This window comes from Natrinema salaciae, assembly GCF_900110865.1.
GTDB lineage: Archaea > Halobacteriota > Halobacteria > Halobacteriales > Natrialbaceae > Natrinema > Natrinema salaciae.
In genome coordinates, this window is record NZ_FOFD01000003.1 from 286,749 (window position 1) to 737,432 (window position 450,684).

Annotated in this window: 412 protein-coding genes, 11 tRNA genes and 7 pseudogenes (2 of these 430 running past the window's edge); 220 read left to right on the top strand and 210 right to left on the bottom strand. The window is 65.6% G+C overall.

The genetic code is table 11. The annotated features are described in order from the left end of the window. Positions 1–88: the 3' end of a S24/S26 family peptidase gene (locus tag BMX07_RS10775; protein WP_090618423.1), read on the top strand. Its footprint begins 875 nt before the window's first position; the window shows 88 of its 963 coding nt (coding positions 876–963); its start codon lies off the left edge, out of view; the stop codon is at positions 86–88. A gap of 272 nt (positions 89–360) precedes the next feature. Here BMX07_RS10775 and BMX07_RS10780 read toward each other — a convergent pair whose 3' ends face one another. Further along, positions 361–2,115 carry a Cdc6/Cdc18 family protein gene (locus BMX07_RS10780; RefSeq protein WP_090617630.1) on the bottom strand — a complete coding sequence of 585 codons (1,755 nt, stop codon included), beginning with the start codon at positions 2,113–2,115 and terminating at the stop codon, positions 361–363. A 1,508-nt stretch (positions 2,116–3,623) separates the two neighbouring features. Between BMX07_RS10780 and BMX07_RS10785 the strand changes: the two genes are divergently transcribed. The 5 genes from BMX07_RS10785 to BMX07_RS10800 all read left to right on the top strand — a co-directional run bounded on the left by BMX07_RS10785 (position 3,624) and on the right by BMX07_RS10800 (position 6,759). Continuing rightward, positions 3,624–4,262: an Era-like GTP-binding protein gene (locus BMX07_RS10785; protein WP_090617632.1), complete on the top strand. Its 639-nt coding sequence runs from the start codon at positions 3,624–3,626 to the stop codon at positions 4,260–4,262. A gap of 5 nt (positions 4,263–4,267) precedes the next feature. Beyond that, positions 4,268–4,669 (top strand): DUF2073 domain-containing protein, encoded by a 402-nt coding sequence (locus tag BMX07_RS10790; RefSeq protein ID WP_090618424.1) that lies wholly within the window; start codon positions 4,268–4,270, stop codon positions 4,667–4,669. Next, positions 4,669–5,595, top strand: coding sequence for an OapC/ArvC family zinc-ribbon domain-containing protein (locus BMX07_RS10795; RefSeq protein ID WP_090617634.1), 927 nt, complete (start codon positions 4,669–4,671; stop codon positions 5,593–5,595). The genes BMX07_RS10790 and BMX07_RS10795 overlap by 1 nt, the downstream gene beginning before the upstream one ends. Before the next feature lie 289 nt (positions 5,596–5,884). Further along, the gene (locus BMX07_RS25780) at positions 5,885–5,974 is read left to right on the top strand and encodes a hypothetical protein (RefSeq protein WP_425499750.1); all 90 of its coding nucleotides are present in this window, start codon (positions 5,885–5,887) and stop codon (positions 5,972–5,974) included. Then, complete coding sequence (locus BMX07_RS10800) at positions 5,974–6,759, top strand: DUF7089 family protein (RefSeq protein ID WP_090617636.1); 786 nt, start codon at positions 5,974–5,976, stop codon at positions 6,757–6,759. The genes BMX07_RS25780 and BMX07_RS10800 overlap by 1 nt, the downstream gene beginning before the upstream one ends. A gap of 211 nt (positions 6,760–6,970) precedes the next feature. Here BMX07_RS10800 and BMX07_RS10805 read toward each other — a convergent pair whose 3' ends face one another. Further along, the gene (locus BMX07_RS10805; protein ID WP_090617638.1) at positions 6,971–7,549 is read right to left on the bottom strand and encodes a DUF7090 family protein; all 579 of its coding nucleotides are present in this window, start codon (positions 7,547–7,549) and stop codon (positions 6,971–6,973) included. 311 nt (positions 7,550–7,860) lie between these two features. On the opposite strand from BMX07_RS10805, the gene BMX07_RS10810 reads away from it, so the two are divergent. Further along, positions 7,861–8,541, top strand: coding sequence for a class I SAM-dependent methyltransferase (locus BMX07_RS10810; RefSeq protein WP_090617640.1), 681 nt, complete (start codon positions 7,861–7,863; stop codon positions 8,539–8,541). A gap of 201 nt (positions 8,542–8,742) precedes the next feature. Here BMX07_RS10810 and BMX07_RS10815 read toward each other — a convergent pair whose 3' ends face one another. Continuing rightward, entirely contained in the window at positions 8,743–9,318 is a 576-nt protein-coding gene (locus BMX07_RS10815) for a DUF1684 domain-containing protein (protein WP_090617641.1), read from the bottom strand. Between the two features lie 150 nt (positions 9,319–9,468). After that, positions 9,469–9,705, bottom strand: a complete 237-nt coding sequence (locus BMX07_RS10820) for a DUF7127 family protein (protein WP_090617643.1) — start codon at positions 9,703–9,705, stop codon at positions 9,469–9,471. A 289-nt stretch (positions 9,706–9,994) separates the two neighbouring features. On the opposite strand from BMX07_RS10820, the gene BMX07_RS10825 reads away from it, so the two are divergent. After that, positions 9,995–12,367 carry an ATP-dependent DNA helicase gene (locus tag BMX07_RS10825; RefSeq protein ID WP_090617645.1) on the top strand — a complete coding sequence of 791 codons (2,373 nt, stop codon included), beginning with the start codon at positions 9,995–9,997 and terminating at the stop codon, positions 12,365–12,367. A 173-nt stretch (positions 12,368–12,540) separates the two neighbouring features. Further along, a complete protein-coding gene (locus tag BMX07_RS10830; protein WP_090617647.1) occupies positions 12,541–14,415 on the top strand; it encodes an SLC13 family permease in 1,875 nt (624 codons plus the stop codon). Here BMX07_RS10830 and BMX07_RS24410 read toward each other — a convergent pair. The 5 genes from BMX07_RS24410 to BMX07_RS10850 all read right to left on the bottom strand — a co-directional run bounded on the left by BMX07_RS24410 (position 14,412) and on the right by BMX07_RS10850 (position 19,189). Further along, the gene (locus BMX07_RS24410) at positions 14,412–14,582 is read right to left on the bottom strand and encodes a hypothetical protein (RefSeq protein ID WP_175480124.1); all 171 of its coding nucleotides are present in this window, start codon (positions 14,580–14,582) and stop codon (positions 14,412–14,414) included. The genes BMX07_RS10830 and BMX07_RS24410 overlap by 4 nt on opposite strands. Before the next feature lie 62 nt (positions 14,583–14,644). Further along, positions 14,645–14,956 carry a hypothetical protein gene (locus BMX07_RS10835; protein WP_090617650.1) on the bottom strand — a complete coding sequence of 104 codons (312 nt, stop codon included), beginning with the start codon at positions 14,954–14,956 and terminating at the stop codon, positions 14,645–14,647. A 159-nt stretch (positions 14,957–15,115) separates the two neighbouring features. After that, positions 15,116–16,153, bottom strand: coding sequence for an ABC transporter ATP-binding protein (locus tag BMX07_RS10840; RefSeq protein WP_090617652.1), 1,038 nt, complete (start codon positions 16,151–16,153; stop codon positions 15,116–15,118). Further along, positions 16,150–18,063 carry an ABC transporter permease gene (locus BMX07_RS10845; protein ID WP_090617654.1) on the bottom strand — a complete coding sequence of 638 codons (1,914 nt, stop codon included), beginning with the start codon at positions 18,061–18,063 and terminating at the stop codon, positions 16,150–16,152. Before BMX07_RS10845 ends, BMX07_RS10840 begins: the two co-directional genes overlap by 4 nt. A 4-nt stretch (positions 18,064–18,067) precedes the next feature. Continuing rightward, positions 18,068–19,189, bottom strand: coding sequence for a thiamine ABC transporter substrate-binding protein (locus tag BMX07_RS10850; RefSeq protein ID WP_090617656.1), 1,122 nt, complete (start codon positions 19,187–19,189; stop codon positions 18,068–18,070). 113 nt (positions 19,190–19,302) lie between these two features. Here BMX07_RS10850 and BMX07_RS10855 point away from each other — a divergent pair, with 113 nt between their 5' ends. Beyond that, entirely contained in the window at positions 19,303–20,421 is a 1,119-nt protein-coding gene (locus BMX07_RS10855) for an AI-2E family transporter (RefSeq protein WP_090617658.1), read from the top strand. Between the two features lie 84 nt (positions 20,422–20,505). Then, a complete protein-coding gene (locus BMX07_RS10860) occupies positions 20,506–21,096 on the top strand; it encodes a DUF5518 domain-containing protein (protein WP_090617662.1) in 591 nt (196 codons plus the stop codon). A 33-nt stretch (positions 21,097–21,129) separates the two neighbouring features. Here the strand turns inward: BMX07_RS10860 and BMX07_RS10865 are convergent, their stop codons facing one another. From BMX07_RS10865 to BMX07_RS10875, 3 genes are all read right to left on the bottom strand, one after another. After that, positions 21,130–22,434, bottom strand: coding sequence for an ABC transporter permease (locus BMX07_RS10865; RefSeq protein WP_090617664.1), 1,305 nt, complete (start codon positions 22,432–22,434; stop codon positions 21,130–21,132). Continuing rightward, positions 22,431–23,183: an ABC transporter ATP-binding protein gene (locus tag BMX07_RS10870; RefSeq protein WP_090617665.1), complete on the bottom strand. Its 753-nt coding sequence runs from the start codon at positions 23,181–23,183 to the stop codon at positions 22,431–22,433. Before BMX07_RS10870 ends, BMX07_RS10865 begins: the two co-directional genes overlap by 4 nt. A 62-nt stretch (positions 23,184–23,245) precedes the next feature. Further along, positions 23,246–23,554 (bottom strand): hypothetical protein, encoded by a 309-nt coding sequence (locus BMX07_RS10875; RefSeq protein WP_090617667.1) that lies wholly within the window; start codon positions 23,552–23,554, stop codon positions 23,246–23,248. 336 nt (positions 23,555–23,890) lie between these two features. Between BMX07_RS10875 and BMX07_RS10880 the strand changes: the two genes are divergently transcribed. From BMX07_RS10880 to rpiA, 3 genes are read left to right on the top strand one after another with little or no spacing between them, the layout of a single operon-like run. Continuing rightward, positions 23,891–24,829, top strand: a complete 939-nt coding sequence (locus tag BMX07_RS10880; protein ID WP_090617669.1) for an ABC transporter ATP-binding protein — start codon at positions 23,891–23,893, stop codon at positions 24,827–24,829. After that, positions 24,826–25,662 carry an ABC transporter permease gene (locus tag BMX07_RS10885; RefSeq protein ID WP_090617671.1) on the top strand — a complete coding sequence of 279 codons (837 nt, stop codon included), beginning with the start codon at positions 24,826–24,828 and terminating at the stop codon, positions 25,660–25,662. The genes BMX07_RS10880 and BMX07_RS10885 overlap by 4 nt, the downstream gene beginning before the upstream one ends. 52 nt (positions 25,663–25,714) lie before the next feature. Next, entirely contained in the window at positions 25,715–26,422 is a 708-nt protein-coding gene (rpiA, locus tag BMX07_RS10890; protein ID WP_090617673.1) for a ribose-5-phosphate isomerase RpiA, read from the top strand. A gap of 29 nt (positions 26,423–26,451) precedes the next feature. Here the strand turns inward: rpiA and BMX07_RS10895 are convergent, their stop codons facing one another. Beyond that, on the bottom strand, positions 26,452–26,880 hold the full coding sequence (locus BMX07_RS10895) for a DUF6199 family natural product biosynthesis protein (RefSeq protein WP_090617675.1): 429 nt from the start codon (positions 26,878–26,880) through the stop codon (positions 26,452–26,454). A gap of 18 nt (positions 26,881–26,898) precedes the next feature. Continuing rightward, complete coding sequence (locus BMX07_RS10900) at positions 26,899–27,354, bottom strand: hypothetical protein (protein ID WP_090617677.1); 456 nt, start codon at positions 27,352–27,354, stop codon at positions 26,899–26,901. Positions 27,355–27,494: 140 nt separating this feature from the next. On the opposite strand from BMX07_RS10900, the gene fni reads away from it, so the two are divergent. Continuing rightward, positions 27,495–28,556, top strand: a complete 1,062-nt coding sequence (fni, locus tag BMX07_RS10905; protein WP_090617679.1) for a type 2 isopentenyl-diphosphate Delta-isomerase — start codon at positions 27,495–27,497, stop codon at positions 28,554–28,556. A gap of 126 nt (positions 28,557–28,682) precedes the next feature. Here fni and BMX07_RS10910 read toward each other — a convergent pair whose 3' ends face one another. Continuing rightward, positions 28,683–28,850 (bottom strand): DUF1931 family protein, encoded by a 168-nt coding sequence (locus BMX07_RS10910; RefSeq protein WP_004047560.1) that lies wholly within the window; start codon positions 28,848–28,850, stop codon positions 28,683–28,685. Positions 28,851–29,138: 288 nt separating this feature from the next. Between BMX07_RS10910 and larB the strand changes: the two genes are divergently transcribed. From larB to BMX07_RS10935, 5 genes are all read left to right on the top strand, one after another. After that, a complete protein-coding gene (gene larB, locus BMX07_RS10920) occupies positions 29,139–29,897 on the top strand; it encodes a nickel pincer cofactor biosynthesis protein LarB (protein ID WP_090618425.1) in 759 nt (252 codons plus the stop codon). A 119-nt stretch (positions 29,898–30,016) separates the two neighbouring features. Continuing rightward, positions 30,017–30,166, top strand: coding sequence for a DUF7563 family protein (locus tag BMX07_RS25785; protein ID WP_006184973.1), 150 nt, complete (start codon positions 30,017–30,019; stop codon positions 30,164–30,166). Positions 30,167–30,242: 76 nt separating this feature from the next. Beyond that, the gene (locus tag BMX07_RS10925; protein ID WP_090617681.1) at positions 30,243–30,491 is read left to right on the top strand and encodes a GIY-YIG nuclease family protein; all 249 of its coding nucleotides are present in this window, start codon (positions 30,243–30,245) and stop codon (positions 30,489–30,491) included. A 99-nt stretch (positions 30,492–30,590) separates the two neighbouring features. Then, positions 30,591–31,577, top strand: a complete 987-nt coding sequence (locus BMX07_RS10930; RefSeq protein ID WP_090617683.1) for a DUF8054 domain-containing protein — start codon at positions 30,591–30,593, stop codon at positions 31,575–31,577. A gap of 117 nt (positions 31,578–31,694) precedes the next feature. After that, on the top strand, positions 31,695–33,089 hold the full coding sequence (locus tag BMX07_RS10935) for a phosphoglucomutase/phosphomannomutase family protein (RefSeq protein WP_090617685.1): 1,395 nt from the start codon (positions 31,695–31,697) through the stop codon (positions 33,087–33,089). Between the two features lie 203 nt (positions 33,090–33,292). Here BMX07_RS10935 and cysE read toward each other — a convergent pair whose 3' ends face one another. From cysE to BMX07_RS10955, 4 genes are all read right to left on the bottom strand, one after another. Next, a complete protein-coding gene (gene cysE / locus BMX07_RS10940) occupies positions 33,293–33,808 on the bottom strand; it encodes a serine O-acetyltransferase (RefSeq protein ID WP_090617687.1) in 516 nt (171 codons plus the stop codon). Positions 33,809–34,050: 242 nt separating this feature from the next. Further along, positions 34,051–34,719: a metallophosphoesterase family protein gene (locus BMX07_RS10945; protein ID WP_090617689.1), complete on the bottom strand. Its 669-nt coding sequence runs from the start codon at positions 34,717–34,719 to the stop codon at positions 34,051–34,053. Between the two features lie 105 nt (positions 34,720–34,824). Beyond that, positions 34,825–35,559 (bottom strand): MBL fold metallo-hydrolase, encoded by a 735-nt coding sequence (locus BMX07_RS10950; RefSeq protein ID WP_090617691.1) that lies wholly within the window; start codon positions 35,557–35,559, stop codon positions 34,825–34,827. 77 nt (positions 35,560–35,636) lie between these two features. After that, complete coding sequence (locus tag BMX07_RS10955; RefSeq protein WP_090617693.1) at positions 35,637–36,227, bottom strand: IMP cyclohydrolase; 591 nt, start codon at positions 36,225–36,227, stop codon at positions 35,637–35,639. 109 nt (positions 36,228–36,336) lie between these two features. On the opposite strand from BMX07_RS10955, the gene BMX07_RS25100 reads away from it, so the two are divergent. The 3 genes from BMX07_RS25100 (at position 36,337) to BMX07_RS10970 (ending at position 38,207) form a co-directional block, all read left to right on the top strand. Then, positions 36,337–37,122 carry a homing endonuclease associated repeat-containing protein gene (locus tag BMX07_RS25100; RefSeq protein ID WP_090617695.1) on the top strand — a complete coding sequence of 262 codons (786 nt, stop codon included), beginning with the start codon at positions 36,337–36,339 and terminating at the stop codon, positions 37,120–37,122. A 132-nt stretch (positions 37,123–37,254) separates the two neighbouring features. Further along, positions 37,255–37,327: transfer RNA gene (locus tag BMX07_RS10965), tRNA-Gln, on the top strand. 130 nt (positions 37,328–37,457) lie between these two features. Further along, on the top strand, positions 37,458–38,207 hold the full coding sequence (locus BMX07_RS10970; RefSeq protein WP_090617697.1) for a rhodanese-like domain-containing protein: 750 nt from the start codon (positions 37,458–37,460) through the stop codon (positions 38,205–38,207). Between the two features lies 1 nt (position 38,208). On the opposite strand, the gene BMX07_RS10975 is transcribed toward BMX07_RS10970, so the two are convergent. Then, positions 38,209–39,576, bottom strand: a complete 1,368-nt coding sequence (locus BMX07_RS10975) for an oxidoreductase (protein WP_090617699.1) — start codon at positions 39,574–39,576, stop codon at positions 38,209–38,211. Positions 39,577–39,674: 98 nt separating this feature from the next. Then, positions 39,675–40,718, bottom strand: a complete 1,044-nt coding sequence (locus tag BMX07_RS10980) for an NAD(P)-dependent alcohol dehydrogenase (RefSeq protein WP_090617701.1) — start codon at positions 40,716–40,718, stop codon at positions 39,675–39,677. 187 nt (positions 40,719–40,905) lie between these two features. Here BMX07_RS10980 and BMX07_RS10985 point away from each other — a divergent pair, with 187 nt between their 5' ends. Together BMX07_RS10985 and BMX07_RS10990 are read left to right on the top strand one after the other, a co-directional pair. Beyond that, complete coding sequence (locus BMX07_RS10985) at positions 40,906–41,970, top strand: amidohydrolase family protein (RefSeq protein WP_090617703.1); 1,065 nt, start codon at positions 40,906–40,908, stop codon at positions 41,968–41,970. Further along, positions 41,970–42,755, top strand: a complete 786-nt coding sequence (locus BMX07_RS10990; protein WP_090617705.1) for an iron-sulfur cluster assembly protein — start codon at positions 41,970–41,972, stop codon at positions 42,753–42,755. Before BMX07_RS10985 ends, BMX07_RS10990 begins: the two co-directional genes overlap by 1 nt. 11 nt (positions 42,756–42,766) lie before the next feature. On the opposite strand, the gene cgi121 is transcribed toward BMX07_RS10990, so the two are convergent. Together cgi121 and BMX07_RS11000 are read right to left on the bottom strand one after the other, a co-directional pair. Beyond that, positions 42,767–43,279 (bottom strand): KEOPS complex subunit Cgi121, encoded by a 513-nt coding sequence (gene cgi121 / locus BMX07_RS10995; RefSeq protein ID WP_090617707.1) that lies wholly within the window; start codon positions 43,277–43,279, stop codon positions 42,767–42,769. Further along, the gene (locus BMX07_RS11000) at positions 43,279–45,642 is read right to left on the bottom strand and encodes an ATP-dependent DNA helicase (protein WP_090617709.1); all 2,364 of its coding nucleotides are present in this window, start codon (positions 45,640–45,642) and stop codon (positions 43,279–43,281) included. Before BMX07_RS11000 ends, cgi121 begins: the two co-directional genes overlap by 1 nt. A 132-nt stretch (positions 45,643–45,774) precedes the next feature. On the opposite strand from BMX07_RS11000, the gene BMX07_RS11005 reads away from it, so the two are divergent. Beyond that, positions 45,775–46,215: a universal stress protein gene (locus BMX07_RS11005; RefSeq protein ID WP_090618426.1), complete on the top strand. Its 441-nt coding sequence runs from the start codon at positions 45,775–45,777 to the stop codon at positions 46,213–46,215. Positions 46,216–46,239: 24 nt separating this feature from the next. Here BMX07_RS11005 and BMX07_RS11010 read toward each other — a convergent pair whose 3' ends face one another. Further along, positions 46,240–47,448 carry an inorganic phosphate transporter gene (locus BMX07_RS11010; RefSeq protein ID WP_090617710.1) on the bottom strand — a complete coding sequence of 403 codons (1,209 nt, stop codon included), beginning with the start codon at positions 47,446–47,448 and terminating at the stop codon, positions 46,240–46,242. 83 nt (positions 47,449–47,531) lie between these two features. Continuing rightward, complete coding sequence (locus tag BMX07_RS11015) at positions 47,532–48,422, bottom strand: class I SAM-dependent methyltransferase (RefSeq protein ID WP_090617713.1); 891 nt, start codon at positions 48,420–48,422, stop codon at positions 47,532–47,534. Positions 48,423–48,584: 162 nt separating this feature from the next. On the opposite strand from BMX07_RS11015, the gene BMX07_RS11020 reads away from it, so the two are divergent. Continuing rightward, positions 48,585–48,830: a ferredoxin gene (locus BMX07_RS11020; protein ID WP_090617715.1), complete on the top strand. Its 246-nt coding sequence runs from the start codon at positions 48,585–48,587 to the stop codon at positions 48,828–48,830. A gap of 33 nt (positions 48,831–48,863) precedes the next feature. On the opposite strand, the gene BMX07_RS11025 is transcribed toward BMX07_RS11020, so the two are convergent. Next, positions 48,864–49,520: a helix-turn-helix domain-containing protein gene (locus tag BMX07_RS11025; protein WP_090617717.1), complete on the bottom strand. Its 657-nt coding sequence runs from the start codon at positions 49,518–49,520 to the stop codon at positions 48,864–48,866. An 80-nt stretch (positions 49,521–49,600) separates the two neighbouring features. On the opposite strand from BMX07_RS11025, the gene BMX07_RS11030 reads away from it, so the two are divergent. Beyond that, complete coding sequence (locus tag BMX07_RS11030) at positions 49,601–51,022, top strand: cytochrome P450 (protein ID WP_090617719.1); 1,422 nt, start codon at positions 49,601–49,603, stop codon at positions 51,020–51,022. A 98-nt stretch (positions 51,023–51,120) separates the two neighbouring features. Here BMX07_RS11030 and BMX07_RS11035 read toward each other — a convergent pair whose 3' ends face one another. Next, on the bottom strand, positions 51,121–52,176 hold the full coding sequence (locus BMX07_RS11035; protein ID WP_090617721.1) for a hypothetical protein: 1,056 nt from the start codon (positions 52,174–52,176) through the stop codon (positions 51,121–51,123). A 423-nt stretch (positions 52,177–52,599) separates the two neighbouring features. On the opposite strand from BMX07_RS11035, the gene BMX07_RS25640 reads away from it, so the two are divergent. Continuing rightward, positions 52,600–53,892, top strand: coding sequence for a carbohydrate-binding protein (locus BMX07_RS25640; RefSeq protein WP_139210861.1), 1,293 nt, complete (start codon positions 52,600–52,602; stop codon positions 53,890–53,892). 180 nt (positions 53,893–54,072) lie between these two features. Here the strand turns inward: BMX07_RS25640 and mdh are convergent, their stop codons facing one another. After that, positions 54,073–54,987 (bottom strand): malate dehydrogenase, encoded by a 915-nt coding sequence (gene mdh / locus BMX07_RS11045; protein ID WP_090617725.1) that lies wholly within the window; start codon positions 54,985–54,987, stop codon positions 54,073–54,075. A 138-nt stretch (positions 54,988–55,125) separates the two neighbouring features. Between mdh and BMX07_RS11050 the strand changes: the two genes are divergently transcribed. The 4 genes from BMX07_RS11050 (at position 55,126) to BMX07_RS11065 (ending at position 58,069) form a co-directional block, all read left to right on the top strand. Beyond that, complete coding sequence (locus BMX07_RS11050; protein WP_090618427.1) at positions 55,126–55,590, top strand: TIGR00725 family protein; 465 nt, start codon at positions 55,126–55,128, stop codon at positions 55,588–55,590. Between the two features lie 68 nt (positions 55,591–55,658). Continuing rightward, a complete protein-coding gene (locus BMX07_RS11055; protein ID WP_090617727.1) occupies positions 55,659–56,087 on the top strand; it encodes a GNAT family N-acetyltransferase in 429 nt (142 codons plus the stop codon). Between the two features lie 92 nt (positions 56,088–56,179). After that, positions 56,180–56,956, top strand: a complete 777-nt coding sequence (locus BMX07_RS11060; RefSeq protein ID WP_090617729.1) for an Sjogren's syndrome/scleroderma autoantigen 1 family protein — start codon at positions 56,180–56,182, stop codon at positions 56,954–56,956. A gap of 255 nt (positions 56,957–57,211) precedes the next feature. Beyond that, a complete protein-coding gene (locus tag BMX07_RS11065) occupies positions 57,212–58,069 on the top strand; it encodes a phosphatase PAP2 family protein (RefSeq protein WP_090617731.1) in 858 nt (285 codons plus the stop codon). A 12-nt stretch (positions 58,070–58,081) separates the two neighbouring features. Here the strand turns inward: BMX07_RS11065 and BMX07_RS11070 are convergent, their stop codons facing one another. After that, the gene (locus BMX07_RS11070) at positions 58,082–60,544 is read right to left on the bottom strand and encodes a DEAD/DEAH box helicase (RefSeq protein ID WP_090617732.1); all 2,463 of its coding nucleotides are present in this window, start codon (positions 60,542–60,544) and stop codon (positions 58,082–58,084) included. A gap of 130 nt (positions 60,545–60,674) precedes the next feature. Between BMX07_RS11070 and BMX07_RS11075 the strand changes: the two genes are divergently transcribed. Further along, positions 60,675–61,175, top strand: coding sequence for a TspO/MBR family protein (locus BMX07_RS11075; protein WP_090617733.1), 501 nt, complete (start codon positions 60,675–60,677; stop codon positions 61,173–61,175). 31 nt (positions 61,176–61,206) lie between these two features. Here BMX07_RS11075 and BMX07_RS11080 read toward each other — a convergent pair whose 3' ends face one another. The 4 genes from BMX07_RS11080 to BMX07_RS11095 all read right to left on the bottom strand — a co-directional run bounded on the left by BMX07_RS11080 (position 61,207) and on the right by BMX07_RS11095 (position 65,879). Next, complete coding sequence (locus tag BMX07_RS11080; RefSeq protein ID WP_090617735.1) at positions 61,207–62,427, bottom strand: MFS transporter; 1,221 nt, start codon at positions 62,425–62,427, stop codon at positions 61,207–61,209. A gap of 78 nt (positions 62,428–62,505) precedes the next feature. Continuing rightward, positions 62,506–63,096, bottom strand: coding sequence for a diacylglycerol/polyprenol kinase family protein (locus tag BMX07_RS11085; RefSeq protein WP_090617737.1), 591 nt, complete (start codon positions 63,094–63,096; stop codon positions 62,506–62,508). A 145-nt stretch (positions 63,097–63,241) separates the two neighbouring features. Further along, positions 63,242–65,032: a glycine--tRNA ligase gene (glyS, locus tag BMX07_RS11090; RefSeq protein ID WP_090617741.1), complete on the bottom strand. Its 1,791-nt coding sequence runs from the start codon at positions 65,030–65,032 to the stop codon at positions 63,242–63,244. Continuing rightward, the gene (locus BMX07_RS11095) at positions 65,025–65,879 is read right to left on the bottom strand and encodes a CBS domain-containing protein (RefSeq protein ID WP_090617743.1); all 855 of its coding nucleotides are present in this window, start codon (positions 65,877–65,879) and stop codon (positions 65,025–65,027) included. Before BMX07_RS11095 ends, glyS begins: the two co-directional genes overlap by 8 nt. 133 nt (positions 65,880–66,012) lie before the next feature. On the opposite strand from BMX07_RS11095, the gene BMX07_RS24415 reads away from it, so the two are divergent. Next, the gene (locus BMX07_RS24415; protein ID WP_175480125.1) at positions 66,013–66,174 is read left to right on the top strand and encodes a DUF7556 family protein; all 162 of its coding nucleotides are present in this window, start codon (positions 66,013–66,015) and stop codon (positions 66,172–66,174) included. 235 nt (positions 66,175–66,409) lie between these two features. After that, positions 66,410–66,922, top strand: a complete 513-nt coding sequence (locus BMX07_RS11100) for a DUF7974 family protein (RefSeq protein WP_090617745.1) — start codon at positions 66,410–66,412, stop codon at positions 66,920–66,922. Positions 66,923–67,092: 170 nt separating this feature from the next. On the opposite strand, the gene BMX07_RS24420 is transcribed toward BMX07_RS11100, so the two are convergent. Continuing rightward, entirely contained in the window at positions 67,093–67,248 is a 156-nt protein-coding gene (locus tag BMX07_RS24420) for a hypothetical protein (RefSeq protein ID WP_175480126.1), read from the bottom strand. A 195-nt stretch (positions 67,249–67,443) separates the two neighbouring features. Between BMX07_RS24420 and BMX07_RS23750 the strand changes: the two are divergent. Then, positions 67,444–67,608 (top strand): annotated as a pseudogene (locus BMX07_RS23750) (IS4 family transposase); the annotation flags it as partial. A gap of 1,325 nt (positions 67,609–68,933) precedes the next feature. Here BMX07_RS23750 and BMX07_RS23755 read toward each other — a convergent pair. The 6 genes from BMX07_RS23755 to BMX07_RS11140 form a co-directional block, all read right to left on the bottom strand. Beyond that, positions 68,934–69,827 carry a hypothetical protein gene (locus BMX07_RS23755; protein WP_139210862.1) on the bottom strand — a complete coding sequence of 298 codons (894 nt, stop codon included), beginning with the start codon at positions 69,825–69,827 and terminating at the stop codon, positions 68,934–68,936. A 666-nt stretch (positions 69,828–70,493) separates the two neighbouring features. Further along, positions 70,494–71,825: an ABC transporter ATP-binding protein gene (locus tag BMX07_RS11120; RefSeq protein ID WP_090617753.1), complete on the bottom strand. Its 1,332-nt coding sequence runs from the start codon at positions 71,823–71,825 to the stop codon at positions 70,494–70,496. Beyond that, positions 71,818–72,984, bottom strand: a complete 1,167-nt coding sequence (locus BMX07_RS11125; protein ID WP_090617755.1) for an ABC transporter ATP-binding protein — start codon at positions 72,982–72,984, stop codon at positions 71,818–71,820. The genes BMX07_RS11120 and BMX07_RS11125 overlap by 8 nt, the downstream gene beginning before the upstream one ends. A 2-nt stretch (positions 72,985–72,986) precedes the next feature. Next, on the bottom strand, positions 72,987–74,018 hold the full coding sequence (locus BMX07_RS11130) for an ABC transporter permease (protein ID WP_090617757.1): 1,032 nt from the start codon (positions 74,016–74,018) through the stop codon (positions 72,987–72,989). A 2-nt stretch (positions 74,019–74,020) separates the two neighbouring features. Continuing rightward, positions 74,021–75,022: an ABC transporter permease gene (locus tag BMX07_RS11135; RefSeq protein WP_090617759.1), complete on the bottom strand. Its 1,002-nt coding sequence runs from the start codon at positions 75,020–75,022 to the stop codon at positions 74,021–74,023. A 123-nt stretch (positions 75,023–75,145) separates the two neighbouring features. Further along, entirely contained in the window at positions 75,146–76,729 is a 1,584-nt protein-coding gene (locus BMX07_RS11140) for an ABC transporter substrate-binding protein (protein WP_090617761.1), read from the bottom strand. A gap of 371 nt (positions 76,730–77,100) precedes the next feature. Between BMX07_RS11140 and BMX07_RS11145 the strand changes: the two genes are divergently transcribed. Both BMX07_RS11145 and BMX07_RS11150 read left to right on the top strand, forming a co-directional pair. Further along, the gene (locus BMX07_RS11145; protein WP_090617763.1) at positions 77,101–77,520 is read left to right on the top strand and encodes a PPC domain-containing DNA-binding protein; all 420 of its coding nucleotides are present in this window, start codon (positions 77,101–77,103) and stop codon (positions 77,518–77,520) included. 1 nt (position 77,521) lies between these two features. Then, on the top strand, positions 77,522–81,145 hold the full coding sequence (locus BMX07_RS11150; protein WP_090617765.1) for a DNA polymerase II large subunit: 3,624 nt from the start codon (positions 77,522–77,524) through the stop codon (positions 81,143–81,145). Between the two features lie 280 nt (positions 81,146–81,425). On the opposite strand, the gene BMX07_RS11155 is transcribed toward BMX07_RS11150, so the two are convergent. Beyond that, on the bottom strand, positions 81,426–82,337 hold the full coding sequence (locus BMX07_RS11155; protein ID WP_090617767.1) for an alpha/beta fold hydrolase: 912 nt from the start codon (positions 82,335–82,337) through the stop codon (positions 81,426–81,428). A 406-nt stretch (positions 82,338–82,743) separates the two neighbouring features. Between BMX07_RS11155 and BMX07_RS11160 the strand changes: the two genes are divergently transcribed. The 3 genes from BMX07_RS11160 to BMX07_RS11170 all read left to right on the top strand — a co-directional run bounded on the left by BMX07_RS11160 (position 82,744) and on the right by BMX07_RS11170 (position 84,461). Then, positions 82,744–83,082: a DUF7130 family rubredoxin-like protein gene (locus BMX07_RS11160; protein WP_090617769.1), complete on the top strand. Its 339-nt coding sequence runs from the start codon at positions 82,744–82,746 to the stop codon at positions 83,080–83,082. A gap of 103 nt (positions 83,083–83,185) precedes the next feature. Next, entirely contained in the window at positions 83,186–83,479 is a 294-nt protein-coding gene (locus tag BMX07_RS11165) for a DUF7130 family rubredoxin-like protein (RefSeq protein WP_090617771.1), read from the top strand. A 76-nt stretch (positions 83,480–83,555) separates the two neighbouring features. After that, on the top strand, positions 83,556–84,461 hold the full coding sequence (locus tag BMX07_RS11170; protein WP_090617773.1) for a ketopantoate reductase family protein: 906 nt from the start codon (positions 83,556–83,558) through the stop codon (positions 84,459–84,461). Positions 84,462–84,571: 110 nt separating this feature from the next. Here BMX07_RS11170 and BMX07_RS11175 read toward each other — a convergent pair whose 3' ends face one another. After that, on the bottom strand, positions 84,572–84,937 hold the full coding sequence (locus tag BMX07_RS11175) for a NifU family protein (RefSeq protein ID WP_090617775.1): 366 nt from the start codon (positions 84,935–84,937) through the stop codon (positions 84,572–84,574). Between the two features lie 82 nt (positions 84,938–85,019). Continuing rightward, positions 85,020–85,337: a DUF5783 family protein gene (locus BMX07_RS11180; protein ID WP_090617777.1), complete on the bottom strand. Its 318-nt coding sequence runs from the start codon at positions 85,335–85,337 to the stop codon at positions 85,020–85,022. 212 nt (positions 85,338–85,549) lie between these two features. Between BMX07_RS11180 and BMX07_RS11185 the strand changes: the two genes are divergently transcribed. Next, positions 85,550–85,939 carry a hypothetical protein gene (locus BMX07_RS11185; RefSeq protein WP_090617779.1) on the top strand — a complete coding sequence of 130 codons (390 nt, stop codon included), beginning with the start codon at positions 85,550–85,552 and terminating at the stop codon, positions 85,937–85,939. A gap of 35 nt (positions 85,940–85,974) precedes the next feature. Here the strand turns inward: BMX07_RS11185 and BMX07_RS11190 are convergent, their stop codons facing one another. Together BMX07_RS11190 and BMX07_RS11195 are read right to left on the bottom strand one after the other, a co-directional pair. Then, positions 85,975–86,784: a DUF7260 family protein gene (locus BMX07_RS11190; RefSeq protein WP_090617781.1), complete on the bottom strand. Its 810-nt coding sequence runs from the start codon at positions 86,782–86,784 to the stop codon at positions 85,975–85,977. Then, positions 86,781–87,695, bottom strand: coding sequence for a DUF7551 domain-containing protein (locus tag BMX07_RS11195; protein ID WP_090617783.1), 915 nt, complete (start codon positions 87,693–87,695; stop codon positions 86,781–86,783). The genes BMX07_RS11190 and BMX07_RS11195 overlap by 4 nt, the downstream gene beginning before the upstream one ends. 957 nt (positions 87,696–88,652) lie before the next feature. On the opposite strand from BMX07_RS11195, the gene BMX07_RS11205 reads away from it, so the two are divergent. Continuing rightward, the gene (locus BMX07_RS11205; protein WP_090617787.1) at positions 88,653–89,408 is read left to right on the top strand and encodes a PHP-associated domain-containing protein; all 756 of its coding nucleotides are present in this window, start codon (positions 88,653–88,655) and stop codon (positions 89,406–89,408) included. A 75-nt stretch (positions 89,409–89,483) separates the two neighbouring features. On the opposite strand, the gene BMX07_RS11210 is transcribed toward BMX07_RS11205, so the two are convergent. Beyond that, the gene (locus tag BMX07_RS11210) at positions 89,484–91,019 is read right to left on the bottom strand and encodes a RecJ family nuclease (protein ID WP_090617788.1); all 1,536 of its coding nucleotides are present in this window, start codon (positions 91,017–91,019) and stop codon (positions 89,484–89,486) included. 192 nt (positions 91,020–91,211) lie between these two features. Here BMX07_RS11210 and BMX07_RS11215 point away from each other — a divergent pair, with 192 nt between their 5' ends. From BMX07_RS11215 to BMX07_RS11225, 3 genes are read left to right on the top strand one after another with little or no spacing between them, the layout of a single operon-like run. Beyond that, positions 91,212–92,090 (top strand): complex I NDUFA9 subunit family protein, encoded by an 879-nt coding sequence (locus BMX07_RS11215; protein ID WP_090617790.1) that lies wholly within the window; start codon positions 91,212–91,214, stop codon positions 92,088–92,090. Continuing rightward, positions 92,087–92,764, top strand: coding sequence for a DUF4166 domain-containing protein (locus tag BMX07_RS11220; protein ID WP_090617792.1), 678 nt, complete (start codon positions 92,087–92,089; stop codon positions 92,762–92,764). The genes BMX07_RS11215 and BMX07_RS11220 overlap by 4 nt, the downstream gene beginning before the upstream one ends. After that, a complete protein-coding gene (locus BMX07_RS11225) occupies positions 92,761–93,780 on the top strand; it encodes a YndJ family transporter (RefSeq protein ID WP_090617795.1) in 1,020 nt (339 codons plus the stop codon). Before BMX07_RS11220 ends, BMX07_RS11225 begins: the two co-directional genes overlap by 4 nt. Positions 93,781–93,822: 42 nt before the next feature. Here the strand turns inward: BMX07_RS11225 and BMX07_RS11230 are convergent, their stop codons facing one another. From BMX07_RS11230 to hemC, 5 genes are all read right to left on the bottom strand, one after another. After that, on the bottom strand, positions 93,823–94,914 hold the full coding sequence (locus BMX07_RS11230) for a CapA family protein (protein WP_090618428.1): 1,092 nt from the start codon (positions 94,912–94,914) through the stop codon (positions 93,823–93,825). A gap of 189 nt (positions 94,915–95,103) precedes the next feature. Continuing rightward, positions 95,104–96,219: a CapA family protein gene (locus tag BMX07_RS11235; RefSeq protein ID WP_090617797.1), complete on the bottom strand. Its 1,116-nt coding sequence runs from the start codon at positions 96,217–96,219 to the stop codon at positions 95,104–95,106. A 227-nt stretch (positions 96,220–96,446) separates the two neighbouring features. Continuing rightward, positions 96,447–97,214 (bottom strand): uroporphyrinogen-III synthase, encoded by a 768-nt coding sequence (locus BMX07_RS11240; RefSeq protein ID WP_090617799.1) that lies wholly within the window; start codon positions 97,212–97,214, stop codon positions 96,447–96,449. A 4-nt stretch (positions 97,215–97,218) separates the two neighbouring features. Next, positions 97,219–98,040 (bottom strand): uroporphyrinogen-III C-methyltransferase, encoded by an 822-nt coding sequence (gene cobA, locus BMX07_RS11245; RefSeq protein ID WP_090617801.1) that lies wholly within the window; start codon positions 98,038–98,040, stop codon positions 97,219–97,221. Between the two features lie 14 nt (positions 98,041–98,054). Next, on the bottom strand, positions 98,055–99,194 hold the full coding sequence (gene hemC / locus BMX07_RS11250) for a hydroxymethylbilane synthase (protein ID WP_090617803.1): 1,140 nt from the start codon (positions 99,192–99,194) through the stop codon (positions 98,055–98,057). Positions 99,195–99,405: 211 nt separating this feature from the next. Between hemC and BMX07_RS11255 the strand changes: the two genes are divergently transcribed. The 3 genes from BMX07_RS11255 (at position 99,406) to BMX07_RS11265 (ending at position 103,582) form a co-directional block, all read left to right on the top strand. Continuing rightward, positions 99,406–99,771, top strand: a complete 366-nt coding sequence (locus BMX07_RS11255; RefSeq protein WP_090617805.1) for a group I truncated hemoglobin — start codon at positions 99,406–99,408, stop codon at positions 99,769–99,771. A gap of 209 nt (positions 99,772–99,980) precedes the next feature. Then, complete coding sequence (locus tag BMX07_RS11260; protein ID WP_090617807.1) at positions 99,981–102,299, top strand: nitric-oxide reductase large subunit; 2,319 nt, start codon at positions 99,981–99,983, stop codon at positions 102,297–102,299. A gap of 98 nt (positions 102,300–102,397) precedes the next feature. After that, entirely contained in the window at positions 102,398–103,582 is a 1,185-nt protein-coding gene (locus BMX07_RS11265) for a sensor histidine kinase (RefSeq protein ID WP_090617809.1), read from the top strand. Between the two features lie 36 nt (positions 103,583–103,618). Here BMX07_RS11265 and hemL read toward each other — a convergent pair whose 3' ends face one another. The 3 genes from hemL to hemB all read right to left on the bottom strand — a co-directional run bounded on the left by hemL (position 103,619) and on the right by hemB (position 108,475). Then, on the bottom strand, positions 103,619–104,965 hold the full coding sequence (gene hemL / locus BMX07_RS11270) for a glutamate-1-semialdehyde 2,1-aminomutase (RefSeq protein ID WP_090617811.1): 1,347 nt from the start codon (positions 104,963–104,965) through the stop codon (positions 103,619–103,621). 264 nt (positions 104,966–105,229) lie between these two features. Further along, the gene (locus tag BMX07_RS11275; protein ID WP_090617813.1) at positions 105,230–106,963 is read right to left on the bottom strand and encodes an ammonium transporter; all 1,734 of its coding nucleotides are present in this window, start codon (positions 106,961–106,963) and stop codon (positions 105,230–105,232) included. A 498-nt stretch (positions 106,964–107,461) separates the two neighbouring features. Then, on the bottom strand, positions 107,462–108,475 hold the full coding sequence (gene hemB, locus BMX07_RS11280) for a porphobilinogen synthase (protein WP_090617815.1): 1,014 nt from the start codon (positions 108,473–108,475) through the stop codon (positions 107,462–107,464). A gap of 326 nt (positions 108,476–108,801) precedes the next feature. On the opposite strand from hemB, the gene BMX07_RS11285 reads away from it, so the two are divergent. Next, a complete protein-coding gene (locus BMX07_RS11285; RefSeq protein ID WP_090617817.1) occupies positions 108,802–109,578 on the top strand; it encodes a TrmB family transcriptional regulator in 777 nt (258 codons plus the stop codon). A 57-nt stretch (positions 109,579–109,635) separates the two neighbouring features. Here the strand turns inward: BMX07_RS11285 and BMX07_RS11290 are convergent, their stop codons facing one another. Continuing rightward, on the bottom strand, positions 109,636–112,053 hold the full coding sequence (locus BMX07_RS11290) for a DUF5059 domain-containing protein (protein WP_090617819.1): 2,418 nt from the start codon (positions 112,051–112,053) through the stop codon (positions 109,636–109,638). A gap of 144 nt (positions 112,054–112,197) precedes the next feature. Here BMX07_RS11290 and BMX07_RS11295 point away from each other — a divergent pair, with 144 nt between their 5' ends. Continuing rightward, a complete protein-coding gene (locus BMX07_RS11295) occupies positions 112,198–112,521 on the top strand; it encodes a 4Fe-4S dicluster domain-containing protein (RefSeq protein WP_090617821.1) in 324 nt (107 codons plus the stop codon). A gap of 11 nt (positions 112,522–112,532) precedes the next feature. On the opposite strand, the gene BMX07_RS24425 is transcribed toward BMX07_RS11295, so the two are convergent. Together BMX07_RS24425 and BMX07_RS11300 are read right to left on the bottom strand one after the other, a co-directional pair. Continuing rightward, entirely contained in the window at positions 112,533–112,697 is a 165-nt protein-coding gene (locus BMX07_RS24425; RefSeq protein ID WP_006183007.1) for a DUF6757 family protein, read from the bottom strand. A gap of 56 nt (positions 112,698–112,753) precedes the next feature. Then, positions 112,754–113,533 (bottom strand): PHP domain-containing protein, encoded by a 780-nt coding sequence (locus BMX07_RS11300; protein WP_090617824.1) that lies wholly within the window; start codon positions 113,531–113,533, stop codon positions 112,754–112,756. 159 nt (positions 113,534–113,692) lie between these two features. On the opposite strand from BMX07_RS11300, the gene BMX07_RS11305 reads away from it, so the two are divergent. Then, positions 113,693–113,980, top strand: a complete 288-nt coding sequence (locus BMX07_RS11305) for a DUF5789 family protein (protein ID WP_090617827.1) — start codon at positions 113,693–113,695, stop codon at positions 113,978–113,980. Between the two features lie 252 nt (positions 113,981–114,232). On the opposite strand, the gene BMX07_RS11310 is transcribed toward BMX07_RS11305, so the two are convergent. Next, entirely contained in the window at positions 114,233–115,291 is a 1,059-nt protein-coding gene (locus BMX07_RS11310) for a zinc-dependent alcohol dehydrogenase family protein (protein WP_090617829.1), read from the bottom strand. Positions 115,292–115,994: 703 nt separating this feature from the next. Here BMX07_RS11310 and BMX07_RS11315 point away from each other — a divergent pair. Next, positions 115,995–117,749, top strand: coding sequence for an outer membrane protein assembly factor BamB family protein (locus BMX07_RS11315; protein ID WP_245742117.1), 1,755 nt, complete (start codon positions 115,995–115,997; stop codon positions 117,747–117,749). Between the two features lie 27 nt (positions 117,750–117,776). On the opposite strand, the gene BMX07_RS11320 is transcribed toward BMX07_RS11315, so the two are convergent. Continuing rightward, positions 117,777–118,784, bottom strand: coding sequence for a DUF5784 family protein (locus tag BMX07_RS11320; protein ID WP_090617833.1), 1,008 nt, complete (start codon positions 118,782–118,784; stop codon positions 117,777–117,779). A gap of 184 nt (positions 118,785–118,968) precedes the next feature. Here BMX07_RS11320 and BMX07_RS11325 point away from each other — a divergent pair, with 184 nt between their 5' ends. Next, on the top strand, positions 118,969–119,142 hold the full coding sequence (locus tag BMX07_RS11325) for a DUF5786 family protein (protein WP_139210894.1): 174 nt from the start codon (positions 118,969–118,971) through the stop codon (positions 119,140–119,142). An 89-nt stretch (positions 119,143–119,231) separates the two neighbouring features. On the opposite strand, the gene BMX07_RS11330 is transcribed toward BMX07_RS11325, so the two are convergent. Beyond that, positions 119,232–120,230 (bottom strand): YkgJ family cysteine cluster protein, encoded by a 999-nt coding sequence (locus tag BMX07_RS11330; protein WP_090617838.1) that lies wholly within the window; start codon positions 120,228–120,230, stop codon positions 119,232–119,234. 120 nt (positions 120,231–120,350) lie between these two features. On the opposite strand from BMX07_RS11330, the gene BMX07_RS11335 reads away from it, so the two are divergent. After that, complete coding sequence (locus BMX07_RS11335) at positions 120,351–120,596, top strand: DUF7561 family protein (protein ID WP_090617840.1); 246 nt, start codon at positions 120,351–120,353, stop codon at positions 120,594–120,596. Positions 120,597–120,742: 146 nt separating this feature from the next. Here the strand turns inward: BMX07_RS11335 and BMX07_RS11340 are convergent. Continuing rightward, a tRNA-Gly gene (locus BMX07_RS11340) sits at positions 120,743–120,831 on the bottom strand. 202 nt (positions 120,832–121,033) lie between these two features. On the opposite strand from BMX07_RS11340, the gene BMX07_RS11345 reads away from it, so the two are divergent. Further along, positions 121,034–122,887 (top strand): ATP-dependent DNA helicase, encoded by a 1,854-nt coding sequence (locus tag BMX07_RS11345; RefSeq protein ID WP_090617842.1) that lies wholly within the window; start codon positions 121,034–121,036, stop codon positions 122,885–122,887. A gap of 251 nt (positions 122,888–123,138) precedes the next feature. On the opposite strand, the gene BMX07_RS11350 is transcribed toward BMX07_RS11345, so the two are convergent. The 4 genes from BMX07_RS11350 to BMX07_RS11365 form a co-directional block, all read right to left on the bottom strand. Next, complete coding sequence (locus tag BMX07_RS11350; RefSeq protein WP_090617844.1) at positions 123,139–124,326, bottom strand: class I SAM-dependent methyltransferase; 1,188 nt, start codon at positions 124,324–124,326, stop codon at positions 123,139–123,141. After that, positions 124,319–125,443, bottom strand: coding sequence for a 60S ribosomal export protein NMD3 (locus BMX07_RS11355; protein ID WP_090617846.1), 1,125 nt, complete (start codon positions 125,441–125,443; stop codon positions 124,319–124,321). Before BMX07_RS11355 ends, BMX07_RS11350 begins: the two co-directional genes overlap by 8 nt. A 468-nt stretch (positions 125,444–125,911) precedes the next feature. Then, a complete protein-coding gene (locus BMX07_RS11360; RefSeq protein WP_090617848.1) occupies positions 125,912–126,292 on the bottom strand; it encodes a PIN domain-containing protein in 381 nt (126 codons plus the stop codon). Then, entirely contained in the window at positions 126,289–126,546 is a 258-nt protein-coding gene (locus BMX07_RS11365; RefSeq protein ID WP_090617850.1) for an antitoxin VapB family protein, read from the bottom strand. The genes BMX07_RS11360 and BMX07_RS11365 overlap by 4 nt, the downstream gene beginning before the upstream one ends. Positions 126,547–126,663: 117 nt before the next feature. Between BMX07_RS11365 and htpX the strand changes: the two genes are divergently transcribed. Further along, a complete protein-coding gene (gene htpX / locus BMX07_RS11370) occupies positions 126,664–127,554 on the top strand; it encodes a zinc metalloprotease HtpX (RefSeq protein ID WP_090617852.1) in 891 nt (296 codons plus the stop codon). Positions 127,555–127,637: 83 nt separating this feature from the next. On the opposite strand, the gene BMX07_RS23760 is transcribed toward htpX, so the two are convergent. Then, entirely contained in the window at positions 127,638–128,096 is a 459-nt protein-coding gene (locus tag BMX07_RS23760; protein WP_139210863.1) for a hypothetical protein, read from the bottom strand. A 1-nt stretch (position 128,097) separates the two neighbouring features. Then, complete coding sequence (locus BMX07_RS23765; protein ID WP_139210864.1) at positions 128,098–128,763, bottom strand: hypothetical protein; 666 nt, start codon at positions 128,761–128,763, stop codon at positions 128,098–128,100. A gap of 642 nt (positions 128,764–129,405) precedes the next feature. Here BMX07_RS23765 and pspAB point away from each other — a divergent pair. From pspAB to BMX07_RS11415, 9 genes are all read left to right on the top strand, one after another. Continuing rightward, positions 129,406–130,011: a PspA-associated protein PspAB gene (gene pspAB, locus BMX07_RS11375; protein WP_090617854.1), complete on the top strand. Its 606-nt coding sequence runs from the start codon at positions 129,406–129,408 to the stop codon at positions 130,009–130,011. Positions 130,012–130,366: 355 nt separating this feature from the next. Then, positions 130,367–131,572, top strand: coding sequence for an outer membrane protein assembly factor BamB family protein (locus BMX07_RS11380; RefSeq protein ID WP_090617856.1), 1,206 nt, complete (start codon positions 130,367–130,369; stop codon positions 131,570–131,572). Between the two features lie 148 nt (positions 131,573–131,720). Beyond that, entirely contained in the window at positions 131,721–132,752 is a 1,032-nt protein-coding gene (radA, locus tag BMX07_RS11385) for a DNA repair and recombination protein RadA (protein WP_090617858.1), read from the top strand. 496 nt (positions 132,753–133,248) lie between these two features. Continuing rightward, on the top strand, positions 133,249–134,622 hold the full coding sequence (locus BMX07_RS11390) for a diaminobutyrate--2-oxoglutarate transaminase (protein WP_090617860.1): 1,374 nt from the start codon (positions 133,249–133,251) through the stop codon (positions 134,620–134,622). Next, positions 134,619–136,190 carry a pyridoxal phosphate-dependent decarboxylase family protein gene (locus BMX07_RS11395; protein ID WP_090617862.1) on the top strand — a complete coding sequence of 524 codons (1,572 nt, stop codon included), beginning with the start codon at positions 134,619–134,621 and terminating at the stop codon, positions 136,188–136,190. The genes BMX07_RS11390 and BMX07_RS11395 overlap by 4 nt, the downstream gene beginning before the upstream one ends. Next, complete coding sequence (locus tag BMX07_RS11400) at positions 136,187–138,085, top strand: IucA/IucC family protein (RefSeq protein ID WP_090617864.1); 1,899 nt, start codon at positions 136,187–136,189, stop codon at positions 138,083–138,085. The genes BMX07_RS11395 and BMX07_RS11400 overlap by 4 nt, the downstream gene beginning before the upstream one ends. Then, positions 138,082–138,747: a GNAT family N-acetyltransferase gene (locus tag BMX07_RS11405; RefSeq protein WP_090617866.1), complete on the top strand. Its 666-nt coding sequence runs from the start codon at positions 138,082–138,084 to the stop codon at positions 138,745–138,747. The genes BMX07_RS11400 and BMX07_RS11405 overlap by 4 nt, the downstream gene beginning before the upstream one ends. Then, a complete protein-coding gene (locus tag BMX07_RS11410) occupies positions 138,740–140,248 on the top strand; it encodes a lysine N(6)-hydroxylase/L-ornithine N(5)-oxygenase family protein (RefSeq protein WP_090618429.1) in 1,509 nt (502 codons plus the stop codon). The genes BMX07_RS11405 and BMX07_RS11410 overlap by 8 nt, the downstream gene beginning before the upstream one ends. 3 nt (positions 140,249–140,251) lie before the next feature. Beyond that, entirely contained in the window at positions 140,252–142,132 is a 1,881-nt protein-coding gene (locus BMX07_RS11415) for an IucA/IucC family protein (RefSeq protein WP_090617868.1), read from the top strand. Between the two features lie 59 nt (positions 142,133–142,191). Here BMX07_RS11415 and BMX07_RS11420 read toward each other — a convergent pair whose 3' ends face one another. The 4 genes from BMX07_RS11420 to BMX07_RS11435 form a co-directional block, all read right to left on the bottom strand. Then, positions 142,192–142,947: a 2-phosphosulfolactate phosphatase gene (locus tag BMX07_RS11420; protein ID WP_090617870.1), complete on the bottom strand. Its 756-nt coding sequence runs from the start codon at positions 142,945–142,947 to the stop codon at positions 142,192–142,194. A gap of 255 nt (positions 142,948–143,202) precedes the next feature. Next, a complete protein-coding gene (locus tag BMX07_RS11425) occupies positions 143,203–144,012 on the bottom strand; it encodes an energy-coupling factor transporter transmembrane component T family protein (protein WP_090617872.1) in 810 nt (269 codons plus the stop codon). Then, positions 144,009–145,757 (bottom strand): ABC transporter ATP-binding protein, encoded by a 1,749-nt coding sequence (locus BMX07_RS11430; protein WP_090618430.1) that lies wholly within the window; start codon positions 145,755–145,757, stop codon positions 144,009–144,011. Before BMX07_RS11430 ends, BMX07_RS11425 begins: the two co-directional genes overlap by 4 nt. 5 nt (positions 145,758–145,762) lie before the next feature. Continuing rightward, entirely contained in the window at positions 145,763–146,614 is an 852-nt protein-coding gene (locus BMX07_RS11435; protein WP_090617874.1) for a DUF8171 family membrane protein, read from the bottom strand. A gap of 223 nt (positions 146,615–146,837) precedes the next feature. Here BMX07_RS11435 and BMX07_RS11440 point away from each other — a divergent pair, with 223 nt between their 5' ends. Continuing rightward, positions 146,838–147,608: a sugar phosphate isomerase/epimerase family protein gene (locus BMX07_RS11440; RefSeq protein ID WP_090617876.1), complete on the top strand. Its 771-nt coding sequence runs from the start codon at positions 146,838–146,840 to the stop codon at positions 147,606–147,608. A gap of 140 nt (positions 147,609–147,748) precedes the next feature. Here the strand turns inward: BMX07_RS11440 and sufU are convergent, their stop codons facing one another. The 8 genes from sufU to BMX07_RS11485 form a co-directional block, all read right to left on the bottom strand. After that, a complete protein-coding gene (sufU, locus tag BMX07_RS11445) occupies positions 147,749–148,168 on the bottom strand; it encodes a Fe-S cluster assembly sulfur transfer protein SufU (RefSeq protein WP_090617878.1) in 420 nt (139 codons plus the stop codon). Positions 148,169–148,314: 146 nt separating this feature from the next. After that, positions 148,315–148,947: an HD domain-containing protein gene (locus BMX07_RS11450; RefSeq protein WP_090617880.1), complete on the bottom strand. Its 633-nt coding sequence runs from the start codon at positions 148,945–148,947 to the stop codon at positions 148,315–148,317. A gap of 140 nt (positions 148,948–149,087) precedes the next feature. After that, positions 149,088–151,241 (bottom strand): hypothetical protein, encoded by a 2,154-nt coding sequence (locus BMX07_RS23770; RefSeq protein WP_139210865.1) that lies wholly within the window; start codon positions 151,239–151,241, stop codon positions 149,088–149,090. A gap of 500 nt (positions 151,242–151,741) precedes the next feature. Next, positions 151,742–152,989, bottom strand: coding sequence for an aminotransferase class V-fold PLP-dependent enzyme (locus BMX07_RS11465; protein ID WP_090617888.1), 1,248 nt, complete (start codon positions 152,987–152,989; stop codon positions 151,742–151,744). 408 nt (positions 152,990–153,397) lie between these two features. Then, the gene (locus BMX07_RS11470) at positions 153,398–154,264 is read right to left on the bottom strand and encodes a sensor domain-containing protein (RefSeq protein WP_139210866.1); all 867 of its coding nucleotides are present in this window, start codon (positions 154,262–154,264) and stop codon (positions 153,398–153,400) included. Beyond that, positions 154,261–154,611, bottom strand: a complete 351-nt coding sequence (locus BMX07_RS11475) for a DUF7521 family protein (RefSeq protein WP_090618431.1) — start codon at positions 154,609–154,611, stop codon at positions 154,261–154,263. The genes BMX07_RS11470 and BMX07_RS11475 overlap by 4 nt, the downstream gene beginning before the upstream one ends. Before the next feature lie 43 nt (positions 154,612–154,654). Further along, positions 154,655–154,978: a DUF7521 family protein gene (locus tag BMX07_RS11480; protein ID WP_090618432.1), complete on the bottom strand. Its 324-nt coding sequence runs from the start codon at positions 154,976–154,978 to the stop codon at positions 154,655–154,657. 5 nt (positions 154,979–154,983) lie between these two features. Then, positions 154,984–155,325 carry an ArsR/SmtB family transcription factor gene (locus BMX07_RS11485; RefSeq protein ID WP_090617892.1) on the bottom strand — a complete coding sequence of 114 codons (342 nt, stop codon included), beginning with the start codon at positions 155,323–155,325 and terminating at the stop codon, positions 154,984–154,986. A gap of 102 nt (positions 155,326–155,427) precedes the next feature. Between BMX07_RS11485 and BMX07_RS11490 the strand changes: the two genes are divergently transcribed. Beyond that, positions 155,428–156,411: an ABC transporter ATP-binding protein gene (locus BMX07_RS11490; RefSeq protein ID WP_090617894.1), complete on the top strand. Its 984-nt coding sequence runs from the start codon at positions 155,428–155,430 to the stop codon at positions 156,409–156,411. Further along, positions 156,408–157,283 (top strand): ABC transporter permease subunit, encoded by an 876-nt coding sequence (locus BMX07_RS11495; RefSeq protein ID WP_090617896.1) that lies wholly within the window; start codon positions 156,408–156,410, stop codon positions 157,281–157,283. The genes BMX07_RS11490 and BMX07_RS11495 overlap by 4 nt, the downstream gene beginning before the upstream one ends. Before the next feature lie 76 nt (positions 157,284–157,359). On the opposite strand, the gene BMX07_RS11500 is transcribed toward BMX07_RS11495, so the two are convergent. The 4 genes from BMX07_RS11500 to BMX07_RS11515 all read right to left on the bottom strand — a co-directional run bounded on the left by BMX07_RS11500 (position 157,360) and on the right by BMX07_RS11515 (position 160,964). Further along, on the bottom strand, positions 157,360–157,617 hold the full coding sequence (locus tag BMX07_RS11500; protein WP_090617898.1) for a hypothetical protein: 258 nt from the start codon (positions 157,615–157,617) through the stop codon (positions 157,360–157,362). 436 nt (positions 157,618–158,053) lie between these two features. Next, positions 158,054–158,347, bottom strand: a complete 294-nt coding sequence (locus BMX07_RS11505) for a DUF424 domain-containing protein (protein WP_090617901.1) — start codon at positions 158,345–158,347, stop codon at positions 158,054–158,056. A gap of 4 nt (positions 158,348–158,351) precedes the next feature. Next, the gene (locus tag BMX07_RS11510) at positions 158,352–159,260 is read right to left on the bottom strand and encodes a tetratricopeptide repeat protein (protein WP_090617904.1); all 909 of its coding nucleotides are present in this window, start codon (positions 159,258–159,260) and stop codon (positions 158,352–158,354) included. Positions 159,261–159,335: 75 nt separating this feature from the next. Further along, entirely contained in the window at positions 159,336–160,964 is a 1,629-nt protein-coding gene (locus BMX07_RS11515; protein WP_090617906.1) for a hydroxysqualene dehydroxylase, read from the bottom strand. A 164-nt stretch (positions 160,965–161,128) separates the two neighbouring features. Here BMX07_RS11515 and BMX07_RS11520 point away from each other — a divergent pair, with 164 nt between their 5' ends. From BMX07_RS11520 to BMX07_RS11545, 6 genes are all read left to right on the top strand, one after another. Beyond that, complete coding sequence (locus BMX07_RS11520) at positions 161,129–161,485, top strand: hypothetical protein (RefSeq protein WP_139210867.1); 357 nt, start codon at positions 161,129–161,131, stop codon at positions 161,483–161,485. Positions 161,486–161,606: 121 nt separating this feature from the next. After that, on the top strand, positions 161,607–162,170 hold the full coding sequence (gene thpR / locus BMX07_RS11525) for an RNA 2',3'-cyclic phosphodiesterase (RefSeq protein WP_090617912.1): 564 nt from the start codon (positions 161,607–161,609) through the stop codon (positions 162,168–162,170). Positions 162,171–162,372: 202 nt separating this feature from the next. Beyond that, positions 162,373–163,347: a hypothetical protein gene (locus BMX07_RS11530; RefSeq protein WP_090618433.1), complete on the top strand. Its 975-nt coding sequence runs from the start codon at positions 162,373–162,375 to the stop codon at positions 163,345–163,347. 159 nt (positions 163,348–163,506) lie between these two features. Then, complete coding sequence (locus BMX07_RS11535; RefSeq protein WP_006184874.1) at positions 163,507–163,659, top strand: 50S ribosomal protein L39e; 153 nt, start codon at positions 163,507–163,509, stop codon at positions 163,657–163,659. A gap of 2 nt (positions 163,660–163,661) precedes the next feature. After that, a complete protein-coding gene (locus BMX07_RS11540; RefSeq protein ID WP_090617914.1) occupies positions 163,662–163,940 on the top strand; it encodes a 50S ribosomal protein L31e in 279 nt (92 codons plus the stop codon). Between the two features lie 2 nt (positions 163,941–163,942). Further along, a complete protein-coding gene (locus BMX07_RS11545) occupies positions 163,943–164,608 on the top strand; it encodes a translation initiation factor IF-6 (RefSeq protein ID WP_090617916.1) in 666 nt (221 codons plus the stop codon). Between the two features lie 96 nt (positions 164,609–164,704). Here the strand turns inward: BMX07_RS11545 and BMX07_RS11550 are convergent, their stop codons facing one another. Continuing rightward, a complete protein-coding gene (locus BMX07_RS11550) occupies positions 164,705–165,016 on the bottom strand; it encodes an ASCH domain-containing protein (protein ID WP_090617918.1) in 312 nt (103 codons plus the stop codon). A 150-nt stretch (positions 165,017–165,166) separates the two neighbouring features. Between BMX07_RS11550 and rpl18a the strand changes: the two genes are divergently transcribed. The 8 genes from rpl18a (at position 165,167) to BMX07_RS11590 (ending at position 172,858) form a co-directional block, all read left to right on the top strand. Further along, positions 165,167–165,343 (top strand): 50S ribosomal protein L18Ae, encoded by a 177-nt coding sequence (rpl18a, locus tag BMX07_RS11555; protein ID WP_090617920.1) that lies wholly within the window; start codon positions 165,167–165,169, stop codon positions 165,341–165,343. Continuing rightward, a complete protein-coding gene (pfdA, locus tag BMX07_RS11560) occupies positions 165,340–165,786 on the top strand; it encodes a prefoldin subunit alpha (protein WP_090617922.1) in 447 nt (148 codons plus the stop codon). Before rpl18a ends, pfdA begins: the two co-directional genes overlap by 4 nt. A gap of 28 nt (positions 165,787–165,814) precedes the next feature. Beyond that, positions 165,815–167,419 (top strand): signal recognition particle-docking protein FtsY, encoded by a 1,605-nt coding sequence (ftsY, locus tag BMX07_RS11565; RefSeq protein ID WP_090617924.1) that lies wholly within the window; start codon positions 165,815–165,817, stop codon positions 167,417–167,419. Between the two features lie 79 nt (positions 167,420–167,498). Next, entirely contained in the window at positions 167,499–168,125 is a 627-nt protein-coding gene (locus BMX07_RS11570; protein WP_090617926.1) for a hypothetical protein, read from the top strand. A 445-nt stretch (positions 168,126–168,570) separates the two neighbouring features. Then, complete coding sequence (locus BMX07_RS11575) at positions 168,571–170,271, top strand: nitrite/sulfite reductase (RefSeq protein WP_090618434.1); 1,701 nt, start codon at positions 168,571–168,573, stop codon at positions 170,269–170,271. Continuing rightward, positions 170,261–172,030: a Coenzyme F420 hydrogenase/dehydrogenase, beta subunit C-terminal domain gene (locus BMX07_RS11580; protein ID WP_090617928.1), complete on the top strand. Its 1,770-nt coding sequence runs from the start codon at positions 170,261–170,263 to the stop codon at positions 172,028–172,030. Before BMX07_RS11575 ends, BMX07_RS11580 begins: the two co-directional genes overlap by 11 nt. Before the next feature lie 189 nt (positions 172,031–172,219). Then, positions 172,220–172,474, top strand: coding sequence for an AbrB/MazE/SpoVT family DNA-binding domain-containing protein (locus BMX07_RS11585; protein WP_090617930.1), 255 nt, complete (start codon positions 172,220–172,222; stop codon positions 172,472–172,474). Positions 172,475–172,477: 3 nt separating this feature from the next. Beyond that, positions 172,478–172,858, top strand: coding sequence for a type II toxin-antitoxin system VapC family toxin (locus BMX07_RS11590; protein WP_090617932.1), 381 nt, complete (start codon positions 172,478–172,480; stop codon positions 172,856–172,858). A gap of 45 nt (positions 172,859–172,903) precedes the next feature. Here BMX07_RS11590 and BMX07_RS11595 read toward each other — a convergent pair whose 3' ends face one another. The 5 genes from BMX07_RS11595 to BMX07_RS11615 all read right to left on the bottom strand — a co-directional run bounded on the left by BMX07_RS11595 (position 172,904) and on the right by BMX07_RS11615 (position 176,449). Then, entirely contained in the window at positions 172,904–174,232 is a 1,329-nt protein-coding gene (locus BMX07_RS11595; RefSeq protein WP_090617934.1) for an RNA-guided endonuclease InsQ/TnpB family protein, read from the bottom strand. Beyond that, the gene (gene tnpA / locus BMX07_RS11600) at positions 174,229–174,609 is read right to left on the bottom strand and encodes an IS200/IS605 family transposase (protein ID WP_090617935.1); all 381 of its coding nucleotides are present in this window, start codon (positions 174,607–174,609) and stop codon (positions 174,229–174,231) included. The genes BMX07_RS11595 and tnpA overlap by 4 nt, the downstream gene beginning before the upstream one ends. Positions 174,610–174,698: 89 nt before the next feature. Then, positions 174,699–175,100: a 3-methyl-2-oxobutanoate hydroxymethyltransferase gene (locus tag BMX07_RS11605; protein WP_217643681.1), complete on the bottom strand. Its 402-nt coding sequence runs from the start codon at positions 175,098–175,100 to the stop codon at positions 174,699–174,701. Between the two features lie 11 nt (positions 175,101–175,111). Beyond that, on the bottom strand, positions 175,112–176,071 hold the full coding sequence (locus BMX07_RS11610) for an AEC family transporter (RefSeq protein ID WP_090617939.1): 960 nt from the start codon (positions 176,069–176,071) through the stop codon (positions 175,112–175,114). 228 nt (positions 176,072–176,299) lie between these two features. Further along, positions 176,300–176,449: a hypothetical protein gene (locus BMX07_RS11615; protein ID WP_245742099.1), complete on the bottom strand. Its 150-nt coding sequence runs from the start codon at positions 176,447–176,449 to the stop codon at positions 176,300–176,302. A 358-nt stretch (positions 176,450–176,807) separates the two neighbouring features. Here BMX07_RS11615 and BMX07_RS11620 point away from each other — a divergent pair, with 358 nt between their 5' ends. The 4 genes from BMX07_RS11620 to BMX07_RS11635 all read left to right on the top strand — a co-directional run bounded on the left by BMX07_RS11620 (position 176,808) and on the right by BMX07_RS11635 (position 179,366). Continuing rightward, complete coding sequence (locus BMX07_RS11620) at positions 176,808–177,413, top strand: GNAT family N-acetyltransferase (protein ID WP_090617943.1); 606 nt, start codon at positions 176,808–176,810, stop codon at positions 177,411–177,413. Between the two features lie 87 nt (positions 177,414–177,500). Next, a complete protein-coding gene (gene thiE, locus BMX07_RS11625) occupies positions 177,501–178,166 on the top strand; it encodes a thiamine phosphate synthase (RefSeq protein WP_090617945.1) in 666 nt (221 codons plus the stop codon). Then, positions 178,163–179,002 carry a hydroxyethylthiazole kinase gene (thiM, locus tag BMX07_RS11630; RefSeq protein ID WP_090617947.1) on the top strand — a complete coding sequence of 280 codons (840 nt, stop codon included), beginning with the start codon at positions 178,163–178,165 and terminating at the stop codon, positions 179,000–179,002. The genes thiE and thiM overlap by 4 nt, the downstream gene beginning before the upstream one ends. 94 nt (positions 179,003–179,096) lie before the next feature. Further along, entirely contained in the window at positions 179,097–179,366 is a 270-nt protein-coding gene (locus BMX07_RS11635; protein WP_090617949.1) for a DUF7553 family protein, read from the top strand. A gap of 171 nt (positions 179,367–179,537) precedes the next feature. Here the strand turns inward: BMX07_RS11635 and BMX07_RS11640 are convergent, their stop codons facing one another. Then, positions 179,538–180,173: a rubrerythrin family protein gene (locus BMX07_RS11640; protein ID WP_090617951.1), complete on the bottom strand. Its 636-nt coding sequence runs from the start codon at positions 180,171–180,173 to the stop codon at positions 179,538–179,540. 161 nt (positions 180,174–180,334) lie between these two features. Here BMX07_RS11640 and BMX07_RS11645 point away from each other — a divergent pair, with 161 nt between their 5' ends. Further along, positions 180,335–181,549 (top strand): polysaccharide deacetylase family protein, encoded by a 1,215-nt coding sequence (locus BMX07_RS11645; protein ID WP_090617953.1) that lies wholly within the window; start codon positions 180,335–180,337, stop codon positions 181,547–181,549. Between the two features lie 155 nt (positions 181,550–181,704). Here BMX07_RS11645 and BMX07_RS11650 read toward each other — a convergent pair whose 3' ends face one another. Then, positions 181,705–182,568, bottom strand: a complete 864-nt coding sequence (locus BMX07_RS11650) for a sulfurtransferase (protein WP_090617955.1) — start codon at positions 182,566–182,568, stop codon at positions 181,705–181,707. A 281-nt stretch (positions 182,569–182,849) separates the two neighbouring features. On the opposite strand from BMX07_RS11650, the gene BMX07_RS11655 reads away from it, so the two are divergent. Continuing rightward, positions 182,850–183,662, top strand: a complete 813-nt coding sequence (locus BMX07_RS11655) for a sulfurtransferase (RefSeq protein ID WP_090617957.1) — start codon at positions 182,850–182,852, stop codon at positions 183,660–183,662. 46 nt (positions 183,663–183,708) lie between these two features. Here the strand turns inward: BMX07_RS11655 and BMX07_RS11660 are convergent, their stop codons facing one another. From BMX07_RS11660 to BMX07_RS11695, 8 genes are all read right to left on the bottom strand, one after another. Then, positions 183,709–183,933: a HalOD1 output domain-containing protein gene (locus tag BMX07_RS11660; RefSeq protein WP_090617959.1), complete on the bottom strand. Its 225-nt coding sequence runs from the start codon at positions 183,931–183,933 to the stop codon at positions 183,709–183,711. Between the two features lie 134 nt (positions 183,934–184,067). Beyond that, positions 184,068–185,534, bottom strand: coding sequence for a dihydrolipoyl dehydrogenase (locus BMX07_RS11665; protein WP_090617961.1), 1,467 nt, complete (start codon positions 185,532–185,534; stop codon positions 184,068–184,070). Between the two features lie 228 nt (positions 185,535–185,762). Then, positions 185,763–186,290, bottom strand: coding sequence for a hypothetical protein (locus BMX07_RS11670; RefSeq protein ID WP_090617963.1), 528 nt, complete (start codon positions 186,288–186,290; stop codon positions 185,763–185,765). Between the two features lie 97 nt (positions 186,291–186,387). After that, positions 186,388–186,609, bottom strand: coding sequence for a type II toxin-antitoxin system HicB family antitoxin (locus BMX07_RS11675; protein ID WP_090617965.1), 222 nt, complete (start codon positions 186,607–186,609; stop codon positions 186,388–186,390). Between the two features lie 54 nt (positions 186,610–186,663). Continuing rightward, positions 186,664–188,895 (bottom strand): pentapeptide repeat-containing protein, encoded by a 2,232-nt coding sequence (locus BMX07_RS11680; RefSeq protein WP_090617967.1) that lies wholly within the window; start codon positions 188,893–188,895, stop codon positions 186,664–186,666. Between the two features lie 34 nt (positions 188,896–188,929). Further along, positions 188,930–189,502, bottom strand: a complete 573-nt coding sequence (locus BMX07_RS11685) for a DUF2617 family protein (protein WP_245742100.1) — start codon at positions 189,500–189,502, stop codon at positions 188,930–188,932. Position 189,503: 1 nt separating this feature from the next. After that, positions 189,504–191,315, bottom strand: coding sequence for a spermidine synthase (locus BMX07_RS11690; protein WP_090617970.1), 1,812 nt, complete (start codon positions 191,313–191,315; stop codon positions 189,504–189,506). 102 nt (positions 191,316–191,417) lie between these two features. After that, positions 191,418–192,317 (bottom strand): hypothetical protein, encoded by a 900-nt coding sequence (locus BMX07_RS11695; protein ID WP_245742101.1) that lies wholly within the window; start codon positions 192,315–192,317, stop codon positions 191,418–191,420. 106 nt (positions 192,318–192,423) lie between these two features. On the opposite strand from BMX07_RS11695, the gene BMX07_RS11700 reads away from it, so the two are divergent. The 3 genes from BMX07_RS11700 to BMX07_RS11710 all read left to right on the top strand — a co-directional run bounded on the left by BMX07_RS11700 (position 192,424) and on the right by BMX07_RS11710 (position 196,124). After that, complete coding sequence (locus BMX07_RS11700) at positions 192,424–193,389, top strand: DUF8108 domain-containing protein (RefSeq protein ID WP_090617974.1); 966 nt, start codon at positions 192,424–192,426, stop codon at positions 193,387–193,389. A 167-nt stretch (positions 193,390–193,556) separates the two neighbouring features. Beyond that, positions 193,557–194,951 carry a signal recognition particle protein Srp54 gene (locus tag BMX07_RS11705; RefSeq protein WP_090617976.1) on the top strand — a complete coding sequence of 465 codons (1,395 nt, stop codon included), beginning with the start codon at positions 193,557–193,559 and terminating at the stop codon, positions 194,949–194,951. A gap of 162 nt (positions 194,952–195,113) precedes the next feature. Beyond that, a complete protein-coding gene (locus tag BMX07_RS11710; protein ID WP_090617978.1) occupies positions 195,114–196,124 on the top strand; it encodes a hypothetical protein in 1,011 nt (336 codons plus the stop codon). Between the two features lie 10 nt (positions 196,125–196,134). On the opposite strand, the gene BMX07_RS11715 is transcribed toward BMX07_RS11710, so the two are convergent. The 3 genes from BMX07_RS11715 to BMX07_RS11725 all read right to left on the bottom strand — a co-directional run bounded on the left by BMX07_RS11715 (position 196,135) and on the right by BMX07_RS11725 (position 198,275). Continuing rightward, a complete protein-coding gene (locus BMX07_RS11715) occupies positions 196,135–197,115 on the bottom strand; it encodes a CBS domain-containing protein (RefSeq protein WP_090618435.1) in 981 nt (326 codons plus the stop codon). Positions 197,116–197,280: 165 nt separating this feature from the next. After that, positions 197,281–197,694: an RNA-binding domain-containing protein gene (locus BMX07_RS11720; protein ID WP_090617980.1), complete on the bottom strand. Its 414-nt coding sequence runs from the start codon at positions 197,692–197,694 to the stop codon at positions 197,281–197,283. Further along, positions 197,691–198,275: an AAA family ATPase gene (locus tag BMX07_RS11725; RefSeq protein ID WP_090617982.1), complete on the bottom strand. Its 585-nt coding sequence runs from the start codon at positions 198,273–198,275 to the stop codon at positions 197,691–197,693. Before BMX07_RS11725 ends, BMX07_RS11720 begins: the two co-directional genes overlap by 4 nt. Before the next feature lie 333 nt (positions 198,276–198,608). Here BMX07_RS11725 and BMX07_RS11730 point away from each other — a divergent pair, with 333 nt between their 5' ends. The 6 genes from BMX07_RS11730 to BMX07_RS11755 all read left to right on the top strand — a co-directional run bounded on the left by BMX07_RS11730 (position 198,609) and on the right by BMX07_RS11755 (position 203,600). Beyond that, positions 198,609–198,953: a DNA polymerase V family protein gene (locus tag BMX07_RS11730; protein WP_245742102.1), complete on the top strand. Its 345-nt coding sequence runs from the start codon at positions 198,609–198,611 to the stop codon at positions 198,951–198,953. A gap of 175 nt (positions 198,954–199,128) precedes the next feature. Further along, positions 199,129–199,203 (top strand) — tRNA-Arg (locus tag BMX07_RS11735). A gap of 970 nt (positions 199,204–200,173) precedes the next feature. Next, positions 200,174–201,163: a M48 family metallopeptidase gene (locus tag BMX07_RS11740; RefSeq protein WP_090617988.1), complete on the top strand. Its 990-nt coding sequence runs from the start codon at positions 200,174–200,176 to the stop codon at positions 201,161–201,163. A 223-nt stretch (positions 201,164–201,386) separates the two neighbouring features. After that, complete coding sequence (locus tag BMX07_RS11745) at positions 201,387–201,716, top strand: hypothetical protein (RefSeq protein WP_245742103.1); 330 nt, start codon at positions 201,387–201,389, stop codon at positions 201,714–201,716. 359 nt (positions 201,717–202,075) lie between these two features. Further along, positions 202,076–203,245 carry a C45 family autoproteolytic acyltransferase/hydrolase gene (locus BMX07_RS11750; RefSeq protein WP_090617992.1) on the top strand — a complete coding sequence of 390 codons (1,170 nt, stop codon included), beginning with the start codon at positions 202,076–202,078 and terminating at the stop codon, positions 203,243–203,245. A 55-nt stretch (positions 203,246–203,300) separates the two neighbouring features. Then, complete coding sequence (locus BMX07_RS11755; RefSeq protein WP_090617994.1) at positions 203,301–203,600, top strand: hypothetical protein; 300 nt, start codon at positions 203,301–203,303, stop codon at positions 203,598–203,600. Here BMX07_RS11755 and BMX07_RS11760 read toward each other — a convergent pair. Beyond that, positions 203,597–204,712, bottom strand: coding sequence for a glutamate--cysteine ligase family protein (locus tag BMX07_RS11760; RefSeq protein WP_090617996.1), 1,116 nt, complete (start codon positions 204,710–204,712; stop codon positions 203,597–203,599). The two genes, BMX07_RS11755 and BMX07_RS11760, sit on opposite strands and share 4 nt — an antisense overlap. Before the next feature lie 316 nt (positions 204,713–205,028). Here BMX07_RS11760 and BMX07_RS11765 point away from each other — a divergent pair, with 316 nt between their 5' ends. The 4 genes from BMX07_RS11765 (at position 205,029) to BMX07_RS11780 (ending at position 208,599) form a co-directional block, all read left to right on the top strand. Further along, positions 205,029–205,637 carry an NAD(P)/FAD-dependent oxidoreductase gene (locus tag BMX07_RS11765; RefSeq protein WP_090617999.1) on the top strand — a complete coding sequence of 203 codons (609 nt, stop codon included), beginning with the start codon at positions 205,029–205,031 and terminating at the stop codon, positions 205,635–205,637. Between the two features lie 51 nt (positions 205,638–205,688). Next, positions 205,689–206,312, top strand: coding sequence for a VOC family protein (locus BMX07_RS11770; protein WP_090618001.1), 624 nt, complete (start codon positions 205,689–205,691; stop codon positions 206,310–206,312). Beyond that, positions 206,309–206,962: an alpha/beta hydrolase gene (locus tag BMX07_RS11775; RefSeq protein WP_090618003.1), complete on the top strand. Its 654-nt coding sequence runs from the start codon at positions 206,309–206,311 to the stop codon at positions 206,960–206,962. The genes BMX07_RS11770 and BMX07_RS11775 overlap by 4 nt, the downstream gene beginning before the upstream one ends. A gap of 344 nt (positions 206,963–207,306) precedes the next feature. Further along, the gene (locus tag BMX07_RS11780) at positions 207,307–208,599 is read left to right on the top strand and encodes an alpha/beta fold hydrolase (RefSeq protein WP_090618005.1); all 1,293 of its coding nucleotides are present in this window, start codon (positions 207,307–207,309) and stop codon (positions 208,597–208,599) included. A 281-nt stretch (positions 208,600–208,880) separates the two neighbouring features. Here the strand turns inward: BMX07_RS11780 and BMX07_RS11785 are convergent, their stop codons facing one another. The 4 genes from BMX07_RS11785 to BMX07_RS11795 all read right to left on the bottom strand — a co-directional run bounded on the left by BMX07_RS11785 (position 208,881) and on the right by BMX07_RS11795 (position 212,199). Continuing rightward, positions 208,881–209,300, bottom strand: coding sequence for a universal stress protein (locus BMX07_RS11785; protein WP_090618007.1), 420 nt, complete (start codon positions 209,298–209,300; stop codon positions 208,881–208,883). A 209-nt stretch (positions 209,301–209,509) separates the two neighbouring features. Then, entirely contained in the window at positions 209,510–209,695 is a 186-nt protein-coding gene (locus BMX07_RS23775) for a hypothetical protein (RefSeq protein WP_139210869.1), read from the bottom strand. Between the two features lie 244 nt (positions 209,696–209,939). Next, positions 209,940–211,034, bottom strand: a complete 1,095-nt coding sequence (locus BMX07_RS11790) for an aminopeptidase (protein ID WP_090618009.1) — start codon at positions 211,032–211,034, stop codon at positions 209,940–209,942. A gap of 85 nt (positions 211,035–211,119) precedes the next feature. After that, positions 211,120–212,199 (bottom strand): hypothetical protein, encoded by a 1,080-nt coding sequence (locus tag BMX07_RS11795; RefSeq protein WP_090618010.1) that lies wholly within the window; start codon positions 212,197–212,199, stop codon positions 211,120–211,122. 118 nt (positions 212,200–212,317) lie between these two features. Between BMX07_RS11795 and BMX07_RS11800 the strand changes: the two genes are divergently transcribed. Then, positions 212,318–213,334 (top strand): threonine aldolase family protein, encoded by a 1,017-nt coding sequence (locus BMX07_RS11800; protein ID WP_090618012.1) that lies wholly within the window; start codon positions 212,318–212,320, stop codon positions 213,332–213,334. 18 nt (positions 213,335–213,352) lie between these two features. Here the strand turns inward: BMX07_RS11800 and BMX07_RS24430 are convergent, their stop codons facing one another. Together BMX07_RS24430 and BMX07_RS11805 are read right to left on the bottom strand one after the other, a co-directional pair. Next, a complete protein-coding gene (locus tag BMX07_RS24430; protein WP_175480129.1) occupies positions 213,353–213,499 on the bottom strand; it encodes a DUF7859 family protein in 147 nt (48 codons plus the stop codon). A 787-nt stretch (positions 213,500–214,286) separates the two neighbouring features. Further along, positions 214,287–214,802, bottom strand: a complete 516-nt coding sequence (locus BMX07_RS11805; protein WP_090618013.1) for a metallophosphoesterase — start codon at positions 214,800–214,802, stop codon at positions 214,287–214,289. Between the two features lie 177 nt (positions 214,803–214,979). Here BMX07_RS11805 and BMX07_RS11810 point away from each other — a divergent pair, with 177 nt between their 5' ends. Continuing rightward, a complete protein-coding gene (locus tag BMX07_RS11810; RefSeq protein ID WP_090618015.1) occupies positions 214,980–215,924 on the top strand; it encodes a cation diffusion facilitator family transporter in 945 nt (314 codons plus the stop codon). 45 nt (positions 215,925–215,969) lie between these two features. On the opposite strand, the pseudogene BMX07_RS11815 reads toward BMX07_RS11810, so the two are convergent. From BMX07_RS11815 to BMX07_RS11825, 3 genes and pseudogenes are all read right to left on the bottom strand, one after another. Next, positions 215,970–217,256, bottom strand: a pseudogene (locus BMX07_RS11815) (RNA-guided endonuclease InsQ/TnpB family protein). Between the two features lie 203 nt (positions 217,257–217,459). Then, positions 217,460–217,912, bottom strand: a complete 453-nt coding sequence (locus tag BMX07_RS11820; RefSeq protein ID WP_090618017.1) for a hypothetical protein — start codon at positions 217,910–217,912, stop codon at positions 217,460–217,462. Positions 217,913–218,001: 89 nt separating this feature from the next. Then, complete coding sequence (locus BMX07_RS11825) at positions 218,002–218,616, bottom strand: class I SAM-dependent methyltransferase (RefSeq protein WP_090618019.1); 615 nt, start codon at positions 218,614–218,616, stop codon at positions 218,002–218,004. Between the two features lie 160 nt (positions 218,617–218,776). Between BMX07_RS11825 and BMX07_RS11830 the strand changes: the two genes are divergently transcribed. Then, positions 218,777–220,927, top strand: a complete 2,151-nt coding sequence (locus BMX07_RS11830; RefSeq protein WP_090618436.1) for an ATP-dependent DNA helicase — start codon at positions 218,777–218,779, stop codon at positions 220,925–220,927. 79 nt (positions 220,928–221,006) lie between these two features. Here the strand turns inward: BMX07_RS11830 and BMX07_RS11835 are convergent, their stop codons facing one another. After that, positions 221,007–221,507 carry a 2'-5' RNA ligase family protein gene (locus BMX07_RS11835; RefSeq protein ID WP_090618021.1) on the bottom strand — a complete coding sequence of 167 codons (501 nt, stop codon included), beginning with the start codon at positions 221,505–221,507 and terminating at the stop codon, positions 221,007–221,009. A 72-nt stretch (positions 221,508–221,579) separates the two neighbouring features. Further along, on the bottom strand, positions 221,580–221,774 hold the full coding sequence (locus BMX07_RS11840; RefSeq protein WP_090618023.1) for a DUF7554 family protein: 195 nt from the start codon (positions 221,772–221,774) through the stop codon (positions 221,580–221,582). 85 nt (positions 221,775–221,859) lie between these two features. Here BMX07_RS11840 and BMX07_RS11845 point away from each other — a divergent pair, with 85 nt between their 5' ends. The 10 genes from BMX07_RS11845 (at position 221,860) to argF (ending at position 232,596) form a co-directional block, all read left to right on the top strand. Further along, positions 221,860–222,999 (top strand): helix-turn-helix transcriptional regulator, encoded by a 1,140-nt coding sequence (locus tag BMX07_RS11845; RefSeq protein ID WP_090618025.1) that lies wholly within the window; start codon positions 221,860–221,862, stop codon positions 222,997–222,999. A 341-nt stretch (positions 223,000–223,340) separates the two neighbouring features. After that, positions 223,341–224,579 (top strand): argininosuccinate synthase, encoded by a 1,239-nt coding sequence (locus BMX07_RS11850; protein ID WP_090618437.1) that lies wholly within the window; start codon positions 223,341–223,343, stop codon positions 224,577–224,579. Between the two features lie 2 nt (positions 224,580–224,581). Continuing rightward, positions 224,582–226,120 carry an argininosuccinate lyase gene (gene argH, locus BMX07_RS11855; protein WP_090618027.1) on the top strand — a complete coding sequence of 513 codons (1,539 nt, stop codon included), beginning with the start codon at positions 224,582–224,584 and terminating at the stop codon, positions 226,118–226,120. Between the two features lie 227 nt (positions 226,121–226,347). Next, positions 226,348–226,512: a lysine biosynthesis protein LysW gene (gene lysW, locus BMX07_RS11860; RefSeq protein ID WP_005554620.1), complete on the top strand. Its 165-nt coding sequence runs from the start codon at positions 226,348–226,350 to the stop codon at positions 226,510–226,512. 94 nt (positions 226,513–226,606) lie between these two features. Then, the gene (lysX, locus tag BMX07_RS11865; protein WP_090618029.1) at positions 226,607–227,482 is read left to right on the top strand and encodes a lysine biosynthesis protein LysX; all 876 of its coding nucleotides are present in this window, start codon (positions 226,607–226,609) and stop codon (positions 227,480–227,482) included. Then, positions 227,482–228,558, top strand: coding sequence for an N-acetyl-gamma-glutamyl-phosphate reductase (argC, locus tag BMX07_RS11870; RefSeq protein WP_090618031.1), 1,077 nt, complete (start codon positions 227,482–227,484; stop codon positions 228,556–228,558). Before lysX ends, argC begins: the two co-directional genes overlap by 1 nt. 1 nt (position 228,559) lies before the next feature. Continuing rightward, on the top strand, positions 228,560–229,423 hold the full coding sequence (locus BMX07_RS11875) for an acetylglutamate/acetylaminoadipate kinase (protein ID WP_090618033.1): 864 nt from the start codon (positions 228,560–228,562) through the stop codon (positions 229,421–229,423). Beyond that, positions 229,420–230,568, top strand: coding sequence for an aspartate aminotransferase family protein (locus BMX07_RS11880; RefSeq protein WP_090618035.1), 1,149 nt, complete (start codon positions 229,420–229,422; stop codon positions 230,566–230,568). Before BMX07_RS11875 ends, BMX07_RS11880 begins: the two co-directional genes overlap by 4 nt. Continuing rightward, entirely contained in the window at positions 230,565–231,635 is a 1,071-nt protein-coding gene (locus BMX07_RS11885) for a [LysW]-lysine hydrolase (RefSeq protein ID WP_090618036.1), read from the top strand. The genes BMX07_RS11880 and BMX07_RS11885 overlap by 4 nt, the downstream gene beginning before the upstream one ends. 31 nt (positions 231,636–231,666) lie before the next feature. Beyond that, entirely contained in the window at positions 231,667–232,596 is a 930-nt protein-coding gene (gene argF, locus BMX07_RS11890) for an ornithine carbamoyltransferase (RefSeq protein ID WP_090618038.1), read from the top strand. A 320-nt stretch (positions 232,597–232,916) separates the two neighbouring features. Here the strand turns inward: argF and BMX07_RS11895 are convergent, their stop codons facing one another. Next, the gene (locus BMX07_RS11895) at positions 232,917–233,384 is read right to left on the bottom strand and encodes a histidine kinase (RefSeq protein WP_090618040.1); all 468 of its coding nucleotides are present in this window, start codon (positions 233,382–233,384) and stop codon (positions 232,917–232,919) included. Positions 233,385–233,566: 182 nt separating this feature from the next. On the opposite strand from BMX07_RS11895, the gene BMX07_RS11900 reads away from it, so the two are divergent. The 6 genes from BMX07_RS11900 (at position 233,567) to BMX07_RS11930 (ending at position 238,444) form a co-directional block, all read left to right on the top strand. Then, positions 233,567–233,815 (top strand): DUF8001 family protein, encoded by a 249-nt coding sequence (locus BMX07_RS11900; RefSeq protein ID WP_090618042.1) that lies wholly within the window; start codon positions 233,567–233,569, stop codon positions 233,813–233,815. A 92-nt stretch (positions 233,816–233,907) separates the two neighbouring features. Next, positions 233,908–234,312 (top strand): helix-turn-helix domain-containing protein, encoded by a 405-nt coding sequence (locus BMX07_RS11905; protein ID WP_090618438.1) that lies wholly within the window; start codon positions 233,908–233,910, stop codon positions 234,310–234,312. A 600-nt stretch (positions 234,313–234,912) separates the two neighbouring features. Then, entirely contained in the window at positions 234,913–235,521 is a 609-nt protein-coding gene (locus tag BMX07_RS11915) for a hypothetical protein (RefSeq protein WP_139210871.1), read from the top strand. A 220-nt stretch (positions 235,522–235,741) separates the two neighbouring features. Next, a complete protein-coding gene (gene thrC / locus BMX07_RS11920; RefSeq protein WP_090618048.1) occupies positions 235,742–237,001 on the top strand; it encodes a threonine synthase in 1,260 nt (419 codons plus the stop codon). An 88-nt stretch (positions 237,002–237,089) separates the two neighbouring features. Then, a complete protein-coding gene (locus BMX07_RS25115) occupies positions 237,090–237,440 on the top strand; it encodes a hypothetical protein (protein WP_245742104.1) in 351 nt (116 codons plus the stop codon). A 104-nt stretch (positions 237,441–237,544) separates the two neighbouring features. Further along, positions 237,545–238,444 carry a transcription initiation factor IIB gene (locus BMX07_RS11930; protein ID WP_090618050.1) on the top strand — a complete coding sequence of 300 codons (900 nt, stop codon included), beginning with the start codon at positions 237,545–237,547 and terminating at the stop codon, positions 238,442–238,444. 120 nt (positions 238,445–238,564) lie between these two features. On the opposite strand, the gene BMX07_RS11935 is transcribed toward BMX07_RS11930, so the two are convergent. The 5 genes and pseudogenes from BMX07_RS11935 to BMX07_RS11960 form a co-directional block, all read right to left on the bottom strand. Beyond that, positions 238,565–241,213, bottom strand: a complete 2,649-nt coding sequence (locus tag BMX07_RS11935) for an ATP-binding protein (protein ID WP_090618053.1) — start codon at positions 241,211–241,213, stop codon at positions 238,565–238,567. An 806-nt stretch (positions 241,214–242,019) separates the two neighbouring features. Further along, on the bottom strand, positions 242,020–244,500 hold the full coding sequence (locus BMX07_RS11940; protein ID WP_090618055.1) for a G8 domain-containing protein: 2,481 nt from the start codon (positions 244,498–244,500) through the stop codon (positions 242,020–242,022). A 1,122-nt stretch (positions 244,501–245,622) separates the two neighbouring features. Next, the gene (locus BMX07_RS24435; RefSeq protein ID WP_175480130.1) at positions 245,623–245,778 is read right to left on the bottom strand and encodes a hypothetical protein; all 156 of its coding nucleotides are present in this window, start codon (positions 245,776–245,778) and stop codon (positions 245,623–245,625) included. A gap of 530 nt (positions 245,779–246,308) precedes the next feature. After that, positions 246,309–246,547: pseudogene (locus tag BMX07_RS25120) on the bottom strand (DUF7563 family protein). A gap of 77 nt (positions 246,548–246,624) precedes the next feature. Continuing rightward, a tRNA-Pro gene (locus BMX07_RS11960) sits at positions 246,625–246,697 on the bottom strand. An 82-nt stretch (positions 246,698–246,779) separates the two neighbouring features. On the opposite strand from BMX07_RS11960, the gene BMX07_RS11965 reads away from it, so the two are divergent. Beyond that, on the top strand, positions 246,780–247,034 hold the full coding sequence (locus tag BMX07_RS11965; protein ID WP_090618059.1) for a pro-sigmaK processing inhibitor BofA family protein: 255 nt from the start codon (positions 246,780–246,782) through the stop codon (positions 247,032–247,034). Positions 247,035–247,065: 31 nt separating this feature from the next. On the opposite strand, the gene BMX07_RS11970 is transcribed toward BMX07_RS11965, so the two are convergent. Then, complete coding sequence (locus BMX07_RS11970; RefSeq protein WP_090618061.1) at positions 247,066–247,764, bottom strand: DUF7504 family protein; 699 nt, start codon at positions 247,762–247,764, stop codon at positions 247,066–247,068. A gap of 149 nt (positions 247,765–247,913) precedes the next feature. After that, the gene (locus BMX07_RS11975) at positions 247,914–249,980 is read right to left on the bottom strand and encodes a DEAD/DEAH box helicase (RefSeq protein WP_090618440.1); all 2,067 of its coding nucleotides are present in this window, start codon (positions 249,978–249,980) and stop codon (positions 247,914–247,916) included. A 186-nt stretch (positions 249,981–250,166) separates the two neighbouring features. On the opposite strand from BMX07_RS11975, the gene BMX07_RS11980 reads away from it, so the two are divergent. Beyond that, a complete protein-coding gene (locus BMX07_RS11980; RefSeq protein WP_090618063.1) occupies positions 250,167–252,518 on the top strand; it encodes a methyl-accepting chemotaxis protein in 2,352 nt (783 codons plus the stop codon). A gap of 1 nt (position 252,519) precedes the next feature. Here BMX07_RS11980 and BMX07_RS11985 read toward each other — a convergent pair whose 3' ends face one another. From BMX07_RS11985 to BMX07_RS12015, 7 genes are all read right to left on the bottom strand, one after another. Further along, positions 252,520–253,623, bottom strand: coding sequence for an ABC transporter substrate-binding protein (locus BMX07_RS11985; RefSeq protein ID WP_090618065.1), 1,104 nt, complete (start codon positions 253,621–253,623; stop codon positions 252,520–252,522). A gap of 70 nt (positions 253,624–253,693) precedes the next feature. Next, on the bottom strand, positions 253,694–254,797 hold the full coding sequence (locus BMX07_RS11990) for an ABC transporter substrate-binding protein (protein ID WP_090618067.1): 1,104 nt from the start codon (positions 254,795–254,797) through the stop codon (positions 253,694–253,696). Positions 254,798–254,839: 42 nt separating this feature from the next. Then, positions 254,840–255,688 carry an ABC transporter ATP-binding protein gene (locus BMX07_RS11995; RefSeq protein WP_090618069.1) on the bottom strand — a complete coding sequence of 283 codons (849 nt, stop codon included), beginning with the start codon at positions 255,686–255,688 and terminating at the stop codon, positions 254,840–254,842. Next, positions 255,688–256,797 carry a FecCD family ABC transporter permease gene (locus tag BMX07_RS12000; RefSeq protein WP_090618071.1) on the bottom strand — a complete coding sequence of 370 codons (1,110 nt, stop codon included), beginning with the start codon at positions 256,795–256,797 and terminating at the stop codon, positions 255,688–255,690. Before BMX07_RS12000 ends, BMX07_RS11995 begins: the two co-directional genes overlap by 1 nt. A 162-nt stretch (positions 256,798–256,959) precedes the next feature. Further along, positions 256,960–257,325 (bottom strand): cupin domain-containing protein, encoded by a 366-nt coding sequence (locus BMX07_RS12005; protein WP_090618073.1) that lies wholly within the window; start codon positions 257,323–257,325, stop codon positions 256,960–256,962. Positions 257,326–257,660: 335 nt separating this feature from the next. Next, a complete protein-coding gene (locus BMX07_RS12010; RefSeq protein WP_005554588.1) occupies positions 257,661–257,855 on the bottom strand; it encodes a cold-shock protein in 195 nt (64 codons plus the stop codon). A gap of 110 nt (positions 257,856–257,965) precedes the next feature. Next, entirely contained in the window at positions 257,966–258,184 is a 219-nt protein-coding gene (locus BMX07_RS12015) for a hypothetical protein (RefSeq protein ID WP_090618075.1), read from the bottom strand. Positions 258,185–258,311: 127 nt separating this feature from the next. On the opposite strand from BMX07_RS12015, the gene BMX07_RS12020 reads away from it, so the two are divergent. The 3 genes from BMX07_RS12020 (at position 258,312) to BMX07_RS12030 (ending at position 263,155) form a co-directional block, all read left to right on the top strand. Further along, positions 258,312–258,776, top strand: a complete 465-nt coding sequence (locus tag BMX07_RS12020; RefSeq protein WP_090618077.1) for an Lrp/AsnC family transcriptional regulator — start codon at positions 258,312–258,314, stop codon at positions 258,774–258,776. Positions 258,777–259,140: 364 nt separating this feature from the next. Next, on the top strand, positions 259,141–260,637 hold the full coding sequence (locus tag BMX07_RS12025) for a proton-conducting transporter transmembrane domain-containing protein (RefSeq protein ID WP_090618079.1): 1,497 nt from the start codon (positions 259,141–259,143) through the stop codon (positions 260,635–260,637). After that, positions 260,630–263,155 carry a DUF2309 domain-containing protein gene (locus BMX07_RS12030; RefSeq protein ID WP_090618081.1) on the top strand — a complete coding sequence of 842 codons (2,526 nt, stop codon included), beginning with the start codon at positions 260,630–260,632 and terminating at the stop codon, positions 263,153–263,155. Before BMX07_RS12025 ends, BMX07_RS12030 begins: the two co-directional genes overlap by 8 nt. A gap of 94 nt (positions 263,156–263,249) precedes the next feature. On the opposite strand, the gene BMX07_RS12035 is transcribed toward BMX07_RS12030, so the two are convergent. Then, positions 263,250–263,477: a hypothetical protein gene (locus BMX07_RS12035; RefSeq protein ID WP_090618083.1), complete on the bottom strand. Its 228-nt coding sequence runs from the start codon at positions 263,475–263,477 to the stop codon at positions 263,250–263,252. Between the two features lie 299 nt (positions 263,478–263,776). Beyond that, positions 263,777–264,481, bottom strand: coding sequence for a carbonic anhydrase (locus BMX07_RS12045; protein WP_090618087.1), 705 nt, complete (start codon positions 264,479–264,481; stop codon positions 263,777–263,779). 134 nt (positions 264,482–264,615) lie between these two features. Here BMX07_RS12045 and BMX07_RS12050 point away from each other — a divergent pair, with 134 nt between their 5' ends. After that, on the top strand, positions 264,616–265,632 hold the full coding sequence (locus BMX07_RS12050) for an NADP-dependent oxidoreductase (protein ID WP_090618089.1): 1,017 nt from the start codon (positions 264,616–264,618) through the stop codon (positions 265,630–265,632). Positions 265,633–265,654: 22 nt separating this feature from the next. On the opposite strand, the gene BMX07_RS12055 is transcribed toward BMX07_RS12050, so the two are convergent. Continuing rightward, entirely contained in the window at positions 265,655–266,329 is a 675-nt protein-coding gene (locus BMX07_RS12055) for a helix-turn-helix domain-containing protein (protein WP_090618092.1), read from the bottom strand. Between the two features lie 136 nt (positions 266,330–266,465). On the opposite strand from BMX07_RS12055, the gene BMX07_RS12060 reads away from it, so the two are divergent. Beyond that, positions 266,466–269,051, top strand: a complete 2,586-nt coding sequence (locus BMX07_RS12060) for an efflux RND transporter permease subunit (protein WP_175480132.1) — start codon at positions 266,466–266,468, stop codon at positions 269,049–269,051. A 67-nt stretch (positions 269,052–269,118) separates the two neighbouring features. On the opposite strand, the gene BMX07_RS12065 is transcribed toward BMX07_RS12060, so the two are convergent. The 3 genes from BMX07_RS12065 to BMX07_RS12075 all read right to left on the bottom strand — a co-directional run bounded on the left by BMX07_RS12065 (position 269,119) and on the right by BMX07_RS12075 (position 272,201). Continuing rightward, positions 269,119–269,922, bottom strand: coding sequence for an ABC transporter permease (locus tag BMX07_RS12065; RefSeq protein WP_090618096.1), 804 nt, complete (start codon positions 269,920–269,922; stop codon positions 269,119–269,121). Then, entirely contained in the window at positions 269,922–270,950 is a 1,029-nt protein-coding gene (locus tag BMX07_RS12070; protein ID WP_090618441.1) for an ABC transporter ATP-binding protein, read from the bottom strand. Before BMX07_RS12070 ends, BMX07_RS12065 begins: the two co-directional genes overlap by 1 nt. A 75-nt stretch (positions 270,951–271,025) precedes the next feature. Continuing rightward, positions 271,026–272,201 carry a CBS domain-containing protein gene (locus BMX07_RS12075; protein ID WP_090618442.1) on the bottom strand — a complete coding sequence of 392 codons (1,176 nt, stop codon included), beginning with the start codon at positions 272,199–272,201 and terminating at the stop codon, positions 271,026–271,028. A gap of 263 nt (positions 272,202–272,464) precedes the next feature. Between BMX07_RS12075 and BMX07_RS12080 the strand changes: the two genes are divergently transcribed. The 3 genes from BMX07_RS12080 (at position 272,465) to BMX07_RS12090 (ending at position 274,463) form a co-directional block, all read left to right on the top strand. After that, positions 272,465–272,698: a helix-turn-helix domain-containing protein gene (locus BMX07_RS12080; protein ID WP_090618098.1), complete on the top strand. Its 234-nt coding sequence runs from the start codon at positions 272,465–272,467 to the stop codon at positions 272,696–272,698. Between the two features lie 112 nt (positions 272,699–272,810). After that, on the top strand, positions 272,811–273,341 hold the full coding sequence (locus tag BMX07_RS12085; protein ID WP_090618100.1) for a 50S ribosomal protein L16: 531 nt from the start codon (positions 272,811–272,813) through the stop codon (positions 273,339–273,341). A 249-nt stretch (positions 273,342–273,590) separates the two neighbouring features. Further along, entirely contained in the window at positions 273,591–274,463 is an 873-nt protein-coding gene (locus BMX07_RS12090; protein ID WP_090618102.1) for an ATP-grasp domain-containing protein, read from the top strand. A 34-nt stretch (positions 274,464–274,497) separates the two neighbouring features. Here the strand turns inward: BMX07_RS12090 and BMX07_RS12095 are convergent, their stop codons facing one another. Together BMX07_RS12095 and BMX07_RS12100 are read right to left on the bottom strand one after the other, a co-directional pair. Further along, a complete protein-coding gene (locus tag BMX07_RS12095; protein ID WP_090618104.1) occupies positions 274,498–274,899 on the bottom strand; it encodes an Hsp20/alpha crystallin family protein in 402 nt (133 codons plus the stop codon). Between the two features lie 146 nt (positions 274,900–275,045). Further along, on the bottom strand, positions 275,046–276,059 hold the full coding sequence (locus BMX07_RS12100; protein WP_090618106.1) for a type II glyceraldehyde-3-phosphate dehydrogenase: 1,014 nt from the start codon (positions 276,057–276,059) through the stop codon (positions 275,046–275,048). Positions 276,060–276,285: 226 nt separating this feature from the next. Here BMX07_RS12100 and BMX07_RS12105 point away from each other — a divergent pair, with 226 nt between their 5' ends. From BMX07_RS12105 to BMX07_RS12125, 5 genes are all read left to right on the top strand, one after another. Beyond that, positions 276,286–277,242 (top strand): aminopeptidase, encoded by a 957-nt coding sequence (locus BMX07_RS12105; protein WP_090618108.1) that lies wholly within the window; start codon positions 276,286–276,288, stop codon positions 277,240–277,242. A gap of 126 nt (positions 277,243–277,368) precedes the next feature. Then, positions 277,369–277,950 (top strand): LURP-one-related/scramblase family protein, encoded by a 582-nt coding sequence (locus BMX07_RS12110; protein WP_090618110.1) that lies wholly within the window; start codon positions 277,369–277,371, stop codon positions 277,948–277,950. 55 nt (positions 277,951–278,005) lie between these two features. Continuing rightward, the gene (locus BMX07_RS12115; RefSeq protein WP_090618112.1) at positions 278,006–278,659 is read left to right on the top strand and encodes an HVO_0476 family zinc finger protein; all 654 of its coding nucleotides are present in this window, start codon (positions 278,006–278,008) and stop codon (positions 278,657–278,659) included. A gap of 88 nt (positions 278,660–278,747) precedes the next feature. After that, positions 278,748–279,377, top strand: a complete 630-nt coding sequence (locus BMX07_RS12120; RefSeq protein ID WP_090618114.1) for a protein-L-isoaspartate(D-aspartate) O-methyltransferase — start codon at positions 278,748–278,750, stop codon at positions 279,375–279,377. Between the two features lie 53 nt (positions 279,378–279,430). Then, positions 279,431–280,201: a protein-L-isoaspartate O-methyltransferase family protein gene (locus BMX07_RS12125; protein ID WP_090618116.1), complete on the top strand. Its 771-nt coding sequence runs from the start codon at positions 279,431–279,433 to the stop codon at positions 280,199–280,201. 650 nt (positions 280,202–280,851) lie between these two features. On the opposite strand, the gene BMX07_RS12130 is transcribed toward BMX07_RS12125, so the two are convergent. From BMX07_RS12130 to BMX07_RS12145, 4 genes are all read right to left on the bottom strand, one after another. After that, on the bottom strand, positions 280,852–283,074 hold the full coding sequence (locus tag BMX07_RS12130; protein WP_090618118.1) for a bacterio-opsin activator domain-containing protein: 2,223 nt from the start codon (positions 283,072–283,074) through the stop codon (positions 280,852–280,854). Positions 283,075–283,300: 226 nt separating this feature from the next. Beyond that, the gene (locus tag BMX07_RS12135; RefSeq protein ID WP_090618443.1) at positions 283,301–283,711 is read right to left on the bottom strand and encodes a group I intron-associated PD-(D/E)XK endonuclease; all 411 of its coding nucleotides are present in this window, start codon (positions 283,709–283,711) and stop codon (positions 283,301–283,303) included. Between the two features lie 558 nt (positions 283,712–284,269). Further along, positions 284,270–284,342: transfer RNA gene (locus BMX07_RS12140), tRNA-Asp, on the bottom strand. 265 nt (positions 284,343–284,607) lie between these two features. Beyond that, positions 284,608–284,680: transfer RNA gene (locus BMX07_RS12145), tRNA-Asp, on the bottom strand. Positions 284,681–284,995: 315 nt separating this feature from the next. On the opposite strand from BMX07_RS12145, the gene BMX07_RS12150 reads away from it, so the two are divergent. From BMX07_RS12150 to BMX07_RS12175, 6 genes are read left to right on the top strand one after another with little or no spacing between them, the layout of a single operon-like run. Beyond that, the gene (locus BMX07_RS12150; protein ID WP_090618120.1) at positions 284,996–285,223 is read left to right on the top strand and encodes a DNA-directed RNA polymerase subunit H; all 228 of its coding nucleotides are present in this window, start codon (positions 284,996–284,998) and stop codon (positions 285,221–285,223) included. Beyond that, entirely contained in the window at positions 285,224–286,804 is a 1,581-nt protein-coding gene (locus BMX07_RS12155; RefSeq protein ID WP_090618122.1) for a DNA-directed RNA polymerase subunit B'', read from the top strand. It abuts the gene before it with no gap. A gap of 6 nt (positions 286,805–286,810) precedes the next feature. Continuing rightward, the gene (gene rpoB / locus BMX07_RS12160; RefSeq protein WP_090618124.1) at positions 286,811–288,640 is read left to right on the top strand and encodes a DNA-directed RNA polymerase subunit B; all 1,830 of its coding nucleotides are present in this window, start codon (positions 286,811–286,813) and stop codon (positions 288,638–288,640) included. 3 nt (positions 288,641–288,643) lie between these two features. Continuing rightward, the gene (locus BMX07_RS12165; RefSeq protein WP_090618126.1) at positions 288,644–291,571 is read left to right on the top strand and encodes a DNA-directed RNA polymerase subunit A'; all 2,928 of its coding nucleotides are present in this window, start codon (positions 288,644–288,646) and stop codon (positions 291,569–291,571) included. Then, a complete protein-coding gene (rpoA2, locus tag BMX07_RS12170; protein ID WP_090618128.1) occupies positions 291,564–292,757 on the top strand; it encodes a DNA-directed RNA polymerase subunit A'' in 1,194 nt (397 codons plus the stop codon). The genes BMX07_RS12165 and rpoA2 overlap by 8 nt, the downstream gene beginning before the upstream one ends. Before the next feature lie 3 nt (positions 292,758–292,760). After that, a complete protein-coding gene (locus BMX07_RS12175; protein WP_090618130.1) occupies positions 292,761–293,186 on the top strand; it encodes a NusA-like transcription termination signal-binding factor in 426 nt (141 codons plus the stop codon). A 328-nt stretch (positions 293,187–293,514) separates the two neighbouring features. On the opposite strand, the gene BMX07_RS12180 is transcribed toward BMX07_RS12175, so the two are convergent. Continuing rightward, on the bottom strand, positions 293,515–294,231 hold the full coding sequence (locus BMX07_RS12180; RefSeq protein WP_139210872.1) for a hypothetical protein: 717 nt from the start codon (positions 294,229–294,231) through the stop codon (positions 293,515–293,517). A 216-nt stretch (positions 294,232–294,447) separates the two neighbouring features. Between BMX07_RS12180 and BMX07_RS25125 the strand changes: the two are divergent. Further along, a pseudogene (locus BMX07_RS25125) lies at positions 294,448–294,582 on the top strand (DNA-directed RNA polymerase subunit A''); the annotation flags it as partial. Then, positions 294,574–294,912 (top strand): annotated as a pseudogene (locus BMX07_RS12185) (NusA-like transcription termination signal-binding factor); the annotation flags it as partial. The pseudogenes BMX07_RS25125 and BMX07_RS12185, both read left to right, overlap by 9 nt. Before the next feature lie 91 nt (positions 294,913–295,003). On the opposite strand, the gene BMX07_RS12190 reads toward BMX07_RS12185, so the two are convergent. Continuing rightward, the gene (locus BMX07_RS12190; RefSeq protein ID WP_090618133.1) at positions 295,004–295,753 is read right to left on the bottom strand and encodes a hypothetical protein; all 750 of its coding nucleotides are present in this window, start codon (positions 295,751–295,753) and stop codon (positions 295,004–295,006) included. Positions 295,754–296,068: 315 nt separating this feature from the next. Here BMX07_RS12190 and BMX07_RS12195 point away from each other — a divergent pair, with 315 nt between their 5' ends. The 3 genes from BMX07_RS12195 to BMX07_RS12205 all read left to right on the top strand — a co-directional run bounded on the left by BMX07_RS12195 (position 296,069) and on the right by BMX07_RS12205 (position 298,225). Continuing rightward, on the top strand, positions 296,069–296,497 hold the full coding sequence (locus BMX07_RS12195) for a 30S ribosomal protein S12 (protein ID WP_004267302.1): 429 nt from the start codon (positions 296,069–296,071) through the stop codon (positions 296,495–296,497). Between the two features lie 2 nt (positions 296,498–296,499). Next, positions 296,500–297,108 (top strand): 30S ribosomal protein S7, encoded by a 609-nt coding sequence (locus BMX07_RS12200; RefSeq protein WP_090618135.1) that lies wholly within the window; start codon positions 296,500–296,502, stop codon positions 297,106–297,108. A 97-nt stretch (positions 297,109–297,205) separates the two neighbouring features. Continuing rightward, positions 297,206–298,225, top strand: a complete 1,020-nt coding sequence (locus BMX07_RS12205; protein ID WP_090618137.1) for a hypothetical protein — start codon at positions 297,206–297,208, stop codon at positions 298,223–298,225. 179 nt (positions 298,226–298,404) lie between these two features. On the opposite strand, the gene BMX07_RS12210 is transcribed toward BMX07_RS12205, so the two are convergent. Next, positions 298,405–299,130 carry a DUF7504 family protein gene (locus BMX07_RS12210; RefSeq protein ID WP_245742105.1) on the bottom strand — a complete coding sequence of 242 codons (726 nt, stop codon included), beginning with the start codon at positions 299,128–299,130 and terminating at the stop codon, positions 298,405–298,407. Between the two features lie 157 nt (positions 299,131–299,287). After that, the gene (locus BMX07_RS12215) at positions 299,288–300,043 is read right to left on the bottom strand and encodes a DUF5781 family protein (RefSeq protein WP_090618139.1); all 756 of its coding nucleotides are present in this window, start codon (positions 300,041–300,043) and stop codon (positions 299,288–299,290) included. 333 nt (positions 300,044–300,376) lie between these two features. On the opposite strand from BMX07_RS12215, the gene BMX07_RS12220 reads away from it, so the two are divergent. Next, positions 300,377–302,563, top strand: coding sequence for an elongation factor EF-2 (locus BMX07_RS12220; RefSeq protein WP_090618141.1), 2,187 nt, complete (start codon positions 300,377–300,379; stop codon positions 302,561–302,563). A gap of 185 nt (positions 302,564–302,748) precedes the next feature. Here BMX07_RS12220 and BMX07_RS24445 read toward each other — a convergent pair whose 3' ends face one another. Both BMX07_RS24445 and serS read right to left on the bottom strand, forming a co-directional pair. Beyond that, a complete protein-coding gene (locus tag BMX07_RS24445; RefSeq protein WP_175480133.1) occupies positions 302,749–302,895 on the bottom strand; it encodes a hypothetical protein in 147 nt (48 codons plus the stop codon). A 74-nt stretch (positions 302,896–302,969) separates the two neighbouring features. After that, the gene (gene serS / locus BMX07_RS12225; RefSeq protein ID WP_090618143.1) at positions 302,970–304,349 is read right to left on the bottom strand and encodes a serine--tRNA ligase; all 1,380 of its coding nucleotides are present in this window, start codon (positions 304,347–304,349) and stop codon (positions 302,970–302,972) included. Between the two features lie 152 nt (positions 304,350–304,501). On the opposite strand from serS, the gene BMX07_RS12230 reads away from it, so the two are divergent. Then, the gene (locus BMX07_RS12230; protein ID WP_090618146.1) at positions 304,502–305,710 is read left to right on the top strand and encodes a potassium channel family protein; all 1,209 of its coding nucleotides are present in this window, start codon (positions 304,502–304,504) and stop codon (positions 305,708–305,710) included. Between the two features lie 162 nt (positions 305,711–305,872). Here the strand turns inward: BMX07_RS12230 and BMX07_RS12235 are convergent, their stop codons facing one another. The 4 genes from BMX07_RS12235 to BMX07_RS12250 form a co-directional block, all read right to left on the bottom strand. After that, positions 305,873–306,454 carry a magnesium transporter gene (locus BMX07_RS12235; protein WP_090618148.1) on the bottom strand — a complete coding sequence of 194 codons (582 nt, stop codon included), beginning with the start codon at positions 306,452–306,454 and terminating at the stop codon, positions 305,873–305,875. Then, positions 306,454–307,029, bottom strand: a complete 576-nt coding sequence (locus BMX07_RS12240) for a magnesium transporter (protein ID WP_090618150.1) — start codon at positions 307,027–307,029, stop codon at positions 306,454–306,456. Before BMX07_RS12240 ends, BMX07_RS12235 begins: the two co-directional genes overlap by 1 nt. Before the next feature lie 149 nt (positions 307,030–307,178). Continuing rightward, complete coding sequence (crcB, locus tag BMX07_RS12245; protein WP_175480134.1) at positions 307,179–307,589, bottom strand: fluoride efflux transporter CrcB; 411 nt, start codon at positions 307,587–307,589, stop codon at positions 307,179–307,181. Continuing rightward, positions 307,586–307,993 (bottom strand): CrcB family protein, encoded by a 408-nt coding sequence (locus tag BMX07_RS12250; protein ID WP_090618154.1) that lies wholly within the window; start codon positions 307,991–307,993, stop codon positions 307,586–307,588. Before BMX07_RS12250 ends, crcB begins: the two co-directional genes overlap by 4 nt. A 234-nt stretch (positions 307,994–308,227) precedes the next feature. Here BMX07_RS12250 and BMX07_RS12255 point away from each other — a divergent pair, with 234 nt between their 5' ends. Next, complete coding sequence (locus BMX07_RS12255; RefSeq protein WP_090618156.1) at positions 308,228–309,139, top strand: cation diffusion facilitator family transporter; 912 nt, start codon at positions 308,228–308,230, stop codon at positions 309,137–309,139. Positions 309,140–309,145: 6 nt separating this feature from the next. On the opposite strand, the gene BMX07_RS12260 is transcribed toward BMX07_RS12255, so the two are convergent. Next, positions 309,146–310,306 carry a sensor histidine kinase gene (locus BMX07_RS12260; RefSeq protein ID WP_090618158.1) on the bottom strand — a complete coding sequence of 387 codons (1,161 nt, stop codon included), beginning with the start codon at positions 310,304–310,306 and terminating at the stop codon, positions 309,146–309,148. 157 nt (positions 310,307–310,463) lie between these two features. Here BMX07_RS12260 and BMX07_RS12265 point away from each other — a divergent pair, with 157 nt between their 5' ends. The 3 genes from BMX07_RS12265 (at position 310,464) to BMX07_RS12275 (ending at position 315,596) form a co-directional block, all read left to right on the top strand. Further along, a complete protein-coding gene (locus BMX07_RS12265; RefSeq protein WP_090618160.1) occupies positions 310,464–311,384 on the top strand; it encodes an MBL fold metallo-hydrolase in 921 nt (306 codons plus the stop codon). A 186-nt stretch (positions 311,385–311,570) separates the two neighbouring features. Continuing rightward, entirely contained in the window at positions 311,571–313,517 is a 1,947-nt protein-coding gene (locus BMX07_RS12270; protein ID WP_090618162.1) for an AMP-dependent synthetase/ligase, read from the top strand. A 189-nt stretch (positions 313,518–313,706) separates the two neighbouring features. After that, positions 313,707–315,596 carry a cation:proton antiporter domain-containing protein gene (locus tag BMX07_RS12275; protein WP_090618165.1) on the top strand — a complete coding sequence of 630 codons (1,890 nt, stop codon included), beginning with the start codon at positions 313,707–313,709 and terminating at the stop codon, positions 315,594–315,596. Between the two features lie 229 nt (positions 315,597–315,825). On the opposite strand, the gene BMX07_RS12280 is transcribed toward BMX07_RS12275, so the two are convergent. Both BMX07_RS12280 and BMX07_RS12285 read right to left on the bottom strand, forming a co-directional pair. Continuing rightward, positions 315,826–316,239, bottom strand: coding sequence for an EamA family transporter (locus tag BMX07_RS12280; RefSeq protein WP_090618168.1), 414 nt, complete (start codon positions 316,237–316,239; stop codon positions 315,826–315,828). 16 nt (positions 316,240–316,255) lie between these two features. Continuing rightward, on the bottom strand, positions 316,256–316,894 hold the full coding sequence (locus BMX07_RS12285) for a DUF2391 family protein (RefSeq protein ID WP_090618170.1): 639 nt from the start codon (positions 316,892–316,894) through the stop codon (positions 316,256–316,258). Between the two features lie 154 nt (positions 316,895–317,048). Here BMX07_RS12285 and BMX07_RS12290 point away from each other — a divergent pair, with 154 nt between their 5' ends. After that, on the top strand, positions 317,049–318,734 hold the full coding sequence (locus BMX07_RS12290; RefSeq protein WP_090618172.1) for an aldehyde ferredoxin oxidoreductase family protein: 1,686 nt from the start codon (positions 317,049–317,051) through the stop codon (positions 318,732–318,734). Between the two features lie 72 nt (positions 318,735–318,806). Here BMX07_RS12290 and BMX07_RS12295 read toward each other — a convergent pair whose 3' ends face one another. The 6 genes from BMX07_RS12295 to BMX07_RS12315 all read right to left on the bottom strand — a co-directional run bounded on the left by BMX07_RS12295 (position 318,807) and on the right by BMX07_RS12315 (position 324,075). Further along, positions 318,807–319,565 carry a TraB/GumN family protein gene (locus BMX07_RS12295; protein WP_090618174.1) on the bottom strand — a complete coding sequence of 253 codons (759 nt, stop codon included), beginning with the start codon at positions 319,563–319,565 and terminating at the stop codon, positions 318,807–318,809. Positions 319,566–319,632: 67 nt separating this feature from the next. Beyond that, entirely contained in the window at positions 319,633–319,950 is a 318-nt protein-coding gene (locus BMX07_RS12300; protein WP_090618175.1) for a hypothetical protein, read from the bottom strand. Between the two features lie 129 nt (positions 319,951–320,079). Further along, positions 320,080–321,060 carry a hypothetical protein gene (locus BMX07_RS12305; RefSeq protein WP_090618177.1) on the bottom strand — a complete coding sequence of 327 codons (981 nt, stop codon included), beginning with the start codon at positions 321,058–321,060 and terminating at the stop codon, positions 320,080–320,082. Between the two features lie 48 nt (positions 321,061–321,108). Continuing rightward, positions 321,109–321,867, bottom strand: coding sequence for a hypothetical protein (locus tag BMX07_RS23780; protein ID WP_139210874.1), 759 nt, complete (start codon positions 321,865–321,867; stop codon positions 321,109–321,111). A gap of 17 nt (positions 321,868–321,884) precedes the next feature. Then, a complete protein-coding gene (locus BMX07_RS12310) occupies positions 321,885–322,328 on the bottom strand; it encodes a hypothetical protein (protein ID WP_090618179.1) in 444 nt (147 codons plus the stop codon). 610 nt (positions 322,329–322,938) lie between these two features. Next, positions 322,939–324,075, bottom strand: coding sequence for a thiolase family protein (locus tag BMX07_RS12315; protein WP_090618181.1), 1,137 nt, complete (start codon positions 324,073–324,075; stop codon positions 322,939–322,941). A gap of 193 nt (positions 324,076–324,268) precedes the next feature. Here BMX07_RS12315 and BMX07_RS12320 point away from each other — a divergent pair, with 193 nt between their 5' ends. From BMX07_RS12320 to BMX07_RS12330, 3 genes are all read left to right on the top strand, one after another. Continuing rightward, positions 324,269–326,218: a beta-propeller domain-containing protein gene (locus BMX07_RS12320; RefSeq protein ID WP_090618183.1), complete on the top strand. Its 1,950-nt coding sequence runs from the start codon at positions 324,269–324,271 to the stop codon at positions 326,216–326,218. Positions 326,219–326,299: 81 nt separating this feature from the next. After that, the gene (locus BMX07_RS12325; RefSeq protein ID WP_090618184.1) at positions 326,300–327,085 is read left to right on the top strand and encodes a DUF5806 family protein; all 786 of its coding nucleotides are present in this window, start codon (positions 326,300–326,302) and stop codon (positions 327,083–327,085) included. A 217-nt stretch (positions 327,086–327,302) separates the two neighbouring features. Further along, positions 327,303–327,734 (top strand): hypothetical protein, encoded by a 432-nt coding sequence (locus BMX07_RS12330; protein WP_090618185.1) that lies wholly within the window; start codon positions 327,303–327,305, stop codon positions 327,732–327,734. Positions 327,735–327,785: 51 nt separating this feature from the next. Here the strand turns inward: BMX07_RS12330 and BMX07_RS24450 are convergent, their stop codons facing one another. The 6 genes and pseudogenes from BMX07_RS24450 to BMX07_RS25645 form a co-directional block, all read right to left on the bottom strand. Next, on the bottom strand, positions 327,786–327,953 hold the full coding sequence (locus tag BMX07_RS24450; RefSeq protein WP_175480135.1) for a hypothetical protein: 168 nt from the start codon (positions 327,951–327,953) through the stop codon (positions 327,786–327,788). 121 nt (positions 327,954–328,074) lie between these two features. After that, positions 328,075–328,239, bottom strand: coding sequence for a hypothetical protein (locus BMX07_RS24455; protein WP_175480110.1), 165 nt, complete (start codon positions 328,237–328,239; stop codon positions 328,075–328,077). 135 nt (positions 328,240–328,374) lie between these two features. After that, positions 328,375–328,458, bottom strand: a tRNA-Leu gene (locus BMX07_RS12335). Positions 328,459–328,542: 84 nt separating this feature from the next. Next, positions 328,543–328,881 (bottom strand): ferredoxin, encoded by a 339-nt coding sequence (locus BMX07_RS12340; protein ID WP_090618186.1) that lies wholly within the window; start codon positions 328,879–328,881, stop codon positions 328,543–328,545. Between the two features lie 650 nt (positions 328,882–329,531). Then, entirely contained in the window at positions 329,532–330,311 is a 780-nt protein-coding gene (locus BMX07_RS12345; RefSeq protein ID WP_090618187.1) for an IclR family transcriptional regulator, read from the bottom strand. Positions 330,312–330,688: 377 nt separating this feature from the next. Continuing rightward, positions 330,689–330,815, bottom strand: a pseudogene (locus BMX07_RS25645) (aldehyde dehydrogenase family protein); the annotation flags it as partial. 117 nt (positions 330,816–330,932) lie between these two features. Between BMX07_RS25645 and BMX07_RS12350 the strand changes: the two are divergent. The 4 genes from BMX07_RS12350 to BMX07_RS12360 all read left to right on the top strand — a co-directional run bounded on the left by BMX07_RS12350 (position 330,933) and on the right by BMX07_RS12360 (position 334,294). Then, entirely contained in the window at positions 330,933–331,772 is an 840-nt protein-coding gene (locus BMX07_RS12350; protein ID WP_090618188.1) for a proline dehydrogenase family protein, read from the top strand. Positions 331,773–331,956: 184 nt separating this feature from the next. After that, positions 331,957–332,103, top strand: coding sequence for a hypothetical protein (locus BMX07_RS24465; protein ID WP_175480136.1), 147 nt, complete (start codon positions 331,957–331,959; stop codon positions 332,101–332,103). Continuing rightward, positions 332,093–333,781, top strand: a complete 1,689-nt coding sequence (locus BMX07_RS12355) for a sodium/proline symporter (protein WP_090618189.1) — start codon at positions 332,093–332,095, stop codon at positions 333,779–333,781. The genes BMX07_RS24465 and BMX07_RS12355 overlap by 11 nt, the downstream gene beginning before the upstream one ends. Beyond that, the gene (locus BMX07_RS12360; protein ID WP_090618190.1) at positions 333,782–334,294 is read left to right on the top strand and encodes a hypothetical protein; all 513 of its coding nucleotides are present in this window, start codon (positions 333,782–333,784) and stop codon (positions 334,292–334,294) included. A gap of 685 nt (positions 334,295–334,979) precedes the next feature. On the opposite strand, the gene BMX07_RS12365 is transcribed toward BMX07_RS12360, so the two are convergent. From BMX07_RS12365 to BMX07_RS12380, 4 genes are all read right to left on the bottom strand, one after another. After that, positions 334,980–335,924, bottom strand: coding sequence for an oxidoreductase (locus BMX07_RS12365; RefSeq protein ID WP_090618191.1), 945 nt, complete (start codon positions 335,922–335,924; stop codon positions 334,980–334,982). Between the two features lie 53 nt (positions 335,925–335,977). After that, on the bottom strand, positions 335,978–339,058 hold the full coding sequence (locus BMX07_RS12370; protein ID WP_090618192.1) for a PAS domain-containing protein: 3,081 nt from the start codon (positions 339,056–339,058) through the stop codon (positions 335,978–335,980). Positions 339,059–339,158: 100 nt separating this feature from the next. Continuing rightward, a complete protein-coding gene (locus tag BMX07_RS12375) occupies positions 339,159–339,788 on the bottom strand; it encodes a peptidylprolyl isomerase (RefSeq protein WP_090618193.1) in 630 nt (209 codons plus the stop codon). 164 nt (positions 339,789–339,952) lie between these two features. After that, complete coding sequence (locus BMX07_RS12380) at positions 339,953–340,471, bottom strand: peptidylprolyl isomerase (protein ID WP_090618194.1); 519 nt, start codon at positions 340,469–340,471, stop codon at positions 339,953–339,955. 145 nt (positions 340,472–340,616) lie between these two features. Here BMX07_RS12380 and BMX07_RS12385 point away from each other — a divergent pair, with 145 nt between their 5' ends. Then, positions 340,617–341,588 (top strand): succinylglutamate desuccinylase/aspartoacylase family protein, encoded by a 972-nt coding sequence (locus BMX07_RS12385; protein ID WP_090618195.1) that lies wholly within the window; start codon positions 340,617–340,619, stop codon positions 341,586–341,588. 30 nt (positions 341,589–341,618) lie between these two features. On the opposite strand, the gene BMX07_RS12390 is transcribed toward BMX07_RS12385, so the two are convergent. From BMX07_RS12390 to BMX07_RS12400, 3 genes are all read right to left on the bottom strand, one after another. Next, complete coding sequence (locus BMX07_RS12390) at positions 341,619–342,395, bottom strand: SDR family NAD(P)-dependent oxidoreductase (protein ID WP_217643683.1); 777 nt, start codon at positions 342,393–342,395, stop codon at positions 341,619–341,621. Between the two features lie 121 nt (positions 342,396–342,516). Continuing rightward, positions 342,517–343,278: an SDR family NAD(P)-dependent oxidoreductase gene (locus BMX07_RS12395; protein ID WP_090618196.1), complete on the bottom strand. Its 762-nt coding sequence runs from the start codon at positions 343,276–343,278 to the stop codon at positions 342,517–342,519. An 862-nt stretch (positions 343,279–344,140) separates the two neighbouring features. Next, the gene (locus tag BMX07_RS12400; protein ID WP_090618197.1) at positions 344,141–344,914 is read right to left on the bottom strand and encodes an IclR family transcriptional regulator; all 774 of its coding nucleotides are present in this window, start codon (positions 344,912–344,914) and stop codon (positions 344,141–344,143) included. A 195-nt stretch (positions 344,915–345,109) separates the two neighbouring features. Between BMX07_RS12400 and BMX07_RS12405 the strand changes: the two genes are divergently transcribed. Further along, entirely contained in the window at positions 345,110–346,306 is a 1,197-nt protein-coding gene (locus tag BMX07_RS12405; protein WP_090618198.1) for an acyl-CoA dehydrogenase family protein, read from the top strand. A 9-nt stretch (positions 346,307–346,315) separates the two neighbouring features. Then, on the top strand, positions 346,316–347,302 hold the full coding sequence (locus BMX07_RS12410) for an MBL fold metallo-hydrolase (protein ID WP_090618199.1): 987 nt from the start codon (positions 346,316–346,318) through the stop codon (positions 347,300–347,302). Here the strand turns inward: BMX07_RS12410 and BMX07_RS12415 are convergent. The 3 genes from BMX07_RS12415 to BMX07_RS12425 all read right to left on the bottom strand — a co-directional run bounded on the left by BMX07_RS12415 (position 347,275) and on the right by BMX07_RS12425 (position 350,845). Further along, positions 347,275–348,264, bottom strand: coding sequence for a TIGR03617 family F420-dependent LLM class oxidoreductase (locus BMX07_RS12415; protein ID WP_090618200.1), 990 nt, complete (start codon positions 348,262–348,264; stop codon positions 347,275–347,277). The two genes, BMX07_RS12410 and BMX07_RS12415, sit on opposite strands and share 28 nt — an antisense overlap. A 64-nt stretch (positions 348,265–348,328) precedes the next feature. Further along, positions 348,329–349,267 (bottom strand): D-2-hydroxyacid dehydrogenase, encoded by a 939-nt coding sequence (locus tag BMX07_RS12420; RefSeq protein WP_090618201.1) that lies wholly within the window; start codon positions 349,265–349,267, stop codon positions 348,329–348,331. A gap of 3 nt (positions 349,268–349,270) precedes the next feature. After that, positions 349,271–350,845, bottom strand: a complete 1,575-nt coding sequence (locus tag BMX07_RS12425) for a class I adenylate-forming enzyme family protein (protein ID WP_090618202.1) — start codon at positions 350,843–350,845, stop codon at positions 349,271–349,273. A 247-nt stretch (positions 350,846–351,092) separates the two neighbouring features. Between BMX07_RS12425 and BMX07_RS12430 the strand changes: the two genes are divergently transcribed. Then, positions 351,093–352,241 carry an acetyl-CoA acetyltransferase gene (locus tag BMX07_RS12430; protein ID WP_090618203.1) on the top strand — a complete coding sequence of 383 codons (1,149 nt, stop codon included), beginning with the start codon at positions 351,093–351,095 and terminating at the stop codon, positions 352,239–352,241. After that, a complete protein-coding gene (locus BMX07_RS12435) occupies positions 352,238–352,669 on the top strand; it encodes a Zn-ribbon domain-containing OB-fold protein (protein ID WP_090618204.1) in 432 nt (143 codons plus the stop codon). The genes BMX07_RS12430 and BMX07_RS12435 overlap by 4 nt, the downstream gene beginning before the upstream one ends. 78 nt (positions 352,670–352,747) lie before the next feature. Here the strand turns inward: BMX07_RS12435 and BMX07_RS12440 are convergent, their stop codons facing one another. Then, positions 352,748–353,755, bottom strand: a complete 1,008-nt coding sequence (locus BMX07_RS12440; protein ID WP_090618205.1) for an FAS1-like dehydratase domain-containing protein — start codon at positions 353,753–353,755, stop codon at positions 352,748–352,750. 405 nt (positions 353,756–354,160) lie between these two features. On the opposite strand from BMX07_RS12440, the gene BMX07_RS12445 reads away from it, so the two are divergent. From BMX07_RS12445 to BMX07_RS12480, 8 genes are all read left to right on the top strand, one after another. Beyond that, complete coding sequence (locus BMX07_RS12445) at positions 354,161–354,931, top strand: SDR family NAD(P)-dependent oxidoreductase (protein ID WP_090618206.1); 771 nt, start codon at positions 354,161–354,163, stop codon at positions 354,929–354,931. A 141-nt stretch (positions 354,932–355,072) separates the two neighbouring features. Continuing rightward, on the top strand, positions 355,073–356,653 hold the full coding sequence (locus BMX07_RS12450) for a class I adenylate-forming enzyme family protein (RefSeq protein WP_090618207.1): 1,581 nt from the start codon (positions 355,073–355,075) through the stop codon (positions 356,651–356,653). Between the two features lie 42 nt (positions 356,654–356,695). Then, the gene (locus BMX07_RS12455) at positions 356,696–357,988 is read left to right on the top strand and encodes an MFS transporter (protein ID WP_090618208.1); all 1,293 of its coding nucleotides are present in this window, start codon (positions 356,696–356,698) and stop codon (positions 357,986–357,988) included. A 58-nt stretch (positions 357,989–358,046) separates the two neighbouring features. Then, positions 358,047–359,585: a molybdopterin-dependent oxidoreductase gene (locus tag BMX07_RS12460; RefSeq protein ID WP_090618209.1), complete on the top strand. Its 1,539-nt coding sequence runs from the start codon at positions 358,047–358,049 to the stop codon at positions 359,583–359,585. 196 nt (positions 359,586–359,781) lie between these two features. Next, the gene (locus BMX07_RS12465) at positions 359,782–361,143 is read left to right on the top strand and encodes an ABC transporter substrate-binding protein (protein WP_245742106.1); all 1,362 of its coding nucleotides are present in this window, start codon (positions 359,782–359,784) and stop codon (positions 361,141–361,143) included. Between the two features lie 148 nt (positions 361,144–361,291). Next, the gene (locus tag BMX07_RS12470; protein WP_090618211.1) at positions 361,292–362,245 is read left to right on the top strand and encodes a carbohydrate ABC transporter permease; all 954 of its coding nucleotides are present in this window, start codon (positions 361,292–361,294) and stop codon (positions 362,243–362,245) included. Continuing rightward, positions 362,242–363,114 (top strand): carbohydrate ABC transporter permease, encoded by an 873-nt coding sequence (locus tag BMX07_RS12475; RefSeq protein WP_090618212.1) that lies wholly within the window; start codon positions 362,242–362,244, stop codon positions 363,112–363,114. Before BMX07_RS12470 ends, BMX07_RS12475 begins: the two co-directional genes overlap by 4 nt. Before the next feature lie 46 nt (positions 363,115–363,160). After that, complete coding sequence (locus BMX07_RS12480; protein WP_090618213.1) at positions 363,161–364,246, top strand: ABC transporter ATP-binding protein; 1,086 nt, start codon at positions 363,161–363,163, stop codon at positions 364,244–364,246. Positions 364,247–364,261: 15 nt separating this feature from the next. Here the strand turns inward: BMX07_RS12480 and BMX07_RS12485 are convergent, their stop codons facing one another. The 4 genes from BMX07_RS12485 to BMX07_RS12500 all read right to left on the bottom strand — a co-directional run bounded on the left by BMX07_RS12485 (position 364,262) and on the right by BMX07_RS12500 (position 367,918). After that, complete coding sequence (locus tag BMX07_RS12485; RefSeq protein ID WP_090618214.1) at positions 364,262–364,837, bottom strand: RDD family protein; 576 nt, start codon at positions 364,835–364,837, stop codon at positions 364,262–364,264. 102 nt (positions 364,838–364,939) lie between these two features. After that, entirely contained in the window at positions 364,940–365,221 is a 282-nt protein-coding gene (locus BMX07_RS12490; RefSeq protein WP_090618215.1) for a hypothetical protein, read from the bottom strand. Between the two features lie 177 nt (positions 365,222–365,398). Beyond that, complete coding sequence (locus tag BMX07_RS12495; protein ID WP_090618216.1) at positions 365,399–366,646, bottom strand: acyl-CoA dehydrogenase family protein; 1,248 nt, start codon at positions 366,644–366,646, stop codon at positions 365,399–365,401. Positions 366,647–366,769: 123 nt separating this feature from the next. Further along, entirely contained in the window at positions 366,770–367,918 is a 1,149-nt protein-coding gene (locus tag BMX07_RS12500; RefSeq protein WP_090618217.1) for a thiolase family protein, read from the bottom strand. Positions 367,919–368,079: 161 nt separating this feature from the next. Between BMX07_RS12500 and BMX07_RS12505 the strand changes: the two genes are divergently transcribed. Beyond that, positions 368,080–368,865 carry an SDR family NAD(P)-dependent oxidoreductase gene (locus BMX07_RS12505; protein WP_090618218.1) on the top strand — a complete coding sequence of 262 codons (786 nt, stop codon included), beginning with the start codon at positions 368,080–368,082 and terminating at the stop codon, positions 368,863–368,865. Between the two features lie 37 nt (positions 368,866–368,902). Here the strand turns inward: BMX07_RS12505 and BMX07_RS12510 are convergent, their stop codons facing one another. The 7 genes from BMX07_RS12510 to BMX07_RS12540 all read right to left on the bottom strand — a co-directional run bounded on the left by BMX07_RS12510 (position 368,903) and on the right by BMX07_RS12540 (position 377,458). Next, a complete protein-coding gene (locus tag BMX07_RS12510; protein ID WP_090618219.1) occupies positions 368,903–370,339 on the bottom strand; it encodes an amidase in 1,437 nt (478 codons plus the stop codon). Positions 370,340–370,345: 6 nt separating this feature from the next. After that, a complete protein-coding gene (locus tag BMX07_RS12515) occupies positions 370,346–371,566 on the bottom strand; it encodes an acyl-CoA dehydrogenase family protein (protein ID WP_090618220.1) in 1,221 nt (406 codons plus the stop codon). 43 nt (positions 371,567–371,609) lie between these two features. After that, positions 371,610–373,247 carry a long-chain fatty acid--CoA ligase gene (locus BMX07_RS12520; RefSeq protein WP_175480153.1) on the bottom strand — a complete coding sequence of 546 codons (1,638 nt, stop codon included), beginning with the start codon at positions 373,245–373,247 and terminating at the stop codon, positions 371,610–371,612. Positions 373,248–373,552: 305 nt separating this feature from the next. Further along, positions 373,553–374,716, bottom strand: a complete 1,164-nt coding sequence (locus BMX07_RS12525) for a CaiB/BaiF CoA transferase family protein (protein WP_090618222.1) — start codon at positions 374,714–374,716, stop codon at positions 373,553–373,555. A gap of 97 nt (positions 374,717–374,813) precedes the next feature. Beyond that, positions 374,814–375,746 carry a ferritin family protein gene (locus tag BMX07_RS12530; protein WP_090618223.1) on the bottom strand — a complete coding sequence of 311 codons (933 nt, stop codon included), beginning with the start codon at positions 375,744–375,746 and terminating at the stop codon, positions 374,814–374,816. A gap of 78 nt (positions 375,747–375,824) precedes the next feature. Next, positions 375,825–377,210 carry an APC family permease gene (locus BMX07_RS12535; protein ID WP_090618224.1) on the bottom strand — a complete coding sequence of 462 codons (1,386 nt, stop codon included), beginning with the start codon at positions 377,208–377,210 and terminating at the stop codon, positions 375,825–375,827. After that, a complete protein-coding gene (locus BMX07_RS12540; RefSeq protein WP_090618225.1) occupies positions 377,207–377,458 on the bottom strand; it encodes a hypothetical protein in 252 nt (83 codons plus the stop codon). The genes BMX07_RS12535 and BMX07_RS12540 overlap by 4 nt, the downstream gene beginning before the upstream one ends. 170 nt (positions 377,459–377,628) lie before the next feature. Here BMX07_RS12540 and BMX07_RS12545 point away from each other — a divergent pair, with 170 nt between their 5' ends. After that, on the top strand, positions 377,629–378,366 hold the full coding sequence (locus BMX07_RS12545) for a 3-hydroxyacyl-CoA dehydrogenase family protein (protein ID WP_090618226.1): 738 nt from the start codon (positions 377,629–377,631) through the stop codon (positions 378,364–378,366). A 136-nt stretch (positions 378,367–378,502) separates the two neighbouring features. On the opposite strand, the gene BMX07_RS12550 is transcribed toward BMX07_RS12545, so the two are convergent. Both BMX07_RS12550 and BMX07_RS12555 read right to left on the bottom strand, forming a co-directional pair. Beyond that, complete coding sequence (locus tag BMX07_RS12550) at positions 378,503–379,300, bottom strand: enoyl-CoA hydratase/isomerase family protein (RefSeq protein ID WP_090618227.1); 798 nt, start codon at positions 379,298–379,300, stop codon at positions 378,503–378,505. 474 nt (positions 379,301–379,774) lie between these two features. After that, the gene (locus tag BMX07_RS12555) at positions 379,775–380,842 is read right to left on the bottom strand and encodes an anthranilate phosphoribosyltransferase (RefSeq protein ID WP_090618228.1); all 1,068 of its coding nucleotides are present in this window, start codon (positions 380,840–380,842) and stop codon (positions 379,775–379,777) included. A gap of 171 nt (positions 380,843–381,013) precedes the next feature. On the opposite strand from BMX07_RS12555, the gene ahbB reads away from it, so the two are divergent. Next, positions 381,014–382,054: a siroheme decarboxylase subunit beta gene (gene ahbB, locus BMX07_RS12560; protein ID WP_090618229.1), complete on the top strand. Its 1,041-nt coding sequence runs from the start codon at positions 381,014–381,016 to the stop codon at positions 382,052–382,054. A 24-nt stretch (positions 382,055–382,078) separates the two neighbouring features. On the opposite strand, the gene BMX07_RS12565 is transcribed toward ahbB, so the two are convergent. The 3 genes from BMX07_RS12565 to BMX07_RS12575 all read right to left on the bottom strand — a co-directional run bounded on the left by BMX07_RS12565 (position 382,079) and on the right by BMX07_RS12575 (position 386,996). Further along, positions 382,079–382,588: a pyridoxamine 5'-phosphate oxidase family protein gene (locus BMX07_RS12565; protein WP_090618446.1), complete on the bottom strand. Its 510-nt coding sequence runs from the start codon at positions 382,586–382,588 to the stop codon at positions 382,079–382,081. Between the two features lie 57 nt (positions 382,589–382,645). After that, positions 382,646–385,723 carry an FAD-binding and (Fe-S)-binding domain-containing protein gene (locus BMX07_RS12570; protein ID WP_090618230.1) on the bottom strand — a complete coding sequence of 1,026 codons (3,078 nt, stop codon included), beginning with the start codon at positions 385,721–385,723 and terminating at the stop codon, positions 382,646–382,648. Positions 385,724–386,111: 388 nt separating this feature from the next. Beyond that, positions 386,112–386,996, bottom strand: coding sequence for a 3-hydroxyacyl-CoA dehydrogenase family protein (locus BMX07_RS12575; RefSeq protein WP_090618231.1), 885 nt, complete (start codon positions 386,994–386,996; stop codon positions 386,112–386,114). Positions 386,997–387,187: 191 nt separating this feature from the next. On the opposite strand from BMX07_RS12575, the gene BMX07_RS12580 reads away from it, so the two are divergent. Continuing rightward, the gene (locus tag BMX07_RS12580; protein ID WP_090618232.1) at positions 387,188–388,330 is read left to right on the top strand and encodes a thiolase family protein; all 1,143 of its coding nucleotides are present in this window, start codon (positions 387,188–387,190) and stop codon (positions 388,328–388,330) included. Further along, a complete protein-coding gene (locus BMX07_RS24470; protein WP_175480137.1) occupies positions 388,327–388,476 on the top strand; it encodes a hypothetical protein in 150 nt (49 codons plus the stop codon). Before BMX07_RS12580 ends, BMX07_RS24470 begins: the two co-directional genes overlap by 4 nt. Here BMX07_RS24470 and BMX07_RS12585 read toward each other — a convergent pair. From BMX07_RS12585 to BMX07_RS12600, 4 genes are all read right to left on the bottom strand, one after another. Continuing rightward, positions 388,473–389,612 carry an acyl-CoA dehydrogenase family protein gene (locus tag BMX07_RS12585; protein WP_090618233.1) on the bottom strand — a complete coding sequence of 380 codons (1,140 nt, stop codon included), beginning with the start codon at positions 389,610–389,612 and terminating at the stop codon, positions 388,473–388,475. The two genes, BMX07_RS24470 and BMX07_RS12585, sit on opposite strands and share 4 nt — an antisense overlap. Positions 389,613–389,760: 148 nt before the next feature. Next, a complete protein-coding gene (locus BMX07_RS12590; protein WP_090618234.1) occupies positions 389,761–391,314 on the bottom strand; it encodes a long-chain-fatty-acid--CoA ligase in 1,554 nt (517 codons plus the stop codon). A 109-nt stretch (positions 391,315–391,423) separates the two neighbouring features. Further along, positions 391,424–393,628 (bottom strand): TRAP transporter permease, encoded by a 2,205-nt coding sequence (locus BMX07_RS12595; protein ID WP_090618235.1) that lies wholly within the window; start codon positions 393,626–393,628, stop codon positions 391,424–391,426. A gap of 5 nt (positions 393,629–393,633) precedes the next feature. Then, a complete protein-coding gene (locus tag BMX07_RS12600) occupies positions 393,634–394,674 on the bottom strand; it encodes a TAXI family TRAP transporter solute-binding subunit (protein ID WP_090618447.1) in 1,041 nt (346 codons plus the stop codon). 257 nt (positions 394,675–394,931) lie between these two features. On the opposite strand from BMX07_RS12600, the gene BMX07_RS12605 reads away from it, so the two are divergent. The 16 genes from BMX07_RS12605 to BMX07_RS12695 all read left to right on the top strand — a co-directional run bounded on the left by BMX07_RS12605 (position 394,932) and on the right by BMX07_RS12695 (position 415,342). Then, on the top strand, positions 394,932–396,095 hold the full coding sequence (locus BMX07_RS12605; protein ID WP_090618236.1) for an acyl-CoA dehydrogenase family protein: 1,164 nt from the start codon (positions 394,932–394,934) through the stop codon (positions 396,093–396,095). Between the two features lie 162 nt (positions 396,096–396,257). Then, positions 396,258–397,028, top strand: a complete 771-nt coding sequence (locus tag BMX07_RS12610; protein ID WP_090618237.1) for an IclR family transcriptional regulator — start codon at positions 396,258–396,260, stop codon at positions 397,026–397,028. A gap of 243 nt (positions 397,029–397,271) precedes the next feature. Then, positions 397,272–397,886: a rod-determining factor RdfA gene (gene rdfA, locus BMX07_RS12620; protein ID WP_090618239.1), complete on the top strand. Its 615-nt coding sequence runs from the start codon at positions 397,272–397,274 to the stop codon at positions 397,884–397,886. 526 nt (positions 397,887–398,412) lie between these two features. Further along, positions 398,413–398,814, top strand: a complete 402-nt coding sequence (locus tag BMX07_RS12625) for a hypothetical protein (protein ID WP_090618448.1) — start codon at positions 398,413–398,415, stop codon at positions 398,812–398,814. 167 nt (positions 398,815–398,981) lie between these two features. Next, entirely contained in the window at positions 398,982–399,341 is a 360-nt protein-coding gene (locus BMX07_RS12630; protein WP_090618240.1) for a hypothetical protein, read from the top strand. A 194-nt stretch (positions 399,342–399,535) separates the two neighbouring features. Beyond that, the gene (locus BMX07_RS12635) at positions 399,536–399,757 is read left to right on the top strand and encodes a hypothetical protein (RefSeq protein ID WP_090618241.1); all 222 of its coding nucleotides are present in this window, start codon (positions 399,536–399,538) and stop codon (positions 399,755–399,757) included. A gap of 102 nt (positions 399,758–399,859) precedes the next feature. Further along, a complete protein-coding gene (locus tag BMX07_RS12640; RefSeq protein WP_090618242.1) occupies positions 399,860–400,786 on the top strand; it encodes a HEAT repeat domain-containing protein in 927 nt (308 codons plus the stop codon). A 163-nt stretch (positions 400,787–400,949) separates the two neighbouring features. Continuing rightward, positions 400,950–402,662, top strand: coding sequence for an ABC transporter substrate-binding protein (locus BMX07_RS12645; RefSeq protein ID WP_090618243.1), 1,713 nt, complete (start codon positions 400,950–400,952; stop codon positions 402,660–402,662). Between the two features lie 25 nt (positions 402,663–402,687). Continuing rightward, positions 402,688–403,704: an ABC transporter permease gene (locus BMX07_RS12650; RefSeq protein WP_090618244.1), complete on the top strand. Its 1,017-nt coding sequence runs from the start codon at positions 402,688–402,690 to the stop codon at positions 403,702–403,704. Continuing rightward, on the top strand, positions 403,691–404,806 hold the full coding sequence (locus BMX07_RS12655) for an ABC transporter permease (RefSeq protein ID WP_217643685.1): 1,116 nt from the start codon (positions 403,691–403,693) through the stop codon (positions 404,804–404,806). The genes BMX07_RS12650 and BMX07_RS12655 overlap by 14 nt, the downstream gene beginning before the upstream one ends. A gap of 3 nt (positions 404,807–404,809) precedes the next feature. Further along, complete coding sequence (locus BMX07_RS25560) at positions 404,810–405,919, top strand: ABC transporter ATP-binding protein (protein ID WP_090618245.1); 1,110 nt, start codon at positions 404,810–404,812, stop codon at positions 405,917–405,919. Further along, positions 405,916–407,010: an ABC transporter ATP-binding protein gene (locus BMX07_RS25565; protein WP_090618246.1), complete on the top strand. Its 1,095-nt coding sequence runs from the start codon at positions 405,916–405,918 to the stop codon at positions 407,008–407,010. The genes BMX07_RS25560 and BMX07_RS25565 overlap by 4 nt, the downstream gene beginning before the upstream one ends. Positions 407,011–407,072: 62 nt before the next feature. Continuing rightward, complete coding sequence (locus BMX07_RS12670) at positions 407,073–409,292, top strand: glycoside hydrolase family 3 N-terminal domain-containing protein (RefSeq protein WP_090618247.1); 2,220 nt, start codon at positions 407,073–407,075, stop codon at positions 409,290–409,292. Positions 409,293–409,626: 334 nt separating this feature from the next. Beyond that, positions 409,627–410,688, top strand: coding sequence for a TrmB family transcriptional regulator (locus BMX07_RS12675; protein ID WP_090618248.1), 1,062 nt, complete (start codon positions 409,627–409,629; stop codon positions 410,686–410,688). Positions 410,689–412,014: 1,326 nt separating this feature from the next. Further along, positions 412,015–413,682 (top strand): acetate--CoA ligase, encoded by a 1,668-nt coding sequence (locus BMX07_RS12690; RefSeq protein WP_090618251.1) that lies wholly within the window; start codon positions 412,015–412,017, stop codon positions 413,680–413,682. A gap of 244 nt (positions 413,683–413,926) precedes the next feature. Beyond that, the gene (locus BMX07_RS12695; RefSeq protein WP_090618252.1) at positions 413,927–415,342 is read left to right on the top strand and encodes a carotenoid oxygenase family protein; all 1,416 of its coding nucleotides are present in this window, start codon (positions 413,927–413,929) and stop codon (positions 415,340–415,342) included. 71 nt (positions 415,343–415,413) lie between these two features. Here the strand turns inward: BMX07_RS12695 and BMX07_RS12700 are convergent, their stop codons facing one another. The 3 genes from BMX07_RS12700 to BMX07_RS12710 form a co-directional block, all read right to left on the bottom strand. Continuing rightward, complete coding sequence (locus BMX07_RS12700; RefSeq protein ID WP_090618253.1) at positions 415,414–416,076, bottom strand: NAD-dependent epimerase/dehydratase family protein; 663 nt, start codon at positions 416,074–416,076, stop codon at positions 415,414–415,416. 297 nt (positions 416,077–416,373) lie between these two features. Beyond that, positions 416,374–416,447, bottom strand: a tRNA-Ile gene (locus BMX07_RS12705). A gap of 76 nt (positions 416,448–416,523) precedes the next feature. Further along, entirely contained in the window at positions 416,524–417,123 is a 600-nt protein-coding gene (locus BMX07_RS12710) for an FxsA family protein (protein ID WP_090618254.1), read from the bottom strand. Positions 417,124–417,267: 144 nt separating this feature from the next. On the opposite strand from BMX07_RS12710, the gene BMX07_RS12715 reads away from it, so the two are divergent. Then, complete coding sequence (locus tag BMX07_RS12715; RefSeq protein ID WP_090618255.1) at positions 417,268–418,914, top strand: DUF255 domain-containing protein; 1,647 nt, start codon at positions 417,268–417,270, stop codon at positions 418,912–418,914. A gap of 81 nt (positions 418,915–418,995) precedes the next feature. After that, positions 418,996–419,799, top strand: coding sequence for a TrmB family transcriptional regulator (locus BMX07_RS12720; RefSeq protein ID WP_090618256.1), 804 nt, complete (start codon positions 418,996–418,998; stop codon positions 419,797–419,799). On the opposite strand, the gene mptA is transcribed toward BMX07_RS12720, so the two are convergent. Next, entirely contained in the window at positions 419,796–420,722 is a 927-nt protein-coding gene (gene mptA / locus BMX07_RS12725; protein WP_090618257.1) for a GTP cyclohydrolase MptA, read from the bottom strand. The two genes, BMX07_RS12720 and mptA, sit on opposite strands and share 4 nt — an antisense overlap. An 820-nt stretch (positions 420,723–421,542) precedes the next feature. Here mptA and BMX07_RS25455 point away from each other — a divergent pair. The 5 genes from BMX07_RS25455 (at position 421,543) to BMX07_RS12755 (ending at position 428,046) form a co-directional block, all read left to right on the top strand. Continuing rightward, entirely contained in the window at positions 421,543–422,172 is a 630-nt protein-coding gene (locus BMX07_RS25455; RefSeq protein ID WP_090618259.1) for a TetR/AcrR family transcriptional regulator, read from the top strand. Continuing rightward, entirely contained in the window at positions 422,165–424,858 is a 2,694-nt protein-coding gene (locus tag BMX07_RS12740; protein WP_090618260.1) for a PEP/pyruvate-binding domain-containing protein, read from the top strand. Before BMX07_RS25455 ends, BMX07_RS12740 begins: the two co-directional genes overlap by 8 nt. A 555-nt stretch (positions 424,859–425,413) precedes the next feature. Continuing rightward, positions 425,414–426,334, top strand: a complete 921-nt coding sequence (locus BMX07_RS12745) for a nucleotidyltransferase domain-containing protein (RefSeq protein ID WP_090618261.1) — start codon at positions 425,414–425,416, stop codon at positions 426,332–426,334. A 210-nt stretch (positions 426,335–426,544) separates the two neighbouring features. Continuing rightward, positions 426,545–427,288, top strand: coding sequence for a DNA-directed RNA polymerase subunit epsilon (locus tag BMX07_RS12750; protein ID WP_090618262.1), 744 nt, complete (start codon positions 426,545–426,547; stop codon positions 427,286–427,288). A gap of 101 nt (positions 427,289–427,389) precedes the next feature. Further along, complete coding sequence (locus BMX07_RS12755) at positions 427,390–428,046, top strand: DsbA family oxidoreductase (RefSeq protein ID WP_090618263.1); 657 nt, start codon at positions 427,390–427,392, stop codon at positions 428,044–428,046. Here the strand turns inward: BMX07_RS12755 and BMX07_RS12760 are convergent, their stop codons facing one another. Next, the gene (locus BMX07_RS12760; protein WP_090618264.1) at positions 428,047–428,883 is read right to left on the bottom strand and encodes an NAD(+)/NADH kinase; all 837 of its coding nucleotides are present in this window, start codon (positions 428,881–428,883) and stop codon (positions 428,047–428,049) included. 228 nt (positions 428,884–429,111) lie between these two features. Between BMX07_RS12760 and BMX07_RS12765 the strand changes: the two genes are divergently transcribed. The 7 genes from BMX07_RS12765 (at position 429,112) to BMX07_RS25140 (ending at position 435,353) form a co-directional block, all read left to right on the top strand. Then, positions 429,112–430,236, top strand: a complete 1,125-nt coding sequence (locus tag BMX07_RS12765; RefSeq protein WP_090618265.1) for a KaiC domain-containing protein — start codon at positions 429,112–429,114, stop codon at positions 430,234–430,236. 131 nt (positions 430,237–430,367) lie between these two features. Beyond that, entirely contained in the window at positions 430,368–430,607 is a 240-nt protein-coding gene (locus BMX07_RS12770) for an amphi-Trp domain-containing protein (protein WP_090618266.1), read from the top strand. A gap of 1 nt (position 430,608) precedes the next feature. Continuing rightward, on the top strand, positions 430,609–430,971 hold the full coding sequence (locus BMX07_RS12775; RefSeq protein ID WP_090618267.1) for a hypothetical protein: 363 nt from the start codon (positions 430,609–430,611) through the stop codon (positions 430,969–430,971). Between the two features lie 98 nt (positions 430,972–431,069). After that, the gene (locus tag BMX07_RS12780; RefSeq protein WP_090618268.1) at positions 431,070–431,498 is read left to right on the top strand and encodes a universal stress protein; all 429 of its coding nucleotides are present in this window, start codon (positions 431,070–431,072) and stop codon (positions 431,496–431,498) included. A gap of 96 nt (positions 431,499–431,594) precedes the next feature. Continuing rightward, positions 431,595–433,073: a hypothetical protein gene (locus tag BMX07_RS12785; RefSeq protein ID WP_090618269.1), complete on the top strand. Its 1,479-nt coding sequence runs from the start codon at positions 431,595–431,597 to the stop codon at positions 433,071–433,073. A gap of 108 nt (positions 433,074–433,181) precedes the next feature. Further along, positions 433,182–434,147 (top strand): transcription initiation factor IIB, encoded by a 966-nt coding sequence (locus BMX07_RS12790; RefSeq protein ID WP_090618270.1) that lies wholly within the window; start codon positions 433,182–433,184, stop codon positions 434,145–434,147. Between the two features lie 957 nt (positions 434,148–435,104). Continuing rightward, positions 435,105–435,353 carry a hypothetical protein gene (locus BMX07_RS25140; RefSeq protein ID WP_245742108.1) on the top strand — a complete coding sequence of 83 codons (249 nt, stop codon included), beginning with the start codon at positions 435,105–435,107 and terminating at the stop codon, positions 435,351–435,353. A 273-nt stretch (positions 435,354–435,626) separates the two neighbouring features. On the opposite strand, the gene BMX07_RS12800 is transcribed toward BMX07_RS25140, so the two are convergent. Beyond that, a tRNA-Gly gene (locus BMX07_RS12800) sits at positions 435,627–435,697 on the bottom strand. 205 nt (positions 435,698–435,902) lie between these two features. On the opposite strand from BMX07_RS12800, the gene BMX07_RS12805 reads away from it, so the two are divergent. Beyond that, complete coding sequence (locus BMX07_RS12805; RefSeq protein ID WP_090618272.1) at positions 435,903–436,697, top strand: NAD+ synthase; 795 nt, start codon at positions 435,903–435,905, stop codon at positions 436,695–436,697. 177 nt (positions 436,698–436,874) lie between these two features. Continuing rightward, positions 436,875–440,306: a PAS domain S-box protein gene (locus BMX07_RS12810; RefSeq protein ID WP_090618273.1), complete on the top strand. Its 3,432-nt coding sequence runs from the start codon at positions 436,875–436,877 to the stop codon at positions 440,304–440,306. Between the two features lie 12 nt (positions 440,307–440,318). Here BMX07_RS12810 and BMX07_RS12815 read toward each other — a convergent pair. Both BMX07_RS12815 and BMX07_RS12820 read right to left on the bottom strand, forming a co-directional pair. Further along, positions 440,319–440,746: pseudogene (locus BMX07_RS12815) on the bottom strand (GNAT family N-acetyltransferase); the annotation flags it as partial. Positions 440,747–440,772: 26 nt separating this feature from the next. Continuing rightward, complete coding sequence (locus tag BMX07_RS12820; RefSeq protein ID WP_090618274.1) at positions 440,773–441,477, bottom strand: enoyl-CoA hydratase/isomerase family protein; 705 nt, start codon at positions 441,475–441,477, stop codon at positions 440,773–440,775. Between the two features lie 60 nt (positions 441,478–441,537). Between BMX07_RS12820 and BMX07_RS12825 the strand changes: the two genes are divergently transcribed. The 4 genes from BMX07_RS12825 (at position 441,538) to BMX07_RS12840 (ending at position 444,106) form a co-directional block, all read left to right on the top strand. Next, positions 441,538–442,305 carry a DUF7114 family protein gene (locus tag BMX07_RS12825; RefSeq protein WP_090618275.1) on the top strand — a complete coding sequence of 256 codons (768 nt, stop codon included), beginning with the start codon at positions 441,538–441,540 and terminating at the stop codon, positions 442,303–442,305. 100 nt (positions 442,306–442,405) lie between these two features. Beyond that, positions 442,406–442,477 (top strand) — tRNA-Thr (locus BMX07_RS12830). A gap of 430 nt (positions 442,478–442,907) precedes the next feature. Next, on the top strand, positions 442,908–443,576 hold the full coding sequence (locus BMX07_RS12835) for a hypothetical protein (RefSeq protein WP_090618276.1): 669 nt from the start codon (positions 442,908–442,910) through the stop codon (positions 443,574–443,576). Positions 443,577–443,797: 221 nt separating this feature from the next. After that, positions 443,798–444,106: a hypothetical protein gene (locus BMX07_RS12840; RefSeq protein ID WP_090618277.1), complete on the top strand. Its 309-nt coding sequence runs from the start codon at positions 443,798–443,800 to the stop codon at positions 444,104–444,106. Positions 444,107–444,235: 129 nt separating this feature from the next. On the opposite strand, the gene BMX07_RS12845 is transcribed toward BMX07_RS12840, so the two are convergent. Continuing rightward, entirely contained in the window at positions 444,236–445,726 is a 1,491-nt protein-coding gene (locus tag BMX07_RS12845; protein ID WP_139210876.1) for a HEPN domain-containing protein, read from the bottom strand. 311 nt (positions 445,727–446,037) lie between these two features. On the opposite strand from BMX07_RS12845, the gene BMX07_RS12850 reads away from it, so the two are divergent. Then, complete coding sequence (locus BMX07_RS12850) at positions 446,038–446,583, top strand: HD domain-containing protein (protein ID WP_090618279.1); 546 nt, start codon at positions 446,038–446,040, stop codon at positions 446,581–446,583. A gap of 95 nt (positions 446,584–446,678) precedes the next feature. Here the strand turns inward: BMX07_RS12850 and BMX07_RS12855 are convergent, their stop codons facing one another. Then, positions 446,679–447,686 (bottom strand): tyrosine-type recombinase/integrase, encoded by a 1,008-nt coding sequence (locus BMX07_RS12855; protein ID WP_090618280.1) that lies wholly within the window; start codon positions 447,684–447,686, stop codon positions 446,679–446,681. A gap of 5 nt (positions 447,687–447,691) precedes the next feature. Here BMX07_RS12855 and BMX07_RS24475 point away from each other — a divergent pair. The 3 genes from BMX07_RS24475 to BMX07_RS12865 all read left to right on the top strand — a co-directional run bounded on the left by BMX07_RS24475 (position 447,692) and on the right by BMX07_RS12865 (position 449,356). Further along, positions 447,692–447,785, top strand: a tRNA-OTHER gene (locus tag BMX07_RS24475). A gap of 699 nt (positions 447,786–448,484) precedes the next feature. After that, positions 448,485–448,814 carry a hypothetical protein gene (locus BMX07_RS12860; protein WP_090618281.1) on the top strand — a complete coding sequence of 110 codons (330 nt, stop codon included), beginning with the start codon at positions 448,485–448,487 and terminating at the stop codon, positions 448,812–448,814. Positions 448,815–448,816: 2 nt separating this feature from the next. Next, a complete protein-coding gene (locus tag BMX07_RS12865) occupies positions 448,817–449,356 on the top strand; it encodes a winged helix-turn-helix transcriptional regulator (protein WP_090618282.1) in 540 nt (179 codons plus the stop codon). Here the strand turns inward: BMX07_RS12865 and BMX07_RS12870 are convergent, their stop codons facing one another. The 3 genes in view from BMX07_RS12870 to BMX07_RS12880 are tightly spaced (each overlapping or abutting the next) and all read right to left on the bottom strand, a layout consistent with a single transcriptional unit that may run on beyond the window. Further along, on the bottom strand, positions 449,357–449,902 hold the full coding sequence (locus BMX07_RS12870) for a hypothetical protein (RefSeq protein ID WP_090618283.1): 546 nt from the start codon (positions 449,900–449,902) through the stop codon (positions 449,357–449,359). Beyond that, positions 449,902–450,189, bottom strand: a complete 288-nt coding sequence (locus tag BMX07_RS12875; RefSeq protein ID WP_090618284.1) for a thrombospondin type 3 repeat-containing protein — start codon at positions 450,187–450,189, stop codon at positions 449,902–449,904. The genes BMX07_RS12870 and BMX07_RS12875 overlap by 1 nt, the downstream gene beginning before the upstream one ends. Further along, on the bottom strand, positions 450,173–450,684 hold the 3' portion of the coding sequence (locus BMX07_RS12880; RefSeq protein WP_090618285.1) for an FAD:protein FMN transferase. The gene runs 358 nt beyond the window's last position; only the last 512 of its 870 coding nucleotides appear in the window; its start codon lies off the right edge, out of view; the stop codon is at positions 450,173–450,175. Before BMX07_RS12880 ends, BMX07_RS12875 begins: the two co-directional genes overlap by 17 nt.

Below are 450,684 nucleotides of genomic sequence, written 5' to 3' on the forward strand. Positions count from 1 at the left end.
CGACCTGAACGGAGAACTCGCCGGCGCCGCCGGAGTCGCCGGTACCGGGGCCGGTGCGGCGGTCGCGATCGGCCGGTATCGTCGCTGAGTCGACCGTTCGACCTGGCCGAACGGTGATCCGTCACGCCGCGGAAGGCTACCGGCGCGATCTCGAGGATTTCATCGTCGTCGACCGTTCTCCGTGTACTTCTTCGATAGCGGACGCATTTCGAGTTGAAATAGGGGGGTTCGCTCCCCTCCCGAGCGATCGGGTTACGGGCTCGCGCAAAGCGAATCGCGGTGAGCGGTCGCCGAAGCCGAGCGATACGGCCACATATTCAAACGGCGGTTTCGTCGGGAAAGAAGGCGTGAATCGCCCGATCAGTTCTCGAACCGAGCCTGAACGAACGGCTGAATGTCGTCGATATCGCTCAGTCGAGAATCGCTCAGCAGGACGGCCTCCGTCTCTTCGAGTGGAACCGAGAGGCTGATCTCCTTGGTCCGGCCGTACCGCCCCTTCGAGACGACGACGGCGTTGACGATCCCGAGCATGTCGAGTTCGCTGATGAGATCCGTCACGCGCCGCTGGGTCAGCACGTCAGCGTCGATCTCCTCGCAGAGGCGCTTGTAGATGTTGAACACCTCGCCCGTGTTGATGCTGTGAACGCCGTTCTTCTCGAGCAGGATGATCGCGAAGAGGACGAGTTTGCTCTGGGTGGGGAGGGTACGGACGACCTCGACGACGCGATCGAGTTCGATCTTGTCCTGGGCCTGCCGGACGTGGTCCTCGACGATCGTTTCGGACTGAGACCGCTCGGCCAGCTCGCCGGCGGTCCGAAGCAGATCGAGCGCGCGTCGCGCGTCGCCGTGTTCCTGCGCGGCGAAGGCCGCACACAGCGGGATCACGTCGTCCGAGAGCGCGCCGCCTTTGAACGCGACCTCCGACCGGTGCTCCAGAATGTCCCGTAGCTGGTTCGCGTCGTAGGGCGGGAAGACGATCTCCTCCTCGCCTAGCGAGGATTTGACTCGAGGGTCGAGGAAGTCCGTGAACTTCAGGTCGTTCGAGATGCCGATGATCGACACCCGCGAGTTCTCGAGTTCGGAGTTCATCCGCGAGAGGTTATACAGGGTGTCGTCGCCGCTCTTCTCGACGAGTTTGTCGATCTCGTCTAACATGATGACGACGACCCGCTCGTCGTAGTCGACGGCGTCGAAGAAGACGCTGTAGACCCGGTCGGTCGGCCAGCCGGTCATCGGGACCTCCTCGAAGGAGTCTTTGTCGTCCGCGAGCGCCGAGATCCGGTCTTCGACGTCGCCACGCGTTTCGAACGGCGTCGACTCGAGAGGATGTGTCGGCCGGTCTGTGGCTGCCCCGTCGGTGGTCCCGGTGTTGCGACCGCCTTCGTCGGTCGCCGTCAGTGCGGGGTCGTCGGGTTCGTGTGACCGATCTGAAGACCCCCTTGTTTCAACTGGAGAATCGCCAGACGTAGATTCGTTTTGAGTTCCAGTCGAACTCTCTTTCGGTGGCTCCGGGTCCGCCGCCGAGACGAAGTCGAACGGGTCCGACGCCGTCCGGTCGTCCGCCGGATCGGTGCTGTCGCGCTCGACGGCGGCGTCGAACTCGTCGAGATCGTCCAGCAGTGACTCGAGGTCAGCGATCCGATCGTCGATCCGCGCTTTGTTCTTCTCGATGAACTTGTTCGCGAGTTGCGCGAGCACGCGGTACTGTGTATCGGTGACCTCGCAGTTGATGTACTCGACGTCACAGGGAACGCTGTATTTCTTGGACGTGCTCTCGAGTTCCTTGCTGACGAACTTGGCGCTCGCGGTCTTTCCGGTCCCGGTCTTTCCGTAGATGAGGATGTTCGACGGCGTTTCGCCGCGGAGCGCGGCGACGAGGATCGTCGCCATCTTGTTGATCTGGTCGCTCCGATGGGGGAGCTCGTGCGGGGTGTACGACGGGCGAAGGACCTCTTTGTTCTCGAAGATCGGTTCACCGCTGAGGAGGTCGTCGAACAGTCCCTGGTTCGACTCCTCGTCGTCGAGGTCCGCGTTCTCGAAGTTCGCCGAGAAGCCGCTCGTTCCGTCGACCTCGACCTCGTCCGAACTCGTTCGCTCTGAATTATCGTCTGACATCCGTCGTACAGCAGCCCCCTTATTTCGAGTGGAACACTGACCCCGGGAGCAGGAATTTCGCAGTATGATGGCCTCGGTTGGAGGATCCACCGTACCAGATACCCGATCCGGGTCCAGTTGATGCAAACGAAACAGAGGAAAACCATGCTAATAAAGGCTTCCCTTCCCCCGGCGATAGAGGCTGATGGCGACAGTCGCGACCGAGGAACGGAATCGACGCTTTCCCTCCGTTGGGCTCCCGTTATCGGACGCCCGCTGGATCGAGATCAGCGGGATCGCGACGAGGCTCGTTGGACGAGCGTTGCTGTCGAAACGAAGGGGTTCCCGCTCACGAAACGGGAGCGAAAGTGGGAAGCGGAATTTCCTCTCTCGAGGAGGACGATCCGTCGATCGCTCGTTCCGGAGAACCCGCGGACGTGAACGCTGGCAGGGCCTTCGAGACGTGCTTCGGTTCGCGAGGCGAGGGTCGGAACGTTCGGTTCGCGAGACGCGGTTAGGACGATATCGACCGCGATTTCCGTTCGAGTGATCGAGTCGTCTCGAGTCGTTCCGCCTTCGGTCGTCGATCGAGTGGAGGGAGTTTCGATCGTTAGTCGTGCGGTTGGGGGTTAGTCGAGTGGTGGGAGTAATGTTCAGTGATGTGTTCAGTGATGTCTGACATTTCATCGCTGAGAGACATTCGAGACGATTCGGAAGCAGCGATCCGTCGATCATCCGGCGGCTATCCCCGTGAACAGCTGGGGTGGAGCGACCGGCGCTTCGAGCGACGGTGAACGACGTTCGGACGATTTCTCGAGTGGATCGGTAGCATATCTCAAGTTGATCGGTAGCACGTGCCGGTGTTGGCTGACCCCCCCACCCCTTCGTTTCGGGTGGAACGTGCCGAAGGGGCGGGTGGGGGTGAGACGGAGCCTGATAACGGGAAGTTTTATTTGTATTGGATAGAAACAGTATCCGTAGAACTAGCAAACCACATACTTTTACTAGAGGTCGTTTTGCTGTTACTAGTTGCTGCTAGAATCGTGTTTTGTAGCCATCTGAATTGCTAGATTGGAATTTGAATTACTAGAATCCACTCTACCGGCGAATTCCCTCATCTTACTGTGCCGTATCCGGCCTCGAGTCGAAATGAGGGGCTGATCGACTCTCGATCGGGGCCGATCACACCGCGATGGGATCATCCCCCTCGACGGTTTCCACTCGAAACGAAGGGGTGGGGGACTTCGGGTCCTTCGCGTTCTGCTAGTATTCTCCCCGTGTGATTAACCACCATCCTATCGACGGCTCCGCAGCTCGATCGTCACATGCGTCCGATCGATCTTTCCGGACAGCCGATCGATCATCACAGGCGTTCGACCGATCGTCGCCGATACATTTCTCCGCCCGAACACACTCTCGATATCTCCCAATTCATTTTTGTCTGATAGTATATACGTCTGACGTAGGCTTAAGTGAGTTCAGTTTGTAGTACGCGCAGATGCACCCCGCGGTGCTGGAGGGTCCAACAGATGGGACTGTTCACAGAACTCAAAGATAGTATCTCTCGGGCTACGGATCGCCTGTTTTCGGAACAGGAGCCCAAACGAATCGGTATCTATGGTCCGCCGAACGCCGGTAAAACGACGCTCGCGAACCGAATTGCACGTGACTGGACTGGCGACGCGATCGGTGCTGAGAGCCACGTCCCCCACGAAACGCGCCGCGCACGCAGAAAGGAAAACGTCGAGATCGAACGAGACGGCAAGACGGTGACCATCGATATCGTCGACACGCCGGGCGTGACGACGAAGGTCGACTACGAGGAGTTCACCGACGAGATGGGCGAAGAGGACGCGATCCGCCGCTCCCGCGAGGCGACCGAGGGCGTCGCCGAAGCCATGCACTGGCTTCGGGAGGACGTCGACGGCGTCATCTACGTCCTGGATAGCGCGGAGGACCCGATCACGCAGGTCAACACGATGTTGATCGGCATTATCGAATCACGAGATCTCCCGGTTCTCATCTTCGCGAACAAGATCGATCTCGACGAGTCGAGCGTCAAGCGGATCGAAGACGCGTTTCCACAACACAAGACCGTTCCCTTGTCCGCGAAGGAAGGCGACAACATGGACGAAGTGTACGACAGCATCGCTGACTACTTCGGGTGATTACGATGCCAAAAGCAACCAACGCGGACGACTCGGACGCCCCCGACGGCGTGCAGATCGATCTGATCAGCGGCGAGCGGATGGACGGGATGGCGACCATGGAGAAGATCAGAATGATCCTGGACGGCGTCCACGACGGCAACATCGTCATCCTCGAGGAAGGGTTGACCCCCGACGAAGAGAGTCGGCTCATCGAGGTGACGATGGCTGAGATCAGTCCCGACGAGTTCAACGGGATCGAGATCGAGACCTATCCCAAGTCCGAAACCCGGGACTCGTCGCTGCTCGGCCGCATCATGGGGGGTGACGAGACGGAGGCGAAGCTGACAGTGATCGGACCGGCGAACCAGATCGAGACGCTCCACAAGGACGAAACGCTCATCAGCGCGCTCGTGTCCCGTAACTAATGCCACACCAGTGTACGAACTGCGGCCGGACGTTCGCCGACGGCTCGAAGGAGATGCTATCGGGCTGTCCCGACTGCGGCGGGAACAAGTTTCAGTTCGCACCGACCGCGGCGGCCGCAGCCGACTCGTCCGCCGGCGCCGACGGCTCGGTGGATACTGCGAATTCTCACGCGAGCGCACCCGAGTCGGACAGCGTCGCGACCCGCGCCGCGGAGACGGTTCGGGACTGGGTTTCGACCGACTCCGCCGACGAGTCGGACGACGCGTCGTCCGATCGCTCGCAGTCCGCCGGGTCGGCGTCGGCTCCACAGCCGGATCGGGCCTGGCCCTCGAGCGACGTGCCCGACGGTACCGAGTCGAACGCACCGCCGGACGAATTCGACGAGTGGCCGGAGACGGCGCGGCGACCCGAAGACCGATCGGGGTCTCCGGACGAGGTGGCTGCCGAGTCGGCGGCCGAGACAGTCGGTAGCGACCGAACCGAAGCCGCACGGCCCGACCGGTCGTCGGACGAAGTGACCGCGACGATCGCGGACGACGAGAACGCCGCGCAGGCCGACGCCCGAAGCGAAGTCATCGCCACGGACGACCTACCATCCCACTCCGATAGCAACAGCACCGACGGGGACGGGGCGGCGCATACTGTCGACGCGGCGGGCGTCGAACCGCGGGTCGACGCCGACGACGACCGGCCGCCGGAACACGGTCGCGTCGTCAGCGAGCCGAGCGGGCAGCGGCCGTCGATCGAGGAGCTCCGGGCGGAGCTCAACGATCAGTTCGAGAGCATCAAGATCGTCCGTCCTGGCCAGTACGAACTCAACCTGATGGAACTCTACAACCGCGACGAGTACATCATCTCCCTCCAGGAGGACGGCCGGTACGTGATCGACGTCCCGGATTCGTGGCGCGGTGACGACGACGAGTAGCTGCCGTCACTGCTCCCTTGCCGTCGGCGTCGGCAGTTCTCCGGCGACCGCCGGCCGACCGATTCGGTTCGACGGCACGCTCCCGGTCACAGTAACGTGATGGTTTGATCCCCCAGCAACGCGGTGTCTTATGCCCCAGTAACGCGACGGCCTGATCCGCCATTTTGGGACGACGGTACGTTCGATTCGAAACGAGGGTGCGTTCGTTTCCACACCGCCACAGCTTCCGTACCGGGCGGAACGAGCGGAGACAGATGGATTTAAGCGACGCGGATACGACCCCACGAACATGAGCACCGCAACCAAGGTCGTTCTCACCACGGTCGCCGTATCGGCGCTGCTGTCGATCCTGCTCGTCTTCCAGAACGCACTCGCCTGATGTTCGAGGCTCGAGCGCTCTCGGATCGGATCGACGCGGTCCGCGAGGCACGCGCCCCCGACGTACGGATTCTCGACTGCGAGCGTGACTTCGAGACGCTGCCGCCGGCGCTCGCCGAGGACCTCGGCCTGCTCGTCGACGCCCTCGAGCCGGCGAGCTATCCCGCGACCTGGCTCCCGGACGACGCGCCGACGCTTCTCGCCCGCTACGCGAGTTCGGATCTCACGATCGGGATGCCGGGCGACGGCAGCGTCGTCTGGACGCGCCAGACCGAACCGCCGCTCGTCGTCGTCAAACCGCGAGTCGAGGGATCGCCCGATTCGTTCGTCGACTTCTTGATCGCCGAGGCGCTCGTCCAGCTCGATCTCGGGGTTCCCGAACACTTCGTCGGGTTCTTCGAGGACTCGTATCGCGACCTCGACGCGGCGGTCGCGCTCGACCCGAACGGAACCTATCAGGTCGCGGCCGCGCTGTACGATGGCTGGGTCGGGCTGCAGACCCGCGAGGTCTTCGCGGACTGGCACGACGACCATCCCGAACTCGCCGACGCCTGGCAAGACGCGGGGACGCGGCTTGAGGACCGCGTTTCGGGACTCCCGCGTGCGGTCGCGCGCGGCGATACGGACGTCGCCGACGCGACAGAACTGGCGTGTGCCGCGATCAAACACGCGATCGAGCTGCCAGCTCCCTTCGCCGCGCTCGATACCGACGCCTACGGCGACCACGGGCCCGAGTACGCGATTCGATGGGCCGAGAAAACGTTCGACTCGCTCGAAGACGAGTGAGCGATATCGTCCCGTTTCGAGTGCCCTCTTTCGTCTTTCGTCTTTCGTCTTTTTTCTTCCCGCTTCCGAGCCGTCATCGGTACTGCTCGAAACGATCTTCGCCCGGTGTGAGCCGCGATTCGCCGATCGGTCGTCCCGACCCGGTGCGCTATCACAGTGGCTCCGTCCGATACTGCTCCGGAAAAACCGATCCCCGCACTCCCGCTCCCGCTCAGAACTCGGCGTCGACGCTGCCGTCCTCGTCGAGGTCGATGATGCCGTCGAACAGCCCCCGGAACTCGTCGACGAGCGCCTCGTCGTGGGGCTCCTCCGAGACGTGAAAGAGGCCGACTGCATCGTGTTCCTCGAGCAGTTCGAGGATGCGCTCGACCGTCTCGAGGGCCCGCTCGTCGCCGGCGTAGTAGGCGAGTTCGGTGACGGAGTCGAAGCTGATGCGGAGTTTGCCGTCGTGATCGTCGAGGAAGCCGTCGATGTGTTCGACGATACCGTCGACGTCGTCGGGGGCGGCGACGTAGTGGACGGTGTCCGACGAGCGCCGGGAGTAGCCGCGTTCGATGCTCAGCGTGTCCAGAATTTCGGCGCGTTCTTCGTCGACGTCGTAGTACTCGAGTTTCTGTCTGACTTCGCGGGCGGTGGTTCGCGTCGAGATAACGAGGAAATTGTCGGTGTCGGTCTTGAGGAAATCGGTGTCGATCCGGTCGGTCTCACCGGTGCTCGGATGGAGGAGGAGGACGCCGGTTCCACCCGGTACCGTCTCCGGTGTGCCGTCTATCTCAAGCGTGTAATCCATACTGGAGTGAACAACTTTGGGAACTCCCTTAAGCGTGCGGATGTTTCTCTCGTCACCGTGTCGGTACGGAAACGGCGGAAGGGTCTGAAAAACTGGCGAGGGTGGGACAGCGCGACTCACCGAGTCGAGACGAAATCCGGATGCCCACGGATTTCGGTCGGCGACCCTTCACTCCGATAATTTTAGGCCAGCCTAAAGAATCTGTCGGTGGTTCCCGTCTCAGTGAGAACGGCCCGGTACACCGGGGGACGTGCCGATGTGAGAGAGCGGATGGGAACGCGTTTAGGGCCGCGGAGCCCATCGGGTTGCATATGAGCGTGCGCGAGGAGTTCGACGACTGGGCGACGAGCGGCCGGGACAAGGGAATGGAGGACCGACACTGGCACACCGCGAAGCACGCGCTGGCGCGAATGCCGGTCGAACCCGGCGATACCGTCCTCGATCTGGGCTGCGGGAGCGGCTACGCCGGGCGAGCGCTCCGCGATACCAAGGGTGCCGGTCGAGTCTACGGGCTCGACGGTGCGCCCGAGATGGCCCGCAACGCGGCGGGGTACACGGACGACCCGAACGTCGGCTACGTCGTCGGCGACTTCGACGAGCTCCCCTTCGTCGACGACTCCATCGACCACGTCTGGAGCATGGAGGCGTTCTACTACGCGGCAGATCCCCGCCACACGCTCGAGGAGATCGCTCGAATCCTCCGATCCGGCGGGACCTTCTACTGTGCCGTCAACTACTACGAGGAGAACGTCCACTCCCACGAGTGGCAGGAGTACATCGACATCGAGATGACCCGCTGGGACCGCGGGCAGTACCGCGAGGCCGTCCGCGACGCGGGCCTGATCGTCGCCGAACAGGACACGATCCCCGACCGCGAAATCGAGATTCCGAACGCTGCCGAGTTCCCGCTCGAGGAGTGGGACACCCGCGAGGAGATGGTCGAACGCTACCGGGAGTTCGGCACGCTGCTCACCGTCGGCGTGGCTCCCTGATACCGCGACGTCGTCTCCCGACCCTCGATTCGTCGACCGGAACCCCCTGGTTTCCACTCGAGAGCAGCGCACTCGAGACACAGGCCCCGATACGCCCGGTGACTCGAGTCGAAACGCTCCCCCCGTCGGAACGGGTCGACGAACGTGACGGTTCACCGGCGACGCAATTACGCCGGTCGACCGATCCCACCGTCCCTGTGATTACTCGTACCGCTCACCGGCCGGAACCGTCACCTCGAGCCAGTTCTCCTCGGGCGGGAGCGGACAGTCGAAGGTGTCGCTGTAGGCGCAAAACGGCGTGTACGCGAGGTTGAAGTCGACGACGATCTCGTCGCCGTCTTCGAGCGCCGCCGCCGGCTCGAGTTCCATATATCGACCGCCCTGGTAGGTCTGCTGGCCCGTCGTCTTGTCCCGGAACGGCACGAACAGCGGCTGCTCGTTCGGACGCTCCTGGCGGTAGGCCGCGAGTTCGAACGTCCCGTCCTCGAGGTCGTCGTCCTCGCGATCGAGGGCGAACTCGAGTGTCGCGACGCGGAGGTATCGCATCTCTCGACCGGCGGTGGTGTCCATCAGTACGACCTCGGGGTCGTCGTGGACCGTCGCGGTCGCGGTCACGCGGTAGGTCGGATCCGGATCGAAGTAGTCGAGCCCGTCGAACGCGTCCCGCGATTCGGGCGGGATCGGCGACTGCGGGTGCTCCGCGAAGAAGTCATCTTTCTCGGCGCGTTTCGACTCGAGTTCGTCGCGCCAGCGGTCGGCGTCGATGGAATCGCTCATAGCCGTGGTAGTCGACGGACCCGGGAAGGCGTTGCGTTTCGGTCGGCCGGCGCTCCGGTCCGGCGTCCGTCGGTCGGTTCCAGCGGTGAAAATAGGGACGGAATCGGCGGCGTGGCTGTCGCGGTCGCCGGTTCGACTCCGGTCTCGGCGTTACTCTTCGATCGTGAGGACGCCGTTGCGCGCGGTGACGTCGCTCGCCTCGGGCGGCAGTTCGAACTCGAACTGCTCGTCGCCCGCGAGGATGATCGCGGTCGAGCCGACGACATCGACCGAAATCTCGGCGGCCGAGGTGCCGAAATCGACTGCGATAACGCTCCCGTCGTCGTATTCGAACGTGCGGACGACTGCGTCCTGGTCGACGTTTCTCAGTGATTGGGGGACCTTCACACGCGACCGTAGGGACTCAGCTAAGTAAAGGGTCACGCTGGCAGCAACCGATGGGGCGAGGCGGCGCAAACACGGTAGCGGCGGGCGCGTAACGGAGGGAGAACGGGCGCGTAGGCGGCAATAGGTTCGACTCGCTCGAGCGGGTCGATCCGAACGCCGGATCGTTCGATCGGGCCGGTCCGATCACCCCCTGATACGTATCGCCAGATCGTTCCTGACATTTATCCACCGTGGCGCGGCTACTCCAGTCCGTCAACGCTATGGACGACCGACGACGAGTACTGGCAGCATGACGGACTGGCGGACGGTGTTCGGCCACGAGCAGCCCTACGAGCCGCAGGTCGACGGTATCGAGACGGCCATCGATACCGGGCACGAGGGCGGCTACACCGTTATCGAAGGGGCCTGTGGCACCGGGAAGACGATGATCGCGCTCACCGCGGGGATCGACCTCGTGCGCGATCCGGACACCGACTACGAGCGCGTGCTCGTCCTCACGAGCGTCAAACAGCAACTGCGCCAATTCGAGGCGGACCTCGAGACGATCAACGAGAACCTGCCGGCCGACTGGGACCCGATTTCGGGGCTCACGCTCGTCGGGAAGGCCGACGTCTGTCCGTACAACCGGGAGGGCGCGGCGGGGTTCGACGACGGCAACGTCTACGACCGCTGCGAGACGCTGCGGGACCGCACGCGGGATCTCACCGGCGAGGGCGGCGAGACGACCGCACAGAACCTGGCCGCCCGCGCCCGAAGCCAGCAGATCGGACTGGCCGACAGCGGGAACCGGTCGAAGAACACGTTCCTCGAGACCGCGGGCGAACCGACGCCGTACCCGCCCGACCTCCCCGAGTACGGCGAGGGTGGCCCCGTCGGGGCCGAGACCGAGTACTGTCCGTTCTACGCGCAGTACCTGGAGGACCTGCCGGCGGACGAGGACGGCTCCGCGGCGGAAGCGGTGCCGTACGACGTCACCGATGTCGGAATGGTCACGCCCGACGACCTGGTCGCTCGGTCGGTGACCCACGGCACCTGTCCCCACTCCGTGATGGGTGCCGCCCTCGGCGAGGTCGAGGTCGTGATCGGAAACTACTACCACGCCTTCGACCCGCGAACCGTCGGTTCCTTCACCGGCGCGCTGCTGGACGAGTCGACGTACGTCGTCTGCGACGAGGCTCACATGCTGGAACCGCGCGTCCGCGACCTGGTCAGCGAGGGCGTCGCCGACAGCACGCTCCGAGACGCCGAGACCGAACTCTCGCGAGTCATCCAGCCGATTAAGTTCGAACGCGAGGGCCGGCAGGCGGAAGGTGGTTCCAAGACCGCCGACGCCGACCTCGTTCGCGCGGAGCTGAACGATAGCGACGTCTCCTACGAGGAACTCAATCGCACCCTCGAGTTCGTTCGGGACCTCCGCGAGGAGCTCGACCGCCGAGTCACCGCCCATCTCGACCGGAACTACCGGGGCTGGCAGTCGAACCTGAACGATCTCCGCAACGAGGAGCTCCCCCTTCGGGACCCGAGCGAACCAGCCGAGGACGAACTCACGGCGTGGGCGGAGGGTGCGGGGTACGGCGACGCCGACTGGGTTCGCGCCGAGGCCGTCGGCGCGGTCGTCCAGCGGGTGCTGAACGAAGCGGAGGACGAGGATCGGAGCCGCGCCGCGCCCGCCGTCGGTCGGGTCCTCGGCGAGTGGTACCGCCGCGGTCACACCGACTACTTCCGGGAGATCGAACTCGAGCGAACCTGGGACGACACCGAGCCCGCCGACTCGTGGCGGCGGGCCTACAACGCCCGGTTGGCCCTGCACAACTGCGTGCCAAGCGACGCCATCGGCGACCGACTCGGCATGTTCGGCGGTGGGATTCTGATGAGCGCGACCCTCGAACCGATGGCGGCCTTCACCGAGGTCACGGGACTCCAGTACCTCTCGCGCGCGGAGGACCGACCGGTCGTCGAGCGCCGTTACGGCCTGCACTTCCCGGCCGAGAACCGCGAGAGCTTCGCCGTCGCCGCGCCGAAGTTCACGTACGACAACCGCGGCCGGCCGGGCGACGACACCCCGACGCGGCGGTCCTACGCGACCGCGACCGCGACGGTCGCCCGGCTCCCCGGCAACGTCCTCGTCGGCATGCCGAGCTACGCCGAAGCCGAGTGGATCGCCGGACGGCTCGAGGATCGGGTCGAGAAGCCGGTCCTGCTCGACGCCGCCAGCGACGACGAGACCACCCAGTCGCTCAAAGACGAGTTCTTCGCGGGCGAGGGGAAGGTACTCGTGACGAGTTTGCGGGGCACGCTGACCGAGGGCGTCGACTACAGCGGCGACCGCCTCGCCGCGGCGGTAGTCTGTGGCGTCCCGATCGTCAACACCTCGAGCCCGCGGACGAAGGCCGTGCGCCGCGCCTACGACGACGAGTTCGGCGACGGCTTCACCTACGCGCTGACGATCCCGGCGGTGCGGAAAGCCCGGCAGGCGATCGGCCGCGTCATCCGCAGCCCCGAGGACGTCGGCGTTCGGGTCCTGCTCGACGAGCGCTACGCTCGCGACAGCTGGGACTCCGTCCGGCCGTACCTGCCCGACGACGGCGAGTTCCAGCCCGTCAGTCCGGACATGCTCGACGTCGGCCTCGAGCGGTTCCGGTCGCGGCTCCCGTCTCGGTAACGGTGGTCCCGCTCGGCGGCCGTCGGAACGGCGGACGGCGACGTCCCGAATCGAGGGCTTCAAGCGGGACGATCAGTATATTCTGACTGTCTACCGTGTCTGGACGTCTCCCGCCAGCTAACGGCGTTGCTCCGCTGGCCGCCGACGCCGGCGGTCTCGCCGTGACGCCCCAGATGCTGGTCGTGTTCGGGATCATCGCGCTCGCGCTGGTACTGTTCGTGACCGAGTGGCTCCCGATCGACGTCACTGCCATCCTGATCATGGTGCTGTTGATGGTGCTGGGCGCCGACGGCGTGGTGAATCTCACCGAAATCTCGACGGCCGAGGGGACGTCGGGCTTCTCCAACTCGGCGACGATCACGGTCCTGGCGATGCTCATTCTCAGTTCGGGGATCAGTCAGACGGGGGTCGTCCAGATACTCGGTCGCAAGATGTCCGCGTTCGCGGGCGACGATCTCGACAAACAGCTGCTCGCGACGATCGGCGTCAGCGGCCCGATCTCCGGGTTCATCAACAACACGCCGGTCGTTGCGATCCTCGTCCCCGTCGTCTCGGACATCGCCCACAAGGGGAATACGTCGCCCTCGAAGCTCCTCATTCCCCTCTCCTACGCCTCGATGTTCGGCGGGATGCTCACGCTCATCGGGACCTCCACTAACATCCTCGCGAGCGACGTCTCCGCGCGCCTGCTCGACCACCCCTTCTCGATGTTCGAGTTCACCAAGCTCGGGATCGTCGTCCTGCTCGTGGGGAGCGTCTACCTCCTCACCGTCGGTCACCGACTGCTGCCCGAACGGGTCCCGGTCGAGGAGGACTACGTCCAGGACTACGCGATCGAGGAGTACCTGACCGAAGTCGTCGTCACCGAGGAGTCGCCGATCGTCGGCGAGACCGTCGCCGACGCCATCGATCAGGTCGAGTTCGACGCCGACATCCTCCAGGTGGTCCGCGACGACGAGGAGTTCATCGAGCCGATCGGCCAGAAAACGATCCGAGAGGGCGATCTACTCCGGCTGCGTGCCGACCGCGACACCGTCCGGCAGTTCGTCGTTCGGGGAACGCTCTCGCTCGCAGGCGGCCCGGAGACGGCCGACGACCTCGAGCCGGACGAGATTCCCGAGCGGACCCTCGTCGAGATCGTCGTGCCGCGAGGCTCGTTCCTCGTCGGCGAATCGCTCGAGAGTTCGACGTTTCGCCAGCGCTACGACGCGACGGTGCTGGCGTTCCGGAGCCGCGGCGAGACGGTCCGCGATCACATGGACGAGCGCCGGATCCGCGTCGGCGACACGCTGCTGGTGCAGGCGGCCCCGGACAGCATCGATCGCCTCTCGCGGAACGACGACTTCATCGTCGCACACGAACCCGAGGAGCCCGATTACCGGACCGAGAAAATTCCCCACGCGGCGGCGATCATGGCGGGCGTCGTCGGTTTCGTCGCCGTCCCGTGGGGCGCGATCGGCTCCACCCTCGCTACTGCGACTGGACTCACCGGGTTCGAGGCGATGTCGGCGCTCTCGCTGCCGATCCTCGTCACTGCGCTCGCGGGCGTCGTCGCGATGGTCGCGGCGGGGGTCCTCAAGCCGACCGAGATCTACGACGCCGTCGAGTGGGACGTGATCTTCCTGCTGGCCGGCATCATTCCGCTGGGAATCGCGCTCGAGCAGACCGGCGGTGCGGACGTGCTCGGCAGTCTGGTCGCCGCGACCGGGGCCTACCTGCCGATGATCGGCGTCCTGTGGGTGTTCTATCTCGCGACGGGGATCATCACGGGCGTCATCTCGAACAACGCGAGCGTCGTGTTGATGCTCCCGGTCGCCGTCGAAACGGCCACGCAGATCGGCGCGAACCCGTTCGCCTTCGTGCTGGCGGTGACGTTCGCGGCTTCGACCGCGTTCCTCACGCCCGTCGGCTACCAGACGAACCTGTTCGTCTACGGTCCCGGTGGGTACAAGTTCACGGACTTCGTCCGGGTCGGCGCGCCGCTCCAGTTGCTGCTGTCGGTCGTCACCGTGTTCGGCATCACGTTCTTCTGGGGGCTCTCACCCTAGCCGTCCGTCGCCGCGCCGTCCTCGCGGGACGGATCGAATTCGAGGGGGTCCTCGAGCGGCGGCTCGGCCTCGTCGGCTCGCTCGAGCGCCTCGACGAGTTCCCGTTCGCGCTGTCGGCGTTCGGTGTCGTGGGCCTTCTTCGTCCGACCGGCCTTCGTGTGTGTCATCAGATAACATATAGCACAGACCGATATAGTTCTTCCCCCGTTCACCGCCGATCGTAGAGCGGTCAGCGGGAGCCGATCGCGCGATACGGGCGGAGCGCGGCCGCGTTCGGCACGACGCGGACGAGCGTCGACGCGGGCTTGTACGCCACGCGATCGGTCGGCGACTTCGCCGCGACGAGCTTCCAGAAGCCCGGCGAGCCGAACTGCAGGCGGCACAGGCCCCGATCGTCCGTCCGTGCGGATTTCGTTTCGGTCGAGACGATCGCTCCTTCGATCGGCTGTCGCCGATCGTCGCGAACGCGAACGGTGACGTCGGTCCCGACCGCTACCTCTCTCCGACCGACGTCGATCCGTAGCTGCCGGGTGATCTGCATGCGAGACGGTACCAGGAGAACGCGGAAAAGGACCGCCCTGCAGGTTCCGGCCGTCATCGGCGGCGGGACGGCGGCTCGCTCGCGACCGGCGCGGCCCGCCGATCGTCCCGGGCCCCGGACCGCCGTCCGCGAGGCACCGCTGCCCGCCACGCCGTCCGCTCACTCCGTCGCGACGACGTGTGCGTCCTCGGGTGCGAAGCCGACCGTCAGCTCCTCGGTTTCGGGAACCGCCGGCAGACGGAGGACGATCTCCGCGCCGTTCCACCGGCCGTTGACGCGGACGGTCTCGCCGAGGAACTCGCTCGTCTCGACGGTCACCGTCAACCGGTTGCGCTCGGCGGCCCGCGAGAGCGCGCCCGGTCGCACGCAGACGGTGACGCGATCGGTTCCGTCGGGCACCGCCGGCACCGCGAACAGCTCGCCGGCGATGTCGACCCGCGCGTACTCGTCGTTTCGGCTCCGGACCTCGCCGTCGAAGACGTTGTTGTCGCCGACGAACTCGGCGACGAACCGCGTCGCGGGCTCGCGATAGATCTCCTGCGGCCGGCCGACCTGCTCGACGCGGCCGTCGTTCATGACCGCGACGCGATCCGAAATCGCCAGCGCCTCCGCCTGATCGTGCGTGACGTAGACGGTCGTGATCTCGAGGTCCGACTGAATCCGCTTGACCTGCCGGCGCAGCGATTCTCGGAGCCGGGCGTCGAGCGCACTCATCGGCTCGTCGAGCAAGAGCAGATCCGGTGCCGGTGCGAGCGCGCGGGCCAGCGCGACCCGCTGTCGCTGCCCCCCCGACAGCGCCTCGGGGTCGCGGTCGCCCGTTCCCTCGAGATCGACGAGTTCGAGCAGTTCGGCCACGCGCTCGTCGACCGTCTGCCCGTCCGGTGGCTCCCGAAAGCGGAGCCCGTAGCCGACGTTCTCGGCGACGCTCATGTGGGGGAACAGCGCGTAGCTCTGGAAGACGACGCCGACGTCGCGCCGCTCGGGCGGGACGCCGGTCATCTTCTGGCCGTCGAAGCGGACGGTGCCGTCGGTCGGCTCCTCGAACCCGGCGATCGTCCGGAGGGTCGTCGTCTTCCCGCAGCCGGAGGGGCCGACGAGGGTGAAAAACTCCCCGTCGCGGACCGCGAGATCGACGCCCTCGAGCGCGGCGGTTTCGGCGTACACTTTCGAGACGTCCTCGAGAGCGAGGGCGGTCATTGCTCGAACCTCCCACCGACGCGGTCCACGACGACGAAACTCGCGGCCGTGACGACCAACAGTACCGTTCCCATGGCGATCGCAGGGCCGGGACGGCGGCCGAGGTAGCGCTCGACGGCGACGGGCATGGTGTAGGTCTGGCTCCCGCTGGCCAAAATCACCGTCGAAGAGAACTCGCCGATCGAGATGGCGAAGGCGAACGCCGCGCCGGCGACGATGCCGCTGGCTACCAGCGGGAGCGCCACGTCGCGCAGCGCGCGGTATCGAGTGGCCCCCAGCGCGCGTGCGGACTCGACCATCGCCGGATCGAGCGTCGCGAGCAGCGGCGAGACGTTGCGCGTGACGAAGGGGTAGGCCGCGACGGCGTGGGCGGCGACGATCGCGACCGCGCCCGTCACCTGGAACCGCCAGCCGCCGGGCAGCGGGATTCCGAAGACCAGCCCTTGCAGGAGCCCGATGCCGAAGACGACTCCACTGACCGCCAGCGGGAGCATCGCCAGCGTGTCGACGATCGCGCCGCCCCAACCCGCACGAACCGTTACGACCGAGACGACGACCCCCATCGGCACGGCGACGGCCAACGTCGCGACCCCGAAGCCCAGCGAGTTCCGAATGGCGACCCACGGCAGGGTCTGGTAGGACGCACCTTCGAGCTGGCGCTCGAGCAGGAACGCGTAGTGGCGGGTCGTGAGCCCGTTCCCGTCGGTCACGCTCCCGACGACGAGGCTCGCCATCGGACCGACGAAGACGAGCAGGGCGACGACCCCGTAGCCGAGGATCGCCAGCCGCCGGGGTGACAGCGCCGTCCGAAGATCCGGAACGAGCGGCTCTCTCGAGGTGTCGGCGGCCCTGCGGGCCAGCCCGGACTGAGCGGACTCGTACCGGAGATAGACGTAGGTCAACCCGAGCGAGAGGATCGTCTCGAGGACGGCGAGCGCGGCGGCCTCGGAGTAGGCCAGTCGGCGGACGCGGTCGTAGATCCAGACCTCGACGGTCGCGAGCCGCAGGCCGCCCAGCGCGAGCACGATGGGGAATGTCATGAACGTGAAGATGAAGGTCAGCAGCGCGCCGGTCAGGACGGCCGGCAGGAGCTGCGGAACGACCACGTCCCGAAACGCGCGCCGGGGGCTCGCCCCGAGACTGCGGGCGGTCTCGACGGTCCGCGCGTCGACGGACTCCCAGGCGGCGACGGTAACTCGCGCGACCAGCGGCGCGTTGTAGAACGCGTGGGCGACGATCACGATCGCGAGCGGGTTCCACTCGATGAACGGGTACGGCCCGAGTCCGACCAGTCCGAGCAGCCCGTTGAGCGTTCCCGTCCGCCCGAACATCGCGTAGAAGCCGACCGCGACCATGATTCCGGGGAGGACGAACGGGAGGATCGTCAGCGAGCGCAGCGTCCGCCGCCCCCGAAACTCGTAGGTCGCGAGGACGTACGCGGCGGGCAGTCCGAGCGCGACGCTCGCGACCGTCGAGAGGGTCGCCTGATACGCCGTGAACCCGAACAGCCCCGTTCGAACCCCCGGCGTCTCGAGGCGCGGCCACGGAACCGGGAGGGACACGCTGGGGAGCGGCCGCTCGACCGAAACCGAGATCGAGACGCCCGCGAGCCAGCCGGCGAGCGACTCGAGGTGCGTCCCCACCGCCAGCGGCTCCGCGAAGACGTCCGCGAGCGCGCCGACGTAGAACGGGTCGGTGAGGATCTCGCGGAAGACCGCGAGCGTCGCTCCGCCGTCGTCGACCACGGCGTCGACGAAGACGATGCCGACCGGCAGATAGAGCATGATGGCGAGGACGACGGCCGTCGCGAGCGCCGTCAGCGAGAGCGCGCGCCGCTCGAGCCAGCGCCGCGCGGCGGCGGCCCGCCGTCGAATCCGGACCGAACGCCCGGACAGTCCCGGTCGAGACACGGGCCTACTGGCCGGCGAACTCGCGCGCCCAGTCGTCGACCCAGCCGTCGAGATTGCCTCGGAGGTCGTCGTAGCCGATCGTCACCGCCTCCGGCGGGACGTGTGCGTACCGGTCGAACTCCTCGCCGAGGTCGACGTGTTCCGACGCGACGGCCGGGAACTGGACGTTTCGCTGGGCGATCACGGCCTGTGCGTCGCTCGAGAGGGCGAAATCGAGGAACTCGTAGGCGAGGTCGACCTCGCTCGCGCGGTCGAAGATCCCCATTCCCTCCGGGTTCGCGTACCCCTGGTCGTTCGGGAACGCGACCTGGTGGCGGCGCATGTCGTAGCCGAACTCGTTTGCGAACACCTGATCGGTCGAGTAGGAGACCACCATCGGCCGTTCGCCGTTCATGTAGGCCCCGCTGTAGGAGTCGTCCCAGCTCTCGAGGACGCGAACGCCGTTGTCGTCGAGCTCGCGCCAGTAGTCGAGATAGCCGTCCTCGCCGTAGGCGTCGATCGTCCACAGCAGGAACGCCTGTCCCGGGTCCGACCGCTGGGCGTTCTGTGCGAGCAGCGCGTCCTCGTAGGCCGGCTCGGTCAGCTCGTCGAGCGTCTCGGGTTCGTCGACGACGCGCTCGTCGTAGACGAGACAGATGTAGCCGGTGTCGTACGCGAGGATGCGCCCGTGGGGATCGCCCATGTCGAGCCCGTCGCGGATCCGCCCGGCGTTGTCGATGCGATCGACGTTGAGTTCCCGAAAGAGACCGCCGTCGTCGAGGGTGTCGTCGACCCTGACGAGGTCGTCGATGTTCGCCCCGAGATAGACGTCGGCCTCGAGCGCCGCGTTCTGCCGTTCGCGATCGATGTAGTCGTTGATGCCGTTTGTCGGAACGGTCCACGTCAGCTCGGCGTCCGGATACGCCTCCTCGAAGGCCTCCTTGAGCCACGGGCCGGCCGGGTTCTCGCCGTCGACCATCGACTCGTACGTCGCGATCCGAAGCTCCCCCTCGAGGTCCGGGTCTTCCGGTTCCGGATCGCCGTTTCCGTCCCCATCGGTTGACTCGTCTCCATCGCGCGTCAGACAGCCGGCGAGGCCGGCGACCACGCTCCCACCGACCGCACCGATATACGCCCGTCGTTTCATTACTCGGTGGTTGCACCGGGTAGTCTTAAGACCCGTGATCGGCGTCGGTCCGTTCCACGCCGGCGCGGCGGATCGAGCTAAAAGACTTTACCCGTCGACTGAGAGTCACCGCTGTGACAGGGAGTTCGTCCGGCCGCCCGAGCGCGAACAGACGCCGATACGTGCTCGCGGGAATCGTCGCCGCACTTGGAGTCGTGACGGGCGGTATCCTGCTCGACGTCCTCGGGACGATTCTCTTCGCGCTTACCGTCGCGTACGTCCTGCTGCCCGTTCAAGGCTGGTTCGTCAGGCGTGGGCTCTCTGAGTGGACGAGCACGCTCGCCGCGACGGTGATCGGGTTCGTGAGCGCGATCGCGGTCTTCGCCCCGATCGTCGTGGCGCTCTACTTCCGTATCGATTCGGTCGAAGAGACGATCGCGACCCTCCCGCGAGAGGTCTCGATCACGGTTTTCGAGGCGACGTATCCGATCGAGGCGGGCGAGGTACAGGCGATGGCGACCGACTACATAAGCAGCGCTGCGACCACGTTCGCGCTCGCGCTACCGGTGCTCGCGATCAAGTTCGCGCTGTTCGTCGTCCTCCTGTTCGGACTCCTGCTCAAGGGTGACGAGGCCGGTCGGGCCGCCATCGCACCGATCCCGCACGGGTACCGGGACGTCGTCTACGCGCTGACCCAGCGGGCGCGCGAGACGCTGTACGCGATCTACGTGCTGCAGGTCGCGACCTCGATCGCGACGCTGGCGATCGCCTATCCCCTGTTCTGGAGTCTCGGCTACGAGGCCGCCCTGACCCTCTCGATCGTCGCCGCCGTTCTGCAGTTCGTCCCGATCATCGGCCCCAGTATGCTCATCGCCCCGATCGCGCTCTATCACGTCGCCACCGGTGACCTCGCCGCGGCGACCCTGATCGGCGTGCTCGGACTCGTGCTCGTCGCCTGGCTCCCCGATATCGCCGTCCGGCCGCGGCTGTCGCGCCGATCCGCCGGATTACCCGGCAGCCTCTACTTCGTCGGCTTCACGGGCGGACTCTTCACGCTCGGCCCGATCGGCATCGTCGTCGGGCCGCTGCTCGTCGCGGTTTTCGTCGAAGCGGTCGACCTGCTCGCCGACGAGGTCAACACCGACGCCACGTTCTCGGAGATCATCGAACACGATCTCGAGGAGCCACCCGAGGAACCCGCCGACACGGAGACGACGTTCGAGGAATCGAACTCGACGGTCGCCGACGCCTGATCGCGCTGGCGGTCCAGGCGGGGACGAGGGCGATCGACACCACTGACCACCGACACTTTTCCCCTCGCCCACCGTTCGTTCGGTATGGTACGGAACAGCACGATCGTCAACGCGATCATCGGAGCCGTCGTCGGCGTCGTCCTCTCCGTGATTCCGTTCTCCACCGTGCTCGGCGGGGCCGTCGCGGGCTTTCTCGAGGGACCGGACGAGCGAGCGGGCGCGATCGTCGGCGCGCTGGCCGGGCTGATCACCTTCCTCCCGGTCGCAGGGGGGCTCCTCCTGCTGTTCGGATTCCTCGGGCTGGGGCTCGGGTTCGGTGTTCCCGCCGAGGGGATCGCCTTCGTGACGTTCCTGCTCGTCGCCTCGATCCCGTTTCTCCTCTTCTACTTCGTCGGCCCGTCGCTGCTCGGTGGGTATCTCGGCGCGTACCTCGCGCGCGAATACCCCGAGCGACGACGGCGGACGCGGGACACGATCGGATTCGACACGACGTCGGAGCACCCCTCCCGGACCGTCGAGACGGTGTCGACGCGAGACCGCGACCGCGATACGATGTCGAGCGGGGACCGCGACGTCCGCGACGATCGTTCCCCGCCGGGCGGGCTCGAGGGAGATGGCGACTCGGAGCGGGGCCAGGGCCGGGACCGGGAACGTGATCCCGAATCGAACCGCTGACCGCCACCGAAACCGGCCGCCCCGGCGGTCGAGCTACTCGTATCTGAGCGCGTCGATCGGGTCCGTCCGCGCCGCCCGCCAGGCCGGATACAGCCCGGCGAGAATCCCGACGAGCATCCCGACGGCGATCGCGAGCGCGACGTACTCGAGGGGATAGACCAGGGGGAGATCGATGTACTCCGCGCCGACGTAGCCGGCGACCAGCCCGAGGCCGGTCCCGAGGATCGCACCGACGACGCCGAGGATCACCGCCTCGGTCAGAAACAGCCCGAGGACGTCCCGGTTCTGCGCGCCGACGGCTTTCATGATCCCGATCTCGCGGGTTCGCTCGGTGACGCTGACGAGCATGATGTTCGCGATCCCGATCGATCCGACCAGCAGGGAGATGGCCGCGATGCCGACGATGAAGTTTCGCAGGAGATCCAGGACGTCCTGGAGCTGCTGGAGCAGCTCCGTACTCGTCCGGAAGGTTACCGCGAGATCGTCGCCCAGCAGCTCGCTCGCGTCGGACGCGTCGCTCTCGAGGTACTCGGTCGCGCTCTCGCGAGCGGCGTCGATGTCGGACTGGTCGGCCGACTCGGCCTCGACGACGATCGCGAGGAAGCGAGCGTCACTGTCTCCGCTCCCGTTGCCACCGCTCTCGTTGCTCCCCGCACCGTCGTCGCCCCCGCCGATTCCCAGCCCGGAGGCTTGCTCCGTGTAGTAGGGGTCCGTCGGCACGTAGACCCGCGGCGAGGACTCGAACCCCTCGAACGGGCTCTGTCCCTCGCTCGTGTCGGTGATGCCGACCACCTCGAGCGTCGTGCGCTGGCCGCCGAGGATGGTCACCGTGAGCTCGTCGCCGACGGAGACGTTCTCCTCGAACTGGTTCGCCGCCGCGGGGTTGAGCACCGCCTCCCGTTCACCCATCTCGAACTGCCGTCCCTCGGCCAGCCGGTCCTCGCGGATGTACGACGGCCCCGATGCGATCAACCCGTTCCCCTGTGCTACCTGCTCCTCGCCGTTCGAGATCGCCTGCGTCTGGATCGTCGCGTACCCGTAGGCCGCTTCGACGTCCTCGAGATCCTCGACCGCTTCGAGGTCGTCCTGCGTGAAGACGGGCTGGGCACCTGCCAGCGGACCGCCCTCGGTGTCCGGCTCGGCGGCCCAGCCGTAGACGTTGCGCTGGTCGTCGGGGCTGATGTCACCGATGATCCCCGCCTGCAGGCTGGCTCCCAGCGTGACGAACGCGATCACCGCCGCGATGCCGATGACGATCCCCAGCGTCGTCAGGGCCGAGCGGAGCTTGTGACCGCGAATCGATCGCCACGCGAGCCGCAGGCTCTCGAGCGGGTTCATCGGGGATCGTCCCCCGTTTCCGTTTCCCGACCCGGCGTCGTCACGCCGTCGCTGCCGGCTCCGTCGAGTTCCTCGATCCGTTCGATCCGTCCGTCGAGCAGGTGGACGATCCGGTCCGCCCGCTCCGCGACGTGGCGCTCGTGCGTGACGACGAGCATCGTCGTTCCGGCCGCGTGAAACTCGTCGAAGAGATCCAGCACGTCGGCCTCGGTGTCGGTATCGAGGTTCCCCGACGGCTCGTCGGCCAGCACGATCGCCGGGTCGTTGACCAGCGCCCGTGCGAGCGCGACCCGCTGGCGCTGCCCGCCCGACAGCTCGTTCGGCAGGTGGTCCGCCCGGTCGGCGAGACCCACCCGCTCGAGCAGGTCACGCGCCCGCTCCCGGCGCTCCGCACGGCCGACGTTCTGGAACAACTGGGGTAGCGCCACGTTCTCGAGGGCGTTCAGCCGCGGCATGAGGTTGAACGTCTGGAAGACGAAGCCGACCTCGGTGCCCCGGAGCCGGGTCCGTTCGCGATCCCCGAGATCGCCGATAGCCCGTCCGCCGACGACGACCTCGCCCGCCGTCGGCGTATCCAGACAGCCCACGAGGTTCATCAGCGTCGACTTCCCGGAGCCGCTCGGCCCCATGATCGCAGTGTAGGAGCCGCGGGGTACCTCGAGGGAGACGCCGTCGAGCGCGTGGACGGGCTCACCGATACGGTATGTCTTGCGGACGTTCGAGAGGGACACCGCCGTCTCCCGTGCCATGCAGGGTCGTCCACGGACGATTCAAAAAAAGTTCGGCGCGACGGTTCCGAGCCGCTCGGCGGCTACCACTCGCCGGCTGGTCCTTCCTGCACCGGCTCGGTGGCGGTCTTGTCGCCCCGAATGATCACGTACGCGATCAGGGCGACGACACCCACCGGAAACGCCACCAGCAGCAGTCCCCCGACGCCGAGTCCCCACGCGAGTTCGTTGTTCTCGCGCTTGGCGGCGTCTCTGTACACCCAGTACCCGGCACCCGCCGCGATCACCAGCCCGATGATGAATCCGACCACCGTCGCGATGAGAACCGTCGTCTGGTCGAGGCCGGCGGCTTCGCCGCCGGCCTGCAGCGGCAGGAGGGCGAACTGCAGCATCACGCTACCTCCTTCGAGCCGGGACTCGATCGGACGGCCGACCGCTGGTGCCGATCGGTAGCGCTGCGAGCGTCGGAACGCGAAGTAGTCTCGTCCATAGTGTCACCCATAAATAATTATTGGCCAACACCTGCTATATTTCTTTCCCTCCCGGTCGTGGTCGTTCTTCCGGCTGTCGGCCGGGTAACGAACGGCCGACAGCATCAGTCGGTCGCGCTCGCTGTTCAGCGGGCGGTCGCGGTGTTGGTGATGGACCGCCGATCGGCTCGAGGGTCCTCGTGACTGCCTATCGGACAAACTATTTATGTGCTTACCTTAAATAATTGGATAATTAACGTGACTACCATCGATCTCTCCGGCGTGACCAAACGCTACGGCACCGAACGGGCGCTCGACGGGCTGGATCTCACCGTCGAACCGGGCGAGATATACGGCTTTCTCGGGCCCAACGGTGCCGGGAAGTCGACGACGATCAACCTCGTCCTCGATTTCATCCGCCCGACCGACGGCGAGGTGCGCGTCTTCGATCTGGACGCCCAGACCAACACGATCGAGATCCGCGACCGGACCGGGATCCTCCCGGAAGGAGTCAGCCTGTACGACCGGCTGACCGGCCGCCAGCACGTCGAGTTCGCCATCGAATCGAAGGACGCCGACGACGACCCCGACGCCCTCCTCGAGCGCGTCGGTATCGCCGACGCGGCCGAGAAGAAAGCCGGCGGCTACTCGAAGGGGATGGCTCAGCGGCTCATGCTCGCGACGGCGCTGGTCGGCGAACCGGATCTGCTGATCCTCGACGAACCCTCGACGGGGCTCGATCCGAACGGCGCCCGCGAGATGCGCGAGATCATCCGCGAGGAGAACGCCCGCGGCGCGACCGTCTTCTTCTCCTCGCACGTGCTCGGCCAGGTCGAGGCCGTCTGCGACCGCGTCGGCATCCTCCGGGACGGCGACCTGATCGCCGAGGATACCGTCGACGGGCTACGCGACTCGATGCCGAACCAGACGCGACTCCGCGTGACGCTCGATCGGATCCCCGACGACTCGTCGGCCGCGCTCGCGGGAATCGAATCGATCGCGGGCGTCTCGTCGGTGACGCCCGAGGGACGGACCCTCGTCGTCGCCTGCGAGGACCACGCCAAAACGACGGTGTTGCGGACGATCGAGGAGTACGACGTGTCCATCGAGGACTTCGAGACCGACGAGTCCTCGCTCGAGGACCTGTTCGTGGCGTACACCTCCGATACCGGCGGTAGCGCGGGGGTAGTACGATGAGCGCGATCGTCGTCGCGAAGAAGGACTTCCGGGACGCCGTCCGCTCGCGCGTACTGATCGGGCTGACGGTCCTGTTCAGCCTGTTCACCGTCGGCGGTGCGTTCCTCGCCTCCCGGCTCTCGGAGCTGTTCGAGGAGGGCGGTGCGTCGTCGACGATCGATCTGATCCTCGCGCTCCAGACGCCCGCGAGCTTCCTCGTGCCGGTCATCGCGCTGGTCGTCGGCTACGGCGCGATCGCCGGCGAGCGGGAGAGCGGGAGCCTGAAGTTCCTCCTCGGCCTCCCGCACCGCCGTCGGGACGTCGTCCTCGGGAAGGTCCTCGGCCGAACGGGCGTCGTGGCCGTCTCGATTCTGGTCGGCTTCGCCGTCGGGCTGGTCGGTCTCTTCGCGTTCGTCGGCTCGGTGTCGATCGTCGACTACGTCGCATTCACCCTCCTGACGGTCCTGTTCGGGTTCGTTTACGTCTGTATCGGCGTCGGCCTCTCCTCGATGACGCGATCGACGACCAAGGCGGCGATCGGCGCGTTCGGTCTGATCGTCGTTTTCTGGATCGGCTGGGGGGTCGTCGGGCAGCTCCTGCTGTTCGCGATCGAGGGGACACTGTTCGTCGAATCGTTCCCCGACTGGTACATCTCGTACCTCTCGCTGCCGCCGGACGCCGCCTACGGCTCCGCGATCGGGGCCGTCCTCGGCGAGAACCAGCTGTCGATGGCCGGTATCGTCGAGAACCTACCGGTCGTCGCCCAGCCGTGGTTCGGCTTCGTCCTCCTCACGATCTGGGCGCTCGTCCCGCTCGGACTCGGTCTCTGGCGGTTCGATCGCGTCGACCTCTGAACGACGGCCGCGAGGTGTAACGTTTTTCTCGTCGCCGCCCGCTTGCACAGCCATGAAGACGGCAGGCGGCTCCGACGAAGCGAAACGCCGCGCCGGCGAGCGGGCGGCCGCGGCGGTCGAGGACGGATTCGTCGTCGGGCTCGGAACCGGCTCGACGACCGCCCACGCGATCCGGGCGATCGGTCGGGCAGTCGACGACGGCCTCGAGATCCGCGGGATTCCGACCTCCTTCCAGTCCCGCCAGCTCGCGCTCGAGGTCGGCGTTCCCCTGACCGACCTCGACGCGGTCGACGGCGTCGACCTCGCGATCGACGGGGCCGATCAGGTGGTCGACGACCGCGACGCGGCCGCGTTCGGCGCGCTCATCAAGGGCGGCGGGGCGGCCCACGCGCGCGAAAAACTCGTCGACACGGCTGCGGACCGGTTCGTCGTCGTCGCCGATCCCTCGAAGCTGACCGACCGCCTCGAGCGCTCGGTGCCGGTGGCGGTGTTGCCCGACGCGCACTCCGTCGTGGCGGATCGGATTCGCGCTCTCGACGGGGAGCCGACGCTCCGGGACGCCGAGCGCAAGGACGGCCCGGTCGTGACCGACAACGGGAACCTGGTGCTCGACTGCGCGTTCGGTCGGATCGACGACCCCGACGAGCTGGCGACGCGGCTCTCGGGTATCCCTGGCGTCGTGGAACACGGCCTGTTCGTGGGGGTCGCCGACGCGACCTATATCGGCACCGACGACGGTGTCGAGGTCCGCCGCTACTGACCCGATTCGGTCGCGCCGAACTGGCCGGCTCAGGCCCGTTCGTCGCGCCGTTTCGTGTTTTCGTCCGCGTCCGCCGGTGTGCCGACCGGCCGTGCGAACAGTCCTGCGATCACGTAGACCGCCCCCAGCAGGCGGGTCGCGGGTATCACCCACCGCTTCAACTCGAGTTCGTCGGCGTTCTCGTAAGCGACGTCGAGGTTCAGTTCGACGACCGTTCGGGGGAACAGCGCTAGGACGAGTCCGACGGCCGCGAGCACGTGCTCGATCCCCGCCGGTGGCCCGTCGCGACCGAGCAACCAGACGAACGCCAGTCCCTCGAGTCGGGCCATCGGAACCGTCCACGGTCGCAATCGTCCCGCGTCAGGGTCGGCGAACGCAACCCGTTCGCCGACCGCGATGATCCGTCTCGGGGCGACGATCTCGAGGAGTGCGAACCCGATCACCGGCAGTCGTCGCACGGCTCGTCGCACTCGTCGTTACCTCGCGCGGAGCCGAAGTCGGCTCGAGGAGCGGTCGGCGTCGGGCTCGCTCGCAGCCGCTGCCGGCTCCTCGCTCGCGCTCCGCGAGAGCAGCGAGACGGTCAGGTAGAGTACGCCGAGCAGTCGCGCCGCGGGCACGACCCACGGCTGTAGCTCGAGCCTGTCCGTGTCGGCGTAGACCAGGTGCTGACTGAGTTCGATGATCGGCTGCGGAACGAGGACGAGCGTCAGCCCGACGAGCCCGAGCAGCGTGGAGACGAGCGTCGACTCCTGTCGGTTGCGGACGAGCAGCCAGACAAAGGCGAGTCCCTCGAGCCGAGCGCCGGTCAGCGCCAGCGGCCGTCGCTTCGCCACCTCGGGGTTTCGAAGCCCGATCCGCTCGCACGCTTCGATGATCGGCTCCGGCTTGACGATCTCGACGAACCCGAAGCCGATCAGGAGCTTGCGCAGCATGTGTCTCGCTCGTACCACGGCGGGGGGCAAAAAGCTCGAGCCGGCAGCCGGACGGCCGATCGACGATCGCGGATCGGTCGAGAGATCGAATAGACAGGTTTTCAATCCGGTCGCGTGACCGTTCGAGCAGAGACGCTTCGATGCCCGAGACATCCGATAGAAAAGACGATCACCTCCGTATTATCGAGGAGGAAGACGTAGAGACGAGCGGTGCCGGGTTCAGCGACATCGACCTCGTTCACGAGGCACTGCCGGAGGTTCACCGCGACGAGATCGAGACGACCACGGACCTGTTCGGACGCGAGCTCGCGGCCCCGATCGTCATCGAGAGTATGACCGGCGGTCACCCGAACACGACGAAACTCAACCGGCGGCTCGCCGAAGCCGCCGAACGAACGAACGTCGCCATGGGCGTCGGCAGCCAGCGTGCCGGCCTCGAGCTCGACGACGAGGGCGTCCTCGAGTCCTACACGGTCGTTCGGGAGGCCGCGCCGGACGCGTTCCTCTACGGGAACGTCGGCGCGGCCCAGCTGCTCGAGTACGGCGTGGACGACGTCGAGGACGCCGTGGCGATGATCGATGCCGACGCGATGGCGATCCACCTGAACTTTCTGCAGGAAGCGGTCCAGCCGGAGGGTGACGTCGACGCCCGCGGCTGTCTCGCGGCGATCGAGCGCGTCGCCGACGCGCTTTCGGTGCCGGTCATCGTCAAGGAGACGGGTAACGGGATGTCGCGGGACACGGCGAGTCGACTCGCCGATGCCGGCGTCGACGCCGTCGACGTCGCCGGGCAGGGCGGAACGACCTGGTCGGGGATCGAGTCTCACCGCGCGGCTGCGATCGACGCCGATCGACAGGAGGCCGTCGGTCGCCTGTTTCGCGCGTGGGGCGTCCCGACTGCGGTGAGCACGCTCGAGGCCGCCGAGGTCCACGACTGCGTGATCGCGAGCGGCGGCGTCCGCTCCGGGCTGGACATCGCCAAGGCGATTGCGCTCGGCGCTCGTGCCGGCGGGCTCGCGAAGCCGTTTCTCGCGCCGGCGGGGCAGAGCGCGGACGCGGTCGTCGAACTGATCGAGACGCTCGTTCTCGAACTGCGGACGGCGATGTTCGTCACCGGCTCGGCGTCGCTCTCGGAATTACGGGAAACCGAACACGTCGTGCTCGGCCGGACGAAGGCGTACATCGACCAGCGCCGCCGCTGAGTGACGGACGACGGCGTATGCGTCGATCACGTCGCACTGTCTCCCGTCCTGCCCGGCGATGCTGTCGGTCGCCGATGCTGGACGCTCTCCGACGTGCGTCCGAAAAAATCGCGCAACTATCGAACCTTACAGGTCGCGGGGCTGGACCGTCTTCCGGTCGTTAGCCTCTGCGCGTCGGGCAGCGTCCTCGAGCAGCTCGTCGACTTCGTCGTCGAGCGCGTCGTAGAAGTCCGAGGCGACGTTTTTGTCATCGAGCGCTTCCTTTACGGCGGCTTTGACGATAAGATCTGCCATACGATGTATCCGTTTCCCGTTACCCCATATAAGGATTCTGGTTAGTAGTCGAAATACGGGGGTTGCAGGGGTTGACCCGGCCGTTTCGACGACCAGAATCACCGGAAAGTATATGTTTGATGAGTTGCCGACGAGGATTTCGGGGCTCACGAACGTCGGCATTCGGCTCGCGCGCGCTCCTCCGGGGCTCGCGCGCGCGTTCAGTGATCGAAGTCGCTGGCGATTCGCGTCGCGGCCGGAACACGTTCGGGTCGACGGATTCGAGTGCGTCGCTCGCCGAGGACGAGTATGCGCGAACTCCTCGAGGCCGTTGCCGACGGCTCGCTGTCGCCGGCACAGGCCGAAGCCGAACTCAACGGGTACGTGACAGGTGAGGCGGGCCGGTTCGACGCGGCTCGCGACCAGCGACGGGGCATTCCGGAGGCGATCCTCGCCGAGGGGAAGTCGGCCGAACAGGTCATCGCGCTCGCCGAGGCTGCCCTCGAGACGACGGATCGGGCGTTACTCACTCGCGTGTCGACGTCGCAGTTCGAGGCGCTCGAGCGCCACCTGACGGAGGCGTATCCCGACGCGACGATCGATCGTCGGAGCACGACGATCCACGTGCGGACGGACGATCACGAGCCGCCGTCGCTCGATGCGACGGTGGGAATCGCCACCGGGGGAACGGTCGACGGACCGATCGCCGACGAGGCGGCGGCCGTCTGTCTGGATGCGGGTGCGACGGTCGATCGCGTCGACGACGTCGGCGTCGCGGCGCTGTCCCGGACGCTCGACCAGCTCGAGCGATTCCGCGAGGCGGACGTGTTGATCGTCGCCGCCGGCCGAGAGGGTGCCCTGCCGACCGTCGTCGCCGGACTCGTCGACACACCGGTCATCGGCGTCCCGGTTTCCAGCGGCTACGGCTACGGCGGCGACGGCGAGGCGGCACTCGCCGGGCTGCTTCAGTCCTGTACCGTCCTCTCGGTCGTCAACATCGATGCAGGGTTCGTCGCCGGCGCACAGGCAGTGCTGATCGCTCGAGCGATCGACGACGCGCGCGACTGAGTAGCGTACTCGTTATCAGAAAAAACCTTTCCGCAAACGAAAAGCCAAACAGCGTATGGAGAAAGTTACTTATCCAGTCGCCGAATAAGACGAACTACCGGCTTCGGCCGGTGTGACCAATGCCCAAGTGTGATCACTGCGGCGCGCACGTCTCCGAACGGTTCGCACGCGTCTTCGCCGACGAACACGGTGAGATTCACGCGTGTGTCAGTTGCTCGGCAAACGCTGGCATCGCGGAAGCCGCAAAAGAGCGCGCTCGCGGTACCTGACGCATCGCGACTGACGACCACGCGCCCCCCTTTTCGGACGAGACGCTTTTTACACTCCCGCGCCTGCTCCCGGTCGATGGCCGATCACGTCGTCTACGTCCTCGAGTGTGCCGACGGTTCGCTGTACACCGGCTACACGACCGACCTCGAGCGACGCGTGGCCGAACACGACGCGGGCGAGGGCGCGAAGTACACCCGCGGGCGGACGCCGGTCGAACTCCGTTATCACGAGCGGTTCGACTCGAGGTCGTCCGCGATGTCCCGCGAATACGAGATCAAACAGCTGAGTCGGGCCGAGAAGGAACGGCTCGCCGGCCTTGAGTGAACCGTCGATCGCTCGCTCGTCTCTCTGCCGCCGGCCGCTATACTATCGGACACACGGTCCGAAAAATAGATACATATCGAGGGTGACAGTCGTCTCGAGATGCAACTCGATGTCGTCGACGATCTCAAGCAACCCGAATACACCGGTGAGAACCGGTGTGAGCCCTGTACCGTGTTGAACCTCGTTATCGCAGCGGTTGTCGGTTCCGTCATCGCGCGGAAGTCCCGTCTCGGCGGCCTGCTCGCGATCGGGATCTCGATCGCGCTGATCTACCTCCGCGGGTATCTGGTTCCCGGAACCCCGACGCTAACCAAGCGCTACCTCCCGCCCGAGGTCCTTCGCTGGTTCGGCAAGGACCCCGATCCGGCGGTGGCGAGCGGGCTCGGCGCCGTCGACGCGTCGACGACCGCCGACGGCGCCGAGTTACCGTCCGAACGGTCCGCGAGCGAACCGACGGCCCGCTCTATGGAGTCGGACGACGTGGCCACCTTCGACGAGCGTGACGTCGCCGCGACCGACGAGGGAACCGACGCTGACACCGATACCGACGCCGCCGAACCGTCGACCGTCGACCTCGAGACGTTCTTCCTCGAGCACGATATCCTGGAACCGTGTTCGGATCGAGACGATCTCTGTCTCACCGAGGCGTTCGAAGCCGCCTGGTTCGACGAGATCGAACCGCTCGACGAGTCCGGCGTCGACGTCGCGGCGGCCGTCGACGCGTTCGGATTCGAGGCCGATCCCGACGAGTTCGAACTCGAGACGCGCGACGAAACCCACGTCCTGCTGTCCGGAGCTGGCGGGGCCGGCCGCTGGCCCTCTCGAGCGGGACTGATCGCGGACGTCGCCGCGAGCCGGGCGCTCGCGGCGTGGCTCGACGACTGGGACGCCTACGACCCCGGGACGAAAGGCGAGGTGCTCAACAGCCTCCGGATGTTCCTCGAGACCTGCCCCTCCGGCGGCGACGTCGAGATGGGCGAGGAGGTCGTCGAATCCTGCTGTACGTCCCACCAGGTCGTCGCCGTCACCTGCGAGGAAACGGGCGAGCGGCTCTTCGAACAGCGTCTCACCGACGTCGACGCCTGATCGAGTCTTCGTCGCGGGGCGACGGCGAACCGGCGGCTCCACGGCGCGTACGTCTCGGTTTTGCGCTCGCTGGACGGTCCCGTCGCTTTTTTCGCGTCGGCTGTCGACCACCGGTGCATGGAGACGATCAGCTTCGGCACCGACGGCTGGCGGGCGACGCTCGACGAGTTCACGGCCCCCCGCGTTCGGATGGTGGGACAGGCAGTCGCGACGTATCTCGCGGACGAGGGGCACGAGGGCCCAGTTGCAGTCGGGTACGACGCCCGCGAGACGTCCCGTGGCTTCGCCGAAGAACTGACGCGGGTGCTGTGTGCGAACGGGTTCGACGTCCTGCTCTCGGACCGTGATCGACCGACGCCGCTCGTCGCGCACGCAATCGTCGACCGGGGACTCGCGGGCGGGCTGGTGATCACGGCCTCCCACAATCCGCCGGCGTACAACGGCGTCAAGTTCATTCCCGAGGACGGCGCGCCGGCCCTGCCCGCCGTAACGGACGCGATCGCGGATCGCCTCGCCGAACCGGACCCTCTCCCCGAGGCCGAACACGGAACCGCTCGCGAGGTCGACTTCGCCGGCCCCCACGCCGACGCCGCGCTCGAACTGGTCGAATCGATCACCGGCACGGCCGGCCTCGCGGGGCTGACCGTCGCCTACGACGCGATGCACGGCAGCGGCCGCGATACGACCGACGCGCTGCTCGAGCGCGCCGGCGCGACCCTCGAGCGCTCCCGCTGCGAGCGCGACCCCGAGTTCGGCGGTGGCTCGCCCGAACCCGCCGCGGTAAACCTCGCGAAACTGATCGAGGTCGTCACGGCCGACGGGAGCGACGTCGACCTCGGGATCGCCAACGACGGCGACGCGGACCGGATCGCGGTCGTCACCCCCGACCGCGGCTACCTCGACGAGAACCTGTTTTTCGCCGCGCTGTACGACTACCTGCTCGAGGACGCGTCGGGGCCGGCGGTCAGGTCCGTCTCGACGACCTTCCTGATCGACCGGGTCGCCGAGGCCCACGGGGAGACGGTCCACGAGGTACCGGTCGGGTTCAAGTGGGTCGGCGAGGCGATGGCCGACCGCGACGCGCTGGTCGGCGGCGAGGAGTCCGGCGGCTTCACGGTTCGGGGGCACGTCCGCGAGAAGGACGGCGTCCTGATGGCCCTGCTCGCGGCCGCGATGCACGCCGCGGAACCGCTGGACGACCGGGTCGACCGACTGCTCGAGACCCACGGCACGGTCGTCCAGGACAAGCGTAGCGTGGCCTGTCCCGACGACGAGAAGTCGCGAGTGCTGGCCGCCCTCGAGGACGTGATCCCCGAGACCGTCGCCGGAACGGCGGTGGCGGACGTGAACACCGCTGACGGGTTCAAGCTGCAACTCGCCGACGGCTCGTGGCTGTTGATCCGTCCCAGCGGAACCGAGCCGGTCCTGCGAGTGTACGCCGAAGCCGCCGACGACGAACGGGTTCGAGCGTTGCTCGAGGCCGGCGAGGAGCTGGTCGAACCGCTGGTCTGACCGATCCGAGTCGGATCGGGGGCGCACGTTCCGGGTCGATCGGTATCCATCTCGGTGTCGACGAGCCAGCCGTGAGTGGACGGAAGCGCCGGAACGAGGACGCCGCGTACACCGAACTCGAGCCCGACGCGGAGTCGACCGACGATTAGCGGTCGGCGGCCGAGCGGCGACCGCGACTCGAGCGCCGTCCGGTACTCGCCTCCTCAGTCGACTCGTTCCGCGGGCACGCCGACGACGGTCGCGCCCGGCTCGACGTCCTGCGTGACGACCGAACCGGCGCCGACGGCGGCGTTCTCGCCGATCGTGATATCGCCCAGCAGCGTCGCGTTCGCCCCCAGTTGCGCGCCGTCCTCGACCGTCGGATGGCGCTTGACGGGGTCGTTCGTGTCGCCGCCGAGCGTGACGCCGTGGTACATGTGGACGTCGTCGCCGATGTCGGCGGTCTCGCCGATGACGACGCCCATCCCGTGGTCGATCGTCACTCGGCGGCCGATCGAGGCGGCCGGATGGATCTCCACGCCCGTCAGCAGGCGTACGACGTGGGCGAACAGCCGCGCGAACAGGCGGCCGCCGGCACCGCCCGTCCAGCACCGGTGGGCGAGCCGGTGCGCCCAGACCGCGTGGAGCCCCGGATAACACAGCAGGACCTCGAGTCGACCCGTCGCGGCGGGGTCGCGCTCGCGCATCGCCCGAACGTCTTCACGCACGCGTCCGAACATCGCTCCCCGTCGCGGTCGGTGAAACGGTCTCGGACCGATGCCGTCGGCGGCCCCGAATCGACGTGCGAGTCGGCGAGCGACAACACCGGCCCACGGCGCGACGAGGACGGTTCCGAGCGGTACACGCGGTGTGGCCGGTGGATGCCATGCCCGAACGTAGCAGCGGGGGGAGTGTAAAACGGTTCGCTTCCGACTCCGACCACCGCCGTCCGGAGCCACGGCCGCTCACTGGCCGACCGCGCTCACTCGCCGCGAGCCAGCCGGGTTCCGATACGCGTCGGCAGCCCCGCGTCGTCGACCGCGTCCACTACCGCGTCGATGTCGTACTCGACGCGACGGGTGTCGACCGTCATCGCGTCGAGGTCGAGCACCGCGTACCCCGCTCTCGGATCGCCGTCTCGCGGTTGCCCGACGCTACCCGGGTTGACGACGATCCCCTCCGCGAACCGCTCGACGCCCTGCACGTGCGTGTGACCGAGCACCAGCACGTCCTCGTCCTCGAGCAGCCGCGGCGAGAACTCCCGCGGGTACGTGTACCGGGTGTAGCGGTCGGGATCGCTCGGATGGCCGTGGACGAGTTTCACCCGGTCGTCGCACTCGCGGCGCTCGCCCGGGAGCGAGGCGAGCCACTCGAGTTGTTCGTCCGACAGCGCCGCCGTGGCGTGTTCGACCCCCGCCCTCGCCATCCCGTTGAACCGAAACGGAGCGGTCCCGGCGACGGCGGCGTCGTGGTTTCCCATCACCGTCGAAACGTCTCGCGCTCGCAACTCGTCGACGCACTCGGCGGGCCAGGGGTTGTAGCCGACGACGTCGCCCGCACAGCACAGTTCGTCGACGGCGGGCATCTCTTCGAGGACGGCCTCGAGGGCCACCAGATTGCCGTGAACGTCCGAGATGAGTCCGACCTTCATGCTCGAGGGTAACAGGCTCGAGGGGTTTGTAGGTTCGCTGGCGGTCGGTCCGCGGACGGGTCGCCGAGGCGAACGCTCGCCCCGCCCGGTAGCGCGGAGCGATCGTCAGCGGGCGATCCGGTCCCCGTCCTCGGGAACGTGGACGTCCGCCGTTTCCGCCCGCAGTTCGTCGCGCGTGAGGAGGCAGTGGTTGATGGCCTCCATGTGAACGACGACGACCGTGGCGTCGGTGGCGTCGCGGACGGCGGTGACGTCCGAGACGCCCATGGTGATCGGGTCGCCGTGATTGAACTGCGCTTCGCCGCCGTTGAGGACGACGGTATCGGGGTCGAACCGCTCGAGCGTCCGTTCGACGCCGTCGTACCAGACCGTGTCACCGGCGACGTACAGCGTCTCGTCGGCGTCGAAGACGAACCCGGAGACCGGTCCCATCTCCTCGGCCAACTGCCCGTGCCCGTGGCGGCCGGGCGTCCGGTGAATGGTAACGCCGTCGAACGACGCCTCGTCGTCGACGGGTCGCACGTCGGTGAAGCCCTCGTCGACGAACGCGTCCGCCTCTTCGGGCTGACAGAACAGCGGGACGTCCGCGTCGAGTTCCGCTTTCGCCGCCTCGTTGAAGTGGTCGCGGTGGCGGTGGGTGACGACCACGGCGTCGTGGGACAGGTCGACGTCGGGCATCGGTACGAGCGGGTTCGCACGGTCGTTCGGCGTCTCCGGTATCGGCGGTATCTCCCCCGGGGACGCGAACATGGGATCGACGAGGAACGTCGTTTCACCGACGGTCGCGAGAAGGGTGGCGTTCCGGACGAGACGAATGCTGCTGTCGGAATCGGTCGACATACGCGATACTCCTTGGCGGGAGCAGGGTTAGTAGTTACCTCGGACGCACGCCGTCCGAGTGGTCGCTATCGCTTCGATCAGTCGCCGTTCTCGACCGCCGTCTCGAACCCGTCTCCGGTCCGGGCGACGCCGGCCGCACAGACCGCGTGCTCGAACTCGAGGTCGTAGACCTCGCTGGCGGCCGCCGCGGCGCTGTCGGCCTCGAGATCGATCGCTTCGGGCGCGTCCGTCTCGTAGGTCGCGACCAGCGTCGGCTCGTCGACGGTCTCGACCAGGAGGGCGTCCGTCCGGACCGTCCCGATCAGCGCCTCGCCGTCGTCGCCGATCGTCGCCGCGATCCGGGGCGTGTCGTAGTCGTCCTTCTCGTAGTCGAGCGCCAGCAGGCTCTCCGCCAGCGCGTCGCGGGCGGGATAGCCCAGCTCGAGCTTCTCCGCGATCGGATCGACGTGCGAGCCGTTGCCGAAGGCGGCCGTCTCGCCCGTCGGCGTCTCGACGACCCGCAGGCAGTTGTACGAGACGTAGGGGTTGTCCGTCTCCGGGGCGTCCGCGGTGGGACCGACGGTGAGCGCCTCCTCTCGCGCAGTGATCTCGCGGTTCGGGAACGACCGCGACGACACGCGGTACGCGCCGACTTCGGGACCGACGACGACGAATCGTCCGACGTACATACGCGGGACTGCGCGGGAGCGGGAAAAAGGGGTATCGGTTCGCGCTCGAGCGACCGACGTCCGCGACACCGTCCGGGAGTTTATAAGCGATAACGCGGCGAACGGTGGTGTGGCGACGGAGGAGGACTGTCTCGAGGCGTTGCAGCGGGCAGCCGAACGACTGGACGAATCGCCGACGAAGGCCCAGTACGAGGAGCTCGGGCTGACGCCGGCTTCCGCGACGATAATTCGAACGTGTGGCGGCTGGAACGACGCGAAGGAGATGGCGGGACTGGAAACGGCGTACTCGAGGGGACCTCGAGTGGAACCGAAACCGGACGAGGTGGAACTTCCCGAGGAGACATCGTGGGAGGCGCTTTCCGTCGACCAGCGGTGGCACTATCGAAACGTGGAGTGGAACACGGAACGGACGTTGCAACGCCGCTCTCGGCTCCGTTCGTGGCTCAATACGCAAAAGCGCGAACGCGGCTGCTCACGGTGTGGCGTCGATACTGCTGCGTGTTTGGATTTCCACCACGTCGACGAAACGACGAAGGAGATGGCAGTCGGACGAATGGTGACTTACGGATACGGAAAAGACGCACTTCGTGCGGAGATCGAAAAGTGTGACGTACTGTGCGCCAATTGTCACCGCACTGTTCACCACTCGCGACCGGAACGAGAACGTCGGCAGTGGATCCACGACCTAAAACGCGACACAGGGTGTGATCGATGTGAAACGTCGGACCCCGCTTGTTTGGATTTTCATCACTCGAGCGCCAAAAAGGAGACCGCTGTTTCGAAACTCGTCTCGAACGAGTACCCGAAAGAGCGTATTCGCGCCGAAATCGATCTGTGTCTGGTCCTCTGTGCGAACTGCCATCGGAAGGAACACCACGTTCCCCCGATGCGGTAACGCCCGCCAGGGCTGGGATTTCCACCGAGCGATTCGACGTTCCGATCCGCGATTGAGTTCGTAACACTCTAATACGGACACCCACTACTGAGTGGTACGTCGTCGGTAATCGGAACCGACGAGATCATGTCAAGTCCATTAGGGTAGTGGCCAATCCTGAAGCCTTCTGGGGGCTTCGACCCTGGTTCGAATCCAGGATGGACTACTTCTCCGCCGTTTCGACTCGAGCACTTCTCCAACCCCGTCTCCCGGTTTCCAGTTGAAACGAAGGGGTCGAGCGAGCGATCTGTCCGTTACCAGAACCCATATTGGGTCGACGAACGTACAGTCGGTCGATGAATCGACGGCAGTTTCTCGCAGTGGGATCGGCGGCGTTCGTGACGACCGTCGTAGGGTGCCTCGGCGGCAGCGGTGGCAACGAGGGTGACGGATACGGCCCGGAACCGGAATCGGAACCCGAAGAGCGCTCGATCGACACCAGCACCTACGAGACGCAGACGTTCGACGGCGTCGAGGTTCCGCTGGCCCCCATCGATGACGTCTTCTACTGGTATCAACGGCAGGAAGCCAGAATCGCCGACGCTCGTGGATCCGACCAGTACGAGAAATCACACATCGCCGGCGCGGCGCTGAGCACCGCGCCGCCGTACACCCCCGACGACGATCCGGTCGCGGACTGGTCGAAGGACGAACGGATCGTTACCTACTGCGGCTGTCCACATCACCTCTCGGGATTGCGGGCCGGGAAACTCATCGATAACGGCTACGAGGAAGTCTACGCGCTCGACGAGGGATTCACTGTCTGGACGAATCGCGGATACCCGCTCGAGGGGGCAGAGGTGTCGTCCGAGCAGGCGACCTATGAGATCCACGGCCAGTCGGATCCCGCTTACGCGGGCGAAATGGTTCGTCTCGAGCAGGTCGATGCGGAGCGCCTCGAAGCCAACCAGATCGCGTCCGACGGCACGTATACCATCACGCTCCACTACGCGGGCTCTCCGGCGTCGCGATTCAGGGTCAAGACCCCCGAGTACACGACCGAAGGGACCCTCGAGGAACTAACGAGCGACACCGTCACGGCCTGACTTACTCTCCCGCAGTCCGGTCGTAGGCACCGTCCCGCTCGAGTTCGCCCCGTTTCCGAAGCACGTCCGGCGTTCGACAGATCCCCGGCGCGCCGGTCGCCTGCGGCACCGTGCAGTTGTTGCAGCTCTCGCAGATGACGCGCGGGTTCTCCGTCCGCGCGTCGGTCTCGAGCAGCCGCGCTCCCAATCGAGGTTCGGCGTAGAACGGGCGAGCCATACCGACCATGTCGCAGGCGGGTGCCGCGCCGCCGCCGGTAGCGCCCCTCTCGCTCGAGCCGAGCAACCGATCCATCTCGCCCCGCTCTCGAATCCCGCCCTCCGCCAGTACCGGGATCGACACCCGCTCGCGGACGCGCCGACAGAAGTCGGCGTTCCACGCCGGCTCGAACGTGTACTGGAACGACTGGACGCGGTTCGCCAGGGCGACGAGCCGCCTGCGAGCCGAGCCGCCGAACGCCGCGTCGTACTCCTCGCGCAGCGCTTCGTTCTCCCACGCCCGCTCGGGATACTCGCCGCGGACGATACTCATGTCCCACGCGACCGACGTCCGGACGGGGACGACGGCGTCGTAGCCGATTCGCTCGAGCCGGCGGGCGATTTCGACGCCGTCCGCGAGGGAGAGCTTGCGGCGGACGACCGGCGACGGCGGTGCCGGCGTCTCGGCCGGGACTTTGGTCATGAGGGGCACGTCGCCCGCCCGCTCGCGGATCTCGTCGTGAACGACCGCGAGAAACTCGAGGCGCGCCTCGGGGGAGCCGCCGAACTCGTCGTCCCGCCGGTTGTAGAACGGCGAGCAGAACTGCTGGACGATCCCCATGTTGGCCCCCGCGAGGTGGACGCCGTCGTAGCCCGCCTCGACGGCGCGAGCCGCCGCGCGACCGAAGTCCGCCGCGAGGTCGTACACCTCGTCGGTCGCGAGGACGTGGGGGTCGTAGTCGAGAAACCCGAGCCGATCGAGCAGCCGCAACTGCCACGGCGGGCGGGAGACGGCGAGTTGCTCGAGTTCCGGATGCGCCGCGCGGTACTCGGCGTGCCAGGTCTCCATGCTCCGGAGGCCGCCGTGCTCGAGCTGGACGACGATCCGGCTCCCGTGGTCGTGAATCCGGTCGGTCAGTCGCGACAGCCGAGCCACGAAGTCGGGGTCGTGGACGCGGGTCATCCCCGGCGCGGCACAGCCGCCGTCGCCGCGGACGATCGTCGCGCCCTGACAGACGAGGCCGACGCCCGACTCCGCGGCGGGCTCGAGATCGTCGATCAGCGTGTCGACCGCGTCGGGACCGTTGCCCGCACACTCGAGCAGCGGCGCGCGGTAGAGCCGGTTGGGGACCGTGACGCCGCCGATCTCGATGGGGTCCTCGAGGGTGGCCATGCAGGGCGTATCAGGTGGGCACACAAGAGCGTAGCGCCGGTTCGAGCCCCGCGACGCACGACGCTCGCGCGATATCGAGCCGCTCCGTCGCGGCCGCGTCAGGGCGGGAGGACGACCGCGCGTCCCTCGATTTCGTTGTGCTCGAGCCGCTCGGCGACCGTGTTGATCTCGTCGAGGTCGTGGCGTTCGGTGTGCAGTTCGACGTCGCCGCGGTCGACGAGCGCGACGAGTTCCTGGAGTTCGGCGTACTTCCCGACGAGCGTGCCGCGGAACGAGAACTCGCCGTTGACCAGCGCCTGACTGGGTTCGTGGACGTGACCGCCGTAGCCGACGACGTGGTGGTCGCCCCCGGCGGCGACGATCTCGGGTGCCAGCCCGGTCGTCTCGTCGCGGCCGACGAAGTCGACGACCTGCTGGGCACCCTCGTCGTCGGTCAGGTCGGCGATCACCGCCGGGAGGTCCTCCTCGGCGGAGTTGACGGTGTGGCGAGCGCCCAGGTCCGTGGCCAACTCGAGCGCCTCGTCTTTGATGTCGACGGCGACGACGTCCGCGGCGCTCATCGCCTCGAGACACTGGAGTCCGATGTGACCGAGGCCGCCGACGCCGATGACGACGGTGGTGTCGCCGGGGTTCAGTTCGTCGACCGCTTTCTTCACGGCGTGGTAGGCCGTGATCCCCGCGTCGGCGTGGGGTGCGATCTCGGTCGGGTCGACGCCGTCCGGCAACGGGATCACCGCGCGTTCGTTGGTCCGGAGGTACTCGGCGAAGCCGCCGTCGGTGGTGAGGCCGTTGAACGCGCTGTTCTCGCAGTACATGTCCTCGCCGAGCCGACAGGGTCGACAGATGCCGCAGGTCTGGACCGGGTGGCAAATAACCGGGTCTCCCTCCTCGACGAGCGTCACTTCGTCGCCGGTCTCGGCGACGATTCCAGCGTTCTCGTGGCCGAGCGTCATCGGTAGCTCCTGCGGCGCGTAGTCGGTCCACATCCCCTCGATGATGTGATTGTCGGTCTGACACCACCCCGCCCCCTCGACCTCGACCAGTACGTGATCGGATCGCTCGAGGCCGGGACGGTCGATGTCCTCGACCTGTAGCGCGTCGCTCATGTCGTCGGTGTACTCGTGGAGTCTGGCTGCTTGCATGGTATCGCGTCACAGTTCCACGGCATCCGTGATAACGTTCCCCTCGCGTATCGGTCCGTATGAATGTTCGAACATTGATATATGGATATGAATATGCAAATTTTGACCACGTACATTCAACTCGTATTGTGATTCGTATATGTGCGAAAAAAGAGTAATGTGGTATGGTATCGATGTTCACTATGGGATGTATCAGCACAACGGAGAGGAGATCTTCGTCATCGACGGTCACGTACACCTGTGGGACGCCACGGAGGAGAACATCAAACACGAGGGCGGGGAGGAGTTTATTCAGTGTTTCTACGATTACCACACGACGTTCACGCCCGAGGAACGGCAGTGGGACATGGCCGAGTATCGCGAGTACGGTGCCGACCGGATGGTCGAGGATCTGTTCGGCAACGCCGCCGCGGACATGGCGATCTTTCAGCCGACCTACCTCACCGACTTCTACACGGAGGGGTTCAACACGACCGAGCAGAACGCCGCACTCGCGACCGAGCACCCCGAGCGGTTCGTACTCAACGGCACGTTCGACCCGCGCGACGGTGAGACGGGCCTCGAGTACCTCGAGGAGCTCCACGAGACGTACGATATTCCCGGCGTCAAACTCTACACGGCGGAGTGGCGCGGCGATTCGAAGGGGTGGCGACTCGACGACGACGAGGCCTTCGAGTTCCTGGAGAAGTGTTCGGAACTCGGCATCGAGAACATCCACGCGCACAAGGGGCCGACGATCCGGCCGCTGAACCGCGACGCGTTCGACGTGGCGGACATCGACGACGCGGCTTCGTCGTTCCCGGAACTCAACTTCGTCGTCGAACACGTCGGCCTCCCCCGCCTCGACGACTTCTGCTGGATCGCCGCCCAGGAGAACAACGTCTACGGCGGACTGGCCGTCGCCGCGCCGTTCGCCCAGAACCGACCGGGCAAGTTCTCCGAGATCATGTCCGAACTCCTCTGGTGGCTCGGCGACGATCGCATCCTCTTCGGCTCGGACTACGCGCTCTGGAACCCCGACTGGCTCGTCGAGGAGGTCCTCGACGCCGAACTCACGCAGGAACACCGCGTGGAGTACGGCGTCGAGTGGGACCTCGAGACCAAGAAGAAAGTCATGGGCGAGAACGCCGCCGACCTCTACGATATCGACATCGAGGCGAAACGGCAGGCGTTCCAGGACGACGCGATCAGCCAGCAGTTCGGGCTCGAGGACCACTACGCGAGCGAGGAACCCGCACCGGCCGACGACTGATGAGCGCACAGACTCCCGACGGCCCGACTCGAGCGGCCGTCCGCGACCGACTGGACCGGGTCACCGATCCGGAACTCGACCGCTCGATCGTCGCGCTCGACTATGTCGACCGGATCGAGATCGACGGCCGGACCGCCGCCGTCGACCTCACGCTCCCGACGGCGTGGTGCTCACCGGCGTTCGCGTGGATGATGGCGGTCGACGCCCGCGACGAGGTCGAGTCCCTGTCGACGGTCGAAACGGCCCGCATCGTGCTCCACGATCACATGCACGAGGCGGAGATCAACCGCGGCGTGAACCAGCGGCTCACGTTCGCCGAGGCGTTTCCGGACGCCGACGGCGACGTCGACGCGGTCCGTACGGAACTCGACGAGAAGGCTCGCGTCGCCCGTCAGTACGATGCCGTCGAAGCGCTGCTCGATGCCGGCCTCGACGCCGGGGCGATCGTCGAGCTCCGTCTCCGCGACCTCGAGCGAGATGGGGCCGGGTCCGACGACGCTACCGAGACCGTCGCCGTCTACGTCCGCGATCGTTCGTTCGCCATCGCCGTTCCCGAAGCGCCGATCGAGCGCTACCTCGAGAAGGCCCGCGAGACGTCCCTCGTCTCGAATCCGGACGACGTCCTATTTCGAACGCCGGAGGGCGAGCCGATCGACGCCGAGTCGTTCGACCTCGTCCACCGGCGAGGGCGGCTCGCGACGGTCAACATGTCGAGTCAAGGCGGCATCTGTGACGGGCTTCGAGAAGCGAGGGAGGGTCGGCTCGAGGGGAGCGCCGACGACTGACCGGGAGGCGACTACTTCTCCACCTCGAGCAGCGCGACCCGCTCGCGAACCAGCGCCGCCAGCGGTGCGTCGGTGGCCGCCCGCTCGGCGTCGGTCACGTCGAAGAAGTCGCACAGGGTCTCGGTGTCCTGGGGGTCGAGCGTCGACGCTCGCTCGCCGAACGCGTCCAGCGTTTCGAGATCCTCGACGGCGGCCGCTTCGGCCTCGGCGGCGTCACGGCCGCCGTCGACGAGCACGACCGCCGGGGTCTCGCCCTCGTCGACGCCCATCTCGAGCGCGCGATCGATCTGCCGGCGGCCGGCGGCGTACAGCAGGATCTCCACGGCGCGATCCCGGGCGACGTTCTCCCCGCGTTCGATGGCCCGATCGGCCAGTTCGACGGCCCGCTCGAGGTGCCGCCGATCGGCGACGTACCGAGCGTCGAAGGCCTGAACCGTCGTTTCGTGGCGGTCGCCGATCGCACCGATCTCGGCCACGAACGAGTCGAGATCGTCGATCTCGAGGCGGCATTCGACTGCCTCCATCAGAAATCACCCAGACTCGCCTGGCTGTCGTCCGCGTTCGCCGTCTCCGTCGCCGCCGTCTCGTCGCCGTCGGCATCGTCGCTCGAGTCGACCACTCCGCCGTCCTCGCTCTCGGTCGACTTCGGCTCGACGCCGTCCATCGACGGGTCCTCGCGGCCGGCGTTCTCGAGGATGGTCTCCGCCGTCTTTTCCCCCTTGAGCACGTCGAGCACGACTCCCTTGTCCGCAGTTCGCAGGTCGGCCGGCTCCTCGATTCCCGCGTCGGCGAGCCGACGGGCACGCTTGCGGCCGACGCCGCCGACCGAGACCAGCTCGAGGAGGTCCTCGCCGACCCCGTGTTCGACGCGGGCGCGGGCCTCCCGAACCGCGACGGTCCACTCGCTGTCGATCTCCGCGGCCAGCGACTCGGCCGCACCGAGCAGCCACTCGGCGGTATCGACCTTCCCGCGGAGGTCGCCCGGTCCGATCTTGTACCGGTCGGTCAATCGTTCTTCGTCCGTTTCGTCGGCCCAGTCCTCGAGCAGTTTGCCCGTCTTGAGCGCGGACAGCCAGTCCTCGAAGCGCTCCTCCTCGAATTCGCTGGGCGCGTCCCCCAGCAGCTCGGCCTCGCGCTCGTAGAAGAGCTCGCCGTATCGTTCGTCCTCGCCGGAGCGCAGGTAGAGTTCGTACATGTCCGGCGTCCGGGAGACGAGCTGGTAGAGCCCGAGCGCGGTCGGCCGTTCGTCGGCGCGCTCGAGCCCGTGGACGATCTCGGCGGCGCTCATCGGGTCGAGGTAGAGCCGCGAGACGGTGTGGCCGAGGCTGGTGGCCGCGAGCGCCTCGTCTCGGTCGCCCTCGGCGAGGTCGGCCGCCGTGGTGAACGCGCCGTCGGGATCCTCGTCCGCGTCGTCGCCGTCCCCGCCGTCGCGCTCGATGAAGTCGTTCGACTCGAGGTACTGCAGGACCGTGTCGGTCACCGTCTCCAGCCGGCCGGCTTCGGTCGACTGGCTCGCGTACAGCGTCGCCTCGAGGAACTCGAGCAGCCCCGCTCGCGTGCGAGCGAAGCCGGAGGCGATGGTCGCGAGGACGTGGGTCCGCAGGGCGGGCTCGGCCGCCAGCTTCGAGCGGACTGGCTCCGGATCGGCCCAGACGTAGCGGTCGAACAGCTCCTCGCTCTCGTCGTGGCTCGTGGCCAGGAGCACGGCCTCGCCGTAGGGGTCGAGCCCCGGGCGGCCGGCCCGCCCCATCATCTGGTGGACCTCGAGCACGTCGAGCGGAGCCATCCCGCCGGCGCTGGGGTCGAAGCGCCGCCAGTCGCGGACGATCACGCGTCGTGCGGGCGTGTTCACCCCCGCGGCGAGCGTCGGCGTCGCGGCGATCACCTTCAGGAGCCGGTCCCGGAAGGCGTCCTCGACGATGCCCCGCTGGGTGCTCGAGAGGCCGGCGTGGTGAAACGCCGCGCCGCGTTCGACGGCCTCGGCGAGGTCGGTACTCGTCTCGGTGTCGCTGTCGTCCCGGATCTCGTCGGCCAGCTCCGTGAGTTCGTCCTGCTCCTCGGCGGTCAGTTCGGTCTGCGAGACCTGCCCCAGCCGCCGCGCGGCCGCCTCGGCGTTCCGTCGGGAGTTGACGAACACGAGCGAGGAACCGCCCTCCTGGAGGATGTCCCGGACGAGGGCGGCCTCCTGTTTTTCGCTGCCCTCGACGGGGACCGCTCTGGTCGAGCCGTCGTCGAAGTTCAGGGCGTTCCCGTAGTGGACGCCCATCCGGAGGTCGATCGGTCGCCAGTCGGTATCCACGAGTGCGGCGTCGAGCCAGTCGGCGATCTCGTCGGCGTTGCCCACCGTCGCCGAGAGCGCGACCTGCTGCATCCCCGGGTTGAGCTTGCGGAGTTTGGCGAGGGTCACCTCGAGCGTCGGGCCACGGTTCCGGTCGTCGATGAGGTGGACCTCGTCGCTGACGACGCAGGTGAGGTCCGAGAGCCAGTCGGCCCCGTTGCGCACGAGCGAGTCGACCTTCTCGCTGGTGGCGACGATGATATCTTTCGTCGCGAGCCAGTCGCTGGTGCTCTCGTAGTTGCCGGTCGTCACGCCGACCGTGACGCCGAACCGTTCGTAGGCCTCGAACTCCGCTTTCTTTTCGCTGGCGAGCGCCCGCAGGGGGACGATGTAGAGCGCCTTCCCGCCGCGTTCGATCGCCGACAGCATCGACAGCGCGGCGATCATCGTCTTCCCGCTGGCGGTGGGAACGGCGGCCACGAGGTTCGCTCCTTCGGTCGCGCCGGCCTCGACCGCCTCGGCCTGCGGCGGGTAGAGCGCCTCGATCCCCTCGCTTCGGAAGTGGTCGAGGGCACCGGCCGGGAGCCCCGTCAGCTCCTCGATATTCATTACCCGCCTTTGGCGCGTCCACTGGTTTAAACTGTCGTCTCGGACGCCGGCCGGCGGTCCGCTCGAGGCCCCCACGAACGACCATCCCTGCGCGGCGGTAGACCGATGAGGTCGGCGACCGAAGCGACGGCCATGGTCGAGTCCGATCCCGCCCGCGTCCTCGTCCCGACGCTCGGCCGTCCGCGGGAGGACGACGCGCTCGCGTACGCCCTCGAGACGTTCCCCGACGCCGAGATCATCCTGCTCTCCGTCACGACGCCGCTCGACGCGTCGCTCAGCGAGGGTGGCGTCTTGGAGCGCACCGAGGAACGGACGGCAGCGGCCCGGGCCGCCGCCGACACGTTGCTCGAGTCGGTCGCCGATCCCGACGGGGCGGACCGCGTCCGGATCGAGACGGTCGAGGGACGACCCGGTACCGTCGTTCCCCGATACGCGTCCGAGGAAGGGATCGACCACGTCGTGATCTCCGGCTCCGGACGCGGGTCGGCGGGATTTTTCAGGCGGTTTCTCGGCCGCAGTATCGCCGCCACCGTCGTCGAACGCACCGCCGAGCCGGTGACGGTCCTCGAGTGAGAGCACGCTCGAGTGGCCCCCGTTTTACGCACCGGCGACGGTTGCGAACAGTCGGTAGAGTCCGTAACTCACGACGACGGAACTCCCCAGCGTTAGCAGCCAGAAGGCGATCGTGACGCCGACCTTACGCCGCGAGACGCCCGCCGAGCCGCCGGCCAGCCCGCCGCCGATGACCCCGGAAAGGACGATGTTGTTCAGCGAGATCGGAATCCCGAGCGCGATCGCCAACTGGGCGATGATAAAGCCCGGAACCAGCGCCGCGATCGACCGCCGCACGCCGAGCTGGGCGTACTCCCGGGAGGTCGCCTGCAATAGCCGCGGCGCCCCCATCCAGGCCCCCGCGAGGATGCCGGTCGCACCGATCGCCAGCAGGAGGGTTCCCGGCAAGCCGAGTTCGACGCGGAAGAGGTTCTCGAGCGGGCCGGTCGCGAGCCCGACCTGCGAGCCGCCCGAGGAGAAGGCGACGATGCCGCCGAGGACGAGCAGGAACGAGCGGATCCCGCGCTCGACGGAGACGCGGACGCGTTCGCGGACCCAGTAGAACGCCACCAGTCCCGCCCCGATCGTCACGAGGACGGTGCCGAGGTCGACGCCGGAAACGACCGTCGGGCCGCCGCCGACAAGCTGGGAGACGAACCGGGCGAGGGTGCCCTGATCGGCGTCCGGATCGGGGATCGCTCCGAGCCGGACGTTGGCGAGGATCGCGCCGACGACGCCGGCGAGCAGCGGGACGCCGACCGTTTCGGGGACGTCGTCCCGTCGCAGGATCGTCGCCGTCGCGTACGCCAGTCCGCCGGACATGATCGGTACGAGCAGCCAGAACGTCCCGAGCCGACGGTAGGTCGCCATCGCCGGGTCGCCGCCCAGCGAGAGGCCGACGCCGACCATCGCGCCCGTCGTCGCGAACGCCGCCGGAATCGGATAGCGGGTGTAGATCCCGATCGCCATGAATCCCGCCGCGGTCAGCAGGCCCGCGGTAGCCGCCAGCGGCGTGATCGTCACGCCGTCGATCAGGTCCGCGCCGACCGTCTCGGAGATGCTGCCGCCCTGCATGAGCGCACCGGCGGCCGCGAGCAGCCCGATGACGAACGCCGCTTGCATCGTCGAGATCGCGTTCGCCCCGATCGCCGGGGCGAACGGCGGCGAGTTGCTGTTCGCCCCGAGCACCCACGCCATGAACAGACTGGTGAGGATAGCAGCCCCCACCAGGACCGCGAAGGACAGTGCGACCATTCCGTCTCTCGTAGGCCGTCGTTCAACGACCGGCTGCAAAAGCGTTCCCTCGGCGATCGCCCGCCCGATCACGGCCGCCGTCGCTACCTTCCCGCGGCGTCCGTCCCGGTCCCCTTCTCGAGTACTGCCCTGTAGTGGGCGTCTCCGTCGCTTCGCAACACGTCGCGCACGCGCCACGGCGTTCCGATACCCGCCTCGCGAAGCCGGGCGGGCGAGCACAGCAGGAACTGCAGCGTCCGCCCGACCTCGCGGTCTCGCTCACCGCCGTCCGCCTCGCACGCGAACTCGAGGTGGAAACACCGGTGTGCGACTCCGTCGCGGGGATCGGACCGGTAGCCGAAGAAATCGTCGTCCAGTCGCGTCGGATCGTAGTTGTCGACGACGGCCACCCCCGACCCGTCGGTGACGCGAGCAAATTCGCCGAGCAGTTCGCCGATCCCGGCCAGCGAGCGGCCGAGCCCGACCTGCGTGCCGATCGCGTGGACGGCACCGAACGCGTCCGTTTCGACCGGCAGGTCGAACATGTCGCCGACGAGGACGCTCTCGAGGCCGCGCTCCGCGGCTTCGCCGCCTCGCAGCCCGCTCGAACGGGACGTGGAGCGTTGCTCCACGCAACTCCGCCTCGAGGTCCTGCGGACCTCGCACCGCTCCCGGGCCGTTCGTACGGCGTTCGGGCTCGCATCGACCCCGACCGCGTCGATGCCGCGATCGGCCCACCACAGGAGGTGTTTCCCCGCGCCACAGCCCACGTCGAGCACCGGTTGGCAGTCCGACAGCCGTTCGAGTAGCTCGATCGTCTCCGGGTCCCACGACGCCGGACTCGAGAAGTAGAACGCAGCCACGGTCCCGTCCTGGACGTCCGCGCCGTCGCGATAGGTCAGCCGACCCGGCTCGTCGTAGTGGTGAGCGAGCATCGCTCGTCCCAGCGGGTCCGCCGGGCGCGAGTCGGCCGGTTCGGAATCGTCCCGCTCCATGCTCGAGTCGAGGGTCCGATCAGTAATAAAATCACGATGACATGTGGTTTCTGTTATCGTGTATCGCACCTACTGGTCACGACGTTCGCGACGCCGGTGCGATGGCGTTTCGCGCGGCTGCCGACCGCTAACGATTTACGCGGATCGGCCGAACGATCGCTCATGAAGGTCGAATTCGACGAGGACACCTGTATCGGGATGTTCCAGTGCGTCGCGGAGTGGGACGCGTTCGAGAAGGACGAGTCGAGAGGGAAGGCGATCCTCGCGGACAGCGAGGAGGTCGAGGACGGGGTCTTCGTCCGCGAAGTACCCGCGGACGCGGAGCTCGACGCGAAGTTCGCCGCCCGATCCTGTCCCGTCGACGCGATCACGATTTACGACGACGACGGCGAGCAGTTGATCCCCTGAGTCCGGTCGTCCGCGTTCTCGCGTCCTCGTTTCTCATCGCCCCAGTGCCGCGTCCACCAGTTCCGACTCGACGGTCCGGAGTAGCGTCGACGCCGCGCTCTCGGAACACTCCAGTTCAGTTGCGACGTCCGCGAGCGAGCCGCTCCGGGGCACGTCGTAGTACCCCACCGCCCGGGCCGCCTCCATCGCCTCGAACTGACGCGCGGTCAGCCTGCCCGCGAGCGTCTCGGCCCTGTGCCGGTGGTCGCTCACTCGGTCCACGTCGATCTCGACGTCGTCGGGGACCCCCTCGAGCAGGCTCGCCAGCGCATCGGGTTCGCCGAGGACGGTCACGTGGACGGTGCTCGATGCGGTGTAGACGACCGGCGGGACGATGACGAGCCCCGGTTCGTCGAAGGCACGCATCAGCCGTTCGTCGGCGGCGCGAACGTCCATCACGGCGTAGGCGTAGAACGTGTCCTCGTCGATCGGCATGATCTCGAACCGGTGGACGACGTCCAGTTCCGTCGCCACTTCTCGGGCAGCCTCGCGGTCGCCGGCGATCACGGAGAGAAACCGGACTCGCTCCGTCTCGGGATCGACGTGCCACGAGAGCAGTTCCTCGCGGTGGACCTCGAGTCCGTCCTGGGACTGCGGAACGGGAAGCGCCATCCACTCCGGCAACCGGAGCGTCAGATCCGTCGACTGCATATCGGCCCCTTGCGGGCCAGTATAAAGAAGTTCATAGCTTCGGGCGAACGCCGACCGTCGCTCCCGCGCTACGTTCTCGTATGTCCGAGACGCACTCGCGACGGACCGACGGCTCGACCGCGGAGACCGATCGACCGGGCGACGACCTGCCGCCGGGACCCCGCGGACTCCCGTTGCTCGGGAGTACGCTGTCGATCGCCCGCGACCCGCTCGGGTTCGCCGAGTCAGTCAGGGAGTACGGTGACGTCGTCGCCTACGAGGCGTTCGGCACCGAGTTCGCGGCCGTCTTCGATCCCGATATCGTCGAGACAGTGCTCGTCTCGCGAGCCGACGAGTTCCGGAAGGGCGAGTTCGAGATTGGGTTCGGGGAACTCATCGCCCCCGACGGCGTGGCGTTCACCGAGGGCGAGCGGTGGCGTCGCCAGCGGCAACTGTTGCAGTCGTCGTTCACCCCGGATCGGATTCGGTCGTATGCCGACGACATGGTCGCCGAAGCGGCGGCGCTGGTCGACGACTGGGACGACGGTGAGTGGGTCGACCTCTCGCAGGCGCTCTCGCGGTACACGCTCCGCGTGCTCGTGCGGACGCTGTTCGACCGCTCGCTCGACGACGATCACGCTGTGACGGTCAGGCGAGCGACCGAGGCGCTGTCGGCGTACGCCTCTCCCCAACAGTTCGCCGTCCAGTCCGTGCTGCCCTCGTGGCTGTCGACGCCCACCGAACGCGAGTACGAGGCCACGATGGCCGATCTCGAGGCACTCGTCGACGACCTGGTCGCGGATCGACGCGGGCGAGACGGGGTGACGGACGCGGCGACCGACGATCTCCTCTCGGTGCTGGCCCGCGCCGAGTACCCGGACGGCTCCCCGCTCTCTCCCGACGAGGTCCGGGATCAACTCGTCACGTTCCTGTTCGCCGGCCACGAGACGACCGCGACGGCGCTCACGTTCGCGTGCTGGCTGCTCGCCGGCAGTCCCGCGATTCGAGCGGATCTCGAGCACGAACTCGAGACCGTCCTCGGCGACCGGGAGCCGGCGTTCGCCGATCTCCCCGCGCTCGAGTACACGGAGGCCGTCGCCAGAGAGGCGATGCGGCTCTACCCGCCGGTGATGGCCCTGTACCGCGAACCGGTCGAGGCGACGACGTTGGGCGGCTATCACGTCCCGGGCGGGACGACGCTGCAGCTTTCGGTCTACGGCATTCAGCGGGACGAGCGGTGGTGGCCGGAGCCGACGGCGTTTCGGCCCGAGCGCTGGCTCACGGACGGGGACGAGAGTCCGACGCTCGCGATGGACGCCGACCGGCCCGAGTACGCCTATTTTCCGTTCGGCGGCGGCCCCCGCCACTGCCTCGGAATGCGGTTTGCGATGACGGAACTCACACTCGCGCTCGCGACGATCGCTCCCCGCGTCGAGTTCGATCGCGGTACCGAGCGTCTCGAGCCCACCGTCGAGATCACGCTCGACCCCGGAGAAATCGCGGTTCGCGTTCGAAAACGATAGCCGACGACGCCTGCGGCGGTGGCCGTCTGAGTCGCGGACTCGCCGTCCCCGATACCGTCTCACTCGGGGGCTCGAGTGGGTTTTCGTCCGCCTCCTGTTCACTCGCCGGTGGAAATCCCCCGTGACCCGTATCGCGAGGTCACGTCGGCGGCCTCCGACCGCGACAGAGCAGCCGATCCGGACGTCGCCCCTTCGACCGTCATGTATCCCACTGTCTCGGGATCGTCGACGGGACGGCCCTCCACGCTCCGTTCCTGTTCGACGAACACCCTGACGCTGCTACTCAGGAGATCCGAATAGCGCAGCCCCGCGGGTTGGTCGTCGTTGAACGTCTGCATGTCGGCCATGAATCGCGGCTCCTGGTAGGTCCCATCGAACCCGACCCTCGTCCGCGTGTGATCGACGCCGTCTACCGTTCCCATCTCGAAGCTCGTCCCGTAGAGCGACGCGGTTCCCGGTTCCATCACGATGGCACCGATTCGCTCCGCCGGGTGTTCTTCGCGTTCCGCCAGTTCGCGCTGGACCCGCCACTCGACGCTGGCCGTCCCGAGGTTTCGCTGCCGCGAGACGATCGGGAACTCGCTCCGGAACGTCTGGGGCTGGGCGAGTACGACCGGCGTTTCGTCGAACGCGTGACCGAAGTAGGCCGTTTGCCACTCGTGGTCGATCCCGTCCATGTGTCCGGCGACGATCCGGGAGCCGTCGGGAAGCGTGTGAACGCCTCGCTCCATGACGACCCAGTGCATCGTCTCTTCGTTGGCGTGCCGCCCGGGGCGGTACAGCCACTCCTCGATCTTGAACTCGAAACCCGTGGACGCGACGTTCCGGAGACGGATATGACACTCGTGGGGGCCGTTGTGAGTCAGCGGCTTCATGACGACGACGGGGTCGTCGTATTCTTCCTCGAACTCGACCTCGTGCCAGAACGCACGCTGTGGCTGGCTGGCCGTCTCGGTTCCGAATTCGGCGACCGGGCCGGTGACGATGTTGTCTTCGGCCGAGACCGACCCGACGACCGAACCGAGGGCGACGCCGGCGGCGATCCCGCCGAGAACGCGACGCCGCGTGGTGGTCGACCCGCCCGAAGTCTCGAACCGCGGTTCGTTCGATTCGTGCTGTGCATCCCGTCCGACCGGTTTTCTTCCATCGGACATTGCGATCGGTTATTTTATTCCGTAGTATATATGCGCTATACTCGTTCTCAAATACTAAAAATAGTAATAAATTATAGATATAATTGATCCAGACGGCGGCTGAAATCCCCGCTCGATCGGGACGCCTGTCGCACTCTACGCGCAGCACTCGAGCCGATCCCCGCCCCCGGTCGGCGTCCGTCCGAGGCCGCCTCGAGTAGCGGGTCGTCGGCCTCGCACGGCGTACGACCCGTGCCGCTGCGAGCGGGCGGGACGGTCGACGAGTAACGAGTCGCGCGAGTTTCACGATGGACAACTGTTCTCCGACCGGTTCCGTCTCGTCGTCGGGTACTTATCGACTCTCTATTTTTCACGCCCGGTTCGGTAGCATCGAGCAACCGTCTGCCCCGCAGGACGCGGGCGGGCGGAACGGACGTGGAAAACGTGACCCGAAAGACCCAACCCACCGACAGTACAGACGAGAAACCGCTCGGGAAGCCCACCGACACCCCGTCTGCCTCCCGTCAGCGTCGGACCGATTCCGGTAGCGATCGCGTATCGGACCGCACATCCCGAGGACGCAGCTCTCGACGCGGATTCCTGCACGTCGGCGCCAGCGCACTGGCGGCGACGGCCCTCTGTGGTACCACCGTCGCCGCGCAGACGACCGACACCCGATCGTGCGGTTCGTTCGATACGATCGACGTCGGCGACGGCGACTTTCTGCTCATCAACAACGATTGGGGAACCGACGCGGCCGGCGGCGACGTCGAGATGTGCATCTGGGCCAACGACGACGGCACGTACGGGTTCGACTGGGACACCAGGACGACCGAGGGCGAGCCCAACTACCCCCAGGCGCTCGTCGGAACGAAACCGTGGGGCACTGACACCGGGGCTGATCCGTTCCCCGTTCCGCGCGGCGAGGTCGCGGAACTCGAGTTGACGTACGATGTCGACCTCGAGATTACCGGCGAAAACTGGAACCTCGCCGAGGAGTGGTGGCTTCTGGACGGCCAGCCGAACCCGAGTGGGTCACACGTTCAGGAGATCATGCTGGTGCTCGAGTGGGGCGACGAGCACACGCACGGTCCGCCGGCCGAGCCGGGTGCCATCGAGGACGCCCATGGAAACGTTATCGACCACTGGGTGAGCTACGACAGCGGCGGCACCAACGCGGACTTTCATATCTTCAGACTCGCCGAGGGGTCCGCCTCGGGGACGGTCGATCTCACGGCCATCATGGAGTACGTCTCCGATGAGGTCGGTGTGAGCGACGACCTTCTGCTCAGCGGTATCGAACTCGGCACCGAGTACTGGGCCGGTACGAGTGGTGACGTCACGTACAACACGTTCGACGTCACGATCAACGGACAGACGTACTCGAGTGGCTCCGACGGCCAGGACGGTTCCGACGACGACCAGGGCGGTTCCGACGACGACCAGGACGGTTCCGACGACGACCAGGACGATTCCGACGACGACCAGGGCGGTTCCGACGACGACCAGGGCGGTTCCGGCGACGGCCAGGACGGTTCCGGTGACGACCAGGACGGTTCCGACGACCAGGGCGACTCCGACGATGGGTGTGGTTCGTACCCGGCCTGGGACCCGAAGCCGGTCTATACGGACGGCGATCGAGTCACCCACGACGGCACCGTCTGGGAGGCCCAGTGGTGGACCCAGAATCAGGAGCCACGGAACGAAGACTGGTACGTCTGGCAGCCGGTCGAGTAGTCAGCCCGTCGGTATCGTCGGCGCTCGAGACGAACCGGATCGTCTCGGCTTCCGTTTGCGTCGCAGGTTGGGGATATCTGGTTGCAGTGGGCGGCTGGAGGGTCGATCGCGGATCGATTCGCAGCGGCGACGCGGTTTCGGTGCTGTCCGCGCCGCACAGCCGGAACCGGTGTCGACCGCTTACGAGATTTCGTCGTACTGATCCGAGAGCTTCTCGGCGGCCTCGCCGAGCTGGTTGCGCTCGTACTCGGTGAGGTCCCACTCGACGATCTCCTCGACGCCGTCGGCACCGAGCCTGACCGGCACGCCGAAGGCGGTGTCCTCGTGTCCGTACTCGCCCTCGAGTGTGACGCTCGCGGGAAGCACTTCACCGGTATCGCGCAGGATGGCCTCGACCATGTGGCCGACGCCGGTCGCCGGCCCCCACTGGGTCGCGCCCTTCTTCTCGATGACGTTCATCGCCGAGGTCTGGAGCTCCTCGAGCAGTTCCTCCTTTTCGTCCTCGTCGAACTCGGGGTCCCGGCCGTTCACCCGCACTTTGGAGAAGACGGGGACCTGGGCGTCGCCGTGCTCGCCGAGGATGGTGGCCTCGACGTTTCGGACGGGGACGTCGAAGCGCTGCGAGATGACGTACCGGAATCGGGCGGAATCGAGCCGGCCGCCGAAGCCGATCACCTTCTCGCGGGCGCGGTCACCGGTTTCGTAGAGGTGCCGGTTCAACAGATCGACGGGGTTCGAGGTGGTGACGGTGACGAAGTCGTCGTTGTGCTCGGCCAGCGAGGACACGATGTCCTCCATGATGGGCGCGTTGTCCCCCGCCAGATCGATCCGGGTCTGTCCCGGCTGACGCGGGATACCCGCCGTGATGACGACGACGTCCGACCCCGCGGTGTCCTCGTACCCTCCCTGTCGGATCGTCGTGTTCGCGTCGTAGGCCGCGCCGTGGTTGGCGTCTGCGGCCTGTCCGATCGTGTCGTCTTCCTTGTCCGGAATGTCCACGAAGACGAGCTCGTCCGCAACGTCCCGAAGCGCGATGTTGTAGCCCGCAGCGGCCCCGACCGTCCCGGCCGCCCCGACCACGCTAACTTTCGTCATACCACGTACTGCTACCCCGCCCCGCGCGTTAAATCCGTCGAAATGTCCGAATTCGTATATATGTGCCGACGGCCGCCCTCGCGCCGAAATCGTCTCGAGACCGAACCGATCATATTCGACGACCGCGGCCACTCGGGTATGCGCGTCAGCGTCATCGGCGGCGGAACGATCACGGACGAACAGGCGGCCCGCGCCGAGGCGGTCGGGCGCGAACTCGCCGCCCGCAGCCACACGGTCGTCTGCGGCGGTCGCGGCGGGACGATGGAAGCGGTCTGTCGCGGGGCGAAACGCGAGGGCGGGACCACGATCGGGATCCTCCCCGGCGACCGCGCCGACGCCGCGAACGACTACGTCGACGTCCCCGTCGCGACCGGCCTGGGCCACGCCCGGAACGCGCTCGTTCCACTGAACGGCGACGCGGTCGTCGCGCTCACCGGCGGCGTCGGCACCCTCTCGGAGATCGGCTTCGCCGGCATCTACGACCGACCCGTCGTCGGCCTCGAGACCCACGACGTCTCCGCACTCGGGATCGACCTCGAGACCGTCGACACGCCGTCGGAAGCCGTCGATGCGGTCGAAGCCGCCCTCGAGCGCCGATCCTGACGCCCCCGGACCGTCGCGTCGGGATCGGTCCCGGAACCATCATTTTCGCGGCGCGTCTCGGTTCGCCTATGGCTGATTCGACTCCCGCCGATCCGTACACCGTCCGCGAGGAACTCCCCGACCCCGAGACCTTCGCCGCGTTGCGCGAGGCCGCGGGAATGACACCGCGGTCGCTCGAGGGAATCGAACGCGGTCTGCCGAATTCGCTGTACGGCGTCGTCGCGGTCCACACCCCGACCGACGACGTCGTCGGAATGGGCCGCATCGTCGGGGACGGCGGGACCGTCTACCAGATCTCCGATATGGCCGTCCACCCGGATCACCAGGATCGAGGGCTCGGCACGCGAATCATGAGCGCGCTCGAGGCCTACATCGAGGACGAGACCCCGCCGCAGGCGTACGTGAACCTGCTTGCCGACGTCGACGGCTTCTACGAACGATTCGGCTTCGAGGAGACCCGCCCCGCCTCGAAGGGGATGTACCGGCGGACCGAGTAGCGGTCGGCGACTCGACCCGCGTGTACTCGAGCGTTCTCAGCGTCGGTACTTCCTTCGCAGCTTTTTCGACGGTCCGGCGTCTCTAGACCAGTATGAGCGACTTCGACAAGGAAGCCGAACGCGAGAAACTCCGGGAGAAGTACGAACAGGACAAGGAGGAGCGGAAGGCGACCCAGCGGATGAGCGACCTGTTGCTCAAGGGCGCGACGATGACGAACGCCCACTGCGGGACGTGTGGCGACCCGCTCTTCCAGCAGAACGGGACGACGTTCTGCCCCAGCTGTCACGGCAATCCCGACGCCGTAGAGGGGACGGACCTCGAGGCGCAGCCGGCCGAGGACGGGGCTACCGCCGACGCGAACGCCGATACCGGTGCTGAGCGGACCGATGCCGACCGAACCGGTGTCGACGCGGCGGCGTCGACCGCGGACGCCACCGACGAGACCGCCGGCTCGACCGCAGCCGAATCGGACGCGAACGCCGAGACCTCGACCGCCGGTCGACCCGACGGCCAGCAAGGCCGGGACGCGGGAACGGCCCCGAGCGCGTCGGCCGACGATCCCCAGCCTCACTCGAGGCCCTCGCCGACGCGAGCCGAGCGACCGGAGTCGTCACGGACCGACGCTGCCGCAGCCGATCGCGGCCGCTCTCCCGCGTCCGGCGACCGCCCGTCGGAATCCGAGCCGTCCCGGCACGCCCCCGTAACGAGCCCGTCGGTCGACGGCGACCTCGAGGCTGCCCGCGACGCGCTCGTCCGGTCTCTCGAGACGTTCGCGAAAAAAGCCGCCGCGACGGACGACCCCCGCTACGCGACGGAGTGTCTCGAGGCGGCCCACGAAGCCGGTGAGGCGCTGTCGAGCTTGCGCTAACGGGCTCGCGACGCTGCACCGCTCGCGAACTCGCGTTCCGCGCCCTCGAACCGTCGTGAGCCGTCGTCCGGTCGACCGATCCGGAGACGAATCATCTATCAATAGATATATATTTGGTGCGTTCACATCATTGATTAAGACTTTACGAGGGGGATGGATCGGCGGCTGCGTGCGCCGATCTACGGGTATCGTCGTTCGCCCTCCGCGTTCCCAGGCCCGTCCCCTCGTGAAGCAACGGACTCACAACACCCAACAATGGCACTCGGATTCGTCGTCCTGCTTACGGTACTCGTCGTCTGCAGCGGACTCGTCGGAACCTGTGCGATCTGTCTCGATCGGACCGCCATCAGTCGAACGGCGGCCGAACTTGATCACCGTTTCGTCGAAATCTCCCCGTATCTCGCCGTAACGGGGGTGTTCTTCCTGGCGAAACGAGCGACGCACGGGCACAGTTTACGGCTCTCGCGCGCCCTCGACTGGGACCTCACCGCGGAAATATACGCGCTCGAAGGGGAGTTCGTCGCGTTCCTCCAGACCGTCGTCCCCCAGGCCACGCTGGAGTTCTTCTCGGCGATGTACATGTTCGGGTTCCCGTACCTGCTGGTGACCGCGCCGATCCTCTACTTCCTGTTGCCGTCCCAGCGCCATCTCAAGGAACTCCTCGTCGCGTACCTGCTGAATTACCTGATCGGATCGCTCTTCTACACGCTGTTTGTCGTCTACGGACCGCGTAACCACCTGTCGTCCGTCGACGGACTGATGTACTCGTTCTACCCCCAAACCCAGGAGATGACGGCAGCAGTCTCGGCGAACACGAACGTGTTCCCCTCGCTGCACACGTCGCTGTCTGTCGTCGTCATGCTGCTCGCCTGGCGGTCGCGCCGGGAGCACCCGCGGTGGTTCCCGATCGCGTCGTTCGTGACCGCTTGCGTGGTCTTCTCCACGATGTATCTGGGAATCCACTGGTTGATCGACGTCATCGCCGGCGTCGCGCTCGGCGTCGGAAGCGTCTTCGCCGCCGAGTGGCTCGTCGATCGGGCGGAAGGCGACACCGGTCGGGTTTCCGTTCCGGACGATCGCGAGGACGGGATCGCGTCCGACGCGAGCGACTGAACCGTCCGGCGGCTAGGTGCCCGTGTAGTCGCTGCCGACGACCTCTCGAATCCGCTCGGCGGTTACCTTGCCGACGCCGTCGGCCGCCTGTAACTCGTCTTCCGTCGCGATCATCACCCCCTCGACCGTCCCGAACTCCTCGAGCAGGGATCGCGCGGTGACGGGGCCGATTTCGGCGATCGATGCGACGACGTACTCCTGCTGTTCGCTCAGGGTCTTGCTGCCCTTCTCGCCGTGGACCGAGACCTCTCGATCGGCGGTCGACTGTTCACGGCCGGCGATCACCGCCAGTAGCTCGGTCGTATCGGCCTCGCTCTCGGTTCGCAGAACGCTCGCACCGAAGTCGACGGCGAGACTCGAGAGCGCGCCACGGACCGCGTTCGGGTGGACGTCCCGCTGTTCGTACAGTCCCTCGCCCTCCACGATCACGATCGGCCGTGAGTAGTGGCGGGCCATCGCGCCGACCTGCTCGAAGACCGATCGGTCGCCGCCGACCAGCGAGTCGACGAAGTCGGCGACGGACTTCCGTTCGACGACGACCCGGTCCGAGCAGACGTAGTCGCCGACGTCGAGCGTTTCGAGGCGTACGTCCATCTCCTCGCGCCGGGAGAGGTCGCGGGCGATGTTCGCGTCCATCTCCCGCTGGTCGGCGACGACCGCAACGGTTTCGCCGTCGGCGTGTGGCTCGGGGGTGTCGACGTCCTCCTCGATTTCGTCCGCCTCGCCTCCAGTTTTCCGATCACTACCCGTTTCCGAGTTGTTTTCTCCGAATTCCTGCAGTCCCGGCCCCGCTGCAACCCCCTCGCTTCCGCTGGAGGAATCGCCGACGGCGTCGGTGTTTCCGTCGTCCCCGTCTACTTTCACTCCGCCCTCGCCCGCCCCCTCGAAATCGGCCAGTGACTGCTGTGAGTCGTCGAGTTCCTCGGCGATTTCGGGGGCCAGTCCTTTCAGTTCGCGCAGTTCGTTTTCCATCTCCTTCTCGCGTCGACGCGAGATCCAGAAGTAGGCCTCGTCGCGGGTGTCCTCCGCCATGAGGACGACGACCCGTCCCTCGGTCTGGCGTCCGGTCCGCCCCTTCCGCTGGATCGAGCGGATCGCCGTCGGCACGGGTTCGTAGAAGAGCACGAGGTCGACCTCCGGCACGTCCAGCCCCTCCTCGGCCACGGAGGTGGAGACGAGGACCTCGAACTCGCCCGCGCGGAACTCGTCCAAGACCGCCTGTTGCTGTTTCTGGGTCATCCCGTCGGAGCCCTCGCGGTCGCCCTGTCCGACGAACCGCTTCGCCTCGAAGCTCTCGGAGAGAAAGTCCGTCAGCGCCTCCGCCGTGTCGCGGGACTCGGTGAAGACGATCACCCGCTCGCCGCCCTCGAGTCCCAGGGTCTCGGCGAGCAGCATGCGGGCTTTGCTGTACTTCGGGTGGATCTCGTCGAAGCTCTCGGCTTTCCGCATCGCCTCGCGCACGCGCGGATTGGAGACCATCCGCTGGCTCGCCTTCGACGCGCCCGACGAGCGAGCCTGATTGCGCTGGCGCTCGAAGTAGCGACGGAGCGCCTCGACGCTCTGGGTCTCGACCAGCGTGACGGCCTGCCGGAGCTTCATCACCTCGGCGTGGATCGACATCCCCTCGAACCCCTCCGACTGGTCGTTGTTGATCAGCTCCTGGAGCTCGGCCCGCATCCTGTTCAGGTCCTTCTGGGACTGGTCGGGCTGGGTCGAGCTCGCGACGCCGAGCTCCTTCAGCTTCTCGAGGCGCTCTTTGATGACCTCGTTCAAGGCGTCCCGGATCTCGAGGACCTCGTCGGGGAGGTCGATCCGTTCCCACTCGACGTCGGTCTCGTGGGTGAACTCGTCGACGTCGGCGTCCTCGTCGGTCATCACCTCGACCTCGTCGATTCCGAGGTTCTCGCAGACCTCGAGGATGGCCTCCTCGTCGCCGCCGGGAGAGGCCGACATGCCCGTCACGAGGGGCTGCCGGGCGTCGGCGTGGTAGCGCTCGGCGATGTAGTTGTAGGCGTAGTCGCCGGTCGCGCGGTGACACTCGTCGAAGGTGATGTGGGAGACGTCGGCGAGCGAGATCCGGCTCCCGACGAGGTCGTTCTCGATCACCTGCGGCGTCGCCATCACGACGGTCGCCGACGCCCACGCCTCGGCGCGATCGTCCGGGCTCACGTCTCCGGTGAAGACGACGATCTCCTCGTCGGGGATCTGCAGGGCGTCCCGGTAGAAGTCCGCGTGTTGCTGGACGAGGGGCTTGGTGGGGGCGAGCATCAGGGATTTGCCGCCAACCTCGTCGAGCCGCCGCGCCGTCACGAGCAGGCTCACCGTCGTCTTCCCCAGCCCGGTCGGGAGACAGACGAGCGTGTGGTGGTTCGCGGCCGTCCCCGCGAGTTTCAGCTGGTAGAGTCGCCGTTCGAGAAAGTCGGGCTCGAGGAGGGGGTGCTCGATAGAAGCGATATCCTCGTCCGTCGTAGCCATTACCGGCCGTTCATCGGCGTCGCGAATAAGGGTTCCCGTACCGCGGTGAAAGTGGTCTCGGGGTCGGCGAGCGGCGCTACCGGGTCGCGGCGGGACGATAGTATACGTCCGTCGGTGACGTAGGAGCCGTATGGAAACCCGAACGCTCGCTCACCGCCTCCCGGACGCCGGATCGATCCTCACTGCGCTCGGCTTCGTCCTGCTGGTCAACCTCGTCGGTGCGCTCCCGAGCGTCTTCTTCTCGCCCGACACACCGTGGTTTCGGTCGCTCGAGAAGCCGTGGCTGTACCCGCCCACGATCGCGTTCCCGGTCGTCTGGACGCTGCTGTTTTCCCTGCTGGGCGTCGCGCTGTGGCTCGTCTGGCGCAGCGACGCCGACGGTCGTCGCCTCGCGCTGGGGCTGTTCGTCGGGCAGATGTCGTTGAACGTCGCCTGGACGCCCGCGTTCTTCGGGCTCGAGGCACCGCTGGTCGCGCTGGGGATCATCCTCGCGCTGTGGGCGTTCGTCGCCGGAACCGTCGTCGCGTTTCGACGGGTCGACCGCCGTGCGGCGGCGTTGCTGGTTCCCTACCTCGCGTGGGTGACGTTCGCGGCCGTCCTCAATTACGAACTCTGGCGATTGAACGCCTGAGCGACGCGTCGATCCCGTTCTCGAAACTCGGTTACTGCTCGTCGAGTGGGGGGAGCCACCACGTTAGCACCACTGCGACGGCGACGAACCCGGCCAACATGAGGTAGGCCTCGTCGAAGAACCCGCGATCGGCGAGCGCACCGAACAGAACCGGACTCAACGCCCCGATCGTCATGTAGACGGTCCGCAGGAAACCCAGCCCCGTCCCCTGCATGTCCGCCGGGAACGCCGTGGTCATGTACGGCAGCGTGATCGTGCCGTAGCCGAGGATGCTCGAGAGGAAGACGGTCCCGACGACGATCGGCCAAAACCCCTCGAGCACCGGTAGCGCGAGCAGCGAGAGGACGACGATCCCCAGCACGGGCGGGAGCGACTTCCGGATCCCGAACCGGTCGTACAGCCGGCCCGTCAGCGGCTGGACGACGATTCCCATCGCGAAGAAGGCGCTGAACAGGCCGGCGGCGACCCCCTCGGAGAAGCCCTTGATCTGGATCAGGTAGGTCGGGTAGAAGCCCGTAAACGCCTGCCAGACGCAGTAGGTCAGGACCTGGATCGCGGTCACGGTGACGATCTCGGGTCGGCGCAACTCCGAGCCGACGTAGCGGACCGTCTCGAGCGAGACGTTGTCGACGGCGCTCTCCGTGCTCGAGGTGCGCGCGGGGACGACCAGTCGAAGCCCGATCGCGACGACGGCGAAGGCCGGCACCGCGAGGCCGAAGCCGTACTGCCAGGCGTAGGCCGAGGCGATGCCGCCGGCCGCGAGGGGGAGGAGCGTGTTACCCGCCTGCCCGGCGGCCATCGTCACGCCGATCGCGGTGCCGTCGTTGTCGGGGTAGGTATCCGAGAGCGTCGTAAAGCGGGCGACGCCGTACAGCGCCGTTCCGAACCCGAACGCGGCCGTCGCGACGTACACCACGGGCGCGGAGCCGGCGACGGCGACGAGACCGAGGGTCACCGCGGAGATCACCGTGCTCGCGACGAGGACGTTCCCCTCGCCGAACCGGTCGGCGAGCAACCCGCCCGGGAGCTGGCCCAGCGCGTAGCAGAGCCAGAGGGCGGTCAGCAAGAAGCCGGCCGTCGTCAGGTCGAGGCCGTAGGCCCGCCGGAGAAAGGGGAGCAGGACGGGGTACGCGAGGCGGACGCCGATCGAGAGGAACCAGCCGGCGGCGACGGCGACCAGAATCTCGCCGCGGCCGTCCGTCAGGAAGGTCCGCACGGTCGCCAGACGGGTCCGCGCTTCGAGCAACGACACGGTTCGCTTCGCCCCTTCGTCGGGGACGGCCTTGAGCGGCCCAGAACGGTACGGCTTTGCCGTTACCGGAACCGCACGCTACGCCGGAATCGGTCCGAACTCGAGGGCCAGATACGCCAGACAGGCGGCGTAGATCGGGATGGTCAGGTTGTCGTCGACGATGTAGGTGCGGATCTCGAGGGTCACGCCGTCGGCCAGCGTCGCGCCCAGCGCGGCGGCCATCCCGGCCACGAGTCCCATGAAGGGGATCGCGATCGCCGTCGAGACGAGAAACATCGTGACGAGGACCTTCGGCGGCTTGACTCGCTGGAGGCTGTTGTCCGAGACGGCCCCGCTGATCGGATCGCCCAGCGAGAGCATCAACATCGCGGGGAGGGCGATGTCCTGCTGGAAGACCACGACGACGGCGGCCATGCTGATCATGTACAGCGCGTAGCCGGCAGGGTTGTCCTGTTCGTACTCGCGCGTGAGCACGTCGTAGAGCCGCCAGTCGAGTCCGATCTGGAGCCGGATGAACTCGAGGATGAGCGTGCCGGTCGCCAGAACGACCATGAAAATCTTGAACCGGCCCCACGTGAGCCCGAGATCGAGAGCGTCCGCGAGCAAGTAGAGGGCGACTAGCCCGGAGCCGCTGGCGTGGACGAGTCGCCGCTTCAGTTCGTCGGCCATCACTTCGTGCCTCGGGGGAGGTGACCTTCAGTCCGTCGGTTAGTTCTCCCGATACCTATATATTATTTAAAGGACGGAACGCGATCGATATCGATTCCCGCCACGTCGTCGGGCGTCTCCGTTCGATTCCGGTCGGTCGCGTCGCTTACTCCTCGAGGTCCTCGAACTCGCGGTCGCCGGCGCGGATCGCCGACAGCGTCTCCGGCAGCGCCGCGGCGGGGAGTCGCTTCTGGTCGGTCGTGTCCCGCTCGCGGACCGTGACCGTCGTCGCCTCGTCCTCGAGCGTCTCGTAGTCGACCGTCACGCAGAACGGGGTCCCGACCTCGTCCTGTCGGCGGTAGCGCCGGCCGATGTTGCCCGAGTCGTCGTAGGTGACCGACAGGCCGGCTTCGCGGAGGTCCGCGGCGATCTCCCGCGCTTCGTCCTCGAGGTCGTCGTCGTTTTGCAGCGGGAACACGCCGACGAACGTGGGCGCGACTTCCGGCTCGAGCTCGAGGAAGGTGCGCTCCTCGCCGGCGACCTCGTCCTCGCGGTAGGCGTGGTGGAGGACGGTGTAGACCAGCCGGTCCACGCCGAAGGAGGGTTCGATCACGTGCGGGACGATGTGCTCGCCTGCCTCCGTCTGCTCCTCGACCGAAAAGTCGGTCTTGTCGACGGGAATTTCGTGGGTCTCGCCCTCGAGGTCGATCTCGACGCTGTCCCCGTCGAACGCCGACCGCTCGCGGGCTGCGAGCTCCTCGAGTTTCTGGACGACGGCCTGCGCGTCGCCGCCGAACTCCGGCCCGAGGTAGCTCATGTCGGGATCGACGGTGGCGCGCTCGACGGTCTTGGGTTCGTCGTACTGCTTGAAGATCGTAAACCGGTCGCCGGAGTGTTCGGCGTGCTTCGAAAGGTCGTAATCGCTCCGGTAGGCGAAGCCGGCCATCTCGATCCAGTTGCCGTCGATTTCGCTCTCCGCGTCCCAGCAGTCGGCCGCGTAGTGGGCGCGTTCGCCCGAGAGATGCTGACGGAACCGGAACCGGTCCATGTCGACGCCGACGGCGTCGTACCAGGGCTTGGCGACGCCGAGGAAGTACGCGACCCACGGACTGGTGATGGTTCCGTCGTCGACGGCCGCACCGATCGTCGTCTCGATCTCGGTACCGTCCTCGGCGTTCTGCTCGCTCGCGGGATAGAGCGTCACCTCGACGTCCGCGACCTGCTCGAGGGCCGGCTCGTTCTCCTCGGGATCGATGAAGTACTCGAGTTCGGCCTGCGTGAACTCGCGGGTGCGGATGATCGAGCGCCGGGGGCTGATCTCGTTGCGGTAGGCGCGGCCGATCTGGGTCACGCCGAACGGAAGCCGGTTGCGCGCGTACTCCTTCAGGCGGGGGAACTCGACGAAGATACCCTGCGCGGTCTCGGGGCGCAGGTAGCCCGGTTGGGAGTCGCCGGGGCCGATGTTCGTCGCGAACATGAGGTTGAAGGCCTCGACGGCCTGACCGGCCAGCCCCGCACCGCACGACGGGCAGACCAGTTCGTACTCGGCGATGACCTCCTCCACCTCGGGAATCGGGAGGCTCTCCGCGTCCTCGTACTCGGTGTCGTCCTCGACCACGTGGTCGGCTCGGTGACTCTCGCCGCACTCCGGGCACTCGACGAGCATGTCGTCGAAGCCCTCGAGGTGGCCCGACGCTTCGAAGACGGGTTCGGGCATGATCGTCGGTGCGTCGATCTCCATGTTGCCCTCCGCGACCGCGAAGCGATCGCGCCAGGCGTCCTCGACGTTGCCCTTCAGCGCCGCGCCCTGCGGTCCGAAGGTGTAGAAGCCGCCGACGCCGCCGTAAGCGCCCGAAGACTGGAAGAAGTAGCCCCGTCGCTTGGCCAGTTCGACCAGTTTCTCGCTCGTCGCGTCCGGTTCGTTCGCGGCCGTCTCCGCGTGGTCTTGCTCACTCATAGAGCGCCTCCAGGAGATCGACGTCGCGGACGATACCGACCAGCTGCTCGCCGGTTACCATCGGAATCTGTTCGATGTCGTTGCTGATCATCCGCTGTGCGGCCTCCTGAACCGCGGTACTCACCGAGACCGTCACCACGTCGTCGCTCATGAATTCGCCGACGGACTCTGCCGGAATCTCGATATCTCGCGTCGGGAGGTAGCGGCTGCCGACGGCCTTGATCCCTTCCCAGGACCACTCGTCGTCCTGGTCGCCGAAGTTGTCGCCGGTCTCCTCCTCACCCTCGACGATGCGGGCGACGTCGATGATGTCGACCTCGGTGAGGATACCGCACATCTCCCCGTCGTCGTCCAGCGCCACGGTGTAGGGGACGTTCGCGTAGGACAGCTCGCGCTCGGCGACCGGCAGCGGCGCACCCTCGTAGGTCGTGTTCACGTTCTCGCTCGCGTACTCCCCGACGGTCCCCGCCGCCGCCTGATCGCCCGTCGCGATCGCGTGGATCACGTCCGTCACGGTGACGATCCCCTCGAACTCGCCGTCCACCACGGGCACCCGACGTGCGCCCTCCTCGACCATCGTTCGCGCGACGTCCTCGAGCGCGGTCTCGGCGGTCGTCGTCGGGAGGTCCTCTTGCATCAGCATGACGAGCTGGTCCTCGTCGGGCTGGTCGATGAGCGTCTCCCGGGAGATCAGTCCCCGGTACTCCGGCCCGTTGTCGGTCGGTTTGACGACCGGCACGGACGAGAACGATCGTTCCTGGAGGTACTCGAGCACGTCCGAGCGGGTCCCCGGTAGATCGGCGGTCACCACGTCCTCGCGAGGCGTCATCGCGTCGGCTACGTTCATATTTCCTCGATACGGCGAAAATGAGTATAAACCCAGTGTTTCAGAGTCCGGTATCCGTCCACCGTGCGACTGGTTTCCTCGCTGGACAGTCCGATTCGATGAGTTTATATGTACGTGGTTGTCACTCTCTCACATGGCGACGAACCCCCACGTAATGTCGTCCGACGATACGATCGTCGGTTCAATCGACACGACGGCTGCGAGCGACGAGTACGTTATCGCGGACATCTCCGCGGACGGTGCCTGGCTTTCCATGCAGGCGGACGACGCACCGACGCTTCCGGCGTGGCGATAATCGGGGGAGGGGGTGAAGACGAGTGCCGTTTTCGACGGATCCGGCCGCGGCGGTCGTCGCGACCGATACTGACAGACTGACAGTCGCTACTGGGGCCGTCTCGCTTCCCGTTCCGGCGCGGTCCGCGCCGAAATGCTGCCCGACGGCCGGTCGCGACACCGACCTCGAGACGAGCGGTTCGCAGCGAGGCGAATCCTCCCGTATCGTTTAGTACGCTGGGCTGGTCGCACCGCCTATGGAACGGTCTCGCCCGCGACGCGGGACGGAACCGAACTCGAGCGACGAGCTCGGATTCGACCGTGACTCGCGCGCGTCCGCTCGCGTTCTCGCGAGAGTGGTCCCGCACGCGCTCGCCCGGCGTGCGATCGACGTCTCCGTCGCGACCGATCGCGACGTCTACGAGCGAGACGAGCCAGTCGAGATCACGGCCACGTTCGAAAACCGGCTCCCGATCCCCGTCGAACTGCCGACGCCGACCCAACGCCGCTGGGGCTGGACCGTCGACGGCGAACTCGAGGCCAGCGACGAGCGGCGCTACGTGCGAGCGCGGCCCGCCACCGTCGACTTTCGCGGCGGCGAGCAAAAGCGCGTCTCGGTGACGTGGAACGGTCGTCTCGTGCGGACCCGGCACGGTAATCAGCGCGAATCCGTGCTCCCGGAGCCGGGCGAGTACGAGATTCGAGCGTTCGTCGCCACGCGGGAGGTCGACGGCGGGCCCAGCGACTCGACGACGATCGCGATCCGCTAGGGGCGTCGAATGCGGCCGCTATCGGAGCGAGGAGAGCATCGAGAGCGGCGGTGAACCGCTCCCGGAGCACAAAAGGCGGACGTCGTTCGCAACTCGCCGTGTCGGTCCGGTTCCCCGTTCGGTGGGGAACGAATCGAGTGTGGCATTCTCGGTGGTGGGTCGCTACCGGCTTACCCGGTCAGGAACCCGCCCGGCGAGACCTGCGTCTGGGGGCGGCCGGTGTCGGTCGTCTGGACGCCCGAGAACGACGGCGAGTGTTCGATCGTTCGCTGTACCTTCGCGCCGGTTTTCGTGGTCGATGCCAGGATGGCGAGTATCTTACTCATACACGAGTAAATAATAGGCTCGCCCTCTTAAGCATTATTGCGATGAACGACCGTGTTGGATAATCTTCTCTCATGCCATCAGTGCACGACTGTCATGAGATCGAAAAGCCATCAACGAATTCGATAGGCAGTCTATCGCGACTATCAGACACAGACACTGGAGGATGGTCGACTCGAGCGTCGAGTTCTCACCGTCGGTCACACGCCCAACTCATCCTCCACGAACTCGGCGAGTACCTCGACTACTCGCCACCGCCGCTGTTGGAACGGCTGATCGAAGACGTACAGAAGATCCATCAGCAGCGACCGATACTGCAAGAGACGCTCGCTACCGCTACGCAACCGAGGTGTGAGTCTTAGTTAAAGACGATTGGAAAACTATTTTACGACATAACCTACTCTATCATTTAACGGGCCCTATTGCTGTCCTCAGCCTGACAATCGTGTATGTATCGATACACGTGCTACTGTCAATTCTTGTGTTGAAAGACGCAGAGAAACGAGGAATCGAAAATTCGGTGATGTGGGCTGCAATTGTTGTTGTCTTCTCTGGGGTTGGACTCGTTATCTACCTCATCAGACGGACTATGCCTAAAAGTGAAGCTGAGGCTCCTGACGATGCAGAATCTCTACTCCCCGACACAGAGCATTCTGATGACTCATCACATACAGACGGGTGACCGAGTTATTTTACTGAACTAGTCGTTATGTGAGTTCCCTGCACTGATCACTCACTACTCATTCCAGACCGGCTCTCGATCAGTGCCACAGTCGTGCGTTGTATTCAGCACGGCTGCTGAAACCCATCACCAATTGAGGGTTTCAACAGGGCCGAAAAATTCTATTGAGTTGGTATCTCACAGCGGCGCTAGGTTCATTCACCGTAGTATTTATCCTGACTCTGGTGCGATAATCGTTCTATTCCGGCGAGGAAGTCATCGACTCACCGTCGTTACTAGAGTTGGTGTAGTATGTGTCTTGATTTACTGGAACTGACGTCCACGGTTCGGAACTCCCATTCCAGAATATTTCTGAACGTTCGATTTTATCGTAATTTATTTCAATTCCAGACATGAACGTCATACTAACTGTTGGCGACGGATAGTCACTGCGCAAATGCACTTTACCCCGAGTCAACTGGTCCAACTGCGGCGTATCAATTTCCCAGCGAAGCGGGACAGTATATGCCTCATCTTCAGTCGGCTTCGAAAAGTCAAGAACAGCCACAAGCTGATCCGCGGCAACTTGATATGCCTGAGCCGACTCGATACTCGGTCTTGGCTCTTCATCATCTTCACGGAATTGGCACCCTGCTAACCCAATTACAACCCCAACTCCACCGGTCGTAAGAATGCTCCGACGAGAAACGCAGCTTTTTCGCTTTCTCATTTTATTCCTTGTGCTACTGATTTTCTACTAAATAAATAAGTATAACGCTGTGGCTTTATTTTGTAGTATCTGCCATAGCTAAAGTAGAATCCGAGTTCACGTTGGTGGCAGAATGTAGATTGGTTCTGAGGCTTGATAGTAAGAGTCTAGATAAATTAGGTTAGATATTGAGCTATAACCCACTTGGTATCTACTCCCACTCTACAAAACCCAAGCAATCCCGTTGCCACAAGTACTAAGATGATCGATTTCAGCTACTGAATAGATGAACTCACTCTGTCGATTTTCATCCTTAACTAATCTTCCCCTCCAGTTTCCGGGACATAAATAGTATAGTCAAGCGTCTTGCTATACTGGTCCGTGGGTTCACGATCTCCAGTCCAATCAGTAGCTGGTTTATATAGAGCATTGTTAAGGGTGTGGGTTACGGATACATCAATAGTATCTGAACCCAGTTCATTAGCAGGTGGGAATTTGTGCGAATATTCAATATAATGGCCCAATACAGATTGGCCATAGTTGTGTGCATGCCATTCTCTATTAAGGTCAGAATTTATCGTAGACTCCTTATAATTTGAATATATCTGCATGGCGGTGTATAAACTGGACATACCTTCGCCAAAACTTGAATAAAGGAGAATCGCTGCTTCAGCAACTGCGTCGGCCTCCGAAGGCGGATCATTATTATCGGACCTTCCAAGCACCGAAACCCCCCAATCGGTGTCGTCATGAGCCACTGTTGATACTTCATTAGAATGTTCAGTATCTACATTTATTTCACTCCATGACCGGAAAAGATCCTCGGTTCCTGTAGTGCCATCATCTAATTCGTAACCAGTAGCGGCATATGCCGTTGCGGACATATGAACAGAATACTTTCCGGCCCCCTCATCCCATTGAAGCCCATTAGACAATTGGCGAAATTGGCTAGCTGCGTTTGTATAACTTGTTCCACTACCAGTCGGAAATTCAGAATTTGCCGATCGCTCAACTGTATTCCAGCCTCTGCTAGCGGAAAGATTATTCTCACCACCACACAGACCTTGTGGACAAGTATACCTTTCGGTACCAATGTCTTGGTCTGCCGCTGTAGTGTTTGAAAGTAGAGGTATTCCAATTACCGTGCCACTCACAGTCCCTACTTTCTTTAAGGCAGTGCGTCTTATGCTGTCAATTTCTTCATCTTTCATACTCTAATACACTTTCATTATTGCCATATTTATATTTTTTTGCCACCTATGACTGGTTGTATTTGTACTTTCCAAAGATGGTTAATAACGGGTTGGCAGCTTCGAGGATTATGATACCGTCTGATTGATCACACCCTCCAAATCCAGCACGTCCTGCAGGTCCGCATATCGAGAAAGTCCCGCAGAACTTCGTACCTGTCCGAGCGCAGTTCGTCGTCGAGCAGTCGCGGTGGGTGGTCGTGAGCGGTCTGCCGCCTCGTCGAATACTTCGACGTACGTCGGGTAGTCTGCCAGATGCTCGAGGACCCACGGCGACAGTCGAGCCGTGTTGCCCGGGTACGCGAAACCCGAGTTCGGTTGATCGGTCATCTCGACACCCTCGTCGACAGACGCTCGTACTCCGACGGATCGCCCGCCGGGAGCTCGTTGGGACGCTCCGGACAGCCGCACCGGTGGCCGTACTCCATGTCCGTCGTTCCAGGTGGCCGTCGTGGTTGCTCGCCGTGACCGTGTACCGCGGCCGCTCGTCGGATCTGTTGGCCGCGTTACTGTGCAGGCCTCGTAACGCGCTGTTTCGCGGCAGCACGAACGCTTCGTCCCGTACTTACCGTTCGAAGGGTCGTCACAGGAAGTGGCTGTAACCTTCTACGATTCCGTCAGCACTTGCTATCGGTGCAGGTGACAGCCCACGTAGTGTCGCTCGGTCCCGTGCTGCGATTCCACCTCGTAGGACGGCCGCTCGCGCGCACAGATGCTCTGTTCGGCGAACGACTCGAGCAACAGGTCGGTCGCCGCCTCCCAGCGGTCGGCTTTGTCGGCGGTGCCGTCGGTCTCGCCGTCGGTGGCGACGAGATCGATCGCGTCCTCGACGATCGACCCCGCCTCGCCGCGGGGGAGGGTTCCGTCGAAGAACTCGGCTTCGATCCGCGCCGCTGGCATCGGTTCGAACGTCCGCCGTTTGACCGCCCGCATGAACGCCCGCGTCCGCGGCCACTCCTCGTCAGTCCAGTCGTACGCGTCGGGGGCGATCAGCCGCGGACACCGCGTCCGGAACCGGCAGCCCGAGGGAGGATCGACCGGGCTCGGAACCTCCCCCTCGAGCACGCCGCGCAAGCCGTCCTCCCGCGGGTCGGGGACGGGAATCGACTCGAGCAGGGCCCGCGTGTAGGGGTGCTGGGGGTTCTCGAACAGTTCGCCCTTCTCGGCGAGTTCGACGATCTGGCCGAGGTACATCACCGCCACGCGGTCGCTGATGTGACGGATCACCGAGAGATCGTGGGCGATGAAGAGGAAGGTGAGACCGAACTCGTCTTGCAGCCTGTCCATCGTGTTCAGCACCTGCGCCTGAATGGAGACGTCCAGCGCGGAGACGGGCTCGTCACAGACGACGAAATCGGGGTCGACCGACAGCGCCCGCGCGAGGTTGATCCGCTGGCGCTGCCCGCCGGAGAAGGCGTGAGGATGGCGGTTGTAGTGGCGCGGATCGAGGCCGACCCGCTCGAGGAGGTCCTTCGCCCGCGCTTCCCGTCCCTCGTCGTCGAGCATGTCGTGGGCCCGCATCGGCTCTTCGATGATCTGCCCGACCTTCATCCGCGGATCGAGCGAGGACTGGGGGTCCTGGAAGATCATCTGCATGTCCGAGCGCGTCCGGCGCAGTTTCTCGCCGCCGAGGTCGGCCAGGTTCTCCCCTTTGAAGTAGATGTCCCCGGCCGTGGGCTCGAGCAGCCGCAGGACCGTCCGGCCGAGCGTGCTCTTGCCACAGCCGGACTCCCCGACGAGTCCGAGCGTCTCGCCGGGTTGGATCTCGAGCGAGACGTCGTCGACCGCCTTCACGGTCTCCCGGTCGACGCTGACCGGCGGGAACTGGCTCGGCTCGAACTGCATGCCCGCCAGGAGCCCCGACTCCTGTGCGAAGTGCTTGGTGACCCCGTCGAGTTCGAGCAGCGGACCGTCCCGATCGTACCCGCTCTCCTCGTCCAGCCGGATGCCGCTACTCACTGCCCTCACCTCCGCTCTCGTCGCCGGCCGGGTTCGCCGCGAGTTCGGAGTCCGCCTCGTCGCCCGCTCGGCCGTCCTCGCCGGTTACCCTGCCCTCGAGCGGCGGGCTCTCGTCGTAGCCGACGTCGAAGGCGTCGTGTTTCACGCAGGCCGCGCGATGGGGTTCGCCGGCGGCGTCGGCGACGGTCTTCGTTTCGGGGTGGATTCGCTTGCACACCTCGCGCGCGTCGGGGCAGCGCGGGTGGAACCGACAACCCGAGGGCGGGTTGATCGCCTCGGGCATTACGCCCTCGATCGCCTCGAGCTCCGTGACCGTGCGGTCGGGCCGGGGGATCGAGTTCAGCAGGGCGTTCGTGTAGGGGTGTTTGGTGTCGTAGAACAGCTCGTCCACCGGCGCTTGCTCGACGATCTCGCCGAGGTACATGACGTTCACGCGGTCGCAGATCTCGGCGACGACGCCCAGGTCGTGGGTGACCCAGATGAAGCTCGTCCCGTACTTCGCCTGTAACTCGTCGACGAGATCGAGGATCTGGCCCTCCACGGTGACGTCCAGGGCCGTCGTCGGCTCGTCGGCGATGATCAGGCTGGGTTCGCAGGCCAGCGCCATCGCGATGAGCACGCGCTGGCGCATCCCTCCGGAGAACTGGTGGGGGTACTCTTCGTAGCGCTCTTCGGGGTCCGGAATGCCGACTTCCCGGAGCATGTCGATCGCCTCCCGGCGCGCCTCGTCCTCCGGGAGGCCGCGGTTGAGTTCGATGAACTCGCGGAGCTGTCCCCCGACCGTGAAAACCGGATTGAGCGACTCCATCGGATCCTGGAAGATCACCGCGATCTCGTTGCCCCGGATCCGCGTTCGTATCTCCTCGTTCGAGAGCATGTCGTCGCGCTCTCGAAGCTCGCCGTCCGGCCCCTCTTCGAGACCGAAGATCGTCTCGCCTCTGTAGGTTATTTCGCCGGCGACGATCTCGCCGGGGTTCTCGACGAGGCGCAGCAGGCTCATCGAGGCGACGCTCTTGCCGGCACCGCTCTCGCCGACGAGGCCGACGATCTCGCCCTCGCGGACGTCGAAGGAGATACCGTCGACGGCGCGTACTGTACCGGCTTCGGTGAAGAACTGGGTCTTGAGGTTCTCGACGCGGAGTAGTGGTTCGGAGCTCATTGTCAGTCGTCGATTCGGGGGTCGAGGGCGTCCTGCAGGCCGTCGCCGAACAGGTTGAAGCCCATGATGGTGATCATGATCGCGATTCCAGGCCAGATCGAGAGCCAGACGTTCGAGTGCATGTAGCCGTGTGCGATGTTGAGCATCTGACCCCAGTCCGGCGTCGGCGGCTGTGCGCCGTAGCCCAGGAACGAGAGGCCGGCGACGATGAGGATCGTCACGCCGATCTGGAGCGTCGCGTACACCAGCACCGGCGCGAAGCTGTTCGGCACGACGTGTCGCATGATGATGTCGCGATCCCTCACGCCGGCCGCTCGAGCGGCTTCGATGTAGTCCATCTCGCGGACGCTGAGGACCCGACTTCGGATGATACGGGCGAACACCGGGATGAACGCGATCCCGACGCCGAGCACCGCGTACCAGATATTCGCACCGCCGACGAAGACGGTGAAGACGATGATGAGGATCAGCGGCGGGATCGCGTACACCGTTTCGACCATCCGCATCAGGATGTCGTCGACTCTGCCGCCGTAGTAGCCGGCGACGGCGCCGATGATCGTTCCGCCGGCGAGCCCGATGAACGTCGAGACGATCCCGACGAACACCGACACCTGCGTGCCGTAGACGATCCGCGTGAAGTAGTCCCGCCCCGTGTGGTCGGTTCCCAGCGGATGCTCGAGCGTCCCGCCCGCCGGCAGCGGGTTCCACGACTGTTCGGCCAGCGGGAAGTACGGCGGCATGTGCTGCGTTCCCTTGCCCGGCGGCGGAATGTGCGTCGGATGATCGAAGATCGGCAGCAGCCTCGCGAACGTGTAATCCGACGCGATCCCGAACGTGAGCAGCGAGAGGTTGCTGTCCACGACGGCGTAGATCGCGACGAACAGCACGAACGCCACGATGTACAGTCCCCAGCGGGCCGTCGTGTCTCGCTTGATCCGCGCGACGGTGTATCGCCAGCCCACGCGGGCCTCGACCTCTTCCTCTTTGGCCGCCGATTCCGTGTCGCTCTCGAGTTGTGATTCGCCGACTGCCATGGTTACTCCCTCTCACCGTAGGTGACTCGCGGATCGACGTACGCGTACGAGATGTCGGTGATGACGACGCCCACGACGAACAGCGTGCCGAGCACCATCGTGACGCCCATCACGAGCTGGTAGTCGTTCTGCTGGATCGCCTCGACGAACAGCTGTCCCATCCCGTTGATGTTGAACACCGTCTCGGTCAACACCGCCCCCCCGATCGCCGTCGACAGGTTGAGGCCGACGATCGTGATGATCGGGAGCTGGGCCACCTGGAAGGCGTGCTTTCGCAGGATCGTCCGCTCGGGAACGCCGTACGCGCGGGCCAGCTTGACGTACTCGCCCTGCAGCGACTCGATCATCTGCGTGCGCTCGACGCGCATGATCGTCGCCATCTGGAGCGTTCCCAGCGCGATCATGGGCAGCAAGAGGTGTCTGGCCGACTCGTAGTACAGCTCGAGGTGGCCGTCGATCCCCGGGTAGGAGCTGGGTGGTCGCCACGGGTAGTAGAGCCCGCTCGAGGGCAACCAGCCGAGCTTGACCGCGAAGACGAGGATCAGGACGATCCCGATCCAGAACGACGGGGTGCTGACGCCGACGAGCGCGGCGATTCGCGAGGCGTGATCGGTCGGTTCGTTGCGGCGGTCGGCGGCCACGATCCCGAGCGGAATTGCCGTCGCCAGCGCGAACGCGTACGCCGACAGGACGAGCAGGAGTGTCGGCCCGATCCGATCCATCATCAGGGCGGCGACCGGCCGCTGGTAGTGGATGCTCTGCCCGAGATCTCCCCGCAGAAGGCCGGCCATGTACGTCACGTACCGTTCGTGTAACGGCCTGTCGAGCCCGTACCGTCGCTCGATCGCTCTGACGAGTTCCTCGCTGTGTTCCTGTCCCTGGAGCATGAGGCTGACCGGGTCGCCCGGTCCCAGGTTCGCGAGGAGGAACGTGATTACGGAGATCCCGATCAGGACGGGAATCGCTTGCAGGAGCCTGTATATCGTGTACTTGAGTAGTTTCATTGATCCACGAGTGGGTCGATTTCTCGCCGCTGTTGTCCGGATTCGGTACGATCGCCGGCGGTGCAACGGGGGACGCGTTCGCTCGCCCCCGCCGATCGCAGTGGGGCAGCGCTCGCTGCCCGGTCACTCCATCGACACGTTCGTGTGGTCGGCGACCAGGTCCGGGTTCCGCGTGACCTCCGGGTGGGCCTGCAGGTCCTGGACGTAGTCGCGCGAGGCCATCGTGTTGTCCTGCGTGAACGCGGGCAGCGCGGGCAGCTGTTCGACGATCTCCCGAATGACGGGTTCGTAGATGTCGTAGCGTTCCTCCTGGTTGGCCGAGTTGCGCCCGTCGGCGATGGCCTGGTGGAAGCCGTCGCTCCCGTCGTAGTAGTGGCCCTGATTCGTCCCCGCCTGACTCTCGTGAAAGAGCGGGTAGAGGTAGTAGTCCGGGTCGGGGCCGCCGGTCCAGCCCAGCAGGTACATCTGGTAGTCGTCGGCGCTCCCGCTGGTGTACGTGTCGACCAGCGTCGCGAAGTCCAGCACCTGGACGTCCGCACCGTAGCCGATCTCGTCCATGCGGGTTGCGATCCGCTCGGCCAGTTGCGCGCGGATCCCCTCCGGCGTGATGATCGTCGGCGAGAAGTCGTCGGGCGCGTGCTCGTCGAGCAGCGACTGGGCCTGCTCGGGATCGTACTCCGGCAACAGCCCCTGATACTCCTCCTGTGGGAACCCCCAGACCTCGTTGACGACCGGCGGAATCGGACTGTACATCGGCGAGTTCACGTTCGCCCCGTTGGACTCGATGAAGTCCTGCATCGAGAACGCGTGGGCGATTCCCCGCCGCACCTCGGGAGTGGTCGTCGGCCCCTCGTTACAGTTGAACGCCATGTACATGAACGTCGGACTCTCGGCCGAGTGGAGGGTTACGCCGTCCTCGCTCTCGAGGACGTCCCAGTCGTCGTTCGGAATGCCCGCGATGACGTCGGTGTTCGACGCCCGGATGTCGGAGACGCGACCGGCCGGGTCCTCGTGCGCCTCGAACCGAACCTGCTCGAGATTGGGATCCAGATCGCCCCAGTAGTCGTCGTTGCGCTCGATCTCGACGTACTCGTTCTCCTGGAGTTCGGCGAAGGTGAACGGTCCGGACCCGACCGGATCCGTATTGAACGCGTCGCGGTCGTCGGTCCGGACGCTCTCGGGAACGACCGTCACGCCCATCGTCGCGAGCTCGAACGGGCCGTACGGATCGTCGCCGAGATCGACCTGCAGCTGGTAGTCGTCGATGACCTCGGTGCTCTCGATCATGTCGTACTCCGAGGCGTTCTCCGTCTCCTCTTCGACCGGTGCGGTGAAGGAGTGGGCGACGTCCCCGGCGGTCACTTCGTCGCCGTTGTGGAACGTCGCACCCTCCACGAGCTCGAAAATGTACCGGGTGCCGTCGCGCTCGACGGTCGGTTCGCCCGCCGCGAGTTTGGGCTGTAACTCGAGGCCCTCGTTGTACTCGTAGAGCCCGTCGAAGACGAGCTGAATCACCTGAAAACTGTAGGCGTCGTTCGAGACGACGGGATCGAACTGCTCTTCGCGCGCTTGTTCTTGCGTGAAGTGGAACGTTTCACCGTTACCGCCACCACTCCCACCGATACAGCCTGCGATAACTGACGCGGAGACGGCCGCCCCCGAGGCGAGGAGTCGCCGCCGCGTCACGGTCGAGTTGTTCGGCACCATCTTGATAGATGATAGCAACCAGCCTATTTTGGTATCAGCAGGGTAACGTCTACAAATCGGTTGTTACTGGCTCCTAATGGACTCGTACCGGATCGAATGAGTCCAACTAGTGCACAGTATTGTAACTACCTGTGCAGCGATGCCTATTATCTCCCGTTCGCTATCGAATCAACAGAGTCCGGATTTCCGGAACGGCTCGGAACCGCGCGCGAGCGGGAGCGTCGGTCCGGCGTCCGCTGACCCGGTCGGCCGCTCGCGGATCGTACGGCGATCGGTAGGTCACGCCGCTTTTCCCCCGACCGATCTCGAGTCGCCGAGAGCGAACGTCGCGACCGGTGGGCTTTTTCTGCCGGCCGACACAGTAGCTGTGTATGAACTATCGAGCCGTCGAATCCGCGGGGGAGTACGTCGCCCGCCTCGAGACCGGAGCCGACTGGCGGGCCGAGATCGAGTCGCTCGCCGACGCGGTCGAGGCAGACGCCGCCTGGTTTACCGCGATCGGTGCGGTCCAGGACGCCGAACTCTGGTTCTACGATCAGGACGAGTGCGAGTACTATCCGATCGCGTTCGACGAGCCCCTCGAGGTCGCCAGCTGTACCGGGAACGTGTCGCGGCTGGACGGCGAACGGTTCGCGCACACCCACGCGGTCCTCTCGGACGACGAGGGGACTTCCTACGCCGGGCATCTGAACGAGGCGACCGTCTGGGCCGGCGAGGTCCACATGCGCGCCTTCGCGGAGCCTCTCGAGCGCGAGTACGACGAGACGACCGAGCTGGATCTCTGGCTCTAGCATGCGCACGGAAGACGAACAGTACTTTCAGGGGCTCGAGGCGGAACTCGAGGCGGCTTTCGACGTGGCCGAGCGGGCCAAAGAGCGCGGCGGGGACCCGAAACCCGAGGTCGAGATTCCGGTCGCACAGGACATGGCCGACCGCGTCGAGAACATCCTCGGAATCGACGGCGTCGCCGAACGGGTCCGCGAACTCGAAGGGCAGATGAGCAGAGAAGAGGCCGCCCTCGAACTCGCCGAGGACTTCGCCGAGGGGCGGGTCGGCGACTACGAGACGAAAGCGGGCAAGGTCGAGGGGGCCGTCCGCACCGCGGTCGCCCTGCTGACCGAGGGGGTCGTCGCCGCGCCGATCGAGGGGATCGACAAGGTCGAGATCCTGACGAACGACGACGGCACGGAGTTCGTCAACGTCTACTACGCCGGCCCGATCCGCTCCGCGGGCGGGACCGCACAGGCCCTCTCGGTGCTCGTCGCCGACTACACGCGCGCGCTCGTCGGCATCGAACAGTACAACGCCCGCCAGGAGGAGGTCGAGCGCTACGCCGAGGAGATCGCCCTCTACGACAAGGAAACCGGCCTCCAGTACACGCCGAAGGCGAAGGAAGCAAAATTCATCGCCAAACACCTCCCGATCATGCTCGACGGGGAAGCCACCGGCGACGAGGAGGTGTCGGGGTTTCGAGACCTCGAGCGCGTCGATACGAACAGCGCCCGCGGCGGGATGTGTCTCGTCCTCGGCGAAGGGATCGCGCTGAAGGCACCGAAGATCCAGCGCTACACCCGCAACCTGGACGAGGTCGACTGGCCGTGGCTCCAGGATCTCATCGACGGCAACTACTACGACGACGAGGAGGCGGACGCGGACGCCGATCAGGACGACGCTACCGACGAGACTGCCGAGGCCGACCCGGCAGAGACGGACGACGGCGACGCCGACGGCGACGAACCGACGGGACCGCCGCGCGTCGACGAGTCCACCAAGTTCCTCCGGGATCTGATCGCCGGCCGTCCGGTCTTCTCGCATCCCTGCGCAGCGGGCGGGTTCCGCCTGCGCTACGGCCGCGCGCGCAATCACGGCTTCGCGACCGCCGGTGTCCACCCCGCCGCGATGCACCTGGTCGACGACTTCCTCGCGACGGGCACCCAGATCAAGACCGAACGTCCCGGGAAGGCCGCCGGCGTCGTCCCCGTCGACTCCCTCGAGGGACCGACCGTCAAACTGGCGAACGGCGACGTCCGGCGAATCGACGACCCCGAGGACGCCCTCGAGATCCGCAACGGCGTCGAGAAGATCCTCGATCTCGGCGAGTACCTCGTCAACTACGGCGAGTTCGTCGAGAACAACCACCCGCTCGCGCCCGCCTCCTACACCTACGAATGGTGGGTTCAGGACCTCGAGGCCGCCGGCGCGGACGTGCAGGCACTCGAGGACGACCCCCGGATCGACCTCGAGTTCCCCGACCCCGAGGAGGCCCTCGAGTGGGCCCTCGAGTACGACGCACCGCTCCACCCCGAGTACACCTCTCTCTGGCACGACGTCTCGGTCGACGCCATCCGAACGCTCGCCGACGCGGTCGACGGCGGCCGGATCGAGGGCGACCCCGACGGCGACGCGACACTCGTCCTCGACTACACCGAACCGGTTCGCGACGCCCTCGAGACCATCGTCCTCGAGCACCGCCAGCGCCCGGACGAGGGTCGCATCGAGATCGACGACTGGCGGCCGTTCGTCCGCACGGTCGGCTGCGAACCCCGGCAGGCCGTCGCCGACGGCGCGACGCTCGAACCCGACGGACGGGAGGCGGCCGTCGAACTCGAGCGCACCTGGAGCGACGACGACCTCTCCGAGCGCGCTCGAACGTGGGGCCACGACGAAGACGGCGACAACGCCATCGAGGCGATCAACGAGGTCGCTCCGTTCCGGGTCCGCGAACGAGCGCCGACCCGGATCGGCAACCGGATGGGGCGGCCGGAGAAGTCCGAGCGCCGCGACCTGAGCCCGCCCGTCCACACGCTGTTCCCGATCGGCGAGGCCGGCGGCGCACAGCGAAACGTCGCCGACGCCGCCAAACACGCCGAGACCATGTCGGACACCCCCGGCGTCGTCGAACTGCAGATCGGTCGGCAACGCTGTGACTCGTGCGGGACGGAGACGTTCAAAAATCGGTGTCCGGACTGCACTACCCGGACGACGCCTGACTACCGCTGTCCCGACTGCGAGCAGCGCCTCGAGCCCGACGAGGCCGGCCGCGTCGAGTGCGACCGCTGCGAACGCGAGGGAACCTGCGTCGAGATCCGCGAAATCGACGTCCACGAGGAGTACCGCGACGCCCTCGAGTCGGTCGGCGAGCGCGAGAACGCCTTCGAGATTCTGAAAGGCGTCAAAGGGCTGTCCTCACGGAACAAGGTCCCGGAGCCCATCGAGAAGGGGATTCTGCGGGCGAAACACGACGTCTCCTCGTTCAAGGACGGCACCGTCCGGTACGACATGACCGACCTGCCGGTCACGTCCGTCCGCGCGAGCGAACTCGACATCGACGTCGGGCAGCTACAGGCGCTCGGCTACGAGGAGGACATCCACGGCGAGGCGCTGATCCACGAGGATCAGCTGGTCGAGCTCAAGGTCCAGGACATCGTCCTCTCCGACGGCGCGGCCGAACACATGCTCCAGACCGCCGCCTTCATCGACGACCTGCTCGAGCAGTACTACGGCCTCGAGCCGTACTACGAGTTCGAGGAGCGTCAGGACCTCGTCGGCGAACTCGTCTTCGGGATGGCACCGCACACGTCCGCGGCAACTGTCGGGAGAGTTATCGGTTTCACGAGCGCGGCGGTCGGATACGCACATCCGTACTTTCACGCCGCGAAACGACGGAATTGCGACGGTGACGAAGACTGTGTCATGCTCCTTCTCGACGGACTTCTCAACTTCAGTAAATCTTTCCTCCCGGACCAGCGTGGGGGCAAAATGGACGCGCCCCTCGTCATGTCCTCCCGCATCGACCCCTCCGAGATCGACGACGAGGCCCACAACATGGACGTCGTCTCGGAGTACCCCCGCGAGTTCTACCTCGCGACCCGCGAGCAGGCCGACCCGGAGGCCGTCGACGTCGAGATCGCCGAGGACACCCTCGGCACCGACACCGAGTACACCGGCTTCGAACACACCCACGACACCACCGACATCGCGATGGGCCCCGACCTCTCGGCGTACAAGACGCTCGGCTCGATGATGGACAAGATGGACGCCCAGCTCGAGCTCTCGCGCAAACTCGCGGCGGTCGACGAGACGGACGTCGCCGAGCGGGTCATCGAGTACCACTTCCTCCCGGACCTGATCGGCAACTTGCGGGCCTTCTCCCGGCAGGAGACGCGCTGTCTCGACTGCGGGGAGAAGTTCCGCCGCATGCCCCTGACCGGTGACTGCCGCGAGTGTGGCGGCCGCGTCAACCTCACCGTGCACAAGGGCTCGGTGAACAAGTACATGCAGACGGCCATCCAGGTCGCCGACGAGTACGACTGCCGCGACTACACGAAACAGCGGTTAGAAGTGCTCGAGCGATCGCTCGAGAGCATCTTCGAGAACGACAAGAACAAGCAGAGTGGGATCGAGGATTTCATGTAGCGAAATTTTGCTCTGCGGTCTACCACGCTGACGGCAGCATAGCTGCCGCACAGCGCGATGTCCCTCGGCAAAATTTCGATCGAAAGCACTCCTCCTTCACTTTCGGCGTCGCGAAGCGACGCCTTCAGGTCGGTCGTCGGCCCGCTCGCTCGGCCTTCGGCCTCTCTCGCGGGTGGTATCGGTGAACTGCCTGCCCTCCCCCGGGTCGCGCGGTTCGCCGCGGCTGCGGCGAACACGCGCTCCCGGCCGGACGGTGAACGGAGGAGAGAACGAACCAGCGCTAATCGCTGCTGGCGCGAGTGACTCCGGGCATTCCGGCCTTGGTGTACTGCGGCTCGGGCGCATACTGCGGGTCGGGAAGCCAGTTCCGGAGGCTCTCATTGAACCGGTCGGGTCGTTCTCGAGGCGTCCAGTGACCGCAGTCGTCGATCAGGTCCAGTTCGGCGTCCGGAATCAGGGTGGCTGCCCGGATCGACCATTCGACGGGAACGAGTGGGTCCTGTTTGCCGTGGACGAGCAGGGTCGGCACGGACAGCGACTCGAGTTCGTCGACGAAGTTCGTCTTGACGCGGCCGTTGAACGAGAGTTCGTTGTTCTGGAACGCTTCGAACGCCCGTATCGAGCCTGGTTCCATCAGCTTTTGCTGGGCGTCCTCGACGAACCGGTCGGACAACGAACCGGCGTCCGCGACGAGGCTGTCGAGGACCATCCGAACGCTCCTCGTCGAGGAGCTGGCGGCGAGTTTCCCGAACTGGGTCATCCCGGGGATCTGTGACAGGACTTTCCACTGGAGAGCGCTCGGCAGTCGACCCCCGAGCCCGTAGCTGTCGACGAGCGTCAGCCGATCGACGCGGTCGGGGTTGTCGAGCGCGTAGCCGAGTGCGACGCCCCCGCCCATGGAGATGCCGGCGAGCGAGACGCGCTCGAAGGGAAGCGTCTCGAGGAACCCGTCGAGGATCTCGACGTAGGTCTCGACGGTGTGCGTGACCTCCCCCGTACTGTTCCCGTACTCCGGCCAGTCGATCGCGTAGACGCGGTAGTCGTCCGCGAGGGCGTCGATCGCGTGCCGCCACGAGACGGTCGCGTCGTCGATACCGGCACCGTGACAGAGGACGACCGGCGGTCCGCCGGTCCCCGCTCGCCGATAGGCGATCCGACAGTCGCCGACGGTAGCGACACCGGTCCCGCTCATGATCGCATCACGTCGATGATGTAATGAACCGAGGCCGTATTAGCAATCGGATTGCGCCTGGTGGGTGAGACCGACCAACATGCCGACGGGACGCTATCCGCCGATCGTCCCGGTTCGCGTCCCTCGAGCGGGCACACGCCGGCTGGACCGACAGTGTCGGAGAAGACCTGCGTGAGACGAACTATCATACCTCGTGTCTCTATCCGGGGGGTGTATATTGTTTTCTATTACCGTGTGCCTATCTGTCATCCTGGCTGCAATCGCCGACGGCTGGCGGCTCGCTTTCGGTCGCGCCGCTCGGTTCGTCCTACTCGTCCTCTCTGGTTCTGGGCGTCTCACACCGTCGAACGGGTGGCCGCACAATGCGCGCTGTGTCTTTATCGCCGTCGCTGGTGTGGCCGTGTCTATGGTCAAAACTGGCGAAACACCGGCAAAAGAGGGTGACGAAGAGGCAGTCGAGGAGGTGGCGAAACTCAATTTCGGACAGACGGTCTACGACGAGGACGGCAACAAGCTCGGCCGCATCCGGGGTTTCGAACAGAGCGGATTCTTCGTCACCACGCGCGAGGGTGCCGAGGCGATGAGCGTCGAACACGCCCGTTCGGGCCACGAGTTCGGCGAGGCGGAGCTCATGTGGCGCTGCATGGAGTGTGGCGAGATGGGCGAGATCAACGACGGCCTCCCTAAGGAGTGTCCGAACTGCGGGACCGAACGGGAGGATCTGATGTACTGGACCGAGGACTGACTCGACGACTCGGGGGAACGGCCGTCGTCGAAATCGGATCGATTCTATATATCACGATAGGATTTATTCGGACTCGCATCGTAGAATCGTGCCAGTGAGTAACATGGCTCGGGAACGGCCACGACTGGGATTCGGGACGTGGGTCTACACGGCGGACGGCACGGAGATCGGCCGCATTCGCGGGGTCGACGAGAACGGACTCTACGTCACCCTTCGCGACGGAATCGAGGGGATGAGCGTCGAACACGTCCGCTCGGGGCAGGCGTTCGGCGAAGCCGAGCTCATGTGGCGCTGCTGGGAATGTGGCGAGCTAGGGCGGCTCGACCACGACGTGCCCGACGAGTGTCCGTCGTGCGGTGCCGACCGCGAGGACCTGTACTACTGGACCGAAGACTGAGTCCGACCGCCGTCGCGTCGAGACCGAACTCGCCGCAAATCGGGGTACTGTAGTACCGGTCGTTCGAAGGTCCACCATGGAAATCGTCGTCTTCGGTGCCGGGAGCCTCGGCAGTCTCGTCGGCGGGTTGCTCGCGCGCGAGCACGACGTCACCCTCGTCGCTCGCGGGGACCACGCGAATGCCGTCCGCGAATCGGGACTCCGCCTCGAGGGCGTCGGCGACCGCCCGTCGCGCGTGTTTCCGGCGGCGACGACCGACGGAACGGGTCTCGAGGCCGAGCTCGCCGTCGTGACGGTCAAGTCGTTCGACACCGCGGCGGCCGCCGAACGACTCGCGACGGGGTCGTTCGACGGCACGCTCTCGCTCCAGAACGGCATGGGGAACGAAGCGACGCTCGCGGCGCGGCTCGAGGCCCCGGTGCTCGCCGGAACGGCGACCTACGGCGCGATCCGCCGGGAGCCGGGCGTCGTCGAATGCACTGGCAGCGGCGAGATCGTCCTGGGCGCTCGCGACGGCGGACCTGCGGCGATCGCAACTCGAGCCGGCGAGGCGTTCGCGGCTGCCGGCCTCGAGACGACCGTCGCCGACGACATGCCGCGTCGGCTGTGGGAGAAGCTCGCGGTCAACGCGGGGATCAACGCCGTGACGGCCCTGACCGCGACCGAAAACGGCGCGGTCCTCGAGGAGCCGGCCAACGATCTCGCGCGCGACGCGACCCGCGAGGCGGCAGCCGTCGCTCGCGCCTGCGACGTTTCCCTCTCGAACCGCGAGGCGACGGCTGCCATGGAGAGCGTCGCCGAGGCGACGGCCGCGAACACGTCGTCGATGCACCAGGACGTTCTGGCCGATCGCCGTACCGAGGTCGACTCGATCAACGGGTACGTCGTCGACCGCGCGATCGAGCTGGGGATCGAGGTGCCGACGAATCGGACGCTCGCGGCGCTGATCAGGACGTGGGAACGCGGTCACGGCGTCCGCTGAGGTCGACGCTCGGCTGCGATTTCGATCGGACTCCGCCGCCGACAGCAGCGACGCTACCGGGTCGAAATAGCGAAAACGGCAGATCGACTCCGCGCGTGACGAACGACGGGTTAGAACGGTGCTTCCGGTCCTTCGTCGGGCTCGCCGCCGTCCTCGTCGACGGTCTCGCCGGGGAAGGAGGGGCTCATGCCGCCGCCCATCTCGTCGCCGCCGTCCATACCGGTAGAGGCGTTGACTTTCTCGATTTCGGGAATCTCCTTGACCATCCGGCTCTTGATCGCCTGAATCGTCATCGGCGAGATCCCACAGCCGCTGCAGGCACCGCCGAGGGCGATGCTGACTTCGCCGCTCTCGCGGTCGATGTCCTGAATTGCCGCGCTGCCGCCGTGCATCTGAATCTGCGGGAAGTTGCGTCGCAGGAAGTTCGTCACGCGTTCCTCGAGGTCGTCCCCGTCGTTCTGGGTTTCGGTGCTCATACGCAGCCCTTGGGTATCAGCCCCCCTAAACCTTCCGTCCGCCGTGTTCGGCTGCCGGCGGCTGAGACGCTGCGGGACCGCTCTATGCGAACCCGAACACCCGCCGGAGCTCGGTTTCGATCTCCTCGACGTGCGTCTCCAGAACGGCCTCGAATCGCTCCTCTTCGACGAGCACGCCCGAGAGGCGATCGTAGGGATCGGCGGGGAGTTCGACGCGGAATTCGCCGTCGCCCTCGTAGAAGGGCTCGCTCTCGTTCAAGACCTGCTGGTCGATCGCGTGGACGAGTTCGGAGTCGTAGCGATCGTTCATCCTGTTGAACGCGTTCTTGTACGCCTGCTGGAGTTCGGGAAAGTAGTTGGCGTATTTGTCCTCGAACTTCTCGGGATCGAAGTCGGCCATACGCTAGTGCAACGGTAGCGAGGACAAAAGTCGGACGATCGGTCCGTCCGACGACTGCTGCTAGTGGCCGACGCGTGAGAACCGCGCTGCGGTCGATCTCGACACGGTGTCTCGAGAACACACCAACTCGCTGACGCTGTAGGCACTCCCTATATAGATACCCGCGCTTGCAAGCGGAACGAACACTCCCGCTCTCGGCGAACCCGACGTGTATGCTCGCAGATCAGGACCCCATTCCGCGGGAGGCGCTCCCGCCGAAATGGGGGCTCGCCGACCGCTGTGACGATCGGCTCATCTATCGACACCGCCGTCCGGCGATCGAACTGATCGCGGAGGCCACCAGTGCCGATCGAGCCCACCCGGGGCTCGGAATCTGTCGATGCTGGGAGCTTCGCTATCGCTACTTCCTCGTGGATCGATCGATCACCGAGTCGATCGGTCGTGTCTCGACCCAGCGGGCCGCCGTCGACGGAGTACTCGAGTGCATGCACCGAATTCACGACACTATTTCGGCGGCAGACGGGCCGGTCGAGGTCGGCGACGTCCTCGATACCGTTTGCCTCTCCGATCTCGTCCCGTCCGACTTCTCCCAGTCGAAGTAATCGGGTCGACCGCTCGTTCCCGCTCTCCACCCGACTTAGACGCGTCGCGTCAGATGCGCTCGAACCGTGCGCTGACACCCGCCACAGATCTCGTTCAGGCGGGTCGCACTCGAGAGCACTGGGTGCCGCACCGAGAGGTCGGCGTAAATCGAAGTTACCACCGTTCGGCGCTGCGTCCCGCCCCTGCCGTAGCGGTTCGTGGATTCGGTAAGCTGTGCTTGCCGCTCCGCCGCGAGGGTTTCGAGCCGCGACCGATACCCCTCGAGTCGCTCGTGTTTCCGGCGTAACGCGTCGAAGTCACACTGCAGCAGCGATTCGTCGGCCGTCGACCGAAGCCACGCGGTAATCTCCTCGATCGAATCGATGGCATCTTCGACGGTGTGGCGTTCGCTTCGCAGGAGCTCCTGCAGCGACTCCACTTCCCGTCGTCTGGTCGCGACCGACTCGAGGACGGCTCGTTTGAGCGCCGGCGTCCAGCCGGTCTCCGTCGCGAGCGCGACGGCGACGTCTTCGGTCAACTCCGCCGCGAGCGTTTCGACGAGCGATTCGTCCGTCTCGTGATCGGCGATACTGTGTGGACGAACCGTCTCCGCGAAGGCCTCGCGGACGGTAACGCAGCGATCGGCGGCCGTCGCCGCGGTCGTTTCCCGCGTCGATCTCTCCGTCGCCATCGCGACCGGCGTCGCCGCGGTTGCGTGCCCGGAGACGGTCGACACCGGCCGCTCCGCGGGGACGGCTCGAACGCGCCGTGCGAACGTTTCGAACGCCGCCCCCCGGTCCGTTACGGCCGTCCGTTCCTCGTCGATGCACTCGAGCGCCCCGTGGACGGCGGTCGATCCGTTCATCTCGGCTCCTCCTGTGTACAGACGAGTCCGCCCGTGGACCCGTCGTCGCTCGTCAGCACGAACTCCCAGTCGCCGTCGCCGAGCGCAGTGACGTCGGTCACGCCCAGCGCGTCGTCCGGCGCTGCCGACCGACGCAGGATATCGATCCCGATCGGGAGCGTCGGGAACCGTCGCTCGCCGCACTCGATCGCGTACCCCCGCAGAGAGACCGTCCAGACGGGACCGTCGGCCGCCTCGATCGAGTCGCGCGTGACGCCGTACTCCCGTATCAGCGACAGCGAGTCCAGAAACCCGAGGCTCGCTTCGACCGGATCGTCGGCCGGTTCGACCGGCGGGAGGTTCGCCGCCGCGGCCTCGAGCAACCGCGTTCGCTCGGCGGCCTCGAGGTGCCGCTCGAGCTCCGACGCCACGGTCTCGAGCAACACCAGACAGAGCGTGTTCCGATCGGTCGTCGCTTCGGCCGCGGCCAGGTACGTCTCCATGATCGCCCGTTCGGCGGCCTCGTGATCGCGGGCCGAGAGCGTCTCGAAGATGGCCCCCGAGACGTCGTGACAGAAGCTAATTAGCGGGGTATCGCTCGGGACCTCGTGCGTGCGGTCGGCCCCTGATCGCGTTCGGGCTTCCGCGGTCGGACGATCCGAATCGCGGTGACCGGCGTCCGCGTCTGCCGGCCGTTCCTGACAGGCGACCGGATCGTAAAACGGCAACTGGGGATCGTACCGTCTGAGCGCGGCGCGGTACTGTTCGGTCGCCCGTGCGGCGTCCGCCGCGGCCGTCCGCGTGGGGAACCGTTCGCCGGCGACGGGAACGGGCCGTTCGCCGGAGCGAGCACAGACCACGTAGTACTTGCCGTCGTCGCTGGCCAGTCGTTCGATGTGCGTGCGAATTTCTCGGAGCGTGGTTCCGACCATGGTGTTCCTCCAGACGTACCCGGTCTCCGTACCCGATGGTCTCTCCGTACGAACGGTGCCGCGTACGGCGACCGCCGCCGTCGAGTGATTGCGTCGGCGCTCGGAGACCGTCGCCTCACCATTTAGGCCAACCTAAAACATGATAAGTCCACCGAACTTTAGGCCAGCCTAATTAACCGCCGCTCGGGCCTGCGATCCGACGGCCGCCCCCATTACGTATATCGATATACGGTTTCGCTTTTCCGGGTCGGTGCGAGGTCGGGACGGCCGCGCCCCGAACCGGTTGTACTGTGGCTCGAGGGTCGTCTGCGGTCGGCCGGTACCGAGCAGCCGTCTGCGTCTCCGAAAACGTCCGGCTCTGACGCCGTGGCCGAACCGCCCGCGACGAACCGCGGTCGGATGCTCGAGTGCAGTCACACTCGCGGACGACTCCGCGGAGAGACCGGACGGCGTCGGTACCGCGCGTCGGCTGCGGGCGGATCGCTCTCGGAACCGACGCACTCGCGATCGGTGTCGCCGAACGGGCCGCGCGAGCAAGCCAGCGTTCCGCACACGCGCACGAAGAGTGTACGCAGCTCGTCGCAAGGGCGACCGTGGTCGTCGACGCCCGCGCCCGCGTTCGAACCGACAACGGCGACCCCTCCTGTTACTCGCTCGCCGTCGACGCTCCCTGCGGCTGGCACCCGCTCCGACGCGAACTCGAGTTCGGCCTCCGCGCTCGCCGTTTCGCCCCCGAGTCCGCCCTGCTCGGGCACCGACTGGGTCACACGATTCGCGCGCACGGCAGGCTCCGCCCCCTCGAGCGCCGATCACACGCGTGGCCGCTCACTGATAAACTGGGTAATGATATATTAAAACCGGCCAGCACGCGGCTGCCGGCCGGCAGCACAGTGTTTATGCGGGTCAACACGCTATTGGTGGTAGCGCCTCCCGCTGCACCTGATACACGGCATCCCCATGACCACTCAGATTCCGTTCGCGATCGACTTTCACGTCCACTCCGACGACTCCTACGACGGGCACGAACCGATCGAACTCATTCTCGAGCAGGCCGCCGATATCGGACTCGACGGGGTCGTTATCACCGACCACGACGAGATCGACGAGTCGCGCCGCGCCGCCGATCTCGCACCCGACTACGGACTGATCGGGATCCCCGGTGTCGAAGTCTCGACGCGCCACGGCCACCTCCTGGCGATCGGCGTCGAGGAACGCCCCGACCCCGGCCGGCCGTTCATGGACACCGTCGAAATCGTCCGCGGACTCGGCGGCGTGGCGATCGTTCCCCATCCCTTCCAGCGCAGCCGTCACGGCGTCCGGAAACGACACATCGACGACGCCGACGCCATCGAAACCTACAACTCGATGGTCTTTACCGGCTACCGCAACCGCCGCGCTCGCACCTTCGCCACGCGTCGCGACTATCCACAGATCGGTGCCAGCGACGCCCACTACTTGCCGAACGTGGGAAAGGCCTACACCGAAGTCCTCGTCACGCCGGACACGAAGAACCCGACCAAGGCCGATATCGACGGCGCGGACCTCGTCGAGGCGATCCTCGAGGGCCGGACCCAGATCCGCGGCAAGCGCACGCCGATCCGGAAGAGCGTCGTCCAGTACGGCAAGGGGGCGGTGCGGAAGACGGCCTACACGTTCACGTCGCGCGCGCCGTTGCTCCCGACGGTACCGGCGTCGATGGATAGATCGACCTGATTCGACGACTGCGTCGAACGACGCGGTCCGGACGCTTCGTCCACGACGATCACGGAGCGGCGGTCTCGCTGCCGGCTAGGACAGTTGCTCGCCGACGATTTCGTCGGCGCGCTCGATGAACGCTTCTTCCTGTCCGGTCGGCACCGTCGCCCCCGCTGCGACGTCGTGGCCGCCGCCGTCGCCGCCGACCGCTCGCGAGGCCTCGCCCATCACGACCGAGAGGTCCAGTCCCTTCCGGACGAGCGAGTGGGTGCCGCGGGCGGAGACCTTGACTTCGTCCTCGTTTTTCTCCGCGAAGGCGATGATCGGCTTCGAGCGGCTGATCCCCGCGTTGCCCATCGCCATCCCCGCGACGATTCCGACGATGGTCTCGCGGATCTCGTCGCTCGCGTGGAACCACTGGACGTGCTCCGCCTGCGTCGCCCCCTCGCGAGTGACGAGATCGATCCCGTTCGAGAGGTTCCGCCGGTGCTCGCGCAGAAGCTGTCGGGCGCGGTCGAGCGCCTCGTTCCGATCGCCGAGACAAACTGCGAGTCCGACGTCGGCCCGCTCGTAGCGGGCGGTCGCGTTCAACAGCGTCGAGAACTCGCTGGCGTCCCGGAGTTCGCTTCCGACCGGCTCCTCGCTGAGGACGTAGGCGGTGCTGACGAGTCCGTCGATCTTCGTCGCGGGGACGCCGCTCGAGACGGCTCGCCGGACGAGCGCGCTGGCGACGGTCCGCTTCTCCTCGTTCGTCAGCCCGGCCCAGCGCCGCCACTCGCCGTCGCGTTTCAACTCGAGATCCAGCCCGTCGAGAAAGCGCAACGCGCCGTTCTCGTCGTTCGAGATGCCGGGGATGTGGACGTCGGTGGCGTACTCCAGGAGCTTGGGGAGGGGACGGGTCTGTTTCCCGTAGAGCGCGAGGTCCTTGCCCGTCTCCAGGACGCCGGCGTCGACGCCCTCGTCGACGATCCGCTGGTTCGCGCCGTGGAGTTCGCCGCCGGACGCTTGCATGTCGCCGACGGCACCGACCACCGCGAGGGCGGCGAGGTCGCGGTTGTCGGCGCGGGCGTTCGCGACACCCGACGCGGTGACGATACCGCCGTCGGAGCGCGGTGCCGACGAGGATCGCGAACTGTCGGTTTCCTCGCCCCCATCAGCTGCGACCGAGGGACTCGTCGCCTCGGACGAGACGGCCGCGAGCGCCCGCGCGAGGACGTAACTCGCGCCAGCACCCGAGAGCTCGGCGGCACCGTTGATGCCGACCAGGAGCGGGTTGAGGTGGAACTCGGTCTCGCGGTCGGCAGGCTGGTGGTGGTCCGCGATGACGGGCGTGAGATCGCCCGCCGCCTCGTGGTCGCCGATGATATCGAGCTGGCCGCTCCCGAAGTCGGTAAAGAGGACGGTCTCGTAGTCGGTCGCCGCGATCTCGGCGATCGCGTCCTCGTCGAGCTGTTTCTCGAAGACCGTCTCGAACGGAATTCCCGCCCGCTCGAGTGCGCTGGCTGCGATCGCCGCGCTGGTGAGGCCGTCGGCGTCGATGTGCGACGCGAGCAGCACGCGATCGGCGTCGCACAGCCGCTCGGCGCACGCTACCGCGCGATCCTCGAGTTCCGGAACCGGCCCTGCCATCGAGGAATGGTGGGGCGGCTTCCGGGATAAAGGTGCGGTCCTGCGGATCGTGACGGAACGGTATCGCTGCTACTCGCAGTAGTGACGCTCGCATCGACGCTGGGTACCGACGCTGTCGTCGCCGTGACGTCGCCGACCGAGCGGGCAGCTATCAGTCAGTACCGTTATACTATCGTGACGGCAAGACACGATATGGACGTCCTGGTTGCGGGTGGCACGGGGTTCATCGGCCGGGCGCTGTGTCGCGTCCTGATCGATCGCGGTCACGGCGTCACGGCAGTCTCGCGGACCCCGGACGCGGACGATCTCCCGGGGGCCGTCGAGACGGTTGCAGCCGACGTGACGGGTCCGAACCTCGGGTCGATCGTGGACGGTCACGACGGAGTCGTGAATCTCGTCGCGCTCCCGTCGCACGTCCAGCCGCGGGACCGGAGTCACGACGCGGTCCACTTCGAGGCGACCCGCCGGCTCGTGGCGGCCAGCGAACGGACCGGAGTCGAGCGATTCGTCCAGTTGAGCGGCCTGGGTGTCGAATCGGGAATCGAGACGGCCTACTTTCGGGCGAAACGGCGGTCCGAACGCGTCGTTCGCGAGTCCGACCTCGAGTGGGTGATCTACCGCCCCTCCGTCGTCTTCGGCGACGGCTGTGCGTTCGTTCCGTTCGTCGAGCGGATGGTACCGCCGCTGGTGACGCCGCTGCCGGGGGGCGGACGAATGGCCCTGCAGCCGATCTGGGTCGACGATCTCGCGCCGATGCTCGCGGACGGACTCGAGGCCGATCGTCACGTCGGGCAGTGCTACGAGATCGGCGGGCCCGAACGGCTCACGCTCGCCGAGACGGTCACGCTGATCCGCGGCGGGGGCGTCGTCGTCCCGATCCCGATGTCGGTGGCGGCAGTTGCGGCGATGCTCGTCGATCCCGTCCCGTGGATCCCGTTCGGTCGCGACCAGTACCGCGTGCTGACGGTGGACAACACGACGGCCGACAACGACGTTACGGCGTTCGGAGTCGCGCCGGAGTCGCTCCGAACGCTGTCGGCGTCTCTCGAGGGGCCGGAGGTGTCGCTGTGACGGGTCTGTTCGAACGCGAGATCGGCGACGACTGGCGGACGCTCCACCCTCGAATCCGGGACCGGTACGGGCTCGAGTCGGGGACGGGCCGCGAAGCGGTGGGCACCGGTCGCATGTACGAACTCGACAGGAGTCCCCTCGCGGTGCCGGCCCTCTGGCTCGGTTCGCTCGACGATTTTCTCGTTCCCGAACGGGGGACCGACGTTCCGTTTACCATCGTGACGTCGCCGTTCGTCGACGCCGCGGGGAACGAGGCGCTGGTCCTCCGCCGGCGCTTCGAGACCTCGCCGCCGCGAACGTTCGTCGACACGCTGCGGTGGAACCCGGATCGCGGCTGTCTCACCGATCTGTTCGGCAGGAGCGGCCACCTCGCTGCTGACGTTCGTATCGGTGCCGACGACGGCGCGTTAGCGCTCTCGATTGGCACACAGTGGCTCCGGGTGAACGGCCGGTACGTCGAACTCCCGTCCCCGCTGTCGGTCGACGGCACCCTCCGGGACTGGTACGACGACGACGCCGGCCGGTTTCGGGTCTCGGCAGCGATCACGAATCCGCTGCTCGGAACGGTCTTCGGGTACGACGGTGTGTTCGAGAACGACCTTCGACCAGCCACACGGGCTGTAACGGGGCGACCGCCCCTCGGCGGAATCGAGCTGCCCGGTGAGAACGCGTGACTGACGTCGAGGCGGCTACCGGTCGTCTGCCGCGTTCGGCGGCGATCCCACACCCTCGAGTCGCGGGTCGGCGCGTCGCTGACGTGACCGCGGCGGTGGGTGGTGTCCTCTGGCTCGGCCTCGTCGCCGGCACGGTCAGCGGAGCGGTTCCCGTCCCCGTCCCGGCGCTGTACGTGTGCCTCGCCGCGCTCGTGCTCGTCCCGCTCGGTCTCGGACTGGTCGCGGTGCCTCGAGAGGTGGCTATCGCGACGACCGCCTATCGAGCCGCCGTCTTCGGACAGCTGCCGGCCGCGCTGGCGCTCGCTATCGCGCTCGCCACGCCACGGGGATCGATCGGCGGGATCGCGCTCACTTTCCCGTGGCTCGGCGTTACCGGTGCAATCGCGCTCTGTGGCGTCGGCCGGCTCGCGTCCCGCAGCGGCGGCCCGATACCCGAACTCGCGATCGATGCCGGCCTGTTGTACGTTCCGGTCGCCGCGACGTTCCTCGTCCTGCACGCGGCCGGCATCAGTCTCAGATTCGCGCCGATACTCGTCCTCCTGACGGGCGTTCACTTCCACTACGCCGGATTCGCGTTGCCGCTCGTCGTCGGCCTGACGGGGCGACGCCTGACGGACGGAGACGGGCGGTTCCCGGCGACGATCACGGGACGGGTGACCGCCGTTGTCACGCCGGTCGTCGTCGGTGGCATCGGCCTGATCGCAGTCGGGATCACGTTCTCGCCGCTGCTCGAGGTCGTCGCGGTCGCCGCGTTCACGGCCGGCGTCGTAGGATTCGCGACGTGCACGCTCCGCGGCGTCGTTCCGGCGGTGCCGCGACTGCCGGGACTGCTTTTCGCCGTCGCCGCGCTGTCGCTGTGCTGGACGATGGCGCTGGCGTTCGCCTTCGCTTTCGGCTCGCTTTCGGGGACGCCGCCGCTCGTTTCGATTCCCGAGATGATCCGCTGGCACGGGAGCGTCAACGCGTTCGGGTTCGCACTCCCGTCTCTGGTCGCGTTCCGGCTGCTCGAGGCGTGATCAACCGGCTCCCGATCGTCGCGACGGGTCGACCCGCCGGCGTTACAGCGAGAGCACGAGGTCGTCACCGTCCCGTTCGTACGCGGTCCCGAACGGGGCAGAGCGGTCGCGCATCGTCTCCCGGAGCCAGGCCGCCTCGCTTTCCCCGGCGCGAGAGACGGCTTCGTCCGCGATCACGACGGGGACCAGCCGTAGCTCCTCGAGGGTCCCGCCGTCGACGCCGACTTCGAAGAGGAAGCTGCGGTCGTTCCGGAGGTCGTCTTTGATCACGTAATCGTCGACGATATCGCCGGTGTCGTGGAGCACGACGCCGTCGCCGTATCGTTCGATCCCCTGAACGACGTGGGCGCTGTGACCGTGCACGAGGTCGACGCCCTGATCGACGAGCCAGTGGCCGAACGCGACGAGATCGTCGTCGGGGTGTTCGACCCAGTTCGGCCCCCAGTGAACGGAGGCGACGAGGAGATCCGGATCGGTCGCCGTCGCGCGCTCGATCGCGTTACCGACCAGACGCCGGGTCTCGGAGTCGTCCGGATCCGTCTCGACGTAGGCGGTTCCGGGTCGGTCGTCGGTCGCGCCGTACACCGCGTAGTGATCCGCGAACGAGACGACGGCGACGTCGACGTCGCCGACGGAAAACGTGGCCGGCGCGTAGGCGGCCGCCGGCGTCTCGCCGGCACCGGCCAGTTCGATCTCGCCGGCCGCGAGCGCGTCGAGGGTGTCCCGCAGTGCGTCCCTCCCGTAGTCCATCGCGTGATTGTTCGCCAGCGACGCGAACCGAACGTTGCCGGCGTCGAGGGCTGGAACGGCCCACTCGGGGTCCGCTCGGAAGTAGTACGTCCGATCGGGAAACCGTTCGCCCCGCGTCGACAGGCAACACTCGAGGTTACAGCAGACGCCGTCGAGGGACTGCAGCCGCGGTCGGAGGTCGCCCCAGACGGTCGCCGGATCGACGCCCGCTCGTCCGTAGCGATCGTCGAGGTTTCGGCCGAGCATCGCGTCGCCGACGAAACCGATCGTCGTCCCGGAGCGCTCGTGGTCCTCGAACGCGACCCGATCCGCCGCGGGCGCGGTACAGCCGCCGAGCACCGCGGCTCCGGTCGCCGCGAGGAACCGCCGGCGGGTTCCGCTCATCGATTCGCCGGCCGCGGCCCCGCGACCGCGCCGGCGTCTCCGTTCGCGACCGCTCGAGTCAGGTGACATCGTCTCATCGATCTCCGGTTCACATTCCAGACGCAAATAGTCCGCCGGGCCGTCGGTCCCTCGATCGGCGCGGTTCCCCGTCCCCCACCGCTCCGGCGCGCGCCGACGCGACCCGGCCGGTCACAGCTGGACTACGAGCCCATCCCCGTCCCGTTCGTACGTCGTCTCGAACAGCACGGACCGAGCGCGCATCGTCTCCCGGAGCCACGCCGCCGCCTCCTCGCTGGCGCGGGAGACGCCGTCGTCGATTTCGATCGGGACGAGCCGTATCTCCTGGAGCGCTCCGTCCTCGAGCGTCACTTCGAAGAGGTAGCTGCGGTTGTTGCCGAGGTCGTCTTTGATCCCGAAATCGTCGACGAAATCGCCGGTGTCGTGGAGCACGACGCCGTCGCCGTATCGTTCGATCCCCTGAACGACGTGGGCGCTGTGACCGTGCACGAGGTCGACGCCCCGATCGACGAGCCAGTGATCGAACGCGATGAGCTGTCCGCTGGGACGCTCGACCCAGTTTGGTCCCAGGTGGACGGAGGCGACGAGGAGATCCGGATCGGTCGCCGTCGCGCGCTCGATCGCGTCGCCGACGACCCGCTGGGTTTCGGCATTCGACGGGTCCGGATCGATGTGCGCGATTCCCGGCCGATCGTCGGTCGCAGCGTAGCCCACGTATCGGTCCGCGAACGAGACGACGGCGACGTCGACGTCGCCGACGGAAAACGTGGCCGGCGCGCGGGCGGCCGCCGGCGTCTCGCCGGCACCCGCGACGTCGATTCCCGCGTCGGTGAGCACGTCTCTCGTATCGGTCAGTGAAACCGGCCCGAAATCCATCGCGTGATTGTTCGCTAGCGATGCGAACTGAACGTTCCCCGCGCTGAGCGCGGGGACCGCCCACTCCGGATCGCCGCGAAAGTGATACGTCCGTCCGGGGGCCGGTTCGCCGCGCGTCGACAGACAGCACTCGAGGTTACAGCAGACGCCGTCCAGGGACTCGAGCCGGGGCCGGAGATCGCCCCAGATCGTCGCCGGGTCGACGTCGGACCGCCCGTACTGCTGGTTGAGCTCCCGTCCGACCATTGTATCGCCGGCGAAGCCGATCGTCGTTTCGGTGCGCCCGCCGCCGTCGCGATCGGTCGCGGAATCGCGGTCGTCGGTGACGGCCGGATCGACTTTGGGTGCGACGCAGCCGCCGACTGCGACCGCGGGAGCGGTCGCGAGGAACGTTCGTCGGTGTCGACTCATGGGTTCGCTGGCGTCGGGTGTGGGAGCCGGCCGCGCCCCCGGATCGCAGCCGTTCGGTTCCACTGTGTTCGCCACATAGACCTATTGTCGAATGGACCGGTCAAAACGTTTGCCATTATCATGTCGGTGACGGAGAATTACCTGTTCGCCGAAACCGATCACCCGACGGGCAGCCGTCGACGGTCGACACCGGCGGGCCGTCGTTCTCGCGGGTCGCCGTCGCCGTCCTACTCCTCGCGGGTCGCCGTCGCCGCTGCCACCGTTTCGCGCGCGAGCGCGTCGAAGGTCGCCTCGTCGGGGACCACAGTGACATCGATCCCTCGCTCGGCGGCGGTCGTCGCCGTCGGCTCGCCGATGGCGCCCACGGTGGCGTCCGCGAGTCCCGCGACCGCCGCCTCCCGGATGCCCCGTTCCGCGGCGGCCTCGAGGAAGTGCTCGACGGTCAGCGACGAGGTGAAACACGCGGCGTCGAGCCCGCCCTCGGCGGCCAGCTCCGTCGACGTCCCGCTTCCGTCGGGTCGAACCAACCGGTACAGGACGGTCTCGTGGACGTACGCGCCCGCGTCGTCGAGTCCCTCGAGCAGCACGCGACTGCCGTGGTCGCTGCGGGCGACCTCGACGCGTGCCCCGTCGACTCGTGGCTCCGCGGTCCCCGCGAGCGCCGCGACGAGGCCGCTCGAGGTGAACTCCTCGGGGACGAGGTCGACCGGGTACCCCTCGTCGCGGAGCGCCTCGGCCGTCGCGGGGCCGATGGCACAGACGGTCTCGCCGCGGGGTTCCCAGCCCGCTTCGGCGACGAGTTCGGCCCCCGTTTTGCTCGTAAAGACGACGTAGTCGGCATCGGTTCGGGGGAGTTCGCCGGTCGGCTTCACCGCGAGCATCGGGTCCGCGACCGGCTCGGCACCGAGGTCCGCGAGCAACGCCGCGGCTCGCTCGAGGCGATCGTCGTCGGGCCGGAAGACGGCGACTGTGGGTGTCGTGGGGGTCTCGCTCATCGGTTTACCCCTCCTTCCCCTCCCCGTCGCCGCCGTCGGCGTCGGCTGCGCCGTACTCGTTCCCCAGGAACTCGACGACCGACTCGCGCGTTCCCGCGACGTCGCCGATCACCGTCACCGCCGGCGGCGAAATGCCCGCTTCGTCCCGGGCGTCGACGATGGTCTCGAGGGTACCCGTCGCAACCTGCTGGCCGGGCCAAGTCCCCCGTTCGACGAGCGCGACCGGCGTCTCGGGAGCCATTCCGGCCTCGAGTAACGCCGTCGTGTAATCGGGGAGTCGACCGACGCCCATCAGGACGACGATCGTTCCGCCGGTCGCGGCTAGCGCCTCCCAGTCGACCGCGGACTCCGCTTTGGTCGGATCTTCGTGGCCCGTGACGAAGGAGACCGAGGAGGCGTGATCGCGGTGCGTGACGGGGATGCCGGCGACGGCGGGCGCGGCGATCGCCGAGGTGACGGCGGGGACGACCTCGAAGGGGACCTCGTGGGCCGCCAGATACTCCGCTTCCTCGCCGCCGCGGCCGAAGACGAAGGAGTCGCCGCCTTTGAGTCGGACGACCGACTTCCCCTCGCGGGCGAGTTCGACCAGTCGCTTGTTGATCTCCGACTGGGGCGTGCGCTCGCCGCCCGCGCGCTTGCCGACGTCCTCGCGGCGGTCCTCGGGGAGCGCCTCGATGATCTCCGGTCCGGGCAGCTTGTCGTGGAGGACGACGTCCGCGGCCTCGAGCAGGCGGCTCGCCCTGACGGTGAGGAGGTCGGGATCGCCGGGGCCGCTGCCGACGAGATAGACGGTACCGGGGTCCGCGTCGCGAGTATCTCCTGGCATTCGTTGCTCGCTAGCTATTTCCCCTCGGGTTTATCTCCCTCGGAGACGCCGTCCGTGCCGCTCCCGTCGTTCTCGCGGGCCGCTTCGATCAGGGCCGCAGCACCGCGGTCCGCGAGGTCCCGCGCGAACTCGCGGGCGGCCTCCGCGTGCGTCTCGATCGGCAGGTCTCGGCTTCCCGTCACCGACTCCTCGCCGTCGCGGTCGAAGACGCTCGCGGTCGCGTGGACGTGTTCGCCCTGGACGATCGCGTAGATGCCGACCGGGGCGATGCAGCCGCCGCCCAGTTCCGCCAGAATCGTTCGCTCGACAGTCGTCTCGACGCGGCTCCGCGGGTGATCGATGGCGCTCTGGATCTCGCGGGCGGTCTCCCCGTCCGGGGCGGTCACCGCGAGCGCACCCTGCCCCGGTGCCGGGACGAACGTCGACGTCGGTAGCTCCCGATACTCGACGGAGTGGGTCAGCCCGCTGCGCTCGAGGCCGGCCTGTGCGAGGACGACCGCGTCGTACGCCGTCTCGACCTCGCGGCCGAGCGCCCGCCGCTCGAGTTCCGAGCGGTCGTCGAACCACTCCTCGACGGTGCGATCGTACGCGGGTTCGAAGTCGTCGTCACCGACGTTCCCCTTCCGTTCCTTGTCCGCGTCCGTCCGCTTCTGGTGTTCCGCCTGGAGCGCGGGCGCGAGCAGTTTCTCGAGGCGCGTGTCGACGTTTCCGCGCAGCGGCTCGACCGAGAGATCCGGCCGCTCCGAGAGCAGTTGCGCGCGCCGGCGGAGACTCGAGGTGCCGACGGTCGCGTCCGCGGGGAGTTCCTCGAGCGTCGCCCCGTCGGGGGTGACGATGACGTCGCCCGGGTGTCCCCGTTCCGGGACCGCGGCGGTCACGAGCTCCGCGGGCTGTTCGGTCGGCATGTCCTTCATCGAGTGGACCGCGGCGTCGAGGTCCCCCTCGAGGACGCGCTCGTCCAGCTCGCGGACGAACGCGCCGGTCTTCCCGAGTCGGTGGATCAACTCGTCCCTGATCTGGTCCCCGGTCGTCTCGACGGTGACGAGTTCGACCTCGTACCGGCGCTCCTCCAGGGCGTCGGCCACCAGAGCGGCCTGTCGCCGGGCGAGTGCGGACCCCCTCGTCGCCAGTCGCAGCGTCCCGCGCGTTCTCATAGACACCAGTCGGTCCCTCGGGTATGAAAAGCGCACGCTTGTCCGACGCGGGTGAGAGCCGCTCCCGGGACCGACCCGGAACCGGCGGACGCAGCTGGGTGGGGCCGCCGGTACCCGCCCCGACGATACGTGCGTGTGAATAACATGCATGTTTTTTCCACAACGTGTTCGCCATGGTGTTTATCTACGTGAAGCGAAGATATGCGACCGAATGACCGACTCACTGTACGAGCGACTCGGCGGCGACGACGCGATCACGGCCGTCGTCGACGAGTTCTACGATCGCGTCATGGACGACGAACAGGTCGCAGGCTACTTCGACGACGTCGACATGCAGAAACAGCGCGCCCACCAGGCCCAGTTTATCAGTTCGGTCACCGGCGGACCGGTCGAGTACTCGGGCGGTGAGATGGAATCGGTCCACGCGGATATGGGCATCACCCCGTCGGACTTCCGGGCGATCGCGACGCACCTCGACGACGCGCTCGCCGCGTTCGACGTCGACGAGGACGACCGGGAGGCGGTCCTCGAGGAGATCGGCAGCTATCAGGACGCGATCGTTACGGCGGCGGATTGATCGCCATGCTCCTCGAGTGCGACGGCGCTGGGCGCTGAAACTGCCCATCGGGTCCGCGTCGATGCCGCATTGCTAGACGGCGAACGAGCGAGACGGCGAGTACGAGGGCTCTTCCCCTAACCGCTGTCGCGAACCTGTTCGCCCCTTCTTCCAGATCGTAGGAATCCACGGGCCGTTTGACGGGGTTTTAGCGTCGAGTTTCAGTCGTCATGCAAGTATCCAGAAAGCAACTCGCCACGTTCCTCGCGACGATTTTCGTCGTCAATCTCATCGTTATGGGCGGCGGGGCGTGGCTCTCGTACGCGAACGAACCGGACATTCCGGACACGATCGTCGGTCCGGACGGCGAAACGGTCGCGACGAGCGACGACGTCCGGACCGGAAAGACGGTCTTCCAGGAGAACGGTCTGATGAATCAGGGCTCGATCCTGGGTCGTGGCAGTTACTACGATACCGACTACACCGCCGACGCGCTCGAGTTGAAGGCCGAGTACATGCGCGAGTACTACGCGCAGGAGCGCCACGACGAGAACTACACGGCGCTGAACGCCTCGGTACAGGCCGGCATCGATCAGCAGGTCCGGCAGGAACTGCAGTCGAGCAGTTACGAACCCGACCGGGTCGAGTACTCCGCCGCGGAAGTCTACGCCCACCAGCAGGTGCGGCAGGACTACGTCGAGCGCTACTACGAGGGTGACCGCGAGCGCGGCGTGCCCGAAGGGCAGGTCCCGAGCGCCGAGGGGGCCGAGGAGTTCGCCGACTTCGCGCTGTGGACCGCCTGGATCTCTCACACCGACCGCCCCGACTCGGACACGTCGTTCACGAACGACTGGCCGTACTCGCCTGCCGCGGGCAACGACCCCGGGGGCTCGATCATGACCTGGAGCGTCATCGCGATGGTGCTGCTGGTCGGCGGTGCGGGAATCGCTATCTGGCTCTACCAGAGCGTCGAACTCCCCGAACCCGAGGCCGACGGCGTCTCCATCCCCCACCCGTCGGAGATCGATCTGACGCCGAGTCAGCTGTTGAGTACCAGGTTCGTCCTCATCGGCGCCGTGCTGTTCGCCGCCCAGACGTTCCTCGGCGGCTTGCTCGCCCACTACTACGTCGAGCGCGACGGGTTCTTCGGTATGCGGGAGCTGATCGGGGTCGACATCCTCCAGTGGCTCCCCTGGTCGATCGCCCGGACCTGGCACGTCGACCTCGGCGTGCTCTGGATCGCCACGATGTGGCTCGGTGCGGGGCTGTTCCTCGCCCCGCTGCTGACCGGTCGCGAACCGCCTAAACAGGCGCTGTACGTGAAGGGATTGATCGGTGCGTTGCTGGTCGTCGCCGTTGGCGGACTGGCCGGCATCTGGCTCGGCATCAACAACGTCTTCGACGGCCAGCTCTGGTGGCTGCTCGGCAACGAGGGACTGGAGTACCTCGAGATCGGCCGAATCTGGCAGTTCGGCCTGCTGGCCGGCTTCGTCGGCTGGACCGTCCTCGTGGCCCGCGGGTTCAAACCGTTGCTGGACCGCGAACCCCGCTACGGGCTGGGCCACATGATCGTCTACGCGGGCGGCTCGATCGGCCTGCTGTTCACCGCGGGCTTCCTCTACACGCCCCGGAGCAACATCGTCACGACCGAGTTCTGGCGCTGGTGGGTCGTCCACATGTGGGTCGAAGGCGTCTTCGAGTTCTTCATCGTCGTCGTCATCGCGCTGACGCTGGTCTCGATGAACCTCCTGTCGAAGAAGTCCGCCGAGAAGGCCGTCATCTTCCAGGCCGCGCTCGTGATGGGCAGCGGGATCATCGGCGTCTCCCACCACTACTGGTGGGCCGGCCTCCCCGAAGTCTGGCTCCCCATCGGGAGCGTCTTCTCCACGCTCGAGTTCATCCCGCTCCTGTTCATCCTCTACGAGGCGCTCGGCCAGTACCGCGCGATGGACACCGCGGGGACCGACTTCCCCTACCGGATGACCTTCTACTTCATCGTCGCCTCGTCCGTCTGGAACTTCTTCGGGGCCGGCGTGATCGGCTTCTTCATCAACCTGCCGCTGATCAGTTACTACGAGACCGGGACGTACCTCACCGTGGCCCACGCCCACGGCGCGATGTTCGGCGCGTTCGGCCTGCTCGCGATGGGGATGGCCGTCTACATCCTCCGGCTCACGACCCGGACCGAGCACTGGACCGACCGACGGCTCCGCTGGTCGTTCTGGCTGTGCAACGTCGGGCTAGCGCTGATGATCTTCCTGTCGCTGCTGCCAATCGGCTTCCTCCAGCTCGAGACCGGCTTCACGCAGGGGTACGCCGCCTCGCGGAGCCTCGAGTTCTACGAGGGCGGGCTGATCCAGGCGCTGTTCTGGCTGCGCATGCCCGGCGACACGCTGTTGATCGCCGGTTCGGTGCTCTTCGCCTGGGACGTGGCCACGAAACTGCTCCTCCAGCGGAAGGCGACCGCAACGGAGACGACCGGACACGTCATCGCCGATCGGATCGTCGGCGACCGCGATCCCGTCGACCCGATCAGCGACGACGACTGATCCCCGATCCGGTTCTTCCGACGCCGCGACCGCCCGTGACGACCAGCCCGGACGCTGATGGCCGGAACTGCTAACCGATTCGAACCGAGTTAGCTGGTATGCGACGTCCCGAGAACACTGGTATCCTCTCCAGCGACCGGATTCCCCAGTACTTGATCGGTTTCGCAACGGGACTGACGTTCGTGATGCTCGTCGAAATCGTTCTGCTGTTTTCCGCCGATCCGATGCCCATCGACAGCGGCCCGTTTCTGACGGGCGTCGCGACGACGATTCCCTTTCTCGTCGGAATCGTCTACGCCGGCTATTGGCTCCGCTCGTCCGCGCTCTCGACGGCCCGGTATCCGCGTATCGCGGGGTGGTCTCTCGGCGGGTTGGCCACCTTTCTGTTTATCAACCTCGTCCTGATCGTTACCATTCCGGCCGAATCGTGGATCGTCGCCGTTTCGTGGGTTCGGTGGGCCGTCGCCTTCGGCGCCGGGATCGGGTTGCTCGTCGGCTCTCTCGAAGGACGCGCAATCGAGCGCGCGATCACCGCCGAACGGGCCGCGCTCCGAGCCGAACACCTCGAGGAGCAGCGCGATTACCTCGATTATCTCAACAGCATCCTCCGACACGAGGTGTTGAACACCGCGACGGTCATCGACGGCTACGCGTCGCGAGTCCTCGAGGAGGAGTCGACGCTGGACGACCGGAGCCGCCAGTGGCTCGAGATCGTCATCGACCAGTCCGAGGAGATGTCGACGGTGATCGACGACGTGCGCACCCTCCTCCGGACGACCGACGGGCACTCCCGGCTCGAGCGGGTCGACGCCGCTCGAGTGCTGGCTACGGAAATCAAAAAGCTGGAGACCGAGTGGGAAGCGGTCGAGGTCGAGGCGTCGATCCCGGAGCACGCCTTCGTCCGTGCCGACGACCTCGTCGCCCGGATCTTCAGCAACCTCCTCTCGAACGCGGTCGAACACAACGATGCCGCGACGCCGCAGGTCACGGTCACGGTCGAGTCCACCCACGAAACCGTCCGATTCGAGATCGCGGACAACGGATCCGGGGTCCCGGAATCGGAGCAAGAGACCCTCTTCGACCGGGTCGAAAGCCGCGGGAGCACGCACGGACTGGGGCTCTATCTGGTCGATCAGTTGGTCACTCGCTACGACGGGACCGTCGAACTCGTGGACGCCGGCCCGGCGGGGAGCCGCTTCGCGGTCGAACTCCCGGCGGCCGCGAGCGACTGCGCGGTCGAACCGTTCGGGGAACCCGCGACGGCGGCGCTCGTCCTGGACTGAGCCGCTTTCGCCCCGTCCCGGGTCTGACGCGCTCGCCTACAGGGCTTCCTTGTACGCCTCGAGCGTCTCCTCGACGTCTTCCTCGGTGTGGCCGTAACTGACGAACTGGCACTCGAACTGGTTCTGCGAGAGGAAGACGTCCTGCGCTTTCATCTTCCCCCAGAAGATGCGCCGCCACCGTTCGGTCTCGGCGTGTTTCACGTCGGCGGCGTTCTTCGGACAGTAGTCGTAGCGCGGGCAGGTCGGGTCCTGCCGGCAGCCCGCCTCGCACTGTTCCTCGAGCGAGTCCGGTCCCGGTCCCTCTCGCGTGAAGATCACTTTGAACATGCTGTCGGTGCCGGTGACGGTGTACCCCGGCGCTTGATCGGCGACGATCTCGCTCAGCCCGCGCCGGAGCCGGTCGCCGAGCCCGTTGACGTGCTCGTAGACGTCGTTCTCGGCGGCGAATTTCAGGGTCTCGAGGCCGGCAGCCATCGTGACGGGATGGCCGGAGAAGGTGCCGGCCTGGAAGACGTCGCCGGCGGGGGCGAAGTGCTCGATGATCTCGGCGCGGCCGCCGATCGCCCCGACGGGGAAGCCGCCGCCGACGATCTTCCCGAAGGTCGTCAGGTCGGGCGTGACGCCGAACTCGCTCTGCGCGCAGCCGAGGCCGCCGACGCGGAAGCCGGTGATCACTTCGTCGAAGACCAGCAGGGAGCCGTGCTCGTCGGTGATCTCCCGGAGGAACTCGTGATACCCTTCTTCCGGGTAGACGATACCGTAGTTGCCCAGGATCGGCTCGGTGAGGACGGCCGCGATGTCGTCGCCGTGTTCTTCGAAGACGTCTCGCATCGCGTCTTCGTCGTTGAACGGTACCGGGAGGGTGTGTTCGGCGAAGGACTGCGGAACGCCGGCCGATGACGGTTTCGGATCGTCGGCGTCGCCCTCGACCAGCGTCGACTCCTGTGCCCCGTGGTAGCCGCCCTGCATGACGACGATCTTGTTCCGACCGGTGTACCCCCGCGCGAGCCGCACGGCGGAGGTAGTGGCCTCGGTCCCCGAGTTGACGAACCGGACCTTCTCGACGCTGGGGACGTGGCGGACGACGAACTCCGCGAGGTCGACCTCGACCTCGGTCGGCGTTGCGTACATCGGTCCCTCGCTCGCGTTCCGCTGGATGCCGGCCCGAACAGGCTCTGGGAGGTCGTGACCCAGCAGCAGCGGGCCGAGCCCCATGACCCAGTCGATGTAGCGGTTGCCGTCGGCGTCGATGACGTGGCCGCCCTCGCCCCGCCGGACGAAGAACGGATAGGGTTCGACGGCCGCGCGGACCGCGGAGTTGACGCCGCCGGGCATCACCGACAGCGCCCGGTCGTACAGCTCGCGTGAGTTATCCTCGGTCATGCCACGAACTTCGGATTCCCACGGCAAAGTAGTACCGAGGTTCGTCTGCGAAGCGCCGAACGTGTGCGCCTTGCGGACGGCTCGAGCCCTGCCGGCCGCGGGGCCCCTGTCGCTCGCGGACGCTCGACGAACTGCGAGAAACGCGACGAACGCCGCACGGGAGAGCTGTGACGAGAACGCACGGGTTCGGTACAGGGCTGTCCGATCGAACTCACAGTGGACTGCACCGGGGATCGGCCGCGATCGGTCGACCGTGTCCGGGACTCAGACGGCGTCGGGACCGGTCTTGCCGGTGCGGATCTGCATCGCGCTCTCGACGGGCATGACGAAGATCTTGCCGTCGCCGGGTTCGCCGGTTTCGGCCCCCTCACGGATGGCCTCGACGACCTCTTCGGCCGGGATATCGGCGACGACGCACTCGATCTTGACCTTCTGGTGGAGGTCGACCGTGTACTCCTCGCCGCGCCACTGCCCCTTCTTCGCGGGCTGGGAGCCGCGGCCGGAGACGTTGGTGACCGTCAGCGACGGCGCGCCGGCTTCGGCCAGCGACTGCTTGATCTCACCGAGTCGGTCCGGACGAACGATCGCCGTGACCATCTTGATCCGTCCGTCGTTCGGCTCGCCGCCGTCGGTGCGGACGATCTCGTCCGAACTGCCGCCGTCGGTACGGAGTTCCGACGAGGTGCGCGAGTCGCCGAATCGCTCGCCGCCGTCGGTAGCGACGTCGGGCTGCCCGAACTCGGGGTAGGTGTCGACGCCGTGTTCGGAGACGTCGAGCCCGTCACGCTCGTGTTCGGGCGTGACGCGGGCCTGGCCGATCGCCTTGAGCCCGCCCCAGACGAGTGCGGTCGCGGCGATCGTCCAGACGGCGATGACGGCGACGCCGACGATCTGCGCGATGAACACGTCGACCCGACTCCCGCTAATCCCGCTCATGTATTCGGGCGAGGCCACGACCGGGAGCAGCAGCGTCCCGAGGACGCCGGCCGAGCCGTGGACGGGGAAGACCGCACAGACGTCGTCGATCTTCAGGTAGTTCTCGACGAACCCGAAGACGAGCGGGAGCTGCGCCCCCGCCAGGCCGCCGACGAGGAACGCACCCCACCAGGTCGACGCGTGTGGGATCGCGGTGATCCCGACGAGGCCCGCTAGCAGCCCGTTTGCGACGTACAGCGTGTCGACTTTCCCGGTCTTGAGCCACGCGACGAGTCCGGCACCCATCGCTCCACAGGCCATCGCGATCGTCGTGGTCATGGCGACGCGACCGACGTAGGCGAAGTCGCCGAGCGCCAGCCCGTCGTCGGTAACCGTGATGACCTCCGCGGCGGTGCCGACGTTGAAGCCGTACCACCCGAACGCGAGGATGAGCGTTCCGAGTACGGCGAAGGTCAGCGAGTGACCCGGAATGACGTTCGCGGAGCCGTCCTCGTTGTACCGGTCGAGGCGCGGCCCGAGCATCCAGGCGGCGGTGAGTCCGGCGATGCCGCCCATCCCGTGGACGATCATCCCGCCGGCGAAGTCGTCGAACAACACGCCGTTGTACGACAGCAGCTCGCCCGCCCAGGTGAGTCCGGTGACGACCGGGTAGATTACCGCGGCCAGCAGGAAGGTGTACAGGATGTACGCGCGGAGCTTCGCGCGGCCGGCCACCGCCCCGGAGACGATCGTCGCGGCCGTCATCGCGAAGACGGCGCCGAACAGCCAGACGCTGGCCCATTCGTTCACGTTCGCGACGTCGAACCCGGGAGCGAATCCGTTTCCGGCAACGACTCCCTCGACGCCGACGCCGATCAGGAAGAACACCGTCACGCCGACCGACCAGGTCAGCAGGTTCTTCGTCAGCTGGTTCGCGACGTTCTTCGAGCGCACCTGCCCCGCTTCGAGCATCGCGAAGCCGGCGTGCATGAAGAAGATCAGGAACGTCACCGTCAGCACCCACACGAGGTTGATGCCTTCCGCGAGAACTTCCACGTCCGACTGCAACAGCGTCGGTTCCATCAGGCGCTCACCTCGGTTTCCCGCGCACCGCATCGACTATCGACCAAACGATCGTCTTGTTCAGCCCCAATCTCGACCATGTTTGTCTTCTTAATCACGTTAGGGTGGGTTGTCCCTGCACCATTTAAGGGTTAGTGTTGACAAATATGGGAAATTGCCTCTATAATAGGGTAATCCGTCCAAAGCTAAATCAGATATATTGTGTATAAGGGTATTGAAAATCACGTCCTTTTCGACCAACGGTTATATTCTACGTCTTTGTAAACCACCGATTCGGGTGGAATCCGTTCGAAACCGAGACAGTTACGGCGAAAACTCCGCCTCAAAGGGACAGAGTTGCGCAGCCTCGCTCGCGCGCGGCAGATATTGTCAGCCCGCGTCGCGAGTCGGGCCAGTAGTTGACGTTCGTCTAATTGACCTCGCCAAACCGAGTGTGTGTGTGTGTGTGGTCGGTTTACTGTCGGTCGTCCCCGCAGCGAAGGTGCCGGAGCCGCCGACCTACAGTCGCGCCGCGACGTCCTCCGCGAAGTACGTGAGGATCAGGTCCGCCCCAGCCCGTTTGATCGACAGCAGCGATTCCGCGGCGACCTCCTCGAGTTCGAGCCAGCCCTTCTCGGCGGCGGCGTGGAGCATGGCGTACTCGCCGGAGACGTTGTAGGCGGCGACGGGATGGTCGAACTCCCGGCGGACGGCGCTGACGATGTCGAGGTACGGCAGCGCGGGCTTGACCATCATCACGTCCGCGCCCTGCTCGGCATCCAGTCGGACCTCCCGCAGGGCTTCGCGGGAGTTCGCGGGATCCATCTGGTAGTGTCGTCGGTTGCCGAAGGCGGGCGCGCCGTCGGCGGCGTCCCGGAACGGCCCGTAGAACGCGCTCTCGTACTTGGCCGCGTAGCTCATGATCGGAACGTGCTCGAACCCCTCGCGGTCGAGGGCGTCGCGGATGATCCCGACCATGCCGTCCATCATCCCGCTCGGCGCGACCATGTCGGCACCCGCACGGGCGTGCGAGGTGACGATTTTCTCGAGCGCGGCGAGCGTCGCGTCGTTGTCGACGGTCGTCGTCGGTTCGCAGGCGGGACCGGCCTCGGCGACGGCGCTCTCGCCTCGCAGTTCTTCCTCGAGCGGCCCGCAGTGACCGTGGTCGGTGTACTCACAGAGGCAGACGTCGGTGATGACGTAGGCGTCGGTCTCGCTCGTGATCCGGCGTAGCGCCTCCTGTACGACGCCGTCATCGGCCCAGGCGCGGGTTCCCTCGGGGTCCTTCGACGTCGGAATCCCGAAGAGCATGACGGCCTCGACGCCGGTCTCGAGGATCTCCTCGACGCGGGCGACGATCTCGCCGGTCGGGACGCGCTCGTGGCCGGGCATCGACTCGATCGGGACGCGCTCGTGGGTCGTCGCGTCGACGAACACCGGGGCAATCAGGTCGGCGGGCGCGAGGCTCGTCTCGCTGACGAGGCCGCGAACCCGGTCCTGTCGGAGCCGCCGGGGGCGATGTGTGAGATCCATATGTACGCACCTACAGACGGACGGGTCAAAAGCGGCGCGCTCTCTCGAGGCGTCTCGCGGCGAGTCTGGGCCGCCGACCGGGATCTCGTCCGGCCCGCCGACGGCGTCGTCGGCGCTGGCGGCTACCTGAACGGTCTCGCTGGTCTACTCGCGGCCACCCATCCGGACGGCTGTAGTATGGCTCTCGTCGGACGAGGTCCGTCCGATCGGGAGCACTGGCGGCTGTCCCTGTGGCGGGACTTCCGTTCGCGTCTTCTGCTGCCGTCACCTAACGGCGTGGCGATAGAAAGCCACGGCCTTTCGCCCATTCTGGGCATGAATCAACCGTGTCAAACGCCGAGGAAGCGGTCGCCACCCTCGAGGAACTTGGCCTGACGGAGTACGAGGCCCGCTGTTTCGTGGCGCTCGTCCGCCTCTCCAAGGGCACCGCCAAGGAGATCAGCCAGGTCGCTGATATCCCCCGGTCGCGGGTGTACGACACCATCGAACGCCTCGATCGGAAGGGGCTGGTCAGCGTCCAGCAGACCGAACCACGCGAGTACAAGGCCGTCTCGGTCGACACGGCGTGTCGGCGAATCCGCGAGGACTACGACTCACGGATCAACGCCGCCGAGAACGCGCTCGGTCAACTCGAGGAACCGGACTCGCGGGACGACGAGGGGATGTGGGCGATCACGCAGAAGGAACACGTCACCGAACGCATCGTCATGTTTCTCCAGGAGGCCGAGGACACGATTCACTACCTCGTCCCGGCGACCGATGTGGCCGAACAGCGGATCCTCGAGGATCTCGCGTCGGCAGCCGACCGCGGCGTCGACGTCTATATCGAAGTCCCGACCGAGGAGGATCGGGAGACGTTCGCGGCCGCGGCTCCGGTTGCGGACGTCGTCGTCGCACCCGATCTCGGGACGACGAACGAGGTCTACTCCGAGTGGCCGGCCCAGTTGCTACTGGTCGATCAGCAAGCGATCGTCGCGGCCGGGATCAAGGAGAGCGAACTCCCGGACGTCGTCAACGAGATGGCCATCTGGACCTACGGCCGCGATCACGGCTTCGCCGTCTGGATCCGCGAACTGCTCGACGACCGCCTCGGGGACCGCTGACTCGAGGCGATCGGGCGTCGCGCGGCCCGTTTTGCGTACTGGCGGCCGCTCGAGCCGCTACTCCACGACGATCGTGCCGACCATGCCGGCTCTCTCGTGGGGGATACAGAGATACTCGTGTTCGCCGGTCGTCTCGACGGTGTGGACGTACGACTGGCCCGACTGTACCGCACCCGTTCCGTTTTCCCAGCCCTCACGGGCGCTCGACTCGCTCTCGAAGCCGCCCGAGGCCCAGTACGCGGCACCGTCCGGAATCCCGTCTTCGACGGCCGTCACCGAGTGTGGCTCGCCTCCGACGTGTTTCCAGGCGATGGTGTCACCCGTTTCGACGGTGAGTTCCGCGGGCTCGAACGCCACGGCCGTCATGTCGACGACGTGGTCGGCGTCCTCGGGAACGCCCTCGACGACGTTCGGACCGCCGGCCAGGTCGGGCTCGCTTCCGCTCTCGCTTTCCCCCTCGCCGCCGGGCACTGCGTTCGGCGCGCCGGCGACCGCGAACTGCGCTCGCAGCGCCGCCGTCGCGAACGTTTCGGCGGCCGCGCTCACGCCCGACCCCGACTCGAGCGCGCCGACGAAGTCGTTCAGCGCCGCTTCGAACCCCTCGTAGGCCTCCGTGTCGGCCGCTTCGAGGAGTTCGTGGACGCGCGCTTCCTCGAACCGGGCGAACGCGTCCCGTCCGATCGACGCGGCCGCGCCGTCGAACGAGCCGCCGGCCGCCGCGACCACGGCGTAGATCGCCTCGACCGCCTCCGCGTTGAACTCGCCGCTCGCCGTCGGAACGTCTCCACCGCTCCCCGCAGCGCTGCTGGCCGCCTCGAGCGCGCCCTCGAACGACTCGTAGCGGTCGTGGTCGGCCTCTTCGAGCGCCTCGTGGAAGCCGCCCGCGCCGCCCTCGAAGTGCTGGAACGCTGCCTGAACGACGGTCTCGGCGCGTCCGGTTTCGCCGAGGACGGCCAGGACGCCCGCGTCGAACACCCGCGCGGCCATGTAGCCGCTCTCGACGGCGCTGACCTGCGCCGTCGTTCCGGCGGTCGTCTCGAACTCGAGCAGCGTCTCGCGGATGCCGGCGACGTGTTCGTCGACGCTCGCCGCGTCGTCGTTCTCGAACGCCGTGATGAGTCCGTTCAAGTGCTCTTCCTCGAAGGACTCGTACAGCGATTCGTCGGTCTCCTCGAGCGTCTCGTGAAAGTCGGCCTCGTTGCCCTCGAAGGTCTGGAACAGCCCGCGAGCGGTCTCGGCCGCGACCCCGTTCTCGCCGAGCCGATAGCGCTCGTACGCGTCCTCGACGCGGGCTTTGACGAACCCGGCCTCGAGCAGTGCGGGTTCGACGCCGGTGCCGAGGGTTTCGATCCCGGTGACGAGCGCGCCGTCGATCGTCTCGACCGCGCTGCTGACGCCGTCCGCGTCGTCGTTCTCGATGGCCGTCGAGAGCGCCTCCAGTCCCTCGTGTTCGAACCGCTGGTAGGCGTCTTCGCTGGCCTCTTCGAGGGCCTCGTGTGCCCGTGCCTCCTCGAAGTGGGCGAACACGTTCTCGACGATCCGCTTCGCCGCGTCCGACCGGCCGTGCTCGAAGAGCCACGCGGCATCTCGCACCCGTAATCGATAGACGTTCAGCGCGGCCGCGTGGGCGAACGCCGTCGACGGCCCCCCGAGACTCGCGAGGGCGGCGGCGTCCCACCCCTCTGCCTGGAACGTCGCGACGTGGCCGGCGGCCGCGGCCGCCTCGGACGGCGCGACCGCGTACGCGCCGTCGACCGCGGCCGCGAGCCCGTCGCTCGCGCTCGAGCGCACCGCGTCGACGTCCTCGTTTTCCGCGGCGGTGACGACGCCGTCGACCGCCTCCTCGAGCCGTCCGGCCGCATCGCCGTCCGCGCTTTCGAGCGTCTCGGAGACGTCCGATTCCTCGAATCGGCTCCCCGTCCCCGAGGCGACCGTCGCGGCGGCGTCGACGGCACCGGCCGAGGCGAGTACGGCGGCGTTGCGGAGCGTGTCGCCGAACAACTGGAGGTCCAGCGCTTGCGTCACCTCGTCGCCGACGAGCGATCGCTGGGCCGACCGGAGCTGATCGGTCGCGATCACAGCTTCCTCTCGAGCGCGCTCGAGGTCCCCGTCTTCGAGTCCGGCCGTCCGGAGTTCGCCGAGCGCCTCCTCGAACTCGGCGTAATTGTCCTCGCTCGTCTCCGCTAACGTTTCGTGGGCGTTGTTCGAACCCGACGCGTTCTCGAACCGTTCGAGGGTCGCCCGCGCGACGGTCGCACCGGCGTCGGCGTGGCCGCCGCGACCGAGCGCGAACGCGTCCCACACGCGGGCCCGGATCGCGTTCCATTCGGCCGCGACGCCGAGTTCGGCCGGCTTTGCCGTCCCGCTGTCCGTCGCTGACTGCTCTCCACCGAACGGACTGGCGCAGCCGGCGAGGCCGAGCGCGAGGACCGTTGCACCGCTCCCCTTCAACCAATCGCGTCGCGTTCGTTCCATGCTTTTAGGCTCGCCTAAAGATACAAGTGAGTGTCGGTTTTTTCGGCGAGCCTAAAACGCTGTCGTCGCTCCTGCGGCCGCCGTCGCGCGGATCGTACTGAAGACGTACTTTTAAGTAAACGTCCCACGTTTGATCTGTTAGCAATGGCCATAGACCCACAGTTCCACGAGAACCGCGAACAGGTCGACGAACACGAGGGGCACTCGGTCTGGGGGCCGGTCGACGAACCCGAAGAGCTCGGCATCCACGGCACGCACGTCGCCGTCGATTTCGACCTCTGCATCGCGGACGGAGCCTGCCTCGAGGACTGCCCGGTCGACGTCTTCGAGTGGGTCGACACGCCGGACCACCCCGAAAGCGAACGAAAGGCCGACCCCGCGAACGAAGCGCAGTGTATCGATTGTATGCTCTGTGTCGACGTCTGTCCGGTCGACGCCATCGACGTCGACGCCGGACGAACGGCCTGAGAAGGAGCGCGTTACTCGGCGCGATCGACGTCGACTTTCTCCTTGAGACTCTCGAGCCCGTCGGCTTCGGCGAGCTCCTGTAACCGCTCCCTAAAGTGTTCCTCGCAGAGGCCGACTTTGAGTCCGTCGGACTCCGCGGCGAAGGCAGCTTCGCGGTCACAATAGTGGCAGTTCATACTCGCTCGTTAGGACCACGGTGCATTGAACCCTCCGCTAGCGGCCATGCTTTGGGTTAATCAGTTGTCAGATCGAGACGCTCGTAGGCTCGGCGAGAGAGCCCGTCGACGCCGAGGCGCTCGTCGTGGGCGTCGCTCCCACCGGTGGCGAGGAGGCCGTGGCGTTCGATCGTCCGCTCGACGGGCTCGCGGTCGACCTCGCGGCCGTAGGGATACTGCAACTCGACGGCGTCGAGTTCGGCCGCCAGCGCGAGCGCGCTCGCGGGATCGCGGTACCGAAGCGGGTGCGCCAGCGAGACGAGCCGACACGACTCGGCCAGCGCCGCTCGTCCGCGTTCGAACGACGGGACGTCTCGAGGCACGTAACACGGACAGTCGGAGCCGATGAGGTGATCGAACGCGTCCTGATAGTCGGCCTCGGTCTCGGGATGGGCATCGATTGCACGCGCGATGTGTGGTCGCCCGAATCCGCTCTCGACCGTCACGTCGAGGTCGACGCCGAGCCGCGATTCCACGCAGTCGACGATCGCTCGCCCGCGCTCGATGCGGTTCGTCTGAACGGCCTCGAGGATCGCCTCGAGAGCCGCGCTCGGCTCGAGCCCGTAGCCGAGCAAGTCGATCCGCTGTCCCCCCGCGGTTTCGACGCGGAGCTCGATCCCGTGGACGAGGGTCACCCCGTCGCGCTCGACGATCGGCTCGTCGAACGGCTGCGCTCGATCGTGGTCCGTCACCGCGACGACGTCGACGTCGGCGCGGCGAGCGGCGTCGGGAACCGCCGCGAGCTCGAGGCTGCCGTCCGAGCGCGTCGTGTGGACGTGCAAGTCCGCGTAGGGCATACGCTACCCGAACGGGCCCGTTCGGAAAGGCGTTTCCTCGTCCCTGCGTCCGTTTTCCGGCCAGATATAGTCGTATATTAGGTATATTAGGAATGCAGTGCCACTAGGAAACATAGATGGACAATGTTTATAATTATCGTTCACGGAGGATAGGGCGTAATGCTGCTCAACGGCACCGGCGACGTCATCGACGACTACGAGTACCCCGCCACGACCGAGGAACTGATCGACGACCACGGGGACCGTACCCTCGAACTCCCCAACGGGTCCGAGACGGTCGGCGACGTACTCGCCCGCCTCGAGCCCGAAACCTTCGAAAATGCGGAGGATGCGCGCTTCGCCGTCTACTCCGCCGTCAGCGACAAGGCCATCGGCCGCGTCGGCTACAGCGACCGCGACCCGACCCCGGTCGGTAGTCCGTACTCGCCGGACGCCGTTTCCTTCTAAGAACGAAGTTTTTTACGCTCGGGTCGGCCGGAGGCCGACCGCTCGAGCAAAAAATTCGATTAAAAAAGGCCGAGCGCGCCGACGGCACGCTCGGTACAACGGCTTGCGCTTACCCCAAGTAGAGAAGCACCGTTAGCATCCGCGAGCGAACGCAGTGAGCGAGCGGGCCGACGACCGACCCGTAGGGGAGGGAGGAGTGCTTTTATACTAAATTTTGCCGAGGGCCGCCGAATGCGGCCCGCAGAGCAAAATTTAGTTCTTGATGACCGGAATGCCGACCGTCTCGAAGTCGGTCATCGCGTCGAGTTTGTCGTTGACGTCCTCGAGCCCGATCGTCTCGGAGACGACGGCCTCGGGCCGGAGTTTGTCGGTCGCGACCATGCGGAAGATCTCGTCGTAGCGGGTCGGCGGCATGCCGAGCGAGCCGATGAACTCGATCTCGCCCATGACCATCGCGTCGGTCGGCAGGTGAATCATGCCCTGTTCGTCCTGCGTCGTGAGCCCGACCTGGATGTGCTGGCCGCGCGTCCCGAGACTCATGACGGAGTTCTGGCTGGTCGTCTCGATTCCGAGGGCATCCATCGCGACGCCGGCCCCGCCGTCGGTGATCGCTTTCACCTCGCCGGGGACGTTCTCTATCTCCTCGGCGTTGACCGTCTCGACGGCCCCGAGTTCGCGGGCTTTCTCGAGTTTCTCGTCTTTCAGGTCGACCGCGACGACGTTGCCGCCCAGCGCGTCGGCGATGTGGACCGCCGAGAGGCCGACGCCCCCGCAGCCGTGGATCGCGACCCAGTCGCCCGCACCGATATCGGCGCGGTGAGCCAGCGCGTGAAACGACGTCATAAAGCGGCAGCCGAGCCCGGCCATGTCGACGGACGAGACGCCGTCTGGGAGGGCCACGAGGTTGTGGTCGGCGGACGGGACGTGGACCTGCTCGGCGAACGCGCCCTGTGCCTCCTCGATGAATCCCAGCGGCATCACGTTCTCGCAGGTGTTCGAGTGGCCGCGCTGGCACTGCGGACAGGTCCCGTCGCCCAGGTTGAACGGGACCGCGACGTGATCGCCTTCCGCGACGTTCTCGACGTCGGCACCGACGGCCGCGACGCGCCCGGCGGGTTCGTGACCGAGAATCTGCCCCGGCTGGGTCTCGAGGCCGAGCCACCCCCAGTCGCCCTGCCAGCCGTGCCAGTCGCTCCGGCAGACGCCGCAGGCTTCGACGTCCACGACTGCGCCGTCCGGCGCCGGCTCGGGTGCGTCGACGGCTTCGATCGACAGCGGTTCGCCGTGTTCCTCGAGGACAGCTGCGCGCATGTTCTGTGTCCCGTTGTCACTCCACAAATACCTGGGAGTCAGTTTCATCGGCTGAGAGTTCGGCTCCGTCGAGCCATCCCGATCGGAAATCCGTCCTCGCTCGACGTCGCCTCGTTTCGGAGTTGAGTTTCGATCGAGGGTCTCGTCCGTTCTTCGAGTTTCACGATTCCCGACCCTCTGCTCGCATACGGCTGTGTCGGCTGTTAGCAGGACGTATTCGTAGCCTGTCGATACTCTCCGGAGGCGACGGTCACCGCTCAGTTGTCGTTCCTGGGATCGGCCCCGGAACGAAATTGATGCTAGCGAAACGATCGTTAGCTGCCCGTCGCAGTGCACCGATCGGAGGTCCGTCCGCCGCTTCCGTCTCGCCTGGCCATACGAGTCACCGAATCAGCGACTGCCGAACCGAGTTGACAACGGAACTCCACTTCGCCTGACTGTTCGTTCGCGGGGCGCAGGTGGACAGCGGTATCAGTTTGCTCTCTGCGTGCCGGGAGTTCTCTCTTGAATGAGGCACAATTATTTCGCGACGGACGTCGCCGGCTGTTTTGTTGCAGACCAGTGTTTTATCGGTCCTATTACTATAGGGGCTGTTTTCGGACAGTAAGGTATGGAAGAAAGGCGGCAGGAAGGCGATGGGAATCGGCCGGTCGTGACTGTGGTAGACCGCCGGCGGTTCCTCCACGGGACGACGGGGATCGGTATGCTGGCAGCGACGGGTATTGGAAGCGTTGCGTCGATTGCGTCACGGAACACCTCGAGTGCTGGACCACGATGGCAGCGAGAATCGCCGTCGCCCGGACCACATCATATCACGGTGGGAGACGAGTGCGTCTTCGCCTCTCGTTCGAAAGGGGAGGGGACGGATGGCGAATCCGTGATCGCTGTGGATATCGACACTGGAGACGAAGCGTGGCGGGTCGACCTCGGGGGTCGGCCTCTCGGGAGTTTGACCCTCGCGAACGATACGTTGTTCGTGAAAACCGAATTCGGCCCCGGGGAACGGGGCGTCTTGCGAGCGCTGGATGCGACGACAGGTGACGAACTCTGGCGTGTTGGCCCCGATACTATCGGTGTCGAAATTGCCCGAATCGGGGTGGTGGGCGGCGTTGTCTGTGTGGAAACTCCCCTCTACAAAACGGCTATGATGCTCGCACTCGATGCGGACACGGGCGAGGAACGATGGCGCATCGAATCCGAGGCCCACTACTCGTTCCACGATTTCTCCTACCACTACCACACGACGTTGCCGAGTGCTGGTGGGAATGTCTTCGTCCGAGAAACCGGTGGTGGCGTCGATGGTTCCCTGCTCGCCCTGGATCTGACCACGGGCGAGAAAGTATGGACGTTCACTCCAGAAACGGGGTATGTACATCTCGTCCATAACGGCACCGTCTATCATGGGAGCGGCGGGACCATGCACGCACTGGACGCGACGACGGGTGAGGAAGAATGGACGTTCGAGACTGGGGACGCGGAGGCGACTCCGTTGACTGCTGCTGAGGGGACCCTCTTCGTAGAGGGGATGTTTTATGAGCAGACGCCGACGGATGGCATGGTAGATCGTGGCAGGATATATGCGGTCGATCCTCAAACCGGTGAGGAACAGTGGCAGTACGCCGAGATACTTCCGTCTCTGGTCACGGTCTCTGACGGCACGGTCCTCGCGATGGAAAACGACAGCGTGTACGGTATCGACGCGTCCACGGGGGAGGAAGAATGGAGCACCACAGGTGAGAACGGCTTTGACTACGTAACGAAATACCCGGGAGTACTAAATTACAACACCATCGCGCCGTTGGTAGACGACACGCTCTTCTTGATGAGTGTTCACCGGTCGGAATCCGGGTTTACTGTAGACGCGCTGGACAGGGGGAGCGGGAAGACGGAGCGATTCTTTACGACGGACAGCCCCTTTACTGAACTGAAAGCCCGGGACGGGACACTTCTCGTCGGAACCGAATCCCACCTGTACGCGCTGGACGTCGACGGTGGCTCGAACGAGGACGGAGGCGATTCCGGCTCCGGCGGTTCGGGAGACGAATCGTCGGACGACGGAAGCGACGACGAATCCGGCGGTTCGGGAGACGAATCGTCGGACGACGGAAGCGACGACGAATCCGGCGGTTCGGGAGACGATTCGAAAGGAGGTGACACCGGCGGTGAATCCGGCGGTTCGAGATCCGGATCGGGGGGTTCCGCAGGCGATGCACCCGATACCGGATCCGACGACGACGCTACGGGCGGTAGCGACACCGACCCGGAGGATAATTCCTCGGGGGCTGCCGACGACGGTTCCACCGACCCCTCGAGTGATGCAGGGAACGGACCGGACGATCCGGCGGCGAACGGGGACGAGACGCCCGGAATGGGGATTCCCGCGGCAGTAACGAGCCTCGGCGGCGTCGGCTACGTGTTGCGTCGACGCCTCGAACGCCTCGGATCGGACGACTCGTAGTCGGGTTCGCGTCCCGATCCCCCGTCGTCAGTCCAGAAACTCGAGCGCGCCGCCGAGCTCGAGGGGGACGCCTCCCTTCCGGTAGCCTTCCGCGTGACCGTTCGGCCGGACGCGGTAGACGACGGCGGGGCGGTGGCGCACGTCGGGTTGCTCGCCCCGTACCGCGGCCCACGAATCGTCCCGGAAGCTCGAGCAGTCGACGAAGAGTACCGCGCCGCCGCCGTGTTCGGCCAGCTGGCCGTTGGTCTTGGTCTCGGCGGTATCGCGGACGGCGGCCACGGGGCCGGACGCAGCGCGGTTCGCCGGCGGTTGCGGGCGCGTGACCTCGACGAGGACGTTCGTGTTCCCGTTTTCGGCCCGGAAGTCGAGCGAGTGACCGGTCGTCACCTCGATCTCCGGGACGACGTCGTAGCCGGCCTCGGTGAGGATCTTCGCGGCGATGAACTCGGCCATCGCGGCGCTCATGCGGACGCGGTCGACGTGGTCGCTGGTGCCGAGTTTTCCGGACATGACGTGCCGGTACTCGTCCAGGACGCCGGTCGCCAGGAACGCCTCGAAGAAGCGGGTCGTCTCCCGGCGGCCGGCGTCGGGAAAGCCAGCGGCGTGTTCGCGGAAGAACGCCCGAGTCGAGTGACGGCCGTCTTTGGACATGAACACCGGCAGAAAGAACCACGAGAGGTGCGGGTAGTCGGCGAGCCACGGGTCTTCCTCGTGCAGCGTCGCGGTCAGTTCTCGCTGGGCCCACCGTGAGACGTGATAGGGTACTTCCCGCCAGCCGAACTTGTCGGTCTTCCACAGCGCGGAGGGCGTCTCGGTGTTGCCCATCCAGTACGCTTCCTCGTCGTTGCGTGCGAAAAGGGCGACGTCGCCGTTTTGCATCTCGAATCGGTGTCGCTGCCAGTCGCCGCCGATCTTGAACCACGGTGTGACGGACTGTGCACCGATATTCGATTGAAGCGGCTGTAGAATCTCGTGTCGCACTCGCCCGTCGCTCCACGACTGGGGCGAGTACCGAAAGCGAAGCGGCCGTGCCACGAGCAATCGTAGGTGACGGGGGTGCATATATGGTTCGCTGTCGACCGACGGCGAATCCCCGGTCCGAGCGGCGAACTCGAGCGAATCGTTTCGATGCCCGCGCCTCGTTGTACTCACTCGGAGAACTGGTGTGATCGACCGTTACATTAATAATCGCGTCGCCCCTACCATGTTCATACTTACCATGTCAATGGGTGCCTATGACGAGGACGAGCACGAGCGCCGCGAACAGCAAGCGTCGACGGTCGACACGGACTTCGACGACGAGCGGACGATCTACCGCGGGCAGGTCGAGTACGACTCCGGCGACTCCGCCGAGGAACTGCTAGACAAGTTCGAGCAGATCAAGTCGGACTGACGGCGGTCGACTCGCACCCTCCTCCTTTCCGCGGCCTTTCTGCCGAGCCGACTGTCCGGCTCCGGGAACCCCGAATCCACGCGGCTCCGTCAGTCGAGTGCGTCCCAGCCCGGCGTTTCGGGTGCTCCGCGCTCCGTCTCGACGGCGTCGGCGACGGTCGGCGACGGGACCGTCTCGCCGGCCGTCCGGGAGCGCCGATGCCAGTCGCGGATCGCCGGTCCGATCCACGACCCGTCGTCCGTCCCGTCACCTCCCTCGAGCGCCGTCTCGTACCCCCGCTCGTAGTGGTCGTCGGAGATGGCTAGCGTCCCGGGACTCGAGGCGGCGGCGACCGCGACGATCTCGGCGCGATCCGCCCGCGTGAGGGTCCCGGTCGCGGCACGGGCGACGATCCCCTCGAGATCGGCCGGTCGCGGATGACAGAACAGTTTCGCGCCGATCGCCTGCGACCCGAGCAGCAGGCCGCCCGGATCGTCGTGATCGGCCTCGAGCAGGCGGTCGCCGCCGAACGCCGACTCGACGCGTTCGCACTCGGTCTCCTGCTCGAGCGCGAGGTTGTGCTCCGGGTAGGCACCGCACTCGGCGGGATAGCGATCGCTTCCGTGGATCCGACACTGCAGCGTCGCGGGGTCGAGGAAGACGCAGGCCGGCAGCCACGTCGGCGAATCGCGACCGAACGGGGCGACCGGCTTCGGCGGTTTCCGCAGCCCCACGAAGAAGACCGGTCGACCCGCGACGGCGGCGAGGGTGTGGCCATCGACGTCGATCCCCTCGCTCTCGTCCCGGGCGTCCCAGAACCGCGGCGTCAGCGCGTCGATCATCCCCGCATCGAGGAACGTCCGCACCTCGTCGCGGGTTAGCGGGACGAAGTTGCTGTCCGCGTCGAGCGGCTCTCGGGAGACCCGTCGTTCGTCCCCGCCGCCGCGGTCGCCGAACGGCTCGTGCGGTCGTCGTCGCCGGCGGGAATCGCGACCGCGACTCCCGTCCGTTCCGCTGGCGGCGTCTCGAGCGGCGGTCGCTCTGTCGTCCTCGAGGAGCGATCGCCAGTCCATACAACACCCCGCACAGCCCTCGCAGTTCACCTCCATGTGCGACGGGTACGCCGCTCGCCCCCATAACCGCTGTGCGGGCACGTACCATTCGGTGCCTCGAGGGCGGCCGATAGCGCCGGGAGAACGACTTTCACCGCTCGGAACCGATGGTTCCGTATGTCGAAGGACTCCTGTGACGGCTGCGGCCGAACGGTCACGGTTTCGGGCGGCATCGCGAACCTCTGGTCGTTCGGCACCGACGCCGGGACCGTCGGGACCGCGATGACGCTGGAGCTCGAGGACGGGACGTCGCACTTGCTGTGTTACCCGTGCATCGAGGCGGTGCCCGACCATCCGACCGCCGAGGACATCGAACGGTTGGAGCGGATCGACGACGAGACGTCGCGACTCGGGACGCTGTGACGCCGGTCGCCGTCCCGGACGCTCGCCGGTCCGAATCGGTCGGGGCGTCGCAAAAAATGTCGACGTCGGTATGGAGGCGAGTGTCGACGCACTGCGCGTGGCGATCACGGCTGCTGGCGCGACGCGGCAGCGGCCGCAATCGCAAGCGGAAGGGGTGGGATTTGAACGCCACGAGGCGAAATGCCGCCGCGGAACCAGGTGGCACCGCGGTGCTCTACCGCTGAGCGACCCTTCCGCACGTCGGTCTGATGGCGGAGTTCGTATTTGTAATCGGTCGACTACCCTGCCGTCGACCGCCCCTCGGTTCCCGTAGGGCGTCGATACCGGCCGGTAGGCGTCGGCTTCCGGCTCGCATCCGATCGCGTACGACCGGGATCGACTGCAGTCGGCGCGACGGTCCGCAGCATTTAGGACGCGGCCGCGCCGTGAGTCGAACGGTGAATCCCGAGCGGATCTTCGAGGCGTTCCCCGCGCCGAGCTACCGCGGGAACCAGCAGGCTGCCCTCCGCGACATTCGCGACGCCTTCGCGGCCGACAACGACGTCGTGCTCGTTCGCGCGCCGACGGGCAGCGGCAAGTCCCTGCTCGCCCGTGCCGTCGCCGGCTGTGCCCGCCGCGCGGACGAGGGCGACCCCAGCGACGCCACGGGTGCCTACTACACGACCCCGCAGGTCTCCCAGCTCGACGACGTGGCGGCCGACGACCTCCTGGCCGATCTCAACGTCATCCGCGGGAAGTCCAACTACACCTGCATCCTCCCGGAGGAACGCGATACGCCGGTCAATCAGGCCCCTTGCGTGCGAGAACGGGGGTACGACTGTTCGGTCAAACACCGGTGTCCCTACTTCTCGGACCGGGCGATCGCGTCGAACCGGGAGATCGCGGCGATGACGCTGGCCTACTTCATGCAAACCGCCGGAAGCGAGGTTTTCCGACGGCGCGACGTCGTCGTCGTCGACGAGGCCCACGGCCTCGCCGAGTGGGCCGAAATGTACGCGACGATTCAACTGGGGCCGCGGACCGTCCCGTTCTGGGACGACCTCCGCGTTCCCGAAGTCGAGACCGTCGACCGAGCCGTCCGATACGCCGAGAACCTCGCGGGGACTTGTTCCCGCCGCAAGGACGACCTGCTCGCACAGGACTCGCTCTCCCCCGCCGAAGTGCGCGAACGCGACCGCTTACAGGAGCTCATCGGCGAACTCGAGTGGTTCGTCTCCGACTACCGCGATCCGCAGAGCCCGACGACGTGGCTGGTCGATCAGTCCGAACCGCGCGCTCGCGACGCCGACGACGACGGCGACGAACCGCGAGGCGGTCCGCTGACGATCAAGCCGATGAACCCCGAGAAATACCTGCAGCACACCGTCTGGGACCGGGGCAACACGTTCGCGCTCCTGTCGGCGACCATCCTCAACAAGGCCGCTTTCTGCCGGCAGGTCGGGCTCGATCCGGACGACGTCGCCCTCGTCGACGTCGGCCACACGTTCCCCGTCGAGAACCGGCCGCTGTACGACGTGACCCAGGGGAAGATGACCTACGAGCGGCGCGACGAGACGACGCCGAAGATCGCCCGGACGATCGTCCGACTCATGCAGCGCCACCCCGACGAGAAGGGGCTGGTCCACGCCCACTCCTACGACATTCAGGAGCGTCTCGCCGACCTGTTGGCGGACTTCGGCGTCGGCGACCGGATCAGAACCCACGACCGCGACGGTCGCGACGCCGCCCTCGAGGCCTGGAAGGCCGCCGACGATCCCGACGTCTTCCTCTCGGTGAAGATGGAAGAGGCGCTGGATCTCAAGGGCGATCTCTGCCGCTGGCAGGTCCTCTGTAAGGCCCCCTTCCTCAACACCGGCGACTCCCGGGTTGCCCACCGCCTCGAGGAGGGACAGTGGGCGTGGTACTATCGGACGGCGCTCCGCACGGTAATTCAGGCCTGCGGCCGCGTCGTCCGCGCCCCGGACGATCACGGCGCGACGTATCTGGCCGACTCGAGTCTGGTGGATCTCTTCGACCGCGCCCGGACGGACATGCCGGACTGGTTCGAGGAACAGGTCGACCGCATGGAGCGACCGGAGCTGCCGGCGTTCGAGCCGCGGGCCGCGCTCGGCGAGTCGGCGGGCGGATCGGGCGGCCGCTCCGGCGTCGGCTCCGGACCCGGCTCCTCGCGGCGGGGAGCGAACGCGGACGCCGACGGGAGGCGAACGGACCGTTCGTCGACGCGCTCGAGCCGGTCGCGGCGGTCCTCTCGCTCGAGTCCGTTAGCCGACGTCTGGGATACGGACGAGTGACGGCCGACTCGGCCGGTGAGCCGATCGAACCGGTACCCAGAATGCTCGCGGCTGAGATTCGCCGAGACGGCGACTCCACACTCGACCTAGAAGAGAGACATCGCGCTCCAGGCGACCATCGAAGTCACCATGAGCAGCGCGAAGACGAGGGCGATGAGCTGGTTCCTGTCCATACGCGACGACAGTCGCTCCTCGAGTATCAATCCCACGACCGATAGGCGGGGACGGCCGGGTCCGCGGCCGACGGTCGCCTACTCGAAACGGGCATCGACCACGACGTGTGCGACGCCTGCGCTGTGACTCTTGACCCGTCGTGTCTCGAGGATCTCGAGTTCGCGGCCGGCGTCCGCGGCCGCCGCTTCGAGGCGCTCGAGCGGCCGCTCCCACAGGCGGGATTCGGGGGTCGCCTCGTGGTAGTGGACGACGCCGCCGGGGACCAGCGCCGCGAGGGCGTCGTCGAGGAAGTCGCGTGCCTCGTCCGTTCGCGTTCCGTGCCCCCTCTCGTCGCCCGTATCGGCGTCGGCGTCGGCGCCGTCCCCGCTCCCGTAGTAGCCCATCACGACCCGATCGGCGTCGATCTCCGTGGCGAGGTCGCGACAGTCGGTCATGTAGGCGTCGACGCGGTCGCCGACGTCGTTGAGCACGGCGTTCTCGAGCAGGTAGCGGAAGGCGGTCGGGTTGATCTCGGTCGCGGTCACCCGCGCGCCGGCTCGGGCCATCGGGAGGGTGAAGTAGCCGATGCCGGCGAACATGTCGAACACCCGCTCGCCCGAGTCGGCAAGATCGCCCATTCGGGCGCGTTCGGCCTGGTTGCCGGGCGAGAACATGACGGTCGCGGGGTCGAGCCCGTACTTCGTCCCGTGCTCGGTGTGGATCGTTTCCGTCTCCCGCTGGCCCGCGATGAGCCGGGTTCTGGGCTCGCGGTACGTTCCGGCGGTCCCGTCGTTTGCGATCCCCTCGTCGGCCAGCACGCTATCGGCCTCGCCGTGTACCTCGAGCAGGGCCTCCCCGAGTGCCGTCTCGTCCGGACAGCCCTCGGGCACCGCCACGAGGATCACCGAGCCGATCACCGCCCACGAGCCGGGGGCCGACTCGAGGTCGGCGTCGCTCCAGCCCCGCTCGGCCAGCAGCGCCTCGAGGTCCGGACTGCGCGGCTCGGGGTCGAGTTGCCGGACGATCTCGAGCACCCGCGTCTCGGTCGGCGGCTCCGCGATCGGGAGCGCGACCCTGTCGGGCCCGTCCTCGCGGACGCGCCTCGAGTCGTCGTAGACGCCCTCGGCGCGCAGCGACTCGATTGCGGCCTCTGCGCGGGGCTTCGCGACGACGGCAGCGAGCGGCGCGTCCGCTTCCGCCCGCTCGAGCACGTCGTCGGCCGCGGGCTCGAGGGCGTGTCGCTTCTCGTCCGTGGGCCGATCGTCCCCCTCCGCGTCCTCAGTCATCGCTCTCGTCGGGCAGAATGTGCACTCCGGCGCGGCTCTTCAGCACGGGGACGGTTTCGGCCTCGGCGTCGAAGTAGTCCGGTCGCGCGACGGTCGTGGCCCGAAACGTCTCGGGGTCGAGCACCTGCACGGCGTTGTCGTCCTCGACGGTGACGACCGTCGCTTCGTCCGCCTCCTCGAGGTGGCCGAGCCGTCGCGCGTCGGGCGAGTTCCCCTCCTCGTAGCTCGCCTCGTAGCGCTCGCCGGTCGTCACGCGGACGCCCTTGAGGTTGCCGCGGGCGCTGCGGACGAGGACGGGACCGCCGTCGTCGTCGGCGACCTCGATCACTTCCCCCGGCGTGTACGGCGGTAGCCGAACGGCGAACGTGACGCGGTAGACCTCGTTGCCGTCCTGATCCTCCGTGACGAGGGTTTCGGCGTCGTTGACGGTGCCGCCGAACTCCTCGATCATCTTGTTCGAGATCTTCTTGCCGATCTTGTTGGTCGATACCCGGATGTTCAGCCCGTCGTCGACCTCGCTCATCTCGGTGACGAAGGCGTTGCGGTCGCCCGTGGCCTCCATGTCGGCGACGATTGTGTTCGCGATCTCTTTCGCTCTCTCGACCTCGTCGGTCGTCGGGGTGCGGTCCTCGGCGCGGACCTGAACGATGCTGGCGTAGTAATCGCCGGCGATCCGCCCGCAGCGGGTGCAGGTCTGGCGGGCGATCTTGACCGGGACCGTCACCTGCTCCTCGACCGGCGTCCCGCGAACGACGCCGGTGAAGAAGCAGTGCATCCGGATCGTGTTCTGGTCGACCTGTTCGGGGTCGATCTGCCAGGCGACGTCCTCGACGTCGACGTGGACGCCCAGCGCCTCGCTGACCTCTTCGATGGCGATGTCGGTGTAGTCGTCCGCGCCGACGTCGACCCACCGGTTCCCCCGGTAGACCGCACCGCAGCGGGCGCAGACGCGGACGTCGATCCGCTCCGGCGCGTCCACGAAGTCGAAGTCCTCGAAGTAACACGAATCGCAGAGCTCGACCTCCGCACCGGGGCGCAACGGACTATTCGCGTCGCTCGCCGACCGCTCGGGCACCGCGTCCCCGCATCGGGGACAGAACGCACGCGACTCACTCATTGGCCCCGTTTGGAGGCTCACGGAGTTAAGGGACGCGCTCCGCCCGTTTCGACCGTGATCGGTGCTCGAGCAACTCCGCCGGGGTTGCTCACCCTCTCCGACCAGTCACCCAACGTGACGGTCGGTTCGCTCTACCCGAAACGAAGGGGTACCGGATCGAATCCGTCAGACGCGCGTCAGACATCGTCTCAGGTCCCTGTTGTCAGACGTGACCACGTCACGCGGTCTCCAGGCGAAACGAAGGGGTTGACCGGGTCGACTGCTACGGACGCTGATCGGTCAGTCGACGCGGACAGTGCCATCCCGATCTGACAGGTTCGGTGTCGGTTGCGGTATCACTATCCCATCCGTTCTCCAGTGGGATTCGGTAGAACAGTCGGCTACAGGTTCCTCTCGGAGGAGTAATTAGCGGTAAAACCACCACGTTCCCTGTTCAAAACCGTCTTCGACGTGCGCTCGGCACCTCTCTCAGTAAGAGATCGTCTCGAGACCGGTGACGGTTTCGAAGTGGCTATCTCGAGTAACGAGCGATGCGCCGTGCCGTCGGCAGATCCCTGCGATGAGCACGTCCCCATCGCTGATCGGTTCACCCGCCGATCGGAGTTCGGCGATCAATCGGGCCGCTTCGATCGCCGCGTCGTGATCGAATTCGAGCGGCTCGATCCAATCGAGACCGTCACGAGCCGTCTCCAGATCGTCGCCGTCGTAGATCGCAGCTCCCTCGTAGATCTCATACAGCGCGATCGCCGGAGCGTAATACACCGGTTCGTCGAGGCGCTTCAGGAGCTCTGCGGTCGCGCTTTCCCCCTCGAGGTAGTCTATCAGAAACGTCGAATCGAACGCGATCACTGGTCCGAACTCCGGCCGTGCCGTTCGCGCAGTCGTTCCCGGCGCTCTCGAACGCCGTCGTCCAGGTTTTCGCCCGCCTCCTCGACGGCTGCTCGGAATCCGTCGGCGTCGGCGAACGCACCGAACCCCTTCATGACGTCCCGGTTAGATTCGGTCAACCGAAGGACGGTGTCCGTGAAGCTCTCATCGTCGCGCTTGTGCGACTTCAGTCGTTCGTAGGCCTCCTCCGTGATGGTTACCGTCTTCGTGGACATACGTGTACACGTAAACATACACTGTACGTTCATAAAGATCTCGCGGTCCGGATGCGGCGTTCAACGTTCGAACGTCCCGTCAGGGCACTTATTTTACCGGAGCCCCTCATTTGGGGTATGAACTGGCAGGCGGACTGGGGATTGCGGCTTCGAATGTTCGTGACGATGTTCCTGCTGTTCGCGCTGTACATCGTCTTCGCGGGTGTACTCACCACAATTATTTCGGGCGGTGCGAACCTGCTCATCTTCGGGATGATCTTCGGCGGGTTCTCGCTCGTCCAGTACTACTTCAGCGACACGCTGACACTGCGGAGCATGGGCGCGAAGACGGTCTCGGCTGACGAGTACCCGCAACTGCACGCCTCGATCGACCGGCTCTCCCAGCAGGCCGACCTCCCGAAGCCGAAGGTGGCGGTCGTCGACTCGAGGGTACCCAACGCCTTCGCGACCGGGCGCAACCAGAAAAACGCGGCCGTCTGCGTGACGACCGGACTGATGAACTCGCTCGAGCAGGACGAACTCGACGGCGTCCTCGCGCACGAACTCGCGCACGTGAAGAACCGCGACATGATGGTGATGACCATCGCCTCGTTCCTCTCGACCATCGCGTTCATGATGGTCCGCTGGGGGGCCTTCTTCGGCGGCGGGCACGGCCGCGGCCGCGAGGGCGGGGGCGGCGGCATCGTCGTCGCCATCCTCGTCTCGCTGATCGTCTGGATCATCAGCTACCTGCTCATTCGGGCGCTCTCCCGCTACCGCGAGTACGCCGCCGACCGCGGGGCCGCCGCCATCACCGGCAACCCCTCCGCGCTCGCCTCGGCGCTGCTGAAGATCTCCGGCGAGATGGACAAGGTCCCGAAAGACGACCTGCGCGAGGAGGCCGAGATGAACGCCTTCTTCATCATCCCGATCAAGTCCGGCATTGTTGGACGACTCTTTAGCACGCACCCGCCGACGGAAAGACGGGTCAATAAACTACGAAATATTCAACAAGAAATGTCTTTATAGGGAGTAATACACTGAAGATAATAATATTGGTTAGTAGTAGATCAATTCAACAATTACAATAGATAACTACCTATTTGTGAAATTTAGATCTCGTTTACGACTACACGACCATTATCAGCCGTGTCAACAGGGACATTGGTATTCACCTCTCCATTCGTAAGTCCGATAACTTCTAAGCCAATTCGGTGCTCATTGTTGAAAAACCCATAAGCATCGAATTTAGCTTCTGTATATCCCCTGAGCTGGAGATCAGTCTCTTCTGAGTCTTTTTCAGTATAACCCAAAAAGCGCCAATCTATCGCAGTACTCTGATTATGCGACACATGGCCATATGATATTTCTCCATTATCTACTTCCCATTCAAGTTCTACATCAACCCTTGAAGTACGTTGACCTAGATTTCTCCTGACTGCCTCATAAGCAACGTTGTAATCACCTGATGAACTTCCTGCTGCAGGAAGGGTTCCGATACTCAAAGCAGTCACTGTTCCTCCGATCGACTTTAGGGCTTGTCTTCTATTCATTTTTATTTTATAACTCACGCTATAATGGGGTACTCTCGTTGATTAGCTCTGCATTCCCATTATTCCAACATCTCTGGAGAATCTCAGCAGTTACATTCCGAACCGTGAAACCAACATTCAAAGAAAATTGGGCTCGCTCCCGTGCATCAAATCGTTCGCTGGTTTCATTCCGGATCTGTGAACTAGCTTCACCATCATATGTTGTGAACGATTTGCCATAGCCATCCTGATCTGTACTTGCATTGCGCCAAGATTCTCCGTCAAATTCCCATTTAATTAGCTGTTCTAGTTCATATCTGACATTACCTGCAATTGTTGCCCTAGCTGTATGGATCGATTCCATAGATTCATAATCGTCTTCGGACATAATTCCATACATTTCCTGGAGCTCTGTCGTCATTTCCCAATCAGGATTAAGTAGTACATCTATGACTGCCTCTTCTTGATCCTGATTTAATTTGTCCTCTAACTCATCTGGGGCATTTGATTCATCGTGTGCTTCTATGAATTGTATCACTTCTTTCCGATTTTTAGGGTCAAAATCAGTAACACTCTTACTATTTTCTTTCTCACCACTCACAGGTCCGACTAACCCATTACCTAGTGATAGTGCTGATACACCTAGTACTGTAATAGTCTTCCTTCTGGTTATGTCTGTATAACCATTATCGTCTTTTTCTACCATCCAGATAGATATAATAAACCTATGTATTTAGTTCTTTCCACTAGATATTGTATCTGGTTTTCACAATCACATACCATACATTAGAATATTAAATTCAAGTATTTTGTTAGTTATTCACTAGCTTCATTTTGAGACTTATTTCTGGATAGGACGTTCATATCGGGGTGTATTCTAGACAATAGACTGTAATATCAAAATATACTATTGTGCGGGTAGCTCATCAAAGTTAACCGAAATGCTAGAGATTCAGTGAGTGTTATTTCCGCAATGACAGCCACTACAAACCTGAATACAACGAATGAACCGCGTCCATTAATTCCGCTGAGCTATGGCGACCATCTAGAGAAAACTAGCAACCTTAAACGGAGGAAAGTGGTCACAACAAGAATGGAAATAGTAACGGGAAGACCCTGTCAACCACTCCGACTTTGCTGAAGTAAGATTGTATCTGAGCTAGAATCCCTTATAAGAGTTTCTGAAGCCTCTATTGTAATTTCAATCCAATAATTCTGGTTGTGAGATGTTGGTGTCACCGATAAATGTCGGAGTACTGCGCTTCACGGACTATTGCATTGATGACAGTACATGAGTTGCCATGGTAAGAACAGAGACTTTGAAGCCTGTGGTCGCTTGACATTGTGTATGGGACTACTGGACGGACTCCGCGCCATCCTCGGCTCGCGCGCCGAAGCCGACGCCGGACGCGACGCCGACCCCGACGACCTCTTCGGGATGAGCACCGCCTACCTCACGATGCAGGCCGATCTGGGCTACGAGTCGCTGGACGTCGGCGCACTCTGTTTCTCCGGCGTCGATTCGAGCGACTTCCGGAACGCCGTCGACGAGGTCGAGGCGATCCTCGAGGCGGGCCGGGAGGAGACCGGGACCGGCTTCTCGGTCACGTCGGACGATCACGGCTATCACTGGGTCGTCCTCACGGACGACGACCCGGAGGACCTGATCACGAGCATGCACTTCGCCGCGGACACCTTCATCGAGCACGACTACGGCTCGCGGCTGCTGGCTGCCGTTTTCGCCTACGAAGATCGCGACGGGACCGCGTACTGGATCTACTCCTTCCGTCGCGGCCGGTTCTACCCCTTCGTGCCGCGGTCCGGCCGGGAACGCGACTCGAGCGCGGAGTTCAAACTCGAGTCGGCGCTGGACGGCGAACTCGAGATCGAGCGCGAGAAGGAGTACTGGTACCCGCTCTGGCCGAGCGAGCGCGGCACCCATCCCTGGGAGTAGACCGGCCGTCCCGACCCGATCCCCGGATTCGACGGCGCTCGCCGGGCCGTCCGTTGGTTTCGATCGTCGCGATCGGTGGACGACCAAATTGTGTAGGAGTCACCGGTATTGCGGTTCCCGGTCTACGAGGGAGTACGCGGCAGGAAGCCAAACACCACATCATCACAACTGCGCCATACACCAGTTGCACCCCTTTTCCTGCCGCTGCGCTTTTCACCGTCGAGCCGAGGGCTCGAGCAGCGTCGGGGCTCGGCTCGAGACGAGTTCGTGCGGCACCGCCGCGCCACTGTGCCACTGCGCCACCGCAGGTCGGTGTCACCTACTGTTATAGCGATTCGGTCGGTATCCGCGGACAGTGACTGAGTGGACTCAGTACAAGGCCGATCCGCACAACTCGGGGCTCCGGCGCGATCTCGGGGGGCCGGCCCGCGTCGCCGAGGCCTGGACGGTGGACCTCGTCGGACCGCCGGGGTCGCCGGTGCTCGATCGCGACACCGTCTACGTCGGCACGACCCGCGGGAACTGCTACGCGCTCGAGCGGGAGACGGGTCGCCGCCGATGGGTGTTCGAGACGCAACGTGCGACCGACGCGACGCCGGTCGTCACCCGCGAGCGGCTGTATCTGGGGACGGGCGACGGAGCGGTGTACGCGCTCGACCCCGCCACTGGCGACGAACGGTGGCAGGTGGAACTCCCCGATTCGCTCGCGTCCGCGCTCGCGCTCTCCGCGGGACGACTTTACGCGGGGCACGCGGCCGGTCTCTCGGCGCTCGAGGCCGAGACGGGCACGGAGCTGTGGACCCACGAGACCGAGTCGGCCGTCGTCGGCTGTCCGGCGATCGCCGACGGCCGGGAGGGGGAGCAGCGTCGATCGGGGCTGGACGAGGGGGACGGCGTCCCCCTCGAGTCGATGGAGCCGTCGCTGCTCGAGGCGGAGCGAGTACAGGAGCCGGATCGACGGTGGGGAGCGAACGAGGAGCGGGTGTTCGCGGGGACCACGGCCGGAACGGTGCTGGCGCTCGCGGCCGAGACGGGCGAGGAGGCGTGGACCGCACCGGCGACCGGATCGATCGCCGGCGGACCGACGATCGCCGACGGACGGGTCTACGTCGGCGACGAGGGCGGAACGATGCTCGCGCTGGACGCCGGGACCGGGCAGACGTGGTTCACCTACGAGATCGGCGACGGATTCACGACGTCCGCGACCGTACTCGCGGCCGCCGAGACGACGTTCGTCGGCGCTGAGGACGGCTACCTCCACGTCACCGATACGACCGTCGGCCGGCGCAAACTGCGCGGTTGGCTGTTCTCCCGAAAGGGCGTCGAACTCGACGGCCCGATCCGCTCCTGTCCCGTCGTCGCCGGCGACGTGATCTGCGTCGGCGACGCGAGCGGGTCGCTCTACGGGATCGACGCCGACGACCCCGAGCCGCTGTGGCGCTTCGCGGCCGACGACGCGATCAGGGGGACGCCCGCGCTCGGCGCGGAACGGCTCTACGTCGGCAGCGACGACGAACGCCTCTACTGTCTCGAGTGGGACGCCGACGAACCGCGTCGCTGAGACGGTCACCGATTCGCGTCGCCGACGCGCGCGCCTTCTTTCGTAAATCCATCGTCCGGATCTCGAACTACCCCGCCGCCCGCCGGCACTTTCACTTTCACTTCCCTGTTAACGAGGGTTTATGGGGGGTCCGGCACAACGAGGGAGTATGCCAGAAGCAGACCTCGAAACTCTTCCCGGCGTCGGACCGGCCACCGCAGACAAACTCCACGATGCAGGCTTCGACTCCTTCCAGAGTCTGGCCGTCGCCGCCCCGTCGGAACTCTCGAACACGGCCGACGTCGGCGAGTCGACCGCGTCCGACATCGTCCGTGCCGCCCGTGACGCGGCCGACATCGGCGGGTTCGAGACCGGCTCGACCGTTCTCGAGCGCCGGAACGAAATCGGCAAACTGAGCTGGCACATCGACGAGGTCGACGACCTGCTCGGTGGCGGTATCGAGACCCAGTCGATCACCGAGGTCTACGGTGAGTTCGGTGCCGGCAAGTCCCAGGTCACCCACCAGATGGCGGTCAACGTCCAGCTTCCGAAGGAGGTCGGCGGCCTCCACGGCTGTGCGATCTTCGTGGACAGCGAGGACACCTTCCGCCCCGAGCGGATCGACGACATGGTCCGCGGCCTGCCGGACGAGGCCATCGACGCGACGCTCGAGGACCGCGAGATCGAGGGCTCGGCCGACGACGAGGAAGCGGTCGACGAACTCGTCGACGACGTCCTCGAGAAGATCCACGTCGCCAAGGCGTTCAACTCCAACCACCAGATGCTGCTGGCCGAGAAGGCCAAGGAACTCGCGGGCGAACACGAGGACTCGGAGTATCCGGTCCGCCTGCTCTGTGTCGACTCCCTGACGGCGCACTTCCGTGCGGAGTACGTCGGCCGTGGCGAACTCGCGGACCGACAGCAGAAGCTCAACAAGCACCTGCACGACCTCGACAAGGTCGGCAACCTCTACAACTGCGCGGTCATCGTCACGAACCAGGTCGCGTCGAACCCCGACTCGTTCTTCGGCGACCCGACCCAGCCGATCGGCGGCAACATCCTGGGTCACAAGTCGACGTTCCGGATCTACCTCCGCAAGTCCAAGGGTGACAAGCGGATCGTCCGACTGGTCGACGCACCGAACCTGGCCGACGGCGAGGCCGTCATGCGCGTTCAGGACGGCGGACTGAAGCCCGAATAACGCGCTCCCGTCCGAACGACCGACCGCTCTCTTTTCCGTCCTGTCTCGGGTTCGCACGAGCGTGGACGGTTCCGTCCCGCTCCGGCCATCGCTGCGCTCGGCGACCGTCCCGACGTTGTTCTCGTACCCGTACCCGAACCCCGGCGCTCGGCGACCCGGCGTCACCGTCACCAGTCGTCTGCAACTGGGCCGATCAATCTCTCGCGCGTCGCCGTCTCACGCCTCCCCGTCAGTTCGCCTCGACGAGCGACTGCCGGGCATCGGTCGGTTCGCGGTCGTCCACCCCTCGAGTCGGCCGTCGCCTGTGGGTCGCGGTCGCCGCGTCGCGCCGCTCCGTTCCGATTCCGTTTCTTTCACCGGCTCCGATATAAGCTTTAGGTTAGCCTAAAAACCGGTACGCTTTTATCGGTTTAGGCCGGCCTAAAACTCGCATGACGACGGAACAATTACCATCGGAGCCGATCACGGATCGGTCGCCGAACGGCGGTGAGCGGCCGTGACTGACGGCGGTTCGGCGGCCGACCGTCTCCTCGCACAGCAGGCGCGTCGCGAGTCGAACGCGCGAACCTACCCCCGATCGTTGCCGCTCGCGATCGAGCGCGCCGAGGGCGCGATCGTCGAGGACGTCGACGGGAACGAGTACATCGACTGTCTGGCGGGTGCCGGGACGCTCGCGCTCGGCCACAACCACCCTGCGGTGGTCGAACGGATGGAAGCGCTCCTCGATCGGGGGCGGGCCATCCACACGCTCGATCTGACGACGCCGGTCAAGGAACGGTTCGTCGACGAGTTGCTCGAGAGCCTCCCGGACGAGTTCGCCGAGACGGCGAAAGTACAGTTCTGTAGCCCCGCCGGGACGGACGCGGTCGAAGCGGCGCTGAAACTGGTCAAGACGGCCACGGGTAACCGGTCGATGCTGGCGTTTCAGGGTGGATACCACGGGATGACCCACGGTGCCCTCGGGCTGATGGGCGATACGGCGGCGAAAGAACCGATTCCGGGACTGCTGCCGGACGTCCACCACCTGCCCTATCCCCACGCCTACCGCTGTCCGTTCGGACTCGGCGGCGAAGACTGCTGGCAGACGAGCGCCGAGTACGTCGAGCGCACGCTTTCGAACCCCGACAGCGGCATCGTCGACCCCGCGGGGATGATCCTCGAGCCCGTGCAGGGCGAGGGCGGTTCGGTACCGGCACCCGACGACTGGCTGCGGGAGATGCGCCGGATCACCCGCGAGCGCGATATCCCGCTGATCGTCGACGAGATTCAGACCGGACTCGGCCGCACCGGCGAACTGTACGCGGTCGAGCACGCCGATATCGTCCCGGACGTGATGACGCTCTCGAAGGCCGTCGGCGGCGGGCTCCCCCTGTCGGTCGTCGTCTACGACGAGTCGCTGGACGTCTGGGAGCCCGGCGCACACGCCGGCACGTTCCGCGGCAACCAGCTCGGCATGGCAGCCGGCGCGGCGACCATCGAGTACGTCCTCGAGCACGACCTCGAGGCGCACGCGGCGGCGATGGGCGACCGGCTGCGAGCGCGGCTCGAGGAGACCGCCGCGACGTTCGAGGCGGTCGGCGACGTTCGCGGGCGCGGGCTGTTGCTCGGAATGGAACTCGTCGATCCCGACGGGGACCCCGACTCGCTCGGCCACGCACCCGCGGACGGCGAGCTGGCGGCCGCCGTCCAGTCGGCGGCGTTCGACCGCGGCCTGGTCGTCGAGACCGGCGGCCGCCACGGCAGCGTCGTCCGGTTTCTCCCCCCGCTTTCGATCTCGCCGTCGCGCATCGACGAGATCGGTGAAATCGTCCACGAGAGCGTCCGCGCGGCCGTCGCGGGGGAGCGCGATCGGACGGAGGCACCGGCATGACGAGCAACGAGCTGGCGGGACAGGTCCGTTCCGCCGACGAGCCGACGCCGCCGGCCGCCGCGAGCGCCTTCCTCGGCAGCGCGGACGGAAACGCGGCGTACGCGGACGCGATCGATCTGGCACGCGAGTGTCTCCTCGAGTCGTTTGCGACGGTCGAGGGCCCCTACGCGGGGACCGACCACGAGCGGCTCCGCGAACGGATCGACGACCTGGCGGTCTTCCCCGCGGAGGGCGAGGCGCTCTCGGACACCCTCGAGACGGTCGCAGACGAGGTACTCGCGGACTCGGTCCGCGTCCACGACCCCGGCTGCGTCGCCCACCTCCATTGTCCGCCGGCGATCCCGGCGCTGGCCGCAGCGGTGCTGCTGTCGGGGACGAACCAGTCGATGGACTCGTTCGACCAGGCCCCCGCGGCGTCGGTCCTGGAGGAGCGCGTCGTCGACGCCTGCTGCGAGCTATTCGAGTATCCGGCCGGCGCGGACGGCGTCTTCACGGGCGGGGGCACGGAGTCGAATTTTCTCGGGCTCTTGCTCGCTCGCGACTGGTACTGCGAGACGCGGTTCGATCGATCCGTCCAGACCGCCGGGCTGGGACCCGCGGCCGGGGACCTCCGCGTGTGCTGTTCGGAGGCGGCCCACTTCACCGCCGAACAGGCCGCTCACCACCTCGGACTCGGCGAGGACGCCGTCGTCACGGTCCCGACCGACGACGACCGACGGATCGACCTCGCGGCGCTCGACGACACGCTCGAGCGGCTCGAGGCCGCGGGCCGGCACCCATTCGCGATCGTCGGCACCGCCGGGACGACGGACTTCGGCAGCATCGACCCGCTCGAGGGGCTGGCGGATCGCGCCGCCGATCGGGGTCTGTGGCTCCACGTCGACGCCGCCTACGGCGGGGCGTGTGCGATCAGCGACCGGCTCCGCCCGAAGCTCGCGGGGATCGATCGCGCCGACTCGATCGCCGTGGACTTCCACAAGCTGTTCTACCAGCCGATCAGCTGTGGCGCGTTTCTGCTGCGCGACGGCGACCGCTATCGGTTCCTCGAGCGCAACGCGGCCTATCTCAATCCCGAACGCGACGACGCGGCGGGCGTCCCGAACCTCGTCTCGAAGTCCACGCGAACGACCCGCCGGTTCGACGCGCTGAAGCCGTTCGTGACGTTCAACGCGCTGGGTCGGACGGGCGTGGCCGACTGCGTGGAGTACGTCTGCGAACTGGCCGACGCGGTCGCCGCCGCGATCCGAGCCGAGCCGGCGCTGGAACTGTGCTGCGAGCCCGAACTGAGCACGGTGGTCTTCCGGTATCGACCGGACCGGCCGGCCCACTCCGACGATCGAACCGAGCCGCTTCCCGCGGCCGCCATCGACCGCGTGAACCGCGCCGTCCGCGACGAGCTGTTGGCCGACGGCGAGGTACTCCTCGCTCGCACGACCGTCGACGGCGCTGCCGCACTGAAGTTCACGCTCTTGAACCCCCGAACGACCCGTTCGGACCTCGACGCTGCGCTCGCGGCGGTTGTCGACCGCGGCGAGGCGCTCGAACGCGAGGTGATCGATTCCGTATGACGCCACGACAACACCCATCGACGACCACGACCGACGAGCAGCGCATCGATGCGACGCGCGTCGCACGCGATGCGACGCTGCACAGCTTCCTGAACTGCTACTGCCACGAGACCGGCACCGGCGAGTTCGTCACCGCTGCGGACGCGCCCCTCGAGCGTCGGCCGGCGAGCGGGCTCGTGTTGCGGTGCCCGCTGCCGAACCAGGGGATCGCGCTCCTCGTTCCCGTGGCCTACCGCTCCCCGACCGGTCGCCACCTGTTCGACCTGCCCGCGTACTACCGGCCCGGCGGCGACGGCGACCCGGTCGAACTGGACTACGCCACGCTCGCGACGCTCGCGACGAAGGAACTCGCGCTCGAGCGCGGTGCGGACGGGAACCGCGACGATCTCGTCGAACGAGTCGTCCGCTCGTGTCGGAACGTCGAGCGGTACGTCGACGCCCGCGCGGCCGACGCGGAGACGCTGTACGGAACGGACGTCACCTTCCGCGAGGCCGAACAGTCGCTCGTCTTCGGACACCACCGCCACCCGACGCCGAAGAGCCGCCGGGGGATGGAGCGCGACGCCGAGCGCTACGCCCCGGAACTCGAGGGCTCGTTCCAGTTGCACTACGTCCGTGCCGATCCGGAGATCGTCGAGAGCGAGTCCGAGCGCGCCGAATCCGCCGCGGAGTGGGTCCGCGAGACGCTGTGCGACGATCCGACCGTCGCCGAGTCGGTCCTCGAGGGGTACCTGACCGAGGACGATATCCTCCTGCCGGTCCACCCGTGGCAGGCCGACCGGCTGCTCGAGCGCCCCGCCGTTCGGGACCTCGTTTCGGCCGGGAGCCTCGAGTCGCTCGGCGAACTGGGCCGGGAGTTCTACCCGACGACGTCCGTCCGAACGCTGTACGCCCCCGAGTCGCCGTTCATGGTCAAGGGGTCGCTCGCCGTCGAGATCACCAACTCGCTGCGGACGAACAAGCGCCCGGAACTCGAGCGCGGCGTCGCGATCTCGGCGCTACTGGCGACCGAACTCGGCGACGACCTGCGCGAGCGGTTCCCCGCGTTCGACGTGATCCGGGACCCTGCCTACTTGACGATCGACCCCGACGCGCTGGGCGTCGACGGCGACGAATCCGGCTTCGAGGTCGTCCTCCGGGAGAACCCGTTCCGGGGTGCGGACGCCCGGCGGGCGACACCCGTCGTCGCGCTCTGTCAGGACGCGATCGGGGACGGTCGTTCCCGTCTCGGTCGCACCGTCGCGTCGATCGCCGAGCGCGAGGGCCGCGATGCCGCCGCCGTCAGCGAGGAGTGGTTCCGGCGCTACCTCGAGATCTCGATCCGGCCGCTGCTGTGGCTCTACCTCGAGCGGGGGATCGGGCTCGAGGCCCACCAGCAGAACAGCGTGCTCACGCTCGACGACGGGGGCTACCCCGACGAGTTCCGCTACCGGGACAACCAGGGCTACTACTTTCCCGAGAGCACCTACGATCGGCTCGAGGCGGTCTGTCCCGGTGTCGGCGAGCGGGCGAACTCGATCTGTCCCGACGCGGTCGCCGACGAGCGGATCCGCTACTACGTCGTGTGCAACAACGCGTTCGGCGTGATCAACGCCTTCGGGACCGCGGGACTGGTCGACGAGAACCGGCTGCTCGCCGTGCTCCGCGAGGAACTCGAGTCCCTCCGGGAGTTCGACCGCCCCGGCACGTCGATCCTCGACCCGCTGCTCGAGTCGTCGACCGTCCCCTGCAAGGCCAACCTGTTGACTCGCTTCCGCGGCCTGGACGAACTCGACGCGCCGTCGCTCGACGAGCAGTCGGTCTACGCCGACGTGCGGAACCCGCTCGTCGCGCCGCCGGAGCCGGCCGAATCGGTCGGCTCGACCGCGACCGGCGACACGGAGGCGAGCCGATGACGGATCGAGCCCCCAACCGCGGCCCGCACGCCACGGTCGTCTCGGACTACGACTTCGAGCACTACGACGAGACGATCGATCGCCACATCGGGTTCCGGCGGGTCTCGCTCGAGCGCGATCTCGGCCGCTTGCACGCGTGGCTGGGATCGACCCACGTCGCACCGTACTGGGACCTCGACGAGCCGCTGCTCGAGTTCCGCGAGACGCTCCGAGCGAAACTCGCGGACGACCATCAAACGCTGTACGTCGGCTGTCTGGACCACGTCCCGATGAGCTACTGGGAGCGCTACTGGGCCGTCGAGGACGATCTGGCGGCGTACTACGACGCCGAGCCCGGCGATCAGGGGATGCATCTCCTGTTCGGCCCCGAGGAGTACCTCGGTTGCGGGTACGCCGTCCCCCTGATCCGGGCGATGCTCGCGTTCCAGTTCAGGCATCCAGAGACCGATCGAATCGTCGCCGAACCCGACGCCCGGAACGACGCCGTGCTCGCGAGCGCCGACCGATGCGGCTTCGAGTTCCGCCGCGAGTTCGAGTTCGAGGAGGAGGACAAGACGGCGACATTCGCCGTCTGTCCGCGTGAACGGTTCGAACGAGATATCTGGCCGCCGACCGCGGACCGTGCGGACGGGCGACCGGCCGAGGTGGGCGACGATGACTGACGACGGCGACGCCACCACTGCCGTCCGTCTCGGCGACGATGGAACGGACGATCCGTCGGACGTCGCGACGAGCGACGAGACGGTCATCGACCGCGGCCACTACGACGTGCTCGGCGTCGGTCTCGGCCCGTTCAACCTCGGCCTCGCGGCGCTGCTCGACGGTGCCGATCCCGCACTCGAGCTCGATGCCGTCTTCCTCGAGCGCGAGCCCGCGTTCGCCTGGCACGAGGGAATGCTGATCGAGGGGGCCACGCTCGAGGTGCCGTTCCTCGCGGACCTGGTGACGATGGCCGATCCCACCAATCCGTACAGCTTCCTCAACTACGTCCGCGAGCGCGATCGCATCTACGAGTTCTACGTCTACGAGACGTTCCAGATACCCCGCCGCGAGTACGACGAGTACCTGCGCTGGGTCGCCGAAACCGTCCCGACGACGCAGTTCGACCGGGAGGTGACGAGCGTCGAGTACGAGGCTTCGAGCGGGAGCTCCGACGGCTCGGAGACCACCGGAACGTTCGTCGTCGAGGCCGTCGCCCCCGAGACTGGCCAGCGCTACCGCTACCGCGCCGACGACCTCGTCGTGGGCGTCGGCTCCCGTCCGTCGCTTCCCGAGTTCGCCCGCGAACACGCCGGCGCGGACGGGCCGCTGTTCCACACCGCCGACTACCTCGAGCGCCGTGACGACGCCCTCGACGCCGGGTCGATCACCGTCGTCGGCTCCGGTCAGAGCGCCGCCGAGGTGGTCCTCGACCTGCTCGAGCGCCAGTCGACCCACGACTATCGGCTCGACTGGCTCACCCGCTCGGACGGCTTCTTCCCGATGGAGTACTCGAAACTCGGACTGCAGCACTTCACCCCGGAGTACACGCGGTACTTCTACGAGCTGCCGCAGTCGCGGAAGGACGACCTGCTGGCCGATCAGGACCTGCTGTACAAGGGGATCGATCCCGAGACCAGCGAGCGGATCTACGACACGCTCTACGAGCGTTCGATCGGCGACCCCGACCCCGACTTCGGGATGCTCGCGACGACCGCCGTCGTCGATATCGAACGGGCGGACGGCAGCTACTGGCTGGACTGTGAGCAGCGCCAGCAGGGCCGGGCGTTCGCCCTCGAGACCGACGCCGTGATCCTCGGCACGGGCTACCACCGGCCGACGCCGACGTTCCTCGAGCCGATCGCGGATCGAATCGCGTTCGACGATCGGGGGCGGTTCCGCGTGAGCGAGGACTACCGTCTCGAGGGTGATTTCGGGGGTGCGGACGACGCCGGCGGCCGGGTGTTCGTCCAGAACGCCGCGCTCCACACTCACGGCGTCGGGACGCCGGACCTCGGCCTCGGCTGTTACCGGAACGCGGTGATCGTCGATCGGCTCGCCGGCCGCGAAGTGTACCCGATCGACCGGGACACCGTCTTCCAGACCTTCGACGTCGAACAGTTCGCCGACCACGCGCCGGTTCGCACCGACGGCGCGCAACCGCTCTCACTCGATACGGAGTAACTCATGGAGAACACCTCACGCAACACCGATCGCGACGATCTCGAGCACGGACTCGACGGAATCGATACGCTGGACCGCGTACTGACCGCGGACCGCTGGAACGACGTCTCGCGGGAACTCCTCGCCAAGATCCTGCGGGAGTTCACCTACGAGGACATCCTCGAGCCGGCCCCGATCGACGACGCCGCGGACGGCGAGTGGACCACCTACGAGATCGACCTCGAGGGAACGCGCTACCGCTTCGACGCCGTCGAGCGGTTCTGGGACAGTCTCAGCGTCAGCGTCGACTCGATCGAACGCGACGCGGGCGATGGGTTCGAGCCCGCCGCCGATCCGCTCCAGTTCGTCGTGGATCTCGAGCCGGCGGTGGAGATGGATTCCATCACGGCCGGCCACCTCGTGCGCGAGTACGCCAAGACGCTGCTCGCGGACGCGCATCTCGAGGCCGATACTGCCGGCGCGACCACCGCTGGCAGCGACGCCGGCGGGACCGAGGAATCGGTCGTCGACATGTCCTACGCCGAGATCGAGGGCGAGATGACCGGCCACCCGTGGCTCACTTTCAACAAGGGGCGGGTCGGCTGGGGGTACGACGACTACCGCGACTACGCGCCCGAGCGCGCCGAACCGATCCGGCTCTCGTGGTGTGCCGTCTCGCGCGAGGCGGCCTCGTTCGTGAGCGTCGACGGGCTCGACCACGAGGCCCTGCTCGAGTCGGAACTCGGGGCCCGCTACGACGAGTTCCGCGGCGAACTCGAGCGCCGCGGGCTCGAGCCGGACGACTACCGCTTCCTGCCGGTCCACGACTGGCAGTGGGAGCAGACGGTCGTTCCCCTGTTCGGGAACCAGCTCGCGGCTGACGAGATCGTCCCGCTGGGGCGGGGACCCGACGAGTACCTGCCGATGCAGTCGGTCCGGACGTTCGTCAACGTCGACGCGCCGGCCAAACACAACGTGAAGCTGCCGATGCGGATCAGCAACACGCTCGTCTGGCGCGGGCTCCCCGGCGAGCGCACCGAAGCCGCGCCGCTGGTCACGGCGTACATCAAGGGCGTTCGGGACGATGATCCGTTCCTGCGCGACGAGTGCCAGGTCGTCCTCCCCGGCGAAATCGCGGGCGTGAACGTCGACCACCCGACGTTCGACGCGCTCGAGGGTCCGCCCTACCAGTACACCGAACTGCTGGGCTGTGTCTGGCGGGAGAGCGTCACGGACCTGATCGACGACGACGAGCGGGCGATGACCCTCTCCGCGCTGCTGCACGTCGAGGACGGCGACCCGGTTGTCTCGAAACTGGTCGCCCGCTCCGACCTGTCGCTCTCCGAGTGGCTCGACGAACTGTTCGCCACGATGCTCCCGCCGCTCTTGCACTACCTCTATCGGTACGGAACCGCGTTCTCGCCCCACGGGGAGAACACGATCCTCGTCCTCGAGGACGACCGGCCGTCCCGGCTCGCCGTCAAGGACTTCGTCGACGACGTCAACGTCGCCGAGGCACCCCTCGAGGAACTCCAGGGCCTACCGGACGACCTCGACGACGTGCTCCTCTCGGTCCCCCCGGACGAACTGCGGCTGTTCGTCGTCTACGGCCTGTTCGTCGGCGTCTACCGCTACCTGGCGGAGTTGCTGGTTCGACACCACGACTACTCGGAAGAACGCTTCTGGGGGCAGGTCCGAGCCGCGATCGAGGACTACCACGCGCGGTTCCCCGACCTCGAGGACCGGTTCGAACTGTTCGACCTGCTCGAGCCGACGGTGCCGAAGCTGACTCTGAACCGCAATCGGATCGTCGACATCGGCTACGGCGACCGCCCGGAGCGGCCCCACGCCATCGAGCACGGGACCGTTCCGAACCCGCTGTCCGAAGTCGAACCCGAGCGGTGACCCGAGACCCCGCGTGATCGTCCCCGACCCCACCGCTTCCCGTCCGTCGGTGGCGAGGATCAGTCACCGCCGTCGTCGCCGGCGGCCGCCACGTCGACGAGGCGCTGTCCCTCGAGTTTCGGGACGACCGATCGGCTGTCGAACGCGAGGGTGTACTCGTAGAGGTCCGTCCGCTTGATGGGGGGTTTGTCCTCGTACTTCGGCCCCTTGCCGAACTGCACGACCGAGCGGTAGGCCTCGCGCCGCTCGTCAGTGAGTGGTATTCCGTACAGGTGGTGTGCGATGACCAGTGCGCCGACGGTGTCCTCCGGCGAGGGTTTCCCCCTCGAACCGGCGGCGACGAGGAACGTCTCGCGATCGCTGTCCCGGAGGTGTTCCGCGACGGCTTTACCGTTCGTCAGCCCGCCGACGTAGATTGCCACGTCGTCGCCGCCCGCCTGCCGGAGATCGGTAACGGCGTTCCCGCCGTTGGTCGACGTCATCGCCGTCGGCCGTCCCTCGACGTCGACGTCCTGAACGAAGCTGGGCGAGTTGAAGAAGTCGTACCCCGATTCACCCTCGTAGTTCGGACCGGATCCCCCGCCGATCTTCGCTCGCGGGTGTTCGTCTTTGAACGCGGGCTCGTTACCCCGTTCCTCGGTGATGTAGACGTACTCCGCACCGTTGGCCAACAGCTCGGGCACGGTGGTCGAAAACTGGGCGACGTCGATGACGACGTACTCTCCCGGGGCCGGATCGTCGGGAATCCGCGCCCGCGAGGGGATGATCGTCTCGAGCAACGTCGATTCGAGCATCTCGTCTATCACTGGGCTCATACTGTCGACTCCAATCCGAGCGTGAATAGGCTGACTAAGAGTGGTACACACCCGTTCCATCGGGTACTGACGACTATATACCCGAGCGCGACCCCGCATGTGCCCGTCGGGTCCGCCTCCGCAGCGCTCGGCTGCGACAGCGGGCTCCCATCGGACAACGGTCGTCCCCGACGGTCGACCGCCACGGCTCGTCAGCCTGCTACTCGAGGCGGGTTCACAATCGGTCACGCTGTGGAAACCGAACGGGCCGGTGGCCTACAGCATCAGCGCGATCCCGGCCACGATACTCAACGACCCGCCGAAAAAGACGACGTCGACCGGCCGGATCCGAAGGTCCGCCAGCTGGAGTTCCTTGCTCGCCTCGTCGTGCAGCGAGTGAGAGAACCCCCGCGTCTCCATGGCTTCGACCGTGACCCGACTGCGTTTGGCGACGTTGAATATCATCGGGTAGAACGCTCGCATCGAGAGTTTCAACAGGTACGCGTAGTGTCGCCAGCGGAAGCGGCCGGGCGACTCCGGGGCGGCGCTGCGCAGCCGATACGAGTTTACGAGATCGTGGTACTCCTCGAACAGCACCGGCAGCATCCGGTAGCCGTAGGTGATGAGGAAGGTGAACTGTCGTGGTACCCCGAGACTCCGCAGCCCGTGTGCGAGCGTCTTCGGCCCCATGCTCGAGAAGACGGCCAGACTCGAGACCGAGATGATCGTCAGTTTGAGCGTGAACGGGATCAGCGCCCGGACCGCGGCGACGGGATCGCCGGTGACCGCGGTCACGGCGGCGTATGAGGCGAGCGTCGAGCCGACGCTGAACGCCATCAGCCCGACGAGAAAGAGGCTCACGCGCGAAAGGACCGCGAGTGCCGAGACGAATGCGAGCAGTCCCAGTAACACCCTCACGTCGTAGAACAGCCAGGGTACGAACAGGAAGACGACGTACCACAGGAGCAAGACCCGCGGGTCGAGGCGATGGAGGAACGACCCCTCGTTCTCGTAGGCCGTTCGGAGCAGATCGGTCTTGATCGCGTCGATCGACGTGGCGTCTCTGAGTTCGTCCAGGGCGCTCACTGCGATCCCCCCTCGACCGGTGCCGGCGCAGAGTCGGTTGCACCGAGACGCTCGGCGAACGCCTCGACGGTCAACGGTGCGGGGTCGAGGCCGAGCGCCTCGCCCAGGCGGACGACCTGCGGCGGACGGAGGTTCGCCCGCTCGAGGACCGCGAGGTCGGCGAAGACGGCTTCGGGTGGGCCGTCAGCGATGACGTCACCCTCGTCGAGGACGACCACGCGACTCGCCCAGGCTGCCGCGAGCTCGAGGTCGTGGGTCGCGACGACGACCGTTTCGACGCGCTCCCCGGCCCGCTCGATCGTCCGGCCGACCTCCTCGCGGCTCGCGAGGTCGAGGCTGCCGGTCGGCTCGTCGAGCAGGACGATCGAGGGCTCCGTCGCCAGCCCGATCGCCAGCGAGGCGCGCCGCTGCTGGCCGACGCTGAGGAGGCGACCGTCGCGGTCCTCTAACGCGGCGAGATCGAGGAACTCGATCACGTCGTCGACGCGTCCGTCTACGTCCGCGTACGCCCGCTCTTCGAGGTAGTGGGCGACGTCCGCTCGCACCGCGTCGTCGATGAACATCTCCTCGGGATTCTGGTGAACGTAGACGACGTCGTCCGCGAGCCGTTCCGGGAGCACCGACGCCGTGTCGATCCCGTCGACGGTGACGGTCCCGGAATCGGGCTTCTCGAGGCCGGTGATCAACTGGAGGAGCGTCGACTTCCCGGCACCGTTGCTTCCGACGAGGGCGACCCGCTCGTCGGGGTACAGCTCGAGCGACAGGTCGTCGAGGACCTCCCGGGTCCCGCTCCGGAGCGTCTGATAGGTGTGGGACACGCCGTCGAACGAGACGACCGGGTCGGCGCGGCTTTCGGTTGTCGCCGCCGCTGTGGCGGTCCCGTCGGTTCGACCCGTCGTCTCGGATACCCGTCGTTCGAACCGGGTTAGCCCGTCGTCCAGCGTCACCGGCAGGTCCCCGTCGCCGTCGAAAACGCGCTCGGCGATCCGGGTCACCTGCGGCGGGTGGACGTCCTGTGCCCGCAGGTCACCGAGCCTGTTCAGCGCCTCGTCGACCGGCAGCTTCCAGCTGACGGCACCGTCTTCGACGAGGACCACCTGCTCACAGTACTCGGCGATGAACTCCGTCTGGTGTTCGATCGCGACGACCGTCTTCCCGAACTCCTCGTTGAGCCGGGCGAGGTGGTCGTAGGTTTCGCGAGCGGTGACCGGATCGAGCTGTGCGGCCGGCTCGTCGACGACGACGATCTCCGGGTCGAGGGAGAGCGACGCGGCCAGCGCGACGAGGTGTTTCTGGCCGCCAGACAGCTCCCAGACGAATCGGTCCTCGAGCCCGTCGAGCTCGAGGGTATCGAGCGTCCGGTGAACTCGCTCGCGGTAGTCCTCGTGGCCGTAGTTCAGCGGTGCGAACGCCACTTCCTCGAACACCGTCGGACTGACCAGTTGGTTGTCGAACTCCTGGAACACGTAACCGACGTGTCGCGACAGCTCCGACACCGAACTCTCCGCCACGTCGAGTCCCGCGACCGTCACCGAGCCGTCGAACGTCCCCTCGTAGAAGTGCGGGACGATCCCGTTGAACGTCTTGCAAAGCGTCGTCTTACCGGAACCGTTACCGCCGACGACGGCGACGAACTCCCCGGGCTCGATCTCGAGGTCGGCACCCGACAGCACGGCGTCGTCGGTCCCAGGGTACCGAAACGAGAGGTCGTCGACGGCGATCACGGCGTCGTCGGTCCCAGCCATCGATGTCATGCGGCTCGGGCCGCTCGATACCAGACGAGTGCTGCGACGATCGCGGAGGCGACGATGGGGACCGCGATGAAGGTCTGGCCGTACGTGTCGAGGAACTCGGGTTCCCAGATCACGTTGACCGCCCCGCCGACCTCGCTTCCGGCTTCGGCCACGAACGCCAGCGGGAAGGCGACGACCACCGCCACCAGGGCCGTGATCGAGAAGCCACGACGCATCGACGCGCCGCGCTCGCCCTCGAACGGCTCCATGCCTAGCAGCGGCTCGACTTTCCCGTGGAGTTTCGGGTACAGGTACAGCGCGGGGACGACGCCGAAGACGATGCCGGTGATCACCATCTGCGTGACGAAGTCGACCCCCTCGAGGATGATGATGCTCTCCGGGAGGCCGGGGACCGCTTCCAGTTCCTCGACGCCGATGTACACTTTCCCGATGTCGATGAACGTCGCGAAGAACTCCTCGAGAGCCTCCGCGAGGAAGACGACGATCGCCAACTGTCTGGTGTTCTCCGGATCCTGCAGGAGCATCGCGGCGAAGTAGTAACAGACCGGGATCAACAGGAGTCCCTCCATCGCTCCCAGCCCGTCGAACTCGCCCAGCAGGATCTCGCCGAACACGATCTCGCCGACCGGAACGGCCAGCGCCGCCCAGTAGGTCCGAAAGAGAAGTACCAGCACGATCGGAATGAAAACGAACCCGCCGACCCCCAGCTCGAGCGGCCCGACCGAAAACTCCGGCAGGATCTCCGTGACGGCGTTCTGTAGTCCCGTGAGCGACATCACGAGTATGAACACCATCATATCGTGTTTCCCGATCTCGAACCGACTCCCCGTTGCTGTCGATGTACTCATATCCGGGTGAGTGTCACTTGTGCCCGTATTTGAATAATTATAATAGTGATACGTTCTCGAATTTGTCGACACCTTCTCCCAATAGTTCGTGCAACTAGTATGTTAGATATATATCACTCATAGTCGCGCTTACCTACCGATCGCCCTCACCTGGAGACGATGCACCCATTCGACGACGGCCGATCCGAGACGCCAACCGTGCTCCGCAGACGGACGGGGGCCGATGGCTGAACCGACGCCCCGGTTCGGTGCTGCGATGGACGTTCGGTTCGACGCATCCGTCGCGGCGTTCGCCGAGTTTCTGACCGACCGCGGCTTGGACCACATCGAACTCCGCGCCGGCTATCTGGACGTCCGCGAAGACGGTCCCACCCCGGCGACGCTTCGGAACGTCGCCGACGACTACGGCGTGACGTACTCGGTGCACGCGCCCCATCTCGACGTCGCGCCCGGCAACGTCAACGAACGGCTCCGGTCGGCGGTCGTCGACGCGACGGTCGACGCGCTCGACTTCGCCGCCGCCATCGACGCCGTCGGCGTCGTCACGCACGGCGGTGGCGCGCGGACGCGGTATCCGTCCCACGTCCGCGAACACGTCCGATCGCAGGCGGTCGAGACGATTCGGGCGTGCGCCCGCCACGCCGCAGCGGTAGACGTCCCGCTCTGTCTCGAGAACCAGCGAACGAAGCCCGACGTCCGCCGGTTCACTGCGACTCCCGATCGGCTAGCGTCCATTCTCGAGGCCGTCGACGTCGGTCCGGACGCGCTTCGGGTCACCCTCGACGTCGGCCACGCGAAGGCCAGCGGTATCGAGTACGGACGGTTCGTCGATCGGTTCGGTGATCGGATTCACCTCGTCCACCTCCACGACAACGACGGGGAGACGGACGCCCACGACCCGCTTCCCTCGTTTCGGTCGGTCGGTGACGACGTCGGCGCTCCGTACAACGTCCTCGAGATGAAGTCCCGCGCCGACATCGACCGATCGCTCTGACGGCCGTCACCGGTCGCTGTCGACCCGGTTCTCCGTCCCCCGTCGAAGCGGCGGGACTGGACTGCGTCGAACCGTCTCGTCCCGTCGCGTCGTCCGATCCCAGACCGACGGCAAAAGGCGTCTCCCGACTACAAATCGCGTTAGTCTTCGGTCGTCGTCTTCTCGACGTCGAGGTCGCCCTCGTAGATCTCCGCGCCGTCCTGTGCGACCTTCTCGGCGAGCACCGCGCACTTGACTCGCATCGGCGAGATCTCGACCCCGAGCATGTCGATCACGTCGTCGCGGTCCATCTCGTGGAGTTCCGCGAGGGTCTTGCCGGCCAGTTTCCCCGAGAGCATGCTGGCCGAGGCCTGGCTGATCGCGCAGCCGTCGCCCTGGAAGGCGACCCGCTCGATCGTCTCCTCGTCGTCGGCGAGTTCGACGTCCATGCGAATCTCGTCGCCGCACATCGGGTTCTCGCCGACGTGGGTGAACGTGGGATCCTCGAGTTCCCCGTAGTTGCGCGGGTTCTTGTAGTGGTCGAGGATCTGCTGTCGGTACATATCGGAGCCCAGTCCCATCGTTGGATACGGATAGGCCAGTGAGTTGTAAAAGGGTTCCGGGGCTGATACGGGCAGTCAAACCCGGATTCGACGTGTTCGAGGCTGTCGCTCGATTCTCGTCGACCGGACGATCCGGCCACTGTACACCCGGGGCCGATGGGTCGTCACGTCTCGCCCGCGACCTCCACCTCGAACCGCTCGAGGTACTCGCGAACGAACCCGACGCGATCCGCAGCGAGGTCCCGGCCAACGTCGGTGTACATCCGCGCCGGCAGGTCGAGGATCTTCTTGTGGAAGTGGTTGTACTGTGTCGCGCCGGCGTCGGTGTCGTCTTCCGCGATCGGCTGGGCGGGATCGTGGATCGGCTCGCCGATCTCGCCGCCGTAGGCGAACACGCGAGCGATGCCGACCGCGCCGAGCGCGTCGAGGTTGTCCGCGTCGGCGACGAGTTTCGCCTCGAGCGACGCGGGTTCGGTACCGGTCGAGTAGCGGTGAGCACGGATACAGTGCTGGACGCGTTCGACCGTGTCCGTCGCCGCACCGAGATCGCGCAGGATTCGTCCGCCCTCCCGGGCACCCCAGCTCGCGTGATCGTCGATCTCCCCGCGATCTTCGCGTGTTCGGCCGATATCGTGGAGGGCAACGGCGAGGTGGACCACGGGTTCCTCGACCGACTCGGGGTGCTGTTCGACGAGCGTCTCGGCGAGCGCGTCGACTCGCTGGACGTGGTGCCAGTCGTGAGCCGGTGAGGCGTCGGTAAAATACGGACGGGCACGGTCGCGAACTGCCTCGAGCATGGTCGAGCGTGTTTCGGCGGCCGGAACATAAACGCGCCGTCACGCGTGTCTGCCGATCACGACTGCAGGGTCGAACGCGCGGTGCGAGACGCTTCGTCCCTGCGTTCAATGGTTGGAACGGAACTCACTCGAACTGTCGGTCAGGCCTGGTCTTCAGTGATCACCTCACCGTTTCGCGTAACGACCACGTCACCGTACGTAGTGAGATCCTCGAGCGTGCCGGAGTAGACGTATGTGTCCGTGCCGCGGTTGACCAAACCAGAGGCAGTCGTGTCGGACACGCTATCCTCGCTAGTGAGGCCGAAGCTGTTCGTGATCGTCCCGTCTACGGAGAACTGATACCAGGCGCGACTTCCCTGGCCCGTGACCTTCAGTACGGTACTACCCTGTTCATCTCCCTGATCGAAGGAAACTTCAGCGATACGGGTGTGGTAGGGGTCTCGCCGCTCGGCTTCGGGCGGGATATTGATGTCGGGCGAATACTGGCTCACTGCCCAGAAACGACCGGTCTCGGGATCGACCGAAACGCCGTTGTAGTCCCCCCAGCGCATCGACTCCGCCTTCTCGTCATAGTTGTAGTGTGACTTCCCGTCTTGAACGACCACGGCGTCTTCGAGGACGTTCTGGCTGAAGTTTGCGGTCCGCCCGCTGACGTCCATTCGTGGGAACGTGTCGGGACCACTCACGTTGTGGGCGATGACCGTAGAATCACCATCAGAGTTAATCGTTGGGATGAAATACGACGATCCGGGCTCACCGTAGATACCGCTCTGGACGAGTGAACGTGACTCGGCATCGATCTCGTACCAGGTGATGGCCGACCGGATGTCACTCCCGTTCCAGCTGATGGCGGTGGCATGCGCGGTCCAGAGTGACCCGGTCGTGGCGTTGTAGTCGACGTTCATGAGCCGACGGCCGAGGGTATCGATGGGCTTCTCCGAGTCCGGCTGCGCGGCGGTCGGCGGGCTGGTGTACGAATCGACTTCAACGATGAAACAGCGAAGCGTCGGATCGTCGAGCGGGTTGGTGAGTTCCCATTGCGTGAGTGTGCTCGCGAGCGGCGTGTCTTCAGTTCGGGGATACACGCTATTGAGGAAGTAATACGTGCCGTCACTGCCGCCCGAAAACGGCTGGAGTGCCGGTTGAACCGTAAAATCCAGGTAACCGTCAGCCGGGTTATCTAGAGCATCGAAGTGGTGGGCGGTGACCGCGTCGCCATCGTACATCGATGCTTTATCGAGTGTCACGATCGACACCGAGACGTCGCCGTCGTCGTCGTTCGGGAAAAAGTTCTGCGAAAGATAGATTGCATCGCGATCGAGCCCCAACTGGGGATAGTCGACCAGTCCAAGATTGTTGGGACCGCTGGCGTCCTCCGGTGGCAGTCGGTAGACGTACCATTTGCCGGTCGGGTCGCTCGTCGCGGAGACTGCGACCACGAAATATCCCTTTGGCGGGCGAGGATCGGGGTCGCTCGCTGCGCTGGAGCCACTTTTGTCCTCCGTTCCATATTCTTCAGGCGCATCCACTCGTTCTTCGATTTCTTCGCGCCCAATCGTGCTCCCGTCTTCTGCAATGCCCTGCTGGAGTTGTACCGCACAGAGGACGAACCGATCTTCCTTCCGGTCGTACCGTGCCCGTGGGTCAAATACGAACGGCGAGTCGGAAACGAACCCGCCCTCCGGGGTGGGGATAACTGGGTCCCAGATATCCTCGAGCCGGACCTTGAGCTCTTGTTCGCCAGTGTTCTTGTCGAAGATGGCTACCTGTCGGTTGACTGCATGGAGGTTCTTGTCGTGACTGGTGGCGATTTGGGAGTCGGATGGCACCCCGCCACGGGTTCCGTCGGAAGTGATACCGTCGTACTCGGTGCCGATCTGTAACCCGTCGTCGCCTGCGTCGGGTCGATTCGTCGTTACGACGCTGGATTCGGCCCGTTGTGCACGCTTTGGTGGTCCCTGCGCTTTGATCGTCGCGTGTTCGGCTGCTAACTGATCGTCGTTTTCTGGGTCGACGGGGGCTATGTCTGTGTCGACTGCGTTTTCGTTCGGGGCGGGACTGGGGCCTTCTGGCGATGGAATTTCGCTAAACGTGACTGAACCGGCGGGGTATGCCCGTTGGAACGGGCCATCGGCGCAATTAGTTGTAGCGCTTGCAGTGTCTGTGGCGTGTCCAAGCAAGCCGAGGCTGGCTATTCCTGCGCCACTTCGTTGGAGAATCGTTCGGCGGCTAACTGTCGATGGGGCTTCTGTTACGTCGGAGTCATTCTCTGTCCGAGAATTTTCACGCGACATTGAATGTCATATACTGTTGGTAATTAATAAAGTTAATCACCAACACGAAATTGCAGATAGAAACCGACGTGGGGCCTACAAACGCTCAAATCGTCAAAAAATAATGATGGGATTGATTCTCCCTTTCCGTACGGAGAGAATCCCGCCCTCGAGAACGGGTCCAGATCTAACACTTCTAATACATTACGTTACGTACACGTCTCATTGGCGGCAGTCGGTCCGTGATGCCCAGCGCTCGTCTTCCTACGCACTCGAGCCAGTCAGCACCACGTGCTCTCGAGCACGGCATACAGTTCGGGCTTTTGCAGTCCATCCCATCCGTGTTTCATGCTCTCGCAGGACGGCAGCAGTTCCGTCGAGTCAGCACGGCTTCGACGAGACGTCCCTCGCGGTCAGCGTTCGCTCACGCGAACAGCTGACGCGCGTCTACGAAGCGGCTTTGCCGCTTCGAGCCTTGTCTCGCTCTGCTCGACAAGACGTCCCTCGCGGTCAGCGTTCGCTCACGCGAACAGCTGACGCGCGTCGTCGATGGCCGCAACGAGTTTGTCGACTTCGTCTTTGGTGTTGTAGACGTAGAACGAGGCTCGAGCCGACGCCGCGACCCCCAGTTCGTCGTGGAGCGGCTGGGTGCAGTGGTCGCCGGCGCGGATCGCGACCGCGTGGTCGTTCATGATCGAGGCGAGGTCGTGGGCGTGGACGGAGTCGAGGTTGAAGCCGACGAGGCCGCCGCGTTCCGGGCCGGGCTCGGGGCCGTAGATCTCCACGCCCGGCTCCGCGTCGAGTCGTTCGTAGGCGTAGCGGGCGATCTCCGCTTCGTGGGCCTCGATGCGCTCCATGCCGATCTCCTCGAGCCAGTCGATCGCGGCGACGAGGCCGACGGCCTCGGCGATCTGGGGCGTGCCGGGTTCGAACTTCCACGGGAGATCGTCCCAGGTCGACTCCTCGAACGTGACCTTGCGGATCATGCCACCGCCGTAGAGGTACGGCTGCATGTCCTCGAGCAGTTCTTTCTTGCCGTAGAGCGCGCCGATACCGGTGGGGCCGGCCATCTTGTGGCCGGAGAACGCGTAGAAGTCGGCGTTGATCGCCTCGACGTCGACGGGGCGGTTCGGGACGGCCTGTGCGCCATCGATGAAGGCCAGCGCGTCGTGGTCGTGGGCGATGTCGACGAGTTCGGAAACGGGGTTGACGGTGCCCAGCGTGTTCGAGACGTGGACCGCCGAGAGCATCGCGGTGTCGTCGGTGATGAGCTCGCGGGCGTGGTCCATGTCGAGACGGCCGTCGTCCGTCAGCTGGATGTACTCGACGTCGGCACCAGTGCGCTTGCCGATCTGCTGCCACGTGACGAGCGAGGCGTGGTGTTCCATCTGGGTGAGAACGATCTCGTCACCGGGGCCGAGTTCGTTCAGCCCCCACGAGTAGGCGACGAGGTTCTCGGCTTCGGTCGTGTTCTTCGTGAAGACGACCTCCTCGCGACCGCCGCTCGCGCCGATGAACTCGGCGACCCGGTCGTGGGCTTCCTCGTAGGCGATCGAGGCTTCCTGGCTCAGGTGGTGGATGCCGCGGTGGACGTTGGCGTTGTACTCCCGGTAGTAGTCGCTCATCGCGTCGACGACCGGATCGGGCGTCTGGGTCGTCGCCGCGTTGTCGAGATAGACGAGCTGCTCGCCGTTGAACTCCCGCTGGAGGATCGGGAACGCCTCTCGGATCGCCCCGACGTCGAGCGACTCGAGGTTCTGTTGACTCATTGGTGACTAGCAGGGACCGCACACAAAACACTCCTTCGGTCCGAAACTGGCCGATATCTCCGGGATCGAGGTGAACCGGTTCGAATTGCCCCGTCGGCGGGCGATGGAAACGCGGTCGCTCCGGGGACGAACTGTCCGACCGGAGCGGACGGGAAGTGGTGAACGGAGGATGGGGGTGGGAGCGGGGTTCGGGAGGTGAACGGCAGGGAATGGGGGAGGTGGGTGGGGTGGATGGGAGTATCCTGGTGGGTGCCCTGCCGCAATATCCCCTTGAAGGGGATCGGACATACGGGTGTTCCCAAACGACTTTGGTATCGATGGACGGCGACGGCGCGACCGAGTGAACCGGCCGCGGGCACCGTGATCGGCGGACTCCCGACGGGCGACGCCGGTCAGCGCCCCGTTTCGCTATCGCTCGGGCGGTTCGCTGAAGACCGACGGCTGCGTGCCCCGCAGTACCAGTTCCGTGTACCGCGCAGCGAGCCAGGAGAGGCCGTTGAACAGGTGGAGGACGACGAGCCCGACCAGGACGCCGAGCGCCGAGACGGCCAGCGCCGCCTCGAGCGAATCGACGTACAGCGAGATCAGTTCGCCGTCGGCGATCGAGAGGGTGACCGGGGCGACGTCGGTCGTCCAGCCGTCGTGCTGGTACGTGAGCCGGGGGACGAACTCGATCGGATCGCCGATGTGGATGCCGACCAGCTGATTCCGGTAGTGCAGCGGTGCGGCGACCAGCGCGTACGTGAACGTGGCCCCGACGGTGAGGGCGACGAACGAGCCGATTCCGAACACGAACTTGCTGAACAGGTAGCCGACGCCCTTCCACGTCCCGCGATCGAGGACGAGCCGCCGCGCCCGCTCGCGGACGGTCGTCGCCGCCTCGGACGTCGGCACGTCGGCGCCGAGCAACCGATCGGCGAGGAGCCGCTCGAGGGCGGTGAGTTCGATCGCGGCGAACAGGACGACCAGCGCGGTCGGGACGCCGATACATAGCAGGACCAGCGCGAGCGGAACGCCGGCGATCAACAGCGCGAGGGGTTCCGTGAGTGCGATCTCGACCACCGCGAAGCCGAGCCCCGCCGGAATCGCGAAGCCGGTCACGAGAAGGACGAAGTAGCCGATTCCCAGCGGGAACGCGAGCAGGAGGTAGCAGAGGTTGTAGTAGGTCCGCTTGCGGGCGGCGACGCCGAAAAACCAGCGGCTCCAGGCTCGAACGCGATCCAGTGCGGTTCCGACTGCGGTGAGCGGTGATGACATGCGTGTTGTGGATTTCATCCGGCGTCGGGCCTCCTGAACGAGCGAACGATCGCGAGCAGTCCGAGCAGGTGACAGGCGGTGACGACGAGCAGAACCGTCGCGTCGGCCGCGTCGGTCATCCAGTCGATCGCGTGCGAGAGCGCGAACGGGACGACCGTGAGGAAGGCGACCCCGACGGCCAGAAACAGCATCGGTCGGCTGTCGTTGCGCGTGTAGCCCCGGTAGGCCGTCCACGAGACGACCGTCCCGAGCGCAGCACTGGCCAGCCCGGCGAAGAAGATCGTCGTCGCCTCGTCGAGGCCGCCGACCGTTGTCTCGAGGACGGCGAGGGAGTCGGCACCGACGGCGCTGACGGTCGCGGTCATCGCGACCACCGCCACCGATCGGTCCGTGCGGGCGCGAGACGACTCACGGGCGGCCGTAGACGGTGTAGAGGATCGCCGTGAGGCCGGCGATTTCGCTGGCGCTCGCGAGGACGGTCGTCGTCACCGACGACGCGCCGAGGAGTGTCGGGAGCAGGAAGCGAAGGACCGTCGGCACCGCGGCGAGCAGCGCGATTCCGAGGGCGAGCCAGAGCAGCGGGGGCCGGCGGGCGTCCCGGTACCCGTCGTAGGACCGCTTCGCGATCCAGCACGCGATCAGGAACGCGAGCGCCTGACCGAGGAAGACGGCGACCGCGACCGTCGCCGTCCCGCCCTCGCTTTCGACCGTCTGCAGTACGGGCCCAAGCATGGCGATCACAGGTCCTCGAACAGCCGGGTGAACCGGTCGGCGGGGTCCTCGTCGCGGCGGTACACGTCCATCTCCATCGAGCCCTCGGCGATCTCGATCGCCACGCGCTCGAGTCGCGTGCTGTAGGTCTTGTAGTGGTGTCCATCGGGATCGAACTCCTGATACTCGTTGAGGAACCCCTGGTCCGAGAGCCGCTCGATCCGCCGGTAGATCGTCGGCGGCGAGGCGTCACAGCACTCGGTGAGTCGGTCGACGGACATCGGTTCCTCGCTGGCCGCGATGAGGATGCGGCGCGCGTACTGGTCGTCGAGGAGTGCGAGTACCTCTCTGTCCTCATCGTCGGGCATTCGGTCGTTCGTATGACAGGACAATATAAAAGACCCCACAGTTTCCGGCCGTGAAACCGTGCTCGCCGGACTATATCTCGGGCGAGCGAAGCGACGAGCGAGATGACCGCGATAGAGACGTCCGGTTTGACGAAGGAGTACGGCGAACTGACCGCCGTCGACGACCTCGACCTCACCGTCGAGGGCGGCGAAGTGTTCGGCTTCCTGGGCCCGAACGGGGCGGGGAAGTCGACGACGATCAACATGCTACTCGACTTCACGCGACCGACGGCCGGCTCGGCGACGGTGCTCGGCTACGACGCGCAGACCGAGGCCGACGAGATCAGCCCGCGAGTCGGCGTCCTCCCCGAGGGGTTCGACGTCTACCCGCGGCTGTCGGGTCGGCGGCATATCGCGTTCGCCAGCAAGACGAAAGACGCCGACGCGGACCCCGACGAGATCCTCGAGCGCGTCGGGCTCTCGGCCGAAGACGCCGACCGACCGGCCGGCGACTACTCCAAGGGGATGCGCCAGCGGCTCGCGACCGGGATGGCGCTGGTCGGCGATCCCGACCTGCTCGTCATGGACGAACCCTCGACCGGGCTCGACCCCCACGGCATCCGCGAGATGCAGGACCTCGTCCGCAGCGAGGCCGAGCGCGGGACGACCGTCTTCTTCTCGAGTCACATCCTCGAGCACGTCGAGGCGGTCTGTGACCGCGTCGGCGTGTTGACCGAGGGCGAGCTCGTCGCCGTCGACACGATCGAGGGGCTCCGCGAGGAGATCGGCGGCGGCGCGACGGTGACGATCACCCTCGCCGACGCGGGGACCGACGCCCGCGGGGTGATCGGCGACGTTCCGGGCGTCACCGACGTCACCGCGTCCGGGCGCACCCTCGAGTGCTCGGTCACCGATCCCGCGGCGAAAGCGCACGTCGTGACCGAACTCGCCGACGCGGGCGCGACGATTCGGGATCTGCGGATCGAGGAGGTCTCGCTCGAGTCGCTGTTCACGGCGCTGACGAACGGCGACGGTGGCGAGCGACCGAGCGAGGCGGGGACGGTCGACGGAACCGCGGTGGAGCCGGACCCGGAGGTGGCCCGATGAGCTCGCACGTGGCTACCGTCGCCCGGAAGGAGTTCGACGACGCCGGCCGGTCGAAACTGCTCTGGTCGCTGATCGGGCTGCTCGTCGGCCTCGTCGTGATCGGCTACGTCGCGATCTGGTACACGGTCGACGACGTGACCGCGGCCGAGGTGCTGAACTTCCTCGGGCTCCCGCTGCAGGTGATCCTCCCGGTCGCCGCGCTGATCGCCGGCTACATGGCCGTCGTCGGCGAGCGGCGCTCCGGGAGCGTCAAACTCCTGCTGGGGCTGCCGCCGAACCGGACCGACGTCGTCTTCGGCAAACTGCTCGGCCGCACGGCCGTCGTCGCGCTGGCCGTCGGCCTCGCGTTCCTCGCCTCGCTCGTCCTCGGGGCCGCACTCTTCGGCTCGGTCCCGTTCGCCGACTGGCTCGGGTTCGCCGCCGTCTCGCTGCTCTTCGGGACGACGTTCGTCGGGCTGGCCGTCGGCGTCTCCGCCGGCGTCTCCACGCGGGGGAAGTCGATGGCCGTCGTCGTCGGGCTCTACATGGTGTTCGTCGCGCTGTGGGAATTGCTCACCGCCGGCCCCTACTACCTCCTCTACGACGAGGGGCCGCCGATCGAGGCCGAGACGTGGTATCTCGTCCTCGAGCAGTTCAATCCGATCTTCGCGTACACCAACCTGGCCAGCAACGTCGTCGAGGGCACGATCTACCCCTTCCAGTTCCAGTACGGACTCCAGTCGGCCGAGGCCTACCAGATGACCCCCGCGGAGCGCTACCCGGGCGACGCGCCGTTCTACCTCGAGGACTGGTTCGGCATCGTCGTCATGCTGGCCTGGCTGGTCGCCCCCGTCGCGATCGGCTACTACCGGTTCAAGCGAACCGATCTGTAAGCGGCGACGGCGACGGCAGCCGCAGACCGCGATCGTCCGGTATTCCGTCGTGACGCCGCCGTACACGCCCGTTCCCTCACTCGGTACTGGTCTCTCGCCCCTCGAGGAGGCTCCCGGGGACGAGGCAGCCACAGGGGCTCGCTTCGTGGACCGCGGGGCCGTCGCTCACCACCAGCGCGACGGGCGCGTCACGGCGCGGGCACGGAACGGGCTGGCGTCTCGTCGCCGAGGCGTTCCCGTCGATCGAATCGGCGTCGAGGGTCAGTTCGTCGCCGGTCGACGATTCGTCGGCAGGGGAAAACTCGCCGTCAGTGACTGGCTCGTCGTCGCTCATCGTTTCCTCCGGTAACGGCCGTTCGAGTCGTGTGTTCGCCGCCGGGGCAGCCGTCGGCGCGGCCGCTCGAGTCCAGCCAGTGTCCGTGTTCGGTACGGTGGTCGTGTGCGATACTGTCGTCGTGCGAGACGTTTATGTCTCGGTCGGAGTAAGCGAAACCTGGCTTTCGAATCCCTCTGGGGGACTGGAAGCCAGTCTCGGGTGCTAGTGACACTCGGGGCGTTTCCGCACGCCCACGCTGGAACTGACTTCCAGCTAAAAATTAGCCATAATGTAACTTACACCTAATGGAAATCGTGCCCTAGATGGGCACGCGTCACCCGAGAGCGGCACGACTGACTCGATCCGCGCGCTTCCCGTCGGCACTCGAGTCGGTGCACCGACTGTGAAAACGGACCGCAGAAATCGGTGGCGGTCGCCGATCGCTGAGCACTGATCACTGCATCCGCAGCAACTGCGCGTGCAGCGTCGGCCCCACTTCGAGGACGTTCGCCTCGTCGACGAACCCCTCCTCGACGGCGAGTTCGACGGCGCGGGTGCCGACGATGTTGGCGACGGCCGCCCGCGCGAGGCTCTCGAGGACGGCGCTCTCGTCGACCGCGTCGCCGCCGTAGAACTCCTCGGTGACGGTCAGGGAGAGCTCGCCCTCCTCGAAGGTCTCGCCGAGCACGTCCTCGTCGCAGACGGCGACCAGCAGCCCTTCCTGGGTCTCGCGTTCGTTGACGATCATTCGATCACTCGAGTTCCCACTCGCGGTCGTCCGCCTCGTCGTCGGTCGCGCCGGCACCGAGGTCGCCGAGTCCGAGGTCCTCGAGTCCGATATCGCCGCGCTGGGGCGGTGACTGGCGTCCCGCGCCGCGGCCGCCGCGGCCGGCACCGCCCTGGCCCTGTCCGACCATCTCCTCGCGGTCGTCCATCATCTCCCGTTCGGCCCGCTCGCGCATCTCGTTGGCCTCGTCGGCGATCTCCTCGGCCTGATCGAACTCGCCGAGTTCCTCGAGGATCTCGGCCTTCTCCTCGAGCACTTTCGCGTTGCGCAGGCCGAGACGGATCGCGTTGTCGATGCAGTGGAGCGCCTCCTCGGCCAGGCCGCGCTCCGAGAGGAAGAACGCGCGGTTGAACCAGCCCGCGGCGAACCGCTCGTCGATCTCGATGGCGCGCTCGGCGTGCTCGAGCGCCTCGGAGGTCTCGCCGAACTCCCAGAGCGCGTAGGCGAGGTTCGTCTCGGCGGTCGCGGCGTGTTCGCTCTCGTCGTCGATCCGCAGCGCCTCGCGGTGGGCCCCGATCGCCTCGTCCCACTCCTCGAGTTCGCCGTGGGCGACGCCTTTGTTCACCCACGCCTCCTGCTCGAGGCGGTCGTCCTCTGCGAAGCGGGCGGTCCGCTCGAACGCCTCGGTGGCCTGTTCGTACCGGTTGATCTGCATGTAGTTCAGCCCGACGTCGAGCAGTTCGCTCGCGTCGACGTCGTCCCGATCGATGTTGTGCTGGTCGAGCGTGTCGGTGACGACGCGGGAGTCGACGGGGTCGACCTTCGACGGGTCGACGCCGAGTTCCGGCGGATCCAGGTCGAACTCCTCGTAGGGATCGCCGAACCCGTCTCCCTCGGAGAAGCGGTGGTCGCGATCGTCGTCTCGGTCAGTCATTACTCGGATTTGGCGGCGACGACTGTTAAGGGCTGCGACCCGCGTACCGGCGTTTCGACGGCTCGGGACCGGCTCTCAGGCGCTCCCGCGGAGGCGTCTCGTGACGCCCCGGAGCGACTGCGTCACCGCCGCCGGGTGGGGCAGTCCGAGCCGGTACCGGACCCGGTCCTGGCGCTTGAACGGCTCGAACACCGCGGGCTCCCGAAGATCCCAGACTCGCGCACGCGAGCCCCTGTCTCCGCGTCGATCGAGGATCGCGTTCGCCGCCCGCCGGCCGGCCTCGTTGGCCGACTCCATCGACGCCAGATCGGAGTTCGTTCGCACGTAGTCGCTCGCCAGGGTGAGGTTTCGGACGCCGACGTCGGCCGGCGGCCGGTTCCGAAGCGAGCCGACGGTGTTGATCAACAGCGGCGAGCGGTTCTCGACGCCCGCTTCCGTCTCGACGATCGACGGATCGAGGAACCAGTCGACGAGCACGTCGTCCGTCAGCCGCTCGTCGACCACGTTGAGGTGGGCCGTCAACTGCGCCCAGATCTCCTCCGCGATCTCCTCGCGCGTACACGCCCTGGCCGGCTTCTCGTGTCGGATTCCGGGCGTGTCCCAGTCGGACGCGATCACCGAGAGGACGCCCTCGACCTCGTCGGGGCCGCGCTCCTCGAGGTCGCAGCCGGTCCAGAACTGTCGCTGCGAGATCGAGGTCAGCGCCCACGGGGCGTCGGCGTAGACCTGGTGGCCCCGCGTCAGTTCGACGTCCTCGGTGAGGTAGAACTGGATGCCGTTCATCCAGGCCGTATCGAGGCGCTCGATCCGCCCCAGCTCCGGCGCGGCCCGCCGCAGCGCCGGCGTGACGAACTCGGGGGCGACCTCGACCGGGACGGCGAGGACGAAGTCGTCGGCCGTGACCCGCTCCCCGTCGGCCAGTTCCGCGCCGGTGACTCGTTTCCCGTCGAACTCGAGCCGTCGTGCGGGTGCGTTCGGGCGAAACTCGACCCCCTGGGTTTCGAGGTGGCGGAGCCAGGGATCGATCCAGGCCTCGTTCGTCGGCGCGTTCAGCACCCGCTCGGTCGGCGCGGTCGGATCGAGCTGGCCGAACAGCAACTGCAGGTAGATCGTGCCGACCGTTCGGGCGCTGCCGACCTGCGGCCGGAGCGCGACGAGCGCCTGGGTCGCGTACGCGAGTCGGTCGCGAAACTCCGCGGACCGGTTCTCGGCGTCGATGAACTCCCACCAGGACACGTCGTCGAGCTCACCTTCGCGTCGGTCCTCGCAGGCGGTCAGCAGGTACAGCAGCCGCTCGAGCAGGAACCGAACGTCGTCGCGTGGCAGGTCCTCGGCGAACGCCGGGCGCAGCGCCTCGAGCCATCCCCGAATCGTGTCGGGCGTCCGTGTTTCGGCGATCTGGCCTGGCCCGTCGGTGCTCGCGATCAGCGTCGCGTCGGTCTCGACGAGGTTGTCCGCGACCGTTCCGGCACCGTCGGGGATCCGCTCCATCGTCTCGACGACGTGGCGGTAGAACGCCGGAAAGAAGCGAAATCCGTGCTCGCCGTGCAGCGACGCCGGGTCGTCCGCGATCGGCATCGACCGGGCCTTCCCGCCGAAGCGGTCGTTCGCCTCGAAGACGGTCACGTCGTACCCGCGCTCGGCGAGTTCGTGTGCCGCAGTAAGGCCGCCGATTCCGCCACCGAGTACGGCAACGTCGGTCATTAGCGTGATTGGGGCTCCGATGTAAATAACCGGCGTCCCTAACGTTCTAATCGAGGCCGCTGTCGACCCAGATCGTAGCAGCCAGTCTCAAACGACGACGTTCGATTGCCGACCTGCACAATAGTTGGATAATTTTATTATAGCATATTGAAAACACGCCCACTATGGCAGAAAATACAGCGACTTCGGTAGCGAAATACGGACCGGGCACGTGGATACTGTTGACGATCCTTCTCCTGTTCGCGGTCGTTGGCCTCGCCCAAACCGAGCTGCTATCTCGGTCGGCGCCGCTCGTCCTTTTGCCAATTGGCATGATCCCGCTCGGACTGTTACTGCTGTATCAGGGGACGTACATCCTTCTGCACCCCCAGCTCGCCATCGAAGAAGAGATCAAACCGCCATCGAAATACGATCTGAGTTACGAGACGGAACGCGGAGCGAAGAAAACTGCCGTCTTTTCGGTGTTGGGTGGGTTTTTCGCGCTCGCTATCGGGACTGTCATGGGTGCTGCACTCATCTGAGGCTCCGGAAATCGTCTCCAGACGAGCGACGACACGGTTCCGTCACGAGCAGCACACGGCTCGAGCGGACACGTGAAACGCCGACGAGTAAATCTTAAGCGACGCCGGCATACGTCGCAGTATGAGCAAGCGACTGTTCGTCAGCGTCGACCTCCCCGACGCGCTCGCCGACCCGGTCGCCGACCTGCAAGACGAGTTCGCCGACGCCAGCGGGCTCACGTTCACCGATCCCGAGCAGGCCCACGTCACGATGACGTTCCTCGGCGGTCTCGACGAGGACCGGCTGCCCGCCCTCGAGCGGGAACTCGCCGCCGCCGTCGAGGACGCCGGTATCGATCCGTTCACCGTCCGCTACGGTGGGTTGGGCGTCTTCCCGTCCCTCGACTACATCAGCGTCGTTTGGCTGGGCGTCGAGGACGGCGGCGAGGAACTCACTCGACTCCACGAAGCCATCGAAGAGCGGACGACGGCGATGGGGTTCGACGCCGAGGAGCACGACTTCACGCCCCACGTCACGCTCGCGCGGATGGAACACGCCGGCGGGAAGGAACTGGTCCAGGAACTCGTACAGGAGCGCGAGCCGACGATCGGCGAGGCTCGCGTCGACGAGATTCGACTGACAGAGAGCAGCCTCACGGACGAGGGGCCAGTCTACTCGACGGTCGAGTCGTTCCCGCTCGAGTGAGCCTGCCGTCGTCGAGCGGACGCGCCGTCGGACAGGGCGTGGCCGGCGAGGCCGTTGTCGCCGATCGGTAGTGTTCGATTCGGCCGCGTTCTCGAGAGACGACTGTCGATTGAACTGACGTGTTATGCCGCTCGAACTCGGTATAGTCAGAAAATACAGAACTGGGTATCAAGATCGGGTCCGCCGTAGCGAATCCGAGACGATGGGCCCCGGGTTCGACGACCGTCCGTCGGAGCGTGCGAGCGGCCAGTGGCGCGTTACGCGGCGCGAGGCCCTCGCTGCGATCGGGGGCGCGACCCTCGCGTCCTCGATCGGTGCATCGCGGACGGCGACCGATCCAGGCCGCGACGCCCCCGTTCGGATTCGGGTCTATCCTGGCACCGTTCCGCCCCAGGCTCGACTCCGATACGGACTCGACGCCCTCCATCGCGACTGGCCCGCTCCCTTCCGGGACGCGCTGGCGGCCATCGATTCGGCGTTCGAGCAGGTGCTCGCATATGCCCGCGACCGCGCCCGACTCGAGTCCCTCGAGATCAGCGTCGAGCGCGGTGCGCCAATCCGATTCCCGCCGTCGACGACGCCGCTCTCGGTCGACGCCGTGCTCCCGTCGCTCGAGACCCTCCTCGAGCGCTTTCGCGAGCGGCTGCGGAACCGCGACGCGCTCACCGGTCGGGCCTGTCACGTCTTCCTGCGCTGGTCGCCGCTGAACTTCCGCGTCGGCTACGGCGGGACGCTGGCACCGAACTCGATCACCGGCGAACGGGACGCCGGCGACGGCGACGGTGGCGACGCACAGACCGTCGCGAACGTCGGCGCGACCGAGGTCTGGGACTCGCGAGCGGTGACCCGAAACATGGCGATCCACGAGACGATTCACACGTTCCTCCCGGACGACATCGTCGCGGCTATCGGCGACGCGTACTGCGATCACGAACTCGGGACGGCCGTCCGGACGGACGAGGTGACGCTGGAAATCTCTCCGATCGCGACGGCCTACGCCGGCCCGGACCGGATCGGTGGCGGCACCCGCTTCCACGGCACCGGCTGCTGTGACAGGAATCGATTCTATCGCCACGACGGCACCGACGGAATCGAGAACTGGAGCTACACGACCGACCTCAGCGAGGCGACGTGCGAGGGCGTGACGCGGTACCTCGAGCGCCGGTTCGATTCCTGATCCCCCCCTCGAAGAACTCGCTCGTCGGCGCGATCGGTCCGCGGATCGAGTGCGGACGAAGTCGTCCGACGGGGCTTCGATCGGCGTCTCTCCGGCCCACCGGGTGCCGCCGCTTAGATGGACAAGATTTTAAGCCAGCGTGGGCTACGTCCGGCTACTATGGGTAAAAAATCGAAGGGCAAGAAGAAGCGACTTGCCAAACTCGAGAACCAGAACAGCCGCGTCCCGGCCTGGGTTATGATGAAGACGGACATGGACGTCCAGCGCAACCCGAAACGACGCAACTGGCGGCGCAACGACACTGACGAGTAACGATGAGTGCAAGTGATTTCGAGGAACGCGTTGTAACCGTTCCGCTGCGCGACGTCAAGAAGGGGGCCAACCACGAGGCCGCCGACTACGCGATGCGACTCGTCCGTGAACACCTCGCGAAACACTTCGCGGTCGACGAGGACGCCATCCGTCTGGACCCCTCTATCAACGAGACCGTCTGGAAGAACGGCCGCTCCAACCCGCCGCGAAAGCTGCGCGTCCGCGCAGCCCGCTTCGACGAAGAGGGTGAAGCCGTCGTCGAGGCCGAGGTCGCGGACTAAACTTGCAGCGCCTCGCCTTCGCCGGGTCGGCCTACGTCGGCGTCTTCGCCCGTGCGACCGACTCGTGCGTGCTCGTTCGCCACGACGTCGACGACGACGTCGCTGCCGACCTGACGGACGAACTCGAGGTCCCCGCCATCCGGACGACCGTTGGCGGCTCCTCGACGGTCGGTGCGTTAGCGACGGGCAACGAGAACGGACTGCTCGTCAGTTCCCGCGTCCTCGAGTACGAGCGCGAGGGACTCGAGGAGACCGTCGACGTCCCCGTCGCCGAACTGCCGGGCAGTATCAACGCCGCCGGGAACGTCGTGCTCGCAAACGACTACGGGGCCTACGTCCATCCGGACCTGCCCCGTGAGGCGGTTCAGATCGTCGCGGACACGCTTGAGGTCCCCGTCGAACGCGGCGACCTCGCGGGCGTCCGGACCGTCGGTACCGCCGCGGTGGCGACGAACACCGGCGTGCTCTGCCATCCGAAGGCGACCGACGAGGAGCTCGACGCGCTCGAGGACGCCCTGGACGTGCGGGCCGACGTCGGCACGGTCAACTACGGCGCACCGCTGGTCGGCTCCGGCCTGATCGCCAACGAGGCCGGCTACGTCGTCGGCGAGGACACGACCGGACCCGAACTGGGCCGGATCGAGGACGCGCTGGGCTATCTCGACTGATCGCTGCGAGCGGCCGCGAGGCCCGATTTCTCCACGTCTCTCCAACCGGCCTCGAGCGGTCGCAATCGACGCCTATCGGACCCGATCCGGCGGCGCTTATCGCCGTTCGAATCGGTGCAACACGACCTCGCTGTCGTCGTCCCACTCGAAGTTCTCGTGGGCGCGCTCGAGCATGCGTCGATACCCGTCGAGGTCGTCCATCCCTTCGGCCTGCGCATCCTCGTCGGTCAGCTCCCCGAGCGTGCGCTCGCGGACGTCGGTCACTTCGAAGGTCGTTCCGTCGATCGCGAACGTGTCTCCCGCCTCGGCGTACCGGTGGCCGCGGTGGATCTGGGTGACGTCTCCCTCGAGGGCCTGCGTTTGCATCCGGTCGCTCGGTAGCAGTTCCCCGGCATCGAGTTCGCTCATGGTCGCGGCTTCGACCCGCCGCGGTAAAATCGTTGACCCGCCGCTCGTCGGGAGACCGGCGAGCGGCGTCCGTCTTCTGACGTGCAGCCGGAAGGCGGAGCCGCGAATGGGAAGGGAAGATTCTTCCGACTGCCTGCCGGAAGGGCAGACATGAGTCAATTTACGGTCAGTGGTCGGTTCAAGAACCGCGACGGTTTCGCGGAGTTCGAGACGACCATCGACGCCGAGAACGAGAACGTCGCTCGTGAACACGCATACTCCCAGCTCGGGAGCCAGCACGGGCTCAAACGGACGGAGATCGAACTCGAGGAGGTAGCCCAGCAATGAGTCAGCAGCAACTCCAGCAGCTGTCCCAGGAGCTTCAGGAGATCGAAGAACAGATCGAGGCTCTGCGGACGAACGTCGAGGCCATCCAGCAGGAGAAGACCGAGGTCGACGAGGCCATCGAAGCCGTCGAGACGCTCGAGACGGGTTCGACCGTCCAGATGCCCCTGGGCGGCGGCGCGTACCTCCGAACGACGATCGAGAACATCGACGAAGTGATCGTCGAACTCGGCGCCGACTACGCTGCGGAGTTCGAGGAAGACGACGCCGTCGACGCCCTCGAGAACAAGAAAGACCACCTCGACGAGCAGATCGACGAGCTCAACGAGGATATCGCCGAACTCGAGACCGAGAGCAGCGAGCTCGAACAGCAGGCCCAGCAGCTCCAGCAGCAGGCGATGCAACAGCAGATGCAGGGGATGGGCCAGGGGCAGCCCGACGAATAACGCGGCGTAGGGACTCCCATCGATACCCATGTTCGACAATCTGAAGGACAAGCTCGGTAGCTTCCGCGAAGACGCCGAAGCGGCCGCCGAAGAGAACGTCGAGGAAGTCGACGACGACGAACTCGACGACGCGGCGCTCGAGGCGGACGAGCCGGAGACGGAGGCCGCGGAGTCGACGGACGCGGAAGTCACCGATACTACCCCCGAACCGGCGGACACCGAGACGAGCCGATCGGAAGCGACGGCGTCGGCTACGGTCGAGCCGGACGCGGAGGTAGAGTCGGCGTCGGAACCGGGAGCGGAACCGGACGCCGACTCGCGGTCGACGACCGAGTCCGCCACTGCGGACGCAGTCGAGTCCACAGCACAGGAGCCGGCGACCGATTCGGAACCCGCTTTCCTCGAGTCCGACGCCGACGAACCGGGACCGGACGAGACGGCCCCTGCCGACGAGGACGATGCGGACGATGTGGACGCTGCGGACGAGACGGACGCGGACGACGACGGCGGCGGCAGAACCGGCTTCGGTGCCAGAGCCAGATCCCTCATCACGGGGCGGTCCGACGACGGCGAAGCGGAGTCGGACGACGCGGCTCCCGACGAGGAGTCGGGCGGTGCAGCGGCGGGCGACGACGAACCCGCCGACGACGCGTCGGCCATCGACGAGGGCCCGCTCGACGACGAGGACGACGATACGGACGCGGCGAGCGACGCCCCGTCGGACGACGACGACGGCGGCGGAACCGGGTTCGGTGCCAAGGCTAGATCCCTCGTCAAGGGGAAGTTCGTCATCGAGGAGGAGGATCTCGAGGACCCGCTCTACGAACTCGAGATGGCGCTGCTCTCGAGCGACGTCGAGATGGGCGTCGCCGAGGAAATCCTCGACAACATCCGCGACGAGTTGGTCGGCGAGACCCGTACGTTCACGACCTCGACCGGCGAGGTCGTCGAGGAGGCGCTGCGCAACGCGATCTACGACGTGATCAGCGTCGGGCAGTTCGACTTCGACGAGCGCATCGCCGTCGAGGACAAACCCGTCACCATCATCTTCACCGGCGTCAACGGCGTCGGAAAGACCACGTCGATCGCCAAGATGAGCCGGTACTTCGAGGAACGCGGCTACTCGACCGTGATGGCGAACGGCGACACCTACCGCGCGGGAGCGAACGAGCAGATCCAGGAACACGCCGACGCGCTGGACACGAAGTGCATCAGTCACGAACAGGGTGGTGACCCCGCGGCGGTGCTGTACGACGCCGTCGAGTACGCCGAGGCCAACGACATCGACGTCGTGCTGGGCGATACGGCGGGTCGGCTCCACACCGACGAGGGGTTGATGGACCAACTCGAGAAGATCGGTCGCGTCGTCGATCCCGACATGACGCTGTTCGTCGACGAGGCCGTCGCCGGGCAGGACGCGGTCAACCGCGCCCGCGAGTTCAACGAGGCCGCGGCGATCGACGGGGCGATCCTGACGAAAGCCGACGCCGACTCCAACGGCGGTGCGGCGATCTCGGTTGCCCACGTCACCGGGAAACCGATCCTGTTCCTCGGCGTCGGGCAAGGGTACGACGACCTAGAGCGGTTCGACCCCGACGAGATGGTCGATCGGCTCCTCGCCGACGAGGACTAGCCGCGCCTCGGTCGCCCGTCGTCGGGGCAATTCGACGTACTTTCAGAAGACACTTATTATCCGTTTGAGAAGTCGGAGTATGAACCGCCCTCGCTCCCGACGGACGCTTCTCGCGTCGGTTGCCACGACCGCGGCGGTCGCGACGGGTGGATTCGAGTACTCCTCGAACGGTAGCGGTGATTCGGCGCTCGAGTCGGGAACCGTCCCCGCGGACCGATACGAGTGTCGCGACGTCGACCGTCCCGAACCCGACGTGCCCACGGACGAGGACGCGCTCGAACCGCGCGAGTATCCGTCGCGACCGGCGGAAACCGGGTCCGGCGAGGAGTCCACGGACCGCCCGTCGTCGCTGGTCCGCGGCGCGAATCAGTTCGTCACCGAGTTCGAGCGGGCGTACCGACAGAACGCGTTCCTCGAGCGATACGGGTCCGTGGCGCAAACGTTCGAACTCCGTCGCACCGACGCCCGGCGGGCCGCGATCGGCTCGGCCGGGAACCCGGATGCCGTTCTGGTAGCGATCATCTACAACGTGACGACCGAGACGCAATACGCGACGACTGGGGCTCGCGACGAGTGGGACGTCCGCGTCACCTACTACGTCGACGAGAACGTCGTGCTTCGGGCGCGGTACGGCGGTATCGCCGACGAGCCCGTGTTCGACCCCGATCCGCGAACGCAGGGAGTGCTCGTCGCCTGTTTCGAGTAGCGGCTCCCGCCCCGAACGGGGGTCGGCGCGCGGTCGCTTCCCGGGGCTGGACCTGCCCGGGGAACTCGGGTGCCGCCGGATACCGTTCGCGTCGGGGGACTCGACTTGCTTCCCGGGTATGGGATACAATTGCCGCCATTACCGACGCCGCTGGCGGGGGAGTCGGGCTCGATGTGCTCGCGGAGACCGACTGCAACCGGTTTCCGGTCGGTTCCCTCGTCGGTTCCCGAGAGATATGGCAATATTGTCCGGGGAAAACGACCCACGTCATGATTCGCCGAGTTGCGGGGGTGTATACGGGTGGGGTGGTATTACCCGCTAAACAATGGTCCTTCAAACTAATCCGATCGGTTACCAGGCTGCCGCATCGCACAGCGGCGGTGGTTCGAATGCGTAGCGAACGCGTCGATTCGTCCGGTTCCGTACGAACCACGGGGTGGTTCGCGTGAACACCGTCGAAGAACACAAGCAGGAGAAACATCCCCTCGACGTCATCGACGACGTCTACGACTACGCCGACGAGGAGCTCTCCTTCGAGGAAATCGAGGAGCGCGCCGGCGGCGGCGAGTGGGAGCGGCTGAAGTGGGCCGGCATGTACGCCCAGAAGCAGGAGGGCTACTTCATGATCCGAACCAAGGTGCCCGGTGGGAAGCTCACGCCGGAGCAGGCCGAAGTGATCGGTGAGGTTACGGACGACCTCGCGGTCGCTCCCGAGGAGTACGGCGGCGAGGAACAGAACGAACTCTGGGGTGACGCGTATCTCGACATCACGACCCGACAGGACATTCAGAAACACTGGATCCGCGTCGAGGACGTCCCGGAGATGTGGGACCGATACGACGAGGTCGGCCTGACGACCGTTCAGGGCTGTGGCGACTCGGCCCGGAACGTGCTCGGCTGCCCCGCAGCCGGACTCGACGATCACGAGTGTTTCAACGCGCAGCCGGTCATTGAGGCCGTCTCGGACTTCTTCACCGAGAATCGCGAGTACGCCAACCTCCCGCGGAAGTTCAAGATCACGATCACCGGCTGCGCCCACGACTGCGCGCAGTCTCAGATCAACGACGTCGGCCTCGTTCCGGCGAAAAAGGAGATCGATGGCGAGCACTACTACGGCTTCCACGCCCGCGTCGGCGGCGGTCTCTCGGACGGTCCGCGGATGGGCTCGGAGCTCGACGTCTTCATCCCGCCCGAAGACGCCGTCGAGTTCTGCCGCGCCGTCGCCCAGACGTTCAAGGAACTCGGCGACCGCAACAACCGCGGCGTCTGCCGCATGCGCTACCTCGTCGAGCAGATGGGGGCCGAAAAGTTCGAGGAAGCGGTCCGCGACCGCTCTACCGTCGACCTGCCGACCGGCGGCGAGAACCTGACCGTCGGGTACCAGGGCGACCACGTCGGCGTCCACGAACAGAAACAGGACGGGCTCACGTACGTCGGCTTCAACGTGATCGCCGGCCGCATGGGCGGCGACGAGTTCGCCGACGCGGCCCGCGCCGCCGAGAAGTACGGCACCGAGGACGCGTCCGTGCGTCTGGCGACCGACCAGAACTTCCTCATCACCCACATCCCCGAGGAGAACGTCGACGACCTCCTCGCCGAACCGTTCGCGCAGGAGTACAGCCCCGATCCGGGCGCGTTCTCCCGCGGTGCGGTCGGCTGTACGGGCAACGAGTTCTGTAACTACGCCATCATCGAGACGAAGAAACGCACCAAGCGCTGGGCCCGCGAACTCGACGAGCGCATCGACGTGCCCGACGACATCGAAGCCATCCGGATGCACATGTCCGGCTGTTCCGCGTCGTGTGCCCAGCCCCAGATCGCCGACATCGGCTTCCGCGGCGAGACCGTCAAACTCGAGGACGAGGACTCGCCCAACGAAGAGGGCGACAATCTCGTCGAAGGGATGGACTTCGGCCTCGGCGGGTCGCTGGGTGCCGACAACGAGTTCCTCGACTGGGTCGAGAGTGCCGTGCCCGCCGACTCCGTGATCCCGGCCCTAGAGCAGTTGTTCGAGGCCTACTCCGCCGATCGCGACGACGGCGAGGCGTTCTACGAGTGGTGTCGCGGCGTCGACAACGAGCGGCTCCGTGGGATCATGCACGGTGCCGACGCGCCGGTTGCACGGGGTGTTGCCCATGGGGACTGAGAGCGAGGACGAACGCAGTGAGTCCTCGAAGAAGCGAGCGGGAGACGCGGGATCCGAGCGAAGCGAGGATCCCGGTGAAGCGAGCGGTGAAACCGCGAGCGAGAAGCGACACGCGAGCAGCGAGGCCGACCGACGGGAGGCCGCGGACGAACCGAGCGGGGAGCGAAGCGACCCGCGAGGGAGCGACGACGAGCGTCGCTTCCCCCACGTCCCGGAATCGGACGACGCCGACGCCGTCAGCGTCCCGGACGCCGGCAGCGGCGCGTCCCGCTCCCGGGAGAACACCGACCACGCTCGAGAGGGTGCCATCGCCACGGACGGCGGCGACGGTTGCTCCCCGGACACGTGTACCTGCGGCGAGAAGACCGCTGCCGACGTCGAGTCCGAGACCCAGCCCGTCGCGACCGACGGTGCCGGTGTGGCGAACGTCGACGAGATGGGCGAACTCGGCGACCTCGAGTTCACCGAGCCCGCCGAGGGCGTCAGTCAGGACGTCTACGACGATGCGCCGGACACTCGCGTCGGGATTCCGGACGGCGTCGATCTGGATACGCCGACGTACTCGATCCGGTCGGAGATGAACGATATCGAGACGCCGGACGAGAAGACCTGGTTCATGGAACTGGACGAGGCCGTCATCGACGAGGGCCGCTGTATCCAGTGTGGGACCTGCGTCGCCGCCTGTCCGTCGGATTCGATCGGCGTCGGCGACGATGGCCTGCCGGAACTGGTCAAGATGTGTACCGGCTGTTCGCTCTGTTGGGACTTCTGTCCCCGCGGCGGTATGCGCTACGAGCGCCAGTGGAAGATCACCGGCGGCGACGACAACGTCAAAGGGGCCGGCGACCCGATCACGGAGTTCTCCGCGAAGGTCGAGGACGACTGGACCGACGAGGCACAGGACGGCGGCGTCGTCACCGGCGTCCTCGCGACCCTGCTCGAGGAGGGCGAGATCGACGGCGCGCTCGTCGCCACCGAGAGCGACGAGGAGGCCTGGAAGGCCGAGAGCTACCTCGCGACGACGACCGAGGAACTCATCGCGAACGCCGGCACCGTCTACAATCAGACGCTCGCGCTGGGCAACCTCGACCTCGAGCAGTGGGAGCACAAGCTCCCCGACAAGTCCTGGGACGAGCTCAGCCTCGCGATCGTCGGCACGCCGTGCGAGATCGAGGGCATCCGCGCCCTGCAGGACTTCGAGTGGGACTATCAGGCCCAGAACGAGGGCATCCGCGCGGTCGACTACACGATCGCGCTGATGTGTACCAAGAACTTCAACTACCACAGCCTCATGGGCGAGCAGCTGGAGGAAAAGCGGGGCATCTCGCCGTCCGAGATCGGCAAGATGGACGTCCTCAACGGCAAGATGATGGTCTACGACCACGACGGCGAGATGATCGTCGAGGAGGACATCGAGAACTTCCACGACGCCGCGCTCAAGGGCTGTGACGAGTGTGCCGACTTCACCGGCTTCTGTTCCGACATCACCGTCGGCTCCGTCGGCTCGTCCGACGAGTACTCGAGCGTCATCATCCGAACCGAGCAGGGGATGAAGGCGTGGGAACTGACCGAGCCCAAACTCGACTACCACGACCTGGAGGACAAGTCCGCGGTCGGCAAGCTTCAGGGCTGGGACAAGAAGAAGGCCTTCGAGAGCCTCGAGCGCCCGTTCGATCCCGATGCACCCCGGTTCATCGACTACACGGACCACGCCGAGAACTACGGCACCGAGCTGAACCCGCACGACTTCGGTCACTGAGCGGGTTCGGACGCGAGCTGATCTTTTCGTCGTTGTTGCGATTCCTCGAAGAGAATCATCAGCCACCCACGGTCTTAGCCCGACGTTCCCGCTTTGAGTTTCTGCGATTTGCTCTGTGACGGGATTTCGGGGAAAACTGGCGATAATCGTGGGAACATTTTTGCTTGTTCCCCAAGTAGCGGTACCACGATGAGCAAAAGGGCCGAAGCCGACGATCGAGGTCGAATCGTCATTCCGCACGAGATCAGGGAGAAACATGGCGACCGATACCGCGTTGTCGAACTAAACGATCGGGTCGAACTGATCCCGCTTGGGGACGACCCTATCGAGGGACTTCGTGACGCCGTCGGTGACGCCTTCGACGACAAATCGATTGCGGAAATCAAGCGAGAGGCGCGTGCGGCCGCTCGAGAAGAGGCTATCGACGACGCAACCGAGGGATAGTCAATGCTCTACGCCGATACGGACTTCTTCATCGCACTGGTCAAAGACGACGATTGGCTTCAGGATCGCGCGGCCAAGATTGCTCTCGAGAAAGAGGGGGAGATCTATACCTCACGGGCAACGCTGCTCGAATTGCTCGTAATTTCAGACCGATTCGAGTTCGATCGTATGGAAGCGCTCACCTATGCACTCGAGATTGCAGCGGTCCCCGAGGACGAAAGCGTTCTGTTCCAGGCAGCGGACTACATGGAACAGGACGGGCTCACCGCCTTCGACGCGTATCACGCAGCTTACGCGGACGAGGATCCGCTCGTTTCGTCGGACAAAGCGTTCGATGACGTGACGGACGACCGGATCGCGATCGAAGAAGCGGAGCTCGATTGACATCCTCCCCGCGCTAAAGCGCGAGGATTCCTCCGTTGGGTTCGGCTACCGACCCACGGAGGCAACTTGCGGGTTTGTGCGCACTTCTTTGGGACTTTCGTGAGGGTGTGGTTTCCCCGACCAATCGTGGTCGTCCCACTCGAATCGCACGGGCCGTGCCATCGGCCTGACTTCCGTATCGCTGTTTTCTCGAAGGAACGTCTCTGACGCCGTGAGGTCGGCGTGTCCCTCGAATCCGCATGGACACGTCAGCGTATCTCCGTGGCGAACCGTCTCCTCATGGTCGCCACACTCGGGACACGTCTGACTCGTCCATGCTTCCGACTCGGCTTCGAGACTGATGCCGTACTCCTCACAGACGCACGCGAGACGGTGGATGAACTTCTTGAACGCCCAGAAGTTGTGCGTCTTCTCGTTCACTCTGACCGACCAGTGCGCTTCCAGTACGTTGGTCAAGTCGCCCACGTACACCGTCGCCACGCCCTCGTCGTACAGTCGTTCAACGAGGTCGCGCACCAGCGCGTTCTGTGCGTGGTCACGGCGCTTCGTTCGCTGTCGGTACAGCCGTCGAATCCGCTTGGAACTGTAGCGTCCCTCGCGGAGTCGTCCGGAAGACTTCGTCTTCCGTGATTCCGAGAGACGCAGTCTCTCGGGCAATTTCGACTGTAGACGGGCGATTTCGTCTGTCGTCTCGCGGAACCGTCCGAACAACTCCCGGCCGTCGTAGAGGTACTGGTTCCCAGTGGTCGTGGAACAGGCGACGAGATTGTTTGCGCCAACGTCGAGGGCGGCTTCGTGAGAAGCCAGTGGTGAATCCAGTCGAGAATCAGGGACGGTGACTGGTCGGAAAGCCCTGAACGTGTCGCTCACTTCGTCGTACTCAAGTTCCAGACGGCCCTGTTTGCCGTCCCACTTCGGGTTGCCTCGGACTTCGAGGCGGAGTCGTTCGTGGTAGCCGAGTCCGTATTCGTCTTTCAGTTCTTGCCCGACAGGAATTTCGAGCCGGCTACGCTTCCCCCACTGAATCGTGTACTGGTTGTTTCGGATGTAGGTACGGAGTTCGCGTCCGTCCTCCTCGTTGCCCCAGTACGACGGTGGGTTGGCGTCCTCGCCGTTCTCCTTGAGGGCGAAGAACGATCGCCATGCTTCGCTATTCTTGCGCGTGACCTGTTGGACGGTCGCGCTTCCGACGACACCGTTGTAGCGCCCTCGGTATTCGGAGGTGTCCCATACGTCGCCGTTACCGAAGTAGTTCTGACGACGTTCGTAGGTCAACTCGTTCCACAGAGAGGCGGAGGCGTCGAGTAGCCGTAGGAGGCACTCTTTGTCGTTCTCGGTCTGTGGAACGACCTCGAAGGTGTTGACTCGCTTCATTCGTCGTCACCTTCCTGTTCAGCGATGTACTGTTCGACAGCGCCCTTCGAGGCACTCCCCGCCGTACCGACGTAGTACGAACGAGTCCACTTCACACGGTCGTCGTAGCGTTGGTTGTACTTGCGAGCGGAGATGCCCTTGACCCAGTTGACGATGAGGGACGGTGCGTTCTTCGGTGGACTCCCGATGAAGAGGTGTACGTGGTCGGGCATGACCTCGGACTCGGCCAGTTCGAGGTCTTTGTCCGCACAGATTTCCGCGAAGATGGCTTCGAGACGTTCCTTCGTCTTCCCCGTCAGGTGCGAACGCCGATACTTCGGCACGAACACTATGTGGTAGTGGAGTTCGTATTTCGCGTGACGGGTACTCTTTACCATCTATGCATACTATCATAGTCTGATGTGTTAAAGATTGTGTTGGAACCCCGTCTATGCCATCGTTGCCGGTTGAATACTGTTGGTCGGCTTCATCCCCGCCCTGAAGGGCGAGGCTTTCGCTTCGAATTTCCCGTAATCACGAGGACTTGCCCGTCGACGTACCGACCGGCACCGATACCGATGGTGGGAACCTCGAGCGCTTCGGTCGCGGCCTTTTCGGTCGCTTCCGTGACCGCCTCGAGCACGACGGAGAACGCGCCAGCGGCTTCCAGTTTCGTGGCGGTTTCGACGAGTGCATCGACGGCAGCCGACGTCTCGTGATCCCGTCCTTGGACGTATCCGCCACCGATCTGGCGCATCCACTGTGGGGTCAGTCCGACGTGACCCTGGACTGGAATCCCCAGTTCCGTGAGTCGGTCGACGATTTCGATGGTGGTCTCTCCGTGAGGTGCCGTCTCTATCTTCACCGCGTCCGCTCCGGCTTCCTTCACGAAGCGACGACTCAGATCACCACACCGGACTGCAACACTGCGATCAGGACGGTCAACACCGGAATCGCCAGCAGCGTCGTGAGGAACACGCAGGTCGAGACGTACTCGGAGACCAGGATGCCGTCCGACCGGGTGCTGCCGGCGAACTCGATGACGAGGATCAGCGGCGTCACGGCGGCGGGCATCGCGGTCTCGAGGACGAACACGCGCGCGACGGTCGGGTTCTCGAAGCCGATCAGGAGCGCGATCCCGAGACCGACGACGGGGGCGATACCCATTTTGAGCGCGGTCGCGGGCCAGGCCCGCGAGACCGCCGAGGCGGTGTCGGTCCGCGCGAGCTGAATCCCCAAAATGAGCAGCATGAGCGGGATCGAGGCGTCGCCGACGAGCTGAAGCGTCTCCATCGCGGCCGCGTCCGCGGGCGGGACGAGATCCAGGGCACGCGCGATCAGCGCCGCGACGACGGCGTAGGCCAGCGGGATGTAGAACACCCGGCGGACCCCCTCGAGGCCGGCTGAACCGCTGCTTCGGGAGGCGACGTAGACGCCGACGGTGTACATCAGCACGGACTGAACCGAGAGGAACAGGACCGCGGTCTGGCGGCCGACCTCGCCGAACGCGAAGTCGGAGACGGGGATGCCGAGGTTCCCCGAGTTAGTGAATATGGCGACCAGCACCAGCGCGCTCAACGCCGGCTCCCGCTCGCCGGTAGCGCGACCGACCGCTTCGGCGATTCCCCACATGACTGCGGTGAAGGCCGCGATGCCGATCGTCACCCGCGCGAGCGTCGCCGCCTCGAGTTCCGTGACGGCGAGGCTGTGAAAGACCAGCGCGGGTGCCAGCACGTAGACGACGGCCGTGTTCAGCGGCTCGGGATCAACCTCCTTGACCGTGGCCAGCACGTAGCCGACCGCCGCGATGGCGACGATCGGACCGACCGCGGAGCCGAAGATACCGACGAGGTCCGCCATCGATCAGCGCCGCTCCTCGCGTTTGCGATGTGATCGTCTCGATGTGTGCGCCGGTTCGGCGACGGTCGCGTGCTGCATTCGCGGGCAGCTACTCTCCCGGCTCGATATGGGGCTTGCGATTACGCGGGAGCGCCGCCACTCGCCGTCGACCGGTGTGGCTCCCGCGTCGATCGGTCCGAATCCGTCTCGGTAGCCGGGACGGTCCACGGCAGTCGTCGAAGCGGCCGGTCAGACGCCGGGTCGCGACCAGTCCTCGTCCGGATCGCGTCGCTCGAACCGGGCCCCCTGACCGCATTCGGGACACCCGAACTGCCGGAACTCGACCTCGCTGCCGATGATCGGGACGGTCGTTTCGATGCCCGTGCCTCTGCGCTCCATCTCGACGTCGCAGCGGGAACACGTCGGTCGTTCTGGGACTGGTTCGCTCTCGAGGGACATGGCCCCCCGTGTTGTATGCTACCACACCTCTCGACTAAACCGTTTCCGTCCGCTGCCTCCACGGCCGTTCCCGAGTTCGACGACTCGCTCGACCACAACGGTCCGCCGCGAACCCCGTTTAAGTGGTTCTGGTCACAAGGTGAAGATACGACGGGAGAACGGTCCTTTCTCGAGTCCACCGCAACCGATCAGCGCCGCCTGTCGGTCCGAATGCGACCGCGCTCGGCGCGTCCGGTTCGACGGCGGTGTCGCTCGAGCGCTTCAGCGGACTTATTTCGGCCGCGCGGGAACCGCGACCATGGCATTCGACGCCCGGATTCGCGTCGCGACCCCGGCGGACGCGGCCGCGGTCCGCGACATCTACGCCCCGTTCTGCGAGTCGACGGCGGTCACTTTCGAGGAGACTGCGCCGAGCGAGGCCGAGATCGTCGACCGAATCGAGTCCACTCTCGAACGGCATCCGTGGCTGGTCTGTGAACTCGACGGCGACGTCGCCGGCTACGCCTACGCGGGGCCGCTCCGCAAGCGCCGCGCTTACGAGTGGGTCGTCGAGTGCTCTATTTACGTGGCGGACTCGGCTCGCCGGACGGGCGTGGGTCGGGGGCTGTACGAGTCGCTGTTCGCCATCCTCGAGCGACAGGAGATCCGTGACGTCTACGCCGTGACGACGGTCCCGAACCCCGAGACCGAACGCTTCCACGAGGGGATGGGGTTCGAACGGCTGGTCGACTTCCCCCGGATCGGCTACACGCAGGCCGACTGGCAGGACGTGGCCTGGTGGCGGCGACCGCTCGCGGCGAAGTCCGAGACGCCCGATCGGCCGCGCGCGTTTCCGGCGGTTCGCGAGGACGAGGACTGGGAGTCACTGGTCCGAACGGGCGAGGACTCACTCGACCTGTCCTGACCGCCACACGCCGGATTCGCCAGCGCCGCTCGCCGGTGCGGTCGGTCGATCGAAGCCGCTTAGTGGCACCACGGACTGGTAACACCCGTGAATCCTTCGAACTGGCGAACCTACCTCGTCACGCAGGCGTCGCTGTCGGGTGACCGATCGACGCCGGAGATCGTTCGCGCGGCTATCGACGGCGGGATCGACGCCGTTCAGCTCCGCGAGAAGGGCACGAGCGCCCGATCGCGCCACGAACTCGGCCTCGAGGTGCGCGAACTCACGGCCGAGGCGGGCGTCGACCTGCTCGTCAACGACCGGGTCGACATCGCCGAGTCGATCGACGCGGACGGCGTCCACGTCGGCCAGTCGGACCTGTCGGTCGCGGTCGCCCGCGACCTGCTCGGGCCGGACGCGATCGTCGGCTGCTCGGCGTCGACGGTCGCGGACGCCCGGAAGGCGGCGGCCGAAGGGGCGGACTACCTCGGCGTCGGGGCCGTCTACGGGACCTCCTCGAAGGACGTCGACGACGCGAAAGACGGGATCGGCCCCGAACGGATCGCCGACATCGCCGACGCGGTCTCGATTCCGATCGTCGGGATCGGCGGAATCACGGCCGACAACGCCGGGCCGGTCGTCGAAGCGGGCGCGGCCGGCGTGGCCGTCATCAGCGAACTCACGGCGGCTCGAGAGCCGCGGGCGGCGACCGAAGCGCTTGCGGCCGCTGTCGAAACGTCGAAGGCGGTCGGTACCGCAGGAGGAAGGGAATGAGTGTCACTGACATCGCCGCGGCCGACCTCGCCGATTCGGTCCGGTCGGTCCGGGAGACGGAGCCGCTCGTCCAGCATCTGACCAACACGGTGACGATCAACGACGTGGCGAACCTGACGCTGCACTGGGGCGGGTTGCCGGTGATGGCCGACTCCGTCGGAGACGCCGGCGAGATGGCCGAGCTCGCGCGCGCGGTCCTGATCAACATCGGACAGGTACCCGACGGTCGCGTCGAGGCCATGCACGAGGCCGGCCGAACGGCGAACGACCGCGGCATCCCGGTCGTCCTCGATCCCGTCGGCGTGGGTTCGACGCCGTCGCGCGAGGCCGTCGCCGAGAGCCTCCTCTCGGGGGTCGATTTCACCGTCATCAAGGGCAACTACGGCGAGATCAGCGCCCTCGCGGGCGTCGAGGCCGACGTGAAGGGCGTCGAGTCGATCGGCGACTACGAGGAGATCGAGGCCACGGCCCGCTCCGTCGCCGAGTCGACCGGCGCGACCGTCGTGGCCTCGGGCGGTACTGACGTCGTCGCGGACGCCGACGGCGCGGTCCGGCTCGCCGCCGGCCACGAGATGCTCGGCGAGGTCGTCGGGACCGGCTGTATGCTCGGCGCGACCGTCGCGACCTTCTGCGGCGCGCTCGAGGACGCCCGGGAAGCCGCCGTCCACGGGACCCTCGCGTTCGGACTCGCCGGCGAGCGAGCGGCGGATCTCGAGTACGCGGGCCCGGGGAGCTATCGCACGAACTTCCGCGACGCCGTCTACGGGATCACCGGCGACGCCGTCGCCGACCCCGTCGACGACGCGCTCGAGGATCGGATCGACGAGGTCCGCTGACCCGGTCCGAACGAGGTTCGATCAACCGATCGGTACGTCCGGTTTTCGGGACTGTACTGAAACGATTTTAATAACGCCGGGCGAACTGCAACCTATGACTCGAGACGAACTCGAGAACACGGCCGAATCGCTCGCACAGGCAGCGGACGCCGCGTCCGACGAGGCACAGGACCGACTCCAGAACCAGGCGGCGAAGTTCGAGGACTACGCCACGGCCGACCGCGGCCCGGATCACGGCCAGCTCGCGCGTCACGAACACATCCTGCACGACATCGCGGACGACGAAGGCGGCGCCGTCGCCGACCACGTCGACGACGCGCTCGAGTCGATCACCGAGTTCCGATCGACGCTCGAGGGCGTCTAGACGACGCCGGGAATCACTTTTCTGTCGCGGCTCGAGAGGATGGCGAGGGGCGAACCCGAAGCTCCTCGCGTGCCTCCACGCAACGGGTCGCCGGTGGCGATCCATCGCTCGGTGCGCCCCACTGCCCCGATGTTCCGCGAGAACTCTCGAGTACCGAACTGGGACACTCGTTTAACAGACTGGCTTGGGGTTCGCGCCCATCCCCTCGAGCGTCTCGACGTACTCGTCGTAGGCAGCCTGGATCGCGCCCGTCGCGGCCTCCTCGGCGCGGTCCCAGTCGTCGTCGGACTCGCAGACGGTCTCGAGGAGGGCGGTCGCGCGCTCGAGTTGCTCGTCCAAGTCCTCGCCGAACCCGCGGAACAGGCTGGCGGTCTGCGGGTCGGCGTCGCCGACGAAGTAGCCGACGACCTGGTCTTTCGAGCGCTGGCTCGCGAGGATGCGGCCGACGAGCGCGCCGGTGCGGGAGACGGTGTCCTCGCGGTCGCGCAGGTACTCGTGAAGCTGTGGAACCTCGTCGGGCTCGTACTCGTCGTCGGCGAGTTTGTCGGCGACGGTCTCGTAGTGGTCGTTCTCGTCGGCGGCCGTGGCTTCGAAGGCCGCGCGGGCCTCGTCGTCGGCCTCGTCGTCCGCCCACTCGCGGAACGTCTGCCAGGCGGCGTACTCGGCGTCGGCGGTCGCCTCGAGAACGGGCTCGGTATCGATCTCACCGCCGGTGTCGGCGTACAACGACTTCGAGGAGCCGAGTCGCGAGAGTGCGGTCTGGTTGGCTTCGTTGACGGTCTCGACGAACGCGTCCGGATCGGTCATGGAGTGGGCTTCGGTCGGGCGCGAGTTAGTTTTATCGTGATGCCGCGTTCGGCGATCCCGCCCGTCCCCGCGATATCGGTCGATATGCACCGGTTACTGTTCGCGAGTTGAACTCCAACGGGGTCATAACAATTACCGCGGTCGAACGTTCTTCGAGCGGAATGAAACGACGAGCGTATCTCGTGACGGCCGCCGCTGCGACGCTCGGTGGCTGTTCTGCCCTGACCGATTCGGACGCGTCGGACGAGTCGAACGAAACCGACGATTCCCCCGACTCGTCGGACACGATCGACGAGGAACCGGGTTCCTTCGATCAGTTCGACGATCTCTCGATGTGGGAAGTGATGGAGGGCTCGCTCGAACTCGACGCCGAGCGAGCGTACGTCGGCGACCAGGCCGGTCGCATGACGGCCGACGAGTCCCAGCGCCGAGTCATGATCAAACGCCGATTCGACTCGCCGCGGGATCTCTCGGACGAGTTCCCCGCGCTGGCGTTCGCGACCGAACAGGACGTCGATCCGGTCGTGCAGCTCTCCGACACGGACGGCAATCGGCTGCTCCTCAAGTGCAACGTCGAGCCGGGACTCCCGCTCGCCCACCACGACCTCGCGGTCTACGACACCGACGGCGACCCCGATCTGAGCGAGGTCGCCCACGTCAAGATCTCCGCGTGGGCGGGCGACAGTCGATCGGTGACGGTGTGGGCCGACGACCTTCGGTTCGTCTCCCGGCCGGAGACGGGCAAAGTCCTCCTCCAGTTCGACGGCGGCGACGAGGCGACCGCCACTCGAGCCCACTCGACGCTCTCCGAACACGACTTTCCCGCGACGGCGTTCGTCCCCACCGATCGCGTGGGCGGCCGCGGCTACCTCAGCCAGGGCCAACTCGAGACCCTCCAGCGCGACGGCTGGACGATCGGCAGTCAGGGAACGCGAGGCAGCGACCTCTCCGGCGGGAGCGAGTCCGCCCAGCGAGCGCGGATCGAGGGTGCCGTCGAGTGGCTCGAGGGGAACGGGTTCGAGGACGGTGCGAACTACTTCTCCTACCCGCTCAACCGCTACGACGACACGACGATGGGTATCGTCGAGGAGACACACGATCTCGGCTTCGTCGGTGGCTTCGCCGGCCACGGAAACCTGTTGAACCCCGCCCTCGCGCCGCGGACGGTCGGCCCGTCCGCCGAGGAGGCGAAGCAGGTGCTCGACTGGACCGCACGGTTCCGGACGATCGCGACGCTCTCGTACACCGATCTCGGTGGCAACTCGGGAGCGGCGTTCGAAGAGACGGTCTCGTCCCTCGCCGATCTCGAGTCGGCCGGCGAGATCGAGGTCGTCGGCCCGGCCGACATCGCGTCGAACCACGTTCACGAGGCGTAGTCCGGTCGAGAGACACCGCTGTCTGTCGTCTTTCGGATACTGTGGCGTTTTTGTCGGCCAGAAAAACCGAACGCGGTCACCGCTGCGTCGGTGTGTCGGTGTCTCGTGTGGTCACTTCGGTCACGAGAGAGCGTGGCTCCCTCGAGCGACTACGCTTATTCGCCGCTGCCGGTTTCGATCGGTGCGTTGACGAGGTTGCCCCACTCGGTCCAGGAGCCGTCGTAGTTGACGGCGTCCTCGTAGCCGAGCAGTTCGTGCAGGGCGAACCAGGCGACCGACGAGCGCTCGCCGATGCGGCAGTAGGCGACGGTCGTCTCGTCGCCGTCGATGCCCTCCTCGGCGTAGAGCTCCTCGAGCTCCTCGCGGTCCTTGAAGGTGCCGTCGTCGTTGGTCACGGCGGCCCACGAGATGTTCTTCGCGCCGGGGACGTGGCCGCCGCGCTGTGCGGTCTCCTGCAGGCCGGAGGGGGCGAGGATCTCGCCGGAGAACTCCTCGGGCGAGCGAACGTCGACCAGCGGGACGCCGCGCTCGATCGCATTCTCGACGTCCTCTCGGTAGGCGCGGATGCTCTCGCGCGGACCGGCGGCGTCGTACTCGGTTTCCGAGAAGTCGGGTGTCTCGTCCGTGGTCGGATAGTCGTTGTCGAGCCAGTATTCGCGGCCGCCGTCGAGCAGATAGACCTCGTCGTGACCGTAGTACTTGAACTGCCAGTAGGTGTAGGCAGCGAACCAGTTGGAGTTGTCACCGTAGAGGACGACCGTGTCGTCCTCGCTGATGCCGTGGCTCCCGAGGAGGTCCTCGAAGTCCTCCTTGTCGAGGATGTCTCGCTGGGTCTGGTCCTGGAGCTGCGTCTCCCAGTTGAAGCCGATCGCGCCGGGTGCGTGTTCCTCCTCGTAGGCTTCCGTGTCGACGTCGACTTCGACCAGTCGGTGGTCGGAATCGTCGTCCTGGAAGTCGTCGAGTCGGTCAGCGACCCAGTCGGCCGTGACGAGTACGTCGTTGGCGTAGTCGGTTGCCATACACGATCCTACGATGGCGACACACAAAGGGACTTCTTAACCGGTCAATTCGGACACCGGTCGACCCTGTCGGGGATATTTGCCGCTATTCCTACCGCCCGGTTCGTTTCGGTACCGTCTAGCGGTGCCGAACGGAGCCGATTCCAGGCGTTTCGGGCGGACGTCCCGGTTCGAACGGAAGTCTTCGGTGCTGACACCAGCAATAGTTGCCACTGTCCCGGTACTCGAGTGGCGGCTCGAAACCGGTGCGTACTCGGGCCTCCGGCCGTATGGTCTCGCTAATGGACGATTCCGTCGTCGTTTCCCCCGACTGGCTCGCATCGCGGTTGGACGATCCGCAGGTCCGTCTCGTCGACGTCAGGGACGCCTGGGAGTTCGACGGGATCGGGCACCTGCCCGGCGCGGTGAACATCCCGTTCGACAGCTACCGCGACGAGAGCGACGTCGACCGCGGCACCTTGCCCGGCGCGGCGGCCTTCGCGGACCTGCTCGGCGAGGCGGGTATCGAAGCCGACGACACGATCGTCGCCTACGACGACACCCACGGCGTCTTCGCCGCCCGCTTCGTGCTCACCGCCCTCGAGTACGGCCACGACGACGTGCGCCTGCTCGACGGCGACTACAGCGCCTGGAATCAATCGTACGAGACCACCGGCGAGACCCCCGACGTCGAGTCGACGACCTACGAGGCCGACCCGCTCTCCCCCGAGGAGAGTCCGCTCGTGGGCTACGACGCCGTCGCGGCGGCTCTCGAGCGCGACGCCGTCCTCGTCGACACGCGCGAACGGGACGAGTTCGAGGAGGCCCGTCTCCCGGGCGCGGTCCGATTCGACTGGCGTGAAGTCGTCGACGACGAGACGCGGCGGCTGAAACCGGAGGCCGAACTCGAGGCGCTGCTCGCCGAGCACGGAATCACGCCGGACCGAGAGATCGTCCTCTACTGCAACACCGCTCGCCGGATTAGCCACACCTACGTCGTCCTCACGGCGCTGGGATACGAGGACGTCCACTTCTACGAGGGGAGCCTGACGGAGTGGCTCGCCAACGACGGCGAGGTCGAGAGCGGGCCGGTTTCGACGGCCGAAGACGACTGACCGCTCGGCGTTCCCCCCCAACCCGTCCCACGGCGCTCACGTCGGCTCAGTGCGGCTGGGACGGCTCGATTCTGATCTCGTCACTGTCGACCGTGACGTCGTATCCGAGATACGAAAAATCGATGCGGACGCCGTCCGACTCGGTGAGACTGTCGAGCGCGTCGGGGTCGAGCGTTCGGTACAGCGGCGGGAGGTCGACGATATCGCACCGCTCCCTATCCGAGATGTCACACAAGAGATCGTACGCAGTGGAACTATTTCGATCGGTCATTGAACCCCCTCCCATAGCAACCTCTCTATCGGGTGTGCCGTAAATCCCCATGCGATTTGCTGGCAATACTACTGGTTTGCGGTAGTCGACTCGCCGACGCTCGACCGTTTCTGGCCGCGCTCCGCCCGGTTGGGTCAGTCTCGTCCGCCCACGTCTCGCCAGTCCGGGGCCGTCGAGTAGTCGGTATCGGCCAGTTCGTCGAACGCCGCGTAGACGACCTCGTTCAGCGCGGGATGGACGTGGACCGAACCGGCGACGTCGTCGACGGTACCGCCGCCGCTGTCCATCGCTACCACGACCTCGTGAATCAGCGACGAGGCCTGCGGGCCGACGACGTGACAGCCCAGGATCTCGCCGTCCGGCCCGGCGATGGCCTTCACGAATCCGTCGTCGGCCTCGAGAATCATCCCCATCGGCGCGGCGTCGTAGGGGACGGTTTCGGTCTCGTAGTCACGTCCGTCGTCCGCGAGCTCGCCCTCGGTCCGCCCGACGCTGGCGACCTGTGGCTCGGTGAAGATCGCGTGGGGCATCGCCTCGTAGTCGACGGCCCGCTGGCTCTCCTCGAGGACGTTCTCCGCGACGACGCGGGCCTCGTAGTCCGCCGCGTGCTTGTACGGCTGGTCCTCGACGACGTCACCCAGCGCCCAGACGCCGTCGGCGCTCGTCTTCAGGAACTGGTCGGTCTCGACGTACCCCCGGTCGTCGGTCTCGACGCCAGTGGCCTCGACCCCGAGCGTATCGGTGTTCGGCCGTCGGCCGGCCGCGAGCAGGAGTTCGTCGGCGGCGAGCTCGACGGCGTCGCCGCTCTCGTTACCAGCATCGCCATCGTCGCCGCTCGGCTCCGCGGTGACCACCACCGCGTCGCCGTCCGTCCCGACTTCGGCCGCCTCGTACCCGGTGTAGACGTCGCAGTAGTTCGCCAGCGACTCGGTCACGACCGCGCTCACGTCGTCGTCCTCCCGCGGGACGAGCCGGTCGCTACGGCCGACGATCGAGACCTCGGTCCCGACCGCGGCGAAGAAGTAGCCCAGTTCGGCCCCGATGTAGCCGCCCCCGACGATGACGAGTTCGTCGGGCCGCTCCGCGAGGAACAGCGCGTCGTCGCTGGTGAGATACGCGACGTCGTCGAGACCGTCGATCGGCGGCACCGTGGGGCGGCCCCCGACCGCGACGACGACGGTCTCACCGCGGATCTTCGCGGCCCTCTCGTCCTCGCTCTCGTCGACCGGCTCGATCTCGAGGGTTCGATCGTCGACGAACCGCCCATCGCCGCGATAGAGGCTGACGCCCTCACTGTCCCGCAGATTCGATGCCTGGTTATCCGCCTTCTCGTAGACCGTATCGTGGATCGCGGCCGTGATCTCGCCGTACTCGACGCCTTCGAGCCGGGCGTCGACGTCGAAGGCCTCGGCGTTTCGCACGTCCGTCACCACGTCGGCCCGATGAATGAGCGCCTTCGAGGGAACGCAGCCGCGAGTGATACACGCGCCGCCCAGCGGCCCGGGCTCGACGACGGCGGCCTCGAGACCCGTCTCGGCGGCCGCAGTGGCGACCAGACTGCCCGATCCGCCGCCGAGCACGACGATATCGTACTCGTCCATGGGCCGTCGACCACGAACGAGCGCGTAAAACCGGTGCCTGCGATCCGCGACTCGAGCGCTTCGTCCGCGCCGTTTCCGTCGGCGGCGGTGCCCGATCGCGGCGTCGGCTCGCCGATCCGGTCCGGGACCACTCGTCGTTCTCGCACGCCGATCGGGTGGCGAAAACGCGACGGCCGAAATCGGGGAGCGGTCTCCGGTTCGGCTTCGATTGTGACGGGTCCGCAGGCGTTACCGCCCGCAACGGCCGACGATTCTGATCGGTGCCGTCCCGGCGAGCCCGTGTTCTCCGTCCTCGCTCCGTTCCCACTCGAGTCGTGCGCTCGAGTCGTCGCCGTCGAAGCCGGTCTCGGCGGTCGGGAAGAACAGGAGGAGATCGTCCCGACCGTCGCCAGTGACGTCGACGACGAAGCCGTCATGGTCCGGCCGTGCACCGCCGCCGTCGGCGACGGCGTCGGGTGCGCCGAACCGGTAGCGGACGTCCTTGGTCGTCGGGTCGAACTCCGCCGTCTGCAGGACGGCGACCGGAATTACGCCCTCGCTGCCCGGATTGATGGGCGCCTCTTCGTCTTCACATCCCGGCTTGACCTCGATCTCGAGGTCCGTCGGGAAGTGCGCGGCAGCTTGTCCGCTGACGGCGGCGATGCCGAGTGCTGCAGCCGCCGTCCCTGCACTCGCTCGAAGCACGCGTCGCCGGCCGATTCCGGCGTCGGTCGTCGATTCGGTCCGTTTCGACGGATCGTGTCGTGTCTCGTCCATGCGACGGATCGAACGTCACCGCTCGCGAAAATAATTACTCTGGTACATGCATCGAAACTATCGTGGTCGATCGAGATCGGACCGGCCGTTCGACCTCTCAGAGCCAGTCGTCGCCCGGGTCGTTCGACGTCGCCTCCCTGTACGACTCGACCGCCGCCGCGAGGTTCTCGAGCGCTTCTTCGGGCGTCTGTCCCTGACTCGAGACGCCGGTTTCCTCGTCGTCGGCGATGTGGAGGCCGTGGTCGTTGACTCGCATGGTCACGTCCGCGTCCGCGAGGGCGTCGTAGTCCGCGGGGTCAGCGTCGTCGTCGGAGCTCATAGACGAGGATTATCGCGGTCGAGTGAAATACGCATCGGCGGCGGCTCCCCGCAGTCACAGTTCGGAGCGCTTGACAAGCGCGTAGACGAGCAAGGCGGCGAGGATCGTACTGAGGTAGGCCTCGGAGCCGGCGAGCAAGCGGGCGAGCGGCCCCTCGGGCGCGATGTTCCCGTACCCGATCGTCGTGTAGCTGACGTAGCTGAAGTAGACGTTCTCGTAGAAGACGCCGAGTCCGTCGGCGGTGGCGAGGTCGCCGATCGAGAGCTGGCCGGCTCCCGTCTCGAACGGCGAGCCGCCGAACGCGTACGGGATCGCGAAAAACAGCGGCGCGATGGCGAACATGATGCCGATCCGCATCGGCCGCATCCCGTGTCCGCAGGTGATCCCGAGGAACCAGTTCTCCACGGCTCGCCCGAGGTTCTTCGTCCTGGTCATCAGTCCTGCGTTCCGGTCGCGGACGGCCTCGAGGTTCTTGTGACGGCTGTACCGCTGGCGCTTGACGCGGAACTCGCCGGCGGTTTTCATGTCGCCGATCTCGCCCGCGCTCTGTTTGGCCTTCAGATACGTCGATTCGACGACTTCCGGCGTCATCTCGAGGGCGTAGTCGCGATCGACCCCGTCGGCCGGTGGCTGGTCGAAGCCGTGGATGGTCCAGTCGTTTCGATCGAGGTACCCCCGGTGGCCGCTGAAGTCGAACGTGTGGCCGTCGAACTCGTCGAACTCCGTCCGGCAGAACCGAAAGTAATCGAGGAGCTGCCGGTGATCGCGCGTCCGCTCGGCCGCGAGGTCGACGTCGCCGATGCTTGCGAGCGTCAGATCGTACCGAACCCACCCCTCCGCGGGCTGGACGATCCGACCGCTCCGGATCTTCGCGCGGGTGAAATCGACGAACACGTCGTCGTCGATTCCGTGCGCTTCGATGTCGATCCGTTCGGAGACGACGCACCGGCTGCAGTCGACCGTGCCGCCGAAGGCAGTCTCCTGGAAGTTCGCGGACGCGATCTCGGCGTCGTGAAAGTCGACGTCGTCGGCGAACCGCGCGCCCTCGAAGGAAACGTCGTCTTTGAGGTGGTTCGCACCGCCGAGGAACTCGCAGCCGCGAAAGGTAGACGGGCCGTCGAACCGAACACCCGAGAAGTCGGCGTCTTCGCGGAATCGACCCTCGTCGAAGTCGACCCCGCGATCGAACGAGACGTCGGGAAAGTCCGCATCGCCGGCAAACGCCGTCGACTCGAAGCGGGCGACCGCTCGGAACGCGGCGGCTTCGAACGTCACGTATCGAAAGGACGCCCGCCGAAACGTCACGTCGCCGTGGAAGGTCGCGCCGACGAAGCTGGCGTCGTCGATCAGCGTTCGAGCCCCGCCGGCGAACGTCCCACCGCGGAAAGTCGTCCGGCCCCGAAACGCGGCGTCGTCGAACGCGGTGTCGTCCTCGAACCGAACCTCGTCGAAGTCCGCATCTGCGCCGAACTCGACACCGCGAAAGTCCGCGTCCCCGGTGAAGGTTGCTTCCCGAAAAACGGCGTTCTCGTGGCACGTGACGTCGTCGAACCGGGTGAAACCGAACTCGGTCTCGCGGAAGGTCACGTCCGCACGAAAGGTCGCTTCCGAAAACGTCGTGTTGTCCTCGAGGTGATTCGAGTCGCCGTGACACTCGGCCGCTCGAAACGTTACGTCGTCGTCGAACGTCGCGTCGTCGAAGCGAACGTCGTCGCGGAAGGTCGCCTCGTCGCAGTCGACCGGCCCCTCGAAGGTCGTCCCGTCGAACGAGACGTCGTCGTCGAACCGCGCTTCGAAGAGGGTCGTCTCTCCGGTGACGGTCGCGTTCGAGCACGAAACCGGCGCTTCGACGTGTGTCTGTCGCAGTCGGAGCGATCCGATAGTGGCCTCGTCGAGCACGAGCGGCACCGTCACCCGTGCGTGCCCCAGCGAGAGTCCCTCGATGGTCGCCCCGCTGAGATCGACCGGGTGCCGATCGACGCTTTCCAACGTCGTCCGGTCCAGCGAGAGCTCGGGAAGCGTCACGCCTTCGAGTTCTTTCTGCTCCTCGCTCCCGTAGACGAGGACCGAGCGAAACGTCTCGCGGACTTCGTCGTCGGTGATCCCCCGTGCCTCGCGTTCGGCGGGCGAGAGTCGCAGAATGGCGGGGTCGACGTCCCTGGACGCGCTCGTCGCGAAGCGATCGTCCGTCCCCTCGAGCGTCCCCCGTTCGGCCTCGGTGCCGGTCCGCTCGTCGGCGTCGGCCCGATCGTCCCGCTCGGCCGCGCCCCCTGCTTCATCTGCCATGGAAACACGTTACGTAAAGCGGCATCATATATGTTTAGAAGACGTCGTTCCCTTCGGAGGGGTGTGACTCTCGCGGCACGTCCGAGACGGGGTCGGGCGACCGCCGGTGCGGTGACGAATCGCGGCGTCTCGTGAAGGCACTCCGCGTGTAGAGCGCGAGGTCGAACTCCGGGTAGGTGTGGTAGGTTTCGTAGCCGTCCTCGGCGATTTCGATCGTCGTTACGGCGTCGGGATTCCCGTCGAACGCGTACGCGAGGTCGAACCCGGGTGAGCCGGACCGGAACCGGTCGTGCGGGAACGCCGACAGCGGCCGGTGTTCGACGGTAGTCACACACCGCAGCGCGTCAGTCTCGAAGACGAGTCGGCGAGGCGGCCGGTCCGACTCGAGCGGAATCCCCGTTCCGTCACGAACGACCGTCGGGGCGGGGTCACAGGTGGACAGTTCGTAGAAGTCGTACTCGGGCGCGCTGACGTAGTGGGAACTGCCGATGATCCGAAACGTGAACGCCGTTCCCAGAAACCGACGCGTGAACGAGTCGAAGACACGAACGTCGCCGGTTTCCGGTGGGCGATCTGCGTGAACGAACTGGAGGGTTTCTCGTGCCATCTCAGTAGTCGACGACGATGTCGTAGTTCGGGTGCAGGACGCTGTTCGGTTCGACCCCACGGTAGGCGGGCAGGGTCCGCCACTGCCACTCGTCGAACGCGTCGGCGTGCTCGTGAACGTACTCGCTTTCGGCACGCTCGAGCGCGGGTTCGGGCGTCGGGCCGTCCGAGAGCACGTAGAAGCGCTCGCCGGGCTCGAGTCGCTCGTCACCGTCGAGGTCGTCGTAGACGTAGTACGGCAGGTATCGGTCGAACCCCGCCTCGCGGACCGTGTTGGCGTAGACCTTGTGGTGGGCTGGGTCGTCGCTCCGCGCGTAGGTCCAGGTGACGGCGAGGCCGTCGTCGGAGAGGCGCTCGCGGACCAGCGTGTAGAACTCCGTCGAGTACAGCGACATCGTCTCGTCGCTGCGGATGCCCGGGATGTCAAGCAGGACGAGATCGTAGGTTTCGTCGGTCTCCTGCAGGTAGGTAAAGGCGTCCTCGACCGTCGTGTTCAGCCGGTCGTACTCGTACGCATCGTCGTTGTACTGCCGGAAGAACTCCCGTTCCCGCGCCATCTCGAGGAACTCGCCGTCGATATCGACCTGATCGACCGACGCGTTGTACTGGCGAAGGTGGTCGACGGCGATATAATCGCCGCCGCCGACGAGCAGGACGTCCACCGAGGACGGATCGTCGAAGGTCGTCATCGGAACGTCGACGAGGCCGCTGTGGTAGGAGTCGACCCACCGATCACAGAACTGGAGCGCCCGATCCAGGCGGAGACACGTCTCCGTTCCGGCGTGGCTCTCGAGGTCGCGCTCGTACGTGAGCACCGTCTGGTACGGCGTGGTGTCGTAGCTGCGCGCCCTGACGTCCGCCGTTCCGTCGGGGTACTCGCTCTCGATGGTTCGCTCGAGGTAGGTCGTCGTCACGGCCCGGTCGACGGCGTCGGGGTGGGCGACGACGGCGGCGTAGGAGCCGGTCAGGAGGAGGCCGACGACGAGGACCACCCGCCACCGACCGGTCGTCGGCCGCGAGAGTGATCTGGTCGAGCCCGAGAACGTCCACGCGGCGAAGCCCAGCGCGGCGACGGCGTTCAACAACCCCAGCGCGAACACGGAGACAACGATTCCGAACCGGGGGTACAACACGAGCGCGTAGACGACCGTGCCGGCGAGGCTTCCGAGGTAGTCGACGCCGAGCACCTCGGAGAACGACCGCTCGTCCGGCTCGCCGACCGCGAAGAAGACGCCGAGGACGCCGCGGACGATCCGTCGCGGGTAGAGGCGACCGAGCGACGCGAAGATCGTGTCTTCCCGGTCCTCGACGAGGTCGGTCAGCAGCGGCACCTCGAAGCCCGACAGTACGCCGACCACGAGGATCGGGACGTGCGAGAGCGCGAGGACCAGCTGCTCCGGAACGGACCCGGAGAGCGACGGCAGGGAGTTGAGCCCGACGATGGCGACCGCTCCCGCTGGTCCCGCGACCGCGAGGTACACTTCGGTCCGGAGGAAGTTCGACTCCGGCTCGCCGAGCTGCGCCGAGAGGACCGATCCGACCCCGAGCGAGAACATGTAGAGTCCGATCGTGATCGAATACCGGAGGACCGTCCCGCCGAAGAAGACGGTGAGCAGCTCCGAGTAGACGAGTTCGTACGCGATCGAACAAAACGCGACGACGAACGTCGCCGAAAGCGCCACGCGCCGATCGGTGAGGAGCCGACGTGTTCGCCGGTCCCGCCGCTCTCGCTCCGGCGGTCCCGAACCGGGTTCGCTCGAACCGGCTCCGTCGCTCCCCCTCCCGTCGGCGCTATCGGTCGGTGTCTCGTTCATGTGATCTGAATGCGTCTCAGTCGAACGCTCCGGCAACGCTTCCCGCTACTCGAGCCGGGTCGCTTCGAACACCGCCCGCTCGAGTCCCCGGCGGCTCCACCGTTACAGCCGCGGCCGAACGTGCCAGGCTTCGTCGATCGTCAGCCCGTCGGTCGACCCCCGGTCGAGCTTAAAATCGACCGCTTGCCACTCGAAGTCGGTATCACCGCCGGGCGACTCGAGGTGGGTTCCGACGCGGTACCAGCCCTCGTCGGCGGTCGTCTCGGTCCCGGGTTCGGTGCCGGCGTCGGCGTCGGTTTCGTTTCCGGACGAGAAATCGGAGTCGACCGCGGTCTCGTTCCCGGACGGCGAGTCGGACTCGGGAACGGTCTCGTTCCCTGACGGCGAGTCGGCGTCGCCCTCGGTGTCCGACGGGAGCGTCGCGAGATCCACCTCGAGGGTCGTTCCCGGCTCGGGATCGGTCCACTCCTCGTCCCACGAGACCGGACCCGGACCCGGCGACTCGCCTCGATACTCCGAATTCGAACCCATGTAGGCGACGCCGAGCGTGGCGACGACCGCGCGATACGTCTCGGTCTCGTGGTCGTCGCGCCAGTTGTTGTGCGTGTGTCCGCCGTAGATAGCCCATCCGTGTCGGCCGGTGGGTGCCGTCGAGTGGCCGCCAGTGCCGCGCCCGGTCGCACCGCTGGGTCCGGAACTCGTCCCGGACGATCGCGACCCGGCGCGGGCGGTGCCGACCGGGAGGAGCGACCCGACGATCGCGGACTCGTCGACGTTGTCGACCGTCGACTCGACTTCCGGTTTCGAGCGCAGATCGATCTCCATCGTTCCGTCGGCGATCTCGACGTCCTCGAACACCTTCGCCTCACGCGGCGGCGGACCGTCGCTGTCGTCCCCGAGATAGCCGGCTAACCCCCCGCTGTCATCCCCGAGACAGCCGGCTAACCCCCCCATGATCGCGAGCGCGCCCCCACTGACACGAAGCAACCGCCGTCGATTCATACGATCCTGTGAACGTTCCATCACAAAGTGCTTTAGGTTTTCGAGTCGTTCACTTCATCACCCATCCGAACGGTTGAAGTGAAGTGGTTGAGTAGCTGCGCGTAGCATGAGCGGCAACGAGAACGCGGTTCGTCGGGAGTTCACGGGCGACGTTCGGGTCGGCGGGGAAGAGACCGAACCCGTCGAACTCCGCGGTGCGGAGGACGTCTACGTGAGCGCCGAGGCCGTGTCGGGGCGGCTAACCCTCTCCGATCCCGAACACGTCTTCACTGACGTCCCCACCGGCGACGAACCGCTCGATTCGGACGCCGTTCGGACGGTCCTGACCGGCGATCTCGACGACGGCTACGTCGATCGGGTCGACGGCGACGTCCTCGTTACCGGGGCCGAAGACGTCTTCGTCGAATACGGGGCGGCCGAGACGCTCTCGACCGTCGGGGCCGAACAGGTCTTCCACGACGACGCGGCCGCGCCCACTCGGTCGCCGGAGGACTACGAGGTTTCGGTGTCGGGCTGGCAGCGGACCCGAGACGTGCGGGATCCCCGCGACGGCGTCTCGATCAGGGGCGGACGGAACGAGCTGACCGTCACCGACGCGCGACACGACCTCACCGTCTACGTCGCGGGCTGGGGCAACGAGATCCGTATCGAGGGCCAGGCTGTCGAGGTGACGGTCTACTTCGTCGGGCGCGACAACCGCGTCAGCGTCGGTCCGTACGTCACGGCGACCACGGGCGCCGAGAGCGGGTTCGACAACGACCTCGAGTCGGACCCCCTCCCGCCGGAAGCGCTCGTCGAGCAGACGGAAGCGGAGGCCTACGAGGGCAACCTGTTCGGCCGTCACAAGGTGACCTACCAGGAACCGGCGTCCGACAGGGAGTGGTGTCCCAACTGTGGCGAGAGCGCGGACGCCGTCATCACGCGCAAACAGCGCGACGCCTTCTTCCTGTTCGGGAAGCCGATCCGCACGTACGACAGCGGCGACGGGGCGTTCGAATGCGAACACTGTACGCCCGTCGCCGTCGGTCCGGTCGAACTCTCGCCCGAGGAACGAAAACGGATTCTCGGATAGCGCGGGCCGCGTCTCTCGGATCGACGCCCCGATCGGGCCCCCGTTTCCGGCGCGACTCGAGTCCGGGCCGCCTCCCGGCCGGGACCGGTTGGAACGCCGGCGGATCGGTTCGACGCCGCTGCTGTCTAGATAAAACCTTTAACGCCGTCGTCCCGTAGACCGAGCAAATGGTACTCGACGATCTCGGGAGTTCCCTGCGGGGCACCCTGGACAAGCTCCGCGGGAAGTCGCGACTCAGCGAAGAAGACATCGAGGAGATCGTCAAGGAGATCCAGCGTTCGCTGCTCTCCGCCGACGTCGACGTCTCGCTCGTGATGGAGCTGTCGGACAACATCAAGGACCGGGCCCTGGAGGAGGAACCGCCCGCCGGCACGCCGGCGCGGGACTTCGTCCTCCGCATCGTCTACGAGGAACTGGTCGATCTCATCGGCGAGTCGACCGAGCTGCCGCTCGAGGAACAGACCATCCTGCTGGCGGGGCTGCAGGGGTCCGGGAAGACGACCTCCGCCGCGAAGATGGCCTGGTGGTTCTCGACCAAGGGCCTTCGCCCAGCGGTCATCCAGACCGACACCTTCCGACCCGGCGCGTACGACCAGGCCGCGGAGATGGCCGAGCGCGCGGAGGTCGACTTCTACGGGAACCCGGACAACGACGACCCCGTCGACATCGCTCGGAAGGGCCTCGAGGAGACCAGCGACGCCGACGTCCACATCGTGGACACGGCGGGTCGCCACGCGCTCGAGGACGATCTGATCGACGAGATCGAGCAGATCGAGGACGTCGTCGAGCCGGACACGTCGCTGCTCGTCCTCGACGCCGCCATCGGGCAAGGTGCGAAAGACCAGGCCCAGCAGTTCGACGAGTCGATCGGCATCGACGGCGTCGTCATCACGAAGTTAGACGGGACCGCGAAGGGTGGCGGCGCGCTGACCGCGGTCGACCAGACCGACTCCTCGATCGCCTTCCTCGGGACCGGCGAGGAGGTCCAGGACGTCGAGCGCTTCGAGCCCGACGGCTTCATCTCGCGGCTGCTCGGCATGGGCGATCTCAGTCAGCTCGCCGAGCGCGTCGAGCGCGCGATGGAGCAGACCGAGATGGAGGAGGAGGACTGGGATCCCGAGGACATGCTTCAGGGCCAGTTCACCTTGAACGACATGCAAAAGCAGATGGAGGCGATGAACAACATGGGGCCGCTCGATCAGGTCATGGACATGATCCCCGGCCTCGGCGGCGGGATCAAGGACCAGCTGCCCGACGACGCGATGGACGTCACGCAGGAGCGGATGCGGACGTTCACGGTGATCATGGACTCGATGACCGAGGCGGAAAAGGAGTATCCGAAGGCCATCGGCGCGAGCCAGATCCGACGCATCGCCCGCGGCTCGGGGACCGAGGAGGAACAGGTCCGGGAGCTGCTCCAGCAGTACAAGATGATGGAACGCACGATGAAGCAGTTCCAGGGGATGGGCTCCGAACAGGAGATGCAGCGCATGATGCAGCAGATGCAACAAGGCGGCGGTGGCGGTGGCGGCGGCATGGGCGGAATGGGGCCGTTCGGCTAACTCCGCACTGGTCGCGTCCCGACCGCCCTCTCGCGGCGAACTGACGCAGTGTCGCAGCGACTCGCGGCATCCTGTCGGTAAACTGCAGTTCGTTCTTTCACTCCGAGTGACAGTCCAGATGCCACTACGTTAATGCTGCTCTAGACGTACCCTCGAGTAGGAATGAACCGTCGACAGTATCTCGCACGGGCCGGCGCGGCGGGCTCGAGCGTCGGAGCGCTCGCGGGCCTGGCGGGCTGTCTCGACGATCTCAGCGGATCGTCGGGAGGAGACGAGGGCGATGCCGGGACCGACGACGGTGCCGGGAGTCGGGCCGGCGTCCGGGCGATCGACCGTGCCGCCGGCAGACTGAACGACGCCGCGAAGGCGTTAGACGAACTGGAGGGGCTCGAGAATCCCGACGCAGTCGAGTTCGACCCCGAACCGCCCCGGACCGCGATCGCCGAGGCCAGAGACCACCTCGAGACCGCCGAGTCCGAACTGGGCGAGGACCGACGGGCCGATATCGCGACGCTGCGGTCGTACGCGGACGCGCTCGAGGGGCTGGTCGCGGTCACCGCGACGGTCACCGACGACGCGATCGCCGACGACATCGATACCGTCACGACGGCGATCGAATCCGAGGGCGACATCGAGACGGCGAGCGAGACCGTCGACGACCGCTCCGCCGAGATCGCCGCGGCTCACGAGCGGTGGGACGAGGCGAATACGACGATTCGAGATCTCGACGGGGATCGACTCGGCGACCTGACCGGCGTCGACCCCGCCGATCTCGAGGCGGGCGCGGCCGCCCTCGGCGACACGGTGTCCTCGCTCGAGACGCTCGCCGCGGCGTACGACGCGACGCTGGATCTCGAGGCAGGGTACGGGGCGCTCGAACGGGGCCGCGAGCACTCGGACGATCGCGAGTTCGAAGCCGCTCGAACGGCGTTCGAGACCGCCGAATCGACGTTTTCGGCGTCGCAGCGCCGCCTCGAGAATGGACTGGCGGACGCGCCCGAGGGGCTCGCGAGTCACTTCGAGACGGCCGAGTGCCAGAACCGACGGCTGGCGGCGGCGGCGGCGGCGTTCGCTGCGGCGGCGACGGCCGCGTCGAACGGGAACCCGCTCGCCGCCAAGGAGCACCGGAGCGAGGGCGAAGCGGAACTCGAGAGCGTCGGGAACTGCTCGTAACCTGCTTCGGTTACCGAGTCGTCGCCGCATCGGTCTCGCCGGCCGCCATCGGCGGGAGGTCGTCGACGAGGACGACCGCGTTACCCTCGAGCACCATCGTCCCGTCGCCGTCCGACACGTTCGTTTCGATCCGGTACTTCGACTGGCCGAGATCCTCGACGATCTCGCAGACCGCGGTCGCGGAGTCGCCGACTGCAAGCGGTGCGCGGAAGCTACTCTCCTGTGAGAGGTAGATCGTCAGCCCCGGTAGGCGGGCGAGGGCTGCGCTGATCAGTCCGTTCGCGAGGACGCCGTGGACGATTCGTTCGCCGAACCGGGTCTCGGCGGCGTAGGCCGCGTCGAGATGCACCCGGTTGGTGTCGCCCGTCGCCGCTGCGAAGGCCTCGACGTCCTCGTCGGAGATCGTTTTCGAGAACCGTGCGACGTCACCGACCGAGACGGTCGACTCGTCGTCGCCGCGATACTCGAACGTCCAGTCGTCGCGTTCGTACTGCGTGTCCGACCGGACGTGTCTGCGAGGCGGTCGCTGGCGCGACTCCCCGCCGCGGTGGGCGAGTTGCGGCACGTAGTACGTGAGTTCGGTCGTCGTGACGATTCCGACCAGTTCGTCGGTCTCGGCCCGCTCGACCCCGGTCGCGTCGCCGTCTCCCTCGGCCCCGGAATCGCCGCTCGAGACGACTGGCAGGTGTTCGATGTCGGTCGTTCGAAGCAGTTCGACGGCGTCCACGATCGACGCGGTCGGTTCGATCGTCGTCACCGGTGCCGACATGACGTCGCGCACCCGGAGGTGGCCGAGATCCGACCGCTCACAGAGGTGCGTGACGAAGTCCCCCTCGGTGAGGATACCGATCGGCTCGCCGTCCCGAACGATGACCACCGAACTGACGTTCTCGCCGCGCAGCAGCGTCGCCGCCTCGGTTGCGGTTACATCGGGCGTGGCGGTGACGACGTCCTCGACCATGATCTCTGCGACGGGTATCGTGTCGTGCATTTGACGGTCGTACATCGCCGATCCCTATCGTTCCTTGCCCGTTCGTCGTAACGGGGGAAGCCGACTATCGATGTCGATACCGATGCGGATGTCGATACTCCCCGGTGAAGAACCGCTCGAGAATCCGTCCGACGATGGGAAACGGCGATCGAACCGAGCGCCGACTCAGGCGTCGACCGGTCGGCCGTCTTCGGTCGGCGGCGCGATGTGATCGACGTACTCCTCGAGGCCGGGTTCGTCGACGCGGACCCGAACGGCGATCTCGCCGAGTTCGTCCGGTTTCCCGACCGAGAAGTTCACGTACTCCTCGAACGCCGCCTGTTTCTTCAGCGCGAAGGAGAAGGTGTCGCCCTCGCGGTTCGCGAAGAACTCGCCGCGGGCGGTGTCGAGGATTTCCTGCCGGTGGAGCAGCTCCGAGAAGTGATCGAGTGAGTGCGCCTCGCCCCTGACCTCGCCGAACTCCTCCTCGAGGTCGGCGTTGGGGAAGATGTTGGCGACGGCGTCGATCACGCGACTCGTGACCTCGGTGTCGTAGACCGGTGCCGTGATCTCGACGTCGACGCGGTAGATCTCGCTCATGGGTCGGCTTCGGCCTCGGCGTGTTTCCCGTCGTCGGTTTCCCCGCGGACGATCGACCGAATCTCCTCGTGGAACGCCTCGAGCGAGCCGGTGTTCTCGATGACGACGGTCGCCCGAGCCATCGCGTCGTCCATCCCGAAGCCACGTTCGCGCTCGTCGCGCGCGGCGAGACTCTCGCCGCCGTCGGCCTCGCCGACGTCCCGGCCGCGCTCGTCGATCCGCTCGGCCCGGACCTCGAAGGGTGCCTCGATGCTGACCAGCGTGAACGCGTCGTTGAACGCCTCCTCGAACACGTCGACCTCGGTACCCGAGCGGATGCCGTCGACCAGCACCGTCTCGTGGGTCTCGAGGCGGTCCTCGATCATCGGTAGCGACCGTTCGGCGATCGCCGCCGGACCGTTCTCGTCGCGCAACGCTTGCGCGACCTTCCCGTGATCCTTCGCGGGGTCGAGCCCGCGGTCGGCCGTCTCCTGGCGGACGACGTCGCCCATCGTCACCACCGGGATCCCGTCCTCGCGTGCGACGGTGGCGGCCTCGCCCTTGCCGCTCCCAGGGAGTCCCACCGTTCCGATGACGTGCATCGAGCACACGTACCGGCGAGACGTGCATAAACGCTGTGTTCGTCGTTCGGCCGTCCCGTTGTTTCCCTGCAACGGTTTCCGAATCGGTAATTGCCGTGCTGGGAACCGCCTCCATGCGCCGCTCGAAGCGGAACCGGCGTGATCAGATCCCGCTCGAGTTCGGGCGCTTATGCGGGCGCTATCGGTCGGTTTTCCTGCGTCGAAATGATTATTTCGCCGGTAGCGACCCGCCTATTCGTCCGAACTCGAGATAATTCGATCGAACTCTGACTGATCGATGAAACGGAGATACGTCGTTATGTGGATGTCCATTGCGGAGACAGGTGCCGCACCATGACAGACACGACACTCAATAGGCGGCGATTCACGGCTGGACTCGGTGCCGGACTGGTCGCCGCGGTCGCAGGATGTATGGGCAACGGCGAATCCGACGAGGAGTCGCCGAACAACGACTCGGACGAACCGAGCGACGGGTCCGACGACACCGACGACCTCGGGTCCGGCGACTCCGAGGACAACGAGTCCGACGGCGGAATCGGGAACGAATCCGACGGAATCGGGAACGAATCCGACGACGGCGACCTGGGCAACGAGTCCGACGACACGGACGCGGGCAACGAGTCGACCGACGACACCACCGAAAACGAGAGCGACGACGATTCGGAGGTCGACTACTGACGTCGGTCCGTGGTGTCGATCTCGGTATTCAGGGGCGCTTCTCTTTTTCGGGCGATTCGCCGGATAGCGCCGGCTACTCGCGGTCGAGCTTCGTTCCCGTCCGGGGTCGGAGCGGAGTCGACTGCGACCGGAAACCCCAACTGCTTATACCGTTCCGCCGTCGATTCGGACTCGAGGGCGCGTAGCTCAGTCCGGAAAGAGCGTCGGACTTCTAATCCGACGGTCGTGGGTTCAAATCCCATCGCGCCCGTGCAGCGAACGAAGCCGGATCGCGCGGTTGCTGGGGGACTCTTTCAGGGAGGTCTGCGTGAGCGGGACCGTCGGTATCGCCCTCGAGACCCCCCGAAAGCGGGTCTCCACCGCGCCAATCTCCACGACTGACCGCGAGTTCCGCTGTTCCGAGTGCGGCGCACGTTGTACGCGGCTTCTCGACGGTCACTCGGAGGCCGGGAACCGGCGTGACCGCTCCCGGCGACTGCGACGGACGGGGGCGGACCGAAAGCCACCGCTGCTGATCGACGGGGTGAGCAGCGATGACGGATGCGTTCGTGCCCGCGTCGTTCCTGTACGACGTCGCGACGGGTTCGACGCGTCGACGTCCCTCACAGCGGACGAGCGAGTCGTTCGCGAGGTTCGGACCGACGTTTGGTGCAGCCAAAGCGAGGTGGGCTGCCCCGACCAGGAAGCAGGTCCACTCATCTGCTCAATCTGTGGTGTACCTCTCGACGAAGCGAAGCGCGTCCGCGGAGCGAACGCTCTCAGAAGCAGACTGGTGATCCAAATGCTCGCTTAGCTCTCTCTCGAGGTCGGTCACCTACACATTTTGCATCGCTACGAGGGTATTCACTCCTCTCTCGAGCAGTTCAGGGGGCACACCCCTCTCGGCAAGCTGGCTGCCCCACTGGCACATTGTGAGGTTTGTTCGGCGCTGCTGTTGTCGTCGGGACCTCGCTTCCGCTCCCGGAGTCGCTACCGGGCTCACCCCCTCCTCAGACAGATGGCATGGGGTGAAACAGCGTGTGAATGGGTGCTGGAAGGTCCGTGTGTGAGAGAGAATGCGGTAGTACGAGGATGCCGAGACCGAATACGGATGCAAAAGAGTGGGCGAGAGGGCCGACAGTGCCAGGATATGTTGAAAATCACTGAGCGTTGATCTGCCGGTGAACATCACACAGCGAATTCGAAGAAAGAAAGTCGGGAAGACGCCTCTATAACAAACAATGGTCGCGAACGGGGAGCGAATCAATTTGCATGATGTAATGCTGGTACTGCTCTTTGGACTCGGCGTCACTGCCCTTCTGACGACGGTCGTCGCAGGTAGTATTCTCACTCTATTTTTGCTTCTCATCTACGAGCTTTTGTTTCAACCAGCAACACTTCCTGCAGCGGAAATCCTCGTCCCGGTCATCTGTAGCGCAGGAGTCTGCCTGCTGATTCTCCTGGTGCGCCATGAACGAGATGCACCTGACCATACGATCCGTTCGGTCGGTGCTTCTCGGGCTCGAAGAGAGGAGCATTCCGAATTGATAGATACCGTCCAATTGGTTGCTCACCAAGCTGTAGTGCCTGTCCCGGACGTTTACGTCGCGCCAATGGACGCGCCGGTTTCGTTCACGACAGGATTTAAGCCACAAACCGCACGACTCGTGGTAAGTGAGGGACTGGTAACGCTACTCGAGCAATCCGAACTCGAAGCGGTCATTGCACACGAAATTGCTCACGTGAAAAATCGGGACGCAGCGGTAATGACTGCCGTCTCGTTACCGGTCGGATCCTCACAGCGCGTTTTTCGTCTGCTCTCGAACTCCACTATCGGTGTCGAACACGGACAGACGAGTCGTGCCGATCTCGAGGACGCACTCGTCACTGCTGGACTGATTCTCGTTTTTCCCGTCTGGATCGTCGCTGTCCTCTGTTGGGCGGCACTCTCTCGGACGCGAGAATTCACCGCTGACAGCGCTGCAATTGCTATCACCGGGAACCCGGTTGCGCTGGCAACCGCCCTCGAAAAAATCGATTCGACACTTGCCGAGCGACCCTCGACTGATCTCAGAAGCGCAGAGATTTCACCGCTTGCGATCGTCGAACCCCCACGGAAACAGCCTGATTTTGGCGGCGTACCGTTACCGACGAGTCGGTTGAACCGGGTCGCGAAGACGCATCCACGCACAGAACGACGACTCGAGCGACTTCGAGAAAGCGATCCGTGAACAACCAATCTTCTCCACATCAAGTATCGGATCAGGAGTCTCGTGGGAGTATAGAATACAGAATGAGTGCCGAAACAGCGACAGAATAGTCGCGACTCAATATACTGTGAGTCGCGTGTTCTTATCTGTGATTAGCCTGGCTGCAATAAGGCTAGGAATCGTTTCGTTCCGTCGAATAGTGGGTACACAACGGTTATCCCGGCCTGGCGTGTTTCTTTCTACTGTGATAGATACGAATTCCGCTACGTCTCCCGCCTCGTTCAGCGTCGTGGCCGCGCTAGCGATGCTCTTCGGTGCGCTCGTGTTCGGCTACGGCCTCTTGCTCGTCCCGTCGTCGGTGCTGGGGGGTGTCTGGATCGCTGCGATCGGTCTCTCGCTCGCGCTTTCGGGTGTGTTCGCGACCGAGCGGGTCGGGAAGCGGTTCGCCCGCTCCGCCGCGGCCCGACGCAAGTTCTCGCTGGCGTTCGCCGTACTCGCCGTGGTCCTGCTGGTCGCGTTCGCCGCCATCAACGGAGCGAGTTTCGAGTCCGCCGCGATCGAACGCAGCGGCTGAACGGCCCGTCCTGTCCGGTTCCACCGCCAGTAACTCCGGGAATGCGTCGACCGACGGCGCAGTCTGGTCAAAATATCATAATGTATTGGATATGTGAAGGTTTCCGATACACTAATGTCGGCCACTAACGTTAAATACAATGTCGGCAGATTCGGCCGATCGCATCACAGGGGATACGGGGGACGCACTGATCATCGCCGCACGACGATCATCATCCCTGCTGCCGACATGTACACCCTTTCGACACCGACTTTCCAGCCGCTGCGATAGCCCGCGAGCGATCGCGCCGCCGGTTCTTCCAGACACGGGGTTCCACATTCAGGCCGACGATACAACCCGCGTCGGCTCCTGCCGATCGTATGGACGAGCCGGACCTCGAGCGGACCGCTTTCACCGGACCGAACGCGACGTCCGAACCGGACAGCTACGCGGAGCAAGCGCGCCGGCGCGCGGAAACCGAACGCGAGGCCGTCGAGTGGGCCGTCGACGAACTCGCGTCGATGATCGCCGACGCGAGCGTCGACCTCGAACCGTTGCTCGAGTACGCACGCCGCAGTCGAGAGAGCATGCCCGATCGGCACGTGCGGGCGTACGAGGCGATGGCCGGAACCTTGGACGTCGATACGGCCGTTTACGACGTCTACGCCTTCGCGTACAGCGACCTCTGTGACGAACTGGCCGACGAGCCGGCCGCCGATCCCTCGAGAGGGTGTACGAACGTGCTCGTGTCGCCGCCGCGGGCCGCCGGGGACGCCCCGCTCGTACTCAAGAACCGTGACATCGCGGGACGGGGTGTCCGTCCCAAATCCGTCGTCGAACAGCCGGCGATCGGCGACTTCCACGGCTTTCTCACGGTCGATACCTGCGGCACGGTCATGCTCTACAAGGGCGTCAACGATCGGGGGCTCGTCGCGGCGAACACGTACATCGACGCGAACCGGGACGATCTCGAGCCCGAGGACCAGCTCCGGAACGGCACCGTCGTCAGGCGGCTCCTCGAGGAATGTGCCACCGTCGCGGCGGCTCGTTCCCTGCTCGAGTCGCTCCCGGCGCGACGGCTGATGGCGCAGACGCTCTTTCTGGCCGACGGGACCGACGCCGCGTTGCTCGAGGTGAATCCGCTCGCGGAGCGGCTCGTCGTCGACGACGCGGACGCCGTCACCCGAACGAACCACTTCGTGCTGTCGCGTTCGGACGAGACGGAGAGTTCGCGACGCCGACGGGAGCGAGCGACGACGCTGCTCGAGGCGGAGACCGAGCTCGATCGGGGCACGCTCTGGCGGATCGCGAGGGATCACGAACACGGGCCGGGCGACGAGTCGATCTGCCGGCATCCGGAGCCGGACACGGACGACTACGCCGTCGGGCAGCTGACGACCGCGAGCGCGGCGGTGTTCGACGGGGGATCGCCGACCGTGGAGGTCGTCGTGGGCAACCCCTGCGAGACCGAGCCGACGCAGTGTGCCTTCGGCGACGAGCTCCCGATGGCTCTCCGGACGGGAGCGCGGTGGCTCGAGCGGCTTCGGTGACCGAACGCGTGCGCGAGCCGGAGACGCTGAATAATCGGCGCGACGACACGAGGGTATGGACAGTCACCTGCGACGACTCGTCGTCGATCCCGCGGCGTTTTTCGAGCGCGCGTCGCCCTCGACGTCGGCGTCGGCCGGCGTACTCGTGGCGGTCGGTATCGTCTGTCTGGGGGCCTTTCAGCCGGTGCTCTCGCTGCTCCGGTCGCCGGTGATCCCCGACGAGGCGGTCTTCGACGCGTTTCCACCGATCCGATACGTTACCGCGGGCTGGGACGTGTCGCTTCCGGGGGCCGTCGGATTGCTGCTCGGCGGCCTGTTCGCTGTACCGACGATACTCGTTCTCGGCCCGATCTAGGGCGTCCGAACGCGACGTCGCTCGAGGTCGGCCTCGAGCCGATCGGCGGCCCGAAGCCGCAGTTTCTTCGCCCGCCGTTCGGTGATTCTCGAGTCGGGGTGCCGATCCGCGAGCGGGTCGTACGCCGACGGTTCGAATCCGAGTCCGCGGAGGTATCGCCGGACGCTCGAGTCCCCGAGCCCGTCGTGGATGGCCGCGTCGGTGATCGACTCGACGGTGTCGAACTTGGGGAGTCGGAGCGGGCCGTCAGTGACTGCGTTCGAGTCGATAATCGCGTCCGACGCCGTCGGGATCGCCGATCCGTCGACGACCGTGCCGCGGGCGTCCGCGCGGGAGACGATCGATCGCACCGCCTCCGCGAGCCGGAGTACCTGACTCGGCAGGGCCGCGTCGGGCGAGCGCCACTCCACGGTCGGCATCGCTTTTCGCAGACGGACCGGGTTCCAGACCGCGTCGTAGGGGGCGAACTCGTCGTCGAACGCGTCCGGATCGACGCCGCGCTCGAGTGCGCGCTCGCGGAACACGCCGTGGGCGGTCTCGAGCCGCTGCTCCCACTCGGCGACGCTGTCGACGTAGGGCCACAGATGGCCCTGTTCGGGACAGGTCTCGTAACACGAGCAACGGTAGAGGAACGGCCGGGCGCACTCGAGGATGCGTTCGCCGCGGTGGTGGGCGGCGCTGGTGACCAGCGCGAAGGCGGGGTCGATCGCGGTCAGGGCGTTGAGCTGGTCGGCGACGTTCGACTGCTCGAAGTGAACGTGCGTCCCGGCACAGAACCGGGCGTCGTCGAACGTCGGCCCGACGATCCGTCGCTGCAGGTCGGTCCCCACCTTCTCGCGGTACGGAACGTCGGCGGGCGCTGCGTACAGCGGCGTCGCGAGCGGAACGAGCCGCTTGTTCCGCTCGCGCGCCGCATCGGCGACGCGACCGATCCGACGGGGCAGCTCCTCGCGGAGTTCGGCCATCGACTCGCACGGGGTTGTCTTGATCTCGAGCATCGGCTCGACGAACTCGGGATCGACCTGTTCCGAGACGTCGAGCAGTGTGTCGGGCGGGACTAGATCGCCGTCGTCGTCGACGACCCAGTACTCCACCTCGAGGCTGGTTTTCATGGATGTCTCCGTTGGCGTGGTGACGATGGTGTGGCCCTCGAGCACGCCGTCACCGGGCCACGACTGGCGGTCGGCGGCGGTGATCGACGTCGACGTCCGCAGTTCGGACCCCGCCGCCGTCCGTTCAGTAGTCGGTCTCCTGTTGGATGCGAAGGTAGGAACGAGCTACGCCAATGAATTGAGCCTGCGTGCGCAGGTTGTGTCGTCCGTTAGCAGCGTGAATGCCGGGACGTCCAGACCCACTAACACTGATGTTACGTGGTGGCTCCGGGGTTGCTGCTGGTTTGATACCCCTGCGGTAACACTTTGTGACTGCATGAGCGACGAGACGACTGCGGACGACGCGACAGTGATCGTTGTCGGCGGCGGCCCCGCCGGACTGAGTGCTGCCCTCTTTACCGCGAAGAACGGCCTCGAGACGACTGTCTTCGATACCGACGAGACGTGGATGCACAAGGCACACCTGTTCAACTACCTCGGGATCGGCTCGGTCGGCGGCAGCGAGTTCATGGCGACGGCCCGCCAGCAGGTCGACGACTTCGGCGCCGACCGTCGACAGGGAGAGGCCGTGACCGCCGTGAGCGAAGCCGGCGATGGGTTCGTGGTCGAGACCGAGGCGGACGAGTACGAAGCCGACTTCGTCGTCCTCGCGACGGGCGCGAACCGCGAACTCGCCGAAGACCTCGGCTGTGACCGCACCGACGAGGGGACCGTCGACGTCGGCGTGGAGATGGAGACCAGCGTCGAGGGCGCGTACGCGACCGGTGCGATGGTCCGCGCCGAGGAATGGCAGGCCGCGATCGCCGTCGGCGACGGGGCCGCCGCAGCACTCAACATCCTCTCGACCGTACGTGGCGAACACTACCACGACTTCGACGTTCCCGCGGACGCCGAGCGCGTCTTCGGGGAACACGTCGCGGAGTAATCGCCGCGACGACTCCACGACCGGTCGGAGCCACCATCGATCCAAGTCACCATGTCTAACGAATCCACCAATCCGATCACGCCGGAACTGCCCGACAGCCCCGTCCACACGACGGGTACCGACCACATCACCATCTGGGGGAGCAACGAGGCGGACACGATCGCGTTCTATCAGGACGTGCTCGGCATGCCGCTGGTGCTTCGCCAGCCGAACCTCGACGACCCCTCGCAGACCCACCTCTTCTTCGATACGGGCGACGGTCGCATCCTCACTTTCTTCGTCAGCGACGACCGGCCGTCGAACCGTCGCGGGCAGCGCGGCGGCGTCGGCGCTGTCCACCACCTCTGTTTCAGCGTCGATCCCGACGAATACGAGGACACGATGGACGCCCTCGAGGACGCAGGTCACCAGTACAACGTCTTCGACCGGGGCATCTTCCACTCGATCTACACGACGGACAACAACGGCCTCGTCATCGAATTATCGACGGACAAGTACGAGGTGCCCGACGACCGCCGCGGCGAAGTGCTCGCCAAGGCGCAGGAACTCCGCGAGGAAGACGGTGCCGAGTACGCCAAAGACGAGCACCTCCGCGGTGCCATCGAGGCGCTGGGCCTCGAACTCGTCGAACACGATCTCCCCGACGCCAGCGCCGGCGTCGGTGGTGTCGAATGAGCGCCGATGCCGGTGCCAACGGACCGCACCAGAATCAGCCCCTCGTCACGGGCGGGACGGACCTCGCGGACGCCGAGGCGGCGCTCGTCCTCACTCACGGCCGCGGCGCGACCGCTCGCGGAATGGTCCAGATGGCCGACGAGCTCCATCACCGGGGCGTCGCCGTCCTCGCCCCGCAGGCGGCCCGTCAGACCTGGTACCCAAACTCGTTTCTCGCACCCGTCGATCGCAACGAGCCGGGTCGGAGTTCGGGCCTGCAAGCGATCCGCGACGCGATCGGCGAGGCCAACGACGCCGGGATTCCGACCGAGCGCGTCGCGCTGATCGGCTTCTCGCAGGGTGCCTGTCTCGCGAGCGAGTTCCTCGCCCGTAATCCGCGACGATACGGCGGCCTCGCCGCCCTCAGCGGCGGACTCATCGGCGAGGAACTCGACGACGAGTACCCCGGCGACCTCGAGGGAACGACGGTCTTCCTCGGCTGTAGCGACGTCGATCCGCACATTCCCGAGCAGCGCGTCCACGACACGGCCGACGTCTTCGAGTCGATGAGCGCCGACGTGACGAAACGACTCTACCAGGGGATGGGGCACGGCATCAACGAGGACGAGATGGCGTTCGTCTCGGAGATGGTCGCTGATCTGGTCGACTGAACACACCGTACTAGCAGAACCTCCGAATTGGGCTGCACAATTGCATGAGGGTCAGTGAGATAAACTAGGTCCGTGCGGAGTTCTGCGGTTTCGACTGATTCTACGCAAATCTGCATCAGATCGTGTAATAATCCTGTATTGCTGTCCAATTTGAACTGCGCCCCAATTGTGCCAAGGACATCGTCCGAGATGACCGGCTGCCATTCGGTAGGCCTCATATTCTCACCATCTCTCTCAAATTAGATTGAAGATACAGCAAATAGACCATCTCGTGACATACACCATTAATTACCTCCAACAATAAATAAACTATTTATTTTTATGGCACCGTTTTCAACTCAGGTATGGGTGGTCTGGGCGGGGGTAAGATGGAAGCACGGAAGTTCGCAAGACGGTTCATCGATAGAAGGTTTACCGACGCGGCCAGCATGCTGACCGATGACGGCCATTCGGCCATCATGGATTCTTTCCCCGATTCACTCGCGGAAGAAGGAATGGACTCCGAGGAGGTTCTCGAACAGTGTTGGTGGGGACTCCACGGGCAGTACGGTGAGCCGGAGGCGGTGGACGAGCTAACTGTTCACGACGGCAACCAGGCCACTGTCACGTTCGCTTTCGAGAACGGAACTGAAACCGCGACCCTGAACCTTACTGGTAAGAGCATCTCCGATTTTACGTTTACGCCTACATACGAATCACCAGCCTATGCCGACGAAGACGCATTGACCGAGCACGAAGTGACCGTCGACACTGGGGATGTGGCCCTCAACGGACTGCTCACAGTTCCCGAAGGAAGGACTCCAGTCCCGGGCGTTGTGCTTGTCCACGGAGCCGGCGTACATGATCCGGATGGCACGGTGGGCAATTCGAAAATCCTGAAGGACATCTCGTTGGGACTCGCCAGCGAGGGAGTTGCCTCACTCCGCTACGAAAAACGCCTCGCCAACCACGAGATCCCCGACGATGCGCTCACCTTGGATACAGTAGTAACCGACGACGCAGTCGCGGCAGTTGACCGACTCGCTGCTTTCGATGACGTTCACCAGGATTCGCTGTTCGTCGCCGGTCACAGTCAGGGCGGAATGTGCGCCCCACGCATCGCCGACCGTCACGGTGGTCTTGCGGGCGTTGTGAACCTCGACGGTTCTCCTGAGCCGAACCTTCCCCCAGAGCACGCCGACATTATCCGATACGAGTTCGAGATTGACGGCGACCTCAACGAGGAGCAGGCGGCTCGAGTAGAGAGGGACCGCGAGACGCTCCGGCGAATCGCTGAGGGCGAGTTTGACGACGAGAAGATTATGGGTCGTCCGGGTGCCTGGCATCGGAGCCTACGGGAGTACGACCCTGTGTCTACCGCCAGCGACCTCCACGTACCTACACTCGCCCTGACGACGTTTAGTGCCGACGAGGAGACGCAGCCCGAACTCGCCGCCTTCTTCCGGACCCGCTACGAGACCTGGCTGGATGCTGATCTCCCTGAGGGAAGCCACGTCGAATGTTATACGAACGTGGACCATTATTTCCAGTCGATCACGCCGCCAGCAACCCCGCACAGCCTATACTTCGGTGGCAACGTCGCTGAGACCGTTATCGATGATTTAAATAAGTGGATTCAGGGAGTCAGCACCCAGTGACCATCACATGACGGGTTAGTCCACGAGGGCACTGCGTGAACCGATTCGGAGGGTTTCGTCTCGAAGAACTCCCTGGCTGGTGTGGCCGATTATACTATACTGCCCTAGTAGTCCGTAGTGTACTTCATGAACAGCCGAGTAATACTCAAGCAGTAGTCTTATTATTGATATAATAAACTCAAAACGGTTAGCACGGGGCTACTGATGTGTGTTGAAACGATTGACAATAATTAGTATCGCAGGTGCAATTGTCGATTCACGGGTACTGCTAAAGAGGCGCGTCAGCGGATGACGGTCACGGGGACCGGGGAGCGGCGGACGATCTTTTCGGCGACGCTCCCGAGCAGGATCCGGGAGAGCCCTTCCCGCCCGTGGCTCCCGATTACGACGTGATCGATCTCGTCGTTCTCGTCGGCGAACGAGACGATCTCGCGGGCGGGATCCCCGACGGCGGTCTCGGTTCGGAACTCCCTGTCCGAGTCGCCGATCAGGTCCGCGATCTCCCCCGGGAGTTTCTTGGAGACCTTCTTCTCGCGCTCCCGAAACATCTCCCGGACGATCTCGATACCGGCCTCCGTGGAGCCGTCCGCCGCGTCGATGACGCGCAACAGTACGATCTCCTCGTCGGAATACGTGGTGAACGCGTGTTCGACCGCTTTCCGTGCGGGCTCGGAGCCGTCGTACGCGACGAGGATCGCCATACGTGTTGTACATCCTTCAGGAATATAAACCCGAGCGACGAGCCGATCGAAAGAAGAGTGCTCGTTCTCGGACTGGCGCGACCGCCCGCGAGAGCGGATACCCGTCGATCGTCGCGGTTGCTACTTCTCGGGTCGACCGGCGGCGCTCCTCCTTCGTGTCCTCGTCGACCGAGAGGCGAGCTACCGCTCCTCGACGACAGCGAGCGGAGTCACGTATCAGCGTAGAACCTGGCGAGGCCGCAGTCGGGACAGATGTAGCAGGTCAGGAACGATCCTTTCAGGTCGAGCGCTCCGAGGAGACCGCCGCCCGAACCGATTCGGATTCCGTCGCCGCGGTAGGTCGTTTTGTGTTTCGTTTCGCCCATCTCGACGCCACAATCCGGACAAGATGGCATACGTGGACGACTCGCGCTGGTGTCACATAATACGATAGTACTGATTTTAATTGAGTCTGTACCAGTGGCTGCAGTAACGCGCCCACATCGGTAACGAATCGTGTCGAACGTCTTTCGCTCGGGTCGCTTCACGACGACTCGCGCAAAAACTTCGATGAAAAAGTCGCTCGCACCCCGACTCGCGACCGACGGCCGCTTGTCCTTTCGTAGCGCGAAGCGCCCCGAATTCGTTCTCTCGCGGCTGCTATTCTTCGAAACCGTCCTCGAATCGGAACGTCCCGTTCCGCTGTACTACTTCACCGTCCACCTCGATGAACGAGTCCTCGCTCATGTCGACGATCATGTCGACGTGGACCGCGGAGTCGTTGGCTTCGTTGCCCTCGCCGACGGTGTCGTCGTAGGCCCGGCCGACGGCCATGTGGACCGTATCGCCCATTTTCTCGTCGAAGAGCATGTTGTAGGTGAACTGGTCGATATCGCGGTTCATCCCGATGCCGAGTTCGCCGAGTCGGCGCGCGCCCGCGTCCGTCTCGAGCACCTCGGTCAGCACGCCCTCGTTCTTCGCCGCCGAGTGGGAGACGACCTCGCCGCCCTCGAACACGAGGTGGACGTCCGTGATCTCCCGGCCCTGATGGTACAGCGGCATGTCGAACAGCACCTCGCCCTCGACGCTGTCGGGCTGCGGTGCGGTGAAGACCTCGCCGCCGGGGAGGTTGTGCTCGCCGTGGTCGTTGATCGTCGGGTTGCCGGCGACGGACATCGTCACGTCGGTCGTGTCGCCACTGACGATGCGGACCTCCTCGGCGGGGTCCATGATCTCGACCATGTGTTCCTGATGGTCGCGCTGTTCCGCCCAGTCCTTGTTGACCGCGTCCCAGACGAAGTTCTCGTACCCCTCCGTGCTCATCTCGGCGAGCTGGGCGTTGGCCGGCGCGGGGTACTGGGTGAGACACCAGCGCTTGGACAGTCGCTCCTCGAGAATCGGGCGCTGGGCCTGCTGGTAGGCGGCACTGGTTTCCGGATCGACGTCGCTGGTCTGGGTGACGTTGTCGCTGCTGCGAATGGCGATGTAGACGTCGGTATTCCGAATGAGTGCGAGTTCGTGTTCGGGGGTGTCGAACTCGTCGTCGGACGACCGTAGATACGCGCGCTGCTGGCGTTTCCCGGTTCGCTGGCTCGTCGTGATCGGGTTCGCACCCCGATCGCCGATCACTTCGTGGAGGGCGACGACCAGGTCCTCGGCGACCGGGTGGGCGTCGACGACGACGTTGTCTCCCTCCTCCAGGTCGACCGAGTGGGTGGCGATAATCTCAGCGTGTTCGCGGATTCGCGGGTCCATACCCCGGTCTTGGCGGGGGGAGGAAAAAACGGTTCGTGATTTGGAACGTGCGGGGCCGGGGGTCGACCGGTTTCTCGCCGGTCGCTCAGTCGGTCCCAAATCCGTACTCGTCCGTTCCGTCCGTCCCGTGGCCGTCGTTTCGGGAGCGGTTCGTCGTCTCGAGGTCGTCGCTCTCGAGGAACTCCTGGAAGAACGAGACGGTCGCGGCTGTCAGGACCAGCGCGAGCGGTGCCGAACCGAGCAGCGCGAGCAGGAAGCCCGCGCCGCCGGCGCTCACCAACAGGGACAGGACGAGCGAGGAGACGGCCCCAGCGACGAGATGCCAGAACGCGAAGCCGAGCACTGGCCCGCCCGCGGTCGTGAGCCGTACGGATCGGCGAAACGCCTCGCGGAACGGGGTATCGTCGACGACGAACAGGAACGGGACGGGATAGAAGACGTACCCGACGACGACGATCGCCGGAATCGCGAGCAAGACAAGCGGTGGGGCGAGAACGAAAACCGGGACGACCAGCAGAAACGCGCCGAACACGACGAGATTGTAGAGGACGAATCGCGGCGCGTAGGTCACGACACACGAACCGATGGCGATCGGTTCGTGCCGGAGTCGTCGATCGATTCCGCCGACGTACGCCGCCATCAGGATCGCCGAGATCACTCCGTATGCGACGAGCGCGAGGCCGATCCAGACCATCGCCTCGGTACCGAGCGCCTCGAGCGGAACCGCGACGGTTTCGACCGGCGTTTCGATCGTCACGTCGGTCCCGCCGGACCCGGTCGGCCCGGCGGGGGTCGTTGGTCCGCCGGACGGGCCCGGTTCGCCGGGAGCGCCGCCGAACGAGGGGCTGCCGTACGACTCATCGCGCGGCGGGTGTGTCGTCGCTGCCGGCGGATCCGGCGGGTTGGCGAACCGCCACAGGGTTACCAGCGGGCTCGGGAACAGCAACTCGAGGGTGATCGAGAACCCGCGACCGGCGGGGTCGCTCGCTCGTCGAACCTTCTCGAACTCGAGCATCGTGAGGAGCAGCGGGACGACGGCGAACCCCCCGAGATCGCCGAATCGGTCGATAACGCGGGAGACGTGGCGTGTGAACGGGTTCGAGCCGTCGCCAGTCTCCGGCGAGTCGTCGCCGGGAGGCGGTCCGGCGGTGGGAGCGGAGACCATACGTCGCCGTACACATGACGGGCCAGTGAATGTTTCCGTCGGGGCTGCCCCTCGAGCGCTCGACTCGAGTCGCACCGAGAGGGCGACATACTTTACGGCCCTCCCGGTAGTGGCGTCCATGATCGATCTCCGGAGCGACACCGTCACGACGCCCGACGAGGCGATGCGCGAGGCCGCCGCCACCGCCACGGTCGGCGACGACGTCTACGGCGAGGACCCGACCGTGAACGAACTCGAGGCGCGTGCGGCCGAGGCGGTCGGCAAAGAAGCGGCCCTCTACGTTCCCTCGGGGACGATGGGAAACCAGATCGCGGCTCGAGTCCACACCGATCGCGGGCAGGAGGTACTGGCCGATCGGAAGAGCCACGTCGTCAAGTACGAACTCGGCGGGCTCGCCCAGCACGCCGACCTGCAGGTTCGCATGCTCGAGACGGACCGCGGGGTCCCGACGCCCGAACAGGTCGCCGACGAATACGTCCCGGCGGATCTCCACAGACCTGGGACCGGCCTGCTCTGTCTCGAGAACACGCACAACGCCCGGGGCGGTCTCGCAATCGCCCCCGAAACCGTCGCCGCCGCCGCTGCGGCGGCCCGCGAGCGCGACGTGCCGGTCCACCTCGACGGCGCGCGCGTGTTCAACGCCGCGACGGCGCTCGACGTGCCCGTCACCGAGATCACGGACCCGGTCGACTCGGTCATGTTCTGTCTCTCGAAGGGACTCGGTGCGCCCGTCGGGTCGATGCTCGCGGGCGGCGACGATTTCATCGAACGCGCGCGTCGCACGCGCAAGCTGTTCGGCGGCGGGATGCGACAGGCCGGGATCGTCGCGGGCCCCGCCCTCGAGGCCCTCGAGAACGTCGACGGCCTCGAAACGGATCACGAGAACGCGTGCCTACTGGCCGAGGGCATCGCGGCCGTCGAGGGTTTCGACGTTCAGGTGCCGGAGACGAACATCGTCCTCGCGGACGTGTCGGGAACGGGGCTCGAGCCGGCGGCCGTCCTCGAGTTGCTCCGCGACCGGGACGTGCTGGCGACGCCGTTCGGACCGACGACGATCCGCTTCTGCACGCACCGCGATATCGGTCGCGAGGACGTCGACCGGGCGCTCGAGCGGCTCGAAGAGGCGTTCGCCTGAGAGCGGGGGTGCCGCGGGCTACCGGTTGCCGCGCATTCCGTCGCGGAACTCGAGGACGGTCCGTCGGAGGAGGAGATACGCGAAAAAGACCAGCCCGAGCAGGATCAGGACGACCGCGATGATGACGGGATCATCGGGGAGGAGACCGGTGATGAGGTCCAACATATCCGGCCGCTACTGTGTCAGCGTGGTTAATCGTTTCGACCTCGATCGGCCGCGTACGAACCGATCGTCGGTAAGTGAACTACTCCGCCCTACCGCGCTCGGGCCTACCCGGCCCTCGCTTGTCGAGGACGGAGCTTCCTGTTTCTGTGTCGGAGCTTGCAGGAACAAGTCCCACATCGGTTCCAGACTCCGCAGGCGATTTCCCTTTATCGGCGGTTCGGAGTGTCCCACTCCTCCCGAATCGACACTCGGCCACAACCGACGATGCACGCTTTTTGTCGCGTTTGAACAACGCCGGAAGCGTGGTGAGCATCTTACTACCCTCTTCGACTGCCGGGTAGTAAGAGTAAGGATGCCGATTCACACGGAAACAAGACGTGTGGGCGCTGTATCCCCTCTCTGCTCGCTTCGCTCGCTGAGGAAGGGGGCTTAGCGCCCTCAATTATAGCTAAAGCGCGAGTTTCAGCTTGCGCTGACTATAACGTCGACCGGCGTGTAGCCTGACGTGTGCCTCGATCGCGGCCCATCTCCCCTCCCGATCCGTTCCACGGGCCGTCAGCTGGATCGAGGCCAACTGTCCCCGATCATCCCATTCCCGGTCCGTTCGGACCGGCGTGGCCCATCCCCCTCTCCCGACCCGCGGCGACGCGGGTCGCCCCCCACCGACACCGGTTCCCGCCTGATTGTCCCCGCTGACGCTGTCGTCGTTCCGCGACACCGTTCGCTATCCCGCTCCCGGTGTGCCGTACGGACGCCGCGCGACCGTTCCGAGCCGACGCGCTCCGCATTACGCCGTCGAAATCGCGACCGTCTCGAGCACCGTCCCGTTCGGCTCCCGAATCTCCACCTCGAGTTCGCCGTTCCGACGCGCCTCGACGGTGGCGAATCCCGGTCGGTTCCCGCGGGGATCGGCGTGGCTCCCGGGATTGAGCAACACGACGTCCTCGGTCTCGACGACGGTCGGCCGGTGGCTGTGGCCGAAGACGACGACGTCGGCCCCGCGAGAGCGACCGAACATCGCGAGTCCCGTCTCGCCGCCGTCCCGCCGGTGCGTAACGGCGATCCGAATTCCGTTCTCCTCGACGACGCGGGCCGTCGGCAGCCGGTCGCGTACCGCGGCGCTGTCGGCGTTCCCGTGGACCGCAAACAGGCGGTCGCACTCATCCTGGAACGCCTCGAGCGCCGTCTCGCTCGTGAAATCGCCGGCGTGGACGACGGCGTCGGCCTCGCGGGCCGCGGTCAGGGCGTCTCCCTCGAGTTCGTGGCCGCCGCTGCTGTGCGTGTCCGAGAAGATCGCGATCATGGTTGCCGTTCGTCCGCCGGTGACAGGTTCCTTTCGGATGCGGCCGCCGCCGACGCTCGGTGCGGCGGGAGCGGCGGTCTGCCGGGCGCGAACCGGGCGGCGACCGATCGCGAACCGGGCGAAACCGCGCTCTAGAATGGCTTACACTTTAGGACCGCCCCTTCGTAGACCCCGCCGATGGCCAGTAGCACCTCCGTCGTCCTCGCCGCACTGTTCGCGAACGGCGCGATCGCGGTCCTGAAGTTCGGCGGGTTTCTGTTGACCGGGAGTCCCGCCATGCTGTCGGAGACGTATCACTCGATCTCGGACACGGGCAACCAGATCTTCCTGCTGGTCGGGATCAAGTACGGCGCACAGGAGGCGACTCGAGAACACCCGTTCGGCCACGGGAAGGCGCAGTTCTTCTACAGCCTGCTGGTGAGCGTCATGCTCTTCGGTATCGCCGGCTGGGAGAGCGCCCGTCACGGCTACAGCGCGCTGCGGGAAGGGGGGGTCCACCGGGCCAACGACCCCGTGACACTGTTCGGCGCGACGTTCGACCCGGTCTACGTCAACTATGCCGTGTTGCTCGGCGCCATTCTCTTCGAGTCTTACGCGCTCTGGAAGGCCTACCAGGGGATCAGCCGCCAGATGGACGAGCACGGCTGGACGAGCCTCCGCGAGGCGTTCGCCAAGACCAGCGACGTGACGACGCTGACCGCGCTCACCGAGGACTCCATCGCGCTCGCCGGCGCGGGGATCGCGTTGTTCGGGATCTATCTCACTCGAGTCACCGAAAACCCGGTGTACGACGCCGGTGCCGCGCTCGTCATCGGGCTCATGCTCATGGGATTCGCCATCGCGCTCGCGCTGGAGAACAAGCGCCTCATCCTCGGGGAGAGCCTTCCCAAGCCGGACGAGGACGAGCTCCGCCGGATCGTCGCCGACTGGGACGGCGTCACCGAACTCGTCGACTTCCGGACGGTCTACTTCGGCGCGGAGGAACTGCTCGTCACCGCCGACGTCGCCTTCGAGCCCGCCCTCGACGCCGAGACGATCAACGACCGGATCACGAAACTCGAACTCGCCCTGATGGACCACGACGACCAGATCAGGAAGGTCTACATCGAACCCGAAACATGACATCCCCCTCGGCGTAAACGCCGAGGTTTCCCGAGCGTTAGGATATTATGGTTTGCAGTCATCGACCTGTTCTCTCGGTGTGAACCGGCCGCTCTCGCGATCGAACAGGTGGACTGCTGGCTGTGCCATCCAGCCGGTACTCCTATCCTCGTCGTGAGGACTCGGAGGTACTTTCGCGCCCTCGAGTTCACGTCGAATGTTCTCGGCTCCGTTGACGTCGGCGTTGGCGACGGTGCCACACTCCTCACAGACGTACAGTCCACGTTCGACGCGCTGACTGGCGTCCTTGAGACCACAACACGAACACGTCTTCGAGGTATTGCGTTCGTTGACCGTCTCGACGGTAATTCCGCGTTCGTTGCCCTTGTACTCGAGCATGGTGATGAACCGATCGAACGCCCAGCGGTGCAACGAATGGTTGCCCTTCGAACCCCAGTCTCTCGCCTCGCCGTTCTCACGCTCGCGAATACCAGAGAGGTCGCCGACGGCGATCGTGCCGACGTCGCGGCGGGCGCACTCCTCGATGATCGTTTTCGAGAGCGTGTGCAAGAAGTGTGTTCGTCGGTTCGACCATTTTTGGTCGAGTCGGCGGGCTTCGTTCGACCTCGAGTCGTTACACTTCGCGCGTTCCTTGGCGAAGTAATACTCGTCCTCTTTGAGCGCCCCGCCAGGATAAAGAACGGCTCCGTCGCCGTAGGAGACGGCTGCGATGTTGCTAATCCCGAGGTCGATCCCAGCGGTTCGTTCGCCAGGTGAGTCGGCGTCCCCGAGTTCAACGCGGCAGATGAGATGGAGTTCCCACTCGTCTCTCACGTCGTTCCAGACGGCGCGCACCTGTTGGACGTTCTCGACGGTTGCGTCGGGATCGGGTTCGTACTCGCAGAGAATGAAGTCCGACCAATGTTCTTTGAGATTACGGCCTTTCGAGAGGCGAACGCGGTTGTGCTTCGCGTCGTGTTTGAAGCCGTCTTCTTTGAACGTGACCGTCGAGCGCGGATGTTCGTCGCCACGCTTGCGGTAGCCGGGCGGGTTCGCGTTCTCGTTGCCGTTCTGTCGGTGTGCGTACCACGACTGGAACGCCTCAGCGAGTTCTTGGATAACTCGCTGACTCGACTGTGCATTGAGGTCGGCGTAGCGTTCGTGGTTCTTGAGGTACGCGGACAGCTCGGCGTGCCCTGGAATGTGTCCGGTTTCGTGCCAGATCCGATCGGACGTCTACCGCGCAACGTTCCAGAGTCTCGAGGCAGCGAACCCGAGCGAATCCAGGTCCTTGCACACCTGTCGGTGGTTGCGAATGGTCGTAACGTAAGTGCGAGTGACCTGATTCGCCACACGTAGCCTATTGTGCTGTAGTGATATAATGACGATCCAATCGTAGTGAAAGTGAACGTCGTGGCGAATATCCAGCCGAGTGGTTTATGTGGGAAGGCCCCCAAGTGACGCGATTCACGCCCGCCGTGAACGGCGGGACTCTCTCGCTGTTGAAGGTAGTCGCCTGTCGCCGTCTGCCGCGTCCGTCGCCGTCTCCGTTCGATCTAGTCCGCCGACTCCCCGGCTCCGTCACCTCGATCGTTGTACCCCGCCACGACGGTCGACCCCGGCGGCCGGTCGTTCAGCACCGCCGTCACCGTCGTCTCCTCCAGGTCAACCGTCGACTCGAGGGGGACCCAGCCGCCGTCGCCGTCCGTTCGGTGCGACTCCGACCCACCGCTGGTTTCGACGGCGACCGCGACGTCGGTCGGGCTCGCACCCGGCGGCAGCTTCGCCGGATCGTAGACGAGCGCGATCCTGACGGCTTCGATCGCTTTCAGTTCCTCGAGCGCGACGAGGTCGACGGGATCGGCGAGCGCGTCGACCGGCGGCCCGCGACCGCTCTTCGCGAGCCCGAACGCGTCGGGAACGACGCCCGCGACGAGTTCGACGCGAGCCCCCGCTTGCTCGAGTGTGTACGTCGCGACGTCGCTCGAATCGTATCCCGGGATGGCCATGTCGGAGGCGAGGAACGCGACACGTTTGTCGCTGTACCGCGCGATAGCCGGCCGGTCATGACCGTCGGTGGGTCATCGTCTCGACCCGACTACCGACTCGAACTGCCCGCCGTCGCGCCCGCATCGTCGGTCTCGGCGCTCGCGACCATCGATACCCAGTTCTCCTCGGTCTCGACGACGACCGGTTCGAACCCGGCGTCCCGAACGATCGAACCGATCGCTTCCGGGCCGTAGTATTCGAAGTGCCTCTCGTTCGATTCGCCCGGCGTCGTCGGGGCCCGCTTGACGGAGAGGAAGACGACGCCGGCTGGACGGAGGACGCGACGAAATTCGCGCAGGGTCGGGGCCGCGTCCGATCGCGGAACGTGAAGGAAGGACGCGGAACTCCAGATGCCGTCGACGGAGCCGTCTCCGAACGGAAGGCGGCGCATGTCTCCCCGGACGAGCGACGCGGTCGAGTCGCTGTCACGCGCCGCTCGCAGGAACGACGGTGTCAAATCGAGCCCGACGACGTCGTACCCGGCGGATTCGAACGTCGAAATATCTGCCCCGGGGCCACAGCCGACGTCCAGCAGTCGGGAACCGGTGAGCGCCTCGAAGAACGGCCTTCCGTACCGGGCGGCGATCGACCCGGAGCGGTACTTTCGAACGTACGCGTCGGCGTCGGACTCGTATTCCTCGAGCGTGCGGGAGACGTCGTCCATGGTCCGTGATTCCGCGTCCGAAGCGTTCGGGACGGCGCTGTGATACTCGTTGCGATGACGGTTCGCGAGAGCGGTCGTCCGCTCCCGCGCGACGAACCGAGACGAATCCTTTTATCGGAGCGCGAACCTATCGTCACGTGTGTCCGAGACAGCCGGGTACATGCGCTTTTTCCCGTACGACCAGCCGTACGAGAATCAGCGCAAGGCGATGGACCGCATCTACAACTCCCTCCATCAGGGACGGGACGTCCTGTTCGAGGGGGCCTGCGGGACCGGCAAGACTCTGTCGTCGCTGGTCCCCGCCCTCGAGATCGCTCGCGAGCAGGACAAGACGGTCGTCATCACGACGAACGTCCACCAGCAGATGCGACAGTTCGTCGCCGAAGCCCGCGCGATCACCCGCGGCGAGTCCATCCGCGCGGTCGTCTTCAAGGGAAAGGCCTCGATGTGCCACATCGACGTCGGCTACGAGGAGTGTCAGGCGCTGCGGGACAACACCCGCGCCGTCGTCGACGCGGAGCGCGACCGCGAGCAACTCGAGCGCCGACAGCGCGAACTCCTCGCCGAGAGCCAGGACGGCGACGGGTCGGCGGCCGACGCCCGCTCGGCGGTGATGGACGAACTCGAGGGCATCGAGGAGCGCCTCGACGACCTCGAGGAGCAGAACGTCTGTGACTACTACCGGAACAACCTGACCGAGGACACGGACGAGTTCTTCGGCTGGCTCTTCGAGGACGTCCGCACGCCCGACGAGATCTACGAATACGCCGACCAACGGCAGTTCTGCGGGTACGAGCTCCTCAAAGAGGGGATCGAGGGCGTCGATCTGGTCGTCTGTAACTACCACCACCTGCTCGACTCCACGATTCGGGACCAGTTTTTCCGCTGGCTCGGCCGCGATCCCGACGACGTGATCGCCGTCTTCGACGAGGCCCACAACGTCGAGGACGCCGCTCGGGAGCACGCCACCCGCACCTGCTCCGAGCGAACGTTCGACTCCGCACTGGACGAGCTCGCCGAGACCGACGATCCGCGCTCGGCGGACGCCGCGAACGTCCTCTCGGCGTTCCACCGCGCGCTCGTCGAGACCTACGAGGAGTCGTTCGGGTTCGGCGACCGCGAGCAGCTCGGCGAGAACTGGTCCGACGTCCCCATCGCCAACGACGATCGGAAGGACGACCTCACCCTCGAGTTCCTCCAGCGCTACTCCGGACGGGGGATCGAGGACGATCTCGAGGCCGCGATGAAGCTGGGCCAGGAGTTAGACGAAGAGTACGAGGAAGCGTATCGAGAGGGCGAGACGGCCACGCGGACGGAGTGTCAGACCCTGCAGGCCGCGGCGTTCGTCAGCGCGTGGATGACCGAGGGTTCGAAGGAGGGGCTGTATCCGGTCGTCTCCGTCACTCGCGACGCCGGCACCGACGAGGTCTACGGGCGGGCGGAGCTGTACACCTGCCTCCCGCGGCAGGTGACCGGCGAGCTGTTCGACGAAGTCCACGCGACCGTCCTCATGAGCGCCACGCTCCAGCCCTTCGACGTCACCGAGGACGTGCTGGGGCTCGAGGACGCGGTGACGATGGCCTACGGGCTGCAGTTCCCCGAGGAGAACCGCCGGACGTACGCCGTCGAGACGCCGCCGCTGTTCTCGTCGGATCGCGACGATCCCGCGGTTCAGGCGGAAGTCGCCGAGACGATCAGCGACGCCGTCCGCATGACTCCCGGCAACACGCTCGCCTTCTTCCCCAACTACGGCGAGGCGAGTCGGTACGCCGATCGGCTCGAGCGCCATAGCGACCGGACGGTCTATCTGGACGAGCCCGGCGAGTCCGTCGAGGAGCTCCGCAAGCGGTTCGTCGCGGACGACGACGCGGTGCTCTGTACCTCGCTGTGGGGGACCCTCGCGGAGGGCGTGAGTTTCGACGGGGACGACGCCCACACGGTGCTGGTCGTCGGCGTTCCGTACCCGCACCTGGACGACCGGGCCGAGGCGGTTCAGGACGCCTACGACGTGGCCTTCGACGGCACCGACACGGGCTGGCGCTACGCCGTCGAGATCCCGACGGTCCGCAAGACCAGACAGGCACTCGGTCGGGTCCTCCGGTCGCCGGCGGAGGTCGGCGTCCGCGCGCTGCTCGACCGGCGCTACTCGCGGTCGGCGAAGTCGGATTTAGGCAAGTACAGCGTCAACGGAACCTTCCCCCACGAGGAGCGCGAGGAACTGATCGACATCGACCCGGCAAAACTCAAGTTCGCGATGCTCAACTTCTACGGCGGGCACGACGAATACGACGGTGAACCGCCGGCACCGTAATGGAGTCTCGGACTGTCGGAGTATCGGTACGTCGGCACCGGTGTGCGGGCAGTCGGTCGTCGCCCGCTCGAGCGGGGAGCTACGACGGCAGCGAAATGCGACTCACCGGGAGCTTGTAGGTCCCGTCCCAGAACTCGAGTTCGCTGACCGTCCACTGGATCGGCTCGAGCTCCCGGTCGGCCAGTCGGGTCGCGGTCTCGAGGTCGCCGCCGCGAGCGAGCGTCACGTGCGGAACGTAGTCGGCTCCCTCGAGTCCCGCGACCGGCTCGAAGGCGTCGGTGAGATCGGCGTGGATCCCCTCGAGGCCGGGACTCTCGACGGCCAGATAGACGACGGGTGCGGAGCCGAGCGGCGGGTCCTCGAAGTAGTCGATGCCGGTGATCGCCGCCTCGACGGCGGGGGTCCCCTCGAGCGCGCGGTGGGCGCGGTGCTGGAGCTGTGCGACGTGATCGGCCTCGCCGAGCCGCTTGAGCAGACACGAGTGGTCCTCGCGGACGGTGTCGAACCCGATCAGATCGGGATGGAGCCGGTTCGCGAGCTGTCGAACGCGACCGGGAACCGGGACGTTGACGCTGTACACTTCGTTCGGTAGTGGGGCGATGCGACAATCAGTCTGGCGGTCGCTCACGATGGATGCAGGTCGGCGGCCGCCTCAGAGCCGATCGAGCAACCAGAGGACGATCAGGACCGCGATCGCCAGCTGGACGAGTACGAAAAACGGGCCGAGCAACCCCGCGATACTGCCGAGTATCACCTGGACGATCTCGAGGACGAGCAAAACGGCGATCAGTCCGAGGACGATCTTCAGCAGCGTTTCGACCTCGAGTTCGCCACGCGTGTCGAGCATACCTTCACGTTCGCGTGAGTGTGTAAAAAGTACATCGCACCGCGGTCGGAAAGACCTATTTAGGCGGCCACGGCATGTCCTCATAATGGACGAGAGGGGGCTGCGGGCCCTGATCTGCGTGCTCGTGGTGGTCACGTGTTCGTTCGCGTTTGTCCCGGCGTCGACCGCTGATGCGTCGACCGCCGACGTTTCGCGAGCGGCGCTACAGTCGGATTCGGACGACCAGTTGCAACTCGAGGACGCCGATCAGATCCATATCGACGTTGCGATCGCCGAGAACGGTACTGCACAGGTGACGGTCGATTATCAGTTCCACATCGACGACGGGAACAGTTCCGCGGCGGAGTGGGAGGCGCTTCGGGAGGAGATCGACTCGAACCAGGAGGAGTACACCGCTTCCGAACGGACGAAGTGGAACGAAACGCTCGCGGAGGGGCAAAACAGGACGGAGCGGGAGATGAACATCACGAACGTCTCGATCACGACGGAGACGAACTCCGCACCGCGGGAGGTCGGCCACGCCGTGGTCACCTACCAGTGGTCCGACTTCGCGCTCGTACAACTGAACCGAATCGAGGCGGGCGCCGCGGTCTCCGGAATGACGCTCGACGATGGGACGACGTTACAGTTCCGCTGGCCGGAGACGTACGCGGTCGCTCGCAGCGAGGGCGAACCGCAGGTCGATCCGTCGCCGAGCGAATCGACCGACGGATCGGTCATCTGGAAGGGAAGCGAAGGGGTATCCTTTACCGAGGAGCAGCCGCGGCTCGTCCTGATCGAGAACGGAAACGAGACCGCGGAGTCGACGCCGTCCGACGAGGAGCCGACGGGGCCGGCGATGCCGTGGGTGATCGTCGTCCTGGCGCTCGCGTTACTGGCGACCGTCGGAGCCGTGGGCTGGCTGATCGGCCGCAAACGCCGGGACGACGCCGCGCCCGCGGTGGAACCGGAGGTCGCGCGACGGACCGACGGATCGACTGAACCCGGACCGAACGCCGTCGACGGCCCCCCGCCGGAACTGCTGAGCAACGAGGAACGCGTTCTCCGCCTGCTCGAGCAGCGCGGCGGCCGGGTCAAACAGCAGGAAGTCGTCTCGGAACTGGAGTGGACCGAGGCCAAGACGAGTCAGGTCGTCGGCGACCTCCGCGAGGACGACGAGATCGAGGTGTTTCGGATCGGTCGCGAGAACGTGCTGTCGCTGCCCGAGGAAGAGGAGGAGGAGTAGCGACGGCGACGTTCGCCGCTCGATCCGACACCGCGTTCGGCGGCCGCGCAATACTTGCCACGCAGAAAGGGTTTAATACCGCCAGTTGGTAAGGAACCACCAATGAGCCACTCCGTCGGCACGCCGATCGCCGTTCTCGGTACCGACGGGTCCGTCGCTCGGCGGCGACCGCGGCGACTCCGACCGGGCCTTTGAGCCCGCACTATACTACTCCCCCTGTCCCGGTCCGTTCCAACGTTCCCGAAAGTACAGTATATTCGGTTAGCAGACGCTCTACCTTTAATTTACGCAACTGAAACCAATGAGTTTAAGTCCGTCCTGTGGTTTCACTCGAGTACGACATGACACGCGTTGCACTCGCGTTCTCGGGCGGCCTGGACACGACCGTCTGTGTCCCGTTGCTCGAGGAGGAATACGGATACGACGAGGTGATCGGCGTCACGGTCGACGTCGGCCAGCCGGCGTCGGAATTCGACGAAGCCGAAGAGACTGCCGAGGCGCTTGGCCTCGACCACTACGTCGTCGACGCGCGAGAGGAATTCGCTCAACTCTGTCTCGAGAGCGTTCGCGCGAACGCGACCTATCAGGGCTACCCGCTTGGAACCGCCCTCGCCCGCCCGGTGATCGCGGAAGCGATCCTGGAGGTCGCCGAGGAACAGGACTGTACCGGAATCGCCCACGGCTGTACGGGCAAGGGCAACGACCAGCTGCGCTTCGAGGCCGTCTGGCGGAGCTCGGACCTGGAGGTCATCGCCCCCGTGCGCGAACTCGGGCTCACCCGTGAGTGGGAACAGGAGTACGCCGCCGAGCGGGACCTCCCCGTCGAGGGTGGCAGCGGCGGCGACTGGTCGATCGACACCAACATCTGGAGCCGCTCCGTCGAGGGCGACGACCTCGAGGACCCGAACTACGTCCCGCCCACGGAGATCTACGAGTGGACCAGCAACCCGTCCGACGAGACCGAAGAGATCGAGATCTCCTTCGAGAACGGCTACCCCGTCGCCGTCGACGGCGAGGAGTACGAGCCGGTCGAACTCATCGAGCACCTCAACGAGCTCGCCGGCGGGTACGGCGTCGGCCGCACCGACATGATGGAAGACCGCATGCTCGGGCTGAAGGTCCGCGAGAACTACGAACACCCCGGCGCGACGACGCTGTTGAACGCCCACGAGGCGCTCGAGGGGCTCGTCCTGACACAGGAGGAGCGCCAGTTCAAACAGCAGATCGACCAGCAGTGGTCCCAGAAGGGCTACGAGGGGCTGATCGACGCACCGCTCGTGAGCGCGCTCGAGGGCTTCATCGATGAAACCCAGAAGCGCGTCACCGGAACGGTCACGATCCGCTTCGAGGGCGGCCAGGCCCGTCCGGTCGCTCGCGACAGTACGTTCGCGGCCTACTCCGCCGAACACGCCTCCTTCGACACCGAGACGGTCGGGAAGATCACGCAGGAGGACGCCACCGGTGTCGCGAAGTATCACGGCTTCCAGCGTCGCCTCGCGAACGAGGCGATCGCCGCCAACGCCGCGGACGAGGGCGTCGAACTCGCGACCGACGGCAGCGGAGACGACGGAGAGGAGTAACGATGACCGAGGAGAACGCTCACGGCGACACACCTGCGTCCGAACCAGCGATCGAAGCCGACGGCGGTGACGACGAGGGCGGTGACCGATCCACCGGTTCGCGATCCGACGGTGTCGTCCGCCGGGACCGCTTCAGTGGCGGCCCCGCCCGGAGCTTCCTCTCCTCGCTCCAGGCCGACGAGCGAATCTTCGAGGCCGACCTCGAGGTCGACCGCGCACACACCGTCATGCTCGCCGAGCAGGGAATCATCGCGGACGCGGTCGCCGGGCGGATCCTGACCGCGCTCGACGCGATCGAGGTCGACGGCCACGGCACCTTGCCCGACGGCGAGGACGTCCACGAGGCCATCGAAACGGCCGTCATCGAGCGCATCGGCGCGGACGGCGGGAAGATGCACACCGCGCGCTCGCGCAACGACGAGGTCGCTGCCTGCATCCGCTACCGCCTGCGCGAGGACGTGCTCGAAGCCGTCGAGACGACGCTCGCGCTGCGCGAATCGCTGGTCGAGGTCGCGGCCGCACACCGGGAGACGATCATGCCCGGCTACACCCACCTCCAGCCCGCCCAGCCGACCACCGTGGCTCACTGGGCGCTCGCCTACGAGGGAGCCGTTCGCCGCGACACCGACCGCCTGCTCGATGCGTACGGCCGAATCAACGAGTCCCCGCTCGGCGGGGCCGCCTTCGCGGGGACGACCTTCGACATCGACCGCGAGCGGACCGCCGCGTTGCTCGGTTTCGAGGGGGTCGTCGAGAACTCGATGGACGCCGCCTCAAGCCGGGACTTCCTGCTCGAGACGGTGCAGGCGCTGTCGACGCACGCGACGACGCTGTCGGGGCTGGCGGAGGACGTGATCATCTTCGCGAACCGTGGCTTCGTCGATCTGTCGGACGACTACTCCTCGACGTCGTCGATCATGCCACAGAAGAAGAACCCGGACACGCTGGAACTCGTCCGCGCCGTCGCGGGCGACGCGGCCGGCGGCGTTCAGGGGTTGACGACGACGCTCACGGGACTGCCGCGCGCGTACAACCGCGACCTGCAGCGGGCGACGACCCACGCCTGGCAGACCGTCGACGCCGTCGCCGAGGCGAGCGCGGTCGCGGCCGGCGCGGTTGCGACGGCCGACTGGAACGCGGAGACGCTCGCGGCCGAAGCCGGCGCGGGATTCTCGACGGCGACCGGCGTCGCCGACCTGCTCGCGGCCAACGGCCTTCCCTTCAGGACGGCGCACGAACTGGTCGCGATCGCCGCCGAGCATAGCGCGGACTACGACGCGCTCGAGTCCGCCGCACAGTCAGTCCTCGGCGAATCGCTCGAGGCCCACGTCGATCCGGAGGCCGTCGAAGACGCGCTCGATCCCGCCGAGAGCGTCGCGAGCCGCGATTCGCAGGGCGGTCCCGCTCCCGAGGCGGTCGATCCGCAACTCGAGTCGGCCCGCGAGGCGATCGCGGCCGACGAAGACGCGCTCGCGGACCGCTCCGAGGGGCTCGAGGCGGCGCGCGAGGCGCTCCGTTCGGAGGTGAACGACTATGTCTGAGGCCCCCGCTCGAGCGCCGAGACCGAGCCCGCCCGCGCAGCCGCGGCCGGTCGATCGGTCGGTCCGACGACGATCCCCGCGAGGGGACTAGATACCTACTTCATGATATGTCAAATTAAAATTGCTCGGAGACGGTCTCGAAGCTTCGTTAGAGGGTAGTGCAGTATTGTAATACTTCTGTTAATTTCGAAGGCTTTAAGGGAACCGGGCTCCCAGTTGGAGGTACAATGACCGAATGCGTCGAGTGTGGGGCCGAGGTGTCCCTGCACGACGATCTGGAAGTCGGAGAGATTGTCGACTGCACGACCTGCGGCGCCGAACTGGAAGTCGTCGACACCGAGCCGCCAGTCCTCGAGCGGGCCCCCGAGCTCGAAGAGGACTGGGGTGAGTGACCTTGCAGACGGCCACGATACCGGCCCGCCCTGCACACACGGCTCGAGGGACTCCCGACGAGTGCCTCGCTGACCCCACCCGGAGGTGGCTCGCGTGAACGTAGGCATACTCTATTCACGGATTCGCAAGGACGAGAAGCTCCTGCTGAGCGAGCTTCGCGACCGCGATCACGAGGTGACGAAGATCGACGTCCGCAAGCAGACGTTCGATATCTCGGAGACGCCCGCGGCGTTCGACGACCTCGACATCGTCGTCGACCGCTGTCTCGCCACGAGTCGGAGCCTGTACGCCACGCAGTTCTTCGAGGCGTACGGCATCCCGGTGGTCAACAGCCACGAGACCGCAGACGTCTGCGCGGACAAGGTGAAAAACAGCCTCGCGCTCGAGGCCGCGGGCGTTCCCACGCCCGCGACGAAGGTCGCCTTCACCAAAGAGACGGCCATGGCGGCCATCGAGGAGTTCGGCTACCCCTGCGTCCTCAAACCCGTCGTGGGATCGTGGGGTCGCCTGATGGCCAAGATCGACTCCGAGTCGGCCGCCGAGGCCATCCTGGAGCACAAGGCGACGCTCGGCCACTACGAGCACAAGGTGTTCTACGTCCAGGAGTTCGTCGACAAGCCGGGCCGCGACATCCGCGTGCTCGCCGTCGACGGCGACCCCGTCGCCGCGATGGTCCGCTCGTCGGACCACTGGATCACCAACGCCGCCAAGGGCGCGGAGACGGACGTCTTCGACCTCGACGACGACGCACTCGAACTCGTCGAAAAAGCCAGCGACGCCGTCGGCGGCGGGCTGCTCGGCATCGACCTCATGGAGACCGGGGAGTCGTACACCGTCCACGAGGTCAACCACACCGTCGAGTTCAAGGCTCTCGACGACGCCGTCGAGACCGACATCGCCGGCACCGTCGTCGACTGGCTCGAGACGAAAGCCGAGGCGGCCGATCCCGAACTCGAGGTGACCGCCTGATGGCGGTCGGCACCGAGACCGGGGCGGACGAGAGCGCCGAGACGGTCACCGCGAGCGTCATCGGCGGTTCCGGGTTCACCGGCGGCGAACTGCTTCGCCTGCTCGCCAGCCACCCGAACGTCGAGCTCGCGGAGGTCACCAGCCGCTCGAAGGCCGGGAAGAGCGTCGGTTCGGTCCACCCGCCACTGCGCGGGTCGGACCTGCGCTTTACCGAACCCGACGACCTCGAGTCCGTCGACGTGCTGTTCGCGGCGACGCCACACGGCGTCTCCATGGGCCGGATCGACGACTTCTTCGAGATCGCGGACACCGTCGTCGATCTCTCGGCGGACTTCCGCCTCGAGAGCGAAGACCAGTACGACGAGTGGTACGACGGCCACGAGGCCCCGGAGTACCTCGAGAAAGCCGAATACGCGCTCCCAGAGATCAACCGGGACAACCTCGAGGGCGCGGAACTGATCGCCGGCGGCGGCTGTAACGCCACCGCGACGATCCTCGGGCTCTACCCGCTCTTCGAGCACGACATCCTCGACGGCGGCGAGCAGATCGTCGTCGACGTGAAAGTCGGCTCCTCCGAGGGCGGAGCCGGCGGCGGCGAGGCCTCGAGCCACCCCGAGCGCTCGGGCGTCGTGCGCCCGTACGCGCCGACGGGGCACCGACACGAAGCCGAGATCGAGCAGTTCCTCGGCACGTCGGTCGCGTTCACCTGCCACGCCGTGGACATGGTCCGCGGTGCCAGCGCGACGAACCACGTCTTCCCCTCGGGTCCCGTCTCGAAGGGCGACCTCTGGCAGGCGTACCGCGGCTGCTACGAGGACGAGCCGTTCGTCCGGATGGCCGCTGGCGGCTCCGGTGTGTATCGGTATCCGGAGCCCAAGGCGGTCGCCGGGACGAACCTCGCCGAGGTCGGCTTCGAACTCGACCCCTCGAACAAGCGCGTCGTCGTCTTCTCGGCGATCGACAACATGATGAAAGGCTCCGCGGGACAGGCGGTCCACGCCGCCAACGTCGCGCTGGGACTGGAGGAGACGGCCGGACTCGAGTTTACGGGGCTGCACCCCGTGGGGGCACCCTGATATGACAGTAGTCGTCAAGATCGGCGGCGCACGCGCCGTCGACCCCGAGGGCGCGCTCGCGGACGTGGCGTCGCTCGTCGCGGACGGCGAAGCGGTCGTCCTCACCCACGGCGGCTCGACCGCGGTGGACGAGACGCTGGCGGAACTCGGCGAGGAACCCACCTACGTCGAGACCCCCGGCGGCGTCGTCGGACGCTTCACCGACGAGCGCACGATGGATGTCTTCAAGATGGTGATGCCGGGCAAGCTCAACACCGATCTGGTGGAGAGCCTGCACAACGAGGGCGTCGACGCCGTCGGCCTCTCCGGAACGGACGGCAAACTGCTCGAAGGCAAGCGCAAATCGGCCGTCCGCGTGAAAGAGGACGGCAAGAAGAAGATCAAGCGCGGCGACCACTCCGGCACGATCGAGTCGGTCAACGCCGACCTGCTCGAGACGACCCTCGCGGGCGGCTACACGCCAGTCGTCTCCGTCCCGGTACTCGGCAAAGAGAAAGGGGGCGGCTACACGGCGGTCAACGCCGACGCCGACCGCGCCGCGGCGGCCATCGCGGGCGCGCTCGAGGCCGACCTGGTCGTCCTGACCGACGTATCGGGTATCTACGAAGACCCCGACGACGAGTCGACGAAGATCGAGTCGGCCGCGACGCCCGCGGCGTTCGAGACCGTGAAAGACGCCGCCGAGGGGTTCATGACCAAGAAGGTCATGGCCGCCGAGGAGGCCCTCGAGGGCGGTGCATCGTCGGTGATCGTCGCGACGGCGAACGCCGACGAGCCGATCAGTAGCGCGCTCGCGGGTGCGGGAACGACGCTCGAGCCCGGCGTGCTCGAGGAGACCGAAGCGGGGACGGAGGCAGCGGAATGAGCGACCTCGACTTCGTCTCCGGCGGCAAGCCCATCGGCATCGAGCGCGGCGAGGGGCCGCATCTCTACACCGCCGACGGGACGGAATACCTCGACGCGGGCGCGAGCTACGCGTGTACGCCGCTCGGACACAGCCATCCCGCGGTCGTCGACGCGGTCCAGGAGCAGGTCGGCGAGTTGACGTTCGTCGACTCCTCGTACCCCGTTCAGGCGCGCGAGGACGCCTACGCCGCGCTCGTCGCGGCGACGCCCGACGGGTTGGAGCAAGCCTGGTTCTGCAACTCCGGGACCGAGGCCAACGAGGCCGCGCTGAAGTTCGCCCGGTCGGCGACCGGCGAGTCGAAGATCGTCGCCGCGACCCGCTCGTTCCACGGGCGGACGATGGGATCGCTCGCGGCGACCTGGAAAGACAAGTACAAGAAGCCCTACGAGCCGCTGGCCGGCGACGTGGCGTTCGTCCCCTACGGCGATGGCGAGGAACTCGCGGCTGCCGTGGACGACGAGACCGCGGCCGTGATCCTCGAGCCGATTCAGGGCGAGGGCGGGATCAACGTCCCGCCTGCGGGCTACCTCGAGACGGCCCGCGAACTCACCGACGAGGCCGGCGCGGCGCTCGTCTTGGACGAGGTCCAGACCGGAATGGGCCGGACGGGCGAGATGTGGGCCTGCCAGAACGCGGACGTCACGCCCGACGTACTCACGACGGCGAAGGGCCTGGGCAACGGCCTCCCCGTCGGCGCGGTCGCTGTCCGCGACTGGATCGCCGACGGCGCGGCCTCGCACAACGCCACGTTCAGCGGCGGCCCCGTCGTCGCCGCGGCGGTCCACGCGACCGTCTCGACGCTGGTCGAGGAGGAGTGGCCCGCTCACGCCGCCGAGATCGGCGACTATCTCGTCACCGAACTCGAGGCGGCGCTGGGTGACGAGGTCCGCGACGTCCGCGGTCAGGGCCTGCTCGTCGGCGTCGAGTTGAAACGCGGTGCGAACCGCGTCGCCCGCGATCTGGCGATGGAACACCAGATCCTGGCGCTGCCCGCGGGCCGGACCGTCCTGCGCCTGCTGCCGCCGCTCGTCTTGGAGCGGACGGACGCCGATCGGATAGTCGACGCGATCGCCGACGTTCTCGGATCGAACGCCGACTCATGAGCACGAACGCTGATCCCTCGAGCGACGTGTCGGCCGCGGAAGCCCGTGAGTTGCTCGTCGATCTCGTCTCGACCCCCTCGCCGACCGGCGAGGAACGCGAGGCGGCCAAACGCCTCGTGGATTTCTTCGAGGCCCACGACCGGGAGGTCTGGATCGACGCGGTCGGGAACGTTCGCGCGCCGGCGGACGACGCCGTGTTGTTGACCTCGCACATCGACACCGTCCCGGGAGACATTCCCGTCGAGATCGAGGAAGCCGGTGACGACGAGATCCTCTGGGGCCGTGGCAGCGTCGACGCGACTGGCCCGCTCGCCGCGATGGCGGCCGCTGCCGTCCGCACCGGCGTTTCTTTCGTCGGCGTCGTCGGCGAGGAAGTCGACTCGACGGGGTCACGTTATCTGGTCGACGACAGAGCCGAGCCACCGGACGCCGTCGTCAACGGCGAACCCTCCGGTGCCGACGGCATCACGCTTGGCTATCGCGGACTGATCGCCGGCACGTACGTCGCGACCAGCGAGTCGGGCCACACGTCCCGGCCGGATCCGAACGCGATCCAACACGCCGTTCGCTGGTGGTCCGCCGTCGAGGCACACTTCGAAGGTGACGAGTACGAACCGGTCTTCGAGCAAGTGACGACCAAGCCGGTCGACATCGAAGGCGGCGTCAGCGACGACGGCCTCTCCGTCGAGGCGACGATGGATGTCCAGTTGCGCGTGCCGCCGGCACTCGACGTCGGGACCGTTCGGGAAGCCGCTGAAGCCGAACTCGAGGTCGGGACCGTGACCTGGAAGGACAAGGTTCCGCCGGTGATGATGAGCCCGCGAACGGAGGTCGCCCGGGCGTTTCGTGTCGCCATCCGCAAGGAAGGCGGCGATCCTCGATTGGTGCGAAAGACCGGAACCAGCGACATGAACATCTACGCCGGGGCGTGGAACTGTCCGATGGTGACCTACGGCCCGGGGAACTCCGACCTCGATCACGCACCCGACGAACGACTCCCGCTGTCGGAGTTCGACCAGTCAGTGTCGATCTTAGAACGCGTCGCGCGGACGCTCAGTGCGGACTGAATACACGGATTCTCAGATACGTTACCAGACCATGACAACAGCAACGGACGATACACAGCCGAGACATTTCCTCGACGTCGACGATCTCTCCGAGACGGAACTGTTCGCGGTCCTCGACAGGGCCGACGAGTACAAACGCGCTGTCGAAGCCGGCGAGGACCACGCCGACTTGTCCGGACAGACCCTGGGGATGCTCTTCCAGAAGGCGAGTACTCGTACCCGAGTCTCCTTCGAGACGGGGATGACCCAACTGGGCGGGCACGCGATCTTTCTCGGGGAAGATGACATCCAACTCGGGCGCGGCGAGCCCCTGAAAGACACCTCGCGTGCGCTCTCGCGGTACGTCGACGCGGTGATGGCCCGCGTCTTCAAACACGAGAACGTCGAGGTGCTCGCGGAGTACTCGTCGGTCCCGATCGTCAACGGCCTCACCGACGACGCCCACCCCTGCCAGACGCTCGCGGATCTGCTGACGATCCGCGAGCACGAAAACGGCTTCGAGGACGTCTCGGCGGCCTGGATCGGCGACGGCAACAACGTCGCCCAGTCGTTTGCACTCGGCGCTGCGCTGACCGATATCGACCTGACGGTCGCGACGCCCGACGGCTACGGGATCGACGACGACGTCGTCGACCGCGCTCGCGAACTCGGCGGCGATCCGACGATCACCACCGATCCCGTCGACGCGGTCTCCGACGCGGACGTCATCTACACTGACGTCTGGATCTCCATGGGGCAGGAAGACGAACGCGACGTCCGGATGAACGACTTCGAGGGGTTCCAGGTCGCCGCCGACCTGCTCGAGCACGCCCCGGACGCGTCGGTTATGCACTGCCTTCCGGCCCACCGCGGCGAGGAGATCACGGACGACGTCATCGAAGGCGACCGCTCGATCGTCTTCGATCAGGCGGAAAACCGCCTGCACGCGCAGAAGGCGCTGTTGAGCTGGCTGCTCGAGTAGCGGCGTGCTCGCGAGCGAAGCGAGCAATCGGTTTTTCGCCCAGGCTTTCCGCCGGAGTGACGAAGAAAGGAACGGTTTCGGCGGTCAATACGGCATTTATCAAATTTAATTTCTGTATAAATAATTAAACAGTCTTTCGATATTATATCTTCTCCGATGATGGTGTCGATCGAACCATGTCACTCCGACTGGTACTCGCGACGCTCCTCATGTTGCTGGGGCCAGCAGCCCTGTTCGCGCTGATTCTGCTGTAACCTGGGAGGGGGTATCGGCCACCGATCACGGATGCGACCGTCCGTTTCGCGGTCCGGAGACCGAACTCACCCGAGCACCGCGTACACCGCGCCGAGGACGAGTCCGTACGCCGCGTGACCGACGAGGCTCTCGGTGGCGACGTTCGGGACGTCGGGTGCCATTCCGAACCCGACCGCGGAGAGCCAGATCGGCATGACGACGACGGCGAGGACCGCCCAGATACCGACGCCGTACACGAGTCCGAGTCCGATGCCCGGCACGAGGTCGAGATCGCCCCCTCTCGCTGCGACGATCAGGGCCGCGAAGACGACACCGAGCACGGCACCGTGTGCGACGTGGATGATCATCCCCGCGAGGCCGCCTTCGAGACCGTACATCGCGGGGATCGCGGCCTCGAGCACGGGGGGCGTCTGCATCGCCATCATCGCACCGAACACGATCGCACCGGCGATGCCGCCGACGGTTCCCGCCTGCCAGGGTGCGAGTGTCGTTTCGGTTCGTCGGGCTCGTTGGGTCACCGTTTCTGATGCCATACGGTACCGTATACCTCATACCCGTGTCAGTGTGTCGCGGTCTGGTAGCCGCCGTGCACGCCCGAGCGTGGGGCCACGATTCGGTCCCGTCGGTCGGCGACCGACCCGGTTGGTCGCCGAGCGGGGCGTCCGGCGGGGACGGACGGGAAGTTTCTTTGAAGCAGCGCACCCAGTCACAGTCGATGTCGAACCCCCTTCGCGTCTCAGCGGGCGAACTCGAGACGGACGCGATCATGGCCGCGATTCAGGACGGGCGACGAGTCGTTATCACGACGACGGCGGCGCAGACGGAGTACGAAGTGACGTTGCGGTACGACGGTTCGGTGTACTACTGTGATACGCCGACGCGACTCCACCGCCACGAGAGCGAACGCGAAATGCGGAGCTGTATCCGGAAGATGGGGTATGGAGCGGCAGTCGAGGACACGTGACGGCGACGCGATCGATCACGGCGACCGACGTCGGCAGATCACGGCGACCGACGCCGGCAGGTATTTTGACGCGCTCGTCCGTACGGTTCGGTATGACTGACGCCCCCCAGCACCGCCTCGGGGAACTGATGGAGGAATCGAACCCGCCGTTCGAGAAGGTGATGAGCTGCGTCTTCGGCATCGAAGACCACGAGACCCGCACCTATCTCGTCCTGTGCGATCTGCCCGGAAGCACGATCGAGGAACTCGCGAGTACCCTCGAGCGCGATCGAAGCACGGTCAACCGGTCGCTGTCGACGCTACACGACCGCGGGCTGGTCCGCCGGGATCGGCGGCTGCTGGACGGCGGCGGCTACGTCTACCAGTATACCGCCATCGCGTTGCCGGAGGCCAAGGAGATGCTGCACGAGGCGCTGGACGCCTGGACGGCGACGGTTCACGACGTGATCGACGAGTTCGACGATCGACCGACCGAACCGAACGGCGAGACATCGTGAGGTGGGACGACGCCCAAAATGAGGCGGCATCCGAGACGAGGCGGCCGCCCGGTGCTAACTCTGCTAACAAATGGTGTTCGAAAGAGACGGGATCTATATAATATTGCTTATCGGCACTACTGTATTAGCCTTCTAACGGTGCGAGCCGCTAGATCCACGAATTACTCAGGAACAACCGTCGTGGCTGGCTGTCTCCCCGAGTAAATCTGGCCCGGCTGCCGCAGGGGGATCTGTTCAGCGCTATCGATCGTCGGAGCGTTGTTCGGCAGTGCTAGTATTCAGTATAATCGAACCTCTCATCACGATCTAACATCCCGGACATTTGTACACAAAACTAATTATTAAAACATAATACTATTGGACACAGAACTGTAATTGGAATGAAATTTGAGGTGCAGATACACCAGTTCCAGTCATTGATGGACTACTGTGAAGACGAGTACGGTCAGTCCAACGACGACCGGGCCGCGAGCAGCGTTGCGGAAACCTTAGAACGGTCTTCCATCAACACTCGGATTTCGATGTCAACGCCAGCGTCGGCGAAACTGACGCCGAACTACTGAGGTCTCCTGTGAGTAACTTACTATTGAGTACTCGAGCATGAATGGACCAAGCGGATACGCCCCGCCGACCCGACGCAGGCTCCTTGGGGTGGTAACCGGCCTCGGGGTCGGGCTGAGTGCGGGCTGTCTCGGCAACGATAGCACCGATACGGGCGATAATAGCACCGATACGGGTAACCCGGACGACGTGGCACCGCCCGACTGTGCTGAGTCACGCCGACCGAACCCACCCGACCCCGAACCGGAAGAATCCGTCTCCCCGTTCGACTACCCGTCGCTGCCAACCGACCAGTCCGAAGACGCGTTGGCGAGCTACGTCGAGTCGTTCGAACGGGCCTACGTGGGCAACGAATGGCTCGAAGCCTACGGCGAAGAACTCGTCGGGTTTGGTCTGTTGACCGAAGACCGAACAGTCACCCAAACCGGTCCTCCTGCTGTCGTCGAGATCGAGTATCAGACATCTGAGGTGACTGGACTCGACGACCGGGACAAAGCGAGCGGTACCTCGGGGCACTTGATCGCGAGCTACGCGATCTGGTCGGAAACGGTCCGCCGTGCGGTCGCCGAGCGCGGGGGTTCGCAACCGCCGGATGCCCGGAAGACGGGGGACATCGTTGTCTGTCCTGCAGGCGACGAGTCGGAATGAAGCATCCGGCCATGTCCGGCCATCCCTCGACCGGACTCCCCGAGTAGGTCCGCACCGCCCCGTCACCGATGCCCAGGGGGTCCAAGACCTCGATTACCTCGTCGACGTCTCATCCGAGACGAGGCGACATCCGACTCGGGGCGGTGCCAAACCCCGAACTGGTTGCGACTGGCCGCAGAACCCACGTGCTTTTTGCCTCTCGCCTCCCTCTCGACCGACAATGAGTCTCAGTCTCTCGGCCGACCAGCCGGAACGACCCGCAGACGCCGACGAGGGCGTCTGGCTCGAGTGCATCGAGTGTGGCGACACGTTCGCCCCCTTCGACGACGTCCGGTACACCTGCGACGAGTGCGACGGACTGCTCGAGGTCCGGTACGCCGATCTCCCGACGTTCGACGACTTCGAGGGCGAGGGCGTCTGGCGCTACGCCGATGCGCTCCCGTTCGACTCCGGCGTCTCGATTCAGGAGGGTGCGACGCCGCTGTACGAGGTGCCTCGTCTCGAGGACGAGATCGGCGTCGAGGCCCTGCGGATCAAACACGAGGGAATGAACCCGACGGGGTCGTTCAAGGACCGCGGCATGACCGTCGGCGTGCGGGTCGCTGCGGAACTCGGCGTCGGTCGACTCGCCTGTGCGTCGACGGGCAACACCAGCGCCGCGCTGGCCGCCTACGGCTCTCGCGGCGGGATGCAGACGCTCGTCCTCCTCCCCGCCGGGAAGGTCGCCGCCGGCAAGATCGCCCAGGCGAGCCTCCACGGAGCGCGCATCCTCGAAGTCGACGGCAACTTCGACGCCTGTCTCGACATCGTTCAGGAACTCGCGGGGCAGGGTGAGGCGTACCTGCTGAATTCGCTGAACCCCTTCCGGCTCGAGGGCCAGAAGACGATCGGCCTCGAGATACTCGAGGGCTTCCTCGCGGACTACGATGCCGTTCCGGACCGGATCGTGCTCCCGGTCGGCAACGCGGGCAACACGTCGGCGCTGTACAAAGCCTTCCGCGAACTCGTGCAGGCGGGCGCGATCGACGAGCGCGACGTGCCGAAACTGACCGGCGTCCAGGCCGAGGGTGCCGCACCGATGGTCGAGGCGATCGAGAACGGTGCCGACGAGGTCCGCCGCTGGGAGGACGTCGAGACGCGCGCGACTGCGATCCGGATCGGAAACCCGGTCAACGCGCCGAAGGCACTGCCCGGTATCCGCGAGACCGGTGGTACCGCGGTCGCGGTATCCGACGCGGAGATCACCGAGGCACAGCGCGACATCGCGGCCGAAGGCATCGGCGTCGAACCCGCCTCCGCCGCCTCCGTCGCCGGCCTCCGAAAGCTCCGCGCCGAGGGAATCGTCGCTGACGACGAGCGCGTCGCCTGTCTCACTACCGGTCACCTGCTCAAGGACCCCGACGCCGCGGCCGCCGCCGGCGTCGACTCCGAATCCGTGCCGGCCGATACGCAAGGCGTGCTCGAGCATCTTCAGGAGTAACGTCGTCCGGACGCCGGACGCACGGCCTGCGTCTGACGCCCGACTGACTGACCTTTTTCCGACCCGGTGTGGTACTCCGTCTCGAGTCATGTCTGCCGAGCAACGAGGCCCCACTCCCGCCCGCTCCACCGACGAACGAACTCGACGTCCCCCCCTAGCCCCGATTCCCGAGTCGGATCAACGACCGAGCAGTCGGTCCCACCGTCCGAACGCCGACCCGGAATACGACGCACTCCCGCTCTCCTACCGGATCGAACGAACGCAGCTCCGGGTTCGGATCACTGCCCTCGAACGGGCGTTGGAAACGAGCGAGAATCGCCGGCAGGCCGTGATCGACCGCTACGAGCGGCTACTGGCGGACCGCGACGAGGTGGCGGAGTCGACGGCAGCCGCCGAGGAGGAACCCCAGACCCTGTTAGAGCGGTTGATCGGTCGCTAACGCCCCCGCGGCCCTTTGTTGCATTCGATTTCGAAGATCATTCATATTTTCCAACATTTAAATATCAAGCGGCAGCAACGCGGCATAGGGAGCGATAATAACTAATGGCAGACACCGACTCGTCCGCGAGTTGCCCCGAATGCGACGGCAGAGTACGGAAGAAGGGTACCGAAATCGTCTGTGAGGACTGCGGACTCGTCTCCGCCGAAGACGCGATCGACCGCGGTCCGGAGTGGCGATCGTTCGAGGACGACGACACCGATCGGCGACGGACCGGCGCGCCGTTGACCCGCTCGAGACACGACCGGGGTCTCTCGACGGAGATCGGCTACGGCACCGGTTCGGAGTCGGGATACAGCGCTCGGCTGACCGGCCGAAAACGCCGTCAGATCGCTCGCTTGCGCCGGGAACACAACCGTGCACGGATCTCCTCGAAAACCGAGCGGAATCAGGTCTACGGATTCGCCGAAATCAGACGGATCGCCGCCCTGCTCTCGCTGCCGGACGCCGTCAGAGAGCAATCGTGTGCCCTCTTCGAGTCCGCCCAGTCCGAGGGGCTCTTTCAGGGTCGATCGCTCGAGGGATTCGCCGCCGCCGCTATTTACGCGACCTGTCGGACGCGCTCGATCCCCCGGACGACCGACGAGATCGCCGCTATCGCACGGGCCGACGTCGACGAACTCGCGGTCGCCTACGACGCTCTGAATCGCGAGCTCGGGCTGCCGACCGGTCCGATCGATCCCACGCAGTACCTGCCGCGATACGCCTCGAAACTCGACCTCGGGTCGGCCGTCGAACGCCGCGCCCGCGAGCACGTCGACGCCCTGCTCCAGGCGGGGCTCATCACCGGTCGCAACCCCAGCGGGGTCGCTGCGGCGTGTCTCTACAAGGCCGCTGGCGAACGCGAAGAGTGGCCGTCACTGACCCAGGCTGCGGCCGCCGACGTCGCCGACGTCGCGGCGGTGACGATCCGGTCGACCGTCACGAACCTCGACGAGCTCTGACGCCGATGGATCGGTGTCGGACACCGACGCGGTATCCGCGTCAACGCCCGCCATCCCCGCACGAAGCCGAACCGTACGAAACCGAACCGCACGAAAGAACGGTTCCGGTCCATTCCGGCACTACGTCGTTCGGAGCGTATCCGTACTCGGCTCGTAGACCTCGCCTTTCTGTTTGAGCTTGTCGATCTCGTGTTCGGCCTTGGAGTGGTCCATGCCGACCTCTTCGGCCCGCTCGAGGACGATGTCCACCGGCGCGCCGTCGTCGTACTCCTCCTCGATGTCGCTGATGAGCTGCTTGAGGTTCTTGATCCGATCGCGCTGTGACTTCGAGGTGCCGGCTTCGACGATGTCCGCGTCGAACTCGCCGGTCTCGGGATCGACCCCGACGTCCTGCAGACACGAGCGGACGATCTCGATGACTCGCTCGGCGTCGCTCTGCTCGACCGTATCCGACAGCCGAACGCGGGCGCTCGCCTCCGAGAGCCGAACCAGCGCCTCGAGCTTTCGGGCCGTGACTGGCACCGCAGCGTCCTCGTCGGTCCCCTTCGATCGGAGATCGACGTAGAAGTCGCGGATCGCGTTCCGGGCCGCCTCGGTCATCCGCGGGTGGCAGTTCTGCTTCGAGTAGGCGATGTACTTCCGCAGGAGGTCGGCGTCGATCTCCGGATCGACCTGCTCGGTCATCTCGTCGATCTCGTCGGCGCTGACCTCGAGCTGGTTCATCTCCGCTCGCTGCGTGGTCAACTCACCCGCGTAGTTGGTCGTGATGATGTGTTCGGCGAGGTTGCGGTCTTTCTCCTCGTCGGGGGTGTCCGTGACCGTGAAGATCAGGTCGAACCGCGAGATCAGTGCCGGCTCGAGGTCGATCTGCTCGCTGATCGGCTCGTACTGGTCGAAGCGGCCGTACTTGGGGTTGGCCGCGCCGAGCAGCGAACACCGGGACTTGAGCGTGGCGTTGATCCCCGCCTTCGAGACCGAGATCTTCTGTTGCTCGAGGGCCTCGTGCATGGCACTCCGATCTTCCGATCGCATTTTATCGAGTTCGTCGATGGCCGCGATCCCTTGATCGGCGAGGACGAGCGCGCCGGCCTCGAGACTCCACTGTTGGCCGTCGCCGAAGTCGTCGCGGACGGCGGCGGCCGTGAGACCCGCCGAGGACGAGCCCTTCCCGGAGGTGTAGACGGATCGTGGTGCGATGTTCTCGATGTAGCCGAGCATCTGGGAGTTGTGCGAGATAACTCCGTTCGAGACGTAGTTGTGAGTTCCTTCGACCTCGAGATCGTATACCCAGTCGTAGTCGGGCTCGACCGTCTCGAGCGAGACGATTCGATCGGTTTCAACTGTCCCGGATACGGTCACCGTTCCACCGTCAGTGAGGACGGGTTCCGTCCCTGCGGTCGACCGATCGAACGATTCTGGCCCCGTCTCTGCTATCGCGACCGGATCTCCGATCGAGAGTTCGTCGGCACGGGCCGGCTGGAAGCCACCGGAAGCAGGGACGAACAACGGATGCGATGGCGTCATCTCAAGTTCTCGTCCACTCGAGGTCCGAATCCGGTACATCTGATCGGGTGCTTCCCGTTTCCAGACTTTCGTCGCCCGTTGATGGGCAACCGATCCGTCGTTCTGCAGCGACGGTACCGGGATATCGATCTCGTCGTACCAGCCGTCGTCGATCGGTTTCGGATCGTCGAGGTTCGTCTCGACGAATTCGCGGATCGGGACGTCTCGTCCGTCCGCGAGTGTCACGTTGGTATCGCCGCTGACGCACTTCCCCGTACCCGGGTCCCCGATCAGGAGCATATGGAGGTCGCCCCGGATCCGCGAGCCGTCGGGCAACTGTTTCGTCACGCCCGAGAACAGCTGGAGGATCATCGCGAGCTTCTCCTGATCGTAGCCGTAGATGGAGGGCGCGATGGAGGCGACCATCTGCTCGTAGACATCGTCTCGGTTCGAAATCTCGTAGATCGCCTTCTTGTCCTCGTCGGTGATGTCCATGTCCTCGAACTGCTCTTCGTCGATCTCGACGGACATCCCCTCCATGTAGAAGTCGAAGACGGGCGATTTCTCCTGTTGGTCGCCCTGCTGCTCGAGCCGGAGGACTCCCGTCGCGGAGACGTGGTCGCCGGGGGTGACCTCGCCGGTGATGTCGTCTTCGATGTTGATGTCGAGTGACTGCGGGGTTTCCCCGCCGCGGAGCCCCTCGGGGCTCTCCTGAACGCGGAGTTTCTGCGAGTCGACGAACTCGGACTGGTCGAAATTGACGCGGAAGGGTCCCTGCCGTTCACAGCCCTGACACTCGTGGGGTTCCTGGAAGTCGCCGCTGGACTGGGGGACGCGGGTGAGCGTCCCACAGAGTTGGCACTCGAAGGCGGCCTCCTCGATCTTGGGGCGGACGTCGGTCGCTTTGCGGATGATGCCGCGGACCTGCACGAGGGAGTTCATGTCCCGGGCGCGGATCTCTCGGATCTCGGGGGACTCCGTGTCAGGGAGGTTCCGGACCCGGACGTGGGCCTGTCCGAGGCTCACGTCGATCGGGAGGTCGTAGAGTCGCAGCGCTTCCTCGGCGTAGCGCTGGAGCTGTTCTGGCTGGTTGATGAAGTCGTCCGCGAGGTCCGGATCGAACCGATAGAGATCCTGCCAGTCGACGTGGAGCGATCGCTGTTCGTTCGGATACCGCTGGGCAAGCTGCTTGATCTCGTTGTCGTAGTAGTTGCGAAAGAACTGCTCGAAAGAGTCGACGAGTTCTGAATTTCCCGCTTGCGCCATTGCACTGTCCTAGGGCTGCCGTCCAGTATAAATGGTCGTATACCGGGGTGAAATTGATCCGGTCGCACGGTGCTCGATGAGCGACAGTTGTCGGTGACACAGGCTGGCCCCCTTCGAGCCGGTCGAACGATCGATAGCTGCGGCGGTGTCCCCCTCCGCGTGACCGACTCGAGAAGCCAGCGGCCGATTTCGGAGTGCGTCGACCTGTCCCTGTATTCTGGGGTCGCGGTCGCGTCCGACACGCCGTGTCCCGTCGCCCGACCATGTGGCCACGCGGTGACTTTCGGCTCGGCGATAATGTAGCCACGGCCAATGCTTTTTGGGTACCAGCGGACGGACGGGAGCGGAGTGCGTTCGTGGACTTTCACGTCACCGATGCTATCGGCGGCGACGCCGAGCGTCGCGAGCCGCGTTGTGCATTCATGCACGGAAACGGTCAAGCGCGTCCCTCCGGTCACCGCACCGTTCGCGCTCGTCCGACTCGATACAGCGGCTCATTGCGACCCATCGTCCTCGCCGATCACTGCTCGAATAGCGCGTAGCCACAGCCCAATTTTGACTGACTTGCGGTGTCAGCAAGCGGGATTCTGATCGACTGACGTCCTATTCAGCGCTCAGGTCCACTCGGAGACCACCCGCCATCGGTCCGACTGCCCGGTCCTCGCGAGCGCGGCGACCATCTGGAGCGGTCCGAGGGCCCATACGCAAAGATCGGGGGCGTCGATCGCTCCTCCGGGCGACCACGACGTGTGGGGGAAAACGAGTAACGGACGCTGTTCCCGATCCCGATATGGCAGGTTTCGGGTCTACTCGTCCGTGGTCCGTGCCGACGGGGAGAGACGGCTATTTCGCTTCATTTCGACGTCCACGAACTCGACGTTCTCGGTCGTCGGTGCCGTCTTGTCCGTCCGATCCGATCCGCTGGCATCGTGTATTGCTGGCCCTTTCAGGGTGGGGCCGCCGGTCTTGAAGTGCGTGGGCGGCGGAGCCACGTCGTTGTCGGTCTCGTTTCGGCCGACGAACACGGTGTCTCTGGTCTCGGAGCCACCAAGCGCGAAGTGACCGATGTTGAAGTCCGCGACCACGCTGTCTTCCACGATCGACGTCTGGAATTCGGTCCAGATTCCCGAATGTTCGCATTTGTAGGCCGTAAAGCCCTTGATACGGTCGGTCCGTTCCTTCGGGATCTCGTCGGGGTCTATCTCCATCGGTTCGAGTTGCATCATCAGCCCGATCCCCTGACAGATGTGCTGGTAGTGTGACATTCTCCACGAACTCATGAGACTCTCGTCGTCGACGTCCCCGACGTATCCATCCAGTAGACTGTACGGACGAACGGAATAGGAGTGGGCGACGTTGTCTTCGAACTGAATGTCGAACTCGGCGGCGTCGAGTCCCACGTCCGACTCGTCGTGTCCGTCGTAGAAGAACCCTATCGCCCCGTATCCGCCAGCAGCGTGGTTACCCACCAGGGTGTTGCTGGGATTCGACAGCCAGAACCCGGCCGGTCGATACCCGTTCTGGGCCTTCTTTCGCTGCGCGTTGCTAACGTCGCCCGGGAACTGTAGGTCCCCGCCGAAGGCACGGTCGATCTCTTTGGCGGTCTTCGTGAGGATCGCCAGGTTCTCCCTGAAGACGTTGCCTTCCTCCGACGAAAGCCCCTCCTCGACGAGGTAGGAGTGTCCGATCGTGTCGAACACGACGTTGCGTTCGATCTGGACGTTGCCAGTGCCGTGGGCGTTGATTCCACGCTGGAAGCTGTGCCAGACGCTGTTGTGCTTGATGTAGGAACCGGACTGGTCGTGAGCGTGATGGAAGTGGAGCGGGTATCTGGCCTGGTGGCCGGTCTGCCCACAGCGGAACGCTTCGAGTCCCTCGATCCGGACCCGGCCGGAATCGGCGAAGATCCCGTGGCCGCCGAACCCGGCAGCGTATTTCGAATCGACACCCTTGTCCGAGTCGTAGTAGCTGAGTTCGTCGCCTCGAAGTTCGACGTTTCGCGTGAGCAACCCGACTTCGGCTCGCATGTCGAGTTCCTTGCCGCCGTGCGTTTCGATGGCGCCGTAGTGGTCGTGCTCGAGCGGTTCGTCCAGCGTCAGTTGGTTCCCGCTGACCGATTCGACGGTTCGCCGTTCGGCGTGCCAGGGGTCCGAACCGCTGGGGGCGATGGCGAGCTGATCGCCCGACTCCCAGTTGACCGCCTCGGCGAGCGTGATCGTCTTGTCACCGGCGCTTGCGTGTGCGTCGAGCTGCGTCCAGTCGGTTTTGTCTCGGCTCGAGCCGTGGATTTCGATCGACCCACCGTCCCAAGTGCCGAGGAACTTCGTACCGATGGCCATCACCCCCTCGCCTCTGACGTTCTCAGGACCGTGTCCCACGAGCGTGATCCGGGCGTCGTGTTCGTACGGATCGTCCTCGTAGCCGATGCGGATGAGCGAATTCGACCCCTCAGCGAGCAGCCACGTCGTCGTGAGCTCCAGATCGACGCCGTCGCCGTCCTCATCGGAACCGACGATCGAACAGGACCCGACCTTTTTCCAGGCTTTCACGTCTTCACCCGGCTCATCGAGGGTGTACCACTTGGCCTCCCAGTTTGCGCCGTCGTACGAGACTACGTCTCCCCCTCTGTAGGGGTCCTTGTACGTGGTCTCTCGCCACATGGGGGCACAGGCGGTGGCGTCACTGTCGAAGCGGTTAGAACCGCTACTCCCACTGACGCCGTTGCCACCGTCCACATCGGAGCCGACGTTCGAACAGGGCTCGAGTTTTTTCCAGGCCCGCACGTCTTCGCTCGGCGCATCGAGGGTGTACCACTTGGCCTCCCAGTTTGCGCCGTCGTAGGAGACTACGTCTCCCCCTCTGTAGGGGTCCTTGTACGTGGTCTCTTGCCACGCAGGGGCACAGGCAGTGGCGTCACCGTCGGTGCGGTTAGAACCGTCACCACCACCCCCACTGTCACCGTCACCACCGTCGCCGCTATCGCCCTCGCGGATCGATCCGTCTGCAAACTCGAGGGTACCGTTGACGAGGACGCCGTCTAACGGCGGCGGGCTCGTATCGAGTAGCACGTGATCTCCCTCTTCGATGGTCACGGTATCCCCCCTCTCCGGGGGCGAGCCGTCCCAGGTTGCCGGGTCGGACCACCTACTCGGTTCGCTGTCTGCCTGTGCTGACGTTACGCTGGTTCCAAGGAAGCTGGCTGCGACGATACCAGTCGCCTGGAAAAACCGTCGCCTCTTCAGCATTCCGGCCCGGGATATTTCTTTCCGGTTGTCGTCCTTTGACATTATTCCATACTATAGATATAACCAAAGCCTATTAAATATTACCATGTACCGAGTCAATTTTTATATGCGCTCGAGCGGTGAGCCACCGGGAAATCCGAGGATTTCGAGGCGGTGTGCAAATCACGACGCGAATCCAGACGACCGAGGCTCGAGCGTGGAAGTGAACGCACCTGCAAGAAGCGACCGGTGAGAGTACGGTTTCGGGCGTGCTCGACGCGGCTGCAGGCTGCTCCCTCAAAATGCGCGGGGATACGACCGCGCAGCCCAACGGGTGCGTCCCCGAACTGATCCGCCGTGCCAACCAGGAGGGAACGCTCACCGCCGCAGAGATCGCGGAGATTCTCGATGTCGACGAGCAGAACGAGAACGATAGTATCGACTTCCTCGTTTCTTTACCGGAAATTCTACCAGAGTTCCAGATTGTACTATCGTCGGAAGGCCGCTCCCGTAACCGACTCGCGAGCCGGCGAGCGGTGCCGGTGAGCGACGCCCGCTCTCCGTTTCGAAAAGAGTGCAGGGCGGCGCGACGATGGGCGTCGGCGAGCGCGCAGGATCTCACCGCATCGACACGCTGGCCGTCGACGGCGTTGGTGGGATCTGCAATCGAAATAGTGAATGACTGTCACGATCCGAGCATCGAAAAACGACAGCCGAGGTATCGCGCAGCGGGTACAGCAGCCAGTGTGCGCCATAGTGGGAATCGCACAGGCGTATCGGTCACAGTGACCACAGTGGGTTTTTCGCCGATGTCTTGTTCGGTTCGGTATTCGTTTTCACCACCTCATACTCAGTTACTGTACGTCCAACAATAAAGGTTTTTGTTCGAGCAATGCCTGTAGAATACGTGCTCACCCCTAACATAAATCCAATTATACGCCATATAGAACGACATGCAGAGTATAGTGGCCGAGGTAGCGGCTGGTTTGTGACCGGATCGCAGCCAGTGATCACAGAGACACGGCGATCGGCCGCCCCGATAGCGATCGATTCCGGACAGCAGGCCGGCAAACGACGGTAAACGCAGGCCGAAGAACCGCTCCCCCGCAACTCGAGCCCTCCGCTTGCGGGCAGGAGCCGATCGGGACGGCCGAAGCGGGTCGAACGGCTGGCGGACTGGTTCGCCTACTCGAGCCGGACGAACGTTCCGTCACCGCAGACGCAGTCTTCGCTCGTACCGAGTGGACGGACGGAGCCGCCTGGTGCGATCTCGGCGACGAGAATCGCCTCACAGTTCTCGCATCGGACCGCGGCTCGCATCCGTTCGGATTGAGTCGACATGGATCTGAATGAAGATTCCACACGGCTATCACTGTCGCTCCAAAGTGTGAAGGGAACCCGACGGACCGTTCAATCGAATCGGTCCGCTCCACGCCTTCACCGCGTCTAGTGCTGATTCGACGAGACGGGTCACGTCGATTCACCCCCGTTTCTACCGCTCGAGCGAGAAGCTGTCCTACCCAGTTAGGGACTACGCCGAAGCCGCCAGTCGGCTGCAGATCCGATATGCAAAGCGCACAGAACCCCAACCGAGTCGTAGCCGTCTGTACCGACTGCAGTTCACCATATGCTGCCCGTCTCTGGCCGGATGGAGACATCCGGCTGATCGGGACTGGCGCTGACTGTCCCTGTGGTGGGTCCGAATTCCAATTGCTTCGGTGATCCAGTCCGCCCGAGGAATGTCCCCCATTGGGACGGATTTCCGCTCCTCGAACGCACGACGAATATCCTCGTCGGTGGCTTGATGGGCTGGATGGACGATGGGCGTCCGACGCTCGACATTGTACAGTTCACTCGCCCGGACGAACCCGCTACGCATCGGCCTCTCCTCCGTGACGACCGGCCGATGTCTCTGGGTCCGGAATCGAAACGTCGACGCCAACTGCAGAGCCGCGGCTCAGTCGCGCGTCGGTATCGCAATCGCCACAGCGGTGAGCGCGATCGTCGTCGTCACCGAAGACGCGCCGGAACCGGTCCGTGACGTGGGCTCCGCAGTGCTGGCAGTCGAGTGATCGACCGACGGCCATGGCGCGGCTATCACGCCGACCACCCCCAGAAGGCCACTGCTATCCGGTGTGTGTCCGTCGAGTAACGCGGCAAAAGCAGCCGCTTTACTTATATACCGTATGGGATCGCCCGGATTTGAACCGGGGTCACGGGCACCCAAGGCCCGAAGTATACCAAGCTAACCCACGATCCCGTACCCCTGCTACCGGCCCCACATCATAAAGCGTTTCGTTACGGTCCGAACGGTTTTCCCGGCCGTCGTGGTAGCGCCGGCTATGACCGGCCTCGAGATCCTGCTTCTCGTCGTGGTGCTCGTCCTCGCCCTCGTCGCGGCACAGCTCGTGCGAGCGGTCAGTCCCTTCATCGTCAACGCGGTCGTCGGGCTGGCCGTGTTGTACGTCGCGCAGGTCGGCTTCGGCCTCGGAGTCGCAGTGACGCCGATCGTGATCGCGATCGTCGCGATCGGTGGGCTCCCGGGATCGGTACTCGTCCTCGTGCTCTCGCTGCTCGGTGTCGCGTTCGTGCCGTGATCCGGCGGCCGCGGCGATCGAACGACTCGCGCTACTTGCCGAGGACCTGTGCGATGTCCTCGTCGGTCGCTTCGCTGTTCGACGCGGCATCGGGATCGAGATCGAACGCCGGCTCGTCGTCCCACTCGGCCAGCAGCGCGGCGACCTCGTCGTCCGTCGCTTCCGGGAGCGAGTCGTCGGTGTCGTCGGCGACGACGTCGTCGAAGATCGTGCCGAACGTGGAGACGACCCGATCCTCGTGGCGCGTCGGATCGAAGTGGAAGTGAGCGTAGGCCTCGACGCTCGACAGTCGGTTCGTGAGGACGTGCGTGAACTGGAAGACGTCCTTCGGGGAGGTGTGTCGGAGGAGGGCATCGAGCGAGTCGAAACAGACCGTGACGTCCTCGTCGGATTCGGCCCAGTGTTTGCAAAAGCGGCTGATCGTGACGCCGATTTCCGAGAGATCGGTCGGGTCGGCCACCGAGTCGGCGACGACGGGTTCGGCGAAGTCCGGTTCCGTGTCCTCTCCGGTGTCGCTCAGGACGTCCCCGATGGTCAGCAGGCCGCATCTCCCGTCGATCGTGTCCGGGTCCGGCCGCTCGGGTGTCTCGTCGGCGAAGGTCACCGTGAGCCGTGCCGTCCCGCCGCCGTCGTGACACAACTGCTTGCAGGCCGCCGGCTCGTCGCTGCTCGGATGGACGAGTAGGACGTTCGCCGGCGGATCGATCGCGGCTGGCGTAATCGGTTCCATGGTGACGGTGTCGGGGATGGGTCCCCGTGGTACGCGTGGAATGTCGCCACTCGCCCTTTACCGTTCCGGCCACCGACAGGACGGCAAAAACGGTTTCGGCCGATCTGTGTGATGGTATCGGCAGTGACCGATACTACTTGCAATCGATGTTAAAGGTCGGCGTCGCGGAGCTCGAGGTCGGCGACGAGCTCGTAGGGGTGGGCTTCGTTTCGAATGCCGTCGATGAGGGTGAACGCCTGTCCGGGTTCGAGGAAGTGTTCGGTGACGACCTGCCCCAGCGGCGTGGGTTCGAAGCCGTCGATGAAGTCGTACTCGAGGAGTTTCCCGATGGCGTGTTTCGTGGGCACCTCGCCGAGCATGCGGTCGTTGAGCGCCTTCGCGGCCTTGCCGCCGACCGTGATGTTCGCCAGCGTCTCCTCGACGGCGGCGGCCTCGTCGTAGTGGGTCATCACGGACTCCATCTCCCCCTTGAGAAGCTTGAAGGCGACCTCGTCTTCGGTCATCTCCATCGAGTTGTGGTAGACGGTGTCGGGTTCGACGAGGACGTACACTTTCCCCTTGTCGTGGTAGTCGGGCCGGCCCGCACGGCCGAGCATCTGGTGGAACTCCTGGACCGAGAGCCACTCGATGCCCATCGCCAGGGAGTCGAAGATCACCTGCGAGGCCGGGAAGTCGACCCCTGCGGCCAGCGCGGCGGTCGTGACGACCGCGGACAGGTCCTGCTCGCCGAACTTCCGTTCGACCTCCTTCCGACGCTTGTAGTCGAGGCCGGCGTGGTAGGGCGCGGCCGAGTAGTCGAGCTTCCGGGAAATCTCGTGACAGCGCCGCCGGGAGTTCGTGAAGATGATCGTCTGGCCGCGATACCCCTTCGAGGATTCGCTGTCGAACTCGCGTCTGACGAGTTTGTTCTCCACGCGGACCTTCTCCTGGCCGTCCGCGAAGGTGACGTGGCGCTCGATCGGGACGGGTCGTTCCTCGAACTCGATGAGCGTCGCCTCGAGCGCCGCCGTGAGCTGTTCGGGGTTGCCGACAGTCGCCGAGAGGTAGACCCACTGCGCACCGCCGTAGTCGTCCCGTCGTTTCGCGCGTCGTTCGCAGGTGTACTTGAGTCGGGAGATGAGGCCGTCCAGGCGATGCCCCCGATCTTCCTCCTTGAGCGTGTGGACCTCGTCGATGACGACGGTCCCGATGTCGCCCATGTCCTTACCCGTCCGCAGGGCGTGGTCGATCCCCTCGTAGGTGCCGACGATGACGTCGGCGTTGGGATCGAACCGCTCGCCCTCGTCGGCGACCCGGCTCGCGCCGACGCGAATGGAGACGTCGACGAGGTGGCCGTACTCGTCCTGAAAGTCCTCGTACTTCTGGTTCGCGAGCGCGACCAGCGGGACGAGAAAGAGCATCGTCCCCTTGTCGTTCAGCACGCGGTTGATCCCGGCCAGTTCGCCGACGAGGGTCTTCCCGGTCGCCGTCGCGGAGACGACGAGCTGATCGTCGCCGTCGAAGAGCCCGTTCTCGACGGAGAGGCTCTGGACCGGGAGCAGGGTATCGAACCGGTCCTCGAGCAGGTTCTGGAGACCGGGGTGGAGGTTCAGCGAGTCGGTTCGAACGGGATCGACCTCGTCGGTCGTCGCCGAGATGGTATCGAACTTCGTCAGATCGGGATCGAGCTGCCCCTTGAGCAGGTTGACGATCCGCTCGAGATCCTGGACCTCCATCATGAGGTCCTCGAGGCGCTCCTTCGCGGCACCCGTGACCTCGCCGCCGCCGGAAAAGGAGAGCTGGCGCTCGAGTTCCTGGCGGGCACAGTCCCGACAGATCCAGTCCTCGTCGTCTTTGACGGCTGTCTCGGTGGTGATCGGCGAGTATCGGCCCGCGGAGGCGCAGTAGCGGCAGGTCCGAACGGCCTTCGCTTTCTCCTCGAGCTGGTAGCCCTCGAGCATCTCCCGCAGTTCCCGGCGCTTCTCGGGGGAGGTTTGCTCGGAAATGCGGATGCGCTTGGCTCGGCGGGCGAGTTCGACGAACTCGTCGGGCTGGCGTGGCTCCTCGCTCGAGCCCTGTTTCAGCCGGAACTTCGCGGGGCGGGGGCCGGCCGAGGTCTCCGAGAGCCCGAGTTTCGCGCGGAACAGCCGTTTGCCGTCGCGTTCGACGACGACGAGGTAGTCGTCGCCCGTCTCGTGGCAGAAGATCGTTTCGACCTGCTGGACCTGCTTCGACACGGTCCCGAGTAAGGCGGGACGGTATTTCAGCGATTCGGACTTGCTCGACCCCCACACCGGTTCGATCCGGTCTGCCCGCCGGGTCGAATCCGGGCGCGGCGTCGCCCGGTTCGGATAATTGCGTTCTATAGCCGTATATACCACTCTTAGCGACTTACATACCGGGCGCGTCGAATCCCACACTCCATGGATCTGAATCCGTGGGTGGGTATTCCGGGCGTTCGCCGCAGCTACGCGTTGCGGTTTCTCGCCGCACTCGTCGCCATCCTCCTCGTCGTGGGGCTCTTCGGCGGCAGTATCTACGCCCACACCGGGGCCGAACTGCAGTCCGACGTCGAATCACAGCTCGTCACCGATGCCGAACAGGACGCCGACCGCCTCGATATCTGGTTTCGATCGACCGAACGGCACATGGGGTCGCTTCCGCGGTCGGTGGCGTTTCGGAACGACGAGCGGGTCGCGATCGCCGATTCGCTACACCGACTGACCGATCGGACCGCGTTCGAGGGCGCGTACTACGTCGACGCCGAGACGGGGGCCGTTCACGCCACCGCCGGAACGAATGCGGTCATCGACGACCAACGACTGAACGGAACGATCGACGAACGGCTCTCGACCGCGATGACGGACCAATCGCAGGTCGTCTTCTCCGAGCCGTTCCGGACGTCGGACGACCGACCCGCGATACTCGTCGTCAGCCAGGTGCCGGGCGAGACCGATCACGTCGTCGTCGGACTCGTCGACCTCGAGTCGCTCTCCCGGTACATGATCGGGACCGACGAGACCGACGACGTCGTGGTCGTCGACCGAACTGGGACGGTCGTCCTCGCCGAGGACCCGTCGCTGCTTCTCGAGGACGACGACCTCGATCTCGCGGCCGCCGACGCATCGGGGACGCTGTCGACGGACGTTGCGGGCGGCGACACCGACGGCGAGACCGTCGTCGGCTACGCGGCCCTCGAGAACGAGGGCTGGACGCTGACGACTCGCGTTCCCGCGTCCGAGGCCTACTCGCTCCAGTCGGACATCTCGAACTGGATCCTCGCGATGATCGCCGTCACCTTCGGGGGAATGCTCGTGCTCGGTGCGACGATCGGCCGAAACACTGCTCGCTCGCTCCGGGCGCTTTCGGATCGCGCCGCGGCGATCGAGAACGGCGATCTCGACGACCCGGTCGAATCGAGCCGTCGCGACGAACTCGGTGACCTCCACCGCTCGATCGACCGCATGCGACGATCGCTGCGCGACCGACTCGAGGAGGCCGAGGCGGCCCGGACGGCGGCCGAGGCGGCCCGCTCGGAGTCGGAGCGGTTCTCCCGCGAACTCGAGCGGACGGCCGACGAGTACGGCGAGACGATGCGCGCGTGTGCCGACGGCGATCTCACGCGGCGGCTCGAGGCGGACACCGAGAGCGAGGCGATGGAAACGGTCGCCGCCGAGTTCAACGCCATGATGGACGATATCGAGGCGACGGTGGCCGCCACGCGGGCGTTCGCCGATGCGGTCGACGCCGCCGCCGAATCGACGGCGGACGGCGTCGTCGAAGTCCGGTCGGCCTCCGAGCAGGTGACGACGTCCGTCCAGCAGATCGCCGAGGGGGCGGAGCGCCAGAGCGACCAGCTCGCGGCCATCGGCGACGAGATCGGCGAACTCTCGACGACGACCGAGCAGATCGCCGCGACCTCGTCGCAGGTCGCGACGCTCGCGGAACGGACCGCGACCACCACCGCGGACGCCCGCGAGTCCGCCCGGCGTGCGATCGACGGCATGAACGCCATCGAGAGCGAGGCCGGGGACGCCGTCACGGAGGTCTCGCGGCTCGAGGACGAGATCGAGGCGATCGACGACCTCCTCGAGTTCATCGGCGAGGTCACGACGGAGACCAACCTCCTCGCGCTCAACGCGAGCATCGAGGCGGCGCGCTCGGACTCCGACGACGCGGAGTTCACTGCGGTCGCCGATCAGGTCAAGTCCCTCGCCGCGGAGACCCAGGAGGCCGCCACGGACATCGAGGATCGACTCGAGCGGGTCAGCCACCGGACCGAACAGGTCGCGACCGTCGTCCGGGAGACGGACGAGCGGATCGCGGACCACCGCAGCGCGGTCGAGACGACGGTCGCGGCGCTCGAGGAGATCTCGACCTTCGCTGCGGAGACCAACGACGGGATACAGGAGATATCGGCGGCGACCCAGCAGCAGGCCGGCGCGACCCAGGAGGTCGTGACGATGACCGACGACGTCACCGCGATCGGCGAGGAGACGAGTGCTGAAGCGGAGACGGTCGCGGCAGCCGCGGAAGAACAGACGTCGTCACTCGTCGAGGTGTCTCACACCGCAACGTCGCTGTCCGATCGCGCGCGGGAACTCTCCGACGCGTTGTCGTCGTTCGAAGTCGATGCCGGACCGGCCGATGTCGCGGCGATCGACGCCGCAGAGGGGACCGAGCACGAACTGCCTGTGGCCGACGACTACGAGGTCGACTCGGAGGCGGACGAATCGGCCGAAGGCCGATCGTTCGACTGGCCCGAGGCGCAGTAGACTAGAAGTCGCCGTTGACGATGTCGCTGACGTCCTGCCGGTCGAACAGCTGATCGTCTACGCCGTACAGTTGGCGGGCCGCGCGTTCGGTCACGACGAGGTTGATGATCGGGCCCTGGTGGAGCGGCCCCGCCTGATAGACGTCGTCGTTCTGGACGGCCGTCAGTTCGCTGGCGACGCTGTGGGCTCGCATCTCCGCGACGACTGACTCCTGGAACTTCTCCTCGGTGAGGTCTTCGTTCCCCCGGAGCAGGACGACTTCGGGGTCGATCTCGAGGAGGTTCTCGTAGTCGATTCGGCCCCGGGAATCGTGGAAGTCCGCGACGTCCGCCGCCGCGAGCGCGTCGTCGACGCCGAGGTCGTTCCACTGCTTGAAGCTGGTCCCCTCGCTGATCGTGTACGGCAGGAACTCGCCCTCGCCCATCGGCCACACGATCCCCACTTCGGGACGCTCGTCTTCGGCGGGGACGTGGTCCGCGAGCGTCGACTGGAACTCCTTGTGGAGCGACTCGAAGGCCTCGTAGCGCTCCTCTTCCTGAAATACCTCGGCGAGTTTGCCGAAGGCCTCGTACAGCGTGAGGTACTCGTAGTCGTCGTGCCACCCGTAATCCCGCGAGAAGATGGTGTTCCCGAAGATCGGCGCGAGCTGCTCGACGTCCTCGCGGTCGCTCTCGTCGATGCTGTCGTAGCGGTTCACCATGAAGTTGGGATCGAAGACGTGGACGTCGGCGTCGAGCTCGTAGAACTTCTCGACGTCGACCCCGTCCTCGTAGAGGTCGATCATCCCCTCTTTGCTGACGCTGACGTCGGGGATCTCGTCGTAGTACTGGGTGTGGTATCGGCGCGTCAGCCAGAGGGCTTCCGGCGGTTCCTGACCGAGCGCGGCCCCCATATCGGCCCAGGTTCCGTTGCCGGCGGCCCACGTCTCGGGAATCGATTCGAACTCGACGTCGCCGACCGGTGGCATCGAGACGGTGTACGGATCGACGCTGTCACCGTCGTTCGATCCGTCACCGCTGATACAGCCGGCCATCACACTCACGCCCGCGATCGTCCCACCCGTTCGCAGTACGTTACGCCGCGTCCACGTCTGTTCCTCACTCATGATTTTTAGGCTGGCCTAAAACAACAAAAGTATTCCGCATCCGATCGCTCCGTCGCTCCCCCGCCGAGCGCTACCTGTTTCCGGTGACGATATCGGCGACGGTCTGCCGGTCGAACAGCTCCTCCCCGCCGAACTCGTCGGGGTACAGTCCTCGCGCGGCCCGCTCGAGCTGGAAGAGGTGAATGATCGGCCCCTGGTAGGTCATGCCGGCGTAGACGACGCGGTCGTTCCGGACGGCGGTGAGCTTACTCGCGACGTCGTGGTCGCGGAGGTGCGCGACCATCCCGTCCTCGAAGGCGCGCTCCGTGACCCGACCCTGTTGACGGACGGCGAGGACGTCGGGATCGATCTCGAGCAGCGTCTCGAAGTCGATCGTCCCGCCGCCGGCCTGCGCGTCTTCGACGCCGTTGGGGCCGAGCGCGTCGCGGACGCCCAGATCGGTCCAGTGTTTGGACTGGGTCCCCTCGTCGATGAGATACGGGTAGAACGCCTCGGGCTCGTCGGATTCGGGGACGAGCACCGCGACCGTCGGGCTCTCGTCGGGACGCCGATCCTGGACGTCCGCGAGGACGTCCGCGTGGAGTCGCTCGAAGGCCTCGTAGCGCTCCCGCTCCTGAAACACCGCCGCAACCTTCTCGAAGGCGTCGTACAGCGAGTAGCGCGGATAGTCGTGCCAGTCGTAGCTGGCCGAGAAGATCGTGTTGCCGACGAACGGGCCGACGTTCTCGGCGATCTCGTCGACGTCGTCCTGACTCCAGCCGAGTCGGTTGATCATGAAGTTGGGATCGACGAGGTGTGCGTCGGCCTCGAGGGCGTAGAAGACTTCCCTGCCGGTGCCCCCGTCCCAGAGTTCGGTGAGGTCGCTCGCGTCGACCGAGACGCCCGGAAGCTCGTCGTAGTAGTGGGTGCCGTACCGGGCAGCTACGCCGATCCCCACCAGCCCGTCGCCCTGCCCGAGCGCGACGCCCATGTCGGCGTAATCGGCCGTGTAGGAGAGCCACGTCTCGGGCGGGCCGTCGAACTCGACGGTGCCGACCGGCTCCATCGTCACCGAGTACGCTCCCGCCTCGTCCGACGACCGCCCCCCGCCGAGACAGCCGGCCGTCGCACTGAGGCCGGCGATCGCTCCGGTCGTTACGACGGTCCGTCTCGTCACTCCTGCATCGGTTGTCATCGATTTTTAGGCTGCCCTAAAAGTATAAAACGCTTCCGACTGTCACCGGTCGGGCAGCGCTCGGCGGGGCAACACCTGCAGTTCGGGCTCGTACTCGACGGTCGCCTCGACGCCGAAGACGTCGGCCAGCAGCTGTTCCGTCACTACCTCCTCCGGCGGTCCCCAGTCGTAGAGCTCCCCGTCACACATCGCGATCAGGTAGTCGGCGAAGCGGGCCGCCTGCGCGATGTCGTGGAGAATGACGGCGACGGTGACCCCTCGCTCCGCGTTCAGCTGACGGATCGTCTCGAGGACGCGGAACTGGTGGTGGATATCGAGGAACGTCGTCGGTTCGTCGAGCAGGAGCACGTCCGTGTTCTGGGCCAACACCATGGCGATCCAGGCCAGTTGCTTCTGGCCGCCGCTCAGTTGCCCGAGTTCGGCCTCACGGATGTGGCCGATTCCCGCCAGCTCGAGCGCGCGTTCGACGGCTCGGTGGTCGTCCTCGTCGACGCCGTCGAAAAAGCTCCGGTGGGGGTAGCGGCCGTGGTAGACGAGATCCTCGACGGTGATCGAGCCCAGCGAATCGTTCTCCTGGGAGAGCACTCCCAGTTCGCGAGCCAGCTCCTTCCGGTCGAAGGAGTCGAGGTCCTCGCCGTGGATCGTGACCCGTCCCGTGTCCGGCTCGAGGTGGTTGGAGAGGGCCTTCAACAGCGTACTCTTCCCGCTGCCGTTGGGACCGACGAGCGCGGTCACCGCCTCTTTCGGAACGTCCAACCGCGCACACTCGACGATGGTCTCCTCGCTCGTCGGGTAACTCAGCGCGAGCTCCTCACCGACCAGTGCGCTCTCGACGGCGACGCCGTCGCCGTCGGTGATCCGTTCCCGTGTCGTGTGTCGTTGGTCTGCCATCAGAGTTCACCCATGGATTGCTGTTTGCGCATCAGGTAGAGGAAGTAGGGACCGCCGATCAGGCCGGTGACGACGCCGACCGGCATCTGGACGCCGCCCAGCGCGAGGCGCGCGCCGACGTCAGCGGCGACCATCAGCGCCGGTCCGGCGAAGAGACAGCCGACCATCAGCTGCCGATAGTCGCCGCCGACCACGTTTCGGACGATGTGGGGGACGACCAGCCCGAAGAAGCTGACGACGCCTGCGACGGCGATCGCGACGCTCGCTGCGAGAATGGCGACTCCGGAGAGGAAAAAGCGGACGTGTTCGACGCGCATTCCCAGCGACTTCGCGGTGCTCTCGCCCAGCAAGAGGACGTTCAGCTGCCGGGCACCGGCGATCGCGATCGCGATCGAGACGATCGCCGGAAGGATCGCGATCCGGACCTCCGACCAGCCCGTTCCGGTAAACGAGCCCGTGAGCCAGGCGATCGCCGTCTGCACGACGCCCAGATCGTCGGCGAAGAAGAACAGCCCCTGCTGGAGCGACTGGAAGACCATATTGACGATCACGCCCGCGAGCACGAGCCGGATAGGACTGGTCCCGCCCTTCCAGGCGATCCCGTAGACGATCACGAAGGCGACGGCACCGCCGGCGGCGGCGATCAGCGGGAGGAACGGCGCGAACCCGGTGAAGACGACCAGCGTCGCCAGCACGGCGAAGCCGGCCCCGGAGCTGACGCCGAGCACGAACGGGCTGGCCAGTTCGTTGCGCGTTACCGCCTGGAAGATCGCCCCGGAGATCGCCAGCGTCGCGCCGGCGATGATCGCCACGAACACGCGCGGAAGCCGGAGATTCCAGACGACGACGCTGTCCTGGCTCATCGGTGGCGTCTCGGTGCCGAACAGAAACGACGACCAGGCCTCGAGATTGAAGATCACTGCGGGGTTGAACACCGCTTTCAGAACCTCGACGACCGTCATCGAGTACGGGCCGAAAAACACCTGGACGAGCCCGGCAACGACTGTAACGATCGTACTCGTCAGACAAAAGAGCACGAGCGTCCCGGTTAGCCACCCATCTCGCTCTCGGGCCGTGGCGTGCTCGCCGACAGACTGCGCTCCTGCCATCGAAGTTTAGGTAGTCCTAAAAGACGTTTAGTCGTTGTGGTTGGCGCTCGGTGTGCCGGTGTGTTCACACGGCCGCCTCGAGCTGTCGCCCGGCCGGGAGCGCGGATCGTCCCGACGACGAGTTCCGAGAGCCGGCGGAACGCGACCGACTCGGGGGTCCGCTCACTCGAGCAGGTCGATCTCGTCGTCGCCGTTCGGAACGGCACAGATGAACGCACCCGGCTCGTCGCCCTCGTTGCGGTACCAGTGGACCGTTCCTGCGGGGATCAGCAGCGAGTCTCCGGGTTCGACGTCGTGCGTTTCGTCGCCGATGCCGACCGTATACTCGCCGTCGAGGACGTACTGCTCGTGCTCGACGTCGTTGGTGTGTTTCGGCACGCTCGCACCGGGCTCGAGGACGAAGCGCCGGATCGCGAAGTTCGGTGCACCGTGGTCGTCGGCGAGCAGGACGCCCTTCGCGAGGCCGTCGGCAGCGTCGACCGTCTCGTACTCGATCTCGTCGCCGCGTCGCAGAACAGGCTCGGTCATACTGGCAGTCGGTGGTGGATCCACAAAACCCTCCGGGTCGGACGCCGGCACCACGTTGTTCCCTTCCCTACACCGTGCGCCGGATTTTCGTGAGAAGATACCAGAGTCAGCCGACGATACCACAGACGAGGACGAGAGTGAACGCGATGACGAAGCGTTCCGGGAGTCCGATCGCAAGCGTTGTCATTAAATACTCTCTCAGTGGTCGCCTCTATAGCGATGTCGATTCTCTAACCACTATGGCCGATAGCCTGCGTTCGTCACCGCTGACGGCGCTGCGGCTCAGGGGTGGTAAAATACTGCAGTCAAGTGCCGATACCGTTACGAATTCCGCCTTACAGGCGCTCGACGTTCGTCGCGCGCGGGCCCTTGGGGGCCTGCTCGATGTCGAACTCGAGCTCCTGTCCTTCTTCCAGGTCGGGGCCGCCGATGTCTTCCATGTGGAAGAACACGTCGTCGTCCGCGTCCTCAGTCTCGATGAATCCGTAGCCGCCAGTGTCGTTGAAGAAATCAACGGTTCCTTTCGCCATTGCTTCTAAAGAGAACGGCCCGCGACTCATAAACCCTGCGGATCGCGAATACTCGTCGAAACTGTCCAGTAGCGGCCGGCTCGAGTCGATATTAGTGATCGAACGAGCGATCAGATGCTGTCCCCGTCCTCGAGCCGTTGGACCGAAATCGCGATGAAGTACACCAGCATGAACAGCAAGAATCCGCCCGAGAGACCGACGAGTTCGACGGTTCCCAGGCTGCCGGGGTTGATTACGGCGAATGCCGCCAGTCCGACGACGAACACCGCGATGATGAAGACGCCGACGCCGTAGTAGAATCCGAGATCTGACTCGAGGAACCGTCGCATGTGCCGGGTATATCGGTGCGAATAGCAAAACGTTACCGACCCGGGCGAACGCCGTCGCCCCGCGGCCGGGAGACCAGTGGTTCGAACCGCCGAAGTTCCTTATATGCGTCGTGAATAAACGAAACGTATGACGGAGTACGAACTCGACGCGGTCGATCGGGAGATCCTCTACGCGTTACAGGAGGAGGCGCGGAACCTCTCCTCGGGCGAGATCGCCGAGCGGACCGACGCCTCCTCGAGTACGGTTCGCAAGCGCATCCAGCGCCTCGAGTCGGAAGGGGTCATCAAGGGTTACAGCGCGAACATCGATTACACGAAGTCCGGCTACCCGATCCGGATGCTCCTCTTCTGTACGGCACCGATTCCCGACCGCGGCGAGTACATCGACGACATCCTCGAGATCTCCGGCGTCGTCTCCGTCCAGGAACTGGTGACGGGCGAACAGAACCTGCTGGTGACGGTCGTCGGCGAGACGGACCGGGACATCACGCCGGTCGCCCAGGAGGTCGCTGACATGGGCCTGACGATCACCGACGAGGTGCTCGTTCGCAGTCACCGCTCCACGTCGTTCGACGAATTCTCCTCGCAGTAGCCCGCCGCGATCGACGACTCGACCCGGCCGCTCGTCGTTCGACCGCCGGGCGGGACCGAGACCCGGCCTCCCGAACCACGCTCGAGCGACCGAATCCGCGCCCGTAGCGCTTTTCACCGGTCCGGCCCGGCTTCTCCGCCCGCTCCTGGCGTTCTCCGCCCGTTTTTCGTGCAGTCGCCGCCCGTTCGGTTTCGTGTTTAAGGAGTATTAATATCTACTAACATACGTATCGAACGCTTTGTTCGAATCGAAGACTATAATAACCGCACTGTTCACATATCGACCGAATACGACCAGCCCGGCAAGTAATGCCGCGAACGGCGAGCCGTGACACCCCGTGCTGGTCCACGAGTGAATTCGACGCATGAGCGGTGAACAAACGCCATCCGACGACGACGTCGCACAACTCTCCGAACCGACGCCCCCCACCTCGTCCGTCGCTCGAGCGTCGACCTGGGCCGTCTGGGCGCTGTTTCTCTGCAGCGTAGGCGTTCTCGCACTCGCGGCCCGGACCGGCGCTGGGTGGGAGGTCGCGGACTATCTCCGGATCGACGGCCTGACGGCGGTGATGTGGGTCGTAGCCACGTTCTTCAGCGGGATCGTTCACAGTTACTCCCGCCGCTACATGGCGGGCGACCGCGACGTCGACCGCTTCTATTACCGGGTCCTCGGGTTCACCCTCGTCGTCATGGCGCTGACCGCGGCGAACCACGTCGCGCTGTTCGCGGCCGCGTGGCTGGCGATGGGCCTGCTCATGGCCGCGCTCATCGGCCACGTCCGTGACTGGGAGCAGGCACAGGCCGCCGCTTCCCTCGCCCGCCGCTCCTTCCTCGCCAGCAGCGCGCTGCTGGTCGCCTCGCTGGCCGTCCTGGTCTGGGCGACGGGTTCGGCGACCATTACCGGCATCTTCGATGGCCTCGAGGGCGTCTCGCGGACGGTCGTCCTCGTCGCCGCCGGCGGACTCGTCCTCGCGGCGATCATCCAGTCGGCACTGTTTCCGTTCCACAAGTGGGTACTGTCGTCGATGACGGCACCGACGCCGGCGTCGGCGCTCATGCACGCCGGCTTCGTCAACGCGGGTGGGGTCCTGCTGACGAGATTCGCCCCGGTCGTCGCCGACGAACTCGCCGTCATGTCGGCCGTCGTCGTCCTCGGGGCGGTCAGCGCCCTAATCGGACAGGCGATGATCCTCGTCCAGCCGAACGTCAAGCGCGAACTCGGCTGCTCGACGATGGCCCAGATGGGCTTTATGATACTGCAGTGCGGGCTCGGTTTCTTCGCCGCCGCGATCGCGCATCTCGTCCTGCACGGCTTCTACAAGGCGTATCTCTTCCTGTCGTCGGGAGCCGCCGTCGAGCAGACGACTCCCGAGACCGCCGGACGCACCCATCTCGGCTTCTCGGGGCTCATCGTCAGTCTGGTGACGGCCGTCGGCGGCGGGGCACTGTTCGGCGTCCTCACCGGGAAGGCGACGAGTCTCGCGTTGACCGGCGGGACCGTCCTGACGCTCGTGGTCGTGCTGACGACGCTGACCGCCGCCCGCGATATCCTCCGGCGGTCGACCTTGCCAACGGCAGTCAGGTTCGTCAGCGTCCCGCTGGTGGTGCTGACCGCCATCGGCGGCTACGCCGTCGCGTTCAACACCGTCTCGAGGATGCTCTCGGGCGTGCCGATGACTCACGTTCCGACCGAGATGACGGTCGTCCACTCCCTCGTCGTCGCCCTGTTCGCCGGCGCCTATCTCGCCGTGGAATTCGGCTGGCACCGCTCGAGCGAGCGCCTCTACGTCTCACTGCTGAACCTCTCCCAACCCGATCCGACGACGGTTCTCACCGATACGGAGGAGTACAACGATGTCTGAGTCAATCGACGATCAGCGCCGCATCGAGGAGAGTATCGACCGCGCGGCCGACCGCATCGGTGCGGCCTGGCCGCTGCACTCGTTCGTCACGGCCAACCCCCTCTCGGGGTTCGAGGACGAGCCGTTCCACCGGGCCGTCGCGGAGGGCCGGCGGCTGTTCGGCGGCCGGGGCTACCCGCGTCCGTCGGTCTTCCGTCGGGCCTGGGAGGACGGCCGGATCGATCCCGACGTCCTGGCCGCCAAACTCGAGGCCCACGGGATCGACCGGGAGCCCGAGCCACTCCTCGAAGAGATGGCCGAAACCGAAGCCGAACGCGGGGAGACCGAGCGCGACGACGCAACTGAAGACGTCGACCGGGTGCTCTCGAAGTGGCTCGCTGCCTTCCTCGACGAGGGCGAGGCGAAGTGGCCGATGCCCAACCGCGAGGAGGGCTTTTACGCTGCGTGGCGCGCGGTCGCACCCTACGACGGCGACGTGCCCGGCTGTGACGACACTGCGGACCTCCCCGAGACGGCGACCGTGGCGCTCGAGGCGGTACTGAGCGACTATCCCGAGGGGCGGTGGGTCGACGTCCTCGAGCACCACCTCGCCGCGCTTCCGGGCTGGAGCGGGTTGGTCAAGCAGCGGGCCGACGACGACACCGATCCGTGGCAGGCAGCGTATCCGATCACGCTCGAGGGGTATCTAGCGGTGCGCCTGACGCTGGCCGACCTGCTCGACGCCCCGATCGATCCCGACGATGCGAGCGAGGACGGCACCCCTGACGCCGGCGATGACGACGATGTTCCACTCCCTCAGATCTGGCTGACCGCCTGGGAGAAGAGCTACCGCGACCGCCTGCTCGAGGGGATCGACGGCTCCGTTACGGACCCATCGGACGCGAGTGACGACGACCGGTCGGCCGCTCAGCTCGTGTTCTGTATCGACACCCGCTCGGAGGTCATCCGCCGCCACATCGAGGCCCAGGGGCCCTACGAGACCCACGGCTACGCGGGCTTCTTCGGCGTGCCGATTCGCTACCGAGGGTACGACTCCCACGCCGAGGCCGATGCCTGCCCGCCGATCGTCGATCCGGAGCACCGCATCGTCGACCGGCCCGAAACGGGCGCTGTCGACGGCGCGACCGACGGAGACGGATCGGACCCGGTGACCGCCCACGACCGCTGGAACGGACTGGTGACCGCGGCCCGAAAACACTTCAAGACGCTCAAGACCAACGTCGTCGCTGCCTTCACCTTCGTCGAGGGCGCCGGCAGCGCCTACGGATCGGCGATGGCCGCTCGGACCCTGTCGCCCTCGACGATCGCCAAGCTCGGCACCGCCGTCGACGAACGCGTACCGAGCCCACACGAGTTCAGTTCCCCTGCGATCGATTACGACGCGTACGACGATCACACACACGGCGACCACGACCTCCAGCAGGGAATGAGCCTCGAGGAGAAAGTCGAGTACGCCGCGACTGCCTTCGAACTCATGGGGTGGACGGAGTTTGCCCGTCTGGTGGTCTTTACGGGTCACGCGAGCGAGACGACGAACAACCCCTTCGACTCGAGCCTCGACTGTGGTGCCTGCGCCGGAAACCCTGGCGGACCGAACGCCCGCGTGCTCGCGGCGATCTGTAACGACGAGGACGTCGTGGCTGCCCTCCGCGATCGCGGATTCGATATCCCCACGGACACCGTCTTCCTCGCGGGCGAGCACAACACGACGACCGACGAGATCACCATCTTCGACGGCGACGTACCCGAAAGCCACCGCGAGGATCTAGCGCGGTTGCACGAGGACCTCGAGGCGGCCCGTATCGGTGCCGCGGCCGAGCGCACCGCGTCGGCGAGCGACGACGACGCGACGGGCGCGAACCTCGAGAACGCGGTCGACGAGGTCGAACGCAAAGCAGCCGACTGGGCCGAGACTCGCCCCGAGTGGGGGCTGGCCGGCAACGCCTCCTTCGTCATCGGGCCGCGCGAGTTGACCGACGACCGGACCCTCGACGGCCGCGCGTTCCTCCACTCCTACGACTGGACGACCGATCCGGACGGCGACGCCCTCGAGGCGATCCTCACGGGCCCGCTGGTCGTCACTCAGTGGATCAACAACCAGTACTACTTCGCGACCGTCGACAACGGCGTCTACGGGAGCGGGTCGAAGGTCACCCAGAACCCGGTCGGGAACGTCGGCGTCGTTCAGGGCAACGGCGGCGACCTGATGACCGGCCTGCCGCTCCAGTCGCTGAAGCTCGACGACGACCGGCCGTACCACCAGCCGCTGCGGCTGACGGCCGTGATCCACGCGCCGGTCGACCGCGTGACCGAAATCCTCCGCGAGCACGAGGACGTTCGGACGCTCCTCGACAACGGCTGGATCGGCGACCTGACTGTCGTCGACCCCGAACAGGACAACGACCCGTTCCACTACGCGGGCGACCTCGAGTGGGAGGCCGACGCCGAACTCGAGGTCGAAGCGACGGCGGAGACCGAACCGACGACGCCGACCGCACGGACGGCGGACGACGACTGACGCCGTCTCGAGGGGTGATCACGTTAGTTGCCTGCACGGGCCACAGCGTCGCCGTGTCGCTCGGGGCACGGGTTCGTCCATCACGCCGTACGACTCACCGCTCATCGATTACAGCGAGCATCGCGCACCCGATCGTGACCGTGGCACCTAAAAACAGGACCATCACGAGGGGCTCCGCTACTTCGGAAGACGCCAGATGAACGCCGAACAGCCAGTAGAGTAGGGCACCGAGAAGCGCGAACGCCGGCGAACCGATGTAGAAATACCAGTTGTTGTTCCAGCCTCCCGAACCGAACAATTTCGACCGCAACGGGAGCGGCATACGATAACGAAACCGGCCCGTTCACAAATACGTGGCGTACTGTCTCGGGTTCAACCAACCGATTGACCCACAGCAATTTGTCCCAGAACAGATCACGCAGCCACCAACGCCGCACGCGTCGGAACGGCTAACGTTTCGACGCCGAATCGAGTCGTACGGGACGAGTGCTCGAGACCGACTCGTCGTTCGCGAACTCGTCGATCGGTACCGGGCCGACCTGAGCGAGACGCTACCGGCGGCCGACTGAAGCCGCGTCGGAGAGTGGACCCGTCGCGGCGGGCTGACGGGCGTCCCACCGGCTACCGAGCGAGCAGACTGCGAGTCGTCGCCTCGTACCCCTCGGGGACGACGTCGGCGAGCGCGTCGGGATCCGTCTCCCCGTCGACGGAGACGAGGTACGTGCGTCCGGGCTCGTCGCCGTAGACGCCCTGGAAGTCGTAGACGAAGCCGTAGATCTCGGCGTCTTCCGGGACGTCGTCGGCCTCGCACAGCGAGCGCACCTGATAGCCGACGTTGTACTCGACGAGCTGGTTGACGACCCGGTCGTCGTCCACGTCGGTGTCGATCCGACCGCTCTCAAGGGCGTCCTCGACGACGGGGACGAGCATATCGATCCACTTATCGACGCCTTGCGGGCCGGGCGGCTCCTCGCCGATCGCGACCCGGTAGGCGGCGGTGACGGCGCCGCAGCCGGTGTGGCCCACGACGGCGACGACGCCGGTGCCGGTGTGGTGGATCGGATAGAGGATCCCGCCGTCGATGACCCGCTCGCCGTCGTCCTCGTCCCAGACCTGATTCCCGATGTTGCTCGGCGTGAAGACGGCACCGGGTCGATCGATGCCCCACATCCCCTCGTGGGAGACCCGCGAGTCCGAACAGCAGACCGCGACGACGTTCGGGTGCTGGCTCGTCTGGACGTCAGCGAAGTAGTCCTCGGGCAGCGCCTCGACGTGGCGCTGGTTGCCCGCGAGTAACTCCTCGAGGATACCGCGATCGGTCGCCATGGTTCCCGTACGCGAACGACGGGCAAAAAGGTTCGAGCCGGGGGACTCGCGTCGATTCGGGGCGGTCGTCCCCGGGCGACTCCCGAAGGTTCCGGGAAGCCAATCTTCACTTACCGGCACCGCCATGTGTGGGTATGGCAGAAACCAGACAGTGGCAGCTCGCCAGTCGGCCGGTCGGTGAACCGACCGCGGAGAACTTCGAACTCGTCACCGTCGATCGCCCCGAGCCTGACGACGGCGAGGTCCTCGTGAAGACCCTGTACCAGTCCGTCGATCCCTATATGCGCGGGCGCATGCGCGATGCGGAATCGTACGCGGAGCCGTGGGACGTCGGCGACCCGATGCGAGCCGGCGTCGTCGGCGAGGTCCTCGAGTCCGAGGCGGACGGGTTCGAGGAAGGCGACGTCGTCACCGGCGACCTCCTGTGGGCGGAACACGCGGTCGGCGACGCGGACGAACTCCGGAAGGTAAATCCGGAGCTCGGCCCGGTCTCGACGGCGCTGGGCGTGCTCGGAATGCCCGGCGTGACGGCCTACTGGGGGCTGCTCGACGTCGGCGACCCCAAGCCCGGCGACACCGTCTTCGTCTCGGCCGCCGCGGGGGCGGTCGGTTCGGTCGTCGGCCAGCTCGCCCGGCTCAACGGCGCGCGCGTCGTCGGTACCGCCGGTAGCGACGAGAAGATCGAGTGGCTCACGGAGGAGCTGGGCTTCGACGCCGCGATCAACTACAAGGAGACCGACGACCTCTCCGGAGCGGTAGCCGAGGCCTGCCCGAACGGGATCGACGTCTACTTCGACAACGTCGGCGGCCCCATCACCGACGCCGTCTGGCCCCGGCTGAACGAGTTCTCACGGGTCGCGATCTGCGGCCAGATCGCGCTGTACAACGAGACGGAGGTCCCGACCGGCCCCCGAAAGCTCGCGACGCTCATCGAGAAACGCGCGAAAGTCGAAGGCCTGCTCGTCAGCGACTACCAGGATCGCTGGGGCGAGGCGCTCAAGCGACTCGCTCGGTTCATTCAGGAAGACGAGATCCGCTACCGCGAGAACGTCGTCGAGGGCTTCGAGAACGCACCCGACGCGTTCCTCGGGCTGTTCGAGGGTGAGAACATCGGGAAACAGTTGGTGAAGGTCGCCGAGTTCGACGGCTAGAACCGCGCGGCGGGCCGCAGGATCAGACGTGTGATCCGAGCCCGTCCATCGCCGCGCGAACGAGTTTCGCTTCCGCTTTTCGCAGGTGTTCGCTCGCCGTCGCCGGTGCACACTCGAGTTCAGTAGCGACATCGGCATGGGTCGCGGCGCGGGGCTGATCGTAGTAGCCCAACTCGAGGGCGGCCACGACCGCCTCCCGTTGTCGCTCGCTCAACGTTCCCGCCGGCCGATCCGGATCACCGCGAACGGTTTCGATCTCGTCGATCTGCAGTTCGATGACGTCCCCCGCTCGATCGAACGCCGCCTGCAGCGATTCCGGCTCGCCGACGACCCGAAAGTGGATGGCTCCGTCGCGGTAGACGATCGGTTTGCGGGCGACGAGTCGGGACTGCATCCGGGCCCGGTGGATCGTCTCGTACATCGGCGTCTCGAGGGGCCGCGTTTCGACGAACGCGTACGTCCACCCGTCTTCGCTCGAGGACAGTTCTACCGATTCGATACCGGCCGTCTCGGTCGCGTCTTCCCGAAACCGCTCGGGATCGCCCTCGATCGCGAAGAGCAACGTTTCCACGCCGTCGCGCGTGGGATTCCCGCTGAGAAGGCGTGCTTCCCGAATCCGCGACGAATTCGCCAGCAGGTTGTAAAACGTCGGCGCGGCGTCCGGGTCGATGGTGACTCGACCGCGAATGTGTTTCATTGTGTCGTCCAACCGCTGGTGATCTTATAAAAACACCATTTATACGTCGCAGAATGCCTTCCGGCGCTGCGTCGGTGTGTTCGGATACGATGCTCGAAATCACACGCGTTCCGTCGTCGACGGAGGGATGGAACTGATGGCGTGGGTCGACCGCGTCAGTTCGGTCGTCACCGAACGCAGTCGGCTCGTTATCGTCCTCTTCCTCGTGCTCACGCTGGGTATCGGTGCCGGTGCGGCCACCATCGAGGAGTCCAATCGGCTCGCGATCGACGCCGACTCCGAGACGGCAGCGGCCGATGACTCCATCGCCGCGAACTTCGCAGAACGCGACATCAACGCGACGACGTCGGTGATCGCCGTCCGAAACACCGACGGGAACGCTCTCTCCCGGGCGTCGCTGCTCCGGGAACTCGAGTTCCAGCGGGAACTCGTGGCCAACGAATCGGTCAACGAGACCCTCGTGGCCGACCAGTCGGGCGGTGTCGCGAACGTCGTCGCCACGACGGCGATCGCCGGTACGGACGGTGCGAGCGGTGAGTCGGGGAGTGAGGCGAACCGCGAGGACGGACGAGGGACGACAACGCCCTCGCTCGAGGCGCAGATCGACGCCCTCGAGTCGATGAGCGACGAGGAGGTCGCCGCGCTCGTCGCCGGGATCACCGATCCGGACGGCGATCACCCGGAACGACAGCGCGTCTACTCGCTGTTGCCCCGGGAGTACGAACCCGGTTCGGCGACGGCGGATGCGCGGCTGATCGTCCTCACGCAGGAGACCGAGAAACCGATTCGAACCGACGTGTCGGTTTCCGAGACGGTCGCCGAGGGGCAGATCGACGCCCACGATATCGCACAGTCACAGACCGGTCCGGAAACGTACCTGATGGTCGGAAGCGGGCTCGTGGGTGAACAGGAAAACGCCGCGATCGAGGACAGCCTCGCGATCGTCGGTCCACTCGCGGTTCTGTTCGTCATCGCCGCCCTCTCGATCACCTACCGCGACCCGCTGGACGTCGTGCTCGGACTGGTGGGCGTCGCCCTCGTTCTCGTCTGGACGTTCGGCACGATCGGGTGGGCCGGAATCGCGTTCAATCAGCTGATGGTCGCGATCCCGATACTGCTCGTCGGGTTGTCGGTCGACTACTCGTTTCACGCCATCATGCGGTACCGGGAAGAATACGGAGGGGACGGTGATATCCGCGACGCGATGGACCGCTCGTTGCGCGGCGTCGGTCCGGCGCTCGCGCTCGTCACGATCACGACGGCGATCGGGTTCCTCGCGAACCTCACGAGTCCGGCGACCGATCTCCAGCAGTTCGGGATCGTCGCCGCGATCGGCATCGTGGCGACGCTGCTGATCTTCGGGCTCTTCGTTCCCGCCTGTAAAGTGGAACTCGACCGCGCTCTGGCGGCTCGCGGCTTCGACCGCTCCGCTCGCGCCGTCGGAACCGGCGGTCGCGTCGGCGCGCTTCTCGGCGGTGGCTCGAAGCTGGCTCGGCGGGCACCGGTTGCAGTCGTCGTGATCGCACTGCTCGTCACCGCCGGCGGCGTCGCCGGGGCGGCGCAACTCGAGACGTCCGCCGACGACGATCTGTACATCGCGGACGACCCACCGGCGTGGACCGCGGAGCTTCCGGACGCGATAGAGCCGGGAGAGTACTCACTGCACGACGACCGCGAGTACATCTACGAGACGTTTCGCACACCGGATCAGCGGGTCGAAATCCTGATCGAGGGCGACGTCACGGAGCCGTCGACGCTCGAGCGACTCGACGCTGCCGAGTCCGAGGCCGCCGACGCCGCCGTCACCATCGACCGTCCGATGGGTGAGCCGGCGGTCGACTCGCCGCTCTCGGCGATGGAACGCACCGCGGCGGACGACGAGGCGTTCAACGAGACGTTCGACGATGCGGACACCGACGGCGACGGCGTCCCCGATCGGAACCTCGAGAGCGTCTACGACGCGTTCTTCGCGGCGAACCCGTCGCTCGCTGGACAGTACGTCCACCGGACGGACGAGGGATACGCGGCGCTCAGGCTCGGCATGGGCGTCGACGGCACCGCCGACGTCTCGACGATCGACGATCAGGTCGGCGACGTCGCAGCGGTGGTCGAGACCGACGACCGGCGAGCGACCCCGACGGGTCAGTCGCTGGTCGCGGCTGCGGCGACCGATCAGCTCATCACTACCGTCTTCGAGAGCATCGCGGCGACGTTCGTCGGGATCCTCGGCCTGCTCACCGTCGTCTTCCGCGCTACGAGAGGGCGCGCATCGCTGGGGATCGTCACGCTCGTACCCGTGACCGTCGCCGTGAGCTGGCTGTTCGGAACGCTGTCCCTGCTCGAGATCCCGATCAGCATGACCACCGCGATCGTCGGCAGCATCGCGCTCGGACTGGGTGTCGACTACGCGATCCACGTCACCGAACGGTTCGCCGACGAACTCGAGGGGGGCGCCGACGCGGCGTCGGCGCTCCACCGGACGGTCGTCGGGACCGGCGGTGCGCTCCTGAGCAGCGCCGTCACGACGGCAGCCGGCTTCGGCGTCCTCGGATTCGCGTTGCTTCCGGCGCTTCGACAGTTTGGCGTGAGTCTCGCACTGGGGATCGTCTACGCTTTCGTCGCGAGCGTCGTCGTCCTGCCGAGCCTGCTGGCCTGCTGGGTGCGATACGGCCCCGGAACGGCCACGAAGGCGACGGGAACCGCGACCCCCAGCGACGACTGACGACCGGCGTCGAGCGCGGGCGGAATCGCCGCGAGAATCCGATACGGCGCGAGCGCCGGCGCAGGACTCAGTCCGTCAGCCCGTATCCGATTTTGAACAGGTAGACGTCGATCGCCAGGACGAGGACGGTCCCCGCCGCGAGCACGCCGAGCGAGACCAGCGGCGCGAAGTCGGTGTAGGGTGCGGGCAAGATCCCGATCGCGACCAGATCCGAGTGCCCGAGTAGTCCGTACCGGACGCTGTCGACCATGTAGACCATCGGGTTCACCAGCGAGAGGGTCACCTGCCAGGCGTGGCCGAACGTCTGGAGCGAGTAGAAGACCGCGCCGAAGAACACCAGCGGCCGGAGGATGAACTGGTTCATCACGGTCAGATCGTCGAAATCCCTGGCGATGAGCCCGCCGATGATGCCGAAGCCGGCGAACAGCGACGTGATGACGACCATCGTGGCCACGAGGTAGAGGCCGTGCTCGATACCGATCGGAACGAACACCCGGCCGACGGCGGCGATGATGACGCCGACGACGAGGCCCCGCACCGCGCTGGCACCGACGTAGGCGACGACCATCTCGACGTAGGATAGCGGCGAGGTCAGCGTCTCGTGGATGTACTCGTTCCATCTGCCGTGGAAGATCGAGAACGAGGCGTTCTCGAAGGCGTTGGAGATCGCACCGAGCACGATGAGGCCGGGCACGATGAAGAGGATATAGGGATAGCCCGCGATCTCGTCGATCCGGCCGCCGAGGATCACCCCGAAGACGGCGAAGTAGAGGACGTTCGTGATCGCCGGCGGCATGAACGTGTTCTTCGGCCGGCGGACGAACCGAAGTATCTCACGGCGGAAGAGCGCGCGGAAGCCGACCGACAGCATCAGGCGACCCCCTCTTGTTCTCGCTCCCGCTCGGGCGTCGACGGTGCGTCCACCTCACTGCCGTCATCGCCGGTGTCCTCTCCGCTTTCGGTCCCGGACCGGGTCACGGTCCGGTCCTCGCTCCTCGTCAGGTCGACGAAGATCTCCTCGAGCGAGGTCCGCGTGATCTCGAGGTCGGCGATCTCGTGGCCCATCGCCTCGAGATCGTTGAGCAGTCGCGGTGCGGTCGAGCCGCCGTCGTCGACGCGGACCTCGAGGCGGTCGCCCGACACCGTCGTTTCGTGTGCGTACGCGCCGAGTTCGGGCGCGCCGTCGGGTGTCGACTCGAGTCCGACGGCGATGGTGTCGGTGCCGCGCTGTTTCAGTTCGTCCGGGGTCGCGACGGTCACCTTCCGACCCTCGTTCATGATCGCGACGCGGTCACAGAGGCGTTCGGCTTCCTCGATGTAGTGGGTCGTCAGGAGGATCGTCGTCCCCTCGTCGTTGAGTTCGGTTACGAGCTCCCACAGATCGTGGCGGAGCTGGACGTCGACGCCGGCGGTCGGCTCGTCCAGGATCAGGAGGTCGGGTTCGGTGACGAGGGCTCGAGCGAGCAGGAGCCGTCGTTTCATCCCGCCGGAGAGCCAGTCGAAGCGCTCGTCGCGCTTGTCGTAGATTCCGACGCGCTTGAGGACCTCGTCGGCCCGGTCGGCGGCTTCACTTTCGGGAACGCCGTGGTAGCCGGCCTTGTGCTTCAACACTTCGCGAATGGAAAAGAACCGGTCGACGTTGAACTCCTGTGGCGCGAGCCCGATCGCGTCGCGGGCCTGCCGGTAGTCGTCCTCGACGTCGTAACCGAAGACGCGGGCCTCCCCGCCGGACTTGCGGACCAGTCCGACTAGCGTGTTGATGAACGTCGTCTTCCCCGCACCGTTGGGGCCGAGCAGACCGAAGAACTCGCCCTCCTCGACGGTGAGCGAGAGCTCCTGCAGGGCACGCAGCTCTCCGTACTCCTTCACGAGATCGACGGTCTCGATGGCCGGTGGCATCGGTGCAGTGTCGGCCCCGACCACGGTTAAACCGTTTGTTCGGGGAACCACGCTGGGACCCCGTTCGCACCGGCCTCAGTCCGCCGTTCGTGGTCGGCCCGCGGGGGTGATCGCACCGCTCTGCTGGACGATGTCGAAGGCGGTCATCACGTCGGTTCGCGAGATCAGCCCCACGAGATCGCCGTCGTCGACGACCAGGAGCCGACCGATGTCGTGTTCCCGCATCCGTTCGATCGCCGTCATCGCGTCCGAATCGGGTTCGATCGTCTGCAGGTCCGTCGTCATCACCTCTTCGACGATGTAGGCGTCGCGCTCGACCGGATCGACCTCGCGGGCGTCGGTCAGCGTTACGAGGCCGATCAGCCGGTCCCCCTCGAACGCGTCGTTGTCGACGACGGGATACCCGGTGTGGCGTTCGGTGAACATCCGCTGGATCAACTCGGCGACCGTCGTCTCGGGATCGACGGTGTGGAGGTCCTCGGCCGGCGTCATGATGTCGCCGACGGTGACGTCCTGGAAGGCCGCCTTCATCGTCACCTGCTGGGCCTCGCTCGAGGCGGCGATGTAGACGAAGAAGGCGACGCCGATGAGGATGATGTTGACCGAAAAGAGGCCGAACAGTCCCATCACGACCGCGAACAGTTTGCCGACGCTGGCGGCCTGCTGGGTCGCCTTCGCGTAGGGTTGACTGCGAGCGAGCAACGCTCGCAGCACCCGCCCGCCGTCCATCGGGAACGCGGGAAGCATGTTGAAGAACGCGAGCGCAACGTTCAGGACGGCGAGGTAGCCGAGGACGAACCGGACGCCGCTGAGACTCTCGGGCGTCACGAGAAAGAGGGCGTAGGAGCCTGCGCCTACCAGAATACTGACGATTGGCCCGGCGACGGCGATGTTGAGTTCCTGTCGCCAGTCCTCGGGCATCTCGGAGAAGGCGGCGATGCCGCCGAACAGCCAGAGCGTGATCGAATCGATCGGAAAGCCGTACCGCTGGGCGGTCAGCGAGTGGCCCAGTTCGTGGAGGACGACGCCGACGAACAGACCGACTGCCGCAGCCAGCCCGAGTAACAGCGGCGTCACCCCTCCGCTAATCGCCCCGATATCGATCCCCGCCGCTAGTCCGTCGTTCAGTAACGTCGCGACGTCCTCGATCTGTGTCCCGATGAGGTACGCGAACAACGGGAGCACCAGCAGGAACGTCAGATCGAGTTTGATCGGAATCCCGAACAGGGATCCGATCCGAAAGCTCCTCATGGCCATTGATTTCGGCGGCGGAACCTTAAATACGCCGCCGGATAGCGGGTCGAGTGGAGATTCGTTCGTCCGTCGTCACGCCACCGATCCGTCACCGGCCCCGGTCTCGATTTCGTTCTCGCTCGGGTCGGCTTCGATCCTGGTTCGGCCGCCGTCGGCCGCTTCCCTCCACAAATAGTGGCATATGTACACAATAATATCTACTAGCGTCTATATACCTACTGCACCATAGGTTTATACGGAAGCTCGTGGTTAGTGTTGGTATGCTGATGAAAGGCGCGCAGACGACCGATCGAATCGACCCCCTTCCGACCGAACTCGACTCCGCCCAGAGCAAACTCGTCTACCTCACGCTCGAGGCGACCGGCGGGGCGACGGCCACGGATCTCAGTGAGACCCTCAACATGCAGAAACTGGGCGTTCTGAGCGTTCTCTCCTCGCTCTCGAGCGCCGGACTGATCGAGCGGACCGACTCGGGATACGCGCCCGCGAACTGAGTTTCGCCGGAATCGGCCCGCACGAGGCCGGTGATTGCGGACCCGCCCCGAGGCGGCGCTTCGAAGCCTTTATCCGCGCGGTGGGCTTCCGTTTTCGTAAGTAACCACAACCATGTCAGACAAGCCTGCCTCCATGTACCGGGAGATCAGTAAGCCGGCCTACACGCGCCGCGAATACATTACTGGAATTCCGGGTTCGAAGATCGCACAGCACAAGATGGGCGACGTCTCGGCGGACCCCGACGACTACCCCGTCCAGATCAGCCTCATCACGGAAGAGGAAGTCCAGATTCGCCACGGCTCGCTCGAGGCCTCGCGCCTGTCGGCCAACCGCCACATGCTGAAAAACGCCGGCGAGAACAACTACAAGATGATCCTGCGCAAGTTCCCCCACCACGTCATCCGGGAGAACAAGCAGGCGACGGGCGCGGGTGCGGACCGTGTCTCTGACGGGATGCGCCAGGCGTTCGGGAAGATCGTCGGCACCGCGGCTCGCATCGGCGCCGGGGAGCGCATCTTCACCATCTGGTGTGACGTCGACGACGCCGAGTTCGCCAAGGACGCGCTTCGGCGTTCCTACAACAAGATCTCGCCGCCGTGTCGCGTCGTCGTCGAGCGCGGCGAGGAACAGCTGATCGCATAACGAAAGCACTCCTCCCTCCGTTCTCTCACTCCTGAGCGGCGCACAGCGCCGCGCAGTCGCTCGTTCACGTCGCTCGTCGGCCCGCTCGCTCGGCCTGCGGCCTCGCTCGCGGTCGGTAGCGGTGACGTCCTGCCCTCCCCCGAGTCGTGTGTCTCTCGCGGTGCTCGAGACACACTCCCGGCCACTGCAGTTCGATTTCGGATCACCGTCTCGAGCACCTTTTTGCCGCTCTCCTCCCGAGTACCGCGTATGATCGATCTCGCCGTCGCGAACGACAAGGAGACGTTCGAGCGGATGGGGGAGCCGCTAGCCGAGCGGGGAATACAGGTTCACCACGTACCCGTGCGCGAGCGAACGATCGCGCTCGACGACCCGCCGTGGGGTCCCGACGAGTACGACGTGGGGTTCGTCTACCCGGGTCGGCTCATGGAAGGTGGGGTCGCCGACGCCCTGCTCGAGCTCCCGTGGCTCAACGACCACGAGACGGTGCTGACGTCGCGGAACAAGGCCGAGGTGCTGGCGCGGCTCGGACGAGCGGATCTGCCGGTCCCGAGAACGGTCTATGTCTCTAACGATGTCAGTGAGGACGAGTTGACCGACGTCTTCGACCGATTCGAGCCGCCGGTCGTCGTCAAGCCGAACTCGACGACGCGGGGCGTCGGCGTCGCGAAAGCCCACGATCTGGACTCGTTTCTGGGGATCTGCGACTACCTCTCGCTGGTCCACGACTACCGGGCGACTGGCGACCAGTCCTTTCTCGTCCAGGAGTACCTCCCCGACGCCGTCGACTACCGCGTGATGGTGCTCGAAGGGGAGTACGTCGGCGCGGTCGAACGCCGACTCCCCGACGAGGCGATCGCCGAGGGGCAGTGGAAACACAACGTCCACCGCGGCGCGACGGCGACCGGCGTCGACCTCCCCGAGCCGTGGCGCGACCTCGCCGAATCGGTCGCCGCCGAACTCGAGATTCCGTTCCTGGGCGTCGATCTGCTCGAGACGGGGGAGAAACTGGTGATCAACGAGACGAACGCGCGGCCGACCATCGACGAGGAGACGAAGTACGAGCCGGCGTTCTACGACCGACTCGCGGCCGCGATACGGCGCGCTGCCGACCGAGAATAGCGACCGGCAAAACGCTCCGACCGCGACTGCCCGCTTACTCGAGACTGATGTCCGAGGACTGTTCGGCGCGATCGAAGACGACCTCGAGGACGCCGTTGTTGTAGGTCGCGGATGCGGTGTGTTCGTTGACGCGAGTCGGGAGGGAGACGCGCTCGTCGTACTGGCGGTGCTCGCTCTCGGCGGAGATCGTCAGGGTCTTGCCGTCGCACTCGAGTTCGATGTTGTCCTTCTCGACGCCCGGAAGGTCTGCGACGACGCGCACCTCGTCGTCGGTCTCGTGGATGTCGACGTGTGTGTCCATGCCGAACCCGTTGTCGACGTTGCTCGAGGAGTCGAAATCGACGTTGGCGTTGGCGCCGTTCATCATCTCGTTCATCATTCGTTCGATCTCACGGAACAGGTCGTCGAAGGGTTCGTCGCGGTCGTCTCGGCGCATGTGGATCTCTAGGGTACGACGTGGCAAAAACTTTCTGTCGTTGCTATACGATCGGGACGGCGTCGTCGCCCGTCGCGGGAAGCCCGACGCGGGACGGCCGGTCCCTCGAGCCGCCTCGAGGCGCGGTCGCCGCCTCGAGACGCGCGTTACAGCCCGATTCCGAGCGATTCGTCGGTCGTCTCGATGCTCTCGTCGGCGTCGGCGACACCGGTCACGGCGCGGACGGCGTCGACGTTCTCCGGTACCACGTCGCTCTCCTGATGGATGCCCTGGAAGAGGTAGAGGTCGTCGCCGACGGTCGAGATCGACTCCTCCCAGATGCAGTTCTCCCAGACGTCGCCGCGTGGCCGACCCGCGTCGAGGGCGTACTCCTTGAGTTTGCCGCTGCCGTCGATGTTCATCCGTTCGGGGATCAGGAACAGGCGCGACTCGTCGGCGAACAGGTCGCGGACGGCCGCGTCGTCGACCGCCTCCTCGAGCGTGACGTTCAGGCTGTGCATGTGCATCAGCGTCGCGGGCACCTTCATCCCGAGCGTGTCGATGTCCAGGTCGGGGAAGATGGTCTCGACGTCGGGCCCGTGGTGGGACGGAATCGTCACCGGGTTCGGGAGGATGTCGTTGATCGGACCGCGGGAGGTCTGCCCGGGGTCGCCGCCCCGACGGACGAGCGTCGCGCGGACCTTCTCGACGCCGTAGGCCTCCCGGAGCGGCGCGATAACTCGAGAGAGCCCGGTCGTGTTACAGGAGACGACGCGCACGTGGTCGGCGTCGACGGCGTCCTCGAAGTTCGAGCGCGCGTTGAAGCTCACGTCGGCGAGGTCGGCGTCCTCGCCGCCCTGATAGAGCGCGGGCGTGTCGTACTCCTCGTAGAGGGCCTTGTTCTGTGCGCCGATCCCCGACGGCGTGGCGTCGACGACGACGTCGGCGTCGGCCACGAGCTCCTCGACCGGTCCCGCGATGTCGAGGCCGGCCTCGGCGAACAGTTCCGCGCGCTCTTCGACGGCCGCGTAGAGCGGAAACCCCTTGTCGATCGCCGTCTCGGCCTCGAAGTTCGGACGCGTCTTCGCGACGCCCAGTACCTCCATGTCGGGCTGCTGTCGGACGGCGTCCGCGACGCGCTTGCCGATCGTGCCGTAACCGTTGATCGCGACCTGTTGCATGTGCTCGGGAGTGGACCACCGAGGGGGATAATCGTTTCGAGGACTATCAAGCGATTTTTACTCGAACCGGAGTTCTCGATCCCTCTCGGTGCCGGTTTCGATCGGTCGTTCATCGTCGGTCACGTTCGTTCGCTCTCCCCTCGAGCGAGACCCGCGGCGAGCCCGACCGAGACCCGGTTCGTGACCGAAGGCAAGACATATCGGCCCGCTGCCCACACACGAACGTATGGCAGCACTTCGAGCAGCGGCGGAGACGGCGGTCCGCCAGTGTCTGAATCTCGAGGCAGAGGAGTCGTGTGCGATCGTCACCGACGACGAGCGCGAACCGATCGGGGAGGCGCTCTACGAGGTGGCGAGCGAGATCAGCGACGACGCCGTGATCGTTCGGTACCCGCCGGGGGAGACCCACGGCAGCGAACCACCGGCACCGGTTGCGGCGGCGATGGCCGGAGCCGACGTGGTGCTCGCGCCGACGACCAAGAGCCTGAGCCACACTCGCGCCCGGACCGAGGCCAACGAGGCCGGCGCGCGGGTCGCGACGCTGCCGGGGATCACCGAGGACGTCTTCACCGCGGGGCTGGACGCCGATTACGAATCGATCGCGGCCCACTGCGAGGCCGTCCGGGAACAGGTCGCCGACGCCGACGAGATCCGCGTCACGACCGACGCCGGGACCGACATCACCTTTGGCGTCGAGGGCCGGGCGTGGCTCGCGGACACCGGCATCGTTCACGAACCCGGTGAGATGTCGAACCTCCCGGCCGGCGAAGTGTTCATCAGCCCGACGACTGCGGACGGCACGTTCGTCGTCGACGGGACGATGCGCCCCCACGGGCTGCTCGAGGACGGCCACCGGCTCACGTTCGAGGTCGAAGACGGGCTTGTCACCCACATCTCGGACGACGAGATCCGCGCGACGGTCGAGGGCGCGGCCGAAGACGTGGGCGACGCCGCGTACAACCTCGCCGAACTCGGTATCGGGACGAACGTCGCCGTCACCGAACTCGTCGGCTCGGTGTTGCTCGACGAGAAAGCCGGGGGGACCGTTCACATCGCGATCGGAGATAACGCGGGGATCGGCGGCGACACGGAGGCACCGATCCACCTCGACGGAATCGTTCGGGAGCCGACGGTCTTCGCCGACGGCGAACCGGTCGACCTCCCGGTCGCGGGCGACTCCTGATCGACCGCCCGTTCGTCTCTCTCGACGGCCGCTCGAGCGAAAATCGCTCGCCGGCGTCGAATTAAATCTTCGGCAGTCGTGTGAGAACCTAGTGGTTTGAAGTATCGCTAGTGTGAGTTCTGCCCGATGGACGAGACACAGGGGTACGATATTCGGGGGATCGAGTTGACTGACGACCGTTACACGGTCGAACAGGGTTTCGTTCGGAACAAGTACCGGGCGCTCGATCCGGACGGGAACGTCGTTCTCCGGGGGAAACAGAAGATGCTGAAGATGAAGGAGGAGTTCCCCTTCGTCGACGCCGACGGGAACGAGGTGTTCACGGTGAAAGCCGGGGGGATCACCGACATCGCCGGGAACTACGTGCTCTCGGACGCCGAGACCGGTGCGGATCTGGTTATCCTGGACAACGACTACTCGCTGCTGCAGGACACGTGGAAGATTCGCGACGCGACCACCGAGGCGAAACTGGCCGAGATCAACTCTCGAGGTGCGATGGTGACGCTGGCCCGGAACATCGTTCCGTTCGGCGGGTGGATCCCGCACAGGTACGAGATCACCGACCAGTCGGGCGCTCACGTCGGCTCGATAGATGGCCAGTTCTCGCTGCGGGACCGCTACGAGATCACCATCGACGACGCCAGTTCCGTCCCGAAAGAGCCCGTCGTGGCCGCGGCGATGGTCATCGACGCGATTCAGGGGAACTAGCCGGCCCGACGACCGGTTCAATCGCCTTTTACGGACGTAGCCGTTACGGTGGGCTATGAGCGAAATTCCGGATCGGGTTCCGACGCCCTGTCCTTCGTGCTCCCCGGACCTCGAGACGGTCCACGAGGTGCTCACGGAAGGCGGCGGCACCCTCACCGTCCGATGCAGCGAGTGCAGCCACGTCCACAAGATTCAGCCCGACCGCGAGCGTGAAGTCACGCTCGACGTAGTCGTTTCGCAGGGCGGCGAGTCGTTCACGGCGAACGTCACCGCACCCGAAGACGAGCCCGTCGAGGTCGGCGACGAGTTCATCCTCGAGACCGAGGAAGTGCTCTCGACCGTTCGCGTGACGAGCGTCGAACTCGACGGCCAGCGGCGAGTCGAGGAGGCTCCCGCCGAGGCGATCGAGACCGTCTGGACCCGCGAGGTCGACAACGTGGCGGTCAACGTCACCGTCCATCCGCAGGACGGTTCGCGAGACGACAGCCGTAGTATCACGGTCCACGTCCCCGGCGACTACGAGTTCGAGGTCGGCGCGGTCGAGTCGTTCGGCGACGACGAGTTCGAGATCGACGCCTTCGTCGTCCGCAAGGACGCCGCGGGCTACCGCCGAGACCGCTTCGAGGAGAACGGCGATACCGCCTTCGCGAAGGACATCAAGCGCGTCTACGCCTACGACGAAACGAGTAGCGCCTGGTCGGCCTGGTAAGGCGGTCGACCGCGACCCCGACGCCGCCGACGCCCGGTACTCGCTACCCGGACGCATACGGTTCTCCAGCGCGTATTCGTCTCGAGCGATGTCAGACAGCTACGAGGCCCGCCGCCGACGGATGGTCGAGACCGTCGCGCCGCGTGTGGACGACGACCGCGTCCTCGAGGCCCTCGAATCGGTTCCGCGCCACGAGTTCGTCCCGCCGGACCGTCGGGGCAGCGCCTACGCCGACCGTCCGCTCCCGATCGGCGACGGACAGACGATCAGCGCCCCGCACATGGTCGCGATCATGGCCGACCTGCTTGAGGCCGAGCCCGGGACCGAGGTCCTCGAGGTCGGGACCGGCTGCGGCTATCACGCGGCCGTCACGGCCGAACTGGTCGGCGACGAGAACGTCTCTACCGTCGAGTACAGCGAGGCGCTCGCCGAACGGGCCCGCGATCGGCTCGCGGCGCTCGGCTACGACGGCGTCTCTGTCCGCGTCGGCGACGGTCGCCGCGGATGGCCCGAGTACGCGCCCTACGGTGCGGCGTACGTCACCTGTGCGGCTGCCGACCTCCCGGACCCCGTCGTCGAACAACTCCGAGTCGGTGGTCGATTGCTCGCCCCGATCGGGAGCGGCCGTCAAACGCTCGTCCGAGCGACGAAACGGGCGGACGGCTCGCTCGAGCGGACCGAGCACGGCGGCGTTCGGTTCGTCGAGATGCGCGGCTAGGCGACCGGCCGCGCAAGCGCGCCATTGATTACGGCCGGTCCGATAGCTGGCGTATGGACCCCGCGGTACTGCGAGAGGATATGGTCGACGGCCTCGAATCCGCGCCGCGGAACGTGCTCGCGGACGACGACGTCGCCATCGCGATGCGAGACGTCCCTCGACACGCGTTCGTCGACGACGAACGGACGGCCTACGCCGACCGCGACCACGACGCCCTCGGGACGCGGGTTCTCGCGCCCAGCACGGTCGCCCGTCTCCTCCAGGCGCTCGCACTCGAGGGCGACGAGACCGTGCTGATCGTCGGTGCCGGCGTCGGCTATACGGCTGCGGTGGCCGCCGAACTCGTCGGCGAGACCAACGTCCACGCCGTCGATATCTCCCGCCCGCTGGTCGTCGAGGCACGAGGGAACCTCGCCGAAGCGGGGTACGACGGCGTCCTCGTCGACCGCCGCGACGGCACGAACGGGCTCCCCGAGTACGCGCCGTTCGATCGGATTCTGCTCGAGGCCGCTGCCGCCGATCCGCCTCGCGCGTTGCTCGAGCAGTTGACGGCGGACGGCCGTCTGGTTCTCCCGCGTGGGACGCAGCGACAGCGGCTCGAGGTCGTCTCCGCTACCGGGGACCGCGATCGGTTCGGTCCCGTTTCCTTCGACCCGCTACTGGTCGAGGGCGAGCAGTCGGGGGCAGTCGAACGAAACCGAACGACGCGGGAGGACCGCGAGCGGGCGCAGCGACGAGCCGAATCACGTCGCGGCTGGGAGCAAGACTGGATCGAGTGGGAGAAACCGAGCGACGGGCAATCCCGTCGAGGTCGATCCCGCTAGCGGAACCGCCGTCCGTTCGATTTCGAGCGGGTTCTGTCTCCGTCTCCGTCTTCACCTTCGGTATCGGCAGCCAGCTTTCGGTCGGGCCGCCCCGAAACGCGACCGATGCCGTGGAAGCTGCCGATCCGTCGGCTCTCGATGGGAGAACGGGTCGAGACCGGTTCCGTCGGTGGATGTCTCTTCGGCGGTGTAGGAAAGTGGGGGAAAGGGGGTGGGGGGTGGCGACAGTCTGTCTGCGATCGCCAACTGTGGATACGAACCGATGGGGGTTAAATATATTCTCTAATTCTTTAGTATGGCTCGAATCATATCTCTAATTGATTAGTACCGAACCAAATAATGGTCGAGTAGAATATCGAGTAGTAACTGGATCGGGCGGTCGCTACAGTCGCGACTGTGAACTGCGAGTGTCCCGTAACCGGTTGTGCCGCTCATTTCGACCGGCGGAACGCCCTCGCGAACACGGTCTCGAGCGAAAATTGATCGACTCCGGCGGACGAGAGCGCTCCCGCTGACGATTATCAGTTCGGAAAGGGGGTGGGGGATCGGGGGTGGCGACAGTTGCTCTCAGATCGCCACCTGGGGGTACGAACTGGCAGGATGTAAGGATACTTTCTAACTATCCGGATAGTCCGTAATCACCATACTAATTAACTAGAATCTCCCTCGAACACGACGGTAACGAGTTTCCGTTCGGCCGCGCGGAGGTGGTAGTGATACGTCGGTGGCGACACGTCGAGCGCGTCCGCGAGGTCCTCACCGGTGCTCTCTCGTGGCCACTCGAAGAACCCGCTGTAGTGGGCGGCCTGCAGCGCCTCGAACTGCTTGTCGGTAAGTCGCTCCGCGAGATGGGTATCGAGCTGGCGCGCCGACCGGGTGTGCGTCGTCTCCCGTTTGGCTACCAGTTCCGTCTCGGGATACGCCTCTCCGATCGCCTCGACTAGCGATCGTGTCTCGACTCGCTGCGGAACCTCGAGCACGACCGTCGATTCGCCGTCCTCGGCAGTCGCCATTCGTACCTGCACGTCGTAGGTCTGCAGGATGTCGAGGAAGGGCGTCGACGCGACCGTCAGTTCGAACAGCGTCTCGTCGTCGCCCTCGGAGACGACCGAAAGCGTTTCGATCGATGCCCACTCTGCCTCGAGTTCGGCCAGCGAAGCCGTCGAGGGCGCGCTCACGAACAGGACGATCCCATCCTCGTCGCGATCGATGACGCCCTCGAGCGTGACCGGGTCCGCTGCCGCGACGTGATTCGAGAGCCGATTGAGCAACAGCCGCGAATCCGCCACGTCGAGCTCGAGTTCGAGCCGGCTATCGGTTAACATCGCCCGCGTCCGCTCGACCGATCGGATCGCGTGGCCGGTCGTCTCCCCGAGTTCGGCCAGCACCTCCCGCTCGCTCTCGCCGACCGAATCGGCTCCCGCGATGTGGACGACGAGCACACCGTACCGGCGCTCGTCGGCGACCAGCGGCACGCCGAGTACCGTCTGATAGCCGTAGGTCAACGCCTCCTTGCGCCGCGAGTTCCACGCGTCTGCCTCGAGGACGTCGGGGATCGTCCGCACCCGTCCCGACTCGAGGATATCGCGGACCAGCGCGAGTTCGGGTGCACGCTCGCCGTCGTCGCGGATCGTATCGATGTAAGCCGCGTCGATCCCGCTCCAGGCTGTCGGCGACGGCGGCTCGTCGTCGCTCGTGGCGATCCAGGCGAAGCGGTACCGATCGGTCTCGGCGAGGCGATCGCACACCGTCTCCTCGATGGCCGCGCGCGTCGAGGCCTGTGCGATACCGTGGTTGATCTCGCGGACGATCTCGTTCGTGTGGTTGAGTCGCGTCAGTTCCTCGTTTTGCTGCGTGAGCGTTCGGTCGTGGTCCCGAAGCAACTGCTCCCGCTCGGCCCGATCCAGTGCGGCCTCGGTGTTGGCCGCCAGGATGTGCAACAGCTCGGTCATCGTCTCGTCGAACCCGTCGACGTTCTCGGAGCGTGCGACCAACACGCCGTGGGTCCCGAGCGGAACGATCAACTCGCTCCGGCTCGCGGCAGTCGCAGTCTCGACGCCGTCGATGGCGTCCGCTTGCGGGCCCTGCCCGCTCGTATTGCTCGAGGTGCGTTGCGCCTCGCCGTCGCCGTCCCCTCGAGGCGACTCGACCCTCTCGCCGTCCTCGCGCGTCACGTCCTCGTAATAGGCGCTCTCGCCCTCCGAGAACACCTCCCAGACCAGTCCTTCGCCCCGCTCGAAGGTCGCCGCCGGATCGCCCAGTTCGGGTGACTGCTGCGTCGACGCCGCGCGCTCGAGGCTGCCGGCCGTCGGCTCGAACGCGTAGGCGACGGCGACTGCCACGTCGAGGATCTCGCTCGCGGTCTCGACCGCCGACCGATAGATCTCGTCTTTGGTCTCGGCTCGCATCAGCTCCCGCGTCGTTTCGTGTAACGTCGTCAGCGTCCGCTCGTACCGGCGTTCGCTCTCCCGAAGTTCGGTCTCGGTCCGGTACTGGGCGACGGCGTTCGTGACCTGATTCGCCAGCAACGCGTACTGCTTTTTGCCGGACTCCTTCTGGAGGTACTGGGTCACGCCCGCGGCGATCGCTTCGCTCGCGATCTCCTCCGAACCCCGCCCCGTAAACAGGATAAAGGGAAGATCGGGATCACCCTCGCGAACGCGCTCGAGCAGTTCGAGGCCGTTCATCCCCGGCATCTCGTAATCGCTAACGATACAGTCGACCTCGCGACGCTCGAGGACGTCGAGCGCCTCGGTCCCGTTTCTCGCCGAGACGGCGACGATCGAGTCGCGTTCGCGCTCGAGCATTTCTCCCGCGAGATCGGCGAATCCGGGCTCGTTATCGACGACGAGTACGGTGATCGGTTGTGCCATAGTTCCACCGATGCCGACGTGCCGTCGTCAGAGACGACTACTGCTGTGACCGTCGGTTCACATAACCGGGTATCGCGGGAGTACTAATATATTAGGGTAGCGAGCTAGCTGACGCGACTCCGTTGGACGGTTGCGATAGCAACTCCAGACAGCGAAATCCCGTATAGGTCGAAGAGGTAATTCCAACGCTCACTGTGACGACTAACTCTGTTATAGTCGATACAAACTACGGGAGTTGATCGGTAAGCCGATACGTCTCGGCGAGATTGACGCTTGGATGATCGATCTTCGGTTCGGTCAATCGTAGGTATGTGCTTTTCTTCCCGGCATCCTCAACCGGCACCCAATAGAGTTCACCATTATCCTTACAGCGAACGGCAAACGCATCGATCTCGCCGTCATAGTCGTCCATCGTCACGTCTCCGTTGGAAGTCGTTTTACTGGCGGTTTTAAATCGAACAACATCGCTCTCGATCCATCCGGTTTTACACTGGACCCGCAGTAATTGATCATCCGTATCCAAGACGAGATCGTATCTGTCATTGTCTCCGAACGGAATCGAGACGGAGTATCCCTCTCCGACGAGCGTTGCGATGATCCGTGCTTCGGTTTCGTCCCCTATTTGTTTGGTATTCATCGCGATCATCGTTCAAATCATAGGCGATATTAATATAACGGCCGATCATTTACACGCAGAGAGGTATTCCGCAGGATCAGCGGTGAGACCGTGTGAACTACTCCGCCCTACCGCGCTCGGGCCTACCCGGCCCTCGCTTGTTGAGGACGGAGTTTCCTGTTTCTGTGTCGGAACTTGCAGGAACAAGTCCCACATCGGTTCCAGACTCCGCAGGCGATTTCCCTTTATCGGCGGTTCGGAGTGTCCCACTCCTCCCGAATCGACACTCGGCCACAACCGACGATGCACGCTTTTTGTCGCGTTTGAACAACGCCGGAAGCGTGGTGAGCATCTTACTACCCTCTTCGACTGCCGGGTAGTAAGGATGCTGATTCACACGGAAACAAGACGTGCGGGCGCTGTATCCCCTCCCTGCTCGCTTCGCTCGCTGAGGAAGGGGGGCTTAGCGCCCTCAATTACAGTTAAAACGGCATAGCACGTGTTTCAGCGGAATGAGACGCCTTTCGGATGGCTGCAACAGAACAGGCCCGCAACTCACGCAACTACATTACGAAAAAGCGCCCGAGGCGGGATTTGAACCCGCGTCACGACCGTGACAGGGTCGTATGATGGGCCACTACACCACCCGGGCAACCTGCAACCGTTCGTTTCCCCGTCTACGTATTAAGGGTTTTGTTCCCTGTTCGTTCTCGTTTCTCAGTGACAAAACGATCCGCTCGTACCCGGATACCGCTATTCGAATCTCAACCGAAGGATCCACACTGAGTACGGGCTCGCTCCTCTCGGCCGTTCCGGGCGTGTGACTGTTCGTGTTCAAATTCTACGTGTTCGTTTTCCGGTCTCAGAATACTCGCGATCAACGTGCTGACGGCTCGTGAGAGTTGAAGTCGGAAAAGCGCCCGAGGCGGGATTTGAACCCGCGTCACGACCGTGACAGGGTCGTATGATGGGCCACTACACCACCCGGGCTCCGACTCATCGTTGCCGGGTTACGGTATTAAGGCTTTTCAATCGATGACCGTGTGGTACGGTCAATCCCGCCACGGCTGCCGCCTCGAGCCCGCGCCCCCCCGTGCCACACGGTCCCACGCTCCACAAGGAATATAACTGATAACCGGATACTCTCGAGTGTGATCGACGGTTCCGGTCAGGTTCGCCCGGCCGGGTAGCCCTGCTTGTGCCTCGAGTTAGTAACCGTTAAATGCCTCCCGCCGGTAGCTACCTGTAGTATCTCGTGACAGCCGCTTCTCTCCCGATAGCCGACATGCACACCCAACTCAACACATGGTAGACGTAAGCCAACACGAACTGGTTCCGGAGCATACGCTCCTCGAGGAGGACGACCTCGAGGAGGTGCTCGAGGAATACAACATCGATCGTACAGATTTGCCGAAGATCAAGCGCAACGACCCCGCCTTGCCGGACGAGGCGGAAATCGGCGACGTCATCAAAATCGTCCGCGATTCGCGTACAACCGATCAATCAATCGTATATCGACTTGTGGTGGAATAAATGGCAATGGAACTCGACCGCGACGAACGGCGAGAGATTTCGCGCGAATATTTCTCGAAGGGACGGATCGCCGAACACCACTACCGCTCGTTCAACGCCTTCCTCAACCGGGGGATGCAGGAGGTCGTCGACGAGAAGGCGACGATCGACACGGACATCGGCGACAAGGAAGGCGAGGAGCCGGTCCACGTCGAACTGGGCGACGTCCGCGTCGTCACGCCCCGCGTTCGAGAGGCCGACGGCTCCGAGGAACTGCTCTACCCACAGGAGGCTCGCCTTCGCAACATCACCTACTCCGCGCCGGTCTTCATGGAGATGTCCATCGTCAAGGGCGAGGAGGGCGACCAGCGGGTCGTCGACTCGACCGAAACGAAGATCGGTCGGATGCCGATCATGGTCGGCTCCGAAAAGTGTAACATCGCCGGCTTCTCCGACGAGGAACTGATCGAGATCGGCGAGGACCCCGCCGACCCCGGCGGCTATTTCATCGTCAACGGCTCCGAGCGGGTGCTGATGACCAGCGAGGACCTCGCGCCCAACAAGATCCTCGCGGAGTACGACACCAAGTACGGCGACGAGATTCAGGTCGCCAAGACCTTCTCGCAGCGCCGCGGCTACCGCGCGCTGGTGCTGTGTGAACGAACGCGCGACGGGCTACTCGAGGTCTCGTTCCCCTCGGTGTCGGGATCGATCAACTTCGTGACGCTCGTGCGTGCGCTGGGCCTCGAATCGGACGAGGAGATCGTCCACAAGGTCTCGAACGATCCCGAGGTCGTCAAGTACATGCTGGAGAATCTGGAGGAAGCGGAGGTCCAGACCGAGGAAGAAGCCATCGAGGAACTCGGGAAACGCGTCGCCTCGGGCCAGGGGAAAAACTACCAGCTCAAGCGCGCGAATTACGTCATCGATCGCTACCTCCTGCCGCACCTCCACGAGGACGGCGTCGAGGAAGAAGACGTCCGGATCAACAAGGCTCACTACCTCTGTCGGATGGCCGAGGCCTGTTTCGAACTCGCGCTCGGACGCCGCGAGTCGGACGACAAGGACCACTACGCGAACAAGCGGCTCAAGGTCAGCGGCGACCTGATGAAAGACCTGTTCCGGACCGCGCTGAACAAACTGGCCCGGGACGTCAAGTACCAGCTCGAGCGCGCGAACATGCGCAACCGGCAGCTCTCGGTCAACACGGTCGTCCGATCGGACGTCCTGACCGAGCGACTCGAGCACCCGATCGCGACGGGCAACTGGGTCGGCGGCCGCTCCGGCGTGAGTCAGCTGGTCGACCGGACCGACTTCATGGGCGTTCTCTCGCACCTGCGCCGGCTTCGGAGTCCGCTCTCGCGCTCGCAGCCCCACTTCGAAGCGCGGGACCTGCACGCGACCCAGTGGGGTCGCATCGGCCCCTCCGAGACGCCGGAGGGCCCGAACTGTGGGCTGGTGAAGAACTTCGCGCAGTCGATGGAGCTCTCCCAGAACGTCGAGGACGAACAGGAACTCAAACGCGAACTGGCGTCGATGGGGGTCGAGGGCATTCCCGGCCTCGAGGGTATCGAACGGACGACCGCATCAGGGGACGACTAATCAATCATGAGCAGTCAACAACGAGAGGCGAAAGTCTACGTCAACGGGTCGCTGGTGGGGACGCATCCCGATCCGCACGAACTGGCCGAACAGATCCGCGAAGCGCGACGCATCGGTGACGTCTCCGAGATGGTCAACGTCTCGGTGAAAGATCGCACCCGCGAAGTGATCGTCAACGCCGACGCCGGCCGCGCCCGCCGACCGCTACTGGTCGTCGAGGACGGCGAGCCCCGCATCTCCGACCAGGAGATCGAGGCGCTCAAAGACGGCGACCTCGAGTTCGAGGACCTCGTCGATCACGGCTACATCGAGTTCATCGACGCCGAGGAGGAAGAGGACATCCTCGTCGGCGTCGACGAAGACGATCTCACGGAGAAACACACCCACCTCGAGATCGACCCGTCGCTGATCTTCTCGATCGGTGCGGGGATGATTCCGTACCCCGAGCACAATGCCTCGCCCCGCATTACGATGGGCGCAGGGATGATCAAGCAGTCGCTCGGGCTGCCGAGCGCCAACTACCGGATCCGGCCGGACACGCGCCAGCACCTGCTGCACTACCCGCAGCTCTCGATGGTGAAGACGCAGACGACCGAACAGATCGGCTACGACGAGCGCCCGGCGGCGCAGAACTTCGTCGTCGCCGTGATGAGCTACGAGGGGTTCAACATCGAGGACGCGCTGGTCATGAACAAGGCCAGCGTCGAACGCGCGCTCGCACGGTCGCACTTCTTCCGGACCTACGAGGGCGAGGAACGGCGCTACCCCGGCGGGCAGGAAGACCGCTTCGAGATTCCCTCGCAGGACGTCCGCGGTGCCCGCGGCGAGGAGGCCTACGCCCACCTCGACGAGGACGGCCTCGTGAACCCGGAGACGACGGTCGACGAGAACTCCGTCCTGCTCGGGAAGACCTCGCCGCCGCGATTCCTCGAGGAACCCGACGACATGGGCGGGCTCTCGCCCCAGAAGCGACGGGAGACCTCCGTCACCATGCGCTCGGGCGAGTCCGGGATCGTCGACACCGTCACCCTCATGGAGGGTGAGGACGGCTCGAAGCTCTCGAAGGTCTCGGTCCGCGACGAGCGGATCCCGGAACTCGGGGACAAGTTCGCGTCGCGACACGGCCAGAAGGGGGTCGTCGGCCACCTCGCACCACAGGAAGACATGCCCTTCACCGAGGGCGGCGTCGTCCCCGACCTCGTGCTCAACCCCCACGCCCTGCCGTCGCGGATGACCGTCGGCCACATTCTCGAGATGATCGGCGGCAAGCTCGGCGCGATGGAGGGCCGACGCGTCGACGGGACGCCGTTCCTCGGCGAGGACAAGGACGCGCTCCGCGAGGGGCTCGAGGACGCCGGCTTCAACTCCGCCGGGAAAGAGACCATGTACTCCGGGATCTCCGGCGAGAAGATCGATGCAGAGATCTTCGTCGGCGTGATTTTCTACCAGAAGCTCTACCACATGGTCTCGAACAAGCTGCACGCCCGCTCGCGCGGGCCGGTGCAGGTGCTGACCCGTCAGCCGACGGAGGGACGCGCCCGCGAGGGCGGGCTGCGTATCGGGGAGATGGAACGCGACGTGTTCATCGGCCACGGGGCTGCGATGACGCTGAAGGAACGCCTCTTGGACGAGTCCGACCGCGAGTTCATCCATATCTGTGCGAACTGCGGGATGAGCGCGGTCGAAAACGTCGAACAGCGGCGTGTCTACTGCCCGAACTGCGACGAGGAGACCGATATCCACGAGATCGAGATGAGTTACGCGTTCAAGCTCCTGTTAGACGAGATGAAAGCGCTGGGTATCGCACCGCGACTCGAACTCGAAGACGCCGTCTAAACCATGCAAGATACGACACCCAAAGACATCGGTTCGCTCTCATTCGGGCTCATGGAGCCCGAGGAGTACCGGGAGATGAGCGCGACGAAGATCATCACGGCCGACACCTACGACGACGACGGGTTCCCCATCGACATGGGGCTGATGGATCCGCGACTCGGCGTGATCGACCCCGGCCTCGAGTGCAAGACCTGCGGCAAACACTCGGGGTCGTGTAACGGCCACTTCGGCCACATCGAACTGGCCGCACCCGTGATCCACGTCGGCTTCACGAAGCTCATCCGGCGGCTCCTGCGCGGGACCTGTCGGGAGTGTTCGAAACTGCTCCTCACCGAGGACGAGCGAGACGAGTTCCGTGACCAGCTCGACGAATCCCGAAAGCTGAGCCGGGACCTGAACGACGTGACCAAGGCCGCGATCCGGCAGGCTCGCAAGAAGGATCGGTGTCCGTTCTGTGGCGAAATCCAGTACGACATCGACCACGAGAAGCCGACGACCTACTACGAGGTCCAGCAGGTACTGACCAGCGAGTACTCCCAGCGCATCGCCGGTGCGATGCAAGGCGACGAGGAGGCTGGCGTCGAACGAACGACGCCGGACGAGCTCGCCGAGGAGACCGAGATCGAACTGACTCGAGTCAACGAGATCCTGTCCGGTTCCTTCCGCCCGCGCGAGAGCCAGCGCAAGGCCATCGAGAAGGCACTGGACATCGACCTGACCGAGGAGGACACGAACAAGCTGATGCCCAGCGACATCCGGGACTGGTTCGAGAACATTCCGGACGAGGACATCGAAGTGCTGGGGATCAATCCCGAACGGTCGCGTCCCGAGTGGATGATCCTCACCGTCCTCCCGGTACCGCCGGTCACCGCGCGGCCGTCGATCACGCTGGACAACGGTCAGCGCTCCGAGGACGACCTCACGCACAAGCTGGTGGACATCATCCGGATCAACCAGCGGTTCATGGAGAACCGCGAGGCCGGCGCGCCCCAGCTGATCATCGAGGACCTCTGGGAGCTGCTCCAGTACCACGTGACGACGTTCATGGACAACGAGATTTCGGGCACCCCGCCGGCGCGACACCGCTCCGGTCGCCCGCTCAAGACCCTCTCCCAGCGGCTGAAGGGCAAGGAGGGGCGCTTCCGGGGGTCGCTCTCCGGGAAGCGCGTAAACTTCTCGGCCCGGACCGTCATCTCGCCCGACCCGACCCTCTCCCTGAACGAGGTCGGCGTCCCGGATCGCGTCGCGAAGGAGATGACCCAGACGATGAACGTCACCGAGCGCAATCTCCAGGACGCCCGCCGGTTCGTCTCGAACGGTCCCGAGGGCCATCCCGGCGCGAACTACGTCCGGCGACCGGACGGCCGCCGGCTGAAGGTGACCGAGAAGAACTGCGAGCAACTCGCCGAGAAGGTCGAACCCGGGTGGGAGGTCAACCGCCACATGATCGACGGCGACATCGTCATCTTCAACCGCCAGCCGTCGCTCCACCGGATGTCGATCATGGCCCACGAGGTCGTGGTCATGCCGTACAAGACGTTCCGGCTGAACACCGTCGTCTGTCCGCCGTACAACGCCGACTTCGACGGCGACGAAATGAACATGCACGCGCTGCAAAACGAGGAGGCCCGCGCCGAGGCCCGCGTCCTCATGCGCGTACAGGAGCAGATCCTCTCGCCGCGGTTCGGTGAGAACATCATCGGGGCCATTCAGGACCACATCTCCGGGATGTACCTCCTGACCCACGACAACCCCCGCTTCAACGAGACCCAGGCGCTGGACCTGCTCCGTGCGACCCGGATCGACGAACTGCCCGAGCCCAGCGGCGTCGACGACGAGGGCACGCCGTTCTGGACCGGGTACGACGTCTTCTCCGAACTGCTGCCCGACGATCTCGACCTCGAGTTCACGGGCACCGTCGGCGACGAGGTCGTCATCGAGGACGGCCAGTTGCTTCAGGGAACCATCGCCGAGGACGAGGTCGGCGAGTTCGGCGGCGAGATCGTCGACACGATCACGAAAGTCTACGGCAACACCCGCGCTCGGATCTTCATCAACGAGGTCTCGACGCTGGCGATGCGTGCGATCATGCACTTCGGGTTCTCGATCGGGATCGACGACGAGACCATCCCCGAGGAAGCCCAGTCCCGCATCGACGAGACGATCGACGACGCCAACGACCGCGTCGAAGAGCTGATCGAGGCCTACGAGCGCAACGAACTCGAGAGTCTCCCCGGTCGGACGATCGACGAGACCCTCGAGATGAAGATCATGCAGACGCTGAGCCGAGCGCGTGACAACGCGGGGAACATCGCCGACGAGCACTTCTCGGACGAGAACCCGGCCGTCGTCATGGCCAACTCCGGTGCCCGTGGGTCGATGCTCAACCTGACACAGATGGCCGGTGCGGTCGGCCAGCAGGCGGTTCGCGGCGAGCGGATCAACCGCGGGTACGAGGACCGAACGCTCTCTCACTACGAGCCAAACGACCTCTCGGCGGAGGCACACGGGTTCGTCGAGAACTCCTACACGAGCGGGCTCACGCCCCGGGAGTTCTTCTTCCACGCGATGGGCGGCCGCGAGGGCCTGGTCGACACTGCGGTCCGGACCTCCAAGTCCGGCTACCTGCAGCGCCGGCTGATCAACGCCCTCTCGGAGCTCGAGACCCAGTACGACGGGACGGTCCGTGACACGTCGGACACGATCGTTCAGTTCGAGTTCGGTGAAGACGGGACCTCGCCGGTCAAGGTCTCCTCCGGCGACGAGAACACCATCGACGTCGAACACATCGCCAGCCGCGTACTCGACTCGGAGTTCGAATCCGAGGAGGAGCGCGAGGAGTTCCTCGGCTCCAGGCCGCGGCCGACGAACCTCTCCGAACACGCCGACGATCGCCTCGCCGAGGGCACGGAGGTGAGCTCCGATGACTGAGGTCGCCTACGACGTCGACGACGACACGATTGCGGTCGTCGAGGACACCGACCTGCCCCGACGGCTCAAAAACGAGGTCTACGAGACGCTCGAGGCCCGCGACGGCGCGACGGTCGAGGAGGCCGACGAACTCGCGAAGGCCGTCGAGACCCGGTATCTCGACACGCGCGTCGATCCGCTCGACCCGGTCGGGACGGTTTCGGCGCAGTCGATCGGCGAGCCCGGGACGCAGCTGACGATGAACACGTTCCACTACGCCGGCGTCGCGGAGATCGACGTGACCCAGGGGCTGCCGCGGCTGATCGAACTGGTCGACGCGCGGAAGACCCCGGACACGCCGATGATGACCGTCTACCTCGAGGGCGAGTACGCCACCGAGCGCGAGCGGGCCCACGAGGTCGTCTGGAAGATCGAGGCCACCAAGATCCTCGCGCTGGGTGACGTGTCGACGAACGTCGCGGACATGCGCGTCCAGATCGCGCTCAACGAGGACACGCTCAACGAACGGATGATCACGGCCGAGGAAGTCGCCGAGATCATCGAGGACTCGCTGGGCGTGAGCACGGTTCAGCAAGGCACCCAGATCGAGTTCGGCCCCGAGGAGCCCTCGTATCGGGACCTCCTCCAGCTGGTCGAGGAGCTGCGGGATATCACCTTCAAGGGGATCGAGGACATCTCGCGGGTCGTCATCCGACGGGAGGAACTCGAGGACGGCGAGGAGTTCGTCCTCTACACCGAGGGGTCGGCCTTCGGCGACGTCCTCGAGATCGAGGGCGTCGACGCCTCGCGGACGACGTGTAACAACATCCACGAGATCCACCGCAACCTCGGCATCGAGGCCGCCCGCGAGGCGATCATCGAGGAGACGAACAATACCCTGGCCGAACAGGGGCTCGACGACGTGAACGTCCGACACCTGATGCTCGTCGCGGACATCATGACCAACCGCGGCGAGATCGAGTCGATCGGTCGCCACGGCATCTCGGGCTCGAAGGAGTCCGTCCTCGCCCGTGCGGCGTTCGAGGTGACGGTCAACCACCTGCTCAACGCGGCGATCCACGGCGAGATCGACGACCTGGACGGCGTGACGGAGAACGTCATCGTCGGCAAGCCAATCAAGCTCGGCACCGGCGACGTCGATCTCCGGATGGGATCGACCACCTCCGGCAGCAGTCAGGCCGACTGATCGATGGGCGTTACCCTCGACGACGACGCCCGTCAGTATCTCGCCGCGTTCGAGGACGTGACGGGCGTGGACGGTCGGGACTGTCTCGTCACGGAGGACGGTGACAGCCTCCTGATCGTCGTCGAATCAGACGGTATGAGCGAGGCAATCGGCCCCGGCGGCCGGACGGTCCAGCGGTTCGAGGATCGAGTCGACGCTCGGGTTCGTCTCGTCGAAGCCGCGGACGATCCCGAGGCGTTCGTCGCGAACGTGTTCGCGCCGGCGGCGGTGTACAACGTCACGATCAGCGAGAACGACGACACCGTCGCGTACGTGGAGGTCGCCGAAGACGACCGCGGCGTCGCGATCGGGGCGAACGGGCGAACGATCGACGCCGCTCGCACCCTCGCGGAGCGGCACTTCGGGATCGACGACATCCAACTTATCTGATTATTCGGATCAGTCGCGGTTCGGCGGCGGGAGCCGCGACGAAGAATCAACCCGGCCTATCGAGGCACGCAAGGTGGTTCGATCCCTACTCAAGAATCCTGTCGCATCGTCGCCGCCACCGACGCGGTCCTCCTGAATGCCTACGGGATCAGCGCGGAGAAGAATCACGACGTCTACGACTCGTTCGTTCTCGCACTCGCGTGGGTTCACGAGGCCCACAAGGGGCGCGCTCGGGGCGGAGCTCCCGGCGAGTAGGGACTGACGCGATCACCGAACCGGGTTAGTAATGATCTCGGCCCCGTCGCGACGCGGGGACGTTCGACGACCCTCAACACCAGTCGCAGAACTCGCAGCAGGGGCCATCGCTTGACGGGTGACAGCCCCCCCTCCCCCAGCTCCCCCAGTAGCAGGACGATGGCTCCCCCTGCGAACCGTAACAGCAGTGTAGTTCTCGTTCCGCGGTATTGAACCCGGGTCTCCAGTAACAAACGCTGCCGACAACGCAGGATTGCGTGGTGAAGTCTCCGCTCCTGTCTTGGTCGGCGATGACCGAGTCCTTGCCCTCTCCGATGACGGCGTACTGCCTGTCTTGGTGTGGGAGTACGGCGACGAGCAACTGGGTCCCCTCGATTTCCGTCTTGAACTGGACGCGGGCACTGTCCCCTTCCTCCGTGACTTCCGCGGTGACGACGACTCCTTCGTCGGTTTCGACGTACCGTTCCATCGGCACGGGCTCGGTCGGGATCACCGATCCGGGCTGATCGGTTTGGATCAACCCGCGTTCGACGAGTTCGGTCACCAACGGCCGCGCCCGGGACCGAGCAATTTTCTCGACCGCCTCGGCGGACTGAAACTCCGACCGCTTCCGCTCGAGTTGTTTGATGCGATTGTCGTCCGCTCGTGCTTTCCCGCTGTCAGCGAACGCCGACCCGCTCATGCCTCCAATTGTCGAGGCGCCCGCGCCGACGCTGCCGAGCACCTGCCGTCGTGACACACTTTCCTGAGCGACGCCCTGATCTTGCCGCCTATCTTCATTGCTGGGCATAATTGCATACTACTGTATTATTTCCTATAAATGTTTTCAATGGTAATGGGTGGAAGTTCCGTGGGTGGTCCGCCTTGGACACCGTCGACCGCGTCCTCGCCTCGGAGTTCAACTCCGAAGTGGCCAAAGATAGTTCCCTCGGGACGACAACCGAGCCGACGAATCTTTCGGAGCACGCGAACAATCGCCTGTTCGAGGGCTCGGAGGTGGCCTCCAATTACTAACGTCGACTACGACGTCGGCGACGACATGATCGCAGTCGTCGAGGATACCGATCTGCCCCGGCAGCTCAAGGACAAGGTCTACGAAACCCTCGAGGATCGCGGCGGCGCGACCGTCGAGGACGCCGACGGCGCAGACGAACGGCTCCTCGTCATCTCGAGCGGGCAGATGAGTGCGGCGATCGGTCACGGCGGGCGCACCGTGAAGCGCTACGAGTAGCGGGTCGGGAAACCGATTCGGCTCGTCGAAGACGCAGACGATCCCGAAACGTTCGTCACGAACGTCCTCGCACCGGCGGTGTACAACGTCACGATCAGCGAGAACGACGACACCGTCGCGTACGTGGAGGTCGCCGAAGACGACCGCGGCGTCGCGATCGGGGCGAACGGGCGAACGATCGACGCCGCTCGCACCCTCGCGGAGCGGCACTTCGGGATCGACGACATCCAACTGCTCTGACGGCGACCGCGGGTCGATCGCTCGAGATCCGGTTCGACGGGACTCGACGACGTCGATCCGCCCTGCCGGCTGCGGTTCGTCTCGCTTCTGGCTACCGACTCGAGTTCGAGTCGGAGTCGGGTGCTGTCGTCTCCGAGCCGTTGGTCGGTGGGTCCGCGCGGCGCTCGTTGCTCGGCTCGCTCGCGTTCGCGATCACGTCCGTGGGTGGGAACGATTCGTACTCGGGCAGCTCGATTCGGTCCCAGTCGTCGCCGGCGACCTCCAGGCGGTCCGAATCGATGTCGGGTTCGGTCACGTGATCCCCGTCGTCCGTTTTGGTCCGGTTCGGGTCGGCATCCGACTCGGTTCGGTTTCGATCGTCGTTTGCCGGTGATTGTGGGCCTGGATCGGCGGCGGTGACACCGTCTACCGAAACGATCCACCGTCCCGACGCGACGACTCGATCGATGGTAAACACGATCCAGCGAGGGAACCGATTCGTCGTCACCGAGACGGTCTCGTGGCTCGTTCCCTCGTATTTCGTCCCGTCTTCGCGGTCCTCTTTCGTCCGATCCTCGGTCGGAAGCGCGTTCCACGCTAGATCGCCGTGTTCGATGCGGTCGAGTTCCCGGCCCCGGGCGTCGACCAGGTGGGAGCGAACGCCGTAGAAGCCCTCGTCTTCGTCGAGACCGTCCAGTTCGTACGCCGCGTCGTAGGTCACGTCCCACGTCCAGCCGTCGTCGGCCTCGCCGACGACCCGCACGTCTCGCGGCTCGAGTCGGATCGATGTCCCCGTTTCCGAACACCCCGACAGAAGCGGGACGGTCGCGACGACCCCCGCGATAACCGTCCGTCTGTTCATCGCGCTAGTATTATTCTACCGGTTGATATATCTAGCTCACCGGTAGTTGCCGACGCGCTGACCCGCCGCCGAGTCGCCTCGTACTCGTGGGATCGCCGGCACTGTTCTCTCTCAGGCGGCAATCCGATCGATCCGGTTCCCGGAGAGAGCTCGTCGGACCGGGCCCGTACCGATAGTCGGGCGGGACGGTCCGAGAGCGACTGTCCGGGGACGAAACGCGCTCAGATTTCTTCGTTGGGGTCCATCGTCGGTTCTCGAGGCGTAACGCCGGATCGAAACGGGTCGCTTAAGTGCCTCCGTCGGATAGCGACCCCCATGGCAAACGGCAAATACGCCGCGCGCAAGCTCAAGAAGGACCGCCAGAATCAGCGGTGGTCCGACTCGGACTACGCGCGCCGCGCACGTGGACTTCGCGAGAAGTCCGACCCGCTCGAGGGTGCGCCTCAGGCTCGCGGTATCGTACTGGAAAAGGTCGGCATCGAAGCCAAACAGCCCAACTCGGCGATCCGAAAGTGCGTTCGGGTCCAGCTGATCAAGAACGGGAAGCAGGTCACCGCGTTCTGTCCCGGTGACGGCGCTATTTCGTTCATCGACGAGCACGACGAAGTCACCATCGCCGGAATCGGTGGGGCGAAGGGTCGTGCGATGGGTGACCTCTCCGGTGTCAACTACAAGGTCGACAAGGTCAACGGCGTCGCGCTGAAAGAACTCGTTCGCGGGAACGCGGAAAAGCCGGTGCGATAACCATGGCTGCAGAAGACCAACCCGACCCGGACGCGCCAGCCGGCGGTGCGGACGTCTCGGCCAAGCTGTTCGGTACGTGGGAGATCGGCGAAATCGAGTACGCCGATCCCTCGACCGAGCGCTACATCACGGTGTCCCCCGTCGCTCACACCGCGGGTCGCCACGCCAGCAAACAGTTCAAGAAGTCCGAGATCTCGATCGTCGAGCGGTTCATTAACCGCTTGATGCAGACCGAGGAGAACACGGGCAAGAAACAGCAGTCGCTCAACTACGTCCGCGACGCGTTCGAGATCATCAACGAGCGCACCGAGGACAACCCCATTCAGGTGCTCGTGACTGCCGTCGAGAACGCGGCCCCCCGAGAGGAGACCGTCCGCCTGAAGTACGGCGGGATCTCGGTCCCGAAGGCCGTCGACGTCGCCCCGCAACGCCGGGTCGACCAGGCGCTGAAGTTCCTCACGGAAGGCGTCTACAACGCCTCGTTCAAGACGACGACCGACGTCGAGGAGGCTATCGCCAGCCAGCTCATCGGCGCGGCCAACTACGACGTCCAGACCTACGCGGTCAGTCAGAAAGAAGAGAAAGAGCGCGTCGCGGCAGCCGCACGCTAATTTCTCCGCCGACCGTTCTCTGCCGTCTTCCGTCCTGACGAGTTATCCGTCGTTCGACGCCAGAATTATACTATCGCGCGCACTTTTCGAAGTCGAAATGTCGGAAGACAACGGGAAGGAGATCGAAATTAACCGCCGATCGGTACTCGAACGGACCGGTGTCGTGTCGACAGTCGCGCTCCTGGGAACGACGGGAGCGACGGCGGAGGACGGTGACTCCAGAAAACGAGCGCGAGACGGAGACCGAATCCGCAACGAAATCGAACTCGACACGTCGTCGTACGACGATCTCGAGGAGGCTTCCCTGACGTTCCTCGAACGAGGCCGACGACGGATCGTCCGGACGAGAATTCACTCGGCACACGACACGGCTGCGGGTGGGACGACGACCGACAGCGATCCGACGAAGATCTCCTATTCCGTTTCGCTGGCCCCTCTCGGAGCGGGCATCGGACGAACGGACGGGTATTCGACCGACGAACCCGACATCGAATCGATCGACGAGGGTGACGTGGTACTCGAGCGAAACGAACGGACGACGTCCGTCGACGATCACTTCGAGGCGGACACGGTCACCGGTTCCGGTTCCGGTTCCGGTTCCAGGGACGTCGGGACCGCGGGTCTGGACGACCCGGCGTTCGACCAGCTCGGGGATGCGGTCACGTATCTCGAGACGAACTCCAGCGAATGCGGGTCGCTCTGTCGAACGAATCTCGTAATCGAGCGGTCGTGCGATGCGACGTGCGAGACGTACGACATCGACGACTCGATCGGGGTGTTCGAGACGGTCAGCGGCGATACGTGCGACGGTGAGGAGTTCGGTGATCGGTTCCCGTGCCACGATATCCCCTACATCTACGACTGTGATATTCCGGATGCGTTCGACACGACGTGGCACACAGATGCTACCGACTACGGCCTCGCCTCGGCCGACGCGGCGTACTACAATACCGATTTCCCGGTCATCCCGAAAACGACTGCCGACCACGACCAGGAGACGTGGTACGACGGGACCACGCTACACGTCGAGGGAACCGTCGACCACTCGGGGACCCTCGGGTTCAGAACCGCGATTCGAACGTTACTGAAAAGCGACGCTGGCGTCGTTCTCTACTGAGTATTTGACGCTACCGGATGTGAACGCGTGAATCCCCGCGCCGAACCTGCCATCGACTGTCGCGGACGTCGTGATCGAGCGGCCATCGCTCGAGGACGCGTTCGAGGCTGTCGGCGACGGTGACGACGCGGAGCCGCCCGCCCCTCGAGTCGAACCGAGGGTGGGCCGAAGGCGGGTCGTTACTCCCGATCGATCGAGAGCCACCCGGAAGACTGCGCGCCGTCGTCGATCACCCATCGTTCCTGCGGGTTTCCGTTCCGTTCTCGGAGTTCGACGACCACGTCGAAAAGCGGCGACAGGGTCGGCACGATTCTGGCGTCCCGCTCGACCGAGAGGTGGTGATGAGCCAGTCCACCGATGCCGCGCGTTCGCCCGTTGATCAGGTGAAGAAACTTGAACAGCCGCTGTTTGCCGTACTCCTCGAGCAGCGGCCGCAGCGAGTCGATTCCCACGCGGACGTCGCCCGGCGTGAGCGCGTCGGCGTCGGCCTCGAAGGAGTCTATCGCGCTCGAGATGGCGAGACTGAGGTCGGTGAGCGTGTCGACCTCGGTCGGCGACACCGCCGCTGCCGTCTCGATGGACGGACCCGGTGTCGTACTGCCCGCGGTGACGTCACGCCGCTGCGGGTCGTAACTGACGACCGAGAGCCGCTCGGAGCCGATGTCGTCGACGAACCGCAAGACGGGATGTGGCCCGTCGGTCGTCGAAACGAGGACGCGTCGTCGGGCCCGATCGGTCGCACAGCCCATGAGTCGTCGGCAGGCGTCCTGTCGCTGGTCGGGTCGAACGGAACCGACGACGAGAACGCTCGCTCCCTGCCGCTTCATCCGCGAGAGTTCGTCGGAGAACTCGTCCCCGTTCGTCCTCGAGCGATCCATTCCCGAGAGCATCACGTTATGTTCCACGAATTTACTCTCTCAAACAATAAACGTTCGGGTGGGTGGACGCCATCCGCCCGCCTCGAGCGGCGACCGCGTCGGGCAGTGATCTGCGGGCGCGGTAGTCAGGTATCTGACCGTCTCGGTCCGGCCGTCTGCGGATCGCGACGCGGCGGGCGTCGGTTCAGTCCGCGGCGTGGCCCTCGTTGCTGACGTACGATCGGGTCGCGTCGACGAGCACCTGCCGGTAGGCGCTCGTATCGGGTTCCCGCGCGAGTTCCCGGAACCGACGTTTGAACTCGTCGAAGTCGACCTCCGGGGCGTCCATCGCGGCCGCGTGTGCGAGGTCGTACAGCCGGTGGTCCTCGTCGACGAGATCGTGTCGTTCGGCCAGCGCCAGCGCGAAGGCCGCGTTCACCGCCGTAATATCGGGATCGGCGTTCGTGGAGAGCCGCTGGAGTCCCGGTCGGGGCGGCGTTCCGGGCCGGTCGGCGACCGCCGTGGCGAGACTCGACTCGAGAAAGGAGAGCAGTTTCTCGCCGGGCCCGACCGAGAGCGTGATATCGTCGGCGTAGATGTCTTTCATGTGGTTGGCGATCTGGTAACAGTGGGAGAGCTTGCGCCGTTCGACGCTCTTGCCGGCCAGCGCGAGATACAGCACTTCTTCGGTGGACTGGATGTGCGAGGGGTGTTGCTGTTCGTGTCGGGCCATGTGAGCGAACTCGTGAAGTGCGAGTTCTCGGGCCATGGCGCTCGAGGCGGCCTGTCGCGAGATGTTCAGGACGTGGCGGTCGTCGTAGTGGGCCGCCCAGGTCCGTTCGTCGGGGTCGTCCCGTAGTTGGACGTGGACCGGTAGCGAGAGGTCGTGTTCGGTCTCGAAGAGGTCCCGGGCGCTGAGAAATGGTGCGGTTGGACCCGGTCCCTGAACGCGGATATCCATGCTGGTACGTATCAAGGCTTCCAGCGCTATTACAGTGACGGCTGCGGACAGTTGCGCAGAACGCGGTGGCGGACCGCCGGTACTCGAGACCGTGCGGCGACGTTCCCGGAGCCCGGTCCGGGCGGGTGAGCGGGTGGGCGATACGATTCTGCGGTGACCGGTCTGCGTGGCGGAGAGACACGGCCGTCGTACCGACGAGCCGATGCGGCGATTAACTGCGTGGTATTCACTCACGCAAACGTGACTTTCCGGCGCTCGGACGGGGAAAGACGACGAATTCCGGCGGCGACGAAACACTACCCTTTTGACCCCGCTGGCGGTAATGGGGGATATATGGGCCGACGAAAAAAGATCGTCCAGGAGTGCGAACGGCTGATGGACGACCCGGAGAACATCCGGAACATCGCCATCGCCGCTCACGTTGACCACGGAAAAACGACCCTTACCGACAATCTGCTGGCTGGTGCCGGCATGATTTCCGAGGACACCGCCGGCGAGCAGCTCGCGATGGACACCGAGGAAGACGAACAGGAACGCGGTATCACCATCGACGCGGCGAACGTCTCGATGACCCACGAGTACGAGGACCAGAACCACCTCATCAACCTCATCGACACGCCGGGCCACGTCGACTTCGGTGGCGACGTAACTCGCGCGATGCGCGCCGTCGACGGTGCGCTCGTCGTCGTCGACGCAGTCGAGGGCGCGATGCCCCAGACCGAGACGGTGCTGCGGCAGGCGCTCCGAGAGGGCGTCAAGCCGACCCTGTTCATCAACAAGGTCGACCGCCTCATCTCCGAACTGCAGGAAGGACCCGAGGAGATGCAGGAGCGTCTTCTCTCGGTCATCCGTGACGTCAACGAACTCATCCGCGGCATGACCGAGGACATGGACGACGTCGAGGACTGGACAGTCTCCGTCGAAGAGGGGACCGTCGGCTTCGGCTCCGCGCTGTACAAGTGGGGCGTCTCCATGCCGTCGATGCAGCGAACCGGCATGGACTTCGGCGAAATCATGGACCTCGAGCGCTCGGACAAGCGCCAGGAGCTCCACGAGCGGACGCCGCTCTCGGACGTCGTGCTCGACATGGTCTGTGAGCACTTCCCGAACCCGATCGACGCCCAGCCCCGTCGTATTCCGCGCGTCTGGCGTGGCGACGACGAGTCCGAACTCGCAGAGCAGATGCGGCTGGTCGACGAGGACGGCGAAGTCGTCCTGATGGTCACCGACATCGCGATGGACCCCCACGCGGGCGAAGTCGCCAGCGGCCGTGTCTTCTCGGGCACCCTCGAGAAGGGCCAGGAGCTGTACGTCTCCGGGACTGCGGGCAGGAACCGCATCCAGTCCGTCGGCGTCTACATGGGCGGCGAGCGCGAGGAAGTCGATGCCGTTCCCGCCGGGAACATCGCCGCCGTCACCGGCCTCAAGGACGCCATCGCCGGCTCGACCGTCTCCAGCGTCGAGATGACGCCGTTCGAGTCGATCGAGCACATCTCCGAGCCGGTCATCACGAAGTCCGTCGAGGCCAAGAACATGGACGACCTGCCGAAGCTGATCGAGACCCTTCGCCAAGTGTCCAAGGAGGACCCGACGATCCAGATCAACATCAACGAGGACACCGGCGAACACCTGATCTCCGGACAGGGTGAGCTCCACCTCGAGGTTATCACCCAGCGCATCGAGAAGAATCAGGGCATTCCGGTCAACACCGGCGAACCGATCGTCGTCTACCGCGAACAGCCCCAGCGTGCGAGCGATCAGGTCGAGGGTATCTCGCCCAACCGCCACAACCGCTTCTACATCTCCATCGAACCGATGGCGGACGAGATCGTCGAGACGATCCACCGGGGCGAAGCCTCGATGGACATGCCCGAGCAGGACCGCCGCGAGGCCCTGCAGGAGGCCGGCATGGACAAGGACACGTCCCAGAACGTCGAGCACATGCACGGGACGAACATCCTCATCGACGACACGAAGGGGATCCAGCACCTGAACGAGACGATGGAACTCGTCATCGAGGGGCTCGAGGAGGCCCTCGACAACGGTCCGCTGGCCAACGAACCGGTGCAGGGCTCGCTCATCCGCCTGCACGACGCGCGTCTCCACGAGGACACCATCCATCGCGGTCCGGCACAGGTCATCCCCGCGACCCGCGAAGCCGTCCACAAGGCGCTGATCGACGGCCAGATCAAGATGCTCGAGCCGATGCAGGACGTCCGCATCGACGTGCCCAACGACCACATGGGTGCCGCCTCCGGCGAGATCCAGGGCCGTCGTGGCCGCGTCGACGACATGTATCAGGAAGGCGACCTCATGGTCGTCGAGGGGATCGCCCCCGTCGGCGAGATGATCGGCTTCGCGTCCGACATCCGTTCCGCGACCGAGGGCCGCGCCTCCTGGAACACCGAGAACGCCGGCTTCGAGGTCATGTCCGACTCGCTCCAGCGCGACAAGATCATGGAGATCCGCGAGCGCAAGGGCATGAAGCTCGAGCTGCCGCCGAGTATCGACTACATCTAATCGGTCTCGGTCGACCGACGGGACTGCGTTCTTCTCGAACTCGTTTCTTCCACGGCGGCGGTACAGCGGAGACCGATCTCACCGACGAGATGCATCCAGCAGTCGCACCCGTCGACGGTCGGCTCGCTCGCCGTCGATCCGACTCGGTCGGTTCTCGCCCGTCGATCTCTCACCGTCGGTTCCGGTCACACGAACAGGACTTTGCCGAAGAACGGGATCATCGCGATGAGCGCGAAGATCCCGAGCCACCACGGGAACATGACCAGTATGAGGACGCAAAATAGCAGCCCGACGGCCGCGATGACCGCTTTCTGGTGAAGTCCGAGATACATGATCGAACGTCTCAGTAGATCGCCGTGCGGGGCCGCCGCGTCTGCGACGGCACTCCCAGTGGCGGGACGAGGCGTTACTCCCGTTCGCCCGCACCAACCGCCGATTCGCCGACCTTCTCGTGGCCCTCGATGAGTTCCTTCCCACCCATGTACGGCTGCAGGGGCTCGGGAATCGTCACCGTGCCGTCCTCGTTCTGGTAGTACTCGAGGATGGCGACCATCACGCGCGGGATCGCGAGCCCCGAGGCGTTCAAGGTGTGCAGGTACTCCGCGCTCTCGTGGCGCTCGGGTCGGTAACGAAGGCCGGCGCGGCGGGCCTGGAAGGCCTCGAAGTTCGAGGCCGAGGAGACCTCGAGCCAGCGACCGCCTTCCTCGGGGCCGTCGTCCATGTCGTCGCCGGGGGCCCAGACCTCGATGTCGTAGGTCTTGGCGCTGGCGAACGTCAGGTCGCCGGTACAGAGGTCCAGGATGCGGTAGGGGAGTCCGAGTCGCTCGAGGACGTCCGTGGCCTCCTCGAGGAGGTTCTCGAGGCGGTCGTAGCTCTCCTCGGGCTCGACGAAGTTGACCAGTTCGACCTTGTTGAACTGGTGGACGCGGACGATGCCCCGCGTCTCGGTGCCGTGCTCGCCGGCTTCACGCCGGAAGTTCGGCGTGTAGGCCTGGTGCTTGAGGGGGAGGTCGTCCTGCAGGAGGATTTCGTTCGCGTACATGTTGGTGACCGGCACCTCCGCGGTGGGGCAGAGCCAGAGGTCGTCGTCGTCGTACTCCTCCTCGTTGCTGCCGCCCAGTCGGTAGGCGTCGTCGGCGAACTTCGGGAACTGGCCGGTACCGCGCATGGACGCGCTCTTGACCGGAATCGGTGGGAACAGGTCGACGTAGCCCTGCTCGCGGTGGATATCCAGCATGAACTGTATCAGGGCGTGCTCGAGCTGTGCGCCCTCGCCTTTGAGGAAGTAGAAGCCGGCCCCGGTCGTCTTGGCGGCGCGTTCCTCGTCGATGATATCGAGTTCCTCGCCGAGTTCGTAGTGGGGAGTGACTTCGTCGGGCAGCTCGCGGGTCTCGTCGAAGCCCCAGCGTCGGTCCTCGACGTTGTGCCGTTCGTCGAGCCCCAGCGGGACGCTCTCGTGGGGGATCTGCGGAATCTCGAGGTACCGCTTCTGCAGTTTCTCCTCCAGTTCGGCGCCCTCGCTCTCGACGTCCTCGATCTTGGCTTTGAGTTCTCGCGATTGTTCGATGGCGTCCTCTCGCTTTTCGTCTTCGCCAGCGGCGACGAACTCGCCGATTTTCTTGGTGATCTGGTTGCGTTCGTGGCGCAGGTCGTCGCCCTTGGCCTTCAGTTCCCGCCAGCGCTCGTCGAGTTCGAGGAACTCGTCGAGATCGACGTCGGCTCCGCGGTTCTCGAGGGCGTCGCGTACCTCGTCGGGATTCTCGCGCAGATAAGTCCGGTCGATCATTGGTATTGCTCGTGCGTTCTTTGCGCCCGGGCAAAACCGTGTCGGAAGGCCGCGTTCACTGAGCGGCGGGCGGCTCGAGAACGCCCGCGTCGCGCACCCACCGAGACCGTCGGCGGGAAACCCTTTTTCCGCGGGCCCGCCTCTCTCGAGGTATGGATCCGCTCGAGGGCGAGACGTCGTCGGCCCCGATCGAGTACGAGCCCGTCAGCGTCAAGGACGTGCTGGTGGAGATGAAAGACACCGCCGAGCTGTTGATCGACCTCTCGTACTCGGCCGTCCTCCACCAGAGCGAGCAGCTCGCGACGGAGGTGCTCCGACTCGAAGAGCGGATGGATGTCCTCGAGCTCCGCGCGCGGATGAGCCTGCTGATGGCCGCCCGGAAACCGGCCGATGCGGAACAGCTCGCGCCGGTACTGGGGATCGTCGGGGCCGCGGACGGGATCAGCGACGCCGCGGGCGACATCGCGAAGATCGTCCTCGAGGACATGGGGCTGCCCGAAGCGATGCGGGCGGCGCTGCCCGAGGCCGCCGAAGCACTCCTGCGGGGGATCGTCGACTCGGAGTCGCCCTATGCCGGGCGGACGCTCCAGGAGATCGACCTCGAGTCGGAGACCGGCGTACGCGTGATCGCGCTTCGGCGGGGCAACGACTGGCTGCTCAACCCGGGGCCGACGACCCGCATCGAGGCCGACGACGTCGCGCTCCTCCGGGGCCCGGAGTCGGCGATCGGCGACGTCTGCGAGACGATTACCGGCGAGGTCTACGAGGCACCGTCCGCCGAGATGCCCGACATCGACGACCTCGAGCGGGCCGTAGACACGATCGTTCACATGAAGGACTTCTCCGAACTGGCGGTCGACCTGGCCTACAGCAGCGTGCTGTTCGACAGCGAGGAGCTCGCCGAGGAGGTCCGCAATCTCGAGGTCGAGGTCGACGCGATGCAGTCGCGGTTCGAGGCCTGGACGCTCCGGGCGGCCGCCGATGCCGCGGACCCGGTCGTCCTGCGCGGGCTGATCCAGCTTGGCAACTGCACGGAGCGGATCAGCGACGCCGCGATCGAGATCAGCGAGGGCGTCCTCCGGGATATCGAGGTCCACCCGGTCGTCCACGTGGCCGTCCAGGAGAGCGACGAGATCATCACCCGCGTCGAGGTGTCCGAGGGGAGCGACCTCGACGGAACCGCGGTGACCGCGGGCGTTCCCGACGCCGAGTCGACGATGTCCGTGATCGCCATCCGCCGGCCGGGCGAGGGGTGGTTGCTGGTCGCGGACGCCGACGCCGAACTGCGCGGCGGCGACGTGCTCATCTCGAAGGGGACCCGGACGGCCGCGGCGGCGTTCCGGGAACTCGCATCGGCGTAGCCGCGAGGCTCGTCGTCGGGTACCGCACGGACGTCGCCGTCCTGCTCGGTACGTGGCTCCGGTCACACAGTGTAGACACGACGGGAGACCGCGATCTCCGTCCGTTGGGACGCCGGTAGGCCGGTAGTTCGAATCCACTCGAGGCCGCCGGAGCGCCGGCGCTCAGTTCAGCACGACGATCGCGACCCCCGAGAGGACGATCACGCCGAGGATGTCGCAGACGTTCGTGACGACGGGGATCGTCGTGTCGTCGGGGTCTAGCCCCTGCGTGTAGGAGACGTAGGTCGCGACGAGACTGAGGACGATCGCGAGGACGGCGAGCGACATGCCGCTGACCACAGAGATGAGCATGAGATCGAGCAACGCCATCGGTTCGGCGATGACCCGGCCGACGACCCAGGCCGCGACGCCAAGCGCGGAGAAGATCGTCGCCGCCAGTCCCATGATCGCCAGTACGTTGGTCCACAGCACTTCGTCCCGGGGATCGAACTCGAGCAGTCCCAGGTGGAGCCGCGTCGAGAGCCGCGAGGAGAGAATCGCGCCGAGGTTGCCGCCCATGCCGATCATCACTGGGACGAGCACGAGCAGCGTCGGATTTCCGAGGTAGGTCTCCTCGAGTTCCTCGAGGACGTAGCCCGACCCCATCTCGAGTAGCGAGAGGACGAGCAGGATCGGGAACATGGTGCCGACGATGCTGCTGATCGACCAGGTGTCGAGCGGGTCGTCGGGGTCCGCCGCCGCCATCAGAAGACACCTCCGACGACGGTGATCGCGACGAAGAGGAAGACGACGCCGAAGATGTCGCCCAGCGTGGTGACGATCGGCCCGATGAGGTTGTCGGGGTCGAGCCCGTACTCGTAGCTCGCGAAGACCAGCGCCAGCAGCCCGAAGATCAGCGTGACCGAGGTGAGGACGCCGGAGACCAGCATGATCCCGACGAGTTCGACGAGCCTGGCCGACTCGCGCCCGAGGACCTGCAGAATGCCCCACGAGAGGACGGCGATGACGATCGAGATGCTGATCCCGTTGACGAAGGAGGCCCCGACGGCGTTGACCAGCCGCCGGTCCCACGAGAACTCCGGATCGATCATCCCCTGGTGCAGTCCGCTCGAGATGCGCGCCCCCATCGCGCCGTAGACGTTCCCCCGGGTCGCGAGAAAGGCGGGAAGCAACAGCAGTAGTCCGGGAAACCGCTCGAATCCCTCGGTCATCCCCTCCGAGCCGAGGACCGATCCCGCGAAGATCCCGCCGACGAGGCTGACCGCGAGAATCGGGAGTGACTCGCGGTAGATACGCCACGCCTCTTGGCGAGCCTCCATAGCATCGTCTAACGATGTCCAGGCATAAACCTACCGCGGGTCGAACGCGAGCAGATCGCGCGAAGCCGTGCGGGTTGCTATCATTCGTGAGCGATCGTTAACGTGTTTCGATCGAGTCGTTCGGGCGGGTGTCGGGCGGATGTGCGTTCTCAGAGGGGGGTGACGGCGACGAGTCCCCAGGCCAGGCCGATCGCCGCGAGCGAACAGGCGAGGTTGGCCCCGGCGTTCCCGACCGCGAGGGCCCGATCGCCGCGCTCGTACAGCCGGACCGTCTCGACCGAAAACGAGGAGAACGTCGTAAACGAGCCGCAGATACCAGTTCCGACCAGTTCGATCGTCGACTCGCCCGCGCCCGCGAAAACCGCGAGACCGAAGACGAAACTGCCCACGACGTTGACCGCGAACGTCGCAAGCGGGAGTCGTTCGCTCGAGACCCGAGCGACCCGCTGGGAGACCCAGTATCGGAGGACTGCGCCGATCGCGCCGCCGGTGCCGACGACGTGGGCCGGTTCGGGATCGACGGTGACGACGGCCGCGAGCAGTGCAGCGGTCACACTCACGCCGTCTCACCGTCCGTCGTGTGGGGACTACCGACCCGGCGCGCCAGTGCTCGTCCTCCGAGCACGCTGAGGAGTGCGAGTCCGTAGTTGGCGGCAACGATGCCGAGCGTCGCGAGCGGTGCCGACGCGAGCGCGGTCTGCAGCGCGAACGTGCTGTAGGTCGTCAGCGACGAGAGAAACCCCGTCGCGAAGACGAGCCGGGTCCGCGATCCGAGGAGGCCCGCGTACTCGGCCTCGTAGACCAGGACGGAGAGGACGGCGCTCCCCGCCGCGTTCACGAGGACGATCGACGCCACGTCCGGGAGCAGCCCCATCGCAAAGAACCGGAGGTTCGAGCCGGCGAAGCCGCCGACAGCGATCAGTGCGAGCGTCTCGAGCCGAACGAGCGGGTGAGCGTCTGCCATGGCTGGGTGGGCAGGTAGGGACCGTCAGCCGATCGACGCTCGGCCCGTGCTGGCGTCGGTGCCAGCCGCGGTCCGGCGTTCCTCCGGCGGTTGGATCGGGCGGGCCCCATCGCCCGGTTGCGGGGGCGTTCTCACAGGATCGAGATGAGCGTTGCGAAAGTCGCGCCACGGTGACGCCGCGGACCACGAAACGGAAGGAAAAGACCCAAGGTTAGACTGCCTCTAAACCGATTCATGTCCGGAGACGTTGCCGCGGACGGCGGTCGGAGCGCGTTCGCGCGAGCGTCGTGGGCGAACGTCCTCGGTAACGTCGTCAAGATCGTCGCCGAGGGGGCGGCGGGATACGTCTTCGGGAGCGTGGCCTTGCTCGCGGACGCGGCCCACTCGGTTGCGGACCTCGTCGCGAGCGTCGTCGTCCTCGTCTGGGGTCGGAGCGCGTTCGACGAACCCGACGATACGCACCCGCACGGTCACACCAGAATCGAGCCCCTGACGGCGCTGTTCGTCGGTGCGGTGATCGCACTGCTCGGATTGAACTTGCTCTACCGATCCGCCGAGGGACTCGTCGCCGGTCCCGATATTCAGTTCAGCCCCCTGCTACTCGCGGCACTCGGCTTCTCGATCGCGGATATGTATCTGGTCTACCACTACACGGTCCGGATCAACGAGTCCCTGCAGTCGACCGCGCTCGCGGCGCTCGCGAAGGATTGCCTCAACGATATCTACACGTCGGTCGCCGCTATCGTCGGCGTCCTCGGTGTACTGGTCGACGTGCCGGTACTCGATCCCATCGCGGGGGGACTCGTCAGCCTGCTGGTCGTCTACCAGGGCGTCGAGATCGGCAGGGAGAACGTGGATTACCTCATCGGCGCCGCGCCGGGGACGGAGAAACGCGCCGAGATTACCGACCTGTTGCGCCGCCACCCGGCCGTCGAGGGCGTCCACGACTTGACCGTCTTCTACGACGGGACCGTCCTCGAGGTCGAGGTTCACGTCGAAGTCGACGGCGACCTGCCGTTCCGGGAGGCGCACGACGTCGAGTCGGAACTGGTCGATCGCCTGCGCGGACTCGACGACGTGGGTGACGCGCACGTCCACCTCGACCCGTCCGGAATCGGCGAGTGGAAGTCGGCCGACGAGTACTGAGCGCCGTCAGTCGCGGTCCGTGTCGGCGTCACGCGGACAGACAGCGGACGCGCGAGGCAGCCGCACAGCGAAGACGCTGCCGTCCGGCCCGGTTTCGGCGAGTTCCACGGTCCCACCGTACCTGTTCGCGAGGATGCGAGAGAGGTAGAGCCCGAGCCCGTGATTGTTCGACTTTCGTTCGAACAGCGTTCCGCTATCCGCGTCGGGGATGCCCGGACCGTCGTCGGCGACCCTGACGGTGACGCTCTCGGGCGTCGTGTCGACGGTGACGCGAACGTGGGGCACCGCGCCGTCGTTGTGCTCGACGGCGTTTTCGAGCAGGTTCGAGAAGATCCACGTCAGGCCCTCGTTTCCGCACACGGGGGCCGCATCCGGCAGCTCGGCCTCGATCTCGACGTCGTCGAACCGGGTGCGGCAGTCCTCGATTTCCGCGGTCAGCAGGTCGGTGAGATCGACGGTGGCGTGGGTTTGCGGTCCCCTGTTCGCGTCGAGCATCGCCCGCACGTTCTCGATAACGGCGATGAGCTCGTCGCTCTCTCGTTCGATCGTTTCGAGCCGGTCGCGAGCCCGGTCGTCGTCACACGCCGTCCGCAGCAGCGACGCGTGACCGCCGATGATCTGCGAGGAGTTCAGGACCTCGTGTCGCAGGAGATCGTTCAGGTAGGTGAGTAGCTCGCGTTGGTCCTCGAGCTGTTCGGCGCGGACGGTGTCGGCCGCCGCCTCGACTTCGCGGTGGATGGCCTGCGCTTCGACGTAGCCGACGGTGAATCCGCCGACTGCGCCCGCGTTGACGGAGAAGTGGGCCCAGACCACGTTCCCCGCCAGGTTGTACCAGGGAAAGTAGACCATCGTCACGAGGTTGACGGCCAGAAACCCGACGGTGCTGCCGAAACACCACTGGAGAATCCGGGCGTATCGACTCGCGTCGATCTCGCTTCGCTCGAGTCGGTAGCCGCCCCAGATCAGCCAGAGAGCCGGACCGGTGACGAACGCGATGCTGAGAAGGAGGCCGGGGACCTCGAGCACTGCGGTGAACGCGATCATCCAGCCGACGGAGACCGCGGCCGAAAGGCCGCCGAACCAGCTCAGAACCCGCGGGAGGTGCCGCCGCTCGAGCCCCGGTACGGACGGTCGCAAACGGAGTCGGCCAGACGTATCGAGACTCATCGCAGATCGAGAGAGAGGAGGTGCTCGCAGACGGTTCGAGTCATCTACTGTACAAATGAGTACCGTGCGTAAAGGCTGTAACGGCTCCTCACCCGATTCGATCGCGTCGAGTCGCCGCGACGCGAGCTTTTATCCCGTCCCATAACGGGCTACCGATATGGAAGTCGGAGACGTTCGCGAAGTCACGGCCGGTGACTGTTCGGACCTCTATTACCTCGATACCGGGATGTACGACACCCGCGAGTACGGTGCCGTCTACATCCTCGACGACGATCGCCCGGCCGTCGTCGATACCGGCATCGGCACCAACTACGACCTGCTCCGCGAGGCGCTCGCGGACGTCGGCATCGATCGGGACGAGCTCGAGGTCATCGCACTGACACACGTCCACCTCGATCACGCCGGCGGTGCCGGTTTTCTCGCCGCGGACTGTCCGAACGCCGACGTCTACGTTCCCGCCATCGGTGCCGATCACATGGCCGACCCCTCGCGGCTGATCGCGGGGACGAAAAACGCCGTCGGCGAGCAGTGGGAGTACTACGTGGAACCGGAGCCCGTCCCCAGGGAGCAACTCGTCGAGATCGAAGACGGCGACGTCGTCGATCTCGGCACTCACGAACTGCGCGTCCACGGCGCACCCGGCCACGCCCCCCATCAGGTCGTCTTCGAAGATCCCGCGAACGACGCGGTCTTCGTGGCCGACGCAGCCGGCATCTGGGTCCCCCGGATCGAGGCGATCAGGGAAACGTCGCCGCCGTCGAACTTCGACCTCGAGCAGTGTCTCGACGACCTCGAGACCCTCGAAGCGATCGATCCCGACGTGTTCTGCTACCCCCACTTCGGACCGCGCTACGTGGGCGACGACGTCGAACGGGCCCTCGAGGAGTACGCGACCGTTCTCGAGGAATGGGTGGCTGCGGTCGACCGGAAACGGGCGGAACTCGAGGACGACGAGGCGGTCGTCGACCACTTCGCCGAGGTGACCGAGATGGGCGACGTCTGGAGCGAGGAGAAAGCGAGCGCCGAAGCGAGGCTGAACACCCGCGGCGTTCTGGGCTATCTCGATCGCCGGGACTGAACGCGAGTCGGCTGCCGCGTCGCGGCGGGCCCGCCGTCGGTGCGGCGATCGACGTCCGGTTCGGCCGCGAGGCCGACTTCGGCCGTCTGCGTCGTGCTCGGCACCTCGAGTGTGCGTGATAAACGCAACCATATACGAAACCAGTTTCATCACGTTTTATCGCACGGGAGCAACTCTCACAGGTGTATGAACTGGCGGGATGCCGAACGAGAGTACGAGGACGAGGTAATCGGGGAGACGACGCTCGCGCGGCTGTTCGAGGACTCGGCCGAGCGCAACGCGAATCGGCCAGCACAGAAGTACAAGGGTGGGATCTACGACCGATCGCTGACCGAGTCGGTCGTTCCCGCCGCGACCCCCGGCGAGTATCGGACGCTCTCCTACGCCGAGATGCGCGATATCGTCCGGACGCTCTCGGCCGGCTTTCGCGAACTGGGCGTCGAAACGGGTGACCGAATCGGGCTCTTCTCGAACACGCGCATGGAGTGGGCCCAATCGGACTTCGCGTTGCTGGGTGCCGGCGCGGTCGTCACGACCGTTTACACGAGTTCCTCGCCCGACCAGGTCCGGTACCTGCTCGACGACCCCGACGCCGACGGCGTCGTCGTCGAGAACGAAGAGCTCCTGGAGACGGTCGTCGCCGTCGAGGACGATCTCGACCTCGAGTTCATCGTCTCGATGGACGAACTCGACGGCTACGACGACCGCGACGACGTCCTGACCCTCGGCGACGTCTACGCGATCGGCGAGGAGCAGTTCGACCTCGAGCGCTACGAGGAACGGATCGACGAGACCGAACTTGACGATCTGGCGAGCCTGATCTACACGAGCGGGACGACGGGCCAGCCGAAGGGAGTGCAGTTGACCCACGGGAACTTCCGGGCGAACGTCAACGGGATTCGGAAGCGCGTCGGCCCGCGGCCGGACAAGCCCGACGACGTGCCCGTGTTGGACGACGAATCGCTGGCGATGTCGTACCTGCCCCTGGCACACGTCTTCGAGCGGACGGCCGGCCACTTCGTGCTCTTCGCGAGCGGCGCTTGCGTCGCCTACGCGGAGAGTCCGGACACGCTCCAGGAGGACTTCAGCACCGTCAGTCCGACGGCGGCCACGAGCGTTCCGCGCGTCTACGAGAAGATCTACGACGGCATCCGCGAGCAGGCCAGCGAATCGGCCGCGAAAGAGCGAATCTTCGAGTGGGCGACCGACGTCGGCGTCGAGTACCAGCGGACCGACTCGCCGGGCCCGATCCTGAAAGCGAAGCAGGCGCTGGCCGACAAACTCGTCTTTTCGACGGTCCGCGAGGCGCTCGGCGGCGAAATCGAGTTCCTCATCAGCGGCGGCGGGAGCCTCTCGCCGGAGCTCTGTCGGCTCTACCACGCGATGGGGCTCCCCATCTACGAGGGGTACGGCCTGACCGAGACCGCACCGGTCGTCACGAGCAACCCGCCCGAGGCGACGAAGATCGGAACGATCGGGCCGGCGCTCGTCAACGTCGACCTGCGGGTCGACGAGAGCGTCGCCGATCAGTCGGCCTTCGACGACGACCCCGGCGATGTCGGCGAACTCCTCGTCAAGGGGCCGAACGTCACGCAGGGCTACTGGAACAAGCCCGGTGCAACCGAGGGCGCGTTTACCGAGGACGGGTGGTTCCGCACCGGCGACATCGTCCACCTCCGACCCGACGGCTACCTCGAGTTCCGCGACCGTGCGAAACAGATCATCGTCCTCTCGACCGGGAAGAACGTCGCGCCCGGTCCGATCGAGGACGCCTTCGCCGCCAGCGAGGTCGTCGAGCAGGCGATGGTCGTCGGCGACGGCGAGAAGTTCATCGGCGCGCTACTGGTCCCCAACACGAATCACGTCCGCGAGTGGGCCGAGGCCGAAGACATCGACCTCCCCGACGACCCCCAGGCGATGTGCGACGACGAGCGCGTCCGCGAGTACGTCCGGCAGGAGGTCGACCGCGCCAACGAGCACTTCGAGAAACACGAGACGATAAAGCAGTTCGAACTCGTCCCACAGGAGTTCACCGAGGAGAACGACATGCTTACCCCGACGATGAAGAAGAAGCGACGCGTCATCCTCGAGCGGTTCGAGGACCGCGTCGATCGGATCTACACGGACGCCTGATCGTTCCCGGCGCGGTGACGGCCGATCTCGCCCCCTCACGAGTTCCGATCGGGTCGTCACTGGGATGAGTATCGACCACATCACGATCGTTTCTCACAGGAGTTAACCTGTTGGAATGACTCCTTTCGGACGAATGGACAGACCAGCAGTGTCGATCTGCCGACCGATCACGGGGCGCCAGCGACCACGATGACCGGGGCAGAAGGCGGTGCAGATTTGCTCCTCCTGGTCGCCGCGATCGTCGGTCTCGGCGTCCTCTCGCAGCTCCTCTCGGCCCGGTTCCGCGTTCCGAGCGTCCTCTTTCTCATCGTCTCCGGGGTCGCGATCGGACCGGAAGGGGTCGGCGCATTGACCATCGACTCCTTCGGTGAGAGTGGCCTCTCGACGATCGTCGGCCTCTCCGTCGCCATCATCGTCTTCGAGGGCGCGTTCCACCTCAAGATCGACAAGATCAAAGAGGCACCGGCGGCCGTGTTACGATTGACCACAATCGGCGCGGCGATCGCGTTTCTGGGCACTGCCGGCGCGGTCCGATTTTTCCTCGGTGCCGACTGGGACATCGCGTTGTTGATCGGCGCGCTCCTGGTCGCGACGGGACCGACAGTTGTCACGCCAATCCTGAAGGTCGTTCCCGTCCGCGACCGGGTCGCAGCGACCCTCGAGACGGAGGGGATCGTCAACGACGTGACGGCGGCGATCCTCGCGGTCGTGCTGTTCAAGGCGATGACCGTCGGGGAGGAGTCGCTGACCACCGAACTCTTTCTCCAGTTGTTCGCGGAACGGCTCGGGACGGGGCTCCTCATCGGCGTCGTCGTCGCCGCGGTCGTCTGGTCGGTGCTCCAGTACGTCGATCTCTCGCCGGACAACGCACCGCAAAACGCTCGGTTGCTCACGCTCGCGGGAGCGATCGTCGCCTTCGGGGCGGCCGATTACGTCTTCTCGGAGGCGGGCGTGGCGGCCGCGGCCACGGCCGGACTGATCCTCGGGAACGCCGGTCTCCCCTACGAGGAGGAGATCGAGGCGTTCAAAGGCGATATTACGCTGATCGTCCTCTCTTTCGTCTTCATCACGCTCGCGGCACTGCTCGAGTTCGACCAGCTGTTCGCCCTCGGGCTCGGTGGCCTGGCCGTCGTCGTGGTCGTCATGCTCGTCTTGCGGCCACTCCTGGTCTTTCTGACGACCCGGGGAGACCGATTTACGGTCCGAGAGACGCTGTTCATGAGCTTCGTCGGCCCGCGAGGCATAATCCCCGCGTCGGTCGCGACCCTGTTCGCAATCCGGCTGCAGACTGATGCCCCACCGACGAACGAGGCCGGTGCGGACTTGCTCGTCGGAGCGGTCTTCCTCGTCATTCTCGTAACGGTCGTCCTCGAGGGCGGACTCGCCCGACAGATCGCGGAGAAACTCGACGTGATACCAATGCGTGTACTCATCATCGGCGGCGGCCGCGTTGGTCGTTCGCTGGCAGACCGACTGGAAGCGCGCGGTGAAAACGTAGTGCTGATCGAGGAGGAGCGTGCGGTCCTCGAGGAGCTTCGCAACGACGGGTTCACCGCCCGCGAGGGCGACGGGACCGACGTCGAAGTGTTACGTGAGGCCGGCGCGGAAAACGCCAGAACCGTCGTCGCGGCGACCGGTGACGACGACGCGAACCTCCTCGTGGCCCAGCTCGCGAAGTCGAACTTCGACGTCGAGAACGTGATCGTGCGGGCGAACAACCCGTCGAACGCGTCGGCGTTCGAGAATCTCGGCGTCGAAACTATTTCGGCGGCCGAATCGACCGCGTGGGCGATCGACAACCGGATCGAGCGGCCCGCGCTCTCGAACTGGATGTCCGAGCTCGGCCGGTCCGGCGACGTCCAGGAGATCGAGATCACCGAGGAGGACCTCGTCGGAAAGCGGATCGCCGACGTGGGCAGCGAGCTTCCCAACGGCGTCCTCATCGCGCTCGTGAGCCGGGACGGCACCAGCGAGGTGCCGACTCCCGACGTGGAACTCCGGCACGGGGATCACATCACGCTCATCGGCCGGACCGAGGCCGTTCGCGAGGCCATCGAGACGTGCGGAAAACCGGTGTAGCGTCGATTCTCGGGCTGGTTGCAGCCCGGGCCCGACGACGTCGGTGGTGCCCGCCCAGTTCCGGGGATTGCTCTCCCTCGCGGCGGCCTCGGCGGGGATCTGCGACGCCGCGGTCGTCCTGCGCGAAGTCGAACTCCCGGCGGTCTTCGGCGCGGTCCTCGAGGTCGAAGCGGGAACGGGCGTGGTCGTTCTCGCGCCCGAACGCGGGGCGATCGATCGGCCGGATCGATCAGGTCGCGACGAGGCCGACGGCGACCACCGCGAGCGCCAGTCCGAGGACGTTCGTCGCGCTGAGTTGTGCGTCGAAGTAGAAGACGCCGACGACCGCCGGAATCACGAAGTAGAGCGCGGCGATGGCCGAGACGATCGCCATGTTGCCGCGCGCGAGGCCGGCGTAGAAGCTGATGGAGGCGGCCGCGAGGAACGCTCCGGAGACGAGCGCGAACGCGATGTCGACGCGGGTCCCGGAGATGGGGCGGCGAAGCGAGAGCACGTAGCCGCCGACGATGACGAGACTCGCGACGTAGGAGAGAAAGACGGCGTTCACGGGCGAGAGCGACCGCGTCGCGACGCCGCCGGCTACCGCCCAGCCACCGTACAGGAGGAGCGCGCCGAGCGCGAACAGGATTGCCGTGTTCACCATGCCGGCGGCTGCCCCCTCACTCGGAAAAACGTTCCGTTCGATCGCCCCGTTTCGAGACGGTCTCCGAGTCGTACGTCGGCGGGCGTTCGGCTTCGCCCGGCAAGATGTCTCCCAGCGATCCACCGATCGCCATCGCCGTAAAGACGACCGAGATCTGACAGACGTCGACCCACGGCTCGTCCCACGCCACCCGTCCCCACAGCGTCATCAGCCCCACCGCGGTGGCGAACGCGATCAGCAACACCCAGACGGGCCGTCGCGGAATCCGACCGAAGTACGGGTCGTGAATCTGGACCTCCCGGAAGTCGGCGACGTAGAGGATGCCGACGACGAGCGCGACCGTGAACGCGACGTTCACGAGCAACAGGATCGGATTGGTCGCGAGGAACGCACCGACGCTCGTGACGCCGTCCTCGACCAGCATCGGGAGACCGACGACGACGCTGCCCACGAACGCCTCCGCCTTGTCCTTGCGGGTAAACCCGGTGATGACCCGTCCCATCCTCGCGTTGTGCGAGAGTCGACTGACCAGCCGCATCGTCCGGCGTACCTCCGTCCGTTCGTCCGACGTGTCGACCGTCTCCTCGAGCGTCTCGAGTTGCTCGTAGACGTCGTCGATGGTCGTCTCTTCGCGTGGGACATCCGGCCGCGACATGGACACGACCAGACACCGGGGGGAGATAAAGTCAGTTACCGCCGCCGGCGATGCCGGGGAGTCGCGACCGGTTTCTCCGGGAGTATTGTTGCACCGCTCGAAATGTCCCGAAAAACCGATACCGTTTTGCGGTCGTGCCGACCACTGTGTTACTATGAACCACGTACGGGGACCGCTGTGTTCGATCGATGTCGGGGAGCGAACGGCCGAGACCGAGACCATCGACGATGTCCTCGAGTCGTACCTGGGAGGACGGGCGCTCGGAACGAAGCTCGCCCACGACCGAATCCCGTTCGACGCCGATCCGCTGGGCGCGGAGAACCGGCTGTACTTCGCGACGGGGCCGATGCAGCACTCGACGATGAGTTTCACCGGCCGGATGTCGGCGACCGGCGTCTCGCCGCTCACCGACGGACTGCTGTCCTCGAACGCGGGCGGGTTCCTCTCGCGGAACTTCACCGGCACGGGCTACAGCGCCGTCGAGATCACCGGTGCCAGCGACGAGCTCGTGATCGTCCACGTCACCGACGACGGCGTCGAGTTCGAGACCGTCCCGGAACTCGCGGAGGCGACCGTTCCCGAGACCTGCGAGTACATCGAGGACGAACACGGTCTCGGTTCGGAGCACACCACCGTCATCGGCCCGGCCGGCGAGAACCACGTTCGGTTCGCCTCGATCATGACCTCCGAGGAGCGGGCCTTCGGCCGCGGCGGGCTCGGTGCCGTCCTCGGCGCGAAGAACGTCAAGGCGATTACCTTCGACGGCGACTCGACCAACGAGGTCGAGATCCCGCCCGTGCAGATGGAGATCCACGGCGAGGCCGCCCAGGCCGAACACCCCATGAAGGATCAGGGGACGACCTCGGTCGCGGAGTACGCGAACATGGTCGAAGCCCTGCCGAGCTACTACTTCTCGGACCTGTCCTTCGAGGGGATCGACGGGATCAGCGGCGACCGCGTCGAGGAGAAGAAGTACAAGAAGGGAACCTGCTCCTCGTGTGCCTTCGCCTGCAAGCTGCCGACTCGAGACGAGGAGTCCGGCCTCGAGACCGAGGGGCCCGAGTACGAGACGCTCATGGCTTTCGGGTCGAACTCCGGCATCGACGACATCGTCGACCTGATGAAGTCGAACAAGCTCTGTGACGAGTACGGGCTGGACACCATCTCGGCGGGCGACACCGTCGCGGCCTACCTCGCCAGCGAGGACGAGTTCGGCAACGCCGACCTGATCCACGACCTCGTCGAGAAGATCGCCCACCGGGAGGGCGTCGGCGACACGCTCGCGGAGGGCGTCGACCGCATCCACGACGAGCTCGGCGTCGAGAACTGGTCGGTCAAGGGCATGGAGTTCTCCGCCCACGACGGCCGCACGCTCAACGGGCAGGGGCTTGCCTTCGCCACCTCGAACCGCGGTGCCGACCACATGTACGCCGAGTTCTACCCCTACGAGTACCCGCTCGTCGACGCCGACGACGCCTTCGACAAGGCGGGTCTCGAGGGGAAACCGCCGAAGGTCGTCGAACTCGAGAACATCAACGCGATCAAGGACAGCGCCGTCCTCTGTAAATTCTCGCGCGACTTCGTGACCGAAGAACGCATCGAGACGTTGCTCGACGCCGACTACGACGACCTCCTCTCGCTCGGCGGCGAGGTCGTCGCGATGGAGCGCCACTTCAACAACCAGCGCGGCTTCGACCGCGGCGACGACAGCCTCCCCTACGAGGTCCCCGGCTTCGAGCAGGGCCTCGACGAGTACTACGCCGAGCGCGGCTGGAACGACGACGGAACGGTTCCCGAGTCGCAGTTCGAGGGCGGCAACGCCGCACCGGCCGACGACTGATCGCGCCACAGGGTCGCGACCGGACTGCTGCTCGAGTCGCCCGCGTCCGGCCGCCCTGCCGACCGAACCCGTTCAATCGATCGGAATCCGGGTCACCGTCCGTTCAGGCGACCTGATCGGAACAGTAACCGTCGGATCCCGATTTTCGTCGTTCGCCTCGAGGTCGTCGAGCCGTCGCCGGACGCCGTTGTGGTGGCCCGCACCGATGACCGCGACCACGTCGTGACCGTCGCGGCAGAGCGCGTGGAGTCGCGCCGCCATGGATCGGTCGCGTCGGTCGATCATCACCGTCGCGACGTCGGGAACTACCCGCCGGAGGTGGTCGATCGCCGGTTGCACGTCGTCGCCGCTCGAGATCTCTTCGAACGGCGTCGCCAGCAGTTCGACCTGATCGGCGTACGCCTCGGGTCCCATCGACTGCATCCGGAGCATGGTTTTCGGAATCGTCATCGGCCCGAGGCGACTCGAGAGCGCGGCCAGCGTCTCGTCGATCGGGTCGTCGATGAGCGCGACGTCGGTGTCCCGCTCGGCGGCGGTTTCGATAGCCGCTTCCATGTCCGTCTGCTCGGGGTCGAGCCCGTACAGCCGAACGACCGTTCGCTGGATCGCCCGCAGCGTGGCGTAGGCGACTGCGGTCGGCGGCGACAGGTCACGGAACAGATCGTCGAGATCCGGGTCGGCGACCCGCTCGAGGCGCTCGAAGCGAGACTCGTCGAGTTCGACGGCGACGAGATCGGGTGCGGCCTCGCGAATCGTGTTCCGGACGCGGCGTCGGTGCGTCGGCGAGAAGTGAACGCTGGGGACGAGGGTGATGGTGCCGTGATCGGACATCCCCGTATCGTTCGGTCGCCAGCGACTTGAATCTGCGACCGGCGTCCTCGATCCCGACCCTCGGCGGTCACTCGTCGTCTCCGTCCTCGTCCGCCGGCGAGAGACGGTCGTCACCGCGCGACGGCAGCGGCGTGTCGTCGGCCCTGGAGGGATGGATGTTGAAGTTGTTGTCCCGGTAGGGATCGCTCTCCGGATCGTAGGACAGCTCACTGCGCTCGAACAAGTAGATGAAAAAGCCGATCAGCGGGATGCAGAAGGTGATCGCCGCCCACTTCCGCGGCGGCTCGAGCCCCACTCTCCCGGCGTCGTAGTAGGCCACTGCGGTCAGTCCGAGGTGCCAGGCGAGGGGGATCCCGACGATCGCGGCTAGCAGGAGAGTGCTCATACGTGGTCTACGGCCCGCGAATACTAAACGGACCGGCTGTGTGACGGGCCGTGGTCAGATACGGAGGTGTGAGCGGCTGCTGTAAACGCCACGAGATTTCCTTACAGTGTTACTCGTCAATCTAGTCGGTTAACCGGATAGATTACTACGGCACACGACCGACCCAAGTACCTCGCTTGCGACGGTAGCTTTCTCATCTGGGTTGTGGCTGTACTGGATCGCAACAAAGTCGTGTTCGTCCGTGACCTCGATGTTATCGACGAAATCACGCTCCACAGTTCCGAGCTCGTCCCGGACGGTGGTCGCGATCTCCTGTCTGTCAGCACTGGGGTCGACACGAAGATGAAACCGGACCTCGTCTCCGGAGTCGGGGACCGACCCGTAGACCTGCTGGATACCGTCGTACACGCTCGACGTTTTCGCGGACGTGGCGATAGTGTTGCACGATAGTCCTAGCGTTTCGAACGAGAATCTGACGTGCGCGGAAAGTGGCGTTCGCGCGAACGAGTCCAGAGTCTTCCCCCCGACGGGTTTCGCATCGTCATCTGTCGAAGAGACGATGAGGTCGCGTACCACTGTGGACGTCCCAAACATGAACACGGTCTCGCCCACTTTTGCTGCGCTCGTCTCACCAGCCGTGTATATCGTCTGCCCTCGGTACGATTCCGACTGGATATCCGTATCGTCTTGCGATTCAAGGACGGTGACGAGATCGTCAGCTGTCCAGTTGGCCCAAACGACCGCTCCACCAGCGTCTTTCGCTACGTCTGAACCGACGAGTAATAACGTCCCGACGGAATCTATGTCCACAGCCGTCTCTGGTATCGTATCGAACGCTTTGGTGAGTGCGTCGGGAAGATCGTCGAATTGACTCGCACTGAGTAGGGTGTGAAGTACGTTCTTCGAGATACCACTCTGCAGCACGTCGTCTACGTGAGCCATCACGAGGGGATCACTCCCAGCCGGTGCTAACATCGCTGAGAATCCCTGGGGCCCTGGAAGCTCCTCGTCTTTGTCGGATTTGAGGGCAAAAATTCCGCCGATGCCGAACCCACCGAGCCCGACGCCTGCGGCGAGTACGTTCCGGCGGGAGCGTAGATTGGGGGGCATGATTTGTAGTAGACTATGTCCTTGTAATTACTTATGGTTATTGACTTTCTAATATGGCGAGCAGTATCTGTCGTAGGAGAACCACTCACTATCAGACGCTTTGTTTTGCCACGTGGGGAACTGCAATGGGTTAGGGATCCCCCATCCAAGATCGATTTCGATATCTACAAATTCTGCCCCACCTGGGGATCCACAATCGGGATCCCACTCTGCTACACTCCCAGACTCAAACTCAGTGCTATACAGACCGGCATTACTGTCTGTACCGTTCACTTCGAATTTGTGTTTCGTCTGACCAGTAGTCTTTGTCGTTTTGTCGAGAAATTGTGCACTAGGGATGGTGACGCCACTACTGTACCCTACCGACAGCCCCGGATCTCGGGAGAGATTGAGATCGAGTGATACGGATCTAGTTTTTGTAATATCTCCAAGGTCATTTTTGGGATCATAGCTTTCGATCAGTTCGTCTGTTGGGGTTCCATTTGCCCAATGATCCCAGTCTTGGTAAATAGTGGCAGATCTATTCATCCATCCATCATAAGCTGAACCCGAGATACAGTAGTCCTCATTGTATGGGTCTTCGGAGTTACATATTTGGCGTCCGGGTTCCATCCGTACCTTTGTCCGCGCGCCTACTCGATTATTCTCGGAGTTACTTCTAGTATCGATGGTGAATTCTACATTCCCTGGCCTAGATTCGCCCCAATTGTGGGATTTCGATGGATACCTTTTGTAGATACCAGTCCCCCCCTCGTTCGACCACTCACTCCACTCGATATCATATTCTCCCGTACTCTCAGTGGTCATACTGTTGGTTGAACTACCTAATTCAGCGACTGCTTTAGCGACATACTCTCGGCCTTCTGGTGGAGTCGTTCTTCCACCCTAGTTGCATTCATCACTGTTTCCGGCTCCGTCCCCATTGTGCCTCCTTGGATGATGTACTGCTCTCTCGGCCCCTCGTTGTCAGTCGTCAGGATGTTGTATCCAAGAATCTTATCGTTAGCAAAAGCTTCGTTTGCATCGAGGAGCGCGTATTCCGCTGTTGCTGTTCCAATACGATTGTTTTCAATGAAGCGGTGCCGCATCGTCTCTACCTGCTCAGTTGCAATTGGGTTATTAACTCTACCACGCAGGGTTTCGTGGGCTACAGACCCCTCACCTTCGATATTTTCCCTTGCACCGGCAGTCGACGCGAGGCTAACTGCCCCGACGCCCAGTACTTCTAGTACAGTCCTTCGCTTCAGGGAATGGTTATTTCCGTCCATAACATACGATTATCACAGCATATTATATATTCCCACTAATAAATTAAAATGCGTATCGAAGAAACATCATTCTATGGGGCTGAATTTTATAGAATTTTACGAATATACGCTATCTGGCACTATAGTACTACCAGTAGAATCTGTGTTTTGTTTACATATTTCTATGGTGGTTATTATCCAGTTTGATCGTTCACTTGGTTAGTTTGGATTGCTGTGTATGACTATTTCTAATTGAACGTTCAATTCATATTAGTTAGAAACCTACTACAATAGTGCCCCAGCAACAATATACTATTCGAGAGTAAAACGGAAAATCGAACGCGGCTCAGTCGACCCACGGTTTTGCCCTTCGCAACGCGGTTTTCACTCCGTTCCGGACCGCGCTTCCCTCGCACGATCTGGATCAAAAGGCTCGGATTGACCGTCTACTCGCGGATCAATTCGTTCCGCGCTCGTGATTCCACGGTTCGCGGTCTGACGGACCGCCGAACCGTGCTTCAGTTGACGTCGAACTCGATCGCCGCACCCTGGCGCGACCACCTTTTGTCTCGGTCGGCTGCTACGCAGCCACCCTCGCAAAACCTGGACCAAAAGGTCCAGAACGGCCATCTCAGTTGACGTCGAACTCGATCGCCGCACCCTGGCCGAAGCCGACGCAGAGCGTCGCCAGCCCGAGGCCACCGCCGCGCTTCTGAAGCTCGTTGATTAGCGTCACCGGCAGACGAGCGCCCGAGGCACCCAGCGGGTGACCGAGCGCGATCGCGCCGCCGTTGACGTTGAAGATCTCGGGGTCGATGCCGAGTTCGTCCCGCGAGTAGATCGACTGGCTCGCGAAGGCCTCGTTGAGCTCGACCAGATCGTACTCGTCGATGTCGCGGCCGTTGCGCTCGAGCAGCCCCTTCGTCGCCGGAACCGGACCGATTCCCATGACGGTCGGGTCGACGCCGGCGACGTTGTTCTGGCCGATTTCGGCCATGATCTCGAGGTCGTGTTCCTCGGCGAAGGCCTCGCTCGTGACGAGCAGGGCGGCGGCCCCGTCGGAGATCTGGGAGGCGTTACCGGGCGTGACGGTGCCGTCCTCTTTGAAGACGGTCGGGAGTTCGGCGAGTTTCTCGGGGGTCGTGCCCGGACGAATGCCCTCGTCTTCCTCGACGGTGCCGTCCTCGGTTTCGATCGGGACAATCTCGTCGTCGAAGCGGCCCGACTCGGTCGCTTCGGTGGCCCGCTGCTGGCTGCGCGCGGCGTACTCGTCCTGTTCCTCGCGGCTGACGCCGTACTCTTCGGCGACTTTCTCGGCGGTCATCCCCATCTGGAGGTCGCCGAGGTCGTACAGGTCGGCGATCTTCGGGTGGATGTGGCCGTAGCTCTCGCCCATCGCGACGCGGCTCATGCTCTCGACGCCGCCGGCGATGATGGCGTCGCGGTTGCCGGCCGCGATGGCGTCGGAGGCGGAGATGACCGACTGCATCGAGGAGGCACACCAGCGGTTGATCGTCGTCGCCGGCACCGACTCGCCGAGTTCCGAGAGCAGGGCGATGACGCGGGCGAGGTTGTTGTCCTGCTCCTCGCGCTGCTGGGCACAGCCCCACATCAGGTCGTCGATCTCGTCGCCGGAGAGGCCGGTTTCGGCCAGAATCTCGTCGATCAGCGGCACCGAGAGATCCTCGCTGCGAACGTCGGCGTACACGCCGTCTTCTTTCCCCTGTGGCGTCCGTACTGCCTTGACCACGACTGGCGTCTGTGACATATACTACCGAATGCCCCTCACGAACTTAAATCCGGTCGAACTCTCGAGGGCGGGAAAAGCGTTTATGCGGGGCTACAGCCGCTTGCAGCCGCGCTTCGGCTCGTATCCACCGTGACGATCGCCGACCTCGGTTGGTGAAAGTGACGTTTCACCTAGCGGTGTCTCCTTAGTACGGCGCGCAGTGGTCGGAACTATGACTGATCGACGAACGCTGACCGCGGTCGCCCTCATAGCACTGCTCGTGGGCTCGGTCCTCGGGGCCGGCCTCACGGGGCTGATCGACGACCGCACCGCCGATACCGACCTCGAGCGAGAGACCAGTCCGATCGCCGGTCTGAGCGATCCCGAACTGACGACGTTCGAGTCCGACGAGGAGTTTGCCGAGTACTTCGACGACGACCGGGGGCGGACCGCCGCTCCGGGCTGGACGTCGATCGCGCCGACGACCGGTGGCAACGTGGCGCTCGAGGAACGAGAGAACCTCGAGTCGACTGCCGACGGGGCCGAAGGGGGTGCGGACGCGGCGTCGGCACCCGCATCGGGCGGCGGCGAGCCGCGTCACTCGACGACGAACGTCCAGGAAGCGGCCCTCGACGAACCGGACGCCCTGAAGACCGACGGCGAATCGGTCTACTACGCCGATCACCGGTACGCATCACGCTGGGACGAGACGTCGATCGTCGACGTGAGCGATCCCGACGCGCCCGAGGCCGTCGGATCGATCCCGCTCTCCGGTGACCTGCTGCTCGCGGGCGATACCCTCGTCGTCCTCGGCGACGAGGAAGCCGCCGGCTACGACGTGAGCGATCCCGAGTCCCCCGAGGAGCAGTGGCGCGAGGATCTCGAGGCGCGGATCGACACCGCCCGCCTGTACGACGGCGACCTCTACCTCGTCCTCGTCGACCGGCCCGGCAGCGATCCGTGTCCGATAGTGCCCTACGGCGACCGGGCCGTCGCGTGTACCGACGTGGTTCGCCCGACCGCCGACGCGGACGCGGACGCCGTCTACACCGCCGCCCGCATCGACCCCGAGACGGGAACGCTCGAGAGCGAGGCCAGCGTCGTCGGCTCGCGCTCGCTGTCGGCCACCTACGTCTCCGAGAACGGGATCTACCTCTCTTATACCCGCTCGACCGACGAGTACGAACTGCGGCGTTCGTACCTCGGGAGCGACGACGGCTCCGCGCTCCTCGACGCCGAGGCTCGCGACCGGGTGGCCGCGCTAGACGACCTCGACATCTCCCGGCGCGCCAAGGCGGTCGAACTACAGGAGATCCTCGCGGACTGGTACGACCGGATGGACGAGGACGAGCGGCGGGAGGCCCGTCGCGCGTTCGATGAGGGTCTCGGCGATCACGCCGCCGCTCACCACCGCGATCTGACGACGACCGGTATCGTCAGGATCGGTCTCGACGGGAAGCTGTCCGCCGAGGCCAGCGGCGAAGTTCCCGGGACGCCGCTCAATCAGTTCTCGATGGACGAACACGACGACCACCTCCGCATCGCGACGACGATTCCCGGAACGCACGGCGTCGACTCGGAGAACGACGTCTACGTCCTCGACGGCGACCTCGAGACGGTCGGCTCGGTGACGGGGCTGGGCGTCGACGAGCGCATCTACTCGGTCCGGTTCGAGGGCGACGAGGGGTACGTCGTCACGTTCCGCGAGATCGACCCCTTCTACACGCTCGACCTCTCCGAGCCGACGGATCCGACCGTCGACGGCGAACTCAAACTGCCGGGCTTCTCGGAGTACCTGCACCCGCTCGAGGACGACCTCGTCCTCGGAATCGGGCAGGAAGACCGCAACCCGAAGGCGACGCTGTTCGACGTGACCGATCCCGAGGACCCGATCGAACTCGACTCGGAGATCCTCGCCGGCGAGCACTACAGCGACGTCAGTCGGACGCACACCGCCTTCCTGCAGGACGAGGCTCACGGCGTGTTCTTCATGCCGGGCAGCGAGCGCAGCTACGTGTTCGACTACCAGGGCGGTGAGCTCGAGGAAGTCGCTCGCGTCGATCTCGGCGGCCGCGGCACCCGAGCGATGTACGTCGGCGACCACCTCTACGTCTTCGGCGAGGGCGAGGCGGTCGTCCTCGACGAGACGACCTGGGAGGTGGAGACGCGACTCGACCTCTGAGGACGCGGGTCGATCCCCCCGCCGCCACGGTCCGCCGCGGGGAGGGGAATCCTTTTGCCCGCCGTTTGGTAATGGCCCTCCATGGACGGCAACGAGACGGTCGATCGGTCCGACGCCGACCGCCCGGAGCGATCCGACGGGCGGGCCGGAACGGACGAACACTCGAGCGCTGACGACGCGGGAGCCACGACGGACGGCGACGAGCCCGGGACGGATGCCGACGAATCCGGGACGGGCGCGGATGGGCCTGCGATCGGCGCGGACGGCGACGAGCCCGGGACGGACGGCGACGAACGGGCGTCCGCGAGCGACGGCGACGCGTCGATGCCGGGCGTACCGGACCCCGAGCCCCAGGAGCGTGACGTCCCCGAGGACGTTCAGAAGTACGCTCGCTTCAAGAAGATGGACGGCGCGCAGTACGACCGGGTTAACGACTTCCTGCGGGATCGGACCTACATCACCGCCCGGGAGTGGGCTATCGCCCGTCTCTGCTCCGACTTCCGAACCGAGACCGGCGTCGAGATGACCAAGATCGGCGAGAACCTGCCCGACCTGGTTCCCTTCATGACCGACACCTACACGCCGCAGGCGGTGAATCAGGCCCGCTCTTCGTTCGAGGACAAGGTCCGCACCGCCGGCGCGACCTTCCTCTACGGCGCGATGTGCGACTTCTTCACCGCCGAGGAACTCGACGACGTGATGTACGAGGCCACCGAGGTCGCCAAGTTCCTGCTCGAGGTCGAGGGGGTCGATCTCTCCGTCGAGGAGGAACTCGAGGCCGAGGAGCGCATCTCGAGTGTCATGCGGGAGGTCCGCGAAGCCAGCGAGGAGCTCCGCGCCGAGGACATCACCGAGAGCGAGGGGTAGCTTCGCCGTCGGCCACCGAGCGACTGGGTCCGCTCGAGCGCCCGGTGTCGGGCGTGACCGAGCCACCGACGCGACGACTGCGAATGGAACGGGCTCTCGAGGACTGCGACTCGAACCGATCCCCAGCCGGTCGCCGACCGCCGTCCGATCTCCGACGCCGTTCGCCGCCGGTGACGAACAACGATAATATGCCTGCGGTGACTCTGTCGGAGTAGAGATGACCGGCTCTCGTGACGCGCAGTCGGATTCGGGCGACGACGGGCGACTCTCGCCCGGGCTGCTCGGGCTCGCCATCGGCGCAGTCGACGTTCCGGTGTTCGCGTACCTCGGCCTCGAGCTGTTCGACGATCCGGCGTTCGGCGCGTTCGTCGGACTCGTGATCGGTCTCGGGATATTCCTCTCGTTTCCCGCCTTCGTGGCGGACGACGACGAGCGCAGCGAGCCGCAGACGGACCCGGCGGCGGTTGGCGACCGCCTCCGTCGATTCCACCGGACGGCGGCCGGACTCGCGCTCCCGCCGGCGGGTATCCTGCTGTTCTCGTGGCGGTTCGTCTCCGAGACGCTCCTCATGGGTGCCCTCGCGACGCTCGTCATCGCGGTGGCCATTTACGTCCCGCTCGTGGTGTTGCTCCCGCGCCGCCTCGCGTGACGGCGGCCGGTGGCCTCCGTCTTCGATCCGACCGACCCGTCCGGCTCACGGTCACCTGGACTCCCGGGCACCGTTCACAGCCGCCTCTAGCTCCAGACGACGAGCCAGCATTGCGAGCGCGGCCGCACCGAGCAGCGAGCCGGCGGCGATCGCGACCGCAGTTCGGTTGGCCGCGATCCGCGCCCCGTCGTCTCGATCCGCGGCGTTCTGGTCGCTCATCGCTCGAACGGGGTACCGGCCCGACGGGTGAAACCGTTGTACCGACGCGTTCCGGTCGGTCACCGACTGACAGACTACTAGACTGGCAGACTGACAGTGATCGGACCGCCGCTCTCGCCGCTCAGAACTCGTACTGTGCGATCTCCGTCGACCCGCAGTTCGGACACTGCTCGGCCGTTCGTCCGGTCGTTACCCCGCAGTTTCGGCATTCGTAGCGCGTTCCGCTCTCACCACCGAGTCGATTCCGAACAGTCTCGAGCACCCCCATCACACCCTCGTCTACCACACCGTAACGTATTACCCTTGGTACTGGCAGCCTCCGTGTTTTAAGTGAAACCCGCCCGCTGGTCGGGACGCTGTGACTGGGCTGCTCCAACGCCCGAGTCGCGCAGACACGATTCTCACCGTCGTTCGTGACGAGTGCGAGGGTTGGGATTTGAACCCAAGGACCCCTACGGGAGCGGGTCTTAAGCCCACCGCCGTTGGCCTGCTTGGCTACCCTCGCACAGAAGGCAATCGACCGTTGTCCCGGGGTGGGGATGTGCGTTTCGGTGTGTGACTGCGAGCGGCCGCGCTCCGCCTCGAGTCCCTACCAGTCGACGCTCAGCGTTCCGTCGCCGTGCGGATCGGGGGCGATCTCCTCGTCGGTCCGACGGTCGACGACGTGGATGCAGCCGTCGCCTTTCTTCGCCGGGCAGATTTCGGCGGCGCGGACGTTGTGCTCGAGGTCCGCTTCGTCGACGAAGTACTCGTTGGGCTGCGCCATGCCCGACGCGATGGACATCTCCCAGTTGTCGCTGACTTCGGCGCACTTGCCCGCGCCGAAGCACTTGTTCGCCTCGAAGACGATCTTGTACGGTTTCTCCTCGATCGGCGGTGCGTCGCTCGAACCGACGTCGCTCGCGCGCTGGATGCCGTCGTCGCTCATATGTATTCGTTCGAGCGAGCCGTCTTTCGCGTTACGGTTGGGGGGAGCGACGGCGTGCGGGACGGGCGGGGAGTGGGATTTCGGGTCGGCCCTCCCGAACCCGGTCGTCGGTTCCGGTGCTGGTCGACTGTATCTCCCTCTCAAAAACTCCAAATACGTTTATTATCTGCATATATCTCCCTCGAGATGTGAAAAACTACGATATCTGATATACGGGTGTGGTGTAGTATAGTTTGGACAACCGTCTGATGTGAGGCCGGTTTGGAGCCGTTCCGACGACCCAGTGTTGCGGTCCGTTGATGAACGACGCTGTTCGTCCGCGGTGATCGATCTCGATTCGAGCGAGAGCGCTTACCATCGTTTCAGTCGACGGACTACCCCCGTTGGCCACCCCTCGGGACCGTGTTCGGACCCGACGGCGACGACATTGCGGGCTCTATCGATCGCTCCAATTCACCGATGGATATCCGACGGCTCCGTGACTTCGATTTCGGGAGGGACGAGACTCCGAGCGCTGAGCATGAATTCGAACGGATAGTTCACGTATGTTTATTTAAGCTGACCATCTCATATTCGACTTGTAATAAACTAAAAAGGAGTTTCTTTGGCCGTTCCCTGTGCGATTTGATTACATCCGTATGCGTGTAATGTTACCGGAACAGTTCCGACTCGAGCGACTCGATTTCGTCGAGTAACAGCCGTTCGATCTCTTCCGTGGTCGATTCGTCGACGGCCATGCGGTAAGTCGGACCGCCGATCGAGAACGCGCCGACGACCTCGCCCTCGGGGTTCGTTACGGCGGCGCCGACGGACCGATACCCGTCGATCAGTTCCTCGTCGTTGATCGCGTAGCCGCGGTCTCGGACCGCCGCGAGTTCGTCGAACAGCACCGTTTCGTCGGTCACGGTTTGGTCGGTCGTCGACGGAAGCCCCCAGCGATCGATAATCGCTCGGATGCGGGGTTCGGGCATCGATGCCAGCATGGCTTTGCCCGAGGCGCAGTTGTGCATATAAAACCGGCTCCCCGCCCGAAACGGTCCCAGTTCCGAGACCCCCCGTCGGCTCGACTCGCCGATCGCGTACTCGAGGGAGTACGCGCGGCCGTTCTCCTCGACGATGAAGTCGGCTTCGTGTCCGGTCTCCTCGGCGAGGGAGTAGACCCGTCTCCGGGCCGTCGCGTACACCGGGTTTCGGTCCCGCGCGTGCTCGCCGAACGGGAGGAACTCGAGGCCGACGTGGTAGGTGTCCCCGTCGCGGACGAGAAACCCCTCGTCGACCAGCGTGTGGAGGTGATTGTGGACGGTGCTTTTGGCTAACCCGAGGCGGTTGGCCAGCTCGCTCAGCGTGGCCCCGCCGCTGTTTCGGACCGCCCGAACGAGCGCGAGCGAGGTTTCCGTCGTCTTGACCGGCCGAGGGCGTTCGGTCGTCATGGTCCGAAGTCCCGTTCCGCCGACGCATAAGCGTTCGGAATGTGTGAACGGCATTTCGTTCGATCCGTCACCGAGCGACTCTCTTTCTCAAAATGATTACGGAACTAATGGGCGGTCGGGGCGTGGCACCCGTCTCGGTGTGCATGTTCGGCCCGATCATCGGCGGTCTCGCCGTCAGCACGCGTCCAACCGACCCCTGCTGCGGCGTCGCGTTCGGAATGTGTGAACGGCCGATCGGACGATCCCGCCCCCATCGGGGCAGGGCTCCGGATCGTATCGTCGTCGGGACCGTCTCCGGATCGTTCACGCCGTCGGAACACCGCCGCTCGAGGCGTCATCTCGATGGGTGTCGGTTCGAGCGCCGCCCGTCGAGGTGTCCCGATGACGGTGTCCTCCGGGAGCGGATCGCCGACGGCGACGTTCTCGGCGATGTCCCCGAACCGCGATTTGAACTCGTCGTTGGCGTCCTCGTGGGACGATCAGGCGCTCGCTCGAGCATGGCCGAGGCGAAACTGCTCGACCCTGACGACGCCTGACCGCAATTCGGTTACTTCATGACACCGTCCCCGGAACCTTGTAGTCGAGTATGCATTTCGGATCGCTCGATTCCAGTGATACGGTATGATTCCGCCAATTGCGAGCCGTTTCGTCGCCGACACGACCGCCTCGGGGACGTTAGAGTACGTCGCGGACTGCAACGACGACGAACTGGGCGCTATTCTCAACCTCCTCGGCGAACACTATCACGAGCGCGGCCCCGCGGACGAGGATGCCGACGAGTACTGCCGGCTGGTTACCGAACTGGCCCGCCGCGACCTCGATGGCTGTATCTCGGTCAAACCCTCCCAGATCGGGATCGACGTCGGGCCCGATGTCTTCGCGGCGAACTTCGAACGGATCGTCGAGGCCGGGGCCGACGAGGACGTGTTCGTCTGGTGTGACATGGAGGATCACACGACGACGGATACGACCTTGGACGCCGTCGAAGCGACGGCCCGCGACCACCCCCACGGCGTCGGCGTCGCCATTCAGGCGAATCTCAAACGGACGCGGGACGACCTGCGCCGACTGTCCGACGTTCCCGCCGCCGTTCGGCTGGTGAAAGGGGCCTACGACGAACCGTCGTCGGTCGCTCATCAGTCCAAGGAAGCCGTCAACGACGCCTACGAGGCCCACCTCGAGTATCTGTTCCGGGAGTTCGATCGCGGCGTCGCCGTCGGGAGCCACGACCCGCAGATGCTCGAACTCGCGACCGATCTCCACGAGGAGTACGGCACGCCCTTCGAGATTCAGATGCTCATGGGTGTTCGCGAGGACGCCCAGCGAGAACTCGCCCGGCAGGGCTACGAGGTCAACCAGTACGTTCCCTACGGCGGCAAGTGGATGCAGTACTTCTACCGGCGGATCCGCGAGCGAAAGGAGAACGCGTTGTTCGCGCTTCGGGCAGTCGTCGGCGTGTAACGAGTTCCCGCCACACCGGAGGAACGTCTCGATCTCCGTCGGAGTTCCGAACCGACCGGACCGAGCGGATGAAAAAAGTCACCGTTTGACCACTATTAGCGACGTTCTCTTGTCAGTCAAATAGTTTCGAGTCGAAAAGCGCGAGTTCGGTAGTATTATATATGGGTGGGAAGCACACACCAGTATGCCTGAGAGTGGCTCAGTCGAATTGTTATGGTTATTCGGGCCGTTCGCTGTGTATCTGGTACTGCTCGCCGTGTACTACGTCTGGGAAGGAAAGAGAGAACGACAGCTCCGACGGCGCTACGAGGGGGAGAACCATGGCAACTGACGGGCTCGCCGGGTCGGCCGGTGCGTGGGTCCTCGGAACGTTCGCCGTGTACCTCCTCTTCCTCCTCGGGATCGGACTGTACTCCTCCCGACTCATGGACACCGTCGACGATTACGTCATCGGGGGTCGGAGCGTCGGCCCCGTCGTCACGGGCTTTTCCGAACGCGCCTCCGAGATGAGCGGCTGGCTCACGCTGGGGGTTCCAAGCGATGCGTTCGGCACCGGCGTCATGGCGTTTTATAATGGCCTCGGGATGATCCCCGCCGACCTGTTCGCGTGGGCCGGCCTCGCGAAGCGACTCCGGAAGTATACGGAAGTCGTGAAAGCGGTCACGTTGCCGACGTTCTTCGAGACGCGTCTGCAGGACGATACCGGATACGTCAAAGGCGTCTCCGCGTTCGTGTTGATGATCTTCGAGGGCGGCTACGTGGGTGCACAGATCGTTGCCGCCGGGACGCTGCTGGAGGTCCTCACCGGCGTCTCGTCGTTGGTCGGAATCCTTGCGGGCGGCGTCATCGTCGTCGGCTACACCATGCTTGGTGGCTACTTCGCCGTCGCGTGGTCGGACTACTTCCAGGGCGCGATCATCCTGATCGCGTTCATCATACTGCCGGTGTTGGCGTTTACCAGCTACGGACTGCCGTTCGAGGACCTCGAGTCCATCGGGAGTTCCTACACGAGCGTCACGGCCGGCATGACTGGCTGGGCGGCCATCTTCGGGATCATCAGTTACGCCGCGATCGGGCTCGGCATCCCCGGGAACCCGCACGTGATGGTCCGGTTCATGGGCATCGACGAGGTCAAAAACGTGCGCCTCGCCGCACTCGTCGCGCAACTGTTCATGTTCATCGCGTACATCGGGGCCGGGTTCGTCGGTCTGTACGCGCTCGTCGTCTTCGGTCAAAGCGGGATCGAAGACCCGAACAACGTTATGCCGCTGCTCACGCTCGAGTTCTTCCCCGGTGCGATCGCGGGGATCATTCTGGCGGCCGCACTGGCAGCGATGATGTCCAGCGCCGACTCGCAACTGCTCGTCGCGACGAGCGCCATCGTCGAGGACGTCTACCACGGGTACGTCAATCCGGACGCGAGTCAGGAGTCACTGGTTCGATACTCACAGTTCGTCACGCTCGGGCTCGGTGGGGCGAGCATCGTCTTCGCGTACATCGCACAGAACACTCCCATCTACACGCTCGTCCTTGATTACGCCTGGGGCGGACTCGGAGCGGCCATCGGCCCGACGCTCATCGCCTCGCTGTGGTGGAAGCGGGTGTCTGCCGCCGGCTCCGTCGCGAGCATGATCGTCGGCACCGCGACGATGTTCCTGTGGACCCAGCTCTCGACCGTCCTCGAACTCCTCGGACTCATGGGTGCAGTCGACGGATCGGCGTTCCTCACCGGGCTCGTCGGCGTGTACGGATTGTTCCCGGCGTTTATCCTCTCGACGACGACGCTCATCGCCGTCTCCCTGCTCACGAGGCCGCCGGAGGGCGTCGACGACCACTTCGACACCTTCGACAAACCGCTGTCGGCGCTCTCGAGCGACGACGGTCCGACCGGCACTCCCGAGTACGTCACCGACGGTGGGCGCGACGTCGAGCCGAAGGCGATCACGGAGACCGACAACATCCGCGCCCACGTCGCGGCCAGCGACTACTGGGAGACGGGTGACGAATAGATGAGCGACGCGCGCCGACGCGGCGTCGAGTCGGTGACGCGCGACCGACAGCACCGGGAACGGGCGGAGCTGACCGTTATCGAACCGACGGTGACCCGCGCGGATGTCGTTTCGACCGGCCGCGTCGGTGCGGTCGCGTATCCCTACCGGGTCGTGGACGCTGTCGCGACGATCGAGCGGCCGCTGCTCTCGGACCGCGACATCGAATACGTCGTCAGCGTCGACCGCTCCCGTCGGCTCGCCGTCCGAGCCGACGTGGTCCCCGAAACCGTCACGAGGACCCTCGAGGACGTGCTCGTCGTCCCCGCCGCCCTCTCGGCGGACCATGCCCTCGAGAAGGCGGAAGACGCCGTATTCAAGTGGACGCTCCGGAAGGTCGCAGTCGGCTCCGCGCCGACGATCACGTTCGAGCAGTCGGTCGACGCCCACAAGCTGTTCTGGATCGCGTCTCGGCCCGACGGCGACGTCATCGTCGACAGCGTTCGCGGCACCGAGACGCCGCTGACGGACTGACGGCCGCGAGCGCTCGGTTCGCTACCGGCCCTCGACACCGCGCGTCGGATCCCGGAGCCGCGTGGCGAAACCGCAGTCGCGCGAGCGATACCAGTACGTGCCTCGTGATGGGTACGTCACCCTCGTAGCGGCGGCGAACCGATATTATGTCAGATGTAGATCTATGACCTACATTCAACATGAATCGTCCTCGACGCCGTTCGGCGGCCGACTGCTCGAGGGGAGAGCACCACGGAGTCGAACCCGGCCTCGAGTCGCCTGAGCGGTCGGAGGGCGGCGGCAGCAGGACGGAAATCGGTCGCCGTCGCGGTGGCGGCGACGCTGCGTCGGTTGGCCCGGCGTCCGTGAGCCACAGCGGACGAAATCAGGTCCGGCCCAGTCGGTGGAAGCGACGATTTCGCGTGTACTGGGCGTGTGAGTTCCGTTGATGGCGACTTTGTCCGAACGATGCTGTCGTCGAGAAGCCGCCGCCCCCGCTGCTCTCTCCGCTGGAAAATCGGCTACGATATAATATAAAAGATCTGGGGTGTCCGGGAACTTCTATGATAACGTATTCGAACTACGATGCTCACCGTGTGATCGCCGACGACCGCCCCGTCGGACCTATCATACGGTCCCCTGTCCCGCTGTACCGGTACAACCGCGACCGATCGTGTGGTTGCACCGTCACTGACAGTAGTTCGTATCAGATCTCGGCGGCCGGCTCCGGCAGATCGTACGTGACTCCCGTCAGTTCCCTCGAGACGGTCCACAGCCGACGGGCCGTCTCCTCGTCGTAGGAGCGATCCGAGGAGGCCTGTCGCTCGGGCGTCCCGCGCATGTTCTTGAACCCGCCGGGGCCGTAGTACGCGCCGCCCTCGGCCTCGGGCGCGGTCGCGGCGTACAGCGTCGGCAGCGCGCCCATCTCGGCCGACTGTGCGGCCACCGTGTTCATGAGTCGCATCGCCGCCATTCGAAGCCGGCTACCGCTCTGTTCCGGGCCGCGGAACTGCAACCGCGTGTTCGCGTAGCCCGGGTGGACCGCCATGCTCTCGGCGTTCGCGTCGGCGGTGAGGAATCGCCGCTCGAGTTCGTACGCGAACAGCACGTTCGCAAGCTTCGACTGGGCGTACGCGTCCCACTTGTCGTACGACTCCTCGCCCTGGAGGTCGTCGAAGTCGATCTCGCCCCGTTCGTGGACGCCGCTCGAGACGGTGACGACCCGCGCCGGCTCCCCGTCGGCGGTCGCCAGATTCTCGAGCACCAGTCCGGTCAGCGCGAAGTGGCCGAGGTGGTTGACGCCGAACTGCGTCTCGAATCCGTCTTCGGTTTCGGATCGCGGAATCGCCATGACGCCCGCGTTGTTGATCAGCACGTCGAGTTCCTCGTCGCCGAGGTCCGCCGCGACGGCGCGAACGGACTCGAGGCTCCCCAGATCGCACTCCGCCACGCGAAGCTCGGCGTCGGGAACGTCGTCGCGAACGTCCGCGGCTGCGTCCTCGCCGCGCTCGACGCTTCGGCAGGCCATGCGTACGGTCGCGCCGTTGCGCGCGAGTTCGCGGGTCGCCTCGAGACCGATGCCACTGTTCGCGCCCGTGATGAGAACGGTACGACCCCGCTGGTCGGGAACGTCGTCGGCTGTCCAGCCCATACCGACGCTACGGCGTCAGCGCCCTAAAGGACCGCTGCTGGCTCGACGCGCGATCACCGCTCACCGTCGTGGGAGTCGGGCAGCGTGACGGTGAACGTCGCCCCCTCGCCGGGCTCGGAGTCGACCCAGATATCGCCGCCGTGGCGTTCGACGATGCGCTCGCAGAGCGCGAGGCCGATGCCCGTCCCCTCGTACTTCTCGCGGCTGTGGAGCCGGTCGAAGATGGTGAACACCCGGTCTTGATCGTCGGGATCGATCCCGATCCCCTCGTCGCGAACCGAGATCGTCCACTCGTCGCCCCGTCGCTCGGCCCCGACGTGAACTCGCGGCGGCTCGTCGCCGCTGTAGGTGATCGCGTTCGACAGCAGGTTCTGGAGCACCTGTCGGAGCTGGCTCGCGTCGCCCTCGACGCGTGGGAGGTCCTCGACCGTGAGTTCGGCGTCGGTCTCCTCGAGCTGGAGCTGGAGGTCCTCGCGGACGGCCTCGAAGACGGCCTCGAGGTCCACGGGTTCGAACGGCTCGCCCCGCGTTTCGACGCGGGAGTACTCGAGGAGGCCGTCGATCATCTCGCGCATGCGTTCCGCGCCGTCGACGGCGAACGTGAGGAACTCCCGTCCGTCCTCGTCGAAGGCGTCGCCGTACCGCCGCTCGAGCAGCTGGAGGTAGCTGGTGACCATCCGCAGGGGCTCTTGCAGGTCGTGGGAGGCCGCGTAGGCGAACTGTTCGAGGCGCTCGTTGGACGCCTCGAGCTTGCGCTGGTACTCCCGGCGCTCCGTGACGTCCTGGACGACGACCATGCCGGCGAAGATCTCGTCGTCGCCGTTTCGAACCGGCAGCGTGTGGGCGTGCAGGTGACGGTTGTACCGCTCGAGTTCGAAGGCGTTCGTCTCCCCCTCGAGCGCGGCGTGGAAGTACGGCTCGATCTCGTCGGCCAGCTCGTCCGGGAGGACGTCGCCGATGCGGTTTCCGACTCGGTCTTCCGTGGCCACGCCGACTTCGTCGAGTAGCTGCCCGCCGACGGCCGTGTACTCCAGGGTCTCGTCGAACAGTCCCACTGCACCCTCGGGGAAGTTCTCGACGAGCGTTCGGTACCGGCGCTCGCTCTCGGCGAGCCGTCGCTGCGATTCGCGGCGCTCGGTGATATCGGTGAGGGTAACGACGCCCCGGATCACGTCGCCGTCGGCGTCGCGTACCGGCATCCCCTTCGCGCTGACGATCCGCCGTTCGCCGTCGGCGGCTTCGATCTCGAAGACGTTCGGTTCCGTGAGTTCCTCGCCGTCCAGCACGCGGGCTAGCATCGTCTCGTCCGGACCGACTGGATCGCCCGAGCCGGCCCGTCGAATCGGATACCGCTCGGACTCCGCGACGGAATCGGCGTCGAACACGTCACCGCCCCAGATCTCGGTGGCCGTATCGTTCGCCTCGACCAGCCGTCCGTCGGCGTCGGCGACCACGACGCCGACCGGGAGGATCTCGAACAGCGTCTGCAGCTGTTCCGCGCTCCGTCGGCGCTCCAGTTCGGCCCGTTTGCGCTCCGTGATGTCGGTGAGCGCCCCCGGGAACGTGATCGGCTCCCCGTCGCCGTCGCACTCGACGCGACCGCGCGCGACGACCCACCGGATTTCGCCGTCGGCGTTCCGGACGCGATACTCCGCCTCGTACTCGCGACAGGCGTCGACCGCGGCCTCGATCTCGTCGACGACGCGCTCGCGGTCGTCCTCGTGGATAGCGTCGACGAAGCGATCGAGCGAGACCCCCGCTCGAGCCGCGTCGGGGTCCACCCCGAACGTCCTGGCGAACGACGGACCGACGACCATCTCGTCGTCTCGAACGTCCCACTCCCAGGTCCCGACGGCGCCGGCCTCCGTCGCCGCCTCGAGCTGGGACTTCGCGTTGCGAAGTTCGCGCTCGCGTTCCGTCTGCTCGGTGATGTCCTGGGACATCCCCAGCGCGGCGAACACCTCGCCATCGTCGTCGCGGACCGGAACGATTCGGACGTCGTAGACGCGGTCCCCGCTCGTCAGTTCGAACGAGCTGGTCTCGCCCGCGAGCGCGGCCTCGTAGCGGGGGACGAGCGGGTCCGCTAGCGACGGCGGGAGGGCCTCCCGGACCGGTTCGCCCTCGAGGTCCGCGGTCGTCGCATTGGCGTCCTCGAGGGGGCTCCCGCCCACCGTCCGATAGTGCAGGTCGTCGTCGACGAGCGTGACGGCTCCGTTCGGGAAGTGTTCCACCAGCGTCCGGTAGCGGTGCTCGGACACCTCGAGGTCCCGCTCGCGCTGTTTGCGTTCGGTTACGTCGCGAAAGTAGACCGACAGCCCCGTTTCCGAGGGATAGGCGCGGACCTCGAACCACGCGTCGAGCGGTTCGGGGTAGTACGCCTCGAAGGAGACGGTCTCCTGATGGTGTATCGCCCGTTCGTACTCCGGTTTGAACTTTTGCTCGGCCGCCGCGGGAAACACGTCCCAGATGCGCTCGCCGACCAGCGTCCGTGCCTCGGGGTTGATCAGCTCGTGTGCTCGATCGTTCATGTAGGTGAACCGCCACTCCTCGTCGAGCGCGAAGAACGCGTCCGAGATGCGGCCGTACACCTCCTCGATCGCGGCGCGTTGCCGCTCGCCCTCGACGGCCGCGGCGATGACGTCCGTGACGCGCCGAACGAAGTCGACGTCGGCCTCGGTAATCGTTCGCCGATCGGTCGCGTACGTCTCGAGGACGCCCCACGGCTCGTCGCTCGTCTCGACGGGGACGCTGACGCCGCTGACGAGCTCGAGGTCGGTGCGGGACGCGGGGCCGACGATCCGATCGTCGGCCCGCAGGTCGTCGACGACGATCGGCTCCCCGTCGCGATGGGGCGTCCTGGATTGCGAGTCGCGGCCCACCGGTGCGGTCGTGTTCCCGATACGCTCTTCCGTACAGCCGACACCCGCTCTGAACACCCCGTCGTTCTCGTCCGTTGCTCGCTCGATGACGGCGCAGTACTCGGTGTCCAGCGTTTCGGCGACGGCCGTCGTCGCGTCGTCACAGAGTTGATCGAGATCGGTGGTTGTCAGCGCCCGTTGGCTGAGTTCGGTGACGACCTCCTGTCGGCGGAGTCGTGCGTGGAGATCGGCATCGGTAGGCGAAGACGCTCCCATTCGGCGGCAGCTAGTAGCGCCGTCGATAAAACGTCTCGGTCGGTCGCGGCACCGATCCGCCAGCCGTCGCCGACCGATCGCTGCTCGTCGCTGCTCGTCGCTACTCGTCGTCGATGGAGACCGACTCGAGGACGACGGCTTCCGTCGGTCGGTCGCTGGCGTCGGTTTCGACGCTGCCGATCTCGCGGACGACCGCCATTCCGTCGGTGACGGTTCCGAAGACGGCGTGGCGGTCGTCGAGGTGGGGCTGGGGTGCGAGCGTGACGAAAAACTGCGAGCCGTTGGTGTCGGGGCCGGAGTTGGCCATGCTCAGGATGCCCTCGTCGTCGTGGCGCAGTTCGTCGTGGAACTCGTCGTCGAACCGATAGCCGGGGCCGCCGCGACCGGTGCCCGTCGGGTCCCCGGTCTGGATCATGAAGTCCTCGATGACGCGGTGAAAGGCGACGTCGTCGTACAGCGGCTCGCCCTCGACCGCCTCGCCGGTTTCGGGATCGATCCACGTTTGCTCGCCCGTGGCCAACCCGACGAAGTTGTCGACGGTCCGCGGCGCGCGGTCGTCGTAGAGTTCGACCTCGACGTCGCCCTCGCTCGTGTGGAGTGTCGCCGTCGTCCGTTCGTTCGCAGCCCCGGCCGTAGCCGAACTGCTTGCGTCGGACTCCGCGCTTTCCGCCGTCCCGTCCGAGCCGTCGCTCGTGCAGCCGGCGAGAAGGAGTCCGAAACCGGTGCCGATTCCAGCCAGTAGCGTCCGTCGATAGCGGGTGATACCGTCCTTGCGTCCGGCGTCGAAATAACGATATCGGGTTTCTCGTCGGTAAACGGTGACCGATCACGCCGCTCGAGCGAGAACCGCCGAGAAACAGCCCGTGACCCCGTCGGGGTCCGGCCGGCCGACGATTACTCGTAGTCGACGGAGACCGATTCGAGGACGATGTCCTCGTTCGGCTGATCGTTGGCGTCGGTCTCGACGCTACCGATTTCGTGGACGACGTCCATCCCGTCGGTAACTTTCCCGAAGACGGCGTGGCGGTCGTCGAGGTGGGGCTGGGGCGCGAGCGTGATGAAGAACTGTGAGCCGTTGGTGTCGGGGCCGGAGTTGGCCATGCTCAGGATGCCCTCGTCGTCGTGGCGCAGTTCGTCGTGGAACTCGTCGTCGAACTGGTAGCCGGGGCCGCCGCGACCGGTCTCGGTCGGGTCGCCGCCCTGGATCATGAAGTCCTCGATGACGCGGTGAAAGGCGACGTCGTCGTACAGCGGCTCGCCCTCGACCTCCTCGCCGGTTTCGGGGTCGGTCCAGGTCTTGCCGCCCGTGGCCAACCCGACGAAGTTGTCGACGGTCCGCGGTGCGCGGTCGTCGTAGAGTTCGACATCGATGTCGCCACGGTTCGTGTGCAGGGTCGCAGTAACGTCTCCCATATCCGCCGGAACGACCGGACGCGTGAAAACGGTAGTGGTCTCGCGCCGCGAGCGGTGGCGCTGCTCGCCCCGGTACCGAGTGTGACGGCGTCGAACATCGGTAGCCGGCCGCAGGTACATACCGACGGACGTGGAACGAGGGTGCATGAGCGAGGGCACGCACACGGCAGAACAGGTGACGCTCGCACGGCTGCCGTCGGGTGTGGAACTGACGACGACGGTCCACACCTATCGCGGCGACGAGCTGGGACCGACGCTGTACGTGCAGGCGGCCCAGCACGGCCGCGAGATCAACGGCACCGAGGTCCTCCGGCGGTTCCACGAACGCCTGCCGCTCGAGTCGCTTTCCGGAACGGTGATCGCCGTTCCCGTCGCGAACCCGCTGACGTTCGATCGCGTCTCCTACACGACGCCGGAGCAACTCGACAGCGTCAATCCCAACATGAACCGGATCTGGCCGGGCGACAGCGACGGCACCCTCCACCAGCGCATGGCCGCTCGCCTCTGGGAGTCGGTCACGGCGGCCGACGCCCTCGTCGACCTCCACACCGGCAGTCCCGATATGCTGCCCCACGTCGTCTACCGCGAGGACGACACCCGCTCTCGCCGTCTCGCCGAAGCCTTCGGTAGCGAGCTCCTGCTGTCCGAACGAGCCGACGAGGACGCCCCCGACGAGTGGCACCGACGCGGGTTCGCGGGCAAGCTTCGCGTCGCCGCCGCCGAAGCGGAGGTCCCGTCGATCACGCCCGAACTCGCCCACAACAAACAGATCCTCGAGGACGTCGTCGCGGACGGCGTCGAGGGACTACTCGACGTGTGCCGGTACCTCGAGTTGCTCCCCGGCGACGTCCCCGAGCGCGACCAGACCGTCGCCAGAAACCACCTCGGGCAGGTCACCGCCGACGACTCCGGGCTCTTTCGGCCGAGCCCGTCCCTCGAGGTCGGCGACTCGATTACGGCGGGGACGCCGATCGGGACGGTCTACCATCCGACCAGTTACGAACCGCTGCACGAGGCGCGTGCGGACCGACACGGGCTCCTCTACGCGCTCACGCGCGAAGCGACCGTAACCGCGGGTGACCAGCTCGCGAGCGTCGCGGAGGTTCGCGAGCCGTAACTACTGCATTCGCGCGTCGTCCCGCGGTGGTCAGTACATCACCTTGCCGGCCGAGACGTTGATGTCCTGCCCGGTGATCCGGTCCGCCCGATCCGAACAGAGGAACCCGACGAGTCCGGCGACGTCCTCGCGCTGGACGAGTTCGCCCCGGGGACTGTCCGCCTGTGCATCGCCGCGTACCGCCTCGGACGTCCGGTCCGTCGCCTCGGCCTGCCGCTCGAAGACGCGCTGGATACGCGGCCCGTCGACCGACCCTGGGCAGATCGCGTTGACGTTGATATCGTGTGCGCCCACTTCAGCGGCGAGCGTACGGGTGAAGCCGATCAATCCCATTTTCGACGTCGCATACGGTGTTCGGTTGGCGAGCGGGCGCTTGCCGGTGACAGATGCGACGTTGACGATTCGACCGTAGCCGTCGGCTTTCATGTGCGGCAGTACCGACCGACACATCGCGAACGGCCCGGTCAGGTTGACCGCCATCGTCGCGTCCCAGTCGTCGGTCTCGACGTCCTCACAGGGTGCCGTCGGCCCGGCGATCCCCGCGTTGTTCACCAGCACGTCGATCGTCTCGAACTCCTCGACGGCTGCGTCGACTGTCGACTCGATGGTGGCTACGTCACTGAGGTCGGTGTGCAGCGGCCGACCGACCTGCCCCTCGGCCTCGACCAGTTCCGCCGTCTCGTCCATCCCCGCGTCGTCGATATCCGCGATGACGATATCGCAGTCGCGACTGGCCAACTCGAGGCAGATCTGTCGTCCGATTCCGCCACCGCCACCCGTGACGATCGCCGTGCTATCGTGAGTCACGTCCTCTGCATGACCGGTTCGCGGCAAAAACCTTCGTTCGGGATCGTCGACACGACGGTGGACGGATCGGTCGCGCTCGCTCGACCGTCGGTTCTCGCCGCGTCGAGTCGTGAACCCGCGATCAGCAGGTCGAGAACCCGCCGTCGACGACCAGCCCGTGGCCGCTGACGAACGAGGACTCGTCGCTCGCGAGGAACAGGATCGCGTTCGCGATCTCCTCGGGTTCGCCAAGCCGTTTGAGCGGGTACTCCGCCGCCATCTCCTCCCGTGCCGCCTCGGGGTCGTCCTGTTGCTCGAGGAAACCCTCGAGCATCTGCGTATCGGTGAAGCCGGGACAGACGGCGTTGGCGCGGACGCCGTAGGGGCCCGCTTCGGCGGCGATGGTCCGGGTCATGTTCAAGACGGCGGCCTTGGTCGTCGAGTAGGCGGCCTGCTTGGGGAGGCCGAGGAGGCTCGCCAGCGAGCCAACGTTGACGATCGCGCCCGACCCCTGCTCTTTCATGTGCGGGAGGGCGGCGTGACAGCCGTTCCAGACGCCCTTGATGTTGATGTCGATGACGAAGTCCCGGATCTCGTCGTCCAGTTCCTCCAGGCTGCCGCCGGGGTGGCCGGTGCCGGCGTTGTTGACCATCACGTCCAGGCCGTGGTCGTCGGCGACCGCGTCGACGACCGCGTGGAACTGGTCGCTGTCGGTAACGTCGAGTTCGTGGAACGCGGCCTCGCCGCCGGATTCCTCGATGGTCTCGGCGACCGCCCGGCCGCCCTCGGTGTCGACGTCGGTGACGATAACGCGCGCTCCCGCTTCGGCGCAGCGCTCGGCGGTCGCCCGCCCGATTCCCGACGCCGCACCCGTGATCACTACCGTCTCGTTCTCGAGTCGCATAGATCCGTCATCGGTCGCGACCTACATAAATTCGTTCATTATTTATCGTCTCGTTTGCGGTGCTGTTTACGAAATCGCCGGCCGGACTGAACAGTGGTAACTTCGCCCTCGCGCTCCGGCTCCCGTTCTGGTTTCGACCGCCTCCGTCCTCTCCCGAATCTCGAGTGGCCAGCGATCGCATCCCCATGTCCTAAATATACAGATATGTTCAGATAATAGGTAATTGGGATGATGGATGAGCTGCGTTCGTCCTCGGGTGGGAGTCGTCGCCTCGTCCGTTCGGCCGACGAACCGTCGCTGCGGAACGACAATCGACCGGACTCGAGGTCGTCTCCCGAACTGTCGCGTCGAACCCACTCCCGGTGGACACGGCCCAGAAGCAGAGCAGGACGTTCTATGGATGGCCAGCGGTATCTCCCCACCCGTCGTCGGTGATTTCGACGTGGTTTCGGTGCGGTTCCTCCGTCCAATTCCCGCTGCGGCCAGTCCCCGGTTTCAGCTCGCTCCCGAACCTCGAGATTCTCGACGGCGGTACCACGGAATCTGTCAATACCGGGTTCGACTACATATCTGCTTTATTAGGGTATACAAAAAATACCACTTTAGATACATCACGCGGATCGGGTTCGGTGACCTCGGTGAACAGCAGCCAGTGCGAATCGGTCGCTCGGTCGGTTGCCGTCCCGGTCGGTTCGCCTTTCGCTCCGCGAGACGCGGTCGACGTCGGTCCGCGACGCGCGTTAGGATTACGGACATATGGTTGTAAGACGAGTCGGGGCGGGGATCGATCGGATTCGTCCGGTGTCCCCGTGCGTCGGAACCGTCCGGCCCCTCGCGGCCCCCGTTCAGTCTGGCTGAACGGCTAAGAGAACATCACGTTCACTTCGATCGTGTTGGCCGTCGACAGCAACTGGGTCCGGAGGTCGTGTTCCTCCCACTCGTTCTCGAGCCGATGGTGGGGGCCGGCGACGGTGACCGCGCCGTAGACGGTTCCGTCGGTGTCCAGAATCGGTGCGGCGATCGCACTGATTCCGGGGAGGTACTCCCCGCGGTTGTACGCGACGCCCTCCTCGCGGATCGCGTCGAGTTCGTCGAGAAGGGCGTCTCGGTCGGTGATCGTCTCGTCCGTGAACGCGGGGAGCCCCCACTCCGCGATGATCTCGTCGACTCGCTCCGTCGAGAAATGCGCGAGCATGGCCTTTCCGCCGGCCGAGTTGTGGAGGTAGGTGTGCGTTCCGACGTCGACGTCGCTCGTGAACGATCGGGTCCCCTCGCTGACGTTGATGATCGTTCCGAGCCCGTTCTGGTGTGTCGAACAGAGCACTCGTTCGCCGACGTCCGCGGAGAGTTCGGCGATGGGCGCGTCGGACGCTGCGTACAGCGGCTCGGCGTGTTTGACGTGCTCGCCGAAGGAGAGAAACCGGAGACTCAGCCGGTATTCGTCCCCCTCCTGGACCACGTACCCCTTCGAGCGAAGCGTCGTCAGGTGGGCGTGGACCGTGCTCTTCGCGAGGTCGGTCCGTTCGGTGAGTTCCGTTACCCCGGCACCCTCGGCCTGCCACAGTGCCTCGAGCACGTCCAGGGTTTTGACCACTGCAGCCACCCGATTTCCCCCGTTCGTGTCTGACGTTGTCATATCTCACATTCAACGATCCGGAGTAAAACTGTTCCGCTCTGCTGAACGCCCGTTTCGACCGAAAAAATCGGTCGGATTCGGAGTCGACCGGGTTCGCCGGCGAATTCGCTCGATACGGGATCGCCGGGGGGTGTCGAACCGATTGAAAGTCTGTACCACGGTAACGCTTATGTGGTCCGTTACGTGACATTGGTTATGGACTTCAGCGAACCGTCCGAAGCGGTGCAGATCAAGAAGGCCCTCGACGACTTCATCGATCAGGAGGTCGCGCCCCTCGAGAACGAGTACGATCAGTTCCTCGGCGCGGACTACGAGAAACACATCGTCGACGACGAGCACCGGCAGGTTCCGGAGTATCGCAATATCGTCGAGCAGATCCGCCAGAAATCGGTCGAAGCGGGCTTCTACGGGATGACGATGCCGGAAGAGGTCGGCGGCGGTGACGTCGATATCCTCACTCGCGCGATCGTCGGCGAACACATGTCGAACCGGCCGCCCGGGTTCCACAGCGCGATCTTCGGCGGTGCCGGCGGGCCGACGCCCATCCTGCTGTCGTGTGACGACCGGCAGCGCGAGGAGTACCTCGAGCCGCTGATGGACGGCGAGATCACGACCTGCTTCGCGTTGACCGAGCCGGGCCACGGCAGCGACGCCCACCACATGGACACCAGAGCGGAGAAAGACGGCGACGAGTGGGTCATCAACGGACAGAAGGTCTACATCACGAACGGTCCCTACGCGGACTTCGCCATGGTCTTCGCGCGGACGAGCGGCGAGGACGGCGACCTCGAGGGGATCACGTGCTTCCTCGTGGACAAGGAGACGCCCGGCTTCGAGGTCGGGACGATCCACCGCGCGATGGGAATGACGCCCGGCACGCACTCCGAACTCCACTTCGACGACTGTCGCGTCGGCGAGGAGCAGGTGCTGGGCGAGGTCGACAGGGGGTTCCAGTCCGCGATGGACTGGATCGGCGGCGGCCGGATCAACATCGCCGCCGGTGCGGTGGGAACCGCCCAGTACCTGCTCGACCTGTCGGTCGAGTACGCCCGCGATCGGGAGACGTTCGGCAAGCCGATCGGCCACCGACAGGGGGTGTCGTTCCAGCTGGCCGAACTCGCGACGGACCTCGAGCAGGTCCGTCAGCTCTACCGCTACGCCGCCTGGAAGATGGACAACGGCGAGCGGGCACGCAAGGAGGAGTCGATGGCGAAGCTCCGCGGCGCGAAACTGGCCAACGACGCGGCCGACGTCGCGATGCAGGTCCACGGCGGTGCCGGCTTCATGAAGGACCTTCCCATCGAGCGAAACTACCGCTCGGCGCGCGTCTTCCGCATCTTCGAGGGCACCGACGAGATCCAGAAGCGAACGATCGCCCGGGAACTCATCTGAGCGGACACGATGGACGATCCGACGCAGCGCGAATCGAGCGACGTCTCGCGGCTCGACTTCGACATCGAGTGGCCGCCGAAACACGCCGCGGCGTACCTGATCGAAACGCCCGCGCCGATCCTGATCGACGCCGGCGATCCGCAGGACCGCGCCGAAGCGACGATCCGCGACGGACTGGCCACGAAGGGGTACGAACCCGGCGACGTCGAGGCCGTCGTCGTCACGCATCCCCACAGCGACCACATCGGCCAGGTCCCGTTCCTGCGCGAGGCCGGCGCGACGGTCTACGCCCCGCGCCCGGTGCTCGAGCAACTCGAGCGCGACCCCGCGGACCTCGCCGAAGGGGTCCGCGAGATCGGGCGCTCCGCGGGGTATCGCGGGGAAGCGATCGACCGCGAGGTCGAACGAGCCCGGTCGTCCCTCGAGCGAAACCGCCGGCTGCTCGCGCCCGAGGCGGCCGTTCCGTTCGAGTTCGGCGAGCCGTTCGCGGTCGCGGACCGCGAGTTCGACCCGATTCACACGCCCGGCCACCAGATACACCACGCGAGCCTGGCGACGGACCTGAACGGCGAGCGCACCCTGTTCAGCGGCGACGCGCTCATCGAACCGTTTCGACCCGGCGCGATCCACGTCGGCATCGATTACGGGGCGTACGACGCCGTCGAGGCGTTCCACCGTTCGCTGGATCGGTTCGACGGACGACCCATCGACCGCGTCTTCCCCGGTCACGGCCCGGTCTTCACCAACTACGAGGAGGCGATCGAGACCACCCGGTCGGCGCTCGAGACCCTGACGGGAGAGACGCTTGAGGCGGTGACGGCCATCGGCCCGGCGACGCCGATGGAACTCACCCGCCACCGCGCCGGCGAGGTCCGCTATCCGGCGCAGCTACTCGATACGCTCGGCGCGCTCGGCACGCTCGAGGACCGAGAGAGAGTCGAGTACGAGTGTCGCGACGGTGTCCGTTACTACGCGTTCAGAAAGGCCTCGCCGTGATCGAGTGGGAGGACGACGCGGTCCGCGATGCCGCCGTAGACGGCTTCGGCCCGCGCGAGCAGTTCCTCGGGCGGCGCTTCGATCGCGAACGTCGCCACCATCTCGTCGGTGATCAGGTCGGCCATGTCGTCCCAGCGCTGCGCTTTCGAGAGTTCGTGTAACTCCTCGCCGACGGAGCGCCAGCCGTGGTGGTCGAGCACGTCGTGGTACGTGCGAGTGCTGCCGTAGAAGGCGATGCGGCGGCGGACCGCCGCTCGAGACCGGTCGCGCTCCGCCTCGCTCTCACCCGTGACGACGAACGGGCTCGCGGAGAGGGCCACGTCCTCGAGCGAGCGGTCCTCGCGGTCGGCACCCTCCGAAACGGTCGGGGCGATCACCTCGTCGGTGTATTCGGGCGTGTTGAACGGGTGCATCGCCAGCCCGTCGCAGCGCTCGCCCGCGAGCCGGATGTTGTACTCGTTGACGCCCGCGATGTAGATCGGGATGTCGGGGTGGTCGATCGGTCCCGGATCGAACGTCTCGGTCATGAGCGAAAACGAGTAGTGATCCCCCTGATAGTCGAGTTCGGTCTCCCCCTGGAACGCGTCGAAGATGTGCCGGAGCGACTCGACGACCTCGCGCAGCCGCGGCCCCGGCGACGCCCAGTCCACGCTGAACCGGCGCTCGTTGTGGCCCTTGACCTGCGTCCCGAGTCCGAGTACGAACCGGCCGTCGGTGTACCGCGCGAGGTCCCAGGCGGTGTAGGCCAGCGCCATCGGACTGCGAGTAAAGGAGAGCGCGATGCGCGTTCCCTGCCGGATCTCGTCGGTCCGGTCCGCGATCAGCGGATGCGGGAGGAAGGCGTCGTTGTCCGTCTCGGGCGTCCAGACGCCGTCGAATCCGAGTTCCTCGGCGCGGGCGGCCGCGTCGCCCGAGTCGGTCGACAGCCCCGGTACCATCGCGTCGATGCGAAGGTCTGACATACGTGCTGGTCGACGGGACAACCCTTCAATCTATGGACGGATCGCCGGGCCGCGAGCGACCACCTCAAACGACGCGATTCTCGAGGTCGCGGCCCTCGCGAAACCGCTCGTAGTTTCGTACGAAGACGTCGGCACAGCGCTCCCAGTAGTGGGGCGTGCTCCCGGCCATGTGCGGCGTCACGAGCACGTCGTCGCGGTCCCACAACGGCGACTCCTCGGGGAGCGGTTCCGTCTCGAAGACGTCCAGCGCAGCGCCGCCGAGGGCGTCGGCCTGGAGCGCGTCGACGAGCGCGGGCTGGTCGACGATTTCGCCGCGGGCGACGTTGACGAGCACGGCGTCGTCGGCCGCCTCCGCGAGGGCGTCGGCGTCGATCAGATGTCGAGTCTCGTCGGTCAGCGGACAGGCGAGCACGAGATAGTCGCTCTCGGCCAGGACGGTCTCGAGTCCGTCCGGCCCGTATATTTCGTCGACGTGTTCCGGTGCGTCGGTCGGGTCGCGTTTGGTTCCGATGACGCGAGCCTCGAAGGATCGGCAGTAGTCGGCGACCTGGGAACCGATCGCGCCGACGCCGACGATTCCGACCGTTCGATCGCCGAGTTCGCCGCCCGCGTATCGGTCCCACTCCCGGCGGTGTTGCTGGGTCACTGCCCGGTCGAACCGTCGCTCGAAGTGCAGCAGGTAGCCGAGCACCTGTTGGCCGATCGGCTTCGCGTGGATGCCCGAGACGTTCGTCAGCGCGACGTCGCGGTCGGCCAGCGCCTCGCGATCGTAGTCGTCGGTGCCCGCACTGAGCGCCTGTACCCACTCGAGGTCGTCGGCCGCCGCGAGCACCTCGCTCGGAAGCCGGTGGGTGAGGAGGGCCGTCGCGTCGCCGACGGCCTCGCGCAGTTCGTCCTCGCTCTCGACGTGCTCGAGGTCGATCCCGGGACGCCGGTCGCGGATCTCGTCGGCGAGGATCGGCCCGCCGCCGCCGAGAACGTGGGGTGTGACGAGGACCCGCACGATCTATTCGCCCGCCGACTCCTCGCGGCCTTCGAGCTTGTACTTCTGGATCTTGCCGGAGGTCGTCCGCGGGAGTTCGTCGATGAACTCGACCTCGCGGGGGTGTTTGTAGGAGGCGACGTTGTCGAGGAAGAACTCCCTGATCTCCTCGGCGGTGACGTCGACGCCGGGTTCGACACCCGGCCGCGTGACGACGTAGGCCTTCGGGACCTCGTTGCGCCGCTCGTCCGGGATGCCCACGACCGCGCCCTCGGCGACGGCCTCGTGTTCGGCCAGCAACTCCTCGAGTTCGCTGGGGTAGATGTTGTAGCCGGCCGAGTTGATCATGTGCTTCTTCCGGTCGACGATCTCGTAGTAGTTGTCCGCGTCCCGGCGGGCGATGTCGCCGGTGCGGAACCAGCCGTCCTCGGTGAAGGCCCGCTCGGTGGCCTCGGGCATCCCGTGATAGCCCGTCATCACCTGTGGCCCGCGAACGAGGAGCTCCCCCTCCTCGCCGACGTCGACCGTCTCACCGCTCGAATCGACGATCTTGGCCTCGGTCATCCGGGTCGGCTGGCCGATCGTCCCGTGGCGCAGCCCGAACGTCGAGCCGCTCTGGGAGTGGGTCGCGCCGTTCGTCTCGGTGAGACCGTATCCTTCGCTCATCTCGACGCCCGCGGTCTCCTCGAACTCCTCCTGGACCGCGACGGACAGCTTCGCGCCGCCCTCGCCGGCCGACTCGAGGCTGGTGAGGTCGTAGTCGCCGAACGAGTCGCTGTTGATCATGTCGACGTACATCGCGGTGACGCCGACGTAGTGGGTGATCCCCGCCGCTTCGATCAGTTCCATGGCGGCGTCGCCGTCCCAGTTGGCCGCGCTGCGGAGGTAGACGCTCCCGCCGCGGATCAGCGGCTGCCACGCGGTGTGGGTGAAGCCGGTGATGTGGTACAGCGGGAGCCAGACGAGGCTCCGGACGGCGTCGTCCTCGAGCGCGTGCTCCTGCGAGATGACGGCGAACGTCTGGGCGCGGAAGTTGCGGTGGGTCAGCTGGACGCCCTTGGGTTTGCCCGTCGTCCCCGAGGTGTACGGCAGCAGCGCCACGTCGTCGTCGGCCCGCTCGACGAACGTCTCCTCGCCGCGAACCTCGTCGAAGGCGCGGACGTCGTCGGCGTCGGTGCCGACCGAGATGACGACCGGGTCCCGCTCGATCTCGGCGAGCGCCGCCTCGAGGTACGGTTCCAGCGCCTCGTGGGTGAGCACCGCCGCCGCCTCGGTGTCCTCGAGCTGGTAGGTCAGCTCCCGCTTGCGGTACTGGGGATTGACCGGCGAGACGATCGCACCGGCCTTGAACGCCCCGAGCGCGCCGATCAGGTACGGCGGGCAGTTCGGCAGATACTGCAGAAGGACGTCGCCGGGCTCGATCCCGAGCTCGGTCAGCCCGCCGGCGAACCGGGAACTCTCGGCCTGCAGTTCCTCGTGGGTCAGCGTCCGCCCGTGATACTCGATCGCCTGCGCGTCGCCGTGGTGCCGGACCGTCTCGTCGTGTAACTGCGCGACGTTCCCGTCCCTCGCACGCTCGGTAACGGTTGCTAAATCCATGGCCCATGATATCATGGAGTGGTATAAAATAGTACTCCCCGGTCGACAGGTGGACGGCGTCGGTGTTCGGGGCAGCAGTCGCCGCCGATCCGTCGCGACGGGACGGCTACTCGAGTCCGTTCCCGCGGCGTCCGAGTCCGCGGTGCCGCCGCGAGACGCCCGATATGTCACCCCTTCCCACAAACTATTTGCGTCCGGTCGGGATACCGGGTGAGCATGGGACGATCTTCCGAACGGAGGGATACGCGTGGCTGAACCGATCTGTGCGGGCGTCGGCGAGAGCGATCTCGGCGAGACGCCCGACCGGAACTGGCTCGACAACGCGGCCATCGCGACCGTCCGTGCCCTCGAGGACGCCGGCTGTTCCCTCGCGGACGTCGACGGCGTCGCGGTCGCGGGCGGCGACGATTACATGCCGGCGCTGGTGCTCGCCGAGTACCTCGACCTGGACGAGCCCTCGTTTCTCGAGGGCACCGAGATCGGCGGCTCGTCGTTCGAACAGTTCTGCGGTCACGTCGGCGACGCGATGGCCCGCGGCGAGGCAGACGTGGTCGTCGTCGCCTACGGCTCGACGCGCAAGACGGGCCCCGATCGGGACCGATCGCTCGAGGAGACGCACCCGATCGACGGCTTCGTCCGTCCGACGGGGCTGTTCCGGCCGCCGGGGGCGTACGCGATGGCCGCCCGCCGACACATGCACGAGTACGGCACGACCGAGGAACAGCTCGCGGAGATCGCCGTCTCGACCCGCGAGTGGGCGTCGATGAATCCGAAGGCGGCCCACCAAGACCTGATTACGGTCGACGACGTCCTCGAGTCCCGGCGGATCGCCGAGCCGTTCAACCTGCTGGACTGCTGTTTGGTCTCGGACGGCGGCGGCGCGGTGGTCCTCGTCTCCGCGGAGAAAGCGCGGGAACTCGGCGTTCCCGAGGTCGCCGTCGCGGGCGTCGCCTCGACGAGCACCCACCGTCAGGACATCAGCGAGATGCCGGACATGACCACCACCGGCGCGGCGGTGACGGGGCCGAAAGCGTTCGAGCAAGCGGGGATTACCCACGAGGACGTCGACGTCGCCCAGATATACGACTCGTTTACCTACACCGCACTGGTCACCCTCGAGGATCTGGGCTTCTGCGAGACGGGCGAGGGCGGTGCGTTCGTCGAAGGCGGTACGACCGCCCCCGGCGGCGAGCTGCCGATGAACACGCAGGGCGGCGGGCTCTCGTACTGCCACCCCGGCCACTTCGGGGTCTTCGTTCTCATCGAGGCCGTCCGTCAGCTCCGGGGCGACTACACGGGCGAGCGCCAGGTCGACGACGCCGAGGTCGCGGTCGCCCACGGCACCGGCGGCCTGCTGTCCTCGAGTAGCACCGTCGTGCTCCGGAGGGAAGCATGAGCGAGCCGGCGCGGGTCGAGGACCGCCGCGAGGAGTGGAACGGACCCGTTCCGGTCCCCACCGGCGCGACGGTCCCGTTCTGGGCGGCGACGCTCGAGGGAATCCTCCGCTACCAGGCGTGTGACTGCGGCAACCGGCAGCTGTACCCCCGAGCGGTCTGCACCGGGTGCGGGGCCGAGGACCCGCCGTTCGAGGCCAGCGAGGGCGTCGGGACGATTTACACCTACACCGTCTGCCACGTCCCGGGCGAGCCGGGATTCGCCGATCGGACGCCTTACGTCGTCGGCGTGATCGAGCTGGCCGAGGGGCCACGGCTGCTCGCACTGATCGACGCCGACCCCGAGCGCCTCGAGATCGGTGCGTCGGTCGAGGTCACATTCTGGCAGGTCTCCGACGAGGCCGCCGTCCCGGTGTTCGTCCCCGCGTAACGGCGTCGCGCCGCGTTCACTCGAGGGCGGCCGTCGCCGTCCCGGTGTTCGTCCCCGCGTAACGGCGTCGCGCCGCGTTCACTCGAGGGCGGCCGTCGCCGTCCCGGTGAGCAGCGTTTCACCCGCAGTCGTCCGCGCCTCGAGTTCCGTTTCGACCGTTCTCGCGTCCTCGTCGATCTCGACGACCTCGCCGGTCGCGACGACGGTGTCGCCGGGGAAGACCCGTGACTGGAATCGAACGCCGAACGAGGCGACGTCCCGCAGGTCGAACCAGTTGGCGACGACGCGGGAGGTGATCCCGGCGGTGAACATCCCCTGCCCGAAGACGCTCTCGTTGCCCGCGGCCGTGGCGTAGGGCTCGTCGTAGTGGATCGGATTGAAGTCGCCGCTGGCCCCGGCGTACTTGACGAACTGCTTGCGCTCGAGGTCGTCGACGACTGCGGTGGGGCCGGCGTCGCCGACCGCGAGGTCGGCGGCGTCGCGGACGCGGTCGAACTCGCCGACGGTCGCCGGCGGCGCTTCCGACTCGGCCGCGGCGGCCCCGCCGTTCGTCGCTGTCTCGGCGGTCTCGCTCGAGGCGTCGTCCCCGGTGTCGTCGTCGACCGCCCCCTCCGTTTCGATCGCCGTCGCCCGGTCGGTCAGCACGAGTTCGCCGTTCTGGGCCCGGTACTCCGTCTCGAGGACGGCGAAGGTCATCGTCCCCGCGCGGGGGCCCTCGCGCTGGAAGACGTCCGCGAGGGTGGTCGTCCCCTCGAGCACGTCGCCGACGTAGATCGGGCGCTCGTACTCGTGGGCCTGTTCGCCGTGGAGGACGTACTCGGGTTGAAACCCGAGGTCGAACCCCTTACCGTCGACGTCGGCGGGCGTGTACCGCGGGAACCGGCCGACCTGGCTGTAGGTCAGCGGCGCGGGGACGCGATCGTGGCCCCGTTCGGCGGCCGCCGTCTCGTCGCGGAAGACCGGGTCCTCGGCGGTGATCGCTCGCGCGAACTCCTCGACCTTGCCCGGCTCGATCCGGAACTCCTCGACGGTGACTCGCGAGTCGCCGACCATCGCCTCGAGCGCCTCGAGGGGCTTATTCGGCATTGCGTCCCTCCGCGGTGAAGTCGCTGGTCGCCGCCGGTCGGTCGGTTGCGCTGCGTCGCGTTCCGCGTCCGTGCTGTCCGCGTCTCATTGCCACCACGGTTTGCGTACGACTGACATAACAGTACCCCTCGCGGTTCGGACGGTGGACCGACGCTGCGCTGTGTGACGGCGGCCCGCGCCGTCGACGAGCGTCCCGCTCACACCGGCACGGGGGCGGCCGCCCCGCCGCCGACTGCTCCGTTCGCTCTCTCGCTCGCCACGCACCCAGTGCGCGCCACCGCGGCGCAGGTGGTCGAATAGCTTATACCGGCGGTCGATGAACCCGTAGACGCGAATGGCAGTGAATATCACGCTCGGTTCGGGAGTACGGGCAGTAGAACGCGCCGCGCTCGCGGGGGTGCACCGATGACGACCGCGCAGTTCGGCGTCGACGGCCAGACGGCGATCGTCACCGGGTCCTCGAGCGGCATCGGGAAGACGATCGTCGAGCGGTTCGCCGAGGACGGCGCGAACGTCGTCGTCTCGTCTCGCGAACTCGAGAACGTGGAACCGGTCGCCGACGCCATCAACGAGAGCGATCGGCCGGGCGAGGCGATCGCGATCGAGTGCGACGTGACCGACCGCGAGGCCGTCCGACGGCTCGTCGACGAGACAGTCGACGCGTTCGGCGGGCTCGACATTCTGATCAACAACGCGGGGGCGAGCTTCCAGGCCCCGCCGTCCGAGATCAGCGAGAACGGCTGGAAGACGATCGTCGACATCAACCTCCACGGCACGTTCCACTGCTCGCAGATCGCAGTCGAGTACATGCGCGACAACGGCGGCGGCCGGATCGTCAACTTCGCCAGCGTCGCGGGCACCCGGGGCTCGAAGACGATGAGCCACTACGGCGCGGCCAAGGCCGGCGTCGTCAACTTCACGACCTCCGTCGCGCCCGACTGGGCCGAGGACGGCATCTGGGTCAACTGTATCGCGCCCGGGCTCGTCGCCACCGAGGGCGTCCGCACCCAGATGGGCGTCGAGGACGACGCGGACGAAATCGCCCGAACCACCCCGGACCGCACCATCGGCAAACCCGAGGAGGTCGCCGACCTCGCGCAGTTTCTCGCCAGCCCCGCCTCCTCGTACATGGTCGGCGAGACGGTCACGATCAAGGGCGTGCCGCGACTCGAGTAGCACCGTCTCGGGGTCGCTGGAACGAGTCCGTCTCGGGGCCGGACCCGCCCGTCCCGCGCTCGAGCGCAGGACGGTGCGGAATACGAACGGTGTTACCAGTACCCGTATCCTTTTCAGGTCGAACGACGAACCACGGGCAACATGGAGCTCGATATCGTATCCGCGGAGACCCTCTTGGAGCCGCCGTACGACGGCAACGTCGCCAACCTGCTCGATCGAGCGGTCGCGGAATACCCCGACACGGTCGCCGTCGAACACGCCGGCGAGACGATCACCTATCGCGAGTTCGGCGATCGCGTCGCTCGGTTCGCGAACGGTCTCCGAGAACTCGGCCTCGAGGCGGGCGATCGGGTCGGCGTCTACATCCCGAACGGGATCCCATTCTGTGTCGCGATCTGGGCCTGCTGTCGCGCCGGCGTGATCGCGAGCCCGCTGAACCCCGAATACCGGCGTCGGGAGATCGCGTACCAGCTCGATCACGCCGACGCCGACGCGGTGCTGGTCGAAGGCGACGCCGACGAGCACGTGCGCGAGGCCGTCGCCGATCTCGAGACGGCGGTCGTCAGCGCGACGGCGAGCGACGACCACCCGTCCCTGGCAGCGCTCGGTGCCGGCGACGCCGACGCGGCGATCGCCGAGCGGGGCGACGACGACGTGCTCCTCCAGCCCTACACCTCGGGGACGACGGGCAAGCCCAAGGGCGTCCTGCTGACCCACCGCAACTTCCGGGTCCAGATCGCACAGAGCGTCTCGAGTTACAGCGCCGGCCCGATCGAGGGCGACGCGCTCATCGTCCTGCCGATGTACCACATCACGGGGATGATCCAGATGATGGCGTCGCTGTGTGCCGGCCGGACGCTGCACCTGCTCCGCCCCGATCAGTGGGACCCGGAACGAGTGCTTCGAACACTCGACGAGCACGACGTGCCGGCCTTTACCGGCGTCGCCGCGATGTTCGTCGATCTGCTCGAGGCCCACGACCCGGACGAGTACGACCTGTCGACGCTGGTCAAGGCGGGGCAGGGCGGGGACAAGCTCCCGAAACCGACCCAGGAGCAGTTCGAGGAGGCGTTCGACGTGCCGCTCTCGGAGGGGTACGGCCTGACCGAAACGACCGCGACGACGCACACGATCCGGTGGTCGTCGCTCGGAAAGCGGCCCGGGAGCGTCGGCCAGCCGGTCGGTCACACGCGGTCGAAGATCGTCGACGAGGACGGCACCGAGGTCGGTCCCGGCGAGGAGGGCGAGATCCTCGTCGCCGGCTCGCAGGTGATGAAGGGCTACTACGAGAACCCCGCGGCGAACGACGAGGTCTTCACCGAGGACGGCTACTTCCGGACCGGCGACATCGGAACGCGGGACGCGGACAACTACTACTACATCAAGGGACGCGAGAAGGAGATGATCCTGACCGCGGGCTACAACGTCTACCCGCGCGAGGTGGAGAACCTGCTGTACGAACATCCGGACGTCCACGAGGCGGCGGTCTTCGGCGTGCCGGACGACCGACGCGGCGAGACGGTCGCCGCCGCGATCACCCCGCGGGACGGTGCGGACCTGTCCGAAGACGACGTCGAGGCGTACGTCCTCGGCGAACTCGCCCCGTACAAACACCCGCGGATCGTCGAGATCCGACGCGACCTCCCCAAGACCGGCAGCGGGAAGATCCGCAAGACGGCACTGCGCGAGGAGATTCTGGCGGAACGCGGGATCGAATCGTGACCCGTCCATCCGCGACCGCTCGAGCAGACGCGTCCCGCACCCATGTCTGAGGAGGCGACGTACGCCACGGCGGAGATCAGGACGATCGCGCTCGCGGTCATCGCCGGCGTCTTCTTCGGCGGCGTAGCGACGGGCGTGGCCTTTCCGACGCTCCCGCTGCTCGACGAGCGACTCGTGATCAGTGCGGTCATGCTGAGCCTGATCCTCTCGGCCAATCGGATCGCGCGGCTGTTTATGAACACGCCGGCCGGGACGATCATCGACCAGATCGGCGCGCGGAAACCGATGATCTTCGGGCTGTTCACGCAGGCGCTGGCCCCGTTCGGGTACATCGTCGGCCTCAACACGCCGTCGACCCACCTCGGAACGGTGCCGGTGCTCGGCGACGTGTCGCTGCCGGGGGTCGTCTTCGTCCTGGCGCGGCTGTTCTGGGGCGTCGGCAGCGCGTTCGTGTTCATCGGCGCGTTCGCGACGATCACGTACGTCACGACGGCCGACAACCGCGGCCGGTGGGTCGGCTACATGCGCGGCGGACAGTCGCTCGGCTTCCCGACCGGCCTCGTCGTCGGCGGCGTGTTGACCGATCTCGCCAGCATGCAGACGGCGTTTCTCACCGCGGGCCTGCTCGCGCTGATCGCCGGCACCGTCGCGACGCTCGTCTTGCCCGACGTTCACGGCGGTGCGGAGGGCCGCGCCGCGAAGCTCCGGGAGGTGCCGTCGCTGCTCGCCGGCAACCCGACCGTCGTCCTGATCGGGTACGGGAACTTCACCCTCCGATTCCTCTGGGGCGGCATCATCCTCTCGACGCTCGCCCGCTACGCGAGCGAGTACGGGCTCGAGCTCTCCGCGCTCGGTGCGGCGGGTATCAGCGGTATCGTGATGGGGCTGGGCGTGCTCACCTCGGGATCGATGACGATCGTCACCGGGTGGGTGTCGGACATGGTCAGCGACCGGACGCTGCTGACGATCCCCGCGTTCCTGTCGATGGGCGTGGGCTTTCTGGTCATCGCCTACGTGCCGACGATCGAGGCGCTACTGGGGGCGATCGTGCTCGTCGGCGGCGGCATGGGCGCGGCCGCACCGGCGCTGCTCGCGATCATGGGCGATCTCACGCCCGGCGACGAACTCGGCCGAATGGGCGGCGTCTACCAGGTGATGGGCGACGTCGGACTCAGTCTCGGGCCGCTGATCGCGATTCCCGCGGTCGATCTCTGGTTCGGCTACCGGTTGACGTACGTCATCTGTGCCGCGCTCGTGTTGAGTTGTCTGACGATCGTCTCGCTCCCGCTGTTGCGGAATCCCGAGGTCTCGAGGGCGGGTGTGAAGGCGGATTGAGAGCGACCGGGTGACGGCCGCGAAGCTTTCATACCCGATCGATCCGTATTGGTAGCTAATGACACGCATATCGGGGGCGACCGCGCGCGTCCGCCCGTGGCTGCCGCCGGTCGCCGTGGCGCTCGCTGCTGGCCTCGCCGCCGTAGGGGGCTCGTACCTGTCGGTCGGCAGACGGCCGGCCTTCGTCGCGACGCCGATCGATCGCGTCGTCGTCGCAGTGAGCCCCGACGCGCTCGTGGCCGTCGCGATCACCGAACTGGGGACGCTCGGCCACCGGTTGGCCTTCCTGACGGCCATCGCGATCACGTGCGTCTGCTTCGGACTGGCGGCCCTGCCCGGCGCGTTGCTCCTCTGGGGGCGCGGGCCCGTCGCCGACGCGGTGCCCGTTCGAGGCGGCACGTCCATCGCCGGCGTGGTCACCGGTGCGGTCCTGTCCGGCGCGGTCGCGTTCGGACTGACCGGCTCGACGATATCGAGCGTCGGCTCCGCCGTCGGGGCGGGTTTCGTCCTCCTGGTAACGGCCGGAACGGCCGTTCTCGTCACCGGCGCGGACGCCGCCCGTGGCTCCGTCGGTCGCCGACGGGTCCTCGGGGCCGTCGGATCGGCGATCGGTCTGAGCGGGCTCGGGCTCTTTGTCCGCGGATCCGGCGAGGAGTCGGTCCCGCCCGGGCTCGAGATCCCCGAGGACGCCCGGTCTCCGGTTCGAGACCTGCTCACGCGGGCGGAAACGCAGTCTCTCGCCGTCGATGGGCTCGAGCCGCTGGTCAGCACCGACTTCTACGAGGTCGACATCGCCAACGTGAACCCTGCCGTCGACCGCGGGGAGTGGACGCTCTCGATCACGGGTGCCGTCGAGGAGGAACTGGCGTACGACTTCGCGGATATCGAAGCCATGACCCTCGAGGACCGGTTCGTCACGTTGCGCTGCGTCGGCGACCAGCTCAACGGCCGGCAGATGGACTCCGCCCTCTGGAGCGGCGTGCCCGTCGAGCGGCTCCTCGAGGAAGCGACCCCCAACGGCGATCGGGTCGTCCTGCACGGTGCGGACGGCTACTACAACGAGTTCCCGCTCGAGGCGCTGTGGCCGGGGCTGCTGGCCTATCGTATGAACGGCCGCCCGCTGCCGCGGCCACACGGTGCTCCGCTGCGCGCGCTCGTCCCGGGCCACTGGGGCGAGATAAACGTGAAGTGGCTGACCGAGATCGAGGTCCGCGACGAGGAGACGATGGGCTACTGGGAGCACCGGGGCTGGCACGGCACCGGCCCGGTCGAGACCGTCGCCAAGCTCTGGCAGGTCAACCGTTTCGGCGGCGGTCGTGTCGAGGTGGCCGGCCACGCCTACGCCGGCACGCGCGGTATCGAGGCCGTCGAGGTCTCCACGGACGGTGGCGACACCTGGGCCGACGCCGAGCTGTCCGAACCGCTCCCGGGCGAGGACGTCTGGCGGCAGTGGCGACACGAGTACGGGGCGGCCGGAACGCACGAGGTGATCGTCCGGGCTCGAGACGGGAACGGAAACCTCCAGATCCCCGAGAAAGACGGGCCCAAGCCCGACGGTGCTACCGGCTGGGTGTCGAAGACCGTCGAGTCACGGTGAGAACGAAGCCGGTCGCTGCCGAGCATATTTCGGCGCAATTCCCATTGGCAACAGGATATACTCGCGCCGCAATCTATGCGAAAAAATAGTGAACTTTTATATGACTGCACAAGGCTGTTAGCACTGTGCAAGTGTGGCTTGATCACAGATGACACGGAATACCCTCAATAGACGTCGGGTACTCGCGGGAGCAGGTGTGGGAATTACTGGAGCCGTCGCGGGCTGTCTGGGTGGTGGCGGCGGCGGCGACGACGAGGTCCACTTCATCACGGACTACTACAACAGCTCGTGGGAATCCCTCTGGGGCGACCTCGAGTCGGAGTTCACGGACGAGACGGACGTCAACATGAACATCGAGGAGGGCGGGATGTCCGGCACCCAGGAGGGACGTCTGGCCCAGCTGATCCAGTCGGGGAACCCGCCGGACGCGAACACCTCGACGTTCGACCAGGTGGCAGACATCTGGGCGACCGACCAGCTCAGCACCGTCGACGACGTCGTCTCGTCGATCGAGGAGGTCAACGGGGAACTGAACGTCGGCGGGGCGTTCCTCGGAGGGGACAACATCTACCAGGTTCCCCACGGCGTGTACGTCTCTGACTTCGTGTACCGGCAGGACGTCTACGACGAGCTCGGGCTGGAGGAGCCGGAGACCTTCCAGGACGTCCTCGACAACGCCCAGACCATCGACGAATCGGACATGGACATTCGCGGGTACGGACTCGCGGGGATGCCGACCGGCAAGAGTCAGGACGAGTTTCAGGTGCTCCTGGCGAGCGCGGGCATCAACGGACTCGGCATTCGCTGGAAGGACGCCGAGGCCCGGGACGAACTCGAGATCCACTTCCCCGAAGACGTAGTGACGTCGGTGTTGCAGTACATGAAGGACCTCTCGCAGTACTCGCCCGACCCGACCAGCATCGGCTGGGCGGAGTCGCTCGGCGGATGGGTTCAGGGCCAGTACGCCCAGCAGTACCACCTCAACGCCTGGCCGGTCGGCATCACGGCACTAACGGCCGAAGGGGAGGACAGCGACGGCCTGCGCGGGGTGGCCGAGGCTACCCAGGTCATGGCGTATCCGACGTGGGGAGAGATCGACAAGGACGAGAACTGGCTGTCCTCCCCAGCGCCCGACGGCTACCACGTCTTCGCGAACGGCGGGAACACGGACGGCGCCAAGCAGTGGTTCGAGTGGCTCTACGCCGACAGCACGGAGCGAACCGTACAGTTCTACGCGGCGGACCCGGGACGGTTCCTGCCGAGTTACGCCGACATAATCGGGTCCGACGCGTTCCAGAATCAAGACATCATGCAGGCTCACCCCCACCTGCTCGAGAAGCTCCAGTACGTTCAGGACGAGATCTGGGGCAACCACTACGGTAGCGTCGACGAGGCCAACGTCTCCTCGCCCGAGGCGCTGTACCTGCAGCGACAGTGGTTCTACGGCGAGATGGTCAACCGCGTGGTCACCGACTCGATGTCCGTACAGGAGGCCTACGACTGGGGCTACGGGCAGCTCGAGGACGCCTTCGCGGACGCCCAGGAACAGTTCGGATAACCGGCCGTAAATTTATCAGCATCGTGGGTCCCGTCGACACGATACTCGACCGCGCGCGAGCAACCGTGAGATTAACAAACATGGATGATGAGAATCGCATACGAACAATCATGAGGGTAACACACATGGATGAAGAGGCACCGTAGATATGGCTGGTGAAACTGGAGAATCGGTTCGACCGCGCAGGTCGTTCATCCCGTGGGACGACCTGCCCGTGAGTCAGGAGACCGTCACCGGAGTGGGGACTATTCTCCCGGTCGTCGTACTGTACATCCTGATCGCGTTGCTCCCGATTGGCTTCGCGTTCTGGGCATCGTTACACGATATCCACACGCTCAATCCGGTGTGGGAGTGGGCCGGTATCTCGAACTACTCGGCCGTCCTCGAGCTCTCGCGGTTCTGGGGCTCGCTGTGGCGTGGGATCATCTACATGGTCGGCAGCACGCTCCTCCAGCTCGCCGTCGGCCTCTGGATGGCGCTCGTACTCAACCGGATCACCTACGGGCAGAAGCTGCTGACCGCGGTGGTCTTCACGGCCTACCTGATCCCGACGATCATCGTCTCGCTGGTCGCGCTTCGGGTGTTCGACCCGCAGGGAGGCGTGTTTCAGATGATGGGGGCCGACTGGTTCAGTCTCTGGGGGGGCGGTGAGGCACCCCTGGGATCGCGGACGTGGGCGATGCCCCTGCTGATCCTCATCGGGAGCTGGAAGTTCTCCGTCTTCATCACCATCTTCACGCTCGCACAGCTTCGCGCGATTCCGAACCGGTTCTACGAGGCGGCGAAGGTGTGCGGCGCGAATCGCTGGCAGATGTTCCGGGATATCACGCTGCCGCGTCTCATGGGGATCATCCTGGTCGTCGTCCTGCTCCGCTCGGTCTTCATGTTCAACAAGTTCGACATCATCTGGCAGCTCACGCAGGGCGGCCCCGGTAACGCCACGACGACGCTGCCAGTGCTCGCGTACAAGACGGTCTACACCGATCAGGCGTACGGACTTGCGAACGCGATCTCCGTCGTCATGTTCCTCTTCCTGCTCGTGGCGGCGATCGGCTACTTCATGGTCTTCAATCCGAGCGAGGAGGTGGAAACGACAACATGAGTCAGAGCGAACCCCCGGGAGGCGTCTTCGGCCTCTCATACGACAGTGAAACGAATATCTTCGAGGCATTGAAACTCGTCAGCACCGCGATCATCGTCCTCGTCGGTGTCTGGCCGATCTACTGGATGACCCAGCTCGCGTTCACCGAGTACAGGGTCGTCGAAGACACGGTCACCGCCTTCCCCACGCCCGACATATTCAGCCTCGGCAACTTCACGATACTGACGGACCCGGTGGTGTACACGTACATCTTCAATACGACCGTGGTGGCCATCGGTACCATCGTCACGGTCATCGTCGTCTCGCTGGTCGCCGGGTACGGGCTCGCACGACTCGACTTCCCGCAGAAGGAGAACTTCGCGCGGGTCCTGCTGATCGGGTACCTCTTCAGTCCCATCGTCATCGGCATCCCGCTCTACCAGATCTGGCGCGGTATCGGCCTGCTCGGCACCCGCGTCGGGCTCATCATCGCACTGTCGGCCATCTCGATGCCCTTCGCGGTGTGGCTGATGTGGAAGTACATCATGACGATTCCGGAAGCCCACGAGGAGGCGGCCTGGGTCGATGGCGCATCGCGATGGCGGGGCTTCCGCGACGTCGTCGTGCCCCAGTGCCGACCGGCGATCATCGCCGCGGCCCTGTTCGCCTTCGCGCTCGCCTGGAACGACTTCACGTTCGCACAGATTCTCCTCCCGTCGACCGATACCACGACGTTCGCCCCCGGCATCCTCCGGGAGATGAGCCAGTCGCAGTTCCTGCCGGACGGCTACCTGATGGCAGTCTCGCTGGCCATGACGCTGCCGCCGCTGCTGTTCGCCTACTTCATGCAGAGCTACCTGCTGAAGGGGTTCCAGGTCCGAGCCCTCTGAGAACGCATCGAATTCCAACGACCATCCACAACCAACACGACAACATATGCCAGACATCGAAATCCAGAACCTGACGAAGGTGTACGAGGAATCGGGCAACGAGATCGTCGCAGTAGACGACGTGGACCTGACGATCCGCGACGGCGAGTTCGTGACACTGGTGGGGCCGTCGGGCTGTGGCAAGACCACGACGCTCCGCTGTGTCGCCGGCCTGAACAAACCCACGAGCGGCACGGTCAGGTTCGGCGACCGCGACGTGACGGACAAGCCGGTCCAGGAGCGCAACATCGCGTTGCTCTTCCAGGATATCGCGCTGTACCCCCACATGAGCGTCAAGGAGAACATCGCCTACGGTCTCAAGATCGCCGGCTTCTCGCGCGACGAGCGCATGGCTCGCGTCGAGGAGGCCGCCGAGCTGCTCCAGATCACCGACCAGCTCGAGAAGATGCCCGCGGACCTCTCCGGCGGCCAGCAACAGCGCGTCGCGCTCGGCCGATCGCTCGTGCGCGACCCGGAAGTCTTCTTGTTCGACGAACCCATGTCGGACCTAGACGCCAAGCTCAAAGCCGAGTTACGCCCGGTCATCGAGAAGGTGACCGACGAGATCGGCTGCCCGACGCTGTACGTCACCCACGACCAGGAGGAGGCGATGACGATGTCCGATCGGGTCGCGGTCATCAACGACGGCGAGCTCGAGCAGGTCGCTCCGCCGAAGGAGATTTACGACGAACCGAACTCGCAGTTCGTCAGCCAGTTCATCGGCCAGCCGTCGACGCAGTTCTTCGAGGGGAACGTCAGGTCGGTCAACGGGACCACCGAACTGATGGTCGGCAGCTACGACTACGAATTCGTACGCGAAGGGCTCGAGGGATGGGAGGGCGACGACGTTCGCGTCGGCCTCCGGCCGCAGTACATCCGCGTCAGCGACGATCCCGCGGACGGTATCCCGGCGACGCACCTGCTGGACGAGCCCCTGGGCGATGCGACGCACAGCTTCTTCGACACGGAGTTCGGTGAAGTCGTCGTCGTCACCGACCCGGACTTCGAGGGCAAGGGGAAAGAGTACGGGCTCGTCTTCCGGGACGAGTACATCCAACTGTTCGACGCCGGCTCCGGCGTTCGGATCGCCTAAGTAGCGAGCAGGTGGTCAGCCTTCTCGGTCTCTATCCGTCCGAGCGGCCGCACTCGTGTCCGTGTCAGCCGTGATCGCCGCGTCCCGATCGGTCGGTGTCGTCGACCGAACGACGACCGTTCCGGCCGCGCGGTCGCCGAGTCGCCGGCCGTCGGTCGCGAGTGCCGTCACGAAGCCGACCACGACCGGTGGGACTCCCAGGAGGTCGACGTACAGCAAGAGGTTCCGCACGGCGCTCGCGCGGTAGGTACACGCGCTGCCGTCGGCCATGACCACCAGCAGGCCACGATTGACCTTCCCCGGCGTCCGGCCGTAGCGCCACTCGAGGACGAACGAGTAACTGGCGTAGATCGGCACGAGCACGAGCAGGGAGAGCGGGACGATGTACCCTCCCAGCGCCTCGTATGCGTCGGTGAACACCACGCTCGCGATGTAGAGCGCCGGCGCTTCGATCAGTACGAAGCAGCTGAACAGGTCGATCGCTGCCGCAGCGCCACGGGCGAGTACCACGTCGAAGTCGTCTGCGGTCTCCAGTACCGGCGCTGGTTGTCGCCGCGTCGGAAAGAACCCGTCGAGCGTCCAGTCTATCACGGTGCCATCGCCCCGCCGTTCATGGCGGAGTCATTCGGCAGCGCGTACAAAATACCTGCCCCTCCCTGTCCCTCCACCGCCGTCGCTGGCGGTCGGCCACGATCACTCCATGCTGACGTCCGTACGGAGCGTCGCGATGAAGTAAATCAACAGAAGAATGGTGATTCCGGCGAACACCTGGGCGTCGATCGACAGGTAGCCATCCACGCGGACCAGGAGGACGCTGGCCATCGCCAGCACGACGATGGAGCCGACGGTTCGCCACCGTTCGATCGTTTTCTCGACGGTTATCTCCATCGTGGACTTCTCCACCGCGTCCGACGCCTTGCGGATGTTCTCCAGACTCCCCTCTTCCGAGGCGCTCCGCGTCGTGTCACTACTCATGTGTGACATTCGTTGCCATCCGCCCATATATAGCTATGGGTGCCGGGAAGACCGGCTCTCCCGTCGGGCAGCGGCGTCGCAGATCGACGCGACCGCCGAGACGAAGCGGGGCGTTACTCGAGCAGCACGGCTCGGCGGACGGCCGAACGAGGGGGATCGGCCGGTTCGCGGTCGACGTTACTCGTCGAGCGCGTCGATACGCAGGTCCTCGTCGAACTCGAGCGTGTTCTCGATTTCGGTCTCGTCGACGTCGTCGAAGGCCCAGCGGGCGATCGAGCGGCGGTGGACCTCGTCGGCCCCGTCGACGATGCGGAACGCGCGGACGTTCTCGTAGAAGTGTGCGATCGGCAGGTCCTTGCCGATCCCGTTGCCCCCACAGCACTGCAGGGCGAGGTCGATGGTCTCGTTGGTGACGTTCGCCGTGAACATCTTCGACATCGCGACCTCGATACGGGCGTCGCTGCGGTCGAGTTCGCGTGCGGCGTGACGGATCATCGTTCGCGCGGCGTGCAGTTGCGTCTCGGCGTCGGCGATGCGGTGGCGCAGCGCCTGTTTCTCCTCGAGTTTGGTGCCGAAGGCCTCGCGCTCCTGCAGATAGGCCTTCGCGATGTCGAGCGAGCGTTCGGCCATCCCGGAGTAGCGCATGCAGTGGGTGAGTCGGCCGCCGCCGAGTCGCAGTTGGGCGATGCGGAACCCGTCACCTTCCTCGCCGACCGTGTTCTCGATGGGAACGCGAACGTTGTTAAACTTCACTTCGGCGTGGCCGCCCTCGCGCTCGGTGATGTGGTCGCCCAGATGGGGGATGTTCCGCTGGACTTCGACGCCGTCGGCGTCACGCGGGACGAGGATGATCGAGGTGCCCTCGTAGGGGTGGACGTCCAGATCGGTCCGGACCATCGCCAGGTAGAAGTCGGCACCCAGCCCGTCGGAGGTCCACCACTTGTGGCCGTTGACGACCCACTCGTCGCCGTCCTTGACGGCGGTGCTCTGTAGCATCTTCGGGTCCGAGCCGGCACCGACCTTGGGCTCGGTCATCGCGAACGCCGAGGAGATTTCGCCCTGCACGAGCGGGCGGAGGTACTCCTCTTTCTGTTCCTCGGTGCCGACCATCTCGAGGGTGTGCATGTTCCCCTCCTGGGGCGCGTTCGCGCGGATCGCCAGCGCGCCGATCAGCGAGCGGCCGACCTGTTCGAACGAGGGCAGCATGTCGCTGAAGTCGAGTCCCTGGCCGCCGTACTCCTCGGGGACCTGGGGCGCGAACAGGTCGCGCTCCTTGGCCATGTCCCACATCTCGTGGATCTCGTCCACCGTAATCTCCTCGCCCGTGGCCAGCGCCTCGCGCTCGCGCGGAATGACGACCTCGTCCATAAAGTCCTCTACGCGGCCCGCAACCTCCTTTGCTTTCTCGGAGTCGTGGTACTCCATATCACTCACAATTGTATACAGCATTGTAAAGCTATAGGTAAGGAATCGCATAAATTGGCAACCGGCGGAGAAACGGCCGGCTTCCCGTCCCGACGCTGTCCGTCGCGTCTCGCAGCCGCCGACTCAGACCCGCTCGAGGATCGTCGCGACGCCCTGACCGAAGCCGATGCACATGGTCGACAGCGCGGTGTCCTGTCCGGTACGCTCGAGTTCGTGGACCAGTTTCGTCAGCAACATCGCGCCGGTCGCGCCCAGCGGGTGGCCGTGGGCGATCGCGCCGCCGTTGACGTTGACGTCCTCCCACGACGCGCCGGTCTCCTCGAGCCAGGCGGCGACGACCGATGCGAACGCCTCGTTGACCTCGAACAGGTCGACGTCGCCGACGGCCATGTCGGCCTTCTCGAGGACGCCCGCGGTTGCTGGGATCGGCCCCTTCAACATCGTGACGGGGTCGACGCCGACGACTTCGGTCTGGACGATGCGGGCCATCGGCTCCCAGCCGTGTTCCGCGGCCGCTTCCTCGCTCGTTATGAGGAGCGCACAGGAGCCGTCGACGATCCCCGAGGAGTTCCCGGGATGGTGGAAGCCCTCGCCTTCCTCGCGGAACGACAGCGGCAGTTCGGAGAGCGTCTCTACGTCGGTGCCGGGGCGGGGATGTTCGTCCTGTTCGACGACGACCTCCTCGCCGTCGAGCTCGGTTTCGACTGGAGCGATCTGGTCGTCGTAGCGGCCCTCGTCCCAGGCCTCCTTCCAGCGGCGCTGCGAGTCGGCGGCGATCTCGTCGAGTTCCGTTCGCGAGAGGTCGTACTCCTCGGCGATGCGCTCCGCACCCTCGCCCTGGGTGGTCAACTCGTCGAAGTGCTCGAAGTAGGTGTCGGTCGGTTTGTCGCCGTCCGACCCCATCGGCACGCGGGTCATGTGCTCGACGCCGCCCGCGATCAGGACGTCGTGCTGGCCAGCCATGACGTTCGCGGCCGCGAAGTTGGCCGCCTGCTGGCCCGAGCCGCACATGCGGTTGAGCTGTACTCCTGGAACGACGTCGCCCCAGCCCGCGACCATCGGTGCGAGCCGGCCGACGTTGAGTCCCTGTTCGTCTACGGGCGTGACGCAGCCGTAGATGACGTCTTCGATCGTCTCCGGTTCGAACCCGTTGCGCTCGCGCAGCGCCTCGAGCGGTTCGGCGGCCAGATCCTGCGGATGCGTGTCCCTGAACGAGCCGTCGCGTTTCCCGAACGGCGTCCGGACGGCATCGACGATGACTGCGGAGTTCATGATGTGTCATTGAGTAGTCCCCAATCCATCATAGAAGTTGTGCATATATTCGTGATCGTCGCTGCTGGAGTCTTTCCGCCGTGATTGGGGCCACTGCCGCCCGTGGAGTCTGGTACCGCCCCACAATAATTAAGTCAAATACTGTAGTATTCGCTCGAGAGATGGATCTCGGAATCCAGGACAGGACCGCCGTGGTCACTGGCGGTGCCGGACGTATCGGAAGCGCCGACTGTCGGCTCCTCGCGAACGAAGGTGCGGACGTCGTCGTCCTCGACGTCGACGTGGACGGCGCGACGACGGTCGCCGAGGAGATCGACGAGACCGCCGACGCCGGCGAGGCGATGGCCCTCGAGTGCGACCTCACGGACCGGACGGACGTCGCCGATTCGATGGCCGAGGTCCGCGAGACCTTCGGCGGCGTCGACGTTCTCGTCAACAACGCTGCGATGGTCGACGCCCGCTCGCGCGTCGGCGACTACGACGACGACGTCTGGGACCGCGACGTCGAGATCAATCTGACGGGAACGTACAACATCAGCACGGAGCTGTTCCCGCGGATGTGCGAGCGCGGCTGGGGCCGGATCGTCAACATGTCCTCGATGGCCGGCTGGTACGGCGGCTTCGGCCAGTTCTCCTACTCGGCGACGAAGGCCGCCATGATCGGCGTCGGCCGGACGATGGCCCTCGAGGGCGCGCAGTCCGGGGTCACGTCGAACGTCATCGCCCCGAACATCGTCGTCGGGGCGTGGGCCGACATGAGCCCCGACGAGCTCCGGGAGAACGTCGACGAGTACTACGCGCGGATCGCCGATGCGACCCCCATGCGCCACCTCGGGACGGAGGAGGACGTCGCCAACATGGTCGCGTATCTCTGCTCCGATCAGGCGTCGTACGTCACCGGACAGGTGATCGGCGTCACCGGCGGGATCGACCTGTTCAGTTTCTAATCGGGGCCGCGAAGCCCCTTCCGGCTCCGCGGGCCGGTCACTCGGGATACTCGTCGTGCCACGGTCGCCGGCGCTCGACGGCGGCGCTGGCGGCGAGAACGTCGTCGTCGGCGTGTCGCCGCCCTGCGATCTGCATCCCGACGGGGAGCCCGTCGACGGAGCCGGCCGGAACCGAGGCCGCCGGATGGCCGGTGAGGTTGTACGGCTGTGTGAGCACCCAGCCGCGCAACGGTTCGATTTCGACGCCGTCTATCGCCTCGGGTTCCTCGCCGTGTGGGAACGGCGTCGTCCCGACGGTCGCCGTGACGAGGAGGTCGTACTCCGCGAAGAGATCCTGCAGCCCGTCGAAGACGTCCGTCCGAACGACGTCCGCGCGCTTGTACTCCCGCGTCGTCGGTTCGTCGGCCTCGAGAACGAGGTCGACGAGGTACGGCCGCAGGCGGTCGCGGTCCGCCCCTCGCGGATCGAATCCCTCCGCCTCCAAGTTGTCCAGCAGCGACTGCCACCGAACCGTCGCCATCGTGTAGTAGGCGTCCAGTATCGCCTCGTCGTCGTGGCCCAGGTCGGGATCGACCGCGTCGACGGTCGCGCCCGCGCGCTCGAGCGCCGAGACGGCGTCCTCGAGCACGTCGCGGACGTCGGGATCGACGGGGTAGGTTCCCATGTCCGGGCTGTAGGCGATTTGCAGTTCGTCGACGGGCCGGTCGACCGCGTCGCGGTACGCGTTCCGTTTCGGGACCGAGAAGGGATCGCGCGGGTGAATCCCCGCCATCACGTCCAGCGAGAGGGCCGCGTCTTCGACCGTCCGGGCCATCGGCCCCGTGGTAGCGAACGGCGTGTGGCTCGCGAACCCGTTCGGCCGGCTGACGTTCGGGATCACGCCCTGGGTGGGCTTCAGCCCGTACACGCCGCAGAAACTCGCCGGGACGCGGATCGAGCCGCCGGCGTCCGACCCCGGCGCGAGCGGGACCAACCTGTCGGCCAGCGCCGCGCCGGCCCCGCCGGACGAGCCGCCGGCCACGCGGTCCGGATCGAACGGCGTCCCCGTCGGCCCGGCGACGCGGTTGTCGGTCGTCGTGCCGAGCCCGAACTCCGGCGTGTTCGTCTTCCCGACGACGACCGCACCCGCGGCCTTCAGCCGGGCGACGAACGGTGAATCGGAGTCGGCGACGCGGTCCTCGAAGAGCAACGAGCCAGCGGTCGTTCGGACGCCCTCGACGTCGTCGAGGTCCTTGACGGCGACGGGGACGCCGTGAAGCGGCCCGAGCGGCTCGCCGTCAGCGATCGCACGCTCGGCCTCCGCGGCCGTCTCGCGGGCCAGCTCGTCCGTGACGGTGACGAACGCGTTCGTCCGATCGTTCCGTTCGCGGATGCGCTCGAGGACGGACTCGACGACCGCCGTCGGGGAGCGCTCGCGGTCCCGGATCGCTCGCGCGAGTCCGGCGGCAGTCAGCGTCGTGGGTGACGAGACCATGATGGCTCAGTCCGTGACCCCCATCGACTTCGCGATCGTGTTGAGCTGGATCTCGTCGGTCCCTTCGACGATCCGGAGAATCCGCGCCTGATGGACGATATCCATGTACGGGTTCTCCTCGGCCAGCCCGTTGGCCCCGTGGACCTGAACCGCGGCGTCGGCGACCTCCCAGAGGACGGTCGTCGCGAACCACTTCAGCACCGACGAGTCCATCACCGTCCGCTCGTCCTGTGCCATCTTCCAGGCGAGCTTGAGCCCCGCCGCATCGGCGGCGTAGGTCTTCGCTCGCCCCTTCGCGAGCTTGGCGGAGACCTGCTGGAAGTTCCCAATCGGTCTCCCGAAGGCCTCGCGCTCGGTGACGTAGTCGGTCGCGTCCTCGAGCAGGTACTCCGCGTAGCCGACGGCTTCGGCGCCCAGCTCGAGCCGCCCCAGCGAGAGGAACTCCATCGCGGCGTAGAACGCCTCGTCGACCTCGCCGAGGACGCGATCCTCGGGGAGTCGCACGTCGTCCAGGATAATCTCGGCCTGGGAGCCTTCGGCACCGACGGCGTTGTTGTACGACCCCAGTTCGTACTCGTCGCGTTCGACGATGAAACACGTAATGCCGCCGTAGCGGCCGGCCTCCTCCTGGGGCGTCGTTCGGGCGAACAGCTGGACGAAGTCCGCGTAGGGCGCGTTCGTGATCCACTGCTTGCGCCCGTCGAGAATCCACTCGTCACCGTCTCGCTCGGCCGTGGTCTCCATATTGGGCGAGTCCGACCCGTACCCCGGCTCGGTCTGGCCGAACGCCGTCGACTTCTCCGCGCGAACGGTCGGCTCGAGGTAGCGCTCGACCTGCTCGCCGTCGGCCTGCAACAGGAGCGGCTTCGGCCCCTCCGGCCCGGCGAGGGCGTACCGCTCGAGCCCGCCGCCGTGGGACGCGAGGTGTTTCTTCGCCCGGTACCAGGTGACCGGCGAGAGCCCCTCGCCGCCCGCCGATTCGGGCAGGTTCATCGCGTAGAAGCCGGCCTCCGCCGATCGACGGCGGATCTCCTCCCGGGCCTCGAGCAGCTCGTCGGTCCAGCGCCCGTCCTCGTGGTGTCCCTTCCTGGGATTGGTGTAGACGTCTCCCAGCTCCTCGACGATCGGCTCGACCTCGCGCTCGACGAAGTCGTCCAGACTGTCGAGGATCAGTTCGGTCTCCTCGTCGGTGTCGAAACTCACGCCGCCTGTAGTGGATACATCCATGGATATCTCGTCGGAATCGCGTTCGATTTCGCGTCGGTACCGCTCACTGCTGGGGGGCCGGCTCGTCGTCTTCGGCTTCGAGGACCACGTCGAACCGGTCGCGAAGCGTTTTCTTGTCGAACTTCCCGGTCGACGTCTTGGGAATCTCGTCGATGAACTCGTACTCGTCCGGCAGCCACCACGACGGGAACGTCTCCGCGAGGTGGGACTCGAGATCGTCGTCGGCGAGTTCCGTCCCCGACCGCGGAACGACGACGGCCATGGGTCGTTCCTGCCAGCGCTCGTGCTCGACCGCGACGACGGTCGCCTCGCTGACGCCCTCGTGGGCCATGAGTTCGTTCTCGAGTTGGACCGACGAGATCCACTCGCCGCCGGACTTGATCACGTCCTTGTCGCGATCGACGACGTCGATGTACCCCAGCTCGTCCCGCGTGGCGATGTCACCGGTCCGCAGGAAACCGTCGTCGGTGAACGCCCGCTCGTTCTCGTCCGGCCGATCGTGATAGTGGTCGGTCACCCAGGGACTGCGGACCTGCAGTTCGCCCATCGTCTCGCCGTCGGCGGGCACCTCCTCGCCGTCGTCGCCGACCACGCGGGTCTGCATCCCCGGCACCGGGAGGCCCGCTTTCGCGCGGTACTCGTACTGCTCGTCGCTCGGCAGTGCCGCGGTCTCCTTGCGGAGCGTGCTGAGGGTCCCCAGCGGCGAGGTTTCGGTCATCCCCCAGCCCTGGAGGATCGGCGCGTCGTACTCCTCGTCGTACCGCCGGATGAGGGATTCGGGCGGCGCGCTCCCGCCGACCGTCAGCCGGTCGATGTTCGAGATGTCGACCTCGGGATTCTCGTCCAAGAACTCGGCCATCTCGAGCCAGATCGTTGGCACCGCCGCCGAGAACGTCACGTCCTCCTCGTCGATCAGGTGGGCGATCGACTCGGGATCGGTGTGGACGGAGGGGAAGACCTGTTTCGCGCCGACGAACGTCGCGCCGTAGGGAATCCCCCAGCCGTTGGCGTGGAACATCGGGACGACCGGCAGGACGGTATCGCGCTCGCCGATCGCGTTCGCGTCGACGTGGCCGCCCATGACGCTGTGCAGGTACATCGCGCGGTGCGTGTAGGGAACGCCCTTGGGCAGCCCCGTCGTCCCCGAGGTGTGGCACATGCCGTACTCCGCGTCCTCGTCGATGTCGGGCCAGTCGTACTCGGCGGGCTGGCCGGCGAGCAGCGACTCGTAGTCGGTCACCGGCTCGAGGCTCGTCTCGGGCACGTCGTCGTCGAGGACGACGTACTGCTCGACCGTCTCGAGTTCGTCGGCGGTGGCTTCGACCGTCTCGATGAGTCCCGGATCGACGAAGAGCACTCGATCCTCGGCGTCGTCGATCGTGTGGACGAAGTGGTGATCGGGCAGCCGCATGTTGCACATGTGAATCGATCGCCCGGAGCAGGCCGGCCCGAAGTACAGTTCGAAGTGCCGGTAGTGGTTCGTCGCGACGACGCCGACCCGATCCCCCTGCTCGAGTCCGAGGTCGTCGAGCGCGTGCGCGAGCCGGTTGATCCGCTCGCCGGCGTCGGCGTACGTGTAGCGGTGCGTGCTCCCGTCGGGCAGCTTCGTGACCAGTTCCCGGTCGGGGAAGAGGTCGATCGCCCGGTCGAGGAGCTTGTCAAGTGTTAACTGGACACCCATCATGGTCGTCTACAGTGATTATGTCCAGGGACATATCATTTTGGACGGCGTCCCATCCGGAACTCACTCGCGGCGATCACGACCCGCCTCGTTCACGTGCTCGACGCGGTGTTCGGGCCGGTCGTCGTCGCGATCACTTTTCCGTTTCGACGGCAAAATCCTGTCAACGTAGCCGAAGATCACGGGTTCGGTCGTGGTGCAGTGGGGCGTGGGACACGGTGCTGTCGCCGCCCGGTACGAGCCGGGGGTGGGGCGGGGAACACGTCCGCGTCGGCGACGAGGCGCTGCGTCGCCGGGCCGACGACTCACAGGATCGCGCCGTTCTCTCGAAGCTCGTCCCGGTCGGCCTCGTCGTACCCCGCCGCGGCGAGCAGTTCGTCGGTGTGCTCCCCGTGGTCCGGGACCGATTCGTCGTGACTCTCGGGCACGCTCGACCCCGCGGCCGGGAAGCCGATCCGGGGCGGCGCATCCTCGGGTCGCTCGACCAACCCGCGGGCCTCGAGCTGGGGGTGTTCGACGGCCTCGGCCGGGGTACACACCGGCCCGACCATCGTCTCGTCGGAAAGCGCCTCGAGCCACGCGTCCCGCGACCGGTTCGCGAACAGCGCCTCGAGTTCCTCGCGGACGGCCGCCAGCTCGGCGGGGTCGTCGGTTCCGTGCAGATCCGCGAGGTCCTCGCGACCGACCGCCTCGCAGAACGCCGCCCAGAACTTCGGCTCGAGCGCGGCGAGGGTCACGTATCGGTCGTCGTCGGTCTCGTACACGTCGTACCAGGGGTACTTGCCGGTGAGCGCCGTTTCGCCGGGCCGGGGATCGCCACCCGTGAGCGCCTCGTGAGCGACGGCCTGCGAGAAGGAAGCGACCACGTCGGTCATGGCCACGTCGATGTACTCGCCGCCGTTGCCGAGCTCGCGCGAGAGAAGTCCGCCGACGATCGAAAAGGCCGCGAACAGTCCGCCACCGAGGTCGCCGATCTGGTAGCCCGGGATCTGCGGCGCCATCGACTCGTCCTCGCGAGTCATATCGAGCAACCCGGCGACGCCGACGTAGTTGAGATCGTGACCCGCGCGTTCGGCGTCGGGGCCGGTCTGTCCGTAGCCGGACAGCGAGCAGTACACCAGCTCGTCGTTGTGCGCCGTGAGCGTCTCGTAGTCGATCTCGAGCCGATCGGCGACGCCGGGACGAAACTGCTCGAAGACGACGTCGGCCTCCGCGACCAGTCGGTAGAAGGCGGTCCGCCCCGCCGACGATTTCAGGTCGAGCGCGATACTCCGCTTGCCGCGATTGACGCTGTCGAACAGCGCGCCGACGTCCCGATCGGTCGTCGGCGGCGTGTACCGCGCGTAGTCGCCCGCGTCGGTGTCCTCGACTTTCACCACGTCTGCGCCGGCGTCGGCGAGCAGTTGCGTCGCGTACGGGCCCGGCAGCAGGCGCGACAGATCCAGTACTCGAACGGAGTCGAGCTGCATGGTCCCACGTCCCGGCCCGCTGTGAAAAGCCTACTGTCGCCGTCGCTCGGCAGTGGCGACGCTCGCCGCCGTGTCGCCGGGCGTCAGCCGTCGGCCATCAGTCGTCTCCCTCGAGTTGCACGAGTTCGTCGACGTCCGGGATGTCGGCCGCGGCGTCCGTGATCTGTCGCATCCGATCGGTGTGTTTGTCGACCGCGTAGGCGGCCAGCTTCCCGTCCTCCAGGCCGACGCGCTCCTCGGGGTCGTCGGGCTGGAACCGGTCGTCTTCGGTGATCCCCTGGACGAGCGGGAGGAGTTCGTCGACGGTGTCTTCGATGATCGCGGGGTCGACGCCCTCGGCGATGAGCTTCTTGAGCTGGTTCATCCCGAAGCCGACGTGGCGGCCCTCGTCGCTGCGGATCTTGGTGAATCCCTCGACGAGCCCCGGCAGGTGCGGGAGCTCCTCGAATTCGCCGCCGTACGAGGTCTGCATTCCGTAGTAGCCCGTCTGGGCGAGGATGCCCTCGACCGTGAGGTGGTAATGGCAGTAGGCTCTCGCCCTGTTTTCGAGGGTATCGTCCTCGAGCAGGCGGAACTGCGCCTTCCGGTTGCGGTCGAACAGTTCGACGTAGGGGTCGTTGAACCACCGGTCGTGGCGGGGGTTCGATCGCTCCCAGCCCAGCCGGTCTTCGACCGTCCAGATGACCTCCCGCCAGTAGCGGTCGAAGAAGTCCGCGTGCTTGGCCTCCTCGTACATCTGGGTCGTCAGGAACAGCTGGTCGTCGATGTTATCGAGCACCGCCCCGAGGGGCGCGAGGTCCTCGGTGACCGCGTCCTCGCCCGCGCCGAACTTCGCGATGCCGTTGAGCGTGCCGTACCACGATTCCCGGTCGTACCCCTCCGCCTCGTCGATGTAGGTCAGCAGGTTCTCGACGTCCTGCTCGAGGTCGATCTCGCCGGGATCCCAGTGGCGCTCGACCGCGTTGCGATAGTAGCGGTTCGATCGGGACTCCCGGTCCATCATCTCGGTTGGCGTGTACTCAGTTGCCATATACCAAACATCGGCGAGCCAACTATTAAATGTGCGGTCGTGCGCTCCGCTCGACGGCGGCGGGGTCCGGTTTCGCGATCAGCCGTCGGTCTCGCCGACGTCCCCGTCGACGCGCTCGTGCGCGTCGAGGGTGGTCATCGTTCGGTACGTTTCGACCCGGTCGGTCTTGGCGAGCCGATACCGGTAGTAGACGTACGCGACGGCGAACCAGCCGATGAGAACGATGCCGACGACGGGCCGCTGGAGGAGCGTCACGATCCAGAACGCGCCGGTGACGACCGCGCCGCCGAGTACCGCAGCCAGGAGACCGCGGTATCGTCGGAGTCGAAACGGCGCGGTGGCGTAGTGGTCGGGGAACTCGCGCGGCAGGTTCCAGAGGCCGATCGCACAGAAGAAGTACGCGGTGAGACTGGCCAGCCCGATGAACGCGGAGAGGCCGACGATCTCGTCCGCCAGCGGGACGAGCAAGAACGGGGGGACGCCGAGCACCGCGATCGCGTAGTGTGGCGTGTCGAACCGCGGGTGAATCCGCGACAGCGACGCCGGGAGAATCCCGTCGCGACTCGCGCGCATGAGCGTCCGTGAGAAGACGAGCAGCGTCGTGTTCACCGTCGTGACGACCGCGAAGATCGCGCCGGCGGCGACGACGTACTCGCCCCACCACGGGAGATACCGCGAGGCGGCGAGCGCGAGGTCGGCCTCGTTCCCCAGTTGGGTGTACGGAACGACGCCGACGAGGACGGCGATCAGCGCGACGTAAAACAGCGCCACGATACCGATCCCGAGCCCCAACACGAGCGGGATCGTTCGTCCCGGATCGTCGATCTCTTCGCCGAGTTCGACGAGTAACCCGAAGCCGAGAAACGGGTAGAACAGTGCGACCACGGCGAGGGCGAACGCGCCGTAATCCGGGAAGAACGGCGTGTAATTGGCGGCCTCGACCGCACTCGCACCGGGGAGGATGAACGTCAGAAGGGCGACCACCAGGCCGAGAAAGCAGACGAGCTGTACCTGCGCGACCACCCTGAGCCCGATCAGGTTGACGAGCAGGACGAACCCGAGCAAGACGTAGATGAGCAGCATCGACGGGACGTCGAAGAAGATGCGGGTGTACTCGGCGAACCCGGTCGCCGTGATCAGCAACGACGCCCACGCGACGAGGGGGATGGTGAAGGGAACCAGAAACCCCCAGTAGGGGGCCGTGAGCCGAGAGATGTAGACGTACAGGCCGCCGGCGACTGGCATCGCCGAGCCGAGCAACGCGTTGTACAGGACGACGAAACTCGCCGGAATCGCCGCCAGGACGATCGCGACGACGACCGCCGGCCCCGCACTCCCCGCCAGCGGCCCCGGCAAGACGAATATCGGCACCGAAATCGCGTTCCCGACCAGCAACGCCAGGACGCCGACGATGCCGATACTCGTCGAGAGCGTCTGCGACCCTCCGTCGGCGGTCCCGCTCATTCTCCGGGCGTGCGGTCCGCCCGTCGCCGGCGAATCGCGTAGTCGCGAACCCGGCGTCCGAGGGCGAAGCCGACGACGCCGCCGAGAAGCGGCGTGAGAAAGAGCAGCGCCTCGAGGGTCACGAGCGGGAGTACGATTCCGACGCCGAGTCCGACCACCAGCCCCCCCTCGGGGTACTGCGCCGCGGCCACTTCGCGCTCGATGTCGTCCATCTCCGCGGGGTCGTCACGGTACTGTCCGATTGCCATGTTATGACTCACCATACAACGGGCGAAATACTTTCGGGTGCGTGACACCTGCTGCGATCGATGGGCCGACCGTAAGTCTCGGCTCCGGTCGGGTTCGACGGCGGAACCGATTGGCGGCCCCGATTACGCCCTTGATAAGAACTAAGTCAGTACCCGTGAAGGGTGCTGGCATGGCACGAAAGAGTGCTGCCGTCGTCGGCGGCGGCATCATGGGCGCCGGTATCGCACAGGTTCTCGCGCGAAACGGCTACGAGGTGGCCGTCCGCGAGATCAACGAGGAACTGGCCGAGGAGGCCCGCGAGCGTCTCGTCTCGGGCAACTACGGGCTCGACGACGCCGTCGAGGGCGGCTATCTCGGCGCGGACGAGAAAGACGAGGTCCTCGATCGGCTGACGTTCACGACGGACCTCGACGAGGCGACGAACGGCACCGACTTCGTCATCGAGGCGGTTACGGAGGATCTGGCGATCAAAGGGCAGGTCTTCCGCGATCTGGACGCGGTCACGGACGACCAGCCGCTGTACTCGAACACGAGCGGCTTCTCGGTGACGTCGATCGCGAACGGCGTCTCCGACCCCTCCCGGGTCGCGGTCACGCACTTCTTCAACCCGGTCCCGGTCATGTCGATGGTCGAAATCGTCCGGGCACCCCAGACCGACGACGCCGTCGTCGAGCGCGCCGAGGAACTCGTCGACGAACTCGGAAAGACCAGCGTCACCATCGACGACGATCCCGGCTCCTACGGCTTCATCGCCAACCGCTGTCACGCGGCGATGCGCGAGGAGGCCCAGAAGATCGTCGACGAGGGCATCGCGACCGAAGAGCAGGTCGACACAGCGCTCGAGGAGGGGTACAACCTCCCCGTCGGGCCGTTCTCGCTGCGCGGGATCGGCGAGGAGTGGGACTGACCGAGCGATTCGTTTCGTCGGTTCGGTCGGGACTGACGGATCGGTCTGCGGTGGCGCGCGCTGTCGATCGACGGCATGCGCCACCGCAGACGAAGGATTCGTCCGAAGTGAGATACCGTTCGACGCTACCGGGCGATTACTTTCCGTCGAACTCGGGCTCGCGGTCCTCCGAGAACGCCGCCGCCCCCTCCGCGTGGTCCTCGGTCTGGAGGAGCCCCTCGAAGAGCTGGCGGTCGTACGCCAGCCCCTCCTCGAGCCCGGTGTGAACGGCCATGTCCGCGGACTTCTTGATCGCCTGGATGGCCAGCGGTGCCTGGCCGGCGAGGTCGGTGACGAACGCGTCGACGTCGTCGTCGAACTCGTCGTCGTCGTAGACGCGGGTGATGATCCCCTCGTCGGCGGCCCGCTCGGCGGAGATGTGGTCGCCGAACATGGCCAGTTCCTTCGCGACCCCGGGGCCGGCCAGTTTCTCGACGTACTGGACGCCGCCGGCACCGGGGAGGATGCCGAGGTTCACCTCCGGGAAGCCGAACGTGCTGCGCTCGCTGGCCAGTCGGAAGTCACACGCCAGCGCGGTCTCGAGACCGCCACCCAGACAGTAGCCGTCGATCTTCGCGACGACCGGGACCGGGAAGTCCCGGATGACGTCGTAGTGGGAGCGCGCCGAGGAGTCGCCCGCCGACTCCGACGAGAAGCCACCGATGTCCGCCCCCGCACAGAAGGCCTTCTCGCCGGCTCCCTCGAGGATCACCGCTCGCAGGGCGACGCCGTCAGCCCCCTCGTTTTCCGCCTCGAGCAGTTCCAGCCCCGCGACGATGTCGTCCCTGAGCTGTCCGCTCAGCGCGTTCAACGCGTCCGGTCGGTTCATCGTGAGCGTGCCGACGCCGCGCTCCTCGTCGAACGCAACCAGGACAGTGTCGAGTGAGTCGTCCATGGACGATGGTCACGGGCAACGATCAAAAAGGTATACTGTTCGACGCCTCAAGCCGCCCGACTCCGGTGCGCTCGAGCGCTCGCGGTACGCGGTTGCCGACCGAGCGACGAGCGGGGGTCGCCACCGAAAGAGCTAACTGAAGATTCACGATAGGGATCTTACTAGGTGAATGTCACATTCGGAACAGTTCGGCGACTACGCACGATATCAGCGGATTAGACACTCGTACCGGGCTTGTGTCGTATCTGGGGGCTCCGTTACGCGGTGTCGCCACGCTGTAGTTGCGGAACGTCTCGAGAGAAGCATAACAGCGCATTCTTGGGTCAGTTTCGCCGAGGAGCCGACCAATTGTGAACTAGAACATATCAGATATGTGTCTGTGAGTATTTATTGAAAAATATCAGAACGGGATCGAGCGGCGGCGGGACTCTCTCGTGGCCGAACCCGCCTCCCGAAACGGGCGTCGTCGACCGGTCAGAACGCTCGAAGCTCCTCGAGCACCGCTTCGGCGCTGCCGTCCGAAATGACCTCGCGGGCCCGCTCGAGTCCGTCCTCGAGATTCTCGACGTCCTGGCGGGCGTACATCCGGAACGCGCCGTTGAGGGCGATCGCGTCGGCGAAGTGGCCCTCGCGGTCGCCCGCCAGGACGGCCTCGGTGATCGCCGCCGAGTCGGCGGTGACGTCGTCGACCTCGAGATCGTCGTTTTCCATCGCCATGCCGTACTCGGCGGTCTCGATCTCGTAGTCCGCGAGCTCCTCTCCTTCGTCCCACTCGGCGACCTTCGTGTAGCCGGGGCGGATGTCGTCGTAGCCCTCCATCCCCTGGAAGAAGATGGCGCGGGAGTAGTCGAGGTGGTCGCTCTCCCCGATCGTGTTCGTCATCTTCTTCGCGAACGCGAGGTGGTAGAACGAGCCGAGGTGAACGTCGGCGTTCGCGGGGTTGGCGATCGTCTCGATCGTATTGACGAACGTCCGGACACCCATCTGGTCGCGTCGGTCGTAGAGGTCCTGAACCCCGGGGTTGAACGCGGGCTGGTAGTAGAAGCCGAAGCCGGTTTCGTCGACCATCTCCGCGCTCGCCACGGGCTCGAGTTCGGTGCGAACGCCGAGTTCGTCGAGGACGTGCTTGTACGCCGTGGCCTTCTGGGTCGGGACGCGGTCGCCGGAGTGGACGACGACGGGCGTTCCGGCGGCGGCGGCGACGATGCCGGCACCGACGCCGAGAACGGCGGAGCTGTGCTTGCCGTCGTAGTTCGCGCCGCAGTCGACCGGGTCGGCCTCGGGCTCGGCGGTCACGACCGACTCCTCGCGCATGACGTCGGTGTAGGCCGCCAGCTCCTCGGGCGTGTTGCGCTTCCAGCGGTTCGCCAGCCAGAACGCGCCGAGCGTCGTCGCGTCGGGTTCGTCGGCGAGAATCCGCTGGAACGCCTCGCGGGCCTGCTCGCGGTTCATGTCGTCCGCGGACTTGGGGCCCGAACCGACGATCTCCGTCATCAGGCGTTTCAACGGCCATTCGCCGAACTCCTGGGATGCCTGCGCCATGTGCGATCGTTCGGACGGACGGCGCAAAAATCCCCCGTTTCCGGTGTCTCGTCGCCGTCGACTGACGAGTTGTCCGGCCGGTCCGGGGTGCGAGTGTCGGAACCCGGATCGGATTCCCAGTGCTCGAGGGGACCCGAAAACGATACGGACCCCTTCTCCCTAGAACGACCAATGAGCTCCCTGTCGGGGAACTGGCGCGAGGCGATCGACGACGTCGACGCGGCGCTGATCGACGGCTATCAGAGCGGCTTCCCGATCGAAGAGCGTCCGTTCCGCCGCCTCGCTGCCGACCTCGGTGTCGACGAATCGGCGGCGGTCGACCGCGTTCGCGCCCTGCGCGAGGCCGGGATCGTCCGCCGGTTCGGCGCCGTCCTCAACCCGCCCGTGATCGGCTCGTCGACGCTCGCCGCGGTGCGAGCACCCGCGGACCGCTTCGACGAGGTCGCCGCGGTCGTCAACGAGTACCGGCAGGTCAACCACAACTACGCCCGCGACCACGAGTGGAACATGTGGTTCGTCGTCACCGCCGCCTCGCGGAAGGCCCGCGACGAAATCCTCGCCGAGATCGAGTCACGAACCGGCTGTGACGTGCTGAACCTGCCGATGCTGACCGACTACTACATCGACCTCGAGTTCCCCGTGGTCAACGGCGACCGCTTCGCGCGCGAGTCGCTCGAGGACCGCACCGACTCCTCCGCGACTCGGATCAGCGAGGCGGCGACGGGGGATCTCTCCGCGCTCGAGGCGGAACTCCTGCTCGAGATTCAGGATGGCTTCCCGCTGTCGGCGACGCCGTACCGTGACATCGCCGCGAACGTGGGATACGCGGTCGAGGACGTGCTCGCGGCGATCGATCGCCTGCAGGCCAGCGGCTGTATCAAGCGCATCGGCTGCGTCATCAACCACGTCGTGACGGGGTTCGACGCCAACTGCATGGTCGTCTGGGACGTGCCCGACGACGAACTCGACGAGCGGGGCGAGCACGCGGGCGGGCTGCCGTACGTGACGCTCTGTTATCATCGGCCTCGCAGACCGGAGCAGGAGTGGTCGTACAACCTGTTCACCATGATTCACGGCCGCGATCCCGAGGCCGTCGACGAGAAGATCGACGAACTCGCCGCCGACTACCTTCCCGTCGACCACGAGCGGCTCTACTCGACCGAGACGCTGAAGCAGACCGGCGCGCGCTACGACGACCTGGTCGGTATCTAGCGCCGGTCGCGCCGATCCGTCGCGCTACTCGCCGACCGTGACCGTCCACCGGGTCGCATCCGTCGGGAAATCGCTCCACGCGAAGACGACCGCCGGTCGAACGGCGAAGAAGGGTGTTCCGTGGTCGGTATCGTACTTGGCTTCGTAGGCCGCGTCCAGTTCGTCGATCAGTTCGGGGTCGGCGGCTCCCTCGTCGATCCGTTCCGCCCGCCCCTCGAGAATGACGACCGCCGTGGCGCTCTCGCCGTGGACGACGATGTCGGGATTCGCCGCGAGGTTCCGAACCCACCGCGTCCCCTCGCCGCCCCCGCAGTGGAACGTCCCGTCGGCCCAGACGCCCCACGTCGGGCGAACGTGGGGACTGCCGTCGGGCCTGGCCGTCGTCACCCAGTAGTGCTGTGCGCCCTGCATCCGGTCGGCCACGAACTCCCACGAGAGCGTGCCGTCCGCGCGCTCGGGAATGCCGTAACTCGCTTCAGTCTTCGGTCGAGCGCGTCGCGTCCCGTCCGGTGCCGACTCGTCGTTCGTCGTCATGCCGATACTGTGGTCTCGAACGGCCATAAGCCGCCCGCTGGGAACGGCGTCCCGCCGTTACCCGTCGAGCGCGTCGGCGACGACTTCGATCGGCGTCGGCGGCTCCTCGGGCGCACCCGGCCGATTCTCGAGTTGGGTACGACAGGAGGCACCGGGAGCGACGACGCGCTCGCCGTCGCTGTCCGCGACCTGGTCGTACAGGATCTGTCCGATGGCGTCGCTCATCGAGGCGTGCTCGGACTCGTAGCCGAAACTGCCGGCCATGCCACAGCAGCCAGAGTCGAGCGGGTCGACGGCGTAGCCGGCCCGTCGGAGAACGCCGACGGCGTGGTGGTCCTTCGCGACCGACTTCTGGTGGCAGTGGCCGTGGTAGACGAGGTCGGCGGACGCTGGGCGCTCGTCGAACGCGATCTCCTCGTCCAGTCGGAAGGTGTCGACGTACTCGCAGACGCCGTAGGTGGCGCTCGCGAGCGTTTCGGCCGCCTCCGAGGAGAGCAGATCGAGGTAGTCCGACTGGAACATGACCGCATCGGAGGGTTCGATCACGACCACGTCCCAGCCGTCCGCGACCCGCGGCGCGAGCGCGGTGACGTTCTCGCGGGCGGCGCTTTCCGCTTTATCGAGGAAGCCCTTCGAGAACGCCGGCCGGCCCGTGTCGCCGAGGTCGTCCGGGACCGCGACGTGGACCCCCGCTGCCTCGAGCACCCGAACGGCCGCCTTCCCGGCGTCGGGATGGCTGTAGTTGGTGTAGGTGTCGGGGTAGAGGAGGACTTTGCGAACGGCGTCGGTCTCGGGAACGTGAGCGCCGCCTCGCTTGTGGAACCAGTCCCGGAACGTGGTGGCGTGGAAGGTCGGCAGCGGTCGGTCGGCGTCGATCCCGAGCGTCACCTCGAGCGCCTTGCGGGCACCCGGGAGCTTCGGCAGGGCGTTGGACAGCGGTGCGAACTGGCTCCCCCACTTCGAGAGCGTCGCGACGTTGGCGAAGAGCCGATCCCGCAGCGTCGCCCCGTTGCGCTGGTGGTACTCGTGCGTGACTTCGGCCTTGAGCTTCGCCATGTCGACCTCGCTGGGACAGTCGATGGCACAGCCCTTGCAGCCGATACAGAGTCCCATCACCTCTTCGACGAACTCGTCGGTGAACGCCTCGTCGGGCTCGAGGTCGCCGCTCATCGCCTGCCGGAGCGCGTTCGCCCGGCCGCGCGTCGCCGTGATCTCCTCGCGGCTCGCCCGGTAGGTCGGACACATCACGCCGCCCGTCGTCTCCTGCTCGCCCCGACAGCCGCCACAGCCGTGACAGAGCTCGACCATCCCCTGCATCCCGTTGTCGTTCTCCCACTCGAGTGCGGGCTCGAAGCCGGCGTCGAACTCGTACTCCGGCGAGAACCGCAGGTTCTCTCGCAGATCGGTGGGGTCGTCCTCGCGGAAGACGACCTGGCCCGGGTTCAGGAGCCAGTCGGGATCGAACGCCGTTTTGAGGTCCTGGAAGGTCTCCCAGAGCTCGTCGCCGTAGAGCTTCCGATTCCACTGGGTCCGGGCGCGGCCGTCGCCGTGCTCGCCCGAGACCGAGCCGCCTAACTCGACCACGAGGGCAGTCACGTCGTCCGCGATCCCGTGCAGCTGTTCGAGCCCCACCTCGGTCTTCGTGTTCACGAGCGGCCGGACGTGGAGCACGCCGGGACCGGCGTGGGCGTAGAAGCTGGCGTAGGTGTCGTGGGACTCGAGGATCGCCTCGAAACCCTCGACGAACTCGGGGAGCCGCGCCGGCGGGACCGCGGTGTCCTCGATGAACGAGATGTGTTTCTCGTCGGTCGTCCGCGAGAGCAGGATCGGGAGGCCGGACTTGCGGAGTTTCCACAGTTTCGCCCGCTCGGCGTCGTCGTAGGCCTCGAGCGCTTCGAGCGCGAGCGTTTCGGCGTCGCTGCGCGGGGCGTCGTCGGCCGGCTCCCCCGCGGGCGTCGCGGACGGGAGTCGGTCGGCCAGCAGCCCCGCGATCCGTTCTCGTCCGTCGGCCGCGTCCGCGGCGTAGAACTCGACGAGCAGGACGGCGTTCGTCCCGTCGGGGAGCATCTCGGTGACGGGACCGAACTCCGCGGTGTCGCGCGCGAGGTCGATCAGCACGTCGTCCAGCACCTCGACAGCCGCGGGGTCGTGTGCGAGGATCGGCTCGACGTCGCGCATCGCCTCGCCGAGATCCGGATAGCAGAGCAGGGAGACGGCCTTCGTCTCGGGGACCGGCTCGAGCGAGACCGTCGCCTCGGTGACGACCGCGAGGGTGCCCTCGCTGCCGGCTAGCAGGCGCGCGAGGTTGACCGTGCCGGGCTTGCCGGTGTCTTCGCCGCCGGGCAGTTCCTCGCCCCGGGCCTCCGCGACGAGCCGGTCGAGGTTGTATCCGGAGACGTTGCGCTTGAGGTCGGGGTAGGCCGCCGCGATGCGGTCCGCGTCCGTCTCGAGAATCCGCTGCACCTCGGCGTAGATCCGGGCCTCGAGATCGCCGTCGGGGTCGGCCCGGTCGGCGATCTCCTCGACGGTCACCTCGCCGAACCGGGTGACGGTGCCGTCCGCGAGGACGGCCTCGCACTCCTCGATGTAGGCGTCGGTCTTGCCGTACTGCAGCGAGTGCGAGCCGGTCGAGTTGTTGCCGATCGCGCCGCCGATGGCGCTCTTGTCGCCCCACGCCGGGTCGGGGGCGAACTTGAGATCGTGCGGGGCGAGCGCCTCGTTCAGCGTCCCGAGGATCGTCCCGGGCTGGACCGTCGCGGTTCGGCCCTCGGGATCGACCTCGAGGATCTCGTTCATCCGTCGCGTGAAATCCAGCACGACGGCCCGATTGACCGTCTGGCCGGCGAGGCTCGTCCCGCCACCCCGCGGGAGGACGGGGATCTCGCGCTGGGCGCAGTACTCGAGGATTCCCGCCACGTCGGCCGTCGACTCGGGGAAGGCGACGGCGATCGGCGTCAGTTCGTAGGCGCTCGCGTCGGTCGCGTACAGTTCGCGAGAGTAGGAGTCGGCACGGACCGCGCAGTCGACGATCGCCTCGAGGTCGGCGACCAGCGCCGGGCGATCGACGTCGTCGCTCCGATAGTCGTAGTTCGCTCGCCGGTCGGCGGCCGGGTCAGCGCTCGGGTCCAGGGACATACGTCACCCTTGCTCACATGGGGCCAAAAGTACCCGCATTACCGGCGATTCGCCGGGCCAACGGCGTCGCGCATCCCGGTCGCTCCCACTGTCGTGTTTTCCGCGGTCTCGAGCCGTCACCGCCGTCGCCATCGCTGCCCGGCGAGACCGTCACTCGAGGGCTGGCGTCGGTCGGACGGTGGATCTCGGTCCGTCCGACCCGCACGCGGCGTGTCGACGCCGGAAACGGTGACTGGAGGTCGAAAAGTGGCCCCGTCGTTTTCCCACGTGCGCCCCCGGGGCCGGCCGTCCGACCGGTCGGACGGTGCCGATAGCTACCAGGGGAGCGGAAACAAGCGTCGTGCCTAACTAGTAGGGGTCGTCGCGAGCGGGGTGGGGTGCTGCAAACTCACTCCTTGCCCCAGTCGCCGCTCATGCCGACCCGCTCGCCGTCCTCCCAGACGTAGTAGCCCTCGCCGGTCTTCTTGCCGAGGTTACCTGCCCGGACCTTCCGGCGCAGCGACTGGGGCGGCTTGAATCGCTCGCCCAGCTCCTCGCGGAGGTGCTCGGCGATGTGCAGGCGCACGTCGAGGCCGACGTGGTCGGTCAGCTCGAGCGGCCCCATCGGATGCCCGTAGCCGATGGACATCCCCTCGTCGATATCGGCGGGGCTGGCGACCCCCTGTTCGACCATCCGGATCGCCTCGAGTCCGAGCGCGAGGCCGAGCCGCGAGGTGGCGAAGCCGGCCGTGTCGCGGACGACGACGTCCTCCTTCTCGATGTCCCGCACGTAGTCGACGGCGAACGCCTCGGTCCGGTCGTCGGTCTGCTCGGCGACGACGATCTCCACCAGATCCATGATGTGGGGCGGATTGAAGAAGTGCAGACCGACGGCTCGTTCGGGATGCTCGAGCGCGCTGGCCATCTCCGTCACCGACAGCGAGGAGGTGTTCGAGGCGATGACGGTGTCCTCGCCGGTCGCCGCCTCGACGTCCGCGAACACCTCCTGTTTCAGAGCCATGTCCTCGGGGACCGCCTCGACGACGAGGTCGGCGTCCGCGACGGCCGCCTCGAGATCCGTCGTGCCTTCGATCCGCTCGAGGACCGCGTCCATCTCGTCTTCGGTGAGTTTGTCCCGGTCGACGCCGCCCTGCAGGTTGTCGCGGATCCCCTCGAGGCCGTCCTCGACGAACCCGTCCTCGATGTCCCGCAGGACCACGTCGTGGCCCGCCATCGCGGAGACCTGTGCGATTCCGTGCCCCATACTGCCGGCTCCGAGGACTGCGATTTGCATGTGCGGACCCTCTGCGGAAACGATCAAAAGCGTTCCCTTTCGGGCGAACGTCGGCGCTGGTCGTCCCCGACGGCGACGACTCGGCTCGAACGGACGAGGGCTCGTCCCGACCTCGCGTCGGCGGCGTCTCGACGGGCGAATAGCGGAGAACGGTGCTACTTTAGTGCCGGAGCGCGAGTCACGGAGTACCAATGAGCGATCGCCAGCCAGTTATCGTACAGGCAGTCCGGACCCCGCAGGGGAAACACGGGGGCGTCTTCGCCGACACCGGCAGCGAGGAGCTGTCCGTCCCGCTCGTGAACGCGATGCTCGAGCGGACCGGTCTCTCCGGCGACGATGTCGACGACGTCAGGTGGGGCTGTGCCAAGCAGGTCAACGAGCAGAGCAACAACATCGCGCGGGTCATCGCCCTCCTGTCGGAGCTAGGCGAGAACGTCCCCGGCACGACTATCGACCGGCTCTGTGCCTCCTCGGCGGAGGCGATCATGAGCGCGAGCGACGCGATCCGGGCGGGCCAGCTCGACGTCATCGTCGCCGGCGGCGTCGAGAACATGTCCCGCAACGAGCGGCGGAAGGGGATCGGCTCCTACGCCGGAATCGCCGAGCAGTACGACGCGGCCGGCCTCGCGATGGGCCAGACCGCCGAGAAGGTCGCCCGCGAGTACGACATCTCCCGCGAGGCACAGGACGAGTACGGTGCCCGGAGTCAGCAACGCGCGGTCGAGGCCACCGAAAACGGCACGTTCGACGAGGAGATCGTCCCGATCGAGACCGAGGACGGCACCGTCACCGAGGACGAGGGACTCCGTCCCGGCACGACGAAAGAGAAGATCGCGAGCCTGCCGCCCGCCTTCGAGGAGGACGGCACCGTCACCGCCGCCAACGCCTCGCAGGTCTCCGACGGCGCTGCAGCGGTCCTGCTCACGAGCCGGGCGTTCGCCGAGGACCGCGACTTCGAGATCCTGGCCGAGATCGAGGACCACAACGTCGCCGGCGTCGACCCCACGGTGATGGGAATCGGCCCGGTGCCCGCCGTCCGTGGCATCTGGGAGCGAAACGGCCGCGACGCCGACGACTACGATCTCATCGAACTCAACGAGGCCTTCGCCAGCCAGACGATCTACTGCCGGGACGAACTCGGCTTCGACGACGATCGGTTCAACGTCAACGGCGGCGCGATCGCCATCGGCCACCCGCTGGGCGCGTCGGGCGCTCGCCTCCCCGTCACCCTGATCCACGAACTCCGGCGCCGGGGCGGCGGGCTGGGCCTCTCGACGATGTGCGTCGGCTACGGACAGGGGGCGGCCGTCGAGCTTCGGGTCCCGGAGCGGTGACGACCGACCCGGCTCGAGCCGCGTTCGCACCCCCGTTTCGGAACGGACGAGAGACACGGCCGGCCACCTACGCGACCGTCGAACGAAACGATGCCGAGGCGTTCGCCGTCGATCCCGTGCTCCGTGACCCCTCGAGCGCCGTCTAGAGGATCTGGTCGGCGATGATGTTCTTCTGGATCTCGCTGGTGCCCTCGTAGATCTTCGTGATGCGGGCGTCGCGGTAGTAGCGCTCGGCGGGGTAGTCCGTGACGTACCCCGAGCCGCCGTGGACCTGGATACCCTCGTCGGCGACTTCGACCGAAATTTCGGAGGCGAAGTACTTCGCCATGCTCGAGTACTGCGCGGCGACGTCCTGGTTGTTCTGCTCGACCTGGGTCGCGGCGCGGTAGGTCAGCGAGCGGGCGGCCTCGACTTTGGTGGCCATCTCGGCGATCTTGTGCTGGATGGCCTGGAACTCGGAGATCTTCTGGTCGAACTGCTCGCGCTGGTTGGCGTATTCGATGGCGGCGTCGAGCGCGCCCTGGGCGGCACCGACGGCCTGCGCGGCGACGCTGGTGCGACCGGAGGCGAAGAACTCCATCAGCTGGTAGAAGCCCTTGTCGACCTCGCCGATGACGTTCTCCTCGGGAACCCGGACGTCGTCGATGACGACTTCGGCGAGGTCCGAGGCGCGAATGCCGAGTTTGTTGGTGATCTTCTCTGTCGAGACGCCGTCGGTGTCCATCTCGACGAGGAAGGCGGTGATACCCCGGTGGCCCTCGTCGGGGCTGGTCTTGGCCATCAGCACGCCGACGTCGGCGACGGTACCGTTGGTGATCCACATTTTGTTCCCGTTGAGGACGTACTCGTCGCCGTCCTTCTCGGCGACCGTCTCGATGCCGGCGACGTTCGAGCCGTGGGCGGGCTCGGAGATCATGGAACAGGAGGCCGTCTCGCCGTTGGCGATCTTGGGCAGCCACTCCTCTTTCATCCACTCGTCGCCGAACTCGATGATCATGTCCGTCCCGAAGCCGGCGGAGCCGACCGCGGAGCCGATTCCGGGGTCGGCGCGCCAGAGTTCCTCGGTGACGATTGTCGAGGAGATCTTGTCCATCCCGGCGCCGTCGTACTCGATCGGAATGTTCGGCGCGACGAAGTCGTATTCGGCGGCCTTCCTGCGGAGGTCTTCGGGGTACTTGTGCTCCCGGTCGTGTTCCTCGGCGACCGGCACCATCTCGTTTTCGCCGAACTCGCGGACGGCGTCACGGATCGCCTCGTGCTCAGCGGATAGCTGGAATGCCATAATAGTTTGCTTGGGGTCGTCTTACAAAGTAGCTTCGGATATGCCCGAAATTTGTTTTTGTTAATGTGCCGTCGGACGAGTTGTGAGAGTGGAAACGGGCGGGTGAGCCGATCGCCGGTCGGCAGCCAACCCCCGATCGAGGGGGCGATTACTCGTCGCGGAGCTCGAACTTCTGCACCTTGCCGGTCGTCGTCCGAGGAAGCTCCTGGACGAACTCGACCTCGCGGGGGTGTTTGTACTCCGCGAGGTTGGTCAGACAGTACTGCTTGATGTCCTCGGGCGTCGCCTCGGCGTCGGGCGTCGGCACGATGAAGGCCTTGACCGTCTCGCCGCGGCGGTCGTCCGGAATCCCGACCACCGCGGCGTCGGCGACGTCCTCGTGTTCGAAGAGGAGTTCCTCGACTTCCCGCGGATAGACGTTGTAGCCGCCCGTGACGATCATGTGCTTCTCGCGGTCGACGACGTAGAAGAAGTCATCCTCGTCCCAGTAGCCGATGTCGCCGGTGTGGAACCACCGTTTGCCGTCCTCGTAGGTAAAGGCCTCCTCGTTGGCCTCGGGCAGGCCGTAGTACTCCTTCATCACGTTCGGCCCGTGGATGACGAGTTCGCCCGTGATCTCGTGGAGATCGGCCTCCTCCTCGTCGATCGGCCCCTCCTCGACGCGGGGGATATCGTCGAAGCTCTCGTCGACGATCTTCGCCTCGACACCCTCGAGCGGTCGCCCGATACTACCCTTTCGTCGAGCGTCGTCCGTGTTCGCGTGCGTGACCGGACTCGTCTCGGTCAGGCCGTACCCCTCGTTGAGCTGGACGCCCCAGAGCTCCTCGAACCGCTCGAGGACCTCGATCGGCAGGCTCGAGCCGCCGGAGTTGGCGAATCGAAGCGCCTCGAACTCGTAGGACTCGGCGTCGGGCTGGTTGATCATGTCGTTGAACATCGCGGGGACGGCGAACATGATCGTGATCTCGTCGTCCTCGAGCTGGTCCATCACCGACGGGGCGTCCCACTCGGGGACGGGGTAGTAGGTGCCGCCGCTGTACATCGCGCCGTTCATCACGACGGACATGCCGTAGATGTGGAACAGCGGCAGGGTGCCGATGAGCCGGTCGGAGGCCTGGAAGCCGCCCGGCGGAACGTCGGCGTTGGCCCGCGTCGTGAAGGCGAGGTTGTGGTGGGTCAGCAGGACGCCCTTCGGCGTGCCGGTCGTCCCCGACGTGTAGGGCTGGACCGCGACGTCGTCGTCCGCGCGGTCGACGACCGCTTTGGTGTCGTCCGCGAGGAACGCGTCGAACTCGGTGGCACCGTCGACGTCGGCACCCACACTGACGACCTGTTCGACGTCGGTGTCGTCCTGGACCTCGAGGACGTTCGGGACGAGGTCGGCCAGCGCGACGACCGCTTTCGCCCCGCTGTCGCCCAGCATGTGGCTGATCTCGCGGGCCTTGTACTGGGGATTCATCGGGACGATGATCCCGCCGGCGCGAAGCGTCCCGTAGAACGCCGTGACGAACTGCGGCAGGTTCGGCAGGTAGATCCCGACGCGGTCGCCCTCGCCGATGCCGCGGTTCTCGAGCGCTTGCGCGAACTGGCCGGCCTGCTCCCAGAACTCGTCGTAGGTCAGTTCGGTCCCCTCATATGCGATTGCAGCCGAATCCGGGTTCGCGTCCACCGTCTCGGCGACGTCTGTCACGAGGTTTGTCATACCTTGTGAAAGGGTCGTCTGAATCCCACTAAAGGGTTGTCACTCGCGCATTCCATTTACTTCGGTTGTTCTCGAGAACGGGGGTTCGGGCGACCCGTCGGGGTCGCGATCAGTCGAGCGTCGCCTCGACCTCGGAGTCGGTGTCGCTTCCGCTCGGCAACTCGTACCCGATGACGAAGCGGGCGTGCAGTAGCGTGGCGACGATGGCCGCCGCGGCGACGATTTGGACGGCGACGTGGACGATCGGTCCGAACATCGCGCCGAGCGCGGCGATAATGTAGAGCGCGCGGACCGGCGCGGAGAGATCGCGTGCCCCGTCGAAGCCGATCGTCGCGACGATCAGGCCGACGGTGCCGGCGAGTACCGCGGGGAACGCGAGCAGCGTCTCGCTCGACCAGTAGATGAGGCTGTCGTTCGCGATGAAGGCGTAGGGGATGACGAACCCGGGCGCTCCGAGTCGGAGCGCCTGTTTGCACGACTGGAGGAAGCTCGCGTCCGCGATGCGCGCGCCGACTGCCACCGAGATCGCGACCGGCGGCGTGATCGCCGACAGCATCGCGAAGTAGAACACGAACATGTGCGTCGCGATGACCGGCGTTCCGAGATCGGTGATCGGTTTGGCGACCAGGATGGCCACCAGGATGTACGCCGCGGGCGTCGGCATTCCCAGCCCGAACAGGATGCTGGCGACCATCGCGAGGAACAACACGACGAACAGTCCCCCGCCGAGCCCGAAGAGGCTCACTTCGCTCATCCCGATGATGCTCGTCGCGACACGGGCCGTCAACCCGGTCCCCTCGAGCAGCTTGATGATCACGCCCATCGCCGCGAGCACACCGACCAGCGGTGCCATGTCGGTGCCGCCCTCCTTGAGTCCGTCGAGCGTCTGTTTGGTCGTCCTGGCGACGCTTGCGGCCATTTCGTCGCCCGAGACACCGCTCATCTCGATCTCGATACCGTCCTCGAGATCGACGTCGAGGTATCTGAGGACGAGGTTCCGGACGTACATCACACCGATGGTCGTGAAGATAGTGTACATCCCCGCCGCGAACGGTGAGTACCGGAGCACCACGAGCGTCACCAGGAGCACGCCCATCGGGATAGTGAAGTGTAATCCCCGAAGCAAGAGCCGCCAGTTGAACGGCGTCAGCTCGCTCGAGATCCAGCCGGACTTGAGGATCGCGAAGTGGACGGCCAGACAGACGCTGAAGTAGAACAACGCCGCCGGAATGACGCCGGCCTTGACGATGTCCAGATACGGGACCTGAATGATGTCTGCCATCAGGAACGCCGCGACGCCCATCACCGGGGGGAGCATCTGACCGCCCGCGGAGGCAACCGCCTCGATCGAGGCGGCCACGTCGTCGCTGACGCCCTGATCCTTGATCATCGGGATCGTGAAGCTGCCGGTCGTCGCGGTGTTTGCGGCCGCGCTGCCGGTGATCGATCCCATGATCATGCTGGAGATGACAGCGATCTGGACGACGCCGGTCCGGAGGCTCGTCCCGAGTTCCTCGCCGATCTCGCGGACGAACTCCATCAGGCCGAAGGTCTTGGCGAGCCCGGCGAACATGATGAAGATCGCGACCCACGTCGATCCGACCCGCATGAGCGTCGGGTCGAAGACGCCGCTGATCCCGATCGCACCGTCTTCAGCGATCTGTTGCCAGCTCATTCCCGAGTGGCGGAACACGCCGAACAGCTGCGTGCCGACCATCGAGTGGGCGTACAGGATCGAGAGAACGGTGACGCCCGCGATGACCGTTCCGAACGCTCGCCGAGTCACGTCGATCGCCAGTGCGATCAGTATCCCGCCGACGACGTGGTCGGTGGTGTTGTACCCGAGGACGAACGCGTCCCCTTGAAGCCGAGTGAAATTGATGTAGACGTAGGCCGTCGCCGCGATCGCCGTCACGGCTAACGCGATGGCGACGTAGGGGTCGATCGCCGCGTAGGCGCGACGCACTCGCTCGAGGCCCACGGGGGACTCCCGGACCGACGACTGCGATACCGATTCGGGGGTTGTCGCAGCGTCGATGCCGTCCTCAGCGTCCTCGCCCGTCCCACCGAATCGATCCTGGGCGTAATCGAGGTAGTACAGCGCCGTTCCGATACCGAAGAACAGGATCATGTACCGTTCGACCCGCGTTACCCACTCCGGTTGGGCGATAATTCCCTTTAGCGGCCACCCGAACACGAGAGAGACGGCGTACAGCAGGGTAAACAGCGTTAGACCGGCTCCTAACGCGTACGTGACACGGTCGAGAGTGCGCAGGGGAACGCCTCGTTCGGAACGCCGATTCGTTGGAGGCATCGATACTACTTTTCGTCGGCTCGCTCGAAGTCCTCGCTCCAGACGCCGAGTTCGTCCTTGTAGAAGTCGGCCGCTGCCGGGTGGAACGGGACCCCGTCGTACATGTTTTTGACCCAGAAGTCGTTGCTCTCGAAGGTTGCCAGAAGACCGTGATACTCCGTCAGCTCCGCCTTCTTCTCGTGCATCGCCGTGAGGAAGTCGTAGACGGTGTCGTAATCGAGGTCGTTACGTGCGACGAAGTTGTACGCGAAGGTCGGGGCAGCGATCTCGCCCGGCGTCGTCGCGTTCTCGATCTGACCGGTGTCGACCGTCTGGGAGAGGAGCCGCTCGTCGTCCTGCCAGGCCTGTGCGGTCGAGTCCTCGACGTCGAGGACCTTCATGTCGACTTCGCTTGCGGTCTGCTGGAGCCAGCTCGGGTTCGCCGCGAAGTTCATCAGCGTCCCGACGCCGACGTCGAGCTGATTCTCGTTCATCGCGCTGCCCTGACTGCCGTAGCCGACGCTGACGCGCTCGTAGTCGCTCGCCGCGTAGCCGAGTGCCTTCTCGAGCGCGGGCGCGGTCCCGGAGCCCTTCGGCGTCGGCGACACCTTCGTGTCGGCGCCGATGTCCGACAGCGTCTCGAGGTCCGAGCTGTTGGTGATGAAGAACCACGGCAGGTCGTAGTAGTGAAAGACCTGAACCATGTCGAAGTTGAGTTGGTCGTACGGATCGTTACCCTGCTGGACGTCGTAGGCCGACCAGTTCTGGATGTAGACCATCTCGGCGTCTTCGCTCTGGAGCGCACCGATGTTCGCTTCCGTCCCCTGACTCGTCTGGGCTTCGACGAAGAGATCGTCGGTCTGATCGTTGACTGCACTTGCGAGCCCCTGGTTCGCACCGTAGGCCGTCGTGCTCGAGGTCGATGTCCGCATTCGGACGGTCGTCTGGCCGCCGTCGCTGCTGCCCCCGGTACAGCCCGCCAGTGCAGTCGCAGCGCCGACGCCGGTCGCTGCGAGGAGTGATCGTCGAGTCGTACCCGTGCTAACGGATGTTCGCTTTTCCACCATGGGACACACCTTCATAGTTACTTGTTATAATCCTTCCGCTATCTGTCGAAATCGCCGCATCGGACGCTGCCGATCAGCTCCACCGTGAGACAGTCTTCGTCGGCTTCTTTCGTGTCAGTGTCTTGTCAGTGGGGCGACGACCGTCGTCCGGCCTCGGTGCTCGTCGGACCGCCGACTCGACGCCAGTTCCACGGGCGAGTCATACGCTTGATAATACGTACCGCAACGCCTATTGCACCGTTGGCAAAGTATGACGTATGCTGGATTTCGTTCAGCTCGAGGAGGACCTCGACCAAGAAGAGCGGATGATCCGGGACACTGCCCGGGAGTTCGTCGACGAACACGTCAAGCCCGACATCGGTGACCACTTCGAGAACGGGACGTTCCCGAAGGAGCTCATCCCGAAGATGGGTGAGCTCGGCTTTTACGCGCCGAACCTCGAGGGGTACGGCTCGCCGAACGTCTCGGAGACGGCCTACGGACTGTTGATGCAGGAGCTCGAGGCGGGTGATTCGGGGCTACGCTCGATGGCGTCGGTGCAGGGGGCGCTCGTCATGTACCCGATCCACGCGTACGGGAGCGAGGAACAGAAAGAGGAGTGGCTGCCGGCGATGGGGCGGGGCGAGGCGATCGGGTGCTTCGGACTGACGGAGCCCGAACACGGCTCGAACCCGTCGGCGATGGAGACCTACGCCGAGCGTGACGGCGACGGCTACGTCCTGCACGGCTCGAAGACGTGGATCACGAACTCGCCGATCGCCGACGTCGCCATCGTCTGGGCGCGAGACCGCTCGGCCGAGGACGACTCCGTGCGCGGGTTCTTGGTCGAAACCGACCGCGACGGAATCACGACCAACAAGATCACCGAGAAGCTGTCCCTGCGCGCCTCGATCACGGGCGAGATCGGACTGAACGGCGTGCACGTCCCCGAAGAGAACGTTCTGCCCGGCGTCTCCGGGATGAAGGGGCCGCTGTCCTGTCTCACGCAAGCCCGCTACGGAATCGCCTGGGGCGCGGTCGGTGCCGCCCGGGACTGCTTCGAGGAAGCGCGCCAGTACGCGATAGACCGCGATCAGTTCGGCGGTCCGATCGGTCGCTTCCAGCTGCAACAGCGCAAGCTCGCCGAGATGGGCACGCAGATCACGCTGGCTCAGCTCCTGGCCCACCGACTCGCCGAACTCAAGGAACGCGGCGAAATGCGACCGCAGCACGTCTCGATGTCGAAGCGAAACAACGTTCGAACGGCCCGTAACCAGGCCCGGATCGCCCGCGAGATGCTCGGCGGTAACGGTATCACCACCGACTACTCGCCGATGCGCCACATGGCCAACATGGAGACGGTCTACACCTACGAGGGAACCCACGACATCCACACGCTCGTCCTCGGAGAGGAGTTCACCGGGCTTCAGGCGTACCAGTAACGCCCGACCCGCTGGGCCGCTTTTTTCGACTGCGTCTCCCACGGCGACGACCGCTCGGTTTCGGGATCGGCTCACGGTCGAAACCGGGACGACTGTTCGTTATGCCGACACGGTCGTCCCGACATCCGGAACATTGATTGCGCAGTGCGAACAGCATCGGATATGAACACGGATCGGGACGAACTCGAGGCCGACGGCGCGGGCGTTTCGACGACGCGGAAAACGTTCGAGCTGCTCGAGGCGCTCAAAGCCGAGGAGGGGCTCTCGATCGCGGAGCTCACCCAGCGGACGGCGCTCCCGAAGAGTACGGTCTACCGCCACCTGCAGACGCTGACCGATCTGGGCTACGTAATCGAGCGCGACGGCGACTACTACGTCGGCTTCCGGTTCGTCGAACTCGGTGAACAGGCGCGGTCCCGGAAGGTGGGATACACGGCCGCCAAGCGAGCGGTGTTCGAACTCGGGCAGGAGACCAACGAGCGCGCGGTATTCATCGTCGAAGAGGACGACGAGGCCGTCTACGTCCACCGCTACGGGAGTCTCACGAACACGATGATCGGCCAGCGACGGCCGCTGCACTCGATGGCCTCGGGCAAGGTCATTCTCGCGGAGTGGGACGACGACGCGGTCGAGACCTACGTCGAGGATGCGGGGCTCGAGGCGACCACGACCAACACGATCACCGATTCCGACGCCCTGTTCGACGAACTCGAGCGGATCCGCGACCGGGGGTACGCCGTGAACAACCAGGAACACATGGAGGGGCTCCGCGGCGTCGCCGTTCCCGTCTATACGCCAGCCGACGACTTTCTCGGGTCGCTGGCCGTGTTCGGGCCGACCAGCCGGTTCACCGACGAGTACGTCCACGGCGAGTTGCCGACCACCCTCCGAGACAAGGCCGGCGAGATCAAAGTTACGCTCGCGTACGGCTGACGGGGTCGAGACGCTGTGATCCGCGGCCCGCGACGACCAGCCGAACCGAACCCGTCCCGTCCGTTTGCGTTTCACTGGACGAAACGGACTCCCACAGGATAGATCGTTCCGGTCGACCGGCGATCGAAACGTTCGGTATTCGGAACGACGAATCCGGATAGTGAACACCGGCCTTCGAATACTGAAACGACCCCGTCATTCTCACCGAAACGACTTTCCGGGGCTTCCGGGATATCGTAGTCGATGACCGAGCAGCACACGGGACCGGGACCGGACCCGAAAGTTCTGCGACTCGTTCGGAAGTACGAACTCGAGGGCGTGGGTGACGAACTCGAGGCTCGATGGACTCGGTCCGAGAACCGTGCGAGTCTGCGAACGCTCGCCGACTCGTTCAACGAACGCCTCCTTCGGGCCGCGCTCGCCGACGCCGGCGTCGACACGATCACCGACGATGTCAGCCGACTGTACGCCCTCTTGGACGGCACCGAGGGAAGCCGCGGCGAGCGAACCGCGGCCAGGCGGCGACTCGAGCGGGCGGGCGTCGACGTCGAGACGCTGACGAACGAGTTCGTCTCCTACGGGGCGATTCGATCGTACCTCACGAAGTACCGGGGCGCATCGGTTCCGGATACGGACGACTGCGTTCGGGAGACGGAGGGGCGGACCATCGAAGGGCTCCGCCAGCGGACGGTGGCGGTGACGGAAAGCAAACTCGCCCGGCTGCAGGCGACCGACCGGCTACGACTCGGCTCGCACCGCGTCCTCGCCGACGTGCGAGTCCTCTGTGAGGACTGCGGCCGGCAGTACGACGTCGCGACGCTGCTCGAGCTCGGAGCCTGCGACTGCGACGACCCGTAGTCGACCGGCCACGGACGAGTTGCCGCCGGGGCATAACAACCGTACTACTGTTATGGGTTCGTGTTCGTTCTCGAGTCAAACCGGATCGACCGACAGTATCGCTCCGATAGATGTACGATTCACAAATTAGTAATCACAATTATGTGTAAGTGCGAAACGGGAACAACCGGTGAAAACCGTCCCCGCGCAGTCGATTCACGTTATTGGCGATATCGGCGCCGAAACGCCTTCTGTGAGTGAACTAACGCTGTCGACTCTTTTCAGACTGACGTCACCGTGGTTGCAGATTTCAGACCTGTATAAAACGTATAAAATCACATCCGAGTCGCTTACGATCGCTCGGGTGCGTTGGGTCCTCTTCACACCGGCCTCCGATATGCAATTGAAATTTCGAGTATACAATTCGGTAAATGAGAGATATACATCACGTACCTCGGTGGATCGAACCGAAATCGGCCGGGCGAGGTCGATCGGGCGCGACCGGCCCGTCCGAGGGTTTATCAGACAACCCGCGGCCAACGAGGGTATGTCGAATCGGATTCGATCGTCGCGGCGAACCGTCCTGCAAACAGTCGGCGTCCTCGGTTCGATTGGAGTCGCCGCCGTCTCGACCGCCGTCGCGCGGATCGACGAAACGGACCGGGACGACGATCCGTCGCTCGCTCCGTCCTCGAGCGGCACCGACGACCCGCCGACCGAGGCGAGCCGATACATCGGCGTCGTCGATCGGATCGTCGACGGACAGCACGTCGTTCTCCTGTTAGAGGACTGTGAGACGGTCGTCGACCAGCTCGTCGTTCCGGTCACCCGCTTCGACGGGATCGCGGAGGGCGATATTTTGCTGGCCGTCGTCAGGAACGACGAACTGCTGACCTATCAGCGGCTGCCGGAAAAACCGACCGACTGTCCGCTCTCCGGGACCGAGTGATAGTCGCCGATCGGCGGGGGCGACGCGGTTCGTCTCGAGGTGCCCGCCGGCCGCAATTTCGCGTCGCCGGTCGCCGCTGCGATCGCCGGTTTGTGGATGACTACCGTCCCACACGCCCATAATCCGCAAGTAACACGCCTACCCCGCGGAAACCCGTTCGTTCTCGTATGACGATCACGAGCGCGTCCGAACGGCGGTTGGATCGGCCGGGGACCAGCGGACTCCGAGCCACCTTTTTCGGCGTCTGGTTCGTCGACCTCGTGGCGACGGTCCTGTTCTTTACCGTCCCGTACGCGTACGAACTGAATCCCGTGACGGTTTTCCTCTACGATCTCTTCGGGCTCGCTGGCGTCGTTCTCGCCGCCCTCATCTACGCTGGATTCGTGATCGGTATCGGGTACGTCCTCTCGAGACCGCTCGACGTCGGCTTCGTGGTGAGCGTCGTCGTCCTCTACGCACTCTTCGCGAGCAACAACGTCGTCCTCCTCGTGTCTCGCGAACCGTTGCTGGCCCCGATCGTCCCGTAACCGGACGCCGGACGAACTGCAGCGGTCCGACGTCGATTCGGGGATCTCTCGGCAACCGTTCGACCGTCGGCAGGCCGAGGGGCCCGGTCGTCGGCGCCGCCGCTACGGACCTCCTGAGCGGTATGTTTTAATACCGACTAGTGAGGACGGATCGGTATGTCCGGAGACGTCGATTCGCCGGTGGAGGCGAGACGATGAGCGCGTACGAGGAGTTTTGGACCATCGTCTGCGATCACGCGGCGATCTTCTATCTCATGCTCGTCGCTGTCACCGTGATGGGGGTGTTGAACCTGGCGGCGATGGTACTCGGCGATCAGTCCGAGGGGGCGTTCGTCGTCTCGGTGATGGTCTTCGCCATTCTCGGCGTCACCTGGGTCGGGCTCGCCGTCGTTCTCCGCCACTGCAATCGGCTCTGAGGAGCGCGTCCGCCGCTCGTCCGCGCCGACCAGTCCGATCCCACCTCTCGTTGGCGAGTTGAACCGTAGCGTTCTTTTACCTGTAGCTGGTGTGCGCTAGCTATGCCCACACAGGTTCCGGACGACGAGCCTATCCTCGAGACTGCACGGAACGAGCCCGAAAACGTCGATATCGACAGGGTCGTCGCGCTGCTCGACGCCGACCAGGGGCAGGTCCGCAACGTTGCGTTGCGGTGTCTACTCCTCGTCGCGAACGACGACGCCGACCGCGTGGCGGCGATCGCCGACCGCGTCATCGACTGTCTGGACGACGAGTTTTCCGTGGCGGGGAGCACCGCCACTGCCGTCCTCGGGACGATCGCGGCCGACCGTCCCGACGCGGTCCGGCCGGCGCTCCCGACGCTGGTCGAGACGCTCGACGAGCACCCGCCACGAACCGGCTACAGGGCGGCACGGGCGCTGGGGCCGTTGCTCGAGTCGGATCCGGCCGGGTTCGTGCCGGAGGCGGATCGGCTCCTCGACGTGCTGGTCGATCCGCCGACGGTGTGGGCACCCGATGCGACGGAACTGCAGGACGTTCCCGAGGAACGGCGAGCGTCGATCGCGAACCTGCTGGCGTCCCGACGCGACGAGATCGCGAAAGACGAGGCGCGAACGAGGGGGATACGGGAGTTCGCGGCGCACGCGCTGGTCGAAGTCACGGCGCTCGAGCCCGACGCGATCGCCGACCGGATCGACGAACTCGCGCCCGCCCTCTCGAACGACCCGCCCCTCGCTCGCGCGGCGACGATCGACGCGGTCGCGAACGTCGCCAAAGCCGATCCGACAGTCGTCGAGCCGGCGATCGGCCCGTTGATCGACCGACTCGAGGACGACGCCGAGTTCGTCCGCGCACACGCGGTCCGTGCGCTGGGCTTCGCCGAGGCGACGGACGCGGTCGGACCGCTTCGAGACGTGGCCGATGACGGCGACGGTGAGCTCGGTGAACTGGCCGCGGACACCGCCGATTGGCTCGCCGAGTCGTCCTGAACGGGGGCGTTCGCCGTCGCTGGTTTCGTTACCGCGTCTCGTGTCGTCGAACGGGCCGGGACGTTCGGTGTGCGGTGCGACACGCCACTGTGCGCCCCCGCAATATAGTTCCCCTTAACACATCCCTACACTTATGTATGTTCAACATTGACTAAGGGACCGTATGGTTCGCAGCCAAACAAGTGGGGACTATAGCGATATAGTATCCCGAAGAGAATTCGTATCGCTCACGGGTGCGACTGGTGTCGCTGCGGTCGCCGGCTGTCTCGGCGGCGGTAGTGGTGATGACGGCAACTGGTTCGTCGGTACCCAGGCCGACTTTCCGGCCAGCAACTATCACTGGAACCCTCTCGTCGGCTGGGAGATTCCGCACGACGAGTTCGGGCTGTTCGCCCAGTGGACCCAGTATCTGGTCGACGACGACGAGTTCCACCCGCACCTCGTTCGCGAGTGGACACACGACGACGGCGAACTGACGCTCACGCTCTCCGAGGAGTTCACGTGGGGCAGCGGTGACGACGTCACCGCCGAGGACCTCGTCTTCCAGCTCGAGGTCCTCGAGGCGGCCGATCAGCCGGTCTGGCAGTTCATCGACGACGTCGAAGCGACCGGCGACTACGAGCTGACGGTCTCCTATCCCGAGGGAACGAACCCGGACCTCATCGAGTACGCGCTGTTGCCCGAACGGGCGGCGTACTCGCCGGCAACCTTCGAGGGCGAGAACTGGGAGGAGGATCCCGCAGGTATCGAAATCGACGAACCCGATCCGTCGGGGCCGATCGCGCTGACGGAACACAACGACACGTACTCACAGACCGAGCCCCGCGACGGACTCGACGACTACGCCGATCACCACCTGGCCGACCGGTACAACTGGGACGGCTACCGGGTCGAGTTCCGCGACGGGAACAACAGCGCCCACGAGTCGCTGATCAACGGCGAAACCGACGGGCAACACAGCCTGTTCGCTCCCCCGGAGGTTCTCGAACAGTTCCCGGACGACATCCACGAGTTCCGCGTTCCCGGGGGCTTCGGGATGGCTATCTGGTTCGATCACGACGAGGAGCCCTGGGACCAGCGGGCGGTCAGACAGGCGCTGTACCACTCGATCGATCGCGAGGGGGTGATCGGAACGATCGGTGAGAGCACGAAGGTCAGCCACCATCCCGCACCGACCGGACTCACGTGGGCCAGCGTTGACGACTGGCTCGGCTCCACCGAGCCGGACGGGTTCACCGTCTACGAGTACGATCCCGACCGCGCCGAAGAACTGCTCGACGAGGCCGGCTACGAGATGGGCGAGATCGGGATCGAGCTGACGTACCCGCAGACCTGGTCCGACTGGGCGGACGCGGCCAGAATCATCGTCGACCACCTCAATCAAGCCGGCTGGGACGCGTCGACCGATCCCCGATCCGAAGGGCCGGGGAGCTACGCGGGGTCCGGTCCCGACCTCTTCGTCGACCAGCACACGGAGGGGGGTGCGCCGCGCATGAACCACCCGTACTTCTCGCTGGATTACATTCTTCGCAACCGGCTGCGCGATACCGACGGTCACTTCGCGAACTACCCGTCCGAGGTCGACCTCGACGGGGAGACGATCGATATCGAAACGGAACTGGACACGCTCGCGACGACGACGGACGAATCCGAGCAACGGGAGATCGTCGAACGGTTGGCTCGTGTCGTCAACGAGGACGTGCCCTGTATCTACGTCATGGAGAAGTACGAGCAGTCGTTCGTCAACGGCGATCGGTTCGAGATCCCCGACGACTCGCCGCACTGTTACTCCTACTGGCCGATGTGGTGGCTCCCGAAGGTCGACGAGAGCCTCGAGGGGTACGACACGCCCGGCCTGATGAAGTTCGACGACTGACCGACGGTTGCTCTCTCCCTTCGCTATGAACTGGTATCTCAAGCGGACCGGACAAGCACTGTTCACGCTCTGGGCGGTCGTGACGATCGCGTTTGTCCTGGCGTGGAACGTTCCAGGATCCCTGGTCGATCACATGGTCGACCGGATCGTCCAGAACAGTAACATCGACCCGGAGGTCGTGCGGCAATCGATCGAGAGCCGGCTCATGTTCGACCCGGACGCGTCGGTGGTCGAGGCGTACGTGACGTACATGTCGGCACTGCTCGACGGCAACCTCGGTTACTCCTTCGTGGCCGGTCAGGACGTCACCGCGACGCTCTCCGAGGCCGTCCCCTGGACGCTCCTCGTGATGTCGCTCGCGACCCTCGGGATGTTCGCCGTCTCCCTGGCGCTCGGCGCGATCATGGCCTACCGGGAAGGATCGTGGTTCGACCTCGTGAACACATTCGTGGGGATCGTCACGACCTCGATACCCTACTTCGTCGCCGCGTTCCTGTTGATCCTCTGGGTCGGCCACAGCGACGCGCCGATCCTCGAGCTGTTCCCGCCGCGCGGACGGCAGCCGCCGCGAGTCGACCCCGGCTTCACCCTCGCGTTCGTCGGGGGGGCGCTCAGACACGCGACGCTGCCGGCGCTGTCGTATATCGTCACCGGCTACGGACTGCTCGCCCTCTCGATGCGGGGCAACAGCATCCAGACCCTCGGGGAGGACTACGTCAGGGTCGCCGAACTTCGCGGCCTCTCCTCGCGACGGATCGCGCTCCGATACGTCGGACGCAACGCCATCCTCCCCCTCTACACCAGCCTGTTGCTCTCGATCGGGTTCATGCTGGGATCGTCGGTGGTGCTCGAGCAGATCTTCCAGTACCACGGCGTCGGCTACTGGATGTACGAAGCGATAGACGCCAACGACATCCCACTGATGATGGGCACGTTCATCGTCATCACGGTGTGCGTGGTGATCGCCACGTTCGTTGCGGACATGACCTACAGTATGCTGGATCCGCGGATCAAATCGGGTGAGCAAGGTGAAGCGTACTGAGGACGGTCGCGGCGACGCGGACGGCGACCGTCGCACCGACGGCGGCTCCGGCGGCATGTTCGGCGACTCGGCGGCCACGGTCGTCACCCGTCGCCAGCGCGCTCGGGAAACCGTCGACGAGTCGGTCGTCGCCCCGTTCAAAGTGGCGTGGTCGGACTGGCGAACGAAAGTCGCGCTGATCATCCTCGGCGGATTCGTCGCGACAGCCGTCCTCGTCTGGCTCCACCAAGCCGGTTACACTCTGCTGAACGACGTGCTTCGGGTCGTCGGCTCCCCCTGGGAACTCGAAGCGCCGCGGAGTCCGGTCGGGGTCGACGAGGAACGGCGCAGCGTGCGGCCGTTCCGGAACTGGCAGCACCCCTTCGGCACGTTCGACAACGGCGTCGACATCCTCTCGGCCATCCTCTGGGCGACGCCCAGCATGTTGCAGATGGTCCTCGCCGGCGGCGTCTTCTCGACGATGATGGCCACGGTGGTCGGAACCGTCTCCGGCTACAAGGGCGGGACCGTCGAGTCCGTCTTGAACACGATCGTCGACATCGCGATGTCGATCCCCGGCCTGCCGCTGGTCGTCGTGCTCGTCGCGATCATCCAGCCGTCGTCGCCGTACGTCGTCGGAATTCTCATCACGATCAACATCTGGGCCGGCCTCGCGCGGACGATCCACTCGCAGGTGCTGTCCCTGCGCGAGAAGTCCTACGTCGAGGCCTCGCGCACGATGGGGATCTCCACCCCGCAGATCATCCGGAAGGACATCCTGCCGAACCTGATGCCGTACATCACCGTCAACTTCGTCTACGCGGCCCGACGGGTCATCTACGACAGCATCGCGCTGTACTACCTGGGGCTGCTCGGCGGCGGGATGGCCGAGAACTGGGGCGTGATGCTCGACTGGGCGTACAACCTGTACAACGCCCTCACCGTCTCGGGCAAGGCGTACATGCTCGTCGCCCCGATGGTTCCGATCGTCCTGTTGTCGATGGCACTGATCCTCCTCTCACAGGGGACTGACAGGCTGTTCAACCCGCGCGTCCGAACGCGCCACGCGGGCGAGACAGTCCGGGAAGACGACACCGACCACGAAGTCAATCCACCGGCCTGAACAATGACCGAGCAAGAGACACAATCCACGCGGACGACACACGGCACAGACAGTACGGACAGTACGAGCGACCGAATCATCGAGATCCGCGACGCCCGGGTCTCCTTCGAGATGGAGCGGGGCGTCTCCCGCGTTCTGGACGATGTCGACCTCGACGTCCAGCGCGGCGAGATCCTCGGCGTCGTCGGGGAGAGCGGCAGCGGCAAGTCGATGCTCGCGTCCGCGATGCTCGACGCGGTGGTCGACCCCGGCGTCCTCTCCGGCGACATCACCTACTACCCCGACGACGGCGACCCCGTCGGCGTCCTCGGGCTCAGCGATCGACAGCTGAAACGGCTGCGCTGGGAGCAGATCTCCATGGTGTTCCAGGGCGCGATGAGCTCGTTCAACCCGACGATGGGCGTCCGCGAACACTTCGTCGAGACCCTCGAGGCCCACGACGACGACGTCGAGGCGGGGATGGAGCGGGCGCGGGAACTGCTCTCGGACCTCTACCTCGAGCCCGAGCGCATCCTCGATTCCTACCCGCACGAACTCAGCGGCGGCATGCAACAGCGGGCGCTGATCGCCCTGTCGCTGGTCCTCGAGCCGGACGTGCTCGTGATGGACGAGCCGACGGCGGCGCTGGACCTGCTGATGCAGCGGTCGATCCTCTCCCTGCTCGAGAACCTCCGGGAGAAGTACGATTTGACGATGGTGTTCATCACGCACGATCTGCCGCTGGTCGCCGAACTCGCGGATCGGATCGCCGTGATGTACGCCTTCGAACTGATCGAGATGGGGCCGACCGACGAGATCCTCCGGCACGCCGCCCACCCCTACACGCGGGCGCTGTTGAACGCGACGCCGAACCTCGACGCGCCGCTCGAAGAGATGCAGTCGATCGAGGGAGCCGCGCCGGACCCGGTGGACGTCCCGCAGGGATGTACGTACGGCCCGCGGTGTCCGCTTGCCGACGAGACCTGCGTCGCCGACGAGCCGGCGTTCACGCGGGCCGGTCCGGACCACGACGTCGCGTGTTTCCACTGGGAAGACGCGGCCGAGGCGGTCCCCTTCACCGGCGAGAGGCTCGACGAGGACCCGGGGGCGTCGATCACGGAGGAGCGCCGATGAGCGGGGCCCCGCTCGTCTCGCTCGAGGAGTGCGAGGTCCACTTCGAGGAGAGCCAGGGCCTGTTCGACTTCGGCGACCCCGAAGTCGTCAGGGCCGTCGACGGCGTCTCGCTCGACATCGAGGAAAACGACGTCATCGCCCTCGTCGGGGAGTCCGGCTGCGGGAAGACCACGCTCGGGAAGACGACGATCGGGCTCCAGCGGCCGACCGGCGGGAGCGTCCGCTATCGCGGCCAGGACATCTGGGACGCGAAGGACGGCCGCGGCAACGTCGACATCCCCTACGACGAGATCCGGCGGTCGCTCCAGATCATCCACCAGGACCCCGGCAGCGCGCTCAACCCGAACCGCCGAGTGATGAAGATCCTCGAGGCACCACTCAAGCGCTGGCAGTCCGGGATGAGCGCCGGCGACCGTCGCCGAGAGGTGCGATCGATGCTCGAGCGGGTCGGGATGACGCCGCCGGACGACTACGCCGGGCGGTACCCCCACCAGCTCTCGGGCGGCGAGCAACAGCGGGTCGCGCTCGTCCGCGCGCTGCTGATGGACCCCGACCTGATCCTGGCGGACGAGGCGATCTCGGCGCTGGACGTCTCCCTGCGCGTCGAGATGATGGACCTGCTGCTCGAGTTGCAGGGGCAGTTCGACACGTCGTTCGTGTTCGTGTCTCACGACCTCTCGAACGCGCGATACCTGGCCGCTCACGCCGGCGGCCGAATCGGCGTGATGTATCTCGGCCAGCTGGTCGAGATCGGCCCCGCAGAGCAGGTCATCAATAACCCGAAACACCCCTACACGAAGGTGCTCCGGTGGGCGACGCCGGATCTCCACGCCGGGACCGACGCGGCGGAGCCGCCGGTTCGAACGATCGACGTTCCCGATCCGACGGACCCGCCGAGCGGGTGCCGGTTCCACACGCGGTGTCCCGAGGCGCGCGAAGCGTGCCGGCGAGCCAGCCCCGCCCCCGTCGATGCGGGCTCCGACCACGAGGTGGCGTGCTTCCGCGAACTCGACGACCACGAGTACTGGTCGACGCCGTCGCTCACCGGAGCGGACGAACCGACCGACGGGCCGTCCGCATCCTCCGATTGAGGTCGCCCCGGCGGGCCCGCGACACCTAATTTTAAGAGCCGTCCGGACGACTGAAAAACCGAATGACCGGTTCAGAGACCGCTTCCCAGAGCGAGGACTGTCCAGTACCCGATCTCGAGCGCATGACGCTGGCCGAGAAGGCCGGACAACTCGTCGGCGCGTTCGTCGGATCGATGGGCGACGTCGACCTGAACGTCGATGACGCGGCGGCGCTCGTCCGCGATGCGGGCGTCGGAACGATCGCTGCGTTCGGAATCGGCGTCTCCACGTATCACGATCCAGAGCGGGTCGCCGAGATCGCAAACCGGCTCCAGCGGGTCGCACTCGAGGAGACGCGCCACGGAATCCCCCTGTTGCTCCCCGTCGACGCCGTTCACGGACACGCGTACGTGGACGGGGCGACGGTGTTTCCCCATGGGCTCGGGGTTGCCGCGACCCGCAACCCCGCGCTCGCGCGGACGGCCGGCGAGATCACGGCGGCAGAGATGCGGGCGACCGGCGCGACGCTCAACTACGGTCCGACGTGTGACGTGGCCCGGGACCCGCGCTGGGGACGAACGTTCGAGACCTACGGCGAGAGCCCGCTGCTGTGCGGGACGTTCGCCCGGGAAACGGTCCGCGGCCTCGAGTCCGACGAGGGGAGTCCGCGCGTCGCCGCGACGGCGAAACACTTCCCCGCCTACGGCGACCCCGCGGGCGGCGAAGACGCCGCGGCGGTGGACCGGTCCCCGAGCACGATCCACCAGCTGTTCGTCCCGCCGTTCGTCGAGGCGATCGACGCCGGTGCGTCGGTGGTGATGCCGTGTTACAACTCGATCGACGGCGAGCCGGCCCACGGCTCGCGGCGGTATCTGACCGAACTCCTGCGCGAGCGGCTCGGATTCGACGGCCCCGTGGCCTCGGACTGGGGCGGGATCGACCACCTTCACGAGGACCACCGCGTGACGGCCACCCAGCGCGACTCGGCGCGGACGACGATCGAGGCCGGGCTCGACCTGATCTCGATCGGCCGCGAGGAGTACGCGGCCCACGTTCGGGACCTCGTCGAGTCGGGCGAGCTCTCGGAGGAGCGACTCGACGAGGCCGTCGCTCGGATCCTCGCGCTCAAGGCGTCGCTCGGCCTCTTCGAGGACCCGTACGTCGACGTCGAGACGGTCCGGACCACGATCGGCTCGTCGGCCCACAGGGCGGCCGCGCTGCGAGCGGCCCGCGAATCCCAGACGCTCCTCGAGAACGACGGCGTGCTCCCGCTGTCCGCGGACGTCGACTCGATTCTGGTCGCGGGACCGAACGCTGCGTCGCTCCGCAACCAGTACGGCGGGTGGAGCGTTCAGGAACCGGACCCGGCGTCCGGATCGACGATCCTCGACGGACTCGAAACGCGGGCCGGCGACGAGCTGACGGTCCGCTACGAGCAGGGCGCAACCCTCCGGGAACGACGGGACCTCGACGCGGCCGCGGACGCGGCGGCCGACGCGGACGTGGCGGTCGTCGCCGTCGGCGAAGGGTGGTACTACCACGAGTTCGGTCCGCGGGAACTCGTCGGGCCGACCGGAAGCTTCCCGACCCGATCCCAACTCGAGTTGCCCCCAGCCCAGCGCGACCTGCTCGAGGCGGTCCACGAGACCGGGACGCCGCTGGTGGTCGTCGCGATCGCGGGGCGGCCGCTGTCGCTCTCCTGGAGCGCCGCCAACGCCGACGCGCTGTTGTACTCCTACTATCCGGGAAGCGAAGGCGGGGAGGCCATCGCGGACGTCCTGTTCGGGAACTACAACCCGTCGGGTCGACTCCCGATCAGCGTTCCGCGCTCGGCGGACGATCTCCTGACGACGTTCAACCACTTCGCGCACCCGACGCCGATCGGTGCCGACGAACACCCCGACACGTACGATCCCCTCTACGAGTTCGGCCACGGCGAGAGCTACACCGAGTTCGTGTGTTCGGACCTGTCGGTCGCGGACTCGCGGATCGGCCCCGCCGAATCGATCGCCGCGTCGATCACCGTCGAAAACGTCGGCGACCGGCCGGGCGATCGCTCGCTCGACTTCTTCCTGCGGGACGAGGTGAGTTCGCGGGTTCGCCCCGTCTGCGAACACGTCGGGTTCGCACGGGTCAGCCTCGCGCCCGGTGAGTCGACGACCGCCGAGGTGACGATTCCCAACGACGCGCTCGCCGTGACCGATTCCAGCGGACGAACGGCGGTCGAGCCGGGGACGTTCGAACTCTCCTGTGAGGGCTGTTCGGCGACCGTCACGGTCGAGTCGAGCGCCGAGCGACGGTAACACCTCGTCGAGACCGCGTTCGCATCTTTTCGTTCCGACGCCGGCCGACGGTACCGACCGCGTTGTAAGCCATCGAGTACTCACGACGTAACTCCCGCTGAACCAGCCGTTTACTCGCACAACGGTCGTCTTCCGAGACTGATCCGGTTCGCCGACTTGCAAATACGTTTGTGTATCGGCTAGTGGAAAACGAATATCCGTACGCAAATCGAGGGACGGAAGCGGAATGTCCGGTACAATCATCGTATATAATATATGTTTGGAACATATGTTCTATCAACAACGAGTCTAGCAGAACATAGATTTTTGTACGACCGGAAACGAGACACAATCTATGGATACACAGATGCTCCGAGGGGCGCTCGAGGACGCCGGGTTGACCGGCCAGCAGGCGGAGGTGTACCTGACGCTGCTCGAGGCGGGCTCGTCTCCAGTCGTCGAAATCGCACACCAGTCGTCGGTCTCGTCCTCCCGGATATACGACGTCGTCCGGTCGCTGGAGGAGGAGGGGTTCGTGGAGACGCTCGAGCGCGATCGATTGTTCGCTCGACCGCGCGAACCGGTCGACGTCCTCAATCGACTGCGACGGAAAAGCGAAATGTTCGCGGACGCCGCCGGCGAGATCGAAGACCGCTGGGAGCGGCCGGATCCCCAGGACTCGCGGATCAGCGTCCTGAAACGGACCGAAACGGTCCTCCGGAGCACCGGGGACGCGATCGCCGAATCGTCCGTCTCCGTCGCGCTGGCCGCGACACCGGAGCAACTCGAGGAGTTACGGCCGACGATCGAGACCGCGGCCGAGAACGGCGTGCTGATCCAGATCGCGATCTACGACGCCGGCGAGACGGACGTTCCCGACATCGACGGCGTCCTCGAAGTTCGGCGCTGCCCCATTCCGGGGCCGTTCCTGGCGATCGTCGACCGCCGGTACGCGTTCTTCGCCCCGAACGTCCACAGCGACCGCTCCTACGGGATCACGATCGGCGACGAGATCCTCTCGTTTATCATGCACTGGTACTTTCGGACGTGTGTGTGGGCGCACAACGAACGGCTCCACGTCGATCGAACCCAGGTGCCGACCTACGTGAGCATCGAGCGGTTCGTCCACGACGCCGCCTCGCTGCTCCGCGACGACGCGGGGATGACGCTGCGGGTGATCGGCCATCGGACGGCGACCGGCGAGCGCGTCGAACTCCACGGCGAGCTCGTCTGGGCGACGTGGGGCAGTCGACTCGGCCTGCCCAACGAACCCACGTACACGGATCTCGCCGGACAAGTCACGCTCTTTCTCGAGACGGAGGGGAAGGTCGTCTCGATCGGCGGCTGGGGCGCGCTGTACGAGGACGTCGAGGCCGAGATCATTCGGGTCGAGGGGATCGACTTTCCGGACCCGTAACCCGCGTCCGTCGGGCCGGCGAACCGCGACGTTGAGCGCCACACCGATCTGGGACCGGGACGACGGGGGACGCCGGTTCGCCAACCGAGGCGATCGAGTCGATCTGGCGATTACATGTATATGGCTGTAATTTAACTGTGAAACTGACGGTCGGTCGGATCACGGGCTGTGCAACGCCCGCTCGTCTCGCGCGAGGAAGAGCCGCACGAATCCGGGACGCGCGTCGATCGGTTCCCCGGTTTCCGAGCGGCCGCACGAGTTCGTCGGTCCGAACCGCCGATCCGCTCTCGCTCGGTGACGACTCGAGACGAACCCTCTCGACGCGATGGTGGGTCGGTAGCGGAGACCGATCGAGTTCGATTCCACCAACGATAGTGGAGTGCCACTGTCGTTGGTTCGCTGCTTCGAGCGTCCGTTCGTTCGATCACGCGAGCGCTGCACTCGAAATAACATATGAAAATAGACCATATTGGGAATATATTCGAAATTTTGTAATTGTCTCTGCCCACCTCTCGAGACCGCCGGTTCGGTCGAGGAAGAGACCGAAGTGCCTGCGAGAAGCCGAAAAACTGCGATAATGGCGATGTGGGTGCCGATCAGGGACGTTCGGAACGAGTACGACGACGGAACTCGGTCCCGTCGTGTGTCCGCGTACTCGATTCCGACTTTCCGACCGATTTCGGGCGGTAGTAGCGTACTACGCGCATTTTCGACAGCGGCCGCCAGTTCGTGCGGCCACCTTTCGACCGAAACGGACGGCGCACGTCTCATACACTATTCACAATATGTTTATTTCAATAGTAGTATTCAGATCGGGTAGGTTCGGGAAACGACGGTGTCAAAAATGACGTCCCGGCTACACGCGTCTGCAGGTCGTTCCAGCACGGTGCGGTGGCCGAGGTGATCGGACCGGTCACACCGGCCACCGAAGCCGGTCGGTCCACCCCCGGCGTTCGCTCCCGCGACGTCTCTCCGTCGGTCCGAATCGAACGAGAACGCTGTCTTCAGCGCCATACAGGCCAGTTATCGATCGCCGACAGTTCGACCGCTTTCCGACGGCCCGCCGGCAAACGGCGGCGACTGCCGGGCGGAGGTGACCCCACTCGAGTCGCTCGAGCCGATTCCGATCGAGCAAATCCCGGCCCGTGTACGCCGCTGGAACGGTGTGTCCGATCGGGTATCGGAACGGAGTCCCCTCCGAGAGCTCGCTCGTACGGGAACCTGGTAGTACCGAGTTCCCGGACTCTAGTGGCAATCGTTTTGTCAGCGCCAGCCGAAGCTGCCAGTCGGTAACGTGATTACTGATACCGGGGTACATGGGACACGATGATCGACGACACACGCTTGGACGCGTATCACTTCTACGACGACGAGTGGGACAGCTACGAGCAGCTTCGGGCGGCCTTCGAGTGGGAGGTACCCGATCGGTTCAATATGGCGACGTACGTCTGTGACCGGTGGGCGACGGACAAGGGTCGAGTCGCCCTGTTCGCGGACGACGGGGACGGAGAAACGACGACGTACACGTTCTGGCAACTCCGGAACATCACGAATCGGCTCGCCAATTATCTGCGAGCACAGGGCGTCGAAGCGGGCGACCGGATCGGCGTCAACACTCCGCAGCGACCGGCGGCCGTGTTCGCCCACGTCGCGTGCTGGAAACTCGGCGCGATGTCCGTCCCGCTGTCGACCCTGTTCGGCCCCGACGCCGTTCGGTACCGTCTGGCGGACTGCGACGCGGTCGCGGCCGTCGTCGACGAGTCGAACGTAGAGACCGTCCGTGAGGTCCGACCGGACCTTCCCGACCTCGAGACCGTCCTGACCGTCGGCGACGTCGACCAGCAGGCGGACGAGACGGATCTCTGGGACGCCATCGAGGACTACTCCCGCGAGTTCGACCCCGTCGCGACCGACGCCGAGGACGACGCGATCCTCATCTACACCTCGGGGACGACCGGCGATCCGAAGGGCGTCCGCCACGCACACCGGATGCTGTTGGGGCATCTGCCGCTGTTTCTCACCACCTTCGGTAACATGGAACTGCAGGCGGGCGACGTCTTCTGGACGCCGGCCGAGTGGGCCTGGATCGCCTCGCTGTTCGACGTCGTCGTTCCGGCCCTGTTCTACGGCAAGCCGGTCGTCGCGTACAACGGTGGCCAGTTCGACCCGGAGGCGGCGTTCGAACTCCTCGAGCGGTACGGGGTCACGAACTTCTTTGCGCCACCGACGGCCCTGCGGATGATGATGCAACTCGAGGAGACGGACGGCTACGACGTGGGCTCGGTGCGGACCATCGCGGGCGGCGGCGAGTCACTCGGCGGGACGATCGCCGACTGGGCCGCAGCAACGTTCGGCGATGCGGTCGTCCACGAGGGGTACGGGCAGACGGAGGCCAACATGCTCGTCGGCGAGTGTACCGCCCTCGCGGCGTCCCGCGAGGGATCGATGGGGCTGGCCGGTCCCGGCCACGAGGTCGAAATCGTGGACCCCGATACGGCCGAGGCCACGGTGGAGCCCGGCGACGTCGGTGAAATCGCCGTGCGCTACGCGGACGATCCGGTCTGCTTCAAGGAATACTGGAACGAGCCCGAAAAAACCGATCGGAAGGTCCGGAACGGCTGGCTTCTGACGGAGGACCTCGGCACGATGGACGCCGACGGCTACGTCTCGTTCACGGGGCGCAAAGACGACGTGATCATCTCCGCCGGGTACCGAATCGGCCCGGAGGAAGTCGAGGACAGCATCGCCGGTCACGACGCGGTCGCCGACGCCGCCGTCATCGGCGTTCCCGACGACGAGCGCGGCGAGGTTCCGAAAGCCTACGTCGTTCTCTCGTCCGGGCAGGAACCGAGCGACGACGCTCGAGCGTCGATCAAACAGCACGTCCGGGACCGACTGGCGAAGTACGAGTACCCACGGGAGATCGAGTTCATCGACGAACTCCCGAAAACCGCGACCGGGAAGGTCCGCCGCGCCTCCCTCGAGGAATCGTAGCGGCCCCGCCGTCAGCCGGGTTGCGTTTCCCACTGTCGGGGACCACCGGATTCTGACACCGCTCACGAGCGCGGCTCGAGGCGGTCCGACCAGGCGGAACGTTCGGGAATCCCCCGATCGAACGCAACCGAGCAGTATCCATCTCCGAAACCATCTCGCGGGGATTCTCTCGAGCTGCGCCGTAGATCTGCGTTCGGATCGAGTCGCACGGTGGATTGATAGCCGTTCACACGAAACCACGGCTGTGACAGTATCCAGTGTCGGCTTTCACTCGCTGACCACCGAGGTCACCGATCACCGCCCGCCGGTCGAGGGCTCCGTCCCCGACTGGCTCGTCGGGACGCTGGTTCGCAACGGCCCGGCTCGGTTCGAGGTCGGCGACCGCCGCGTCAACCACTGGTTCGACGGGCTCGCGATGCTCCGGCGCTATGCCTTCGACGACGGGCAGCTCCGCTATTCGAATCGGTTCCTCCGCACCGATGCCTACGAGGGGGCGATGGACGGCCGGCTGACCGGCCAGTTCGGCACGGATACGCGCGGGTGGCGGCGGCTCCTCGAGACGGTGACCTCGCTGGGATTGCCGGACCCGACCGACAATGCGAACGTCCACGTCGCCCGCATCGACGGCGAGTACGTCGCGCTCACCGAGGCCCCGTGCCGGGTCGCCTTCGACCCCGAGACGCTCGAGACACGCGGACGCTTTCGATTCCGCGACGACCTGCCCGAGCACATCACGGCGGCGCATCTCGTGGACGACCCCCACCGCGACGAACTGGTCGGCTTCACCACGCAGTTCGGCCGGACGCCACAGTACCACCTCTACCGCCTCCGACGGGACAGCCGCACGCGCGAGCGCATCGCCGCTCTCGACGCGACGGGGCCGGCGTACATCCACGACTGCAGCGTCACCGCCGACCACGTCGTCATCGTGGAGTCGCCGCTCGTCCTCTCGGTGCTCCGGGCGCTCAATCCGCTTTCGGAGGGGGTGACTGACATGCTCGACTGGCGGCCGGAGGGCGAGACGCGCGTGTTCGTGGTCGACCGCGACACCGGTGCTATCGTGGCCGACCCGACGCTCGATCCGGCGTTCACGTTCCACCACGTCAACGCCTACGTCGACGGTGAGACCGTCGTCCTCGACCTCGTGGAGTTCCCAAACGGCGACATCGTCGATTCGATGTCGCTGTCCGAACTCGAGGGAGAGGGGTTTCCGGCCGTCCCCGACGCCCACCTGATGCGGTATCGCATCGACCCCGACGCGAACACGATCGACCGGCGGCGACTCTACGATGGCGGGATGGAGATGCCACGCGTCGCCCGTTCGGTCGTCGGCCGACACCACCGGTACGCGTACGGCCAAGCGACCCATCGCGACGGAGCAAATGGACTCGTCAAAGTCGACTGCGAGACCGGCACCGCCAGAGAGTGGTGGGAACGATCGGTCTACGTCGAGGAACCGATACCCGTCCAGCACCCCGATGCCGACGCCGAAGACGAGGGGGTCGTGCTCGCGACGGCACTGGACGTCGAACGCGAGCGGACGGTGCTCGTGATCTTCGACGCAGCGACGTTGGACGTCCGGGCGCGGGCCGTTCTCCCACACGCGGAGCCGTTCGGCTTCCACGGCCGGTTCTTCCGGGGCGTCTATCGTGGCAACTGAAACGATTTGTACACTGATCGCAATGCTGTCGTGCGATCAGGTGTGCAATGACTGTCAGTTGCTACGATAGCTCAGGCGAGGTCGGCGAGCGTTCCCGCCGTGACGGGACTCGCTGGCGGGGTTGCCATCGTCGCCAGCCGGTAGGTCGCGGCCGCCGCTCGGTCGACGGCGATGGGTCGAGCGTCGCCCAGTCGGCGTGCAACGGGCTCGACCGCTCCGATCGCGGTACACAGCCAGTTCACCGCCCGCGGGAAGTGGGGTTGATCGGGACCGTACACCGGTCCAAAACGCGGGACGACGATCGCCATGTCGAGGTCCGCGATAGCACGTTCGGCGCGCCGCCGGGCAGTGATGTACGCCCGCCCGACCAGCGGCGGCTTCGCGACGGAGGAGATGTAGACGAACCGGTCGACGCCGGCCCGCTCCGCCTCGAGCGCAGCTACGATGGCGGAATCCCCGTTGGTTCGCTCGAAGGTGACCCCGGCGTCGGGGGTCTCGGAGATGGTGCCGACGGCGTGGACGACGCAGTCGACACTCCGCAGCGCATCGCGCCACGTGTCAGGGCTGAACACGTCGGCGGTCAGCCACGTGACGTCGGCGGCCCACGGCCCGCGATGACGCTGTGCGGGCGGTCCGGTTCGTGCGACGCTCGTCACTTCGTGGCCGTCCGCGACGGCACGGTCGCACAGTCGGCGGCCGATAAAGCCGTTGCCGCCAGTGACCAGTAGGTGCATTGAACCTGCTACGGACCGTACGGGGAAAACCACGGTGGGCGGGGAACGACTGGACGGCCGATTCAGCGGCGTTCACGGACTCCGGGTTGGATACGCTCGTCCATCGATCCGTCCTCGGTGCGGTCGAGCGATACTCACGGCTCACGAGGTTGTACCCCGCAAAAGTATGGGCCAACTCGGATTCGAACCACCGGAAGACGGTCTCACTCGCTCCGCTCGTGAACGTGCGACGTCCGTAATTCAAATCCGAGTAGGATTATATATTCGCGGCTCGCGAGGTTGCTCGCCGCAAAAGTATGGGCCAACTCGGATTTGAACCGAGAGCCTCCACCTTATCAGAGTGGCGCTCAACCTAATTGAGCTATTGGCCCGCGTCGCCTCCTCTGCACTCGGTAGTTGCTCGGTGGAACGTTTAAGCGTTTCTTTCTCCCGGACCCGTGCGAACCGCTACCGAGCGAGGGGATCGTCGTCGTCTCGGTCGTCGTCCGCATCGTCCGTCCGCTCGTCGTCGAAGTCGATGGTGTACGCGTCCTCGTCGTTCCCGTTCACGGTGTACGCGTCGTCGCCGAGGTCGTAGGTTCCGCCGGCGGTCGACTCGGCGCTCTCGCCCGCCGTCTCCTGATTCGGGAAGCCGAACGTCCAGACCTGTCCGCTGGCGAACCCGCCCGTCTTCTTGTCGGCGTACGGTACGATCACGAACCGCTTGAGTGCGGCACGGATCGGAATCCGCGTCAGCGGAACGGCGAGCAGGAACCCGATCGCGTCGGTCACCAGCCCGGGTGTCAGCAGGAACGCGCCGGCGGCGATCAACAGCCCACCGTCGAGCAGTTCGTCGGTCGGCGGTTTTCCCTGGGCCATCGACCGCTGCATCTTCCGGATCGTCCGTCGTCCCTCGGCACGGACCAGGAGCATGCCGATCAGGCCCGTCAGGACGACGAGCAGGATCATCCCGACCCAGCTGAGGAACCCGAACTGGGTGACGATGACCGCGAGCAACACGGCGTCGAGGAACGGGATGAGCAACAGCGCGAAGATCCACCGGAGCATACCCGAATATAGCTACCGAAGCGTGAAAATCCTTTACTCTCGTTCCAGCAACGGAATGCCGACCGCTCGAGCACGCGATCCGCGGCTCGGGGCCGCGGCGCGTGCGAACGAAGGGCTTACCCTCGGGACGTGCGTCGGTCCGGTATGGACGACACGACCCGCGTCGAGTGGCGCGAGTGGGGACAGGCGGCCTTCGACGACGCCGCGGCGGCCGACGTTCCCGTCCTGCTCTCGCTGACCGCGACGTGGTGCGATCACTGCCACGAGATGGACGAGGAAACGTACGCGGAGCCCCGTATCGCGGCCAACGTCAACGACAGTTTCGTTCCCGTCCGGGTCGACGTGGACCGCCATCCGCGGGTTCGCGACCGGTACAACATGGGCGGGTTCCCGTCGACGGTCTTTCTCGCGCCCGACGGGACGGTCCTGACCGGTGCGGGCTATCTCGGTCCCGACGGGATGCGGCAGGTGCTCGACAGCGTTCGCACGATGTGGCAGACGAAAGGCAGCGGCGCGGCCCGCGTTCCGCGCCCGCTCCGGGAGGACAACCCGCCCGCCGGCGAACTGACACCCGACATCGAGTCGGCCATGCTCGGACAGCTCACCGAGACCTACGACGAGACCGCCGGCGGCTGGGGGCAGAGCCCGAAGTTCCCCCTGCCCGACGCCCTCGAGTTCGCCCTCAAGCGCGACCGGGAGATGGCGCTGCGCTCGTACGATGCGGTGGGCGCGAACCTGCTCGACGAGTACGACGGCGGCTTCTACCGCTTCGCGACCGACCGGGACTGGTCGGGCGTCCAGCGGGAGAAACTGCTCGACTCCAATGGGGCGCTCGTGCGCGCGTTCGCCAACGCCTATCTCCACACGGGGAGAGACGAGTACCGCGAACCCGCCGAGCGAACGGTCGAGTTCCTGACCACGACGCTGTGGAACGCCGACGCCGACGCGTTCGCGAACAGTCAGGCCCCCGGCGAGGACGACGCCCACAGTCTCGACGCGACCGATCGAGCGGCCGCCGACGAACCGTCGGTCGATCGGGGCGTCTTCGCCGGGCCGAACGGGCTGGCGATCGAGGGACTGCTCACCTACTACGCCTACACCGACGACGAGCGGGCCCGGCGGTACGCCGAACGCGCGCTCGCGACCCTCCGCGGGGACCTGCTCGCGGACGGTGTCGTCGCACACGCACGCGAGGCCGTCGAACGCGACGACGACGGCGAACCGGTGTGTCTCCTCGCGAACCAGGCCCGCGCCCTGGCGGCGCTGACGACGGCCGCCAGCACCCTCGAGACGGACGCGCTCGAGGACGCGACGGCGGTCGCGGAGGCGACGATCGACCGGCTCCACGACGAGGACTCGTTCCTCGACGGCCCCGCGGCGGGCGTCGGGCTGCTCGACCGGTCGCTTCGACCGCTCGATTCGAACGTCGCGTTCGCGGATGCGCTGATCGAGCTGGCCGTCCTCACCGGCGACGACCGCTACCGCGAGTTCGCGCGGGAGACGCTCGAGGCCTTCGCGGGGGCCAGCGACCGCTTCGGCGTCCAGATCGCCCGGTACGCGACGGCGGTCTCGCGACTGCTCGAGGGCTCGCTGGTGATCCGGGTCGCCGCAGCCCCCGGCGCGGACCTCCACCGCGCGGCGCTCCGGCTCGCGGACCACGAGAAGATCGTCGTCCCCGACGCCGACGCGCTCGAGCCGGGAACGGCGCGAGCCGAACAGGGGGACCGCGTGTCAGCGATTGCCGAAACTCCGGCCGAGTTGAGCGAACGCGTACAGGCCCTTCTCGACTGACGTGCGGCCCGTACCGGCCGAGGCCGTCCGCGCGTCAAACTACCACAGTGTTTATGTTTCTTCGGTGGGTTGCTTCCTGACATGGCCAACCTCAGGGACCTCGGGCTCTCCGAGTACGAAGCTCGAGCCTACCGTTCGCTACTCAACACCGGCCCCACAACGGCCAAAGAGTTGTCCCGGGCGAGTGACGTCCCGATGGGGCGGATTTACGACGTGTTGAACAGCATCGAACAGTACAACCTGGTCCGGAGCCAGACCGCGAGCCGGCCGAAGAAGTACGTCGCCGTCGAGCCCGCGACGGCGCTGGACCGGCTGCTCGAGGACAAGAAGCGCGAACTCGAGGAGAAGGCCGACCAGTACGAGTCGATCGTCGACGATCTGGCCGACGAACTCGACGCGGCCGAGCCGGTCGAAGAACAGTTCTGGACCGCCGCCGTCGGTCCCGAGGAGACGATCGATCTCCTCCTGGAACGGCTCGCGGCGGCCGACCGCGATATCGTGATGGTGTCGTCGCACCCGTCCCCGCAGTGGGACATGCAGGCCGTCAGCGAGGAGATCAACGCCCAGCTCGAGGACGCCCTCGATCGTGGCGTGTCGGTCGACCTCCTGATGACCCGCGAGATGGTCGGCTCGCTCTCGGAAACGGTCGGGAAGCGCTACCGAGACACCTTACAGCAGCGCGAGGACTTCGACGTGCGGACCCACGACGACGTGACCGGCTCGTTCAACATCATCGACGGCGTCGAGGTCTGTATCCAGGTGCCGAATCCGCTCTCCTCGGGCGAGGCGTTCGGCATGATCGATCTCAAAGATCCGGAGTTCGCCGCGAACGTCCACGAGGAGTTCGCCCCGCGGTGGGACGAGGCGGCACCGCTCGAGTTCTAGTCGGCGATCTCCTCGCGCAGCGTCTCCATCTCGACGATTCGCTCGGCGTGGGCGTTGTGCTGGTGGATCGACTCGTCGTTGGATTGGCTCATCGTGATCACGGCGTCGCCGGGCAGGTGATCGAACTCGTCGACGACGCCCTCGGCCAGCGCGCGGACGCAGTCCTCGACGAACTTCGCGTCGGCGTGGGCCTCGTAGGTCATGTGGTCCTCGTCGGGTCGCTTCGCGAGGTTGTAGATCCGCGCGCTCATCGAGTCCCGAGCGATGTCGATGATATCGTTCAGGTCGACCGACGGATCCCCGTTCGCTTCGACGGTCAGCGTCGCGTGGCCCCGCTGGGAGTGGCCCGGCTGGGGCACCTCGTCCAGGAATTCCGTGATCGTCTCCTCCTCGACGCCGAGGTCCTCGAGGGTCTGCTTGGCGCGGGCGGTCGACATCCCCTGCGAGCAGGGACAGACGGTCATGCCGGTGACCCGCGCACCGATCTCCTCGCGGGTGCCGTCCTCGGTCGCCGTCGCCGAGGCCACGATGTCGACGGTGTGCTGGGTCTCCCGGTCGCTCGCGGGCGTCTTCTCGCGGCGCATGAACTCCGCCTCCATCGAGACCTCCGCCCTCGAGGTGTAGTCGTGTCGCTCGAGCAGCCGTTCGGCGGCCTCGCCACAGACTTCTTCGACCTGATAGGCCTCCTCGCGGGTCGCGTCCTCGAGGATCTCGTCGATGACCTCCATGTTGCGGCTCATGTCAGCGCCCTTGCGCCACCCTGGGAGGTCGACGAAGACCTCGAACTCGGCGGTGAGCACGATCGGGCGCTTGTCCTCGCGGGCGATCTTGACGAGCTTGTCGACGCCGGTGACGCCGACCTGGCTCAGGCCGACGGTGACGTCGGGCGATGTCGCCTGCACGTCCGGCAGCTGATGACTCATTGCCCGCATTCAGGGCAGCGGGCGATTCAACCTTTCGGAACCGGGAGTCGCTTGCGCGGCCCCGTTCTCGTCGATGACGAATCCCTGTTCGGGCTGTCGATTCTTTCCGTACCTCTGGTCACAAGGTGAAGCGATGACGGGAAGTCGTCGTTCTTCCACGGTCAGTTTGCCAGCGGTGCGTTCGGCTCGGCTTCGACCCTTCGCCCGAGAGGTACGTCGCCCGCATTCAGGCGAGCGGGCGACTTACGAACCGAACGAGCGGCCGAGAAGTCGATCCGCTATCTCCCACAGAACGGAGAACACGGACAGAAAGAGGAACGTCGCCCCGATCTCGGTGACGAAGCCGTCCGTGAGATGTAGTGCGAAAAAAACTCCCAACCCGGCGGTGGCGACCCTGGTGACTCGGTTTAGGTCCCATTCGAGCAGTGCGGTGCGGAGGGCGAACATATTGTAGCGGTCGTCGAGCCGAATTATAGTTCTGGGGGTTGCGGGCTCCGCGTCGACGGCGCGGCTCGGATACTCTCGTTCTCGAGCCGATCGTTCGGTGCTGTAGGCTCCAATTCGACGGTCGAGTCAATCGACCCCCTGAAGCGTGAGGCGTCTGAATCTCCTGCCCCAAAATCGCCGATTCGGGCAACTACTGGGTAGTATTTGCACAACATATGGGGGTATGGCGCGATAATTTGCCAAAGTGAACTATCAGAAACACTCGTTGGTATCTTCCCAGCAGAGATGATCTGGTTATGAACGTCTGAACGAAATATTCATATGTTCAGAGAGCACAGATCCAATAGTCACGAAGCAATTCCCGCTACCAACTATGCCTTCATTTTCAGAGGAGAAACGAGATCGAGTCCGAGAATCGCTCCGTGATACCGGTCGAGATCTGTTCACTCGACGGGGAATACGCGCGACAACGATATCAGAGCTCACTGAACCAGCGGGCATCGGCACTGGTACCTTCTACCAGTATTTTGACTCTAAAGAAGCGCTCTATATCGATATCCTCGAACAGGAGAGTAAAGAGGTAATTCCCCGATTGTTGCGGGAATCGTTTGAGGCACATGATGATCCAGAGACTGCAATCATCGCACTACTCGAACAGTCTCTCAACGAGATCGAGTCTAACCCGATATTCCGCCAAGTCCTCATCGAAGAACAGGAACTTGCCCGTATACGCGAACAGGTTCCGGACGAGGAAGCATCTGAGAAACGAGAGAGTGCGATCGAACACTTCCTTCCGTACATCGAGAGCTGGTACGATGAAGGCAGAGTTACTGGATCGGACCCGAAAACGATTGCCCATACGATCAGGGCTGTCGTTCGGCTGGCCCACGAAAAAGACCGAATCGGGGAAGAACGATATCCCGCGGTTCGAGAGACACTCATCGAGGCCGTCGCAGCCGGGTTGACGCGAGAGCAGGACTCTGTAGAGGTCTCAAATGAATGAAACCGGCGGAGAACGATTGGATGGACCGGCCGTCATCTCGTTGAGCGATCCTGAAGCGACTGATCGTGAGCTTGTCGGCGGTAAAGGGGCAAACCTCGCTCAGCTAGCGACATCGGGATTTCCGATTCCGGACGGGTTCTGTGTGACGACGGTCGCATATCAACAGCTCATCGATACTCCGACGAGAGAGGCGATTGCTTCGCTATCCGAACTCGAACCGACGGATTCAGAACCGATTGCAGACGCTGGTGTGACCTTGCGAAAGCGGATACAGGAAGCAGAGTTCCCAGACGAAGTTCGGAACTCCATCAGAGGAACGCTCAAAGCGTCAACGGAAACGTACGCAGTACGGTCGAGTGCGACCGCCGAAGATCTCCCTGTGGCCTCGTTCGCCGGGCAACAGGAGACATTCCTGAACGTACGGGGGGTGGATGAGGTTATCAATCGTGTCCGTGACTGTATGGCGAGTCTGTTCACTGATCGGGCAATCGCGTATCGAGCGGAGAACGGTATCTCGCACGCGGACGTCTCACTTGCTGTCGTCGTCCAACAGATGGTTTCTCCGGACGTTTCGGGGGTGCTTTTCACAGCGGACCCGATGACGGGGAATCGTCACATTTCATCCATCGAAGCATGTCTCGGGCTCGGCGAGCCGCTTGTCTCCGGAGCGGTGAATGCAGACAACGTCAAAGTCGATGCTCGCACAGGCGAAATCATCACCTACGAAGTAGGAGACCAGCGGATTGCAGTTCGTCGTCGGCCCAGCGGAGGCACCGAGACCGTTGAGCTCCCGAACGCCGGTCAGTCGGATCAGGTACTCACCGACGAACAGGTGCATACGTTAGTTGAGGTCGGAAGCGAGATCGAAGCACTCTTCGACCGACCGCAGGACATCGAGTGGTCATTGACGGGCGGCAACGTCATCATCCTTCAGGCCAGGCCAATCACGTCGTTGTTTCCACTCCCCTCGCCGGCTCCAGATGACGACCGTTTCCATGTCTACATCAGCATGGGGCACGGACAATCGTTCGCCGAAGCGATGCCTCCTCTCGTGTTGGACGTCTGGAAATCGTACGTTCAAACGCTGTTTACCGAATACGGGTTTGATCCCGAGACGCAGTGGGGAGTCGAGGCAGGCGGGCGTATCTACATCGACGTTACGACCCCACTCCGGTTCGGTCCAATGCGAAAGCGATTTCCTGAGAGAATGGGTGAGGCGAACGAACAGATGGGTGTCACTATTGGCGACCTTCTCGACCGACGGGACGAGGAGTTTCGACAAGACCGGACTCTTCGGGAACGAGTTGCTTCAGTACCCTCCGTTGCGAGTTCGGCAGGGACCCTTCTGAGACGATCCCTTCCTCAACTAATAACGGTGTTCGGTGGATTCTTTGGCGCGTTCACTGGTGAACCGCTCTCTCCAGAGCGGGAGGAGGCAAGATGGGGAACGTGGGGAAAGAATATCGCCTCCCAAGTGCGAACTCCTGACGACGTTGCTGGGCAAGTCCGTGCCGTCTTCGACGTTCCGAGAGAGGCCACGCATTATCCATCGATGGGCGGACTCATCGCGGGAACTGTTGCGCAAGGGATGCTTGAGAAACGATTTCCTGACGCTCCTGAAGACGTCAATGCCGTCGGGCGAGGGCTGCCCCACGAGATGCTGACGAAAATCAATCTCGGAATCAGTGACCTCGCAGACATTGCACGTGAGCACCCTTCCGTGGTGGACGCACTGAATCGAGGTGCGTCGCTCGAGGAGATCAGATCGGTGGAGGGTGGGGAAACGTTCCTGTCTGCGGTTACCGAGTTTCTCGATGTCTTCGGCCACCGGGCGACTGGAGAACTGGATATTAGCCGGCCTCGGTGGCAGGATGACCCCTCCGTGTTGCTCTCCATTGTTCGATCTACTGTTAATTCGAGTGAAAAAAGTGGCCACCGCGATCACTTCAGAGAATTGGAACGGACGGCAAATGCGGCAGCCAAACGGCTTGAACGACGAGCTGGGCAGCGATTCCTCGGTTCGTTCCGCCAACGGCTAGTACGGCAACTTGTCCGTACGTATCGTGGTGGTATCCAAACCAGGGAGTATCCAAAACACGGTGTGGCATATTTTCTGACGGCGTGGCATGACGTGCTACGCGATGCGGGTGACCTCCTGGCTGCGAACGGAGCGCTATCTAACGCTGAGGATGTCTGGTTTCTTCGGAAGGAGGAACTCTTCGACGTGGTCGATGGTGAATCCATTACCGTCGACATCGCTGCCCGACGAGCCGAGTTTCAACGTCACGCTTCGCTGGATGCACCGCCGGTGGTAACGAGTGAGGGCGAAGCCCTGAGGGGCGATATTACACGCGAAGAGATATCGGAAGGTGCGCTCGTCGGAACAGGTGTTTCGGACGGTACTGTCGAAGGCGTCGCTCGGGTCGTCCGGAACCCCAGTGAAGAGACGATCGAAAAGGATGAGATTCTCGTCGCACCATCTTCTGATCCCGGTTGGACGCCCCTCTTTCTGAATGCAACGGGGGTCGTCGTGGAAGTGGGTGGACAAATGAGCCACGGCTCCCTTGTCGCACGAGAATACGGAATCCCGGCTGTCGTTTCTGTCCATGATGCAACCCGGCAAATACAGTCGGGCCAACGGATTCGTGTCGATGGAACAAACGGGATAGTTGACCTATTAGAGTAGCTTCAACTGCACAGCCTTGCTGTACTCGCCCGCTGTGGTCAGCACGCCTCCCTCGAGCGGACCTGAGGAATTCTGATGAAACAGGTCGCGGTACGCGAAGCCCACGCGGTAACTACTCTCGCGTTCGACCACCGAACAAACGCAAAACAAATCTCAAAATCGGAGTCGTTCGATCGACAGTCACCGCGCTGCCGGTCGATTCCAAAGCGGTGCTCTGGCGGGACGTCGTCCGCCACGGGCATCCGTACTGGCCAGCGATGGCCACGAGGTCCGCGCTCGGTCCGACTGATCTTCGAGTCCGACCGAGAACTGTCCGCCGTTCTTTACGTGCTTCTGATCACAAGGTGAAGCGATGACGGGAGGTCGTCGTTCTCGGGCATCTGAATGCGATAGCAACGGCCACGAATCCGTCGGCAGCCGCGACGATTACCGAGCGTCGTTCGTCCTCGAGCACCCGCCGTTCTTTAACTACCTCTAGTCACAAGGTAAAGCTACGAAGGGCATTCGTCACCCGGCCTTTTCGGGTTTCGATTCCGATTCCCTCGAGCCATAGCTATGACCGCCGTCCCGGAACACGTCCGCGAGACCATCGACGAGCACCTGACCGTGATCGAACGTGACCACGACGTGGCGGTCGCGCTGGCGGCCGCCCGCGGCAGCTACGCCTGGGGTACAGCGAGCCCCGACAGCGACTACGACGTGGGGTTCGTCTACGCGCCGACCGACCTGCGCCGGTACGCGCACCTCGCGGGTGTCGAGGAGGTCATCGTCGAGGACCGCGGCGAGTTCGAGTATCAGGGCTGGGACGTGCGGACGTTCGCGCGCCTGCTGGTCGACTCGAACGAGGGCGCGATCGACCTGCTTCGGAGCCCAATTTGCTACCGGGCCGCGTACGATCCCGCCGACCTCGTCGCGTACATCCGGCGGACGTACAACCCGATCGACCTCTATCACACGTGGCGCGGGATCGCGACGAGCAACTACCGAAAGTACATCTCGCACCACCTGGTCCGCAGCGACGACGCGGTCTTTCCGATCCTCGAGACGAACGACGACTCGTACGTCGTCGAGACCGACGACGGCACGACGACGGTCCCGATTGACGACGAGCGCTTCGCGGAAACGCAGACGAAACCGACCGTCAAACGAAACCTCACGATCTTCCGGGCGGCCATGTCCGCGCGCTACCTCAAAGCGACCGGGGAACGCGGCGACCACGACTTGCCGGCGCTCGCGTTCGACCGGTTCCTGCGCGAGCAGGCACCCGCGGTCTTCGACGCCGACCGGATCGACCGCGCTCGCGAGTTGCTCGAGCGGAAACGGGCGGGCGACGGGGACAGCGAGATCGGCGACACCGTCGGTCGCGAGTTCGCACACCCGGCGCGGGAGATCGATCCCGCGATCCACGCCCGAGACGGACCCGAAACTGACCGGGTAGACGGTTTCGTCGACGACCTGATCGCCGCGGTCCAGTGACCCCGCCGGACTCGCCTCGTATCCGATCCGCCCTTTAAGTGGTTCTGGTCACAAGGTGAAGATACGAAGGGCTTTTCGCGGATCGAACTCGCTGCGACGAAGCGACGCCGCTCCCCATCGCTCGAGACCTGTTAGAACGCCTTTCTGTCCGGTCCCGGAGGACACTGTGGGAGCGAGCCTTTTTCACTCTCCCTCTCCGAGCGACAGACGATGCAAGACGACGGTGCCGACCCTGGCCCAGAGCCCGAACGCGACGCGGCCGTTCCCGACGGCGAGCGCCGCCTCGAGACCCGGCCCGGGTCCGGGTCGCTCTCGCGGGCGGACGTTCAGCGCGACTCGACGGTCCGTCGATGGGGCGTCGTCACGCCGAGCGCGACGGTCATCGGCCGCGCGGAGTCGCCCGACGCGGACCTCTCGGAGAGCGTGCGCCGTCTCCACGACGAACAGCACGCGGCGACGCCGGGCTACAGCGAGCGTGCCCACCACTTAGACCGGCTGCGGACGACGCAGGCGCTGTGTAACGCCCTCGAGGTGACGCCGTGGCAGCGCGATCTGGCGCTAGGCGTCATGGACGAGATCGACCTCACCGAGTTCGGCAGCCAGCGGGCGATCCCGAAGGTCGCGCTGGTGGTGATCCGCCACGTCGTCGACGTCGACCGACAGCAGTACTTCGGACTCGACGAGATCGACGCACAGGCGCTCTCGGCCGACCGGATGGAGGAGCTGTTCGCCCAGTACCGATCCCACGACATCACCGACGAGGAGACCTTCAAGCGGCTCGCGGCCGACTACGGGCTCGACACGACGAGCCTGAATCGACTGCGCCGCGTCCTGAAAGCGCAACTCGAGGACGAGCTGCCGGCCTACGGCCGGAACCCGTACCGGGACCCGAACCTGCCGGACGCGGCGGAGTTCGACGCCGACGGTGCGGCAGCCACCGGTTCGGAGAGCTAACGGCGCATCCTCGACCGTCCGTGCACCGTCGTCTCGAGCCCGTTCCCCGACTCGTCTGCCGGTGGCCGGCGACTTTTCCGTCCTACCGTCCTAGCGAGGCTATGGCCGACGCTGACACCAACGCCGACGACGCGCCGACGCCCGGCGATCGACTCACGATCTACGCCGACTACGTCTGTCCGTTCTGTTACCTGGGAACGCGTTCGCTCGAGCAGTACCGCGAGGAACGCGACGAACCGCTGGACGTCGAGTGGCATCCGTTCGATCTGCGGCGCGGGAAACGAAACCCCGACGGCTCGATCGACCGCGAGGCCGACGACGGGAAAGACGACCAGTACTACGAGCAGGCGAGACAGAACGTCCGCCGGCTACAGGCGGAGTACGACGTCGAGATGGCTCAGGAGATCGCGACCGACGTTGACTCGTTCGACGCGCAGGTCGCCTCGTGGTACGTCAAGCGCGAGTATCCCGAGCAGTGGGACGCCTTCGACGAGTCGATTTACACGGCGCTGTGGCAGGACGGACGCGACATCGGCGACGTCGACGTGCTGGCCACCCTCGCCGCGGACGCCGACCTGCCGACCGACGAGATCCGCGACGCGGTCGCCGACGAGGGCATTCGAGCGGCGCTCGAGGACCGATTCGCGGCGGCACAGCAGGCGGGGATCACCGGCGTGCCGACGTTTCTCTCGGACGGCCACGTCGCCCGCGGCGCGGTCCCGCCGGAACACCTCGAACGACTCGTCGAGGGGCAGTAGTTACTCGAGTTTGTCGAGCCCGTCGAAGAAGTTCGCTTGCGGCCCGACGAGCCGGACGGACTCCTCGGCGAGCGAGACCGCGACCGTCGCGGGCGGCTCGAGGTGCTGTCGGTTGCGGCCGTCGCTGATCGCGTAGGCGCTCTCCGATCCGGAGATGGTGAGCGTGATTTCGGTTTCGGGTTCGACGACGAGCGGCGGCATCGCCCGGGTCGCGGCCATCTGCGTGACGACGAGCGTCTCCGCGGCGGGGTGGACCAGCGGCCCGCCCTCGCTCAGATTGTAGGCGGTCGACCCCGTCGGCGTAGCCACGAGAACGCCGTCCGCGTGGCTCTCGGTGTACCGTTGCCCGTCGATCCCGATCTCGACGGTCGCGCCGCCGCCGCTGCCCCGACGCGGCCCGTGGACGAGAACCTCGTTCAGCGCGGGCTCGAGCGACCAGTCCGCGTCGACGCCGCTCGCCCGAAGCCGCGCCAGGTCCCGCCCCTCGACGGTCCCCGTTTCGTTGAGTTCCGTCACGAGCGCGGTGACGACGCCGAGCGCGTCGTCCGGCGCGACGGCGTTGAGAAAGCCGACCTCGCCGAGGTTGACGCCGAGGATCGGCGTGGAGCCGACTTCGCGGGCCACGAACAACAGCGTCCCGTCGCCGCCGATGCTCACGACGAGCTCTCGACCCGCCATCGCGTCGACCGGAACGGCGGCCGCCTCGACCGCCTCGCCGGTCGCCTCGTCGACGACGACGCTCGCGCCCTCGCGCTCGAGGGCGTCGACGAGACTCGCGGCGAGTGTCTGTGCACGCTCGTTGTCACGCTGGGCAACGATTCCGACGTCGACGTCCATCGTCGGCGGCTACCCGCCCCGTCGTCAAAAAGCCACGCTTGTCCGGTCGCCGGCAACAAAGTTAATCCGGGTGGAACGATTCCGGTCACGTGAACTCCCGCGACGACCCCGTCGCAGTGTCCAGTATGGCGTCCGTTCACTCGCGTACACGACCCGTCGCGTCGCCGGCGATGCCAGCGGCCGGACTACCCGGCGAGTTCCGGTCCGCCGTTCGGCGTCGATCGATAGGTGATCGCCGTGAGTGACGACGCCGACGGTGACGACGCCGACGACGACGACGCCGACGACTGGTTCGAACGCGCACTCGACGAGGACGAGGCGAGCGCGGGGTCCGGCGCTGACGCACCCGCCGTCTCGGGGGTCGACGCCGAGGACGGCAGCGACGAGACTGACGACACCGACGGCGACGGTCCGACCGGACGCGAAGGGGAGGAGGACGGGGACGGGGACGGGGATTCGTCGGCGACGGATGGCACGTCCACCGACGGCTCCCTGTTCGACGAGGACTTCGGTTCGGCGTTGCAGGGAGTCGACGCGCCGGCAGTCGACGTCGCCGAAGAGCAGACGGCGGCCGCCGGACCCGAAGGCTTCGACGACCTCGACTTCGTATTGGGGGGCAGCGACGACCCCGACTTCGACGAGGAGATCGACTCGGAACTCCCGCGGCTGGACCTCGGCATCGAGGGGCTCGACCGGATGATCCAGGGCGGCGTTCCCGAGCGCTCCCTGATCGTCGCGATGGGCAGCGCCGGGACCGGCAAGACCACGTTCGGCCTCCAGTTTCTCAACCGCGGGCTCGAGCAGGGTGAGCGCGCGGTGTTCATCACGCTGGAGGAGAGCCGCGAGCGCGTCATCAACAGCGCGACCGAGAAGGGGTACCCGTTCGACGAGTACGTCGCCGACGGACGGCTCGCGGTCGTCGACGTCGACCCCATCGAGATGGCGAACAGTCTGGCGTCGATCCGCAACGAACTCCCCGCGCTCGTCGAGGAGTTCGACGCCTCGCGGCTCGTGCTGGACTCGGTTTCCTTGCTCGAGATGATGTACGACGATCGGGCGAAACGCCGCAACGAAATCTACGATTTCTCCCGAAGCCTGAAGGAGGCGGGCGTCACCGCGCTGTTGACCAGCGAAGCCTCGGAGGGATCGCCCTACGCCTCCCGGTACGGGATCGTCGAGTACCTCACTGACGCCGTCTTCGTCCTGCAGTACGTTCGGCCCGACGACTTCCGCGAAACCCGGTTAGCGGTCGAGATCCAGAAGGTCCGCGACGCGAACCACTCCCGGGAGAAAAAACCCTACGAGATCACGGACGAGGGGATTTCGGTCTATCAACAGGCTAACCTGTTCTAACGTCGTGTTTCGTACTCGTTTCCAGCAGCTTCCCCGCAGTAGAACGTTACAGCATGTTTCGCTCGAGTAACAGCGACTTATCGTGCCGTTCGCTGCCCATACTTTTGCGGGCAGCCGTCCGAGATTTCCGCATGGCGCAACGGACGACAGCCGACGAGACACTGCCGCGAGAGGAACTCGCCGCGTACCTCCAGGAAATCGCGACGGAGTTCGACAGCGAGAGTGAGGTGGTCTCTATCCCGGTCGGGAACAAGGACGTATCGCTCAACCCGCCCCACAACGTCGACATCTCGGTCGAGGTCGTCGAACGCTCGTCGATGCTCCGGGGGGACCGTGAGACAGTCGAAATCGAACTGAGCTGGAAACCCTAACATGGCTGCAGCGGACTCCATTCTCATCTTCGTCCTGAGTTTGCTCGTGGGGACGATCGCCATCCTCGCCGGCGCGCGGCTGGTGTTGGACAGGGACGCGAGCTTCGTGAACGCGGCGGTGACCGCCCTGATCGGCGCGGCCGCGTGGGCGATCACGAGTTTCTTCGTCGGCTGGGTCCCCATCCTGGGCGTGTTGCTGATGCTGCTCATCTGGGTCGGCGTCATCAACTGGCGGTACCCCGGCGGCTGGGGATCCGCCGCCGCGATCGGTTTCGTCGCCTGGATCGTCGCGGTCGGCATCCTCTACGCGCTCGCGGTGTTCGGCCTGGTGACGCCGGACGCGCTCGGCATCCCGGGGGTCTGAGATCGCTCCAAGAGTACCGCCCCGACCTGGAATTCCCGCGCGGAGAGAACGTGGGACAGTCCTTTTTGCGTTCGCTCGAGTCTTTCACCTAGACACCGATGTACGAGACGATCCTGTTTCCGACGGACGGCAGCGACCACGCGGCGACCGTCGCGGACCACGCGGTCGCTATCGCGGCTGCCAGCGACGCGACCCTCCACGTCCTCTCGATCGTCGACGACCGCGCCTTTCTGGTGCTCGACGACGACCGCGTCGAGCGCGTTCGCGACGACCTCGAGGCGAGCGCCCGCGAGGCGATCGACGACGCGGCGACGCGCGCCGCCGGCTCCGGCGTCGAAACGGAGACCGCCGTCGATACCGGCCACCCGGCCGAGCGTATCGTCGAGTACGCCGCGGCTACCGACGTCGATCTGATCGTCATGGGGACCAGCGGCGACGAGTACGAGCGCAACGTCGTCGGCAGCGTCTCCCAGCGCGTCGTCCGCGACGCCCCCGTCCCCGTTACCACCGTCGGTCCGGACGTGTGACCGACCGGCCTCGAGTACCGCCAGGTCGGCGTTCGCTCGCGTAACCACCGGCGATACACGTGGTTTGATGTACGCGCCGTCGCTAGTGATGGGAAGATGCGCCGTTCGCTAGTGATCGCAGCCGTCTTGCTCGTCCTCGCGTTCCTGCTCGTCGGCGGGCCGTCGCTGTTGTTGTCGGTGACCACCGACCAGACCGCAACCGACGCGACGACGCGGACCCAATCCCAATCCCAATCTCAATCTCAATCGACCCCGGAACTCGTCACGCTCGAGGACTCCGAGAGCAGCTTCTGGGAGTATCTCAGTCCGAAACAGACGTTTCAGAAGCGGAGTCCGATCAACGTGATCGTTCGGGGCGACACCGAGGACGTCGAGCGGATACTGGCCGACCCCGACGCCGGCGGCGACTGGTCCGAGATCAACGAGTCCGAGGAGGAAGCGCTCCCGGACACCTACTCGCTGACCGGCGGCAACGCCTCCGACAACGGAACGCGACCGGAGAACGAGACGATCGACGAACCGATGGCGAACAACTCGTCGCGGAACGCGACCAACGAGACGCCGACCGAACCGGACGGTCCCCTCCCCGATCTCGACTGGGGGAACGCCGACGGCGGCACCCGCTACGCGTACGTCAACCCCGGCCCGAACGAGAGCGGGTACTGGACGACCGAGACCCGACAGCTCGAGGACGGCGACTACTACGGACAGCGCTACCACATCCGGCTCTACGAGAGCCCCAACGAGAACGACGACTGGGTCATCATGCAGACCCACTCCGAACACTTCGACTGGTTCACGCTCCGCCACCGCGTCCACGGTTCGCAGGACGCCCAGACGAAAGTCGAGGCCGACTTCATGAAACACCCGCGGGTCGACGTCCAGGACGACGTGCGACGCATGTACCTCGCCAACAGGAACTCCGCCGACGCCGACGGCTGGGCGACCGTCGTCGAACTCGCCGGACTGCTGGTCGTCCCCACGTTGGTCGGCGCGAGAGCCCGCAGGCGCACCGCGAGAGCGTCCAGCCAAACCGAGAGCGCGGGCGAACAGATCGCCCAACGGGCTCCCGATGCGATCGACGACCACTTGACCGACGTCGACCGCCAGCGACTCGCCGCCGCCTACGCTCGCCTCGAGGCCGGCCACATCTTCCTCGTCTTTACCATTCTGGCGCTGTACCTCGGCGTCCGGATGAGTGGCCTCGTCCTCGAGCGACAGGCCGGATTCCTCACGCCCCACCAGATCGCCGCGCTGCTGTACCCGGTGATCGGGGTCGGGATTCCGCTCGCGACCTACCTGGTCGCACGCGGGCTCACGCGCCGACTCGACGCCGCCGTCGTCGCCGCGGGGTCGCTCGCGGTGGCGATCTGGCTCGACTACAGTCTGCTCGGTGTCAGCGCGTTGCCCGTCGACGTCGTCGCCCAGCGGATGCTCGTCGTCGTCGCGCTCGGCCTGATCGCCGGCGGCGCGGCCAAGCGGGCCGCCCGAAGCTCGAAGTTCAACGACATGTTACTGGTCGGGACGGCGATGTGGGTCCTGGTACTCGCCGGAACCCTCCTCGGCTACCTGTGAGGCCGTCTTTCGCCGTTTCGGCATCGATCGCGCTGTGGACTCGTCCGGTAAACCGCGATCATCTTGTGCCGAGCCCTTAAGTTCTTGCGCCGTCGTTATCAAGACGAAATGGCAAGCCCCACCCGTCAACGCGAACGAGATCCTGAAACGACAGAACAAACGCAGGAACCGGAGCGTGAGCGGGTGTGTGACGAGTGTGACGGGGGAACGCTCGTCAAGAGCGAGGATCAGGGCGAACTCGTCTGCGATCAGTGCGGTCTCATCGTCGAAGGGTCGAACATCGACCACGGCCCGGAATGGCGCGCGTTCAACCACTCCGAGCGACAGAACAAGTCCCGCGTCGGCGCGCCGACGACCCAGACGATGCACGACAAGGGCCTGACGACGTCCATCGACTGGAAGAACCAGGACGCCTACGGCCGCTCGATCTCCTCGGACAAACGCAATCAGATGCGCCGACTCCGCAAGTGGCAAGAGCGCATCCGAACCAAGGACGCCGGCGAGCGAAACCTGCAGTTCGCACTCTCGGAGACCGACCGGATGGCCTCCTCGCTGGCGATCCCGCGATCCGTCCGCGAAGTCGCCTGCGTCATCTACCGCCGCGCGCTCGACGAGGACCTCATCCGCGGGCGCTCCATCGAGGGCGTCGCGACCAGTACGCTCTACGCCGCCTGCCGCATGGAGGGCATCCCCCGATCTCTCGAGGAAGTCGCCGCCGTCTCGCGGGTCGAGCGCAAGGAGATCGGCCGCACCTATCGCTACGTCGCGCAGGAACTCGGCCTCGAGATGGAGCCGGTCAACCCCAAGAAGTACGTCCCGCGGTTCTGCTCGGAGCTCGAACTCTCCGAGGAGGTACAGGTGAAGGCCAACGAGATCATCGACACGACGACCGAGAAGGGGCTCCTCTCGGGCAAGTCGCCGACCGGCTACGCCGCGGCCGCGATCTACGCCGCCTCGCTGCTCTGTAACGAGAAGAAGACCCAGCGCGAAGTGTCGGACGTCGCGCAGGTGACCGAAGTGACGATCCGAAACCGGTATCAGGAGCAGATCGAAGCGATGGGCATTCACGAGTAAGGCAGCCACCTCCTGCGGTATCGATCGTTATTCTCTCGGTTTTGGGCGCACTCGAGCGACGAGCCGTCAGCGTCCGACGACGATCAGATCGACGCCGACCTGCAGCAGGGGCTGAATGTCCCGGTCACAACGTGTGGTGCCGTGCTCTCTGACGGCAAATCACTTCCTGACGTGAGGACGTGTTAGAAGCAAATGCTCTCCGACCAGTCACGCCGACGGCTTCTCTTCGGTGTCGGTAGTGTCCTATTCGGCGGCAGTGTCGCAGTGTTCGGCGATGAGACCATCATCACCAATTTGGGATCCGCTGGCGGTTCCGACCAACTCGGCGCTGACGATCTCACTGCCGGGACGATTCCGGCGAGTGCGGACACGCTCGCCGTGGTTCAGGTCGACCGTGCGGAGCCGCCAGCGGTGGTCAGCGCCGTCGCTGGATCGATCGCCGAATCCGCCCCGTTTGCGGCCGTTCCCACTCAACTTCGCGGACTGGTGTCCAGCGATTCGTCTGCGACTGTCGATCCATCGCGTATCGGGAAGCTCGCGTTCGTCGGTTCGGCCGACGGTCGCGGTGCAGTCGTCGTCTGGGCCGACTGGACGGAAGATCACTTTGCTGACCTCGTTAGCTCGAGTGACTCAAACGACCGGCGGACTCAAACGCGCCACGGCAGGCCGATGTACACTGCCGGAGACACAGCCGGGGGCGTGCTCGCAGAGACGACGTTCGTCGTCGGACATCCGTCCGTCGTCGTCGATACTATCGGGGTCTGGCATGGTGACGAGGAACCGGTCGGTGGCTCGACGCTCTCGACGTACGACCTGACCCGACGGCAGTCTCCGTTTCGATTCACTCTCGGCGACGTTCAACTACCGTGCGACTGCGCCACAGCTGTTCGGCAGCCGCCGGTGTACGACCACGTTACACGTCGGTACGGGTCTCTCTCGAAGGCGGGAGTGCTCCGTGTGTCACTGGCGCTGGACTCGAAGAACGCCGAAGATACCGCGGCGCTCGCGACTGCTCTCCGTCGAGACCTTGGTCTCGCGGAGGGGGTGTCTGCCCGGATCGAACTTCCGAACGAGGCCGTTTCGGGACTCTCCGTCCACGAGGGGTCCGACGCCGTGATGATCCGCTTTTCTCCAGCGGACACACCACATCCGAGCACCCTCACCGAACTCTTCGGCGGCCTCGAACACCTCGTCTCTGGACAGTGACTACGGCGGACTTCCACCAGGGCTGGCAACAATTTCAATCACACGATAGACACTCGTGCGGAATTTAGCACGAGTACGCTGTGGCTCACCGCCACCGCCCCGCGTCGTCACCGTCGGATACTGGCCCGTCTCGATTACGTGGGTGGACGGACGAGCAGGCGCAGGCTTCACACAGTCGAGCCGGCCGATCGCTCTCCTCGAGTCAGTGCAGTCTGATAGCCGAACCATCACTCGATACTGTACCCAAAAAGCTCGCCGAGCAACTCGTGCCCATGCGCCGGCCGGGAATTGAACCCGGGCCGCGAGCTTGGGAAGCTCGAGTCCTACCACTGGACCACCGGCGCTCGTACTGACCTATTCGACGACTACACTTCAACGTAGCGCTCTCGAGCGGTTCCCGCTCGTCCCCGGACTTCCCGTTGTCGTGTTCACGACGCCGAGTCCGCTGCTACCGCCACCTCGAGCCGCGAGTGGCTGACGAACGAGACGTTCGGTCACTTTTTTCCGGAGAGGGGAGGCTATTTGCCCACGCCGGCCGTACTAGCCCCCATGATCGACCTTCGATTTTCGGAGGCGGAGCTCGAGCAGCGGCGCGAACACATCACCGGCTTCATTCGGGAGCGGGTCGACGAGGCGGGGGCCGACGGCGTCGTCCTCGGGTTGTCGGGCGGGATCGACAGCACGCTAGTCGGCTATCTCTCCGTCGAGGCGCTCGGGGCCGAGAACGTCCACGGCCTCGTCCTGCCGGCGACCGTCAGCAGCGAGGGGAACATGAGCGACGCCGAGCGGGTCGCACAGGACCTCGAAATCACGTACGACGTACTCGAGATCGAGCCGATCGTCGACTCGGTGCTATCGGCCTATCCCGAGGCCGAGGGCGACCACGAGGCGGTCGGGAACGCGCGCGCTCGCGTCCGAGCGGTCCTGAACTACCTCGTGGCCAACCACGAGCGTCGGCTGGTCGTCGGGACCGGGAACCGCAGCGAGGCCGCCGTCGGCTACTTCACCAAGTACGGCGACGGGGCCGTCGACTGCCACCCGATCGGGAACCTCTACAAGGGACAGGTCCGGCAGCTCGCCCGTCACGTCGGCGTCCCCGAGGAACTCGCCGCGAAGACCGCGACAGCGGAGCTGTGGGCCGACCAGACCGACGAGGACGAACTGGGAATCAGCTACGATACCCTCGACTCGATCCTCGCGACTCACATCGACGGCCCGCTCTCGGTCGCCGCGACCGCCCGGTTGCTCGAGGTCGACGAAGAAACGGTCGAACGGGTCCGCGAGATGTACGAGCGCAGCGAACACAAACGAAACGTCCCGCCGGCACCGGACCCGCTGCCGTGAGCCGTGGCCGGTTCCGCGCGGTAGTTGGCGGCCGCTGAACTCGCGTCGATCCGGTCGCCCGTTCGGCCGCGCCGCCGACGCGGGGCGTGGAGTGCGGGATGCGGGCGGCGAGCGGCCGCGTTCTCGAGCCGGCCGGACCGAGATATTTTATTATCCGAGTCTGTGTATCTGTGTAGAATGGGTGCGTCTTCGCCTCCCGACGCGAACCTCCTCGCGCGTCTCGAGCGCCAGGAGATCGTCACCGACCTCAGCCAGCGAGCGTTGGAAACGGACGATCTCGACCAGTTTCGACGTGACGCGGCGGCCGCAGTCACCGAGACGCTAGCGACTGACTACTGTGTGCTTCTCGAGTCGCTGCCGGACGGAGAGAACGCGGTTCTCCGGCAGTGTGTCGGCTGGGAACGGGACGGCGAGCGGACGACGATCGAGATCCACCCGGATTCGCAGACGGGACGGACGCTTCGGACGGCGGAGCCGGTCGTCGTCGACGATCTGGACACCGACGAGGGGTTCGCCGCTCCCGAATTTCTCCCCGATCGCGACGTCAGAAGCAGTCTCAGCGTCCGCGTTGGTCCGGCCGACGATCCGTGGGGCGTGCTCGGAGTGTACGCCGCGGAGCGGCGGGCGTTCTCCGATGTGGATGGCGACTTTCTCCGGCGCGTCGTGACCGTCCTCGAGTCGGCCATCGAGAACGAACGGGACAGAACGCGCCGGGAGCGTCGCTTCGACGCGATCTTCGAGGACCCGAACGTCCTCGTCGGGCTGCTCGAGCCGGACGGGACGGTCGTCGACGTCAACGAGACGGCGATGGAGTACGTCGACGCCGATCGCGAGGCGGTGACTGGCGAGCCGTTCTGGGCGCTCCCCTGGATGGGGACAGACGACGGGATCCGGTCCGTGGGAAGGCAGTGGATCGAACGAGCCGCAACCGGTGAGAACGTCGACTTCGAGGTGGGCCTCGGCCGATCGGGCGACGAGCGGGCGGCGTTCGAGGGCGTCTGCAGACCCGTGACGAACGACGAGGGAGCCGTCGTCTCCGTCGTCGTCTCGGCCCGCGACGGCACCGTGCCCACGGACCACGAGCCCGAGCTCGCGACGCTCATGGACAACGTTCCGGGAATGGTCTATCGCTGTCGGAACGAGCGCGGGTGGCCCATGGAGTTCGTCAGCGATGCCTGCGACGCGCTGACCGGGTACGATCCCGACACGCTCGAGAGCGGCGATATCGAGTGGGGGAGCGACGTGATGGTCCAGGCGGATCGCGAGATGGTGTGGGAGACGGTCCAGCGCGAAACGAGGGCGGAAGCGACGTTCTCGGAGACCTATCGCATCGAGACCGCCGACGGCGAAATCCGGTGGGTCAGAGATTACGGCCGCGGCGTCTTCGACGACGACGGCGACCTCGTCGCCGTCGAGGGCATCATCGCCGACATCACCGAGCGCAAGCGGCTCGAATCCGACCTCGAGCAGTACAGGGAGTACACGGACGCGATTCTCGACACCATCGACGACGTCTTCTACGTCGCTGACCGGGAGGGATCGCTCCAGCGATGGAATCAGCGTCTGGTCGAGGTCAGCGGGTATACGGACGCGGAGATCGCGTCGATGGAACCGCTGGCCCTCTTCGACGGCGACGACGAACGAGCGGTCAGCGACGCGATTCGCGAGGGGTTCGAGACGGGGACTGCCACCGTCGAACTTGCGCTGCGAACGAAAGACGGGACCGCCGTCCCCTTCGAGTTCACCGCCTCCAGACTCGAGGATCCCCGAGGAAACACGGTACTGGCAGGCATCGGCCGCGACATCACCGACCGTCTCGAGCGCGAGCGCCGACTCGAGGAGTCCGAGCGCCGGTACCGGACGCTGGCCCAGCGCTTCCCGAACGGTGCCGTCGGCGTGTTCGACCGCGACCTGACGTACACGCTCGCCGAAGGCGCGGAACTCGGCGAGACGCTCCCGTCGGCCGATCGACTCGAGGAGGATCGAATGCCGGATATTTTCCCCGACCACACGGCCGACGACCTCGAGCCGCTGTTCCGGGCGGCCGTCGAGGACGGCGAAACCGACAGCGTCGAGACGGCGTTCGACGGCCGGATCTGGCGCGTGTGGGCGACGCCGCTCCGCGACGAGGACGGCGAGATATTCGCCGGGCTGAGCTTCGCCCAGGACGTGACCGAGCGGGTCGAGCGAAAGAAGCACCTCGAGCGCTACGAGACCATCGTCGAGGTGGTCAACGACGGCGTCTACGTCGTCAGCGAGGACGGACGGTTCACGATGGTCAACGAGACCTACGCCTCGATGCTCGGCGCCGCGCCGTCGGACCTCGTCGGGACCGATGCCGGCGCGGTCGTCGACGACGCGGTGCTCGAGCGCATCGCGGAACTCGAGGCCGCCACGGCGGCGGGACCGATCGAGTGGCCGACGATAGAGGCCGACCTGCAGACGGCCGGTGGCGAGACGCTCCCGGTCGAGGCGACCTTCGAGATATTGCCCACGGACGACAGCGCGTGGCATCGGGTCGGCGTCGTTCGGGATATCAGCGAGCGCAAGGACCGCGAGCGCCGACTCGAGGAGTCCGAGCGCCGGTACCGAACGCTCGTCGAGAACTTCCCCGAGGGTGCCGTGGGGCTGTTCGACGAGACCCTGGCGTACACGGCCGTCGGCGGCCAACTCTACGACGAGGTCGGTATCGCCACGGACGACCGCGTCGGGAACAGCGTGTCCGATATCTACCCGGAGAGCGTCCTCGACGAGATCGAGCCGTACTTCGACGCGGCCCTCGAGGGCGAGACGAACGCCTTCGAGATCGAATTTTACGGGCGTCACCTGTACGCCCATACCCTGCCGGTCAGGAACGCCGACGACGAGATCTTCGCCGGCATGGTCGTCGTTCAGGACGTCACGGAGCGCCGGGAGTACCAGCGCAAGCTCGAGGCGTCCAACGAGCGACTCGAGCAGTTCGCGTACGCCGCCTCCCACGACCTGCAAGAGCCCCTGCGGATGGTCACCAGCTACCTCCAACTGCTCGAGCAGCGGTACGGCGACGCCTTCGACGAGGACGGCGAGGAGTTCCTCGCGTACGCCGTCGACGGCGCGGAACGCATGCGCGAGATGATCGACGGCCTCCTCGAGTACTCGCGGATCGAAACCCGGGGCGACCCGTTCGAACCCGTGGATCTGGACGCCGTTCTCGAGGACGTCCTCGCGGACCTGCGGCTCCGTATCGAGGAGACCGACGCCGATATCACGACGGCGGAACTCCCCCGCGTGGCGGGCGACCCCAGCCAGTTGCGGCAGGTCCTCCAGAACCTCCTCAGTAACGCGATCACCTACAGCGGCGACGATCCGCCGCGGATTCGCGTCGGTGCCGAGCGGCGAAACGGCGAGTGGGTGCTCTCGGTCACGGACGAGGGAATCGGCATCGATCCGGAGGACCAGGATCGGGTGTTCACGGTCTTCGACCGCCTCCACAGCCGCGAGGAGTACGCGGGAACGGGCATCGGCCTCGCGCTCTGTGAGCGGATCGTGGAACGCCACGGCGGCGAGATCTGGGTCGACTCCGAACCCGGCGAAGGCGCGACGTTCTCGTTTACGCTTCCCGCCCGATGACCTCGCCCCGGCTCACCCCTCGCGCCACTCGTCCTCGAGGAGTCCGTACCAGTGGACGTCCCGATGCTCCCGTCGATGTATTCGGCGTCACGATGAACGCCCTCTCGACTGAATCCCAGCGACTCGAGGAGTCGCTTCGACGGCTCGTTGCGCTCGAATACGCGGGCGGAAGTCCGGTAGCGCCCGAGCTGGTCGGAGGCGTACCGGACGACGCGCGCCGCCGCTTCGGAGCCGTAGCCCCGTTCGTGATGCTCGGGTGCGATCCAGTACCCGATCTCGGCCGTCCGTGCCTCCCAGTCGAACTCGAAGAGGCCGATCGTCCCGACGGGCGTCGAATCGGTGACGATCAGGAGGTCGACGCTGTCGTCCACACGGACCTGCTTCTCGAAGAACTCGCGCTCTTGCTCGCCGGTGACGGGTCTGGAGCGCCCGATCGTTCGTCGCCCCCGTCGTCCGAGCGACGGTCCTACTCGAGCAGCGCGTCGACGTCGGTGGCGTGGGCGGCGACGAGATCGGCGAAGGCCGCAGCCTCGCGGCGCTCCTGCGTCGCTCGCTCGCCGTCGTCCCGGATCCGGCGTTTCAGGGCGGCCAGCGCGTCGGCCGCGTTATCGGCGATCGCCACGGCGACGGTCCGCGGGTCGTCCTCGATACGCGACACGAGCCCCATCCGCAGCGCCTCCTCGGCGTCGATCGGTCGCCCCGAGAGCGCGAACTCGAGGGCGTCGCCCTCGCCAACCACGCGCGGCAGCCGGACGGTGCCGCCCCAGGCACCGAACAGGCCGAAGCTAACCCCCGGCTCGCCGTAGGTCGAGTCCGGCGTCCCGACCCGCACGTCGCAGGCCAGCGCCAGCTCGAGGCCGCCGCCGCGCGCGGGGCCGTCGATGCCCGCCACGACGACCGCGGGCGAGTCCTCGATCGTTCGAGCCACGCGCTGGCCCAGCCGTGCGAACTCGGCCGCGCGGTCGCGGTTCCCCTCGAGGGCCGCGACCTCGTTGAGATCCGCTCCGGCGGAGAACGCCGGCCCGCGTCCGCGGAGATAGATCACCGGCTCGTCGGCGTCCTCGATCGCCGCCTCGAGCGTCTCGAGGCCGTCGACGGTGAGCGCGTTGCGCGCCTCGGGCCGGTCGATCGTTACGGTGCGTATCGGGCCGTTCACGTCAACATCGATCATAGCCGCAGTCGATCGGGCGTTTCCAAAGGTCTTTGCCTCCCCCGTCGTAACCCCCCGCTAATGGAGAAGGCCGACAGCTGTCGGCGTGCCGCCGCCGAGGCCGTCGCGGACGTCGAACCACCACAGCTACACGACTACATCGAGGGAACTCTCGATCGCGCATCGATGCTCCCCGGCGCGCTCACCCTCGAGAGCGCCGCGGCGATGGCGTCCGAGGGACGCGTCTTCGGCGGGGAGTCCGAGCAGGGGTTCACCGAGGCCGACGCCGATCGATCGCGAGGGGACGGCCGCAACCGCGGGAGCGACGGCGAACCCGACGGTATCGTCACCCACGCGGCCGGCGTCCAGCTCATCTACGAGGGACTGCGACTGACCCGCTCGCTCGCTCACGACGAGCCGTGGACGGCGGCCGACGGGGACGCCGGCGACGGCGACTTCGCCATCCTCGCGGCCGACATCCTCGTCGCCCGCGGCTTCTACCTGCTGGCCCGCACCGACGCCGCCGGCAAGGCCGTCCGAACCGTCCAGTCGTTCGGTCGCGACCAGACCCGCCGCACCGACCTCGCCGTCGAGGGCGGCACCGACCCCGCCGCGATCGACGCCAACCTCGAGCGCGACGTGCTCGAACTCGCCGTCCGCACCGGGGCCGTCGCCGTCGGCGAGACGCCCTCGCCGCGGCTGCTGGCCGTCGCCGAGGACCTCGCCGACGCCGTCGGGACCTCCTTTCCCCCGGTCGAGGACTGTCTCACAGGGCTCGAGCCGAGCGCTCGAGACCGGTCGCTCGAGGATCACACGACCGATCGAGCGACGTCGGCGACGGACCCCTGAGCCGGCGATCGCGACCGTGGGAGGGGACTACGATAACCCGGCTCACGGCCCGATCGAATCGAAACCCATAAAGACGACTCCGGTCAACGAAGAAGTACGCGCCTGGGTAGCTTAGCGGTAAAGCGCGTCCTTGGTAAGGACGAGAGCCCGGGTTCAAATCCCGGCCTAGGCTTGCGCCTGCGGCGCAGACTGTAATTCGCAGACAGCGCCCTTCTACCTTAACACTATCGCCGATTAGAGCAGGAAAGGCTACCCGTTTCTCGGCGAGTTTCACCGGCAAACAGTACTCGTAAAGGACACCCGTGAGCACAGTCCGGCGACCGTGTGCGGCGATTCTACGAAAGGACGCCGAGCGCGGCGAGTCGAATGCGGCGGGAACGTGCCCGTCCATCCCGGGAGGTCGATAACTCTCGGGTATCCCCTATGGGGGCGGTTTGTAGAACTTCGTAAGGGCCTTCCAGAGTGGCAGAAATGTAGGCTCTCCCATTTCCTATGACGCCGCCGTAGTGTGGTTTCGTCGGAACCGGCGATACAGATATATACTCCGACTAAGTCGTGATGGGGGATGCGGACGAGAGGGCTCGTTCTCCCCGTGACTACCTATGAGCGAAACAGACACCAGTCATACGTATAGCGATCTGCACCACTGCGACACGAACTATGCGACCAAGTTCTACCCGTGGGAGAAGGGGGTTGATGAGTATTGGAACGGCGATGAGACGTGGATGGATCCCGATGCGTTCCGCTTCTCGAACAAGAAAGCACAACTCACCTATCTGGAGCAACTTCATCGGGGTATCCGAAACGGCAAGCGGACGAACAAGCCCTACTTCACCCGCGCAGATAATGTCGATCTCATCGGGAACGTCGCGTTCCAAATCGGGCTCACGTCCGCACAGGCGTCCTGTGCCAAGTCTGCGTACTTCTACGTCCATCCAGACCGAATCAAGGGGGAACGTAAGGACGTGACTGCTGTGGCCGTCTGCTTGTACGTGGCTGTCAAAGCAGGCCGGCCTTTCCATCCACAGAAGCACGATGAAAACGGCGTTCCACTGGCCGACCGCTATGGTCGGATGTTCGTCTGTGACCCGAGCGACATCGTAAGCCGATATGGCAAGGTACAACACCATCTCCGAAACGGAATCCCCAACTTTGCGGAGGAAGCCGAGCGCGAGCCGAAGTCAATACTCTCGATCGGCGAAGACCCCTTCCACGATGAAGTAGGCATCGGGGAGGGGGGTATATATGGGTTTGACCATTCCTCTTGGTGAGGACAAGGGGAAGTCGGTGAGAGTCCCCGGAACTTCTCCTCATATAACGCCCAAACCTGCGAGAACGCGCTCCTTCAATCCGAAACTCTCCCGATTGGGTGTTCAAATCCTGCAAGAACGCGCCCGCCGACTCGGAGGCCCGGTTAAAGTCAGGGCTTCCCGCCGTTTCAGAGTCGACAAGGCGAGACAGATTAATACTCTCGTTGCTGACTCATCCTCGAATGACCATCCAAATCGTTCCTGAGGACTACAATTGGCGAAGTGAGACGGCTCGTGTCGGGGAGCAATTTACTCTCCCATACTACTCTACCGGTATCTCGATTTTCCCTGCCGACGATACCGGCGAGATCGTGACCGTGACGTATCTGAAAAAGCCCGACGAGGATGATGATGAAGGAAACGATTTCACGGTCAGACGAGATACTCTCAACTCTCCTGAAGACACTGTCGGCCTTCCTCACTATTCCTTGGGCGAGACAGTTTGTCCCGGGCCCGACGGTGAAGGGGCGACAGTCTATTGGCTCGGATAAGGCTCCTTTCGCGCCCGGCAAAATGGCCCATTTTCTCGAACGGGGTTACGTACTTGTTCTGCTCGTGGCCGGATTAGTGTAATAACCGCCGTTGAGTCGCCTGTTCCTGCTGTACGTGGCGATCTCCGACTAATCGAACAACTCTGCCGAGTCTACATCGAGAGCCGCTTCGTCCATCCTCTCGCCAATCTTGTCGATACTCAACCCAGTTCTTTCGGCTAAATCCATGTATGCGACGACGGATGCGCCCATGAATCGGCGCGCTTCAGCCACTACGTCTTTCGGATGGTCAAACTCCTGATCTAACACCTTCAGCCGACTGTTTTGGTCTAACACATCTGCGAGATACTGATTCTCGTGAACAATGTCCCCCCTCAGCGAGTAGATGTCCTGTAGGAACTTCTGGATGTACTCTCTTTCGTACGGTAACCTATCGTGCAATATCTGACCACCACGCAATTTGAGTCGAAGGGTAATCGAACTCCCTGGCCCGACTCCTTGGAGAAGGAGCCCTTCCAGCCCGATGAGACAGTCAAGGAGTTGATCTTCGTAGAACCGTTTCGACCAGATTTCGTTGAACCGCTGAATTGAACGGGTGAACTGACCGTCCTTGTCAAGACGAATCCGTTGGCAGTGACGCTCCCAAAACTCAGTAAACTCTTCAACCGAATCTGGATACAGCAGGTATGCTTCTTGCCGTTGTGTTCGGTCTTTGTGCGCGTCTCCGATCACCGTGAAATCCGGAATACCCTCTCTGAATTCTAGCCAGTTGGGCTCTCGCCGGAAGGTAGTGCCAACGACCAGATCTCCTGTTTCTGGGTCAGGGTCAAAGAGCCGAAGTGCTGTCGCTAATCGCTCTCCAACTTCTTCACCGGGGTCATAGAGAGTTCCTTCAGGTTCTCGTGCTGCTACCTCTGCATGGATTTTGTACTCACAGGCGTCAACGGGGTTTAGATTGAACTGCTCCCCTCCACCTGCTGAGGATGTATGGATTCCCCGCCTTTCCGAATCAGTGATAGGGCAGATATGAAGCGACTCGACCCGATAGTAATTGTGCCGTCTTCGACGGAGTTCAAATTCCGAAGATAACTCAATAACTGACTCGTCGTCCCCGGGGATATTGAAAAGGTGAAGTGGAATTATGATTTCGAATGTATCCAGCCCGGTGTCGTACTTCGGAAGCCAATGTTCCTCGTATGCCCGATTGAACCCGTCCTCCGTGACTACGTAGCCTCCTGAATAATCCATCACTGTGCCAGCGAAGTTGAAAAGCGCGTTAACGTAGGAGAACAGGTTAGGCTCCTCAGGGGGCTCATAGTCTTCCGGTGCCCCGAGATATACGACTTCTTCGTCGTCGGGGTCAGCAGGTTCATCAAGACCAAATCCGTTCTCAGTCTCGTGCATCCACTCTGCGGTCTCTTTGAAAAACTCCTGCTGGCGTGAGGAGTAGAACGTGATAATCCGAGAAGGCTCGTCGATGATCTTCTCTTTTCTGTCCATCCGATCTCCTGCGGCAATTCGAAGTTTAGGAACGAAATCCTGCTCCTCACGAACGGTTCCAACAAAATCTTCCACACACTTTCTAATCCGCTCTTTCAATTCGCTATCCGAACTGCCCATAGGAGGACAAGTAACCAATTTGTCTTCAAACTGTGTTCCCACCGATACGCCGCAATCCTTTGCTTATGAAGGATTGCGGAGAGGGACGGGGCGAGCCAGATGATAGTAGCCCACCTGTACTTATTGAAGCCACTCACCACATCGGGGCGGGTTCTCACCAGCGGATTCAGAGTAAAACAGCCGCTCAGTAGGTGTGCGAACCTCACAAGGTCAAAGAGTGAGCGCGTAGTCGTTGGGTCAGTCAGCAAAGGCATCTCAGGCAGTTCGCGTCAAAAGTAACTTAATAGCGTATCCGCTCTCTAGTTATAGAGATGAGAGGTCTAGAAGAAGATGAAGAAATCGAACGAGCTATTCGATATCTGGTGCATTCGTTCGAATCTTCGGGAGATAACCCGAAGCCGGTGATTCTCCACAGTACAAGGGTGGGAATGAATCTTTACGACAGGGAGTATGAAAAGCGCATTGTTATCTCTGGCCTTCTCCACGACCTATTAGAGGATACAGATGTGACTTCCGAGGAGATTCGTTCGAAGTTCGGGACGGACGTTGCAGAAATCGTGGAAGCCACTAGCTTCGACGACAATATCGACGACTATCTCGAACGGTGCTACGATATCTATAAAAGATGCTTTGAACTGGGAAGAAGTGCGGTAGTCGTTAAAGCTGCGGATATTTTAGATAACAGTGATTACTACAGCTTGGGAGACTCAGAAGAGCTACAAAAGAACCAACTCAAAAAGATGGAATACTTCATTGACAAATCGGAACCATATATCGGGGAGGAAGACATATTTCAGGAACTCAATGACAAGTTCCCTATTGTGAAGAAACAGATGAAGAAAAACATCGAAAGTTGACACTTGATTTGAATCAGAATAGGTTCCAGCTGGCTACCGAGTCAACAGTGGTAATTTGCTGGTCTATACTTACCATCGAAAAGCGGGAGACCGGCCTAAATGTCCTTGACGTAGTCCCGCCGTCTCTCGGCTTTCTCCGCGCTTGACCCCTTATCATAGTGCTTGTCAAGCACTTTCCCGCTCATATTGACTCGCTCCCCAGTCACGTCCTTGGGCTGTCCCGCGTTCCGCGCCGCCGTGACGTAGCCCCGACGAAGGGCGTGCGGGCTGACCGAGCCGGGACACTTGCAAGAGGTATTCCACGACATAGCCTCGCAGTTCTCAGGTTCCCTGTCAAACGGGCAGTTCCCGCCGTTGTAGTAGCAGGGACGGGTCGCCGTGTAGACGTACCGCTGAATAGTCGTCTCCACGATGTGCCCGCTCTTGGACGTCAGTAGCGGCTCTCTGCCGTGGTCGTCGGTGACGTCCTTCCGGTTCATACCTATGTAGTCGCAGACGACGTCGGCCACCTCTGGGGTTATCAGCACGTCCCGCTCGCTCCGCTCCTTGTTCTTGAGCGGCGTTCCTTCCGTAGGTCGATGGCGGAGTTCCAGCGCCGGACGGCCTTCGTCAAAGTCCCCGAGGTCGAGCGCCCGGAGACCGCTAAGACGCATCCCGGTCTTCCAGAGGAGTAGTAGAGTGACGTGCCGGTTACTGGCGTATTCGTACTTTTCGAGGAAGTCCAGCATCTCGGTGGCTTCGTCCCGCGTGACGAGGTCGTCACAGATTTCGTCGTTCTCGCTGACTGAGGGTATCCGAACCATATTGGCCATCCCGCGCGGGACTGCCGCGATGTGTTCGCAGAACTCGATGAACTGCTTGATGGTCATCATATCCTGCCGAGCGGTGATGACCTTGACCTTGGACAGCCGGAACTCCTTGTACCGCTGGATGAGTTCGCTGTCGAGGTCGTTCAGATTCGTGAGTTGCTGGTCGTCCAGCCAGTCACAGAACTGGCGCAGGGACGTCCGGTAGTTCTTGAGCGTCTTCCGGGTGACGCCCGGCTTCTTGTCGTTGAGGAATCGGTTCTTGGCTTCGTGCGGCGGCGTCGGTTTCAGGCTCATAGGCTGTCTGGGTACAGCCTGCGTAAACGGGTCTTCCGGGTACACAGGGCGTGAAACGCCCGGTGGACGAGAGCCCGGGTTCAAATCCCGGCCTAGGCTCTTCACATTTTGTCGGCAGTCGCACGCAGAACTAGCTGTGAATGTCCTCTGCGTTCCCCTTCTCGCCGGTGGAAGTAGATGGGGTGGTTCAACGACCGCCCGCTCGTGAGAGACGACCACTGGACCGCGCACAACGGTGTTCGGCGTGTGGTCCCGCTCGAGCTACCCGGTAGCAGCGCTTGACACCCGCGGTCGAACCGCGAGCGTTGCGGACGAACGACGGCACGAACCGATCGAGGATCGGTCCGCCACCTGTCGAGGGCGGTGTGCTGCATACAGCGAATCTATGCAGCAGATCAGCATTGTTTGTTTCGCCCACCCGGAAACGAAACAACGGTAAAATCGAGCGTTCCTTGCGGGGAAAACGATCCCATGGGAGGTCATAATCGGGATCGACATTCGCGAAACCGATGCGGTGATGATCACCGACGCGCTCGAGCCAGCGCGGGCTGTTGGCCGAACACATGGTCCGTTCTTCGAGCACCTGTTTCCGGATGTCCACGATCAGATGCGTCCTCCCGCTCTTGAGGAGGACGATCGGTCTCCAGCAGAGTCGGATTCCAATAAAATCCGTCATAGAGCGGCGGCCGCAGCGACGACCAGCCCGCCAATCCGACGCCGAGACCGGTTCGACCGCCCAATTCGACGCTTGGACGACAATCCTTTTTCTTTCCCGACACCACTGTCGAGTCGTACCGAATGGCAGGGCTCGTTCCGGGTTTCGTCACGATGGCCGTTGCACTGACGCTCGCCCAGCAACTCGAACAGACCATCAGTTTCGGAATCTTCCTCCTCGGCGCGGCGTTAGCATTGCTTAGCGCGGTGGCGTGGCGACGGGAACGCGACCGTCGCATGGCCGTCGTCGCCGTCGGCTATCTCATGTTCTCGATCTATGGGTTCGTCGTCTTCCTCGAGTACTACCTCTTCCCGTATCTCCCCGTGCAGACCGTTGAGTTGCTCGAGCACAGCGCGGCGGCACTCATCCTTGTAGGACTGCTCGCGTTCTTTATCGCGTTGACTCGGGACTGACTATGACGGACTCCGACCCCGACGCGGACCCGCCACTGGAACTGGAATCGCGGCGGACGATCTACCAGCATGTCCGCGACAATCCCGGAAGCCACTTTCGGGCCCTCCTCGCGGACCTCGAGTATGCGCAGGGAACGCTGCAGTACCACCTCCGCCAGCTAGAAGCCCAGGGATCGCTCGAGAGGTCGGATGATGGGAAGTACACGCGGTACTACCCGGCGGAGGAGTTCGACGCGGTTGATCAGGCCGTAATGAATGCGCTGCGACGCGAGTACGCCCGCCGGATCGTCGCCCACCTCGCCGTCGAAGGGGCGCTGTCGACTGCGGATCTGAGCGATCGCCTCGGGCGGTCGCCATCGACGGTGTCGTGGCACCTCTCGAAACTCGAGGACGCGGATCTCGTGACCAAGGAGCGGCAGGGTCGCAGCGTCGACTACGAGCTACGCGATCCAGAGCGCGTGCAGTATCTCTACACGATCCACCGACGGACGTTCACCGATCGAGTCGTCGACCGGCTGTTCGACCTGTGGGACAGCTACTAGCTACTGCCTCGTCGTCGCGGGCGTCGACAGCCGTCCACTTGCAGCCAGCAGGCGCAATAGCAGGACGTAGGCGAGGAAAACGAGTGCCGGACCGAAGATCGGACGGATCAGCCCCGCGACGTCGGTTCCGATGGCAGCGGCATGAATCGTCGCGAACACGAAGCCGCCGTAGGCGAACGCGTGGACGACTCGCGGACCCCAGGGACGGTCGAACCGCTCTGTATCGAGAAAGCCAAGCACCGCGACGACGAGCACCTGCAGCGCTCCGACGCCGACCACGACGCCGGCGAGCAGGTACGTCGTCGAGTACGCAGGCTGGGGTGCTGATCCGGTGACGATGAACCAGGTGTCGAGGATGCCGAGGACGCCGTGAAGGAGCGTCACGAGCATCGCGAACACCGACACTTCGATGTGGATTTTGCGGGCGAGTCGGGAGAGCGGGCCGAACGACCGGGCAGTATAGAGAATCCCCGTCAGGACCGCAAGATACAGCGCGGGATAGGCGACGAGTGCCGCGCTACGGTCGAGGTACCAAATAATCTCCATCACGAGGCCCCTGTCGTCTCGACGACGTCCGGACAGCCGTCGCCGTCCTGAAAGCCGTTCGTCGTCTCCGGTCGCGTCGGGCACTGGTCCGCGTTGTCCCGAATCCCGTCGCCGTCGTAATCGTTCGGTGCCTGTCTCGTCGGTACCGTCGAGTCGACGAGGTCCGCCTGCTCGCGGTCGACCGCCTGCGTCTCGCGAACGTCAGCGATTCCCCACAGTACCGGAACCGTGGCGACGAGTAGCACGACCGCGACGACCGTGATCGTCCCGCTATGTGACGTGTGCATCGAATCCCTCCGTCGTCCGAAAGACGCCGTCGTGAACCACGAACGCTTCGAGGCCCGGCCACGCCGCTGCGCGCTCGAGCGCGTCCGAGAGCGGCAGTGCGGCGAGCGTCGTCGCGAGCGCGTCGGCCTCCATGCAGTCGCGCTGTGCGACTACGGTGACCGACTCGTGGCGCGCGCCGAGTCGCTCCGTCGTCGGATCGTAGACGTGGTCGACGCCGTCGCGCTCCCGGCGATAGCCCCCGGAGGTGGCAACGTTCCAGTCAGTCTCGAGAACTTTGAGCGGACGCAAATCCCCGTAGGGGCTTTCGACGGCGATCGGCCCGGTCGGCGGCGACATATCGCCACCGCCGCTGACGAAGCCGCGGCGGCCCGGCCCCGCCGCGGCGGCGGTCGCACGGTCGACGATATACCCCTTCGCGAGGCCGTTCAGGTCGAGTTCCGTCTCGGTGACAACGCAGTCGCCGTCGACACGCACTGACCCGGTTTCGAACGCCG

What these genes read in the sequence shown, in the direction of transcription:
- BMX07_RS10780 (WP_090617630.1), bottom strand. Translation starts at nt 2,115, where the DNA reads ATGTCAGACGATAATTCAGAGCGAACGAGTTCGGACGAGGTCGAGGTC.
- BMX07_RS10785 (WP_090617632.1), top strand. Translation starts at nt 3,624, where the DNA reads ATGGGACTGTTCACAGAACTCAAAGATAGTATCTCTCGGGCTACGGAT.
- BMX07_RS10790 (WP_090618424.1), top strand. Translation starts at nt 4,268, where the DNA reads ATGCCAAAAGCAACCAACGCGGACGACTCGGACGCCCCCGACGGCGTG.
- BMX07_RS10795 (WP_090617634.1), top strand. Translation starts at nt 4,669, where the DNA reads ATGCCACACCAGTGTACGAACTGCGGCCGGACGTTCGCCGACGGCTCG.
- BMX07_RS25780 (WP_425499750.1), top strand. Translation starts at nt 5,885, where the DNA reads ATGAGCACCGCAACCAAGGTCGTTCTCACCACGGTCGCCGTATCGGCG.
- BMX07_RS10800 (WP_090617636.1), top strand. Translation starts at nt 5,974, where the DNA reads ATGTTCGAGGCTCGAGCGCTCTCGGATCGGATCGACGCGGTCCGCGAG.
- BMX07_RS10805 (WP_090617638.1), bottom strand. Translation starts at nt 7,549, where the DNA reads ATGGATTACACGCTTGAGATAGACGGCACACCGGAGACGGTACCGGGT.
- BMX07_RS10810 (WP_090617640.1), top strand. Translation starts at nt 7,861, where the DNA reads ATGAGCGTGCGCGAGGAGTTCGACGACTGGGCGACGAGCGGCCGGGAC.
- BMX07_RS10815 (WP_090617641.1), bottom strand. Translation starts at nt 9,318, where the DNA reads ATGAGCGATTCCATCGACGCCGACCGCTGGCGCGACGAACTCGAGTCG.
- BMX07_RS10825 (WP_090617645.1), top strand. Translation starts at nt 9,995, where the DNA reads ATGACGGACTGGCGGACGGTGTTCGGCCACGAGCAGCCCTACGAGCCG.
- BMX07_RS10830 (WP_090617647.1), top strand. Translation starts at nt 12,541, where the DNA reads ATGCTGGTCGTGTTCGGGATCATCGCGCTCGCGCTGGTACTGTTCGTG.
- BMX07_RS24410 (WP_175480124.1), bottom strand. Translation starts at nt 14,582, where the DNA reads ATGACACACACGAAGGCCGGTCGGACGAAGAAGGCCCACGACACCGAA.
- BMX07_RS10835 (WP_090617650.1), bottom strand. Translation starts at nt 14,956, where the DNA reads ATGCAGATCACCCGGCAGCTACGGATCGACGTCGGTCGGAGAGAGGTA.
- BMX07_RS10840 (WP_090617652.1), bottom strand. Translation starts at nt 16,153, where the DNA reads ATGACCGCCCTCGCTCTCGAGGACGTCTCGAAAGTGTACGCCGAAACC.
- BMX07_RS10850 (WP_090617656.1), bottom strand. Translation starts at nt 19,189, where the DNA reads ATGAAACGACGGGCGTATATCGGTGCGGTCGGTGGGAGCGTGGTCGCC.
- BMX07_RS10860 (WP_090617662.1), top strand. Translation starts at nt 20,506, where the DNA reads ATGGTACGGAACAGCACGATCGTCAACGCGATCATCGGAGCCGTCGTC.
- BMX07_RS10865 (WP_090617664.1), bottom strand. Translation starts at nt 22,434, where the DNA reads ATGAACCCGCTCGAGAGCCTGCGGCTCGCGTGGCGATCGATTCGCGGT.
- BMX07_RS10870 (WP_090617665.1), bottom strand. Translation starts at nt 23,183, where the DNA reads ATGGCACGGGAGACGGCGGTGTCCCTCTCGAACGTCCGCAAGACATAC.
- BMX07_RS10875 (WP_090617667.1), bottom strand. Translation starts at nt 23,554, where the DNA reads ATGCTGCAGTTCGCCCTCCTGCCGCTGCAGGCCGGCGGCGAAGCCGCC.
- BMX07_RS10885 (WP_090617671.1), top strand. Translation starts at nt 24,826, where the DNA reads ATGAGCGCGATCGTCGTCGCGAAGAAGGACTTCCGGGACGCCGTCCGC.
- rpiA (WP_090617673.1), top strand. Translation starts at nt 25,715, where the DNA reads ATGAAGACGGCAGGCGGCTCCGACGAAGCGAAACGCCGCGCCGGCGAG.
- BMX07_RS10900 (WP_090617677.1), bottom strand. Translation starts at nt 27,354, where the DNA reads ATGCTGCGCAAGCTCCTGATCGGCTTCGGGTTCGTCGAGATCGTCAAG.
- fni (WP_090617679.1), top strand. Translation starts at nt 27,495, where the DNA reads ATGCCCGAGACATCCGATAGAAAAGACGATCACCTCCGTATTATCGAG.
- BMX07_RS10910 (WP_004047560.1), bottom strand. Translation starts at nt 28,850, where the DNA reads ATGGCAGATCTTATCGTCAAAGCCGCCGTAAAGGAAGCGCTCGATGAC.
- larB (WP_090618425.1), top strand. Translation starts at nt 29,139, where the DNA reads ATGCGCGAACTCCTCGAGGCCGTTGCCGACGGCTCGCTGTCGCCGGCA.
- BMX07_RS25785 (WP_006184973.1), top strand. Translation starts at nt 30,017, where the DNA reads ATGCCCAAGTGTGATCACTGCGGCGCGCACGTCTCCGAACGGTTCGCA.
- BMX07_RS10925 (WP_090617681.1), top strand. Translation starts at nt 30,243, where the DNA reads ATGGCCGATCACGTCGTCTACGTCCTCGAGTGTGCCGACGGTTCGCTG.
- BMX07_RS10930 (WP_090617683.1), top strand. Translation starts at nt 30,591, where the DNA reads ATGCAACTCGATGTCGTCGACGATCTCAAGCAACCCGAATACACCGGT.
- BMX07_RS10935 (WP_090617685.1), top strand. Translation starts at nt 31,695, where the DNA reads ATGGAGACGATCAGCTTCGGCACCGACGGCTGGCGGGCGACGCTCGAC.
- cysE (WP_090617687.1), bottom strand. Translation starts at nt 33,808, where the DNA reads ATGTTCGGACGCGTGCGTGAAGACGTTCGGGCGATGCGCGAGCGCGAC.
- BMX07_RS10945 (WP_090617689.1), bottom strand. Translation starts at nt 34,719, where the DNA reads ATGAAGGTCGGACTCATCTCGGACGTTCACGGCAATCTGGTGGCCCTC.
- BMX07_RS10950 (WP_090617691.1), bottom strand. Translation starts at nt 35,559, where the DNA reads ATGTCGACCGATTCCGACAGCAGCATTCGTCTCGTCCGGAACGCCACC.
- BMX07_RS10955 (WP_090617693.1), bottom strand. Translation starts at nt 36,227, where the DNA reads ATGTACGTCGGACGATTCGTCGTCGTCGGTCCCGAAGTCGGCGCGTAC.
- BMX07_RS10970 (WP_090617697.1), top strand. Translation starts at nt 37,458, where the DNA reads ATGAATCGACGGCAGTTTCTCGCAGTGGGATCGGCGGCGTTCGTGACG.
- BMX07_RS10975 (WP_090617699.1), bottom strand. Translation starts at nt 39,576, where the DNA reads ATGGCCACCCTCGAGGACCCCATCGAGATCGGCGGCGTCACGGTCCCC.
- BMX07_RS10980 (WP_090617701.1), bottom strand. Translation starts at nt 40,718, where the DNA reads ATGCAAGCAGCCAGACTCCACGAGTACACCGACGACATGAGCGACGCG.
- BMX07_RS10985 (WP_090617703.1), top strand. Translation starts at nt 40,906, where the DNA reads ATGTATCAGCACAACGGAGAGGAGATCTTCGTCATCGACGGTCACGTA.
- BMX07_RS10990 (WP_090617705.1), top strand. Translation starts at nt 41,970, where the DNA reads ATGAGCGCACAGACTCCCGACGGCCCGACTCGAGCGGCCGTCCGCGAC.
- cgi121 (WP_090617707.1), bottom strand. Translation starts at nt 43,279, where the DNA reads ATGGAGGCAGTCGAATGCCGCCTCGAGATCGACGATCTCGACTCGTTC.
- BMX07_RS11000 (WP_090617709.1), bottom strand. Translation starts at nt 45,642, where the DNA reads ATGAATATCGAGGAGCTGACGGGGCTCCCGGCCGGTGCCCTCGACCAC.
- BMX07_RS11005 (WP_090618426.1), top strand. Translation starts at nt 45,775, where the DNA reads ATGGTCGAGTCCGATCCCGCCCGCGTCCTCGTCCCGACGCTCGGCCGT.
- BMX07_RS11010 (WP_090617710.1), bottom strand. Translation starts at nt 47,448, where the DNA reads ATGGTCGCACTGTCCTTCGCGGTCCTGGTGGGGGCTGCTATCCTCACC.
- BMX07_RS11015 (WP_090617713.1), bottom strand. Translation starts at nt 48,422, where the DNA reads ATGGAGCGGGACGATTCCGAACCGGCCGACTCGCGCCCGGCGGACCCG.
- BMX07_RS11020 (WP_090617715.1), top strand. Translation starts at nt 48,585, where the DNA reads ATGAAGGTCGAATTCGACGAGGACACCTGTATCGGGATGTTCCAGTGC.
- BMX07_RS11025 (WP_090617717.1), bottom strand. Translation starts at nt 49,520, where the DNA reads ATGCAGTCGACGGATCTGACGCTCCGGTTGCCGGAGTGGATGGCGCTT.
- BMX07_RS11030 (WP_090617719.1), top strand. Translation starts at nt 49,601, where the DNA reads ATGTCCGAGACGCACTCGCGACGGACCGACGGCTCGACCGCGGAGACC.
- BMX07_RS11035 (WP_090617721.1), bottom strand. Translation starts at nt 52,176, where the DNA reads ATGTCCGATGGAAGAAAACCGGTCGGACGGGATGCACAGCACGAATCG.
- mdh (WP_090617725.1), bottom strand. Translation starts at nt 54,987, where the DNA reads ATGACGAAAGTTAGCGTGGTCGGGGCGGCCGGGACGGTCGGGGCCGCT.
- BMX07_RS11050 (WP_090618427.1), top strand. Translation starts at nt 55,126, where the DNA reads ATGCGCGTCAGCGTCATCGGCGGCGGAACGATCACGGACGAACAGGCG.
- BMX07_RS11055 (WP_090617727.1), top strand. Translation starts at nt 55,659, where the DNA reads ATGGCTGATTCGACTCCCGCCGATCCGTACACCGTCCGCGAGGAACTC.
- BMX07_RS11060 (WP_090617729.1), top strand. Translation starts at nt 56,180, where the DNA reads ATGAGCGACTTCGACAAGGAAGCCGAACGCGAGAAACTCCGGGAGAAG.
- BMX07_RS11065 (WP_090617731.1), top strand. Translation starts at nt 57,212, where the DNA reads ATGGCACTCGGATTCGTCGTCCTGCTTACGGTACTCGTCGTCTGCAGC.
- BMX07_RS11070 (WP_090617732.1), bottom strand. Translation starts at nt 60,544, where the DNA reads ATGGCTACGACGGACGAGGATATCGCTTCTATCGAGCACCCCCTCCTC.
- BMX07_RS11075 (WP_090617733.1), top strand. Translation starts at nt 60,675, where the DNA reads ATGGAAACCCGAACGCTCGCTCACCGCCTCCCGGACGCCGGATCGATC.
- BMX07_RS11085 (WP_090617737.1), bottom strand. Translation starts at nt 63,096, where the DNA reads ATGGCCGACGAACTGAAGCGGCGACTCGTCCACGCCAGCGGCTCCGGG.
- glyS (WP_090617741.1), bottom strand. Translation starts at nt 65,032, where the DNA reads ATGAGTGAGCAAGACCACGCGGAGACGGCCGCGAACGAACCGGACGCG.
- BMX07_RS11095 (WP_090617743.1), bottom strand. Translation starts at nt 65,879, where the DNA reads ATGAACGTAGCCGACGCGATGACGCCTCGCGAGGACGTGGTGACCGCC.
- BMX07_RS24415 (WP_175480125.1), top strand. Translation starts at nt 66,013, where the DNA reads ATGGCGACGAACCCCCACGTAATGTCGTCCGACGATACGATCGTCGGT.
- BMX07_RS11100 (WP_090617745.1), top strand. Translation starts at nt 66,410, where the DNA reads ATGGAACGGTCTCGCCCGCGACGCGGGACGGAACCGAACTCGAGCGAC.
- BMX07_RS24420 (WP_175480126.1), bottom strand. Translation starts at nt 67,248, where the DNA reads ATGAGTAAGATACTCGCCATCCTGGCATCGACCACGAAAACCGGCGCG.
- BMX07_RS23755 (WP_139210862.1), bottom strand. Translation starts at nt 69,827, where the DNA reads ATGAAAGATGAAGAAATTGACAGCATAAGACGCACTGCCTTAAAGAAA.
- BMX07_RS11125 (WP_090617755.1), bottom strand. Translation starts at nt 72,984, where the DNA reads ATGAGCTCCGAACCACTACTCCGCGTCGAGAACCTCAAGACCCAGTTC.
- BMX07_RS11130 (WP_090617757.1), bottom strand. Translation starts at nt 74,018, where the DNA reads ATGGCAGTCGGCGAATCACAACTCGAGAGCGACACGGAATCGGCGGCC.
- BMX07_RS11135 (WP_090617759.1), bottom strand. Translation starts at nt 75,022, where the DNA reads ATGAAACTACTCAAGTACACGATATACAGGCTCCTGCAAGCGATTCCC.
- BMX07_RS11140 (WP_090617761.1), bottom strand. Translation starts at nt 76,729, where the DNA reads ATGGTGCCGAACAACTCGACCGTGACGCGGCGGCGACTCCTCGCCTCG.
- BMX07_RS11145 (WP_090617763.1), top strand. Translation starts at nt 77,101, where the DNA reads ATGAACTATCGAGCCGTCGAATCCGCGGGGGAGTACGTCGCCCGCCTC.
- BMX07_RS11150 (WP_090617765.1), top strand. Translation starts at nt 77,522, where the DNA reads ATGCGCACGGAAGACGAACAGTACTTTCAGGGGCTCGAGGCGGAACTC.
- BMX07_RS11155 (WP_090617767.1), bottom strand. Translation starts at nt 82,337, where the DNA reads ATGAGCGGGACCGGTGTCGCTACCGTCGGCGACTGTCGGATCGCCTAT.
- BMX07_RS11160 (WP_090617769.1), top strand. Translation starts at nt 82,744, where the DNA reads ATGGTCAAAACTGGCGAAACACCGGCAAAAGAGGGTGACGAAGAGGCA.
- BMX07_RS11165 (WP_090617771.1), top strand. Translation starts at nt 83,186, where the DNA reads ATGGCTCGGGAACGGCCACGACTGGGATTCGGGACGTGGGTCTACACG.
- BMX07_RS11170 (WP_090617773.1), top strand. Translation starts at nt 83,556, where the DNA reads ATGGAAATCGTCGTCTTCGGTGCCGGGAGCCTCGGCAGTCTCGTCGGC.
- BMX07_RS11175 (WP_090617775.1), bottom strand. Translation starts at nt 84,937, where the DNA reads ATGAGCACCGAAACCCAGAACGACGGGGACGACCTCGAGGAACGCGTG.
- BMX07_RS11180 (WP_090617777.1), bottom strand. Translation starts at nt 85,337, where the DNA reads ATGGCCGACTTCGATCCCGAGAAGTTCGAGGACAAATACGCCAACTAC.
- BMX07_RS11185 (WP_090617779.1), top strand. Translation starts at nt 85,550, where the DNA reads ATGCTCGCAGATCAGGACCCCATTCCGCGGGAGGCGCTCCCGCCGAAA.
- BMX07_RS11190 (WP_090617781.1), bottom strand. Translation starts at nt 86,784, where the DNA reads ATGAACGGATCGACCGCCGTCCACGGGGCGCTCGAGTGCATCGACGAG.
- BMX07_RS11195 (WP_090617783.1), bottom strand. Translation starts at nt 87,695, where the DNA reads ATGGTCGGAACCACGCTCCGAGAAATTCGCACGCACATCGAACGACTG.
- BMX07_RS11205 (WP_090617787.1), top strand. Translation starts at nt 88,653, where the DNA reads ATGACCACTCAGATTCCGTTCGCGATCGACTTTCACGTCCACTCCGAC.
- BMX07_RS11210 (WP_090617788.1), bottom strand. Translation starts at nt 91,019, where the DNA reads ATGGCAGGGCCGGTTCCGGAACTCGAGGATCGCGCGGTAGCGTGCGCC.
- BMX07_RS11215 (WP_090617790.1), top strand. Translation starts at nt 91,212, where the DNA reads ATGGACGTCCTGGTTGCGGGTGGCACGGGGTTCATCGGCCGGGCGCTG.
- BMX07_RS11230 (WP_090618428.1), bottom strand. Translation starts at nt 94,914, where the DNA reads ATGAGCGGAACCCGCCGGCGGTTCCTCGCGGCGACCGGAGCCGCGGTG.
- BMX07_RS11235 (WP_090617797.1), bottom strand. Translation starts at nt 96,219, where the DNA reads ATGAGTCGACACCGACGAACGTTCCTCGCGACCGCTCCCGCGGTCGCA.
- BMX07_RS11240 (WP_090617799.1), bottom strand. Translation starts at nt 97,214, where the DNA reads ATGAGCGAGACCCCCACGACACCCACAGTCGCCGTCTTCCGGCCCGAC.
- cobA (WP_090617801.1), bottom strand. Translation starts at nt 98,040, where the DNA reads ATGCCAGGAGATACTCGCGACGCGGACCCCGGTACCGTCTATCTCGTC.
- hemC (WP_090617803.1), bottom strand. Translation starts at nt 99,194, where the DNA reads ATGAGAACGCGCGGGACGCTGCGACTGGCGACGAGGGGGTCCGCACTC.
- BMX07_RS11255 (WP_090617805.1), top strand. Translation starts at nt 99,406, where the DNA reads ATGACCGACTCACTGTACGAGCGACTCGGCGGCGACGACGCGATCACG.
- BMX07_RS11260 (WP_090617807.1), top strand. Translation starts at nt 99,981, where the DNA reads ATGCAAGTATCCAGAAAGCAACTCGCCACGTTCCTCGCGACGATTTTC.
- BMX07_RS11265 (WP_090617809.1), top strand. Translation starts at nt 102,398, where the DNA reads ATGCGACGTCCCGAGAACACTGGTATCCTCTCCAGCGACCGGATTCCC.
- hemL (WP_090617811.1), bottom strand. Translation starts at nt 104,965, where the DNA reads ATGACCGAGGATAACTCACGCGAGCTGTACGACCGGGCGCTGTCGGTG.
- BMX07_RS11275 (WP_090617813.1), bottom strand. Translation starts at nt 106,963, where the DNA reads ATGGAACCGACGCTGTTGCAGTCGGACGTGGAAGTTCTCGCGGAAGGC.
- hemB (WP_090617815.1), bottom strand. Translation starts at nt 108,475, where the DNA reads ATGGATCTCACACATCGCCCCCGGCGGCTCCGACAGGACCGGGTTCGC.
- BMX07_RS11290 (WP_090617819.1), bottom strand. Translation starts at nt 112,053, where the DNA reads ATGGAACGAACGCGACGCGATTGGTTGAAGGGGAGCGGTGCAACGGTC.
- BMX07_RS11295 (WP_090617821.1), top strand. Translation starts at nt 112,198, where the DNA reads ATGGCCATAGACCCACAGTTCCACGAGAACCGCGAACAGGTCGACGAA.
- BMX07_RS24425 (WP_006183007.1), bottom strand. Translation starts at nt 112,697, where the DNA reads ATGAACTGCCACTATTGTGACCGCGAAGCTGCCTTCGCCGCGGAGTCC.
- BMX07_RS11300 (WP_090617824.1), bottom strand. Translation starts at nt 113,533, where the DNA reads ATGCCCTACGCGGACTTGCACGTCCACACGACGCGCTCGGACGGCAGC.
- BMX07_RS11305 (WP_090617827.1), top strand. Translation starts at nt 113,693, where the DNA reads ATGCTGCTCAACGGCACCGGCGACGTCATCGACGACTACGAGTACCCC.
- BMX07_RS11310 (WP_090617829.1), bottom strand. Translation starts at nt 115,291, where the DNA reads ATGCGCGCAGCTGTCCTCGAGGAACACGGCGAACCGCTGTCGATCGAA.
- BMX07_RS11315 (WP_245742117.1), top strand. Translation starts at nt 115,995, where the DNA reads ATGCTGGCAGCGACGGGTATTGGAAGCGTTGCGTCGATTGCGTCACGG.
- BMX07_RS11325 (WP_139210894.1), top strand. Translation starts at nt 118,969, where the DNA reads ATGTCAATGGGTGCCTATGACGAGGACGAGCACGAGCGCCGCGAACAG.
- BMX07_RS11330 (WP_090617838.1), bottom strand. Translation starts at nt 120,230, where the DNA reads ATGGAGGTGAACTGCGAGGGCTGTGCGGGGTGTTGTATGGACTGGCGA.
- BMX07_RS11335 (WP_090617840.1), top strand. Translation starts at nt 120,351, where the DNA reads ATGTCGAAGGACTCCTGTGACGGCTGCGGCCGAACGGTCACGGTTTCG.
- BMX07_RS11350 (WP_090617844.1), bottom strand. Translation starts at nt 124,326, where the DNA reads ATGACTGAGGACGCGGAGGGGGACGATCGGCCCACGGACGAGAAGCGA.
- BMX07_RS11355 (WP_090617846.1), bottom strand. Translation starts at nt 125,443, where the DNA reads ATGAGTGAGTCGCGTGCGTTCTGTCCCCGATGCGGGGACGCGGTGCCC.
- BMX07_RS11365 (WP_090617850.1), bottom strand. Translation starts at nt 126,546, where the DNA reads ATGTCCACGAAGACGGTAACCATCACGGAGGAGGCCTACGAACGACTG.
- htpX (WP_090617852.1), top strand. Translation starts at nt 126,664, where the DNA reads ATGAACTGGCAGGCGGACTGGGGATTGCGGCTTCGAATGTTCGTGACG.
- BMX07_RS23765 (WP_139210864.1), bottom strand. Translation starts at nt 128,763, where the DNA reads ATGGTAGAAAAAGACGATAATGGTTATACAGACATAACCAGAAGGAAG.
- pspAB (WP_090617854.1), top strand. Translation starts at nt 129,406, where the DNA reads ATGGGACTACTGGACGGACTCCGCGCCATCCTCGGCTCGCGCGCCGAA.
- radA (WP_090617858.1), top strand. Translation starts at nt 131,721, where the DNA reads ATGCCAGAAGCAGACCTCGAAACTCTTCCCGGCGTCGGACCGGCCACC.
- BMX07_RS11395 (WP_090617862.1), top strand. Translation starts at nt 134,619, where the DNA reads ATGACGAGCAACGAGCTGGCGGGACAGGTCCGTTCCGCCGACGAGCCG.
- BMX07_RS11400 (WP_090617864.1), top strand. Translation starts at nt 136,187, where the DNA reads ATGACGCCACGACAACACCCATCGACGACCACGACCGACGAGCAGCGC.
- BMX07_RS11405 (WP_090617866.1), top strand. Translation starts at nt 138,082, where the DNA reads ATGACGGATCGAGCCCCCAACCGCGGCCCGCACGCCACGGTCGTCTCG.
- BMX07_RS11410 (WP_090618429.1), top strand. Translation starts at nt 138,740, where the DNA reads ATGACTGACGACGGCGACGCCACCACTGCCGTCCGTCTCGGCGACGAT.
- BMX07_RS11415 (WP_090617868.1), top strand. Translation starts at nt 140,252, where the DNA reads ATGGAGAACACCTCACGCAACACCGATCGCGACGATCTCGAGCACGGA.
- BMX07_RS11420 (WP_090617870.1), bottom strand. Translation starts at nt 142,947, where the DNA reads ATGAGCCCAGTGATAGACGAGATGCTCGAATCGACGTTGCTCGAGACG.
- BMX07_RS11430 (WP_090618430.1), bottom strand. Translation starts at nt 145,757, where the DNA reads ATGGCTGGGACCGACGACGCCGTGATCGCCGTCGACGACCTCTCGTTT.
- BMX07_RS11435 (WP_090617874.1), bottom strand. Translation starts at nt 146,614, where the DNA reads ATGAGTACATCGACAGCAACGGGGAGTCGGTTCGAGATCGGGAAACAC.
- BMX07_RS11440 (WP_090617876.1), top strand. Translation starts at nt 146,838, where the DNA reads ATGGCTGAACCGACGCCCCGGTTCGGTGCTGCGATGGACGTTCGGTTC.
- sufU (WP_090617878.1), bottom strand. Translation starts at nt 148,168, where the DNA reads ATGGGACTGGGCTCCGATATGTACCGACAGCAGATCCTCGACCACTAC.
- BMX07_RS11450 (WP_090617880.1), bottom strand. Translation starts at nt 148,947, where the DNA reads ATGCTCGAGGCAGTTCGCGACCGTGCCCGTCCGTATTTTACCGACGCC.
- BMX07_RS23770 (WP_139210865.1), bottom strand. Translation starts at nt 151,241, where the DNA reads ATGTCGCGTGAAAATTCTCGGACAGAGAATGACTCCGACGTAACAGAA.
- BMX07_RS11465 (WP_090617888.1), bottom strand. Translation starts at nt 152,989, where the DNA reads ATGAGTCAACAGAACCTCGAGTCGCTCGACGTCGGGGCGATCCGAGAG.
- BMX07_RS11470 (WP_139210866.1), bottom strand. Translation starts at nt 154,264, where the DNA reads ATGAAATCCACAACACGCATGTCATCACCGCTCACCGCAGTCGGAACC.
- BMX07_RS11475 (WP_090618431.1), bottom strand. Translation starts at nt 154,611, where the DNA reads ATGACCGCGACCGTCAGCGCCGTCGGTGCCGACTCCCTCGCCGTCCTC.
- BMX07_RS11480 (WP_090618432.1), bottom strand. Translation starts at nt 154,978, where the DNA reads ATGCTTGGGCCCGTACTGCAGACGGTCGAAAGCGAGGGCGGGACGGCG.
- BMX07_RS11485 (WP_090617892.1), bottom strand. Translation starts at nt 155,325, where the DNA reads ATGCCCGACGATGAGGACAGAGAGGTACTCGCACTCCTCGACGACCAG.
- BMX07_RS11490 (WP_090617894.1), top strand. Translation starts at nt 155,428, where the DNA reads ATGACCGCGATAGAGACGTCCGGTTTGACGAAGGAGTACGGCGAACTG.
- BMX07_RS11495 (WP_090617896.1), top strand. Translation starts at nt 156,408, where the DNA reads ATGAGCTCGCACGTGGCTACCGTCGCCCGGAAGGAGTTCGACGACGCC.
- BMX07_RS11500 (WP_090617898.1), bottom strand. Translation starts at nt 157,617, where the DNA reads ATGAGCGACGACGAGCCAGTCACTGACGGCGAGTTTTCCCCTGCCGAC.
- BMX07_RS11505 (WP_090617901.1), bottom strand. Translation starts at nt 158,347, where the DNA reads ATGATCGTCAACGAACGCGAGACCCAGGAAGGGCTGCTGGTCGCCGTC.
- BMX07_RS11510 (WP_090617904.1), bottom strand. Translation starts at nt 159,260, where the DNA reads ATGACTGACCGAGACGACGATCGCGACCACCGCTTCTCCGAGGGAGAC.
- BMX07_RS11515 (WP_090617906.1), bottom strand. Translation starts at nt 160,964, where the DNA reads ATGACCGACGTTGCCGTACTCGGTGGCGGAATCGGCGGCCTTACTGCG.
- BMX07_RS11520 (WP_139210867.1), top strand. Translation starts at nt 161,129, where the DNA reads ATGGCAGAAAATACAGCGACTTCGGTAGCGAAATACGGACCGGGCACG.
- thpR (WP_090617912.1), top strand. Translation starts at nt 161,607, where the DNA reads ATGAGCAAGCGACTGTTCGTCAGCGTCGACCTCCCCGACGCGCTCGCC.
- BMX07_RS11530 (WP_090618433.1), top strand. Translation starts at nt 162,373, where the DNA reads ATGGGCCCCGGGTTCGACGACCGTCCGTCGGAGCGTGCGAGCGGCCAG.
- BMX07_RS11535 (WP_006184874.1), top strand. Translation starts at nt 163,507, where the DNA reads ATGGGTAAAAAATCGAAGGGCAAGAAGAAGCGACTTGCCAAACTCGAG.
- BMX07_RS11540 (WP_090617914.1), top strand. Translation starts at nt 163,662, where the DNA reads ATGAGTGCAAGTGATTTCGAGGAACGCGTTGTAACCGTTCCGCTGCGC.
- BMX07_RS11550 (WP_090617918.1), bottom strand. Translation starts at nt 165,016, where the DNA reads ATGAGCGAACTCGATGCCGGGGAACTGCTACCGAGCGACCGGATGCAA.
- rpl18a (WP_090617920.1), top strand. Translation starts at nt 165,167, where the DNA reads ATGAGTCAATTTACGGTCAGTGGTCGGTTCAAGAACCGCGACGGTTTC.
- pfdA (WP_090617922.1), top strand. Translation starts at nt 165,340, where the DNA reads ATGAGTCAGCAGCAACTCCAGCAGCTGTCCCAGGAGCTTCAGGAGATC.
- ftsY (WP_090617924.1), top strand. Translation starts at nt 165,815, where the DNA reads ATGTTCGACAATCTGAAGGACAAGCTCGGTAGCTTCCGCGAAGACGCC.
- BMX07_RS11570 (WP_090617926.1), top strand. Translation starts at nt 167,499, where the DNA reads ATGAACCGCCCTCGCTCCCGACGGACGCTTCTCGCGTCGGTTGCCACG.
- BMX07_RS11580 (WP_090617928.1), top strand. Translation starts at nt 170,261, where the DNA reads ATGGGGACTGAGAGCGAGGACGAACGCAGTGAGTCCTCGAAGAAGCGA.
- BMX07_RS11585 (WP_090617930.1), top strand. Translation starts at nt 172,220, where the DNA reads ATGAGCAAAAGGGCCGAAGCCGACGATCGAGGTCGAATCGTCATTCCG.
- BMX07_RS11590 (WP_090617932.1), top strand. Translation starts at nt 172,478, where the DNA reads ATGCTCTACGCCGATACGGACTTCTTCATCGCACTGGTCAAAGACGAC.
- BMX07_RS11595 (WP_090617934.1), bottom strand. Translation starts at nt 174,232, where the DNA reads ATGAAGCGAGTCAACACCTTCGAGGTCGTTCCACAGACCGAGAACGAC.
- tnpA (WP_090617935.1), bottom strand. Translation starts at nt 174,609, where the DNA reads ATGGTAAAGAGTACCCGTCACGCGAAATACGAACTCCACTACCACATA.
- BMX07_RS11610 (WP_090617939.1), bottom strand. Translation starts at nt 176,071, where the DNA reads ATGGCGGACCTCGTCGGTATCTTCGGCTCCGCGGTCGGTCCGATCGTC.
- BMX07_RS11615 (WP_245742099.1), bottom strand. Translation starts at nt 176,449, where the DNA reads ATGGAGCGCAGAGGCACGGGCATCGAAACGACCGTCCCGATCATCGGC.
- BMX07_RS11620 (WP_090617943.1), top strand. Translation starts at nt 176,808, where the DNA reads ATGGCATTCGACGCCCGGATTCGCGTCGCGACCCCGGCGGACGCGGCC.
- thiM (WP_090617947.1), top strand. Translation starts at nt 178,163, where the DNA reads ATGAGTGTCACTGACATCGCCGCGGCCGACCTCGCCGATTCGGTCCGG.
- BMX07_RS11635 (WP_090617949.1), top strand. Translation starts at nt 179,097, where the DNA reads ATGACTCGAGACGAACTCGAGAACACGGCCGAATCGCTCGCACAGGCA.
- BMX07_RS11640 (WP_090617951.1), bottom strand. Translation starts at nt 180,173, where the DNA reads ATGACCGATCCGGACGCGTTCGTCGAGACCGTCAACGAAGCCAACCAG.
- BMX07_RS11645 (WP_090617953.1), top strand. Translation starts at nt 180,335, where the DNA reads ATGAAACGACGAGCGTATCTCGTGACGGCCGCCGCTGCGACGCTCGGT.
- BMX07_RS11650 (WP_090617955.1), bottom strand. Translation starts at nt 182,568, where the DNA reads ATGGCAACCGACTACGCCAACGACGTACTCGTCACGGCCGACTGGGTC.
- BMX07_RS11655 (WP_090617957.1), top strand. Translation starts at nt 182,850, where the DNA reads ATGGACGATTCCGTCGTCGTTTCCCCCGACTGGCTCGCATCGCGGTTG.
- BMX07_RS11660 (WP_090617959.1), bottom strand. Translation starts at nt 183,933, where the DNA reads ATGACCGATCGAAATAGTTCCACTGCGTACGATCTCTTGTGTGACATC.
- BMX07_RS11665 (WP_090617961.1), bottom strand. Translation starts at nt 185,534, where the DNA reads ATGGACGAGTACGATATCGTCGTGCTCGGCGGCGGATCGGGCAGTCTG.
- BMX07_RS11670 (WP_090617963.1), bottom strand. Translation starts at nt 186,290, where the DNA reads ATGGACGAGACACGACACGATCCGTCGAAACGGACCGAATCGACGACC.
- BMX07_RS11675 (WP_090617965.1), bottom strand. Translation starts at nt 186,609, where the DNA reads ATGAGCTCCGACGACGACGCTGACCCCGCGGACTACGACGCCCTCGCG.
- BMX07_RS11680 (WP_090617967.1), bottom strand. Translation starts at nt 188,895, where the DNA reads ATGGCAGATGAAGCAGGGGGCGCGGCCGAGCGGGACGATCGGGCCGAC.
- BMX07_RS11685 (WP_245742100.1), bottom strand. Translation starts at nt 189,502, where the DNA reads ATGGCACGAGAAACCCTCCAGTTCGTTCACGCAGATCGCCCACCGGAA.
- BMX07_RS11690 (WP_090617970.1), bottom strand. Translation starts at nt 191,315, where the DNA reads ATGAACGAGACACCGACCGATAGCGCCGACGGGAGGGGGAGCGACGGA.
- BMX07_RS11695 (WP_245742101.1), bottom strand. Translation starts at nt 192,317, where the DNA reads ATGAATCGACGGCGGTTGCTTCGTGTCAGTGGGGGCGCGCTCGCGATC.
- BMX07_RS11700 (WP_090617974.1), top strand. Translation starts at nt 192,424, where the DNA reads ATGAGCGGCAACGAGAACGCGGTTCGTCGGGAGTTCACGGGCGACGTT.
- BMX07_RS11705 (WP_090617976.1), top strand. Translation starts at nt 193,557, where the DNA reads ATGGTACTCGACGATCTCGGGAGTTCCCTGCGGGGCACCCTGGACAAG.
- BMX07_RS11710 (WP_090617978.1), top strand. Translation starts at nt 195,114, where the DNA reads ATGAACCGTCGACAGTATCTCGCACGGGCCGGCGCGGCGGGCTCGAGC.
- BMX07_RS11715 (WP_090618435.1), bottom strand. Translation starts at nt 197,115, where the DNA reads ATGCACGACACGATACCCGTCGCAGAGATCATGGTCGAGGACGTCGTC.
- BMX07_RS11720 (WP_090617980.1), bottom strand. Translation starts at nt 197,694, where the DNA reads ATGAGCGAGATCTACCGCGTCGACGTCGAGATCACGGCACCGGTCTAC.
- BMX07_RS11725 (WP_090617982.1), bottom strand. Translation starts at nt 198,275, where the DNA reads ATGCACGTCATCGGAACGGTGGGACTCCCTGGGAGCGGCAAGGGCGAG.
- BMX07_RS11730 (WP_245742102.1), top strand. Translation starts at nt 198,609, where the DNA reads ATGACAGACACGACACTCAATAGGCGGCGATTCACGGCTGGACTCGGT.
- BMX07_RS11740 (WP_090617988.1), top strand. Translation starts at nt 200,174, where the DNA reads ATGGTCGCGAACGGGGAGCGAATCAATTTGCATGATGTAATGCTGGTA.
- BMX07_RS11750 (WP_090617992.1), top strand. Translation starts at nt 202,076, where the DNA reads ATGGACGAGCCGGACCTCGAGCGGACCGCTTTCACCGGACCGAACGCG.
- BMX07_RS11755 (WP_090617994.1), top strand. Translation starts at nt 203,301, where the DNA reads ATGGACAGTCACCTGCGACGACTCGTCGTCGATCCCGCGGCGTTTTTC.
- BMX07_RS11760 (WP_090617996.1), bottom strand. Translation starts at nt 204,712, where the DNA reads ATGAAAACCAGCCTCGAGGTGGAGTACTGGGTCGTCGACGACGACGGC.
- BMX07_RS11765 (WP_090617999.1), top strand. Translation starts at nt 205,029, where the DNA reads ATGAGCGACGAGACGACTGCGGACGACGCGACAGTGATCGTTGTCGGC.
- BMX07_RS11770 (WP_090618001.1), top strand. Translation starts at nt 205,689, where the DNA reads ATGTCTAACGAATCCACCAATCCGATCACGCCGGAACTGCCCGACAGC.
- BMX07_RS11775 (WP_090618003.1), top strand. Translation starts at nt 206,309, where the DNA reads ATGAGCGCCGATGCCGGTGCCAACGGACCGCACCAGAATCAGCCCCTC.
- BMX07_RS11780 (WP_090618005.1), top strand. Translation starts at nt 207,307, where the DNA reads ATGGGTGGTCTGGGCGGGGGTAAGATGGAAGCACGGAAGTTCGCAAGA.
- BMX07_RS11785 (WP_090618007.1), bottom strand. Translation starts at nt 209,300, where the DNA reads ATGGCGATCCTCGTCGCGTACGACGGCTCCGAGCCCGCACGGAAAGCG.
- BMX07_RS23775 (WP_139210869.1), bottom strand. Translation starts at nt 209,695, where the DNA reads ATGCCATCTTGTCCGGATTGTGGCGTCGAGATGGGCGAAACGAAACAC.
- BMX07_RS11790 (WP_090618009.1), bottom strand. Translation starts at nt 211,034, where the DNA reads ATGGACCCGCGAATCCGCGAACACGCTGAGATTATCGCCACCCACTCG.
- BMX07_RS11795 (WP_090618010.1), bottom strand. Translation starts at nt 212,199, where the DNA reads ATGGTCTCCGCTCCCACCGCCGGACCGCCTCCCGGCGACGACTCGCCG.
- BMX07_RS11800 (WP_090618012.1), top strand. Translation starts at nt 212,318, where the DNA reads ATGATCGATCTCCGGAGCGACACCGTCACGACGCCCGACGAGGCGATG.
- BMX07_RS24430 (WP_175480129.1), bottom strand. Translation starts at nt 213,499, where the DNA reads ATGTTGGACCTCATCACCGGTCTCCTCCCCGATGATCCCGTCATCATC.
- BMX07_RS11805 (WP_090618013.1), bottom strand. Translation starts at nt 214,802, where the DNA reads ATGATCGCGATCTTCTCGGACACGCACAGCAGCGGCGGCCACGAACTC.
- BMX07_RS11810 (WP_090618015.1), top strand. Translation starts at nt 214,980, where the DNA reads ATGGCCAGTAGCACCTCCGTCGTCCTCGCCGCACTGTTCGCGAACGGC.
- BMX07_RS11820 (WP_090618017.1), bottom strand. Translation starts at nt 217,912, where the DNA reads ATGGCCATCCCGGGATACGATTCGAGCGACGTCGCGACGTACACACTC.
- BMX07_RS11825 (WP_090618019.1), bottom strand. Translation starts at nt 218,616, where the DNA reads ATGGACGACGTCTCCCGCACGCTCGAGGAATACGAGTCCGACGCCGAC.
- BMX07_RS11830 (WP_090618436.1), top strand. Translation starts at nt 218,777, where the DNA reads ATGCGCTTTTTCCCGTACGACCAGCCGTACGAGAATCAGCGCAAGGCG.
- BMX07_RS11840 (WP_090618023.1), bottom strand. Translation starts at nt 221,774, where the DNA reads ATGCTCGACACGCGTGGCGAACTCGAGGTCGAAACGCTGCTGAAGATC.
- BMX07_RS11845 (WP_090618025.1), top strand. Translation starts at nt 221,860, where the DNA reads ATGGACGAGAGGGGGCTGCGGGCCCTGATCTGCGTGCTCGTGGTGGTC.
- BMX07_RS11850 (WP_090618437.1), top strand. Translation starts at nt 223,341, where the DNA reads ATGACACGCGTTGCACTCGCGTTCTCGGGCGGCCTGGACACGACCGTC.
- argH (WP_090618027.1), top strand. Translation starts at nt 224,582, where the DNA reads ATGACCGAGGAGAACGCTCACGGCGACACACCTGCGTCCGAACCAGCG.
- lysW (WP_005554620.1), top strand. Translation starts at nt 226,348, where the DNA reads ATGACCGAATGCGTCGAGTGTGGGGCCGAGGTGTCCCTGCACGACGAT.
- argC (WP_090618031.1), top strand. Translation starts at nt 227,482, where the DNA reads ATGGCGGTCGGCACCGAGACCGGGGCGGACGAGAGCGCCGAGACGGTC.
- BMX07_RS11875 (WP_090618033.1), top strand. Translation starts at nt 228,560, where the DNA reads ATGACAGTAGTCGTCAAGATCGGCGGCGCACGCGCCGTCGACCCCGAG.
- BMX07_RS11880 (WP_090618035.1), top strand. Translation starts at nt 229,420, where the DNA reads ATGAGCGACCTCGACTTCGTCTCCGGCGGCAAGCCCATCGGCATCGAG.
- BMX07_RS11885 (WP_090618036.1), top strand. Translation starts at nt 230,565, where the DNA reads ATGAGCACGAACGCTGATCCCTCGAGCGACGTGTCGGCCGCGGAAGCC.
- argF (WP_090618038.1), top strand. Translation starts at nt 231,667, where the DNA reads ATGACAACAGCAACGGACGATACACAGCCGAGACATTTCCTCGACGTC.
- BMX07_RS11895 (WP_090618040.1), bottom strand. Translation starts at nt 233,384, where the DNA reads ATGGCATCAGAAACGGTGACCCAACGAGCCCGACGAACCGAAACGACA.
- BMX07_RS11900 (WP_090618042.1), top strand. Translation starts at nt 233,567, where the DNA reads ATGTCGAACCCCCTTCGCGTCTCAGCGGGCGAACTCGAGACGGACGCG.
- BMX07_RS11905 (WP_090618438.1), top strand. Translation starts at nt 233,908, where the DNA reads ATGACTGACGCCCCCCAGCACCGCCTCGGGGAACTGATGGAGGAATCG.
- BMX07_RS11915 (WP_139210871.1), top strand. Translation starts at nt 234,913, where the DNA reads ATGAATGGACCAAGCGGATACGCCCCGCCGACCCGACGCAGGCTCCTT.
- thrC (WP_090618048.1), top strand. Translation starts at nt 235,742, where the DNA reads ATGAGTCTCAGTCTCTCGGCCGACCAGCCGGAACGACCCGCAGACGCC.
- BMX07_RS25115 (WP_245742104.1), top strand. Translation starts at nt 237,090, where the DNA reads ATGTCTGCCGAGCAACGAGGCCCCACTCCCGCCCGCTCCACCGACGAA.
- BMX07_RS11930 (WP_090618050.1), top strand. Translation starts at nt 237,545, where the DNA reads ATGGCAGACACCGACTCGTCCGCGAGTTGCCCCGAATGCGACGGCAGA.
- BMX07_RS11935 (WP_090618053.1), bottom strand. Translation starts at nt 241,213, where the DNA reads ATGGCGCAAGCGGGAAATTCAGAACTCGTCGACTCTTTCGAGCAGTTC.
- BMX07_RS11940 (WP_090618055.1), bottom strand. Translation starts at nt 244,500, where the DNA reads ATGTCAAAGGACGACAACCGGAAAGAAATATCCCGGGCCGGAATGCTG.
- BMX07_RS24435 (WP_175480130.1), bottom strand. Translation starts at nt 245,778, where the DNA reads ATGTCGACTCAATCCGAACGGATGCGAGCCGCGGTCCGATGCGAGAAC.
- BMX07_RS11965 (WP_090618059.1), top strand. Translation starts at nt 246,780, where the DNA reads ATGACCGGCCTCGAGATCCTGCTTCTCGTCGTGGTGCTCGTCCTCGCC.
- BMX07_RS11970 (WP_090618061.1), bottom strand. Translation starts at nt 247,764, where the DNA reads ATGGAACCGATTACGCCAGCCGCGATCGATCCGCCGGCGAACGTCCTA.
- BMX07_RS11980 (WP_090618063.1), top strand. Translation starts at nt 250,167, where the DNA reads ATGGATCTGAATCCGTGGGTGGGTATTCCGGGCGTTCGCCGCAGCTAC.
- BMX07_RS11985 (WP_090618065.1), bottom strand. Translation starts at nt 253,623, where the DNA reads ATGAGTGAGGAACAGACGTGGACGCGGCGTAACGTACTGCGAACGGGT.
- BMX07_RS11990 (WP_090618067.1), bottom strand. Translation starts at nt 254,797, where the DNA reads ATGACAACCGATGCAGGAGTGACGAGACGGACCGTCGTAACGACCGGA.
- BMX07_RS11995 (WP_090618069.1), bottom strand. Translation starts at nt 255,688, where the DNA reads ATGGCAGACCAACGACACACGACACGGGAACGGATCACCGACGGCGAC.
- BMX07_RS12000 (WP_090618071.1), bottom strand. Translation starts at nt 256,797, where the DNA reads ATGGCAGGAGCGCAGTCTGTCGGCGAGCACGCCACGGCCCGAGAGCGA.
- BMX07_RS12005 (WP_090618073.1), bottom strand. Translation starts at nt 257,325, where the DNA reads ATGACCGAGCCTGTTCTGCGACGCGGCGACGAGATCGAGTACGAGACG.
- BMX07_RS12010 (WP_005554588.1), bottom strand. Translation starts at nt 257,855, where the DNA reads ATGGCGAAAGGAACCGTTGATTTCTTCAACGACACTGGCGGCTACGGA.
- BMX07_RS12015 (WP_090618075.1), bottom strand. Translation starts at nt 258,184, where the DNA reads ATGCGACGGTTCCTCGAGTCAGATCTCGGATTCTACTACGGCGTCGGC.
- BMX07_RS12020 (WP_090618077.1), top strand. Translation starts at nt 258,312, where the DNA reads ATGACGGAGTACGAACTCGACGCGGTCGATCGGGAGATCCTCTACGCG.
- BMX07_RS12025 (WP_090618079.1), top strand. Translation starts at nt 259,141, where the DNA reads ATGAGCGGTGAACAAACGCCATCCGACGACGACGTCGCACAACTCTCC.
- BMX07_RS12030 (WP_090618081.1), top strand. Translation starts at nt 260,630, where the DNA reads ATGTCTGAGTCAATCGACGATCAGCGCCGCATCGAGGAGAGTATCGAC.
- BMX07_RS12035 (WP_090618083.1), bottom strand. Translation starts at nt 263,477, where the DNA reads ATGCCGCTCCCGTTGCGGTCGAAATTGTTCGGTTCGGGAGGCTGGAAC.
- BMX07_RS12045 (WP_090618087.1), bottom strand. Translation starts at nt 264,481, where the DNA reads ATGGCGACCGATCGCGGTATCCTCGAGGAGTTACTCGCGGGCAACCAG.
- BMX07_RS12050 (WP_090618089.1), top strand. Translation starts at nt 264,616, where the DNA reads ATGGCAGAAACCAGACAGTGGCAGCTCGCCAGTCGGCCGGTCGGTGAA.
- BMX07_RS12055 (WP_090618092.1), bottom strand. Translation starts at nt 266,329, where the DNA reads ATGAAACACATTCGCGGTCGAGTCACCATCGACCCGGACGCCGCGCCG.
- BMX07_RS12060 (WP_175480132.1), top strand. Translation starts at nt 266,466, where the DNA reads ATGGCGTGGGTCGACCGCGTCAGTTCGGTCGTCACCGAACGCAGTCGG.
- BMX07_RS12065 (WP_090618096.1), bottom strand. Translation starts at nt 269,922, where the DNA reads ATGCTGTCGGTCGGCTTCCGCGCGCTCTTCCGCCGTGAGATACTTCGG.
- BMX07_RS12070 (WP_090618441.1), bottom strand. Translation starts at nt 270,950, where the DNA reads ATGCCACCGGCCATCGAGACCGTCGATCTCGTGAAGGAGTACGGAGAG.
- BMX07_RS12075 (WP_090618442.1), bottom strand. Translation starts at nt 272,201, where the DNA reads ATGAGGAGCTTTCGGATCGGATCCCTGTTCGGGATTCCGATCAAACTC.
- BMX07_RS12080 (WP_090618098.1), top strand. Translation starts at nt 272,465, where the DNA reads ATGCTGATGAAAGGCGCGCAGACGACCGATCGAATCGACCCCCTTCCG.
- BMX07_RS12085 (WP_090618100.1), top strand. Translation starts at nt 272,811, where the DNA reads ATGTCAGACAAGCCTGCCTCCATGTACCGGGAGATCAGTAAGCCGGCC.
- BMX07_RS12090 (WP_090618102.1), top strand. Translation starts at nt 273,591, where the DNA reads ATGATCGATCTCGCCGTCGCGAACGACAAGGAGACGTTCGAGCGGATG.
- BMX07_RS12095 (WP_090618104.1), bottom strand. Translation starts at nt 274,899, where the DNA reads ATGCGCCGAGACGACCGCGACGAACCCTTCGACGACCTGTTCCGTGAG.
- BMX07_RS12100 (WP_090618106.1), bottom strand. Translation starts at nt 276,059, where the DNA reads ATGCAACAGGTCGCGATCAACGGTTACGGCACGATCGGCAAGCGCGTC.
- BMX07_RS12105 (WP_090618108.1), top strand. Translation starts at nt 276,286, where the DNA reads ATGGCAGCACTTCGAGCAGCGGCGGAGACGGCGGTCCGCCAGTGTCTG.
- BMX07_RS12110 (WP_090618110.1), top strand. Translation starts at nt 277,369, where the DNA reads ATGGACGAGACACAGGGGTACGATATTCGGGGGATCGAGTTGACTGAC.
- BMX07_RS12115 (WP_090618112.1), top strand. Translation starts at nt 278,006, where the DNA reads ATGAGCGAAATTCCGGATCGGGTTCCGACGCCCTGTCCTTCGTGCTCC.
- BMX07_RS12120 (WP_090618114.1), top strand. Translation starts at nt 278,748, where the DNA reads ATGTCAGACAGCTACGAGGCCCGCCGCCGACGGATGGTCGAGACCGTC.
- BMX07_RS12125 (WP_090618116.1), top strand. Translation starts at nt 279,431, where the DNA reads ATGGACCCCGCGGTACTGCGAGAGGATATGGTCGACGGCCTCGAATCC.
- BMX07_RS12130 (WP_090618118.1), bottom strand. Translation starts at nt 283,074, where the DNA reads ATGGCACAACCGATCACCGTACTCGTCGTCGATAACGAGCCCGGATTC.
- BMX07_RS12135 (WP_090618443.1), bottom strand. Translation starts at nt 283,711, where the DNA reads ATGAATACCAAACAAATAGGGGACGAAACCGAAGCACGGATCATCGCA.
- BMX07_RS12150 (WP_090618120.1), top strand. Translation starts at nt 284,996, where the DNA reads ATGGTAGACGTAAGCCAACACGAACTGGTTCCGGAGCATACGCTCCTC.
- BMX07_RS12155 (WP_090618122.1), top strand. Translation starts at nt 285,224, where the DNA reads ATGGCAATGGAACTCGACCGCGACGAACGGCGAGAGATTTCGCGCGAA.
- rpoB (WP_090618124.1), top strand. Translation starts at nt 286,811, where the DNA reads ATGAGCAGTCAACAACGAGAGGCGAAAGTCTACGTCAACGGGTCGCTG.
- BMX07_RS12165 (WP_090618126.1), top strand. Translation starts at nt 288,644, where the DNA reads ATGCAAGATACGACACCCAAAGACATCGGTTCGCTCTCATTCGGGCTC.
- rpoA2 (WP_090618128.1), top strand. Translation starts at nt 291,564, where the DNA reads ATGACTGAGGTCGCCTACGACGTCGACGACGACACGATTGCGGTCGTC.
- BMX07_RS12175 (WP_090618130.1), top strand. Translation starts at nt 292,761, where the DNA reads ATGGGCGTTACCCTCGACGACGACGCCCGTCAGTATCTCGCCGCGTTC.
- BMX07_RS12180 (WP_139210872.1), bottom strand. Translation starts at nt 294,231, where the DNA reads ATGCCCAGCAATGAAGATAGGCGGCAAGATCAGGGCGTCGCTCAGGAA.
- BMX07_RS12190 (WP_090618133.1), bottom strand. Translation starts at nt 295,753, where the DNA reads ATGAACAGACGGACGGTTATCGCGGGGGTCGTCGCGACCGTCCCGCTT.
- BMX07_RS12195 (WP_004267302.1), top strand. Translation starts at nt 296,069, where the DNA reads ATGGCAAACGGCAAATACGCCGCGCGCAAGCTCAAGAAGGACCGCCAG.
- BMX07_RS12200 (WP_090618135.1), top strand. Translation starts at nt 296,500, where the DNA reads ATGGCTGCAGAAGACCAACCCGACCCGGACGCGCCAGCCGGCGGTGCG.
- BMX07_RS12205 (WP_090618137.1), top strand. Translation starts at nt 297,206, where the DNA reads ATGTCGGAAGACAACGGGAAGGAGATCGAAATTAACCGCCGATCGGTA.
- BMX07_RS12215 (WP_090618139.1), bottom strand. Translation starts at nt 300,043, where the DNA reads ATGGATATCCGCGTTCAGGGACCGGGTCCAACCGCACCATTTCTCAGC.
- BMX07_RS12220 (WP_090618141.1), top strand. Translation starts at nt 300,377, where the DNA reads ATGGGCCGACGAAAAAAGATCGTCCAGGAGTGCGAACGGCTGATGGAC.
- BMX07_RS24445 (WP_175480133.1), bottom strand. Translation starts at nt 302,895, where the DNA reads ATGTATCTCGGACTTCACCAGAAAGCGGTCATCGCGGCCGTCGGGCTG.
- serS (WP_090618143.1), bottom strand. Translation starts at nt 304,349, where the DNA reads ATGATCGACCGGACTTATCTGCGCGAGAATCCCGACGAGGTACGCGAC.
- BMX07_RS12230 (WP_090618146.1), top strand. Translation starts at nt 304,502, where the DNA reads ATGGATCCGCTCGAGGGCGAGACGTCGTCGGCCCCGATCGAGTACGAG.
- BMX07_RS12235 (WP_090618148.1), bottom strand. Translation starts at nt 306,454, where the DNA reads ATGGCGGCGGCGGACCCCGACGACCCGCTCGACACCTGGTCGATCAGC.
- BMX07_RS12240 (WP_090618150.1), bottom strand. Translation starts at nt 307,029, where the DNA reads ATGGAGGCTCGCCAAGAGGCGTGGCGTATCTACCGCGAGTCACTCCCG.
- BMX07_RS12250 (WP_090618154.1), bottom strand. Translation starts at nt 307,993, where the DNA reads ATGGCAGACGCTCACCCGCTCGTTCGGCTCGAGACGCTCGCACTGATC.
- BMX07_RS12255 (WP_090618156.1), top strand. Translation starts at nt 308,228, where the DNA reads ATGTCCGGAGACGTTGCCGCGGACGGCGGTCGGAGCGCGTTCGCGCGA.
- BMX07_RS12260 (WP_090618158.1), bottom strand. Translation starts at nt 310,306, where the DNA reads ATGAGTCTCGATACGTCTGGCCGACTCCGTTTGCGACCGTCCGTACCG.
- BMX07_RS12265 (WP_090618160.1), top strand. Translation starts at nt 310,464, where the DNA reads ATGGAAGTCGGAGACGTTCGCGAAGTCACGGCCGGTGACTGTTCGGAC.
- BMX07_RS12270 (WP_090618162.1), top strand. Translation starts at nt 311,571, where the DNA reads ATGAACTGGCGGGATGCCGAACGAGAGTACGAGGACGAGGTAATCGGG.
- BMX07_RS12275 (WP_090618165.1), top strand. Translation starts at nt 313,707, where the DNA reads ATGACCGGGGCAGAAGGCGGTGCAGATTTGCTCCTCCTGGTCGCCGCG.
- BMX07_RS12280 (WP_090618168.1), bottom strand. Translation starts at nt 316,239, where the DNA reads ATGGTGAACACGGCAATCCTGTTCGCGCTCGGCGCGCTCCTCCTGTAC.
- BMX07_RS12285 (WP_090618170.1), bottom strand. Translation starts at nt 316,894, where the DNA reads ATGTCGCGGCCGGATGTCCCACGCGAAGAGACGACCATCGACGACGTC.
- BMX07_RS12290 (WP_090618172.1), top strand. Translation starts at nt 317,049, where the DNA reads ATGAACCACGTACGGGGACCGCTGTGTTCGATCGATGTCGGGGAGCGA.
- BMX07_RS12295 (WP_090618174.1), bottom strand. Translation starts at nt 319,565, where the DNA reads ATGTCCGATCACGGCACCATCACCCTCGTCCCCAGCGTTCACTTCTCG.
- BMX07_RS12300 (WP_090618175.1), bottom strand. Translation starts at nt 319,950, where the DNA reads ATGAGCACTCTCCTGCTAGCCGCGATCGTCGGGATCCCCCTCGCCTGG.
- BMX07_RS12305 (WP_090618177.1), bottom strand. Translation starts at nt 321,060, where the DNA reads ATGCCCCCCAATCTACGCTCCCGCCGGAACGTACTCGCCGCAGGCGTC.
- BMX07_RS23780 (WP_139210874.1), bottom strand. Translation starts at nt 321,867, where the DNA reads ATGACCACTGAGAGTACGGGAGAATATGATATCGAGTGGAGTGAGTGG.
- BMX07_RS12310 (WP_090618179.1), bottom strand. Translation starts at nt 322,328, where the DNA reads ATGGACGGAAATAACCATTCCCTGAAGCGAAGGACTGTACTAGAAGTA.
- BMX07_RS12315 (WP_090618181.1), bottom strand. Translation starts at nt 324,075, where the DNA reads ATGTCACAGACGCCAGTCGTGGTCAAGGCAGTACGGACGCCACAGGGG.
- BMX07_RS12320 (WP_090618183.1), top strand. Translation starts at nt 324,269, where the DNA reads ATGACTGATCGACGAACGCTGACCGCGGTCGCCCTCATAGCACTGCTC.
- BMX07_RS12325 (WP_090618184.1), top strand. Translation starts at nt 326,300, where the DNA reads ATGGACGGCAACGAGACGGTCGATCGGTCCGACGCCGACCGCCCGGAG.
- BMX07_RS12330 (WP_090618185.1), top strand. Translation starts at nt 327,303, where the DNA reads ATGACCGGCTCTCGTGACGCGCAGTCGGATTCGGGCGACGACGGGCGA.
- BMX07_RS24450 (WP_175480135.1), bottom strand. Translation starts at nt 327,953, where the DNA reads ATGAGCGACCAGAACGCCGCGGATCGAGACGACGGGGCGCGGATCGCG.
- BMX07_RS12340 (WP_090618186.1), bottom strand. Translation starts at nt 328,881, where the DNA reads ATGAGCGACGACGGCATCCAGCGCGCGAGCGACGTCGGTTCGAGCGAC.
- BMX07_RS12345 (WP_090618187.1), bottom strand. Translation starts at nt 330,311, where the DNA reads ATGACGACCGAACGCCCTCGGCCGGTCAAGACGACGGAAACCTCGCTC.
- BMX07_RS12350 (WP_090618188.1), top strand. Translation starts at nt 330,933, where the DNA reads ATGATTCCGCCAATTGCGAGCCGTTTCGTCGCCGACACGACCGCCTCG.
- BMX07_RS24465 (WP_175480136.1), top strand. Translation starts at nt 331,957, where the DNA reads ATGCCTGAGAGTGGCTCAGTCGAATTGTTATGGTTATTCGGGCCGTTC.
- BMX07_RS12355 (WP_090618189.1), top strand. Translation starts at nt 332,093, where the DNA reads ATGGCAACTGACGGGCTCGCCGGGTCGGCCGGTGCGTGGGTCCTCGGA.
- BMX07_RS12360 (WP_090618190.1), top strand. Translation starts at nt 333,782, where the DNA reads ATGAGCGACGCGCGCCGACGCGGCGTCGAGTCGGTGACGCGCGACCGA.
- BMX07_RS12365 (WP_090618191.1), bottom strand. Translation starts at nt 335,924, where the DNA reads ATGGGCTGGACAGCCGACGACGTTCCCGACCAGCGGGGTCGTACCGTT.
- BMX07_RS12370 (WP_090618192.1), bottom strand. Translation starts at nt 339,058, where the DNA reads ATGGGAGCGTCTTCGCCTACCGATGCCGATCTCCACGCACGACTCCGC.
- BMX07_RS12380 (WP_090618194.1), bottom strand. Translation starts at nt 340,471, where the DNA reads ATGGGAGACGTTACTGCGACCCTGCACACGAACCGTGGCGACATCGAT.
- BMX07_RS12385 (WP_090618195.1), top strand. Translation starts at nt 340,617, where the DNA reads ATGAGCGAGGGCACGCACACGGCAGAACAGGTGACGCTCGCACGGCTG.
- BMX07_RS12395 (WP_090618196.1), bottom strand. Translation starts at nt 343,278, where the DNA reads ATGCGACTCGAGAACGAGACGGTAGTGATCACGGGTGCGGCGTCGGGA.
- BMX07_RS12400 (WP_090618197.1), bottom strand. Translation starts at nt 344,914, where the DNA reads ATGACAACGTCAGACACGAACGGGGGAAATCGGGTGGCTGCAGTGGTC.
- BMX07_RS12405 (WP_090618198.1), top strand. Translation starts at nt 345,110, where the DNA reads ATGGACTTCAGCGAACCGTCCGAAGCGGTGCAGATCAAGAAGGCCCTC.
- BMX07_RS12410 (WP_090618199.1), top strand. Translation starts at nt 346,316, where the DNA reads ATGGACGATCCGACGCAGCGCGAATCGAGCGACGTCTCGCGGCTCGAC.
- BMX07_RS12415 (WP_090618200.1), bottom strand. Translation starts at nt 348,264, where the DNA reads ATGTCAGACCTTCGCATCGACGCGATGGTACCGGGGCTGTCGACCGAC.
- BMX07_RS12425 (WP_090618202.1), bottom strand. Translation starts at nt 350,845, where the DNA reads ATGGATTTAGCAACCGTTACCGAGCGTGCGAGGGACGGGAACGTCGCG.
- BMX07_RS12435 (WP_090618204.1), top strand. Translation starts at nt 352,238, where the DNA reads ATGAGCGAGCCGGCGCGGGTCGAGGACCGCCGCGAGGAGTGGAACGGA.
- BMX07_RS12440 (WP_090618205.1), bottom strand. Translation starts at nt 353,755, where the DNA reads ATGCCGAATAAGCCCCTCGAGGCGCTCGAGGCGATGGTCGGCGACTCG.
- BMX07_RS12445 (WP_090618206.1), top strand. Translation starts at nt 354,161, where the DNA reads ATGACGACCGCGCAGTTCGGCGTCGACGGCCAGACGGCGATCGTCACC.
- BMX07_RS12450 (WP_090618207.1), top strand. Translation starts at nt 355,073, where the DNA reads ATGGAGCTCGATATCGTATCCGCGGAGACCCTCTTGGAGCCGCCGTAC.
- BMX07_RS12455 (WP_090618208.1), top strand. Translation starts at nt 356,696, where the DNA reads ATGTCTGAGGAGGCGACGTACGCCACGGCGGAGATCAGGACGATCGCG.
- BMX07_RS12460 (WP_090618209.1), top strand. Translation starts at nt 358,047, where the DNA reads ATGACACGCATATCGGGGGCGACCGCGCGCGTCCGCCCGTGGCTGCCG.
- BMX07_RS12470 (WP_090618211.1), top strand. Translation starts at nt 361,292, where the DNA reads ATGGCTGGTGAAACTGGAGAATCGGTTCGACCGCGCAGGTCGTTCATC.
- BMX07_RS12475 (WP_090618212.1), top strand. Translation starts at nt 362,242, where the DNA reads ATGAGTCAGAGCGAACCCCCGGGAGGCGTCTTCGGCCTCTCATACGAC.
- BMX07_RS12480 (WP_090618213.1), top strand. Translation starts at nt 363,161, where the DNA reads ATGCCAGACATCGAAATCCAGAACCTGACGAAGGTGTACGAGGAATCG.
- BMX07_RS12490 (WP_090618215.1), bottom strand. Translation starts at nt 365,221, where the DNA reads ATGAGTAGTGACACGACGCGGAGCGCCTCGGAAGAGGGGAGTCTGGAG.
- BMX07_RS12495 (WP_090618216.1), bottom strand. Translation starts at nt 366,646, where the DNA reads ATGGAGTACCACGACTCCGAGAAAGCAAAGGAGGTTGCGGGCCGCGTA.
- BMX07_RS12500 (WP_090618217.1), bottom strand. Translation starts at nt 367,918, where the DNA reads ATGAACTCCGCAGTCATCGTCGATGCCGTCCGGACGCCGTTCGGGAAA.
- BMX07_RS12505 (WP_090618218.1), top strand. Translation starts at nt 368,080, where the DNA reads ATGGATCTCGGAATCCAGGACAGGACCGCCGTGGTCACTGGCGGTGCC.
- BMX07_RS12510 (WP_090618219.1), bottom strand. Translation starts at nt 370,339, where the DNA reads ATGGTCTCGTCACCCACGACGCTGACTGCCGCCGGACTCGCGCGAGCG.
- BMX07_RS12515 (WP_090618220.1), bottom strand. Translation starts at nt 371,566, where the DNA reads ATGGATGTATCCACTACAGGCGGCGTGAGTTTCGACACCGACGAGGAG.
- BMX07_RS12520 (WP_175480153.1), bottom strand. Translation starts at nt 373,247, where the DNA reads ATGGGTGTCCAGTTAACACTTGACAAGCTCCTCGACCGGGCGATCGAC.
- BMX07_RS12525 (WP_090618222.1), bottom strand. Translation starts at nt 374,716, where the DNA reads ATGCAGCTCGACTCCGTTCGAGTACTGGATCTGTCGCGCCTGCTGCCG.
- BMX07_RS12530 (WP_090618223.1), bottom strand. Translation starts at nt 375,746, where the DNA reads ATGGCAACTGAGTACACGCCAACCGAGATGATGGACCGGGAGTCCCGA.
- BMX07_RS12535 (WP_090618224.1), bottom strand. Translation starts at nt 377,210, where the DNA reads ATGAGCGGGACCGCCGACGGAGGGTCGCAGACGCTCTCGACGAGTATC.
- BMX07_RS12540 (WP_090618225.1), bottom strand. Translation starts at nt 377,458, where the DNA reads ATGGCAATCGGACAGTACCGTGACGACCCCGCGGAGATGGACGACATC.
- BMX07_RS12545 (WP_090618226.1), top strand. Translation starts at nt 377,629, where the DNA reads ATGGCACGAAAGAGTGCTGCCGTCGTCGGCGGCGGCATCATGGGCGCC.
- BMX07_RS12550 (WP_090618227.1), bottom strand. Translation starts at nt 379,300, where the DNA reads ATGGACGACTCACTCGACACTGTCCTGGTTGCGTTCGACGAGGAGCGC.
- BMX07_RS12555 (WP_090618228.1), bottom strand. Translation starts at nt 380,842, where the DNA reads ATGGCGCAGGCATCCCAGGAGTTCGGCGAATGGCCGTTGAAACGCCTG.
- ahbB (WP_090618229.1), top strand. Translation starts at nt 381,014, where the DNA reads ATGAGCTCCCTGTCGGGGAACTGGCGCGAGGCGATCGACGACGTCGAC.
- BMX07_RS12565 (WP_090618446.1), bottom strand. Translation starts at nt 382,588, where the DNA reads ATGACGACGAACGACGAGTCGGCACCGGACGGGACGCGACGCGCTCGA.
- BMX07_RS12570 (WP_090618230.1), bottom strand. Translation starts at nt 385,723, where the DNA reads ATGTCCCTGGACCCGAGCGCTGACCCGGCCGCCGACCGGCGAGCGAAC.
- BMX07_RS12575 (WP_090618231.1), bottom strand. Translation starts at nt 386,996, where the DNA reads ATGCAAATCGCAGTCCTCGGAGCCGGCAGTATGGGGCACGGAATCGCA.
- BMX07_RS12580 (WP_090618232.1), top strand. Translation starts at nt 387,188, where the DNA reads ATGAGCGATCGCCAGCCAGTTATCGTACAGGCAGTCCGGACCCCGCAG.
- BMX07_RS12585 (WP_090618233.1), bottom strand. Translation starts at nt 389,612, where the DNA reads ATGGCATTCCAGCTATCCGCTGAGCACGAGGCGATCCGTGACGCCGTC.
- BMX07_RS12590 (WP_090618234.1), bottom strand. Translation starts at nt 391,314, where the DNA reads ATGACAAACCTCGTGACAGACGTCGCCGAGACGGTGGACGCGAACCCG.
- BMX07_RS12595 (WP_090618235.1), bottom strand. Translation starts at nt 393,628, where the DNA reads ATGCCTCCAACGAATCGGCGTTCCGAACGAGGCGTTCCCCTGCGCACT.
- BMX07_RS12600 (WP_090618447.1), bottom strand. Translation starts at nt 394,674, where the DNA reads ATGGTGGAAAAGCGAACATCCGTTAGCACGGGTACGACTCGACGATCA.
- BMX07_RS12605 (WP_090618236.1), top strand. Translation starts at nt 394,932, where the DNA reads ATGCTGGATTTCGTTCAGCTCGAGGAGGACCTCGACCAAGAAGAGCGG.
- BMX07_RS12610 (WP_090618237.1), top strand. Translation starts at nt 396,258, where the DNA reads ATGAACACGGATCGGGACGAACTCGAGGCCGACGGCGCGGGCGTTTCG.
- rdfA (WP_090618239.1), top strand. Translation starts at nt 397,272, where the DNA reads ATGACCGAGCAGCACACGGGACCGGGACCGGACCCGAAAGTTCTGCGA.
- BMX07_RS12625 (WP_090618448.1), top strand. Translation starts at nt 398,413, where the DNA reads ATGTCGAATCGGATTCGATCGTCGCGGCGAACCGTCCTGCAAACAGTC.
- BMX07_RS12630 (WP_090618240.1), top strand. Translation starts at nt 398,982, where the DNA reads ATGACGATCACGAGCGCGTCCGAACGGCGGTTGGATCGGCCGGGGACC.
- BMX07_RS12635 (WP_090618241.1), top strand. Translation starts at nt 399,536, where the DNA reads ATGAGCGCGTACGAGGAGTTTTGGACCATCGTCTGCGATCACGCGGCG.
- BMX07_RS12640 (WP_090618242.1), top strand. Translation starts at nt 399,860, where the DNA reads ATGCCCACACAGGTTCCGGACGACGAGCCTATCCTCGAGACTGCACGG.
- BMX07_RS12645 (WP_090618243.1), top strand. Translation starts at nt 400,950, where the DNA reads ATGGTTCGCAGCCAAACAAGTGGGGACTATAGCGATATAGTATCCCGA.
- BMX07_RS12650 (WP_090618244.1), top strand. Translation starts at nt 402,688, where the DNA reads ATGAACTGGTATCTCAAGCGGACCGGACAAGCACTGTTCACGCTCTGG.
- BMX07_RS25560 (WP_090618245.1), top strand. Translation starts at nt 404,810, where the DNA reads ATGACCGAGCAAGAGACACAATCCACGCGGACGACACACGGCACAGAC.
- BMX07_RS25565 (WP_090618246.1), top strand. Translation starts at nt 405,916, where the DNA reads ATGAGCGGGGCCCCGCTCGTCTCGCTCGAGGAGTGCGAGGTCCACTTC.
- BMX07_RS12670 (WP_090618247.1), top strand. Translation starts at nt 407,073, where the DNA reads ATGACCGGTTCAGAGACCGCTTCCCAGAGCGAGGACTGTCCAGTACCC.
- BMX07_RS12675 (WP_090618248.1), top strand. Translation starts at nt 409,627, where the DNA reads ATGGATACACAGATGCTCCGAGGGGCGCTCGAGGACGCCGGGTTGACC.
- BMX07_RS12690 (WP_090618251.1), top strand. Translation starts at nt 412,015, where the DNA reads ATGATCGACGACACACGCTTGGACGCGTATCACTTCTACGACGACGAG.
- BMX07_RS12700 (WP_090618253.1), bottom strand. Translation starts at nt 416,076, where the DNA reads ATGCACCTACTGGTCACTGGCGGCAACGGCTTTATCGGCCGCCGACTG.
- BMX07_RS12710 (WP_090618254.1), bottom strand. Translation starts at nt 417,123, where the DNA reads ATGCTCCGGTGGATCTTCGCGCTGTTGCTCATCCCGTTCCTCGACGCC.
- BMX07_RS12715 (WP_090618255.1), top strand. Translation starts at nt 417,268, where the DNA reads ATGGACGACACGACCCGCGTCGAGTGGCGCGAGTGGGGACAGGCGGCC.
- BMX07_RS12720 (WP_090618256.1), top strand. Translation starts at nt 418,996, where the DNA reads ATGGCCAACCTCAGGGACCTCGGGCTCTCCGAGTACGAAGCTCGAGCC.
- mptA (WP_090618257.1), bottom strand. Translation starts at nt 420,722, where the DNA reads ATGAGTCATCAGCTGCCGGACGTGCAGGCGACATCGCCCGACGTCACC.
- BMX07_RS25455 (WP_090618259.1), top strand. Translation starts at nt 421,543, where the DNA reads ATGCCTTCATTTTCAGAGGAGAAACGAGATCGAGTCCGAGAATCGCTC.
- BMX07_RS12740 (WP_090618260.1), top strand. Translation starts at nt 422,165, where the DNA reads ATGAATGAAACCGGCGGAGAACGATTGGATGGACCGGCCGTCATCTCG.
- BMX07_RS12745 (WP_090618261.1), top strand. Translation starts at nt 425,414, where the DNA reads ATGACCGCCGTCCCGGAACACGTCCGCGAGACCATCGACGAGCACCTG.
- BMX07_RS12750 (WP_090618262.1), top strand. Translation starts at nt 426,545, where the DNA reads ATGCAAGACGACGGTGCCGACCCTGGCCCAGAGCCCGAACGCGACGCG.
- BMX07_RS12755 (WP_090618263.1), top strand. Translation starts at nt 427,390, where the DNA reads ATGGCCGACGCTGACACCAACGCCGACGACGCGCCGACGCCCGGCGAT.
- BMX07_RS12760 (WP_090618264.1), bottom strand. Translation starts at nt 428,883, where the DNA reads ATGGACGTCGACGTCGGAATCGTTGCCCAGCGTGACAACGAGCGTGCA.
- BMX07_RS12770 (WP_090618266.1), top strand. Translation starts at nt 430,368, where the DNA reads ATGGCGCAACGGACGACAGCCGACGAGACACTGCCGCGAGAGGAACTC.
- BMX07_RS12775 (WP_090618267.1), top strand. Translation starts at nt 430,609, where the DNA reads ATGGCTGCAGCGGACTCCATTCTCATCTTCGTCCTGAGTTTGCTCGTG.
- BMX07_RS12780 (WP_090618268.1), top strand. Translation starts at nt 431,070, where the DNA reads ATGTACGAGACGATCCTGTTTCCGACGGACGGCAGCGACCACGCGGCG.
- BMX07_RS12785 (WP_090618269.1), top strand. Translation starts at nt 431,595, where the DNA reads ATGCGCCGTTCGCTAGTGATCGCAGCCGTCTTGCTCGTCCTCGCGTTC.
- BMX07_RS12790 (WP_090618270.1), top strand. Translation starts at nt 433,182, where the DNA reads ATGGCAAGCCCCACCCGTCAACGCGAACGAGATCCTGAAACGACAGAA.
- BMX07_RS12805 (WP_090618272.1), top strand. Translation starts at nt 435,903, where the DNA reads ATGATCGACCTTCGATTTTCGGAGGCGGAGCTCGAGCAGCGGCGCGAA.
- BMX07_RS12810 (WP_090618273.1), top strand. Translation starts at nt 436,875, where the DNA reads ATGGGTGCGTCTTCGCCTCCCGACGCGAACCTCCTCGCGCGTCTCGAG.
- BMX07_RS12820 (WP_090618274.1), bottom strand. Translation starts at nt 441,477, where the DNA reads ATGATCGATGTTGACGTGAACGGCCCGATACGCACCGTAACGATCGAC.
- BMX07_RS12825 (WP_090618275.1), top strand. Translation starts at nt 441,538, where the DNA reads ATGGAGAAGGCCGACAGCTGTCGGCGTGCCGCCGCCGAGGCCGTCGCG.
- BMX07_RS12835 (WP_090618276.1), top strand. Translation starts at nt 442,908, where the DNA reads ATGAGCGAAACAGACACCAGTCATACGTATAGCGATCTGCACCACTGC.
- BMX07_RS12840 (WP_090618277.1), top strand. Translation starts at nt 443,798, where the DNA reads ATGACCATCCAAATCGTTCCTGAGGACTACAATTGGCGAAGTGAGACG.
- BMX07_RS12845 (WP_139210876.1), bottom strand. Translation starts at nt 445,726, where the DNA reads ATGGGCAGTTCGGATAGCGAATTGAAAGAGCGGATTAGAAAGTGTGTG.
- BMX07_RS12850 (WP_090618279.1), top strand. Translation starts at nt 446,038, where the DNA reads ATGAGAGGTCTAGAAGAAGATGAAGAAATCGAACGAGCTATTCGATAT.
- BMX07_RS12855 (WP_090618280.1), bottom strand. Translation starts at nt 447,686, where the DNA reads ATGAGCCTGAAACCGACGCCGCCGCACGAAGCCAAGAACCGATTCCTC.
- BMX07_RS12860 (WP_090618281.1), top strand. Translation starts at nt 448,485, where the DNA reads ATGGCAGGGCTCGTTCCGGGTTTCGTCACGATGGCCGTTGCACTGACG.
- BMX07_RS12865 (WP_090618282.1), top strand. Translation starts at nt 448,817, where the DNA reads ATGACGGACTCCGACCCCGACGCGGACCCGCCACTGGAACTGGAATCG.
- BMX07_RS12870 (WP_090618283.1), bottom strand. Translation starts at nt 449,902, where the DNA reads ATGGAGATTATTTGGTACCTCGACCGTAGCGCGGCACTCGTCGCCTAT.
- BMX07_RS12875 (WP_090618284.1), bottom strand. Translation starts at nt 450,189, where the DNA reads ATGCACACGTCACATAGCGGGACGATCACGGTCGTCGCGGTCGTGCTA.